General features: G+C 39.9%; 359 protein-coding genes, 2 tRNA genes, 5 rRNA genes, 8 pseudogenes, 2 CRISPR repeat arrays and 8 riboswitches (2 of these 384 running past the window's edge). Of the genes and pseudogenes, 264 read left to right on the forward strand and 110 right to left on the reverse strand.

Features of this window, described 5'->3' with window-relative positions:
* From ACSVDJ_RS02700 to tsaD, 8 genes are all read left to right on the forward strand, one after another.
* Positions 1-2,507: ribosomal RNA gene (locus ACSVDJ_RS02700) — 23S ribosomal RNA — on the forward strand; it begins 426 nt to the left of the window's first position.
* 66 nt (positions 2,508-2,573) lie between these two features.
* Positions 2,574-2,689 (forward strand): 5S ribosomal RNA (rrf, locus tag ACSVDJ_RS02705).
* A 46-nt stretch (positions 2,690-2,735) separates the two neighbouring features.
* A tRNA-Met gene (locus ACSVDJ_RS02710) sits at positions 2,736-2,809 on the forward strand.
* Between the two features lie 5 nt (positions 2,810-2,814).
* Positions 2,815-2,891: transfer RNA gene (locus ACSVDJ_RS02715), tRNA-Asp, on the forward strand.
* 162 nt (positions 2,892-3,053) lie between these two features.
* Entirely contained in the window at positions 3,054-3,509 is a 456-nt protein-coding gene (gene tsaE / locus ACSVDJ_RS02720; RefSeq protein ID WP_439170828.1) for a tRNA (adenosine(37)-N6)-threonylcarbamoyltransferase complex ATPase subunit type 1 TsaE, read from the forward strand.
* Positions 3,506-4,216, forward strand: a complete 711-nt coding sequence (gene tsaB / locus ACSVDJ_RS02725) for a tRNA (adenosine(37)-N6)-threonylcarbamoyltransferase complex dimerization subunit type 1 TsaB (protein WP_439170829.1) — start codon at positions 3,506-3,508, stop codon at positions 4,214-4,216. The genes tsaE and tsaB overlap by 4 nt, the downstream gene beginning before the upstream one ends.
* Positions 4,209-4,655, forward strand: coding sequence for a ribosomal protein S18-alanine N-acetyltransferase (rimI, locus tag ACSVDJ_RS02730; protein WP_439170830.1), 447 nt, complete (start codon positions 4,209-4,211; stop codon positions 4,653-4,655). Before tsaB ends, rimI begins: the two co-directional genes overlap by 8 nt.
* Positions 4,655-5,674, forward strand: a complete 1,020-nt coding sequence (gene tsaD, locus ACSVDJ_RS02735) for a tRNA (adenosine(37)-N6)-threonylcarbamoyltransferase complex transferase subunit TsaD (RefSeq protein WP_439170881.1) — start codon at positions 4,655-4,657, stop codon at positions 5,672-5,674. Before rimI ends, tsaD begins: the two co-directional genes overlap by 1 nt.
* 254 nt (positions 5,675-5,928) lie before the next feature.
* Here tsaD and ACSVDJ_RS02740 read toward each other — a convergent pair whose 3' ends face one another.
* The gene (locus ACSVDJ_RS02740) at positions 5,929-7,851 is read right to left on the reverse strand and encodes an ABC-F family ATP-binding cassette domain-containing protein (RefSeq protein WP_439170831.1); all 1,923 of its coding nucleotides are present in this window, start codon (positions 7,849-7,851) and stop codon (positions 5,929-5,931) included.
* 191 nt (positions 7,852-8,042) lie between these two features.
* On the opposite strand from ACSVDJ_RS02740, the gene ACSVDJ_RS02745 reads away from it, so the two are divergent.
* The 3 genes from ACSVDJ_RS02745 to tatC are packed head-to-tail and all read left to right on the forward strand — an operon-like array spanning position 8,043 to position 9,700.
* Positions 8,043-8,702 (forward strand): redox-sensing transcriptional repressor Rex, encoded by a 660-nt coding sequence (locus ACSVDJ_RS02745; RefSeq protein ID WP_439170832.1) that lies wholly within the window; start codon positions 8,043-8,045, stop codon positions 8,700-8,702.
* Positions 8,703-8,751: 49 nt separating this feature from the next.
* On the forward strand, positions 8,752-8,931 hold the full coding sequence (locus ACSVDJ_RS02750) for a twin-arginine translocase TatA/TatE family subunit (protein ID WP_094833896.1): 180 nt from the start codon (positions 8,752-8,754) through the stop codon (positions 8,929-8,931).
* 16 nt (positions 8,932-8,947) lie between these two features.
* Positions 8,948-9,700, forward strand: coding sequence for a twin-arginine translocase subunit TatC (gene tatC, locus ACSVDJ_RS02755; RefSeq protein WP_439170834.1), 753 nt, complete (start codon positions 8,948-8,950; stop codon positions 9,698-9,700).
* Between the two features lie 60 nt (positions 9,701-9,760).
* Here the strand turns inward: tatC and ACSVDJ_RS02760 are convergent, their stop codons facing one another.
* On the reverse strand, positions 9,761-9,961 hold the full coding sequence (locus ACSVDJ_RS02760) for a YdiK family protein (RefSeq protein WP_439170836.1): 201 nt from the start codon (positions 9,959-9,961) through the stop codon (positions 9,761-9,763).
* A gap of 29 nt (positions 9,962-9,990) precedes the next feature.
* Positions 9,991-10,725, reverse strand: coding sequence for a CPBP family intramembrane glutamic endopeptidase (locus tag ACSVDJ_RS02765; protein ID WP_439170837.1), 735 nt, complete (start codon positions 10,723-10,725; stop codon positions 9,991-9,993).
* Positions 10,726-10,962: 237 nt separating this feature from the next.
* Between ACSVDJ_RS02765 and groES the strand changes: the two genes are divergently transcribed.
* The gene (gene groES / locus ACSVDJ_RS02770; RefSeq protein ID WP_439170838.1) at positions 10,963-11,250 is read left to right on the forward strand and encodes a co-chaperone GroES; all 288 of its coding nucleotides are present in this window, start codon (positions 10,963-10,965) and stop codon (positions 11,248-11,250) included.
* Positions 11,251-11,292: 42 nt separating this feature from the next.
* Positions 11,293-12,927: a chaperonin GroEL gene (gene groL / locus ACSVDJ_RS02775; protein WP_439170839.1), complete on the forward strand. Its 1,635-nt coding sequence runs from the start codon at positions 11,293-11,295 to the stop codon at positions 12,925-12,927.
* Positions 12,928-13,040: 113 nt separating this feature from the next.
* Here groL and ACSVDJ_RS02780 read toward each other — a convergent pair whose 3' ends face one another.
* Positions 13,041-13,493, reverse strand: a complete 453-nt coding sequence (locus ACSVDJ_RS02780) for a VOC family protein (protein WP_439170841.1) — start codon at positions 13,491-13,493, stop codon at positions 13,041-13,043.
* A 144-nt stretch (positions 13,494-13,637) separates the two neighbouring features.
* On the opposite strand from ACSVDJ_RS02780, the gene ACSVDJ_RS02785 reads away from it, so the two are divergent.
* From ACSVDJ_RS02785 to ACSVDJ_RS02805, 5 genes are all read left to right on the forward strand, one after another.
* A complete protein-coding gene (locus ACSVDJ_RS02785; protein ID WP_439170843.1) occupies positions 13,638-14,078 on the forward strand; it encodes an Lrp/AsnC family transcriptional regulator in 441 nt (146 codons plus the stop codon).
* A gap of 177 nt (positions 14,079-14,255) precedes the next feature.
* Entirely contained in the window at positions 14,256-14,984 is a 729-nt protein-coding gene (locus ACSVDJ_RS02790; RefSeq protein WP_439170844.1) for a Fic family protein, read from the forward strand.
* Positions 14,985-15,379: 395 nt separating this feature from the next.
* Complete coding sequence (locus ACSVDJ_RS02795; RefSeq protein WP_439170845.1) at positions 15,380-15,895, forward strand: GNAT family N-acetyltransferase; 516 nt, start codon at positions 15,380-15,382, stop codon at positions 15,893-15,895.
* Positions 15,892-17,589 (forward strand): M20/M25/M40 family metallo-hydrolase, encoded by a 1,698-nt coding sequence (locus ACSVDJ_RS02800; RefSeq protein ID WP_439170846.1) that lies wholly within the window; start codon positions 15,892-15,894, stop codon positions 17,587-17,589. The genes ACSVDJ_RS02795 and ACSVDJ_RS02800 overlap by 4 nt, the downstream gene beginning before the upstream one ends.
* Before the next feature lie 208 nt (positions 17,590-17,797).
* Positions 17,798-18,988, forward strand: coding sequence for an RNA-guided endonuclease InsQ/TnpB family protein (locus ACSVDJ_RS02805; protein ID WP_439170847.1), 1,191 nt, complete (start codon positions 17,798-17,800; stop codon positions 18,986-18,988).
* Between the two features lie 241 nt (positions 18,989-19,229).
* On the opposite strand, the gene ACSVDJ_RS02810 is transcribed toward ACSVDJ_RS02805, so the two are convergent.
* The 3 genes from ACSVDJ_RS02810 to ACSVDJ_RS02820 all read right to left on the reverse strand — a co-directional run bounded on the left by ACSVDJ_RS02810 (position 19,230) and on the right by ACSVDJ_RS02820 (position 22,632).
* On the reverse strand, positions 19,230-20,486 hold the full coding sequence (locus tag ACSVDJ_RS02810; protein ID WP_439170848.1) for a D-alanyl-D-alanine carboxypeptidase family protein: 1,257 nt from the start codon (positions 20,484-20,486) through the stop codon (positions 19,230-19,232).
* A gap of 120 nt (positions 20,487-20,606) precedes the next feature.
* Complete coding sequence (locus tag ACSVDJ_RS02815; RefSeq protein ID WP_439170849.1) at positions 20,607-21,977, reverse strand: sodium/glutamate symporter; 1,371 nt, start codon at positions 21,975-21,977, stop codon at positions 20,607-20,609.
* Between the two features lie 484 nt (positions 21,978-22,461).
* The gene (locus ACSVDJ_RS02820) at positions 22,462-22,632 is read right to left on the reverse strand and encodes a hypothetical protein (RefSeq protein ID WP_439170850.1); all 171 of its coding nucleotides are present in this window, start codon (positions 22,630-22,632) and stop codon (positions 22,462-22,464) included.
* Between the two features lie 115 nt (positions 22,633-22,747).
* Between ACSVDJ_RS02820 and ACSVDJ_RS02825 the strand changes: the two genes are divergently transcribed.
* Both ACSVDJ_RS02825 and ACSVDJ_RS02830 read left to right on the forward strand, forming a co-directional pair.
* Positions 22,748-24,418, forward strand: coding sequence for a cation:proton antiporter (locus ACSVDJ_RS02825; protein WP_439170851.1), 1,671 nt, complete (start codon positions 22,748-22,750; stop codon positions 24,416-24,418).
* A gap of 356 nt (positions 24,419-24,774) precedes the next feature.
* A complete protein-coding gene (locus ACSVDJ_RS02830; RefSeq protein WP_439170852.1) occupies positions 24,775-25,539 on the forward strand; it encodes an SDR family NAD(P)-dependent oxidoreductase in 765 nt (254 codons plus the stop codon).
* 63 nt (positions 25,540-25,602) lie between these two features.
* Here ACSVDJ_RS02830 and ACSVDJ_RS02835 read toward each other — a convergent pair whose 3' ends face one another.
* Entirely contained in the window at positions 25,603-26,763 is a 1,161-nt protein-coding gene (locus ACSVDJ_RS02835; protein WP_439170853.1) for a response regulator transcription factor, read from the reverse strand.
* A 469-nt stretch (positions 26,764-27,232) separates the two neighbouring features.
* Here ACSVDJ_RS02835 and ACSVDJ_RS02840 point away from each other — a divergent pair, with 469 nt between their 5' ends.
* Positions 27,233-28,519, forward strand: a complete 1,287-nt coding sequence (locus ACSVDJ_RS02840) for a DUF5068 domain-containing protein (RefSeq protein ID WP_439170854.1) — start codon at positions 27,233-27,235, stop codon at positions 28,517-28,519.
* Positions 28,520-28,609: 90 nt separating this feature from the next.
* Positions 28,610-28,873, forward strand: a complete 264-nt coding sequence (locus ACSVDJ_RS02845) for a YiaA/YiaB family inner membrane protein (protein WP_439170855.1) — start codon at positions 28,610-28,612, stop codon at positions 28,871-28,873.
* 45 nt (positions 28,874-28,918) lie between these two features.
* On the opposite strand, the gene ACSVDJ_RS02850 is transcribed toward ACSVDJ_RS02845, so the two are convergent.
* From ACSVDJ_RS02850 to ACSVDJ_RS02865, 4 genes are all read right to left on the reverse strand, one after another.
* On the reverse strand, positions 28,919-29,386 hold the full coding sequence (locus ACSVDJ_RS02850) for a nucleoside deaminase (protein WP_439170856.1): 468 nt from the start codon (positions 29,384-29,386) through the stop codon (positions 28,919-28,921).
* A gap of 18 nt (positions 29,387-29,404) precedes the next feature.
* On the reverse strand, positions 29,405-30,514 hold the full coding sequence (locus tag ACSVDJ_RS02855; RefSeq protein WP_439170857.1) for a metallophosphoesterase: 1,110 nt from the start codon (positions 30,512-30,514) through the stop codon (positions 29,405-29,407).
* Positions 30,515-30,661: 147 nt separating this feature from the next.
* Entirely contained in the window at positions 30,662-31,828 is a 1,167-nt protein-coding gene (locus ACSVDJ_RS02860) for an ABC transporter permease (protein ID WP_439170858.1), read from the reverse strand.
* The gene (locus tag ACSVDJ_RS02865) at positions 31,821-32,567 is read right to left on the reverse strand and encodes an ATP-binding cassette domain-containing protein (RefSeq protein ID WP_439170859.1); all 747 of its coding nucleotides are present in this window, start codon (positions 32,565-32,567) and stop codon (positions 31,821-31,823) included. The genes ACSVDJ_RS02860 and ACSVDJ_RS02865 overlap by 8 nt, the downstream gene beginning before the upstream one ends.
* A gap of 163 nt (positions 32,568-32,730) precedes the next feature.
* On the opposite strand from ACSVDJ_RS02865, the gene ACSVDJ_RS02870 reads away from it, so the two are divergent.
* From ACSVDJ_RS02870 to guaA, 18 genes and pseudogenes are all read left to right on the forward strand, one after another.
* Complete coding sequence (locus ACSVDJ_RS02870; RefSeq protein ID WP_439170861.1) at positions 32,731-33,432, forward strand: LytR/AlgR family response regulator transcription factor; 702 nt, start codon at positions 32,731-32,733, stop codon at positions 33,430-33,432.
* 14 nt (positions 33,433-33,446) lie between these two features.
* Complete coding sequence (locus ACSVDJ_RS02875) at positions 33,447-34,379, forward strand: sensor histidine kinase (protein WP_439170863.1); 933 nt, start codon at positions 33,447-33,449, stop codon at positions 34,377-34,379.
* A 372-nt stretch (positions 34,380-34,751) separates the two neighbouring features.
* Positions 34,752-35,585: a polyprenyl synthetase family protein gene (locus ACSVDJ_RS02880; RefSeq protein ID WP_439170864.1), complete on the forward strand. Its 834-nt coding sequence runs from the start codon at positions 34,752-34,754 to the stop codon at positions 35,583-35,585.
* Between the two features lie 16 nt (positions 35,586-35,601).
* Positions 35,602-35,757 carry a competence pheromone ComX gene (comX, locus tag ACSVDJ_RS02885; RefSeq protein WP_439170865.1) on the forward strand — a complete coding sequence of 52 codons (156 nt, stop codon included), beginning with the start codon at positions 35,602-35,604 and terminating at the stop codon, positions 35,755-35,757.
* Positions 35,758-35,766: 9 nt separating this feature from the next.
* Positions 35,767-37,989, forward strand: a complete 2,223-nt coding sequence (locus ACSVDJ_RS02890) for a sensor histidine kinase (protein WP_439170867.1) — start codon at positions 35,767-35,769, stop codon at positions 37,987-37,989.
* On the forward strand, positions 37,982-38,638 hold the full coding sequence (locus tag ACSVDJ_RS02895; protein WP_439170868.1) for a response regulator transcription factor: 657 nt from the start codon (positions 37,982-37,984) through the stop codon (positions 38,636-38,638). The genes ACSVDJ_RS02890 and ACSVDJ_RS02895 overlap by 8 nt, the downstream gene beginning before the upstream one ends.
* A 203-nt stretch (positions 38,639-38,841) precedes the next feature.
* Positions 38,842-39,459 carry a hypothetical protein gene (locus ACSVDJ_RS02900; RefSeq protein ID WP_439170869.1) on the forward strand — a complete coding sequence of 206 codons (618 nt, stop codon included), beginning with the start codon at positions 38,842-38,844 and terminating at the stop codon, positions 39,457-39,459.
* 320 nt (positions 39,460-39,779) lie between these two features.
* Positions 39,780-39,944 (forward strand): hypothetical protein, encoded by a 165-nt coding sequence (locus tag ACSVDJ_RS02905; protein ID WP_439170870.1) that lies wholly within the window; start codon positions 39,780-39,782, stop codon positions 39,942-39,944.
* A 126-nt stretch (positions 39,945-40,070) separates the two neighbouring features.
* Positions 40,071-40,148: pseudogene (locus ACSVDJ_RS02910) on the forward strand (metallothiol transferase FosB); the annotation flags it as partial.
* Positions 40,149-40,302: 154 nt separating this feature from the next.
* Positions 40,303-41,934, forward strand: a complete 1,632-nt coding sequence (locus ACSVDJ_RS02915; protein WP_439170882.1) for a putative polysaccharide biosynthesis protein — start codon at positions 40,303-40,305, stop codon at positions 41,932-41,934.
* Positions 41,935-42,003: 69 nt separating this feature from the next.
* Positions 42,004-43,326: a DUF2252 domain-containing protein gene (locus tag ACSVDJ_RS02920; protein WP_439170871.1), complete on the forward strand. Its 1,323-nt coding sequence runs from the start codon at positions 42,004-42,006 to the stop codon at positions 43,324-43,326.
* Positions 43,323-43,769 (forward strand): 2-thiouracil desulfurase family protein, encoded by a 447-nt coding sequence (locus ACSVDJ_RS02925; protein WP_439170873.1) that lies wholly within the window; start codon positions 43,323-43,325, stop codon positions 43,767-43,769. Before ACSVDJ_RS02920 ends, ACSVDJ_RS02925 begins: the two co-directional genes overlap by 4 nt.
* 272 nt (positions 43,770-44,041) lie before the next feature.
* A riboswitch (cyclic di-GMP riboswitch) is annotated at positions 44,042-44,127 on the forward strand.
* Between the two features lie 55 nt (positions 44,128-44,182).
* The gene (locus tag ACSVDJ_RS02930) at positions 44,183-45,355 is read left to right on the forward strand and encodes an ATP-grasp domain-containing protein (protein WP_439170874.1); all 1,173 of its coding nucleotides are present in this window, start codon (positions 44,183-44,185) and stop codon (positions 45,353-45,355) included.
* A 25-nt stretch (positions 45,356-45,380) separates the two neighbouring features.
* Entirely contained in the window at positions 45,381-47,066 is a 1,686-nt protein-coding gene (locus tag ACSVDJ_RS02935) for a methyl-accepting chemotaxis protein (RefSeq protein WP_518619959.1), read from the forward strand.
* 133 nt (positions 47,067-47,199) lie between these two features.
* The gene (gene nadE, locus ACSVDJ_RS02940; RefSeq protein ID WP_439170875.1) at positions 47,200-48,024 is read left to right on the forward strand and encodes an NAD(+) synthase; all 825 of its coding nucleotides are present in this window, start codon (positions 47,200-47,202) and stop codon (positions 48,022-48,024) included.
* 462 nt (positions 48,025-48,486) lie between these two features.
* The gene (locus tag ACSVDJ_RS02945; protein WP_439170876.1) at positions 48,487-49,866 is read left to right on the forward strand and encodes an alanine/glycine:cation symporter family protein; all 1,380 of its coding nucleotides are present in this window, start codon (positions 48,487-48,489) and stop codon (positions 49,864-49,866) included.
* Positions 49,867-49,909: 43 nt separating this feature from the next.
* On the forward strand, positions 49,910-51,586 hold the full coding sequence (locus ACSVDJ_RS02950; protein WP_439170877.1) for a M20/M25/M40 family metallo-hydrolase: 1,677 nt from the start codon (positions 49,910-49,912) through the stop codon (positions 51,584-51,586).
* 126 nt (positions 51,587-51,712) lie between these two features.
* Positions 51,713-51,814, forward strand: a riboswitch (purine riboswitch).
* 130 nt (positions 51,815-51,944) lie between these two features.
* The gene (guaA, locus tag ACSVDJ_RS02955) at positions 51,945-53,465 is read left to right on the forward strand and encodes a glutamine-hydrolyzing GMP synthase (RefSeq protein ID WP_439170884.1); all 1,521 of its coding nucleotides are present in this window, start codon (positions 51,945-51,947) and stop codon (positions 53,463-53,465) included.
* 197 nt (positions 53,466-53,662) lie between these two features.
* Here the strand turns inward: guaA and ACSVDJ_RS02960 are convergent, their stop codons facing one another.
* Positions 53,663-54,772 (reverse strand): YecA family protein, encoded by a 1,110-nt coding sequence (locus ACSVDJ_RS02960; RefSeq protein ID WP_439170879.1) that lies wholly within the window; start codon positions 54,770-54,772, stop codon positions 53,663-53,665.
* A 560-nt stretch (positions 54,773-55,332) separates the two neighbouring features.
* Positions 55,333-55,434: riboswitch (purine riboswitch) on the forward strand.
* Between the two features lie 101 nt (positions 55,435-55,535).
* Here ACSVDJ_RS02960 and ACSVDJ_RS02965 point away from each other — a divergent pair.
* The 18 genes from ACSVDJ_RS02965 (at position 55,536) to purD (ending at position 76,052) form a co-directional block, all read left to right on the forward strand.
* Complete coding sequence (locus tag ACSVDJ_RS02965; RefSeq protein ID WP_439170880.1) at positions 55,536-56,870, forward strand: NCS2 family permease; 1,335 nt, start codon at positions 55,536-55,538, stop codon at positions 56,868-56,870.
* A 334-nt stretch (positions 56,871-57,204) separates the two neighbouring features.
* Positions 57,205-58,759 (forward strand): 16S ribosomal RNA (locus ACSVDJ_RS02970).
* A 168-nt stretch (positions 58,760-58,927) separates the two neighbouring features.
* Positions 58,928-61,860 (forward strand): 23S ribosomal RNA (locus tag ACSVDJ_RS02975).
* A gap of 66 nt (positions 61,861-61,926) precedes the next feature.
* A 5S ribosomal RNA gene (gene rrf / locus ACSVDJ_RS02980) occupies positions 61,927-62,042 on the forward strand.
* The 16S, 23S and 5S rRNA genes sit together here, the layout of an rRNA operon.
* Positions 62,043-62,221: 179 nt before the next feature.
* Positions 62,222-62,764 (forward strand): DUF2179 domain-containing protein, encoded by a 543-nt coding sequence (locus ACSVDJ_RS02985; RefSeq protein WP_439170575.1) that lies wholly within the window; start codon positions 62,222-62,224, stop codon positions 62,762-62,764.
* Complete coding sequence (locus ACSVDJ_RS02990; protein ID WP_439170576.1) at positions 62,761-62,955, forward strand: NETI motif-containing protein; 195 nt, start codon at positions 62,761-62,763, stop codon at positions 62,953-62,955. The genes ACSVDJ_RS02985 and ACSVDJ_RS02990 overlap by 4 nt, the downstream gene beginning before the upstream one ends.
* 77 nt (positions 62,956-63,032) lie before the next feature.
* A riboswitch (purine riboswitch) is annotated at positions 63,033-63,134 on the forward strand.
* A 123-nt stretch (positions 63,135-63,257) separates the two neighbouring features.
* Positions 63,258-63,746 carry a 5-(carboxyamino)imidazole ribonucleotide mutase gene (gene purE, locus ACSVDJ_RS02995; RefSeq protein ID WP_439170577.1) on the forward strand — a complete coding sequence of 163 codons (489 nt, stop codon included), beginning with the start codon at positions 63,258-63,260 and terminating at the stop codon, positions 63,744-63,746.
* Positions 63,739-64,896, forward strand: coding sequence for a 5-(carboxyamino)imidazole ribonucleotide synthase (gene purK / locus ACSVDJ_RS03000; RefSeq protein ID WP_439170579.1), 1,158 nt, complete (start codon positions 63,739-63,741; stop codon positions 64,894-64,896). Before purE ends, purK begins: the two co-directional genes overlap by 8 nt.
* The gene (purB, locus tag ACSVDJ_RS03005; protein ID WP_439170581.1) at positions 64,893-66,191 is read left to right on the forward strand and encodes an adenylosuccinate lyase; all 1,299 of its coding nucleotides are present in this window, start codon (positions 64,893-64,895) and stop codon (positions 66,189-66,191) included. Before purK ends, purB begins: the two co-directional genes overlap by 4 nt.
* 85 nt (positions 66,192-66,276) lie before the next feature.
* Positions 66,277-67,002, forward strand: a complete 726-nt coding sequence (purC, locus tag ACSVDJ_RS03010) for a phosphoribosylaminoimidazolesuccinocarboxamide synthase (RefSeq protein WP_439170582.1) — start codon at positions 66,277-66,279, stop codon at positions 67,000-67,002.
* Positions 66,990-67,244, forward strand: a complete 255-nt coding sequence (gene purS, locus ACSVDJ_RS03015) for a phosphoribosylformylglycinamidine synthase subunit PurS (protein WP_439170583.1) — start codon at positions 66,990-66,992, stop codon at positions 67,242-67,244. The genes purC and purS overlap by 13 nt, the downstream gene beginning before the upstream one ends.
* Complete coding sequence (purQ, locus tag ACSVDJ_RS03020) at positions 67,241-67,924, forward strand: phosphoribosylformylglycinamidine synthase subunit PurQ (RefSeq protein ID WP_439170585.1); 684 nt, start codon at positions 67,241-67,243, stop codon at positions 67,922-67,924. Before purS ends, purQ begins: the two co-directional genes overlap by 4 nt.
* Entirely contained in the window at positions 67,908-70,136 is a 2,229-nt protein-coding gene (purL, locus tag ACSVDJ_RS03025; RefSeq protein ID WP_439170587.1) for a phosphoribosylformylglycinamidine synthase subunit PurL, read from the forward strand. Before purQ ends, purL begins: the two co-directional genes overlap by 17 nt.
* On the forward strand, positions 70,112-71,533 hold the full coding sequence (gene purF, locus ACSVDJ_RS03030; protein ID WP_439170588.1) for an amidophosphoribosyltransferase: 1,422 nt from the start codon (positions 70,112-70,114) through the stop codon (positions 71,531-71,533). Before purL ends, purF begins: the two co-directional genes overlap by 25 nt.
* Positions 71,534-71,593: 60 nt before the next feature.
* Positions 71,594-72,622 (forward strand): phosphoribosylformylglycinamidine cyclo-ligase, encoded by a 1,029-nt coding sequence (gene purM / locus ACSVDJ_RS03035; RefSeq protein WP_439170590.1) that lies wholly within the window; start codon positions 71,594-71,596, stop codon positions 72,620-72,622.
* A gap of 11 nt (positions 72,623-72,633) precedes the next feature.
* Positions 72,634-73,221 (forward strand): phosphoribosylglycinamide formyltransferase, encoded by a 588-nt coding sequence (gene purN, locus ACSVDJ_RS03040; RefSeq protein ID WP_439170647.1) that lies wholly within the window; start codon positions 72,634-72,636, stop codon positions 73,219-73,221.
* Positions 73,221-74,756, forward strand: a complete 1,536-nt coding sequence (gene purH / locus ACSVDJ_RS03045) for a bifunctional phosphoribosylaminoimidazolecarboxamide formyltransferase/IMP cyclohydrolase (RefSeq protein WP_439170591.1) — start codon at positions 73,221-73,223, stop codon at positions 74,754-74,756. Before purN ends, purH begins: the two co-directional genes overlap by 1 nt.
* Before the next feature lie 21 nt (positions 74,757-74,777).
* Complete coding sequence (gene purD / locus ACSVDJ_RS03050; RefSeq protein WP_439170592.1) at positions 74,778-76,052, forward strand: phosphoribosylamine--glycine ligase; 1,275 nt, start codon at positions 74,778-74,780, stop codon at positions 76,050-76,052.
* Here the strand turns inward: purD and ACSVDJ_RS03055 are convergent.
* Positions 76,024-76,317: an EYxxD motif small membrane protein gene (locus ACSVDJ_RS03055; protein ID WP_439170593.1), complete on the reverse strand. Its 294-nt coding sequence runs from the start codon at positions 76,315-76,317 to the stop codon at positions 76,024-76,026. The two genes, purD and ACSVDJ_RS03055, sit on opposite strands and share 29 nt — an antisense overlap.
* Positions 76,318-76,479: 162 nt before the next feature.
* Between ACSVDJ_RS03055 and ACSVDJ_RS03060 the strand changes: the two genes are divergently transcribed.
* The 14 genes from ACSVDJ_RS03060 to ACSVDJ_RS03125 all read left to right on the forward strand — a co-directional run bounded on the left by ACSVDJ_RS03060 (position 76,480) and on the right by ACSVDJ_RS03125 (position 94,358).
* Positions 76,480-78,222 (forward strand): adenine deaminase C-terminal domain-containing protein, encoded by a 1,743-nt coding sequence (locus ACSVDJ_RS03060; RefSeq protein WP_439170594.1) that lies wholly within the window; start codon positions 76,480-76,482, stop codon positions 78,220-78,222.
* A 37-nt stretch (positions 78,223-78,259) separates the two neighbouring features.
* Positions 78,260-79,288: a DUF3048 domain-containing protein gene (locus ACSVDJ_RS03065; RefSeq protein ID WP_439170595.1), complete on the forward strand. Its 1,029-nt coding sequence runs from the start codon at positions 78,260-78,262 to the stop codon at positions 79,286-79,288.
* Between the two features lie 25 nt (positions 79,289-79,313).
* Positions 79,314-79,613 (forward strand): YerC/YecD family TrpR-related protein, encoded by a 300-nt coding sequence (locus tag ACSVDJ_RS03070; protein ID WP_439170596.1) that lies wholly within the window; start codon positions 79,314-79,316, stop codon positions 79,611-79,613.
* A gap of 129 nt (positions 79,614-79,742) precedes the next feature.
* Positions 79,743-80,438 carry a heptaprenylglyceryl phosphate synthase gene (gene pcrB / locus ACSVDJ_RS03075; RefSeq protein ID WP_439170598.1) on the forward strand — a complete coding sequence of 232 codons (696 nt, stop codon included), beginning with the start codon at positions 79,743-79,745 and terminating at the stop codon, positions 80,436-80,438.
* 27 nt (positions 80,439-80,465) lie between these two features.
* Complete coding sequence (gene pcrA / locus ACSVDJ_RS03080) at positions 80,466-82,673, forward strand: DNA helicase PcrA (RefSeq protein WP_439170599.1); 2,208 nt, start codon at positions 80,466-80,468, stop codon at positions 82,671-82,673.
* Between the two features lie 17 nt (positions 82,674-82,690).
* Positions 82,691-84,697: an NAD-dependent DNA ligase LigA gene (ligA, locus tag ACSVDJ_RS03085; protein WP_439170600.1), complete on the forward strand. Its 2,007-nt coding sequence runs from the start codon at positions 82,691-82,693 to the stop codon at positions 84,695-84,697.
* A 15-nt stretch (positions 84,698-84,712) separates the two neighbouring features.
* Positions 84,713-85,876 (forward strand): CamS family sex pheromone protein, encoded by a 1,164-nt coding sequence (locus ACSVDJ_RS03090; protein ID WP_439170602.1) that lies wholly within the window; start codon positions 84,713-84,715, stop codon positions 85,874-85,876.
* A 149-nt stretch (positions 85,877-86,025) separates the two neighbouring features.
* Positions 86,026-87,618, forward strand: a complete 1,593-nt coding sequence (gene aceB, locus ACSVDJ_RS03095) for a malate synthase A (protein ID WP_439170604.1) — start codon at positions 86,026-86,028, stop codon at positions 87,616-87,618.
* 26 nt (positions 87,619-87,644) lie between these two features.
* Entirely contained in the window at positions 87,645-88,925 is a 1,281-nt protein-coding gene (gene aceA, locus ACSVDJ_RS03100; RefSeq protein ID WP_439170605.1) for an isocitrate lyase, read from the forward strand.
* 179 nt (positions 88,926-89,104) lie between these two features.
* Complete coding sequence (gene gatC / locus ACSVDJ_RS03105; protein ID WP_439170606.1) at positions 89,105-89,395, forward strand: Asp-tRNA(Asn)/Glu-tRNA(Gln) amidotransferase subunit GatC; 291 nt, start codon at positions 89,105-89,107, stop codon at positions 89,393-89,395.
* Between the two features lie 12 nt (positions 89,396-89,407).
* Positions 89,408-90,865 carry an Asp-tRNA(Asn)/Glu-tRNA(Gln) amidotransferase subunit GatA gene (gene gatA, locus ACSVDJ_RS03110; RefSeq protein ID WP_439170607.1) on the forward strand — a complete coding sequence of 486 codons (1,458 nt, stop codon included), beginning with the start codon at positions 89,408-89,410 and terminating at the stop codon, positions 90,863-90,865.
* A gap of 12 nt (positions 90,866-90,877) precedes the next feature.
* Positions 90,878-92,305, forward strand: coding sequence for an Asp-tRNA(Asn)/Glu-tRNA(Gln) amidotransferase subunit GatB (gene gatB, locus ACSVDJ_RS03115; protein ID WP_439170608.1), 1,428 nt, complete (start codon positions 90,878-90,880; stop codon positions 92,303-92,305).
* 249 nt (positions 92,306-92,554) lie between these two features.
* A complete protein-coding gene (locus ACSVDJ_RS03120; protein WP_439170609.1) occupies positions 92,555-93,508 on the forward strand; it encodes a nuclease-related domain-containing protein in 954 nt (317 codons plus the stop codon).
* A 79-nt stretch (positions 93,509-93,587) separates the two neighbouring features.
* Positions 93,588-94,358 carry an alpha/beta hydrolase gene (locus tag ACSVDJ_RS03125; protein WP_439170611.1) on the forward strand — a complete coding sequence of 257 codons (771 nt, stop codon included), beginning with the start codon at positions 93,588-93,590 and terminating at the stop codon, positions 94,356-94,358.
* A gap of 37 nt (positions 94,359-94,395) precedes the next feature.
* On the opposite strand, the gene argD is transcribed toward ACSVDJ_RS03125, so the two are convergent.
* From argD to argC, 6 genes are all read right to left on the reverse strand, one after another.
* On the reverse strand, positions 94,396-95,532 hold the full coding sequence (gene argD, locus ACSVDJ_RS03130; protein ID WP_439170612.1) for an acetylornithine transaminase: 1,137 nt from the start codon (positions 95,530-95,532) through the stop codon (positions 94,396-94,398).
* Positions 95,529-96,299: an acetylglutamate kinase gene (gene argB, locus ACSVDJ_RS03135; protein WP_439170613.1), complete on the reverse strand. Its 771-nt coding sequence runs from the start codon at positions 96,297-96,299 to the stop codon at positions 95,529-95,531. Before argB ends, argD begins: the two co-directional genes overlap by 4 nt.
* 76 nt (positions 96,300-96,375) lie before the next feature.
* Positions 96,376-96,513 (reverse strand): hypothetical protein, encoded by a 138-nt coding sequence (locus ACSVDJ_RS03140; protein WP_439170614.1) that lies wholly within the window; start codon positions 96,511-96,513, stop codon positions 96,376-96,378.
* Positions 96,514-96,866: 353 nt separating this feature from the next.
* Positions 96,867-97,016, reverse strand: coding sequence for a hypothetical protein (locus ACSVDJ_RS03145; RefSeq protein WP_439170615.1), 150 nt, complete (start codon positions 97,014-97,016; stop codon positions 96,867-96,869).
* Entirely contained in the window at positions 97,013-98,227 is a 1,215-nt protein-coding gene (gene argJ, locus ACSVDJ_RS03150; protein ID WP_439170617.1) for a bifunctional ornithine acetyltransferase/N-acetylglutamate synthase, read from the reverse strand. Before argJ ends, ACSVDJ_RS03145 begins: the two co-directional genes overlap by 4 nt.
* Positions 98,228-98,240: 13 nt before the next feature.
* Positions 98,241-99,278, reverse strand: a complete 1,038-nt coding sequence (argC, locus tag ACSVDJ_RS03155) for an N-acetyl-gamma-glutamyl-phosphate reductase (protein ID WP_439170618.1) — start codon at positions 99,276-99,278, stop codon at positions 98,241-98,243.
* Positions 99,279-99,465: 187 nt separating this feature from the next.
* On the opposite strand from argC, the gene ACSVDJ_RS03160 reads away from it, so the two are divergent.
* The 8 genes from ACSVDJ_RS03160 (at position 99,466) to ACSVDJ_RS03195 (ending at position 109,457) form a co-directional block, all read left to right on the forward strand.
* On the forward strand, positions 99,466-100,029 hold the full coding sequence (locus ACSVDJ_RS03160) for a thioredoxin family protein (RefSeq protein ID WP_439170619.1): 564 nt from the start codon (positions 99,466-99,468) through the stop codon (positions 100,027-100,029).
* A gap of 65 nt (positions 100,030-100,094) precedes the next feature.
* Positions 100,095-100,895, forward strand: coding sequence for an arylamine N-acetyltransferase (locus ACSVDJ_RS03165; RefSeq protein ID WP_439170621.1), 801 nt, complete (start codon positions 100,095-100,097; stop codon positions 100,893-100,895).
* A 91-nt stretch (positions 100,896-100,986) separates the two neighbouring features.
* Positions 100,987-101,904 (forward strand): diacylglycerol kinase, encoded by a 918-nt coding sequence (locus ACSVDJ_RS03170; RefSeq protein WP_094836122.1) that lies wholly within the window; start codon positions 100,987-100,989, stop codon positions 101,902-101,904.
* A gap of 122 nt (positions 101,905-102,026) precedes the next feature.
* Positions 102,027-102,470 (forward strand): MarR family winged helix-turn-helix transcriptional regulator, encoded by a 444-nt coding sequence (locus ACSVDJ_RS03175; protein ID WP_439170623.1) that lies wholly within the window; start codon positions 102,027-102,029, stop codon positions 102,468-102,470.
* Positions 102,463-103,692, forward strand: a complete 1,230-nt coding sequence (locus ACSVDJ_RS03180; protein WP_439170625.1) for an MFS transporter — start codon at positions 102,463-102,465, stop codon at positions 103,690-103,692. The genes ACSVDJ_RS03175 and ACSVDJ_RS03180 overlap by 8 nt, the downstream gene beginning before the upstream one ends.
* Before the next feature lie 32 nt (positions 103,693-103,724).
* Positions 103,725-105,467 (forward strand): ABC transporter ATP-binding protein, encoded by a 1,743-nt coding sequence (locus ACSVDJ_RS03185; protein WP_439170626.1) that lies wholly within the window; start codon positions 103,725-103,727, stop codon positions 105,465-105,467.
* Positions 105,448-107,157 (forward strand): ABC transporter ATP-binding protein, encoded by a 1,710-nt coding sequence (locus ACSVDJ_RS03190; RefSeq protein WP_439170627.1) that lies wholly within the window; start codon positions 105,448-105,450, stop codon positions 107,155-107,157. Before ACSVDJ_RS03185 ends, ACSVDJ_RS03190 begins: the two co-directional genes overlap by 20 nt.
* A 521-nt stretch (positions 107,158-107,678) precedes the next feature.
* Positions 107,679-109,457: a muramidase family protein gene (locus tag ACSVDJ_RS03195; RefSeq protein WP_439170628.1), complete on the forward strand. Its 1,779-nt coding sequence runs from the start codon at positions 107,679-107,681 to the stop codon at positions 109,455-109,457.
* A gap of 40 nt (positions 109,458-109,497) precedes the next feature.
* Here the strand turns inward: ACSVDJ_RS03195 and ACSVDJ_RS03200 are convergent, their stop codons facing one another.
* Positions 109,498-110,547 (reverse strand): 2,3-butanediol dehydrogenase, encoded by a 1,050-nt coding sequence (locus tag ACSVDJ_RS03200; RefSeq protein ID WP_439170629.1) that lies wholly within the window; start codon positions 110,545-110,547, stop codon positions 109,498-109,500.
* Between the two features lie 191 nt (positions 110,548-110,738).
* On the opposite strand from ACSVDJ_RS03200, the gene ACSVDJ_RS03205 reads away from it, so the two are divergent.
* The 8 genes from ACSVDJ_RS03205 (at position 110,739) to ACSVDJ_RS03240 (ending at position 121,564) form a co-directional block, all read left to right on the forward strand.
* The gene (locus ACSVDJ_RS03205) at positions 110,739-111,599 is read left to right on the forward strand and encodes a DNA-3-methyladenine glycosylase family protein (protein ID WP_439170630.1); all 861 of its coding nucleotides are present in this window, start codon (positions 110,739-110,741) and stop codon (positions 111,597-111,599) included.
* 21 nt (positions 111,600-111,620) lie between these two features.
* Positions 111,621-112,994, forward strand: a complete 1,374-nt coding sequence (gene rlmD / locus ACSVDJ_RS03210; protein ID WP_439170631.1) for a 23S rRNA (uracil(1939)-C(5))-methyltransferase RlmD — start codon at positions 111,621-111,623, stop codon at positions 112,992-112,994.
* A gap of 232 nt (positions 112,995-113,226) precedes the next feature.
* The gene (locus tag ACSVDJ_RS03215) at positions 113,227-113,772 is read left to right on the forward strand and encodes an HNH endonuclease (RefSeq protein ID WP_439170648.1); all 546 of its coding nucleotides are present in this window, start codon (positions 113,227-113,229) and stop codon (positions 113,770-113,772) included.
* A 376-nt stretch (positions 113,773-114,148) separates the two neighbouring features.
* A complete protein-coding gene (locus ACSVDJ_RS03220) occupies positions 114,149-114,736 on the forward strand; it encodes a DUF4352 domain-containing protein (protein WP_439170632.1) in 588 nt (195 codons plus the stop codon).
* Positions 114,737-114,877: 141 nt separating this feature from the next.
* Positions 114,878-115,474 carry a helix-turn-helix domain-containing protein gene (locus tag ACSVDJ_RS03225; protein ID WP_439170634.1) on the forward strand — a complete coding sequence of 199 codons (597 nt, stop codon included), beginning with the start codon at positions 114,878-114,880 and terminating at the stop codon, positions 115,472-115,474.
* A gap of 32 nt (positions 115,475-115,506) precedes the next feature.
* Complete coding sequence (locus tag ACSVDJ_RS03230; protein WP_439170635.1) at positions 115,507-117,027, forward strand: class I SAM-dependent DNA methyltransferase; 1,521 nt, start codon at positions 115,507-115,509, stop codon at positions 117,025-117,027.
* A complete protein-coding gene (locus ACSVDJ_RS03235; protein ID WP_439170636.1) occupies positions 117,017-118,288 on the forward strand; it encodes a restriction endonuclease subunit S in 1,272 nt (423 codons plus the stop codon). The genes ACSVDJ_RS03230 and ACSVDJ_RS03235 overlap by 11 nt, the downstream gene beginning before the upstream one ends.
* Positions 118,289-118,315: 27 nt before the next feature.
* Positions 118,316-121,564, forward strand: coding sequence for a type I restriction endonuclease subunit R (locus tag ACSVDJ_RS03240; protein ID WP_439170638.1), 3,249 nt, complete (start codon positions 118,316-118,318; stop codon positions 121,562-121,564).
* 66 nt (positions 121,565-121,630) lie between these two features.
* On the opposite strand, the gene ACSVDJ_RS03245 is transcribed toward ACSVDJ_RS03240, so the two are convergent.
* Positions 121,631-122,961 (reverse strand): IS3 family transposase gene (locus ACSVDJ_RS03245; RefSeq protein WP_439170639.1). Its coding sequence is split into 2 segments (ribosomal slippage): positions 121,631-122,592 and positions 122,592-122,961, totalling 1,332 coding nucleotides; the frame shifts between segments, so codons are not numbered across the junction.
* Positions 122,962-123,362: 401 nt separating this feature from the next.
* Between ACSVDJ_RS03245 and ACSVDJ_RS03250 the strand changes: the two genes are divergently transcribed.
* The 3 genes from ACSVDJ_RS03250 (at position 123,363) to ACSVDJ_RS03260 (ending at position 128,445) form a co-directional block, all read left to right on the forward strand.
* Entirely contained in the window at positions 123,363-126,638 is a 3,276-nt protein-coding gene (locus ACSVDJ_RS03250) for a DEAD/DEAH box helicase (RefSeq protein ID WP_439170641.1), read from the forward strand.
* A gap of 64 nt (positions 126,639-126,702) precedes the next feature.
* Positions 126,703-127,803 (forward strand): hypothetical protein, encoded by a 1,101-nt coding sequence (locus ACSVDJ_RS03255; RefSeq protein ID WP_439170643.1) that lies wholly within the window; start codon positions 126,703-126,705, stop codon positions 127,801-127,803.
* Positions 127,804-128,283: 480 nt separating this feature from the next.
* Complete coding sequence (locus tag ACSVDJ_RS03260) at positions 128,284-128,445, forward strand: hypothetical protein (protein WP_518619988.1); 162 nt, start codon at positions 128,284-128,286, stop codon at positions 128,443-128,445.
* Positions 128,446-128,521: 76 nt separating this feature from the next.
* On the opposite strand, the gene istB is transcribed toward ACSVDJ_RS03260, so the two are convergent.
* The 4 genes from istB to ACSVDJ_RS03280 form a co-directional block, all read right to left on the reverse strand.
* On the reverse strand, positions 128,522-129,286 hold the full coding sequence (gene istB, locus ACSVDJ_RS03265) for an IS21-like element IS643 family helper ATPase IstB (protein ID WP_439171295.1): 765 nt from the start codon (positions 129,284-129,286) through the stop codon (positions 128,522-128,524).
* The gene (gene istA, locus ACSVDJ_RS03270; RefSeq protein ID WP_439171296.1) at positions 129,286-130,830 is read right to left on the reverse strand and encodes an IS21 family transposase; all 1,545 of its coding nucleotides are present in this window, start codon (positions 130,828-130,830) and stop codon (positions 129,286-129,288) included. Before istA ends, istB begins: the two co-directional genes overlap by 1 nt.
* A gap of 176 nt (positions 130,831-131,006) precedes the next feature.
* Positions 131,007-132,130 (reverse strand): IS3 family transposase gene (locus ACSVDJ_RS03275; RefSeq protein WP_518619624.1). Its coding sequence is split into 2 segments (ribosomal slippage): positions 131,007-131,851 and positions 131,851-132,130, totalling 1,125 coding nucleotides; the frame shifts between segments, so codons are not numbered across the junction.
* A gap of 478 nt (positions 132,131-132,608) precedes the next feature.
* Entirely contained in the window at positions 132,609-132,974 is a 366-nt protein-coding gene (locus ACSVDJ_RS03280) for a DoxX family protein (RefSeq protein ID WP_439170051.1), read from the reverse strand.
* Positions 132,975-133,258: 284 nt separating this feature from the next.
* Here ACSVDJ_RS03280 and ACSVDJ_RS03285 point away from each other — a divergent pair, with 284 nt between their 5' ends.
* Positions 133,259-134,575, forward strand: coding sequence for an MFS transporter (locus ACSVDJ_RS03285; protein ID WP_439170052.1), 1,317 nt, complete (start codon positions 133,259-133,261; stop codon positions 134,573-134,575).
* A gap of 210 nt (positions 134,576-134,785) precedes the next feature.
* Positions 134,786-135,769: a tRNA dihydrouridine synthase gene (locus tag ACSVDJ_RS03290; RefSeq protein WP_439170053.1), complete on the forward strand. Its 984-nt coding sequence runs from the start codon at positions 134,786-134,788 to the stop codon at positions 135,767-135,769.
* 191 nt (positions 135,770-135,960) lie between these two features.
* Here the strand turns inward: ACSVDJ_RS03290 and ACSVDJ_RS03295 are convergent, their stop codons facing one another.
* On the reverse strand, positions 135,961-136,242 hold the full coding sequence (locus ACSVDJ_RS03295) for a GlsB/YeaQ/YmgE family stress response membrane protein (protein WP_439170054.1): 282 nt from the start codon (positions 136,240-136,242) through the stop codon (positions 135,961-135,963).
* Positions 136,243-136,396: 154 nt separating this feature from the next.
* On the opposite strand from ACSVDJ_RS03295, the gene ACSVDJ_RS03300 reads away from it, so the two are divergent.
* The 9 genes from ACSVDJ_RS03300 to ACSVDJ_RS03340 all read left to right on the forward strand — a co-directional run bounded on the left by ACSVDJ_RS03300 (position 136,397) and on the right by ACSVDJ_RS03340 (position 147,275).
* The gene (locus ACSVDJ_RS03300; protein ID WP_439170055.1) at positions 136,397-136,795 is read left to right on the forward strand and encodes a cation:proton antiporter domain-containing protein; all 399 of its coding nucleotides are present in this window, start codon (positions 136,397-136,399) and stop codon (positions 136,793-136,795) included.
* A 1-nt stretch (position 136,796) separates the two neighbouring features.
* Positions 136,797-137,696, forward strand: coding sequence for a cation:proton antiporter (locus ACSVDJ_RS03305; RefSeq protein ID WP_439170056.1), 900 nt, complete (start codon positions 136,797-136,799; stop codon positions 137,694-137,696).
* 377 nt (positions 137,697-138,073) lie between these two features.
* On the forward strand, positions 138,074-139,633 hold the full coding sequence (locus ACSVDJ_RS03310) for a helix-turn-helix domain-containing protein (protein ID WP_439170057.1): 1,560 nt from the start codon (positions 138,074-138,076) through the stop codon (positions 139,631-139,633).
* 161 nt (positions 139,634-139,794) lie between these two features.
* Positions 139,795-141,510, forward strand: a complete 1,716-nt coding sequence (locus ACSVDJ_RS03315; protein WP_439170058.1) for an ABC transporter ATP-binding protein — start codon at positions 139,795-139,797, stop codon at positions 141,508-141,510.
* 213 nt (positions 141,511-141,723) lie between these two features.
* Entirely contained in the window at positions 141,724-141,972 is a 249-nt protein-coding gene (locus ACSVDJ_RS03320; RefSeq protein ID WP_439170059.1) for a hypothetical protein, read from the forward strand.
* A gap of 160 nt (positions 141,973-142,132) precedes the next feature.
* Positions 142,133-142,636 (forward strand): hypothetical protein, encoded by a 504-nt coding sequence (locus ACSVDJ_RS03325; RefSeq protein WP_439170060.1) that lies wholly within the window; start codon positions 142,133-142,135, stop codon positions 142,634-142,636.
* Between the two features lie 583 nt (positions 142,637-143,219).
* Positions 143,220-144,257, forward strand: a complete 1,038-nt coding sequence (locus ACSVDJ_RS03330) for a hypothetical protein (protein ID WP_439170061.1) — start codon at positions 143,220-143,222, stop codon at positions 144,255-144,257.
* 3 nt (positions 144,258-144,260) lie between these two features.
* On the forward strand, positions 144,261-145,763 hold the full coding sequence (locus ACSVDJ_RS03335) for an AAA family ATPase (protein WP_439170062.1): 1,503 nt from the start codon (positions 144,261-144,263) through the stop codon (positions 145,761-145,763).
* A gap of 12 nt (positions 145,764-145,775) precedes the next feature.
* Positions 145,776-147,275, forward strand: coding sequence for a hypothetical protein (locus ACSVDJ_RS03340; protein WP_439170063.1), 1,500 nt, complete (start codon positions 145,776-145,778; stop codon positions 147,273-147,275).
* Between the two features lie 101 nt (positions 147,276-147,376).
* Here the strand turns inward: ACSVDJ_RS03340 and ACSVDJ_RS03345 are convergent, their stop codons facing one another.
* Positions 147,377-148,300 (reverse strand): aminoglycoside phosphotransferase family protein, encoded by a 924-nt coding sequence (locus ACSVDJ_RS03345; RefSeq protein WP_439170064.1) that lies wholly within the window; start codon positions 148,298-148,300, stop codon positions 147,377-147,379.
* Positions 148,301-148,737: 437 nt separating this feature from the next.
* Between ACSVDJ_RS03345 and mqo the strand changes: the two genes are divergently transcribed.
* Positions 148,738-150,261 (forward strand): malate dehydrogenase (quinone), encoded by a 1,524-nt coding sequence (mqo, locus tag ACSVDJ_RS03350; protein ID WP_439170066.1) that lies wholly within the window; start codon positions 148,738-148,740, stop codon positions 150,259-150,261.
* 73 nt (positions 150,262-150,334) lie between these two features.
* Here mqo and ACSVDJ_RS03355 read toward each other — a convergent pair whose 3' ends face one another.
* Positions 150,335-150,865, reverse strand: coding sequence for an ECF transporter S component (locus ACSVDJ_RS03355; protein ID WP_439170067.1), 531 nt, complete (start codon positions 150,863-150,865; stop codon positions 150,335-150,337).
* A gap of 267 nt (positions 150,866-151,132) precedes the next feature.
* On the opposite strand from ACSVDJ_RS03355, the pseudogene ACSVDJ_RS03360 reads away from it, so the two are divergent.
* The 7 genes and pseudogenes from ACSVDJ_RS03360 to ACSVDJ_RS03390 form a co-directional block, all read left to right on the forward strand.
* A pseudogene (locus ACSVDJ_RS03360) lies at positions 151,133-151,360 on the forward strand (tRNA-dihydrouridine synthase); the annotation flags it as partial.
* A gap of 196 nt (positions 151,361-151,556) precedes the next feature.
* Positions 151,557-152,090: a YehS family protein gene (locus ACSVDJ_RS03365; protein WP_439170068.1), complete on the forward strand. Its 534-nt coding sequence runs from the start codon at positions 151,557-151,559 to the stop codon at positions 152,088-152,090.
* Between the two features lie 269 nt (positions 152,091-152,359).
* The gene (locus ACSVDJ_RS03370; protein ID WP_439170069.1) at positions 152,360-153,184 is read left to right on the forward strand and encodes a helix-turn-helix domain-containing protein; all 825 of its coding nucleotides are present in this window, start codon (positions 152,360-152,362) and stop codon (positions 153,182-153,184) included.
* 86 nt (positions 153,185-153,270) lie between these two features.
* A complete protein-coding gene (locus ACSVDJ_RS03375; RefSeq protein ID WP_439170070.1) occupies positions 153,271-154,251 on the forward strand; it encodes an ABC transporter substrate-binding protein in 981 nt (326 codons plus the stop codon).
* A gap of 66 nt (positions 154,252-154,317) precedes the next feature.
* Complete coding sequence (locus ACSVDJ_RS03380) at positions 154,318-154,632, forward strand: cupin domain-containing protein (protein WP_439170250.1); 315 nt, start codon at positions 154,318-154,320, stop codon at positions 154,630-154,632.
* 300 nt (positions 154,633-154,932) lie between these two features.
* Positions 154,933-155,916, forward strand: coding sequence for a FecCD family ABC transporter permease (locus ACSVDJ_RS03385; RefSeq protein WP_439170251.1), 984 nt, complete (start codon positions 154,933-154,935; stop codon positions 155,914-155,916).
* A complete protein-coding gene (locus ACSVDJ_RS03390) occupies positions 155,913-156,950 on the forward strand; it encodes a FecCD family ABC transporter permease (protein ID WP_439170071.1) in 1,038 nt (345 codons plus the stop codon). The genes ACSVDJ_RS03385 and ACSVDJ_RS03390 overlap by 4 nt, the downstream gene beginning before the upstream one ends.
* Positions 156,951-157,222: 272 nt before the next feature.
* Here ACSVDJ_RS03390 and ACSVDJ_RS03395 read toward each other — a convergent pair whose 3' ends face one another.
* The gene (locus ACSVDJ_RS03395; protein WP_439170072.1) at positions 157,223-157,561 is read right to left on the reverse strand and encodes a hypothetical protein; all 339 of its coding nucleotides are present in this window, start codon (positions 157,559-157,561) and stop codon (positions 157,223-157,225) included.
* Between the two features lie 86 nt (positions 157,562-157,647).
* Between ACSVDJ_RS03395 and ACSVDJ_RS03400 the strand changes: the two genes are divergently transcribed.
* Genes ACSVDJ_RS03400 through ACSVDJ_RS03415 form a run of 4 tightly spaced genes read left to right on the forward strand, consistent with a single transcriptional unit; the run spans position 157,648 to position 163,260 of the window.
* Positions 157,648-159,582, forward strand: coding sequence for a putative thiazole-containing bacteriocin maturation protein (locus ACSVDJ_RS03400; protein ID WP_439170073.1), 1,935 nt, complete (start codon positions 157,648-157,650; stop codon positions 159,580-159,582).
* A complete protein-coding gene (locus ACSVDJ_RS03405; protein WP_439170074.1) occupies positions 159,579-161,519 on the forward strand; it encodes a TOMM precursor leader peptide-binding protein in 1,941 nt (646 codons plus the stop codon). Before ACSVDJ_RS03400 ends, ACSVDJ_RS03405 begins: the two co-directional genes overlap by 4 nt.
* A 23-nt stretch (positions 161,520-161,542) precedes the next feature.
* The gene (locus ACSVDJ_RS03410; protein WP_439170075.1) at positions 161,543-163,114 is read left to right on the forward strand and encodes a SagB family peptide dehydrogenase; all 1,572 of its coding nucleotides are present in this window, start codon (positions 161,543-161,545) and stop codon (positions 163,112-163,114) included.
* Positions 163,115-163,137: 23 nt separating this feature from the next.
* The gene (locus tag ACSVDJ_RS03415; protein ID WP_439170076.1) at positions 163,138-163,260 is read left to right on the forward strand and encodes a hypothetical protein; all 123 of its coding nucleotides are present in this window, start codon (positions 163,138-163,140) and stop codon (positions 163,258-163,260) included.
* Between the two features lie 151 nt (positions 163,261-163,411).
* On the opposite strand, the gene ACSVDJ_RS03420 is transcribed toward ACSVDJ_RS03415, so the two are convergent.
* Genes ACSVDJ_RS03420 through ACSVDJ_RS03430 form a run of 3 tightly spaced genes read right to left on the reverse strand, consistent with a single transcriptional unit; the run spans position 163,412 to position 165,992 of the window.
* Positions 163,412-164,827, reverse strand: coding sequence for a LysM peptidoglycan-binding domain-containing protein (locus ACSVDJ_RS03420; protein WP_439170077.1), 1,416 nt, complete (start codon positions 164,825-164,827; stop codon positions 163,412-163,414).
* Positions 164,828-164,865: 38 nt separating this feature from the next.
* The gene (locus tag ACSVDJ_RS03425; RefSeq protein ID WP_439170078.1) at positions 164,866-165,762 is read right to left on the reverse strand and encodes a manganese catalase family protein; all 897 of its coding nucleotides are present in this window, start codon (positions 165,760-165,762) and stop codon (positions 164,866-164,868) included.
* Positions 165,763-165,773: 11 nt separating this feature from the next.
* Entirely contained in the window at positions 165,774-165,992 is a 219-nt protein-coding gene (locus ACSVDJ_RS03430) for a YuzF family protein (RefSeq protein WP_439170079.1), read from the reverse strand.
* 167 nt (positions 165,993-166,159) lie between these two features.
* On the opposite strand from ACSVDJ_RS03430, the gene ACSVDJ_RS03435 reads away from it, so the two are divergent.
* From ACSVDJ_RS03435 to ACSVDJ_RS03495, 13 genes are all read left to right on the forward strand, one after another.
* The gene (locus ACSVDJ_RS03435) at positions 166,160-166,732 is read left to right on the forward strand and encodes a hypothetical protein (protein ID WP_518620001.1); all 573 of its coding nucleotides are present in this window, start codon (positions 166,160-166,162) and stop codon (positions 166,730-166,732) included.
* Between the two features lie 28 nt (positions 166,733-166,760).
* On the forward strand, positions 166,761-168,113 hold the full coding sequence (locus tag ACSVDJ_RS03440) for an IS1096 element passenger TnpR family protein (RefSeq protein WP_439170082.1): 1,353 nt from the start codon (positions 166,761-166,763) through the stop codon (positions 168,111-168,113).
* A 123-nt stretch (positions 168,114-168,236) separates the two neighbouring features.
* The gene (locus ACSVDJ_RS03445) at positions 168,237-168,494 is read left to right on the forward strand and encodes a DUF2533 family protein (protein ID WP_439170083.1); all 258 of its coding nucleotides are present in this window, start codon (positions 168,237-168,239) and stop codon (positions 168,492-168,494) included.
* Between the two features lie 82 nt (positions 168,495-168,576).
* Positions 168,577-168,792: a hypothetical protein gene (locus ACSVDJ_RS03450; protein WP_439170084.1), complete on the forward strand. Its 216-nt coding sequence runs from the start codon at positions 168,577-168,579 to the stop codon at positions 168,790-168,792.
* Between the two features lie 153 nt (positions 168,793-168,945).
* Positions 168,946-169,116, forward strand: a complete 171-nt coding sequence (locus tag ACSVDJ_RS03455) for a hypothetical protein (protein WP_439170085.1) — start codon at positions 168,946-168,948, stop codon at positions 169,114-169,116.
* A gap of 491 nt (positions 169,117-169,607) precedes the next feature.
* On the forward strand, positions 169,608-169,778 hold the full coding sequence (locus ACSVDJ_RS03460) for a hypothetical protein (RefSeq protein WP_439170086.1): 171 nt from the start codon (positions 169,608-169,610) through the stop codon (positions 169,776-169,778).
* Between the two features lie 251 nt (positions 169,779-170,029).
* Positions 170,030-170,347 (forward strand): hypothetical protein, encoded by a 318-nt coding sequence (locus ACSVDJ_RS03465; RefSeq protein ID WP_439170087.1) that lies wholly within the window; start codon positions 170,030-170,032, stop codon positions 170,345-170,347.
* Between the two features lie 38 nt (positions 170,348-170,385).
* Complete coding sequence (locus ACSVDJ_RS03470) at positions 170,386-170,817, forward strand: hypothetical protein (protein WP_439170088.1); 432 nt, start codon at positions 170,386-170,388, stop codon at positions 170,815-170,817.
* Between the two features lie 105 nt (positions 170,818-170,922).
* Positions 170,923-172,029, forward strand: a complete 1,107-nt coding sequence (locus tag ACSVDJ_RS03475) for a serine hydrolase (protein WP_439170252.1) — start codon at positions 170,923-170,925, stop codon at positions 172,027-172,029.
* Between the two features lie 14 nt (positions 172,030-172,043).
* The gene (locus tag ACSVDJ_RS03480) at positions 172,044-172,214 is read left to right on the forward strand and encodes a hypothetical protein (RefSeq protein ID WP_439170089.1); all 171 of its coding nucleotides are present in this window, start codon (positions 172,044-172,046) and stop codon (positions 172,212-172,214) included.
* Between the two features lie 25 nt (positions 172,215-172,239).
* Positions 172,240-172,473, forward strand: a complete 234-nt coding sequence (locus ACSVDJ_RS03485; RefSeq protein ID WP_439170090.1) for a hypothetical protein — start codon at positions 172,240-172,242, stop codon at positions 172,471-172,473.
* Between the two features lie 54 nt (positions 172,474-172,527).
* Entirely contained in the window at positions 172,528-173,433 is a 906-nt protein-coding gene (gene hprK / locus ACSVDJ_RS03490; RefSeq protein ID WP_439170091.1) for an HPr(Ser) kinase/phosphatase, read from the forward strand.
* A gap of 15 nt (positions 173,434-173,448) precedes the next feature.
* Complete coding sequence (locus ACSVDJ_RS03495; RefSeq protein WP_439170092.1) at positions 173,449-173,988, forward strand: hydrolase; 540 nt, start codon at positions 173,449-173,451, stop codon at positions 173,986-173,988.
* Between the two features lie 86 nt (positions 173,989-174,074).
* On the opposite strand, the gene ACSVDJ_RS03500 is transcribed toward ACSVDJ_RS03495, so the two are convergent.
* Positions 174,075-174,230 carry a hypothetical protein gene (locus ACSVDJ_RS03500; protein ID WP_170941873.1) on the reverse strand — a complete coding sequence of 52 codons (156 nt, stop codon included), beginning with the start codon at positions 174,228-174,230 and terminating at the stop codon, positions 174,075-174,077.
* A gap of 214 nt (positions 174,231-174,444) precedes the next feature.
* On the opposite strand from ACSVDJ_RS03500, the gene ACSVDJ_RS03505 reads away from it, so the two are divergent.
* The 6 genes from ACSVDJ_RS03505 to ACSVDJ_RS03530 all read left to right on the forward strand — a co-directional run bounded on the left by ACSVDJ_RS03505 (position 174,445) and on the right by ACSVDJ_RS03530 (position 180,925).
* Positions 174,445-175,770, forward strand: coding sequence for a short-chain fatty acid transporter (locus ACSVDJ_RS03505; RefSeq protein WP_439170093.1), 1,326 nt, complete (start codon positions 174,445-174,447; stop codon positions 175,768-175,770).
* Between the two features lie 109 nt (positions 175,771-175,879).
* A complete protein-coding gene (locus tag ACSVDJ_RS03510; RefSeq protein WP_439170094.1) occupies positions 175,880-177,157 on the forward strand; it encodes an MFS transporter in 1,278 nt (425 codons plus the stop codon).
* A gap of 220 nt (positions 177,158-177,377) precedes the next feature.
* Complete coding sequence (locus ACSVDJ_RS03515; RefSeq protein WP_439170095.1) at positions 177,378-178,235, forward strand: protein-glutamine gamma-glutamyltransferase; 858 nt, start codon at positions 177,378-177,380, stop codon at positions 178,233-178,235.
* 302 nt (positions 178,236-178,537) lie between these two features.
* Positions 178,538-178,966: a hypothetical protein gene (locus ACSVDJ_RS03520; RefSeq protein WP_439170096.1), complete on the forward strand. Its 429-nt coding sequence runs from the start codon at positions 178,538-178,540 to the stop codon at positions 178,964-178,966.
* Positions 178,954-179,244, forward strand: a complete 291-nt coding sequence (locus tag ACSVDJ_RS03525) for a YxcD family protein (protein ID WP_439170097.1) — start codon at positions 178,954-178,956, stop codon at positions 179,242-179,244. The genes ACSVDJ_RS03520 and ACSVDJ_RS03525 overlap by 13 nt, the downstream gene beginning before the upstream one ends.
* 226 nt (positions 179,245-179,470) lie before the next feature.
* The gene (locus tag ACSVDJ_RS03530; RefSeq protein ID WP_439170098.1) at positions 179,471-180,925 is read left to right on the forward strand and encodes a putative bifunctional diguanylate cyclase/phosphodiesterase; all 1,455 of its coding nucleotides are present in this window, start codon (positions 179,471-179,473) and stop codon (positions 180,923-180,925) included.
* Positions 180,926-180,995: 70 nt separating this feature from the next.
* Here the strand turns inward: ACSVDJ_RS03530 and ACSVDJ_RS03535 are convergent, their stop codons facing one another.
* Positions 180,996-181,481, reverse strand: a complete 486-nt coding sequence (locus ACSVDJ_RS03535) for a PaaI family thioesterase (protein ID WP_439170099.1) — start codon at positions 181,479-181,481, stop codon at positions 180,996-180,998.
* 165 nt (positions 181,482-181,646) lie between these two features.
* Positions 181,647-181,750: riboswitch (SAM riboswitch) on the forward strand.
* 87 nt (positions 181,751-181,837) lie between these two features.
* Here ACSVDJ_RS03535 and ACSVDJ_RS03540 point away from each other — a divergent pair.
* The 12 genes from ACSVDJ_RS03540 (at position 181,838) to ACSVDJ_RS03595 (ending at position 194,684) form a co-directional block, all read left to right on the forward strand.
* On the forward strand, positions 181,838-183,058 hold the full coding sequence (locus ACSVDJ_RS03540) for a 2,3-diketo-5-methylthiopentyl-1-phosphate enolase (protein ID WP_439170100.1): 1,221 nt from the start codon (positions 181,838-181,840) through the stop codon (positions 183,056-183,058).
* Entirely contained in the window at positions 183,034-183,723 is a 690-nt protein-coding gene (locus ACSVDJ_RS03545; RefSeq protein ID WP_439170253.1) for a 2-hydroxy-3-keto-5-methylthiopentenyl-1-phosphate phosphatase, read from the forward strand. Before ACSVDJ_RS03540 ends, ACSVDJ_RS03545 begins: the two co-directional genes overlap by 25 nt.
* A complete protein-coding gene (locus tag ACSVDJ_RS03550) occupies positions 183,720-184,343 on the forward strand; it encodes a methylthioribulose 1-phosphate dehydratase (RefSeq protein WP_439170101.1) in 624 nt (207 codons plus the stop codon). Before ACSVDJ_RS03545 ends, ACSVDJ_RS03550 begins: the two co-directional genes overlap by 4 nt.
* Before the next feature lie 40 nt (positions 184,344-184,383).
* A complete protein-coding gene (mtnD, locus tag ACSVDJ_RS03555) occupies positions 184,384-184,896 on the forward strand; it encodes an acireductone dioxygenase (protein WP_439170102.1) in 513 nt (170 codons plus the stop codon).
* Positions 184,897-184,955: 59 nt separating this feature from the next.
* A complete protein-coding gene (locus ACSVDJ_RS03560; protein WP_439170103.1) occupies positions 184,956-186,065 on the forward strand; it encodes a sugar ABC transporter substrate-binding protein in 1,110 nt (369 codons plus the stop codon).
* Entirely contained in the window at positions 186,062-187,543 is a 1,482-nt protein-coding gene (locus ACSVDJ_RS03565; RefSeq protein WP_439170104.1) for a sugar ABC transporter ATP-binding protein, read from the forward strand. Before ACSVDJ_RS03560 ends, ACSVDJ_RS03565 begins: the two co-directional genes overlap by 4 nt.
* Positions 187,544-188,548 (forward strand): ABC transporter permease, encoded by a 1,005-nt coding sequence (locus ACSVDJ_RS03570; protein ID WP_439170105.1) that lies wholly within the window; start codon positions 187,544-187,546, stop codon positions 188,546-188,548.
* 15 nt (positions 188,549-188,563) lie between these two features.
* Positions 188,564-189,823 carry an S-methyl-5-thioribose kinase gene (gene mtnK / locus ACSVDJ_RS03575; protein ID WP_439170106.1) on the forward strand — a complete coding sequence of 420 codons (1,260 nt, stop codon included), beginning with the start codon at positions 188,564-188,566 and terminating at the stop codon, positions 189,821-189,823.
* Positions 189,792-190,841, forward strand: coding sequence for an S-methyl-5-thioribose-1-phosphate isomerase (gene mtnA, locus ACSVDJ_RS03580; protein ID WP_439170107.1), 1,050 nt, complete (start codon positions 189,792-189,794; stop codon positions 190,839-190,841). Before mtnK ends, mtnA begins: the two co-directional genes overlap by 32 nt.
* A 314-nt stretch (positions 190,842-191,155) precedes the next feature.
* Positions 191,156-192,145, forward strand: coding sequence for a TAXI family TRAP transporter solute-binding subunit (locus tag ACSVDJ_RS03585; protein WP_439170108.1), 990 nt, complete (start codon positions 191,156-191,158; stop codon positions 192,143-192,145).
* A 69-nt stretch (positions 192,146-192,214) separates the two neighbouring features.
* Positions 192,215-192,721 (forward strand): DUF1850 domain-containing protein, encoded by a 507-nt coding sequence (locus tag ACSVDJ_RS03590; protein ID WP_439170109.1) that lies wholly within the window; start codon positions 192,215-192,217, stop codon positions 192,719-192,721.
* Positions 192,714-194,684, forward strand: a complete 1,971-nt coding sequence (locus tag ACSVDJ_RS03595) for a TRAP transporter permease (protein WP_439170110.1) — start codon at positions 192,714-192,716, stop codon at positions 194,682-194,684. The genes ACSVDJ_RS03590 and ACSVDJ_RS03595 overlap by 8 nt, the downstream gene beginning before the upstream one ends.
* A gap of 96 nt (positions 194,685-194,780) precedes the next feature.
* On the opposite strand, the gene ACSVDJ_RS03600 is transcribed toward ACSVDJ_RS03595, so the two are convergent.
* From ACSVDJ_RS03600 to ACSVDJ_RS03610, 3 genes are all read right to left on the reverse strand, one after another.
* Entirely contained in the window at positions 194,781-195,521 is a 741-nt protein-coding gene (locus ACSVDJ_RS03600) for a C39 family peptidase (RefSeq protein ID WP_439170254.1), read from the reverse strand.
* A gap of 84 nt (positions 195,522-195,605) precedes the next feature.
* The gene (gene speE, locus ACSVDJ_RS03605; RefSeq protein WP_439170111.1) at positions 195,606-196,457 is read right to left on the reverse strand and encodes a polyamine aminopropyltransferase; all 852 of its coding nucleotides are present in this window, start codon (positions 196,455-196,457) and stop codon (positions 195,606-195,608) included.
* A gap of 79 nt (positions 196,458-196,536) precedes the next feature.
* Entirely contained in the window at positions 196,537-197,469 is a 933-nt protein-coding gene (locus ACSVDJ_RS03610) for a DMT family transporter (protein WP_439170112.1), read from the reverse strand.
* 116 nt (positions 197,470-197,585) lie between these two features.
* Here ACSVDJ_RS03610 and ACSVDJ_RS03615 point away from each other — a divergent pair, with 116 nt between their 5' ends.
* The 4 genes from ACSVDJ_RS03615 (at position 197,586) to psiE (ending at position 202,404) form a co-directional block, all read left to right on the forward strand.
* A complete protein-coding gene (locus ACSVDJ_RS03615; protein ID WP_439170255.1) occupies positions 197,586-198,935 on the forward strand; it encodes an aminotransferase-like domain-containing protein in 1,350 nt (449 codons plus the stop codon).
* A gap of 34 nt (positions 198,936-198,969) precedes the next feature.
* Positions 198,970-200,925 (forward strand): GTP-binding protein, encoded by a 1,956-nt coding sequence (locus tag ACSVDJ_RS03620; protein WP_439170113.1) that lies wholly within the window; start codon positions 198,970-198,972, stop codon positions 200,923-200,925.
* An 88-nt stretch (positions 200,926-201,013) separates the two neighbouring features.
* Positions 201,014-201,814, forward strand: coding sequence for a YwqG family protein (locus tag ACSVDJ_RS03625; protein ID WP_439170114.1), 801 nt, complete (start codon positions 201,014-201,016; stop codon positions 201,812-201,814).
* Between the two features lie 146 nt (positions 201,815-201,960).
* Entirely contained in the window at positions 201,961-202,404 is a 444-nt protein-coding gene (gene psiE, locus ACSVDJ_RS03630; RefSeq protein WP_439170115.1) for a phosphate-starvation-inducible protein PsiE, read from the forward strand.
* Positions 202,405-202,486: 82 nt separating this feature from the next.
* Here psiE and srtD read toward each other — a convergent pair whose 3' ends face one another.
* The gene (srtD, locus tag ACSVDJ_RS03635; protein WP_439170116.1) at positions 202,487-203,062 is read right to left on the reverse strand and encodes a class D sortase, LPxTATN-specific; all 576 of its coding nucleotides are present in this window, start codon (positions 203,060-203,062) and stop codon (positions 202,487-202,489) included.
* Between the two features lie 366 nt (positions 203,063-203,428).
* Between srtD and ACSVDJ_RS03640 the strand changes: the two genes are divergently transcribed.
* On the forward strand, positions 203,429-209,278 hold the full coding sequence (locus tag ACSVDJ_RS03640; protein ID WP_439170117.1) for a SpaA isopeptide-forming pilin-related protein: 5,850 nt from the start codon (positions 203,429-203,431) through the stop codon (positions 209,276-209,278).
* An 83-nt stretch (positions 209,279-209,361) separates the two neighbouring features.
* On the opposite strand, the gene ACSVDJ_RS03645 is transcribed toward ACSVDJ_RS03640, so the two are convergent.
* Positions 209,362-211,362, reverse strand: a complete 2,001-nt coding sequence (locus ACSVDJ_RS03645; RefSeq protein ID WP_439170118.1) for a methyl-accepting chemotaxis protein — start codon at positions 211,360-211,362, stop codon at positions 209,362-209,364.
* 203 nt (positions 211,363-211,565) lie between these two features.
* On the opposite strand from ACSVDJ_RS03645, the gene ACSVDJ_RS03650 reads away from it, so the two are divergent.
* Both ACSVDJ_RS03650 and ACSVDJ_RS03655 read left to right on the forward strand, forming a co-directional pair.
* The gene (locus ACSVDJ_RS03650; RefSeq protein WP_439170119.1) at positions 211,566-211,799 is read left to right on the forward strand and encodes a DNA alkylation repair protein; all 234 of its coding nucleotides are present in this window, start codon (positions 211,566-211,568) and stop codon (positions 211,797-211,799) included.
* Between the two features lie 234 nt (positions 211,800-212,033).
* Positions 212,034-212,672: a GerMN domain-containing protein gene (locus ACSVDJ_RS03655; RefSeq protein ID WP_439170120.1), complete on the forward strand. Its 639-nt coding sequence runs from the start codon at positions 212,034-212,036 to the stop codon at positions 212,670-212,672.
* Between the two features lie 48 nt (positions 212,673-212,720).
* Here ACSVDJ_RS03655 and ACSVDJ_RS03660 read toward each other — a convergent pair whose 3' ends face one another.
* Entirely contained in the window at positions 212,721-215,684 is a 2,964-nt protein-coding gene (locus ACSVDJ_RS03660; RefSeq protein WP_518620028.1) for a response regulator, read from the reverse strand.
* 250 nt (positions 215,685-215,934) lie between these two features.
* Between ACSVDJ_RS03660 and ACSVDJ_RS03665 the strand changes: the two genes are divergently transcribed.
* On the forward strand, positions 215,935-217,356 hold the full coding sequence (locus ACSVDJ_RS03665) for a YfcC family protein (RefSeq protein WP_439170122.1): 1,422 nt from the start codon (positions 215,935-215,937) through the stop codon (positions 217,354-217,356).
* 87 nt (positions 217,357-217,443) lie between these two features.
* Here the strand turns inward: ACSVDJ_RS03665 and ACSVDJ_RS03670 are convergent, their stop codons facing one another.
* The 6 genes from ACSVDJ_RS03670 to ACSVDJ_RS03695 all read right to left on the reverse strand — a co-directional run bounded on the left by ACSVDJ_RS03670 (position 217,444) and on the right by ACSVDJ_RS03695 (position 222,531).
* Positions 217,444-217,722, reverse strand: coding sequence for an amphi-Trp domain-containing protein (locus tag ACSVDJ_RS03670; RefSeq protein WP_439170123.1), 279 nt, complete (start codon positions 217,720-217,722; stop codon positions 217,444-217,446).
* 361 nt (positions 217,723-218,083) lie between these two features.
* Positions 218,084-219,208 carry an ABC transporter substrate-binding protein gene (locus ACSVDJ_RS03675; RefSeq protein WP_439170124.1) on the reverse strand — a complete coding sequence of 375 codons (1,125 nt, stop codon included), beginning with the start codon at positions 219,206-219,208 and terminating at the stop codon, positions 218,084-218,086.
* A 21-nt stretch (positions 219,209-219,229) separates the two neighbouring features.
* Positions 219,230-219,940 (reverse strand): class I SAM-dependent methyltransferase, encoded by a 711-nt coding sequence (locus tag ACSVDJ_RS03680; RefSeq protein ID WP_439170125.1) that lies wholly within the window; start codon positions 219,938-219,940, stop codon positions 219,230-219,232.
* A complete protein-coding gene (locus ACSVDJ_RS03685) occupies positions 219,924-220,733 on the reverse strand; it encodes an ABC transporter ATP-binding protein (RefSeq protein WP_439170126.1) in 810 nt (269 codons plus the stop codon). Before ACSVDJ_RS03685 ends, ACSVDJ_RS03680 begins: the two co-directional genes overlap by 17 nt.
* Positions 220,730-221,743: a FecCD family ABC transporter permease gene (locus ACSVDJ_RS03690; protein WP_439170127.1), complete on the reverse strand. Its 1,014-nt coding sequence runs from the start codon at positions 221,741-221,743 to the stop codon at positions 220,730-220,732. The genes ACSVDJ_RS03685 and ACSVDJ_RS03690 overlap by 4 nt, the downstream gene beginning before the upstream one ends.
* Before the next feature lie 158 nt (positions 221,744-221,901).
* Positions 221,902-222,531, reverse strand: coding sequence for a lysoplasmalogenase (locus ACSVDJ_RS03695; RefSeq protein WP_439170128.1), 630 nt, complete (start codon positions 222,529-222,531; stop codon positions 221,902-221,904).
* A gap of 339 nt (positions 222,532-222,870) precedes the next feature.
* Between ACSVDJ_RS03695 and ACSVDJ_RS03700 the strand changes: the two genes are divergently transcribed.
* Positions 222,871-223,137, forward strand: coding sequence for a hypothetical protein (locus ACSVDJ_RS03700; protein ID WP_439170129.1), 267 nt, complete (start codon positions 222,871-222,873; stop codon positions 223,135-223,137).
* A 33-nt stretch (positions 223,138-223,170) separates the two neighbouring features.
* Here the strand turns inward: ACSVDJ_RS03700 and ACSVDJ_RS03705 are convergent, their stop codons facing one another.
* The 3 genes from ACSVDJ_RS03705 to ACSVDJ_RS03715 are packed head-to-tail and all read right to left on the reverse strand — an operon-like array spanning position 223,171 to position 224,429.
* Complete coding sequence (locus tag ACSVDJ_RS03705; RefSeq protein ID WP_439170130.1) at positions 223,171-223,467, reverse strand: TIGR04104 family putative zinc finger protein; 297 nt, start codon at positions 223,465-223,467, stop codon at positions 223,171-223,173.
* A gap of 17 nt (positions 223,468-223,484) precedes the next feature.
* The gene (locus ACSVDJ_RS03710; protein WP_439170131.1) at positions 223,485-224,033 is read right to left on the reverse strand and encodes a histidine phosphatase family protein; all 549 of its coding nucleotides are present in this window, start codon (positions 224,031-224,033) and stop codon (positions 223,485-223,487) included.
* Between the two features lie 6 nt (positions 224,034-224,039).
* Positions 224,040-224,429 carry a DUF4181 domain-containing protein gene (locus ACSVDJ_RS03715; RefSeq protein ID WP_439170132.1) on the reverse strand — a complete coding sequence of 130 codons (390 nt, stop codon included), beginning with the start codon at positions 224,427-224,429 and terminating at the stop codon, positions 224,040-224,042.
* A gap of 135 nt (positions 224,430-224,564) precedes the next feature.
* Here ACSVDJ_RS03715 and ACSVDJ_RS03720 point away from each other — a divergent pair, with 135 nt between their 5' ends.
* Positions 224,565-225,020 (forward strand): DinB family protein, encoded by a 456-nt coding sequence (locus ACSVDJ_RS03720; protein ID WP_439170133.1) that lies wholly within the window; start codon positions 224,565-224,567, stop codon positions 225,018-225,020.
* A 142-nt stretch (positions 225,021-225,162) separates the two neighbouring features.
* Complete coding sequence (locus ACSVDJ_RS03725; RefSeq protein WP_094834552.1) at positions 225,163-225,363, forward strand: cold-shock protein; 201 nt, start codon at positions 225,163-225,165, stop codon at positions 225,361-225,363.
* Between the two features lie 43 nt (positions 225,364-225,406).
* Here the strand turns inward: ACSVDJ_RS03725 and ACSVDJ_RS03730 are convergent, their stop codons facing one another.
* Positions 225,407-225,958, reverse strand: coding sequence for a cupin domain-containing protein (locus ACSVDJ_RS03730; protein ID WP_439170134.1), 552 nt, complete (start codon positions 225,956-225,958; stop codon positions 225,407-225,409).
* Between the two features lie 138 nt (positions 225,959-226,096).
* On the opposite strand from ACSVDJ_RS03730, the gene ACSVDJ_RS03735 reads away from it, so the two are divergent.
* The gene (locus ACSVDJ_RS03735; RefSeq protein ID WP_439170135.1) at positions 226,097-226,861 is read left to right on the forward strand and encodes a DODA-type extradiol aromatic ring-opening family dioxygenase; all 765 of its coding nucleotides are present in this window, start codon (positions 226,097-226,099) and stop codon (positions 226,859-226,861) included.
* A gap of 106 nt (positions 226,862-226,967) precedes the next feature.
* Here ACSVDJ_RS03735 and ACSVDJ_RS03740 read toward each other — a convergent pair whose 3' ends face one another.
* The 3 genes from ACSVDJ_RS03740 to ACSVDJ_RS03750 form a co-directional block, all read right to left on the reverse strand.
* Entirely contained in the window at positions 226,968-227,177 is a 210-nt protein-coding gene (locus ACSVDJ_RS03740) for a hypothetical protein (protein WP_439170136.1), read from the reverse strand.
* A 298-nt stretch (positions 227,178-227,475) separates the two neighbouring features.
* Complete coding sequence (locus ACSVDJ_RS03745) at positions 227,476-228,618, reverse strand: DUF4179 domain-containing protein (protein WP_439170137.1); 1,143 nt, start codon at positions 228,616-228,618, stop codon at positions 227,476-227,478.
* Positions 228,615-229,139 (reverse strand): sigma-70 family RNA polymerase sigma factor, encoded by a 525-nt coding sequence (locus ACSVDJ_RS03750; RefSeq protein WP_439170138.1) that lies wholly within the window; start codon positions 229,137-229,139, stop codon positions 228,615-228,617. Before ACSVDJ_RS03750 ends, ACSVDJ_RS03745 begins: the two co-directional genes overlap by 4 nt.
* A gap of 255 nt (positions 229,140-229,394) precedes the next feature.
* On the opposite strand from ACSVDJ_RS03750, the gene ACSVDJ_RS03755 reads away from it, so the two are divergent.
* Positions 229,395-229,769: an IDEAL domain-containing protein gene (locus tag ACSVDJ_RS03755; protein ID WP_439170139.1), complete on the forward strand. Its 375-nt coding sequence runs from the start codon at positions 229,395-229,397 to the stop codon at positions 229,767-229,769.
* Between the two features lie 26 nt (positions 229,770-229,795).
* Here ACSVDJ_RS03755 and ACSVDJ_RS03760 read toward each other — a convergent pair whose 3' ends face one another.
* Entirely contained in the window at positions 229,796-230,206 is a 411-nt protein-coding gene (locus ACSVDJ_RS03760; protein WP_439170140.1) for a hypothetical protein, read from the reverse strand.
* 155 nt (positions 230,207-230,361) lie between these two features.
* On the opposite strand from ACSVDJ_RS03760, the pseudogene ACSVDJ_RS03765 reads away from it, so the two are divergent.
* Positions 230,362-231,132, forward strand: a pseudogene (locus tag ACSVDJ_RS03765) (MCP four helix bundle domain-containing protein); the annotation flags it as partial.
* Positions 231,127-232,074, forward strand: coding sequence for a methyl-accepting chemotaxis protein (locus tag ACSVDJ_RS03770; RefSeq protein WP_439170256.1), 948 nt, complete (start codon positions 231,127-231,129; stop codon positions 232,072-232,074). The pseudogene ACSVDJ_RS03765 and the gene ACSVDJ_RS03770, both read left to right, overlap by 6 nt.
* Positions 232,075-232,193: 119 nt before the next feature.
* Here ACSVDJ_RS03770 and ACSVDJ_RS03775 read toward each other — a convergent pair whose 3' ends face one another.
* Positions 232,194-234,791 (reverse strand): polynucleotide kinase-phosphatase, encoded by a 2,598-nt coding sequence (locus ACSVDJ_RS03775; RefSeq protein ID WP_439170141.1) that lies wholly within the window; start codon positions 234,789-234,791, stop codon positions 232,194-232,196.
* Positions 234,792-234,793: 2 nt separating this feature from the next.
* Entirely contained in the window at positions 234,794-236,149 is a 1,356-nt protein-coding gene (locus tag ACSVDJ_RS03780) for a 3' terminal RNA ribose 2'-O-methyltransferase Hen1 (protein ID WP_439170142.1), read from the reverse strand.
* A gap of 321 nt (positions 236,150-236,470) precedes the next feature.
* Between ACSVDJ_RS03780 and ACSVDJ_RS03785 the strand changes: the two genes are divergently transcribed.
* The gene (locus ACSVDJ_RS03785; RefSeq protein ID WP_439170143.1) at positions 236,471-238,282 is read left to right on the forward strand and encodes an acyltransferase family protein; all 1,812 of its coding nucleotides are present in this window, start codon (positions 236,471-236,473) and stop codon (positions 238,280-238,282) included.
* 96 nt (positions 238,283-238,378) lie between these two features.
* Here ACSVDJ_RS03785 and ACSVDJ_RS03790 read toward each other — a convergent pair whose 3' ends face one another.
* The 8 genes and pseudogenes from ACSVDJ_RS03790 to ACSVDJ_RS03825 all read right to left on the reverse strand — a co-directional run bounded on the left by ACSVDJ_RS03790 (position 238,379) and on the right by ACSVDJ_RS03825 (position 245,911).
* Positions 238,379-238,831: a hypothetical protein gene (locus ACSVDJ_RS03790; RefSeq protein ID WP_439170144.1), complete on the reverse strand. Its 453-nt coding sequence runs from the start codon at positions 238,829-238,831 to the stop codon at positions 238,379-238,381.
* A 255-nt stretch (positions 238,832-239,086) separates the two neighbouring features.
* Positions 239,087-239,929 (reverse strand): prohibitin family protein, encoded by an 843-nt coding sequence (locus tag ACSVDJ_RS03795; protein ID WP_439170145.1) that lies wholly within the window; start codon positions 239,927-239,929, stop codon positions 239,087-239,089.
* On the reverse strand, positions 239,901-240,062 hold the full coding sequence (locus ACSVDJ_RS03800; protein ID WP_439170146.1) for a DUF8570 family protein: 162 nt from the start codon (positions 240,060-240,062) through the stop codon (positions 239,901-239,903). The genes ACSVDJ_RS03795 and ACSVDJ_RS03800 overlap by 29 nt, the downstream gene beginning before the upstream one ends.
* 58 nt (positions 240,063-240,120) lie before the next feature.
* Entirely contained in the window at positions 240,121-241,353 is a 1,233-nt protein-coding gene (locus tag ACSVDJ_RS03805; protein WP_439170147.1) for a PucR family transcriptional regulator, read from the reverse strand.
* Between the two features lie 107 nt (positions 241,354-241,460).
* Positions 241,461-242,936, reverse strand: a complete 1,476-nt coding sequence (gene putP, locus ACSVDJ_RS03810; RefSeq protein ID WP_439170148.1) for a sodium/proline symporter PutP — start codon at positions 242,934-242,936, stop codon at positions 241,461-241,463.
* 85 nt (positions 242,937-243,021) lie between these two features.
* Positions 243,022-243,150, reverse strand: a pseudogene (locus tag ACSVDJ_RS03815) (hypothetical protein); the annotation flags it as partial.
* The gene (locus ACSVDJ_RS03820; protein ID WP_439170149.1) at positions 243,146-244,063 is read right to left on the reverse strand and encodes a proline dehydrogenase family protein; all 918 of its coding nucleotides are present in this window, start codon (positions 244,061-244,063) and stop codon (positions 243,146-243,148) included. The gene ACSVDJ_RS03820 and the pseudogene ACSVDJ_RS03815, both read right to left, overlap by 5 nt.
* Positions 244,064-244,252: 189 nt before the next feature.
* A complete protein-coding gene (locus ACSVDJ_RS03825) occupies positions 244,253-245,911 on the reverse strand; it encodes a glutamine--tRNA ligase/YqeY domain fusion protein (RefSeq protein WP_439170150.1) in 1,659 nt (552 codons plus the stop codon).
* A 174-nt stretch (positions 245,912-246,085) separates the two neighbouring features.
* On the opposite strand from ACSVDJ_RS03825, the gene recQ reads away from it, so the two are divergent.
* Both recQ and ACSVDJ_RS03835 read left to right on the forward strand, forming a co-directional pair.
* Positions 246,086-248,209 (forward strand): DNA helicase RecQ, encoded by a 2,124-nt coding sequence (gene recQ / locus ACSVDJ_RS03830; protein WP_439170151.1) that lies wholly within the window; start codon positions 246,086-246,088, stop codon positions 248,207-248,209.
* 390 nt (positions 248,210-248,599) lie between these two features.
* On the forward strand, positions 248,600-250,729 hold the full coding sequence (locus ACSVDJ_RS03835; protein ID WP_518620045.1) for an ATP-binding protein: 2,130 nt from the start codon (positions 248,600-248,602) through the stop codon (positions 250,727-250,729).
* A 44-nt stretch (positions 250,730-250,773) separates the two neighbouring features.
* On the opposite strand, the gene ACSVDJ_RS03840 is transcribed toward ACSVDJ_RS03835, so the two are convergent.
* Positions 250,774-251,082: a DUF948 domain-containing protein gene (locus ACSVDJ_RS03840; RefSeq protein ID WP_439170153.1), complete on the reverse strand. Its 309-nt coding sequence runs from the start codon at positions 251,080-251,082 to the stop codon at positions 250,774-250,776.
* A gap of 90 nt (positions 251,083-251,172) precedes the next feature.
* On the opposite strand from ACSVDJ_RS03840, the gene ACSVDJ_RS03845 reads away from it, so the two are divergent.
* The gene (locus tag ACSVDJ_RS03845; RefSeq protein ID WP_439170154.1) at positions 251,173-251,760 is read left to right on the forward strand and encodes a DNA-3-methyladenine glycosylase; all 588 of its coding nucleotides are present in this window, start codon (positions 251,173-251,175) and stop codon (positions 251,758-251,760) included.
* Positions 251,761-251,775: 15 nt separating this feature from the next.
* Here the strand turns inward: ACSVDJ_RS03845 and ACSVDJ_RS03850 are convergent, their stop codons facing one another.
* The 3 genes and pseudogenes from ACSVDJ_RS03850 to ACSVDJ_RS03860 form a co-directional block, all read right to left on the reverse strand.
* Positions 251,776-252,681 carry an EamA family transporter gene (locus ACSVDJ_RS03850; protein ID WP_518620048.1) on the reverse strand — a complete coding sequence of 302 codons (906 nt, stop codon included), beginning with the start codon at positions 252,679-252,681 and terminating at the stop codon, positions 251,776-251,778.
* A 154-nt stretch (positions 252,682-252,835) separates the two neighbouring features.
* Positions 252,836-252,940: pseudogene (locus ACSVDJ_RS03855) on the reverse strand (LUD domain-containing protein); the annotation flags it as partial.
* A 16-nt stretch (positions 252,941-252,956) separates the two neighbouring features.
* On the reverse strand, positions 252,957-255,449 hold the full coding sequence (locus ACSVDJ_RS03860) for a bifunctional diguanylate cyclase/phosphodiesterase (RefSeq protein ID WP_439170156.1): 2,493 nt from the start codon (positions 255,447-255,449) through the stop codon (positions 252,957-252,959).
* A 254-nt stretch (positions 255,450-255,703) separates the two neighbouring features.
* Here ACSVDJ_RS03860 and ACSVDJ_RS03865 point away from each other — a divergent pair, with 254 nt between their 5' ends.
* Entirely contained in the window at positions 255,704-256,846 is a 1,143-nt protein-coding gene (locus tag ACSVDJ_RS03865; RefSeq protein ID WP_439170157.1) for a DEAD/DEAH box helicase, read from the forward strand.
* Between the two features lie 61 nt (positions 256,847-256,907).
* Here ACSVDJ_RS03865 and ACSVDJ_RS03870 read toward each other — a convergent pair whose 3' ends face one another.
* The 4 genes from ACSVDJ_RS03870 to ACSVDJ_RS03885 all read right to left on the reverse strand — a co-directional run bounded on the left by ACSVDJ_RS03870 (position 256,908) and on the right by ACSVDJ_RS03885 (position 260,421).
* The gene (locus ACSVDJ_RS03870; RefSeq protein ID WP_439170158.1) at positions 256,908-257,573 is read right to left on the reverse strand and encodes a Dph6-related ATP pyrophosphatase; all 666 of its coding nucleotides are present in this window, start codon (positions 257,571-257,573) and stop codon (positions 256,908-256,910) included.
* Positions 257,574-257,588: 15 nt separating this feature from the next.
* A complete protein-coding gene (locus ACSVDJ_RS03875) occupies positions 257,589-259,145 on the reverse strand; it encodes an ABC-F family ATP-binding cassette domain-containing protein (protein WP_439170159.1) in 1,557 nt (518 codons plus the stop codon).
* Between the two features lie 118 nt (positions 259,146-259,263).
* Positions 259,264-259,710 (reverse strand): C40 family peptidase, encoded by a 447-nt coding sequence (locus tag ACSVDJ_RS03880; RefSeq protein ID WP_439170257.1) that lies wholly within the window; start codon positions 259,708-259,710, stop codon positions 259,264-259,266.
* A gap of 261 nt (positions 259,711-259,971) precedes the next feature.
* Positions 259,972-260,421, reverse strand: a complete 450-nt coding sequence (locus tag ACSVDJ_RS03885) for a C40 family peptidase (RefSeq protein WP_439170160.1) — start codon at positions 260,419-260,421, stop codon at positions 259,972-259,974.
* Positions 260,422-260,713: 292 nt separating this feature from the next.
* On the opposite strand from ACSVDJ_RS03885, the gene ACSVDJ_RS03890 reads away from it, so the two are divergent.
* Positions 260,714-263,014 (forward strand): glycoside hydrolase family 31 protein, encoded by a 2,301-nt coding sequence (locus ACSVDJ_RS03890; RefSeq protein WP_439170161.1) that lies wholly within the window; start codon positions 260,714-260,716, stop codon positions 263,012-263,014.
* A gap of 205 nt (positions 263,015-263,219) precedes the next feature.
* Here ACSVDJ_RS03890 and ACSVDJ_RS03895 read toward each other — a convergent pair whose 3' ends face one another.
* The 5 genes and pseudogenes from ACSVDJ_RS03895 to ACSVDJ_RS03915 form a co-directional block, all read right to left on the reverse strand.
* Complete coding sequence (locus ACSVDJ_RS03895) at positions 263,220-263,864, reverse strand: methyl-accepting chemotaxis protein (protein ID WP_439170258.1); 645 nt, start codon at positions 263,862-263,864, stop codon at positions 263,220-263,222.
* Positions 263,865-263,987: 123 nt separating this feature from the next.
* Positions 263,988-264,176, reverse strand: a pseudogene (locus tag ACSVDJ_RS03900) (protoglobin domain-containing protein); the annotation flags it as partial.
* A gap of 5 nt (positions 264,177-264,181) precedes the next feature.
* Positions 264,182-264,511 (reverse strand): protoglobin domain-containing protein, encoded by a 330-nt coding sequence (locus ACSVDJ_RS03905; RefSeq protein ID WP_439170162.1) that lies wholly within the window; start codon positions 264,509-264,511, stop codon positions 264,182-264,184.
* A gap of 30 nt (positions 264,512-264,541) precedes the next feature.
* Positions 264,542-266,980 (reverse strand): EAL domain-containing protein, encoded by a 2,439-nt coding sequence (locus tag ACSVDJ_RS03910; RefSeq protein WP_439170163.1) that lies wholly within the window; start codon positions 266,978-266,980, stop codon positions 264,542-264,544.
* Between the two features lie 270 nt (positions 266,981-267,250).
* On the reverse strand, positions 267,251-268,723 hold the full coding sequence (locus ACSVDJ_RS03915; RefSeq protein WP_439170164.1) for a DASS family sodium-coupled anion symporter: 1,473 nt from the start codon (positions 268,721-268,723) through the stop codon (positions 267,251-267,253).
* A gap of 386 nt (positions 268,724-269,109) precedes the next feature.
* Between ACSVDJ_RS03915 and ACSVDJ_RS03920 the strand changes: the two genes are divergently transcribed.
* Positions 269,110-271,269, forward strand: coding sequence for a DNA topoisomerase III (locus ACSVDJ_RS03920; RefSeq protein WP_439170165.1), 2,160 nt, complete (start codon positions 269,110-269,112; stop codon positions 271,267-271,269).
* Between the two features lie 128 nt (positions 271,270-271,397).
* Positions 271,398-272,306 carry a homoserine O-acetyltransferase MetA gene (metA, locus tag ACSVDJ_RS03925; protein ID WP_439170166.1) on the forward strand — a complete coding sequence of 303 codons (909 nt, stop codon included), beginning with the start codon at positions 271,398-271,400 and terminating at the stop codon, positions 272,304-272,306.
* A 30-nt stretch (positions 272,307-272,336) separates the two neighbouring features.
* Here the strand turns inward: metA and ACSVDJ_RS03930 are convergent, their stop codons facing one another.
* A complete protein-coding gene (locus ACSVDJ_RS03930) occupies positions 272,337-273,119 on the reverse strand; it encodes a carbon-nitrogen family hydrolase (RefSeq protein WP_439170167.1) in 783 nt (260 codons plus the stop codon).
* 99 nt (positions 273,120-273,218) lie between these two features.
* Between ACSVDJ_RS03930 and ACSVDJ_RS03935 the strand changes: the two genes are divergently transcribed.
* Both ACSVDJ_RS03935 and ACSVDJ_RS03940 read left to right on the forward strand, forming a co-directional pair.
* Complete coding sequence (locus ACSVDJ_RS03935) at positions 273,219-274,415, forward strand: pyridoxal phosphate-dependent aminotransferase (protein WP_439170168.1); 1,197 nt, start codon at positions 273,219-273,221, stop codon at positions 274,413-274,415.
* A 62-nt stretch (positions 274,416-274,477) separates the two neighbouring features.
* Positions 274,478-274,585, forward strand: a riboswitch (SAM riboswitch).
* Between the two features lie 65 nt (positions 274,586-274,650).
* Positions 274,651-275,163: a class I SAM-dependent methyltransferase gene (locus ACSVDJ_RS03940; RefSeq protein ID WP_439170169.1), complete on the forward strand. Its 513-nt coding sequence runs from the start codon at positions 274,651-274,653 to the stop codon at positions 275,161-275,163.
* On the opposite strand, the gene ACSVDJ_RS03945 is transcribed toward ACSVDJ_RS03940, so the two are convergent.
* Positions 275,126-275,953: an AAC(3) family N-acetyltransferase gene (locus ACSVDJ_RS03945; protein ID WP_439170170.1), complete on the reverse strand. Its 828-nt coding sequence runs from the start codon at positions 275,951-275,953 to the stop codon at positions 275,126-275,128. The two genes, ACSVDJ_RS03940 and ACSVDJ_RS03945, sit on opposite strands and share 38 nt — an antisense overlap.
* 145 nt (positions 275,954-276,098) lie before the next feature.
* Between ACSVDJ_RS03945 and ACSVDJ_RS03950 the strand changes: the two genes are divergently transcribed.
* The 12 genes from ACSVDJ_RS03950 (at position 276,099) to rraA (ending at position 287,358) form a co-directional block, all read left to right on the forward strand.
* The gene (locus tag ACSVDJ_RS03950) at positions 276,099-276,221 is read left to right on the forward strand and encodes a hypothetical protein (protein WP_439170171.1); all 123 of its coding nucleotides are present in this window, start codon (positions 276,099-276,101) and stop codon (positions 276,219-276,221) included.
* A 134-nt stretch (positions 276,222-276,355) separates the two neighbouring features.
* On the forward strand, positions 276,356-277,753 hold the full coding sequence (locus ACSVDJ_RS03955; RefSeq protein WP_439170172.1) for an anthranilate synthase component I family protein: 1,398 nt from the start codon (positions 276,356-276,358) through the stop codon (positions 277,751-277,753).
* A 4-nt stretch (positions 277,754-277,757) separates the two neighbouring features.
* Complete coding sequence (pabA, locus tag ACSVDJ_RS03960; protein ID WP_439170173.1) at positions 277,758-278,345, forward strand: aminodeoxychorismate/anthranilate synthase component II; 588 nt, start codon at positions 277,758-277,760, stop codon at positions 278,343-278,345.
* Positions 278,346-278,350: 5 nt separating this feature from the next.
* Positions 278,351-279,181, forward strand: a complete 831-nt coding sequence (pabC, locus tag ACSVDJ_RS03965) for an aminodeoxychorismate lyase (protein ID WP_439170174.1) — start codon at positions 278,351-278,353, stop codon at positions 279,179-279,181.
* A gap of 194 nt (positions 279,182-279,375) precedes the next feature.
* Entirely contained in the window at positions 279,376-280,281 is a 906-nt protein-coding gene (locus ACSVDJ_RS03970) for an ABC transporter ATP-binding protein (protein ID WP_439170175.1), read from the forward strand.
* A complete protein-coding gene (locus ACSVDJ_RS03975) occupies positions 280,282-281,025 on the forward strand; it encodes an ABC transporter permease (protein WP_439170176.1) in 744 nt (247 codons plus the stop codon).
* Between the two features lie 12 nt (positions 281,026-281,037).
* On the forward strand, positions 281,038-281,766 hold the full coding sequence (locus ACSVDJ_RS03980; RefSeq protein WP_439170177.1) for an ABC transporter permease: 729 nt from the start codon (positions 281,038-281,040) through the stop codon (positions 281,764-281,766).
* 28 nt (positions 281,767-281,794) lie between these two features.
* A complete protein-coding gene (locus tag ACSVDJ_RS03985) occupies positions 281,795-282,520 on the forward strand; it encodes a response regulator transcription factor (RefSeq protein WP_439170178.1) in 726 nt (241 codons plus the stop codon).
* A gap of 1 nt (position 282,521) precedes the next feature.
* Complete coding sequence (locus tag ACSVDJ_RS03990) at positions 282,522-283,931, forward strand: sensor histidine kinase (RefSeq protein WP_439170179.1); 1,410 nt, start codon at positions 282,522-282,524, stop codon at positions 283,929-283,931.
* Positions 283,932-284,069: 138 nt separating this feature from the next.
* Positions 284,070-285,506 carry an aspartate ammonia-lyase gene (aspA, locus tag ACSVDJ_RS03995; RefSeq protein ID WP_439170180.1) on the forward strand — a complete coding sequence of 479 codons (1,437 nt, stop codon included), beginning with the start codon at positions 284,070-284,072 and terminating at the stop codon, positions 285,504-285,506.
* Positions 285,507-285,614: 108 nt separating this feature from the next.
* Positions 285,615-286,814: a c-type cytochrome biogenesis protein CcsB gene (gene ccsB / locus ACSVDJ_RS04000; protein ID WP_439170181.1), complete on the forward strand. Its 1,200-nt coding sequence runs from the start codon at positions 285,615-285,617 to the stop codon at positions 286,812-286,814.
* 58 nt (positions 286,815-286,872) lie between these two features.
* Positions 286,873-287,358, forward strand: coding sequence for a ribonuclease E activity regulator RraA (gene rraA, locus ACSVDJ_RS04005; RefSeq protein ID WP_439170182.1), 486 nt, complete (start codon positions 286,873-286,875; stop codon positions 287,356-287,358).
* 45 nt (positions 287,359-287,403) lie between these two features.
* On the opposite strand, the gene ACSVDJ_RS04010 is transcribed toward rraA, so the two are convergent.
* From ACSVDJ_RS04010 to ACSVDJ_RS04020, 3 genes are all read right to left on the reverse strand, one after another.
* Positions 287,404-288,369, reverse strand: a complete 966-nt coding sequence (locus tag ACSVDJ_RS04010; protein WP_439170183.1) for a GGDEF domain-containing protein — start codon at positions 288,367-288,369, stop codon at positions 287,404-287,406.
* 241 nt (positions 288,370-288,610) lie between these two features.
* Complete coding sequence (locus tag ACSVDJ_RS04015) at positions 288,611-289,885, reverse strand: MDR family MFS transporter (protein WP_439170184.1); 1,275 nt, start codon at positions 289,883-289,885, stop codon at positions 288,611-288,613.
* A 94-nt stretch (positions 289,886-289,979) separates the two neighbouring features.
* On the reverse strand, positions 289,980-290,540 hold the full coding sequence (locus tag ACSVDJ_RS04020; protein ID WP_439170185.1) for a biotin transporter BioY: 561 nt from the start codon (positions 290,538-290,540) through the stop codon (positions 289,980-289,982).
* A gap of 101 nt (positions 290,541-290,641) precedes the next feature.
* On the opposite strand from ACSVDJ_RS04020, the gene bioD reads away from it, so the two are divergent.
* Together bioD and bioA are read left to right on the forward strand one after the other, a co-directional pair.
* Positions 290,642-291,373, forward strand: coding sequence for a dethiobiotin synthase (gene bioD / locus ACSVDJ_RS04025; protein ID WP_439170186.1), 732 nt, complete (start codon positions 290,642-290,644; stop codon positions 291,371-291,373).
* Entirely contained in the window at positions 291,351-292,703 is a 1,353-nt protein-coding gene (gene bioA, locus ACSVDJ_RS04030; RefSeq protein ID WP_439170187.1) for an adenosylmethionine--8-amino-7-oxononanoate transaminase, read from the forward strand. The genes bioD and bioA overlap by 23 nt, the downstream gene beginning before the upstream one ends.
* A gap of 268 nt (positions 292,704-292,971) precedes the next feature.
* On the opposite strand, the gene ACSVDJ_RS04035 is transcribed toward bioA, so the two are convergent.
* A complete protein-coding gene (locus tag ACSVDJ_RS04035; RefSeq protein ID WP_439170188.1) occupies positions 292,972-293,139 on the reverse strand; it encodes a hypothetical protein in 168 nt (55 codons plus the stop codon).
* A 153-nt stretch (positions 293,140-293,292) separates the two neighbouring features.
* A riboswitch (cobalamin riboswitch) is annotated at positions 293,293-293,434 on the forward strand.
* Positions 293,435-293,550: 116 nt separating this feature from the next.
* On the opposite strand from ACSVDJ_RS04035, the gene ACSVDJ_RS04040 reads away from it, so the two are divergent.
* The 19 genes from ACSVDJ_RS04040 (at position 293,551) to cas2 (ending at position 312,838) form a co-directional block, all read left to right on the forward strand.
* On the forward strand, positions 293,551-294,522 hold the full coding sequence (locus tag ACSVDJ_RS04040; RefSeq protein ID WP_439170189.1) for an ABC transporter substrate-binding protein: 972 nt from the start codon (positions 293,551-293,553) through the stop codon (positions 294,520-294,522).
* Entirely contained in the window at positions 294,485-295,546 is a 1,062-nt protein-coding gene (locus ACSVDJ_RS04045) for a FecCD family ABC transporter permease (protein WP_439170190.1), read from the forward strand. The genes ACSVDJ_RS04040 and ACSVDJ_RS04045 overlap by 38 nt, the downstream gene beginning before the upstream one ends.
* Complete coding sequence (locus ACSVDJ_RS04050) at positions 295,543-297,015, forward strand: bifunctional ABC transporter ATP-binding protein/adenosylcobinamide amidohydrolase (RefSeq protein WP_439170191.1); 1,473 nt, start codon at positions 295,543-295,545, stop codon at positions 297,013-297,015. The genes ACSVDJ_RS04045 and ACSVDJ_RS04050 overlap by 4 nt, the downstream gene beginning before the upstream one ends.
* On the forward strand, positions 297,012-297,992 hold the full coding sequence (gene cbiB, locus ACSVDJ_RS04055) for an adenosylcobinamide-phosphate synthase CbiB (protein ID WP_439170192.1): 981 nt from the start codon (positions 297,012-297,014) through the stop codon (positions 297,990-297,992). The genes ACSVDJ_RS04050 and cbiB overlap by 4 nt, the downstream gene beginning before the upstream one ends.
* A complete protein-coding gene (gene cobD / locus ACSVDJ_RS04060; RefSeq protein WP_439170193.1) occupies positions 297,949-299,007 on the forward strand; it encodes a threonine-phosphate decarboxylase CobD in 1,059 nt (352 codons plus the stop codon). Before cbiB ends, cobD begins: the two co-directional genes overlap by 44 nt.
* Positions 298,989-299,573, forward strand: coding sequence for a bifunctional adenosylcobinamide kinase/adenosylcobinamide-phosphate guanylyltransferase (locus tag ACSVDJ_RS04065; protein ID WP_439170194.1), 585 nt, complete (start codon positions 298,989-298,991; stop codon positions 299,571-299,573). The genes cobD and ACSVDJ_RS04065 overlap by 19 nt, the downstream gene beginning before the upstream one ends.
* On the forward strand, positions 299,570-301,063 hold the full coding sequence (locus ACSVDJ_RS04070; protein WP_439170195.1) for a cobyric acid synthase: 1,494 nt from the start codon (positions 299,570-299,572) through the stop codon (positions 301,061-301,063). Before ACSVDJ_RS04065 ends, ACSVDJ_RS04070 begins: the two co-directional genes overlap by 4 nt.
* The gene (cobS, locus tag ACSVDJ_RS04075; protein ID WP_439170196.1) at positions 301,063-301,860 is read left to right on the forward strand and encodes an adenosylcobinamide-GDP ribazoletransferase; all 798 of its coding nucleotides are present in this window, start codon (positions 301,063-301,065) and stop codon (positions 301,858-301,860) included. The genes ACSVDJ_RS04070 and cobS overlap by 1 nt, the downstream gene beginning before the upstream one ends.
* Positions 301,818-302,444: a histidine phosphatase family protein gene (locus tag ACSVDJ_RS04080; RefSeq protein WP_439170197.1), complete on the forward strand. Its 627-nt coding sequence runs from the start codon at positions 301,818-301,820 to the stop codon at positions 302,442-302,444. The genes cobS and ACSVDJ_RS04080 overlap by 43 nt, the downstream gene beginning before the upstream one ends.
* Positions 302,396-302,839, forward strand: a complete 444-nt coding sequence (locus ACSVDJ_RS04085) for a bifunctional adenosylcobinamide kinase/adenosylcobinamide-phosphate guanylyltransferase (protein ID WP_439170198.1) — start codon at positions 302,396-302,398, stop codon at positions 302,837-302,839. The genes ACSVDJ_RS04080 and ACSVDJ_RS04085 overlap by 49 nt, the downstream gene beginning before the upstream one ends.
* Positions 302,836-303,423 carry a cob(I)yrinic acid a,c-diamide adenosyltransferase gene (locus ACSVDJ_RS04090; RefSeq protein ID WP_439170199.1) on the forward strand — a complete coding sequence of 196 codons (588 nt, stop codon included), beginning with the start codon at positions 302,836-302,838 and terminating at the stop codon, positions 303,421-303,423. Before ACSVDJ_RS04085 ends, ACSVDJ_RS04090 begins: the two co-directional genes overlap by 4 nt.
* Before the next feature lie 120 nt (positions 303,424-303,543).
* Positions 303,544-304,154: direct repeats of the CRISPR family, unit length 29 nt; unit sequence ATTTACATTCCACTTAGTTGAGATAAAAC.
* Between the two features lie 581 nt (positions 304,155-304,735).
* Complete coding sequence (gene cas6 / locus ACSVDJ_RS04095; RefSeq protein ID WP_439170200.1) at positions 304,736-305,473, forward strand: CRISPR-associated endoribonuclease Cas6; 738 nt, start codon at positions 304,736-304,738, stop codon at positions 305,471-305,473.
* Between the two features lie 15 nt (positions 305,474-305,488).
* Complete coding sequence (locus ACSVDJ_RS04100; RefSeq protein ID WP_439170201.1) at positions 305,489-307,165, forward strand: Cas8a1 family CRISPR/Cas system-associated protein; 1,677 nt, start codon at positions 305,489-305,491, stop codon at positions 307,163-307,165.
* A complete protein-coding gene (gene cas7i / locus ACSVDJ_RS04105; RefSeq protein ID WP_439170202.1) occupies positions 307,158-308,042 on the forward strand; it encodes a type I-B CRISPR-associated protein Cas7/Cst2/DevR in 885 nt (294 codons plus the stop codon). Before ACSVDJ_RS04100 ends, cas7i begins: the two co-directional genes overlap by 8 nt.
* Before the next feature lie 12 nt (positions 308,043-308,054).
* Entirely contained in the window at positions 308,055-308,792 is a 738-nt protein-coding gene (cas5b, locus tag ACSVDJ_RS04110; protein ID WP_439170203.1) for a type I-B CRISPR-associated protein Cas5b, read from the forward strand.
* Positions 308,789-311,059, forward strand: a complete 2,271-nt coding sequence (gene cas3, locus ACSVDJ_RS04115) for a CRISPR-associated helicase Cas3' (protein ID WP_518620066.1) — start codon at positions 308,789-308,791, stop codon at positions 311,057-311,059. Before cas5b ends, cas3 begins: the two co-directional genes overlap by 4 nt.
* 11 nt (positions 311,060-311,070) lie before the next feature.
* Positions 311,071-311,583 (forward strand): CRISPR-associated protein Cas4, encoded by a 513-nt coding sequence (gene cas4, locus ACSVDJ_RS04120; RefSeq protein WP_439170205.1) that lies wholly within the window; start codon positions 311,071-311,073, stop codon positions 311,581-311,583.
* A gap of 1 nt (position 311,584) precedes the next feature.
* Positions 311,585-312,571 (forward strand): type I-B CRISPR-associated endonuclease Cas1b, encoded by a 987-nt coding sequence (gene cas1b / locus ACSVDJ_RS04125; RefSeq protein WP_439170206.1) that lies wholly within the window; start codon positions 311,585-311,587, stop codon positions 312,569-312,571.
* A 3-nt stretch (positions 312,572-312,574) separates the two neighbouring features.
* Positions 312,575-312,838: a CRISPR-associated endonuclease Cas2 gene (cas2, locus tag ACSVDJ_RS04130; protein ID WP_439170207.1), complete on the forward strand. Its 264-nt coding sequence runs from the start codon at positions 312,575-312,577 to the stop codon at positions 312,836-312,838.
* Positions 312,839-313,022: 184 nt separating this feature from the next.
* Positions 313,023-314,156: direct repeats of the CRISPR family, unit length 29 nt; unit sequence GTTTTATCTCAACTAAGTGGAATGTAAAT.
* A gap of 251 nt (positions 314,157-314,407) precedes the next feature.
* Here the strand turns inward: cas2 and ACSVDJ_RS04135 are convergent.
* Entirely contained in the window at positions 314,408-316,495 is a 2,088-nt protein-coding gene (locus tag ACSVDJ_RS04135) for a sensor domain-containing protein (RefSeq protein ID WP_439170208.1), read from the reverse strand.
* A 230-nt stretch (positions 316,496-316,725) separates the two neighbouring features.
* Here ACSVDJ_RS04135 and ACSVDJ_RS04140 point away from each other — a divergent pair, with 230 nt between their 5' ends.
* Complete coding sequence (locus tag ACSVDJ_RS04140; protein WP_439170209.1) at positions 316,726-317,685, forward strand: lysozyme inhibitor LprI family protein; 960 nt, start codon at positions 316,726-316,728, stop codon at positions 317,683-317,685.
* Positions 317,686-318,068: 383 nt separating this feature from the next.
* Entirely contained in the window at positions 318,069-319,259 is a 1,191-nt protein-coding gene (locus tag ACSVDJ_RS04145) for an RNA-guided endonuclease InsQ/TnpB family protein (RefSeq protein WP_439170210.1), read from the forward strand.
* Between the two features lie 242 nt (positions 319,260-319,501).
* Here the strand turns inward: ACSVDJ_RS04145 and ACSVDJ_RS04150 are convergent, their stop codons facing one another.
* Both ACSVDJ_RS04150 and ACSVDJ_RS04155 read right to left on the reverse strand, forming a co-directional pair.
* Complete coding sequence (locus ACSVDJ_RS04150) at positions 319,502-320,065, reverse strand: beta-class carbonic anhydrase (RefSeq protein ID WP_439170211.1); 564 nt, start codon at positions 320,063-320,065, stop codon at positions 319,502-319,504.
* A gap of 73 nt (positions 320,066-320,138) precedes the next feature.
* A complete protein-coding gene (locus ACSVDJ_RS04155; protein WP_439170212.1) occupies positions 320,139-320,459 on the reverse strand; it encodes a thioredoxin family protein in 321 nt (106 codons plus the stop codon).
* Positions 320,460-320,556: 97 nt separating this feature from the next.
* On the opposite strand from ACSVDJ_RS04155, the gene queF reads away from it, so the two are divergent.
* Positions 320,557-321,054, forward strand: coding sequence for a preQ(1) synthase (queF, locus tag ACSVDJ_RS04160; protein WP_094834220.1), 498 nt, complete (start codon positions 320,557-320,559; stop codon positions 321,052-321,054).
* 147 nt (positions 321,055-321,201) lie between these two features.
* Here the strand turns inward: queF and ACSVDJ_RS04165 are convergent, their stop codons facing one another.
* Positions 321,202-321,402: a cold-shock protein gene (locus ACSVDJ_RS04165; RefSeq protein WP_094834219.1), complete on the reverse strand. Its 201-nt coding sequence runs from the start codon at positions 321,400-321,402 to the stop codon at positions 321,202-321,204.
* A 290-nt stretch (positions 321,403-321,692) separates the two neighbouring features.
* On the opposite strand from ACSVDJ_RS04165, the gene ACSVDJ_RS04170 reads away from it, so the two are divergent.
* On the forward strand, positions 321,693-322,331 hold the full coding sequence (locus tag ACSVDJ_RS04170; protein ID WP_439170213.1) for a pentapeptide repeat-containing protein: 639 nt from the start codon (positions 321,693-321,695) through the stop codon (positions 322,329-322,331).
* Between the two features lie 92 nt (positions 322,332-322,423).
* Here ACSVDJ_RS04170 and ACSVDJ_RS04175 read toward each other — a convergent pair whose 3' ends face one another.
* The 3 genes from ACSVDJ_RS04175 to ACSVDJ_RS04185 form a co-directional block, all read right to left on the reverse strand.
* Complete coding sequence (locus ACSVDJ_RS04175; RefSeq protein ID WP_439170214.1) at positions 322,424-322,594, reverse strand: hypothetical protein; 171 nt, start codon at positions 322,592-322,594, stop codon at positions 322,424-322,426.
* A gap of 420 nt (positions 322,595-323,014) precedes the next feature.
* Positions 323,015-326,458: a methionine synthase gene (gene metH, locus ACSVDJ_RS04180; protein WP_439170215.1), complete on the reverse strand. Its 3,444-nt coding sequence runs from the start codon at positions 326,456-326,458 to the stop codon at positions 323,015-323,017.
* Entirely contained in the window at positions 326,436-328,301 is a 1,866-nt protein-coding gene (locus ACSVDJ_RS04185; RefSeq protein ID WP_439170216.1) for a bifunctional homocysteine S-methyltransferase/methylenetetrahydrofolate reductase, read from the reverse strand. The genes metH and ACSVDJ_RS04185 overlap by 23 nt, the downstream gene beginning before the upstream one ends.
* A 75-nt stretch (positions 328,302-328,376) precedes the next feature.
* Positions 328,377-328,487, reverse strand: a riboswitch (SAM riboswitch).
* A 217-nt stretch (positions 328,488-328,704) separates the two neighbouring features.
* On the opposite strand from ACSVDJ_RS04185, the gene ACSVDJ_RS04190 reads away from it, so the two are divergent.
* From ACSVDJ_RS04190 to ACSVDJ_RS04200, 3 genes are all read left to right on the forward strand, one after another.
* Positions 328,705-329,607, forward strand: a complete 903-nt coding sequence (locus tag ACSVDJ_RS04190; RefSeq protein WP_439170217.1) for an EamA family transporter — start codon at positions 328,705-328,707, stop codon at positions 329,605-329,607.
* 101 nt (positions 329,608-329,708) lie between these two features.
* The gene (locus ACSVDJ_RS04195) at positions 329,709-330,128 is read left to right on the forward strand and encodes a PaaI family thioesterase (protein ID WP_439170218.1); all 420 of its coding nucleotides are present in this window, start codon (positions 329,709-329,711) and stop codon (positions 330,126-330,128) included.
* Between the two features lie 53 nt (positions 330,129-330,181).
* Entirely contained in the window at positions 330,182-331,264 is a 1,083-nt protein-coding gene (locus ACSVDJ_RS04200; RefSeq protein WP_439170219.1) for a nitric oxide synthase oxygenase, read from the forward strand.
* Between the two features lie 52 nt (positions 331,265-331,316).
* Here ACSVDJ_RS04200 and mreBH read toward each other — a convergent pair whose 3' ends face one another.
* Both mreBH and ACSVDJ_RS04210 read right to left on the reverse strand, forming a co-directional pair.
* Positions 331,317-332,324: a rod-share determining protein MreBH gene (gene mreBH / locus ACSVDJ_RS04205; protein WP_439170220.1), complete on the reverse strand. Its 1,008-nt coding sequence runs from the start codon at positions 332,322-332,324 to the stop codon at positions 331,317-331,319.
* A gap of 358 nt (positions 332,325-332,682) precedes the next feature.
* Positions 332,683-333,192, reverse strand: a complete 510-nt coding sequence (locus tag ACSVDJ_RS04210; protein ID WP_439170221.1) for an acyl-CoA thioesterase — start codon at positions 333,190-333,192, stop codon at positions 332,683-332,685.
* Between the two features lie 187 nt (positions 333,193-333,379).
* Here ACSVDJ_RS04210 and argF point away from each other — a divergent pair, with 187 nt between their 5' ends.
* Both argF and gltC read left to right on the forward strand, forming a co-directional pair.
* On the forward strand, positions 333,380-334,330 hold the full coding sequence (argF, locus tag ACSVDJ_RS04215) for an ornithine carbamoyltransferase (protein WP_439170222.1): 951 nt from the start codon (positions 333,380-333,382) through the stop codon (positions 334,328-334,330).
* Between the two features lie 93 nt (positions 334,331-334,423).
* Positions 334,424-335,329, forward strand: coding sequence for a glutamate biosynthesis transcriptional regulator GltC (gene gltC, locus ACSVDJ_RS04220; RefSeq protein ID WP_439170223.1), 906 nt, complete (start codon positions 334,424-334,426; stop codon positions 335,327-335,329).
* A 52-nt stretch (positions 335,330-335,381) separates the two neighbouring features.
* On the opposite strand, the gene ACSVDJ_RS04225 is transcribed toward gltC, so the two are convergent.
* Together ACSVDJ_RS04225 and ACSVDJ_RS04230 are read right to left on the reverse strand one after the other, a co-directional pair.
* On the reverse strand, positions 335,382-336,620 hold the full coding sequence (locus tag ACSVDJ_RS04225; protein ID WP_439170224.1) for an aminopeptidase: 1,239 nt from the start codon (positions 336,618-336,620) through the stop codon (positions 335,382-335,384).
* Between the two features lie 127 nt (positions 336,621-336,747).
* Positions 336,748-337,197, reverse strand: a complete 450-nt coding sequence (locus ACSVDJ_RS04230) for an RrF2 family transcriptional regulator (RefSeq protein ID WP_439170225.1) — start codon at positions 337,195-337,197, stop codon at positions 336,748-336,750.
* Between the two features lie 166 nt (positions 337,198-337,363).
* On the opposite strand from ACSVDJ_RS04230, the gene hmpA reads away from it, so the two are divergent.
* From hmpA to motB, 3 genes are all read left to right on the forward strand, one after another.
* Positions 337,364-338,539, forward strand: coding sequence for an NO-inducible flavohemoprotein (hmpA, locus tag ACSVDJ_RS04235; protein WP_439170226.1), 1,176 nt, complete (start codon positions 337,364-337,366; stop codon positions 338,537-338,539).
* A gap of 158 nt (positions 338,540-338,697) precedes the next feature.
* Positions 338,698-339,489 carry a flagellar motor stator protein MotA gene (gene motA / locus ACSVDJ_RS04240; RefSeq protein ID WP_439170227.1) on the forward strand — a complete coding sequence of 264 codons (792 nt, stop codon included), beginning with the start codon at positions 338,698-338,700 and terminating at the stop codon, positions 339,487-339,489.
* On the forward strand, positions 339,482-340,258 hold the full coding sequence (motB, locus tag ACSVDJ_RS04245) for a flagellar motor protein MotB (RefSeq protein ID WP_439170228.1): 777 nt from the start codon (positions 339,482-339,484) through the stop codon (positions 340,256-340,258). Before motA ends, motB begins: the two co-directional genes overlap by 8 nt.
* 30 nt (positions 340,259-340,288) lie before the next feature.
* Here motB and ACSVDJ_RS04250 read toward each other — a convergent pair whose 3' ends face one another.
* The 4 genes from ACSVDJ_RS04250 to ACSVDJ_RS04265 all read right to left on the reverse strand — a co-directional run bounded on the left by ACSVDJ_RS04250 (position 340,289) and on the right by ACSVDJ_RS04265 (position 343,201).
* On the reverse strand, positions 340,289-340,783 hold the full coding sequence (locus ACSVDJ_RS04250; RefSeq protein ID WP_439170229.1) for a C40 family peptidase: 495 nt from the start codon (positions 340,781-340,783) through the stop codon (positions 340,289-340,291).
* A gap of 210 nt (positions 340,784-340,993) precedes the next feature.
* On the reverse strand, positions 340,994-341,215 hold the full coding sequence (locus tag ACSVDJ_RS04255; protein WP_439170230.1) for a DUF1128 domain-containing protein: 222 nt from the start codon (positions 341,213-341,215) through the stop codon (positions 340,994-340,996).
* Positions 341,216-341,616: 401 nt separating this feature from the next.
* A complete protein-coding gene (locus tag ACSVDJ_RS04260) occupies positions 341,617-341,772 on the reverse strand; it encodes a hypothetical protein (protein WP_439170231.1) in 156 nt (51 codons plus the stop codon).
* A gap of 70 nt (positions 341,773-341,842) precedes the next feature.
* Positions 341,843-343,201 (reverse strand): alanine/glycine:cation symporter family protein, encoded by a 1,359-nt coding sequence (locus tag ACSVDJ_RS04265; RefSeq protein ID WP_439170232.1) that lies wholly within the window; start codon positions 343,199-343,201, stop codon positions 341,843-341,845.
* 224 nt (positions 343,202-343,425) lie between these two features.
* Here ACSVDJ_RS04265 and ACSVDJ_RS04270 point away from each other — a divergent pair, with 224 nt between their 5' ends.
* Genes ACSVDJ_RS04270 through ACSVDJ_RS04280 form a run of 3 tightly spaced genes read left to right on the forward strand, consistent with a single transcriptional unit; the run spans position 343,426 to position 345,116 of the window.
* Positions 343,426-343,896 (forward strand): low molecular weight protein-tyrosine-phosphatase, encoded by a 471-nt coding sequence (locus ACSVDJ_RS04270; protein ID WP_439170233.1) that lies wholly within the window; start codon positions 343,426-343,428, stop codon positions 343,894-343,896.
* 45 nt (positions 343,897-343,941) lie between these two features.
* Complete coding sequence (locus tag ACSVDJ_RS04275; RefSeq protein ID WP_439170234.1) at positions 343,942-344,277, forward strand: hypothetical protein; 336 nt, start codon at positions 343,942-343,944, stop codon at positions 344,275-344,277.
* 14 nt (positions 344,278-344,291) lie between these two features.
* On the forward strand, positions 344,292-345,116 hold the full coding sequence (locus ACSVDJ_RS04280; RefSeq protein WP_439170235.1) for a YihY/virulence factor BrkB family protein: 825 nt from the start codon (positions 344,292-344,294) through the stop codon (positions 345,114-345,116).
* Positions 345,117-345,146: 30 nt separating this feature from the next.
* On the opposite strand, the gene ACSVDJ_RS04285 is transcribed toward ACSVDJ_RS04280, so the two are convergent.
* The gene (locus ACSVDJ_RS04285) at positions 345,147-347,066 is read right to left on the reverse strand and encodes a heavy metal translocating P-type ATPase (RefSeq protein ID WP_439170236.1); all 1,920 of its coding nucleotides are present in this window, start codon (positions 347,064-347,066) and stop codon (positions 345,147-345,149) included.
* A gap of 462 nt (positions 347,067-347,528) precedes the next feature.
* On the opposite strand from ACSVDJ_RS04285, the gene cax reads away from it, so the two are divergent.
* The 16 genes and pseudogenes from cax (at position 347,529) to ACSVDJ_RS04365 (ending at position 364,559) form a co-directional block, all read left to right on the forward strand.
* A complete protein-coding gene (cax, locus tag ACSVDJ_RS04290; RefSeq protein ID WP_439170237.1) occupies positions 347,529-348,584 on the forward strand; it encodes a calcium/proton exchanger in 1,056 nt (351 codons plus the stop codon).
* Between the two features lie 28 nt (positions 348,585-348,612).
* Entirely contained in the window at positions 348,613-348,774 is a 162-nt protein-coding gene (locus tag ACSVDJ_RS04295) for a hypothetical protein (protein ID WP_439170238.1), read from the forward strand.
* Positions 348,775-348,828: 54 nt separating this feature from the next.
* Positions 348,829-349,608: a YfkD family protein gene (locus tag ACSVDJ_RS04300; RefSeq protein ID WP_439170239.1), complete on the forward strand. Its 780-nt coding sequence runs from the start codon at positions 348,829-348,831 to the stop codon at positions 349,606-349,608.
* Between the two features lie 75 nt (positions 349,609-349,683).
* A complete protein-coding gene (locus ACSVDJ_RS04305; protein WP_439170240.1) occupies positions 349,684-349,860 on the forward strand; it encodes an SE1561 family protein in 177 nt (58 codons plus the stop codon).
* Positions 349,861-349,988: 128 nt separating this feature from the next.
* Positions 349,989-351,521, forward strand: a complete 1,533-nt coding sequence (locus ACSVDJ_RS04310; RefSeq protein WP_439170241.1) for a fumarate hydratase — start codon at positions 349,989-349,991, stop codon at positions 351,519-351,521.
* A gap of 548 nt (positions 351,522-352,069) precedes the next feature.
* Entirely contained in the window at positions 352,070-353,344 is a 1,275-nt protein-coding gene (gene ltrA, locus ACSVDJ_RS04315) for a group II intron reverse transcriptase/maturase (RefSeq protein ID WP_439170242.1), read from the forward strand.
* 194 nt (positions 353,345-353,538) lie between these two features.
* On the forward strand, positions 353,539-354,318 hold the full coding sequence (gene pdaA, locus ACSVDJ_RS04320; RefSeq protein ID WP_439170243.1) for a delta-lactam-biosynthetic de-N-acetylase: 780 nt from the start codon (positions 353,539-353,541) through the stop codon (positions 354,316-354,318).
* Positions 354,319-354,444: 126 nt separating this feature from the next.
* On the forward strand, positions 354,445-355,824 hold the full coding sequence (gene rlmD, locus ACSVDJ_RS04325) for a 23S rRNA (uracil(1939)-C(5))-methyltransferase RlmD (protein ID WP_439170244.1): 1,380 nt from the start codon (positions 354,445-354,447) through the stop codon (positions 355,822-355,824).
* 37 nt (positions 355,825-355,861) lie between these two features.
* Positions 355,862-356,035 (forward strand): Fe3+ hydroxamate ABC transporter substrate-binding protein, encoded by a 174-nt coding sequence (locus ACSVDJ_RS04330; protein WP_439170245.1) that lies wholly within the window; start codon positions 355,862-355,864, stop codon positions 356,033-356,035.
* Between the two features lie 225 nt (positions 356,036-356,260).
* A complete protein-coding gene (locus tag ACSVDJ_RS04335; RefSeq protein WP_439170246.1) occupies positions 356,261-357,292 on the forward strand; it encodes a DUF1835 domain-containing protein in 1,032 nt (343 codons plus the stop codon).
* 162 nt (positions 357,293-357,454) lie between these two features.
* Positions 357,455-357,694: a hypothetical protein gene (locus tag ACSVDJ_RS04340; protein ID WP_439170247.1), complete on the forward strand. Its 240-nt coding sequence runs from the start codon at positions 357,455-357,457 to the stop codon at positions 357,692-357,694.
* 15 nt (positions 357,695-357,709) lie between these two features.
* Entirely contained in the window at positions 357,710-357,970 is a 261-nt protein-coding gene (locus ACSVDJ_RS04345; protein ID WP_439170248.1) for a hypothetical protein, read from the forward strand.
* A gap of 72 nt (positions 357,971-358,042) precedes the next feature.
* Positions 358,043-359,149, forward strand: a pseudogene (locus ACSVDJ_RS04350) (IS4 family transposase).
* A gap of 258 nt (positions 359,150-359,407) precedes the next feature.
* A complete protein-coding gene (locus ACSVDJ_RS04355) occupies positions 359,408-362,935 on the forward strand; it encodes a tetratricopeptide repeat protein (protein ID WP_439170249.1) in 3,528 nt (1,175 codons plus the stop codon).
* A gap of 182 nt (positions 362,936-363,117) precedes the next feature.
* Positions 363,118-364,224 (forward strand): IS4 family transposase, encoded by a 1,107-nt coding sequence (locus ACSVDJ_RS04360; protein ID WP_518620081.1) that lies wholly within the window; start codon positions 363,118-363,120, stop codon positions 364,222-364,224.
* A gap of 131 nt (positions 364,225-364,355) precedes the next feature.
* On the forward strand, positions 364,356-364,559 hold the full coding sequence (locus ACSVDJ_RS04365; protein WP_518620084.1) for a YcxB family protein: 204 nt from the start codon (positions 364,356-364,358) through the stop codon (positions 364,557-364,559).
* Positions 364,560-364,653: 94 nt separating this feature from the next.
* Here the strand turns inward: ACSVDJ_RS04365 and ACSVDJ_RS04370 are convergent, their stop codons facing one another.
* Complete coding sequence (locus ACSVDJ_RS04370) at positions 364,654-364,920, reverse strand: CPCC family cysteine-rich protein (protein ID WP_439171071.1); 267 nt, start codon at positions 364,918-364,920, stop codon at positions 364,654-364,656.
* Between the two features lie 15 nt (positions 364,921-364,935).
* Positions 364,936-365,241: pseudogene (locus ACSVDJ_RS04375) on the reverse strand (DUF3885 domain-containing protein); the annotation flags it as partial.
* Between the two features lie 366 nt (positions 365,242-365,607).
* On the opposite strand from ACSVDJ_RS04375, the gene ACSVDJ_RS04380 reads away from it, so the two are divergent.
* The 6 genes from ACSVDJ_RS04380 to ACSVDJ_RS04405 all read left to right on the forward strand — a co-directional run bounded on the left by ACSVDJ_RS04380 (position 365,608) and on the right by ACSVDJ_RS04405 (position 370,381).
* Positions 365,608-366,624 (forward strand): siderophore ABC transporter substrate-binding protein, encoded by a 1,017-nt coding sequence (locus ACSVDJ_RS04380; RefSeq protein ID WP_439171072.1) that lies wholly within the window; start codon positions 365,608-365,610, stop codon positions 366,622-366,624.
* A 19-nt stretch (positions 366,625-366,643) separates the two neighbouring features.
* Positions 366,644-367,660 (forward strand): ABC transporter permease, encoded by a 1,017-nt coding sequence (locus ACSVDJ_RS04385; protein ID WP_439171073.1) that lies wholly within the window; start codon positions 366,644-366,646, stop codon positions 367,658-367,660.
* Positions 367,657-368,721: an iron chelate uptake ABC transporter family permease subunit gene (locus ACSVDJ_RS04390; RefSeq protein ID WP_439171075.1), complete on the forward strand. Its 1,065-nt coding sequence runs from the start codon at positions 367,657-367,659 to the stop codon at positions 368,719-368,721. Before ACSVDJ_RS04385 ends, ACSVDJ_RS04390 begins: the two co-directional genes overlap by 4 nt.
* Positions 368,718-369,470, forward strand: a complete 753-nt coding sequence (locus tag ACSVDJ_RS04395; protein WP_439171077.1) for an iron ABC transporter ATP-binding protein — start codon at positions 368,718-368,720, stop codon at positions 369,468-369,470. Before ACSVDJ_RS04390 ends, ACSVDJ_RS04395 begins: the two co-directional genes overlap by 4 nt.
* Positions 369,471-369,617: 147 nt before the next feature.
* On the forward strand, positions 369,618-370,025 hold the full coding sequence (locus ACSVDJ_RS04400) for a hypothetical protein (protein ID WP_439171079.1): 408 nt from the start codon (positions 369,618-369,620) through the stop codon (positions 370,023-370,025).
* Between the two features lie 41 nt (positions 370,026-370,066).
* Entirely contained in the window at positions 370,067-370,381 is a 315-nt protein-coding gene (locus ACSVDJ_RS04405; RefSeq protein WP_439171080.1) for an immunity protein CdiI family protein, read from the forward strand.
* A gap of 88 nt (positions 370,382-370,469) precedes the next feature.
* On the opposite strand, the gene ucpA is transcribed toward ACSVDJ_RS04405, so the two are convergent.
* Positions 370,470-371,261 (reverse strand): SDR family oxidoreductase UcpA, encoded by a 792-nt coding sequence (ucpA, locus tag ACSVDJ_RS04410; protein ID WP_439171081.1) that lies wholly within the window; start codon positions 371,259-371,261, stop codon positions 370,470-370,472.
* 208 nt (positions 371,262-371,469) lie between these two features.
* Here ucpA and ACSVDJ_RS04415 point away from each other — a divergent pair, with 208 nt between their 5' ends.
* From ACSVDJ_RS04415 to ACSVDJ_RS04465, 11 genes are all read left to right on the forward strand, one after another.
* Positions 371,470-372,768: a hypothetical protein gene (locus tag ACSVDJ_RS04415; RefSeq protein ID WP_439171083.1), complete on the forward strand. Its 1,299-nt coding sequence runs from the start codon at positions 371,470-371,472 to the stop codon at positions 372,766-372,768.
* Between the two features lie 197 nt (positions 372,769-372,965).
* On the forward strand, positions 372,966-374,360 hold the full coding sequence (locus tag ACSVDJ_RS04420; protein ID WP_439171085.1) for a YfcC family protein: 1,395 nt from the start codon (positions 372,966-372,968) through the stop codon (positions 374,358-374,360).
* Positions 374,361-374,376: 16 nt separating this feature from the next.
* Complete coding sequence (locus ACSVDJ_RS04425; RefSeq protein ID WP_439171087.1) at positions 374,377-375,525, forward strand: M20 metallopeptidase family protein; 1,149 nt, start codon at positions 374,377-374,379, stop codon at positions 375,523-375,525.
* Positions 375,526-375,545: 20 nt separating this feature from the next.
* Positions 375,546-376,652, forward strand: coding sequence for a mandelate racemase/muconate lactonizing enzyme family protein (locus ACSVDJ_RS04430; RefSeq protein WP_439171089.1), 1,107 nt, complete (start codon positions 375,546-375,548; stop codon positions 376,650-376,652).
* A gap of 203 nt (positions 376,653-376,855) precedes the next feature.
* Complete coding sequence (locus tag ACSVDJ_RS04435) at positions 376,856-378,127, forward strand: uracil/xanthine transporter (RefSeq protein ID WP_439171091.1); 1,272 nt, start codon at positions 376,856-376,858, stop codon at positions 378,125-378,127.
* A 384-nt stretch (positions 378,128-378,511) separates the two neighbouring features.
* The gene (locus tag ACSVDJ_RS04440; protein ID WP_439171093.1) at positions 378,512-379,579 is read left to right on the forward strand and encodes an extracellular solute-binding protein; all 1,068 of its coding nucleotides are present in this window, start codon (positions 378,512-378,514) and stop codon (positions 379,577-379,579) included.
* A gap of 151 nt (positions 379,580-379,730) precedes the next feature.
* Positions 379,731-380,744 carry an ABC transporter ATP-binding protein gene (locus tag ACSVDJ_RS04445; RefSeq protein WP_100403415.1) on the forward strand — a complete coding sequence of 338 codons (1,014 nt, stop codon included), beginning with the start codon at positions 379,731-379,733 and terminating at the stop codon, positions 380,742-380,744.
* 10 nt (positions 380,745-380,754) lie between these two features.
* Entirely contained in the window at positions 380,755-382,470 is a 1,716-nt protein-coding gene (locus ACSVDJ_RS04450; RefSeq protein ID WP_439171094.1) for an ABC transporter permease, read from the forward strand.
* 12 nt (positions 382,471-382,482) lie between these two features.
* Positions 382,483-383,313 carry a glycerophosphodiester phosphodiesterase family protein gene (locus tag ACSVDJ_RS04455; RefSeq protein WP_439171095.1) on the forward strand — a complete coding sequence of 277 codons (831 nt, stop codon included), beginning with the start codon at positions 382,483-382,485 and terminating at the stop codon, positions 383,311-383,313.
* Positions 383,314-383,347: 34 nt separating this feature from the next.
* Positions 383,348-384,130 carry an inositol monophosphatase family protein gene (locus tag ACSVDJ_RS04460; RefSeq protein ID WP_439171096.1) on the forward strand — a complete coding sequence of 261 codons (783 nt, stop codon included), beginning with the start codon at positions 383,348-383,350 and terminating at the stop codon, positions 384,128-384,130.
* Between the two features lie 89 nt (positions 384,131-384,219).
* Positions 384,220-386,394 (forward strand): extracellular solute-binding protein, encoded by a 2,175-nt coding sequence (locus ACSVDJ_RS04465; RefSeq protein WP_439171097.1) that lies wholly within the window; start codon positions 384,220-384,222, stop codon positions 386,392-386,394.
* Positions 386,395-386,496: 102 nt separating this feature from the next.
* On the opposite strand, the gene ACSVDJ_RS04470 is transcribed toward ACSVDJ_RS04465, so the two are convergent.
* Entirely contained in the window at positions 386,497-387,411 is a 915-nt protein-coding gene (locus ACSVDJ_RS04470; RefSeq protein ID WP_439171098.1) for a TIGR01777 family oxidoreductase, read from the reverse strand.
* A 91-nt stretch (positions 387,412-387,502) separates the two neighbouring features.
* Between ACSVDJ_RS04470 and recX the strand changes: the two genes are divergently transcribed.
* The gene (gene recX, locus ACSVDJ_RS04475; protein WP_439171099.1) at positions 387,503-388,297 is read left to right on the forward strand and encodes a recombination regulator RecX; all 795 of its coding nucleotides are present in this window, start codon (positions 387,503-387,505) and stop codon (positions 388,295-388,297) included.
* On the opposite strand, the gene ACSVDJ_RS04480 is transcribed toward recX, so the two are convergent.
* Positions 388,294-388,965 (reverse strand): SDR family NAD(P)-dependent oxidoreductase, encoded by a 672-nt coding sequence (locus tag ACSVDJ_RS04480; RefSeq protein WP_439171100.1) that lies wholly within the window; start codon positions 388,963-388,965, stop codon positions 388,294-388,296. The genes recX and ACSVDJ_RS04480 overlap by 4 nt on opposite strands.
* Positions 388,966-389,029: 64 nt before the next feature.
* On the opposite strand from ACSVDJ_RS04480, the gene ACSVDJ_RS04485 reads away from it, so the two are divergent.
* A complete protein-coding gene (locus tag ACSVDJ_RS04485) occupies positions 389,030-389,365 on the forward strand; it encodes a YfhH family protein (RefSeq protein WP_439171101.1) in 336 nt (111 codons plus the stop codon).
* A 10-nt stretch (positions 389,366-389,375) separates the two neighbouring features.
* Complete coding sequence (locus tag ACSVDJ_RS04490; protein WP_439171117.1) at positions 389,376-389,645, forward strand: YfhJ family protein; 270 nt, start codon at positions 389,376-389,378, stop codon at positions 389,643-389,645.
* A 160-nt stretch (positions 389,646-389,805) separates the two neighbouring features.
* Here ACSVDJ_RS04490 and ACSVDJ_RS04495 read toward each other — a convergent pair whose 3' ends face one another.
* On the reverse strand, positions 389,806-390,792 hold the full coding sequence (locus ACSVDJ_RS04495; protein ID WP_439171102.1) for a metal-dependent hydrolase: 987 nt from the start codon (positions 390,790-390,792) through the stop codon (positions 389,806-389,808).
* 80 nt (positions 390,793-390,872) lie between these two features.
* Here ACSVDJ_RS04495 and mutY point away from each other — a divergent pair, with 80 nt between their 5' ends.
* Positions 390,873-391,973: an A/G-specific adenine glycosylase gene (gene mutY, locus ACSVDJ_RS04500; RefSeq protein WP_439171103.1), complete on the forward strand. Its 1,101-nt coding sequence runs from the start codon at positions 390,873-390,875 to the stop codon at positions 391,971-391,973.
* Positions 391,974-391,978: 5 nt separating this feature from the next.
* Here mutY and yfhS read toward each other — a convergent pair whose 3' ends face one another.
* Entirely contained in the window at positions 391,979-392,215 is a 237-nt protein-coding gene (yfhS, locus tag ACSVDJ_RS04505; RefSeq protein ID WP_439171105.1) for a mother cell protein YfhS, read from the reverse strand.
* 94 nt (positions 392,216-392,309) lie between these two features.
* On the opposite strand from yfhS, the gene fabL reads away from it, so the two are divergent.
* From fabL to ACSVDJ_RS04525, 4 genes are all read left to right on the forward strand, one after another.
* Positions 392,310-393,059, forward strand: coding sequence for an enoyl-[acyl-carrier-protein] reductase FabL (gene fabL, locus ACSVDJ_RS04510; RefSeq protein ID WP_095478956.1), 750 nt, complete (start codon positions 392,310-392,312; stop codon positions 393,057-393,059).
* 71 nt (positions 393,060-393,130) lie between these two features.
* On the forward strand, positions 393,131-393,334 hold the full coding sequence (locus tag ACSVDJ_RS04515; RefSeq protein WP_439171106.1) for a gamma-type small acid-soluble spore protein: 204 nt from the start codon (positions 393,131-393,133) through the stop codon (positions 393,332-393,334).
* Positions 393,335-393,537: 203 nt separating this feature from the next.
* The gene (gene ntdP / locus ACSVDJ_RS04520) at positions 393,538-394,068 is read left to right on the forward strand and encodes a nucleoside tri-diphosphate phosphatase (RefSeq protein WP_439171107.1); all 531 of its coding nucleotides are present in this window, start codon (positions 393,538-393,540) and stop codon (positions 394,066-394,068) included.
* 114 nt (positions 394,069-394,182) lie between these two features.
* Positions 394,183-395,931, forward strand: coding sequence for an ABC transporter ATP-binding protein (locus ACSVDJ_RS04525; RefSeq protein WP_439171108.1), 1,749 nt, complete (start codon positions 394,183-394,185; stop codon positions 395,929-395,931).
* Positions 395,932-395,987: 56 nt separating this feature from the next.
* On the opposite strand, the gene ACSVDJ_RS04530 is transcribed toward ACSVDJ_RS04525, so the two are convergent.
* Together ACSVDJ_RS04530 and ACSVDJ_RS04535 are read right to left on the reverse strand one after the other, a co-directional pair.
* A complete protein-coding gene (locus ACSVDJ_RS04530) occupies positions 395,988-397,070 on the reverse strand; it encodes an FUSC family protein (RefSeq protein WP_439171109.1) in 1,083 nt (360 codons plus the stop codon).
* Positions 397,071-397,292: 222 nt separating this feature from the next.
* A complete protein-coding gene (locus ACSVDJ_RS04535) occupies positions 397,293-398,579 on the reverse strand; it encodes a glutamate-1-semialdehyde 2,1-aminomutase (RefSeq protein WP_439171110.1) in 1,287 nt (428 codons plus the stop codon).
* 124 nt (positions 398,580-398,703) lie between these two features.
* Here ACSVDJ_RS04535 and ACSVDJ_RS04540 point away from each other — a divergent pair, with 124 nt between their 5' ends.
* The 4 genes from ACSVDJ_RS04540 to perR all read left to right on the forward strand — a co-directional run bounded on the left by ACSVDJ_RS04540 (position 398,704) and on the right by perR (position 401,219).
* A complete protein-coding gene (locus tag ACSVDJ_RS04540; protein WP_439171111.1) occupies positions 398,704-399,102 on the forward strand; it encodes an ion channel in 399 nt (132 codons plus the stop codon).
* Between the two features lie 73 nt (positions 399,103-399,175).
* Entirely contained in the window at positions 399,176-399,646 is a 471-nt protein-coding gene (gene bcp, locus ACSVDJ_RS04545) for a thioredoxin-dependent thiol peroxidase (RefSeq protein WP_439171112.1), read from the forward strand.
* The gene (locus ACSVDJ_RS04550) at positions 399,646-400,593 is read left to right on the forward strand and encodes a D-2-hydroxyacid dehydrogenase (RefSeq protein ID WP_439171113.1); all 948 of its coding nucleotides are present in this window, start codon (positions 399,646-399,648) and stop codon (positions 400,591-400,593) included. The genes bcp and ACSVDJ_RS04550 overlap by 1 nt, the downstream gene beginning before the upstream one ends.
* A 167-nt stretch (positions 400,594-400,760) precedes the next feature.
* Entirely contained in the window at positions 400,761-401,219 is a 459-nt protein-coding gene (perR, locus tag ACSVDJ_RS04555) for a peroxide-responsive transcriptional repressor PerR (protein WP_439171114.1), read from the forward strand.
* A gap of 30 nt (positions 401,220-401,249) precedes the next feature.
* On the opposite strand, the gene ACSVDJ_RS04560 is transcribed toward perR, so the two are convergent.
* Positions 401,250-401,597 (reverse strand): YgzB family protein, encoded by a 348-nt coding sequence (locus ACSVDJ_RS04560; protein WP_439171115.1) that lies wholly within the window; start codon positions 401,595-401,597, stop codon positions 401,250-401,252.
* A 157-nt stretch (positions 401,598-401,754) separates the two neighbouring features.
* Here ACSVDJ_RS04560 and ACSVDJ_RS04565 point away from each other — a divergent pair, with 157 nt between their 5' ends.
* Positions 401,755-402,500 carry the 5' portion of a nucleotidyltransferase-like protein gene (locus ACSVDJ_RS04565; RefSeq protein ID WP_439171116.1) on the forward strand. The gene runs 124 nt beyond the window's last position, so only the first 746 of its 870 coding nucleotides appear in the window; it begins with the start codon at positions 401,755-401,757; its stop codon lies off the right edge, out of view.

Below are 402,500 nucleotides of genomic sequence, written 5' to 3' on the forward strand. Positions count from 1 at the left end.
GAACACGTGAAATTCCGTCGGAATCCGGGAGGACCATCTCCCAAGGCTAAATACTCCCTAGTGACCGATAGTGAACCAGTACCGTGAGGGAAAGGTGAAAAGCACCCCGGAAGGGGAGTGAAAAAGATCCTGAAACCGTGTGCCTACAAGTAGTTAGAGCCCGTTAATGGGTGATAGCGTGCCTTTTGTAGAATGAACCGGCGAGTTACGATTTCATGCAAGGTTAAGTCAGAAAGACGGAGCCGCAGCGAAAGCGAGTCTGAATAGGGCGAATGAGTATGAGGTCGTAGACCCGAAACCAGGTGATCTACCCATGTCCAGGGTGAAGGTAAGGTAACACTTACTGGAGGCCCGAACCCACGTACGTTGAAAAGTGCGGGGATGAGGTGTGGGTAGCGGTGAAATTCCAATCGAACCTGGAGATAGCTGGTTCTCTCCGAAATAGCTTTAGGGCTAGCCTCAAGGGAAGAGTTTTGGAGGTAGAGCACTGTTTGGACTAGGGGCCCCCATCGGGTTACCGAATTCAGACAAACTCCGAATGCCAAAAACTTATCCTTGGGAGTCAGACTGCGAGTGATAAGATCCGTAGTCAAGAGGGAAACAGCCCAGACCACCAGCTAAGGTCCCAAAGTATACGTTAAGTGGAAAAGGATGTGGAGTTGCTTAGACAACCAGGATGTTGGCTTAGAAGCAGCCACCATTTAAAGAGTGCGTAATAGCTCACTGGTCGAGTGACTCTGCGCCGAAAATGTACCGGGGCTAAACGTATCACCGAAGCTGTGGATTGACATCTTTGATGTCAGTGGTAGGAGAGCGTTCTAAGGGCTGTGAAGCTAGACCGTAAGGACTGGTGGAGCGCTTAGAAGTGAGAATGCCGGTATGAGTAGCGAAAGAAGGGTGAGAATCCCTTCCACCGAATGCCTAAGGTTTCCTGAGGAAGGCTCGTCCTCTCAGGGTTAGTCGGGACCTAAGCCGAGGCCGAAAGGCGTAGGCGATGGATAACAGGTTGATATTCCTGTACCACCTATTTACCATTTGAGCAATGGGGGGACGCAGGAGGATAGGGTAAGCGCGCGAATGGAAATGCGCGTCCAAGCAGTTAGGCCGATGACGAGGCAAATCCCGTCATCATCAAGGCGGAGCTGTGACGGCGAGGGAAATATAGTACCGAAGTTCCTGATTCCACACTGCCAAGAAAAGCCTCTAGCGAGGTAAAAGGTGCCCGTACCGCAAACCGACACAGGTAGGCGAGGAGAGAATCCTAAGGTGAGCGAGTGAACTCTCGTTAAGGAACTCGGCAAAATGACCCCGTAACTTCGGGAGAAGGGGTGCTCTTTGGGGTGAATAGCCCCGAGGAGCCGCAGTGAATAGGCCCAGGCGACTGTTTAGCAAAAACACAGGTCTCTGCGAAGCCGCAAGGCGAAGTATAGGGGCTGACGCCTGCCCGGTGCTGGAAGGTTAAGGGGAGCGCTTAGCGTAAGCGAAGGTGTGAACCGAAGCCCCAGTAAACGGCGGCCGTAACTATAACGGTCCTAAGGTAGCGAAATTCCTTGTCGGGTAAGTTCCGACCCGCACGAAAGGCGTAACGATCTGGGCACTGTCTCAACGAGAGACTCGGTGAAATTATAGTACCTGTGAAGATGCAGGTTACCCGCGACAGGACGGAAAGACCCCGTGGAGCTTTACTGTAGCCTGATATTGAATTTTGGCACAGCTTGTACAGGATAGGTAGGAGCCTTTGAAGCGTGAGCGCCAGCTTACGTGGAGGCGTTGGTGGGATACTACCCTGGCTGTGTTGAACTTCTAACCCGCACCCCTGATCGGGGTGGGAGACAGTGTCAGGTGGGCAGTTTGACTGGGGCGGTCGCCTCCTAAAAAGTAACGGAGGCGCCCAAAGGTTCCCTCAGAATGGTTGGAAATCATTCGCAGAGTGTAAAGGCACAAGGGAGCTTGACTGCGAGACCTACAAGTCGAGCAGGGACGAAAGTCGGGCTTAGTGATCCGGTGGTTCCGCATGGAAGGGCCATCGCTCAACGGATAAAAGCTACCCCGGGGATAACAGGCTTATCTCCCCCAAGAGTCCACATCGACGGGGAGGTTTGGCACCTCGATGTCGGCTCATCGCATCCTGGGGCTGTAGTCGGTCCCAAGGGTTGGGCTGTTCGCCCATTAAAGCGGTACGCGAGCTGGGTTCAGAACGTCGTGAGACAGTTCGGTCCCTATCCGTCGCGGGCGCAGGAAATTTGAGAGGAGCTGTCCTTAGTACGAGAGGACCGGGATGGACGCACCGCTGGTGTACCAGTTGTCTTGCCAAAGGCATCGCTGGGTAGCTATGTGCGGACGGGATAAGTGCTGAAAGCATCTAAGCATGAAGCCCCCCTCAAGATGAGATTTCCCATAGCGCAAGCTAGTAAGATCCCTGAAAGATGATCAGGTAGATAGGTTCGAGGTGGAAGCGTGGCGACACGTGGAGCTGACGAATACTAATCGATCGAGGACTTTTCCTAGGCGATTTGCAAGGTTACAATACTTATTATCCAGTTTTGAAAGAACAACTCTTTCAAACTTTATAGTCTGGTGGCGATAGCGAAGAGGTCACACCCGTTCCCATACCGAACACGGAAGTTAAGCTCTTCAGCGCCGATGGTAGTTGGGGGTTTCCCCCTGTGAGAGTAGGACGTTGCCAGGCTGTGATCATATAATACATGAAACATACTAACCTTTATTCACATCGTCGCGGGGTGGAGCAGTCTGGTAGCTCGTCGGGCTCATAACCCGAAGGTCGCAGGTTCAAATCCTGTCCCCGCAATAAATGGTCCGGTAGTTCAGTTGGTTAGAATGCCTGCCTGTCACGCAGGAGGTCGCGGGTTCGAGTCCCGTCCGGACCGCCATTTAAATAATCAAGCAGGCAAAACGAAAATGACTTTCGTTTTCTTTTTTTATAAACTTATTTAGGATATACTAAAATAAACTACCTTAGGATGCAATCAATCCTAAGGTTTTTTTACGATTAAAGCTTACATGATTGAATAATGAATAGAGGGAGATTTAGTATGAGTACAATAGCTTTTTTCACATCAGGTGCAGAGGAGACTCAAGCTTTTGCAGAGAGGCTGGCTCAGTTGTTGCAAGCTAGAGATGTGATTTTGCTTGAGGGTGATTTAGGAGCGGGAAAAACGACGTTTACGAAAGGATTAGCGAAAGGACTTGGTGTTAAACGAACAGTAAATAGCCCGACGTTTACGATTATTAAAGAATATATGGGCAGGCTGCCGCTTTATCATATGGATGTATACCGAGTTCAGGATGAGGAAGAGGATCTTGGGTTTGATGAATACTTTTATGGAGAGGGTGTCACGGTTGTGGAATGGGCTCATTTAATTGAAGGGCAGCTCCCTAGTGAATATTTAAAGCTATCTCTATTACATCAAGGAAATGATGAGCGGAAAATTGAATTAATGCCTGTAGGAACAAGATATGAATCAATTTGTAAGGAGCTTTTAGGATGAAAGTATTAGCTATTGATACATCTACATATACGCTTGGAGTAGCTCTTTTGGATGGGGAGCAATTAATAGGTGAGTATACAACGGATTTGAAGAAAAATCATTCATTGCGAGCGATGCCAGCCATTGAGACGTTGCTAAAAGAATGTGAAGTGTCACCATCAGAGCTTGATAAGATTGTTGTTGCGAAAGGGCCCGGTTCATATACAGGTGTCCGTATTGGGGTAACGATTGCTAAGACGTTAGCTTGGTCTTTACAAATTCCGTTGTCCGGCGTATCTAGTCTGGCGACGGTTGCAGCTTCAGCAAAATATTTTCCGGCATATATTAGCCCGATTTTTGATGCGAGACGAGGACGAGTATACACTGGGTTATACCGATTTGAGAATGGAGAGTTGATCACTGTGAAAGAAGATCGAAATCTATTGCTTGAAGATTGGTGCAAGGAATTGAAGGAGTTAGGTCACCCTGTTTTATTTGCAGGTAAGGATGCGATTATTCATAAAGAAACAATTACAAATATGTTAGGAGAGCAAGCGGTCATTGGAGAGGCCAGTGTTCATTCACCGCGGCCGTCTGAGCTAGGGCGACTTGGTTTAGGCGCACCTGCTGAAGATGTGCACTCGTTTGTACCGAATTATATTCGTCTCGCTGAAGCGGAAGCGAAATGGTTAGAAGCGCAACAAGGAGCAGAAGAACGTCATGGTTGATTTAGCTGTACGTGAGATGACGCTTGATGATGTCGAGGGCGTATATGAAATTGAGAAGAGTAGTTTTTCTGTGCCTTGGACGAAGGAATCGTTTTATAAGGAAATCGATCATAATTTGTTTGCCTTGTATCATGTAGCTGAATCAGATGGTGAAGTGGTTGGTTACTGTGGTATGTGGCTGGTGCTAGATGAATCACAAATTACGAATATTGCGATTTTGCCTTCTCATAGAGGACATGGTTTGGGAGAAAAGCTTCTTGTGCATGTCATGAAAGCAGCGAAAGAAAAAGGGGCTACGGTGATGACATTAGAAGTGAGGGTAAGCAATACACCTGCTCAAAATTTATATAAAAAACTTGGTTTTCAGCCAGGTGGAATTCGCAAAAATTATTATTCCGACAATCAGGAAGATGCATTAGTAATGTGGGTGAGGTTATGATGAAAAAAGATACGTATATATTAGGGATTGAAACAAGCTGTGACGAAACAGCGGCAGCGATCGTAAAAAATGGTAGAGAAATTGTCGCGAATGTTGTTTCTTCGCAAATCGAAAGTCATAAACGATTTGGCGGAGTGGTACCTGAAATCGCTTCTCGCCATCATGTGGAAGAGATCACAATTGTAGTTGAAGAAACGTTGAAACAAGCAGAAATGACGTTCAAAGAGTTAGATGCCATTGCTGTAACGAAAGGTCCTGGCTTAGTGGGGGCGCTTTTAATCGGTGTAAATGCAGCGAAGGCTTTAGCGTTTGCTCATAACCTGCCATTAGTAGGTGTTCATCATATTGCTGGTCATATTTACGCCAATCGAATCGTTGAGGAAATGGCTTTTCCATTATTGTCACTCGTTGTTTCTGGTGGTCATACGGAGCTTGTATTAATGAAAGAGCATGGAGCCTTTGAAGTCATTGGAGAAACGCGTGATGATGCGGCGGGTGAAGCGTATGATAAAGTGGCGCGGACATTGAACTTGCCATATCCAGGAGGGCCACATATTGATCGCATGGCCGCAGAAGGCGAAGCTTCTATCGATTTTCCGAGAGCTTGGCTTGAGGAAGGCTCTTATGATTTTAGCTTTAGTGGGTTAAAGTCAGCGGTGATTAATACACTTCACAATGCCGAACAACGCGGAGAACAGTTGAAACCTGAAGACATTGCCGCAAGCTTTCAAGCAAGTGTTATTGATGTGCTAGTGACAAAAACGATCCGAGCTACGAAAGAGTTTCGTGTAAAGCAGGTGCTTTTATCAGGAGGCGTGGCAGCAAATAAAGGATTGCGAAAGGCATTAGAAGAGCAATTTGCTACGTTGCCAGAGGTGGAATTAATCATTCCTCCGCTTAGTCTTTGTACAGATAATGCGGCGATGATTGCTGCTGCTGGTACGGTGCTATTTGAGCAAGGAAAACGAGATGATTTCTCTATGAATGGTTACCCAGGGTTAGACCTTGAGCAATTTTAAGTAGAAGCTGTCCGATAAGAAGGGCAGCTTTTTTTCTTGTTCACAAATTGTTGATAAATCGTGAATAAACAAATATCATTTGTTGATAAGATGCTATGTGGTTCGATTGGAAAATGTTGATAATGTGGATAAGAAAGAGTGTTTTTGTGGATAAAGGGGATAACATTGTTAAGGTATTGTAAATAAAGTGTTTTGTATGTGGATAAGAATGTGTATAAAAAGTCGCCAGAGACACATGCTCTGGCGACTAGGGGTTAATCTTGAAGAAGCTCCCATTCTTCCATTAACTTGTCCACTTCCGATCGATTGTTCTCAAGCTGTTCATTGAGCTCGAATGATCGTTCATGGTCTTGAAATATTTCTGGCTGGCATAATAGCTCTTCAGCTTCGGCAATGTCCGCTTCGAATTTCTCAATTTGGTGTTCAATTTCTTCGAGGCGTCGACGCTTTTGACGTTCAAGCTTCTTCTGCTCTTTATCAACATAATAAGTAGAAGTGTCACTGGAGCTCGTGTCTACTTTGGTCGCAACAGCGGCTTCTTCTATCATCGCTAATTCTTCCTGCTCTAGCTTTTTAGCGACGTAATAATCATAGTCTCCGAGATATTCAGTCAGTCCTTCTGGTGAAAGCTCGATCACTTTAGAAGCCAGTCGATTGATAAAATAACGGTCATGGGATACGAATAAAATCGTTCCGGGATAGTCGATCAGCGCATTTTCGAGTACTTCTTTGCTATCTAAATCAAGATGGTTCGTCGGCTCATCGAGAATTAGGAAATTGGATTTTTGCATCATCAATTTAGCGAGAGCGAGGCGAGCTTTCTCACCGCCACTCAAGGTAGAAACGGGTTTTAATACATCGTCACCTGAAAAAAGAAAGTTTCCCAGTACGGTGCGGATATCTTTTTCCGGAGTGCCTGAATAGTCATCCCATAGTTCGTTTAATACCGTTTTATTCGAGGTTAATTCTGCTTGCTCTTGATCGTAATAGCCGATAGAGACATTCGTTCCGAGTGTAAATGCACCTGCTAACACCGGAAGTTTATTGACGACAGTTTTCAAGAGGGTCGATTTCCCAGCTCCATTCGGTCCAACGAGTGCGATGCTGTCTTCTCTGGAAACGAGTGTCGTTAAGTGGGGAGCGATCGTTTTCTCTTCATAACCGATAGATAAATCATTGACTTTTAACACTTCATTCCCGCTTTGCTTTTCAATCGTAAACAAAAAGCTGGCCGATTTCTCATCTCCATCTGGGCGGTTCATTAATTCCATCCGCTGTAATTGTTTTCTTCGGCTTTGTGCTCGTTTTGTTGTCGATGCACGGGCAATATTGCGCTGAATAAAATCTTCAAGCTTCGCGACTTGCTCTTGCTGCTTTTCAAACATTTTCATTTCTTTTTCATACTGTTCCGCTTTTTGAACTAAATATTTGCTGTAGTTTCCATGAAATTTCTTCACTTTATGGCGAGATACTTCGTATACTTGTGTGACCACTTTGTCGAGGAAGTAACGGTCATGCGAGACGATTAAAATCGCGCCGCTGTAGTTTTGTAAATATTGTTCAAGCCAAGAAAGTGTTTGAATGTCTAAATGGTTCGTCGGCTCATCGAGTATTAAAATATCCGGCTTCGTTAACAGTAGCTTTCCTAATGCAAGCCGTGTTTTTTGTCCGCCGCTTAATGTCGATATTTTCGTGGAGTAATCAAAGTCGTGAAAGTTTAACCCGTGCAAAATCGAACGGATATCCGCTTCAAATTGATAGCCGCCTAGCTCTTTAAATTTATTTTGTAGCACATCGTATTCACTCATAACTTTATTGTAAGTGGCTTCATTTTCATATACGTCAGGATTCGACATTTGCGCTTCGAGACGGCGAATCGTCTGTTCCATCTCTTGCAAATGAGCAAAGACTGACAGCATTTCCTCCCAAATGGATAGGTCAGATTCTAAGCCGGTATTTTGGGCTAAGTAACCGATCGTCACACCCTTTGGCTTCATAATTTCTCCGGAGTCATACGAAAGATGGCCAGCAATTATTTTTAAAAGAGTCGATTTCCCTGCACCATTGCGGCCAACGAGGGCAATTCGATCCTTCGTTTGTACTTCTAATTTTATATTTGATAGGATCAGTTCAGCTCCGAAATACTTCGATAGCTGTTGAACTTGTAACAAAATCATCTTTTTCACCTCTATTTTCAGTGTATCCCATTCTACTAGTAGGAGCAATGTTGTAAGTTTGTTTCTCTTAATTGTGAAAAGGTAGACAAAGGTATAGGACAAAAAACGTAAATTATTGTATCATAACACGTAAGGGAAAAATAATGGAAGCGTTAACAAGTAAGTTAGTTGTAGTTGTGGGGGTATGATAAATGAATCAAGATTCAACGAAAATTCCGCAGGCAACAGCGAAGCGTCTGCCGTTGTACTACCGTTTCATCCAAAATTTACACTCTTCTGGAAAGCAAAGAGTTTCTTCGGCAGAATTAAGTGAGGCTGTTAAAGTGGACTCAGCAACAATTCGTCGGGACTTTTCTTATTTCGGAGCACTTGGAAAGAAAGGGTACGGTTACAATGTCAGCTATTTGCTATCTTTCTTTCGGAAAACATTAGACCAAGATGAAGTGACCAACGTAGCGTTAATTGGTGTAGGGAATTTAGGGACGGCTTTTTTGAATTATAATTTCATGAAAAATAATAATACGAAAATCCAAATGGCCTTTGATGTAGCTCACGATAAAGTGGGGACCATTATTGGAGATGTTCCCATTTATCATTTAGATGATTTAGAGGAGAAGTTGAAGGAAGCAGCGGTCCAGGTGGCTATTTTGACTGTGCCCTCTCAGGCGGCTCAAGGCATTACTGATCGACTGGCTGCCTCTAACATTAAAGGACTGTTAAACTTTACACCTGCACGATTAACGGTTCCGTCGTCGATTCGAGTACATTACATTGATCTTGCGGTCGAACTACAGTCATTAGTCTATTTTTTAAAGCATTATCCAGAAGTAACAGAAGAAAAGCCGGAATAGAAAAATATTGAAAAATCGGGTATGATGAAGGGGAGGGGGTGGTGTACGGATGACAATGGGTATAGGCAGTATTATATTAATTGCTGTCGTAGCACTATTGATTTTTGGACCGAAGAAGCTTCCTGAACTTGGACGGGCAGCTGGAGATACATTAAAGGAATTTAAACATGCAACAAAAGGGCTGGCAGACGATGACGACAAGCCAGCAGACAAAAAAGATCCCCAGTAATGAAGGATGAATGATCATGAGTCGACAAGACATGACGGTATATGAACACATTGGCGAATTGCGAAAACGGCTCATTATAGTAGTCGTTTTCTTCTTCTTTGCTATGATCGCCAGCCTATTTCTAGCAGAACCAATTATTCGTTATTTACAGCAGGCCGATGAGGCGAAGGAATTAACGATGAACGCTTTTCGGGTAACCGACCCATTAAAGATTTATTTTCAAATGGCTTTTGTGCTAGCCATTATTATAACGTCACCAATGATCCTCTTTCAGCTTTGGGCATTTGTTAGCCCGGGATTATTAGAGAAAGAGAGAAGAGTGACACTTAGTTACATTCCGGTATCGGTGTTGCTTTTTCTAGGGGGATTGTCATTTGCTTATTTTATTTTATTTCCGTACATTATTCATTTCATGATGAATTTATCAGGGAAATTAAATATTGAGCAAGTGATTGGCATTAATGAGTATTTTCAATTTTTGTTTCAAATTACGATTCCATTCGGTTTTCTGTTTCAATTGCCTGTTGTCACCTTGTTTTTAACGAGGCTCGGCATCATCACCCCGATGTTTTTGGCGCAAATTCGTCGATATGCCTATTTCGTCTTACTAGTTATTGCTGCACTTATTACGCCACCAGATATTATGTCGCATATGATGGTGACTGTGCCACTGTTCATCTTGTATGAAGTAAGTATTTGGATTTCGAAAATTGGTTATAGAAAAGCGATAGCAGCAGAAATTGAAGCAGAGAATGTAGAACAAGAATAAAAAAGGCTGTCCAAAGGGCAAGTCCTCTGAATGAGAGGACCATCCCTGTATGGAACAGCCTTATTTTTTTTTGCTTTTCTTTAGACGGAAATGCATAAACACTAGACGAATACCTGAACCGATATCCATTGTAGCTAATAAAATTAACACATAAGCGAAAAAGCCAAAGCCGCTCGAATTGACCGTTTCAATCGCCCAGTAAGTAAATAGAACACCGAGAAATAAATAGAAAATCCCGGCGGTTAATGGTGATTGTCTCATTCAAACTCCTCCAAATTTAGTTAAACAGGCTATGAAAGCCAGGTAATGAAGCTTTGTAGCTGTTCCGCTTCTTTCATCATTCGTTCGATGTCATCTTTAAGAAAGTACTGCGCCATGACAACCATCGAGTTCATTGCTGCATGGGCAAAAATCGGCACGATCAGCCTTTTCGTTTTTACGTACAGATAGGCGAATGTAAAGCCCATAGCTGTATATAACAAAATATGCTCAAAATCCATATGAACAATTGAAAAAATGAAGGAACTAATTAGTGCGGATACTCCGAAAGAGAACTTTTCATATAAGCTCCCGAACACAACTTTTCGAAACACAATTTCCTCTAAAATCGGTCCGAACAATCCTACGGCGATCATCGTCGCTGGTACAGCTTCAATAAAGTTGATAATGCTTTCTGTATTATCAGAGCCCGGTTTAATGCCTATCATTGTTTCAATGTTGATGGCAATGACTTGCGAACTAAATGCTAGAAGTACCCCACCAATGGCCCATAACATCGAAGTCTTAGCTGATAGCGGCTCCATTCCTCTCAGTCGATTCTGTGGAGATTTTCGTAATATGAGTAAAATGATCAGCAAGGCTGACGTAAAGCTGATGAGAATCCAGATACCTGGTACGAGAACTTTCATCTGTTCAGGTTGCACTCCGAGGGCGAGCCCGGTTTTATATACAAGCGGGGCGCCAATAAAGCTAGAAAGTTGCATAATTACATACACAATGAGAATATAACCATATTCTTTTTTCAAATGAGAAAAGCTCCTTTATTCAAATTCAATTAAAGCCTATTTTACTAATAAAAGATGTGGGATTCAAACAGAATGATTAGAGGGATATTTGGCAAGAGGGAATGATTTGTAAAAAAAATTAGGCTTCTTGCTTGCAAAATAATTCCGAATTAATTATTATAATAATTGTGTTAGCACTCATGATTAGAGAGTGCTAATAAATTAAAAATTACATACATTATGAGGAGGTTGTTTCACTTGTTAAAACCACTAGGTGATCGCGTTGTTATTGAACTAGTAGAATCAGAAGAAAAAACGGCTAGCGGAATTATAGTACCAGATTCAGCAAAGGAAAAGCCGCAAGAAGGCAAAATCGTAGCAGTTGGTGCAGGTCGTGTTCTTGAGAACGGTGAGCGTGTAGCTCTAGAGGTAGCTGTTGGAGATCGCATCATCTTCTCTAAATATGCTGGCACAGAAGTGAAATACCAAGGATCAGAATACTTACTCCTTCGTGAAAGCGACATTCTTGCTGTCATCGGAGAATAATAGACGAATACGAATAAAAAAATAATCAGGGAGGTTTTACACATGGCAAAAGAAATTAAATTTAGCGAAGACGCGCGCCGTGCAATGCTTAGCGGGGTAGACCAATTAGCAAACGCTGTAAAAGTAACTCTTGGACCAAAAGGACGCAACGTGGTACTTGAGAAGAAATTCGGTTCACCTTTAATCACAAATGACGGTGTAACGATTGCAAAAGAAATCGAGCTTGAAGATGCATTCGAAAACATGGGTGCGAAGCTTGTAGCAGAAGTAGCAAGCAAAACAAACGACGTAGCGGGTGACGGTACAACAACTGCAACTGTACTTGCACAAGCAATGATCCGTGAAGGCTTGAAAAACGTAACAGCTGGAGCAAACCCAGTAGGTGTTCGTAAAGGTATGGACAAAGCGGTTCAAACAGCGGTTGAAGCGTTAAAAGAAATCTCTAAACCAATCGAAGGCAAAGAATCAATCGCTCAAGTAGCGGCAATCTCTTCTGCTGACGAAGAAGTTGGTCAATTAATCGCTGAAGCTATGGAGCGCGTAGGTAACGACGGCGTTATCACAATCGAAGAATCTAAAGGCTTCACTACAGAGCTTGACGTTGTAGAAGGTATGCAATTCGACCGCGGATATGCATCTCCTTACATGATCACTGACTCTGACAAGATGGAAGCGGTTCTTGACAACCCATACATCTTAATCACAGACAAGAAAATCACTAGCATCCAGGAAGTTCTTCCTGTACTAGAGCAAGTAGTTCAACAATCTAAACCACTTCTATTAATCTCTGAAGATGTAGAAGGTGAAGCATTAGCTACGTTAGTAGTGAACAAGCTTCGTGGTACATTCAATGCAGTAGCAGTTAAAGCTCCTGGATTCGGTGACCGTCGTAAAGCAATGCTTGAAGACATCGCCATCTTAACTGGCGGTGAAGTGATCACTGAAGATTTAGGACTAGACCTTAAATCTGCTAACATCACTCAATTAGGACGCGCAGCGAAAGTTGTTGTTTCTAAAGAAAATACAACAATCGTTGAAGGTGCTGGCGATGCAACTCAAATCGAAGCTCGTGTAAACCAAATCCGCGCTCAATTAGAAGAAACAACTTCTGAATTCGACAAAGAAAAACTACAAGAACGTCTAGCGAAATTAGCTGGTGGCGTAGCAGTAATCAAAGTTGGAGCGGCGACTGAAACAGAACTGAAAGAGCGCAAACTTCGCATTGAAGATGCATTAAACGCGACTCGTGCAGCTGTTGAAGAAGGAATCGTATCCGGCGGTGGTACAGCACTAGTAAACGTATATAACAAAGTCGCTGCTATCCAAGCAGAAGGCGACGTAGCAACAGGTGTGAACATCGTTCTTCGCGCACTAGAAGAACCAATTCGCCAAATCGCTCTAAACGCTGGCCTTGAAGGCTCTGTCGTAGTCGATCGCCTAAAACGCGAAGAAATCGGCATCGGCTTCAACGCAGCAACAGGTGAGTGGGTCAACATGATCGAAACAGGTATCGTAGACCCAACAAAAGTAACTCGTTACGCTCTACAAAACGCAGCATCCGTAGCAGCTATGTTCTTAACAACAGAAGCTGTAGTAGCTGACAAGCCAGAAGAAAACGCTGGCGGCATGGGCATGCCTGATATGGGTGGAATGGGCGGAATGCCTGGCATGATGTAATTCAGCCCTTGAAACCCTAATAAAGGTTTTAAGTAAGATATAAGCACTTTTAGAGAGGTTTCTCATAAGTTGTTCAAACTTGTGAGAAACCTCTTTTTTGTTCATAAATGCCATTAAGAGTTAATGATATTGAAGTCCGTTGTTTCAATAATTTCAATTACTTCTCCGTTTAACCCTTCAAAAAGGGCGTTATGTACAATTAGTTCTGGCTGACCTAATGTTAAGAAGTCTGGTTTTGCTATTTCCACCGCCTTATTGTCTAGCGCCCTTTGGTACACTTTTTCAACATCTGAAACGTAGATGGCAAAGTGGAGCAAGGCACCGTAGCTGACATCATTCCGATTTGACGATTTTCTACCTTGAGCAGGTACTTCAGCCTTGCGATCAAATACTTCAATGCAAGTTACTCTATCTGGAGAAACTAACATAGTCGCTTCATCAATTTTATAAGAAGGTAATGTCCATTTATGTCCTTCTGTAAAACCAAAAACGGTTTTATAAAATTGAATGGTTTCCTCATAATCATTTGCCATTAGTGCAATGTGTGCAAGTCCTTGAGTTTGCATATTCTCATTCCCCTTTCTTATAATCATTGTATGGGATGAGCTAACAGATAAACATAAGAGAATCAAGGCGATTCCCAATATAACTTGCATAACATAAGGCAATAAATGAATAAACTTTACTTAAATAAGGTGGCTTGTCGCATTGTGAATAAATCCAACCATTTAGACCAGATCGATTATCAAATACTATCTATATTAAAAGAAAATTCTAGAACACCTATTGCTGCGATTGCTAAAAAAATACATATGTCACAACCAGCAGTAAAAGAGCGGCTAATCAAGATGGAGGAGTCGAAGGTAATAGACGAGTATACACTTAATCTTGGAGAAACCTTTCAGGGAATGATTACATTTGTTTTGTTAAAAACAAGCATGTGTATGGAAGTCGAGAAATTTTGCAAAGATCATAAAAATGTTGTAGACCTTCATCGGATGAGTGGAGATGATAACTATTTATTGAAAGTGAGCACAAAAGATACAGACGAACTGACTAATTTCCAACAACAATTAGTGAAATACGGACCATCGAAATCATTGATTCGAACGAAAAGGATATTTGAAGACAATTACTCTTTGATGGATTAGTATTAATCATTAAAGAGTTAGAGTGAGCAGTTGTGGCGCAAAGTCTCACACTTAACTTGATTCATCTTAGCTATTTTGTGAAGAAGCAATATCTTCACTAGCATAAGTAGAATTCTCAATTTCTATTGTCCATTTTCTTGACATAGTATCATAATAAAAAGGAGAGGGGTGAAGCCGATGTTTGAAGAAATAGATCATAAGAAAGCTCAATTAGACGCGTTGCGACCGTTGCCAAAATATATGGTGAAAAGTTTACGAGAGAAGCTTCTGTTAGAGTGGACATACAATACAAATGCTATTGAAGGTAACACGCTGACATTGAATGAGACAAAAGTTGTATTAGAAGGAATTACGGTCGGTGGCAAAACGATGCGAGAACATTTAGAAGTTATTAACCATCGAGAGGCGATTCGTTATGTTGAGGAAATTGTTCAACGTGCTGAAGAGTTGTCGGAATGGCAAATTAAAAGCTTACATCGTCTCGTGTTAAAAGGAATCGACGATGAGTATGCAGGAGTTTATCGTGATCAGCAAGTGTTTATTGCTGGTGCGAAGCATACGCCTCCAGCCCATTACTTAATTAAAGAACAGATGGAGAACTTGATGGAGTGGTACGAGTCGGAGGGGCAGCATTTGCATCCCGTTACACGTGGTGCTATGCTTCATGTTATTTTCGTCGGTATTCATCCGTTCATTGATGGAAACGGTTGTACATCACGATTACTGTTAAACTTAGAGTTAATGAAAGAGGGCTTCCCTCCAGTCATTATCAAAGTAGAGAATCGCCTAGCTTATTATGAAGCGCTGGATAAAGCTCATACATTAGAGGACTACTCAGATTTTATTGATCTGGTGAACAAGGAAGTCCATGATTCGCTTGATCTATACTTAGGTGCACTAAGTTAAACATAAAAATTTTATGAAAAAGCCAAAGTAAAGACTACTTCTTAGAACGATCGGAAGTAGTCTTTTTTAATGTTTCTAATTAAAATATAAAATCGTTATAAAACTCACGTCAAAATCTCAAGTAAGTCTTTCGTTGCTAAGGCATTTAGTGCTGAGCAGATGATTAAGAAGAAAAGTACCCAGCTACTCCAGTAAAAATCACCGTTATTTTTGGTTTTATTTATTTCAAGGGTGGATAATTGATAGTTTTATTCTTCACTAGTGTGAATAAACCACTTGATTTGTTCTTTATAAAGAACTAAAATAAACATAAATAAAGAACGTGTAAAGAAATAGAAACAATAAGATTCATTTGCGACCAAGTTAGAGGAGAACAATTTAAGGGGGATCAATAGATGGTTGTTGGAGTAAGCGCTGTTGATAAGTATGAAACGACTTTTCAAAGGAAGGGTCTTGAGTTACGTATGCTTCGTAGGGACGCTTCTTCTGTGGAAAGAGTTGTTGAGTTGCTCAAGAATATCGAGTCAGAGTTTTTATTTCCGACTGATTCAGAGGAAATGCTACATATGTATGCGGAAAAGCTGATTGAGAATGGCTATAACTTTGTGTTAATGAAGGGTGGTTTAGACGTGGGGCTGCTTTCGGTGTATGCGAATGATTTTACAACGAAAATGGCTTTTTGTAGCACGATTGGATTATTACCATCTTACCGTGGGGGATATACGATTATTACTTTCATTAAATTTGGCATTGAGTTTTTACAGGAAGTGGGGATGAACTTCTGTAAAGCGGAAGTTTCTAAAGACAATACAAAATGGATTGCTTTGTTAAAGAGGTATGGATTCCAGATTGAGCGTGAAACGGATAACGACTCTTATATACTCGTTCTAGATCTATATAAAAAGAAATGAAAAAGAGCACTCCCACTTTAAATAACGGCTCATTTGTCAAAAATGGAAGTATGCTTATTGTGCTATTATTGTTGATTTCTGCGGCTGTATGGCTTAGTTTTCTTCAGTTCCGTTCGCCAGAGGTTGTTCCTAAAGAAGTTGGTTTTGAAGAATTTTCGGCTGGGCGAGCGTTGGAGGATTTAAAGGAGTTTGCGGTGAAACCACATCCGCTCGGATCTGAAGAGCATGATCGTGTGAGAGATTATTTAATGACATCTTTGAAGAACTTAGGTGTGTCTCCTGAAATTCAAAAGCTAGAAGGGGATGGGGCAGTAGAAAATATTGTTGCTAGAATACGAGGCGAAGATTCTTCCAGTGCGGTGATGGTTGTTACGCATTATGATTCCGTTCCAGAAGGTCCGGGTGCAGCGGACGCGGGTTCCGCTGTCGCTGCTATTTTAGAAACGGTAAGAATCTTAGTGGAATCTGAACCTCTCAAAAATGATGTTATTGTTTTAATCTCTGATGGAGAAGAAGTTGGTCTGCTTGGGGCCAAGGCGTTTGTCGAGTTTCATCCTTGGGCGAAAGATGTCGGAGTGGCGTTGAATTTTGAGGCGCGTGGCAGTATGGGCCCTTCCATTTTGTTTGAAACGAATGAAGGAAACGAACGAATGATATCTGAGTTTATTAAAGGATCTCCCAATCCAATTGCTCATTCCTTTCTATATGATTTATATCAGGAATTACCGAACGAAACGGACTTTACGGTGTTTAAGAATGCAGGGATGTACGGCTTGAATTTTGCTTTTGTTGAGGGATTTAAACATTATCACACTCCTAACGATACGGTAGAGAACTTAAGTGTAAATAGTTTACAGCATCACGGGGAGAATATGCTTTCTTTAGTTCGGCACTTTGGCAATATGAACTTAGTGGCGAAAGAGGATGGGGACAACATATTTTTTAATGTGATCGGCCATAAGGTGGTTACTTATTCGGAAAAGGTTGTTATGCCCCTAATGGTATTTTTGATTATAGGCTTTATTTTTACGTTTGTTCATGGGTATAAACGAAAAAAGTTAACGATTTTAGGAACGCTTGCTGGGATTATTCTCTTTATTCTTTCATTATTATTAAGTTATGAAATTGGTGAGCTAGCTAAAAATATTTTAACGAATATATTCACAGAAACAGTATGGATAATTCAGTCTGAAATGAGCATTAGTCATCCGGTTTTTGTGGGATTTATTTTCATTGTATTTTCGATTATCACCTTAATCGATCAATTCGTCGGTAAAAAAATTAATTTCTTTAATCTTGCCATGGGTGCTTGGCTTGGTTGGCTCATTCTTGTTATGTATGCTAGCTTTCAATATCCCGGATCAAGCTATATTTTTGCATGGCCATTATTATTCGGATTAACGGGCATGAATCTACTGTTTCTTTTAAAGAATGCGGTTTCCATCAAGGGCTATTCTATCACAATGGCCTTTGCAGCATTAGCGATTCTGATCACTGTGCCTGCTCTGTATGTAGTGTATATATTAGTAACGATCGAATACATGAGTATATTATTAGTTCTCACGGCATTATTAAGTGCTTTTATCATGCCAATCATCGCTACATTGCGATTAAAAGTGACGGCTGGATTATCTTGTAGTTTGTTTTTGGTTGGAATCGTGATGATTGCTGGTAAAACGATGGACTTGTTTTAACATAATCCGGGAGAAGTCCTCTTCCTCAAGGAGCGTGAAGGGCACAGACCAGCGAGTAGGGAGGGGATGAATCTCGGTTCGGCACAGCCGAAAAGTGTTTCGTTGAGGACCTCCCGAACTTTGTCGAAAGAAAAAAGGATGGAATTTCCCATTTACTCTTGATAGGAACATACATTCGTTTTATAATGATGACAAAGGAGGGGATCTCATGTATCGAACGTTGAAAACGGACTTTAGAGCGCCACAGTCCACGTTTCAACAGTTATTTCACCTACGTCGGATTTGCGGAACGATTTGGAATGATTGTGTGCAACTGGCTCGGTATTATTACCGGATTCACGGCAAGTGGATTAACAAAAGCAACCTTCAAGCTGAACTCAAAGGCTTGTATCCTCTTCACAGTCAGACGATCCAAGCGGTGTGCCACAAGTTTTTGCGTGCTCGAGAAGGGGTTCGCCAAGCAAGAAAAACGAACAAGTCTATCCGGTATCCATACAAAGAGAAGTTCGTGTTCCATCCTAAATGGGTCGACAAATCTTTCGTTTTAGAGGGACGGAAACTACTACTTAGCTTAGGAAGGTGGCAAGGAAAACAACAGACACCGCTCGTGTTGACGCTCGCCTCGGTTCCAGCTGGTGTGGTTAAAGAAGTAGAACTCGTCTATGACGGCCGATGGCATGCTTGTTTGTCGTATGAAGATGGCATTGAGCCTGTACCGATTCAAGACGGTCATACAGCCGCGATTGATCCAGGTGAGATTCATACAATTGACGCCGTCAGTACGAGCGGCCAAGCGCTAGTGATTTCGGGCAGAAAGATGCGCAGCATTCACCGATTGCGAAACAAAAAAGTGAGAGAGCTGCAAATCCTCATGAGCCGGTGTCAAAAAGGGTCGAGGAAATGGCGCCAATACAACCGGGCGAAGAAGTACATTCTCTCCAAAAGTGAACGACAGCTAGGAGATCTCCTGCATAAGACGACTCGTGCTTTTGTGAACTGGTGCGTGGAGCAAAAGGTCGGGCATGTCGCTCTTGGCGATGTGGAAGGCGTCCAGCGGCACACAAGCAAACGAAACAAAAAACGAAAACGCCTCCGTTCCAAACGAGTGAACCAAAAACTAAGCAACTGGAGTTTTGGGAAACTCACGAAACAGTTGGCTTATAAATTAGAGGCGGCTGGCGTCTCCTTATCAAAAGAAAACGAAGCCTATACGACGCAAGCATGCCCTGCTTGCGGAAAACGAAACAAAGTCCGTTCACGAAACTACCAATGCTCATGCGGCTATGAGCGGCATCGGGACATCCACGGTGCAGGGAATATCTTATCTCAGTACTTGCACGGGAAGTTTCGAGAAGTGATGCTAACTGACATCACGTATCTACGTCCTGTACAGGCGTAGTAGATGGGCAGAACCGCCCCAGAGGGAGTTCGACTCTCTCTGTTGCTTACGGTGGCAGCAAGCCGTCGAGAGATAACTTGCGTCAAGACCACTGCTTCCATATGGGAGCGTCAGTCCCCAAGAAAGACGAGGGTGTCGTGTACACCTATGGACATCGTCCAGCTTCTGATATCGAGGGGATCGACAAGAAACCCCCACCTCAAGTGCGAAGCAATAGGCGGGGGAGGTTCATTGATAGGCATTAAAAAATCGACTTCCACAACAAGATAAACCAATTTTCTTTCTCAACGGATTCTTTAGCGACGATATTGACCGTAGCTTGTTTCTTCAGCTCTGGTGTTAAGTATTGTTCGGTTGGACCTGTGAGTTCCATTGTGCCGAGTTTTTTTCCTTTTTCAATCGGTGCTTGCAAGCTTTCTTCGTTTAAATGTAGCTTTCCTTTAGGCTGTTGGTCAGCTGTTTTAGGCATCATCATACAGGATGTATTAGTCGTGTCGATGGCGATAGTTTCTTGTTTACCTTTTTCGATGTTTGGTTGTTGTACGTAGTCAGCTGGGTTCACACGTTGGCATTTCCATTGTTCAAAGCCGTAGTCGAGCAGTTTTTGCGTTTCCATAAATCGTGCTTTTGAGCTTGGTTTTCCGTCTGTTGTTTGTCCACCGATTACAACGGAGATCAGTTCGATGTCGCCTCGTTTGGCATGGCCAGTGAAGCCGTGTCCTGCTGCTTCGTTCATGCCCGTTTTCATCCCGAGAATGCCATCATACGGATATTTTCCACCTGGTAACATTTCGTTCGTGTTCACCATATCAATGACTAGATTGTCTGTTATGTAGAAAGGCTTTGTCTTGATGGTTTCCACAGCAAGCTCCTTAGGGAACTCTTTTGTTAAGTGGTAGGCGAGCAGAGCAAGATCCTTTGCCGACATATGGTTCTCGTCTGTTGGGCTTGTGCCTTTCACTTCATATGGATGAATATCTTCATTATTTAATCCCGATGTATTTACGAAATAAGAATCGTGCAGTTTTAGTTGTTTTGCCTGTTTATTCATCATTTGCACGAATTGCTTATCTGTTTTTCCCGCCATTTCGCCAAGTGCACGACTTGAGGCATTGGCAGAGACGATCATCATCGAGTCATATAATTCTTTAAGCGTATATTCTTCACCTTGATAGAGGGGGATATTGCTTAATCCTGGCTTTGTCGATAATAGTTGATCGATTTCCTTTGCTTTATATACATCATCCCATGAAAGTTTCTTTTCTTTTATTTGGTTGAGTACGACATATTGTGTCATCATTTTTGACATACTGGCAACAGGAAGGGATTGTTCAGCGTTTTTTTCATAAAGGATTTTCCCGGTTTTAGCGTCAACTAAAATAGCGGCTTTTACATTAAGATCAACTGGAGTTTTTGCGAGTGACGGTTGTGGTAACATCAGCATCATGAAGGTTATGCATACTAAGATGGCGGTCCATCTTCTGAGATGTTCGTTCATTAGGAGACTCTCCTTTTCTATGTATTTAGCAAAAATCATTATAACATAAGTGCATTGTTCTAAATGGTTTAAGGAAAAAAACAACAAAACGGCACCGTGTATTGGCGCCGTTTTGTTAGCTTAAGCATTCTTTTTCAAAGCTTCGGAAGTGGTAGTTGCTGATTGTCCCCACCATCCTTTTAATCGATAGATAGCGATAATGGCCATTCCTACAAGCAATAAGGTTGTTGGAAACACCCAAGGCAAGCCGCTCATGTAGAGGATAGGGGCCATAGAAATAATCGTCATTTCGACAGGAATCATTCCTAAGTAAGCAATGGCGTAATCGTCCATCGTCTTGCTTTTGAGCTTAGGATCGACAATGCGTAAAAGAGCAAGGCCCATTGCCACAGTTCCGGTGCTCCATCCCCAACCAAACAATGACTTTTCAAACCAGTAGTGCTGAAAGATGTTCGGCCCGATGAAGCGGAAGATCATATACGCCCATGCAATTCCGAAGACAAATAGTAAAGTTAATGGTATGGCATAATCGACGACGACAGAGAGGTTAATCGATGCCATCCCGAAAGCGACAAGATAGTCTGTTGCGCTTCCTCCGATTCGGTTCATAATGTGATGGTCTACATATTGATCAGCACCTGTTTTTCTCAAAAGGGTTTGTAGAAGTAATCCGACGATGAAGGCGATACTGAATAAAGGAAGAGCAATGTTGCCTAAAAAGTCTTGTGAGACATTCGATAGCCAATAAGCTACACCAACGACAAAAGCTGTTAGTGACAAATGAAGCACTAAAGGATCAATAGAGTTAGAGGAAACTGTCTCCTCTCCCATAGAGCTTCTGTTATGAGCTGGAACTAGTCCTGTTTTTAATTCATTAGGTAAGTCGCTGAAGCTAGAAATAAAGTTTGTATGTCCTTTTTTAGTATTGCGTTTAATAATGAATAGCCCGCCAAGAATGGCTACTAATATCCCGACAGTAGCGGAAGTCATTCCTAATGTAAGAGCTTCTTCCCATCCTTGCTCACTGAATGCTTCTCCTAACGCAGCGGCTGTTCCGTGTCCCCCTAAAAACCCGGCTCCTAGCATTAATCCAAATCCAGCGTGTAAGTCACCGAATAGCTGATTAATGACGATAAGGCCAAATAATGCGCCTCCTCCCCACATGAGGGTAGTGAGTAACATCGAGTAAGACCACATGTTGCGAACGCGACCTAGTACATGCTTCATTTTCACTGTTCCAGCCCCTATAGGAAGAGCGGCAAAGATGACAGCGATGAGCAAGCCAGGATAGGTAGACATTTGATCTGAGAAAGGTAAAATATTAAGACCACTGGGACCTAACCCTAATCCTAAAAATCCAGCCAGCATACTTGCCGGGAGAAATAAAGACTGTATCCATTTTACTTTTGCTCTAAGAATAGTACTAACTAATAACAGTCCTGAAATAATACTAACATCTAACATGAGACTCCAAATTGAAAAATTCTCCATATAGTTCCTCCTTTAATGTGTAAGTTTTGTTAAAAAATTGAAGTGATGATACTTCGGAATAAATAGTCGGGTGTGATGTCGATCTCTAGTAAGTTAAGGATACTGTGTTGCATTGCACGGCGTGCGGAGATAAACGAGAATTATCCACAGGGTTTTGGACGTTCATCGCTTAATAATCAACACAGTTAATAGAGGTTGAGGCTCTCCATAAGGGGGATGGATCTCAAAAGGAATGTAGAATCTGTGTCATTATTACATATCACTTTAGAGCGCGCCTCTTTAATACCTAACAACTTCATTGAAAGCACATACTAAAATATATTATACGATTGAAATAGTTCAGGATTCAATATAAATTTAACTTATTTGTATAAATTGGAAATTTGAGGTGTTTAGGGTCGGATTTAGCCCGATCAGTAGATAGGAAGTCAAAGGTATTTTTAAAGGTGAGCGAATAACGTTATTTATTTAAAAAGGGACAAGCTCATAACGGCTTGTCCTCTTTCAAACAATAAATAATATACATAGCCTGACCTAGCATAAACAATACAAATAAAGGGATAGACAAATATAAAATTCGCTTGTGCCAATCTATATTTCCCTTCATCACAAGGGCTGAAGCGATGAAACTCGTCAAAAAATTTATTACTATCATGAAAAAGCCTCCTTTTTTTTAGGTGCCTGTCACTCCCCGAATTTTGTCTAATAATGAAACATTTTCGGTTTTGGTTCGTAAGTATAGGTAGACCATTTTTGAAGGGAGTTTGTGTATGGGGAGTATTCTTTTATTTTCACTTATTGTAGGTTGTGTTTCTGGGCTTGTTCTTATTCCTATTTCTAAACATAAACGAGAAGTGAAACGGCCAGTGAAAGGATTGGTGATCGGAGCGATCGTTTTATTCGTGCCGCTCGTATTTGCTTTTTATTACATAACGAATATCGATCATCGTATCGCAGCTACTTGGCCGTTGTTGCTAATTGTATCGGCTGTTGGAGCGGTGTTTGCGACTGGAACGGAGCGATTAATTAAAGCAGGTATCTTCGCAGTAAGTTTGATCTTAGGTGGCTATTTTTTAACGGCATTTGTGTTCAACGCTGATGAAAAATTTGAAACAGCTAAAATGGAAGAGAAGGTAGAAATTGAGCCTTTTGATGAGAAAGAGACACCGGCAAGTGTGCCACCGAAATTTGCACGTAACAAAATGAAAAAGGCCTTTGGTCAAGTGCCGAATACAAGTTATTACGAGCTTGGCAGGCTACAAATTCAAAAGGTAAATGGGGAATATGTGTATATTGCTCCAGTGGAGTTCTCAGGATTTTTCAAATGGTGGAATGGAGATAAAACACCGGGTTACTTTACGATTAGTGCTACTGATTCCTCGGCGAATCCTAAATTTGTGAAAACGGATATGATCTATACGCCATCAGCTTATTTTAATGAAAATATTGAGCGTCATATTCGTATGAATTATCCGAAGCATATTTTTTACGGCGAGCCGCAATTAGAGATTGATGATGAAGGAAACCCTCATTATATTCGCACGTATGGTGAATTTATTTCTGCACGCAACGGGTTTAAGATGAAAGGTATTGTGTCGGTTGATCCGAAAACGGGTAAAACGAAAGCTTATTCGCCGTCTGAGATTCCAGAATTCATTGATGGAGCAATCTCTCCTGAAACGGTCAGTCTCCAAAATAGTTATTACGGAAATTACGTCCGTGGATTTTGGAACAGTATCTTTGGTAAATCAGATGTGAAGCTCCCTTCTGATGAAGGAACAGAGGTCAATGTCAGTCCGATTTTTAATGAGCAAGGCGAGATGTATTACTTTACTGACTTCACAAGTCCAAAAGAAGGTGTGGATTCGATGCTTGGGTACTCGCTGACAAATGCGAGAACAGGAAAAGCAACATATTATACAGGGAATATGGAAGAATCGTATATGGATTCTCAAGGTGCTTTGCAAATTATTGAGAAGAAATTCATTGAGAAGAAATGGAAAGGACAAATGCCGATTCTCTATAATTTCTATGGCGAGGCGAGCTGGTTAACACCTGTATTAGACGCTAATGGTTTTCTGCAAAATTACTTTATCGTGTCTGCGGCTAACCCAGAGATTTCTGTATCGGGTACGACCCCAAATGATGCTTTAAAACAATATAAAACGGCGTTGCAAAGAGGCGGAGGAACAGTTAACGGCAGCTCGAAAGCAGAAGAAAAACAAGTTAGTGGAAAAATTCTAAGGGTCTACAAAGAGAAAGCTGGAGACTTCACTACTGTTTCTTTCTTATTAGAGAACCGTCAAAATTATATCGTTTCTTCTGAAAGTGCTCCTATTGCAATTTATTTAAAAGAAGGCGATCAAGTAAACGTGACATACTTAGAGACAGGAGAACAATTTTTTCCTGTGAAAGAATTAGTCATTAAAGGATTAGAATAATATCAAAAAAGCGCGATGATGCATTCATCGTGCTTTTTTTGTTTATGTATATTATTGGAAGATAATCTGTTTTTTGTGAATAACTTGTGAACTTTTTATAAACTCTCTTTATACTAGAGCAGAATGATGCTATTATATAACAACTTAATTAATTCTGACTGTGTATAATCTCAGTTGAGTATAAACGAACCTACGCTTTATTCTTTTATCTCAAATCCCCCTCTTTTGGGTGTATAATCTGTGTGAATTTTCCTCCTTATTCAGGAGGTTATTTGTCGTTGCATTAGTATAAAATAATCGTGTCAACAAAAATAAATCAGTATTTAAAATCACAAAGGTGTACGGAGGGAACAGATATGAGATTAAAAGATAAAGTTATCGTTGTAACAGGCGGCGTAAGTGGCATCGGTAAAGAATCCGTTTTAAAAATGATTAAAGAAGGCGCTAAAGTCGTTATTGCCGATATTAATGCTGAAAAAGGCACCGAAGTAGTAGATGAAATTAAACAAGCTGGTGGAGAAGTATCATTTGTTCAAACAGATGTATCGAAATATAGCGAAGTTGAGAATTTAGTTCAAAAAACAGTAGATATGTACGGAACAATTGATGTTATGTTTAATAATGCAGGGATGGGTATTCCAAAGCCATTATTAGAGCATGTTCCTGAGAAAGACTATGATCGAGTGATTTCCATTAACCAAAATGGAGTATATTATGGGATTTTAGCAGCAGCTAAGAAGATGGTTGAACTTGGTGTACAAGGCACGATCATTAATACAGCATCTGTGTATGCAGTCATGGCTGCAGAGTTAACATTCTCTTATCATGCGTCAAAAGGTGCTGTTCTAATGATGACGAAATCGGCTGCTTTAGAATTAGCGAAGCATAAGATCCGTGTAGTAGCGATTGCTCCAGGTCGTGTTGAAACACCTATTTTGAACGCTTATAAAGATTTGGGTGTATGGGATCATGTAGTGAGTGAGCAAATGCGCGGGCTGACTCAACCAGAAGAGATTGCGAACGTTGTTGCGTTTCTAGCTTCTGATGAAGCCAATGTAATTAACGGTACATGTGTTATGGTTGATGACGGATTTACAAGCTTTAAAACGCCTTTACTGTAAAATTAAATTGAAATTAAGTAGGCTGTCTTAAAAAAGGGAATTCCTCTTTTAAGACAGCCTTATTTATTTTACATAGCCTTTTCGGAAGCCGATTGCTACGATTTGTGCTCGATTTTTCGCATCGAATTTGACCATTAAATTACTTATATAATCTTTCACCGTATGCTCGCTTAAATGTAATAATTCACCTATTTCTTTATTGTTATATCCTTCTGCTAATAAATGAAGAACATTCATTTCACGTTCTGTTATATGAAGATGGGGCTCCGTTGAAAATTCTTTATCACATCGTGTTAAATAAATGCCGATCCGGTCTCCTACTTTTTCTAATGTATCAATCATTTCAAGTTTGAATTCTAATTCTTCACCGATATTATCAAAAATGAGCCATCCGTAAAAAGTCCGGTCGAACACCGGAATAATGAAAAATGATTTTATATTGAACCATTTAATATATTTCTCATCAAAATGTTGAGAAGAATTCTTTATAAATACCGGCTTTTTAGTCACCATGGCGTTTTCAAGCGGTTTAAGGGCGTGTAAAGGTTCTTTAATATTCTCCATCTTTGTAGGTTCTGCTCCAATCACGCCATGCACCTCTTTAGACCAAGGAATGTAAGAGTAAAATGAGCTCCGGTTAAATCCTAACAATTTCTCACAATGTTTCAAAATATGAATAAGGTCATTCATTCCGTTCGAGCGAATTAAGAGTTCATCGATTTCCTCGATCAGTGCCGTATGTTTAAACGTTTGTTTCAAAGATAAATCTGAATGAGATAATGACTGTTCCTTCGATAGATGAATCTGTTCATTATATGTTGCCATAAGATGTGAAAGAATTTCTTGAATAGAGCTAATAACAGGCATCACTTTATTTGTTTTCATTTTTAAGATTAATGGTAACATCGATTTCCATAATATAAATGAAAACGTTTGAAGTCTAGCGTTAGTTAGTAACGACAGATTAGGGTATAACCACATTTCGTAAAACTGTTGATAAAAAAGGTCGATTTCTTCTTTATATAAATGATGTTTAACTTTTGAAAATGAATGAAAAAGTGAATCAGAAAGTGTTTGGAGAGCCACTTGCTCTTCTTTGGATAAAGAATCGTCGAAGACAATAAAAGTCGTAATATTTTTTTCGATGGTAGTAGACTGACTTTGTAAAAATAGTGATAAATCATTGGCAGAGATTCTTTCGTTATGTTGGGTGACTCTTTTCATATGATCAATATCCTTCCTATTTATCTATTTGATTTTAACATATTTATTGAAGCGGTTTCATAAATCAGGTGGAAATTGAGCCTTTTGATAAAAAAAGAAACACAAGTAAGTGTTCTTCCTGAAATTTGCTTGCAACGAAGTGAAGAAAGCGTTTGGGTGAGTAGAGAGAAGAAATTGAATAAAACCAGAAAAAGCTGCTTAAAAAGTTGATACTTTTGAGCAGCTTTTCTATTTATAGAAATTTATTAATTCTATTTACCTATAAATCAATGTATCTGTCATACTTCTTTGGATAATTGACACATTAATATTATACTGTTTTTTGAATAGCAGTTAAAAAAAGTATAATGGTTTGTTGTTTTTTAGATTATTAACAATTAATATGTTAAATAATCTAGTATTTGTTTTTTATAATAATATTTATAAGTGTTAGATTAAAATGGATAAAGATAAAGATGGAGGATCAAATATGTCCAGAAAATTAATAATGCTGTTTAGCACATTGGTGGCGACCGCATTTATCAGTGCGTGCGGAAATAGCAATGAAGAAACAAAAAAAGAAGATGTGGTGAAGACTGAGCAAGATCAGAAAGCAAAAGAAGAAAAGTCAGAGCAAGTGGAAGAAGCAGCAAAAGCTCAGGAGGAAAGCCCGGAAAAGAATGAACCAGTACAAGGTAGCAGTGACTTTTCAACATTAATTTCTTATATGGAGAAGGAAACAGAAGGAACAGCGAAAGTTCTTTATGAGAACAATGAACCACAAGTACATAAAATGGATAAAGTGTCCGTTTCATTAGATAATTATACGTTAGTAGAATTAAACGATTTTCATACGGATTTCTCTATTCCGTTCAGAGATGAAACAAATGGAGGAGTCATTTTAGCTAAATATACGTTTAAGAATGAAATGGACAAAGATGTATATTATATGCCATCTTTAGATATTACTTTTACAGGTGCTGAAAAGTATTATACAAACTATAAAGAACTAATCCCTGAAGAGGAGCAAATTCCAACAAAATTAAGCCATTCAACAGATTATTTATTAAAAGCTGGTGAAACGGTGACGGGATATATTGCTTATCCATTTGGGCAATCAGATTTAACGAAAATTCAAGAATTATCGACTGTAACGGTGATGGTTCCTACTGCACTTTCGGAAAAAGAAAACAGTAGCTCAGCGATCGGTTCAGAAGGCAGATTTAATTTAGCTTTAAATGATGATGGAGCTGAAAAAGTAACAAGCAACAGTTCTTTTTATCAAGATAAAGCGACATTGAACAATATGGGGGAAAAGAAGATGCTGAAGGAAAAGAGCGGCATCAATGAAAGTCAGCAGTTAGGCGATGTCAATGTGACATTAGATGGTTATCAGTTTGCGGAGTTCATTCCAAATGAAGTAGAGGCACCTCGATTCACTTCTTTCGCGAATGGAGTCGTCTTATTAACAGTGAAACTCCAACTGGATAATAAAGGGAAAGAGCAAGTTGGTTTGTCGTCGATGAGCTCAAAATTAACCATGAATGATGGGGCTCAATATTCACTTAGCGAGGGCATGCTATTGAACTATAAGTATAGTGAAGTCATCAATTCTGGAGAAAAGGGTGAGCTTTTACAAGTCTTCGTGTTAGATAAAGAACAGTACGAGAAGATTTGGAAAGATAAAGCTTTTGAGCTTGAGATTGGGCCAATCAGAAACAAAGAAGCAAAAGATATTTCTAAAGGCAAAGTAGGAACCTTTACTTTACCGAATTAACTGGACGAGGGAGTGCAAGTCACTCCTTGAAGCATTTTATGATGAACATTTTCATAACATCATAATGATAATAAAAAGGAGGCTGGATTTATGCAAAGATATAGGCGCAGAAACACACCTGCTTTCACATGGTTATCTTATTTCACATTTTTTGCTGGAGTGGCTTTATTCAGTATTGGATTATACAATGAAGAAAGCTTGGAGCTTAATGAGAAGGGCTACTATATTGCAGTCATGATCCTCGTAGCAGTCGGTGCGATTTTAACTCAAAAAGTAACGCGAGATAATGCTGAAGATAATGAAATAATGGCTGAGCAAGACAGAATGCAGAACTTATCCAATAAAGTCGATTAAAAGGAAGGTGCGGAAGAGGCACCTTCTTTTTTGATTAGGTGCCTGTCACTCCCCGTTTTTTGTCGAAGATTGTTGCCATAATGCCATCGGATTTTCTTGATCTTTTTCTAAAGGCATGTGGAGCATTTGGAGAGAGCGCTCTTCTTTATTTTTTTGTAAATTTAGATAGATTTCTTTCGACTTTGCTAGCCCTACATTCACTGCATCTTCCACTGAACAACAGTAGTATACCTTCTCAATCCCTGCAAAGTACATAGCAGCTAGACACATCGGACATGGTTCTCCGCTAGCATACATTGTGTAGCCTGATAGGTTGTTTGTTTGTAGCTTTTCCTGCGCTTGCCGAATCGCTAACAGTTCAGCGTGACCGCTAATATCATAGGTTTTATGAAGTGTATTGACGCCCTCAGCAATGATTTGTTGCTCATGCACAAGTACCGCTCCAAAAGGCTGTCCACCCTCATGTACATTATCAATGGCTAACTGTACGGCACGTTTCATAAATTGATTCATTTCAATCCCTCCAATTAGTTATATAAATTGTACATCCACCTGCAAAATTTCCGAGCGGCTCCCAATTCGAATCGGCGGTCCCCAAAAACCGAAGCCGGATGAAACGAAAGCGTGCATCTGTTCTTTTTGTAAATAGCCCCAATCTAGCTCGTACATTTTTTTAGTAATCAAATGATTCGGAGCCATTTGTCCGCGATGAGTATGGCCAGAGAATAAAATATCCACGCCGCTTTCCTGTGCTTGTTTCAGCTCAAATGGCTGGTGGTCCATAGCGATAATTGGATAAGCAGGATCAATATTTGTAAGCAGGTTGGCAAATGATTGTCTGTTTTTATCCGTTTTATCTTTGCGGCCGATGAGATGAAAGCTATGATCGATCGTTAGCTTTTCATCTAACAGGATGTTAATATTGATCTTCTTCATTTCCTCAATAAATTCCGCCACTTGCCCGCCGTAATATTCGTGATTGCCAAGCACGCCATACACACCTAATGGAGCCTGCAACTCGCTCATGATTGTGCTCATCTTTTTACGAGTAAAAGCTTCAAGGTCGTCATCAATGATATCGCCAGGTAAAAGAATTAAATCGGGTTCGATTGCTTTCACTTTTTGGACGAGTCTCTTTAAGTGAGCGGTTCCAGATAGTGTACCGAAATGCATATCAGAGGCCATGGCAATACGCAACGACTCTCGGTTCCCTTGCTTCTTCGGCACGTTAATCTGATAGGTTCTTACAATAGGGCTATAGGCATTAAATAATCCGTAAGCAAAAATGATCATGAATATCGCAAGTGTTACATTTCCAACGACCAAAATCGCTGTGGATAGCGGAACGGAAGCAAGTGTTAACAGAAACACAGTGAGGTCCGCTAACGGCAAAAGTAAGAGGCTATATTGAATGACGGCTAACCAAATGTAGCCGATCACGCGAAAAGCGGATAAAAACTTCGCCATTCGACTAGCAATAAAAGAATACGAAAGAAAAATAAAAAGCACGCTATACAGCAATGGGTTTTCAACATGAAAAGCGACTTTCAGCCACACCCATCCATTCCAGCCGATATAAAATAATAAACTATTAAATAGAAGAAATATGAGAATAAAATGAACCGTTTTGAATTTCGTCATTTGCTGTTTCTCCTTTTTGAGGTTGTACTTGATTTTAACATATCTAATGGAGTGGTTTCAGAGGTTTGGGTTGTTGGAGAAATAGAGTGAGGCTATTATTTGCATAAAAAATCCGCCCCCAACTTAGTTGAGGACGGCCTTTTATGATTATTTTCCGATCATTAATTTATGATTATGGAACAGTTTATTGGCAATTGGGAAGATAAGAACGATCAAAATGAGATAGCTGGCAACAGCCACTGCAAATGCTGTAAATGTCATTTGGTCATTAAATGAATCTCTTACGAAAAGGAACAAGTTAAGGACGGGAATCGCATATAGCTTGAGATTTAAAGATTCTTCAATGAACGTAATTACAAGCAACGGAAACGTCATACAACCTACAACGGGGGTTATATAGTAGCCAGCTTCCTTCACTGAATTCGCCAGCATGCTTAATGTCATTTCAATTTCTGTGATGAAGATGGCAAATAAGATAATAAGAACGGCACTCATTCCAATGAATGTACCTAAGTTTGGAATGGTTTCAATCCCTTTTTTCAGCTCTGTTGTAAAGTTAATCTCGATACCTATAATAACGAGACAAAGCAAACCGGTAAAAATACCAAGCAAGGAGATGGTCAACCATTTAGCTAATAATATTTTTATCGGCTTTACTGGTGCAATCAACAATGCTTCCATCGTTTTCTTTTCTTTTTCTCCAGCAAATAGCTCGGTTGCTGCAGGATATGAACCGTTGGCAATAGCCATCGGAATTAACAGCGGCAATAAAAAGGCCAACATGTAAGAAGCTATTGCATCATCTTCGTTTTTAGTTGGTACTTCTTTCATGTTAAATACTTGAATCACTTCTGTAGGTATTTCTTTGTCTGCTAGTCGCACTTGAGTCTCTTGTGTTTGCCATTGGGATAAAGCACTCATGATCACATTTAAAGCGCCTGAAGACTCTTGGCTACCGGGATCATAGATCATTTCTATATCAATGGGTATTTGTTGCTCAAATTGTTTTTTCCATTCAGGTGCTACCTTTAGCCCAATTTGTACTTCTTTTTCTTCAACGGCTTGTTTCATCTCATTTGTTTTCTTAATGTTGGCATCTGGTATCAATGTTTCAAGTTGAGTTACAAAGGTGGAGTCTAAGTTAGGCTCAATAGCTAGCGTGAATTCGGTATTATCATCGTGCATGCTTAACATTTTTTCATAAAAGAAAGTTAATGTTGACATCATGACAAGAGGAAGGACAATGAGTAAAGTAATACTTCGTTTATCACGTAACACATCCTTCATCTCTTTTAGAAAAATCGTTTTAAACATATAAATCCCCCCTGACGATCTTTGATGTGAATAAGTAGTTTAAGTCGCGGCTTTTCTCTTGTTCATATAGCTCTTCCAGTCCACCTTCATAGACAATTTGTCCTTTATGCATCATAATGACATCCTCACAAAGATGGGCGATTTCATCCATAATATGAGTCGAGAAAATAATCGTTTTTCCCTCTTTTTTGTATTGATAAATGACCTCTCGAAAGATATTAGATGAGGTAATATCAAGTCCGGTCGTCGGCTCATCAAATAATAAAATATCAGGATCGTGGATTAACGTGCGCGCAATGGCAACCTTTTGTTTCATTCCTTTGGAAAACCCTTCTACTTTGCGATCTAAATATTTACGCATCCCGAACCGTTTAGACAGCATATCAATTTGATTTTTCGTTTCATGGGCGGTTAAGCCATAAAGGCTGCCGAAATATTCAAGGTTTTCGCGAGCAGTTAACCGATTATAAAGGCCGGTTTCTGCTCCGAAGAGGACGCCTAGTCGAGAGCGAACCTGTTCTTTATGTTTAAAATTATCCATACCATTAATCGTGATCGTGCCTTCATCTGGTTGAACGAGTGTACAAATCATGCGTAGTAACGTCGTTTTACCAGCACCGTTTTCACCGATTAATCCGACGACATGCCCTTTTTTCACAGAGAAGGACACATAATCAATCGCTGTTACTATTTGTTTCTTGTCTTTAAATTGCTTGGAGACATTTTCAATCTGAATCAATGCTTCTCACTCCTTTTCGCTGTTTTCTTACGCTTATTGTATCGAATACAGTTTTTTTGTCTGCGATTATGTTGCGAAAAGGGCTTTACTTGTCGTGAAAAGGTCTGTTTTTCCATTCATTTGTATTATAATATTGGTAAATTTGTAAAAGGGGCTATAATTGATGATTAAGGTAGGCATTGTCGATGACCGCAAAATTGATCTCGATAAGTTGGGGTTTTTATTAAAAGATATAGAAAATATTGAGCTCGTGTTTGCGACGACAAACTCAGAGGAGGCTTACGAAGAAATACAGAAGCAAGAGATTAATTTATTAATAGCCGATATTGAAATGCCCGGAATTTCTGGATATGAATTAGCTGATTTTATCGATACGCACGGATTATTAGTGACGGTTATTTTTATCACGGCTAAAAGTGGTTATGCAGTACATGCCTTTGAATTGAATGTACATGACTACATTATGAAGCCTTATACGAAGGAGCGTCTTCTTCAGTCACTCGAACGTTATCAAAAGAAGCAGCATTCGGGAAATGTAACGGGCAGACTTGTGTTAAAGCATAAGGGACATATTGAAATGGTACCGAAAAAAGAAATTATTTTTATTGAACGAACAGGACGGACATCCACGATCCATACGACACGTGGAACACATGAAGCGTATTTAACGTTGAACGAGCTAGAAGGCAGTTTGCGTGAGCACCATTTCATTCGCTCTCATCGCTCGTTTATCATTAACTTGCATTATGTGAAAAGCTTCTCCCTTTATTCAAAGAAATCATACAGTACTTCCTTTGAAGGGACGAAAGCAACAGCGATCGTGACGAAAGAAATGATTGACCATTTACAAACGTACTATTTTTAAGGAGGAGTCCCTACTTGTCTATCTTTCTAACACTAGTTATTTGGCTGTTAGCCGCAGTTTGGACCGCTTCTTTACATAATTTTTGGATAATGGGCTTGTTGATTGGCTTAGCAGTGGTGCAGTTGGTGGATACTTGGAGGAAGCAGGAGTATCCGCGATCGTGGCAGTGGACATTGCTCGGTTTGCAAGTGGCTTGGCTAGTCGCCGCTTATTGGACAACTGAGCCATATCTTTTAGCAGGTCTGTTTATACAGTGGGTTGGAATGAAGGGAATGGCACGTCCCCTTCAGATTGCAAAAGAAAAACAAGCTGTTTGGCAAAACAGTTATGATCAGCAAGCGGCTTTATTAAATGTACTAAGGCATCAGCGCCATGATTTACATAAACATTTGACGGCGATCCAATATGCGAGTAGAGGTTCTGTTCATTCCTATGAAGAAAGCTTGCAAAATCGCCATGCTGAAATTGATCATGTGTTGCGAAGTGAGACAAATGTCGTTGCCGGGGCACTATACGCGTATCAACAGCAGGCAAAGGAAAAGGATCTTTCGCTTTATTATCATATACAACAGGCGATTTCCGGACTTCCATTACTAGAGCATGAGCTTGTTTCTTTACTAAGTAACGTTTTGTGTAACGCTCTGGAAGCCGCCGAACAATATCAGCTGCAAACGCAAAATAAAGCTCGTGTCCAGCTCACTTGCCGCAAACAAAGTGGGATTTGGGTTATCGTTTGTCAAAATCATACGATTCCTTTAGCAAATGAAATAATCGAACGGATATACACGAAGCGAGCCATATCAACAAAAGGTGGTTCTCACGAAGGACTCGGTACACAGCAAATCCAGAGAATTGTTACACAAGCCTCGGGGAATTTAGACTTTATTGCAAAAGGTGAACAATTCATATTGAAAATTAAAATACCTGATATACAATCGAGTCATTGAAATGAGTAGGGTATATTTGGATAAAAGAGTTGGTCTAAAACTTACAAGATACTATTTTTGGCAGGTTTTATCGTTGCTTCTATTGCTATATATTTCGCTTTAGGTGTGGAGTATTTTTAAGAGGAGTGTCTCATAAGTCGATTTTTTGACTTAGAGACACTCTTTTTGCTTTTTAAGGTGCTAACGTGTTCTCTCACCGCAAAACTAATGTGGTTTACCACAAAGAAATTGCGGTGATTGACTAGAAGGTTGTAGGTAAACTAGTTAAATGTTACCATGTTATTTGGGAATAAGTTCAAATAAGAGAGGAGGATGAGGTGAATTATTAAAGAAATAGAACATATATCGTCCAGATTTATTCATGATTTGCAGTTGAGGAAGGATATTTCAGCTTTTTCTCAAGAAAAATTTAAGGAAAATCGAACTCCGTTTGCAGATTCTCTTAAATTGCATTTTTATGCATTTTCTGAAGGAACTTGTCATGACGATGTAACTTCATGTTTAGAAGGGCTTATCCTCTCTTTAGATATGATCGACGATATTCAAGATGGCGACAATGAGAAAGCGGTTTGGAAGGAAAAAGGACTATCGACATCATTAAATACAGCTATTAGTCTAATGACAATATCACAGCTACACTTGTTAGAAAGTACTGATCGTCCTGAAATTGTGAAGACCATGCTGACATGTCTTTCGAGATCGATAGAGGGACAGCATCAAGATTTATACGGAAATATTAAGAGTCCTGAGCAGTATATTGAGATGATTAAAATGAAATCAGGAAGTTTGATTGCTATGGCGAATATGTTAGGGGCGATGTTAGCCGATTTTAAAGATTATCACGTCATAGAAGACTATTCCTATGATTTAGGAGTAGTGGCTCAAATAAATAATGATATTCAAGATGTAATAAAGTTTGAAGAAAAAAGCGATTGGAAATTGAAAAAGAAAACGTTACCTATTATGTATTTGTTGAATCCTTCCATTAAAGAAGGAGAAATAGTGAAAGACTATTATAGTGGGAAAGTCTCTTTCGAAACGGTGCTAAGCTATAAAGAGAAAATAATCAATCTATTAAAAACATCAGGCGCTTTAAACTATACTGTGGCACAGAAAATTCTTTATCAACAACGAGCACTTAAGAAAATTGAGCGTTTACCAATATCAGATCAAAAAATCAAAATGATAAAGGATCATTTACTATAAATTAGGAGGAATACAAATGGAAACAACCATTCATTATTTAACTAACAATCCTGAGGTTTTGGAGATCGTGAAACAAGGGATGGCCTCTTTAGTAGGGGTAACGAAAGAAGAAGAACAAGCGATTATTCAATCCTTCAATGAAATTAGTATATCTTCATATTACTGGAACTAGGTGATCGTGGTGAAAAAAACGCTGTATCCTTTTGCAATTTTTAGTCTTACAGCTGTTAGTGCAATATATCTCATCAGCATCATCATAGCTTATCCTTTAATAGGCCTAAAGGTAACTCCAGTTAATAGTGAGCAATGTGTCGTTACGGAAGTTTATCCGAATGGTTGGGCTAATTATCAGAATGTAAAGAGACAACAGCTTATTTATTGTGAGCCTAACTTAAATTATGCATTTAAGCTAGAGAAAGTAAATGAAATTATTTTGCCTACGAATGAGCGAGTTAGCGTTACATATAAAGCGATGCCTGCTAGTTATGTAATATATAGTTTTCTGCCTATCATTTATTTCATCCTTAGTTTTTCGATAGTTTTATATTTATTTTTTAAAATAAGGCTTAGTAAAGTAAGTAAAGTATCGTCTTACTTACTTCTATTCATTAGCCTCGCGTATTTAGGAAGTGGAGTGTCGGCAAGAGGAGATATATTTGGTCTATTCATTAGCCTCGCGTATTTAGGAAGTGGAGTGTCGGCAAGAGGAGATATATTTGGTCTATTCATTACTACACTATCATTATATGTAATTCCGGCCTTATTGCTAGAATATTTGCGTATGATGATACCAAAAAAAGATTCACAAGCAATAACCAAAAGAATGGTGTTATTATACGGATTTGTTTTTAGTTTAGCTCTAATTACTACGTTAACGGGTGTCTCAAAATTTATATTGCTCCCGTTTGTATTATTGACTTTAGTTAACTTGCTGTACTTTATTGTACAGTTTCATAGTATTAAGAAATCAATCCATTTTGTTAAAGTGAGATTCTTCATAGGGGCAATTATTTTATCACTATTACCATACATTCTATTGACAGCCATACCTGAAGTGTTATTTGCAAAACAAATAGTTATGGCTGAACATACAGCGCTCTTTTTATTGTTTATTCCACTATCGTTTGTTTATGTAAATGTAAAAAAAGTATTTCTTGATTTTGATTGGTTAATAAAAAGTTCGCTAATCAATATTGTAATATCTTTACTCCCGGCTTGTTTATTAGCAGGAATAATATACGTTAAAGAGGGCCATTCTATATTTGTTTTTCAAGTATGGCTAATGGCAATGGTTTTAATTCCGGCATGCTTTTTTATAAAAGATTTTTTTGCTGCCTATTTGCTTAGAAGTGAAAGGAAATTCCATAGTAGTTTGACGAAGTTGTCTCAGACGTCAAGCCAACTACATAATGAAGAAGCACTGTTTTTGTACGTTAATCAAATGATACGCGATGTACTTCGAGTAGATGATGTAAAGAAAATTCGATGTGATAGTAAGGAGTTTGATAGCCAATCATTAAACATTGGTGATTTAAAACAGATGAATACAGGGTATGCCTTATTAGTTAGCCAAAATAGTGTAGCATATACGTTCATTACTTGCTCTTATAAAGGAAAAAACACTCAGCTAAATAAAAAAGAGAGAAGTTGGCTAATATCTGTTGCTCATTACACGAACATATTCATCGAAAATCTCAAAAAAACAGAAGAGTTAGTCGCTGAAATCGAAAAACTGAGGGAAGGTAGTATTTCACCAACTATTTCGCGTACACTATTTTTAATAGGGGAGAAAGAAAGGGTGAAATTAGCCCGAGACATTCATGATTCTATTTTACAAGAGCTGATATTTATATATAAAAATATCGAGATTATTCAAAATAGAGATGAGCAGCACTTGCCCTCGCTAGAAAAGGTTAAATTTCAATTAAATGAACAGATCAATTTCATTAGGGAGACTTGCTACGATTTAAATCCATTCTTTTTAAAGGACATTGGTTTGATCGATACGCTCTCTACTTTGCTAGATCGGTATAGAAAAACATGTACATTTGAAATCGATTTTCAAGTCAGTCATGTGAAGCATTTTACTGACTTAAGTGAGGAGTTTGTTCTGATTTTATACCGGATTGTACAAGAATGGATGAACAATGCTAAAAAACATTCAAAAGCCAATTTTATTTATATTAGCTTAAGCTATCGTCATGATAACTTTATACTCATTTATGAAGATGATGGAATTGGATTTAATCTTAACGAAGAAAATAACGGAAAACATTTTGGGTTGTTAGGCCTTAATGAAAGAATACAAAGTCTTAATGGGAACTTGTCTATACATACGGAACCTCAACAAGGACTGTTATTAAGAGTGACAATACCTAATCAAAGGAACGATATAGATGATTAATATAATTTTAGTAGATGATCATAGAGCGGTGGCGGAAGGAACAAAAGCTTTATTGGAACAAGGTGGGCAATTCAATGTGCAAACTTGTTCTAACATAAATGACATATATGAAAGAATGGAAATCGAACGTGTTGATGTATTTTTATTTGACCTATATATGCCTGACATGAACGGCATTGAACTATCTAAACAAATTTTACATCAGTTCCCAAAATCCCGAATTATTATATATACAGGATTTGATATTGCTCAACACTTTAATTTAATTGCTGAAACAGGGGTATCAGGGTTCGTTAGTAAAAGTGCTTCTCGTGAACAAATGATTGGCGCAATAGAAGCGGCACTAAGAGATGAAGTCATGATCCCAATAGAATTGTTTAGGCAACTAAGAAGAACCCCGATGGTTTCAATTGTTCAAGAAGAAGGGGACTCATGCAACATTAGGCTCACAGAAAGAGAAATTAACATTTTGACAGCGATTTCAGAAGGGTTAACAAATAAGGAAATCGCTCATCAATTACAGTATAGCCAGCGCACGATAGAATATTCAATTTCTAAACTCTTTGATAAGTTAAAGGTGAAATCTAGAACAGAAGCATTATTAAAAGCCAGAAAGCATCATTTACTTCCTCCTGTCGATGCTCAATGACTAGAATAAATGATTTGTATTTAAGATATACTAGTGTTCCTTTGCGGACATAGCAGTCAAACATTGCGGTGTCCGCATTTTTTTGTCGGTATACCGCAAGAGGTTTGTGGTAGTGACTTTGCTTTTATGTACTAGAGTATTAGGTGAGCGCTCGAAATAAACTTAAAAAAGTTATTAATACTAGTATACGAGGAGGAACTAACATGAAAAATAGTAAAAAAATTATTAGTAGTGTGTTAGTAGGTACATTTTTATTCGGAGTTGTTGCACCTACTACCCTTAATGTGAAAACGGTAAAAGCTGCTGAAAATCAAGAAGCAGATAAAGTAATTATACAAAATGAAACATTAGCTTTGCTAGAACTTCAAGATGAATTACAGAAACATAATATAACAGTAGATGATATTGTAAAAGGTATTCAAGCTGAGTTACCACAGAGCACAGTACTAGTACAACCTGAATTATTCTCACAAAGTGCAATATCTGCTACTACTTCAACACAAAATGTGACTCCTTTTGGTGCTAAAACACAAGCTGCTAAATTAGCGGCAAAACAAATGTTAAAAAACATTCAACGAATTGGTAGAGTGGCTTGGGATCGAACTGTACGACAGTACGTTGATAAACTGCCAATTTCTAAATCTGCTAAAAGTACACTTAAAAAATATATAGCTTACCAATCTGTTACAGAAGTACTGAATGTCGTTATTGATTTTAGCGGAACAATCACAAATGCTTTGTCTAAACAGTTTCAAAAAATGGGATGTCCTGCCTGGTTAGCAGATATGGCAGCTAGAGCACTTGTTACGTTATTACTGTAATTATGTAAATTGATGGTGATGAAAAAATGAAAAGAACTCTTCAGTTTCTGATGTTAACGTCCGGAATATACATGTTAATTCATATTATTTTTGGGCTGGACTTCAACCCCACTATCGGTCTAATTACTAGGATTATCAACTTAATACTTGTATTTTCTGCACTAATCTACCTTACCAAGTATGATAAGAGCGAAGATTAGAAAGAAAGCGACTTCTAGCCATTGCAGTTAGAGGTTTTAAGATTATACTTTTTTTTGTGGAGAATTTTCAACTTTGGACAGTAAAGAAATTATTGATATATTCATAAGGATGGATTCGTCATGCGATTGTTGATTATTGCTATCTGGGCTGTTTTAGCTTTTTATGTAGCAAATTCATTGGGAATACCTAAGAATATTTATTATGCTCTTACTGTTTATCCGATAGTTATAGGTGGGGCAATGGTGATTTATTATTTGTTTAGAAAAAAGGGCAAAGAAAAGTAAAAAGAACAATTGCTTATGATAGTTGTGTATCATTAATTTAACAAGGTTAGTTATACAAAAGAGGGTTGGATAGAAAACCAACTCTCTTTTGTATGGAGAAGACTTTGATCTAAGCTAAGAAACTTAAATGTGAATATCCTTCCTAGTCGCTTAAGACCCGACCAAGATGGTCACAAATTTGAGTTTCATACAGGTACTTTATAAGACCAACTAGATCACTACAAACAAGAGAAACAATATATGGGGTTTTATATTGAAAGAACCATTTAACAAGAACATTCCAATCACTTTCTGTATAATGGTATTATTTACTTATTATGTATACGTATAGAGTCAGTCACAGAAGGGATGAAGGGTGTTGTCATATTCAAATATAGTCAAGGGGACTTTGTTGCTTAGTAGTGCTACATTAATATGTAGAATATTAGGGTTTATTTACTTTTTTCCTTTTCAGCTATTAGTTGGGGTAGAGGGGGTCGCTGTATATACTGCTGCGTATAGTTGGTATGGCGTATTGTTGAGCTTTGCCACGGCTGGTATGCCTATGGCTGTATCGAAGTTTGTAGCGAAATATAACGCCATGGGAGATTATGAAACGAGCCGAAAAATATACCGGGCTAGTTTTCTGTTGATGGTTGTGTTAGGAGCGATCGGTTTTTTAGCTTTGTACATATTAGCTCCTTACATTTCAAGTTTGATGATTCGGTCAGAACAACCAAGTCAATCCTTCCTTGATTCGTTAACATTAACGATGCGGGCGTTAAGCTTTGCCTTGTTGATTGTGCCGCCGATGAGTATTACACGAGGCTACTTTCAAGGATTTCAACAGATGAAGCCGACCGCTTATTCGCAATTAATGGAGCAAGTTGTTCGCGTGTTGTTTATATTAGCAGGTAGCTTTTTTGTTGTTCGTGTGATGGAAGGGCCGATGAAATGGTCTGTCGCTGTGGCGACTTTTGGAGCGGTCGTTGGTGCGTTAGCAAGTGTGTTCGTCTTAGTTTATTTTTGGAAAAAGTATAATGGATTGAAAGTAGTTGTCGAAAAGAAGCCGACTACTTTGACGACTAGAGCGATGTTTTTAGAGCTATCCAAATATTCTTTTCCTATCGTTATGGTAGGGGTCGCCATTCCTTTATATACTTTGATAGATCAATATACGGTGGCTGATATTTTGAGGGGAATAGGCTATTCAGAGAGAGAAGCGAAAGCAGTGTTTGCTTATGTGACTAACTATGCACAAAAGCTGATGATGATTCCGATCTCGTTGGCGACAGGTCTTGCGTTGAGTATTATTCCAGCCATTACGCAAGCGTTTGTTGATCAAAAAACAGAAGATCTCAAACAGCAAATTTCAAAGATTTATCAGCTACTATTGTTATTTACGATTCCAGCAGCTGTCGGATTAGCCGTTCTGTCTTATGATATTTTTCGAGTGATTTATATTAATCTCGAAGTTGCTTTAGAAGGTTCGCCTTATTTAGTCACATCTGCTCCTGTGGCAATATTAGCGGCCGTTTTTACTGTTTCCGCGGCGATATTGCAAGGGTTAGATTTGCAGAAGAATACGATTTACGCGACGATGGCAGGCGTGGGATGTAAGCTTCTATTCAATCCTATGCTTTTGCATCTGTTTGAAGGGCATGGAGCTATTGTTGGTACGATGATTGGTTTTTCTGTTTCGAATCTCATTATGTTTGTCATTATTGTTAAACAGACGAAGCTTCACCTACTTGCTTTATTGAAAAAGCTCTTTTTCATTTGTGTGTACTCCCTCACGATGATGGCTAGTATTCTATTATTGAAATGGGGAGGAGCCTTCATGTTAGATGGAGAGCGGTATATCGATTCGTTGATGATTGTTCTTGCTAGTGTAGGTGTTGGCATTGTTGTTTATTCTGCCTTAGTTATGAAAAGTGGGCATGCGTTAGATGCTGACACGAAAAGGATGATCTTACATAAACTGAAGCTACCTACCTTTTATCGTGGATAATAGCCATTAATCGACAAATGCAGTAAAATAGTGATAGATGTATATTCTGAAGATTCAGAGGTGGAATGAATGATGAATTTAGGGGAACGTGTTAAACAAACGAAGCGGACGTTACGCATGGACACGCTGAAGAAAATATTAGTCGAGTTTGATCAAGAAATTATGGGGCTGTCAGAAGAGAGTCGTCAATCAAAATATGAGAAGATGTCGCAAAGTCCATTTATCTTTTTCCGTGGCAGTGCTTATTTATTTTACTATGATGTAGCGAGCCATTGGTTCCCATATCATACGCCGCAAGATCGGCCGACGTGGATTCAAGGGGACTTGCATTTTGAAAATTTTGGTGCGTTTCATAATGAAAAAGGCAAGCTCGTATTCGATATTAATGATTTCGATGAAGGCTATTTAGGCTCTTATTTATATGATGTATTACGCATGTCCGTTAGCATCGCCCTCGTTTGTCGCGAGTTAGGATATGGGGTCGATGAGCAAATTGATGTGATCGAGGCCTATTTGCAGGCGTATCATAAACAAATGGTTCGCTTCCGAGATCGCAAGGATTTACCGGAATCCTTTTTCGTGACGAAGAAAAAAGCCGATGGGGCGATTCGTAAGCTATTGAAAAAGTTAGAAAAAAGAAGTGAGGCGCATTTATTAAGTAAAGTGACGACTTATTTTCAAGAGGAGCGCCAATTTGCTGAGTCGGATGAAATTCAGCCATTAAGTGACGAAGAGCAAGCAGTCATTGAGCAAGTTTGGTCTCAATATTTGGAGACGGTTGAGAAATTGGAAGATGAAACGAAATATGAAATTAAAGATGTTGCGTTTAAGCATGGGTCAGGGACAGCATCGATTGGATTAGATCGCTTTTATATATTAGTAGAAGGTGGACAACAGCAAGGAGATTTAGATGACTTGGTGTTAGAAATGAAAGAAGTGCGTCTGCCGATTCCAGCTTATTTCATGCCTTATAACGAAACATTTTGGGAAGCTTTCCCTCATCAAGGGAAGCGTGTGATTATGACGCAGCGAGCAATGCACCATCAAGCTGATCCACATTTAGGCTACGCAACGATTGATGGGCGTGATTTTTATGTGCGCGAGCGCTCTCCTTATAAAAAGAAATTAAAGCTTGAAGCGATCAAAAGCTTAGAGGATATGATGGAGACAGTGGAGCAAATGGGAGCGATTACGGCAAAAGTTCATGCGCGCGCGGATGCTGATATTAATGAAGGCATCTTGTCGTACCATAGCGAAGAGGAAATTTTAACAGCCATTGGTGAAGATGCGGATGAGTTTGTTCATTATATTTCGCATTGGGCATTCTCTTATGCGAATCAAGTCGAGAGAGATTATGAATACTTTATGGAACATCTGGAGGGTTCGCGATGATTTTAGTTAGTTCTTGTTTAGCAGGAGAAGCGGTCAGATACGATGGGGCACATTGTTTACATCAGCCACTAAAAAAGCTGCTTGAAGAAGGCAAAGCGGTGATGGCTTGTCCAGAAGTAATGGGAGGACTGTCTATTCCGAGAGAGCCTGCTGAAATCATCGGAGGAGATGGCGAGGATGTTCTCACTGGTCAAGCGAAAGTCGTGACTCAATCAGGAACAGATGTTACCGAGGAATTTATTAACGGTGCTTATCGAATGCTGGAAAAAGCACAAGAAGTCGGTGCCACTGTCGTCGTGTTAAAGGAAAACAGCCCTTCATGTGGCAGTCACATGATTTACAATGGTGAATTTGCTGGAAAGAAGATCGCAGGTGAGGGCGTAACAGCTGCCTTATTGAAACAACATGGCTTTCATGTGGTTTCTGAAATGAATACAATATGATAAACAGCAGCGCCCTTCTGTTTAGGAGGACGCTGCTTTTATTGAGTGTATCAGTGCTCCAGATCTAACTTATTCTTTTCTATTATTTTTAAAGGAGCTTTCCTAAGGTAACTATGAAATTTGTCGAAAAGTTATTGTATTAAAAGTCGGAAAAATAAAATAATTATCAATCGTTGCCGAATTAGTAAATAGTATGGAATTAATGATTCTTAAGAAGTATAATAATGAAGATGATTCTCATTAAACTGAGGAATATTGCACTATGACTATCTCCCTCATAAGGGCAAACCTATTGAAAGATAGGGACGCAAAGCTACGGGTCTAAAGTGGGGAAAGCTATGATAGCCGGGCCGCCAAATAGCATGCTAGTTTACTGGTTTTACATCAATGAAAATATTTGAGGAGGGCAATTTATGATTATTTTAGACAAGCCATATGTTTCGCACTTACTTTCATCTTCTATTAAGGAGCTTCAAATCCCCGTCATTAAAGTAAATGACGTCGAGATTCCAAACGAAGCCGAACTGTCTTTAACGAAAAAGGAGCTATTTTTACAGGAATTCTCAAGCTCAGAAACTCCGATTCTCTTTAATTCAGAAAATGGTTTATTCTTGTTGAATGAATACTTATCTGATCATCCGCTGACGTCTCTTGCTGCGACGTTAAAAAACAAAGCTGAATTTAGAAGGACACTCACATCCCATTTTCCTGAATTTTTCTTCCGTGAACTTTCTTTTGCTGAATTAGATACACTCGATATCAATACACTTCCATTTCCGATCATTATTAAGCCAGTTGTGGGTTATTCTAGCATCGGTGTGTATCGCATTGACCAAAAGGAAGATTTTATTGATACAATCAACAAACTGAAGACGGATATGTCGATGGCTGGCAGTACCTATCCTAAGGAAGTGATCGATAGTCAAACGCTGATTATTGAGGAACTGATTGAAGGGGATGAGTATGCGATTGATGCCTACTATACGGAAGAAGGCAAGCCTGTTGTTCTCAACCTTTTTAAACGGATGTTCAGTCACGAGAAGGATATGAGCGATCGAATTTATTTCACAAGTAAGCAAGTGTTGAAAGAGGCGCTACGAAAAGTAGAGACATTTCTTGAAAATATTGGTCCAATCTTTGAGTTGCGATCTGCGCCTATACATATTGAAATACGTATGAACAGTCAAGGAGTCATTGTACCGATCGAAGCCAATCCACTACGGTTTGCTGGCATTGGGACGACAGAGCTTGGTGTTTATGCTTATGGTGTTAACGTATATGAACATTATTTCAAACAACTAGTGCCTGATTGGGAAAGCATTATGAATGAGATGGACGATTCTATTTATAGCTTTTGCTGTGCTGAAGTGGATGCTTCCATCGATTGCAAAGCAATTGCAGCGGTCGACCATGCAGCATTTAAGGGGAACTTTGAGGAAATTTTAGAATATCGTCCGATGGCATTTAATGAATATTCTACGTTTGCAGTAGTTTTCCATAAGGCACCTGACTTTGAAGAGAACAAACGGATTCTTCAGTTAGATTTAAATGATTTTCTTACAATGAAAGAACATCAATTAGTTTAGTTGCTGAGGAGAAAGGAATGTTATAATGTTTAAATTCCCAAAAACGATCAATGGAAAAATAATGTCGGGTATATTAATTCCGATTATTTTATTAAGCGTTATCTTCAGTTCAGTACTGTTTATAACGTCTGAGTACATTATTGAGAAGCATCTTGTTCCTGCATTTGAAGAAGGGTTAACGACGAAAATGCACCAATTTAATGGTCTCTTTGATGCAGAAATGGTGAACGAAGCGAAAACAGATCGCAAAGTATATGCACAACTGTTAGACAAAGCGAATAGTTTCCAAAAAGCGTTTGACTTAGAAAATGTGTATATTATGAGTAAGGTAGACGGTGAGGAAGTTATTTTATTACTTGGGAATGCCGATGAGCACTTAACTCCGCTCGCCTTTACCGAAGATCAAGTGAAAGCTTTGACGACAACAGATGTAGTTACAAGCGATTTTTATCAAGATGAGTATGGCACGCATAAATCTACCTTTTTACAAATTGAAGGCACGGATTCTGTGCTTGGGTTAGATGAAGATGCCGATTTCATTAGTGATTTAGAGAATAATTTAATGATCATATGTATCGGTTTGTCGGTTCTTTTTAGTGTTGTTAGTTACTTCGTTTCTCGTTTTATTTCAAGGAAGATTTCGAAACCGATCAACGAGTTGGTAGGTTTCACAGAGCTAGTTGCTAGCGGGGATTTAACGAAGGAAATTTCGATTAAAAGTAATGATGAAACTGGACAATTAGCTACTAGCTTTAGTCAAATGCAGCGACAATTAAAGGATACACTTCAACATGTGGCGTCTACATCGGATCATGTCGTATCATCTTCAGACGATTTATCTCAAAGTGTTGGGCAAGTGACGGAGGTCATTAATCACATTTCTACGACGATTCAAGAAGTGGCTGCCAATAGCGATACGGTGACGAGTGGTGCGATACAAAATCAAGCGGCGATACAGGAAATTTCAGAGGGTATTTTAGATATTTCTAAATCGACGGTAAATGTGACAGACGAAACGTTAGAAGCGTCCACAGAAGCAGAGCAAGGAAACAAAGTTATTCAAGAGGCGGTTGAAGGGATAGAGGCTATTAATACATCAGCGAAATCCTCTATGGAAGTAACACAACAGATGAATCAACGCTCCAATGAAGTCGGAAACATTACACAAATGATTACGAATATTTCTGATCAAATTAATTTGCTCGCTTTAAATGCAGCGATTGAAGCCGCACGTGCAGGAGAATATGGAAAAGGCTTTGCTGTTGTGGCAGAAGAGATTCGCCACTTAGCGGAGCAATCGGCTACTTCAGCAAGTGAAATTTCTAAGTTAATTAATGAAATGCAAGCGGACTCGAACGAATCAGTGTTATCGATTTCTAAAGTCGTAGAAGAGATTGATAAAGAAACGGTAGCGATCCGTCATGCCGGAGATACTTTCCAAAAAATCTCTTTATTAATTAACAACATCACTGGAAAGATGCAGTCTGTGGCGGCAACGGTTGAAGAAATCTCAGCTGGCTCGGAACAAGTGTTAACAACAACGAATATGACAGTTCAATCATTAGAAGAAACATCAGGCTACACGCAAACGGTGGCTGCTTCGATGGAAGAACAGTCTGCTTCGATGGAAGAAATGCTCGGAACGGCTAACCAACTGCTTGAGATGGCTGAACATTTAAAAGGACAAATTTCACATTTTAAAATTAAATAAAGTCAAAGGGTCAGCATTTCATTGGAGAAACGAGAAAATGCTGGCTCTTTTTTCATTTGCCGAAAAGATTCAAGCGGTAAGAAACGTGGTATGATAGTTATAATAGAGTCAAAATAGAGGAGGATGGGTTAGGATGGATTTGCAAAAGCAAATAATAGAAGAGTTACAAGTTCAACCAACGATCGATCCGCAAGAAGAAATTCGTAAAAGTGTTGATTTTATGAAAGCTTATTTAAGAAAGCACTCTTTTCTAGATGGGTTTGTTCTAGGTATTTCTGGCGGGCAGGATTCGACGCTTGCTGGTAAGCTTGCACAAATGGCAGTGAGCGAATTGAGAAGGGAAACGGGCTCGGATAAATATGTATTTCATGCTGTTCGGCTCCCATACGGTGTACAACGCGACGAGAGTGAATGCCAAGATGCTCTTGCTTTCATTAAGCCGGATAAAGTCTATGGTGTGAATATTAAGCCGGCTGTTGATGCAAGCGAAGCCACACTGAATAAAATAGGTGTTGAGCTAAGTGATTTTGCTAAGGGAAATGAAAAAGCAAGAGAACGAATGAAGGTACAGTATAGTATTGCAGCTATGAAAAACTGTGTCGTGATTGGGACGGATCATGCAGCAGAAGCGGTTACTGGATTTTACACGAAATATGGGGATGGAGGAGCAGATATTGTGCCTCTATATCGCTTAAATAAGCGTCAAGGGCAATTAATGTTAAAGGAACTTCAATGTCCAGAGCATCTATACTTGAAAGTGCCGACTGCTGACTTAGAAGAAGATCGTCCACAGCTACCAGATGAAGTGGCTCTTGGTGTGACATATGAAGAGGTTGATGACTATTTAGAAGGTAAATCTGTGCCTGATGTAGCGAGAAAACGAATTGAACAATTGTATATGAATTCTCAGCATAAACGGCATATGCCGATTACAATTTTTGATGATTTTTGGAAGTGAACATGAGCGCCCTTGTTAGTGAGGGTGCTCATTTTATTTTCGTTAATAGTAAATAAATTCTAAATATTAAGCAAGTATTTTTTGCGCCAAAAATTAAAGCATTTATAATTTTCGCAAAAAATATAGACTATTTTTTTAAAATTTGTTAGAATTCTAACTAATTAATTCGTTTTCGTAATATTACGAAATAGATTCATATTAACTATTTTTGTATGATTATTCATTAGAGGTAATGAAAGCGATATCATTTTGGTTAGGAATAACTTCTTTATCCCGCATTAACGGGCTGTAAGACTCCCACCTCAACAGGGCAGCAAAAGCGCAGACGTGTAGTGGGAGATCAACAGCCCGTAAAAGCCCGATTGGTTCAACTAACAATCAGTGGGGGATGAAGAAAAACCCCACTGATTGAAGTTTCACTTTATCATAATAATGAACAAAACATCTTAAGGGGGACACAATATGGAGAAGTTTGAGCAAATGATTTCTGAGATCACAGGCTGGATTTGGGGAATGCCGATGATCTTACTATTGTTAGGCGGAGGGGTATTTTTAACTATTCGTATCGGTTTCTTCCAATTCCGTTATTTCCCACATATAATGAAGGAAACATTCGGTAAAATCTTTTCGAAAGATGATGCACCAGGATCGGTAACGCCGTTTCAGGCTACGACTTCTGCGTTAGCATCCACAATAGGAGCAGCCAACATTGTCGGTGTACCAGTGGCCATTGCTTTAGGGGGACCAGGAGCGATCTTCTGGATGTGGTTAGTTGCTATGATTGGGATGGGTTCTAAATATGCGGAAGTAGTTCTTGGGGTTAAATATCGTACGAAAAATGAAGAAGGTGAATGGACAGGCGGTCCGATGCACTATATTGAAAAAGGGCTTGGTTGGAAGCCGGTTGCTAGCTTTTTCGCTTTCTTCCTTATGTTAGAGATTGTAGCAAGTACAATGGTTCAATCGAACTCATTATCGCAAACGGTTGAATCTTCTTTTAATATCCCACCAATTGTAACAGCACTAATTGTCGTAGTATTAGTAGGGCTTGTTACACTAGGAGGAATTCAACGTATTGGTTCTGTCACTGAAAAGTTTATTCCGTTAATGGTTATTATCTACTTAGTAAGCGCTATCATCGTTTTAGCTTTTAATGTGTCGGAAATTCCAGCGGCTTTTGCTTTAATCTTTAAATCTGCGTTTACACCTATTTCTGCAGCGGGAGGATTTGCCGGAGCAGGAGTGGCTGCGGCTATTCGTTGGGGGCTTGCTCGTGGGATTTACTCGAATGAAGCGGGGATGGGAACAGCTCCGATTGCTCATGCGGCAGCGAAAACGGATCATCCAGCTAAACAAGGTTTGTGGGGGATTTTTGAAGTTGTCATTGATACTCTTGTTGTTTGTACGATGACGGCTTTGCTTGTATTAACGTCTGGGGCTTGGAAAGAAGTAACGGCAGATAAAGCATCTACAATGGTTGTTGAAGCATTATCAACAGTAATGGGAAGCGGTATAGCTGGAACATTAATCTCTATTTGTTTATTCTTTTTCGTCTTATCTACAGTTGTCGTTATCGTATTTTACGGAGAGAAGCAGGCAGAATACTTATTTGGTCTTCGATTTGCAAAGGTAATGAGATTCGTTTATTTAGCAGCTATTGTCGTAGGAGCAGTTGGTGGTTTACAGTTTATCTGGCAATTCCTTGACTTAATGCTAGCGATGATTATTTTACCGAACGTCATTGCTCTTCTATTCTTGAGTGGAGAAGTGAAAGAATTGACTCAAGATTATATAAAAAATTATATTGATCAAGGAAAAGCGAATAAGAAACATACAGCATAATGTATTTTACTAGTTTTTATAAACAACAGAGAGGAATAGAGACATGTATAGAGAATTAAAAAACTTAAGTTTACAGGATCAGGTGGAGAAGTTAACGAGAACATTGGTAGCAATTCCGAGCGTGAATGCTTCAGAAGAAGGGGAAGTGAACGTAGCTGATGCGATTTTGGATATTTTGCGCTCCTACCCATACTTTCAAGAGAATCCGGCACTTGTATGGGAACAAACAGCAATCGATGATGCGTTGAATCGAAAAAATGTCTTTGCTTTTGTCAAGGGTGGAGTGAATACGAAGCAAACGATCATTTATCACGCGCATATTGATACGGTAGGCATTGAAGACTTTGGTGCGCTTCGTCAACACGCATTTGATCCAGATGCATTGCAAAATTTCTTCAGTGAATTTGATCAAGACAAAGATGTGCAAGCAGATGCTCGTTCAGGAGAGTGGATGTTTGGTCGTGGATCGGTCGATATGCAAAGCGGTGCGGCTGTACATTTAGCCAACCTTCTCTACTTCTCTGATCATCGAGAAGAGTTACCTGGAAACTTACTTGTAATGTTTAATCCAGATGAAGAGAGTCAGCATGCTGGTATTAAAAATGCGGTATTTGAATTAGAACGTTTAAAGCAAGAGTGGGATTTAGAATATGTAGCAGCAATCAATGATGATTTCATTACTCCACAGTATGACGGAGATAATACGAGATATATTTATACAGGTGCGGCTGGAAAGATTCTTCCTAGCTTTTACATTTATGGCCGAGAAGCGCACGTAGGGGACACCCTTCAAGGAGTAGACCCTAACTTTATCGCAGCGGAATTAACGAGAAGAATTCATAATAATGTTGAATTATGTGAAAACATTCAAGATGAAATGGTGTTGCCACCAACATGCTTATTCCAGCGCGATAATAAATTTACGTACAATGTACAAACGGCAACTAGCAGTTATTTATATTTTAACTATTTCTTATACCGCGATTCTGCCGCAGATGTCATGAGAAAATTACAAAATGTTGCGACGGAAGCTTGCGGCGAAATTTCGGAGTATTTATCGAATCAATATGAGGGGTACTTGCAACGAACAGGCCTTCCTCGTAAACAATTAAACTGGGACATCGAAGTCGTTTCTTTAGAGGAATATAGCAAAGAGTTAAAACAAAGAGGCATCGATGTCGACAAAGTGTGTGCTGAGGTCGTAGAAGAACATAAAATGCTCGATTTACGAATGGTTTCCTTTAAAATTGTTGAAGTGTTAAATGAACTTGATCCGATTAAAAAGCCACGTGTCATTATGTTCTTTGCTCCTCCGTATTTACCGCATAACTTCTTAAGAGAAGATGATCAAGCGGAGCAAGCGATTTTAAAGACGATTAAAGATGTGCTAGAAGAGGCGGAACAAGAAAGCGGCGAAACATTTGCTGTGAAGAAGTTCTTCCCGTATTTAGCGGACGGTAGTTACTTATCAATTCATGAAACAAATGAGGAATTACAAAGCTTATTAAATAACTTGCCTAACCTTGGGCGACTTTATACATTACCAGTAGAAGAAATTCGTCGATTAAATATCCCTTCTATTAATATGGGGGTATACGGAAAAGACGGCCATAAATGGACAGAACGAGTATATAAGCCGTATTCATTTGGTGTTTTACCGAAGCTGATTAGAGAGGCAACGATTAGTTTGCTGAATCATGTACCTGTTAAAGTGAAATAATGAGAAAAGCTGCTGAGAAATCGGCAGCTTTTTAATTAGTTATTCACGTTTGTTCAGAAAATTTAATTAAATAGAGATCAGCTTGACCGCATGGTATGATAACGATAAAATGATGTCAAATTAGCTCGAATAAATGACTAGTTCCTTCATATATTTTCGATAATATGGATCGGAAGTTTCTACCAAATCACCGTAAATGATTGGGCTATGGGGGCAGGTTCTTTGTGAAGACAACTAGAATTCTGCTTTCTTGTAAGGGAAGGGTTCTAGTTTTTATTTTATTTATATGTCGAGCGGTTCAGTGCATAACAAAGGAGTGGAAAGTGTGGCAGGAAAATCAGAATTACAAAACCAAGAAATGATTCTTGTTCTAGACTTTGGAAGTCAGTACAATCAGTTAATCACTCGCCGAATTCGTGAATTAGGTGTGTATAGTGAGCTTCATCCTCATACGATCACATTAGAGGAAGTTAAAGAAATCAATCCTAAAGGAATCATCTTTTCCGGTGGACCGAACAGCGTGTATTCAGAAAATGCTTTCCATTGTGACGAAAGAATTTTCGATTTAGATGTACCTATTTTCGGTATTTGCTACGGCATGCAATTAATGACGAAGCATTTTGGTGGAAAAGTAGAGGCGGCTTCTCACCGTGAGTATGGAAAAGCTTCTATTGAAGTGAAGAATGAAACAGCTCTATTTAAAGATCTACCAAATGAGCAAGTCGTATGGATGAGCCATGGAGACTTAGTTGTAGAAGCGCCAGAAGGTTTCTCTGTTGATGCAGTAAGCCAATCCTGCCCAATTGCTTCTATGAGCAATGAAAAAGAAGGTCTATATGCGGTACAATTCCATCCTGAAGTTAAGCACTCAGTGTACGGAAACGAATTATTGAAGAACTTCGTATTTGAAGCTTGTGGCTGTAAAGGCGACTGGTCAATGGAGAACTTCATTGAAGTTGAAATGGAGAAAATCCGTCAAACCGTTGGCGATAAGAAAGTTCTTTGTGCATTAAGTGGTGGTGTCGACTCTTCAGTCGTAGCAGTACTTATTCATAAAGCGATTGGCGATCAGTTAACTTGTATTTTCGTTGATCACGGCTTACTTCGTAAAGGCGAAGCAGATGGCGTTATGAAAACATTTGCGGAAGGCTTTAATATGAACGTCATTAAAGTGGACGCTAAAGACCGTTTCCTTAATAAATTAAAAGGCGTGTCTGATCCAGAGCAAAAACGTAAAATTATCGGTAATGAATTTATTTACGTATTTGATGATGAAGCAACAAAGCTTGAAGGCATCGAGTTTTTAGCACAAGGTACGCTTTACACAGATATTATTGAGAGCGGAACAGCAACAGCGCAAACAATCAAATCTCACCATAACGTTGGTGGTCTACCTGAAGACATGCAATTCACACTAATTGAGCCATTAAACACGTTATTTAAAGATGAAGTGCGTGCATTAGGAACAGAGCTAGGTATTCCTGATCATATCGTTTGGCGTCAGCCATTCCCAGGTCCAGGACTTGGTATTCGTGTTCTAGGCGAAATTACAGAAGAAAAATTAGAAATCGTCCGTGAATCAGATGCGATTTTACGTGAAGAAGTTCGTCTAAACGGCTTAGAGCGTGAAATTTGGCAATACTTCACCGTCTTACCTGACATCCGCAGCGTTGGTGTCATGGGAGATGCACGTACGTATGACTACACAATCGGTATCCGTGCAGTAACTTCAATTGACGGAATGACATCAGACTGGGCACGTATCCCGTGGGATGTACTAGAGAAGATTTCAGTGCGTATCGTCAATGAAGTATCTCGCATTAACCGCGTCGTGTATGACATTACGAGTAAGCCGCCTGCTACTATTGAGTGGGAATAATTAAATAACAATGAGAAAAAGCTTGGAGAACCTTATTTAATAAGGTTTCTGCCAAGCTTCTTTTGTTTAGGAATACCAGTATTGATACCTATATTGATAGAATCGATAAAAATGGGAATTACTGTTTAGAGAACATTCAAGTATTATCGTTCATAGATAATGTAAGGAAAGATAGCATTTTCTTAACCAATACACCTTTATAAATGATATTTAAACAAATCCAACTGAAACATACTCTTCATACTTGCCAATCTCGTTTCAAAAGTAGGACTAGCTACTCCTAAAAATGCTTTTAATATTAATTGCTTATCTACATCAGTTAATTGGTTATCAATTAATTCAGGAGAGAAATAGATGTTTTCACTATATTCAGCTAAACAGTGGGTTAAGTAAGAAAATAAAAGTTTATCATCTGTACAAGAATCTAATGAAGTAATGAAGTTGTTATAGCATTCATCCTCTCTAAATCTAGAAACGATAATTAGTGTTTCGGAAGCTTTGGGAATTACGGATAAATAAATACTTGGAACGAATAATTTTTCATCATAATCGTATATATCAACAGTAGGATTACCTTGTATATCTACGTTAACAGCAACAGCTGTTGTTGCAGTAAATCCTACTTTAAAAGGTAATACTTTGACGAAGTTTTCTAATCGTTCATACTCGCCTTTTTCGTAGATTTCTTTAAATCTTGAGTAATCAGTTTCCATATCTCTAATGGTTAACTCGTTGCCCCTGAAATTAGTCGAGATTTGTATATCTCTTGTTGCATGAGGGGATTGTTTGAAAAGGTTAGAAAAACTTTTTTGTAAACGGTACTTTCTATGTGCTTCAAAGCAATGTGCTCTAAGTGCATACCAATAATTTTGTTCGGGAGTATTAATATATGGTTGATCTTCGATAATGTTGAAATATGCTTCATCATGATGTTTACAGAAGCCATTAAATGTACTAGCTTGATTTTTTCCGGTTTTTTTAAATTCTAACTTTGGAAGTAAGGATTTTTCATCAAAGTTCATATCTAATGAATATACATGATTTTCATGGGCAATTAAATTTAATACACCATTATTTTGTAAAGAATGAGCGCCAATAAAGCCATGTTCACAATTTTCATCAAAGCCGAAACAAGTTTGAAAATCAGTTTCCCTAAAAAGTTTATGAGATTCAAAATATAATCTTTTAGAATTATATTGAGTTGTGTTTTTAGGATTTTCCTTACTTTTTTTATAGCAACAAAATTTATATTTAGCTGTACTACCACAAGGGCAAGGTTTATATGGTTCAAAGACATAAGGTATCATTTCAAAACCTCCATTTCTATGTATTTATTACCAAATTACCATTTTAACAATTACAGAACAATCATTAATTCAAGCTCAGTTACAATTACTTGTTATGCTTTTACGATGCGATAACGTTTGACGGTTTCAATTCGATTTGAAGTGTCGTTCATTTTGTCTGATAATTCCCTAGTAAAGCACCTGTTAAAAGATTTAATGACATACATAGCGCAGAAGCAACTACTATGAATACAATGCTTGATTCATTAGGGATTGACGATAAGGGACAACGATTGAGCGAGAGTAATAGTTTAAAGTAGAAAAACGCTTGGTTTCGAGCGTTTTTCTTATAGATATAAATTTTCAAAGGAAATTTAAATTTGGAAGGCGAATCTCTGTTAGGAGTATCATAAGCTACGCGCGAGTTGACTTCCATAAAAAGTGATAATCTGCATAAGTAATAAGGATGTTCAATAGGGAATTCATGGGTTGAATACGAATGAAATTCAAATTATTAAACTTCAATGTTCGTGTTTCATGTTGACAAATCGATAGTACATAGATAAAATGAGAGAGAATTAAATCAATCTAACACATTACATCGTATAAAGTCGGGAATATGGCCCGAAAGTTTCTACCAAGCTGCCGTAAATAGCTTGACTACGAGGTAACAGGATAGATAGGTCTCTCTCTATCTTTCCGTCACCTATAGTCACGCTTCGACCGTTTTGGTTCGAAGCGTTTTTCATTGGTTTGGGATGAAAAGATGGAGAGGAGTTTACACATGAAGAAGTATTTTCAGTTTGAAGAGCTGGGTACGAACTACCGTCGAGAAATGATCGGTGGGCTGACGACATTTTTGTCTATGGCTTATATTTTAGTGGTGAATCCACTTACGCTTTCTTTGCAAACAGTGCCTGATCTTCCGGACGCTATGAGAATGGATTATGGGGCTGTCTTTGTAGCGACAGCTATTGCTGCAGCGATCGGCTCGTTAATTATGGGGTTGTTGGCGAAATATCCAATCGCTTTAGCACCGGGAATGGGCTTGAACGCTTTCTTTGCTTACACTGTCGTATTGACTTATGGAGTTTCATGGCAGTCTGCTTTAACAGGTGTGCTATTTTCAGGACTTATTTTTATTTTGTTAACGCTATTAGGTATTCGGGAAAAAATTATTAACTCGATTCCAGCCGAGTTGAAATATGCGGTCGGAGCGGGTATTGGTTTATTTATTACTTTTATCGGTTTTCAAAATGCCGGTATTATTGTTAATAATGATGCGGTGCTTGTGGGGCTTGGTGATTTAACGGCTGGCCCAACATTGCTAGCGATCTTCGGGATTTTCATCACAGTCATTTTAATGACAAGAGGAGTAAATGGCGGTATTTTTATCGGAATGGTGATAACAGCCATTGTTGGTATGATTGCAGGATTAATTGATCTACCGAAAAGCTTAGTCGGTCCCATTCCAAGTGTAGAGCCAACATTCGGTGCAGCGGTTGAAAATATCTTTCAAGCACCATCAGAGATTTTTACGATTCAAATGCTCGTCATTGTATTAACGTTCTTATTCGTTGATTTCTTCGATACAGCCGGAACGCTTGTTGCGGTAGCGAATCAAGCAGGATTAATGAAAGAAAACAAATTACCTCGTGCGGGTAAGGCGTTGTTCGCCGATTCTTGTGCAACTGTAGTGGGAGCGATTCTTGGAACATCTACTACTACTTCTTACATTGAATCATCAGCAGGGGTAGCAGCTGGAGCAAGAACGGGCTTTGCTTCTGTCGTCACAGCCGTACTTTTCTTATTATCGCTGTTTTTCTTCCCATTATTAGAAGTCATTACAGCAGCAGTCACAGCACCTGCTTTAATTATCGTCGGAGTGTTGATGGTGTCTTCGTTAGGGAAAATCGATTGGACGAAATTTGAAATTGCTGTTCCTGCTTTCCTAACTATTATCGCAATGCCACTTACGTACAGCATTGCTACTGGAATTGCAACGGGATTTATCTTTTATCCTATTACAATGATTATGAAAGGAAGAGGGAAAGAGATTCACCCGATCATGTATTTATTGTTTGTTATCTTTATTCTCTACTTCGTATTCATTAAATAATGACAAAGGAGCTATCGAAAGTAGCTCCTTTTTTCGTGCAGTTAAATAGAAATCGAGATTTTTAATATAATTCTATTAAAAAATAAAAAAAGGCTTGCATTTATATATTAAGAGATGGTATATTTATATTCGTTGCTAACGACGGCATGAAGTTGTAACAAAAACTTCAAAAAACGTTGTTGACAACAAAGAAACAAAGTGTTATGATGAGTGAGTCGTTAAAACAACGGCTAATTAGAAATTGATCTTTGAAAACTGAACAAAATAAACGTCAACGTTAATTCTAAAAAACTTAGTTTATCTAAGTGAAACAATTTATGAGCAATCAAACACTTTATCGGAGAGTTTGATCCTGGCTCAGGACGAACGCTGGCGGCGTGCCTAATACATGCAAGTCGAGCGGACTTGATGGAAGCTTGCTTCTATTCAAGTTAGCGGCGGACGGGTGAGTAACACGTGGGTAACCTGCCTGTAAGACTGGGATAACTCCGGGAAACCGGGGCTAATACCGGATAAGTTCTTTCTCCGCATGGAGAAGGATTGAAAGATGGTTTCGGCTATCACTTACAGATGGACCCGCGGCGCATTAGCTAGTTGGTGAGGTAACGGCTCACCAAGGCGACGATGCGTAGCCGACCTGAGAGGGTGATCGGCCACACTGGGACTGAGACACGGCCCAGACTCCTACGGGAGGCAGCAGTAGGGAATCTTCCGCAATGGACGAAAGTCTGACGGAGCAACGCCGCGTGAGTGAAGAAGGTTTTCGGATCGTAAAGCTCTGTTGTTAGGGAAGAACAAGTATCGGAGTAACTGCCGGTACCTTGACGGTACCTAACCAGAAAGCCACGGCTAACTACGTGCCAGCAGCCGCGGTAATACGTAGGTGGCAAGCGTTGTCCGGAATTATTGGGCGTAAAGCGCGCGCAGGCGGTCTTTTAAGTCTGATGTGAAAGCCCACGGCTCAACCGTGGAGGGTCATTGGAAACTGGAAGACTTGAGTGCAGAAGAGAAGAGCGGAATTCCACGTGTAGCGGTGAAATGCGTAGAGATGTGGAGGAACACCAGTGGCGAAGGCGGCTCTTTGGTCTGTAACTGACGCTGAGGCGCGAAAGCGTGGGGAGCAAACAGGATTAGATACCCTGGTAGTCCACGCCGTAAACGATGAGTGCTAAGTGTTGGAGGGTTTCCGCCCTTCAGTGCTGCAGCTAACGCATTAAGCACTCCGCCTGGGGAGTACGGTCGCAAGACTGAAACTCAAAGGAATTGACGGGGGCCCGCACAAGCGGTGGAGCATGTGGTTTAATTCGAAGCAACGCGAAGAACCTTACCAGGTCTTGACATCCTCTGACAACTCTGGAGACAGAGCGTTCCCCTTCGGGGGACAGAGTGACAGGTGGTGCATGGTTGTCGTCAGCTCGTGTCGTGAGATGTTGGGTTAAGTCCCGCAACGAGCGCAACCCTTGATCTTAGTTGCCAGCATTTAGTTGGGCACTCTAAGGTGACTGCCGGTGACAAACCGGAGGAAGGTGGGGATGACGTCAAATCATCATGCCCCTTATGACCTGGGCTACACACGTGCTACAATGGATGGTACAAAGGGCTGCAAGACCGCGAGGTTTAGCCAATCCCATAAAACCATTCTCAGTTCGGATTGTAGGCTGCAACTCGCCTACATGAAGCCGGAATCGCTAGTAATCGCGGATCAGCATGCCGCGGTGAATACGTTCCCGGGCCTTGTACACACCGCCCGTCACACCACGAGAGTTTGTAACACCCGAAGTCGGTGGGGTAACCCTTACGGGAGCCAGCCGCCTAAGGTGGGACAGATGATTGGGGTGAAGTCGTAACAAGGTAGCCGTATCGGAAGGTGCGGCTGGATCACCTCCTTTCTAAGGATAGAACGGAAAGTAAGAACGTTGTTCTTACTCAAATTAACGCTGCGTTTTATTTTGTTCAGTTTTGAAGGATGAATTCCTTCTATAACTATTACTTGTTCTTTGAAAACTGGATAATATCGTATAAAGTAACCAAGCAATAACCGAGTAATCGCCATTTTAGGTTAAGTTAGAAAGGGCGCACGGTGGATGCCTTGGCACTAGGAGCCGATGAAGGACGGGACTAACTCCGATATGCTCCGGGGAGCTGTAAGTAAGCTTTGATCCGGAGATTTCCGAATGGGGAAACCCACTGTTCGTAATGGAACAGTATCTCTATCTGAATACATAGGATAGTTGAAGGCATACCCGGGGAACTGAAACATCTAAGTACCCGGAGGAAGAGAAAGCAAATGCGATTCCCTGAGTAGCGGCGAGCGAAACGGGAACAGCCCAAACCAGAAGGCTTGCCTTCTGGGGTTGTAGGACACTCTACACGGAGTTACAAAAGAACGGGATAGGCGAAGAGGTCTGGAAAGGCCCATCAGAGAAGGTAACAATCCTGTAACCGAAATTTCGTTCTCTCCAGAGTGGATCCTGAGTACGGCGGAACACGTGAAATTCCGTCGGAATCCGGGAGGACCATCTCCCAAGGCTAAATACTCCCTAGTGACCGATAGTGAACCAGTACCGTGAGGGAAAGGTGAAAAGCACCCCGGAAGGGGAGTGAAAAAGATCCTGAAACCGTGTGCCTACAAGTAGTTAGAGCCCGTTAATGGGTGATAGCGTGCCTTTTGTAGAATGAACCGGCGAGTTACGATTTCATGCAAGGTTAAGTCAGAAAGACGGAGCCGCAGCGAAAGCGAGTCTGAATAGGGCGAATGAGTATGAGGTCGTAGACCCGAAACCAGGTGATCTACCCATGTCCAGGGTGAAGGTAAGGTAACACTTACTGGAGGCCCGAACCCACGTACGTTGAAAAGTGCGGGGATGAGGTGTGGGTAGCGGTGAAATTCCAATCGAACCTGGAGATAGCTGGTTCTCTCCGAAATAGCTTTAGGGCTAGCCTCAAGGGAAGAGTTTTGGAGGTAGAGCACTGTTTGGACTAGGGGCCCCCATCGGGTTACCGAATTCAGACAAACTCCGAATGCCAAAAACTTATCCTTGGGAGTCAGACTGCGAGTGATAAGATCCGTAGTCAAGAGGGAAACAGCCCAGACCACCAGCTAAGGTCCCAAAGTATACGTTAAGTGGAAAAGGATGTGGAGTTGCTTAGACAACCAGGATGTTGGCTTAGAAGCAGCCACCATTTAAAGAGTGCGTAATAGCTCACTGGTCGAGTGACTCTGCGCCGAAAATGTACCGGGGCTAAACGTATCACCGAAGCTGTGGATTGACATCTTTGATGTCAGTGGTAGGAGAGCGTTCTAAGGGCTGTGAAGCTAGACCGTAAGGACTGGTGGAGCGCTTAGAAGTGAGAATGCCGGTATGAGTAGCGAAAGAAGGGTGAGAATCCCTTCCACCGAATGCCTAAGGTTTCCTGAGGAAGGCTCGTCCTCTCAGGGTTAGTCGGGACCTAAGCCGAGGCCGAAAGGCGTAGGCGATGGATAACAGGTTGATATTCCTGTACCACCTATTTACCATTTGAGCAATGGGGGGACGCAGGAGGATAGGGTAAGCGCGCGAATGGAAATGCGCGTCCAAGCAGTTAGGCCGATGACGAGGCAAATCCCGTCATCATCAAGGCGGAGCTGTGACGGCGAGGGAAATATAGTACCGAAGTTCCTGATTCCACACTGCCAAGAAAAGCCTCTAGCGAGGTAAAAGGTGCCCGTACCGCAAACCGACACAGGTAGGCGAGGAGAGAATCCTAAGGTGAGCGAGTGAACTCTCGTTAAGGAACTCGGCAAAATGACCCCGTAACTTCGGGAGAAGGGGTGCTCTTTGGGGTGAATAGCCCCGAGGAGCCGCAGTGAATAGGCCCAGGCGACTGTTTAGCAAAAACACAGGTCTCTGCGAAGCCGCAAGGCGAAGTATAGGGGCTGACGCCTGCCCGGTGCTGGAAGGTTAAGGGGAGCGCTTAGCGTAAGCGAAGGTGTGAACCGAAGCCCCAGTAAACGGCGGCCGTAACTATAACGGTCCTAAGGTAGCGAAATTCCTTGTCGGGTAAGTTCCGACCCGCACGAAAGGCGTAACGATCTGGGCACTGTCTCAACGAGAGACTCGGTGAAATTATAGTACCTGTGAAGATGCAGGTTACCCGCGACAGGACGGAAAGACCCCGTGGAGCTTTACTGTAGCCTGATATTGAATTTTGGCACAGCTTGTACAGGATAGGTAGGAGCCTTTGAAGCGTGAGCGCCAGCTTACGTGGAGGCGTTGGTGGGATACTACCCTGGCTGTGTTGAACTTCTAACCCGCACCCCTGATCGGGGTGGGAGACAGTGTCAGGTGGGCAGTTTGACTGGGGCGGTCGCCTCCTAAAAAGTAACGGAGGCGCCCAAAGGTTCCCTCAGAATGGTTGGAAATCATTCGCAGAGTGTAAAGGCACAAGGGAGCTTGACTGCGAGACCTACAAGTCGAGCAGGGACGAAAGTCGGGCTTAGTGATCCGGTGGTTCCGCATGGAAGGGCCATCGCTCAACGGATAAAAGCTACCCCGGGGATAACAGGCTTATCTCCCCCAAGAGTCCACATCGACGGGGAGGTTTGGCACCTCGATGTCGGCTCATCGCATCCTGGGGCTGTAGTCGGTCCCAAGGGTTGGGCTGTTCGCCCATTAAAGCGGTACGCGAGCTGGGTTCAGAACGTCGTGAGACAGTTCGGTCCCTATCCGTCGCGGGCGCAGGAAATTTGAGAGGAGCTGTCCTTAGTACGAGAGGACCGGGATGGACGCACCGCTGGTGTACCAGTTGTCTTGCCAAAGGCATCGCTGGGTAGCTATGTGCGGACGGGATAAGTGCTGAAAGCATCTAAGCATGAAGCCCCCCTCAAGATGAGATTTCCCATAGCGCAAGCTAGTAAGATCCCTGAAAGATGATCAGGTAGATAGGTTCGAGGTGGAAGCGTGGCGACACGTGGAGCTGACGAATACTAATCGATCGAGGACTTTTCCTAGGCGATTTGCAAGGTTACAATACTTATTATCCAGTTTTGAAAGAACAACTCTTTCAAACTTTATAGTCTGGTGGCGATAGCGAAGAGGTCACACCCGTTCCCATACCGAACACGGAAGTTAAGCTCTTCAGCGCCGATGGTAGTTGGGGGTTTCCCCCTGTGAGAGTAGGAAGTTGCCAGGCACAAATAAAAGAAGCATTTCAAAAGAAAATTTTTGAAATGCTTCTTTTTTGTTTGGAAATTAAACTATTTTAGAAAAAGTCATTAAGTGGATCTTCTTTTTTCTAAAATTAAAGTATGTTACGCTTACAGTAATACCATCAGGGAAATGTTTTTTATCCTAGAGTTAAGGGGGATCACTATGTTAGAAAATAGCTTGTTTATGGTAGCTATTATTTTAATTATCAATGTTGTCTATGTATCTTTTTTTACGATTCGTATGATTTTAACATTAAAGGGGTATCGTTATCTTGCGGCATTTGTCAGCATGATTGAGATCGTTATTTATATTACGGGATTAGGGTTGGTTCTAGATAATTTAAATGAGATTCAAAATGTCATCGCTTATGCGGTTGGATATGGCCTTGGAGTTATTGTTGGTATGAAGTTAGAGGAGAAGCTAGCGCTTGGCTATATTACGGTGAATGTAATCACGAAAGAATATGATAAAGATTTACCTAAAGCTCTTCGGGCGGAAGGATACGGTGTGACGAGCTGGGCAGCTAATGGCTTAGAAGGAGAGCGGATGTCTTTGCAAATACTAACGCCGAGAAAGTACGAATTAAAATTGTATACGAAAATTAAAGAGTTAGATCCAAAAGCTTTTATCATTGCTTATGAACCGAAAACGATTCATGGTGGGTTCTGGGTGAAAAGTGTAAAAAGAGGGAAGTTGTCAGAATGAGCAAAAAGAAGAAATTTCATGTGGAACAGAATGAAACTATTGATCAATGTTTAGAGAGAATGAAGAAAGAGGGCTATGTTCCTGTCAGAAGAATGGAGCAGCCGGTATTTAAAGAAGAAGTCATCAATGGACAAAAAAAATACACCCCTGTTGGCCAAGAAATTGTATTTGAGGGGAGATTAATACCCTAAAACACGAACGTTATAAAATGTATTAAATTAATTGTTCGATTTTTTATTGACAATATGCTTTTTGACTTGTTAAGATGAAGATGAAGAAAACGAAGCCTCATATAATAGCGGGAATATGGCCCGCAAGTTTCTACCCGATTACCGTAAATGATTGGACTATGGGGAAAGCATAAATTTATCTGGATCATTTTCATGTTTAACGAGTCTTTATTTACCCAGATGAGTTGCTTTCTCTTGATTAGAAGAGGGTAACCATCTGGGTTTTCATTTTTTAAAATTGAATTGAACGTGGAGGTAAAATCATGTCAGTTGACGTTGGCGTTATTATGGGGAGTACCTCAGATTGGGACACAATGAAGCATGCATGTGACATGTTAGATGAATTGCACGTGTCTTATGAGAAAAAGGTAGTATCTGCTCATCGCACACCGGATCTTATGTTTGATTATGCAGAGAAGGCAAGAGAAAAAGGAATTAAGGTCATTATTGCAGGAGCAGGTGGAGCGGCTCACCTTCCAGGGATGGTTGCTTCTAAAACGACGCTTCCTGTAATCGGTGTACCGGTTCAATCAAAAGCTTTGAACGGATTAGATTCCTTATTATCGATTGTGCAAATGCCAGGAGGAGTTCCTGTAGCGACAGTCGCTATTGGCAAGGCAGGAGCAACGAATGCCGGCTTGCTAGCTGCCGAGATTTTATCAATTACGAATGAAGAATTAGCTAATCGTTTACAAAAAAGACGTGACGCTTTAAGAGAAACTGTGATGGAAAGTAGTGATCAGCTTGGCTAGAGCGGTAATAAAGCCCGGTCAGACAATCGGTATCATTGGCGGAGGGCAATTAGGACGAATGATGGCTTTGGCAGCAAAGGAAGCAGGCTTCAAGATTGCTGTCCTTGAACCAGGAGAGGATTCACCTTGTGGACAAGTGGCTGACATTGAAATCAACGCTTCTTACGATGATCAAGAAGCACTTGAACGTTTAGCTGAAGTGAGTGACGTAATTACGTACGAATTTGAAAATATAGATTATGCTGGTTTGAAGAAACTTCAAGAAAAAGCTTTTCTTCCGCAAGGAGCAGAATTGATTAGAATTACGCAAAATCGAGTAGCGGAAAAAGATGCGATTACAAAAGCCGGAGTCCCTGTTGCTCCTTATGTGGTAATCAACGAAACGAGCGAAATTTATGATAATATAAGTAAGCTCGGGTATCCTGCTGTATTGAAAACAGCACGCGGTGGTTACGATGGAAAAGGCCAGTTTGTGATTAAGGAATCGGCTCAAATTGAAGAAGCGGCTAAGCTTTTAGAACACGGCGAGTGCGTCCTTGAACAGTGGATTCCTTTTGATAAAGAGGTTTCAGTTATTATCCAGCGAAATATAGTTGGAGAGACTAGTTATTTTCCGGTTGGAGAAAATATTCATAAGGATAATATTCTACACGAAACGATTGTACCTGCTAGAGTGTCTAATGAAGTGGAACAAGCAGCTATTGAAGCGGCTGAAAAAATTGCAGAAGCTGTTTCGCTAGTGGGAACGCTGGCTGTTGAAATGTTTGTCGGTCAAAATGGAGAGATCTACATTAATGAGCTAGCACCAAGACCACATAATTCCGGACATTATACGATTGAAGCGTGTGATATTTCGCAATTTGGCCAACACATTCGTGCGATTTGCAACTGGCCGCTGAAGGAGCCACAATTGCTGAAACCTGCTGTGATGATCAATGTGTTAGGTGAGCATCTGGAGGGTGTGTTAAACGGCTTAGTCGAATATCCAGAATGGTCGACTCACTTATACGGAAAAGCAGAAGCAAAGGTCAAAAGAAAGATGGGGCACATCACTATCTTAACCAATGAACCGAATGAAGTGCTGGATCAGTTAGACGATAGCGGGATCTGGAGTAGCAACGAAGAAATGATCGGAGGACAAAAGAAATGATCGAACGTTATACTCGACCTGAAATGGGTGCTATTTGGACGGAGGAAAATCGCTTTAAAGCATGGTTAGAAGTAGAAATTTTAGCTTGTGAAGCTTGGGCTGAGCTTGGCGATATTCCGAAAGAAGATGTGCAAAAAATTCGTGAAAACGCAAGCTTTGATATTCAGCGTATTCAAGAGATTGAAGCAGAAACTCGTCATGATGTCGTCGCTTTTACTCGTGCGGTATCTGAAACACTTGGAGAAGAGCGTAAATGGGTACATTACGGTTTAACGTCTACGGATGTAGTGGACACAGCTCTATCTTACTTGTTAAAGCAAGCGAATGATATTTTACGCAAAGATTTAGAGAACTTTGTAGAGATTCTTCGCAATAAAGCGAAAGAGCATAAACATACGGTGATGATGGGACGTACACATGGTGTTCATGCGGAACCAACAACGTTCGGCTTGAAGCTTGCCCTTTGGTATGAAGAAATGAAACGTAATCTTGAGCGTTTCAAGCAAGCGGCAGAGGGAGTAGAATACGGAAAAATTTCTGGTGCGGTTGGTACATACGCCAATATCAACCCGTTTGTTGAAGAGTATGTATGCAACAAGCTTGGTACGAAGCCAGCACCGATTTCCACTCAAACATTACAGCGTGATCGCCATGCACATTATATGAGCACACTTGCTTTAATTGCGACATCGATTGAAAAGTTTGCGGTAGAAATTCGCGGATTACAGAAAAGTGAAACGCGTGAAGTGGAAGAGTTCTTTGCAAAAGGACAAAAAGGTTCATCTGCCATGCCACATAAGCGTAATCCAATCGGTTCAGAAAATATGACGGGTCTTGCTCGCGTCATTCGTGGACATATGTTGACGGCTTATGAAAATGTGCCACTTTGGCATGAGCGTGATATTTCACACTCTTCTGCGGAGCGCATCATTCTTCCAGATGCAACGATTGCCTTAAATTATATGCTTAACCGCTTCGGAAATATCGTGAAAAACTTAACGGTATTCCCAGAAAATATGAAGCGTAATATGGATCGTACATTAGGTCTTATCTATTCTCAACGAGTGCTGTTAGCTCTTATTGATAAAGGGATGGTACGTGAAGAAGCATATGACACGGTGCAGCCGAAAGCGATGGAAGCATGGGAAACACAAGTGCCATTCCGCACGTTAGTGGAAGCAGATGAAACGATTACATCGAAGCTATCTCAAGCAGAAATTGCCGACTGTTTTGATTACAACTATCACTTAAAACATGTCGATACCATTTTCACTCGTCTTGGGCTTGATAAGTAAATAACGGAAGTGTGCGGGCCAGCCGCACCTTCTCTAACATTCAATGACTGAAGATTGCTAATTTTCCTTAATGGGGGGAGTAATAATGGAAAAAGGCTCAATGCTTTACGAAGGAAAAGCGAAACGAATTTATGCAACGAAGAATGAAGAGATTGTATTGATTGAATACAAGGACTCAGCAACTGCTTTTAATGGGGAAAAGAAAGCGGAAATTTCCGGGAAAGGCAGATTGAACAATGAAATCAGCAGCTTAATCTTTTTAAAGCTTAAAGAGCTTGGTATTCCTTCTCATTTTATTGAGCAGCTTTCAGAGCATGAGCAGCTTGTCAAACATGTACAAATTATTCCGCTTGAAGTGGTCGTTCGCAACAAAGCGGCAGGCAGCTTAGCGAAACGTCTTGGTTTTGAAGAAGGGGCACAATTCGCTAAACCGCTCGTTGAATTTTACTACAAGAAAGACGAGCTGGGCGATCCACTTTTAACCGATGATCACATTCAGTTATTACAAGTTGCGACTGAAGCGGAAGTGGCAGTAATGAAAGAACAAGCGTTAAAAATTAATGAAGCACTTATCCCTTTGTTCGCCGAAATGGACATCGAATTGATCGACTTTAAAGTTGAGTTTGGAAAAGATCAGGATGGACAAATTATGCTAGCGGATGAAATTTCACCAGATACTTGTCGCTTATGGGAGAAAAGTACAAATCGTAAATTAGACAAAGATGTATTTCGCCGCGATTTAGGAAATTTAATTGAAGCTTATACCGAGGTATTCGAGAGACTAGGAGGAAATTCAACATGTTCAAAGTAAAAGTATACGTAACGTTAAGAGAAAGTGTATTAGATCCACAAGGAAAAGCAGTACAACAATCATTAACGAGCCTTGGCTATCAAGGTGTAGAAGATGTTCGCATCGGAAAGTATATGGAATTAACAATTGATGGCTCCAACCCGGATGTAGAAGGCACAGTGAAGGACGTGTGTGAAAAGCTTCTATCGAATCCTGTCATCGAAGACTATCGATATGAGATTGAGGAGTGTGTTGGGCAGTGAAATTCGCGGTGATTGTATTTCCAGGTTCTAACTGTGACGTTGACATGTTCCATGCAATTAAAGATGAGCTAGGGGAAAATGTGGACTATATTTGGCATGATGCTGATGATCTGAGCGCTTATGATGGCATTTTATTACCTGGTGGCTTCTCATACGGAGATTACCTTCGTTCAGGAGCAATTGCTCACCTTTCAAAGGTCATGAACGAAGTGAAGAAAGCGGCCGAAGCTGGAAAACCGATTTTAGGTGTATGTAACGGTTTTCAAATTTTACTAGAGTCTGGTTTATTACCAGGGGCGATGCTTCGCAATAAGGATTTAAAATTTATTTGTGATCCAACTGTATTACAAGTAGAAAACAACGAAACGATGTTTTCTTCCATGTATGCAAAGGGCGAAGAAATTACGATCCCAATTGCTCACGGAGAAGGAAACTATTACTGTGATGAGCAAACGTTAGAAACATTAAAAGCAAATAATCAAATTGTGTTTACTTATAAAGAAAATGTAAATGGCAGTCTAGAAAACATTGCAGGTATTGTTAATGAACAAGGAAATGTTCTTGGCATGATGCCGCATCCAGAGCGTGCTGTGGATGAGTTACTAGGCAGCGCGGACGGTTTAAAATTATTTCAATCAATTGTGAAACATTGGAGGGAATCTCATGTCGTTAATGCTTGAGCCAAATGCAGCCCAAATTAAAGAAGAAAAAATCTATCGTGAAATGGGTTTAACAGATGAAGAGTTTACGAAGGTAGAACAGATTTTAGGACGCACACCTAACTACACAGAAACAGGTTTATTCTCTGTTATGTGGTCTGAGCACTGCAGTTATAAAAACTCTAAGCCTGTACTTCGTAAGTTCCCAACTTCCGGAGAGAAAGTTCTTCAAGGACCTGGTGAAGGAGCGGGCATTGTCGATATTGGCGATGAACAAGCCGTTGTTTTCAAAATTGAAAGTCATAATCACCCATCTGCGATTGAACCGTATCAAGGTGCAGCTACAGGTGTCGGCGGAATCATTCGTGATGTTTTCTCAATGGGAGCTCGCCCGGTGGCACTATTAAACTCTCTTCGCTTCGGTGAGTTACAAACGAGCCGTGTGAAATACTTATTTGAAGAAGTTGTAGCAGGTATTGCAGGATACGGAAACTGTATCGGCATTCCAACAGTGGGTGGCGAAGTGCAATTTGACCATTCTTATGAAGGTAATCCGTTAGTCAATGCGATGTGTGTCGGGTTGATCGATCATAAAGATATTAAAAAAGGCCAAGCAAAAGGTGTGGGCAACACAGTGATGTATGTCGGTGCGAAAACGGGGCGCGATGGTATTCACGGAGCGACATTTGCTTCTGAAGAATTAAGTGAAGCATCGGATGAAAAACGTCCAGCTGTCCAAGTCGGTGACCCATTCATGGAAAAACTTTTGCTTGAAGCTTGTCTAGAATTAATTCAAAATGATGCCCTTGTCGGTATTCAAGATATGGGAGCAGCGGGATTAACAAGCTCTTCAGCTGAAATGGCTAGTAAAGCTGGTTCCGGTATTGAAATGAACATGGATTTTGTTCCTCAACGTGAAACAGGGATGACACCTTACGAAATGATGCTTTCTGAATCTCAAGAACGCATGCTGATCGTTATTAAAAAAGGTCGAGAAAAAGAAATTGAAGATTTATTTGCTAAATATGGCCTAGAAGCGGCATCTATTGGTCGAGTAACAGATGATGGCATGCTTCGTCTAGTGCATAAAGGTGAAGTTGTTGCTAACGTGCCAGCTGATGCGTTAGCAGAAGATGCACCAGTTTACTACAAGCCTTCTTCCGAGCCAGCTTATTATCGTGAGTTTCAGGAAATGGATGAGATCGTTCCTGAAGTGACAAATTATAAAGAGACGTTGCTTCAACTTCTTTCTCAACCAACGATTGCGAGCAAAGAGTGGGTATACGGACAATATGACTATCAAGTGCGTACGAATACAGTTGTATCACCTGGGTCAGACGCAGCAGTCATCCGTGTTCGCGACACAGAGAAAGCATTAGCAATGACGACAGACTGTAACTCACGCTATATCTACCTTGATCCAGAAACAGGCGGAAAAATTGCCGTAGCAGAAGCGGCGCGCAATATCGTTTGTTCCGGTGGAGAGCCTTTAGCGATTACAGACTGCTTAAATTTCGGAAGTCCAGAAAAACCAGAGATTTTCTGGCAATTAGAAAAAGCAACAGATGGAATGAGTGAAGCATGCCGCGTACTACACACACCGGTTATTGGCGGAAACGTGTCTCTATATAATGAAACAAATGGAATCGCTGTTTACCCAACACCAGTTGTCGGAATGGTTGGTTTAATTAAAGATTTGTCTCATATTACAACGCAAATGTTCAAACAAGCGGGCGACCTCATTTATGTGATTGGAGAAGCAGAAGCAGAGTTTGGCGGAAGTGAACTTCAGAAATTGCATAACGACGGCAAAATTTTCGGAAAAGCACCGAAGCTAGATTTAGCGGTAGAAGAAATGCGTCAAAAAGCTTTACTTCAAGCTATTCAACAAGGAACTGTTCAATCTGCACATGATGTGGCAGAAGGCGGATTTGCTGTCGCTTTAGCAGAAAAAGCGTTCCGTACAGGATTTGGAGCAGAAGTAACAGTTGAAGGAAATGAAACAGCCGCTTTATTTAGTGAAACGCAATCACGTTTTATTGTGACAGTTTCTAAACAGAATCGTGAGGCATTTGAAGCGATTATTCCAGAAGCTACATTGATTGGAGAAGTAACTACAGCAGCTAGTTTGACGATTAAGTATAACAACGAAGCAATCATTCAAGCGGAGGTTGGTGAACTTGAAGACGCTTGGAGAGGAGCGATCCCATGCTTGCTGAAATCAGAGGCTTAAACGAAGAGTGTGGTGTATTTGGGGTTTGGGGGCATGAAGATGCCTCCCAAATCACTTATTACGGTTTACAAAGCTTGCAGCATCGTGGTCAAGAAGGTGCAGGTGTCGTTATAACAGATGGCAAACGACTTCGTGGATTAAAGGGCGAGGGATTAGTTACAGAAATTTTTACTCAAGAGAAAATCAATGAGTTGAATGGTACTGGAGCGATTGGTCACGTTCGTTATGCCACAGCAGGAGGCGGTGGTTTTGAAAATGTACAGCCGCTTCTTTTTCACTCACAAACAGGAAGCTTAGCCCTTGCACATAATGGTAATTTAATCAATGCAACTGCACTAAGACATCAATTAGAAGCGCAAGGAAGTATTTTTCAAACGACTTCTGATACAGAAGTGCTTGCTCACTTAATTCGTCGTAGTGGATTTAGTGAAATGGAAGATCGTGTGAAAAATGCACTTTCGATGTTGAAAGGTGCGTATGCTTTCCTTGTTATGACAGAGAACGAGTTAATGGTAGCGTTAGATCCCAATGGATTGCGTCCATTATCGATTGGTCAACTAGGTGATGCGTACGTTGTTGCTTCTGAAACATGTGCCTTTGATATTGTTGGAGCGAAATTTTTGCGTGATGTGGAGCCGGGAGAGCTTATCATTATCAATCAAGATGGACTACGTTCTGAACGCTTCTCATTAGCGACGAATCAGGCAATTTGCACAATGGAATACGTTTACTTTTCCCGTCCAGACAGTGACATTCATAACATCAATGTCCATAGTGCCAGAAAGCGTATGGGTATTCAATTGGCGAAAGAAGCAAAGATTGAAGCAGATGTCGTGACAGGTGTTCCAGACTCTAGTATTTCAGCTGCAATCGGTTATGCGGAAGAATCGGGAATTCCATATGAGATGGGCTTAATTAAAAATCGTTATGTTGGCCGGACATTTATTCAACCTTCCCAAGCGCTACGTGAGCAAGGAGTAAAGATGAAACTGTCTCCTGTTCGTGGAGTTATTGAAGGGAAACGTGTCATCATGGTCGATGATTCAATCGTTCGTGGAACAACAAGTAAGCGAATTGTGAAAATGTTAAAAGATGCCGGAGCGAAAGAAGTGCATGTATGCATCAGTTCGCCACCGATCAAAAACCCTTGTTATTACGGCATTGATACATCGACGAAAGAAGAATTAATTATGGCTCACTATACAGAAGAAGAGCTTAGAGATGAAATTGGAGCTGATTCATTAACGTTTCTAAGTTTGGATGGAATGGTGGAGGCTATTGATCACGAAAAGCAAAATGGTCAATGTGGACAATGTCTCGCTTGTTTTACAGGCCAATACCCGACAGAAATTTATACGGATACGATGCATCCGCGTGATAAAGAAATAATGTGTTAAGCAGGAGAGGCTGCCTATTGAGGCAGTTTCTCTATGCACTATTTTAAGGGGGAGCAACGAATGGCAAAGGCGTACGAAGCAGCAGGAGTCAATATTGAAGCAGGCTATGAAGCAGTAGAACGGATGAAAAAGCATGTGAAACGGACAAACCGTTCAGGAGTCATGGGGGCGCTCGGAAGCTTTGGCGGCATGTTTGATTTGTCTGCTTTAAATATTAAAGAGCCTGTGTTAGTTTCCGGTACAGACGGAGTGGGCACGAAATTAAAGCTCGCTTTTGGGATGGATCGCCATGATACGATCGGGATTGATTGTGTCGCGATGTGTGTGAACGATGTCATCGTCCAAGGTGCCGAGCCGCTTTATTTTCTAGATTATATTGCATGCGGAGAAGCGGTTCCTGAGAAAATCGAGCAAATTGTGAAAGGTGTTGCCGATGGATGTGAGCAAGCGGGCTGTGCGCTAGTCGGCGGAGAAACAGCAGAAATGCCGGGGATGTACAGCGATGGAGAATATGATATTGCTGGCTACACAACAGGAGTTGTTGAAAAAAGCAAAGTCATTACAGGTGAGGATATTGAAGACGGCGATGTTATCATCGGGCTTCCATCAAGCGGATTGCATAGCAATGGCTTTTCGTTAGTACGTAAAATCTTTTTTGATACACATGATTTTCAATTAACGGATGAAGTAGAAGGCTTAACAGCACCATTAGGGGAAGTGCTGCTAACACCAACAAAAATTTATGTCAAGCCAGTGCTTGAAGTGTTAAAGAGCTTACAAGTTAAAGGGATGGCGCATATTACAGGTGGCGGCTTTATTGAAAATATTCCACGTGCGCTGCCAGCAGGTCTTGGAGCAGAGATTACTGAAGGAACATGGGAGATTCCAGATATTTTTCATGTGTTGAAAAAGTATGGAGAGCTTGAGTACAGCGAAATGTACAATATTTTCAATATGGGCATTGGTTTAGTAATGGTCGTATCGGCTAATGAAGAAGAACAGGCAAAACAGCTAATTGAACAAGCAGGGGAGAAAGCTTATACAATTGGTCGCATTATTGCTGGCGAAGGAGTTCAATTCAAGTCATGAGCATGGGGCAAATGAAAAAAATTGCTTTATTTGCTTCTGGAAGTGGAAGCAATGTTCAAGCGATTGTTGATGCAGTTCAACAAGGGGAAATTCCGGCTGAGGTGGCGATACTCATTTGCGACCAACCGGATGCATATGTGATCAAACGTGCGGAAAAACTTCAAATTCCAGTGTTTGCTTTTCGAGCGAAGGATTATTCCTCGAAAGTCGAATTTGAACGTGAGATAGTGAACAAGCTCCATGAAGCGAAAGTGGATTATATTTTTCTAGCAGGATATATGCGTTTAATTGGGGAAACGCTGCTTCATGCCTATGCAGGAAGAATTGTTAATATTCACCCATCCTTGCTTCCGGCTTTTCCGGGGAAAGATGCGATTGGACAGGCATTTGCCGCTCGCGTCAAAATTACAGGCGTCACCGTACATTTTGTCGATGAAGGCATGGACACAGGACCAATTATTGATCAAGAAAGTGTACGGATTGTCAATGACGATACGAGAGAATCTTTACAACAGAAAATTCAGCAAGTGGAGCATCAATTGTATCCGAAAGTAATTAGACAGCTTTTAACAAGTACAACTGAGGAGGAAGTAGAATAATGAAGAAACGTGCGTTAATCAGTGTATCAGATAAAAGTGGCATTGTAGATTTTGCGAAAGAGCTCGCAGCTTTAGACATCGAAATCATTTCCACAGGTGGAACAAAGAAAATGCTTGAAGAAGCGAATGTTCCAGTGATGAGTGTGAGCGACGTCACAGGGTTTCCTGAAATTTTAGAAGGTCGTGTAAAAACATTACACCCGTTTATTCATGGAGGGCTTCTTGCTAAGCGCGATCAAGCGGATCACGTGAAGCAAATGGAAGAGCAAAATATCGTACCGATTGATATTGTTTGTGTGAATCTTTATCCATTCCAACAAACGATTGCGAAGCCAGATGTGACAGTAGAAGATGCGATTGAGAACATTGATATCGGCGGCCCGACGATGTTGCGTGCAGCAGCGAAAAATCATGACTATGTCACGGTTATTGTTGATGCAGTAGATTATGACACGGTCTTAGCTGAACTAAAAGCGGATGGTCAAACGACGAAAGAAACAAGAAGAAAGCTTGCGGCAAAAGTTTTCCGTCATACGGCTTCTTATGATGCGATGATTGCCAAATATATGACAGAGTTGACGGGTGAAGAACAGCCAGAAACGATGACGTTTACATATGAATTGAAACAATCTCTTCGCTACGGAGAAAATCCACATCAACAAGCTTCTTTCTATCAAGAGCCACTTGGATCGGCTTTTTCCGTTGCTCGTTCTACACAGCTACATGGAAAGGAATTGTCTTATAACAACATTCGTGACACAGATGCCGCGCTACAAATTGTCAAAGAGTTTAGCGAGCCAGCAGCTGTTGCAGTGAAGCATATGAATCCATGCGGTGTAGGTGTTGGTACAACGATCGAAGAAGCTTATGATCGCGCGTATGCAGCTGATCCAACATCCATCTTTGGTGGTATTGTTGCTTTAAATCGCCCAGTAGATAAAGCGTTAGCTGAAAAGCTTCATGAAATTTTCCTTGAAATTATTGTTGCCCCTGAATTTACAGAGGAAGCACTTAATGTATTAACAGCGAAGAAAAATATTCGCTTATTAACGCTTCCGTTTAATGGAGAAAAATCAAAAGAAAAAGTATTAACATCCGTTGAAGGTGGATTATTGCTACAAGATTTAGATAATCATTCACTTGAAGAGGCAGATATTCGCGTGGCGACTAAGCGTGAGCCAACAGAGGAAGAATGGGCAGCGATGAAGCTTGGTTGGAAAGTCGTGAAGCATGTGAAATCGAATGCGATTGTTGTGACGAATAATGAGATGACGTTAGGCGTAGGTGCGGGGCAAATGAATCGTGTCGGTGCAGCGAAAATCGCTCTTGAGCAAGCAGGAGAAAAAGCGAAGGGTGCCGCTCTTGCATCAGATGCTTTCTTCCCGATGAATGATACAGTTGAAGCGGCAGCGAAAGCAGGCGTTACAGCGATCATCCAGCCTGGGGGCTCGATCCGCGATGAAGATTCGATCAAAAAAGCGGATGAATACGGCATTGCGATGGTCTTCACTGGCGTTAGACATTTTAAACATTAATTTTAAGCGAGGTGAACGGAAATGAAGGTACTTGTCATTGGACGAGGCGGCAGAGAACATGCCATTTGTAAAAAGCTTGCAGAAAGCCCTCAAGTAGAAAAAGTATTTTGTGCCCCAGGTAATGCTGGGATCGCGTATGATGCTGAGCTTGTCGCGATTGATGAGATGAGCTTCGAGGAGCTAGCCACATTTGCATTAGAAAACCACGTTGATTTAACGGTAGTAGGACCTGAAAATCCACTGCATGCCGGAATCGTCGATCATCTAGTAGCCAAAGGACTAAAAGTGTATGGTCCTAATCAAGCAGCGGCTGTACTCGAAGGCAGTAAATCCTTTGCAAAAATGATGATGGAAAAATACAATATTCCAACCGCTCATTACAAAGCGTTTCATTCTTATGATGAAGCGAAAGCATATATTGAAGAGCAAGGAGCTCCCATTGTCCTCAAAGCGGACGGTCTAGCTGCTGGTAAAGGGGTAACAGTTGCGATGACTTTGGAAGAAGCTCTGACTTCTCTTGAAGAAATGATGCTAGATAAAAAGTTTGGTGACGCATCTAGCAAGGTAGTTATCGAGCAGTTTCTACAAGGAGAAGAGTATTCTTTAATGGCGTTTGTCAATGGAGAAAATGTTTATCCGATGGAGGCTGCGCAAGATCATAAGCGGGCGTTTGATAATGATGAAGGTCCGAATACAGGTGGTATGGGTGCCTATTCCCCAATCCCTCATATTTCTAAAGAAGTGATCGAGCAATCTGTCCAAGAAGTTTTGCTACCGATTGCTAAAGGAATGGTAGCAGAAGGTCGTTCATTTACAGGAATTATTTTCGCCGGCCTTATGCTTACCGAGGAGGGACCAAAAACAATTGAGTTTAACGCGCGATTTGGCGACCCGGAAACACAAGTGGTGCTTCCGCGCTTACAATCGGACCTTGCTCAAGTATTCCTTGATGTATTAGATGGAAAAAATCCTGGGCTACAATGGAAGGATGAATCCGTTCTCGGTGTTGTATTAGCAGCAAACGGTTATCCAGAAAGCTACGAAAAAGGTCATTCAATTAAAGGAATGACCCAAGTTGATGCCTCTGCAGTATTACATGCGGGCACATTCAAAAATGAAGAAGGCGTAATTTGTGCGAATGGTGGCCGTGTTCTCCTTGTTACAGGAAAAGCGCCGACGATTCAAGAAGCTCAGCAACAAGCGTATGATAATATTAGCTCGATAGAAAAAGATCACTTTTTCTACCGGAAAGATATTGGCAACCGTGCTATTGCGCGCGCCTCTTCGAACGTCTAACATAAACAAAAAGAGTGGCAATTACACTGCCGATAATGATTGCTATGATAAATGACATATCGGTCATATATTCCATGAACATCGTTTTCAACTCCTTTTTAGGGAGGCTGTCTCTAAGGCAGCCTCTTTTTTGGCTAGAGAGGATCATTCCAGTCCATACGTCGCTGAATGGTGTCTTCCGCTTTTCGAGTGTCCAGCTCCGCCTCCTAGACACTCGAGTCAAATGCCAGCCTGACTGCATGGCTGAAGAACGCCATTCCGTCATTCTGTCATTTGCTTGTCGTGTCTGGACAGTCGGCTCCGCCTTTCGATTTCACATTTTGTTCAAAAAAAGTGTAGTTCTTTAGAGCGTTAAACTGTAAAATATGTTACGATAATCAATAATTTAATAAATGGAATGATAACTTCCTTTTAGGAGGCTGTATAAATGTTAGAACAAAGATATCGCTGGAGGAACAGGCAGCTTAGAGCACATGTGGCGGTGGTTAATGGAGAGATTTCTCCGACGTTAGTTCTGACCAATGCCCGTTTTTTGCACTCAATCCTTAAACAATGGGTGACAGCTAATATTTGGATTTATGAAGATCGTATTGTGTATGTTGGTGAGGAAATGCCAACTAGTAAAGGCTCTTACGAAATATATGACTGTCAGGACAAAACGTTAGTCCCAGGTTATATCGAACCGCATGTTCATCCGTTTCTGCTTTATAATCCCCAAACTTTTGCTGAATATGCAGTGAAAACAGGAACGACTACTTTCATCAATGACAACTTAATGTTATTTTTACTGTTGGAAGAAAAGAAAGCGTTTTCTTTGCTTGAAGAATTACGGACATTGCCAGTTAGCATGTATTGGTGGTGCCGCTATGATGCACAGACAGAATTAGCGAATGAGGAAGAAATTTTTTCAAATACAGCAGTGAAGTCATGGATAGAGCATGAGGCAGTTATCCAAGGGGGAGAACTGACTGGATGGCCGAAGCTTTTAGACGGCGATGATATGATGTTACATTGGATTCAAGAAACAAAGCGGATGCGCAAAAGAATTGAAGGTCACTTCCCAGGCGCCTCTGAAAAAACGTTGACAAAGATGGCGTTGCTTGGTGCAGATAGCGACCATGAATCGATGAGTGGAGAAGATATTAAGAAGCGCTTAATGGCAGGATATATGGTTTCTTTACGCCATTCATCAATTCGACCAGACCTGGAATTGTTGCTTCAGGAAATGAAAGAAATGAATTTGAATCAATACGATATGATGATGTTTACAACAGACGGTGCAGCTCCTGCTTTTTATGAAAAAGGGATTTTAGACTGGATGATTGCTAAGGCAATTGAATATGGCGTTCCACCGATGGATGCTTATCATATGGCGAGCTATAACGTGGCGAAATATTATCGGGTGGATCATTTACATGGCGTGATTGCACCGGGAAGAGTAGCTAACATCAATATATTAGAAAATGAATATCACCCTACTCCAATTGCTGTTTTGTCAAAAGGTGAATGGGTGAAAAAGGAAGATAAATCGGTACCAGCTTTCCCTTCAATCAATTGGGAGAAGTATGGATTTGGTCCGTTGAAGTTAGATTGGAAGCTGCAAGAGGAGGATTTACAGTTTTCTATGCCGTTTGGAATTGAAATGGTGAACAATGTGATCACGAAGCCGTATTCTCTTGAAGTCGATGTTTCAGGCGATGAACTTCACCAGACAGACGATGAAAACTTTTTAGTCTTGTTAGACCGACATGGGAAATGGCGAGTGAATACGACGATCAAAGGGTTTGCGACGAATGTTCAAGGATTTGCTTCCTCGTTTTCGAATACAGGTGATATTATTCTGATCGGAAAATGTAAACGAGAGATAGAGCGAGCCTTCTCTCGCATGAAAGAAATCGGTGGAGGGGTAGTGCTTGCTGAAAATGAACAAATCGTCCACGAAATTCCTTTGGAGCTTTCAGGTATGATGTCTATTAAACCGATAGAGGAATTAATAACAGAAGAAGTCGAGTTGAAAAAACTGTTAGTTGATCGTGGCTACCAATTCGATGACCCGATCTATACATTACTTTTTTTATCATCTACACATTTACCATACATTCGCATCACTTCACATGGAATGTATGATGTCATGAAGAAAACGGTACTCTTTCCGACTATAATGCGTTAAAATAGTAAAGTGAAGAGAATTTATATGGGAGTTTTGTATGAGAAAATTAACCATCATGACCTTACTAACAAGTGCGGTTCTATTAAGCGGTTGTTGGGGACAGAAAGAGAACGATGAAGCTCAGAAGGAAAATGGAGAGACTTTGCCAGCCAATAAAGGTAACTATATTTCTCCGTTAACTGGAGAGAAAACACAGGAAAAGCCAAACCAACGAGCGACAGCGGTTGTTATTAATAATCATCCAAAATCACGTCCACAAACTGGATTGGCCCAGGCAGATGTTGTATATGAAGTAATGGTTGAAGGGAATATGACACGTTTTCTAGCCATTTATCAAAGTCAACAGCCAGAAAAAATAGGTCCTGTGCGAAGTGCGAGGGATTATTTTATCGATTTAGCTAATGGATACGACAGTTTATTTATCGCACATGGTTATAGTCCAGTTGCGAAAGAGGTCCTTCAAAATGGAGAGATTGATCAGATCAATGGAATTCAATATGATGGAACCATTTTTCAACGAGATCCTTCCAGAGTAGCTCCTCATAATTCTTATATGATGTTTGATGAAATGAATGAGGTAGCAACGGAGAAAGGCTATGATTTGCAGACGCCTCCTGACAGTCTGAACTTTATGAAGCAAGCTGAAGCGAAAGAGCTAGCAGGACAAAAAGCAGAAACCGTTCATATTCGCTACTCTAATCAAGCGGCTTTTCAAGTAGAGTACAAGTATGACAAAAAGCAACAGAGCTATGAGCGATGGACTAGTGGAGAAAAAGAATTAGATCGCGAAACGCAAGAGGCTGTATTAGCGGACAACATCCTTGTTATTGAAGCTGGTCATCGTGTCGTTGATTCGGAAGGACGATTAGATATTGATTTATCTTCAGGTGGTTCGGCTTACCTGATTCAACGTGGGGTTGTTCACCAAGTTGAGTGGTCTAATGTCAACGGGCGTATTATCCCTTTTAAAAAAGGATCGATGCTTGAGTTTATTCCTGGTAACACCTGGATTCAAGTGATTCCTGCCTCAAAAGGACTCAATCAAATAGTTGAATTTGCAAAATAATTAGCGAAGGGGTTTGAAGCATCATATGCAGATTGAAAAATTACGTGGAAAAGAGCTAGATCAGCTATTTGAGGCAATTTTGTCTCTTCGTGATTTAGAAGAATGTTATTTATTTTTCGATGACCTTTGTACAGTCAATGAAATTCAGTCACTCGCTCAACGTCTTGAAGTTGCTCGCATGCTTAAAGAAGGTAAAACTTACCATAAAATTGAATCGGGTACCGGTGCATCTACGGCTACCATTTCTCGTGTCAAGCGTTGCTTAAACTACGGAAATGATGCGTATCAGCTCGTTCTTGATCGAATTAAAGAACCATCCGAATAAAAGTAAAGGGTCTGACTCCCACTGCATACATATACGATGCGATGGCGGTCAGGCCCTTGTTTTAATGTTATAATGAAGGGTGCCAAATATTTTGGTTGCTTTTTTGAATATAGAATGGGAGGAAATTAGATGTATGATGTGCGCGAATGGCGTCATGTGTTTAAGTTAGATCCAAATAAAGAGATAAATGACGAGGCGTTAGAAAGATTATGTGAATCAGGTACGGATGCGATTTTAATTGGGGGCAGTGATGGGGTTACATTAGAAAATGTTCTTGATTTAATGGCGCGAGTTCGGCGATATACTGTGCCGTGTGTACTGGAAGTGTCTACTATCGAATCAATTACACCAGGGTTCGATTTATATTTTATTCCGACGGTGCTTAATAGTCAGAAAGCAGAATGGATTACAGGCCTTCATCATGAGGCGATCAAAGAATTCGGTGAATTGATGGATTGGGAAGAGATCTATGCAGAAGGATATTGTATCGCTAATCCTGATTGTAAAGCGGCCGCATTAACAGAAGCAAAAGCGCCATTATCTAAAGAAGATATTGTTGCTTATGCCATGATGGCAGAGAATATAATGCGTTTGCCTTTGTTTTATTTAGAGTACAGTGGGGCATATGGAGATGTAGAAGCTGTCAAGGCAGTAAGAGAGACGTTAAAGAATACGACCTTTATTTACGGTGGCGGCATTCAGACGGCCGTTCAAGCAAAAGAAATGGCTCAATATGCGGATATCGTTGTGATCGGTAACGTCATTTATGAACAGCTAACAGAAGCAATAAAAACTGTTACAGCAGTGAAAAATGATGTACAATAAGAACATACGTTTGTAGGTGGTGAAAGAATGAATTTTTTAACTGAAAAATTATTAACAGGCTTAAATCCTGAACAGCAGGAAGCAGTGAAGACGACGGAAGGTCCGTTATTGATTATGGCTGGAGCCGGTTCGGGCAAAACGAAAGTGCTCACTCATCGAATTGCTTATTTAATGGTGGAAAAGGGTGTGAATCCGTATAACATTCTCGCAATTACCTTTACTAATAAGGCGTCACGTGAGATGAAAGAGCGGATTGGACGATTGCTTGGCGGGGCCGCAGAAGATATTTGGATTTCTACGTTCCACTCGATGTGTGTGCGCATTTTACGCAGAGACATCGACCGCATCGGCTACAATCGCAACTTTACCATTTTAGATACGACTGATCAGCAATCGGTGATCAAAGGCATTCTAAAAGAAAAAAATCTTGATCCGAAGAAATTTGATCCTCGTGGTTTATTGGCCTCCATTAGTTCCGCTAAAAATGAACTAATTGATCCTGAAACGTTCAGCAAACGTCAAGGTGGCTACATGGATCAAGTTGTCAGCGAAGTGTACACCGAATATCAAAAAAGGCTGAAGAAAAACCAAGCGCTAGATTTTGATGATTTAATTATGATCACAATTCAATTGTTTCAGCGCGTTCCGGAAGTGTTGGAGTTTTATCAACGGAAATTCCAATACATTCACGTGGATGAGTACCAGGACACGAATCGGGCCCAATATATGTTAGTGAAACTATTAGCGAGCCGCTTCCATAATTTATGTGTGGTTGGGGACTCAGATCAATCGATCTATCGCTGGCGGGGCGCAGATATTGCGAATATCTTGTCGTTTGAAAAGGATTATCCGCAATCGAGGTCAATTTTTCTTGAGCAAAATTATCGCTCGACGCAATTGATTTTACAAGCAGCGAATGAAGTGATCAAAAACAATTCGAATCGTAAGCCGAAGAAGTTATGGACGGAGAATCAAGAGGGGCGTAAATTGTCTTATTATCGTGGAGATAATCAGCAAACAGAAGCGCAGTTTGTCGCTGGGAAAATTAAAGAAATGACTGATAGCGGCAAGCGAAAACGGTCAGATGTGGCGATTTTATATCGGACGAATGCTCAGTCTCGTGTGATCGAGGAAGTATTGATGAAGTCGAATATTGAGTATACAATTGTCGGCGGAATCAAGTTCTATGATCGTAAAGAGATTAAAGATTTATTAGCATACTTGCGTTTAATCGCTAATCCAGATGATGATATTAGCTTGCAGCGGATTATTAATGTGCCGAAGCGAGGCTTAGGCTCCACGTCTCTCGATAAGATTTCTCGTTACGCTCAAGAAAATGATTTAACGATATATCAAGCGTTAGCAGAGGCAGATTTTATCGGTTTGAGCGGAAAAGCGGCGAAAACAGCGATTGAATTTCGTCGATTAATTGAAACATATACACAGCAGCAAGAGTATTTGTCAGTGTCTGAACTAGTAGAAGAAGTGTTAGAGCGCACTGGTTATCGCGATATGTTGAAGGCGGAAAAAACGATCGAATCGCAAAGCCGACTTGAAAATATTGAAGAGTTTTTATCCGTAACGAACAGCTTTGAAGAGGCGAATGAGGATAAAAGTTTAATCGCCTTTTTAACCGATTTAGCGCTTGTAGCAGATATCGACCAGCTCGGCAAAGAAGAGGAAGAACAAGATGCGGTCGTATTAATGACTTTGCACTCCGCTAAAGGTCTTGAGTTCCCAGTCGTCTTTTTAATGGGCATGGAAGAAGGGGTATTCCCGCATAGTCGCTCATTAATGGAAGAGGAAGAAATGGAAGAAGAAAGACGTTTGGCTTATGTCGGAATTACTAGAGCAGAAGAAGAGTTATATTTAACAAATGCTCAAATGCGCACTTTATATGGTCGAACAAATATGAATCCAGTGTCCCGCTTTATTGGTGAAATTCCAGCGGATTTGATTGATAATATGGCAGCTGCTGAAAGAGTCAACACGCCATTTGGGGTGAGAACTCAATCGCAAGCACCACGCCGTCCGATGGCACGCCCGCAAATTAATACAGCGAGTAGCGGTGCTGATTGGAAAGTGGGCGATAAAGCGAGCCATAAGAAATGGGGCACAGGTACGGTCGTTAGCGTAAAAGGCAGTGGAGATGGTGTCGAATTAGATATTGCTTTTCCAAGTCCGACGGGCATTAAGCGACTGCTAGCTAAATTTGCACCGATTGAAAAAGTTTAAAAAGAAAGGGTGTCTTGATGGACAAAACTAAAGCAGAACAACGAGTACAGGAGCTCCATAATATATTGAATCAATACAATTATGAGTACTATGTACTGGATCAACCGTCTGTACCTGACGCTGAATATGATCGTTTAATGCAAGAATTAATCAAGATAGAGAATGACTTTCCTGATTTACAAACACCAGATTCCCCTACTCAGCGCGTGGGGGGAGAGGTGCTTGAGATGTTTAATAAAGTCCGTCATGATACAGCGATGTTAAGTCTAGGCAACGCTTTTAATGAAGGCGATTTACGCGATTTTGACCGTAAAGTGAAGCAGGCGATCGGTGAGGAAAGCTATGCCTACGTCTGTGAACTGAAAATTGATGGACTAGCCGTTTCATTAAAATATGAGCAAGGATTATTTGTTCAAGGAGCGACCCGTGGAGATGGAACGACAGGTGAAGATATTACCGCCAATTTAAAAACAATTCGCTCGATTCCATTGCGGATTAATCAGCCTTTTACATTAGAAGTGCGTGGCGAGGCATTTATGCCAAAGCAGTCATTTATTGCATTAAATGCGATTAAAGATGAAAAGGGCGAGGAGCCATTTGCGAATCCACGCAATGCGGCAGCTGGTTCTTTGCGCCAGTTGGACCCTCGAATTGCGGCTTCTCGTAATCTCGATATTTTCTTATATGGAGTAGCCAATCCCGGAGAAACTGGAGTCACTTCTCATAGCAATGGTCTCGATTTACTGGATGATTTAGGCTTTAAAACAAACAAAAAGCGAAAAGTATGCGATAATATCGATGAAGTAATTGACTATGTAGCCAGTTGGGTAGATAAACGTCCTAGCCTACCTTACGAAATTGATGGAATTGTCATCAAAGTCGATTCACTTGAACAGCAACAGGAGCTTGGAGCAACAGCGAAAAGTCCACGCTGGGCAATTGCCTACAAATTTCCGGCTGAAGAAGTAGTGACGAAGCTAATGGACATTACGTTAAGTGTCGGACGGACAGGCGTGGTGACCCCGACTGCGATTTTACAGCCGGTACGTGTAGCGGGAACAACGGTGCAACGCGCTTCGTTACACAATGAGGATTTAATTAGAGAAAAGGACATTAAGCTTGGAGATTATGTCGTTATCAAAAAAGCGGGGGATATCATCCCAGAAGTTGTCAATGTGATTGCGGAACGCCGAACAGGCGAGGAAGAGGAATTTCATATGCCGACGCACTGCCCGGAATGTGACGGGGAGCTCGTTCGGTTAGAAGAAGAAGTGGCCCTTCGTTGTATGAACCCGAAATGCCCTGCACAAATTCGGGAAGGGATGATTCACTTCGTTTCCCGTAATGCGATGAACATTGATGGCTGCGGTGAAAAAGTAGTGGCTCAGCTGTATCGCGAACAGCTTATTCAAGATGTATCCGATCTCTACAAGCTAACGAAAGAACAACTAATCAACTTAGAGCGCATGGGTGAAAAATCAGCCGATAATTTACTCCAAGCGATTAAAACATCAAAGGAAAACTCCTTAGAAAAACTATTGTTTGGTCTTGGCATTCGCCACGTGGGCGCCAAAGCAGCGAAAACATTGGCGCAACACTTTGAAACGATGGATGCATTGGCTGAAGCGGATTTTGAACAATTAACGGCCATTCATGAAATCGGTGATAAAATGGCGGAAGCAATTGTTGCTTATTTCCACTTACCAGAAGTGGCAGAGCTCATCGAACATCTCAAAGCGGCTGGTGTCAACATGGTGTATAAAGGTCCGAAGCTTGCGGCAGTGGAACAGTCCGATTCTTTCTTTGCTGGAAAAACGGTTGTATTAACAGGAAAACTATATCAGTTGACGCGTAATGAAGCGAAAGAACGCATAGAAGCACTTGGTGGAAAAGTATCAGGTAGTGTGAGCAAAAAGACGGATCTCGTCATTGCTGGAGAAGAAGCCGGTTCTAAATTAGCAAAAGCGACGGAATTAGGCATTGATGTATGGGACGAACAAAAGCTATTAGACGAACTTAATTAATAAGAGGTGGCTCGTTTGAAGAAGAAAATATTTTTGGCAGCACTGACGGCTTCTTTGCTCATCGGTGGTTGTGCGCCGAAATTAGAAAAGACGGAAGAAATCATTAAAGGTGATGGCAAAGGAGAGAAAACGATCATTCCGAATTACCAAATCTCCGAAGATTTTTATCGAGTGCTTTCTAAGCCGGGGAAAGCAAGAGGGATGGTCGTTGCTAATTTAAATACGCGCTATGATATCGTTGAATTTGAAACAGGGTTAATGCGAATCGCCCAAGAGAACTTTTCTCCAGACAGCTATGTGTTCCAAGAAGGACAAATGCTTGAGAAAGATACGATCCGAGCTTGGTTAAATCGAAAATATACAGATGCGCAGCTAAAAGAGAAAGAGATGAAGCCGGAGGAGAACCTAGGACTAAACCCCGTCGATAACGGCAAAGGCTCGGTGCAAGAGCGCAATGAGAAAAGCCCAATCTATTTATCTCATATTATGGAGCATAATTATTTAACGAAAACGAAAGAGAATTCATTAGAATTAAGCGGAGCGGTCATTGGACTAGCATTAAATTCTGTTCATTATTACACGAAAGAAAAATATGGTGCTCAGTATGAACACAAGATTCCGGATGAAGTAATAGAACGAGAAGGAAAGAAAATTGCTGAAGAAGTAGCGAAGCGAGTGCGAACGACAAAAGGCTTAAAGGATGTACCCGTGACAATCGCTTTATTTAAACAGCAAGCCCAAAACTCGGTCGTTCCAGGAAACTTCATCGCCTACACACATCTAGATGAAGATGAGGATACGATTGGAAAGTGGCAACAAGTCAAAGAGAAATATTATTTATTCCCATCACCTGAAGCAGAAAAAGAACGTAGAGATGATCTAGGCTATTTTTTAAACTTTAAACAAGATGTGGAAAAGTATTTTAAAAGTTATAATGGTGTGATTGGAAAAGCGTTATATCATGGAGATGAGCTCGTGAGCTTAAGTATTGAAATTCCAATGCAGTTTTATGGAAAAGCCGAGACGATTGGCTTTACTCAATCTGTTGCGGGATTAACGATGGATCATTTTCCTGCTTATATACCGGTGGAAGTAAAGATCACATCGACAAGTGGCCCAGAAGCGTTAATTGTTAAAAAACCAAATGAAGATAAACCATTTGTTCATGTTTATGAGTAAAAGAGCGGTGAGCCCGCTCTTTTTTTTGTGGGGATTTAAAAAGAAAATTTAAAATTATTTGAAAAATGTATTCACTTCTAATGATTTCTGTTATATAATAAGGGTAACGGTAGAAACAACTGTAATATAACAAAGAGGGGATGAATGTTATGGCCACTCAAACAGCTGGCATTAATGTAACAGGGGCAATGCGACCGGGTTATGCAGAAATTCTAACACCGGATGCTCTACAGTTTATTGAACAGCTCGAACGGCGCTTTGGAGAGCGTAGACGCGAACTTCTGCAAAAGCGTCAAGAAAGACAAAAAGAGTTTGACCAAGGCAAACAACCTGGCTTCCTAGAAGAAACAGCACATATCCGCAATAGTGAATGGTCTATTGCTCCACTACCGAAAGACCTCCAAGATCGCCGAGTAGAAATTACCGGCCCAGTTGACCGGAAAATGGTCATCAATGCACTGAACTCGGGCGCCAAATGTTATATGGCTTGCTTTGAGGATGCAACTTCACCAACATGGGACAACATCATCGAAGGACAAATCAATATGCGAGATGCGGTGAACCGCGCAATCAGCTTTGAAAACCCTAATGGAAAGAAATATGAATTGAAAGAAGAAACAGCTGTGCTTATCGTTCGCCCACGAGGCTGGCATTTAGAAGAAAAGAACGTACAGCTCGATGGAAAACAAATTTCTGGAAGTCTTTTCGATTTTGGCTTATTTTTCTTCCATAATGCTGTGAAGCAAGTTGAAAATGGCACAGGGCCATACTTTTACTTGCCAAAGCTTGAAAGTCATTTAGAGGCGAGACTTTGGAATGACGTCTTCCTTTTTGCCCAAAAGTATATCGGCATTCCAAGAAGCACGATTAAAGCGACTGTATTAATTGAAACGATTGTGGCAGCGTTTGAAATGGATGAAATTTTATACGAGCTGCGCGATCATTCCGCTGGTTTGAACTGTGGACGCTGGGATTACATCTTTAGCTACATTAAAAAGTTCAGAAATCAAGAGAATGTGATTTTACCAGATCGAGCTCAAGTAACAATGACGGTTCCATTTATGAGCGCTTACTCACAACTGACGATCAAAACATGTCATCGCCGAAAAGCTCCGGCTATTGGAGGAATGGCGGCTCAAATTCCGGTTAAGGGTGATGAGCAGAAAAACGAAGAAGCTTATGCAAAAGTACGGGCAGATAAAGAGCGTGAAGCGAAAAATGGACATGACGGTACTTGGGTGGCCCATCCAGGACTTGTTCCTGTTGCGCTTGAGGCGTTCAATGCCGAAATGAAAGAACCGAATCAGATTGAGTCGAGAAAACGGGAGGACGTTCAAGTTTCTGCTGAAGACCTGCTTGCCGTACCAGCTGGTGACATTACTGAACAAGGAGTCCGCGTCAATATTAGTGTAGGCATTCAATACATCGCCTCCTGGTTAAGCGGACGTGGAGCAGCACCGCTACATAATTTAATGGAAGATGCGGCGACTGCAGAAATCTCACGTGCTCAATTATGGCAGTGGATTAGACATTCAAAAGGTGTGTTAACTGACGGCCGCAAAGTGACAATGGAATTATATAAACAATTGAAAGAAGAAGAAGTAGAAAAACTGAAGCAAGAAGTAGGGGAAGAAGTATTTGCTGCTAACCGATTTGAAGAAGCGGCTCAGTTGTTTGATCAATTAATTGTTCAAGATGAGTTTGAGGAGTTTTTAACTTTACCAGGTTACCAAATTCTTTAATATAAAAAAATTGGGGAGGAATTATCATGACAAACGAACGCGTACAACAATTACAAGAAAGCTGGGAAAGCGATGCAAGATGGCAAGGGGTTACTCGTCCATATTCTGCCGAGGAAGTTATCAAGCTTCGCGGATCAATTGACATTGAACATACACTCGCTCGTCGTGGTTCTGAAAAGCTATGGAACTATATGAAAACAGAAAACTTCATTAATGCACTTGGCGCACTAACGGGGAATCAAGCAGTTCAACAAGTGAAAGCTGGTTTAAAAGCGATCTATTTGAGCGGCTGGCAAGTAGCAGCGGATGCGAACCTTTCTGGACATATGTATCCTGACCAAAGTTTATACCCGGCCAACAGTGTACCAAGCGTTGTGAAACGTATTAACCAAGCACTTCAACGTGCCGACCAAATTGCTCATATGGAAGGCGACGACTCCATCGATTACTTCGCGCCAATTGTTGCTGATGCAGAAGCTGGTTTCGGTGGTCAACTGAACGTATTCGAATTAATGAAAGGCATGATTGAATCAGGTGCGGCAGGTGTTCACTTTGAAGACCAACTTTCTTCAGAGAAAAAATGCGGTCACTTAGGCGGAAAAGTACTTCTTCCGACACAAACAGCGGTTCGTAACTTAATTTCAGCTCGTCTAGCAGCCGATGTTATGGGCACGCCAACTGTATTGATTGCACGTACAGATGCGAACGCCGCGGATTTAATTACAAGCGATGTCGATCCTTACGATGCACCATTCATCACAGGTGAGCGTACATCTGAAGGCTTCTATCGAGTGAAAGCTGGTTTGGATCAAGCGATTTCTCGCGGTCTTGCTTATGCTCCATACGCTGACTTAATCTGGTGTGAAACATCTGAACCAAACCTTGAGGAAGCGCGTCGTTTCGCTGAAGCGATTCATGAGAAATTCCCTGGTAAATTACTTGCTTACAACTGCTCTCCTTCATTTAACTGGAAAGCAAAACTCGATGATGAAACGATCGAGAAATTCCAAGTCGAGCTTGGTAAAATGGGCTATAAATTCCAATTCGTAACATTGGCTGGATTCCATGCGCTTAACCACAGCATGTTCCAATTGGCTCTTGGCTACAAAGATCGCGGCATGGGCGCTTACTCTGAACTTCAACAAGCAGAGTTCGATGCTGAAAAAGATGGCTACACAGCAACACGCCATCAACGTGAAGTAGGAACAGGCTACTTCGACCAAGTATCAATGGTTGTGACTGGTGGAGAATCTTCTACGACAGCTCTGAAAGGCTCAACAGAAGAAGAACAATTCCAAAAGCAGTAATCAAAGTGAGAAATAACCTCCGAGTGAATAAGCTCGGAGGTTATTTCTTTTAATAAGAAGCTACTAGAAAGAGTATGAGCGTGGTAAAATAAACTTTGTGCGAATTGCTATAAACTCAGGAAATTTGATAAGATGAATAGTATTGTGACACGCTTTAATTTTTATGGAGGTGAAGGGAATTGACACGTATTACAGAAGAAGAAGTGAGACATGTGGCGAATTTAGCGCGCCTTGCGGTGACGGATGAAGAGGTAGAGAAATTTACATCTCACCTTGATGCCATTATCTCTTTTGCTGAGCAATTAAATGAGCTAGATACAACGGATGTATTACCAACATCCCATGTTTTAGATATGAAAAACATTATGCGTGAAGATGAGGCGAAACCAGGCCTTCCGCAAGAGGAAGTATTGAAAAATGCCCCGGATCATCAAAATGGGCAAATTCGCGTACCATCGATTATTGAGTAAGGAGGGAACAGGATGTCATTATTTAATCATAAGCTGACCGAGCTTCACGATCTTTTACATAAAAAAGAAGTATCCATCCCTGATTTAGTGGATGAATCTTATAAAAGAATTCAAGAAGTAGAGGACAAGGTTCAAGCTTTTATCACATTAAACGAAGAAAGTGCTCGCAAACAAGCAGAAGCGTTACAAGCAAAAGTCGGAACAGATGAGGCGAAAGGCCTTTTATTTGGGATGCCGATTGGAATTAAAGATAATATCGTCACAAAAGGATTACGCACAACGAGCGGAAGCCAAATTTTAAATAACTTCGATCCGATCTATGATGCAACGGTTATGAACAAGCTTCACGCGGCAGAAACGATCACGATCGGTAAATTAAACATGGATGAATTTGCGATGGGGTCTTCAACAGAAAACTCTAGCTATCAAAAAACGCGTAATCCATGGGACTTAGATCGCGTGCCAGGCGGATCTTCAGGTGGTTCAGCCGCAGCAGTAGCCGCAGGAGAAGTACCATTTTCTCTAGGTTCAGATACAGGTGGTTCGATTCGTCAACCAGCCGCTTTCTGTGGTGTCGTAGGATTGAAACCTACATACGGACGTGTATCTCGTTTCGGTTTGATCGCATTTGCTTCTTCCTTAGATCAAATTGGCCCAATTACTCGCAATGTTGAGGACAATGCTTACTTACTAGAAGCGATTTCTGGTGTTGATCCGCATGATTCTACATCTGCGAACATTCCAGTTGATTCTTATACACAAGTCTTAACTGGTGATGTGAAAGGTCTTCGTATTGCTGTGCCGAAAGAATACCTTGGTGAAGGTGTGTCAGAAGAGGTACGTCGATCCGTTCTTGATGCATTGAAAGTGTTAGAAGGCATGGGCGCAACTTGGGATGAAGTGTCTCTTCCACATTCTAAATATGGAGTGGCGACTTACTACTTATTAGCGTCATCAGAAGCTTCTTCTAACTTAGCTCGCTTTGACGGTATTCGCTACGGCTACCGCGCAGAAAATGCTGAAAACTTAATCGACCTTTACAAGAAAACGCGTGCGGAAGGCTTTGGGGATGAAGTGAAACGTCGTATTATGCTTGGAACATTTGCGTTAAGTTCTGGTTACTATGATGCGTATTACAAAAAAGCGCAACAAGTCCGTACATTAATTAAAAAAGACTTTGAAGATGTATTTGAAAACTACGATGTCATCATCGGTCCAACAACGCCAACACCAGCGTTTAAAATTGGTGAAATCATTAATGATCCATTAACGATGTATGCGAACGACTTATTAACGATTCCTGTTAACTTAGCGGGCGTACCAGGTATTTCTGTTCCATGCGGCTTCTCGAATGGTATGCCACTCGGTCTACAAATTATCGGTAAGCATTTTGATGAGAAAACAGTATATCGTGTTGCTCACGCATTCGAACAAGCAACAGACTTTCATAAACAAAAACCAACATTGTAAGGGGTGAACAAAATGAACTTTGAAACGGTCATTGGATTAGAAGTCCATGTAGAGTTAAAAACGAATTCGAAAATCTTTTCATCGGCACCTGCTCACTTTGGGGCAGAGCCAAATACAAATACAACAGTCGTTGACTTAGGTTACCCAGGTGTACTTCCAGTTGTTAATAAACGCGTCGTCGAGTTTGCGATGAAAGCAGCAATGGCACTGAATTGCGAAGTCGCACCTATCACAAAATTTGACCGCAAAAACTATTTTTATCCGGACAATCCGAAAGCTTACCAAATTTCGCAGTTCGATCAACCAATCGGTGAAAACGGCTGGATTGAAATTGAAGTAGGCGGCAAAAAGAAAAAAATCGGGATCACTCGCATTCATATGGAAGAGGATGCTGGTAAATTAACGCACGCAGGCAACGTTTCTTTATGTGATTACAATCGCCAAGGAACGCCACTTGTGGAGATCGTATCTGAGCCAGACATTCGCACACCAGAAGAAGCGTATGCTTATCTTGAAAAAATAAAATCAATCATCGAATATACAGAAGTGTCCGACTGTAAAATGGAAGAGGGTTCTCTTCGTTGTGATGCCAATATCTCATTACGTCCATACGGGCAAGAAGAGTTCGGTACAAAAACCGAGTTGAAAAACTTAAACTCTTTTAACTTTGTTCGTAAAGGATTAGAATATGAAGAAAAACGCCAAGCAGATGTGCTAATATCTGGTGGCGTGATCGATCAAGAAACTCGCCGTTTTGACGAAGCGACTGGTCGAACATTATTAATGCGTGTGAAAGAAGGCTCTGACGATTACCGCTACTTCCCTGAGCCGGATTTAGTTGATATCCACATTGATGACGAGTGGAAAGAGCGTGTACGTGCAACGATTCCTGAGCTTCCAGATCAGCGAAAAGAGCGTTACATGAACGAGCTTGGTCTACCTTCACATGATGCGAACGTATTAACGATTACGAAAGAAATGGCTGACTTTTTCGAAGCAACGGTGGTAGCGGACGCTGATGCGAAACTTGCTTCCAACTGGTTAATGGGTGAAGTATCCGCTTATTTAAACGCGGAAGGCAAAGAGCTGGCTGAATGTGAATTGACACCAGAAGGCTTAGCCGGCATGATTCGTTTAATTGAAAAAGGCACGATCTCTTCAAAAATCGCCAAGAAAGTATTCAAAGAATTAATCGAAAACGGCGGCGATGCAGAGAAGATCGTCAAAGAAAAAGGCCTTGTTCAAATTTCCGATGAAGGTGTGTTATTGAAATTCATCAATGACGCATTAGATGCGAACCCGCAATCAATCGAAGACTTCAAAAACGGAAAAAGCAAAGCAACAGGCTTCCTAGTAGGTCAAATTATGAAAGCCTCTAAAGGACAAGCGAACCCAGCTGTGCTGAACAAGTTATTATTAGAAGAAATTAAGAAACGATAATGAGTGGAACCTCCTGAGCAGATGCTTGGGAGGTTTTTTGTGTGGTGGAGGACGATTCAGTAAATCCGGCCTACGAGTCATCAAAAAGAGGTGAGAATTCATGAAAAAGAGCCCTAGATTCAGCAAATCGCCAGCGCAAGACAGTAAAATCACTCAAATGTTAAATAATTGTAAATTACGTGTCCAATTAAAAGGATTTAGACTTGTTCTATCGAATTAGGCAGTATCAAATGTAGAAGGAGTGTTGAAATGATTGTTAAGGAAAGGAAAATTCCGATGAAAATTTTGAAGCTAGAGGCTTTGTTACGGCGTCTTCCTAGTGAACATCTGAAACGCTTTCATATTGAGGAAGAATTAGCTATTAGTAAAGCAGGATTTAGAGGAGAACAGACAATAGATTACTATTTTGGTTTTATTCCAACAGAGGATTATCTCATCTTTAATGATCTTCGGCTGTCAATACGTAATCGATTCTTTCAAATCGATTCTCTTCTTCTCACTGCGAGCTATATTTTAATCATTGAATTAAAAAATATAGCAGGAACGATTTGGTTTGATGAGACCTTTCAGCAAATGATCCGCATTCAAGAGGGAAAAGAGGAGAGATTTCCGAACCCTATTTTGCAAACAGCTCGCCAAAAGCTTCAATTGCAAGAGTGGCTTGCGAAGTATAACTATCAAAAAATCCCCGTTCATACCGTAACTGTTTTTACTAATAATAAGTCCATTATTAAATCCTCCTCTTCCAATCCTCATCTCACACAACAAGTTATACAAGTTGAAGAATTTCTTGCTTTTCTAGAGAAGATGAATGATAAAAAAGTATTAACAAATAACGATCTTCAAAATCTATCTATGCTTTTTATGACTAATCATATACCCTCAGATATTGATGTTCTCCAACACTTCCAAATCGAAAAAAACGAATTAATGAGCGGGGTACAATGTCCACATTGTTCAGCAATCCCGATGATAAGAAATTTGCGAAAATGGCAATGCTCTGTTTGCTTGAAATTCTCACATAATGCTCATCTCGCTTCCATTCAAGATTACGCTTTACTTCTTCATTCAACTATTACCAATCAAGAACTTCGCCATTTCTTACATATATCGTGTCAGCAGTTAGCTTATTATTTACTACGTTCAATGAAACTATCAAGTTCCGGTCACAAGAAAGGAACTGTTTGGCATATAAATATTTAATTCACAGTTGACAAGTTGGATATAAAAACTTAAAATAAACCTATAAAAATAATCGGAATTAAAACAGGAGGGAACGAGTATGCAAGAACAGTATAAAGTCATACCAGGTGCTGAGGCATTTTACTTTGAAGGAAATGACATTGGGATTTTGCTTTCTCACGGTTTTATTGGAACGCCGCAAAGTGTTCGTTTTTTAGGAGAAAGCTTGGCAGCCAAAGGGTTTACTGTTCTTGCTCCTCGCCTTAAAGGACATGGGACGCACTATTTAGATATGGAAAAATGTACGCATGAAGATTGGTATGAAAGCTTTAAGAAAGGCTATCATGCATTAAAAGCTCGCGGAAAACGCATATTTTTGATGGGACAATCAATGGGTGGCACGTTAACGCTTAAGCTAGCATCGGAGTACAAGGATATCGAAGGGATCATCACGATCAATGCCGCTCTTACTATTCCAAAGCTTGAATATTTAAAAAGAGCACCAGCTCCTCGTTTTATTGAGGAGGGTGCTCCGGATATTAAGGCAAAACACGTCGATGAAATTGCGTATGATAAAGCGCCTGTTCGAGCGATTCGTGAATTACAGAGCTTAATGGTGGAGGCTCCAAGCAAACTATCAAACATCAAAGTGCCAGCGCTTTGCATCAAATCTTTCATCGATCATGTCGTTCCACCGGAAAATACGACGTTTATTTATAAATATATTTCGTCAACAAATAAACAGCTCGTCACTTTGCCGAACTCTTATCACGTAGCGTCTATGGATCATGATAAGGAAATGATTGTTGAGCATGTTACACGTTTCATTTGGAAGCATGCGAGAACAGGCTCGTATGTGTCTGCGAAGTAATCGAAAAAGGGTGTCGGAGATTGACACCCTTTTTCCGTTATTTTATTACATCCACTATGAGTTCAACTGCTTTCTCCATCTCTTCTTCCGTTACCGTAAGTGGTGGAAGAAGGCGAAGAACATTAGTGCCAGCTGTCAAAATGAGCAAGCCTTTTTCACGGGCAGCGGTGACGAATGGAGCAGATTCACAATCGAGTTCAATGCCAATCATTAAGCCTTTGCCCTTGATGTTCTTCACTTGTGGGGCAGCAGAGAGAGCGGATTCTAGTATACTTGCAAACTTTTCTCCTTTTTTAGCGACTTCCTCTAAAAAACTTTCATTAAAAATCGTTTGCAATGTTGCTTTAGCGGCTGCTAATGCGACAGGGTTGCCTCCGAATGTCGAGCCATGTGAGCCAGCTGAGAAGGCCGTCGTCAGCTCTTTTTTTCCGATGATCGCACCAAGTGGCAAACCACTCGCGATCCCTTTCGCTGTGGAGACAATATCTGGGTCAAGGCCGAGATGTTGAAAGGCGAACGCTTTTCCTGTCCGACCAATTCCTGTTTGCACTTCATCAATAATGACGAGTGCTCCTTGTTGATGCGCCAGTTCCACTGCTTTTTGTAAAAACTCCGCTTCTCCGGAATTGATCCCGCCTTCTCCTTGAATCACTTCAAACATAATCGCAGCCGTGTCTTCATCTAGCGATTGTTCAAGTGCTTTCCAATCGTTCAAAGAAACATATTCAAACGTCGGTAGCATCGGGCCGAAGCCTGTTTTGATTTTATCCTGTCCAGTAGCAGCCATTGTGGCAAAAGTGCGACCATGGAAGGAATCGAAAAACGTGATGACCTTGCTTCGGCCAGTCGCTTTACGGGCAAGCTTAATCGCCGCTTCGTTCGCTTCGGCACCACTGTTAGCAAAAAAGACGAGGTCAAGCCCGGATACCGCTGTTAGTTGTTCAGCCACTTCTTCTTGCAGTTCAATTTGAAATAAATTCGATGTATGCCAAAATTTATTTAGCTGTTCCTCGACGGCTTTTTTCACTTGATCAGGAACATGACCGAGGTTGCAGACGCTGATCCCCGAAGTGAAATCTAAATAAACTTTTCCGCTTTTATCTGTTAGCCAAGCTCCTTTTGCGGCAACGGGTGTGACATCCCAGCGAGCGTAAGTAGGGAATAAGTAGCTCATAAAATCACCTTTTCTTTTACGAATTTTGTCCCATACCATTCACCATTTTGGTAAAAGGCTTTCTTTCCAGATACGATATGAACTTGTTTCACGTGATCAGAAAATGTTTGGAGCGCCGATTGTACTTTCGGAATCATGCCGCCGCTAATGACTCCACTTTCAATGAGTTCATTCGTCTGTGCTTCTGATAGTTCAGAAAGCAACTCCCCATTTTTCATCACGCCATCGACATCCGTCACCATGAGAAAATGCTCGGCCTTTAAGGTGTTAGCGACCGCAGCTGCGGCAAGGTCAGCATTAATATTTAACACGGTACCATCTGGACCCGCTGCAATCGGTGTTAATACCGGAAGCAGCTGTTGCTCGCATAATAGTTGAAGGAATGGGCTATTCACTTTTGTTACTTCTCCAACAAAACCAAGCTGTTCTTGATCGATAAATTTTGCTTGAAGCAGGCCGTTGTCGCTTGAGTTCAATCCAATGGCGGCTAAACCATGCTTTTCTAGCAGACGAACGAGCTTGCGGTTCAGACTTCCAGACAGAGCGAGCTCTGCTGTTTTTAATACTTGTTCATTCGTTACGCGCAAGCCATTTTTAAATTCGCTTTTCACTTGTAGCGTCTCAAGCATGTCATTGATTTCCGGCCCTCCACCGTGCACAAATACAATGGAGTAGCCTTGTTCCGTCAGTTCTTTCATACTAATAAAAAATGCTTCGGATAATTCACTTAATACACTTCCGCCGCATTTCACAACAATTGTTTTCATGAGGTACCTCCTTGAGAAAAAATAGGAAGGAGCCTGTTTGGATGGGCTCCTTTGTTTTTAATAAGTCAACATCGATTCACTGTCGTTCATCGTGTTGTCCAGCTCCGCCAACTAGCCGCTCGAGGTCAAAAGCCAATCCGCCCAAAAGGTTAAAGAGCAACCTTTCAGTCGGCTCGTCTTTTGCTTGTCGCGGCTGATCAAGTTGGCTCTGCATTTCGTTTTCCTTTATCTCGTGCGGATGGCTCCAGTTCATACGCCGCTGATCAGCGCTTTCCGCTTTTCTTCGTTGTCCAGCTCCGCCTCCTTGGGGCTCGAGTTAGATGCCAGCCTGACTGCATGGCTGAAGAACGCCATTTCGTCATTCTGTCATCTGCTTGTCGCCCCAGGACAGTCGGCTCCGCTTTTCTTCGTTGTCTAGCTCCAGCCGCCAGCGACTAGTGGACTTCCACGATCCTCCTTGCGATAAGTCAACATCGATTCACTAACGTTCATCGTGTTTCCTTTATCTCGTGCGGATCATTCCAGTCCATACGTCGCTAATCGGCGCCTTCCGCTTTTCTTCGTTGTCTAGCTCCAGGCGCCAGCGACTAGTGGATTTCCATGCTCCTCCTTGCGATAAGTCAACATCGATTCACTGTCGTTCATCGTGTTTCCTTTATCTCGTGCGGACCATTCCAGTCCATACGTCGCTAATCGGCGTCTTCCGCTTTTCTTCAAGTCCGATAGCTTGCGTTGATTTTGATGTAGTCGTAGGAGAGGTCGCAGCCCCAGGCCATTCCGTGTCCTTCTCCTAAGTGGAGGTGGATGGAGATTTTGACGGTTTCTCCTTTAAAGTATTCGATGATTTGGTTCTCTGAATAAGCGACGACTTCGCTTTGTTCAAGGATCGTTTGGTCACCGATGGCGATATCGATTGTTTCTGGATTGACGGTGATGTCGGCGTATCCGACAGCGCTAATGATTCGTCCCCAGTTGGCGTCCGCACCGAATACAGCTGTTTTGACGAGGTTCGAGCCAACGACTTCTTTCGCTGCGATTTGTGCCTCTTTGTCATTTAGTGCACCAAATACTTCAACTTCTACAAGCTTCGTTGCTCCTTCGCCGTCTCTCGCAATCTTCTTGGCTAAAATTTCGCTTACTTCCTTGAGCATCGCTATAAATGTATTCCACTGTGGATGATCAGGGGACAGCGGCTCATTGCCCGCTAATCCGTTAGCCATCACGACAACGGTGTCATTCGTTGAAGTATCACCATCAACGGTGATTTGATTAAATGTTTGATCGGTCACTTGACGAAGGGCCGTTTGTAAGTGTTCGGCGGCAATCACCGCATCGGTTGTAATAAAGGCGAGCATCGTCGCCATATTCGGATGGATCATGCCGGAGCCCTTTGCTGCGCCGCCCACTGTGACCGTTTGACCATCAATAACAGCTTCAAAGGCGCATTTTTTCGTCATTAAATCCGTTGTTAAAATCGCCGTCTCAAATTGCTCGGCACTTGTCTCATTAGCAGCGGGCTGTAGCTTTTGAATGCCGCTTTCGATTTTATCCATTTGTAAATGTTCGCCGATGACACCTGTGGAAGCGACGGCTACGTAATGCTCAGGTAGGTCGAATTTCTCAGCAAGTGATTTTCGTGATTCGTACGCATCTTGCAATCCTTGTTTTCCTGTACAAGCATTGGCGCAGCCACTGTTGACGAGAATCGCTTGTAATTTCTGTTCAACGGAAAGGCTAGCTTGTGTCACTTTAATCGGTGCTGCTTGGAAATGGCTCGTCGTATACACAGCGGCACTTTCTGCTGGTACTTCTGAAAAAATCATGCCTAAATCGTTTCTCGTTTCACGGACACCTGAGTTCACGCCAGCAGCGGCAAATCCTTTCGGTGAGATGAGCGAGCCTTGTTGTATTTCATGAATAGCTGACATGCTTCTTTTCCTCCTATGGGTACATCGGGAAGCCTTTTAAACCAGCTGTTTCTTCAAAGCCGAACATTAAATTGGCATTTTGAATGGCTTGCCCTGCTGCCCCTTTCATTAAATTATCGATCACGGCGACAATCGTGACGCGATTTGTTCGTTCATCTATATCAATACCGATATCGCAGAAGTTAGATCCCGTGACTTCTTTCACGCCAGGAAATTCCCCAAGAGGGCGGACACGGACAAAATGATCATGCTGATATGTTTCTTCATATATTTGATGTAGCTGTTGTACGGACATTGGCTGTTTCAACGGTGCATAAATAGTTGACATGATCCCACGAGATACGGGCAGCAGGTGAGTTGAGAATGTAATCGGTCCGGTAGTTTCATCCCATAGGTTCAACTGTTGCTGAATTTCTGGAATATGTTGATGCTCGTTTACTTTATAAATTTTAAAATTGTCGTTCATTTCAGCGAAGTGAACCATTTGCGATAGCCCACGGCCGGCCCCTGAGACACCAGATTTGGCATCGATGATGATCCATGAAGGGTCGATCGCTTTTGCTTGCAGTGCTGGTGCTAGTGCTAATAAAGTCGCTGTTGGGTAGCAGCCAGGATTAGAAAGTAAGGTCGCTTGTTGAATATTTTCGCGATTCCACTCCGTTAAGCCGTAGACTGCTTGCTTGAGCATGTCGACAGTAGCGGGCTCTTTTTTGTACCAATTTTTATAATTTTCTGGATTCTTCAGCCGCAAATCTCCTGATAAATCAACGACTTTTGTATCGTTGGCTAGTAGTTGCGGGGCAAGCTTAGCTGCGGCTCCAGAGGGCACAGCTAGAAAAACGACATCTGCTTCTTGTGTAATCTTTTCTGTATCAATTTTCATTAAAGGTAAGGGACAAATGTTGAGCAAATGAGGGTACTCCTCTGTTGCAGGTACCTTGTCTTTGCTTGAGGAATAAATGGCGTCAAGGTGAAAATCTGGATGATTGGATAAAAGACGTATAAGTTCGATACCTCCATATCCAGTTGCACCGATAACAGCAGCTTTCATAGTAACCTCCTTATGTATTTTTATTTATATTTTTACATAAATATTAGTGTTTTTATAATTATAAGATTGTTGTAAAATTAAATCAACCGTTTTTGCAAAAATATGTGATCATTGCAGGGTTTATTCAAAAAATATAGAATATAAAACAAGTGGTTCAATTTTTAGGAATGATACGGAGGCACACATCATGACTTTAATGGATTGGTTTGAAAAAGGATTGAAGCCGGAGCAATATGTGGATCAAATGGAGCAAAATAAAGAAAATGTGCAGCAGATCCAATCTGCATTCCAGCTTGCGAAAATGGAAGCATCCTTTTTGTCTCGGCTGCAAGAAGAGAATTTAAAGGCCATCGTGATTACAGAAGATTGGTGCGGAGATGCGATGATGAATGTTCCAATCTTTCTTGAGCTTGCTCGGCATGCCCACATCGATGTTCGCATTCTATATAGAGATCAACATTTAGAATTAATGGATCAATATTTAACGAATGGGACGTCGCGCTCGATTCCGATCATCATCTTTTTCAATGAAGAAGATGGAGAGAAGGTAGTATGGGGACCACGTGCACAGGCGGTTCAAGAGTTAGTCTCAAGTAAGCGCTCTAGCTTGCCACCTCTTGATCATGAATTGTTTGAACAAAAGCAGCAAGAGATGTATCGAGAGTTAACTCATGCGTTTCTCACGGAAAAAGGCTTATGGCAAGAAGTGTATCGGAGTATGAAAACGGCTTTAACGGAGAAGTTAATTTAATGATGGACAGGCTGCTGGAACTATTCCTAGCCTGTTTTTTTATATAAATATTGAGGGGGAGAAGGATGGATGTCGTATCAGGTTATTTAGACCGACTGAAAATTAGTAGAGAGAAGCCAAGCCTAAATTATTTACAGCGGCTGATACAGCATCACTTATCATTGATTCCGTATGAAACGTTTAGCAAGTTTCATTATTATAATCAAGGCGGTCAGCATGTCCCTGACTTTGAGTTGTTCGTTCAACATTTAGAGGAGAGGGGATGGGGAGGAACTTGTTACTCGCTGAATATTAATTTTGCTCGGCTACTGGAAAGACTCGGCTATACTTGTGCGTTCGTGCGCGCTCTTCCTGGCCATGTAGCAATTATGGTCATGATTGGAAATAGCCGATACTATGTAGATGTCGGTTATGGCTCGCCGATGACCCGACCGATTGAATTAGAAAGTCGCCATCGTCACGTATTACATGGCTTTGGAGAAGAAATTATTTTTACAAATATAGGCGAGAACAAATTTTTGCTTGAGCGGCGAGCGAATGGAAGGACATTTGTGACGAAAGAAATTCATTGGTTGCCGCTAAAAGAAGAGGAAGTTATTGAGGAAGCGGCTTCGTCTTTTCAAGATTGTGATAGCAATATAACGATGCGTAGAATATCAGCCGTTCGCTTTCAAGGGAATAACTGTTATTTCTTGCGGAATGAAACGTTAAAGGTGATGAACTACCGCGACATTCGGGCTCATCATTTTAAAGAGAAGGATATGTGGATGAAAGCAGTGGCAGAGGCGTTTCAAGTCGATGAACAAGGACTAGAAGAATCGATCGCTTTTTTGGAGAAAAGAGGAATTGAACTGTTCGAAAAATAGCTTTTTTAGTTGAAAAGTAGTAAGATATTAACACAAGAAGTATATTGGGAAAAATAAACATAATTTTACATGAAGACTAGGATGGAGACAAATGAAAAGAGCAAGAATTATTTATAATCCTACTTCAGGGCGAGAGCTTTTCAAAAAGAGTTTGCCAGAAGTGTTACAAAAGCTAGAGCAGGCGGGCTATGAAGCTTCTACCCACGCAACGGTTGGAGAAGGGGATGCGACACGTGCGGCTCGAATTGCCGTTGAGCGCAAGTATGATGTCGTCATTGCTGCTGGTGGAGATGGAACGTTAAATGAAGTAGTGAATGGCTTAGCCGAACAGGAATATCGTCCGAAGTTTGGCGTTATTCCGATGGGGACGACGAATGACTTTGCTCGTGCTTTGCATATTCCACGAGATAATATTCAAGGAGCGGTGGACGTCATCGTCAACGGGGACACCATTCCGGTTGATATTGGTCGTATGAATGACCGCTATTTTATTAATATTGCTGCCGGCGGCCGTTTAACAGAGCTGACGTATGAAGTACCGAGCAAATTAAAGACGATGCTCGGTCAAATGGCGTATTATTTAAAAGGAATGGAAATGCTGCCATCGATTAAAGCATCAGAAGTGAAGATCGAATATGATGGCAAGCTTTTTGAAGGAGAAGTGATGCTGTTCTTGATTGCTTTAACGAACTCCGTTGGTGGCTTCGAGAAACTCGCTCCTGATTCTTCGGTCAACGATGGCCTATTTTCCTTACTCATTTTGAAAAAGACGAACTTGGCGGAGTTTATTCGCATTGCAAGCCTTGCTTTACGAGGAGAGCATCTTCAAGATGACCATGTCATTTATACGAAGGCGAATCGAATTAAAGTTCATTCACCAGAAAAGGTATTAATTAATCTGGATGGGGAGTTAGGTGGGGCTACACCAGTTGATTTTGAAAACTTGTATCGACATTTAGAAGTATTTGTTCCTGTCGACCAGTTGCGTCCACAGGATCGAATTTATTAATGAAGAAGCTTGACTCTTTATGAGTCGGCTTTTTTTATTGTGAATTATTTCGCGCATCGAAAAATATGCTACAATTTAGAGGTGTATAATAGTTACCTAGGTAAATAAAAAGGAGTGGCTTTATGAATTCGCATTTTTTGTTTCATGCACTTCATCAGCTTTCAAGGCAATTGACGAAGCGAGTGAATACGGTATTGCAGCCGTATGGACTGTATAGTGCGCAGTGGTCGGTGTTATATGTATTGAAGGAAAAAGGAAGCTTGATGCAAACCGGGCTATGCGATTATTTGGCAGTCGAGGCACCGCCAATGACGCGAACGATTCAGCGACTTGTCAAACAAGGGTATGTGAAGCAAGTGCCAGGTCATGATAAGCGCGTCAAAATGATTATGTTGACAGAGCAAGCAGAGAAGGAGTATCCAATTTGGGAAAAAGCGATTTTAGCTGCCAATCAAGAGCTGTTAGCCAATTTTCCAGAAGAGCAACAGCAACATTTGCATCTACTTGCTTCGGACTTGTTGCCCATCTTAACAAATCAACAGAGAGAAGGGGATGGGGATGAGTAAGCCGGCTTTATGGACGAAGGATTTTATCAGTGTGTCTGTGAGTAATTTCTTTCTATTTATCGTTTTTTATATGCTGTTAGTGACGATGCCGGTGTATGCGCTGCAGGAGATGGGAAGTTCGCCAAGTGAGGCTGGCTTAGTAACGACGCTGTTTTTATTATCAGCGATTATTGTGCGACCGTTCACAGGACAGTGGATTGAACAGTTTGGCAAAAAGAAGGTGTTGCTTGCTTCACAGTTGATCTTTCTTTTGGCGTCCTTGCTTTACTTTGTGCCAGATTCATTACCGATGATGCTGGCGTTACGTTTTTTTCATGGAATTGGTTTTGGAATGGCGACGACTGCAACCGGAGCGATGGTGGCTGATATTATTCCCGATTCTCGGCGTGGAGAAGGAATGGGGTATTATGTGATGTCCACCAATTTAGCGATGGTCGTTGGACCGTTTCTTGGATTGACCGCCATGCAGCAATGGGGTGGCTTTACGATGATCATTCTCTGTGTGGGGATTGCTGGGCTCGCTCTAGTGACAGGTGTTGTGATTCGTAGTCGTGACCAGTTAACTACTCAAAGTGTGATCTCGATGTTTCAAGTGCAACTGCGTGCGCGTGATTTATTTGAATTTTCGGCGTTACCAATCGCAGTCGTTGGTATGTTTTTCTCAGCGGTGTACGCTTCGATTTTATCTTTCGTGTCCGTCTATGCAGAAGAGCTTCAACTAGTAGAGGTAGCTAGTTACTTCTTTGTTGTTTATGCAGTGGTACTATTGTTATCGCGTCCGTTTACAGGAAGATGGTTTGATCAATACGGAGCGCATGTGATCGTGTATCCAGCGATCTTATTATTTGCAGTCGGGATGCTTTTGTTAAGTCAAGTGTCCACGGCATGGGCGTTTCTTACGGCAGCCGGATTGATCGGATTAGGCTGGGGGACGTTATTTCCAAGCTTTCAAACGATTGCGATTCAAAAGGCGCCACCTGCGAAAAAAGCGCTTGCCACTGCAACGTTTTTATCGCTGTTTGATCTCGGGATTGGAGTCGGCTCATTTTTCATTGGCTTAATCGTGACAAAGATGAGCTTTAGCCAGCTTTACATGTATTGTAGCTTCTATATTTTACTAGGCGTGATTGTTTATTTCGTGTTAGTTCAACGTCATCAAACGAGTCGTCAAAAGTTTGAAAAAAATGAGAAAGTGGACTATACTGGGGAAAAATATAATTGAGAATTTTTTTCAAGTAGAAAGGTGGGGCCGCCTTGCGAACAGTATTTTCTTACTTAAAGCCTTATAAATACTTGATGGGGCTGGCGTGGCTATTAATGTTAGTCGAGTTGGCTGTCGAGCTCACACATCCTTTGTTTATGGCAAAAATTATTGATGAGGGGATTGTGAAAGGCGATCTTACTGCTGTGTATAAATGGGGAGGGATCATGCTTGCAACGACGCTTCTCGCCTTTATTTCAGGTATTACCAATTCCTTCGTCGCTGCTCATGTCGGGCAAAATTTTGGCTTTGATTTAAGGGAGAAAATGATCGATAAAGTACAATCCTTCTCGTTTGCTAGCTACAATCGTTTTGCTTCCTCCTCGTTAATTACTCGTATGACAACGGATGTAACTCTTTTGCAAAATGCAGTATTTATGAGTTTACGGATTATGCTGCGTGCTCCGTTGATGATCCTTTTCGGTACGGTGATGGCATTGCTCGTTCATGTGAAGTTAACACTTATTTTGCTCATGACCGTTCCGTTAATGGTCGTTTTTTTGTTAAGAAGAGTGAAACAAGTTGCGCCTTTATTTCGTTCCGTTCAACAACGACTCGATCAAGTCAATAACGTGATGCAAGAAAACTTAGCAGGTATTCGTTTAATTAAAGCATTTTTTCGTTGGAAGCACGAAAGTACACGCTTTAAAGAAGCGAGTGGGCAATTGATGGAGCAAACGATTCGTGTCGTCCGAATGGTGGAGACGACGATGCCTATTTTACTGTTTGTGATGAATGGTAGTTTGCTATTTATATTATGGTTTGGCTTTGCTGAATTTCAAGCAGGAACGGCAACCGCTGGAGAAATTGTTGCGGTCATTAATTACGCAACAAGAATTATTGCTTCTTTATCTATTTTTACGTTTATTATGATGATTTTCTCTAGAGGAAAGGCCTCAGCCGAGCGAATTGGCGAGTTACTTGAGGAGCCGGAAGAGCAGGCGGACCAACGTCTGAAAGGAACACCTTTTCAAGCAACAGGTGGAAAAATTGAATTTGATCATGTGTCATTTTCTTTCCCAGGAAGCGAGGAGTCTGTGTTAAAGGATCTGTCCTTTACCGTTCAGCCTAGAGAAACGACTGCTATTTTGGGGGCGACAGGATCAGGGAAATCAACGTTGTTTTATTTAATTCCAAGATTGTATGAGTCAGATCAAGGAACGATTCGAATTGATGGTCAAGATATTCGTGATGTACAGCCAGCTTCTTTACGAGAGCAAATTGGCTTTGTCCCGCAGGAAGCCCATCTATTTACCGGAACGATTCGTGAAAATATTGCTTGGGGGAAAGAAGATGCCACCATCGATGAGATGATTGATGCCGCTAAAAAAGCCCAAATTTATGAAACGATTACTGAACTGCCAGATGGATTTGATACCGTTATCGGGCAAAAAGGTGTGAATTTGTCTGGTGGTCAGAAGCAAAGATTATCGGTTGCGCGGGCGCTCATTCGCAAGCCGCTCATGTTATTGCTTGATGATAGTACGAGCGCACTAGATCTAAAGACAGAAGCGAACATGCTGGCGGCGTTAAAGCAAGAAACGTGTACGACGCTCATCATTACGCAAAAAATCAGCACCGCACAACAAGCGAATCGAATTATTTTGCTAGAGGATGGTCGCATATTAGCGACCGGAACGCATGAAGAATTAATGAAGACGAATGATTTGTATCAACAGCTAATAACTTCCCAGTCTGGAGAGGAGGAGCTCGTTTATGCCAAGCCACATTGCTAAGAGCGAATCGACGACACGAATTAAAGCTGCCACACAAACACTCAAAAGATTGGCCAGCTATTTGGCGAAGCGGAAAGGTTTGCTCTTTCTCGTCGTTATCATGGTTGCGGCAAGTTCAGGGCTAGGTTTGCTCGGACCTTATCTTGTCGGGATGGCGATTGATGAGTTTATCGTCACTGGCGATAAAGATGGGCTGCTCTCCTTACTTTTTCAGCTAGCTCTTGTGTACTTTTTTTATTCTTTGACGATCTTTTTACAAAATTATTGGATGGCTGGCGTGGCTCAAAAAACAGTATTTGAAATGAGAACGGGGCTGTTTGATCATCTTCATCAGCTACCGTTATCTTTTTTTGATCAACGTCAGCACGGCGAGCTTATGAGCCGGGTGACGAATGATATTGAAAATGTGAGTAGTACGCTCAATAGCGCGGTCATTCAAATCGTTTCAAGTGTATTGACGTTAACAGGGGCGGTCATCGTCATGCTTTGGCTTAGTCCGCTATTGACGGCTGTGACACTGTTAATTGTGCCGTTGATGTATCTTGGCATGAAGTGGATTACGAGCCGAACCCGTAAGCAGTTTAAAGAGCAACAACGCCATTTAGGTGAACTGAATGGCTATGTTGAAGAAGCGGTATCTAGTAAGCATATTGTCAAAATGTTTTCGCAAGAGGAGAAGATTGCGGCAGAGTTTGCTCGGAGAAATGAGAAGTTAAAGCAGGCAGGCTATTGGGCTCAAACGTACTCAGGCTTTATTCCGAAGCTGATGAATGTGCTCAATAATTTAAGCTTTGCGTTAATTGCTGGAGTGGGCGGCTGGCTCGCATTAAAAGGGTTCGTCTCTGTCGGTGTGATTGTCATTTTTGCGGAGTATTCGCGCCAGTTCACTCGTCCGCTCAATGATTTAGCGAATCAATTTAACACGCTCTTGTCCGCAATTGCTGGGGCAGAGCGAGTATTTGACATTATCGATACGGAGCCAGAAGAGCAAGAAATGGATGGATTAGAAAAAATGGAGACGATCCGCGGGGCAGTTGAATTTCAAAATGTGTCATTTTCTTATGAGAAAGGAAAGAACACGATTCAAGGAATTCATTTTTCTGTGCGTCCCGGTGAGATGTTGGCACTGATTGGACCGACTGGTTCAGGAAAAACAACGATCATTAATTTGCTAGCTCGCTTTTACGACCCGGATGACGGGAAAATTTTGATTGATGGCAAAGAAAGTACGAAAATCTCGCGGCAAAGTTTACGAAAGCATATGGGATTTGTGCTTCAAGATACGTTTTTATTTGAAGGGACGATTCGCGAAAATATTCGCTACGGCAGGCTAGATGCTACTGATGAAGAGGTAGAAAAAGCGGCGCAGGAAGCTAATGCACATTCGTTCATTATGAAGCTACCTAATGGATACGATACGAGGCTGAAGCATGAAGGGAGTGGCATTAGCCAAGGGCAAAAACAATTGCTTGCGATCGCTCGAGCGATTTTAGCGAACCCAACGATTTTAATTTTAGACGAAGCAACAAGCAGCATCGACACGATTACCGAAATTCACATTCAACAAGCGCTAGAACGACTCATGCAAGGACGAACGACGATCACGATCGCCCATCGTCTTAATACGATCGCAAGGGCTAATCATATTCTCAATTTAGGAACGGTTTCTCACTCTGCCAGTGTTCAGTAGGACAACAAGAGAAGTCATCATATAGAAGGCTCACATGAATGTTTGGGAGCATGTGGGCTTTCTTAGTGTGAAAAAATATAACTATGTCTTATTACTCGTAAGCCGATCATTTTTCATGTCAATGTTAAGAAATTGTAGAGCTAGGTGTTTTACTATAGTAGCGTAGCTAATTTGTGTAGCCGAGATATAGATGAAATTAATCGCTTTTGCCTAAATTTCAAGCTATCGAGGTATTGACTAAAATTTACTAAACCACCCTTTATACCTATTGGAACACTCTATATATCAGTTTATATTGATTTTATTGTGTAATGGATGTGTTTGTTGATTAGAAACATAGACTCATAGTGAAGCGCTACTCTAGGATTTTAGATATATGTTTTACACTAATGTTGCTATTTTTACAAATTTGTCGTTTTTTATATTTTCATGTAATATTTTCTTTTGTGGGGAATATTGATACGAGGTTTAATTTTTTAATGTTCTCTTTTTTTTGAAAAATAATAAACGGGGAGAAAAGCATGGAAAACAATCGAATGGAAACTCGCCAAGAAAGAAGTGCTAAATTAAAGAAAGTGAAAGCCCATCAACGAAACTCTAAATGGATGGGTGCGACTTTAGCTGTTTCACTCACCGCTGTCTCGTTGTTTGGACAGCCGGAACAAGCCAATGCTTGTGATTGTGCAACCGCATACACGGTGAAAAAAGGAGATACGATTTACTCCTTAGCGAAAAAATATCAAGTTTCCGTTGAACAACTAAAAAGCAAAAATGGCTTTACTTCGGACACGTTGCATATCGGGCAACAAATCACGGTTCCAACCCTTGACGACAAGGGACAACTACTCCATTTGACATCGATGGAAGAAGACAATGCCAACGTTGAAAACAAGAGGGTGAACGTAAAAGCCAATCAAAAAGTTGAACAATCGGTCAAATTGGCAAAGAGTGAAGCACGCTCTGCCACATCAGTATTTGTTGCAAAGAAAAATGGCTCAGTCATTCATATCGTAAAATCCGGAGATAGCCTGTGGAAGATCGCCAACAAGTACGGCACAACGATTGAACAAATTAGAAAAGCTAACAAACTAACATCAGATGCATTAAAGATTGGTCAAAAGCTAATCGTCACGCAAAAAGGGAAGCCGTCTAAACCAGATCCCGGTCAAAAGCCAGTAGAGAAGCCGAAGCCGCCAACAACAGGTTCGAGCGTGACATATATCGTAAAATCCGGAGATAGTCTGTGGAAGATCGCCAACAAATACGGCACAACGATTGAACAAATCAGAAAAGCGAACAAACTAACATCAGATGCATTAAAGATTGGTCAAAAGCTAATCGTCACGCAAAAAGGGAAGCCGTCTAAACCAGATCCCGGTCAAAAGCCAGTAGAGAAGCCGAAGCCGCCAACAACAGGTTCGAGCGTGACATATATCGTAAAATCCGGAGATAGTCTGTGGAAGATCGCCAACAAATACGGCACAACGATTGAACAAATCAGAAAAGCTAACAAGTTAACATCAGATGCATTAAAGATTGGTCAAAAACTAATCATCACGCAAAAAGGGAAGCCGTCTAAACCAGATCCCGGTCAAAAGCCAGTAGAGAAGCCGAAGCCGCCAACATCAGGTTCGAGCATGATATATATCGTAAAATCCGGAGATAGCTTGTGGAAGATCGCCAACAAATACGGCACAACGATTGAACAAATCAGAAAAGCTAACAAGTTAACATCAGATGCATTAAAGATTGGTCAAAAACTAATCATCTATACAGAGAAAAAACAAACAAATAAAAAAGAGCCAGGCAAAATACCCGGCCAAAAGATAAACAAAAAGCCAAAAGCGGCTTCCTCTAATAATATTATCGGCAAAAATGAAGAATCTTTATCACTTTTAGCCAAAAAATCTAATGTTTTTGTAGAAAAAGTATCTTCAGCTCAAAAATCCACTGTGATGTATCAAGTAAAGGCGGGGGATACACTGTATGCTCTTGCAGAACGATTCAATACAGAAGTAAGTGAGCTAATGAAGTTAAATCAGTTAGAATATCCAATCGCCGTCATTGGAGCGAACTTGCAGATTCCTTCCGATCATGTGAAGAGAAGTCAAGGGATCATCGTTGGGGCGGTTGATAATACGTCTATCGAAGTGCTGATCAATGGTACCCATCAAGCGTTAGAAGTTTCTTACGGGTCGTCTCACAACTATCGATACGAAGAGGGGCAACAGGTCGTTCTTACATATACGGCAGGTAGCGACGATCATCGTCCTGCGTTAATTAACGTAGCTCAGATTTGAAATAAAAGCGGCGAGATTTACTCTCGCCGCTTGTTAACTATTATTCTGGTTTTACTAAAATTTTCACTTGATTCTTTTCTTTCATGAGGGCATCGAAGCCTTCTGTCACGATGTCATCTAATTGAATGCGCTTTGTAACAAGTTGCTCTGCTTGGAAGTAGCCTTGTTTCATAAGTTCCATAACAGCAGGGAAGATGTCGCGGTAAGCGATGATTCCTTTTACTGTTTTTTCTTTGAGGACAATATTATTTGGTTGAATCTCTGCGCCACTTTCCCAGATGCTGACGATAACTGTCTCACCTTCAAAGTTTGTGCAATCAATCGCTTGTTGAAGAACAACTGGTACACCAGTGACTTCAAATGCTACATCAACGCCACCGTCAGATAGCTCTTTCAATTTCGCTACTGCATCCACTTCTGCAGGGTTCACAACGATTGCTCCAAGCTCTTCTGCTTTAGCGATACGCTCTGGAGAAAGCTCAACTGCATAAATTTCAGAAGCACCAGCTGCTTTTAACGCTTCAATCACTAATAAACCGATCGGGCCTGTACCGAATACAGCTGCTTTATCTCCCGCTTTTAACTTGCTTAAACGAACGGAATGAAGAGCAACTGCTGCTGGTTCTACAAGAGCACCTTGTTCAAAAGACAATCCTTCTGGCATTTTATGAACCATATGTTCATCAACCATCGTATATTCAGCGAAACCGCCGCCTCCACCTGATAAACCGTGGAAACCTAATCCATCACAAAGATTGTATTTTCCTTTTTTACAAGGACCACATTCTCCACAAGAAAGAATTGGTTCTACAACGACTGGGTCGCCAACATTTACTTTCGTTACACCGTCGCCAACTTCAACGACTGTACCAGAAAATTCATGCCCCATAATAATTGGTGCGATATCTTTACTGATAGGGTGAGGAGCATCTACTGGAACGAAAATCGGACCAGCCGCATATTCGTGTAAATCGCTTCCACAAATACCTGTCCACTCCACTTTAATTTTTACTTTCCCTGTTGTAATCTGAGGTTCTTCCACGTTCTCCACACGAATATCTTTTGCTTTATACCAACGTGCACTTTTCATAAAAAACCCTCCAGCTATGTAATTTGTCCTACTATTCTATCTTACCATCATTTGGTTTGTAAAAAGGGGAGGATTTGTTACAATTCTGTAAAAATTTTGTGTATTTATTTACTTGGGAAAATAGCTAATTTTGTCGAGGAGATAGTCATGTTATAATGGTGAGATGTGAACAATCGAATGGGGGGCTAAGCGTGTGGAAAGAAACTATTAAGCTAGAAAATGTGTATGATTTCGACCAAGCTCTTGATCGTCTCGCTGTCGATCCGCTTCATTTGATTAATATAGAAGAACGTTATGTTCGGTTACCTATTTATGAAACGAATGAAGTAGTAACGGTTAAAGGGAGCGGCACAAGTAACAATCCTGCATTTGAAGTCAGCGGCAGTCATGAAGAAACAAAAGAGAGCGTTCTAGCCGAAGTTGCACGGATTTTTCAATGGCACACTCCGCTTACTACCATTCACGAACATTTTCAAGCAACCGATTTAAGAGAGGTTTTTAGCGAACGAAAAGGCACGCCTAGAGTACTGGACTTTTCCCCGTATGCTTGCCTCGTTAAATGTATCGTTCATCAACAGCTCAATTTGAAATTTGCTCATACATTAACGGAGCGCTTTGTGCATGCATATGGTTATGAACATGATGGTGTTTGGTTTTATCCAAGCCCAGAAACAGTAGCCCAAATTCCGATTGAAGAATTGCGCTCTCTCCAATTCAGTCAGCGGAAAGCAGAGTATTTAGTTGGTCTTTCGCAGTTGATCGTAGAAAACGAATTGAAGTTGGATGAACTAGAAACATTAAGCGATGAAGAGGTCGTTCGTACGCTTGTGAAAATTAGAGGCATCGGCCCATGGACAGCACAAAACTTCTTAATGTTCGCACTCGGTCGAGATAATCTGTTTCCGAAAGCAGATATCGGCCTGCAAAAAGCGATCCAAAAGCTTTATCAACTAGACAAAAAACCAACTTTAGACGAAATGGATAAATACAGTCGAAATTGGGAACCATACTTGAGCTATGCTTCATTATATTTATGGAGAAGCATTGAATAAATAAAAGGGAGATTTAGAATCGTGGCAAAAATTCAAGCCCCTGTGCAAAAAAATGAAATCATTGATGTTGTATTCGAAGACTTAACCCATGACGGTCAAGCCGTCGCTAAAATTGAAGGCTATCCACTATTCGTGGCAGGTGCATTGCCGGGCGAAAAAGGAAGTATTCAAGCGACGAAACTAAATAAAGGCTACGGCTTCGGCCGCTTGATCGAATTAAAAGAAACAAGTCCCTTTAGACAAGAAGCGGACTGCTCCATCTATTCACAATGCGGCGGCTGTCAGCTTCAACACTTATCATACGAAGGTCAGCTACAAGCAAAAGAAAAACAAGTACGCGACGTGATGGAGAGAATCGGCAAACTAGAAGACGTAACGATTCACCCTGTACTCGGCGCCAATGACCCATGGCGCTATCGCAACAAAGCACAAGTGCCAGTCGGCGAAGAAAACGGCGGCTTAGTCGCAGGATTTTACCAAAAACGAAGCCATTCCATCATCAACATGGAACAATGCCTCATCCAGCATGAAAAAAGTGATGAAGTCATTCAAAAAGTAAAAGCCATTTGCGACCGCTACGGCATCAAAGCCTATGATGAAATGAAGCATAAAGGCACGCTTCGTCACATCATGGCCCGTTACGGCAAAATCACTGGAGAAGTCATGGTCGTGTTAGTCACACGTACAGAAGACTTCCCAAATAAAAACAAGATCATCGAAGAAATCACCGAACAAATCGACGGTGTCACCTCGATCATCCAAAGCATCAACTCGAAAAAAACAAACATCATCCTTGGCGACACAACAAAAGTTCTCTGGGGCAACGAAGTCATTTACGACTACATCGGTGACATTAAATTCGCCATCTCAGCACGATCTTTTTACCAAGTCAACCCAGAACAAACGAAAGTACTTTACGACAAAGCGCTAGAATACGCCAACTTAACCGGAGAAGAACAAGTCATCGACGCCTATTGCGGCATCGGTACGATCTCCTTATTCCTAGCGCAAAAAGCAAAAAAAGTATACGGCGTAGAAATCGTCCCTGAAGCCATCGAAGACGCCAATCGCAACGCCGAACTAAACGGCATCACCAACGTCGAATTCGCCGTCGGAGAAGCCGAAACCGTCATCCCGGATTGGTACAAACAAGGCATCACCGCCGACGTCCTCGTCGTTGACCCGCCGAGAAAAGGCTGTGATGAAGCCCTACTACAAACGATCATCGATATGAAACCGAAGAAAGTTGTTTACGTTTCATGTAATCCAGCGACATTAGCGCGGGATTTAAGGATTTTGGAGGATGGTGGATATAAGACGGTGGAAGTGCAGCCGGTGGATATGTTTCCGATGACTACTCACGTGGAGTGTGTGGCGAAGCTAGAATTAAATTAACTTTAGGCAGATACTTTTATCGGGTATCTGCTTTTTTGATCTGCCTTTTTATGAACTTCGATACTGCAACAGGAAAATGATTTATAGTGAGAGAATGCATATATCAAGGTGAATCTGTAAAAGATGGTTCGATAGAATTTAACTTAGATAATGGAGAGAAGGTAGAATATTAATAGTATAGTAAAAAGACTTTATCCAATAGCCAATAAGCAAAGGAGGTATTAAATTGACAATGCCATCTAATGCAAAAATATTTGAACATTGGATGAATTGGCTTGATAAAAATGGTTTTGATTGGGGAGAGCCAAGTTGTTGGTCATGTCGGAAATATTGGGAGGATAAATATGATATTAAAAACCCTCAAGCAAGTAGGCAAGAGATAATCAGAAATTGGAATAGAGTACCGTTGCAAAGGTGTCATATTATTTCTAGGCAATTTGGTGGAAGTGATGAAGTGAATAATTTATTTCTAATGTGTACTGAATGCCATGATAAAGCACCAAATACAAGGTCGAGAGAAGCATTTTTTCAATGGACAAGTAAACAAAATTATAATAGGGATTTTTATGAATTAGTAATGAAGGAAGTAAGAAGTTATGAACTTCAGGATAAGATTGAACGGATAAACGATTTTATTAGCACAAAAAATGCATTGAATGCTATTAAGGATAATTTAGGAGTTCATCTAAATCAGTCGAAAGGTGGGCCAGAAATAACTGTTTCAACAGTAATTGCTGCTATAGCAGAATATATAAGAAATGAAGAAGAAAAGCTTTAGTTGAATAGTTAAAGTAATGAAATGGCTCTGTATTATTCTGAGTATTCTTAATTATTGTATCTTAGATCTTTCTCACGAATAATGGAGAACTTAAGGTGATTGAGCAGTCGGATATAGAGGTGCGAAGTTGGTAGAGATTTCTTTGTCTCGAATAAATCAACCTTAAAAAAATAAAAGCAGTCAAAAACTACTGAATAGCGGTTTTTGACTGCTTTTATTGTGTCCATGCAACCTCTCTCGAACTAAATTTATTTTTTTTGGCATTTTTATTGACCAAGACAATAAAATGAGATAACATAACTTTATTGACTCAGACAATAAAATGAATTTAGTGGTTTTTAAGAAACAAAACAATCACTTATAGGAGGAAATTATAATGAAAAAGTTTATGAAAATTGTTGCAATCGTTTTTGGTATTTTAATAGCAATCGGAGTGATTGGATCTTTAGGTGAGGACAAATCTGCTTCAGAAGATGGCGAGTCACAAACATTGGCTACTGAAGAGAAGGTTAATGAAAAAGACACTAAGGATAAAGAATCAAAAACTTTTAACGTAGGGGATGAAGTTAAAGTAGGTGAGCTTGCTTATAAGGTAACAAATGTAACAGCAACGAATGAAATTAAATCTGATAATCAGTTCATTGAATCAGCGAAAACAGACGGTCAGTTTATTTTGGTTGATATAGAAGCAGTCAATAACGATAAAAAAGCAAGAATGGTAGATAGCAATATGTTTAAAGTGAAAGACAATAGTGGAAGAGAGTTTGAGCCAACTAGTGATTCTGAGGTTATGATGGCTGTAGAAGGGGCGATGGATTTCTTCTTACAAGACATTAACCCTGGAATCTCTAAAAAAGGAAAAGTTGTTTTTGAATTACCGCAAGATTCATCCTCCTATTCTTTAGAAGTTTCAAGTGGTTTTGGTTGGTCTGGAGGAGAATATGAAAAGATTAAATTGAAATAAAGTCAACAAAACATGCAGGGATCATCGTCCTGCATGTTTTGTTTAATAGCATAGTCCGTTGATGGTCTTATTGTAATAGTCGATCATAATAAGGTAAAATAATCAAGATTGACTAGGACAATAAGGAGCGGGGGTGAGCGATTGAATGGTCTCGAGTACATTCTTAATCTGTTCAATATGCAACATATTGAATTAGCCGATAAACTCGGCATCAAGAAACAAAACATTAATATGTGGATTAAAGGAAAACAAAATATACCAAAAAAATACCTTCCGGTTTTGGAAGAATTATTCACTATCCCAGCAAGCTATTTCCAGATAGAATTAACAGACCTTGATAAATTGGAAATCCAAAAGGAAAAATTAAAACATGACTTACAACCTGTTATAAAAAGCCATGAAACGCAATTTGCACTGAATGAAGCATCAGAATATCTAGTTGAAGTTCCAATCTATGATAAAGAAGAAATGAATGCAATCGAGCGATCAATCGATAAAGCCAAGCTTGTCGCCCGTTTTAAAGCAGCTATTGAAATCGTTGATGACAATCCATATATGGATACATACGCGTTAATAGTAGAATTACTCGAAAAAGCGCAACATGAAGCGATTCTACAAAAAACAATAGAAGCACTGGGACATTATTTAGACGTGTTGCCAGATTGGATTAACAGTGATGAATCACAAGAAGAATTTGAAAGTGAAATATTCGAAGTTTTTGACGACCATAACTATTAAAAATAAATGAAATTGATGCAGGAGGAAACAACATGACTACAACTGCTAATGTTGGATTTGAGGAAACGCTATGGAAAGCAGCTGATAAGCTACGTGGAAGTATGGATTCAGGCGAATACAAACACGTTGTTTTAGGACTGATCTTCCTTAAATACATTTCGGATAAATTCGAAACAAAATATAACGAACTTGTAGAAGAAGGCGCTGGTTTCGAAGAAGATATTGATGAATATACAGTAGAAAATATTTTCTGGGTACCAACTGAATCTCGTTGGGGTTTCATTAAAGACCATGCCAAAGATGTGAAAATCGGACAAATCATCGATGATGCGATGATTTTAATTGAAAAAGAAAATCCCGTGTTAAAAGGGGTATTGGATAAACGTTATGCTCGACCAGAAATTGATAAACGTCGTTTAGGGGAATTGATCGATTTAATTTCTACGATTAAATTGCATGGTAACGGTGAGAAAGATTTACTTGGACGTGTGTACGAATACTTCTTAGGTAAATTCGCAAGCGCAGAAGGAAAAGGCGGCGGAGAATTCTATACGCCTACAAGTGTGGTAAAAACATTGGTTGAACTAATTGAACCATATAAAGGTCGTATTTATGACCCGGCATGTGGTAGCGGTGGGATGTTCATTCAAAGTGAAAAGTTTGTTGCTGAACACCAAGGGAGAGTAGATGACCTTTCTATTTATGGACAAGAATTAAATTCAACAACATGGAAACTATGTCGTATGAACTTGGCGATTCGAGGGTTGGACGGAAACTTAGGTGCTCATCATGCCGATACATTTCACGATGATTTACACCGTACATTAAAAGCGGATTATATTTTAGCGAACCCTCCATTCAACATTAGTGATTGGGGAGGAAGCAGTTTAACTGATGATGTTCGTTGGAAATACGGCACACCTCCAGAAGGGAACGCCAACTATGCTTGGCTACAACATATGGTTTATCACATGGGACCAAACGGAGTCGCTGGAATTGTATTAGCCAACGGTTCATTAAGCTCGAATACATCCAATGAAGGTGAAATCCGTAAAAACTTAATTAATGCTGATCTAGTAGATTGTATTGTGTCACTACCGGGAAGCTTGTTCTATTCTACTTCTATTCCGGTCTGTCTATGGATTTTAAATAGAAATAAGAAGCAACATGGCACATTCCGCAACCGTGAAAATGAAATTCTATTTATTGATGGTCGTAATTTAGGAACAATGGTCGATCGCCGTCATCGTGAGTTAAGTGATGAAGATATCAATCAAATAGCGGCAGCATATCACAATTGGCGTACTGAAGATGGAAAATATGAAGATGTGCAAGGTTTCTGTAAAGCAGCGAAAATAGAAGAAGTACGTGAACATGATTATGTGTTAACACCTGGACGTTATGTAGGGATTGAAGAAGTTGAAGATGATGGGGTGCCGTTTGAAGAGAAGATGGAGAAATTGACGAGTGAGCTTGGCGAATTGTTTGCTGAATCACGCCGCCTAGAGGATGAGATTAAGAAGAATCTAGGGGGGATTGGTTATGAGCTATAAAGAATGGCAAGAAGTTGCTATGCAAGAGGTTATACAATTTAATCCCACAGAGTCCATTCGAAAAGGTACTACAGGTAAAAAAATTGGGATGGATAAACTAAATACTTTTCAAAGAAAAATTGAAGGTTATGAAATAACTGAATTTAAAAGTGGTACAAAATTTAGAAACGGTGATACTTTACTTGCAAGGATCACTCCATGCCTAGAAAATGGGAAAACAGCTCAGGTGTCAATTTTAGAAGAAAATGAAATTGGATTTGGTTCAACTGAATTTATAGTTTTAAGAGAAAAAGAAGGATTATCAGTTAATGATTATATTTATTATTTAAGTATATCACCAAAAATAAGAGATATTGCAATAAAATCAATGACTGGTACGTCTGGACGCCAAAGAGCACAAGTAGATGTTATCAAAAACGAGAAAATTAAAATTCCAAATGTTACTGAACAAAAAGCCATAGCAAACATCCTTTCATCCCTCGATGAAAAAATTGAAGTCAATAATCAAATCAACAAAAAACTAGAAGAAATGGCTCAAACGATTTTTAAGCAATGGTTTGTTGATTTTGAATTTCCGAATGAAGAAGGAAAGCCGTATAAATCGAGTGGTGGAAGATTTAAAGAAAGTAATATCGGTCTTATTCCTTCTATTTGGAATTCCACCAAACTTGAGAGCTTTTGCGAGATTACCTCTAGTAAAAGAATTTTCCGAAAGGATTATGTGCTAGAGGGAATTCCATTTTATAGATCAAAAGAAGTAATTGAGAGAAGTAAAGGTAAAATGGTTTCCACAGAACTATTTATCTCTGATACTTTGTATAATCAAATAGAAAAAAAATATGGTATTCCCCAATCGGGGGACATTTTGCTTACTTCTGTTGGAACTCTTGGAATACCTTTATTGATAAATGATGAAAAATTTTATTTTAAAGATGGGAATTTAACTTGGTTTAAAGGATTTAAACATAGACATTTAAATTTATTTGTATATAATTGGCTATTGTCGAAAGAAGGTCAAGATAGTCTTGATCAGATAACGATAGGTTCTACTCAAAAAGCTTTAACAATAACATCATTAAAAAAATTAAATATAATTGAACCATCCGAAGCATATTTGAAACAATTTAATAGTGTTGTGGAAAGTATCTTTAATAAGAAACATGCAATAGAATTACAAAACAATAAATTAATTTCTATTCGTGACATATTACTCCCAAAACTAATGTCAGGAGAAATCCGTGTCCCAATAGAGAAAGAATAATATTCACAGTAGAAAGGGGGAAATAATATGAGCCTTTTAGAAAATTTCACAGAAGATCTTTTAGAAGAAGCAGTGATTGAAATCCTGCAAGAGATGGATTATGAGTATGTATTTGGTCCAGAAATGGGTCATGACGGTGAACGAGCGGAACGTAAAGATTATCGGGAAGTAATTTTAAGTCAACGTCTTCGTGATACTCTTTTTACATTGAATCGTCATTTGCCAGATGATGCATTGGAAGAGGCATACCGTAAGATTATTACCGTTAATAGTCCTGCTTTAAATGAAAATAATAAGCAATTTCATAAACTAATGGTTGAGGGAATTGATGTGAGTTTCCGTAAAGATGGCGAAATCAAAACGGAAAAAGCGATTGTGGTGGATTTCGATCAACCTGAACGAAATGATTTTGTTGCGGTTAACCAATTTACGATTATTGAGAATGAGGAACGTAGACCGGATGTTCTTATTTTTGTAAATGGTCTTCCTCTTGTAGTCATTGAGTTGAAATCGGCTTCTGATGAAAATGTCGGAATTGAACAAGCATATAATCAGATTCAAACGTATAAAAATGATATTCCATCGCTATTCCGTTACAATGCGTTTAGCATTATTTCAGATGGGATTAATGCCAAAGCGGGTACGATTACGTCCAATGAAGAACGTTTTATGAATTGGCGAACGGTGGATGGTGTGAATATCGAACCGCTAGAAGTTCCTCAATACGAAGTGGCCATTCGTGGCATGCTGGATAAAAAGCGTTTGATTGATATTATTCAGAACTTCATTCTCTTCCAAGAATCAAAAGAAGCGATTCATGATGAGAATGGCAATAAAATTGGTGATAATAACACGATTATAAAAATTCTTGCAGCGTATCATCAATACTTTGCGGTTAAAAAGGCAGTGGAAAGCACGAAGCATGCAACGGCAGAACGAGGCGATCGTAAAATCGGAGTTGTGTGGCATACGCAAGGATCAGGGAAAAGTTATTCGATGGTCTTCTATACAGCATCTTTAGTGAAGGAATTGAATAACCCAACGATTGTTGTGATTACTGATCGAAATGACTTAGATGAGCAATTGTATACAACGTTCGCTAAATCTGAAGATATTTTACGCCAATCACCTAAACAAGCACATATTCGTAAGTTATCTGATGAGCAAAAGCAACAGCAAGCGAAAGATAAATCGAAAGAGCAAAATGGGTTATATGATTTGTTGAATGATCGCGAGTCTGGTGGAATTATCTTTACAACGATTCAAAAATTCAAACCAGAAGATGGAGAGATACCTGTTTTAACGGATCGTCGCAATGTCATTATCATGGCAGATGAAGCACATCGTAGCCAGTACGGACTAGAAGCATCAACAGACAGTAAAACGGGTGAAGTGAAGTATGGGTATGCGAAGTATTTGCGTGACGCCTTACCGAATGCTTCATTTATAGGATTTACTGGTACGCCAATTGAATTCGAAGATAAATCTACACCGGCTGTATTTGGTCATTATATTGATGTGTACGATATGACAAGAGCAGTTGAAGATGAAGCGACTGTTAAAATCTTCTACGAAAATCGTATTATTAAATTAGATACGGATGAAGAAGAATGGCAAAAGCTTGATGATGAATTTGAAGAAATCACAGAAGGTCAAGAAGATAATGATCGCGAAAAGTATAAAACGAAATGGTCTCGTATGGAAGCCATTGTTGGTGCGCCAAATCGTGTGAAGCGATTGGCTAGAGATATTGTCGAACATTATGAGGAAAAATCAAAAACGATTGCTGGTAAAGCAATGGTCGTTTGTATGAGTCGTAAAATATGTGTGGATTTATACGATGAAATCATTAAAATCCGTCCAGAATGGCATAGTGATGATCTTGAAAAAGGCGTAATCAAGGTTGTTATGACAGGTAGCGCTGGAGATGAAGAACGCTTGCAAAAACATGTGGGCGGGAAGCATCGTCGCGATACGCTAGCGAGACGAATGAAAGATACGAGTGATGAACTGCAAATCGTCATTGTTCGTGATATGTGGTTAACAGGATTTGATGTACCTTCTATGCACACGATGTATATTGATAAGCCGATGAAAGGTCATAACTTGATGCAGGCGATTGCGCGTGTGAATCGTGTGTTCAAAGATAAACCAGGTGGGGTAGTTGTCGATTATATCGGCATACTAGAAAGTTTGAAAAAAGCGTTAAGGCAATATACAGACAGTGATCGTGCCAATACAGCGATTGATACGAATGCAGCGATTGCAGTTATGCAGGAAAAACTAGAGGTTTTACGTGGCATGTTTTATGGCTATGATTATTCTGCTTATATGGGTACATCGCAAGCTGGAAGAATACGAGCGATTACTGGCGGAATGAACTTTATTTTAGGGTTGGACGTGAAAGAGCAGAAAGATTTCAAACAGTTTTCTGTGGAAGTTGCAAAAGCTCATTCTCTTTGTGCAGCTACTGAAGAGGGGAAAGAAGCTGCATTAGAAGTAAGTTATTTTAAAGCAGTGAAAGCCAGTCTTTCCAAACTTGGAGCAAAAGGAACGAAGAAGAAATCGAAGAAAGAAATCGAAGCACGTGTCAATCAAATGCTCGAACGTTCGATTATATCTGAAGATGTGATTGATGTGTTTGATAGTCTTGGAATCAAACGTCCAGATATCTCCATCCTATCAGAAGATTTTCTTGAGGAGGTTCGTCATCTTCAGCACAAGAATTTAGCTGTAGAAATGTTACGTAAATTGCTTGAAGGCAATCTGAAAGTAATGGAAAAAAGCAACCTCGTAAAATCTGAGAAATTCTCTGAAAAACTGAAGAAAGCAATCAATAAATATCGGAATCAAGCGATTACAAATGCAGAAGTAATTGAAGAACTAATCAAGATGGCTAATGAAATCAAAAAGGCAAAAGCAGATGAGGATGCGCTTGGTTTAAATACAGATGAAGTCGCATTCTATACGGCTTTAACGGCAGACGAAATCGTCAAACAAATGATGGGTGATGAAACATTAAAGAAAATCGCACAAGAATTGACAATTGCAATCCAAAATAATATCACAATTGATTGGAGCGTCCGCAAAAGCGCCCAAGCTGGCATGCGCCGTATTATTAAGCGTTTGTTGAAGAAATACGATTATCCACCAAAGCAAGCAAGAGAAGCATTGGAAGTTGTAATGAAGCAAGCAGAATTAATGTGTGAGAATACCAAGCCAGGTGGAGTTACTTTTGGTAAAGTAGCTGAAACAGATGGTGATTATGTTTTCTGATTTTTAAAATAAGGCAACTGCCCTTCATTAAAGTGTACCCTTTGTAAAGGACATTTTAAAAAAAGCTTAGGCTGATTTTAGAAGATGGTCTCTGTATTGAACAGGGGTCATCTTTTTTAAATTCCATTGATATCTGTAGTTATTGTAATAAATCATATATTGCTTTATTTCACGTCCCAGTTCCTCTAAATTCGTACATGGTTTAATATATGACTCGTCCTTAAAATGACCAAAGAAGGATTCTTGAGGGGCGTTATCCCAACAGTTTCCCCGTCGAGACATGGATTGACGCAAGCCAAGTTTCTTTACTAACTTTTGAAAGTCAGGGTGTGTATAGTGAGTACCTTGATCAGAGTGTATCAATGCATCTTCCGCCTTCTTAAAGTTGCGATTCTTCTTTAGCTTTAGAAGGGTATCTGTAGCTAAATCCATGGTTATGCGGTCCGATACGTGATAAGCTAAGATTTCATTTGTCGAGCCATCTTTAATGGTCGACAAATAGGCTTTTTGGCCCTTTCCGTAAAATAAATATGTGATATCGGTTAAGAGTACTTTTCCTAGGACGTCCTGCTTAAATTGCCTATTCAAAAGGTTCGGGACAACCCGGTGTTCTTGAGTGGCCTTCATCATTTGTCTATAAGGATTTGCCTTTCGGATAGGACATCTAATGGCATACTTCTTCATGATTCGCCCTATACGCTTCAAATTGTAGACAACACCAAATTGACCCGCCAAAGTCATTTTGATTTGACGTGTCCCTTTTTTCCGTCCTTTGAAATTAAAGGCCTTTAAGATAATCTTCTTCAAAACCTCATCTCTTTCATCCTTAAGCTCTCTTTGTTTTTGAGACTTCTCTGAAAAGTAATTGTAATAGCCGCTTCTTGAAACGCCCGCTACTTTACAAAGGTAGCTCACCATATTTTCTAACTGATATTTCTCTATAACTGAGCGAATAAGGATAAATTTTTGACTGGGGGGAAGTGCTATTTCCTCATCCCCCTTTCTGCTAAATGTATCTTTTTTAAGAGTTCATTTTCCGCCTTTAGCAAGTTAATTTGTACTTCTAAGCGGACGTTTTTCTCCTCTAGGGAAAGCTCTCTGTCCATTGGACGACCTGAATTTCCAGCCCTTGTGTCACGTAATCTGGTTATCCCACTCTCCTTGTAAGTATCACTCCATCTTCTACTCGCTGAATTAATCCACTGCTTCCCCAAAACATCTACATCAAAACCATGTTCCTCAAATATATCCCTGGCAAACTTGCCTTTCTGTTTTTCTGCAATAAAAATTTGTTTAAATTCATCAGTGTAGGTGATTCCTTTTGAACTCACCGATTTAACGTAGCTATTAGCTGATAGTAGCTTGATCTCTTTTTCTGAAAATATCTTTTTACTCATATTATTCTCCGTCCCCTAGTGAATCTCTCTCGTTGTATTTCTTAATTATACAAAAAAGTACCCCATAGGTAGCCTTTTTTATGTGTCTACTCTATAGGGTACATATTATATCGGGTATCTGCTTTTTTATTTTGGAATAAAACTGTTAGTCTCTCTGTGGAAAATATAGTAATATTAAAAATATAATAGTAAAAAAGTTTCATTAAATGAAAGTAAAAGATAAAGGTTTATCATCACTTTTTTAGTTTATTGTAACGTATACCTGCATTTAATCGAATGGGTTATATGCTATGTAAGATCGTTCCACCTTTGGGGTAATACATTCAAATTTAAGGTGTGAAATGTATTAATAGTTGTGTATATCGATGGTTTGAGAAGTTGAGGCTAATTCCGTCATTTAAATGAAAGTAGGAGATAGAGTGGTTCAAATGAATCTACCAGTTTATGATAAACTTATTTATAAAAAACCGCGAAATAGAAATATTGTTAAGCAACTAATTCAAGAAGAAGTCTTAATAGACGGATCGATTAAATCAATAGAAAAAAAGTATTTTACGTTTGAAAGTGCTGGAGAGATTTACTGTTTCACTACAGATAAAAAGAAAGTAGTTGAAACTGCTGCTTATATATTAGAAATTGAAAAAGCATCATTATCAAATGATATGAATTTAGAAGAAATAAAAATCAAATCTTGGATAAAACATCCGATCGATCAAGAAACACCTTCTGACAATGACATTGTCAGGAGTTGGCGTAATCAATTTAGTTTTAAGGAAGAGATCCTGGATGAAGATATTAAGGGGCTGAGACGGCCGCAAATTGCTGCTTTATATTCGATTCTTAGCCATATGAAGGTTTCTAAAGATCTTGCGACAGTAGTAATGCCGACTGGTACAGGTAAAACTGAAACGATGATGTCTACTTTAATTGCAGCGCAATGTGAGAAATTATTAGTTACAGTGCCTAGTGATGCTCTTCGTACTCAAGTTGCGAATAAGTTTAAAACGCTAGGACTTTTAAAAAAATTTGGAATTGTTGGAGCTGAAGCGAAATATCCTAAAGTCGGGATCATATATGAGGGATTTAAAGAAAAGGAAGAACTAAAAGAGTTTTTAAGTGAATGTAATGTGGTTGTCACTACAATGCAGCTATTAACATCTATGGATCATGAAAAAAAATCATTAATCTCATCAACCTGTACAAATGTTTTTATTGATGAAGCTCACCATATAAAGGCAAAATCATGGGAGGCTTTTCGTAAATTATTTTCAGATGATAAAGTAATTCAATTCACTGCTACTCCTTTTCGGAATGATGGTAAGAATTTAGATGGTCAAATTATATTCGATTTCCCACTTAGCGAAGCCCAAAAAGATGGCTATTTTACCAATATAGACTTTATTCCAGTTAAAGAGTATAACAGTCTTATAGCTGATGAATTAATTGCAGAAGTAGCGGTTCGACGATTAGAAGAGGATATTTCAAAGAAGCTTCCGCATATTTTAATGGCACGATGTGCTAATAAAAATCGAGCTGAGGAGATTTATCAATTATATACTAAATATGATCATTTGAATCCGGTTTTGATTCACTCGAATATTGAAAATAAAAAAGCGGTTTACGAGAGTATACTTGAAAAAAATCATAAAATAATCGTCTGTGTCGATATGCTGGGAGAAGGGTTTGATTTACCTGAATTAAAAGTAGCCGCATTGCATGATATTAAGAAGAGCTTACCAATTACACTGCAGTTTACAGGACGTTTTACACGAACAAAACATGACGAAAAATTAGGTACTGCAGCGTTTATAGCAAATATTGCAGATTTAAATGTTTCAGGGGCGTTAGAGGATCTCTATAGTAGTGATGCGGATTGGAATGAACTTTTATCTAATTATAGTAGTTCAAGTATTAAGGGGGAAATGAGCTATAAAGATTTTTTAGATGGTTTTAATAATTTAAATGCATCTAATTTCTCATTTCAAAATATTAGGCCAAAGCTTAGTACCGTAGTATATAAAAGTAAAGCAAATAAATGGTTCCCCAGAGTCTTAAAAGATATATACGAAAATAATTCAAATTATGAGTATGTATTTTTTGATATTAATGAAAAAGAAAATGTGGCAGTTTTAGTATTTGCGAAGAAATACAAATTGGATTGGTTAAGTGATAAAAATTCTTTTAACTTAGCTTGGACTCTAATAATTCTAATTTGGGACCCTGTTAATAAACTGTTATTTATTAACAGTTCAGATAATACTAGTTTATATAAAGAGTTAGCGGAAAAAGTAATAGACAATCCGTTACTTATTAATAAAATGGATGTGTTTAAAGCCCTGTATAATATTAAGCGTATTAAGCTTCAAAATGTAGGATTAAAATTGCATTTGGGTAAGGACATCCGCTATCGAATGAGTGTAGGAAGTGACCTTAGCGAAGCAATTCCTTTAATGGAAAAGCAAAGAAGCCAAAAGGCATATGTTGTAGGTAGTGGATTTGAAAATGGGAATCCAGTTAACATAGGGTGCTCTTATAAAGGAAGAGTTTGGACGAAATTACAAGACAATATCCAAGGGCTAAAAAGTTGGTGTACAAGTGTCGGAGAGAAACTAATAAATCCTGAGATTGATCCAAATGAAATCTTAAAAGAATGCTTAGTACCGGCGATGATTTTGGAAATGCCAAAAGTAGTTCCAATAAGTGTGGATTGGGATTATGAAATCTATAGTGAAGCAGAAACTAAGTGTGAGTTTATATACGGTAATATTAAAAAAAATTTATCTGAAGTAGAGCTTCAGATAAAAGATTTTGAGGTTAACTCACAAATCAACTTAATATTAAAATTAGATATATTTGAGATACCTATTCGATACACTGTTTTTCAGCATCCTGATTATGATATACCTGTAGCAGATTATAAATTTGAAACTTTATCCGAGACAGAAGTTAAAGTGCATTTCGGAACTAAAAAAATGTCATTAGATAAATTTTTAGATCACTATAATCCTACAATTTGGTTTGCTGATGGTTCCTCACTAACGGGAAACGAACACGTTCAATTAAAGCATAGTATTAACCTTTATGATAAAGACTTTTTAATTCCATATGATTGGAAAGAGGTTGATATATCTAAAGAATCACAATACGTGGAACCCAAAAGAAAAGATTCAATTCAGTATTATTTTATAAGTCAACTGAAACTGAAGGATTATCATATTATCTATGATGATGATGGAAGTGGCGAGATAGCAGATATAGTAACAATTAAAGAAGAAGACCATATTATAAAAATTCAAATGTATCATTTGAAATACGCTAAGGATGGCAATATATCAAATAGTATCAGTAATCTGTATGAAGTATGTGGACAAGCTCAGAAATCAACTCAATGGAAATATAAAGATGGAAAAGAATTTTTCAATCATTTATTGCGTCGGAAAGTTAAAACATATGGTGGCGTGTCTTGTAGTCGATTAGAGCAAGGAACAGAGGAAAGTTTGGAGCTATTAAAGGATAAAGCTAAAAAAAGAATGCATATGTCTTTTGAAATTTTTATTGTTCAGCCAAGTATATCTAAAAATAATGTTAGTGATGACATTTTAAATTTACTTGGTGTGACAGAGAGCTTTATCAAGGAAACAACGGGAATAGACTTGAAAGTAATTTGTAGCGATTAATATGTTTTTTTGATTTGCTTACATGAATTTTACTAGAAATGAATTAAGTAGGGGAAAGTAGCTTATGAATGAGCAAAAGGAATTAGATCGATTATTTAATAAGATAACAAATAATTATAAAAGTGTAACAGATCCAGAAATAACAAGATTAGTTGAGATAATCAACAATAAGTATTCCAGTAATGATTTTATCTTAAATCATTTACCGAAGTTTGAATTAATTAAATGTACAGATTATATTACCAGGGCAACATATGAACTAACTAAGAGAAAAGGAATATTTGATACATCATCAAAGCACTACATACTATCAAACTTATGTAAAGCAAGAATTGGTTTAGATTCATCTTCTCGAAAAAAAATCTTTGCTGAGAACTATTTGATAATTGAGGAAGAAATTAATTATAGAGGTACTTATATCAGATTTAAGTTTTTTAATTTAGATGAAAAATCTATCCTTTTTTTAAAACACATATATGGATATGGAAGTATTACTAATTGGATTGAAAAAATTCTAAAGATTATTGAAGATAATTATCTAACTGACATTGGATACAATATAATTCTTGATAATATATCTATTTACTATAAGGATATCCATATTAAAGGTATGGATGTAGTGTACGATAAAGTGACAATCGAGGAAGGACTAATAAATCCTAAATGGGGAACAGTTGATTCTGGTTGGTTTGAAGAAATTTGGGAATCAGTAGGTGAAGATTCACCTACTGTAAGAGAACCTGTTTTTATACAGAAGAATCAACCTTACACAGCTTATAAAAAGGTTAAAGAAATCCTTAATACAGCTCGAATCAAGATTCAAATAATCGATCCTTACATCGATGGAACATTATTTTCATTATTAGAAGAGATAAATTCAACAATTAAAATTTATGTTATCACTGATAAATTTCAAGGTGATTCTCAATTATTATATGAAAAATTTAAAAAAGAACGAGGGAACATAGAAATCCAAACGACTAAGGGAAATCATGATAGATATGTAATTATCGACAAAAAATTAGTTTATTTGTTTGGTTCTTCGATAAATTCTTTGGGGAATAAATCTACGACTATAGTTCCGATAGAAAATAATAATGTCAAGAGTTTAATCATTGAATATTTCGATGATTTCCAAAATGGAAAAGGAAATAATAAATTGTAAAATCAGCAGTTTATTTGTTGTGTTGGTAAAGGAGTTTGAAGATTCTCACACCAATATTTTTAATCAGATAAAGACAAGCAAACTAATATTTAGGGTTTAATTATATGGAATTTGGTGAACACTACTACATCTTTTTGTTGTAGCTGCCATCACCACTCAAGCCATGTGGAGTCGGTGGCGAAGCTAGAATTAAATTAACTTTAGGCAGATACTTTTATCGGGTATCTGCTTTTTTTGATATGCCTTTTTATGAATTTGGATACTGCAACAGGAAAATTACTTATAATAGAGAATGCATATATCAAGGTGAATCTGTAAAAGATGGTTCGATAGAATTTAATAATAAGAAATACACTACTAATGAATCGGAGACGCATGTGAATGAAATGGTCTGAAGTACGCTAATATTTCCCAGAATGTTGTGTCTTAGTAGAAGCAATAAAATCAGAAACAAGAGGAAGAGAAAGAATCATTGAGGAAATGCCAGTGATTGATGACTTTGAGAATGGCAATTTAGCATGGAAAGTGTATAAGAAACTACATGCTGAAAATCAATATCGCGAATTATATATCTTTCATACGAATAATGAAGAAATAAAGGTAATTGAGCAACCGTATATAGGGGTACGAAGAAACTTATGAGATTCTCGATGGACGAACACTTGCCTCTTGTTTGTAGACGTCAAGTCGATTTTTACACTTTTTGCTCGTTTCCTTTTTACACTTCTGCTGAAAAAATGCTTTTCCGATTTTTCATCCGATGACTGTCCTCATCTTCCGCACCACGTATAACTTCCACACGATGAAGTAAGCGATCTAAAATAGCTGTGGTGATTCCTTGATCTCCAATTAAATTACCCCATTCATCTGGACTTTTATTTGAAGTTAGGATAATCGAACTTCGTTCGTATAAATGATTAATCAAATGAAAAAATAAGTTTGCTTCTCGCTGATCCATCGCCATATACATTAAATCATCGATAATCACGAGATCGGCATTCCTAATCCGTTTGAGCTGAACTTTGGATTTATTCAGATATTCTTCTGTCTTTAAAAGCTGCACAAGCTCGCCCATTGTAGCGAAGTAAACATTGAATCCTCTGTATACGGCTTCGAGTCCCAGTCCAATGGCGATATACGTTTTCCCAATGCCAGGAGGACCTAGGAGAATTAAATTGTACTGTTGCTCTAGCCAACTTAATTCTCTAAGTTGAGTAAGTTGACGGGCCGTCAGAACGTTTTGACCTTTCAGTTCGAATTCATCTAATGACTTCACGAAAGGGAAGCGTGCCCATTTCATTCTTTTTTCAAGGCTTTTCGCTTCACGTTTTCCTAATTCATATCGTGTTATAGATGCTAAGAATTCTAAGTAGGTCCACGATGCTTTTTCCGCTTCGCGAAGAAGCTGTGGCAGCTCCTCCGCAGTCTCTGATAAGCGTAACTGACGAAATTGATCTTGTAATTCATGCACAGTCCTGTTCATTATGCCCGACCTCCTAAAATACTGGTATACGCATTTAAAGAACGGGTGGAAGCCTTAATATGAGAATGTTTTGGCGAATTATTATGAAAAGATTGTACTTCTTTCATCGCTTCATCATGCAATGTATCAAGGTGGTGAGCGATATCACGAAAATCATTCGCATTGTATAGTTTCTCTGTCATGCATTTAGTCAACACGGTATCAATTAATACTGGATACTGTTGAATCACCTTCTGGATGATCGCAAACTGGTCTCGACGATACCTCGGGTATCTTTGGCTGATCTTATTAAAATAAGCAGCTGCCTGTGTCGGATCTTCAAAGTAAGAGATTAGACGTTGCTTAAGTTCTTCAATCCCTTTCGAACGATCACGGGTATGATGGCGGTTTTGAATAAGTTTTCCTTTTTCTGAGCTAATAATGTGTTCGGCAATGATTTTACCATTTGCTTCTTTTCGTATCACGAGTGTTTGTTGCTCGTCGCCTATCACTTCAACCCATACAAGATTTTCAGTCATTGTTTGATAAGTCCCAAGTGGGACGGAATAACGGTTTGACTTATAACGAATCGTGTTGTCCTTACTTACACTTCTTGTTATACTTTGTTTGTTGCTACTTTCATATGAAAGTAACGAAGGGACTGGCTGTAAGTGTTGCTTTTCGAGGAGAAACACTTCTACTGGTCTTTTTTTCGTTGTTTGGTGAACCTGATGGTTCCCGGTACGTTGAAGCCACTGTAATGCTCGATCATTCCAATCTTCTATGTTGCTAAACACCCGACTGTCTGCGAAATTGCCTTTTATGTATTTCACTACATTTTCAATCATCCCTTTAGATTCCGGATCGGCTCTTCTGCACAAGTAGATTTTGAATTTTCGTTCATTCACATAACTTTGAAACTCAGCTGTTAAAAGTAGCTGTCCTGCATTTTCACTCACTGTGATTAAATGATCCTGATCATAGACGATTTCTTCTGTTCGTCCTCCGTAAAACTGGAATGCATTTTCATGACATCGAATCGCATCTCTTGTGGTAAATGGACGTGCCTGCCATTCCATATATTTATGCCTGGAATGAGCGAGTACAAAGGCAATAAAGTACAGTTTGATTTCTTTGTTGTCCATTGTCTTCTGTTTTGTTTCGCCCCAGTCTACTTGAAGTTGTTTTCCCATTGGTTGTTCAGGAACTGCTTCATATTGACGTACAATAACCTTTTTCTCAATCTGATAAAATTCACGAATGTCTTTCACATAAGATCTCACAGTACTTCCACCGACCAATAGGTCGGGATATCTCTCCAAAAGCCAATCATGAATTTGAGCACTACTCAGGTGAGGATACTCTTCTAGCCAGGCAAGTATCCAGTCTTTATAGGGATCTAGTTTTTTCTTCTTCCCCAAAAGTTGTTCAGTGTAAACTCTTGCCTCATCAAATGTCATTTCTAAATATTTATAAACAGTTGGTCTTGAGATCTTAAGCTCCTTAGCGATTTGTGCTACTTTAAATTTTCTTCTATGCAGTTCATGAATCTTTATATACAACACTAACTTCTCCTCCAAAACCCTAACCTCCAGTAAAATAGCGTTAACATCTATTTTACTAAAGTAATAGGTTGATAGAGCAAAAGTGTAAAATCCTATCAAGCGAAAACTGTCAACTTTATTCTAGCGTTTACATTGTTTCAGTTGAGATGGAATGTCAACACTAACCTGAACAATCTTTATAAGGACTGCTGCTTAAATTCAGTTGGTGTCAGATATCCTAGTGTTTGATGAATTCGAATGTGATTAAACCAGTTCACATAATCCCGTAGTTCAAGATCTAGTTGTTCAAGGGAATGGAAAGTGCGTTGGTACACAAATTCGATCTTAAAGCTCTTGTATGTCGCTTCGGCCACGGCATTATCATACGGACATCCTTTTGCACTAAGTGAACGCTGGATGCCAAATGCTTCTGTTGCTTCGGCCATTAGTTGATTATCGAATTCTGAGCCACGGTCTGTGTGGAATAATTGTACGTTTGTCAGGTTACCTTTAATGTTACTTAAAGCTTGGTAGACAAGTGCTGCGTCTTTACTTGGACCTGCACTGGCACCGACTAATTCACGATTAAAAAGATCGACAAACAAGCACACATAGTGCCATTTTTTCCCGACACGCACGTACGTTAAATCACTAACTAATACCGATAATTCCTTCTCTTGTTGGAATTCACGATTTAATACGTTGGCGATTGCCGTCTCGTTACTTTGTTTCTTTTGTGGTCTGTAATAAGCAACCGTGTAATTCGAGACAAGACCTAAATCCTTCATGATTCCACCTATACGTCGTCTAGAAACCGTCAGGTCTTGTTTCTCTAATTCTTTCTTAATTTTACGTGTCCCATAGTTATTGCGGCTTTGCTTAAAAATCGTATAAATACGCTCTTGTAAGTCTGCTTCCTCCGCTTGTTTTTCGTCATCTTCACGCTTGTGAAGGTGATAGTAGTAAGTACTTCTTGGAATTTGTAGGACGTCACACATGGCTGATACCGAATATTTGTGAGCGTTGTTACGAATCACATCTATTTTCGTCCCATGATCAGCGCGGCTTGCTTTAAAATATCATTTTCCATTCGTAGGCGTTGCACTTCTTTGCGTAGTTCAAGCAATTCTGTTTCTTCTGTCGTACGATTGTCTTCTGCCTTGAAAGATCCTGTTTCCTGATGATTTTTAATCCAACGATCTAATGAAGAAGGCGTAATCTCATATTCTCTCGCAATATCCGCTCGCGATTTTCCGTTTTCATAGAGCTTCACCATTTGCCGTTTAAATTCGGCTGTAAACGTTCGACGTTCTCTTCTCATTTTGACCCGCTCCTTAAGGTTAGTCCTTTTAGTGTACTACCCCTTATAAGAGTTATCTAACTTAGTGTAGCCTATTCAAGATTCAGTACAATGGAATGAAAAAGACATTTAAAATAAGGCAACTGCCCTTCATTAGGGGCGTTGCCTTTTCATGTGTTTTGTGATGAATTAACAAAGATGTATTTAATATGGTAGGTGTAGTCTGGATCACAAGTAATCTTTTCTTTGTGCTTTTACGGAAGTATACGACAATCATAGTACTAATTTTTGGATTTATTCGTTATATTCGCTAGTGAATTCTTTTATTATTGAGGCTTGTGGTATACGAAACTCTGATGGACTTTCAGAAGTTAGCAATCAATGACTGCTGGGCAAGCGAAAAAGAAAGGACCTGCAGTGGCTTCTCTGCAAGTCCCAATTTCACTTTAAACCGTCTAGGGCTCTTATAGGTAGGGACGAGGAACCCGTCCCTCTGTCCCTATAATTCTTTTTCTTGTTTTACAGAAGAAATAACTAGAAGTCCACCGATAATCGCTAGATTTTGAAGAAAACTAAGGAATTCGGATGCTGCTTGCTCAGGTGGCATCGCCCAAAAATTATGAAAAATAATATTAGTTGGAATCAAGAATATAGCAATTAATATGGAAATAAGCTTTGTTTTCTTTCCAATTATCAACATGACTCCTCCGCCCAGTTCGATAATAATGGCTCCTATTAACAATATAGTAATGAATGGTAAACCTTTCATAGCCATCCAATCTGCTGTTGCTCCCCAATTTAAGATTTTATACAACCCTATATAAGCAAATACAATTCCTATTAAAATCCGACCAAGTTTATCCATTATGATAAAGGCCTCCTTTTTTAAAATTTGATAAATATATTCAGAATAAAAAATTGTAATAACTTATAAACCATACCCCCGTACACTATAATTTGTAGTTAGTTTTAGCTCCAATTTCGCAAATAACTACAAGTTGTTTATACCATACCCCCATATCCTATGTAAAGTAAAATTTTTATTCAAGCTTCTATTTCTTATGATCATGTAAAAGTGTTTACATACCATATAGGGGTATGGTATAAATAGAGCAATTAGTTATTATAATCCGGAAAGGAGAAATTAAAATGAATAATATTGCAACGAGTAACAAAAAGAAAAATATCTCTATAAACATTGCATTAACATTATTTTTAACAGGAATTTTCATGGGTGCTTTGGATCATGGGATCGTAGGACCTGCATTTAGTTCTATTAATGACTTTTTTGATATTGAAGCTTCATGGGGTGTTTGGAGCTTTACGATCTATACATTGTTCTTTTCAGTAAGCATTCCACTAATGGGGAAAATGTCTGACCGTTTTGGAAGAAAAAGAATTTTTATGATTGGGATTGCTTTATTTAGTCTTGGGTCTCTATTGTCAGCTTTTTCTCCGAACTTTATCGTATTCTTGATGGGGAGGGTGGTTCAAGCAATAGGTACTGGAGGAATATTCCCAATCACTGCTGCTTTTATTGCCGTGAGTTTTCCAGATCAAACAAGAGCAAAAATGTTAGGATTGATTGGTGTAGTATTTGGATTAGGAACAATTTTAGGTCCTATTGCTGGAGGGTTAATTATAGGAAACTTTGATTGGCAATGGATTTTCTTAATCAATGTCCCGATTTCCATACTTGTATTAGTTTTCATGGCTCCTATTCAAATCAATCAACAAATCATAAAAAAACCGATTGATTTCTCCGGCATTATCATGCTGATCGCTATTATCTTCTTGATTATGTTAGGGATTACACTAAAAAATATTTGGTTATTGCTGATCGGCATCGTATTAGTTCCTTTTTTTGCAAAGTTAGAAATACGATCTGCAGACCCAATCTTGAACATCGATTACTTCAAGAATGTCAATACATTAATCGTATTAATACTATCTTTATTTTCCGGTTTTATTATGGCAAGTACAATTAACCTACTACCTTCTTTTATTGAAAGTCATTTTTCGCTGAATAAAAGCTATTCTGCATTAAGTGTTACTCCACTAGCCGCAGCATCTATGGTGGCATCAATGGTAGGTGGATACTTAGTGACAAAAATTGGAGCAAGAAAAGCCATAGCAATAGGTTTCTCTTTAACATTAGTGAGTGCATTGTTGATCGCTTTCGTACAAAGTTTCACTTTATTTATCATAGCAGTAACAATCATTGGTTTTGGAATTGGAGTTATTATTGGTTCACCTTTAAATGTTGTCATGATTCAAAATGTAAAACCAACTGAAACAGGCTCAGCCATTGGTTACTTAAGTCTAGCACGCTCCATGGGATCAACAATAGGACCGACAGTTGCAGGTATTCTTATTGCTTTAAGCCCTAATGGATATATGCATATAAATATCTTAATTGCCATCCTTTCTTTAATAAGTGTATTTGTGATACTAAATAAAAAATAAAATGAGTGACTTTAAAAAAATACCATTCAGAACCGATTTTAGTTAAGATAAACCTTACCAATTTTACAAATTATAAATGTCCAAATGTATTTGTGTTTGATAATAAGTTATGAAGCATGATATAAGTGTAAAAGAAGTGGAACATTTGCCTTTTTATTTTTTGACCGAGAGTTTGAAGTTGTATCGATAGTGAGAGGATTTGAGTTTGAAATGATAGATAATTTTTGGCGGGATTTACCACGCCCATTTTTTGTACTTGCACCGATGGAAGATGTGACAGATGTTGTTTTTCGTCACGTAGTAAGTGAAGCCGGTCGACCGGATGTATTTTTTACAGAGTTTACAAATTCGGATAGCTATTGTCATCCAGAAGGTATGCAAAGTGTGCGTGGCCGTTTGACCTTTACAGAAGATGAACAGCCAATGGTGGCCCATATTTGGGGGGATAATCCCGAATATTTCCGGCAAATGAGTATTGGCATGGCAGAGCTAGGATTTAAGGGCATCGATATTAATATGGGCTGCCCTGTCCCGAATGTGGCATCGAGAGGGAAAGGTAGTGGCCTTATTCTGCGTCCAGACGTTGCGGCAGAACTTATTCAAGCAGCAAAAGCGGGTGGACTGCCTGTCAGTGTGAAAACACGACTTGGTTATAAGGATGTCAATGAGTGGGAGGAGTGGCTAACGCATATTTTTAAACAGGATATTGCGAACCTTTCTATTCATTTACGTACAAGAGAGGAAATGAGCCAAGTAGATGCGCATTGGGAGCTGATTCCGGAGATTAAAAAATTACGTGATCGTATCGCACCAAATACGCTACTAACAATTAATGGAGACATTCCTGACCGTCAAGTTGGCCTGCAGCTTGCTGAACAATATGGTATTGATGGCGTGATGATCGGGCGAGGTATTTTTAAGAATCCTTTTGCTTTTGAGAAAGAGCCAAAAGAGCATAGCAGTAAAGAATACCTTGATCTTTTAAGACTGCAGCTTGATCTTCAAGATCAATATGCGGAAGAACTGCCACGTTCCATCACAGGGCTTCATCGCTTTTTCAAAATTTATGTTAAAGGATTCCCTGGAGCTGCTGAATTAAGAAATCAATTGATGAACACGAAATCAACAAATGAAGTGCGTGCATTGCTTGATAATTTTGCAAAAAACGCTGATGGGGAAAGTGAAATGATGTAACCCTCAAAAAGTTAGAGGGAAAATGAAAGCCGAGAGCGTCGATTTAACAACGTTCTCGGCTTTTTGAGTAGATGCAATTCTGCTTCGAATACCCTTTGTTTTAAAAAAAGTAATCATTGATGTTTGTCAATATAGTTGTCGCATTCGGTTAGTTTAGTTCTCTCAAATGAATAACTTATAATTTGACCGAACTACGTCTTTTTCCTTGGAGATTTGAGTGTCTTGAAAAGCTTGGCTATGCTGCCTGCAACGATAGCAACAATGATCGCACCGATCAGAGCAGGAACTAACGAAAAGCCCGCTATCATAGGACCCCATGTACCAAATAAAAACGTACCTATCCAATTCCCTATAAAGCCAGCTAATATAGCTCCCGCCCAGCTTCCCGGCATATCAAAAGGGGATAGCTTATCCGCAACAGTACCAATTACCATTGCAATAATGACAGAAAGAAGAAATGTAATAAGACTCATCCAATAAACTCCTTTTTTCTAGCTTATGCCTGCCGTTTTAATGAGTGTTCAAATTCAAAAAAGAATACTTTATTGAATGGAGCACTAGTCTATACAATCTTTTATTCACTTACATAACGTATATAAATTGGTATGGAGAAGGGAGCAAAATTTATTGTTTAGTATACAGAGTGTAGATATCGCTCATTTTTTGTTTGCGATGGGTTGCTTATTAGCTGTAGCTCACCTATTGGGTTTTTTAGCAGAACGTATTATGATTCCTCGAGTTATCGGTGAAATATCGGCAGGTCTTGTTCTTGGACCAACATTGTTAGGTTATTTTTTCCCTGACATTTTCCAATGGATGTTTTTAGGTTTCGATGAAGAAGGTAAGTTATTTGGACTCCTCTATCAAATTGGCTTACTTATGCTCATGTTTAGTTCAGGTTTGAAGTTCCAGACAAAATTTAATAAAGAAGATGTTAAGATTACTTCTGCATTAGTTATAGGGGCAACCATTCCAGCATTTATTGTAGGTTGGTTTGCTGCTGATCTATTAAATGTTGCTTCTTAATATGGGAAAAGCAAACAGTCCGCTTGCAATCAAGATTGTTATTGCTGTATCTATTGCGGTTACATCTATACCCGTTATATCAAAAATATTTAACGACTTAGGAATTATGCGCACTAGATTTGCCAAAATAGTGCTCGCGTGTGCTGGTATACACGATATTATTCTATGGGTCGCTTTAGGATATGCAACAGCAATAGTAAGCCAAGAAGGTATTGTTACATTTAGTTTAGGACTGAAAACGATATTAATAAACCTTGGTTTTATTGGCGGAGTACTTTTAACTGCACACTTTTTATTTAATCGCTTCACATTTTTTAAAAATAATTTCTTTTTTCAAGCATCCCATCTCGGATATTTCCTATTTACCATGTTCATGTTAGCTGCACTTGCAGGGTATCTTCGTGTAGAGACGATTTTTGGAGCACTTCTCGCCGGTATTATGATCAAACTATCCATTCCAACAGATGAAGTGGATAAAGTTGAGTATATCGTTTCAAAAGTTGGTTTTGCTTGGTTTATTCCACTATATTTTGCGATTGTCGGGCTACAATTAGATCTTATTAAACACTTTAATCCATTCTATTTCCTTGGTTTTCTTTTATTTGCTTGTTTCGTTCAAACTCTATCCGTTTATTTAACATCAAGGATGATTAAGCAGGATCATTTAACTAGTCTCAATCTTGCCATCGCCATCAATGATCGTGGAGGTCCAGGAATTGTCCTCGCTTCTATCGCATATTCAACAGGGATTGTCAATCAGGAGTTTTTTGCCGTCCTCGTTATGTTGGCATTAATGACTTCATTCTTACCTGGTGTTTGGTTCCGTATCGTTCTAAAAAAGAAATGGCGACTAATGCCAGGAGATGAGAATTTAGTTCCAGATCGAAGGAAAGATAATTAATTATAGTTTATTAATAGAATGAAAGAAGCCTCCAGAAAGTTAGTTTTCACTGATTTTCTGGAGGTTTTTTTGACCTTACGAGCAGTTTCTTCGACTTTCTATCTGCTTCTTTATTAGAAAAACAAAAGTAACAGTAAGAGCATCTGTTTTAGGCAGGTGCTCTTAATTTTTTAACGTAATCAAGGAGCGTGAGGGGCACAGCGATGTCGAATTTGCGGAATGATTTGGTGCGGCTGGCTCGGTATTATTACCGGATTCATAGCAAGTGGATGAACAAAAGCGACCTTCAAGCTGAACTCAAAGGCTTGTATCCGCTTTACGATTCGCAAAGGGTACTGTTAATATTATTGATAATAATAATCAACTAGGAGAGAGTAATGAATTTTCAACAACATATGTATGCCGTAGATGATGTCGAAGTCAGTGGAGAGAACACAATCATTCAACAGGATCAAGCTATTATCATTTATGTAGCGGAGGGAGAAGTGGAAGCAATAGTAGATCGTCGTACCTTTCACTTAATGAGTGATTCTTTACTTGTCATTCAGGCACGTAATCAAATTCACATTAATGTGTTACATGGAGAATATACTCTTGTGCGTTTTCAAAATTATCATTTAGTAAAGCAAGGGTCGCAATTAATTTACGAAGTGGACCCTTTACGTTTTATCCATGAATTTATTTGTTATGGAGGTGTCACTCATGCTGTTGTCGCCGCTTTAGCAGCTCTACAGAAGAGCAATACGATATATAATTTTCAAACGTTGTTACTGCAAATAAATAACGTATATGAGGGATATGAGCGCCATGCGAAGCAACATACTTTTGAGGATATTGTGCAGTATGTTAAAAAGTATGCACATCATAATTTAACACGTGATCTAGTGGCTAAACGGTTTGGCTATAATGCCAATTATTTTTCAGAGAGCTTTAAAAAAGAAGTTGGCTGGGGATTTAATGAATTTCTATCGCATATTCGCTTAGAGAAAGCAAAGTTATTATTATTAAGTTCTTCACAAACAATTCAAGAAGTTGCTAGAAATGTAGGTTATCGAGATAGTTTATATTTAAGCCGTAAATTTAGTCAGCAAGTTGGGTTGGCTCCGAGTAAATTTAGAGATCCTACTCGTCTTAATCATATTGTAACATTACAATTTACAGGGGCATTACTTGCGACAGGAATTAAGCCAACTGCTGTTTTGTCTGCTTATTATAATTTGCCAGATGTGATTCGACCTCATGTAGAAAGTGCTGTTTCGCTTTCGGATGATTGGTTGAGAGAAGAGGTAACATGGAATGATAAGAAACCAGATTTAATTATTGCTTCAGTCCATGAGTACCCGAATAAATCCTACATACGTAATTTAGAAAAAATTGCGCCAGTAGTTGCTTTAGAATGGGATACATATGATCGTTTAGAAGAAGTACGCATGATAGGGAAATTAGTTGGACGCGAGGCACAGGCGGAGGCATGGATCAAGCAATATGAACAAAAAATAAAGGAAGCGAAATATGTATTAAAGTCTGTTTTGCATCCAAAAACTACTGTAGGTGTATATGAACTACGGAACCATGGACGCATTGGAATTTGGCGTTCAAACTCTAGAGGCGCTTATAATATTTATGAAATGTTAAAACTACAACCGAATGCTTATATTGAAAAAGAGGTATTATTACCTGACCGAGCGAAACTGATTGAAGAAAGTGAATTACCGCTCTACGCAGCAGATGAGATGTTTGTCGTCGTGCATTGCAAGGAACAAGAGCACCGTTTCTTTAATCAAGTATGGCAAAGTTTACCTGCGATGAAACGACAAAAAGTTCATATGTTAAGACTGGAGGATTTTTGGTCTAGTGAAGGTGTAGCTTTAGAAGAGCAACTTACCATTCAAATGGATTATTTACTTGGTAAAAGAAAATCTGATATTTATCTATAAAGAAGTTATGAGAATTGTCTATAGTAAATTAATAAGGAGATTGCTATCATTTTTTTGATAATGATTATCAAATTCAGTGATAGGAGTCAATAACGCTACGCTGAAAAATAGAGGCGTAGTTTTTTTATTAGTACGTTCAAAGGAGTGAGGAGGTTATGACGATGATTAGGCAATTTTTCGCCTATTACAAGCCGTACAAGTGGCTGTTTATTGCGGATTTCTCAAGTGCTATTATTGCGGCACTGTTAGAGTTAGCGTTTCCGTTAGCGTTGAATCGCGTGATTGATGATTTATTGCCAACAGGTGACTGGAGAACCATTATACTCGCTTGTATTGGACTGCTTGCGATTTATGTATTGAGTGGAGTTTTTCACTTTATCGTTACATATCATGGGCATAAATTGGGGATTAACATCGAATCAGATATGAGAAAGAAATCTTTCGACCACGTACAAAAATTATCATTTCGCTTTTTTGACAACAATAAAACAGGTCATCTCGTATCGCGTATGACGAATGATTTAATGGATATCGGTGAAATTGCTCATCATGGTCCCGAGGATTTATTTATCGCAGTCATGACCTTAACTGGTGCATTCGGATTAATGTTGTCGATTAACTGGAAATTAGCTATTTTAACATTTATTATCGTTCCATTTTTAATTTGCTTATCCATTTACTTTAGTCGAAAAATGTCGGTGGCGTTTGGACAAATGTTTAAAGATATTGCCGACTTTAATGCACGAGTTGAAAATAATGTAAGCGGTATTCGCGTCGTCCAAGCTTTCGGTAACGAAGATCATGAGATCGATCGTTATGCAGAAAATAACGATCGCTTCCGTCGCACTAAATTAGTGACGTATCGCGTGATGGCGTGGAACGCTTCAATTAGCCATATTTTGATGAAGGGTATTTCCATTTTCGTTCTAGCTTGCGGTACTTGGTTCGTCATTAATCAATCTATGACATTTGGGGAGTTTATGGCATTTGTCATCTTATCGAATATTTTCTTGAGCCCCATTCAGCAAATAAACTCAGTTATCGAAACCTATCCAAAAGGTGTAGAAGGATTTAGACGTTATCAAGAACTGCTTGATACACCGCCTGATGTGGAAGATCGTGAAGGCGCAAAAGACATTGAAATTGTTAAAGGTACGATTCGATATAATAATGTGCATTTTGCTTATGAACAAGATGAGGCTTTACTAACAAATATTAACTTTTCGGTAGCGCACGGTGAAACAGTGGCGTTAGTTGGCCCATCAGGAGGCGGTAAAACGACGATTTGCAACTTACTGCCGCGTTTTTATGATGTAACAGCCGGCAGCATTACAATTGACGGCATTGATATCCGTGATATGACGCTGCAGTCACTACGGAAAAACATTGGTATTGTCCAACAAGACGTATTTTTATTTGATGGTACGATTCGTGAAAACATTGCGTATGGCAAACTAGATGCTACAGAGAATGAAATTTGGCATGCAGCACGTCAAGCGCAGATGGAAAACTTAATTTTAGAAATGCCGGATGGCTTGGATACATTAATCGGTGAGCGCGGCGTTAAATTATCAGGCGGACAAAAACAACGTCTGTCCATTGCGCGCATGTTCTTAAAAAACCCTCCAATCTTAATTTTAGATGAAGCCACATCAGCATTAGACACTGAAACCGAAGCGGCAATTCAACAGGCTTTAACAGAGTTATCCGTAGGGCGTACAACACTCGTTATTGCGCATCGTTTAGCAACGATTAAAAATGCCGACCGTATTTTAGTCATTTCAAAAGCGGGTGTAGAAGAACAAGGTACACATGAGCAGCTACTAGCGAGTGGTGGGACGTATAGTCGATTGCACCGCGCGCAATATGAGAGGTAAAGGGTTAAAAATGATGTAGCGTTTGTTAACGTGAAAATATAAAGAGGGTCAGTCCCCCAATGCATTAAAGCGACAAGGAACTGACCCTTTTTTATGTTCAACCTTTGCCAGTAAGTGAACAATATCTTGAAAGCTTAGTCTGTTCGTTGCTATGTCTTTTGTTATCGATCCATTTTCAAAACGCAACTTATGGTGCAATATGAGGAAAATGTTATGAAGTATTTTCTATTGAAATCAAAAGCTTTAGAGTTTTTATCACATTGTGTGAATGATGAGTTAGGGAAGGAGATTACTTTTTGTCCTGATGCTTGCATACATAAAGTGAAAGAAAAAATAGATACAGCCTATGATTCACCATTGCAAGTGAATCAATTGGCGAAAGAATTCAATATTCCACCGATAACACTTCAAAATCAATTAGTATACCGATACATTCAAAAAAGACGTTTGTGTTTCTTGTAATCCGGCGACGAAGCTAGAATTAAATTAACTTTAAGTAGATGCTTTTATTGGGTATCTGCTTTTTTATTTTGGAATAAAATGATTACTTTTCATTTGGAAAATGTAGTAATATTGAAAGGGGAATAGTAAAAAAGTTTCATTAGTGGAAGAGGGGGATCATATGCAAGTGAGGAAAGCGGATTTTCAATATGGGGCTTTATTATCTGTACTAATCAATTCAGGCAATCCGCCTATTTTGGTTGGGGAAAGTGATAAAAGAAATATTTATCAAATCGATACAAATCGCGGCAGTTATTACATTTACGCCAAGTATCGATTAAAAAACGTGAACAATTTAGATCGCATTAATTGGAACTTTTCTTTTACAGAGGCTGAAATTCAAGAAATAAGAAGTTTATTGGAAGAAGGAAAGGACGTACGCTTTGCTTTTGTTTGTTCAGCGATGAAAGGAACAACGGATCGCTATGAAGTAGTACTAGCGGATGCTGACCAAGTTGGACAGTGCATTAATATCTATGGTGATTTTAATGGGACAAAAAGATTGAATGTAGTATATATCAAAAATCACAAATACTTGCAGCTGTACGGAAGTGATCGAGCCGATAAAATTGAGGATATTTCTAATACCATTCGTGTGGATCGTGATTGGATGAATAGGTTATAAGTACATAGTATCATTTTTCAAGTTGAGCCCAGTTCTGTCACTGGGAGATAGAGTGGTTCAAATGAATCTACTGGCTTATGAAAAATTTATTTATAGAAAGATAGTTGGATGTAGTATAGATATATGGATATACCTCAATTAGGTTATGATGATGAAATGAACGAGAGGATGTCTCTAGTTTTGAAACAAAAACGATACAGTCACGAATTTAAACAAACCATGGTCAAGCTTTATCATTCAGGTATATTCGCTAGCTAATTACCTAGCGAATAGGGTGCTCCAGAAATAACAATCTATAAATGGATTTAAACTTCATTCTCTTATTGAAGGGACTTAAGACTTAATTGTCGCAGAAGTTGCTATGATAGAGGAGGAAAATCTGGAGATCTTAAAAAAGACTAGGACCATATTCGTAAAAAAATAGAAGTTGTATTGGATAGGTTACCAACGGAGGAAGTTATTGTAGAGAAAAATGGAGTATATACCATTGAGGCTGAGGTTTATGGTAATGGAATTGATGTGTGGTTAAGGAGTCAAGGAAACTCGATTTGCTTAAAATAAAAGAAAAGTGGAGGAAAAATATATGGCTAAAACAATAAAATTCAATTTGATTTGTGATGGAAAGCCAGTAAGAACACTCGATGATTTGCAGAATAACTTTTCTATTGAGGATGTTATTACTTATTTTAATAATAAGCTTCTTCAACGTTGGCTAAGCGTACGTGGATATGATGAAGAACTAGAAAAAGTAGAAAAACTTCAAGGATTAGATACATTAGATTTGGTAAAAGAATTGATTAAAATTTTTGAAATTGAGACTGATTTGATTTCGATGGAAGAAAATATATATATATTACGATATAAGGAAGAAAAAGGGATTCTGTTGGATGGATATAAGAAACTAAATTTCAAGTTATCTACTATAATAGATGACTACCACGCAGGGTATATGAAGCTTGTTGATACTATCGTTGGAAATAAAAATGATATTACAAAGATAAAAGCCGCGGTTAAAGAAATAGATGCTAATTACAATAGTTTGTATGAAATGGATTATCGTAATTTATTTTATACATTTTTGAACAATGCACCAATGGCCGTGTTTGTTATGTTAATGAATGATAATATGAGAAAAAAATATTTGCCGCAAATTACTGCAAATGAAGATGGTGCTGTTTTAAAGGATACAGATAAAAATTCAGATGAAGAAGAGATGTATAGGCTAATGTTAATGAATGATAATATGAGAAAAAAATATTTGCCACAGATTACTATAAATGAAGACGGTACTGTTTTAAAGGATACAGATGAAAATTCAGATAAAAAAGAGATGTATAGGCTAATTTGCAATTTACTTTCTACAAACGATAAATTAATGGAAATGTTAGGTGACAATTTAAAGTTTTTTGCTGGGGTTACAGATGGGTATTGGAAAGACGTTGAGACAAAAGAGAAGAAATACATGATTTTAAAAATGGAAAGGGGAAACTTTATAAGAAGTGCGGGAGAATCTGGTGGAGATTTAGGGAGCGCAGATATTAATGATAACTTTATCATTTTGGATGGTATTGACTATAAGAGTAATAATGCAAATCATAAATTATTGTATATGGAGGTGTAATTTATGAGAAATAAATCTGAAGCTGTTTTAGCCTCATATATCGATGCGTTGCACCCCATTATTTATATCAATCATTTTGATTTTAAAGTCATTGATGAAGCGTTAACTAACGTTTCACACGGAGCAAAGATCGTTGAATTCAACAATGCTCTGGGCACAATTAATTTTTACACCAAGAGTCCTGTTATGGAATGCGAATTAGAGCATTTTTTGAAACTCTCAATGGATGATGGATTTGAAAATGATACATTCATTGTTTTGAAAGATATTCATGACCAATTAAGTAATCCTAGAGTAATCGCATTGTTAAAAAGAATTGCCGAGGATAATCTCTATCGTGATGAATATCACGCAACTATTTTCATTGTGTCCTCGAAAATTGTCATTCCGTTTGAGTTAGAAAACTATATAACAGTTTTTGATATTCCTTTACCTACTAATAAAGAAATAATGGATATTATCCAGAGATTTGTAAAAGATCTTGATATTGAAATAGGTCAGGAGATAATGAATGAAATTGCCCTTTCCTTTAAGGGATTAAACGAGTTCCAAATCAAACAGATATTAAACCTTGCTTACCAAGACGGAGGATTTATTGATGCAGAGGATAAGGTATTAATCTTGAAGCAAAAAGAACAGTTTATTAAAAAGTCAGGGATGTTAGAAATTGTGAATTTCAAGGAAACAATTGACGACATTGGAGGTCTTGAAAATCTTAAAGAATGGTTAAAGAAAAAAGCTAAGATTTTCAGCAATTTGGATAAAGCAATTAAATTTGGAGTAGATATTCCTAAAGGCATTATGATTATTGGGATGCCGGGATGTGGAAAAAGCCTAACGGCTAAAGCTACCGCTGGACTATTTGAAATCCCACTTGTTCGGCTTGATGTTGGTAGGTTGTTAGGTAAATATGTTGGTGAATCTGAAGACAACATGAGAAAAGCACTCAAGCTTTCAGAGGCTATTAGTCCTTGTGTACTGTGGATTGATGAAATTGAAAAGGCCTTTTCAGGTGTCGGTGGAGATGGCGGTGGAAATGATGTTACAACCCGTCTGTTTGGGCAGTTCCTTACTTGGATGCAAGAAAAAGAGAATACGGTATTTATTGTAGCAACAGCTAATGATATATCAAAGATGCCACCAGAATTTTTACGAAAAGGACGATTTGATGAATTGTTTTTTGTCGATTTACCTAATGGAGAAGAACGACGTAAAATTCTTGATATTCATTTGAAGAAGCGTGGTAAGTGGACAAAAGATATCGATTCTATCGCTCTGATCAAAGAAACAGAAGGTTTTAATGGTGCAGATTTGGAGGCTGTAGTGAAAGACACTATTGAAAATGCATTTATTGATGGACAAAAGACTGTAACTACGGCAGATATACAAATGTCAATTAAGGATACAAAATCTATTTCTAGCACACTAAAAGAAAAAATTTCACAAATTAAAGATACTATTAGCAAAATAGATATTAAGCCTGCGAGTAAAGCTGATGATAAGTAAGGAGGTCAAGTTATGCTTGAAGTAAAAAACAATGAGATTCTATTGATAGATGATACGTTTGAACCCCTTTTAACAGAAAATGATGCTGAAAATTTGAAGCCTATTCAAAAGAAATTCATGGAAAGCTATATCGCTCATAAAGATAGTATGTCTTTAGAGGAATGGCTACCGATGGAATTGCACATTAGTCTTCCTGAGAAATCAAATCAGGAAATCCAAGAGATTAGTACTGAAATTATTAGTACAATAAAAGTGAATGAAGAAAAAAAGCTTTCACTTGAACAAGCAATAAGTACTGGTCGTAGCAAGGAATCATGGTTTGCATCTGAAACTAAAAAGGCTACTGCACATCTAAGTGTTCAGGAAACATCAAAATATCTTCAAAATTTAGATACAGTACTAGGTTCTGCGAATGATGCTTTATATGAAGCAATCGTCACTCAAAATGGTGAAGTAAATTTAAATCCGCAACTAGACGGATTTATAGCCGAACAATACCATGCTCAAACATTTAATTTAAACGCAGAGGCAACTGGCAGTCAGTATAGAGCAAAAGTTTTACAGTCAGAAGGACAAGTTTATACTAAAAATTCTGTAGATGTTGTGATTGTTGATGGTAACGACAAAGTTGTAAGAAGATATCAATCAAAATATTGTAAGGATGCTGAGAGTACACTAGATGCTTTTAAAAAGGGTGACTATAGAGGTCAGAGAAAATTAGTTCCAGATGGTCAAGAGATTGATATTAAAAATTCAACAAACGTCTTAGAGGCACCAGATGGAACAAGAAGTAATCCACTTTCAAAACAGTCTGCTAAGGATTTACAAAAAGAAGCTCAAAGTGGGAAATGGAATGATCTAAATTGGAACGAATATCAGGCTAAAGACTTAGCGATGGGAATTGGAAAACAAGCTGGACAGGCCGCATTGATGGGTGCAGCAATGGGCGTAGGATGTAATGTTGCTCAAAAAGTTTGGAATGGAGAATCGATTGATGGGGAAGAGATTGTAGAAACCGCTTTGATATCTGGTGCTGACTTTGGAGTTAAAGCAGCGGCAGCGGGAGCTATAAAGGTAGGTGCTGAAAAGGGGCTGATTTCTATTGTCCCAAAAGGTACACCAGCAGGAACTATTGCAAATATTGCTCACGTAGCAATTGAAAATGTAAAAATTATTGGTAAAATCGCTACGGGTGAGCTTACTGTAAAAGAAGGAATTGATAAAATGGAACAGGTTACTGTTTCAACAATTGCTGGAATTGCAGCCAGTGTTAAAGGCACTATGGTTGGAGCAACTATTGGAACTGTATTTGGCCCAATAGGTACGGCTGTTGGGGGCTTTATTGGCGGAACAGTAGGATATATGGCAGGCTCAAAAGTTGGAGAAACTGTTGTAAAAGGTGTTCAAAAAGTTCGTGAAGTAGCTAAAGATGTAGTTAAATCTATTGGAAATACAGTTAAATCAAGTGTAAGTAGTGTTTGGAGTGGGGTTAGAAGTCTATTGAGTTGGTAGTTTTTTGGGGGGATCCAGGAAGTCAGTTTTCACTGATTTTCTGGATAGCCTCAATTTCATCAACATCATTTGCATACTCTCAAACCATTCCACTCACTAACTCAACAATCACTCACCTCATACCACATAGGCTTTAACACTTCAAAATTTTTGTTGTCTTCTAGCACAACATATAATCGGTCGATCATTTCTTCTAATTCTTCTGGTACAAATCGTAAAGACCATACGACTGATGCAAAGATTACCATTGCGGAATAGATAGAATACAGCATCCAAAATTCTTCTGGAACCTTTTGGTCAAAATATCCTGCAATTTGTCCTATTGAGAATGGAACACTTTGTTCTCTTTGAAATAAAGCTACTTTTACGAAGTCGTGAATCGGGTCTCCCCAATCAAAATTGTTAAAATCAATGACACCAGCAAACTTCCTATCTTTTATAATAATATTCCCTAGATGAAAATCATCGTGTTGAAATTGATTAGGACGTTTTTTTATATGATGTTTATTTTTTTCAATGAAATCAATAATTTTTTCATCGTTTTTGATCTTTATGCCACAAGCTTTGTAGGCGTTTAAGTATCGATAATGTTTTTCCATCGCTCGGTCATACCAATTTCTAATGGTTGAAGGAGCTTTGTATAGGTGCATTCTAGCTAGTTGTGTTCCGGCTTCGATTCCAGATTTATATTGTTCTTCCTCTGTAAGCGTTTGGATCATATCTTTTCCGTCTACGCCATCTATAAAAGAAAAAATATTATAGCAGGAATTGAATTCTTCAATAATCCCCATCTCAATAGGGTGAGGAGATTGAACTTTAAGGTTTTGCATGTTTTTTAATATTTGAAACTCTGTTTTTTTCTTTTTATAACTTTCTATATCACCTACTCGTAATAATAACTTCTTATGACCAACATCAACTACATATTTTTTATCAGGGGAATAGCCTTTTCGTAATTCTTCAATTGTTGTAGCGTTTTGAAGCGATTTTACTCTTTCTTGAATAATCTGTATTATATCGTTCATTTATTAAATGCCTCCATCATTGCTTTTAAATTTCATAAAATTGAATATGAAAAATGTCGATTGATTAGAAATTAATAACCAAATATCAATAAAAAATTTACTATTAATTTTACGGATAATTACGATAAATAGCGGCACACTAAGGCGGCAATCCTTGCAAGAAGCAGGGCGAAGAGCTTTTGTTTAGCGCATAGGTGGATAGAATCGCTCTTTCCATCAGTTGTTAAATAGCTTATAATGGTGATGTTTTAATGTATCAACAATAATGCTATACTATAAGTAATAATGATATACTATAAATGATTAATGATATACTACAATTAGTTACAATTGATGCGGAAAAGGTGTTTGACTAGATGGTGCCCTGACTTGCTGTGACGTTTACATAGGAGCGCCTGCATCCTTTCTGCAAATCTGAGGGGATAAGGATGGGTAAGATGAGCAACAGAGAAGAAAAGTCAGATGTTATCTTAATTGGTGCTGGAATCATGAGTGCCACGTTGGGAACGCTTCTGAAAGAATTAGTGCCAGGTATGAAGATTACAGTGTTTGAGAAGCTCGAAAAAGCAGGGGAAGAAAGCTCTAATGAATGGAATAATGCGGGAACAGGGCATGCTGCACTGTGCGAGCTGAACTACACTTCTGAAAAGTCAGACGGATCTATCGATATTAAGAAAGCGATTAAAGTGAATGAGCAGTTCCAAGTTTCAATGCAGTTTTGGTCTCATCTTGTGAATAACAAGCTGATCAACAATCCACAAGACTTTATTATGCCGCTCCCTCATGTCAGTATGGTACGAGGGGAAGACAATGTAAAGTTTTTAAAGAGACGTTTTGAAGCGATGGTGAGCAATCCTTTATTCAAAGGGATGGAATTTTCTGATGACCCGGAAACATTGAAGAAATGGATTCCGCTTATTATGCAAGATCGTTCAGAAAGTGATCGCATTGCAGCAACGAAAATCGACTCAGGAACGGATGTTAACTTCGGTGCTTTAACACGCATGTTATTTGAGCAGTTACAAACTCAAAATGTCGATGTCGAATATAAACATAGTGTGGAAAGCATTAAACGCAACAGCGACGGCTCATGGTCATTAAAGGTACATGATCTCGTTGGTTGTAAAATGGAATATCATAGAGCGAAGTTTGTCTTCCTTGGAGCTGGTGGAGGAAGCTTGCAGTTGCTACAGCAAACGGGTATTCCTGAAGGGAAACATATTGGTGGGTTCCCGATTAGTGGGTTATTCTTAGTATGTAAAAATCAAGAAGTGGTTGAGCAGCATCATGCAAAAGTATACGGCAAAGCTGCAGTTGGTGCACCGCCAATGTCTGTTCCGCATCTTGATACACGCTATATCGACAACAAAAAATCATTGTTATTTGGACCGTTCGCTGGCTTCTCACCGAAGTTTTTAAAAACAGGTTCAAATATGGACTTAATCTCTTCTGTCAAACCGCATAATATTACGACGTTATTGGCGGCAGGAGTGAAAGAGATGTCGTTGACAAAATACTTGATCCAACAGCTGATGTTATCGAAAGAACAGCGTATGGAAGAGTTACGTGAGTTTATTCCGAATGCTGAGAGCGAGGATTGGGATATTGTCGTAGCGGGTCAACGTGTACAAGTGATTAAAGATACGGAAGCGGGCGGCAAAGGAACGCTTCAATTTGGTACGGAAGTAGTTAGCTCGGCTGACGGCTCGATCGCTGCCTTGCTCGGAGCTTCACCTGGTGCTTCTACCGCTGTTTCTGTCATGCTTGAGGTCATCAAAAAGTGCTTCCCTGACCGCATGAAAGAGTGGGAGCCGAAAATTAAAGAGATGATCCCTTCTTATGGCGTGTCACTACTAGAACACCCAGAGCTGATTGACAAAATCCATACTTCAACAGAGCAGGCGCTCGGTTTAAGTCAACACTCGCCGTCACAAACAGAAGGCGAAAGTGTATTATCATAAGTGAAATAAAAAAGGACTTCCCATTTTTGGTGGGAGGTCCTTTTTTATTTAGGTGGGACGAGGGATTTGTCCTTTATTTAATAATTTTCTTTAAGCGTCCCGCCAGTGGTAAGACGATGATTCCAGCGATGACGATTTGCAAGACGTTTCCTGGGATGGAGCCGAATGGCTGAATCCAGTTGCCGTAAAGGATCACTTCAGCGAAGTAATAGCCGACGACTTTGATCACCAATGCAGTGACAATGGCAAGAGTGTAAACGACGGCTCTTTTGCCGGGCATTTTTTCAGAAATAAGACCAGCTGTATACCCCATTGCGCCTACAATGACGAATGTAAACGGTGCCCATATTGTCCAGCCGGAGAAAAGATCGAATAAGGCCATTCCGAACGCGCCTGCGATGGCTCCGGTTTTTCTACCGTAAACGAACGCGGCGATAAAGAGAGGGACATTTCCGAGATGGATGAGGCCTCCGTTACCCATAATAGGAAGCTTGATGTTGATGAACATCGTCGCTACTAGGGTTAATGTGATAAAAAGTGCATTGATGACGAGTGATCTTGTTTTCGTCTTTGTTGCACCTGTCGATGAGACTGTTGAATCCATGCGCTAACCTCTTTCTTTAAAAGTGTACTATAACCATAGAATTTCACTGCTTTAGCGGTGAAAGCGGTTAGATATTATCATACTCTTAATCAAGTGCTTAATAAATACCTAATCTTATTTATTTACGCATGTAAAGAAGTCATGATGGAGATGCAGAAGATGATTTGATATAAGTTATTAAGCATGATATAAGTGTAAAAGAAGTGGAACATTTGGTTTTATATTTTTTGACGTGATTTACCACGCCCATTTTTTGTACTTGCACCGATGGAAGATGTGACAGATGTTGTTTTTCGTCACGTAGTAAGTGAAGCTGGTCGACCGGATGTATTTTTTACAGAGTTTACAAATTCGGATAGCTATTGTCATCCAGAAGGTATGCAAAGTGTGCGTGGCCGTTTGACTTTTACAGAAGATGAACAGCCAATGGTGGCACATATTTTGGGGGATAATTCTGAATATTTCAGTCGAATGAGTATTGGCATGGCAGAGCTTACGCTTGATGACTTTGGAAAAGAATGTTGATGGGATAATTAATTCGGGTAAGACTATAAAACAGATCTTTAAAGTGTTAAAGTATTAATTTAGCGGGCATTAGCTTTACAATTTATACTTAATATAATAATTTTAGGCATGTTAAAGGGTGAGCTTTAACTGCTGGATAAATAACTAACATTTAGGAGGACAAACAATGGCTATAAGCAATAATGATATATTAGTTAGAGTAAGATATGCTCTAGATATAAAAGATATAGATATGGTGGAGATATTTAAACTTGGTGGCGTTGAAGTAACAAAAGAGGAAGTACGAAAGATGCTGACAAAATTAAAAAATAGTTACTATGATGAATTTGACGATGATCGTGATGTAGTTGAAAATGATTACGAAATAAAATGCAATAATGTGATGTTAGAGTCATTTTTGAATGGTTTTATTACTTTTAAAAGAGGAAAACAAGATCCAAAACCAGGGCAACCGGATAGACAAGCAATATCTTTAAAAAGTAATGGAAGTGTTAATAATCTCGTTCTAAAAAAATTGAAGATAGCACTATCATTAACAAGTGAAGATATGCTTGATATATTAGAAGACGTAGGAGTCATCGTAACAAAAGGAGAATTAAGCGCTTTATTAAGAAAAGAAGGCCATAAGAATTACAAAGAGTGCGGTGATAGATACGCAAGAAATTTCTTAAAGGGACTAGCTGTAAAGTATAGAGGGTAAGGAATCGTTTATGAAGATAAAGAGCCAATAACGAATAGGGTGACCCTAAAAGTCGTTTTTTAACGATTTTGGGGGTCACCCTATTCTAGTTAAGGCAATTGCGTTTTAAAGCAGCTTAGTTGTATTTTCATGTTCTGTTGACAGAAAAATAAACCCTTCAGCATATGAAAGTAATAATCATTATCATTTGAAATGATATATAATAGTTTAATTAGAAAAAACTTAGTATAGAAGAGTTTACAAACTATTATTGAAATGAGGTATACAATGTGAAATTCAACGTGAATCAGTTGGCGGAGCATTTTGCACACACTCCTTTTCAAGTGAAAGGAATATATCGATATGCTAAAGATCCAGGTGTGCCTAACGCGGACTATACAGATGCTTTTCCTGGATTTGTGTTTCCGCTTACAGGTAGGATACAGTTTTCATTTAATGGAAAGCCTTATATCCTTTCGCCAGGGAAAGTTGTGCATGGTGGTGCGAAAATGAAACTATCTCAAAAAACGCTTGGTAAAACTAACTGGGAATACATCCTTGTTTTATATCGTATATGTCACTCAGAACTAGAAGAGTCCAGTTTTTCTCATCAGCATTTTGAATTACCAACAGGACAATCTCCTCGTCTTATTGAATTAATTATGCGTCTTTGGCATGTGTATAATCAGCCAGGTGGGATTTCGAAGTTTCAGACCGAAATGCTGTTTCGAGATGTACTGAATGAAGTCTTTTTATGTGTAAATAGGCAAAATGACTGTGAATCACACACTTTATTTGAACGGGTATCTAATTATATTCATGAATATTATTATGAAAGTCATACAATAGCAGCGCTTGCAGAACAAAATAACGTGAATCGAAATCGACTTTCTTACGTATTTAGAAGACATGCAGGGATGGGACCAGCAGAATATTTATTAAAATACCGTTTAAACAGAGCGGAAGAAATGCTATTTACAAGTAGTGTACCTGTCCAACAAATTGCACAAGCTGTTGGATTTACTGACCCTTTTTATTTTAGTAGAGTGTTCAAGAAACAATTTGGGATTTCTCCTACTAATTATCGAGAGAAGTTCATCAATAATCCATGCTAACTTCAACAAGCATCCATTCTAATCTAAAAATGGCTTTGCTATACTAACGACAAGCGAGAGATCACATTGTATTGGAGGAGCTTAGTATGCAACAGATGAAAGGACTGCTCGTATCTTTACTATTAGTAGTAGGTATATTAGCAGGCTGCAGCGATGAAACACCTGCTGAAAATAAAGGATCAACTAAAGAAAATACATCAGCAGCAGAAAATAATACAGATGCAACTGAATGGCCAAGAACATTTACAGATGCATTAGGTAAAGAAATTGTGATTGAGGAAAAACCAGAAAAATTAGCTTCACTATGGTATTTTTATCCTGAAATATTAACTGCACTAGGTGAGCCACCTGCGGCTACTACTGAGAAAGAGTATTTATCTTCTTTATCTTATTTAAAAGGAAAGCTAGATTCAGCTGAGGAATTAGGGGATAAAGTGTCACCTAACGTTGAAAACATTCTTTCTGCTGAACCTGATTATATTTTAGCAACAGAACATCATGAAGAGATGTATGATTCCCTAGAAAAAGTGGCGCCAGTCATTACGTTAAAAACGGAAGACATCCTTGGAGATTGGCAATATGGACTTCGTACAGTAGCCGAGATTATTGGAAAAGACGACGAAGCGGAAAAAGTAATTGATAATATGATGAAAGAAATCACAAAGGGACGTGAATCATTAAAGTCGATGGAAGGAGAGTCAGTAGCACTTATATTGTCTTGGGATGGAAAAACCTTCAATGTTCTAGGTGAGGGGACTCCTGTCTATACATTGGCGTTTGATAAAGAAAAGGGACTGGGCCTTACACCAGATAAGGCATTTAAAGGTACTAATAATGAATTTACTTCGTTTGAAGGGATTGCAACTGTTCAAGCAGACCATATTTTTCTTATAGGTGACATTACAAAAGAGGAACAATTGATAAGTGACTTAGAAAAAAGTAATGTATGGAATGGTCTGAATGCCGTAAAGAAAGGCAATGTCTATTTAATGGATAATTCCGCTATTACTGGTGGACCATTAGCTACCGAATATGCCTTGCAGAATATGATCAAATCTTTACGCTAGTTCTAAAAAGTTTATCCTAGATTACTGTAACGATAGAGTGGAAGTCAAAAATAAGGAGTGATTATTATCCGTTATCAAGCTATTCAACTCAATGACGAACTATCTAAACTTAACGATTATTGGTCTCCGAAAGTTATAGGTGAAATAAATGACTGTCAATTTAAGCTTGTTAAAATTGATGGGGATTTTATGTGGCATGATCATGAAGGTGATGATAAGGTGTTTTTCGTGCTTGAAGGAGAGATGTTCATTGATTTTCGTGATGGACAGGTAAGAATTTCTAAAGGTGAGATGTTTATTGTCCCGGGAGGAGTCGAGCATAAGCCTTTCGCCGAAAAGGAATCCTACATCATGTTGGTGGAGCCTAAAAGAGAGAGCTAACACTAGCCAATGATAATTGGCAGACCTCATTCTTAGTCGTCAACAAGAATAAGGTTCATCAGATGGCATGAAGTTCTTCCCACCAATGGCGTTGTATCAAATACGGTCAAAAAGACATAAGTCTTTCACCGCAATGATAGGAATACCAAACAGTTCATGGGAGACAATCTCTTATGAACTGTTTTTGATGTGTGAGGCATAGGAAATAGATCATAAAAGTCTGCTATATGAGAAAGGAATAAACAGATGGTATCATCAAATGAACAATTAAGAAAGGTAAACGAAACGGCACGTCCGATTATGGCGATATGGATTGTAGTAGGCGGAACGTTTGTCCTCTTATTCTCCCTTATGTTGTCGATATCGTTAGGAGCTGCAGATATAGATTTTAAAACGGTTTGGAAAGCATTGGTCCAATTTAATCCCGATTCGCAAGAACATCAAATTATTTGGGAACTTCGCCTTCCACGTGTCATTGGAGCAGCCTTTGTCGGGAGTTGTTTTGCGATATCAGGTGCATTAATGCAAGGGATGACGCGCAACCCTTTGGCTGATTCTGGCTTGCTCGGGTTAAATTCAGGCGCTGTTTTTATGCTGGCAATCTGTTTTGCTTTTTTCCCTAGTTTGCCGTACATATATTTAATCTTATTTTCTTTTTTAGGAGCAGGATTAGGGGCAGGGATTGTATACGGTATTGGATCGTTATCAAAAAAAGGATTAACACCAATCCGTTTAGTACTAGCAGGAGCAGCAGTCAGCGCGTTATTAGGTGCACTAAGTGAAGGGATTGCCCTATACTACGAAATTGGACAAGATATAGCGTTTTGGTATGCGGGTGGTGTTTCTGCAACAAAGTGGAGTCATTTAAAAATAATAGCACCATGGTTATTGCTAGGCTTTTTAGGGGCGATGATGTTGTCGCGGTCGATTACAATATTAAGTCTAGGAGAAGAGATCGCCGTTGGCCTTGGTGAGAAAACGGGGCGTGTAAAAGTACTAGGCATGATCATTATCCTTATTTTAGCAGGAGCGGCTGTATCTGTGGTAGGTGCGGTTAGTTTTGTTGGGTTGATTGTCCCGCATTTAACACGTCGTCTAGTGGGCTATGATTATCGCTGGATTATCCCAACCTCTGCGGTGTTAGGAGCGTTACTCGTTGTTTTAGCTGATTTAGGGGCGCGTATTATCAATCGGCCCTATGAAATCCCAATCGGCGCATTAATTGCTCTTTTAGGTGTACCTTTCTTCTTGTATTTAGCGAGAAAAGGAGGGAAGGGAATATGACAAACAAAAAGTGGAAAGAGAAAAGCCAACGAAAGAAAGAGAAGCAGGTAAGGTTGGTTGCTTTAACACTGATTTTATTCATTAGTATAGCTTTTTTGATTAGTTTAAATACCGGTCATATCCGACTAGCTCCAAAAGAAGTGATAATGACATTATTTGGTCAAGGGACCGATCGGCAAGAATTAATTTTATTTGATTTTCGTTTGCCTCGTATGGTCATTGCGTTATTAGTTGGAATGGGATTAGCAGTATCTGGAACGGTGTTGCAAGGAATCGTTCGCAACCCATTAGCCGATCCCGGTATCATCGGTATTAATGCAGGAGCTGGCTTAGCTGTCATGTTATTTATTTCGTTCTTTTCGACAACGACAGCTACTCCCGTATTTATGATGCCCATTCTAGCTTTTGTGGGGGCTGGAGGTGCAGCTATTGCCATTTACATACTCTCCTATAAACGAAATGAAGGAATATCACCGATTCGCCTCGTTTTAACAGGAGTGGCGATTGCGGCGGGAATTAGTGCACTCACAATTGTTTTGACGTTAAAGCTTGATCCTGAAAGATATCAATTTTTAGCCACTTGGTTGGCCGGAAGTATTTGGGGTTCTAATTGGACATTTGTACTTGCTATATTACCTTGGTTAGTTATATTAATTCCATTTGTTTATTCGAAATCTTCTGTTCTTAACGTTCTAAATCTAGGAGATGAAACAGCGATCGGTCTCGGTGCTAATTTGGAGAAAGAAAGACGGGTGTTGTTAGCTGCAGCTGTTGGAATGGCGGCAGCCAGCGTTTCCATAAGTGGTGGTATTGGATTTGTCGGTCTCATTGCTCCTCACTTAACAAGACGATTAGTAGGCAATAAACATGAATATGTCATTCCGATTTCCGCTATAGTAGGTGCATTATTGTTGCTTGTTGCCGATACGATCGGTCGCTGGATTATGCAACCTTCTGAAATTCCTGCTGGTATCGTAGTAGCCGTAATTGGCTCACCATACTTCTTATATTTACTAGCTAAGTTAAAAGATTAATATCAGCTATTTAGATGAAAGAACGGAAAGTGCTACGGATGTCACTAGATGCTTCAATGATTGAGACTGAATTAATAATGAGGGGACAAGGCGATAGGCAGCTTGTCCCCTCATTATTTTTAGAGTGGGACGAGGGACCTGTCCTTGTGTCTCTAAAAATAGGCAGTCGCATTAGTAACAATACCCAAGCAGAATTCATATTTTGTTGAGGAAAGCCTTCGAAGTATTAGTTGAGTCGTTTGTTGCTTTTATCTTGTGGCACATCTTATTAATTAAATACGGAGGAATGAAATATGAATAATTTCCAGAATGATCTTCAAATGTTGGATGTTGCTGATTTTCAGGCGAATGAGGCTATCCCTTGGGATCATCAAGATCGCCAACTTGGAGTTTTTTTCCGCTGTTTTAGTTGCTTTAGCTGTTTTAATTGCTTTAATTGCTTCAATTGTTTTCGTTGCTCTAACTGCTTTAATTGTTTCCGTTGTTCTAATTGCTTTCGTTGTAGCGGCAATTGTGGTGGTCGTTGCGGTGGCCGCTGTGGCGGTCGATAATTCTAGCCTTCGAATGAAAAGCCCCTTCAGCAGGGGTTTTTTCTCTGAAAGATTAGACATAAGAGACAAATTACAATACATAAGATGATAGTGCAATGGAAGATGATGCTATTAGATTTGAGGAAAGATGAAGAAGGAGGAGCGGAATGACAAATTTGAACCCTTCTATGCGTCTGAAAGTGAAAAGAGATACTTTTTTTCTCCCCGATCCAAACAGAGGTGTGTATTTTCGAAATAATGTAAGTTCGTTTCATATGAAAGGCAGTACGATAGATCAATGGGTGAATAAGCTAATCCCCATGTTCAATGGTGAGTACACGTTGGGGAATTTGACAAATGGATTGCCGGAGCCATATCGAGATCGTGTGTATGAAATTGCCGAAGTGCTTTATAAAAACGGGTTTGTTCGGGATGTAAGTCAAAACCATCCACATGAATTGGGGGAGCAGTTTCTTAAAAAGTATGCTTCTCAAATTGAGTTTCTAGAAAATTTAAGCGATTCAGGTGCGTATCGTTTTCAATTCTATCGTCAGACCAAGGTGTTGGCAATCGGCTCTGGTCCAATGTTTGTCTCGTTGGTTTCTTCATTGATTGAATCTGGATTGCCTAAGTTCCATGTGTTGATGACGGATTCAGTACCGACAAATCGGCAACGGTTAGAAGAAATTGTCGTACATGCACGCAAAACGGACCCTGAGATAGCAGTAGAGCAGATCATCTTGAAAAAGGAGAGGGAAAGTTCTTGGCGGGAGATTGTGCATTCGTTTGAATCAATATTGTATGTGTCACAGGATGGTGATGTCGAGGAACTACGAACTCTTCATAAAGTTTGTAGAGAAGAGAAAAAACTATTCCTCCCTGCTATATTTCTAAAACAAGTGGGGATGGCAGGGCCTTTAGTTCATCCAGACGCTGAAGGATGCTGGGAGTCTGCATGGCGCAGTATCCACCAACCTGTGTTTGGTCATGAAGATCAATTAAACAGTTTCTCCTCCACTGCGGGAGCGATGTTGGCCAATGTAATCGTGTTTGAGTTATTTAAAAACGTTACGAGAGTTTCTAGATCAGAGCAGATGAATCAATTCTTTATGCTTGATCTAGAGACGATGGAAGGAAATTGGCATCCGTTCATGCCACATCCGCTAGTAACCGGACGTGTTAAGGCAGAATGGATTCAAGATTTGGATTGGCAGCTCAAACAGCATTCGAGCAGCAAGGAAGCGAGCGAGTTGTTACTATACTTTAGCCAGTTAACATCAGCAAAATCCGGTATTTTTCATATTTTAGAGGAAGAGGATTTAAGGCAGTTACCATTAGCACAGTGTCGTGTTCAAGTAGTTGATCCTTTATCAGAGGGACCTGCAAAGCTGTTACCAAGCTTTGTTTGTGCAGAGCTTACACATGAGAAGGCACGGAAAGAAGCAGGTCTATCTGGAATTGAAGCGTATATGTCGCGAATGGTCGAAGTGCTCCTTGTGACTCTTCCTTCACAACAGAAATACGAGGAATTTGTTGGTGTCGGAGCAGGAGAAACAATGGCAGAAGGTGTTTGCCGTGGCTTGCAAAAGTGTCTAACCGAGGAACTGCGTAAACAACAACTGTCCGATCAGCAGAATGTTGTCTTTCGAATACATGTAAGTGATGTAGAAGATCAACGTTGCCAGTATTATTTACAGGCATTGACTACGATACAGGGTGCACCAATCATAGGTTTGGGAAAGGAAGTATCTGGTTTCCCTGTGATATGGGTCGGTACGAATGGTCGCTGGTATGGCAGTGTAGGTTTGAATACAACTATGGCATTGCAAAAAGCGTTACAACAGGCGCTTATGAATGGAAAAAGTCAAACGATGCAAGCGATGGCGGATTCGTCTGTGTATCTGGTAGAAAAGGAGCCGCAACGCCTTGTCATCCGTACGAGTGAAGAAACACCTCAGTGCGAAGTCTTGCAGTCCGCGATAAAAATATTGGAAAGGAACCGCAAGAAGCTCTTTGTTTTTGAACTAGCATTGGACCCCTTTTTGAAAAAGGAACTAGTAGGTGCGTACGGTATATTGCTAGGTGAGGAGGAATCCCAGTGAGTGCAGCCGTAGTGATTGTTGGAGAAGGAAGGTTAGCTGACTACGTGCATGGAGAATTGTCAGCCCAATATCATGTAGTTCGTCATGTTGATTTCGAGGCAGGAGTACCTGAAGAGGCTGATTTAGTTCTAGTACTGCACGATGCCTGGAAGCCTTCTTTTCATCGAAAAGCAGAAGAGGTGTTACGTCCAGCTGGAATCCGTTGGCTACGAGGGTTTGTTTCATTTGGAGAAGGGGTGGTCGGCCCGCTAGTTTGCCCACATACACAAGGGTGCTCTCAATGTGCGGACATGCGACTTCTCATGGCGGGACGCGACCGTAAAGAGATGTGGGAAATGCAACAAATGCTAGCGAAGGACGGAGAAGTGGCGTGTGACGCATGGGCATCGAGCATGGGACTTTTGCAAATCGCCTACCTACTTAGTGCAGAGGTACAGAGGATATTGCAAGATGATGAGATCCACTCGGAAGGACGGGTATGTTTAATCAATCTGAAAACATTAAAGAGTTCCTCGCATACTTTTCTGGCCGATCCATTATGTCCAGTTTGTAGTCAAATACTTGACGACTCACCAGCCGCAGCCCAAATTTCACTAAAATCGAGCCGTAAGATTGAAGGAAGTTACCGCTGCCGTTCGATGAACGATCTAAATAAAGTTCTAGTTAAAGACTATCTGGATCATCGGCTGGGCGTTTTGAATGAGAAAATGTATGATTTTGTACCGCCTTTTGCTGATGTAGGTGTAAATTTGCCATTATTCTCAGGGGACGAGGGAGTAGCAGGACGGACTCATTCATATGCTATAAGCGAGTTAACTGCTATTTTGGAGGGGTTAGAGCGGTCTTGTGGTATATCCCCCCGCGGGAAACGGACAGTTGTCTACGATAGTTTTAATAACTTGAAAGATCAAGCCCTCAACCCCATTGGAGTAGGAGTGCACGCAAAGGAACAGTATGCACAGCCTGATTTTCCATTTGAACAGTTTAATCCTGATCGCCCAATGAACTGGGTATGGGGCTATTCGCTGTTGGAAGAGCGTCCAATTTTAGTTCCAGAATTGCTTGCCTATTACAGCTTAGGGTGCGGAAGAGGGTTTGTCTATGAAACTTCTAACGGATGCGCATTAGGAGGAAGTCTAGAGGAAGCCATTTTCTATAGTATTTTGGAAATAGTAGAACGTGATTCGTTTCTGATGACTTGGTACGCAAAGCTGCCCCTACCTCGCCTTGACCCTTATACGGCCAACGATCAAGAGTTACAATTGATGATTGACCGTGTACGGGCAGTGGGGGGATATGATCTGTATTTTTATAACTCGACAATGGAGCACGGAATTCCAAGTGTTTGGGCATTGGCGAAAAATAGGAAGCAAAAGGGATTGAATCTCATCTGTGCGGCCGGAGCTCATCTTGATCCAGTACGAGCGGTGAAAAGTACGATTCATGAGTTAGCTGCGATGATGCTTACCCTTGACGAGAAATTAGAGACGAACCAAGAGCAGTTTGTGCGAATGCTGCACGATCCTTCGTTAGTGCAGAAGATGGATGATCATGGGATGTTGTACGGTTTGCCGCAAGCGCAAAAACGCCTGCAATTTTTACTAGATGATAATCGTCCGTTGCGATCGTTCGACGAGGAATTCAAGTGGAAGTCCACTCATGCAGATCTGACCGATGATCTGAAGGATATTCTTCAGAAGTTTCGTCAATTGAATCTTGATGTGATTGTGGTGGATCAATCGACATCGGAAACGAAACGAAACGGGCTATATTGCGTGAAGGTGCTAATTCCTGGAATGTTGCCAATGACATTCGGACATCATTTGACGAGAGTAACAGGGCTGGAGAGGGTGCTACGGGTACCAATGGAACTTGGATATTCGAAGCAACCGCTGACACTCGAACAGCTCAATCCACATCCACATCCGTTTCCATAAGCAGTAACGAGGAGGGTAGGAGGATGGATCTAGAGACATTTCTGCATAATCTACATTTTGACGTTGACAAAGTAAGCTCAACGGACTGGAAAGTGGATTGGGAAGATGCACCGCTTCCATATAAACTCTACCGTGGGTTGCCTGTCTTTCCATTATCTCTGGAAGTACCGCTTACGCTTGAAGAATGGGAAGCACCAAGAAAGCCTAACATTCGGAAAATCAGTCATTTTCTCTGGTATGTATTCGGCCTGACTCAAATTTCTCAGTCAGTCTTTCCTATCACAAATCAAGAAACGGAACTCATGCAGTCGTACAGGCGATTTGTTCCTTCTGGTGGGGCGTTATATCCAAACGAATTGTACGTGTATCTAAAGATGGAGGATTTACCTAATGGAGTGTACCATTATGATGTGGCACACCATCGCTTGATATTGTTGAGGAAAGGCAATTTTGATTCATATATCGCTAAGTCTCTTGGCAACCGCTGTGATGTGTCAGCTTGTTTTGGTACGGTGTTTGTGTCGACAATGTTTTGGAAAAACTTTTATAAATACAATAACTTTTCCTACCGCCTGCAAGGGCTGGATGCTGGTGTACTGATTGGACAATTACTGGAAGTAGCCAAACGGTTTGGTTTTGCTTCGGGGGTGTACTTCCAGTATCTCGATCGGGCGATCAACCATCTACTCGGACTAAATGGAGAAGAGGAAAGTGTATATGCAGTTATCCCGCTAACAGTGGAACCTATGATTTGGTTGACTAGCAGAGGTGGCAGAAATGAACTTGTTTCTGCCGTTGAACTGTGTCGAGAGTTGGAAGCTATTCAAAGTAATCATTACATCCGATCAGAGCGAATCAAAACGTTTCCGATGTTAACGAAGATGAATGAAGCGTTTATACTAAAATCAACTCAATCGTTTCGGCAAATAAAGGCAGAGGAAAAATTGAATCGTGTGAATCAAGAGATAACTCTCCCTCATATGAAGCGGTTATCGTATGATCTAGCAGCGGTTTGTCATAAGCGATTTTCACCGGACATGGATTTCATTTTGGGGAAGGTGAGTCAATCGCAGTTGGCCACCCTGCTACAGGAAGCAACATCTGCGTACTCGTATCGAAATGATTTGGATGAAGCCCATAAGGTGCAAAAGCCTCGTGTTTCATTGTACGTATGTTTGAATAACGTGGAAGGTATTCCGGATGGTGCTTATCATTATGATAGCACTGATCATACGTTACGACAGATAGAACCCGGTGATCATCGACTCCGTTTGCAATCTGGAATGTCTGCAGGGAATGTGAATTTGTTCCAAGTGCCGCTTTGTTTTCATGTAACAGGAGATAAAGATCACTTAATATCGGAATTGGGGTACAGAGGCTATCGTATTCAACAAATGGAGGCGGGAATGCTCGTGCAACGATTACTGTTAGTCGCCTCAGCCCTGGAGATGGGAGGACATCCTCTACTTGGGTTTGATGCGAAATTGTGTGATGAAATATACAAGATGGATCAACGAGGAAAAACTAGCCTAATCGAAATCCCAATCGGTCCCTATCGACCTCGACCTTGGTTAAAGGGGAGCTTGCAAAGCTGAGTAAGGTGAGGAGAAACCTGTAAGTGGCACAGAAACATGCGGATGAACTAGGAAATCTAATTGAACATTCTTTTGGATATTCCTATTTGCTCGATGCTAAATCGGAACCGAAAAAGTCAAAGCGATTCATGATTATATCATCTTAAATACAGCTTATGATTATGAAAATTATCAAAAGAATACGGTTACCGACGCATCGGAGACATAGGACTAATAAATAGGAAGAGAAGGGGGTGAGACCCAACGATGATCGTTGAGGCTCACCCTCTTTTAGTTAGTGGGACAAGGGACCTGTCCCTATGTCCGCAATTTCCGTATTCTAAAGTTCGCTTCAAGCAGCACCCAGTTTTGGGGGAATGGGTAGCCGAGTACCCAATAGCTGATTCCACGTAAATTATAATTCGTTGCTAAATCGAATTTGGCTTGGGCGCTGCGAGCATCTTCAAACCATACTTCGTGTTGACGGCCTTTTTCGTCCCAATAACGGTAAAATGGGGATTGTGATGTTTTGTCGTATTGAATAACGGCATTGTATTTGACCGCCCGACGAATCGCTTCCTGCATATCGAATGTTTGGGCTTCCTGGCCTTGAACGTGAGGAAGGAGCCAGTCGCGAGCGTACACTTGGAAGCCGAGAAAAATTTTATTTCTTGGAATGACCTTGACGGCATAATCAACGACCCGCTTCATTTGATTGAGCGGAGAGATCGCCTGTGGAGGGCCGAAGCGATAGCCCCATTCATATGTCATTAACACGATAAAATCAACAATTTTTCCTTGAGCGGCATAATCATGTGCTTCGTATAATAGTCCTTTTTGTTCGGAGCTTGTTTTCGGCGCAACAGCGGTTGAAACAGAATATCCTTGTGGACGCAAACGATCTACGGCACGCTGTAAAAATTGATTATACAGTTCACGATCAGACGGATACACATTCTCAAAATCAACGTTTAATCCTCTATAGCCTTTCTCTTTCATGATATTTTCAATATTAATTAATAACCGATTTTGTAGCAATGTACTTGAAAGGATTGTATGAGCCAATTTTGATCCGGGATCTTCGCTCGTAAAGTTGGTGATGCACATTAACGGAACGACTTTTTTTGCTTGAGCGGCTTGAAGGATCGCACTGTCATCGATAGGCTCTAATCCGCCATCTGCTTTCATCGTGTAAGCAAAAGGGGAGGCGTACGTTAAATCATCCCCCACCTCACGAATTTCTTTTCCTCCTTGTTCCCCCTCGTTAATTGTATAGGCGTTGACATCAATGATGGGTTTAGGAAAAGGAATGACGAGTACTGCTCCTTGAGAAATGAGATTAGGATTTTGAATTTGATTGGCTCTTATCATTTCTTGTACTGTGATACCGTAACGTTGAGCGATTTGCTGTAAGTTTTCTCCGCGCTGAACCGTATGTGTTCGAGGTGGAATGAATAAAACCATTCCTGGGTTGAGGATGGCTGTGCTGCTCATTCCATTTGCTTGAGCAATTGCCGCAACGCTCACGCCATATTTCTGTGCAATCTGCCATAACGATTCTCCCGACTGAACCGTGTGGCGACGGGCAGCGATCGGAATAATAATCGACTGGCCAATAACTAATTGATTAGGATTAGGAAGTCCATTTGCGGCAATAACTTGTGCAATATTGACACCATACCGCTTACTTATATTCCATAACGTTTCTCCTCTTTTTACTACATGAATAATCAAATCATGAGTACCTCCTCGGGGATCGCTTCTTCGTCCCTCTACAAATTTTCCATTAAACGTTTGGCGATTTTGACGTAATCATCTCGATCAATGCCAGGAGCGAACTCTTCTGGAAGGTCGTCTAAGTTAGGAATGGGAGCTCCTTTTGGTGCGCCTTCTTTCACGATAAGTGGATGGCCACTTTCTGGATTCGTTCCCTTCCAGATTTGTTTAATATCGCTGTAATCTCCAACATCATTCCATGTATATAAAACGTTGGCTAATCCTTGTTCCTCAAATTTTCGGGTATGGTCGAATTTCGTGTTGGATAAATTAGGGATCGGAATCAGCTTCTTCACGTCTACACCTGTGGCGATCTCTAAAGCTTTCGCATAAGCTAAAACATGCGTTCCGCCGCGAACTAATAAATAACCGATCATTTCACGAGCCGTTTCATGCTCCGTCATCTCATATACCCTCATCTTATGTGTTCGAGCACCGACTTCTAAGAAAAAGTTGTGAAGCAAGTCCAACACTAAGTTTCCACTACTAAACACATTGTCTCCTGTCCAAGCCCGTCCCATCGAATCGCCAGCTAAAGAAGCTTGAGCGGTCGCGATAAAATGATACGTATTGCGACTATCTTTCCCGATACGTAAAGGGGTCGCGTCTGGGTCTCCTGTGTAAAAGGTATTTCCCCTTGATAACAGATTAATCGTATTAGAAACAAGTTCGACATGTCCGAACTCCTCAGCAGTAATGCTAGTAACAAGGTCGTAAAAAGGCTTAAGCTTATCTTTGCGGCGGAAGTTAAACGATTGGTACATATAATTATTTAACGTCGACATCTCTCCGAACTTCCCACCTAACAGCTCTTGAACAGCTGCGGCAGCATTTGGATCACCATGCTCTGGAATTGGCAGGGCAATTAACAATCGATTTTCACGCTTAAACATCGTATTCCTCCTTATCCCCTTGGAATCACCCAAACAATTTGTTGAATACGAATATAAAAAGGAGACCCACCCGATTCAACGACAATATGATCAGGCATCACCGTTTTCAGCCTTCCAGAAACTGTCCCTTGCGTCGTTTGAACAACTAGTTCAGTGCCTGTAACCCCTTGAAACATTTGATATACATATGGATCAATATGACTCGCAAATGACGGTGTTTGTTGATTCATTCTCATACCCTCCTGTGATAAAACTTAATCATTTAAAGGTATGAGTGGACTGGATTGGTTATACATGAAAAAATGAACCTAGGGGACGGGTCCCTTGTCCCTCAGATGAAACTTCTTCCTATTTCATCCGTATATAAGGTAAGAGAAATGGTATTTTAGGAAAAGTGGTGATTGAATTGAAATTATTTTTATGTATGTTATTTTTCAGTGTGATTGGCTATTATAGTTATCAATTTATTCGAGTGTTACTGAAGATGAATCAGAATGTTATGTTTCCAATGACAGATGAGGAGCTTCAAACGTTAAGAAAATATCCTGAGAAGGCGATCAATCTTCCGACGTTTTCTAAACAAAAAGGCGGCATTATTTTATATTCATTTGTACTTGTATTCGTACTTGTTATGTTTATTTTAGGGCTATTTATAAAAGGCTTTAATTGGTCTTTCTTTCTATTAATTTTCTTGCCGTTTACACATTCGGACAACTTATTGAATATGTTTGCGGTAGTTGAAGGCGGGTTACTAAGTGGAAATCGCTTCATTCCTTGGAGTAAAATAAAATCATTTCAGTTCGTGCCGATTACGATGGATCACAGATTTTACGGTTTTGATAAAGAAGTGAATGCAGGATATGAATTGATCATCAAAAAAAGGTTCTTTTCCACAAGCTGTGTTGTGACTTCGGAGGAAACGAAGGAGAAGTTGACGGTGGTATTGAGTGAGCGTGTAGCTAATGTATAGAAGGAAAAAGTAAAAGAGAAGGTGACCTATGAAAGCGTATATTATCAAACTAACATTTGAGGATGTTGAACCAGTGGTGTGGAGGCGCGTCGTTTTGCCAGCAGGTGTGACATTTCATCGACTGCATGAAACCATTCAGCACGTGACTAATTTTCAAAGTGAGTTAGAGCCGTATCATTCTTTTGGCATAGAAATAGATGAATGGTTTGTTACAAGTAATGAAGCATTTCAAAGTGAAAAAAATGTTAAGCAACCGTCACGGATGAAAATAGACAAGTATTTAGAAAGAGACGGTTCTCTCTTATATGGCTATGATTTTGGCGATGATTGGCGTATTAAGGTGGAGTTGGAACAGACGGTGGATGATTATTATTTCGGATACCCGACTTTGCTAGCAGGAGAGGGAACAGCACCACCTGAAGATGTAGGTGGTCCGCCTGGCTACAAAGAGTTTTTAAAGGTATATCATGATCAAACACATCCGGACTTTTTACAAACAGTTGCTTGGGCAGAGCGGCAGCGATATGTACCGCTAGATACCGACTATATTAATGACAGTTTAAAGTATGTGAAATATAAAAAGACGGAGTGGAGCCATATTGATCATAAAAACTACATGATCCTTTCCGATAAGTACCGTCGTTCCGATATCATTGACCTCGGTGCTGTGCCTCATAAGGAGCTCATTTACCAGTATGCTATTGCCTGTGTCAATCTTTATGGTCAGATCGATTATTCGAAGTTTCTAGAAATATATAACGGACAAAATGAACCAGCTCTTTCAAGAAAGGAGCTTATGGCGGTTTTGAAAGACTCGCACTATGCTATGCAACTAGAAGAAGCAGATATATTTGCACACGATCGAGCATTAATGCATCATGCTATTGAATTGTTTGATGACTATGCTAGTTTTTTAGCAGAAACTTTAGGAAAACCTTTTTACGTACCTGAAAAAGAAGAATTACTTCGTTACGTAGATGATTTTTATATTGAGCATACACCGGAGCAAGACAAGTTTGCCCGTATGTTAGCAAAAGACTTCTTCGGTGGCAGTACATTGATGGTTCACGAGGAAATCGAAGAACTCGTCTTTTCTTTACAAGTGGCCCAGTCTGACTTTCAATTAACCGTTCAGCAGTTTTTACAACGTTTTGAATTCCAAGATATGAAGCAGTTGAATGAATACGCGCATGCGATCACGATGATTGCCAATACGACTCGTATTTGGGAAAACAGAGGATACACGCCACAAGAGCTGGCTGAAATGGGAAAACACCTTCGAACTCAATCATTAACGCCTATGCATACGGGTAAGGTTGGTCGTAATGAGAAATGTCCTTGTGGCAGTGGGGAAAAATATAAGAAGTGTTGTGGGAAGTAGAGAGGCAAGGTATCTGTTCCTTTGTCCCACGAATAAATGATTGAAAATTAAAAACTTATCATCTTCAGTTTTCCATGTGAACTTGCTAATATAGAAAGTAGACTAATCCTAGGAGGCACAATCATGAGTGTACATAAAGACCTTATATTACATGCTGAGAAGCAAAATAAACTATATAGAGAATTTGCCTTGTTAGACGAGCAGCGTGAGGCGTATATTGCAGAGGCAGTGGAGTTGTGCAAAGCGGGGAAGGAATTTACGATTGATCGCATTAATGAAGTGACAGAGAAAATTAATGTGTTAGCGAATCATCGCTTGATCCCAACTCGTAAAGTAGTGACGCCTAATATGGTTCGGGAGTATGTGGAGAAATTGCAGTAAGTTAAAAGTTGGCAGAGTTTGATATATGAAGAAGGTACGGCCTTTTCCTAAGTGCTTCATCAGGGAAAGGTCGTTTTTTAGATTGGCTTATCACGGGCTATCTCAAATAACATCTGCTATTGATGAGTATAACAATAGTCAGAACGAGCGATCAATCCAGTTATCCATTGGCTCTGCTTATCACCCTCATTTTTTTGAACAAATGACTCAGCTGTTTGCACAAGCGGACGCACAGATGTATGCGGGTAAATCAGAGCGGAAGGTGTTTTTTGTTTTTGTGAAACCAAATGCTGGATAATTCGTATGTATTATTAAAAAGGTGTCTCAGTTAAAAATGATATTTTAGATAGCTATTGGAATGTTCCAGAAGGCATATTGTGGAGTTTTTGAAATGTGAAATATATGAAGGAGTGGAAGTGTGGATCAATCAAAGTAAAGTGGAGGCGAGTCTATGAAAAAATTAGACTTTATATTAATTACTTTTGTAGTGTTGGTATCAGTTTTAATTTTTGTCATTCTTCAAGGGGGCATAGATACTGTTTACATTTCATTGATTATTTTAGCGTTTGGGTCAGTGACGGGTATGGTGAGGAGAACGATATTAAAATTTTCTGAGAGATAATTTGGAAGTAGTTACAATAATAAAATTAGATTCATCAAAAGATGTGGCTTAGGATACTATAACGATGCCCATTTTTTCCTGCGCTTTCGCTTATAGCTTATTAAACCGTTTCGGGGCGTTGTGCAAAATACCCCGAAATGTTAAATCAGCGAGAAATCAACACTGATAGAGGGAGGGTAGTATAAGTATCTATGAAAAAAACACTAGGGATTGTTGTTGCATTTATTTGGGTAACTTTATTTTTTTACTTTTTTAACATGTTCATGCCTAAGGATATTTTATACTTAGTAGTTTCTTTTCCAATTATTTTTATTACAACTTTTTTTATTCTAAGGAAGTCCGGCTTTAAGATTTGAGACTCTCATAGTTTGTGGATTTAGCCGTGGGAGTCTCAAAATACTTCATGAATATTATTATATCTAATATAGTATTAAGGGGTTTTATGAAGAAGTGAAAGTGTGGACCAATCAAAGTAAAATGGAGGCGAGTCTATGAAAAAGTTAGACAGTATATTAATTACTTTTGTAGTGTTGGTATCGATTTTAATTTTTGTCATCCTTCAAGGGAAACTGGATACTGTTTACATTTCATTGATTATTTTAGCGTGTGGATCAGTGATTGGTATAGTAAGGAGAACGATATTAAAACCTTCTGAGGAATAATTTAGAAGTAGTTACAATAATAAATTCACTACAATAAGGTGAAATACATACGGGAGGCATACGATGAAGTTGAATTCTCGGAAAATACTAATTGTTTCATCTGTTATATTTTTATTTTTCATATCTTTAGTTACATATGATTATTTGAAGTTTGATGTGTTCAACTGGTCAGAGAATTTTTTAAAATCTTTCATTATCTCAGCTACTATAATACTTTTAAATATGTTGTTTAGAAAGAACAAAAAAGCTTTATGATAACTATTTTGAGTGTTACTTTCTCTATACTGTATGCAATTTTAGCATCGATCAGTGTGAAATTTATTATTTATTCTTTCAAGAAAAAGTTTCCTTATGAATTAGGTTTTTTCGTTTCGGCTATTTTTCTAGGTGGCTTCTCTTTCCTATTTTTACGTTTAGATACGGCTTATTTCATGTTTAACTCTTTTTTAAAAGCAGGGGTTACTATAAGTATGGTTCAATTGTTTTTGTTACCAGTACTAATCATACTGAAAAGGACGAGAAAGAATATTTATGTGAAAGTCATTAATCGAATCGATCATATTATTTGAAGCTTGAAGACTAATTGATTGGTTATAGGGAGAGGCGAATGGGAAGAACAATTAATGTTGTCATCATTGCACTATTAATGATCGAATGCCTGCTCTTATATTTTTTCCAGAAGAAATATGCAGATATAATGGGCACAATTCATGTTACAACTTTTTATGTGGTGGCTGTTTTAGCCAATATCATTTTTATTTTTAGTGAGAGAAAGACCGCTCGATTCACGATCAACGTATTGTCAGTGTTGTTATTATTGGTTATTCCTAGCTACTTCTTTATTACAAAGCCTCAATATGAAGTGAATGAAGCTTTAGAGATGCTAGAAAAAGATTATCAAACAACGATGGGGTTTCATCATAATCAAAAACATCAAGAAGACCAAGTCTATGTGTTTTATTCAAGTCAGCTAGATGCCTATTTTTATTTTAATCCGTACACAGGAAAAACTGGCGATCTGAAGCAAGATAGCTTATAAGTTTTGTTAAGAGCACTTTCCATGAGTGGAAGGTGTTTTTATTTTTTTTATGAAACCAAATGCTGGATAATTCGTATATATCATTAGGAGGTGTCACGGTTGAAGATGATACTTTGGATAGGTATTGGGATTGTCGTTACTATCATTTTAGTAATTGGAGTCGGCATTTGGATGTTTCAAAAGGATGATCCTGAATATATTTTGGAGTTTTTAAAGGAGAACGCTGAGAGTAAAAATGTGGCCTTATCTGTTAAGCATAATAAGGAAAAGTGGATAGAGGTCAATGATGAGGAGTCGCTTCCGTTAGCGAGCACAGTCAAAACGATTGTAGCGATTGAGTATGCCAAGCAGGCAGCGGATGGACGAATTGATCCGCAACAGCCAGTAGTATTTAAGGACTTGGATACTTATTATGTCCCAAAAACGGACGGTGGTGCGCATGAGGCATGGATCGATTCTGTAAAAAAAGATAAAGAGATGAATAGTGTTTCTTTGAGCGAAGTGGCAAAGGGAATGATCGCCTACAGCTCTAATGCCAATACGGACTATTTAATCCAAGTGCTTGGGCTTGAAAATATCAATCATGTTCTTGAAGAAGTAGGTGTGAAAGATCATGAACCGATTTACCCGATGGTTAGTACATTGTTCGTTCCTTTACAGCTTATGAAAGAGAAGAATTTAACGAAAGAAGTAACGTTGCAAGCATTAAAAGAGATGGATATGGCTGAATATCGTGAGCGATCTACTGCCATCCATCAACAATGGCAAAACGAGCCGCCTTCGGATGAAGAGAAGAAGCAGTTAGTGAAAATGCTCGATATGGATTTTCAAAAGGTTTGGTCGGATCGTTTAACGCGAGCAACGACAGCAGACTATGTAGCGATTATGGAAAAGCTCAATAGCAAAACATTTTTCAAGAAGTCCGTCTATGAACATTTAGATCCTGTTATGGAATCATTAATGGACAATCCGAAAAATCAGGAATGGCTCGAACATGCTGGGCAAAAAGGTGGATCGACTGCTTTTGTGCTTACGATGGCGATGTATGCGACTGATAAAAAAGGGAATCAAGCGGAACTAGCTTTTTTCGCAAATGACTTAAATTTATTTGAACAAAAGAAGCTTTCATTAAGTATGAATAGTTTTCAGCTCAAATTTTTAACGGATGATGAGTTTCGTGAACGTGTTCAACAGGAATTAGCTAACTTTTAAAAGGGGTGTGACAAATGCTAGATAGAATGATTATTTCTATTGCTATATTAATATTTGTTGTGAATTTACTGCTGCCGATGTTTGGAATGGAGGCATTGGGCGAGAGAGCAACATTGACTGGGATGGTGTTGATCGGAGTCGCGATGATTAGATTACATGACAAGATAAATGACAAAGAATCCTAATGTTCTAAAGATAGGTGGTTATAGATTGGATATATTAGTAAGGTTAGTTCTCGTCTTCACTATTGTTGGCGTTGTTGAAGGGGTAATGTATTTACTAAAGTTAAAGGAAACGACATTCATTCGTACGACATCTTATATTGTCATGGGATTGCTAGCATTTTTTGTAGGGCGTTACATATTAACAGACTTTGTATTTTTCGCTCATACTGTGGCTGTAGCATGGATTGCATTGGCTATTGTATCAGCAGTTAAAAAATGAGAGGGATTTTGCTGTAAATCTGATATAATTTGTGGTATTAAAGGAGTGTGTGGCATGAAGACAATCGAGGTGGAGCAGCTTGTTCGCCAGTTCTCGTTGGAGGTTGTGGCGGGCGGAGAGTATTTGAGTCGTCTGATCATCAAGTCAAAGACAACTCGTCCAGGGTTAGAATTTATTGATTACTTTGACTTTTTGCCGATGGAGCATGTGCAAGTTCTTGGTCGAGATGAGCTCAATTATTTACAGCAATTAAGCGTGGAAGAGCAGAAGCTACGGATCGGCAATATTATGAAATATAATCCTCCGTGTCTAATCGTCACTGGAAAACAGGAGGAACTGACGCAATTAAGGCAATGCTGTGCGCAAACGGGGATTCCTTTATTGCGGACGGAGGGGCCGACGACGGTCTTTGTTGCGAAGCTTCATACATATATGTTGAAAATGCTCGCTCCAGAAACAGCGATACATGGTGTTTGTGTCAATGTTTCTGGGATCGGTATTTTACTGCGGGGGAAATCGGGAGTTGGCAAAAGTGAGACGGCTCATACGTTAATTGGTCGCGGCCATCGGTTGGTGGCGGATGATATTGTTGTGTTGCGGAAGCTTAGTCCGCGAACATTGCTTGGGACTCATAATGAAACGAATAAGGAATTCCTTGCTTTAAGAAGCATCGGTTTATTAAATGTTGTGCGTTTGTATGGAAGGAAGGCGTTCCAGGATGAAACACGGGTTGCGCTCGATATTGAATTAACGAAATGGGAAACTAACTCGTTGAACAATGAGTTAGAAGTTGAAGAGAAGTTCACGGATTATATGGGTGTGAAGATTCCGCACATTCAAATTCAGCTTCAGCCAGGTCGGGATGTGGCAGGGTTAATTGAAGCGGCGGCGAATAATTGGTATTTAAGGCAGCAAGGATACAGTGCCGCGGAAGAATTTATGAAGCGATTAGATTCTTAAAAGGGAGTGAATCAGATGTTGAACAAAGATGAAACGGTGTTTGTATTAGTCGATGTCCAAGGGAAGCTCGCTCGTGTTGTTCATGAGAGCGGAACAATGATCCAGCAGCTACAAAAGCTGATTAAAGGGATGCAAATGTTAAACGTCCCGATCATTTGGCTTGAGCAGTATCCAGAAGGGTTAGGAGCGACGGTAGAAGAGCTTGCGGACGAGTTATCAGGGCTTGAGCCGATTAGCAAAATGACATTTAGCGGCTGGAAAAATGAACAGTTTAAGCAAGCGGTGGAAGCGACGGGGCGTAAGCAAATATTAGTTGGCGGTATTGAGACGCATATTTGTGTGTACCAAACGAGCGCGGAGTTGAAGGAAGCAGGTTATGAGGTACAAATCGTCGCCGATGCGGTGTCTTCCCGGACGTTAGCGAATAAACAAATCGGTCTTGAAAAAATGAAAGCGCTTGGCATTTTGCCGACAAGCGTGGAAATGGCGTTATACGAACTGCTACAATCAGCGGATACAGCTGAATTTAAGGAAATATTGAAAGTGGTTAAGTAAATGTTTGAGCTTGAGGTTGTTCTATCAGTCGATGTTTGGGCTGATAGAACAACCTTTTTTATTTCGATAATGATAGATGAGTTTTTTTATTCATTCGTTCGATTTTTAAATGCTTCATATGTGGCAATATCATCAATTGGTTCAACTAGATCTTTCTGTTCCTTCGCCCCTTTGGCAATCTTATTTGTGTAGTTTCCCGGATTACCCTTTTCTTTATGGTTAAAGCCTTTTCCGCGTCCCATGATTGATCGCTCCTTTCTATTTCTCCTTTTTAGTTTTCTTCTCTTTCGAAAAAATATTCTCATAGACGCAGAAGTGTCCATACGTATTTTTTGGGGGATTGTATGAATTTGTCAGTATATGTCTATGAAAAGAAAGAGGAGATGAGAAGAAAAGCTGGAATATGTATAAAAAGTTAGAAAATTATGTATTTATGGAAGTGGGGAGGAGAAAAAGTTGAAGGGGATTATTTCGTTATCCAACAAGTTAATGCAAAGGTATTTGCCAGACCCGTTCTTATTTGTTATTATTCTTACCTTTTTTGTTGCTGGTCTATCATTGATTTTGACTGATAGTACTCCGATTCAAGTAGTGGAGTACTGGGGTGGCGGTTTTTGGGGGTTGCTGGCGTTCGCAATGCAGATGGTGCTCGTGCTGATCACCGGTCATGCGCTGGCGAGCAGTCCACTTTTCAAGAAAGTGTTGGGGAAGTTAGCTTCGATTCCGAAGTCTCCAGGGCAGGCAATTGTTCTTGTTTCTGTCATTTCACTTTTAGCGTGCTGGATCAACTGGGGATTCGGTTTGGTCATTGGGGCGTTATTTGCGAGAGAGTTAGCGAAAAAAGTGGATGGAGTGGATTATCGCCTGTTAATTGCTAGTGCATATAGCGGATTTCTTGTCTGGCATGGTGGATTATCTGGTTCAGTCCCATTGACGATTGCGACACCGGAGCATTTTTCCGAAAATATCATCGGCATTGTGCCAACGAGTGAAACGGTATTTTCAACGTATAATTTAGTGATCGTTGCCGCTCTGTTTGTGACGATTCCGCTCGTTAATCGCTTGATGATGCCGACAAAGGATCAAACGGTGACGATTGATCGCTCTTTACTAGAGGATGTGGATTCTTTTCAGGCAGCAACCGTTGAAGCGGCAGAGTTAACGCCAGCCGATCGATTAGAAAACAGTCGGATCGTCTCGCTGGTGACTGGTTTTCTAGGACTAGCATTTTTAGCCTTTTATTTTGTGAATAATGGCTGGAATTTGAATTTAGATATCGTCAATTTCATCTTTTTATTCCTTGGGATTTTGCTTCATGGCACACCGAAACGTTTTTTAGAAGCGGTCGGAAATGCGGTGAAAGGAGCGAGCGGGATTATTATTCAATTCCCGTTTTATGCAGGTTTGATGGGAATTATGGTCTCCTCAGGGTTAGCGACAGTGTTATCTGAAGCTTTCGTTTCAATTTCAACGGAAAGCACGTTCCCTGTATTCGTCTTTTGGAGTGCCGGTCTTGTGAACTTTTTCGTTCCTTCGGGTGGAGGTCAATGGGCGGTTCAGGCACCAGTAATGCTAGAGGCAGCCCAAAGTTTGGACGTATCGATCGCAAAAACAGCGATGGCTGTGGCATGGGGAGATGCTTGGACGAATATGATTCAGCCATTTTGGGCATTGCCGGCATTGGCGATTGCGGGATTAAAAGCAAAAGACATTATGGGCTTCTGTCTCATTCTGTTATTTGTTAGCGGAGCGATTATTTCTTTAGGGTTGTTTTTGTTTTAAGATGTGAAGTGCTTCTCTTTAATGGAGCACTTCTTTTTCATGACTTCACTCCTCTCCTTTACATCTTTCACGAGGAATTGCAAATGCTAAGTGAAAGGGAGGTGGGAGCATGGCCTTGTTCGGTGGTTGGAAGGAAAGTGGCTTCCATATGAAAGTCTTGCTCATAGGGGTATTGCTGACTCATCTTGGTACATATATGGTGGTGCCACTTTTGCCGATTTTTCTAAAGGTAGACAAAGGGATGACGATTGCTGAAATTGGTTTAATTTTGGCGATGTCTCCTCTTACTTATCAATTGAGTAGTTTGTTCGGTGGATGGTTGGCCGATCGGATTGGTCGAAGAGGAGTGATCGCCGTCGGTGCATGGCTAAATGGAGCGGCAATCGCTGGTTTTCTGCTTTTTGATACGGTTTGGTTGTTGATGAGTATGGGATTACTGAGTGGATTAGGTGTTGGCTTAAATACGCCGTCCACGAAAGCCGCAATTGCAGCCATTGCTTCGGAGGAGGACAATAAGACGACAGCCTTTTCTTTAAGAGGGGTAGCGGCCAATGTTGGGATTGCGATTGCTGGTTTATTAACTTACTTTATATTGGGTGGGGAGTTCTCGCTCATTTTTTATACGGCGACCGGCCTTTATATATTATCGGGGTTGATCAGTTTGTTCATGCTACCAAAAGGGTGTGGCGAGGAGCCTTGTGAAACGGTTCCAGTGAAAGCGTATATGGAGATTTTCAAAAATAAAGCCTTTGTCGTGTTTTCACTAGTGAGCATTTTGATTTGGGCGTTGTATACGCAGCTGGCTTTGAGCTTACCTTTACGAGCGGAGGACATTTTGCCAGATTCGAGTGTGGTGAGTTTGATTTGGACGGTCAATGCGGTCATTGTCGTTGTCTTGCAAACGTCTATTTCAAGGTGGTTTATTGAAAAAGCGCATCCGATGAATGTGTTGGCTTTAGGTGTTTTGTTTATCGGTGGGGGGCTTGGTTCGATTTATTTCTCGACGAATTTCTATTGGCTCTTAGCTAGCGGAGTGATTTTTATTATTGGCGAGATGTTGATTTTGCCAACGATGGATGCGACCGTATCACGGCTTGGAACAGCCAAAATGATCGGTGTATTTTTCGGGCTTACTAATTTTGTTTCCGGCGTGGGAGAAGGAGCTGGAAAATTTGCAGGTGGGCAGTTGCTTCGTTTAGGCACATCCTCATCGATTCCATGGTTGACGTTTGCGCTTTCTGCCGTCGTGATTAGCGGTTTGTTAGTAGCGTTACGGTTTTGGGAGCCGTTGCGATTTTCAATGGGTAGAAAAAACGAAAAACCGGAACGACCGACTTCTGCTTCCTTTTGGCAGTGGATCTTTGGAAGAAGAAGCCCCGCGAAGTAATATGTAGGCATGTGGAGCCTTCTCTTTGAATAGGGTAAGTAATAATGTGGGGTAAAGTGAAACTTCAATCAGTGAGGGGTTCTTCATCCCTCACTGATTGTTAGTTGAACCAATCGGGCTTTTACGGGCTGTTGATCTCCTACCTACACGTCTGCGCTTCTTCTGCCATGTCGCGGTGGAGGTCTTACAGCCCGTTAATGCGGGGTAAAGGGGGGAACACATGATTACAGTAGCAGGAATGCCCTTTCAGCAAACGGATCATTGGCCAGCTGGCAGTGTGGAACATAAGATTATTGAAGAAATGAGCAAAGCCCTTGTTGTGTATGCCTATCCATCTATCGGTGATTTATCCTTTGAAGTGAATATGCGAAAAAGCATCATGCAAAGCGCTAGAGCGTTAAATGACAGCAAGGTACGATTTGCTGTATTTGAAACATCACGTGCGAATCCGCAATATTGGTATGTGACTCCTTTTGGCGGCTTTCAACAACGGTCAGATGTGAAGCCGTCGGATGCGATTTTAGATATTTACAAAAATAGTTCGCAATATGCATTTGAATGTGCAACAGCAAAGCTGATTGTGTATTATCATGCGGTGTTAAAGGTGATTGGGGAAGCGGTTTTTAATCAATGGTTTCCAGCGATTCATTTATACAGTTGGCATGCCGACCCTGACCTTGGGTTGACAGCTAGGGAGAGGGAGCATGCTTTACCGGGGGATGTCGTCTATTTTAAAAATGAGGAGTTTGATCCGAATAAGCCTCAGTGGAGAGGAGAAAATGCCGTTGTTCTTGAAGATGGGACGTATTATGGACATGGAATTGGTATCGGGACGGCAGAGAAAATTATTGCCGAGTTGAACAAAAAGCGAAAGCCGGGGGCTAAGCAATCGGCTTATTTGACCAAATTAGTCGTACGACCATCTTTTACACATTTAGCGAATTTATCGTTGATGAATAGGAGAGAGAAGTATCAAAATGTGATTATTCAGCATAACCAAGCGTCGATTTCTTATGGTTGTTATGCTCTATTGCAGCATGTTGTGTATCAGAAGTGGGGAAGTTATGTTAGTCGATGAGTAACTTCCTTGACATTTGTCTGTTATTCCATTAGGCTATTAATAAATCGTTAATATTCCTTATAAGGGGAGTAGCTTTTACAGCAAAGTCGTCATTACGGAGCATATGGCTCTCGGCTTTGTTGGCAACTTTGAATGTTGTTAGCAAGACCTTACCTAGAACGGTAGAGGTCTCTTTATATGTTTACGGCCTATACCGAACTTGGTGTAGGCCCTTTTTATTTGGAAAAAGGAGGTTTAGCGTATAGAAAGAACAGCTAAGTAGTGACAAAAATGATGATCAAAAAAATGGAGGGTTTCAAATGATTAAAAAAATAATGGCATCTTTATTAGTTTTCAGTTTGTGTTTCGCTCCGCTTGCACATGTGATGGATCAAAGCACATATGCTGTGAGTGCAAAGAAATATAAATCTGGTAAAAAATCTTATAACTCAACGAATAGCAATAGCACGTCAACGGTTAATAAAGACAAGGACAAGCAAGATTCAATGACAACAGCGAAAAAGTCAACAGCGACTAAGTCGAATAAGGGCGGTCTATTAAAAGGAATGATGCTTGGTGGTTTAGCCGGTTTCCTACTTGGCAGTTTGCTTGGAGATCTTGGTATTTTAGGTTCAATTCTTGGCTTTATGATTAATATGTTGGCGATCGTGGCGATTGTGATGATTGCTCGCAAAATCTTTACGACTTTGAAAAAGAAACGCAAGGATGATGAAGCATGGCAAAAATAAAAATTTCTGAGCAAGATATCATCAATGCTCTTTGTTTGCATCTTGCTCATCAGAAGCAAATCACGCCTCAAGAAGTAGAAATCGAGTTAATGTACGATGATGACTACGGTTTTTCAGCAGAAGCGCATTGGACAGGCCGGAAGCAAATTTTAGCGACGGTTCACATGATCGAAGCGCTTCGTTTTTGGCTCGATAAACAGATGAACATGGACCCCTTTGCTGCCGGGATTGAATTGGTTCTTGACGATGACGAAGGAATTATCGCTCTTGTGCGATAAAGAAAATGAAAAAGGATTCAGCGTGTTAGTGCGCTGAATCCTTTTTTGGGCTTGTGAAGGTGCCTGTCACTCCCCGCATTTTGTCGAATAGGGAGTCGTTTTTATTTTGGATATCACTTATATTATTTGTCTGGGGATTCGTGTTTTTAGGTATTTTATCGTGGTATAATAGATTGGGGGATTTTGATCAAACAAAACTACTCCTATTGATGGAGGAGGTACACAATTGCAGCATACATATAAAGAAGTATTTGATATTCTACATGCATTGAATCAGAAATCTATTATCGCCATCACTGATCGAAATGGCGTAATTACATTCGTTAATGATAAATTCTGTGAAATTTCAAAATATGAATCTCTTGAGCTATTAGGTAAAACGCATCGCATTGTTAATTCTAATTATCATGATGATTTATTTTTTGAAGCTATGTGGCGCACCATTTGTAATGGAGACATATGGAGTGGAGAAGTTCGAAATCGGGCGAAGGATGGATCGTATTATTGGGTAGATACGACGATTGTTCCTTTTCGAGACACAGAAGGAGAGCTGTATCAGTTTGTTGCGATTCGAAATGATATTACCGAGAAAAAGAACCTTGAAGAAACGTTATTGAAAAAGACGCTTGAAGATCCGGTGACGGGTTTGCACAATGCTAATTACTTTGAGCAAGTGGTAAAGAAGCGAATGCATATAGGTGAAGAATTTTACCTTTTGTATATTAATATTGATGATTTTAAACGGATCAATGAAAGTCTAGGTGTACATCAATCAAATGAAATTCTTCAAATTGTCGGTGAACGGTTGCGAGAAACCATTTCGAATGATAACGAGGTGATCACTCGAATACATGGGGATGAATTTGCCGTACTTCTCGATCCTGCTTATGGTGAAGTAGAAGAGATCATTGAAAGTATTTATCAAGTATTTGAAGAGCCGATCACGTATAAACAGTCCTTTTATTATATGACGCTCAGTATAGGAGTTACTCATTACCCTACTCATGGAGCAACCTTTGAAGCTCTCGTACGTTGGAATCCTGAAACACTGGGGTTTGTTTCCCCTGGTGAATTTATTCCAATAGCAGAAGAAACGGGATTGATTATTCCGCTAGGTTATTTATTATTCGATATAGTTTTGCGAGATTTGCCAAAGCTACAGCAATCTCTACAAAAGCCAGTGAAGATTGGCTTCAATTTGTCTATGAAGCAATTTTTTGATGATCATTTATTTACGAACATTCAAAGTCTATGTAAAAAATATCAGATTGACCCTTCTTTCATTAAGCTTGAAATTACGGAAAGTGTAGCAATTAAAGATCCGGATATTGTCATTTCTCTCATTAAGCAGTTTAAAGACGCCGGGATGGAAGTGGAGCTTGACGATTATGGAACAGGATATTCTAGTCTTCAATATTTGAAAAATCTACCGATTACATCGGTGAAAATTGATAGAAGCTTTATTCAAGACATAACGAATTCCTCCAAAAGTCGAGCGATTGTCGCTGCAACCATTCAAGTCGCTCATGAATTAGGCTTTCACGTCATTGCAGAAGGTGTGGAAACCGCTGAACAAGTGGCATGCCTAAAAGATCTTGAATGCGACTACTTCCAAGGGTATTATTTCGGCAAGCCAGCTCCTCTTGAGAGTGCCTGTCACTCCCCGGTTTTTGTCGAATAAAAGAACTTAAAAAAAGACGGAAGCCACCTGTGAAAGATAGCTTTCGTCTTTTTTAGTGTTGAGCGAATGCTCAGTCTTTTTTGGCAAAAGTACTTGGCATCACAACAGCTATTACTTCTCCTTGCGCACAAACAATATCACCGGCAAATACTTCTGTTTCGACTTTCCATTTCTTCGGATGAATTTCGGTCACTGATCCGACCGCAACTAACGGTACGTCTTGTGGTGTCGGCTTTAAGAAATTGACATTAAGTGAAGCCGTCACAAAACGTGGAGGAGGAGTGCTATCTCCAACTTCATGTCCATTTTTTCGATGTAAAGCTAAAGCAGCTGATCCGGTTCCATGACAATCAATTAATGAGGCGACTAATCCACCGTAGACAAACCCTGGAATTGCCGTATGTTCAGGCCGAGGTGTATAAACCGTTTTCGTTCGTTCGCCATCCCAGCCTGTTCGAAAATGATGCCCCTCTTTATTTAAACGACCACAACCATAACACCAAGCAAAATCATCTGGATAATCATCTTGAATCGACTTAACCACTTGTTCAATCACATTTCTCCCTCCTTTTTCAGAATATTATACCATATACAAGTGCCTGTCACTCCCCGAACTTTGTCGAAGGGGGATTTTTCAGTTTTTTTAAAATTTTGTTGACAGTTTGTTAAGAGCGTGGCATAATCCTAGTTAATCTATGAGATATACAAATTTAATAAATGGTTCTTATCAAGAGCAGGCGGAGGGATGAGCCCGATGAAGCCCGGCAACCGACTCGTTATGAGCACGGTGCTAATTCTCACAACAGATATGTTGACAGATAAGAAGTTGTTTTTTCGGAAACCTCTTCTTATTTGAAGAGGTTTTTTTATTGCATACACATACGGGATTGAAAAAATGTGAGGTGAAAAAAGATGAGTGGAGTCACAGCTGTTTATCAAATCATTGCGGATCAAGCGAGTTTATCGAAAAAAGCAGAAGGCATCGCGCTCGGATTAACAGTTGGTTCTTGGACGGAGTTGCCACTGCTTGAACAGGAGCAACTAAAAAAACATAAGGGCCAGGTTAGAGAGATCAAGGAAATCGGAGAGGACACTTCCGGAAAAACAATAGCGAAAATTCATATTGATTTTCCACGAGCGAATTTTTCAACCGATATTCCTGCAGTATTAACAACAACCTTTGGAAAATTATCATTAGACGGCCAAGTGAAATTAATTGACTTGAAGTTAGACAATGAGCTGTTAGTTGATTTTCCGGGTCCGCGCTTTGGCATTAGCGGTATTCGTGAACAATTGAAAATTTACGATCGCCCATTAATTATGAGCATCTTTAAAGGTGTGATCGGTCGGGATATGGATTACTTGCTCGACCAATTGCGAGAACAGGCACTGGGCGGCGTCGATCTTGTGAAAGATGATGAAATTCTTTTTGACAATGAGCTGACTCCATTTGAAAAAAGAGTGACAGAAGGAAAACAAGTTCTCAATCAAGTATACGAGGAAACAGGACATCACACATTGTATGCGGTCAATTTAACTGGACGCACGTTTGAATTAAGGGAGAAAGCAAGGCGAGCGAAAGAGTTAGGAGCGGACATTCTGTTATTTAACGTTTTCACTTACGGCTTAGATGTGCTACAAAGCTTGCGTGAGGATGATGACATCGCTTTGCCGATTATGGCTCACCCAGCCTTTAGCGGTGCGATCGCTGCTTCAGAAAAGTACGGACTTTCTTACTCTTTGTTGTTAGGTACATTAACAAGACTTGCTGGAGCGGATTTTTCTTTGTTCCCATCGCCTTATGGAAGCGTGGCGCTAGCAAAAGAGAAAGTCCTAAAAGTGAAAGAAGCGTTAACACAGGAGTCTGCTTTAAAACCGACGTTCCCAGTCCCATCAGCAGGTATTCATCCGGGGATTGCGCCACTTCTATTCAATGATTTTGGCAAAGACTGCGTCATTAATGCCGGTGGAGGAGTACACGGACATCCGTTAGGTGCGAAAGGTGGCGGCCGAGCATTTCGGCAAGCGGTGGAAGCGGTGCAAGCAGGGATTCCGTTACCTGAAGCGACAGCTAGCGTTGAATTACAAGAAGCGATTCGATTATGGGGATGGAAGGATGGTACAACATCTTGAAACAGCCAATTATTTTTTGTGACTTTGATGGAACGGTAACGAAAAAAGATAATATTGCGAGCATTATGGCACGTTTTGCTCCTCCTGAATGTGAGAGATTGAAGAATGAGATTCTAGCTCAGAAGATAAGTATTCAAGAAGGAGTCGGCCAAATGTTTGTGTTATTGCCTTCTTCTTTACAGCAAGACATTATCGACTTTGTGTTGGAGACGGCGGAAATTAGAGAGGGGTTTGCTGATTTCGTTCGCTATGCCAAACAACAAGGCATCCCACTTTATATCGTCAGTGGTGGCATTGATTTTTTCGTCAAGCCGATGTTAGAGTCTTTTGATTCGATTGCCGGCGTATATTGCAATGAAGCAGATTTTAGAGGAGAGGTGATTCAGATTCAATGGCCTCATCGGTGTGATGATCAGTGTCCGAATCAAAATTGCGGCTGCTGCAAGCCAACGATTATTCGCCAACTAGCCAATGCTGACGTACATACAATTGTCATCGGCGATTCAGTCACCGACTTGCAAGCGGCTAAAGTGGCTGATACGGTCATTGCGAGAGACTATTTATCGGAAAAATGTACGGCGCTTTCGATCCCGTTTCAATCGTTTGAAACGTTCTATGACTGTATTGAAGTGTTAGAAAATTTGCAAGGAGTGGGGAAAAAATGAGTGTATTCGTGGCCCGCACTTATGAGCTAAGCGAAATTAAAGAGGAATTGGCCGCTCGTGACTGGTTTATGGGAACGAGCGGGAATTTAGCCATTAAGGTTCAAGACGACCCCATCCAATTTCTCGTCACCGCTAGCGGCAAAGATAAGCGCAAAAAAACGAGTGAAGATTTCTTACTTGTCGATGGAGAAGGGAATCCCGTCGGAGAGACGAATTTGAAGCCGTCAGCGGAAACACTTTTACACTGTGAAATTTACCGCCGAACGAAGGCTGGCTGCAGCTTGCATGTGCATACAGTAGCGAATAATGTGATTTCTGAACTGTATGGCGATCAGGGGAAAATAGTGTTTCAAGGTCAAGAGCTGATCAAAGCATTTGGCCGCTGGGAAGAGGAGGCGGAATGGCCGATTCCCATTATCCCTAACTATGCGGATATACCGACTTTAGCGGCCGCGATGGTTCCTTTTGTCAATGAAGAAAAGGGAGCGGTGTTAATTCGAAACCACGGCATTACCGTCTGGGGTAAAGATAGCTTGGAAGCGAAAAAAGTACTTGAAGCCTGTGAATTTTTATTTCAATACCAACTGGCGCTTATTCAAGCGAAAGCGAGCCTTTATTGATTTTTGAAAATTGTCAATATTGAAAATAGGAGGAGTCAAAATGACAACGATTAAAATTCAAGAAACGAATGAAGTGATTGACAATCAAGAGGAAGTAGTTGCTTTTTTGCAACAGCAGGATGTGATTTATGAGCAATGGGATATTGCGAAATTACCGGCTGGATTACAAGGGAAATTCGTGCTGAATGAAGAAGAAAAGCAAGCGATTTTACAAGCATTTGAAGCGGAAATTCAAGATATTTCAGCGAGACGAGGCTATCAAGCATGGGATGTCATCTCGCTTGCTGAACATACGCCTAACCTGGAAGATTTATTGAAAAATTTTCAGCGTGAGCATCATCATACCGATGACGAAGTGCGTTTTATTGCGAGCGGTCATGGCGTCTTCGTGATTCAAGCGAAAAACGGCCAATTTTTTGAAGTCCATCTCAACCCAGGCGACCTCATCTCCGTACCAGAAGGAGTCCGCCACTACTTCACACTCGCTGACGACCGTCAAGTAGTCGCCGTCCGTATCTTCGTCACAGAAGAAGGCTGGGTCCCGGTTTATTAGGTGCCTGTCACTCCCCGGAATTTGTCGAATAATATATGGTTTGGATTGGAGGATATTTTATGAAAAAGTGGGTTAAAAAGTTAGCTGTTTCGAGTGTAGCGTTGACCTTGTTGTTAACAGGGTGTTCAACGGGTGAGCAAGGTGCTTCGTCAGAGAAGAAAAATGAAAAAATTGAAAATGTCCCGGAGCGTTTTGCTAATGGAGAGGACGTCAAAGTGAAAGTGATTCGCAAAATTGGCGGTGATGATCATACCGCCCAATTTTTAGCTGGCGCGAAGCAGGAAGGCGAAGCGCTCGGATTTACGGTCGATGTATTTACTGCTAATGGGGATACGGCGAAATTTCATGATGCGATCGCTCAAGCAGCGAATCAGGATTATGATGGAGTCGTTCTTTCTCATGGAGATGATGCCGCGACCGTCGATGCGGTGAAGAAACTGACGGAAAAGGGGAAGAGTGTCATCACATTTGACTCGATTGAAGAGTTAAAAGAGGTGGAAGGTGTCACTTTAACTTCTCAAGATGACAAAGCATTAGCCACGTTAAGTTTAGACCAATTAATTAAAGATACGAACGGAAAAGCCAACATCGCTTACCTTTGGGTCGATGGCTTCCCGCCGATGGTGCGCCGCAATGCCGTTTACGAACAAAAGCTAAAAGAAAACGAAGGCATTAAAGAAGTGGAACGTTTTGGTGTAGCCGCAGCTGATATATCGGTGCAAACGCAAAATGCCGTACAAGCGATGCTGAAGAAGTATCCAAAGGGAGAGCTTGATGCGATTTATGCGACATGGGATGCTTTTGCGATCGGAGCTACTCGTGCATTGAAAGAAGCAGGTCGTAATGAAGTAAAGATTTACGGAATTGATGTCTCCAATGCCGACTTACAAGTGATGCAGGAAAAAGGAAGCCCTTGGACGTATACAGCGGCTGTTGATCCCGCACTAATCGGCAAAATTGATATGAGAATTTTAGCGAAGAAGTTAGCGGGAGAAGAAACGCCGCAACAATATGCATTAGATGCGAACTTAATTTCGCAAAAAGAACTCTCTTCATCAAAAACACCCATTAACATGGAAAGCTTATCAACCGTTGTATCCGGTTGGGGAGAATCGACAGAGTTTGAAGAAGAGTGGATGAAGACATTGAAGGAACATTATAAAAAATGATTGAGTTAAACAATATCTCCATTGATTTTCCTGGTGTGGCGGCTTTGAAAGATGTGGACGTAACGATAGACAAAGGAAAAGCTCATGCGCTAATTGGAGCGAATGGAGCGGGGAAATCTACGCTGATGAAAGTACTCTCGGGTGCTTATGATCATTATCGTGGCGAGATTTTCATTGAAGGAGCAAAGGTTAATATTCGCTCGCCGAAAGAGGCGAAGCAGCACGGGATTCAAATGGTCTATCAGGAAGTGGACGCAGCTCTTATTCCTTATTTAACGGTGGCTGAAAACATTATGCAGGAGCGAATCGGGCAAAAATTATGGATCAATTGGAAAACGATTCATAAACAAGCAGCTGACATATTAGCAAGCTTACAAGTTTTTATTCCGACAGAGAAGCGCATCGATCAATTAACGCTCGCTGAAAAGCAAATGGTGCTCATTGCTAAAGCGATTTCTGATGAGTGTCGCTGTTTAATTTTAGATGAACCGACCGCGCCTTTAAGTCATGCAGAAACGGAAGAATTGTTTCAGCTAATCCGCTTGTTAAAGCAGCAAGGGGTAGCTATTATTTTTATTTCCCATCGCTTGCCAGAGTTATTTGAGATCTGTGAAGACATTACGGTGATGAGAAATGGCTCATGGGTGATGACAAAGCGTGTGGAGGACACGTCAGCCAATGAAGTCATTGAACAAATGCTGGGGAAAAAGCTAGCAGAACAATACCCGAAGTCGCGTGCGAAAATTGGTGAACCCATCCTACAGGTTAGTGGATTATCAGATGGACGTGTCGTTAAAAATCTGAGTATACACGTAAGTAAAGGTGAAATTGTCGGAATTTCAGGCTTAGTCGGTGCAGGAAAAACAGAAATTTGTCAGGCGTTGTTCGGGGCGTCCCCGCAAACAACTGGTGTCATTAAGCTACACGGCAAAAAGGTGAATATCTCTTCTCCTACAAAGGCGGTTCGTCATGGGCTCGTGCTCGTGCCAGAAGAACGAAGAAAAGAGGGAATCGTCACGGGTGAATCCGTGGCAACCAATCTTAGCGTAGCGAACGTCAATCGCTTTTCTCGTTTATTCGGCTGGATGGATCGTCGGGCAGAAAAAAGAGCCGCTGAACATATGATCGAACAGCTAAACATTGTGACGCCATCGGCTGAAGCGAAAGTCGAGCATTTATCAGGAGGCAATCAGCAAAAAGTGGTGATTGGCAAGTGGCTAATGGGAGAGGCCGAGGTGTATATGTTTGATGAGCCGACGAAGGGAGTCGATGTGGGAGCGAAAAGAGAAATTTTTGATCTGATCGCTCGGCTCGCTAACGAAGATAAAGGGATTATTTATGCCTCCAGTGAATTAGACGATGTTCTCGGCATGACGGATCGAGTGTACGTCGTTTATGACGGAGAAGTGGTGAAAGAATTAGACACCGCTGCGACGAATGAGGCGGAGATTTTATTTTATTCAACAGGAGGAAAATAGATGGCTACAGAACGAACCATCTTAGTGGAGAATCAGCCAGTGAAATCGTCGTTTCAGCTGTTTGACTGGCTATATAAATATGGAACGGTCGTCACGATTGGACTTTTGATCGCGATGTTTACATGGGCCAACCCTGCATTCATTGAAGCGGACAATTTGATCAATATTTTACGGTCGATCTCGATTGTGACGATCATTGCGATCGGCGTGACGATTTCTTTAGCGATCAACGGCTTTGATTTGTCTGTTGGCTCAACGGCTTCTTTAGCAAATGCAGTCGCCATTTCAATGTTTGTCTGGTATTCGCAAAATATTGTGATCGCCATTCTCGCTGTTCTTGCGGCTGCACTAGTCATTGGCGCACTTAATTCATTATTCATTATTAAATTTAAAATTCCAGATATGCTTGCGACACTAGCGATGATGTTTATTATTCAAGGAGTGGCCTTGACGTATACGAAGGGAGCAACCGTTACGCAAAATATGGTGATGCCAGATGGAACGTTTGCGACAGGAACGATCAGTTCCATCTTTGAAAAAATGGGACAAGTCCCTTGGATTATTATTGTTATGTTTGTTGTTGTCCTGCTTGTTCATCTGTTTTTAACGTATACGAAGCATGGGCGTTTCATGTATATGATCGGTGGCAATCAGGAAGCAGCACGACTGTCTGGGATCGCTGTGAATAAATATAAAATGATGGCTTACTTATTGTCGGCTATATGTGCAGCGATCGGTGGAATGGTGTTATCAGCCCGGGTCATGACGGCGGAAATTAATGCGGGAGCTCCTTATTTAATGGATGCGGTCGCTGCTACGTTTATCGGTTTTGCCGTCTTTGGAGCAGGGAAACCGAATGCCATTGGTACCTTGATTGGTGCGGTGCTTATTGGGATTTTGCAAAATGGCTTAGTGATGATTTCTGTTCCTTACTATGCGATGGATATTGTAAAAGGAGCGGTTTTAGTATTTGCTTTAGGACTTACTTATTATAAAAAGCGATAAGGGGAGGGGATGTAGGTGAAAGATTTTACGTCTGCTTATTTTACAATGAGTGAAGAAGATGCGGTGCACTATGCACAAAGTAAGCTGAATATTTTTTCCGAGGATGCGGAGTTAACGTGTCAGGAAATTGGGGACGGCAATTTAAATTACGTCTTTCGAGTTGTCGATCAAAAAAGTGGGCAGTCGATCATTATTAAGCAGGCAGGGCCAGTGGCGCGCATTTCGGACGTCTTTAAACTCTCACCTGATCGTAATCGTATTGAAAGTGAGATTTTGACATTACAGGAGGAGCTGGCATCAGGCTTGGTGCCAAAGGTTTATTCATACGATCCCGTGATGAATTGCTGCGTGATGGATGATTTGTCTGATCATGAAATTTTGCGCTCGGCGTTGTTAAAAGGGCGGAAGTTTCCTTTGTTTGCGGATCATATTACGACATTTCTAGCGCGGACTTTGCTGTTAACATCGGATGTCGTGTTAGAGCATAAAAAGAAAAAGGCACTTGTTCAGCAATTTACGAACCCTGAGTTATGTGAAATAACAGAAGATTTAGTCTATACAGAGCCGTTTTATGATTGTGAGCAAAATGATGTATTTGAAGGGACAAAGGAATTTGTTCGGAAAGAGATTTGGAAGGATAAACGGCTACGATTAGAAACAGCGAAGCTAAAATTTGATTTTATGACGAAATCTCAATCATTGCTGCATGGAGATTTGCATACAGGCTCGATTTTTGTGAAAGAGGATTCAACGAAAATCATTGATCCAGAGTTTGCGTTTTATGGGCCAGCTGGCTATGATATCGGCAACGTAGTAGCGAATTTGATTTTCGCTTATGTTCATGCCAACTATACAGTAGAAGAAAGTGAGATACGAGAAGATTATTTACGATATTTAGAAGAGACGATTAGCGAAGTGATTCAGCTTTTTTCAGAGAAATTTCTTCAGCTTTGGGATGAAAAAGCAACGGAACAAACCGCTACTTTTCCTGGATTTAAAGAATCGTATCTTGATTCCATTCTTGAAGACACGGTCGCTGTCGTCGGACTGGAGCTTTGTCGTCGAGTGATTGGTATCGCTCATGTGAAGGACTTGACATCGATTACGAATGTTAAGCATCGCGTAACAGCAGAAAAAATTTGTCTAACAGCTGGGAAAACGTTTATTTTAGAACGTTCAACGATTCGAACAGGAGACGATTTTGTTCAGATTGTGCAACATAGTGTGAAGGGAGTAGAGGGGTATGGAAGCGATTCAGTCCGTGCGGCTCGATAATGAACATAGTTGTTTAGTTTTGCTAGATCAAACGCTTTTACCGAATGAAAAGGTGTTTTTGCGACTAGCCACTGTAGAAGAGATTTGGGATGCGATCTATCATTTGAAAGTGCGGGGAGCGCCAGCCATTGGAATTGCTGCCGCTTATGGTGCTTATTTAGGAGTGAAGAAATCGGAAGCGGCTTCTTTTGCTGAGCTAGCTGAAGAATTTGCCAAGGTTAAGCAATATTTAGCTTCTTCCCGACCAACGGCGGTCAATTTATTTTGGGCGCTTGAGCGGATGGAGAAACGGTTGTATGCAGAAGCACATCAATCGGTGTTTGCGATGAAACAAGGGTTAAAGGAAGAAGCAGAAGCGATTCGAGCGGAAGATGAGAAAGTATGCTTGGCGATTGGAGAGCACGCTTTATCCTTATTAGAGCCTGGATGGGGGCTGCTCACTCATTGTAATGCAGGCACGATTGCCACTGCCAAATATGGAACAGCTTTAGCCCCGATTTATTTGGGGCAGGAGCGTGGGTATCATTTTAGTGTCTATGCCGATGAAACGAGACCGCTTTTACAAGGAGCCCGTTTGACGGCGTGGGAGCTGCAGGAAGCTGGCGTTGATGTCACGTTAATTTGTGATAATATGGCGTCGATCGTGATGCAAGAAGGGAAGGTGCAAGCGATACTCGTCGGCTGTGATCGAGTGGCAGCTAATGGAGATACCGCTAATAAAATTGGTACATCGGGCTTAGCGATTTTAGCGAAACATTATCAGATTCCATTTTATGTGTGCGCCCCGACTTCGACGATCGATTTAAACTGTGCAACCGGCGCGGATATCCCAATTGAAGTAAGAAAAGCCGAAGAAATTACGAGCCAATGGTACGAACAGCCAATGGCACCAGCGAATGTGAAAACATATAATCCTGCCTTTGATATTACGGATCATCGTTTGATTACGGCTATTATTACGGAAAAGGGAATTATTCGTGAGGAGCTTGCCACGTCTCAAATTTTGTCGAATAATTGATCCCGCATTAACGGGCTGTAAGACCCCTACCTCAACATGGTAGAAGAAGCGCAGGCGTGTAGGTGGGGGGATCAACAGCCCGTAAAAGCCCGATTGGTTCAACTAACAATCAGTAGGGGATGAAGAAAACCCCCACTGATTGAAGTTTCACTTTATATGAATAGTAAAAGTCGTCTATTATGTAGGCGGCTTTTTCATTTTAATGACTTGTTATATAGTTTAAATATTGAGAATAATTTGACAAAATAACACCTCTTTATGTTATGATAATGTTGTAATTTATGTGTAAATATGGAGAGAAGGGGGAATTGGTGTTGCAAAAGTGGCGTAACCGTTTGCTTTTTGTCATGGTGTTAGCTTTTATGTTAGTCGTGTCTGCGTGTAATAGTGAGGAAAAAGAAACAGGTGGAGAAGCGGAGAAAGAAGGTAGCAGCAAGAACATTAGTATTGCAACCGGTGGCACAGGGGGCACTTATTACCCACTTGGCGGTTCAATGGCCAATATTATTTCTGACAATACCGGAATTGAAGCGAATGCCCAATCGTCAGGTGCATCTGCGGAGAACTTAACAGCGATTAAAAATGGGGATGTCGATATTGCCTTTACGCAAACAGACATTGCTTCTTATGCTGTGAATGGACAAGAAATGTTTGAAGGAGCAAAGATTGAGAACTTTCAGGCGATCGGGACGCTTTATCCAGAAACGATCCAAATTGTGACGACAAAAGACAGCGGGATTGAATCGGTCAGTGATTTAAAAGGAAAAACCGTTTCTGTCGGGGCACCTGGGTCAGGAACTGCTCCAAATGCTCAGCAAATTTTAGAAGCCTATGATTTGTCTTTTGACGATATTAAAAAGCAGGATCTATCCTTCGATGAATCAACAGATGGAATCCAAAGTGGTAACATTGATGCGGCCTTTATTACAGCAGGTACACCAACAGGAGCTGTTGAGGCGCTGTCTGCTCAAAAAGAGGTTAAAATCATCCCTATTGAAAAAGATAAAGCCCAGGAATTAATTAAGAAATATCCATATTACGCGGAAGATACCGTTCCAAAAGGCACGTATAAAATAGCTGAGGATGTACCAACTGTTGCGGTGAAGGCAATGCTTGTTGTCGGTGACACATTAGATGAAGATAGCGTGTATAACATTACGAAAGCTATTTTCGATCATACCGATAAAATCACGCATGCTAAAGGAGAATTAATTAAAGCGGACACTGCACTAGAAGGTTTAGGAGATTTAAAGCTACATCCTGGTGCTGAGAAATACTTCACAGAAAAAGGAGTAGCTAAATAAAGTGAAAACGAAGATGATAGGCTGAATGCTTTCAGTCTATCATCTTTGCCATCAAAGAGAGGAGAACCGATGATTCGTAAAATTCTTTTGTTCTTTTTTCTTCTTCTAGTTAGTAATTTTCTCCTCTTTTTTCCTTACCGGCAAGTGATCACCTTCTCTTTTGAAAACACGAACCAATTGCTTGCTTACTTACCAGTTCAAACATCAAGCACCTTTCAAATTCAATACACGCATTCTATTCATCTAACGGATGTGATAGAAACGTATGACTTGAAAAATGAGCAAATGGTTCAGACGGAATTACAGTATGAAAATTTTGCGATTGGCATGCCTTCCAATGCAGAAGGGGAAGAAATATTTCTAAAGAAAGATGGAAAGTATTTTATCACAAATATGAACCGCACCTTTCCTTTTATTGATGTGCGAATTGGTCAAGTGAAGGCGGAGCATCGACTTCATTATGAAAAACAGGTGTATCGTCTAGCTGATTATGTATCTCCGGGAACATGGGTGCGAATACAGCCGAAACGACTCAGTCTTTGGCAGCAGCTGAAAGGAGTGAAGATCGATGAGTAAGGAGTCGTTTGAAGCGTTATCTCAAGAGAAACAACAGGAATTGCTTGAGAAGTATGATCCGGAAGCAGGGACGAGGAAGCTGACCGGTATGATTGGATATATTGTCTTTTTTGGATTATTGGCCTTTTCATTGTTCCAGCTTTACACCGCCATCTTTGGTGTGTTCACCGCACAAATTCAACGTTCTGTTCACTTAGGTTTTGCTCTTGCATTAATTTTTCTATTATATCCAGCAAATCGAAAAAAGCGGAACATAGGGAAGTTTCAAGTGGCTTGGTACGATATTGTATTAGCTATTTTGAGTGTGTATGTCGGAGCGTATTGGCCAGCGAACATGGATGAGATCGTGATGCGGGCTGGTATTTTAACGCAAATGGATTTTTATGCGGGGCTGTTAGCTGTTGTGCTCGTGTTAGAAGCGACGCGTCGAGCGGTCGGTTTGCCGATTACAATCATTGCGGTCTTGTTTTTAGCGTACGGCTATTTCGGACCTTATATGCCAGATTTTCTGTCGCATCGTGGTTTGAGTGCAGAGAGATTAATTCAGACGATGTTTTTTACGACGGAAGGGATTTTAGGAACGCCGTTAGCCGTTTCATCAACGTTTATCTTTTTATTCCTTTTATTTGGAGCCTTCCTTGTGAAAACAGGTGTCGGGCAGTACTTTAATGATTTGGCGGTGGCGATCGCTGGAAGAAGTACGGGGGGACCGGCTAAGGTAGCGATTTTCTCTAGTGCTTTGCAAGGAACGATTAGCGGTAGCTCTGTAGCTAATGTGGTGACATCTGGTTCCTTTACGATTCCGATGATGAAAAAGCTCGGCTATAAAAAAGAATTCGCCGGAGCGGTCGAAGCGGCTGCTTCAACGGGTGGACAATTAATGCCGCCGATTATGGGGGCTGCGGCCTTTTTAATGGTTGAATTTATCGGTGGCGGCTTAACGTATTGGGATATAGCGAAGGCAGCGGCGATTCCGGCTGTATTATATTTTACTGGGATTTGGATTATGACACATTTCGAGGCGAAGCGGATCGGATTAAAAGGATTAACGAAAGAGCAAATGCCGAATCGGAAGGAAATTTTTAAACAGTTGTATTTATTGCTTCCGATCATTGCGGTGATTGTATTGTTAATGTCAGGCATGACTGTCACGTACGCTGCGCTGTACTCAATCCTTATTTCAATTATTGTTGGTTTCATTAATCGAGCGGCAAAGATGAGATGGAAGGATATTATTTTTGCTTTAGTGGATGGAGCGCGAACGGCTTTAGGTGTAGCCGCAGCAACAGCCGCAGCAGGGATCATTGTTGGGATCGTAACGAAAACAGGTTTAGGCTTAAAGTTAGCGAATGGGCTATTAGATTTAGCGGGGGGCTTGTTGCTACCTACGCTGTTTTTAACGATGATTGCCTCGATTATTCTAGGGATGGGTTCACCAACGACTGCGAATTATGTCATTACATCAACAATTGCGGCACCGGCGATCATTTTGCTAGGTGTACCTGATTTATCTGCTCACTTATTCGTGTTTTATTTTGGTATCATTGCTGATATTACTCCACCGGTTGCTTTAGCTGCCTTTGCTGCTGCCGGAGTATCAGGGGGAGAACCGATCCGAACAGGGATTCAATCGGCTAAACTGGCGATTGCGGCCTTTATTATTCCATATGTGTTTGTCTTGTCCCCACAGTTATTAATGATTGATACAACACCAGGACAGCTCGTCTGGGTTATTTTTACTGCTTTATCTGGAATGATTGCCATTGGAGCTGGCATGGTTGGCTTTTGGATGCGGAAATTGCAATGGGGGGAGCGAATCCTATCTATTGGTGCAGGACTATTGCTTATCTATCCTGAAAGAATATCTGATGTGACAGGGCTGATTTTATTTGTGGCTTTACTAGCAGTTCAATGGTTTTGGAAGCGTGATGAGAACAAACCAACAGGAATGATTAGTGTGTAGTTAAATAGGTGCCTGTCACTCCCCGCATTTTGTCGAATAATGACACGGTAAAAGCCGCCATTTGTTTGGCGGCTTTTGTATGGTCTGCGTTTCTTATTATTCCGAGATTGTCATGGCTTGTCGTCCCATTTGAATCCATGCTTGTTCAAAGTCTAGGCGGTTGACTTGAATGTTCTTCTCTTTCTTCAAAGGGTCATTGATATAGACAAATTGTTCGTCGTAGCCAGTGATGATGACACTGTGCTGATGATACGTTACTTTCATTGTGCCTTCAGCCGTCTGCCAAGTTCTAAACTGATCTTCTGCCAATTTTTTATACTCGGCATTAGTAATAACCCAAATAGGACGTCCTTGATTAATTTGTTCATATAAGTCTTCTGGGTTTTTACCAGTCAAATTAATCAACTGATCTTCCGCTACATACTGTTTCGTTAAATCGATAATGGGCTCCACATATACACCTAGGCCGCTCCGATCGAAAGTTTCCATATCACCAACGAACCCTTGGTGCATATTGCCTCTGTAACTACCTTCTTTAAAAGGCTCCTTAGCGATTTTGTCTGCGAGCTCCATTTTATCAACTTCTTTTCCATGATAATTCAACAACATCGCTAAGCTTGTCACTTCGCAGCCTCTATTTAACTCTGGATTTTGTAAAATTAACGGCACATCCGCTATTTTGTTACTGGTAGGGCTAGCAATAGCGGGTTTAGGTGGTGGACTTGTTGGCGAGACTGCATTCTCTACTTGATGCTGTTGTACAAAAACAAAGCAAGTCCCAATAAATAATACAGCTGCCAAACTAGCTCCTGTAAACATCAGCTTTAAGTTCAAAATCCCTCGCTCCTTGTGCGGGAGGTGCCTGTCACTTCCCGGTTTTTGTCGAACAGAGGCTACCCTCTGAAAAGGGTAGCCGATTCTTTATTTCCTCATAAAAGATGGCAATGCAAAGCTAGCTTGTAAAATTTCTTGATTAAAATATTTCGTCGTTTGCTCGTAGTTTGGTGCAATGAATGCCTCGTGCTGCTTTGAGGCAAGGGTGAAACTCCATAGTCCGCCTGGATAAGTAGGGACAACAGCTACATATTGCTTCGTAATTGGGAATAGTTGCTGCAAGGAGCGGTGCGTATTTTCCATCACCTCGCGATAAAAGAGAGGTGATTCACTTTGACACACCATTAAGCCATCTTCTTTCAGTGCATGAAACACATTTTCATAAAAATCAAATTCAAATAATTGCGCTGCTGGTCCAACAGGATCGGAGGAGTCGACAATGATGACATCAAATTCGTTTTTATGCTCTTTCATATATTGAATGCCATCTTTGAAAAGGTAATGAATGCGTTCATCCTCAACCCCTGCTGACACACCTTTCAAATGCTCCTTGCTCGCTTGCACAACTAGCTCATCAATTTCACAAAAATGGAGCTGCTCCACTTGTTTGTATTTCATGATTTCTCGTGCGGCACCACAATCTCCGCCACCGATAATTAACACTTTTTTCGGATGGGGATGGATATGCAATGGGACATGAGTAATCATCTCATTATAAATATATCCATCCTGTTCAGTCGATTGCACGACTCCATCTAATACTAGCATTCTACCAAAATCATATGTATCAAGAATCATAATATGTTGATACGATGATTGAGCCGTATAGATGATTTCTTTGACCCGATAGCTCACCTTTAAATTGTCACGATCATCTTCCACTAACCACATCTCTCCATTGATTTCGTGAATATATGGTGGGACGCTTGTTTTTGGCATAATATAACCCCCTATAATTTACTTTTATACCATTCATATTAGTGAATTGTTTGATAGATGGCAAGATAATAGGTGCCTGTCACTCCCCGAGTTTTGTCGAATGACGGCTAGTTTGCTTTTTTCCCAATAAATTAGTACCGATCACTCCGGCAAGAATCACTGCCGCACCAATGAGGTGATAATACTGAAGCGTTTCATTTAAGAAGATTACACCAGCTATGATCGTCACTAAAGTGGCTAAATTGCTAAACACACTCATTTTCGATGCTTCGATTTTAGACAAAGCATAATTAGATAAAAAAGATGTGCAAAGCGAGGAGAGCACCCCTAAATACAAGACAGCACCAACGAATTTAAGGCTTAAAAAAGGCGAAAAAAAGTGAGCCAAAGATTTTTCCATGAGATGGTTCGTTATGGCGACGCCGTTGAACGAAATAAATCCAAAGAAGGTTATGGCATAAGTTAAAGTAAATAGAGAATACTGCTTCGTTAATTTTCTAGCTAATACGTTATAACAGGCAGAGGATAAGGCAGATAAAAGAATGAGCATGACTCCTTTAAAACTGTAAGTCTCTACATTCAAACCATTCATAGTGAAAATATAGATGACACCAGCTACAGATAAAAAGATGAAGAACTTTTGCCGCATGCTTGACCGTTCTTTTAGAAAAATAGTAGCTAGAATCAATGTGAAAATCGGAATGGTCGCTTGGATAATCCCCGCTTCAGAAGAAGTCGTGTACACAAGACCAAACACTTGAAAAGCGAAAAATAGCGTCGGATATAGCAGTGCTAACGGAAGGATTGGCAAGACATTTTTCATTGTTATTTTTATTTTGACCTTCTTTAGTAAAATCGGAATGGTTGCGAAAACGAAAGCAATGGTAAATCGATGGGCTAACGTATCAAGCGGACTCGCTTCTGTTAGCGCGATTTTTACAAACATAAACGAGAAACCAATAATCAAAGTATATAAGAGAGCCGCCATGTAGGGTTTTTTATGTGTTGTCATTTGTTCAATCTCCTTTTCTATGAACCGGCCGGGTAACTATATCGTATGAAAAGAGGAGATCGCATACAATAACAATAAAAGCAATCTGTAACGGTACAGTTCGCAAGGAGGAAATGATGTATAAGTATTTGTCGCTACTAAATGAGTTAGAGTCAATGATTCAAACAGAGCGGTTGAAAGAGGGGGAAAAACTTCCCTCGATCCGCGTCTTATCTGAACGATATTCATGCAGTAAAAGTACAGCAATAAAAGCTCTTCAAGAACTAGAAAAAAGACATATGGTGTACTCTGTCCCGAAGAGTGGATATTATGTTGTCAAAAAAAGATTTGATGACCAGTCTTATCAAAAAGAAGAGATTGATTTTGCCACTTCTGCACCAGATTGGCATCAGTTTCCCTATGTAGATTTTCAACATTGTATTAATAAAGCAATAGATACGTACCAACAAGAATTATTTGTCTATGGAACACCAAAAGGCTTGCCTTCCTTGATCAAAGTAGTGCAAAAACAGCTGGAACAATATCAAGTGTTTACAAAAACAGAAAATATTTTTATTACATCGGGTGTTCAGCAAGCACTGTATATTTTAAATGTGCTCGAATTTCCGAATAACAAAGCAAAAATATTAGTGGAGCAACCGACCTATCATTTATACCTTGAACATATTCATGTTTACCAATTGCCCACTATTGGGATCAAAAGAACAGTGGACGGGATTAATCTAGAAGAATTAGAGAGAATTTTTAGCAGCGGAGAGATTAAATTTTTTTACACGATGCCGAGATTTCATAACCCGTTAGGAACGTCTTATTCTAAAAGGGAGAAAGAAGAGATTCTGAGACTGGCTGTGAAATATGATGTGTACATCGTCGAGGATGATTATTTAGCGGACTTTGAGCAAGATTCGAAGGTAGACCCCATTTTCTCTTATGATACAAATGATCGCGTCATTTACTTAAAAAGCTTTTCAAAAATCATGTTTCCTGGGCTTCGAGTGGGCGTGGCGGTGCTACCTGAACCATTAATTGAGAAATTCGGACAATATAAAAGAGTGACAGATATTGATAGCTCCATGATTTCACAAGCAGCTTTAGAAATTTACATAAAAAGCGGCATGTTCGATCGGCATAAAAGTAAGGTACGCCATTCTTATATAGCTCGTTCTAATGCGCTGTACGAGGCGCTTGAAAAATACATAGCATCAGACAACTTTCACCGTCCTTCTTCCTTATGTATGAAGGCACATCTTTCTGTGCCGAATGATGTGAATATTAACAGACTGATTCAAAATTTAAGGAGCAAGCAAGTACGGTTAGACACAATGGCTGGAAATTATTTAAGTGATGTTCATCGAGAAAAAATCATCAAGCTAAACGTATCCAATGTGGACGAGTCAAAAATTGAGCAAGGAGTGCGGCTCATTGTACAAGAAATAAATAATAGTAGGGGGCATCTTTTCTTTTGATATAATTTTGGGTAGAGCGAAAAGAGGTGGCTATATGAAGAAAACAATTGGTATTTTGGCACATGTTGATGCTGGGAAGACGACTTTTTCGGAACAGCTTTTATTTCATACGAAGAGCATTAAACAAAGAGGACGGGTTGATCATCAAGAGGCGTTTTTGGATCACCATGAACTAGAGCGGCAAAGAGGGATTACGGTATTTGCTGATCAAGCAGTAATGTCTTATCGTGACTCAACCTATTATTTAATCGACAATCCGGGACATGTCGATTTTTCGGCAGAAATGGAGCGGTCGATTCAAGTATTAGATTATGCGATTGTGCTCATTAGTGCGGTCGAAGGAATCGAGGGTCATACGGAAACAGTGTGGCAGCTGCTTCGCAAACATAACATTCCGACGTTTTTCTTTATTAATAAAATTGATCGGGTCGGGGCTGATGTGAAAGGTGTGTTAGAAGAACTGCGGAGTGAATTCTCTCCAAATATTTGTGAGATGCCAGACTCTTTTCATCCAATGGAAATGGACGAAGAGATGATTGAGTTTTTTGCGGAGCGAGATGAGCAGCTATTGGAGAAATATATGGAAGAAGGATATGAGCCTGATTTGTGGCTGACGACGATGAAAAAATTCATTCAAAACGGTGAGCTATTTCTATGTGCAAGCGGCTCCGCTTTGCAAGACGTTAGTGTCCGCGAATTTTTTGACGTGTTTGATCAGCTAACGGACACTCACTTTCCAGAAGCTGAGCCGTTTTCTGGTCGTGTGTACAAAGTTCGTCATGAGGACAATGGTACGAGAATCACGTTTATGAAGGCGTTGAGCGGTACGCTGCGTGTTCGTGATGAAATCAACTACGGCGATGCGACCGAAAAGGTGACACAAATTCGAAAGTATAATGGACAAAAATTTCAAGCAGTCGATCAAGTTAGCGCTGGAGAATTGTTTGCGGTTGTCGGACTAACAAAAGCAGCAGCTGGCGATGGTGTCGGTACGTTAACCGAAAAAGCAGTGTATGAAATGGTGCCAACGTTAAAGTCGAAAGTGATGGTCGAGACAAATGTTCATATGAAAGAAGTGCTGCGCTACTTTCAAATACTTGATGCAGAAGACCCGGCGTTAGCGGTGACTTGGGATGAGTCTTTGCAACAGATTCACATTCATGTGATGGGACCGATTCAATTGGAAGTGCTAAAGCAAGTCGTGAAAGAGCGCTTTGGCTTCGATGTTTCATTTGCCGAGCCGAATATTTTATATAAAGAGACGATTGAGACAGCGGTGATCGGGTACGGACATTTTGAGCCGCTTGGTCATTATGCTGAGGTACAGTTAAAACTAGAACCCGCTGCTAGCAACAGTGGCATTCATTTTGAAAATGCTTGTCATCCGAATGATTTGCCAGTCGGGAACCAAAACCTTGTTCGTCATCATCTGTTTGAAAAGGAGCATCGAGGGGTGCTGACAGGTTCGCCATTAACGGATTTTAAAGTGACCTTGCTCAATGGTCGAGCGCATCCGCAGCACACATCGGGTGGAGATTTTCGTGAGGCGACGATTCGCGCTTTAAGACAAGGACTTGAAAAAGCGAGAAATGTTTTGTTAGAGCCTTTTTATCAGTTTAAAATCAAAGTCGATATCGACCAGATGGGCAAAGTGTTAGCTGATATTCAAACGGCTCATGGCTCTTTTGAACCTCCGATTACAGAGGGAAATAAAGCGACCTTAATCGGCAAAGTGCCCGTCGTGACTTTTATGCATTACAGTACGGAACTTGCGGCATTCACCCAAGGAAAAGGGCGGATTCACTTAAGCTTTGGCGGCTACGATCACTGCCACAACGAAGCGGAAATAATCGAAACCATCGGCTACAACAAAGACGCCGATCCCGACTACACCTCCTCCTCCATCTTCTGCTCCAAAGGCCAAGGCTACAGCGTCCCTTGGGATCAAGTAGAAGGTGCCTGTCACTGCCCGATTTTTGTCGAAAAATAAGGGTGGAAATGGATGGGCGTATCAGTTAAAATAAGAACATACGTTTCTGTTTCAACTAAATTTTGATTGAGAGAAAGGAAGAGAGTCCATGTCTAACCATCATCCACTTCATTTACCAAAGGAATTAGAGCTGTATCGTGAGGAGCTTGAACAATCGGTTCAGTCAGTTGTGAGAATAGAGGGAAGCTGCACATCTACTACTCTGTTTGAAAGCAAATTTGCCGGTCACCCATATTTGCCTAAGTCGATCGAGCATCCAAAAGGTGAAGACGGCGTACCGCTTCGTTTGTTAGCACAAATTAATTTTGCAGACGTACCGCACATCGAACACTTTCCTGAAAAGGGCATCTTGCAATTTTACATTGCCGCAAATGATGACTTATTTGGAATGGACTTTGATGAGCCAACGAGTCAAACGAACTTTCGCATTCTGTACCACGCAGATATTACAACAGATGAATCCAAGCTTGTGACTGATTTCAGCTATATGGAAGAGCTAGACGAGGAGTATTTTCCTGTTGAAAAGGAAGTAAAACTGTCATTTACGCGAAATGAAGAGCCGATTTCTGATGGAGACTATCGTTTTGAACACCTTTCGATTGATTTAGATCAAGAGACGGCTGATGGAACAGACTTATGGGATATTTATACTGAGCATCTTGCAGGTATGGGTGCTAAAATCGGCGGCTATCCTTTCTTTACCCAAGAAGACCCGCGCAGCTATGAAGAACAATATCAGCAGCATAATATTTTATTGCTTCAAATCGACACAGATAACGATCTTGATATTATGTGGGGCGATAGTGGTGTCGGAAATTTCTTTATCAAGAAAGAGGATTTAGAGAAGCTTGATTTTTCTAATGTGATGTATAATTGGGATTGCTGTTGAGGGAGCTATAATAGAATGAAAAGCATAGGCTTGAATACATTAACGTATTTGAGCGTGTGCTTTTTTGCATGGTGATGAACTTCAAAGTATTGATTTTATGATAAAATAAAAACGGCTATTTTACAATCAAGAAGGGAGGAAAATGAATGCAAAAGATCAAACAAGGGTATAGCCTCTTTTTGCGTTTTTTTCCAAAGTTACAACAAGTTTTATTAAATGTTTCACTCGTTTTTCTTGCGATGATTTTATCTTTTTTATTAATAAAAGAGTTGTTCGTTTTCGGTCATATTTTAATAGCTGACGAGCAGGCAGATTACCAATTGTACCTAGCTAACATTTTAATTTTCTTTCTGTATTTTGAGTTTATCGCAATGATTGTGAAGTATTTCAAAGAAGAATACCACTTTCCACTTCGCTATTTCCTCTATATTGGCATTACCGCGATGATAAGATTGATCATCGTTGATCATGATGACCCGCTGCATACGTTATTTTACTCGCTTGTCATCTTAATTTTAATTGTTTCCTATTTTATTTTAAATTTCACTCCGCGAGATCGTCCGGATAGCAAGTGGTTTTTTAAGAAATAAGCACAGCGACATATCAGTTTAGTAACCACAAACCCCAGCAAGCACTCCTATTTATAAGGAGCACTTGTTGGGGTTTTTATCATCATTCCTCCACCGGATAAGCATAGGCAACGAAGCGTTCAGGGGCATTACCCACAAATCTAAATGGGTAGCAAGTGGTGACGACAAGCACTTCTTCTCCCATTTCTCTAATGACAGATGTGTCGTCTTCGTCTACGATTTCTGTTTGTTTGATGACATAAGAGTAGGAGCCATAGGGCATATGGACGGTGAATGTATCGCCGATTTCGATTTGATTGAATTCACGAAAAACGGTGTCTCGGTGGCCTGATAACACAATTTGTTCTCCTTGACCTGGATGAACCGATTGTGATAAATGTCCAATGCCTCTACTTAGTGAATCGGCATCTGTGCCTTCAATCACAGGGATCTCTTTGTCTAATTTCGGAATTTCAAGCGTGGAAAAAGCCTCATTTTCCTTCACTTTAAAAGTATCCACTGCCGCCTGGGTTGATGGTAACTCTTTATATTCTGCAATACGTGCCTCAGCTTCTTGCATGGACTCGTTTTGAAGCTTTTCACTTTGTAAAAACTGATAGGTAAATATGCCGATAAAAATAATTCCGGCTCCTAAAAAAAGGTTTCGTACCCATTTCAACAAAGTAATCTCCCCTTCCTATACTTTCATCTACATGAATGGGCCATTTCATTTTCATCATATCAGGACTGTGAAGAAAACGATACCCTCAGCTTTTCTTAAAATTACATACATTACTAAAAGCATAAATGATACTCAGATATTGATACCTTGTATTGAGTTTCGTTCGATATATAAATAGTGAAAAAGAGTGGTTTCACTGTTAATACACCTAAAATTATCGTCAAAGAGAAGTGCTAAAGAAATGTTTAGAAAGTGTAGAGACTGGTAGTTTATCGTTAATTATGAAAATGACAAATAGGTACTATTTAGTATTACTTGATTACAAGGTAAAAAAATTCTGAAACGGAGGATAACAAAGAAAAAATGAAAAATAAGATAGGAATCATTAGTTTGATCTTCATTTTGGTCTTACAAAACTTGATATATGGGACTGGATTCCCCACACGTATCAATGCAGCAGAGCTAGACGAAAGTATTTTGACCAATGTTACGATGACAGATTCAAGTGGCCAATTAATTGATGCTGACAAAAATAAAGAGTTTAAGCCCAATCGAGAAGCGAAGGTAGAGCTACATTACGAATGGGCTATTTCGGATGCCACTACGAAGGAAGGAGATACATTTACTTTCCAACTTCCGTCAGTTTTTCAGATTAATAGTGAAATCAATGGTTCATTATTAGCAAATGATCAAACAGACGTTGGAGCTTATCGTGTTGATCCAAGTGGTCAAGTAACGATTACATTTAATCAAATGGAAGAAGGTCAAGCTGATGTTAGTGGAAAATTAAGCATTCCAGCTGAATTTGATCAAACAAATGTTAAAGAAAGCGAGATTCTTCCGGTTGTCTTTGATCTGAAAGGTAAAGAACAAACGATTCAAGTCGCTTTTCAATCAGAAGTTGAGACACCTGTTGAAAACAAAGACGATGAAAAGCCAGCAGAAGACGTAGAAAAAGTTGACCAGGAAGAGAAAGAACAAGTAAAAGAAGAAGAGCAAGAAGTCATAACAGATAAGGTTCCCGCAGCATCTGCGAAGATGACGGCAGAGGCAGCAAAAATCACAGAAAATATCATTATAGATGTTAATTTAACAAGTAAAGAAGGTATTGAAATTCACGCGGAGAACAATCCGGATAATCGTCCGATATTAGGGACGGAAGTTGGGGTGCATTATCAGTGGAGACTTCCAGACGGTCATAAGTATGGTGCTGGATCTACATTTGAATTTCAATTACCAGATGCCTTTGAACTGTTTAATGAGGTTGAGGGGAAGTTAGCTGTTGCAAATGGCGGAAGTGTCGGTACGTTTAAAGTCACACAAGATGGAAAAGTGATGATGACGTTTAATGAAAAAATAACCGATCGCTCCGATATTTACGGAGAACTTGAAATCTGGAGCATTTTCAGCGAAAGACTACACGGTGACACGAATCAAACGATTGAGTTTCCAACAGAGAGTGGAAAAGTGACGATACCTGTTCACTTTCAACCGAAGCCAGGTGAGACCATTGAAAAATCAGGTATCCCAAATACAGCTTACAATGCAAGCTCGATTGATTGGACAATTGATATCAATAAGCAGCTAGAAACAATTACGAATGCTGTAGTGAAAGATCCAATTCAAGATGGACAGGAATTACAGCCAGGCTCTATTCAAGTATTTGAATTAAGAGTAAATCTAGATGGTTCCACAACAGTAGGTAACCAAGTCGGTTCTGAAAAATATAAAATTGTACAAACTGCTGATGGCAAAGATTTTGAACTTCAGTTTCAAGACGAAACGATTAACAAAGCTTATCAGATCAAATATACAACAAATATTACTGATGCCGACCAAACAAGCTACAGTAATACCGCCACTTTATCAGGGGACAATATATCAGGTATTGACGCGATGAGCACAGTTTCTGTTGGACGTGGAAAACCGTTAGAAAAAAACGCAACAAACTACGATTCCCTAAATCAAACAATCGATTGGGAAATCAAGTATAACTACAACGAGAAAACCATTGCTAAAGATGACGCTTGGCTAGAAGATCTTTTCACCGATAGTCATCAATTAAACGGTAACTTTGAGGTTTATAAAGTTACTTTAAATGCGGATGGAGAGGAAGCATCCTCTGAACTAGTTTCTAATTACGCTAAAACAGAGCAAACGGCAGATGGGAAAAGTGGATTTAAGCTACAATTCGATCAAGACATCTCATCCGCTTACAAAATTGTTTATCAAACCGTTACAACAAAGCAAGTTTTTGACGGTGAGACTATTAACAATACTGTGAAATCACACGATACAGAAAAGAAAGCCACGCAAGATACATGGCAACAAATTCTTCATAAGTGGGATGGACAGGCGAATTATAAAGATAAAACTGTTGATTGGATTATCGATTTAAACGGGAACAACTTCAATATGACAGAGGGAGTTTTAACGGATACATTCCCGAATAGCGGGTTGGAGCTGATTGAAAAGTCCTTTGAAATTAGTGGTTTAACAAGAGACAAAGATTACAAGCTAGAAGCAAAAGATGGTGCGTGGAAAAACGGTTATACTATTACGTTCCTAAAACCACTTACTGAAAGACATACGATTACTTATACAACAAAGTTCGATAATGACTGGAAGGTAGACAAAACAAGAGCTGCTTTTGACAATCATGCTAATATGACTTGGAAAGATGGAGGCACACAAGAGCAGAAAAGCAAAGAGGCTACAGCTGTATTCAATCCAGATCAGTATACAGTCAATAATGGTTTTAAAAAAGGATCGTATAACGCACAAACAAAAGAAATCACATGGGGAATTGGTGTCAATTATAATTTAAAAGCGATCAATGACGCCAAAGTGGAAGATTTCATTTTACAAGGACAGAAGTTGGTTGAGGATTCACTGAAGGTTTATGAAGTTGAGCTTACTGGGGAAGCGGACGAAGTAAAAATAGGTGAGGAGCTAGCAACAGATCAATATAAGGTGGATTACTCTATTACAGATAAAGAAGGTAATCCAGGATTCCAAATTGATTTTGATAAGATTGAAGTTCCTTATTATGTTACGTATAAAACAAGCTTGAAGGATCAACTGATCGTAGAGAAATATGAAAATACGGCTACACTGTTTGATGGCAGCGACAAGTTGACCGATTTGAGTGCTAGCGTACCGGTTCAACATGGCGGAGAATACGTTGGCAAACAAGCTCAACAAAATGGAAAGCTAGTCGATTGGACGGTTCATATTAATCGAGGACAATCCCAAATTTCTAATGCCAAAATTACAGATACACCAAGTGCTAACTTAATCCTTTTAGAGAACTCTTTCCACTTATACAAAACAACGGTGGCTGAGAACGGAAACGTAACAAAAGGCGAAGAATTAATTAAAGATCAGGATTACAAGCTTGAAATCAAAACGGATGCTGATGATAAGCAATCATTTGAAATTAGCTTTTTGAATGATATTAATTCCGCTTATATTTTAGAATATCAAACGTTTATTAATGCGAAAAACGGAGATACCGTATCCAACGATGTGAAATTAACGGGTGAACAAATCACAACTGAAAATACACAAACAAGCGAAAAATTTGCTGTTAGGTTATCAGGTGGTAGCGGAACTGGATCTGGAGAGACCGGTAATTTAGTGGTAACGAAGGTCGATGCAGCGAATAAAGACAAGCTGTTACCTGGAGCGACTTTTACCCTTTATGACAGCAAAGGTGAAATTGAGATTAAAACAGCGACGACAGATGCAGAAGGAAAAGTGACATTTAAAAATCTGTTGTATGATGACTATTTATTGAAAGAAGACTCTGCTCCTGAAGGATATGTAGTTGGCATTCATGAAGCAGGTCAAGTCGTGACTATTGATGCAGCGGAAGTGAATAAAACGGTTGAAAACAAGAAAATTATTCGTTCAGTGGAATTGACAAAAACGGATGATGAGCTATCTTCTTTATTGCTACCGGATGCTGTGTATAAGCTGCAATATCACAATGGAACGGATTTCGAAGACACATCGCATTCTGAGATTAAAACTGATGCGAATGGGAAAGTCGTCATCGACGATTTAAAACCGGGAAATTATCAATTCATTGAAACGAAAGCTCCGTTCGGTTACGAATTAGATGCGACACCGATTCCATTTACGATTGAAGCAAATCAAACAGAAATGGATCAAGTTAGTCATACAAATAAGATCATTTTAGGTGATGTTGAACTAACGAAAGTGGACGAATACGATCATAAACTCACTTTAAAAGATGCTGAATTTGAGGTGCAAGACAAAGATGGAAAAGTCATCAAAGACAAGCTAACAACGAATGAAGAAGGGAAATTGCTTGTAGAAGACTTGCGCCCTGGTGACTATCAATTCGTGGAAACGAAAGCTCCAGCTGATTATGAGCTGAATGCGAAGCCACTCGAATTTACGATTGTCAAAGGTCAAACAGAAACATTGAAAGTAGATTTTGAGAATAAATTAATTCCAGGTGCCGTAGAATTAACGAAAATTCATAAAGGCAATCCTGCTATTACTTTAAAAGATGCCGAATTTAAGATAATTAATAAAGACGGCAAATTGATGCAAGAAAAGTTAAAAACAGACGATAAAGGGAAATTGCTCGTAAAAGATTTGCGCCCTGGAGATTATCAACTCGTGGAAACGAAGGCCCCAGCAGGCTATGTATTGAATACGAAGCCAGTGGATTTCACGATTGATAAAAGCCAAACAGAAACGATAAAATTGACGTTTGAAAATCAATTAATTCAATGGCCAAGCTACGAATGGGATCAAGGTCAAGTTGAGTTAATGAAAGTAGATAAAGACAATCCGAAGAAGCCATTAGCGGGAGCAGTCTTCACGTTAAAGGATCAATATGGCAATACCCTTAAAGAAGGTTTAACAACGGATGAAAACGGAAAAATAGTTGTGAAAAACTTGAAACAAGGTACGTACAAATTCGTTGAGACGAAAGCGCCATTTGGCTATGAATTGAATCAAACACCTGTTGATTTTGTTATCGTTAACTATCAAACAGAGATGACTCAAGTAACTTTCACAAATGAGCTTTCTACAGGTGCTGTTGAGTTAACAAAAGTAGACGAAGCAGATAAAAAATTGAAATTAGCAGGAGCAGTCTTCGAATTACAAGATCCAAGTGGAAAAGTATTAAAGAGTGATTTATCGACGAATAAAGAAGGTAAATTACTTGTTACAGACCTGAAGACAGGAGATTATCAATTCGTGGAAACGAAAGCGCCAGCGGGTTATGTACTAGATTCAACTCCGCTTAAGTTTACGGTTGAAAAAGGGCAGAAGAAAACGTTAGCTGTCACTCTTGAGAATAAAACGGCTGAAGGTGCTGTCGAGTTAACAAAAGTAGACGAAGCAGATAAAAAATTGAAATTAGCAGGAGCAGTCTTCGAATTACAAGACCCAAGCGGAAAAGTACTAAAGAGTGATTTATCGACGAATAAAGAAGGTAAATTACTTGTTACTGACTTGAAGCCAGGAGATTATCAATTCGTGGAAACGAAAGCGCCAGCGGGTTATGTACTAGGTTCAACGCCGCTTAAATTCAAGGTTGAAAAAGGGCAGAAGGAAATGTTGGCTGTCACTTTTGAGAACAAAGCAGTTGAAGGCGCTGTTGAACTAACAAAAGTAGACGAAGCGGATGAAAAATTGAAATTAGCCGGAGCGGTCTTCGAATTACAAGATCCAAGCGGAAAAGTACTAAAGAGTGATTTATCCACGAATAAAGAAGGTAAATTACTTGTTACAGACTTGAAGCCGGGAGATTATCAATTCATTGAGACGAAAGCGCCAACGGGTTATGTACTAGATTCAACGCCGCTTAAGTTTACGGTTGAAAAAGGTCAAACTGAAATCAAACAGTTAACAGTTAAAAACAAAAAGCAAAAAGATGACGTGCCGGACAGTTCCGGTGGAGGTACAGGAATAGGGATAGCTCCTAATGACCCTAACAATCCTAACGGTAGCAATACAAATGATTCTAACAAGAATCCTTCAAACTCTAATGAACAAGGAGATAAGGGAAGTCTTAACAATCTTTCAGATAATGTTAAGCCATCTGACTCTAACAATAAGTTGCCGAACACAGCAACCAATATGTACACATGGTTAGCTATCGGGATTGGTTTACTATTGTTAGCATTTATCCTTATGTTGGTTACTAGAAGAAAAACGAATCAGTAGGAATTTGTTACTCTCCAATTTATTTGAATAAAAAAGCAAAGTGCCGAGCGTTGAAGCCGGCACTTTGCTTTTTTCTATAATCTTTATAACTTGAATGTCAAAATCATCTTTTGAAGATCTTCTGCCATGTCTGCTAAAACAGCGGCAGAAGTGGCGATTTCTTGCATGGAAGCTAATTGTTCTTCAGAAGCCGTGGAGACATTTTGAGTTCCTACAAGTGTGTGGTTTGACACATCTGAGATTTGGTTAATAGATTGAACTACATCGGTTGTGCTTTCTGTTATCTGATTCGAAAAAGCAAGAACTTCGAGATTTTTTTCTGCTACTTCATTTAAATCATTTTTAATTTCGGCAAAGTGTTGACCTGCCGCATAGACGATTTGAACGCCATCATTCACTTCTTTTTGTCCTTTTTCCATCATGTTGATTGAAGTGACTGTATCGGATTGCATATTTGAAATTAATTCAGTAATTAGCTTAGCCGATTCGGAGGATTGCTCCGCTAAATTGCGTACTTCGTTTGCCACAACTGCAAATCCTTTTCCTTGTTCACCTGCACGTGCAGCTTCAATCGCTGCATTCAAAGCTAATAAATTGGTTTGTGCCGCAATACTAGAAATCGCTTCTACAATCTGATCAATTTCTTTCGAACGTTCGCCCATTCCTTTGATAGATTTTGACAAGTCTAACATCGTTTTATGAATGGATTCCATTTGTTTTACCGTCAATTGAATGGTTTTGTTACCAGATTCGGCTTTATCTAAGGCTTGTTCTGATAAGGCGGAAGTATTTTTAGCGTGCAAAGCGATTTGATCTACATTTGTGGAAAGCCTATTCGTATTTTGAATCGTTTCTTCAATCACGTTCATTTGTCGCTCAGCGCCTACTGCTACCTCGTCAATATTCGTTGTAATATGACTAGATGCTCGACTAGATTGTTCAGCACTTGCCGTCAACTCTTCTGATGCAGCAGAAACTTGAGCTGAACTTTCGCTAATTTTCTTGACGAGCTGTCGTAAATTTTGTTGCATTTTATTTAAGTTGTCAGCTAAATTACCGGTTTCGTCAGAGTTGATGATGTGAAGCTTCTCTAGGCTTAAATCTTCATGTGCGATTGCTTTCACTTGATCTGTTATTAAGTTGATCGGGCGATTGATGCGATTGGAAATGAAAATAGCTATTCCAACGGTAACAATAGCTGATATGAAAAAGACAATTGCGCTGTATACCTTCATTTTGTCGGTTGCGGATAAAATCTTTTCCATAGGTGTGACAAAGTAAAGACCATAATTAGATAATTGAATGGGGGCAGACGAAACTAACATTTCATTCTTTTTGTTACCAACTGTAGAGTAACCGCTAGATGTCTTCCCTTCTTCTAGTGTTGTTACCCATTCAGTATCTAGTCCAGACTCTGTTAAGGATTTACCGATCAGATCAGCATTTGGATGAGCTTGAATAATATTGGCGTTGTCAATTAAAATGGGCTTCATGTCTGAGTTTTTAACTTGTAAATATTTCTCTGATAGTCGGTCGAAATTTAAGGTAGCAATGAAGACGCCGATCACTTGTTTAGAGTTTGATTTAGAGTAAACAGGCGTAGAGATCGTGATCATTCGATTTCCTGATACGTTTGAAGTTAATACACCTGTAATAGTCTCTTCGCCACGCATTCCTCTTTGAAAGTATTCTCTTTCAGCAAGTGATTGTTTGTTAATTTGTTTTTCGGTTGTGTGTGCTCTGACCATTCCTTTTGCATCAATGAAAACGACGGCTTCGTACGTAGGGTCTTGTGCTTTGATTGCATTTGCTAGTTGTAGCTGTTTTTTCTGATTTAATGAAGTGATTTCCTCTGTGTGTGCAGCTAGTTTAATTTCACTTAACCGACTTCCTAACCATTCTTCAATTCCTTTTGAGGTGCTCTCTGTAAATTGTTGCATAGAGCGTTCTTCTTGTTTCACAACTTGATTTACTGATGTTTGATAAATAACGAAAGCTACAATAGCCATTGGAATAATACTGACTAATAAAAAACTTTGGATCAATTTTTGTTTGATAGATACTTTGATGTCTATATTTTTCATAGTTAGCCCTCCTCATCATAATACTACCTATCAACCTATATATCGGTTTAATTTTCCAAAAATATAGGTCTTTAAGTCTTTGAATGTGTATATATTATGTCAGAGAGGTGCCTGTCACTCCCCGGTTTTTGTCGAATGATCAATGCATAGGATTCAGTGTTTCGGATATCCTAAGGGTGATCATGTACAATGGGAGGATTCCTATGAATACACGCTATTGTTGTCCGAACTGTCAAACGAATCGATCGCGCTTCAATGTTATTAAGCAAGTAGCTCGTGCGGTGAAATTAAATCCACAAACTGGTGATGTGATGGAAAGTATGATTGATCCAGGGCCGTTGCATATTGCTTATAATGGACCAGAAAAAAGAGTACAGTGTGCGGTCTGTGGATTAATTGACGATGAACGATTGTTTATTAAATTTGGTGAGAAATAAAGTGCCAAGCGTTAAAGCTGGCACTTTATTTTTTTGCATGAAATACTTTGACGATTGCCAAGAAAGTGTTTACGTCAAAATAGCGATGAACGTCTTCACATAATTTTTCTTTCAAAAAGGATTGATTGTATTGAAAGATGAGTTGATAGAATATAAATAATAGTTTGAATCACCGGTATCTTTGGGTAAAGGTAAGGTAACAAGGAAGCAAGACGAATAAGGGAGGGATGACACATGAAAAAACTTTTTCCAGTAATATGGTTAGTGTTCACCTTTGTTCTGATCGTTGGGGGTGCTAGTGAGATAGAAGCGAGTCAGGGGGATAACGGGAAAGAAAAGGAGCAAAAAAAGGCAGCTTTTTTAGGAGGGAAATGGAACGTTAAAGATGTAGGACTAGTGAAACCTGTCCTTCAATCGGGGGAGATGGGAGTCAGCCCTTCATTAAGCGAGAGTGAGGAGAATGTTCCGCTTGTTCAAGAGGTTCGTTTCTTTTATCCGAATATAGAGGCTGACGGGTTAGAATACAAAACGAAAAAAATTAGCTTTATGACGAATGATATCATGAGAAAGAAGCTAGAGGAGGCTTATAAACAGCCGGTTGATCCTTCGCTTGGAAAGGTTTTCTCGAAAAACACAACAATTAATAGCCTCTATTTAAATAAAGATAGCATCGTGTATATCGATTTAAATCAAGCGTTTATGAATGAAATGAATGCGGGAGCGGGCTATGAGTCACTAATTTTGCAAAGCGTTGCCAACACATTTGGTCAATATTATAATGTCGAAAAAGTGATATTGACAATCGATGGGGACTTGTATGAATCAGGCCATATTTCGATGGAAAAAGGTGAGTATCTTCGCGTGCAAAATTAAGTGCCAAACGCCAATTTTAAGAATTGGCGTTTGGCACTTTTAAGATTGTCATTCGATAACTTTAGGGATTTTAAAAGTAATTTCTGTTCCTCCATCAAGTGAACTTTTTATTTGCAGTCCTTCGCCGTAAATTCGTTTGAGACGTTTATTGATATTGATCAAGCCGACTTCTTTTCTTTGAGGTACTCTTTCATCAAGCACTTGTTTCCATCTCTCTTCTTTCATACCGACTCCATCGTCAATAACAGCGATTGTCGTGAAGGTTGGGTGATCCGTAATGCGAATCCAAACAGTTCCGCCTTGTGCTTTTTTTAGAATTCCGTGTTGGACAGCATTTTCTACTAACGGCTGAATAGACAAGGGAGGAATCTCTAACGTTAATGTTGCGTCTGTTTCCCAAATGACTTGCAAGCGATTGCCAAAGCGTTCTTTTTCTATATAAAGATAAGAACGCACTAGTTCAAGCTCATGTTCTATCGGAACGATACGTTCTAAATTTTTTACGTCAAAGCTTTTATGCAAATAATGCCCAAATTCGTTCAGAAGATGAACCATTCTCGATGAATCAATTGTGCCAAGTGATGCGATCGTATTTAATGTATTAAAAAGGAAGTGAGGCTGAATTTGTGCTTGTAGCCAGGCAGCCTCCATGCGAAGTCGTTCGCTAATGGCATGCTTTAAGTCAATAAGTGCTTGGCTTCGAACTTTTAATTCGAGCGAATTGATTGGTTTCGTCACATAATCATTTGCCCCTAAGGCGAAGCCAGTATACACATGCTCCGGATAACTTTTTGCTGTTAATAAAAGAATAGGAAGCTCTAACGCCGAATACTGTTCGCGGATTAAGCGCATTAACTCGTATCCGGATATTTTAGGCATCATGGCATCTAAAATAATTAAGTCCCAATCAATAACATTTAATAAGTCTAACGCTTCTTCACTAGTGGTGACGGTCACCACTTCATATTTCTCAGCCGGAAAAATAGCACGAATGACTTTCAGAGTAACAGGATCATCGTCTATTGCCAAAATCATAAAACAATGCCCATCAGTTGGCTTTTCTTGTAGCTGTGAGAGGTCAGTGACAGCAACTTCCTCATTTAAGTCCACTTCTCGTATTTCAGATGGCTGTATTTGTTCTTCAGCTATCGGCAACGTAAAAATAAACGATGAATCTTGAGTATGTAAGGACCCGCCGTGCAATTCAATTAATTGCTTGCAAACCTTCAATCCAAGCTCTTCACTATGTTCGGGTACTTTTCGTCCTGCGCTTGTAGAAAGTCCGGAACTTTTTATTTGAATCGTTGCTGTGTGATCGTTACAGTCTGCTTCCACAACAATAGAGCCTTCATTTGTATACTTCATCGTATAATGCAACAAGTTAAATAGAATTTGAATTAGTCGTTGCTCATCTGCTCGCACATGAGGAAATGAGTCCGGAATGGTTGATACTAATTGAATGTTCTTCCCATCAGTAATAAATCTTAAAATATCGAATACACCAAATAGGGCGGCATGAATGTTCGTGCTTTTCGGATCAATTTGAATCGCTTGTTCTTTTAATCGAGTGAAATCGAGAAGGTCGTTAAGCATAAATGACATGCTGCGACCGATATCGATGAGCAGTTTTAAATCGTTTTTGTCTGCTAAAGGGATCGACCCTTTGTTGCGGTTATGGATCATTTGAGCGATCGTAATCATCTCATTGAGAGGATTCCATAATTGTTGAGAACTATTGCTGAGAAATTCATCTTTTTGCTTATCGGCTTGCTGGAGCTGATGAACAAGCATTTTCGATTCTTCGTTCATTTGTTGAAAACGTTTAAACCAAAAGAAAGAAAATCCGAGAAAAGCAAATAGATAATCAAATGGATAGAATGGTATTTCGTACGTGCTAACATTCTTAATGATGACCCAAATGATACCGGATGTTGTACTTAAGGCAGTTAAAGCTAGAAAAAAAGATTCTTCCTGCTTTTGGACATATAACTTCAAAGCTAGAATGATGACTGTCACAAAAGAGCCAAGATACAAGAAAGAAAAGAACGTCTCTGCAAAAAAGATGAAGCGGATCGGCAAGATGAAAATGTACAAAGCGCATAGGCCGTATAATATATTCAACCAATGAAAGACTCTCGCTTTTTTATACACCGTTAATAAACTCCTCATCAAGTGCACGAAGAAAAAGGCAGACACAAGGTATACAAATTGCGTGACTTTTATCGACCAATCATAATCAAGATGCAACCACGTAAGTACCGATTTATTATAATTAATCAATTCATCAAGCGCCGTAAAGAGAAAACCCACTGTGAAAAGAAGAAGCATCTTTTTTCGATAAATGAAAAGATAAATCAATATCGTATGTAGCGCGTACAAAAGCAGCACAATAATGATCATCATTGTTAACGTTTTATTCGACTGTTGTTCATGAATGATCGATGTGTCAGAACCAAATGTAATTGATTTCTCAATGCCCGCCTGTTCAGGTGTATCGAAATTAGATACTTGCATGACGAGTTCGATTTCATTTTGATTCGTTGTAAAAAAAGCTGAATAGGAATGATATTGTCCTTGATGCTGATGGCTTGTTTTGGCTACTTCACCCGCTTGAGCGATGAGGTTGCCATTAACAAATACTTTAGAAGCGGTGTTGGCAAGTGGAACCCGAATTCCGTACGTTTGCTTTTGGTCTTGATTTAGTAGAATTCGCAATCTGTACGTACCAAATTGGTTATGAATTTCCTGGTTTCCTCTCGTCGGTACGGAAACGATCTCGGTATCCGAAGAATTCAATCCGAGCTCCGATGAAAACTCCCACTCCCCATCTAGCGGAATTGAATAATCATCCGTTAACTTCGTATTTCGAAGATCCAAAACGCCTTCTTTAGCGAGCGGAGAATCAGGCGTAGCATGATAGGCTACCCAAGCAAGACGAAGACAAGTAAGCACAAGCAAAGTGATACATATAATTAGAACCGATTTCAATCTAGCATTATGAAAGTTAAACAAAATAGAAACAATCCTTTTAGTAGTTATTTGTACCAAATATAGCAAATATGATTAGTGCCTGTCACTCTGATATTTGTCAAAAAACACTCTTGACTATTAAGTGAATTTTCAGTATTATTTTAAAAATGATCAAAAATTAATATAGCATTGATTATTTCGTCATTTAACGACTAATAAACGACGAATAATTAAGGGGGGAGAAAATAGAATAGCTAAACTTTAATTTAAACGAACGATCGGAGGAGTCCTATTGAAAACAACTACTAATGTAGAAAACAATTTAAACGAAAGAAAAAAGAAAATTCCACATACTTATGCCATTATTTTTTGTATTATGATCATAGCTGCAATAGCTACATATTTTGTTCCAGCAGGCCAGTTTGAACGTACAGAGGTAGATGGAAGAACAGTTGTTGTGAAAGATAGTTATCAAGTTGTTGAGTCTAACCCTACTACTTTTTTTGAATTGTTCAAGGCTATACCCGAGGGGATGGCTAGCGGTGCAACGATCATTTTCTATATCTTTTTAGTTGGAGGGGCTTTTGGTATTATTCGTGCGACAGGTACGATTGAAGCTGGAATTTATAAAGCGGTACTTAAACTAGAGAAACGTGACAAGTTACTTATTCCAATCACGATGATCCTATTTTCTATTGCTGGTGCGACTACCGGGATGGCAGAAGAAAGTATTATTTTTGTACCAATTGGTATCGCAATTGCACGTGCATTAGGCTATGATGCTGTCACAGGTACAGCGATGATTAGTTTAGGGGCTGCTAGTGGATTTATTGGTGGAATGATGAACCCTTTTACAGTAGGGGTGGCTCAATCAATAGCTGAAGTACCGATGTTTAGTGGAATTGGCTTTCGTTTCGTCGTCTATTTATTTGTTATTTCTCTAGCAATCTGGTACGTGATGAGATATGCATCAAAAGTGAAAGCCGATCCATCATGTAGTGTCGTATATGATATTGAAATGAAAGAAATGAATAAACGGCAAAGTGCTCAACAAGCAGATCAATTTACTAAGTTTACAAAAAGGCATGCACTCATATTATGTATTATCATTAGCGGACTAGCCTTTAATATGTATGGTGTATTTAATTGGGATTGGTATTTAACAGAATTAACAGCTTCTTTCATTATTATTGGTTTTGCTTCTGGTATTGTTAGCGGAATCGGTATTAATAACATGTTTGATGCCTTTGTAGATGGAATGAAACTAGTTGCTTTTGGAGCACTCATTGTAGGATTTGCAAGAGCGATTTTAGTGATTTTGGAAAGTGGCTTCATTATCGATACAATTATTCAAGGGTTGACGTCTGTTATTAGCTCTCTTCCGAATACATTAAATGCTGTCGGAATGTTTTTTGTGCAAGTATTCGTTAACTTTTTTATTCCTTCGGGGAGTGGGCAAGCAGCGACAACTATGCCAATTATGACACCATTAGCTGATTTGTTAGGAATTTCAAGACAAGTAGCTGTTTTAGCTTTTCAATATGGGGATGGTATTACGAATTCGATTATCCCGACATCTGCCGCATTAATGGGCTACCTTGCAGTTGCGGGAATCCCGTATGAGCGTTGGGTGAAATTTGTATGGAAGCTCATTGTTGGCTGGTTAATCATTGCGATTGTCGCTTTAATTGTAGCTGTACAAATGGGTGTATAATTAGAAAACTACTAGTTTGAACGATAGATAAAAAAGTGCCAGAGCTCATTCGATTTTTCGAGGAGTTCTGGCACTTTTCTCGCTTAACTATCGTATTCCCATTGTTTTCGTCGCTTTTTCTCCAACGTACCAATCGAATTCGATTTCGAAGGAGTGTTTATCACCTTTTGTCGTGTATTGGTATTCTACTTTTACTGTATTGGTTGGTTGAACTTCTATTTCTTTATTTCCCTGTAAAAAGACAAATTGCTGTTCTTCTTTTAATTTTTTGGCAATGGTTTCAAGCATGGATGCGAATTCGTGAAGGTTTTGAGGCTCTTTATGCTTAATCAATACTTGGGTAACAGGTTTGTTTGCTTGTTTCAAGTTTAAGCCCTCCTCTGTAGTTATGAAAAAAACATCTTCTCTTCTTCATTATATAAGACATTGATGCCGCTGACCATATGAATTGGTTATAAGTAGATAATCAATGTTGGAAAAATGAGGGGGAACAATGATATTAAATTCATTGGGGGAATGGAGTAATCCTCACTCGCCAATGCTTCGATATTGATAATCATTTTCAATAAATATATAATGAAAATAAATGAAAGATGAGTCATATGAGAGGAGTTCATAGATTGGTATCGTTTGAGAAGCTAGAGAGAAAAGGTGCCTGTCACTCCCCGGTTTTTGTCGAATGAAATAAGCGAGTGAGTCACGCTCAGACTCACTCGCTTGTATCCGTTTATTTTCTTTTCAAAGTAGAGTTACTTAATAGTTCTTTCGCTTCTTCATCGGTTAAGTCGTAATGATAGAATAGTTGATAAAATTCTTTCGTTTCTTTGATCATATCGTATTTAAAAACATCAGGATAAGCGAGGTTTCCGAGCCATTTCACGCCTAAAACTCGGTTGACGGAAGGAGGGAAGCTCATCCAGTTGTAAGGACCTTCTGGCACTTCATAGACGTTGCCGTTTTGAACGGCCTGTAAGTCTTTCCATAGTGGATCTTTCTCTGCTACTTTGTCATAGACGCTACCTGGTGCGAATAAAAGCATGTCTGGATTCCATAGTATGAGCTGCTCCATTGATACCTCATTGCCGCCACCTTTGCTTGCTGCTTTATCTAATACAGCTACGTTTTCAATACCAGCGACATCAATGATTTCAGAGTGGAACGAACCTTTACCGTTCGTGTTTAAACCAGCATCACCTAAGCCGTGATACAGCTTAACTCGCTCGTCTTCTGGAATCGACGCTGCAAATTTTTTCGTATCTTCCATCGTTTGTCTGCTGTACTCAGCTAGCTTTTTCGCGTGTTCTTTTTCATCAAGCAAGTCTCCTAACATTAAGTACGCATCTGCCGTTGTATCTAGCTTTGCTTCAACGAAAATAGTTGGGATGCCTGTTCTTTTTTGAATGTCATCCATATCCGTCGCAATGGAATCTTTCGGTTCGCCAATGTCGATAATGACATCAGGCTTTGCCGCCATTAAAGCTTCTAAATTGAACGTATCTCCATAAAACATCCCAAAGCTCGGTAAATCCCAATATTTTTTATCCATATATTTCTTGGTTGTTTCCTTCGGTTCTCTAGACCAGCCGACTAATTTATCAGGATTCAATGTATATAACACCATTTGAGCAACTGGACCAGATGGAGCCACAGTTGAAATTTCAACTGGGACTTCTACTTGTCGACCAGCAGAATCGGTAATCGTGCGCGTCGCTTTGTCTGTCTGCTTCGTTTGGTCTGTCTGTTTCGCTTGTTCTTTGTTTTCCTTCGGTGCCTCATTTGTATTACATCCAACTAAACCTGATGTAATGAGCATCATTGAAAATGATAAGGCGAGTATATTTTTTTTCATCATTGTGCCTCCTAAGTATGATATTTATTTGTCTGCAATGACGATGACAATTTTTTTGATATGAGGTAAGTAATAACGATAGCCGAATGGGTTCTCTTCCATTGGAACTAAGTGAGTTCGCAAATGATCTTCTAAGTTTTCTGGAAGATTATTCGGTGCATAGTGTTTCATAAATTGAATGGCCTCATCAAAGGAGTGAAATGGTTGCCCAAAATCAAGGTCTCTTTCGATGTAGTTTATTTGAATCCCTTTTGCTTTCAGTTCTTGTATTAACCGATCAGCATTTCCTTGTTTAGAAGGTCGGGAATTGTTCGGCCAAAAATGTGTTTTACTTCCATTCGATAATACGAGAATCGCTCGTTTTTTACTCATTTCTAACAATTGAAGCATGGCATCATCGCTTTGCTTGAAAAAGCTCATCACAGTGACATCCCATTGCGGTTTGGCAGGGAGGTCAGCAATATCAGAAGTGATGACTTCCATATTTGTGATTGCTTGTCGCTCGATGTTTTTTTGTAAAAGCTGTAAGGCTTGTGCGCTAATATCGATAGCTGTGACGTTTTTTGCTTTTTTCGCTAGCTGCATGCTAATAAAGCCGAGACCGCAGGCGATGTCACAGATCGTGTCTGTTTCTTCAATAAACGGCTCGATTTCTTGATAAATTTCTTGATCATATTTCGTATACTCAGCTGCTTGTTTGTACCAGTTGATACTATCTTTAGTCCAGATAAACATGTCCATTCTCCTTTTGCTTTAGGCAAGGAACGATGAGACGTGACTTGCCATCTTCTGTATCAATGTCGATCAGTTTTACGTTGACACCATAGACGTGCTGGAGTAATGCTTCTGTCAATACTTCCTTTGGGTCTCCAAATTCAATCATTTTTCCTTGAAACATGACAAGCGCCTTATTCCCATACAAAAAGGCGTGTTCAGGGTTATGAGTCGATAAAATAATCGTATAGCCTTGCTTCGCTAATTCTTTCACTTGCATCATCACGCGCATTTGATTCCCATAATCTAAATTGGCTGTCGGTTCATCCATGACGAGGATTTTCGCCTGCTGCACAATCGCTCTCGCTATTAATGCCAGTTGCCGCTCGCCACCGCTAATCTCCGCATAGCCACGATGACTTAAATGAGAGATACCCAACAGATCGAGCGCTTGCCACGCCTTTTTCTCATCTTCTGCTTTCGGATTACCCATTCGTCCAAGATGGACTGTTCCTCCCATTAACACCATGTTTAGCACAGTGAAATTAAACGTTGGATGATGCGACTGGGGGATATAGGCGATATTTTTGGCTAGCTCAGCAGGCCCCATCTTCTTAACATCTTTTCCTGAGACGGTGACAGCGCCTTCGTACTGTTTAATTAATCCGAGCATACAGCGGAACAACGTACTTTTTCCGACCCCGTTCGGTCCAAGTACACATAATAAATCTTGTCGCTGTGCTGTGAATGTAAGGTTATGTAAAATAGTGCGATCTTTATAGCCGAAAGAAAGCTGTTTTACCTCTAAAGTCATGAACGATTCCCCTCTCGCAAAATAAGATACAAAAAGAAAGGAGCACCTACAAAAGCGGTTAAAATACCAAGTGGAATTTCCGACGTGGACAATAACCGAGAAAAGTTATCTACAATTAATAGAAAACTAGCGCCAAGTAGCATCGAAGCAGGAATTAGCACTCGATAATCCGTTCCGACTAACATGCGTGTGAAATGGGGAATGACAAGACCAACCCAACCGATCATACCGCTGACGGCTACGCTAGCAGTAGTCATAAGCGTGGCACAACAAATGACTAATAGACGAAGAACTTTCGTATTTACACCCATTGTTCGGGCTTCTTCCTCTCCCATCGTCATCACATTTAATTTCCAGCGTAAAAGCATTAACGGAACCACTCCAAGTACAATTGGAATGGCACTAACTAACACATCTTGCTGGCGAATCGAAGACAGGCTCCCCATTAACCAATAAGTGATCGCCGGCAATTGATCATTCGGATCTGCCACAAGCTTAATAAACGAAAGGCCCGCTGAAAATAAAGAGCCAATCATAATGCCGGTCAATATTAAGCCAAGCGAAGGATTCATCTTTACTCTAGTGCTAAGTACCCAAACGATAGCCACAGTTAATAGCCCAAACATAAAAGCAGAGATAGAGACGAAATAGTAACTAGCCCCTAAAAGGATCGCCAATGCAGCTCCAAACCCGGCCCCAGCAGATGCACCTAGTAAATCAGGAGAGACCATTGGATTTTGAAACAATCCTTGATAGGTCGCACCGGCGCAAGATAAAGCAGCGCCAATGAGAACAGCTGCTAATACTCGCGGTAAACGAATTTGAAAAATAATCGTTTCAATCTCAGCTTCCCATGTTGTTTCTAGCGGAATTACTTGTGAAGCTAACACTTTTAGCAATTCTTCTGGAGTCACGGGGTAGCGACCGAGCGAAAATGAAACGATGAAACAAATAATAAGAAAGATCGTTAAGCCGATAAGCTTTAGATGATATTGTTTGTTAAAAGTCATTCCTCTCCCTCTTCTAAAAAAATTCCAATGTCCACCTCATTTACAATAAATAATCTAGTTATAATAGTCAATATCTAATTATAACTAAATATAACTATTAATAATTAGATATAATAAAAAGCCAGTTGATCTGAAGGTGACTAACTGGCTTTCGTTTGCTACATGATCACACTCAAGGCAATCAAATATTGGGCTAAATAGTATGTAATCATCACATAATAATGAGCGGTGCGAAATCGTTTATGGAATTGGTCGTAGGCAAGGATAGCGTCAGAGATAAGAAAAGATAAAGATCCGATGATCGCCCATTGACTGCCCGTCGAATACGATTGAGTGAACATGAAACAAATAACTGCAATATACATCATGACACCGATTGGTAAAAGCAAATTGCCTTCTTTCTTCAAGCTAGGGTACAAAAAGCTGTAATAAAAAACGCCAAAGAGGCCAAGGGGGACGATGATGCGCCAGTCAATCGTAAAGTGACTCAAGCCATTTGTGAACGCCACAATGTAACAAATATGGGCGATCAAAAAAGACGTTAACCCTTGCAAAAATTTATTGCTCGGCAGCATTAAAAAAATATCCCCACCGACGGAAAATAGCAGTCCGATGATGATCCAAATGATATAGAACGTAGGCTCCTCTAACCCGGTACTTGTTAACAAGATAATGAACACCATCGTTCCTGGTTTTAATACATACTTCCAAAAAGAAGACTCCGCTTTAACCGCAAAAAGATAAGCAATCCCTGAAATAAAAATGATGGCACTTAACCAATAAATCAATTTTTGTTCCTCCTGTAGAATATATCTATTTTACGTTAATTTACCAATAAGGCGTTAGGAAGTCTATCGTTATTGCTCAATGATGGTTGGCTTCTCTTCTTCTTTCTTTCTTCTTCTTTCTTTATTAAAGGTCGCGATTTGTGTCGGGAATAGTGTCGGTTCTGCCGTCTAGATTTGCGTCTGCCACACACGATGTAACCCTTGTATTTCTTCATTTTTTTCCCTCCTTATTCTATACCCTTCCACTTTCTATATAGAAAGCAAAGAAGAAAAAAGACACCTTTTTCGTATAAAAGATTTCGACAAAAGCCATAGTAAGGGAAAAAGGAGGGGTGTTTCGTGGACGATCATACAAAAATGAGCTGGAAAAATGAAAATGTTATTTCGCAATTACGGAATTCCATTGAACATGCGAACACAGCAGTAGGGCAAGCGCAATCGCATCCGACCGAGCAATTAATTCAACAAGCGAGAAACATGATTGAGCGAGCAGACAATGCACTCATGAATGCGGTTCAAAATAGTCCCCATCAAGAGCCCGTACAGCAGCTTCAACAGCAATTGAATCAAAACAAAGAGCGACTCTATCGCCTAATGGATATTTAAATGAAAAAACCAGGCGCCTCAAGCGGTGCCTGGTTACCACAGCGGTTCTTCTTGATTACTTAGTTTATAGAGAGTCGGCATGATGAAAAGTACTATCATGAAGGCGAGCAATTCGATCACCATAATGGTAGCAATAGAGAGACCAAAAGCCGCTAAAGGGAGCCAAATAAGTGGAAGTGAATTACAAACACTTAGTTTTCTTCGCGATTTCGCGGTGATAAATTGATGGTGCTGACAATGAGGGCAGATCATATGATTTTTGAATGTAAACATCTTTTTAAAGGTATACGTCCAACTCCACTTTTGCTGACAATGTTGGCAAACAGGCATATCATTTTCCTCCTTAGTTAAAAAAATAAGTCGTGCAGTTCCAATGTTTTCGGCTTGTTTTTGTCTTGCTTTTCCATCCGGCTTTCTCTAGCTCTTGAGCGATTAAAAAACCCATGTCCAACTAATAAGATGGTCTCATATTTAGTAGCGTAATGAATTAATTGTTCACTTGCTTCTTTCGCTCTTTTTTTCGCTTGTAGCAAGGATTCGGTTTGCGAAGAATAACCGAACAACCAACAGCTTCTTAATAGGATTGACCATAAAGCTGGAGGTGCTTTTATTTTAGAGAAAGAAACACGAGGTATTCCTACTTCACGAAAAAGAGGGCTCGACACAATATTCGTTTGAGGGCTCAGTAAATGAGCGGAGTGGATGGACCTTGTTAAATCGCTAGTGACGATCAATTTGGCATCAGCCATTTTTCTCTTCGTTTCTTCTGGAAAATCAGCCTCTGTGAATACCCCAGCAGCATCGTACTGTTTCACCCAGTCTCCGAATTGAGAGGCATTGATCCAGGAGTGATCTGTATGGGTAGAACGGCCGTGTCTTATTAAAGAAATCTCCATATTCTTTTATACTTTCTCCAGTATGAAAGCAGCTGGTAATAGCAGAAAAGTACAAAAGGCTAAAAAAAGGAGCGATAGTCGATAACGATTCGTTTCCCTTTCATATTTCCATTCGGTGAAAGCACGGATCAAATGCAACACGATGAGAAAAACGAGAGGAGAATAAGCTAAAGTAGCTGATGGAATGCGTGATTCTTCTGGGAAATATAAAAACATCGTGCCAAAAATATAAACTAGCAACAGAGAGATTTCGATCACTTTATGTTGTGTATTCACATAGTTGTAAAAGAACCCTTTCGTTTTAGGAATGTGATATTTTTTGACTAGTGATTTTTCGATATAACGTAAGATGATGACGGTTATGGTCAGAAAAATTAAGAAAACAGCCCATGGCATAAAGATAACCTCCTAAATAATTCTTATACTATTATTATCCTATAATTCCATGAATTTTACAAATGAAGCCTTTCTTTTTGAGATTATCCATCCATGTTTTATAATAAGAGAGAAATAGAATAGGAGGGGATGAATATGGCAATGTGGGAAAGAGCTAATTTTACTCGAACAGTGACGATTCAGGTGTTAGAGGCGATGGATGAAGCGAAATGGGATGTGCAGCCAGAAGGTTTTGCGAACACGGTGAAATGGAATGCAGGCCATATATATGTGTCGATGGAATGGTTTCTAAAGGAAGCTGATCCGAGTTACGAATCAGATGTAGCAAAATATGCGCCGTTTTTCGCACCAGGAACGAAGCCAGCTGATTGGTCAGAAAATCCAGCTTCTAAAGAGGAGATCATCGGCTTATTGAAGGGCCAAATGGAGCGCGTTCAAGCACATTTCGCTAATCGCTTAGCAGATGAAGCTGCCAAAGAAGTAAAAATTGGGCCACTTGGACTGACAAGCATTGACGATATTTTGAACTTTGCTTTGTTCCATGAAGGACTTCACATCGGAACGATCCAATCTCAAATAAAAGTGATATAAAGTATAGAAGGTTGCCTGAGGGCAGCCTTTTTTGCTTGGAGATTAAATCGTTTTTTTTCGTATAAAACGATCAAATACGGACAATACTAAGCGAGCAAGTAAAATTGCAATTTCGTGAATGATATTAGGAGGCAACAAAGCAATGGAACGTGGGAAAGTAAAATGGTTTAACAGTGAAAAAGGCTTCGGCTTCATCGAGCGTGAAGGTGGCGAGGATGTGTTTGTTCACTTCTCAGCGATTCAAGGAGAAGGATACAAATCGTTGAACGAAGGGGAAGAAGTAACATTTGACATTGAAAATGGTCAACGTGGACCACAAGCCACAAATGTGAACAGAGCCTAAAGCACAGAAAACAGACTCCAATGGTGAGTCTGTTTTTTTGGCGTTAAATCATCTCTTCTGTTTGTTTGTGCGTATCGGTTGTGATGGCCATGAGGATGATGGCTGGTGTGTCGCCGATGTTTTTGACGAAGTGGGGAATGCTCGCATTCCAGCTGAAGGAGTCGCCTGCTTGTAAAGTGAAGGAATCTTCTCCTTGCTCAGCAAGAACAGTTCCTTTTAGAACGAGGTGAATTTCTTCACCTTCATGAGCATGAGCTTCTCCATTAGATCCTCCGGGTGGAAGTTCGACTTGCACCATTCGTAGTCCTCCAGTGAAATTAATATGCTCGACTAGCAGATTTTCTTCTTTAAGGATCGTTTGATTTCTTTCCTCTTTCCGAATGACGCGCATATGCTGTTTTTTCTCTAGAAAAAAATAAGCTAAAGGAACATCCAATACACCGGCGATCGTTTGCAAGGTGCTGATCGAAGGGGATGTATGATTATTTTCAATATTGCTAATAAATCCTTTAGAAAGGCCCGTTTCTTCACACATTTGGGCAATCGTCATTTGTTTTTTTTTACGGACAGCCCGAATTTTTGCTCCAATATCCATGTTATTCACTCCTGAAAGTTTCTTTTAAGAAAACTTATTTTTATTATAGCAAACAAATCGTTGACAGGCTATGTCTCGAATTGTTATCCTATAAGTGAAAAAATATTCATATGAGAAAACTTTATGGGAGGGATTACGATGATGCCAGCCTTATTTTTGCCACACGGATCACCGATGATTGCGATAGAAGATACGGATTATACTCGATTTTTAAGAAAGCTAGGGGAGAGCTTGAAGCCGAAAACGATCGTGTTATTTACCGCTCATTGGGAAAGTGCTGTCATGCAAATTTCGTCTCGTGATGATGAATTTGAAACGATTTATGATTTTGGCGGGTTTCCACCAGCTCTTTATGAAGTGACATATCCAGCGAAAGGATCTACAGCTGTCGCTAAGCAGCTCCAGGAACGTTTCCAAGCACATGCGATCGAATCACAATTGGATACGAAGCGAGGGTTAGATCACGGAACTTGGACGTTATTAACTCATTTATTCCCGAATGCCGATGTGCCCGTGGTGCAAGTATCGGTTCACCCATTTTTGCCGCCAGAGGAGCAAATTCGAATTGGCGAAGCGGTGAAAGGGCTTGGTGCGGAAGATATTTTAGTGATTGGTAGCGGCGTGACCGTTCACAATTTACGCTTGCTGAACTGGGGACAGAAAACGCCGGAAGACTGGGCTGTACAGTTTGACGATTGGTTGTTAGAGCAGCTTGACGCTGGTCAAATCGCTCATTTAACTCAATATAAGCAGCTAGCACCATTTGCTAATAAAGCCGTTCCGAGAGAAGAACACTTTATGCCATTTTTCATCACTTTAGGGGCAGGCAACGAAAGCGAGCCGAAAGTATTATTCCGCGACTATGACTTAGGAACACTTAGCTATATGGCATTGCAATTTTAATCTTCCGATTTGGTTCGGGAGGTTTTTGGCTATGTTAAATCTTATTGTTGATTTTATAAAGAAATGAAAGACCTTCCTAAGCGGAGGTCTTTTTGAATAGAGTTAGTTAATAAATATAATCAACTATTTTTTGATAACTAAAAGGTAAAGCAGAAGCAACTAAAATACCTATGACAATTGAAGAGGTTGAAAAAGTAATTAATTTCCGAAGTGATATTTCATTTCTTTTATAAGCGATAAGGAAAGCCTTCATCATAAAAAAGACAGTAATAAATATTATAATAGCTGAAAAAACACTTGTTAAAATTACTTCCATTGTGCGCCTCCATTCACAAAAGACTTTTAACTAATATTACCACCTAATCGAAATGGTAGATACAAAAATTAATTATCTGTTATGAAAATTTTATCCCGCATTAACGGGCTGTAAGATTCCCACCTCAACAGGGCAGAAAAAGTGCAGACGTGTAGATGGGAGATCAACAGCCATCCGTTCGGTCCTGCACTATGCAGGTTGCAAAGGCGTTGCGATATTAGCCTTTGTCCTTCTTTTTATCAGTGGGAGATGAATAAAACCCCGCTCGGAACGCTCCGAGCAGGGGGAGTATCATTTTTTATAACTCTACTTCAAATGCATTATCCGTCAAAAGTTGTGACGCATCGTTTTCAGTGCCAAACAAGTCTGGCGTAATTTTAATTTTTTCGATATTGCCCTCTAACGGAATTTCTTTGATCATTTTAGAGAGTGCATCTGTACCGTCTCCTGTGCTACTTCCGTCTAGAACTTTTCCTTGTTCACCTTCTATTTGTAGATCGATGAAGTTATCCATTTCATTTCCTTTCGTATATTTAAACGTGTAGTGAATTTTTAATGAAACAGGGGACACGCGCACTTCTTTAATGTTGAGAATACCTTCCACGTTTTCCTCTTTAACATGGATTTCTTTATTGATAGGGTAGATGTTTGTGTCTGATTTCATCTTTTGTGCATTGACTGTCGTTTGGAAAGCCCAATTTCCTTTAATTTGTTCAAATGAGACGTCATCAGAGAACAGACCGCCCTTTTTTCCATATTGCATCGCATTAAAGGCAATTTGAATGTCATGGTCTTGATTAGCATTCATAATCTTATCAAGAACTTCGGAGTTGTCTTTATCATTGAAGCCATCTCCGTCTGTATCGATACCGCTAAAATCAACTGAGTACAATAAATTCCAATTATTATCATTCTTATCGTCTAACTCTGAACTATACGTTGCACTTCCAGCAGAATCGTTAAATGTCACATCCCCTATTTGGAGAGTCAAACCTTTCGGGAAAATAGGGAGATCTTCATTCATTTTTAATGCTTTCATGTCTAACTGTTCAGCGTTGATGTTTAAATTCATAAGGAGTTGTCCGTCATCGAGTAGTACTTCATTTAATGTAACAGCAATATTTTGATCCGTTGCGACTTGTCCGCTCGTTTGTTTATATTCTGTAAGTTGCTGGTCAGGTTTATTAAAAAATTGCTCGATTTGGTTTCCGGCTTTTGATAGAGATGCCCAGACATGCTCGTTACTTAGCATAACAGGCCCCACCATGACTAAAGCAACAGCGGCGGCAATCAAGCCTTTCCGAGGTTTCTTTTTGCGTGGCTGGATGCTTGTTTGCAATCTATGTAGCAGGCGATCTTTCTCGGCTTGGCTTAATTCGACTTCTTCATATTCATCTACATTGATTTGTGTTTCGTTTAATAAATCATACGGATTTTTCATTGTTGCACCGCCTTTTTTATTTTTTTCCTTCCACGGGACAGACGATTGTATAGGTTATCGATCGTTGTGTGATGGGCATCAGCAATCGTTTCTAGTTCAACATCTTCTAAATAGTATTGTTTAAATAGCTCCCGATCTTTTTCGTTTAAGTGCTGAAGCAAGTCTTCCACTTCCTCTTGTATTTCTTTTTGTAGGGAGGAGGGGGTGGCGAGCTGATGCTCCACTTCTGCTAAGTTTAAGTTTGACTCGGTTTTCATGTACTTCCGTTTGTAGTCGATCGCTTTATATTTCGAGATGGCTGCGACCCAATTTTTAAATGAATTTTTCGTAGGCTCGAAGCTGCCAATATTGTTCCAAACGGCTAATAACACATCGTTAATGCATTCTTCTTCATACATTCCTATCTTTCCTAGATGCTTTCTCACGATAGAAGTGATAAGCCCAGCGTAGTGGTCGATAAGCAGCTGTAACCCGACGTCTTTTTTGCGAGTAATTTGTTTTACGATGAACTCTTCATCCATTGATTGACCGCCTTTCTAAAAGCATTTTCACTTATTAATACGAAGGTGACAAACATTTCCTATCATTTTTTTTTAAAATATTATTGACAATGAGAATCAATATCAGTTATAGTAAGGATGTGCTTAATTTACATTGAGTGGGACCGATCCCCCCCTCTTAAAATGATACATGATGCAAACACAAACATCCCTTATGTGTATAATTTTTTTCGGTCCCGCTCATATAAATTTTTCAATGAAGAGAAGGTGAAAGTGATGGCTAGTCAGTTTGTCTTTGTTCGACCATATGAGCATCAAGTCGACTGCTTTTGTCCAGATCAATCTCATTGTCGGACAATTGAATTTCGTCAGAAGGATTCCTTAACCATCACAAGTGATAAACGACATGTTGATGTGCTAGGGTGGTATTTTCTTGTCGGCAGAAATGATGAAGATTTTTTCTACATAAATATTGAGGATTTAGAGAATTTATATACGAAAGGCTTTCTTTATTCAAAAGAGGATCTTGAGTTGAGATTGAATTACTTACAGTACAAAATTAATGAAGCATTGGATCAGAGAAATGAAGAAGCGTTCCATTCTTTTTCTACACAATTACAACAGTTGACGGCAATGACCGTTGAACAATAAAAAAAGCCTGGGATGATCCCAGGCTTTTATTTTTTGAGTTGTGATAATAATTTTTTTGCATCCCCTTTAAAAGTAAAGAGATGGATCTTGTTTTCGTCATCAAAGATGATGAGAAACGGTTCTTCTTCTTTGCTGATGACAACGATCACTTCATTTACCTTCGTGTTGACCCAGCGATTTTTCACTTGAACCTCAGGTGATAAAGGGATCTTTACCATCGTTCCTTCTTTCGGAATCGGCGATACTTTGCGATAAATATCCGTTATATGCGCTAAATAACTAGCTGCTTCCTTCTGAATAGAAGCATTGTTTGGAATGGTATGACTGACCTTTCCTTGCTCAATATCAAATACCTCCACTAAACGAGCTTCCGCGGCACTAGCCGAAAACGCAATCAACATTACCGCCAAAAAACAGGCAACCAATTTCTTTGTCATAGATCGTCACCTCATGATTATTATGTCCAAGATGGTGCCTGTCACTCCTCGAATTTTGTCGAATTTTAATAAAAAAAACTAAATGATCAGAAGAGAGTTGTCGATATAAATATTACAAAAAATATGCTGTTAGTATAAAGCAAAGGGGAGTTTATATGGAGTTATTCCGTAACTTAAAAATTTCAAGAAAGTTGAATTTGTTAGTCGTTATTAGCGCTTTGTCGCTAGCAATTATTGGAGCCGTCGGTTATATAAATATTCATAATATGGCTGGAAAATCCAAAGTAATGTATGAAGAAAGTTTGAAACCTGCTCAATGGTTAGCGAACATTTTAGAGGGGAATCGTACGTTGGATGCTTACGTATTAGAGTTAATGATCACGACTGACTCTAATCGTAATCAAGAATTGCTAAATGACATGAAGACAGTAACGAATGAAGTCGATCAAATGTATGAAAACTTTGAACAAGCTCGGTTATCAACGGAAGAAAAGCAAGCTTATAACACATTTAAATCACTTAGAGGTGACTTACGTGATGCAAGAAACCAGGTAGTGATGCTTGCTGAACAAAATAAAAATGTAGAAGCCTACACCCTTTATGACCAAATGGTTAGCGAAAAAAGAAACGAAGTAAACAAAGTGCTTGATGAACTGCAAGCACTAAATGAACAAGCTGCTCAGAAAATTAACGAAGAGAATGAAGCAGCGTTAAGTAAAGCAACGATTTTCATGATTTCATGTATATTAGTTTCGTTAATTTTGTCGATTTCTGTCGGAATTGTTATTTCCAGAAGCATTGTTCAGCCGATTTCTAACCTTAAGGATTTATTAGCAAAAGCGGAAAAAGGAGATTTTACCGTAAAAGGATTATACCAATCGGCTGATGAAGTCGGAGAGTTGACAACTTCGTTTAACCATATGATTGAGGAGTTACAAGGAATCGTCCGTAAAGTAAGTGAAACATCGCAGCAAGTAGCAGCATCTTCACAACAGCTAAGTGCTAGCGCAGAACAAAGTAGCGATGCGAGCGAACATATTTCGCTGGCCGTTCAAGATTTAGCAGTTGGGTCGGATGATCAAGTACGAAATGTAGAGGAAAGCACACAAGTTGTCAAAGAAATGACAAGTTATACGGACCAGATGGCTGATAATGCAAAAGTGGTATCAGCAACGGTTGAGCAAACGTCGAAAATCTCTACGGACGGGGAAAAAGTCATTCGCAAAGTAACGGAGCAAATGAACTCGATTAATGACAATGTCTCAGGACTATCGAATGTAGTTGCTGGGTTAAATGAACGTTCTGATGAAATTGGAAAAATTAATGATGTCATTACCGATATTGCCGGACAGACAAACTTGCTTGCTTTAAATGCAGCAATCGAAGCAGCGAGAGCAGGAGAGCATGGACGAGGATTTTCTGTCGTAGCGGATGAAGTAAGGAAGTTAGCCGAGCAATCAGCAAATTCGGCAGAACAAATTAACAGCTTAATTACAATGATCCAAAACGATAACGAACAAGCGCTTGAATCGATGAAATCGACAACTGCGGAAGTAGAAGAAGGTTTACAAGTTGTGCAAGAAGCAGGTCATTCTTTTAAGGAAATTAAAGATTCTGTCAGCGAAGTGGTCGCTCAGATTCAAGAGATCGCTAACATGGTGCAGCAATTATCAGCAGGGACACAGCATGTCAGTCAATCAATGGTGACAGTGAACGGTATTGCTGAAACGGCGGCAGCCAACACGCAAAATATTTCTGCAGCGACAGAAGAGCAGTTAGCTTCTATGGAAGAGATTTCTGCCTCATCCACAGCTTTAGCGAACATGGCACAAGAATTGCAAGATTTAGTCGTACAATTTAAAGTGTAAGCGTAAAAAAGGATAGCCATTTAGCTATCCTTTTTTGCAATTTTATCCACGTATTTGTTGCATGAAATCAGTGGATAAATATCATATCGAGAAAAATACTCAAATCTTCTAGTTTCACTTTATAATCTTGGGTCAACGGGTTCGGCTTCCATAGCTAGTATGGCGAGTGCACATTCGTGTACTCGTTCGATGGGTTCACCATGGACGAACCTTTGAATCGCTTCGATGCCTAAAGCAAATTGTAAAAGGGCATGCTTTTGTTTTTTGCCTGTATTGCGTTCTTTTAATCGCTCTAAGTTGGCAGGTTCAAGATAATCCATGCCGTAAATGATAGTCAAATATTGACGACCGCGTACTTTAATCGCTGGCTGCAATAGCTTTCCTTTTTCTTTAGCTAGGAACGACTCTGGTTTGATAATAATACCTTCATGACCGTCTTTCGTGATGTCTTCCCACCAACGGATGACCTCTTGTTCGCTCGTCTCATCTTCAATCATTTTATACTCTGTTGCAACGAAGATCGTCGAGTCTTGTGCAAACTCGTGGCTTTTCTCCATATGCCATGTATGTGGCTTGTCGAAAAATGTTTCGTTGCTATGTGCTAGGACATGGAAGGGAGCGATTTGAATATGCTCGATACCGTTAATGTCCCAACAATACGTTTGAAATACGTTTTTAAAGGTTGAAGCGTTATCTAGTTTAGTCGTATATTGTTCGAGCCAGTTGGAAATTTGCGGGTGTTGATCTTTGACCGCTGCTAATTTTTCTTTCAAATGCGTACGATCTAAAATGGCGTTTTCTGCCACGTGTGCGTATTGATTGCTAATCAGTTCTTTCGCTTTTAAATTCCAAGGCATAATTTCCGCATCCAATAGTACAAAATCAGTGTGGTACTTATTGAAATAATCAACTTCGTTCAACTCTTGTGAAATCTTTGCCACAACTTCTTTTTCTACCACGGAATCAAAAAATCGGCGACCGCTTTTTGTATAGATTGTACCCAGTGTGTTGGAGCCGACATATTTTTTAGCAGACGTTTCATCTTTAAAAAGGAATAAAACCGCTCGGCTTCCCATATGTTTTTTCTCCGCGACCATTTTTTCGATGCCGTGACTGCGATAGTAGTCGATCGCTTCTTGCGGATGCTCTAAATAGTCAGGTGAGGCAGCGGCTTTCGGTGTTGGACTCATCGTCGGCGGCACATAGATCAATTGTTCAATCGGCACAGTAAAGTGAGAGACTGAATCGATGGCTGATTTGACTCGTTCGGGATGAACCTTTATTTCGCCCACTTCGCTTGTTAACACCGAATAACCGTTGAGGAATTTCACGATATTTGGTGGGTCTAGCCGTTTCTTTTCCCACTCTTTTAAAGGGTTATCGGCAGATCCAGAGTAGTCTTTTGCCGCTTTAATAGCGACGAACTCTTTTTCAGGAAAGCGAAGAGCAGTTAGTTGACCGCCAAAGACGACGCCTTGATCAATATTCATTGTATTGTTAATCATCAAAGGTTGCGGCTTCGGATCGTGGCCCCAAACAATTAATGTCGAATGGTTATGATGAATGAACCAGTCTTTGCGCAGCGGCTTGCCGTTGTCATCTACTCCATCTGTGTCCCCGTAGCGGCAAAAGTCACTAATGCGGCGAGATTGCTTGCCGATATATTTGTCTTTAATTCCAGCATGAGTACAAACGAGAGCAGGAAGACCGTTTTGTGTAAATACATAATGAGAGGGTGCTTGCAACAGTAGTTCTTTTAATTCAGCTTTGATTTTTACTGTTTCTTCTTGACCAAATTGTTCTTCAAACTGAACAAACTCTTCGGCTGTTTGTTCATCGCCATGGGTTAATGTGACTTTTCGTCCATCTAGCCAACGAGCGATTTTCCAGCCGTGGTTACTGTCGATCATATAGGCAAGGCCTGCTTTTATATGACGCAAGAAAAAGAGCATCGTGTCCAGTGAGCGTGGACTTCGACTCATCACATCTCCTAGCGAGACAAACTTTCGCCCATCTGGATGCACATAGAGCCCGGCTTCATTTAATTTATATCCTAGTTTTTCTAAAAGAGCGATCATTTCATCGAAGCAGCCATGAATATCGCCGATGACATCAATTCCTGCTTGCAGCTCTACTTCAATCGGGTTGTTGCTTCGTTTCATTTCTAACGTAGTTAAGTCATTAATATCTAGTATATAAGTCGCTTTGTAGCCTTCTTTTTTCATAAAACGTTTTTCTCTTTTGAACGTTTGAAATTGCTGTTTCAGTTTTCTTTTTCCTCGTGGATGGTCGCGTTGCTCATCTCGTTCTAGAAGCACTTCCTGTGGCGCATCTAAAATAATAGCAATGATTGGTACATGATGCTTTCTTGCCATTGAGATATATCTTTTTCGATCGTCGGGATGAAGGTGAGTGGCGTCAATAAACGTAAGCTTATTTAAACGGCATCTTGCTTCTACTAGCGCATCCATCATCGTGAACGCTTCTTTAGAAATTTGTTGATATTGATGGAACAGTTGGTCTGCTTCAAGCTTCGGTCGATCACGCCAGTCCATATATTCAATGTCACTTACTAACACTCGACAGTCGTCAGAGCTAACGACTTCTGATCGGACAATCGTTTGCTCGTCAATTAATCGTTGTAAAAAAGTTGTTTTTCCACTGTTGGATGGACCAACAAGTAAAACGATACCTGCGTAAGGAAGAGTAATTTGCATTGTTACACCTCAGTTCTAGTAAATATACACATTTGCGTCGGACAGCCGTATTGTTCATTTGGTTCGCCGATTCCAACAAATGCTCGTTCATATGGATAAGATATACTTCTTTCTTCACACCATGCGTCAAATTCTGCTCTCGTCCATTCAAAGCGATGATCGGTGTGGCGGAAGTGGTCGTTTAGTTTGTATAGTTCATTATATTCTTTATTCGGTGTCGTAATAATGAGCGTCTTTGGCTTGTATTCACGGAAAATCATCTCCATGATTTTGGGTAACCGTTCTTCGTTGATGTGCTCAATCACTTCACATAAAATCATAATATCTTTCGCTTTCAATCTCTCATCAAAGTAAAAGAGGGAGCCCCATACTGGAGTAGGGGAGGTAAATCCTGAGTGCTTTGCTGCTTTTTCATATCGATCAAGCGCTCGAAGCGTAGCCATTTCTGACGGTTCAACTGCTAAAATCTCTTTCACTCCTGGCAGAAAACCTAAGCGAGTGGAAAGCTTTCCTTCACCAGAGCCAAAGTCGACGATACTTGCTCGCTGTTCGACCGTTTTTATCTGTTCTATAATCGTGTCATAACGTAGCTCATTTAAACGAGGGGCTTGTTGTTTTTGTTGGTCGGCATCATGAATTTCTTCTATATTATTGTCTACAAGTTTATACACTTCTTTAAAAATAAGCGCTTGACGCCAAATGAATTCTTTCAATGGATGCTGCTCAAGCCAACCTTCTCCATACCTTTCTAATTTTTCAATTTCTACTTGATCAATATAATAATGCTTGTATTGGTCCAAAACGGGAATTAATACGAACAGTTGTCGAAGTCCTTGTTGCAGCGTTGTGTTTCCTGTTAATGAAATCCAACGTGCTGAACTTGCTTGCTTCATTTGAAAAGAGTAGTCGGTCTCTCCATAAGAGATATCCGTTTCAAAGCCGAGCGGCTCAAACAATTCGATTATTTGTTTGTCGGATAGCGAGGAGGCGACTGGGCCAAAGTTAAATTCGAAAGGGAGAACATGATCGACCCATTCTTTATATTCATCTTTTGGCTGTCCGTTTAACGCTGTACCAAGCGCCGATCGAATAAAGGAACAGAAAATGCTACTCACTGCAAACTCACGATCATTAATATAGTGCGTAATATCATATGCACGAGAAGAATGTTTCACAAGTTCTAGTGGATCAGGCGTGACAAAGATCGTCACATCGATGGTTTGCTCACTACATTCTTGATAAAAAAGTCGAACGAGATGCCCTTTATGCTTGCGTTCATACACGTTATTCGGATTTTTCGCTAATAAGTGCGAGATCATTGATGCGTTGTTTCCAGTTGCTCGAATCGATAGCTGCATATTTATCACTTCTTTCTTTTTTTCTTTGCCTATGATCCATCCTCATCTTTAAAAAAGACTATACCATAAGCTTAGAATAATAGGGAAAAACTCTCCAAACTTTTTTGCTCCTCTATCCGTCTTATTATGGCATGAGATGCGTTGGAAATTGTGGAAAAAAGCCGTCGGAATTTTGGGTTAGAAAGACTAGTTGGCTTCATTGATGATTTGGAATTCGAATGGTAAAATGTGTAGTAACTTTCACAGTAGAACGCGGCTATTAGTAAGAAAAGAAGGGTATGAATAGAAGGAAAATGAACGTTTGTGCGAGAGGTGAGAGGTGTGCCTGAGCCGATAAAAGAAAATCGTCGTTATATGTATGGTTTGGACGGATTGAGAGCGTTAGCAGTGTTAGCGGTGATTTTTTATCATTTAGAAGTTCCATGGATGTCAGGAGGGCTATTAGGAGTCACGGTCTTTTTTGTGTTGTCGGGATATTTGATTACCGATTTATTATTGACAGAATGGGATCAGACACAGCGGATTGATTTCAAGCGGTTTTGGATTCGGAGGGCAAGAAGGCTCCTTCCTGCGATGTTCATGGTGCTCGTTGTAGTCGTTGCATATGTGGCATTATTTGATCAAGGCTTTTTAGTTCGTCTAAAAGGAGATGTATTAGCTGCTTTATTGTATGTCAGTAACTGGTGGCTTGTTTTTCAAGAGGTCTCGTATTTTGACAGTTTTCAACCTGCTTTGCTGACGCATTTTTGGTCGTTAGGGGTAGAAGAGCAGTTTTATTTAATTTGGCCAGTTGTTATTTTTTTGGGATTGAGATATATACCGAAGCGTCGCATTTTGTTGGGCTTGACGATGTTGGGAGCTATTTTGTCAGCGTTATTGATGGCTTTCATGTATGAGCCTGGTACAGACCCGAGTCGAGTGTATTATGGAACGGATACGAGAGCGTTTTCGCTATTAATTGGGGCGGCATTAGCGATCGTTTGGCCGAGCCGCAAGCTGTCGCACAAGGTAGAGGGCATGCCAAGGAACTTTTTAGATGTTATCGGTAGTCTCGGCTTGTTGCTGTTTTTTCTCATGGTTTGTTTTTCTACTCAATACGACACCTTTCTTTATCGTGGGGGCATGGTGCTCTTATCGATTGCGACAGCGGTTGTCGTGGCGGTGCTGGCTCATCCAGCTAGCCGCTTAGGAAAGGTACTCAGTTTCAAGCCTTTACGTTGGATTGGTGAGCGGTCTTACGGGATGTATTTATGGCATTTTCCGGTGATCGTATTGACGGGTGCAGGAATGGATACAGATTTATTTAAAGCTAGTCTTCAGCTTGTTTTGATTTTTTCCTTGTCCGCTCTATCGTATCAATTGATTGAACAACCGATACGAAAAGGCGATCTCGGTGACCGATTGCGAGCTTGGCATTCAGGAGAGTGGAGAATGAAGGATGTGTCGACTTCGCGGTGGTTAACTGTTAGTAGTGCGCTGCTTGTGTTGATCGTTTCCACGTTCGGTATTTATATGGCCTCGGCTTCTGAAGCGGATTCGGATAAGCTTGTGAAAACGGAAAAAGCACCGATTGAAGCTGTTCAAAAGCCAGCATTGAAACAGAACAAAGATTCATCCGTACAAGCTGTCGCTCAGCCTGAGCAGGAGCGAGAACTACGAAAAGTAACGGCCATTGGGGATTCCGTGATGATCGCGGCCAATCCTCTTTTGAAGCAACAGTTTCCTAATTTTGTGATGGAAGCAGAAGTTGGTCGGCAAATGTCGGAAGGAATAGAAATGGCTCAACAAATGGAGCAACAAGGACAATTAGGCGATGTCGTGATTATCGGCCTAGGATCGAATGGACCGATGGCGAAAGAACAGCTAGCAAAGATGGTGGAATCGCTCGGTTCTGACAAACAGATTTTACTCATCAATACGCGTGTGCCTCGTTCTTGGGAGCGTGAAGTGAATGCGGACCTGAAGGAGATCGCTGGTCAATTTTCCAACGTAACTCTCGTTGACTGGTATGAAGCTAGTCAACATCATCCTCATTATTTTATTTCGGATCAAGTTCACTTATCGCAAGAAGGGCGAGAGGTATATGCTTCGCTTATTTTGGATGCGATAGAGAAAGGAGAAGTGGCCTCATGAGGTGGCTTCTTTTTTAATAAAAAGGCTTTGTTAAACTTTAATGTTGTTTTTTAAATAAAATTTAGGAACTCTATAAAAATTGGAGTTCCTAATTGTTTAATCCCAGTAGTTGAAGATTATTTGACCTACCGTTTCAGGCTTCCAGTAAGCAAGTTGTTCCAATTCAGCACTATTTAAGTCTGCTTTCTTTACCATATTTTGATTAAAAGGACTGTTTAGTTCTACTGTACCGATTATTTGATAGAAAGGAGCAAATTGTTCATAAGAAAAGGGATTGTCGATGAATTTGATGTCTCCAAATTCCACGGCTGATGCAAAAGTAAGATAAGGATAATGTTCATTCAGCAAGATATATAATCTATTACCTAAAATCTCAACTTGAGCAAAATAAAAATTTGATGGGGATTTAGGTGTATTAAAGCATATAACTTTTCCACCGTTACGAGATACAATGTCGAAGCATAATTGCTTGAACTGTTTCTCTTCTATTTTTGGAGGTTTATTGGCTTCTGAATTATAAAAACCAGTTACTCCATTAGGAAGTTTCATCCTATGTTCACCACCTGTTACACACTAAATTTAGATAAATGCAAACTATCATAAGTATCCGTCATTTCAAATACAAATGACGAAAGTAAGAATTCTTTAATAAATTGCTGAACGCTTTACTCATCTTTGAACCCTCCGATGCAAATGTTCGTTCCTGTTATGACAACATTTTGGAAAGGTATCAAATATCAACATTATACTTTAACAGAGCCGATAAAAAAGAGGAAGCGAAAAATTATCGCTTCCTCTTCATGGTTATTTCGCTGCTGGTGCTGATTCATCAATCGGAATTTCGATTAACTGATTAGAGCCAGTTGCTTTTGGCATTTTTCCGTCCCATTTTTCGATCCATTTGTTTTGGATCACTTCTTTAGAGATTGATTTTCTAATAATTTCATTGTATTCAGCAATCCCTTGGGCTTCGATTTTTTTCTTTTCGGCTTCTGCTTTAGCAATCTTTAGTTCGATTTGTTTTCTTTCGAGTTCTTGTGCTGCACCGACGCGTTGATCAATCGCCGCTTGAGTAGCTTTATCGGGCTTTGGCACACCTAATGTTAAGTTATCAACGGCAAAGCCTAAGTCACCAATGTCTTCAGAAAATAAATTTTGGACATTGACGGCAGCTTCAGACGATTTCTCTCCGTACGTATCGATGACCGAGTATTTAGCAATCGCTTTACGACCAGCGTCCCATAGTCTTGTTTTTAAGTAAGATTCTTCGATTTGCTCCACAGGGATCGGACCGAATTTGTTAAAGACATCAACGACTTTATCCGGTTGGATGCTGTAGTTGTAAGCGAAATCGACCGTAACATTTTTTCCGTCCGATGTCGCGACTTGAATGTCTTTGTAATTGACAGTTTGCATTCTGACAGGGTACATCGTCACTTTATCGAATAGACCAACGAGATGCCAGCCTTGTCCTAACGTTTCGTCTTGCACACCGCCGTTTGGACTATAGACGACGCCAACATAGCCATTTGGAATTTTTTCAATAAACATAGAAAGTATAAGTACGCCCAAAGCTAATGTGATCGCGATAATGGTTCCACCAATAATTTTGCGATTTTTACCCTTTGTGTTGTTCGTGTTTTCCATTGTCGTCCTCCTTTAATTTCTTTTTTAGCTTATATGCCGTGTCACCGACTCTTTTAAAAGAGGGGGACAGCATGAGCCAAACTCCGAAGCCTAGCAGTAGAACGACGATAATTGACCCGATAAGAACTTTCATACTAATCGCCTCCTCTCTCCATTTTGACATTCTTTCATAAAAATGTCATCAATTTTTATTAGAAACCTTCTCGCTTCAACAATTGAAGATCGATAAATAATTGGCATCTGACATGGACGTCATTGAAATCAATCGCCGTTAATTCATCAATTTGTTTCATTCGATATTTTAATGTGTTTGGATGGATAAATAGTTGTTCCGCTGTTTGTTTCATCCGGCAATTGTTTGTTAGAAAGGCTTCGACCGTATTTAATAGATCACTTTGGCTTTCTTGATCTTTTTTCTTTAGCTTGAGTAAATCTTGATTTACATATTGCGTTTGCTGATTATGGCGCTGAATCACTTCTAAATAACGAAAGACGCCTAGCTTAGTGTAGTCAGGAGATACTCGTGTCGATGAACCGAGAAACTTTGCCGCTTTAATGACTTCTAACGCTTCTAAATAGCTATTTCTGAGCATTGAGATTGAGGAATATGAGTTTCCAATCCCAGCGCATACCGTTTGATCTTTACATTGGCTTAAGATCGTATTAGTTAGCTCCAGCGCGCTTTCATGAATATGGCTATGGCTTGATGAGCGGCTACCGATGAGAACAACGATGTTTTGTTGGTCAATGAATAGGTGAGAGGGGTGTTTTAAGGCATTGGCAAACAATCTCACTGTTTCTGTTAGTTCATCAAAGGTGTCGTCATCTGCTTGTGTCATAGTGAAAATATTGACGATAAACGTCGCAGGGAGGATGAGGTTATGGTTGGCGGCCTCCCATTTGATTTCATTCTCATTTCGATAGACATGGTCAATGATTTTTTTGTAGAAATGATCTTTCTCTTTATTTTCCATCATGTTTAGCTGTTTTTTCTTATAGAGCAGCATGCCGATATGCGAAGAGAGTTGATGGAGAAAATCTAGTTCTTCATCGGAAAGAAGCGGTTCGGTTTCTTGCACCCAAATGTAGCCGAAGATTTGCTCCTTGTATTTTGTACTAACGACAATGCGTTGATTTAATCCAATTTCATCGATTTGTTTTACACGAAAAGGCTCTGGAATCGATTTCAATTGATCGATAATTCCTTCCTCGATAAATTTCTCTAAAATGGGAATCGGCGAGCGTTTCGAGAAAATCGTTTCTTTATTTGCTTGATCAAACGCTTCGATTGAATAAGAACTATAAGTTAGTAAAGAAAATTGATCATCCTCTAACACAACAGGTTTCTTTAAAAATTGGCTAATTAACTCTGTAATTTCATTCACATCGGTTAGAGAAAGGATTTTTTCTAATTCCACACGCATTCAATATTCCTCCTTCTCTATTAACATATACTTAATTATACATCTAATATGCATGGACACAAGAAAAGGACTGGGAATGATCCAGTCCTTTTCATTGTGTTAGTGTATTATATTTCTTTTTTCAATTGTTGCTCAAACTCATCAAATTGTTGTTCAACTTGTGAAGATGGTTTAGCAGTGACTAAGCTGACGATAATGATCGAAAGAAGGCTCGCAGCAAAACCAGGAATCATTTCGTATAACATATCTGATAACCCGATCTGTGACCAAGCAATAACAGTTACGGCACCTACAATCATTCCGGCTAACGCGCCCCATTTCGTCATGCGTTTCCAGTAGAGGCTGAGAATGATCATCGGACCGAATGCAGAACCAAACCCTGCCCATGCATAGCCAACAAGATCGAGAATCGTTGTGCTCTTTTCCCAAGAAAGGGTCAAAGCAACAATTGATACAAGCAGGACGGACAAACGCCCGAAGAAAACTAGTTCTTTGTCGGAAGCAGAGCGACGGAAAAAGGTCTTGTATAAATCTTCTGTTAAAGAACTTGATGTAACGAGTAATTGAGAAGAAATCGTACTCATAACAGCGGCCAAAATGGCTGAAATTAAGAAGCCTGTAATAATTGGATCGAATAAAATTTCGCCTAACTTAATAAAAATCGTTTCGGGGTCGCTAAGTGTTAATCCATTTTGATGATAGTACGTGATACCTAAAAAACCTGTTAACATCGCACCGATACTAGAGAAGACCATCCAGCCCATCCCGATGCGGCGTGCTTTTTTAATTTCTTTCACAGATGTAATCGCCATAAAACGAACGATGATATGAGGTTGTCCAAAGTATCCAAGGCCCCAAGCGAATAAGGAAGCAATGCCTAAAAAGCTAGTTCCTTTAAAAATGTCTAGTAAAGATGGATCGATAGAGCGTGGTGTATCAACCGCCGGACCAAGTCCACCAATATGCATGAGTGTAACGATAGGAACGAGAATTAAGGCAAGGAACATGATTAAACCTTGAACGAAGTCCGTCCAGCTTACCGCCAAGAATCCACCAAAAAGAGTATAGGCAACAACAACCGCTGTGATGACCCAAAGACCTGTATGGTATTCCATTCCAAATGTGTTTTGGAACAATACGCCTCCGGAAACCATTCCTGAAGAAACATAGAAAGTAAAGAAAATTAAGATGACTAATCCGGAAATTAAACGTAGAATTTTCGATTGATCATTAAAGCGATTTTCTAAGTAGCCTGGAATAGTGATGGAATCATTGGCTACTTCTGTATAAGTTCGTAATCGAGGAGCGACATAAATCCAGTTTGCCCAAGCTCCAAGTGTTAAACCGAGGACGATCCAAGAAGAGCTGAGACCGGTCGCAAACATGGCTCCAGGCAACCCCATTAAGAGCCAGCCGCTCATATCTGAAGCGCCCGCACTTAAAGCTGTAACAGCTGGACCTAACCCGCGTCCACCTAACATATAATCTGATAAATTCGATGTTTTCTTATAAGCGAAATAACCAATAAACAGCATACCAACCATATATACAATGACAGATATAATTAAAGAATAATCCAACATATAACCCCCTTGCTTCTTGATGAAGGGGTCAGGCCCCTGCCCCTTTAACGCGTAAATACACTAGGGGACTGACCCGAAAAGTTCAGTTTAGAACTTGATTATACACGTTTTCTACGATTACAGCACGAGAACATGCAGAACATTTTCATACAGAGAAGTTGAACACTGATTTCACGATTGATTGAGCGGCTAATTCAAGGTCTTTCACTTTATTTTTTCACCATACCTTTGAACACAAAGGCGAGATTGGCAGGACGTTCAGCTAGTCGTCTCATGAAGTAGCCATACCAATCAAGGCCGTATGGCACGTACACACGCATTTTGTAGCCTTGCTTCACAAGATCAAGCTGAGTCTTGTTTCTCATTCCGTAAAGCATCTGGAATTCGAATTGGCTAGTAGGAATGTTATGTTTTTTCGCGAACTCCTTTGTGAACTCGATGATTTGATCATCGTGGGAAGCGATGGCTGTGTAGTTTCCATTTAACAAGCTTTGTCCAATCAGTTTTTTGTAATTTTCGTCTACGTCTTTCTTTTCAGGGTAAGCATGTTCAGGAGCTTCTTTATACGCTCCTTTGACGAGACGCAAAAACGGTTTGAGATCGCTTACATCTTCTAGATCAGTTTCTGTTCGATAAAGATAAGCTTGTAGTACCGTGCTTACGTAATGATACTTTTCTTTAAATTGTTTAAATAAGTCAAGTGTTGCTTGACAACGTGGCACATCTTCCATATCGATTGTCACCATGACTTGATTTCTTTCTGCGGCATCTAAAATTCGTGTCATATTTTCTACAACTAAGTCGTGATCAATATCGAGTCCTAAAGATGTCATTTTCAAAGATACTTGTGAATCTAAATTTTCTTTTTTGATCATTTCGATTGTTTGGATACATTCCTCTGTTCTTTCATTAGCGACTTCTTTTGAATCGACAAATTCTCCAAGGTGATCGACCGTAACTGATAATCCTTGTTTATTTAATTGACGAATAAATTTAATCGAGCTCTTAAAGTCCGTCCCACCTATAATTTTTCCTGCAGCAAAATTTCCACCGCTATTTTGAGCTAATTTATTAAGAAAATTACTTTTGGATAAAAATAAGAAAAAATCTCTAGTTAACGCTTCCATTGTTGTTGCACCTCCTATAGAAGTTGTTTTGATGTCATAATAATTTTACAATTTCGTCACATGTATATACAATGTTCGACAAAAACAATAAAACGCTTTCATTTTTGTTGATGAGTGACAAAAGAAAAAGTTAGGGGTTGTTATCATTGTATAGTATGATAACAACCCCTAACTTGTATGTGCATTCTATTATTTCAATTTAAACGAGCTTTTTAAAGAAACGATGCGGTTGAAGACGATCTTTTCTTCCGTCGTATGTTTCGGATCGACGTTGAAATAGCCGTGTCTGAAAAATTGAAACTTATCTTGAGATTTCACATCTTTCATATTTGGCTCAATGTAGCCGTCAACGATTTCAAGTGAGTGTTTATTCACATAATCTAAGAATGTTTTATCTTCTGTTTCTTCCTTTTCTTCCGCGTCTAAAATCAACGGCTCATATAGACGGAATTCGGCAGGAATCGCATGTGTCGCATCGACCCAGTGCAACGTTCCTTTTACTTTACGACCTGTAAAACCTGAACCGCTTTTCGTTTCTGGGTCGTATGTGCAGCGAAGCTCAATTACTTCACCGTTTTCATCTTTAATCACTTCTTCGCATTTAATGAAGTAGGCATGCTTTAAGCGAACTTCATTGCCAGGGAAGAGGCGGAAGTATTTCTTCGGTGGGTTTTCCATGAAATCTTCCTGCTCTATGTAAATTTCACGAGAGAAAGGAATTTTTCGTGTGCCCATTTCTGGATTTTCGGGATTGATTTCTGCATCAAGCCACTCGACTTGACCTTCTGGATAGTTTGTAATTACGACCTTTAGCGGCTTTAACACACCCATCGTTCGTGGTGCTTTCAGCTTCAAGTCTTCACGGACGAAATGCTCAAGCATGGCTGAATCGACTACACCAGAGCCTTTAGAAACCCCAATTTCACCGATAAAATGACGAATCGCTTCCGGTGTGTAGCCTTTTCTTCGTAAGCCAGAAACCGTTGGTAGACGTGGGTCATCCCAGCCATCGACAAATCCTTCATCAACGAGCTGCTTTAATTTCCGCTTACTCATGACTGTATTGGAAATATTTAAACGACCAAACTCAATTTGTTGCGGCTGATGCTCCATTTCACATTCTCTTACGACCCAATCATACAGCGGACGATGGTCTTCAAACTCTGTCGTACAAAGAGAGTGGGTAATGCCTTCGATCGCGTCTTCTAGTGGATGAGCAAAGTCATACATCGGATAGATGCACCATTTGTCACCCGTATTATGATGGCTTGCGTGAGAGACTCGATATAAAGCTGGGTCACGTAAGTTTAAGTTCGGAGACGCCATATCAATTTTAGCGCGTAGCACTTTTGAGCCGTTTTCAAATTCACCGTTACGCATTTTTTCAAATAAGTCGAGGTTTTCTTCGATTGAACGGTTACGGTACGGACTTTCTTTTCCCGGCTCCGTTAATGTTCCACGATATTCACGCATTTCCTCCGCTGTTAAATCGTCGACATAGGCTTTGCCTTTTTTAATTAATAGAACGGCTCTATTGTACATTTCTTCAAAGTAGTCAGACGCATAACGGAGTTCATCCCATTCATAACCGAGCCACTTGACATCTTCTTTAATGGAATCAACGTACTCCTGATCTTCCTTCAATGGGTTCGTATCATCAAAACGCAAATTTGTTTTTCCGTTAAAATCATCCGCTAACCCAAAATTGATAACGATTGATTTCGCATGACCAATATGTAAATATCCATTAGGCTCAGGAGGGAAACGGGTAATCACGTGATCTCGCTTTCCAGACTCCAAATCTTCCGTAATAATCGTTCTAATAAAATTTGATGAATGTTGTTCCAAACTGCAACCAGCCTTTCTATATATGCTTTAGTTATTCCTATTATAGAGAAATAAGGAACAGAAATAAAGCGTAGAAAGTCAAAGAAACGGCCGTAAAGAGCAAAGACAGCTAAGAATCCTAAAAATACGATTTCCACATGTTATAATAATGAAAAAAACAAAGGAAGTGGCATAATGCTTGAACAAGCCCAACAATTGTTGCAATCTCATTTTGGTTATTCTGCTTTCCGCAAAGGACAGGAGCAAGCGATTGAGCACGTTCTTTCAGGAAAGAACACCATTTGTGTGATGCCGACGGGGGGCGGGAAATCGATTTGCTATCAAATTCCGGCACTTGTTCTTCAAGGAACGACGATTGTCATTTCTCCATTGATCTCGTTGATGAAGGATCAAGTAGATACATTATTAGAGGCAGGGATTCCGGCTGCTTACATTAATAGTTCGCTCAGTCCGAAAGAGGTCCGTGAGACGATGACAGCGGCGAAGCACGGGGAATATAAATTATTGTATATCGCACCGGAGCGATTAGAATCCTTTGCTTTTATTGAAGAATTGCGAGAAATACAGATTCCGCTCGTGGCCGTTGATGAAGCGCATTGTATTTCGCAATGGGGACATGATTTTCGTCCGAGTTATCGGCAAATTCAGCGGTTAGCGGATCTGCTTGTCAGAAGACCGATCGTGCTAGCACTGACAGCGACGGCGACTCCACAAGTTCGCGATGATATTTGTCGCTTGCTTTCTATTGACGACAGCCATACAGTCATGACGGGGTTTGAGCGTGAAAATCTTTCTTTCTCTGTCATTCAAGGGCAGGATCGCCAGCTGTTTTTAAAAGATTATATTAAAAAGAACGAAAAGGAAGCGGGAATCATTTATGCGGCGACGAGAAAAACAGTTGATCAGCTATTTGAGCTTCTGAAAAAAAACAACATCTCCGTCGCTCGTTATCATGCCGGGATGAGTGACGTAGAGCGAGCGAGTGAGCAAGACCGCTTTTTAACTGATCAGGCGTCAGTAATGGTTGCGACCAACGCGTTCGGGATGGGGATTGACAAATCTAACATTCGTTATGTTCTTCATTTTCAACTGCCGAAAAATATGGAAAGCTATTATCAAGAGGCGGGGCGTGCAGGGCGAGATGGCTTGGCGAGTGAGTGCATTTTGCTTTATTCCTCGCAAGATGTGCAGACGCAGCGTTTTTTAATTGATCAATCGCAAGAGCGTGAGCGGATACCGAAAGAGCTGGAGAAATTACAGTTAATGATCGATTACTGTCATACCGAAAACTGCTTACAAAGCTTTGTCGTGAAGTATTTTGGAGATCCCTCTTCAGAATCTTGTGGTCGTTGTGGAAACTGTATCGATTCAAGAAGCAGTGTCGATGTCACGAAAGAAGCCCAAATGGTGTTATCATGCGTGATTCGGATGGGGCAACGCTTTGGTAAAGCGATGACAGCGCAAGTGTTAACTGGTTCGAGAAATAAAAAATTGCTGGAGCTTCGTTTCGATCAATTGTCTACATACGGCATTATGAAACAGCAAAGTGCCAAAGAGGTTAGTCACTTTATCGAGTTTTTAATTTCGAAAGAGTTACTCGGTGTGGAGCATGGCACGTATCCGACCATCTTTGTAACGAGTAATGGTAAAGATGTTTTGCTTGGTCAGCAATCTGTTCAACGAAAAGAAGTGGTGCAAACGAAGCAAATTGCGAAAGATGATCCGTTGTTTGAACAGTTGCGAAGCTTGCGTAAACAACTCGCTCAAGAAGCGGGTGTGCCACCTTTTGTTATTTTTTCAGATTCGACGCTACAAGATATGTGTGCGAAGCTTCCTCAATCGGATGAAGAATTTTTAACCGTGAGCGGCGTCGGAAGCAGTAAGCTTGAAAAGTATGGGGAGGCTTTTCTACAGGTGATTGCTGAGTTTGTTAGCGAGCATCCAGAACGAGAGAAAGTCAGCACCACTGTTGTTCCAGCTACGCCGAAGAAGAAATCAGTGAGCGGCTCACATTTGGAGACTTTAGTTTTGCATCAAGAACAATTAACTGTTGAAGAAATTGCAGAAAAACGTAATATCTCGCTCCATACGATTGAAAACCATTTAGCACAGTGTGTAGAAGAAGGGAAGGATGTTGACTTGGCTGCACTCGTCCCGGTTGCTTATCGACCGTTAATTGAACAAGCAGTAGCGCAGGTCGGGACGGATAAGTTAAAACCGATTAAAGAACAGCTTCCAAATGAAGTCACTTACGGAATGATCAAATTCTTTCTAGCGTTAAAAAGGGTTGACGAATGAGACGAATAATGATATTATAATAAATTAAGTTAGAAAGTAACTTAGAACGTTTTATATAGATACTGGCATTCTGCTATGTTTTTGACGCAAGACTTATTCACACTGGAGCGGCTTCGGAGCCGCGAGGACTTAAGAGAAGGCAGGGCTTAGGTCGTTTAGGTTTATCATAAACGACGATGTGGAACAAAACCGCGGCGGTTTCATTCCAAAATAGGAAGAACTACACTCATTAAAAAGCGTTGTGAGTTACGCATATATGCATATAAGAACGAGATTATCTCGTCAAATGGCTTGTCCCCTATGAAAGCATGTAGGGGACAGGCTTTTTTATTTTTCAGTGCATCTATCAGAAGAAAGAGGAATTTGGTAAGATGAAGTTAAAATGATCGAATGATTAGAGGTCTAGGTGAAAAAATGAAATGGTATAAATCGTACATTTTCTGGAGAATATTTCTGATTAATCTGGCTATTATTTTTACGGTGTTATTCTTTGTTTTTACTGCTTCTCGCATCCTTCTTCCTGGCATCTCTCAAGATATTTATCAGGAAATTACAGATGGAAATGCGAAGCGAATTAAAGAGAAAATATCAGTGGTGGAAAGCGATATGAGGACTCTCGTTGCTCATGTTCAGTCGAGAAAGGAACTGCAATCAACGGATCCCGATGAGTTATATAAGGAATTAAATATGCTAAGTGATCTATCTTCTTTTGTCGATAGCACCTTGATTGCGGATAAAGAGGGGAATGTGCAAAGTTTTTTTCCGAAAGAGAGCCATCATTTACCTAAAAATATAAAGGATCAAGTGTATTTCCAACGGGCATTTGAGACTAAACAGCCTCATGTGAGTGATGTGTTAAATATGCCATCACATGGGCCGGTTATTGTCTATTCCGTCCCGATTATAGTTGATGGAGAAGTGAGTCACGTTGTCAACTTGACGTTATGGATTAAGGAAAATCGAAATTTTCAAACGATCTTTCAAACGTACAAATTTGGTCATGAAGAAGCTGGGTCGGCCTTTATCGTCGATCATCGAGGAAAAGTGATTTCTCATCCAGATGTGAATCAAATTGGCAAAGATATGTCCGAACATCCAGCTGTTCAAAAGTTAAAGAGACACGAGTCAGGGTATATAGAAGTGACAGATGAAGAGAATGTCGACTATTTTTCTTCTTTTGAATATGTTCCATTGATGGATTGGGGCATTGTAGCGGAAGTTCCGAAAGAGGATGTATATTATCAATATCATTTGTTTATGAAGGCATTGTGGATTATGTCGATTTTCGTTGTTGTTGTTCTGTCTGCACTAACAGCTTTATACGCTCAAGACCTGATAAAGCCGATTAGGCGGTTGTATACAGCCGTGGATTTAATGGCTAAAGGGAATGAGCAGCAGACGATTTCCCCTATCGTCAAAGGGGAGATTGGTGTGCTTTCGACTCGCTTTAACGAGATGGTCGAACATATGCGACATTCGAAAGTGAGCTTGCAAAGAAAAGAAGAAGAATTACAGCGGCAGAAGGAATTCTTCCGCACAGTGATCGACATGAATCCGAGCTATATTTATGCGGTAGATGGAGAAGGGTATTTTACGTTTGTCAATCAATCCTTCGCTTCATTTCTCGGTCGTGACGTAGCTGACTTTGAAGGAAAGAAAGTAGCGGACTTTTCCTTTAGACAAGAGCAAGAGGTGGGACAGACGAATCCTTTTGTTAGAGAAATGTTTATCAATTCTAAAGGGGAGATGCGCCATGTAGAAACCGCACATTTGCCAATTTTTTCAGCCTTGAATCAATTGGAACAAACGCTTTACGTCTCAACGGATATCACTGAAAGAATTCAAGCGGAAGAATGGATTCGAACATCGGAAAAGCTGACGGTTGTTGGCGAGTTAGCTGCTGGGGTTGCTCATGAAATTAGAAATCCACTCACTTCGATTAAAGGATTTGTTCAATTAATGAAGGAGGGCTCGCCAGAAAAGCAGCCTTATTTAGAAGTCATTGATTCAGAAATTGAGCGAATGAGTGCCATTGTGAATGAGTTTCTCGTTCTCGGTAAACCGCAAGCGATGAAGTCTCAACCAACGAATATGAATAAATTAATTCAAGAGGTTATTACGCTACTAGCGGCTCAAGCGAATATGAATGGGGTACAAATCGAGCAAAAGTTTTCTTTGCAATTACCGATTATTTACTGTGATCGAAACCAAATGAAGCAAGTGTTTATAAATATTTTAAAAAATGCAATCGAAGCGATGTCAACTGGTGGGCAAGTTGATATTGAAATGAAATTAACAGAGAGTGGCGTCGTGTTCACTTTTAAAGATGAAGGGGTTGGCATTTCTGAAAAGAGGTTAGCGCGGCTTGGCGAACCTTTTTATAGTACGAAAGAGAAGGGAACCGGGCTTGGCTTAATGGTTAGCTACCGCATTATTGAAGCTCATGGTGCTAATATGAGTATTACAAGTGAGCTAGATAAAGGCACGATAGTGGAAGTGATATTTCCGTTAAATCAGTAAAAGAATGGAGGCAAAGCGAGTTATTCTCTTTGCCTCCATTTTGTTTAAGATAGTTTGTTTTTCACTGCGATGTTTAATTGCTTGATGGTCTCTGGTGTTTGTTTCACTTCGGCTATTACTTGTGTGACGATTTCTTTCTTTTGTTCGATGTCTTGCTGAATGCCTGCTTGATGGGCGGTTAATGCTTGGACTTCTGTTTGTAGCTTCATTTGTTGTTCGTTGATTCTTTCTGAAGCAGATTGAAGTCGATTTAATTTCGGTTGCATCGTTTTCAATGTGCTTATGACGGCGATAGCTAAATAAAAGATGGCTATAATAAAGATAGCTAAGCTCGCCCAGCCGATGATTGCCATAAGATGACCTCCCTTTTATTTCTTTACTCTTTATTGTAAGGGACTCGACTATGTTTTGCCATTCATTCAAGTAAAAGAAGGAGAGAAAAAATGAATTCGTATCGCCTGTTTGAAAAAGAATTTTATCAGCAGCCAACATTGCAGCTGGCAAAAGCGTTGCTTGGGTGCAAGTTAGTAAAAGTAACAAATGAAGGAACGACTGCAGGATGGATTGTTGAAACAGAAGCGTACCGTGGGCCTCATGATCGAGCGGCTCATAGCTTTAATAATCGGCGCACGAAACGAACGGAAATTATGTTTCAAGAAGCGGGTCATGTGTATACGTATGTGATGCATACGCATTGCTTGTTGAATGTCGTTAGTGGAGAAGTCGATCAGCCGGAAGTGGTTCTCATTCGAGCGATAGAGCCATCTGAAGGCGTAGAGTTAATGTTCGAGCGGCGGGGGGTAATGCCATTGAAGAATTTGACGAGTGGGCCAGGAAAATTAACGAAAGCGATGGGTGTTACGATGGAGGACTATGGGCGAAAATTCACTGAGTCCCCATTGTTTATCGCAGAGGGGATCGTGCCAGAAGACATTTCTGTCGGACCACGAATTGGGATTGAAAACTCAGGGGAAGCGAAAGACTATCCGTGGCGTTTTTGGATCACAGGTAATCCATTTGTTTCAAGATAAAAGCGGAGGCTGATGTCAGCTCCGCTTTTGTATTTGGATCGTTTGTTTTCGCTGTCGCCATAGTTCCTCTAACGAACCTGAGCCTAGCAGGACACCAGAAACGATCAAAATAAATCCAATCAAATGTGCTGGTAACAACGCTTCGTCAAGTAGCACGGCTGCCCCAACGAGTGAAAAAAAGGTGCTTAAGTTCATAAAGATAGATGCTTCCGCCGCTCCAATTTTTCCGATGGCATAATTGTAAATCATATGACCGAAAGCAGTTGCCATAATCGCTGAAAAGAAGAACACCACCCAAACAAAAGGAGGAGCAGCTGATAAATGAGCGAGACCTTGTGGCTCCATCCATAAGCTGATCATAAAAAGGATGATAGACCCGAATAACAGCATATATCCAGTTAATAGCCGCGGATCAAGCGTAGCTGACGCTTTTTTTATCAAAATAAAACTGAGTGCCTGAGTTAGAATTGCCACGAAGATATCGATATCTCCAGCTGTTATCGCGCTGATCCCTGTTTTGCCAGCAAGGACTGTAAAGCTCACACCAGCTCCACCAAGCAAAAAGCCAATCCAGCGGGCAACCGTGAGCTTTCCTTTTAGCAGGATAGTGGCAAACAGAGCCGTCAGCAACGGACCTAGCCCTAAAATAAGCCCTGCGTTCGTCGCAGATGTCTTCGTTAACCCTTCCGCTAAAAAATAATGATGACAAACAACGCTTAACAACGCCCCGCCGAAAATATATCCCCATTCTTTTCCTTGAGGTCGCCGTATTTGCTTAGTGATCGCAAGTGTCAAAAACACGGCTAGTGAGGCCGTGAAAATCCGTAACGCTGTAATCGTCACAGGTAGAAAATGCTCCACTAAAATTTTAATGAGCGACACATTCACTCCCCAAATCATCATCGTACTTACTAGAATCATATAAACCCGCGCATGTCCCACTATAGCCCTCCGTTCTATCTACTAACATTATACAGGCGTCTTGTTGATAAAAATAGCGTCCTTTCCTCTGAATGATGGGGATTACCGTTAATAAATAGATGAAAGGGTCGGAGTAGTTTCCGACCCTTTTTGACTATTCATCTGTTCGTACAATCGCATATACATGCTTAGGACCGTGGACACCGGTCGTCATTTGTAGCTCGATATCGCCGCTTTTACTCGGTCCGGTAAGAAAGTGTAGCGTAGAAAAATCTTTATTTGCTCAATTCTCTATTCCGTACCAATTGACTAAATTCTTTAGCTGGAAGCGGTTTGCTTATGTAATAGCCTTGCACTTGGTGACAGTGATGCTGTTTTAAAAATGCCATTTGTTCTTCTGTTTCTACTCCTTCAGCGATCAGTTCAAGCCCTAAGTTTTGCCCCATCGAAAGAATCGTTTCGACGATCGCTTCACCGTGCTTTTCAACGAATAAATGTTGAACGAAGGATTGATCAATTTTCAGCCGATCGACGGGGAATTGGTGTAAATAGCTTAATGAGCTATAACCAGTACCGAAATCGTCAACAGCGATTTGAACACCAAGTGTCTTTAATTTATGTAATTTTTTTAATGCAAGATCAAGATTTAACGTCATGCTTTCGGTAATTTCTAATTCTAACTGGTCTGGTTGTAAACGATACGACTGTAGCGCATTAGAAACGACTTCAGTTAAATCATTTTGGAAAAACTGTCTTAATGATAGATTGACAGAGATCCGCATATTCGGAAGACCATCATCCAACCATTGTCTTAGCTGTCTGCAAGCTTCCTCAATGACCCATGTGCCGATTGGCAGGATCAACCCGGTACTTTCCGCTAAAGGAATAAACGTTGCAGGAGAGATCATCCCCTTTTTCGGGTGATGCCAGCGGATTAATGCTTCAGCTCCCACTAATTGTCCTGTTTGGAGATCAATTTGTGGCTGATAATGTAACGATAGTTGCTTGCGCTCAATTGCTTGACTTAATTCGTTCTCTAATACTAACTGTTCGTAAGCTTTTTGCTCCATCTCCGATTTGTAAATCATAATGGAACGATTCATTTTTCTTGCTTCCGTAATCGCCATCATCGCTTGATTTAGCAGTTCGTCTATATTTGCTGCTGCGGTTGAAAATGTTGCTCCTACTGTTACGTGAACTCGCATTCTTAACCCTTTAATAATGAAAGGGGAATGAAATAAATCGACAATTTGCTTCGCACACAGGTCGACTTTTCCACAGTCATTTGAATCACATGTATCACATAGGAGAGCAAACTCATCTCCTGTCAGTCGAATGGTCGTCATCCCTTGGTCAGACGCAAAGGCTTGTAATCGATTAGCCGCCTCGATTAAAAATAAGTCCCCAATTTGTCGCCCTAACGATTCATTAATATGTTTAAACCTGTTTAAATTAATAACGAGTAGAGAAAAGCTGCATTCAGATTCTAGTCTTTCAGAAAGTTGTTTTTTTAAATGAAATCGATTAGGAAGACCAGTCAATTCATCAAAGTAAGCTAAAAAATTGACCTTATTTTGTGTTTCTATTTGTTCGGTCATATCAGTAATTGAGTTAATGATTTGTACCATTTCCTGATTCTTATCAAAAATCGGCACGGCGTTCATCGATAATATTCGATGTTCACCATTCAATTGTTCCAACTTATACATAACATCGTAGACGGACTCACCAGTAGCTTTCACTTGGTTAATCGCTTGCTTTTCTTCTGGATAGGGTTTTCCAGCCAATGTTTTGATTCGATTGCGGTGAATTTCATCGTAGCTAAAAATGCCAAACATTTTTTTTGCTGCTTGATTAATAAATAGATGCTTTCCTTCTGTATTAGTAATCGTAATTCCAGTCGGCACCATATTTACGATCGTATTCAGACGATGTTCACTTTCCTCTAATGCTTTCTGAATTTGTTTCTGCTCTAAGTATGGTTTCTCAATCGTTGCCACATAGATGCCTTTAAGAAAAAAGTAATAGCTGCCGACTTTAAAGAAATGACCGAGTAAATTCATCCAATCATACATATGATTATATAAAGTGAAGATCAGTTCGCTATAAAAACTGAGACTTAAAGCGATAATAAGAGGTAAATATTCTTTTTTCTTATAGGCACGATATTTTTCAAATATAAGTATAATTGTGCATAGAAATAGAAAACAAATAAAGTATTCTATTCCTTTTTTTAATGAGCTTAAGCCTACTCCTTGTATAATTAGCAGCGGTAACTTGTCTGAAAACGTAAAAATGACGAAGCTAATAACTAAGGAATACAAGCTAAATAGAGCAAATGTATAATTCCGAAATCTTTTATTAATAACGAGATCTTCTTGCGAATAAACAGCTAACAGTGAAAATGCCAGTGTTAATCGAGCGACTATCCAAAACCAGATCGCAGAGTGACTTGAGTTCGCTGTCAGGAAAAACGGCATTCCTTCATAAGTAAGGACGTGAAAAAAGTCAAATATCCCCATGCTTAAAAAGGCGGCAGAAATAAATAAACGATGCTTCGATAAAGTGTGAGGAAAGATTAACCAACCTTGTAACGCAATCGCAAAGGCGACAGCAACACTTAAAAGTTCAAGTGCCATATGAAAAGAAAGAAAATTAGTAACGATGAAAAGGTTTTTATGAATCATGTCTAATTGATACAAAATGATAATTGACAATAAACCGCCCAGCAATATCGCAATTGAACGAATCTCCCTCTTTTGACCCATTACTCTAGCTCCTATGTATATTATTTTATATAGGTAAAACGAAAAATATTCCATTTATAACATAGTATAAAAGTCAGTATTTTGTCAAATGGTGTCGTATAATTTTGGGGCACGCTGTTTGACAAAAGAAAGGCGTTGAACCTACAAGTTATTGTCAACTTTTCATCAAGGGATTGCGAAAACGGCAAAAGTTTTTCATAATGAAAGTATAGACTGCATCAGTAAAGGCTGATGTTTTAATTAAAGGAGCTATTATGACAACTAAATTTTCCGCTTTAAATACAATGAAACCATTTTTACAGGAGGCGTGGGAGAAGGCTGGATTCTCAGAGCCGACACCGATTCAGGAAAAAGCTGTTCCCCTCATGTTAGATGGTCGTGATGTGTTGGCTGAATCGCCGACAGGAACAGGGAAGACGCTCGCTTATTTATTGCCGTTACTTGAGAAGGTTGATCCGGATAAAAAGGCTGTACAAGCAGTGATCCTAGCTTCATCCCGAGAATTAATTATGCAAATTTCCGATGAGATTCGTGCGTGGGGCGGGGGCATTTCAAGCGCTGCTTTAATCGGGGGAGCGAATGTTAAACGTCAAGTTGAAAAGCTGAAAAAACAGCCGCAAGTAGTAGCTGGAACACCAGGGCGAATTCAAGAATTAATTCAAATGAAGAAGCTGAAAATGCATGAGGTGAAATTACTTGTGCTCGATGAAGGGGATCAGCTATTAGTGCCAGAGCATATTAAAAATTTAGAGACAATTATTAAATCGACGATGAGGGATCGTCAGCTAGTACTTTTTTCAGCGACAATGCCAGCTCAAACAGAAGCGACAGCGAAACAGTGGATGAAGGAGGCAGAAGTGATCAAGGTAACGAAAGCGGACATGCCCGTTTCAAAAGTTGAGCACCTCTACTTCGTCTGTGATCGTCGTGATCGACAAGTGATGGTCGAACGAGTTATGCGTGGCTTTGAACCAGAGCGCGTCTTGGCGTTTATTAATGATATCGGTGAAGTCAACGCCTTTGCTTCTAAATTAGACTATAACGGATTTGCTAATGGAATTTTGCATAGTGACTTAAATAAGCAAGAAAGAGAAAAGGCTTTGAAGCAATTCCGCGCAGGTAAGCTGCCGTTGTTATTCGCAACAGACGTTGCTGCAAGAGGATTGGATATTAAAAGACTTACACACGTCCTCCACTTTGATATGCCAAAGAACGCCACACAATACACACATCGCGCAGGTCGTACAGGTCGCTCTGGTGCAGAGGGAACAGTCATCTCACTCGTCACAGAACGAGAAGAGCGCGAACTGAAGAAAATAGCAAGAGAACTCGGCATCCAATTGCAGAAGAAGCAATTTTACAAAGGTAAGCCAGTCGATGCTGGTGAGAGAAGATAAAAATATGCAATAAGAAAATCGCCCTCCTGTTTTGACAGGATGGGCGATTTTTTTGTCGGCCTTAAACCTTCGCACAAATATCTAATCGTTTGCTGCGTTCGCTCGTCATGATTTCTCCATGTGTTAGCTGAATAGGGTGGTGAAATAGCGGACCGTCATAAACGAATGTGTGGAATTCGCCATGCTCGCCCATTGGACAAAGGGCTTGTGATTGGATGTCGGCATAAAAGTCCTCATCTAGTTGTCGACCGAGCCAAGTGTCATCTAAGACGTCAGTGCGAATGCGGATGACAACGGCTTGATAACCTGATTGAATAAAATTTTGTAACAACTGTAAGCTGTCTTCTTCTTTGCTCCACAACGGGTAAAGAGCAGGTAATTCAACCGCAGCGGCGACATTCTCGCCCCATTCACGGTGCCCTTCTAAATAAATATCACCAAAGGCAATGCCATCTAGCTGAAACTTTTCTTTCAATTGAGCCAAGTCTTCAATGAATGTCTCGGTGTAACGATCGAGCGAACAGCGGACGAAATGAAGAGGGAGGGAGAGAGCTTTGCTTTGCCGCTCAATCAATTCCGTCTTCTCATCATGACCAAAGGTGCGGCCGATTTCTTTCGGCACCGTCGTAATTAAGCAAGTGACTTCATAGCCTTGTTTCACTAATAAATCAAGCGCCATGCAGCTATCTTTGCCGCCACTCCATGACAAAGCTACTCGTTTTCCCATATCATCACTTCCTTATTAAAATACTTTCGTCGTCCAAGTTTCACAATTCCATACTTCGTTTGCGACTTCTTGGTAAAACTCAGGCTCATGGGAGATGAGCAAAATACTTCCTTTATAAGCTTTTAACGCTCGTTTTAGCTCGTCTTTTGCATCGACATCTAAATGGTTTGTTGGCTCATCGAGGACTAAAATGTTGGTTTCTTGATTAATCAATTTACAAAGTCGAACTTTTGCTTTTTCTCCACCGCTTAATACGCTTACTTTGCTTTCGATATGCTTCGTCGTTAAGCCGCATTTCGCCAACGCGGCACGCACTTCATATTGAGTAAATGAAGGGAACTCTGACCACACTTCTTCAATACACGTGTTATTATTCGTCGACTTCACTTCTTGCTCGAAGTAGCCGATTTGCAAATGCTCTCCGCGTTCGACTTGACCAGCTACCGGTTTGATCTCGCCAAGAATACTGCGTAAAAGCGTCGTTTTCCCGATTCCGTTTGCTCCTGTTAGCGCGATTTTTTGGCCGCGCTCCATGCGTAAATTCAACGGCTTCGAGAGCGGCTCGTTGTAACCGATCACTAAATCTTTCGTTTCAAAAATTAACTTGCCCGATGTGCGACCTTCTTTAAAATGGAATTCTGGCTTTGGTCGCTCAGAAGCTAGTTCGATCACGTCCATTTTATCGAGCTTTTTCTGACGAGACATCGCCATATTTCGTGTCGACACTCGCGCTTTATTACGGGCAACAAAATCCTTTAAGTCAGCAATTTCTTGCTGCTGCTTTTTATAGGCGGCTTCTAGCTGTTGCTTTTTCATTTCGTACACTTTTAAAAATTCATCGTATGTGCCGGCATAGCGGTTCAATTCTTGATTTTCCATATGATAAATTAAGTTAATGACACTATTTAAAAACGGGATGTCATGGGAAATTAAAATAAAGGCATTTTCATATTCTTGTAAGTAGCGTTTTAACCATTCAATATGTTGCTCATCCAAATAGTTTGTCGGCTCATCTAGCAATAAAATGTCAGGCTTTTCAAGCAGAAGCTTTGCTAGTAATACTTTTGTTCGTTGTCCACCACTTAAATCATGAACATCGCGATCTAGCCCAATTTCGTCCAAACCAAGACCACGGGCAATTTCCTCTACTTTCGCATCGATAATGTAGAAATCATTATTCGTTAGCATATCTTGTAGCGTACCGGTTTCTTCTAGCAATTTTTCTAATTCTTCCGGAGATGCTTCACCCATTTTTCCGAATAGCTCATTCATCTCTGTTTCTAAATCGAATAAGTATTGGAAAGCTGTTTTTAAGACGTCACGAATGGTCATTCCTTTTTCAAGAACAGCGTGCTGATCTAAATAACCGACGCGGACATTTTTGGACCATGCGACTTTTCCTTCATCGGGCTGGAGTTCGCCCGTAATGATATTCATGAAAGTGGATTTTCCTTCTCCATTCGCTCCAATTAGTCCAATATGCTCGCCTTTTAGCAAACGAAATGACACATTATTAAAAATGGCTCGGTCACCGAAGCCATGACTTAAATTATTGACAGTTAAAATACTCATAATAAGATCCTCTCATTCGTAATATTTCTGTTCTCATTTTACTACATAATCAAATATGAAAGCGAAGAGAAAATAAAAATCCCCGACTTCCAATAGGGAGTCGGGGGAGTCCGTTCTATTACAGGCGTTTAGAGCCGATATATTTTTTCTTCCAGTAAGAGTTGCTCACTTTATCAATTCTTACACCTTTAGAAGCAGAATGGATGAATTGGTTGTTTCCTAAATAAATACCAACATGGGAAGCGCCTTTTTTATATGTACTGAAATACATTAAATCTCCTGGTTGCATTTTTGATTTAGCAACTTTTGTTCCTTTTTTGTACATTTGAGCTGCTGTACGAGGAAGTTTTACACCGTTTTTCTTGTGAGTGTATTGAATAAACCCGGAGCAATCGAATCCTCTTGGTGTTGTTCCACCCCATCTATATGGAGTACCGATATGTTTTTTCGCTTCTTTAATCACGTTTGTCTTAGAATATGACGCTGCATCTGCTGATTGAGTTGGTAATAGTAAACTTACACTTAATAGTAAAGAACTGAATAATACTGTCAAAAGCTTTTTCACTTGAATCACCTAAAACCCTTTCCCGTGTTTTTTATATATTTTGTCTCGTTGTTTATGTCGTTTGTTTTTGTTCTGTAGTTAATATACCAGAAGATTGTCGTTTCATAGGTTACAGGTCGATTAAATAATATTAAAGGAATGTTACAAGAAGGGAGTATTATTACAATTATTAAATAGAGGAAATAGGAGGATCATATGAAGGATCATTTCCAACTAATAAACAGCCCAACTTCTGTTAAGAAGTTGGGCTGTTTATTAGTATTAATCGTTTAGGCGTTTAGAGCCGATATATTTTTTCGTCCAATAAGAATTGCTTACTTTATCAATACGTACACCTTTAGAAGCAGAATGGATAAATTGGTTGTTTCCTAAGTAAATACCAACGTGGGAAGCGCCTTTTTTATATGTACTGAAATACATTAAATCTCCTGGTTGCATTTTTGATTTAGCAACTTTTGTTCCTTTTTTGTACATTTGAGCTGCTGTACGAGGTAGCTGTACGCCGTTTTTCTTATGAGCGTATTGGATAAAACCAGAGCAATCGAATCCTTTCGGTGTCGTTCCACCCCATCTATAAGGTGTTCCGATATGCTTTTTCGCTTCTGTTATGACATTTTCTTTTGAATACGCTGCATCTGCAGATTGTGTAGGTAAAAGTAAACTTGCGCTTAATAGTAAAGAACTGAATGTTACTGTTAGAAATTTTTTCACTGGATTCACCTTAGTTTCCTTTCCCTTATCGTTTCATTTATATATTCTGTCTGTTTATTTATGTAGTAAATTTTTCTTCTGTAGCTAATATATCAGAAAATTGTCGTTTTCTAGGTTACAGTTCCTTTAAATAATATTACAAGGATATTACAAAGTTGTTATGTACCCGTTTTCCGCTGTTAAAAATGATGTAGTCAATGAAAAAGTTTTGTAATAGTTTGTTATGGATGCAGGGAAAAGGAGGGAGAGACAGGAAATGTATGCGTGAAAGGAAAATAAGGAGGGTACGGGAATGGAAGATACAAGCTTTGCGATTCACCCAGATCGAGAAAAGGAAATGGATGAAGAAAAGTTTTATGACGTTGGTAATGTGAAAGAGTGGCAGACTAAAGCCGATGGTGTGCACTTTATTTGTCAAAATGGTTATGTTGTCGTGCAATTTTATTGCGAGGAAATGCTTCGTGTCACGATGAATCCAACGAATGTTCCGACGATGGAGCAAAGCTTTGCGGTCATCATGAAAAAAGAACAAGCGCCATTTGATGTGAAAGAAACAGCGGATGCCGTGTACATAACAGCTGAAAAATTAACAGCCAAAATCACTCTTTCACCGTTTCGACTTCTAGTGACGGATGCTGGCGGACGAACGCTTCTTCATGAAGGAGAGCGAGGGATGGCGAGTCGGCGCACAGGTGAAGTCATCTGTTTTAAAGAGATGGAAAAGGACGATCATTTTTATGGGTTCGGAGAAAAAACGAGCTTTTTAGATAAGCGTGGCGAAAAAATGACGATGTGGAATTCTGATGTGTTCGCTCCGCATAACCCGGAAGTGGATGCGCTTTATCAATCGATTCCCTTTTTTGTGACGGTTCGAGATGGACAAGCTCACGGTCTGTTTTTTGATAATACATTTGAAACAGTGTTTGACTTAAAGCAAGAGGCTGATCGTTATTCCTTTTCAGCGGCTGGAGGCGAGCTTGATTATTACGTAATCGCAGGTCCTTCTCCAAAGGATGTCGTTCAGCAATATGCAAGATTGACAGGGCGGATGCCGTTGCCGCCAAAATGGGCGCTCGGTTATCATCAATCCCGCTATAGCTATAAAACAGAAGCGGAAGTTCGCGAGCTTGTGCACACTTTTCAAGAAAAGGGCATTCCGCTCGATGCGATTTATTTAGATATTCATTATATGGAAGGTTATCGGGTATTTACGTTTAATCGGGATCGCTTTCCGAATCCGGAGCAGCTGATTGATGAATTAAAAGCTGCGGGTATTCATGTCGTGCCGATTGTTGATCCAGGGGTGAAGCGTGACTCAGAATATCCCGTTTATTTAGAAGGGGTACGAGCCGGACATTTTTGCCGTTATGCAGAAGGCGATATTTATTTCGGTGACGTTTGGCCAGGAGAAAGTGCTTTTCCCGATTTTACGAATCAAGACGCGCGTGAATGGTGGGGAGAGTGGCAAAAATTTTACACCGATCTCGGAGTAGAAGGCATTTGGAATGATATGAATGAGCCAGCTGTATTTAATGAAACGAAAACGATGGATGTAGCGGTCTTGCATGATAATGATGGCTATTCAAAGACGCATCGCGAGCTTCATAACGTGTACGGTTTATTGATGGGAGAAGCGACATATAGCGGATTGAAAAAATTATTAAATGGAAAACGACCGTTCGTGTTAACGCGTGCCGGGTTTGCCGGTGTACAGCGATATGCAACGGTGTGGACAGGGGATAATCGTAGTTTCTGGGAGCATTTGCAAATGTCGATGCCGATGTGTATGAATCTTGGCATGTCCGGCGTGCCGTTTTCAGGAGCGGACGTTGGTGGATTTGCCCACGATACTAATGCTGACTTACTTGTTCGTTGGACGCAGCTTGGCGCCTTCATGCCTTATTTCCGCAACCACTCCAATTTAGGCACGGTTCATCAGGAGCCATGGTCGTTTGGAGAAGAAGCAGAAGCCATCGTTAAAAAGTATATTGAGTTGCGCTACCGTTGGCTGCCGCATTTTTACACATTATTTCATGAGGCAAGTGTCATTGGTTTGCCTGTTATGCGACCACTCGTAATGGAATATCCTGACGATGCCAACACCTTTAATTTAGCCGATCAATTTTTCATTGGAGAGAATGTTTTAGTCGCTCCAATTACGACGCCTAATACGTATCATCGAGTGGTGTATTTACCAGAAGGGGAATGGATCAATTATTGGACGGATGAATCAATGAGCGGAGGCAAGCATATTTTAGTCGAAGCGAAATGGGAGGAGCTACCTTTGTTTCTCAAAGCAGGAACCATTCTTCCGCAAGCTGATACATTTAAACCAGTGGATCAATTAAGCATTCATGTCTATCCGAGCGAGGAAGTGAGCGAATACACATTGTACGACGACGACGGCGAGACCTTTGCTTATCAAGAAGGTGACTATTTTCAGTTACACTTAAAAGCATGGAAACGAGGCGAAACCGTCTATATTGAAACAGAAGAATTACACGGAGCGTATCAGCCTAATTGGAAAGAGGTTTCCATTAACGTGCATGGGTCAGTGAGCAAAATAGTGATTAATGGGAAAGAGCAACTATAAGATAAAAGCTGCCAAGAATCGAGAGACTGTTCTTAAAGCGATTGAAAAATTAGAGCAAAAGGCAAAAGGTTCTTAAGAATTTGGATATAGAATATAATGAAAAGCCGTTTCATAAAGGACTGCCTCTTTATGAAGCGGCTTCTTTTGTTTATCGATTAAAAAACCCGACTCAAATGTAAAGGGAGTCAGGTGTTATACAATATTATTATAAAATGGCTAAAGCATGATCCAGTTTTTGCGATGTTGTCATCACTTCTTTAGCGGCTTTGCCAACTGACTCAACTACTTGGTGTAGTTCGGTCATATGCGTGGAGAATTTTTCAATGTCTTCAATACTTAAATCAATAGAGGACATAATGTGACGGAAAGATTCCATTGATTTTTCGCTTTCTGTTTGACCAGCTAGCACGAGCTTTTGAACGTTATCAATGGCGACTACGACGTCTTGTGTGACACTGCCGGAATGCTCAATTAAGGTCGCAATTCGATCAACGGATTGCTTCGTTTGATCAGCTAGTTTTCGGACTTCTTCTGCTACAACGGCAAAGCCTTTGCCGTGTTCACCTGCTCTCGCCGCTTCAATTGCTGAATTAAGGGCTAAAAGGTTTGTTTGATCGGCAATATCCTTTACCATTTGCACGACTTCTTGGATTTGTTTGGAGGCTGTATTTAAATCAGCTATTTTCATTGCCATGCCGCTTGTCTCACTAGTGATCGTTTCTGATGTGTTTGCTAGTTTTTCTATTTGAGCAATTCCTTCTTGAGAGGTTTGTTTCGTTTCATAAGAGCGTTGAATACTTCCACTCACTTCCGCACCTAGCTCTGTTGTTTTATGCATAAGGCTAGTCATCGTATAGGTGGCTGAAGTTAATTCTTCTTCAATCGCCAAAGCAATTTCACCGATGTCTGTTTTAACGGTATCTTTCACTTGTTCTTGCTTTTCTTGTATCTCTCTTTCTGAACTTTTATCAAATTCTTCAAGAACGATCTGTTGCTCGAAGTTTAAGATTTTATTGACGGACAAAATAAGTCGGCGTTCTTCTTCAATTGAAAGCTGCTGTTGATAAATAATTTCTGCAATTGTCGTTTGTAAGTTTTGAAATGCGCCAATGTACCATTTCGGATAGAGGCCGATACGGAGATGAACGCGAGCCACACCCATTCGTTTTAATAATCATCATCGATTCGTCCTTCAAACAGTTCAATTAAATGATGACGCAACGTTTGCCTAAGTCGATCGGTTGTACTATGCTTTTGAATTATGTTCATTAAATGAGGGACAGCCATAATTGTTGAGTAGAAGGCTTCCACAACTGCTTCGATATTTTGTTCAATCGTTGGTTTTAATAAGCGAATATTGCGTAAATCCTCTATTGTTAAGTGGATCATTTGTAGCTGGTCAAGTCTCTCTTGGCGATGGATGAAAATCCCGACAGATGATAAATCTATGTTAGAATGCAAAGAGTGTACGGCTTGTTTCTTTTTGAATAATTTCATGTTTATGATCTCCTCGATGATTTGAGCTCATCAATGTTTAAAGATGAGTTGGCTAAACTCGTCTGATGGCACCGGTCGACTGAAGAAGTAACCTTGTAGCTGATTGCACATTTGCTCTTTTAAAAATGTGGCGTGTTGCTTCGTTTCTACACCTTCTGCAATGACGGCAAGCCCCATGTTATGAGCTAAATTAATAATCGTTTTAATAATCGATTGATTTTTTTCATTTAAATCTTTAACGAATGATTGGTCAATTTTCAATAGATCGATAGGGAACTCGCTTAAATGTTTGAGTGAGCTGTATCCGGTTCCAAAATCATCAATACTAATCTGAATGCCTAGATTTTTCAGTTGTTGTAAAATAGTTAAGGCAAAATTTACATCGACTGTCATACTTTCCGTGATTTCTAGTTCTAAATACTTAGCATCTAGTTGTGTTTCTTTGAGTATATGTTGTACTTTCATGGCAAAACTAGATTGCATAAATTGGCGTAAAGAAACGTTTACGGAAATGGTTAATTTTTCTCTTCCTTGTTCATGCCATTGTTTTGTTTGTCGACAAGCAGTTGCTAATACCCAATCTCCTATGGAGGAAATTAAACCGTTTTCTTCAGCGATCGGAATAAATTCTGCTGGACTGATGAAGCCAAGCTCAGGGTGAAACCAACGAACTAGCGCTTCTGCCCCTACAATTTCGTTCGTTAGTGTACTAATTTTCGGTTGATAATACACTTGTAATTGTTGTTTTTTAATTGCTTTTCGTAAATCGATTTCCAATATTAATTTTCTTGTAAGTGAATCTTGAAGCTCCTGGTTAAAAAATTGGTAGGTATTTTTTCCATTCTGTTTGGCTACATACATAGCGATATCCGCGTTTTTAAGGAGCAACTCTTGATCTTTTCCATGATCCGGAAAGATGCTAATACCGATACTTGGTGATGTATATACTTCAGTGCGATCGAAATCAAACTTCATCGATAAGCTAGCTAGCAATCTTTTCGCTACAAAGTCTACATCATCTCGCTTGACATCTTTTAATAGTACAACGAATTCATCGCCGCCAAAGCGTGAAATAATATCTCCTTTTCTAAGTTGCTTCTGTAACCGTTGCGACACTTGTACGAGAAGAGAGTCACCTACCGCATGACCTAGTGTGTCGTTAATCTTCTTGAAGTAATCGAGGTCAACAAACATAAGAGCGATTTTAGTTCCAGTTGTTTTCGCTTGTTGAAGGGCATTCGTTAATTCTTTTATAAACATCGTTCGGTTAGGAAGGCCAGTCAGAGCGTCATAATGAGCCATCCGATAAATCGTTCGTTCATATCTTTTGCGATCCGTTATATCGGTCGCAGATCCAACTACCTCTTGTACGATGCCGTTCTCGGTAATGGGCGATAAATTAATGACAAAGCTACGGCGGTAATAAGTAAATTCAAAATTAACGTAGATTCCTTGAAATGCTTTAGAGAAATGCGATATTAAAGTGTTAGCAGCTTCGTTTGGAAAGATATCAAAAGGTGTTTTATTTTCGATATGTTCTGTTGTTAAACGATATTTTTTCACCATCTTCCCTTCAGACAAGCTAAACACAATATCTCCCGCTTGATTATGCTTCATCTTAAATATACAATTTTGCAAGTTTTTAATTGTTCTTCTAAAATCATTGTGAAGAGCTTCTGCTAAGGCATTTTCGGCATGAATACGGTCAGTAATATCGGTGCGAATCGCCACGAATTGATAGGGCTCTCCTTGATTGTCGAGAAACGGAACAATCGTCGTACTTACCCAATATTCAGTCCCATCCTTTGCCCGATTCTTTACTTCCCCTTTCCAAACTTTTTTCGCTTGAATCGTATTCCACATATCTTGAAAGAAAGATTTCGGATGATGCCCGGAATTAATGACGCGATGAGTTTTACCAATCAGTTCTTCCCGTTTATATTTAGAGATTTCGCAGAACTTATCGTTTACATCGGTAATTACCCCTTGCTTCGTCGTAATAGCGACAATAGATGATTCATCTAGTGCATTTTTAATATCCTGTAATTCTTTTACTGATCGACAAAAAGAACAATCTATTTTTTTTCGCTCCGTCATGTCAGTACCAATCCAAAGGAAAAAATTGTTCTTCTGAGAAGTCGGATGAAATGGAATCCTAGTGACATGAATCCAATAAGCAGTACCATCTGTAGAGGTTAGTTGCAGTTCGCCCCTTTGTAATTTCTGGGCGTCAGTAGGGTGATCCAGTATAGATAGAGTCTTTGGATGTACTTTGGTCATATAGTTAAACATGGATTGTCCAATTAGATGTTCATCGGACCGTTGGGATAATTGTTGAAAGTCAGTATTCGTAAACTGAAGGACCCCTTGGTCATCAGTAATGAAAAAAAATGATGTGTCATTTAGAGTTTGAAAAATAAGTTCCATATCTTTTATGTTAGCTACAATATCTGTAATTTTGTTAATCATTCTTCAACCCTTCCTTGCGCATTATTGATGTTTCGGTATAGTTATTTAGTTCTAGTTGATAATAGTTATTAATTATAGTCTATCCTTTGATATATAACAGAAAACGTTACGAATAGCAATACATAGATCTCTAAAAGTGGGACTTTTTGTAGTGTATTAATAGATATATATTAACAGGAAATAATGCCTATATGCACACCTGTTCAACTCATAATGAAAAAACATCCGGGGAAGAAGATATTTTTCTTCCGCCGGATGTTAACAGATGATTTAAAGTAATCCAATCCATTTCCAATAAGTCATACTAAATAGCATAATGAGTAAGTATGCGGCAATTGTAAGCGGGATGCCCGCCTTTAAAAAGTCTTTCACTGTAAACGTTCCTGTTCCGTAAGCAAGCATGTTTTGTGGTGCACTTACAGGTAATAAGAATCCAAAGCTAATGACAAATTGTTGGATTAACACAAACCCAGGTTCGTTCACGTCGACATTTAATGTGGCAACGAGAGCGATAACGATCGGTATTAATGCTGAAGCTAAGCTTGTAGCACTTGCGAAGCCGAGATGAATCAGAATGTTGAACAAAGTCAAGATCGCAATGATGCTTAATAATGGCATTGAATCTAGGCCGAGTGAACCAAACACTTTGCTAGAGAGCCAAGCGGCACCTTCCGTTTGGAGTAATACTCCACCGAGTGAAATACCTACTGCGAAGACAACGATTGTTCCCCAAGGAATTTGTTTTTCGACTGTTTTCCAATCGAACACACCTATTTTCGGTGTCAGTAAAATCGCTACTGCAATTAATGTCACTGTTGATGTATCAAATGGATGGAGCAACTCTTCCGTCGACCAGAAGAATAAAAGAGCAAGAGAGATGAAAATCAATCTTCTTTCTGGACCTTTTAATGGGCCGAGTTCTTTCAGTTGCTTCTTCACTAGTGCATCGCCATTTGTAATTTCACTTGTTTCTGGTTTAATGACGCGAATCATAACAAAGAAAAGAAGAATCGACATGATCACAGACCATGGACCAGCATACAGTAACCATTCAGCCCAAGAAAAAGATTCTCCAAACGCTTTTTCCATAAATTCTAAACCAACCATGTTTTGAGCGGCGGCTGTTTTAATTCCTACGTTCCAAATCGAAACAGCTTGTACAGAGGTGATCACTAGTAAAGCAGCTAAACGACTTTCCTTCGCTAATCCAAAGGCTGCGACCATTCCGAGCAAAATTGGAATTACTGCTCCGGCACGAGCTGTCGCACTCGGTACGAAGAAAGCGAGGACAATACTCACTAAGATGGCACCGATCACAATATTATTCGTTTTTGAACCAACTTTAGATAAAATAAATAACGCTAACCGTTTATGAAAATTCGTTGCTTGCATCGCTGCTGCTAAAAACAAGGCCCCGGCTACGAGCGCCACAGCAGAAGAACTAAAGCCGGATAAAGCTAGCTTTAATGCATTTTTTGTTCCAAGCGGAGTAGAAGGATCTTCTATACTCGGAGCGAGCCCTAGTAAAATGGCAATTAATCCAATAATCATAAAGGCGCTTACTTGGTAGGATACAGCTTCTGTCACCCAAAGAATGACGGCGAAAGCGAGAATTGCAAGTGCTCTCTGTCCAGATTCCGGTAAGTCGGCAGGTGTGGGCACTAACAAAATCACGATCAAAGCAAGAAAAGCGAGACTAACCCATAGCCATTTCAAATTCTTCTTGTCAATTGACGTTCCCATGATGTTTCCTCCTCATATGTATGTATTCACTTCTTTTATAAACCAAAATGATCAAGAAAAAACTATTTTAGAAAAACATTAACTGATTTTTTACAAAAAAGTAAACGTTTTTTGACATTTTTTAATAAGGGTTGCTTTTTGGAAAATCTATAGGTGGAAAATCTTATGTGCAGAAATTTTATTAGTTCAATAATCCTACTTCACAAAAAATAACGTTCATCACTAGACGAACGTTATTTTCATTAAATTAATTTTGCTTTTTAGGAACATTTAGTCGTTCATTCCCCATAAAGAATACGGCTACAACGGAAAGCCAGAAGAGAGGCCCGACTTCAAGTAAAAAGAAATGGTATAATGAAGCAAGGTAAAAAGGAAAGGATGTTTTTATGAGTAAAACGGTTGTTTTAGCTGAAAAACCATCTGTCGCTCGAGACATTGCTCGCGTATTAAATTGTGGCAAAAAAGGGAACGGATGTTTAGAAGGCAGTCAATATATTGTTACTTGGGCACTTGGTCATTTAGTGACACATGCTGACCCAGAAGGGTATGGCGATCAATATAAAACGTGGAATTTGGCGGAGCTTCCGCTAATGCCCGATCATTTAAAAACAGTTGTCATTAAGAAAACTGGTAAGCAATTTCAAGCGGTGAAAACGCAGTTGAATCGCAAAGATGTGAAGGATATCGTAATCGCAACAGATGCGGGCCGCGAAGGAGAGCTAGTCGCTCGCTGGATTATTGATAAGGCTCATGTAAAAAAGCCGGTCAAGCGTTTATGGATTTCGTCTGTTACAGATAAAGCGATCCGCGAAGGTTTTAAAAAATTAAAAGACGGGCGAGAATATGAGAATTTGTATCGTTCCGCTGTCGCTCGTGCTGAAGCGGATTGGCTTGTTGGGATCAATGCGACTCGTGCGCTGACGACAAAATTCAATGCTCAACTTTCATGTGGTCGTGTCCAAACGCCAACGATTGCAATGATTGCGAAGCGCGAAGAAGAAATCAAAAATTTCAAGCCAAAAAGCTACTACGGTATTACGGCGCTTGCTGGCGATATTAAATGGACGTGGAAGGATGCCAAGTCAAACGATACGAAGACGTTTTCTGAAGAGAAGCGCGATAGCTTATTAAAAGGATTGCGCGGTCAGGAAGCAGTTGTCACTGAAGTGAAAAAAGCGGCGAAGAAATCTTTTGCGCCTGAACTGTATGATTTAACAGAGCTGCAACGAGATGCGCATAAATTTTTTAGCTTTTCGGCGAAAGAAACGTTGTCGATTATGCAAAAATTATATGAGCAATATAAGCTCGTTACCTATCCTCGAACGGATTCTCGCTATTTATCAAGTGATATGGTGGACACGTTGAAAGAGCGAGTCGAAGCGGTTGAAATCCGACCATATACAGGGTATGCGGCCAAAGTGTTGAAGCGGGGGATTAAGGCGAATAAATCATTTATTAATGATGCTAAAGTGAGTGATCACCACGCAATTGTACCAACTGAACAAACCGCTGTTTTAAGCGATTTAAGCGACAAAGAACGGAAAATTTACGACTTAATCGTGAAGCGCTTTTTAGCCGTGTTATTACCACCATTTGAGTATGAACAAACAACTGTTGAAGCAAAAATCGGCTCGGAAATCTTCACAGCGAAAGGGAAAGTCATCACTTCTCTTGGCTGGAAGGAAGTGTACGGAAAAGAAGAGGATGACGAAGCTTCGTTACCAGCAGTGAAGCAAGGTGAGACGTTCGAAGTAGTCTCATTGACAGCGACACGAGGTGAAACAAGTCCACCTCCTCGTTTTAACGAAGGAACGTTGTTGTTGGCGATGGAAAATCCGGCGAAATATATGGAGGCTGAAAGCAAAGACGTCAAGCAAACGTTGAGCCGAACAGGCGGTCTCGGTACGGTGGCGACAAGAGCAGATATCATTGAAAAACTGTTTAATACATTCTTAATCGAGAAAAAAGGCAAGGATATTTTTATTACATCGAAAGGGAAGCAGTTGTTACAATTAGTTCCAGATGAACTTCAATCGCCAGCGTTAACCGCCGACTGGGAGCAGAAGCTTGAAGCGATTGCGAAAGGAAAGCTGAAGCCGCAGCAATTCATGCAAGAAATTCGTGGCTACACGAAACAAGTCATTAACGAAATTAAGCAGAGTGAAAAAACGTTCAAGCATGACAATATCACAGGCAAGAGATGTCCAGATTGTGGAAAACTGTTACTTGAAGTGAACGGCAAAAAAGGAAAAATGCTTGTCTGTCAAGATCGCGAATGTGGCCACCGCAAAAATGTCGCTCGTTTAACGAACGCTCGCTGCCCGAATTGTCATAAAAAGCTAGAACTGCGTGGAGAAGGCGAAGGTCAAATTTTCGTCTGCAAATGCGGTCATCGCGAAAAATTATCCGCCTTCCAAAAGCGTCGTAAAAACGACTCTGGCGGTAAAGCAACGAAGCGCGATGTGAACCAATACTTGAAAAAGCAAAACAAGGACGAACCAATCAACACGGCATTAGCAGATGCATTATCTAAATTGAAATTTTAATTTTGTACGGAAAAGGGATGATCGCTGACGATCATCCCTCTTTCCGTACAAAACAATTCTTGTGTTTTTTTGCCAGAGCGGTCTATAATGGTTTATTGAAAATTCAAAAATATGGGGAGGTTTTGAATATGCCAATTAATATACCAAGACAACTGCCGGCAACTGAAATACTAGAGAAAGAGAATATTTTCGTAATGGACGTTGACCGTGCACACAGTCAAGATATTCGTCCGTTGAATATTTTAATCTTGAACTTAATGCCGGAAAAAGAAAAAACAGAAGCACAGTTGCTGCGCTTATTAGGAAATACGCCGCTTCAGGTGAATGTTTCCTTTTTATATACAGCCACTCATGAATCGAAAAATGTGAGCAAATCGCATTTAGAGCAATTTTACACAACGTTTGAAGAAGTGAAACATCGTCGAATTGATGGCTTAATTATTACCGGGGCTCCAGTGGAATTAATGGAGTTCGAAGACGTGAATTATTGGCAAGAGTTAGAGGAGATCATGAACTGGGCAAAAACGAATGTCACCTCGTCTCTTCACATTTGCTGGGGAGCTCAAGCTGCATTATATCACCATTTCGGAATCGGAAAATTTGAGCTTCCGAAAAAATGCTCTGGCGTTTATAAGCATACGGTGACAGAGCCGACAGTGAAACTATTACGAGGCTTTGATGATGAGTTTTATGCACCTGTTTCTCGTTATACTGATGTTGACATTGAGTCGATTGGCGCTCATGAAGAACTGATGCTTCTATCTTCTTCCGAGGAAGCAGGTCCGTTTCTTGTCATGTCAAAGGATGAAAAACAAATTATGATCACGGGTCATTTAGAATATGATGTACACACATTGGCAGAAGAATATAGCCGTGATGTCGCGAAGGGGATTGAAATTGAGACGCCAAAAAATTATTTCCCGGACAATAATCCGACAGAGAAACCTGTCAACAAATGGCGTTCACATGCGCATTTGTTATTTTCTAACTGGTTAAACTACTATGTGTATCAAGAAACACCATACGAGTGGGAATGAAAAAAACCGGAGAGCATACTCCGGCTTTTTTCAATAAAACGATGGACGGCGATCTTCAAAGACAGGGATTCGTTGGCGAATTTCTGCTACTTTTGCCAAATCTATTTCCCCGATCAGCAATTGTTCCGCCTCACTAGCTTCGGCAATGATTTCGCCCCACGGATCGATGATCATTGAATGACCAGCAAACACATTTTTCGGATCAGCTCCGCTTCGGTTGCAGCCGATGACATATGCTTGGTTTTCAATCGCCCGAGCTATGAGCAATGTACGCCAATGGTCAACGCGGGCGAGCGGCCATTCAGCGGGAACAAATAGCACTTTAGCACCAGCTAATACGTGCTTTCGTAGCCATTCGGGAAAGCGAATATCGTAGCAAATAAACGCTGCCATCGTTTCATCTTCAAGTGTAAATAAGCCATCTTCATCGCCCGCTTGTAAAAATTTCTCTTCCTCCATCAAGCGGAATAAGTGAAGCTTGCTATATTTCTTGACTAATGTTCCTTCTTTGTTGATGACGAGTAATGTATTTTTGACGCCAGCCGCTGTTTGATTTGCCACGGACCCTGCGACAAGATGCATTTGGTGTTTTTTCGCTTGCTCACTCAAAAAATCAATCGCCTTCTGTGCTTCGTGATCAGCAATTTCATCCAAGCGGGTTAAGTCATATCCTGTTGTCCATAATTCTGGTAGTATCGCAAGCTCGCATCCTTGGTCTGCTGCTTGTTGTAGCCATTGTGTTGCTCGTTGATAATTGGTGTTCGGATCTCCAAAAGCAATATCCATTTGGAGACAAGCAATCTTCATTTTCACTTTCAACGCCCCATTTCTGTCTGAAAATTCATTCTTTACAATCTTTATCTTTCGTTATAACATTATTTACTACAATTTAAAAGTGAGAGAAGTGATAGCATGAAAAAATTTGAGCAATCAAAGCTACTAGAAGCATTGCCAGATCAGTTTTTTGCGAAGCTTGGAAAAAAAGTGAATGATGCGATCAACGAAGGGCGAGATGTGATTAATTTAGGGCAAGGAAGTCCCGATCAGCCACCAGCTAGTCATATGATCAAGGCCTTGCAAAAAGCCGCTGAAAATCCGGTGAATCATAAATATTCCCCATTTAAAGGATTTCCATATGTGAAAGAAGCGTGCGCCGAATTTTACAAGCGAGAATATGGGGTAGAGGTTGATCCAGAGACAGAAATTGCTGTTTTATTCGGAGGGAAAGCGGGGCTTGTGGAGTTGCCACAGGTGCTGTTAAATCCGGGCGATATCGCGTTAGTACCTGATCCCGGCTATCCTGACTATTGGTCGGGGATGGCACTTTCGGGGGCAGAGATGTATATGATGCCGCTCACGGAAGAAAATCGTTATTTGCCTCGCTATGAGGAGATTCCTGAAGATGTGCTCAAACAGGCGAAGCTATTGTTTATTAATTATCCGAACAATCCGACTGGAGCCATGGCAGATGAAGCTTTTTTTGCAGAAACGATCGCCTTTGCTAATCAACATGATTTATGTGTCGTTCACGATTTTGCTTATGGAGCTATTGGCTTTGACGGCAACAAGCCGGTTAGCTTTTTACAAGTAGAAGGGGCGAAAGAGGTCGGATTGGAAATTTATACGATGTCAAAAACGTATAATATGGCCGGGTGGCGCGTCGGCTTTGCGGTTGGGAACCCGAGTGTCATTGCGGCACTGGAGTTATTGCAAGATCATTTGCATTGCAGTTTATTTGGAGCGGTGCAAGAAGCGACAGCCGCAGCTTTACTTGGCGAGCAGCAAGGGGTGAAGGAGCAAGAGGCGATGTATGAAAGACGTCGCAATTTGTTCATCGATGGGTTGAATCGCATCGGCTGGGAAGTAGAAGCGCCTGAAGGATCTTTTTTTTCGTGGTTAAAAGTGCCGAAGGGTTATACATCGGAGCAATTTAGTGACCTGTTGCTGAAGGAAGCGGATGTAGTCGTCGCTCCAGGTGTGGGATTTGGAAAGTACGGAGAAGGGTATGTACGCGCAGGGCTGGTCGTTTCGGAAGAAAGAATCTTAGAAGCGATTGATCGAATCGAGCGACTGAAAATTTTTGAACATACAGTTGACAGTTTTTCATAAACATGCAATAATGCAAATTAACTGAAAATGATCGTTTTAAAAAATAATTAAATATTTACGTAATCTTATCAAGAGCAGGTGGAGGGACAAGCCCGATGAAGCCCGGCAACCGACTTAGCTATATGCTAGGCACGGTGCTAATTCTTGCAGCTTAGGCTGAGAGATAAGAAAGAGTGATGAATGATGAACCTCTTCTTATCGAAGAGGTTTTTTTATTTAGAAGGAGGAGAAAAAAATGACAGCGATAATAGATGAGCAAGTAGTGTGGACAATTTCCGGTGCGAGTTTTTTTGATACAGCGAATGTGAAAAAAGGGGAAAACGTTTTATATATCGGTGGAAATACAGCTTTGTTATCAGAATTAGCAAAAGCAAATGTGAATGTGACGCCCGCTCTTTTAGCAAAAAATCGGACGTTTGACATTGCGTTAACGAGCTTAAATCTTCATAAAAAAGAAGGAGTAGAAATATTATTAAAGCAGATTTTTGCCCAGTTAAAGCCAGGTGGCCGCTTAGTGGCGGACTTAGCCGAGTTAGACACCCTTCGTCAAGCTGGAACATTCGTCTACAAGAAAAGCTTGCCTGACTACTGGGATCTGCTTCGCGAAATCGGCTTTGAAGCAATTTTTGTTCAGCAAATCACTGCTTGCTCCCGTGAAGAAGTGGCTCTTCAAGGATGGGATGAGCTAAAAAAGGTTAAAAAGCTCCCGGTTAAAGTGAATCGGTTTGTTGCTTTGAAAGGTTATTGAAATACTCAGATGTGAAGTCCACTAACGGTCGAAGCTTGATTACTTTACAAGTTGCTTGCCCAATATTTCCGGTATGGACATGATGTGATTGTTCAAACGCAGCGCCGACGTCTTGAAAGCGGTCGGAGTATTCTTCTAATTCTTGATACGTTTTCCACACCCGTTCGCCGTGTTCAAGCATAGCGGAACCTTGTTCAAATACAGGGCGCCCATCTTTTGAACGAAATTCACCTAAATGCATGGCTGTACAGGAACTATAATTCGTACCGATAAAAAGAATCGAGGCGTCTAACTCGTACAGCTTAGCGAGTGGTGAATGATCACCAAATGGAAAATCGAGAGCATGATCGCTAACAATCCAATCAGCTTGTTTTCCCCAAGCGGTAAACGAACAAGAGGGATGAAGACTGCGCCTGACGTCAGGAAAACTACGAAATGCTTCGGGGATTTTTCCCATTCCAAGAGTTGGGGTAACTTCAGGAAGATAAGCGGGCATCATAAAACGAATGCTCGGCCACCACTCCTCAGGAACAGGCGGGTTTTTCCAATGCTTCGGATCTGTGTTATGAGTCGTTTGAGCAGGCATGACTAGAGAGCCTTCCACAGTCATTGTATCCATCAATGCTTGAATCACTGCAATCTCACCACCAGCGACCCAGCCAATCGAGCGCAAAGAAGAGTGAGTGATCACATGGTCACCAGCCTTCAACCCAAGAGCGTGCAAATCTTTCACTAACGTTTCTCTTGTAATTAACGATTTCGTCTCACCAATCAAATCCTTACTTGCCATAAACATTCCCCCACACAACATTTAGTTTCTTCTATTATATATGAATCTTTTTTGAAAGAGAAAAATTTAGTATGATAAGAAAAGCGGAAGGCGCTGTTCAGCGGCGTATGGGCTGGAGTCATCCGCACGAGATAAAGGAAACACGATGAACGTCAGTGAATCGATGTTGACTTATCGCAAGGAGGATCGTGGAAGTCCACTAGTCGCTGGGGATTGCAGCTGGACAAAGAAAAGCGGAGCCGACTGTTCTGGAGTGACAAGCAGATGACGGACTGACGAAATGGCGTTCTCCAGCCATGCAGCCATGCAGTCAGGCTGACATCTGACCTCGAGCTCCAAGGAGGCGCAGCTGGACAAAGAAAAGCGGAAACCCCCGTTTAGCAAAACACTACTTAAAAAAGGATGAAGCAAGTGAACAATCAACGTGTATTTTACCGAACGATTCCTTATACGAAAGAACAATTTTTTCATCAATATAAAGCGTTAACTGTCGATCAGTCTCATCATGTCATTTTAGAAAGTGGGCGTGGTGGACGTTTAAGTATTGCTGGTTTGTCGCCGTTTGCAATCGTGCAATCAACAGACGATGGGATTCAAATTGAGACATCTAACGGTCAAGAAAATCGTCAAGGGGTTCCACTTCATGAATTAGAACGATGGATGAAGTCATTTGAGCTACCGAAAGTGGAGGGGCTACCAGACTTTCAAGGCGGAGCGATTGGCTATATTAGCTATGATTATGCTCGCTACATTGAGAAGCTACCGGAGCAAGCGGCTGATGATCTTAGATTACCACTCATTTATTTTCTTGTGTTTGATGAGTGGGCGGTGTTCGATCATCAAACCGAGCAGTTATGGTTGATGACCTTGACTAGTGAGGAAACGTTAGATCAGATAGAAAAAAGTTGGACAACTGTCGTTGAAAATCAACCTTATTCACCGGCCACACCAGCAAATCAAGAGTTATCCGTTTCTTTTTCAGAAGACTCATTTAAAAAAGCGATTGAAAAAACACAACACTACATTTCTCAAGGTGATGTGTTTCAAGTGAACTTATCGGTACGCCAGTCTCGCGAGTTAACGGTACCAGCGCTCGCTGTGTATGAAGAGTTACGAGCGTTAAACCCTTCTCCGTATATGGGGTATATCCACACGCCTGATTTTCAAATCGTCTCAGGCTCACCTGAATTATTAGTCAAAAAAGCAGGTTCTGAATTGAGTACGCGTCCAATCGCCGGCACTCGTTCTCGTGGAAAAGACGAAGCGGAGGATTTACGATTAGCTAACGAGTTAATTGAAAATGAGAAAGAGCGCGCAGAACATGTGATGCTTGTCGACCTAGAGCGCAACGACCTCGGTCGAGTGAGTAAATATGGAACGGTGGAAGTAAATGAATTTATGGTGATCGAAAAATATTCCCACGTTCAGCATATCGTCTCCAACGTCCGCGGCGAATTAGCGGAAGGGAAAACAAATGCCGATGTGATCGAAGCGGTCTTTCCTGGGGGCACGATTACGGGAGCGCCAAAAATTCGCACGATGGAAATTATTGAAGAACTAGAACCAGTACGTCGCGGCATTTATACGGGATCAATCGGTTGGCTCGGATTTAACAAGGATATGGAACTGAACATTGTCATTCGTACAATGCTTGTGAAAGACGGACAATGCCATGTCCAAGCAGGAGCTGGTGTTGTCATCGACTCCGATCCGAAAAACGAATACAAAGAGTCACTGAAAAAAGCTGTAGCCGTTTGGAAAGCGAAAGAAATGGCAGAGAGTAAAAGAGTGGAGGAATGAAAGAGTGATTTTGATGATTGATAATTACGATTCTTTTACATACAATCTTGTGCAATATTTGGGGGAGCTTGGCGAGGAACTCGTCGTGAAGCGCAATGATGAGATTACGATTGAAGAAATTCGAGACATGGCACCGGATTATTTAATGATTTCACCTGGGCCGTGTACGCCGAATGAGGCGGGGGTTAGCTTAGAAGCGATTCAAGCGTTTGCCGGAGAGATTCCGATTTTTGGTGTGTGCCTTGGCCAACAGTCAATTGCTCAAGTATTTGGAGCTGAAGTCGTACAAGCAGAGCGACTGATGCACGGAAAAACATCGGATATGTCGCATGACGGTCAGACAATTTTTGAAGGGCTACCGAATCCATTTCCGGCGACGCGCTATCATTCCCTCATTGTCAAAAAAGAAACATTGCCCGATTGCTTTGACATTTCTGCTTGGACAGCAGAAGGTGAAATTATGGCGATTCGTCATAAAGAGCTCCCGATCGAAGGCGTGCAGTTTCATCCAGAGTCGATTATGACGTATGGGGGAAAAGAGATGCTCCAAAGCTTTATCCGTCGCTATCGTCGAGCGGCGATGGAGATGTAAAAAAGATGTATATTTTTCTAAACGGGAAATTAATCCCGAAAGAAGAAGCGAGGATTTCGCCATTTGATCATGGTTTTCTTTATGGGCTCGGTGTATTCGAGACCATCAGAACGTATGAAGGACGACCATTTTTATTAGAAAATCATATGGCAAGATTGCAGCAAGGCTTACATGAAATGCAAATTGATTGCCCGATTACAACAGAGGATGCGTTGGAAATCATCACAGCACTTTGTGAGAAAAATAAGCTTCCTCATTCCTCTGTGCGATTGAATATTTCAGCAGGGGAAGGAGCGATGGGGCCACAAGTTGAACCTTTCAGTCAACCGACCATCATGGCTTTTCAACGCCCTGTTGTCCCATCTTCTGAGATGACGGAGAAAGAAGCGGTTGTACTGAACCTGCGCCGCAATACGCCGGAGACTGAATTTCGAATGAAGTCTCATCATTACTTTAATAACATTGCCGCTAAACGTGAAGTTGGTGCTGATCCAGCAAAAGAAGGTCTTTTCTTAACAAAAGAAGGCTATGTCGCAGAAGGTGTAGTATCTAATATTTTTTGGGTGAAGGCAGGGACGCTTTTTACACCAGCTCTTGATACAGGCATTTTAAACGGCATCACTCGAATGTTTTTATTAAAGCGGGCAAAAGAGTTGCAAATTCCTGTAGAAGAAGGCTTGTACACTTTAGCAGAATTGATGACAGCCGATGAAATCTTTTTTACTAATTCTGTGCAGGAAATCGCACCTGTCTACTTGCTAGACGGCAAGACATTTCCGGGTAAAGAAGGTCAAATGACTAAGCTCCTTTATGAAGATTATCAGCGTTGGACATAAAAACCCTAACGAACTGCCCCATAAATGTTAGACATCAAACTAACATTTATGGGGTATTTTTATTGATTTTTGAATCCTTCTCCTGAAATCCGCTCTGTTGATACAAACTTAAGGCAATCTTAAGGTTCAGCAAATCCTTGCTTAAGCTTGGAATTGTAAACTAAAAACAGAATGAAAAATAGGAGGGAATACAAATGACTGAATGGATGATAGAAACGCGTGAACTGACAAAGAAGTTCGGTAGTTTTTTAGCTGTGAATCACGTGAATTTACAGGTGGCGAAAGGGGGCATTTACGGCTTTCTAGGGCCGAATGGAGCAGGGAAATCAACGACCATCCGCACATTACTCGGCCTTATACAGCCGACCAAAGGAGACGTGGAGGTGTTTGGTCAGTCGATTCGCACCCATCGGATAGAGATTTTAAAACGGGTCGGCTCTTTAGTTGAATCCCCTTCGTATTACGGCCATTTGACGGCTTATGAAAATTTAGAGATTACAAGGCAAATCCTTGGAGTAAGCAAAGAAGAAATTGATCGCGTATTAGAAATTGTTCGTTTAACAGACGTGAAGAAAAAGAAGGTGAAGCAGTTTTCACTTGGGATGAAGCAGCGTCTTGGTATTGCTCAAGCTTTATTAGGAAAACCGGATTTACTCATTCTTGATGAACCGACAAATGGCTTGGACCCGGCGGGAATTCTAGAAATTCGTGATTTAATTAAAAGTTTGCCTAAGAAATATGGTATCACTGTGTTAATCTCTAGCCATATTTTAAGTGAAATTGAACTGATCGCTACACATATTGGGATTATTAATAAAGGGCAGCTGCTTTTTCAAGGGACGTTGGATGAATTACGCCGCAAGCAAAGTGCTGCGCTAATGGTGCAAGCGGTACCGAAGCAGGATGCTGTTAAGCTATTGCAAAACAAAGGATATTCATTTACAGATGAAGGGGATTTTATCCGAATTGGACAAGCGGTGAAGCCAGCGGACATTAATCGGGAATTGGTCGGCAGTGGGCTTGATGTCAATGCGATTTTTACGCAGAAAACATCTCTGGAAAGTATTTTCCTAGATATGACAACGGAGGCGGTGGAATAAATGGGTATCGCCACATTATTAAAAACGGAATTGCAAAAGCAAAAACGTGGCTTTCTTTTGCTTTTTCTATTAATCATTCCATCAGGTACGACATTGGCGATGTTTTTAGATATGAACCTACGTTATGACTACTTAATGAGCATAGCAGAGAAAGGGGAAAGTTCGTGGGATGTTTTACTGTTTGAAAATCATGGCACCCTTGGTTGGGGCGTATTTTTACCATTATTTATCTCAATCATTTTCTTCTTTATTTTCCAAGTGGAGCATCAGCAAAATTCATGGAAATCACTGCTCAGTATGCCTGTACATAAAAGTTCCGTGTATTTGTCCAAATGGCTGGCTGGGTTGATGTACACATCACTGTTGATTGTTTTGAATACGGCGGGGCTAGTATTAGTCGGAAAAATTATGGAGTTTCCAGAGGCAGTAGATTGGAGCGGCTACGGAATGTATGTTGTCAATCAAATCGTGCTGGCACTCGCAGTGATTGCACTGCAGCAGTGGCTTAGTTCGTGGATGAAAAACCTAATTTACCCGGTGGCGATTGCTTTTGGTGGGTTAATCTGTGGAACTATACTGTCCTTTCACTCTGAGATGTCAGCTAAAATTTTACCATATTCCTATATTAATTTGGCGGATGGTCGTTTAACCGAGCCGTCAGGAGTATTTATGTATTCATTGTTGTTCGCTACATTGTTCTTATTGATCGGTAGTTTACAGTTTCAGAAAAAGGATATTTTATAGGGAGGAGTATAGATGATGAATTTATGGAAAGCGGAATGGTTGAAGCTCAAGCATTCAAAGTTGATCTTGCTTGCCATTGCTTTGCCGATGTTTGCAGTTATACAAGGAAAATTTTTCACAAGCGCTACCCTAGAAGGTGGGAAAGATCCTGTTTATGAAATATATTTTATCGGTTCAATGGTTTTATTTTCATGGCTGGTGTATCCATTGCTTGCGGCTGTCGTGATTGCCATGATTGCGAGAGTCGAGCATTCAGGGGAGGGGTGGAAGCAGTTGTTAGCTTTACCGGTATCGCGGACAAGTGTGTACTGTGTCAAATTTTTTATCAGTATGGGAATTTTATTTTTTAGTTTAGTCGTGTTGTATATTGGCATTTGGATTGGCGGAGCGACGTTTCCACAAGCGGGAGCTTTCCCTGCTTTTGATCTATTCAAGCAGTTAGTCAAATATTTTGTTGCTAGCTTTCCAATGATCTCGGTATTGTTTTTCTTTAGCTATCGTTTCGGGCATACAGGCATTCCGCTTGGGATTGGGATTGGCTTGTCACTACCAGCGATTATGATTGGTCAATCGGAGCGCTTTTGGATTTATTACCCGTGGTCTTATCCGATGACGTCAGCGTTAGCTAATCCAGCAGATTTAGGCGTGAAGGCAACGATTATGTATGGCCTTTCCATTGGTATGCTTGCGATCCTCTTCTTTGTTGGGTTGGCGCGTTTTCGCTCCAAAGATATAATATAGCTATCATACATATAAAGGATGAAGCTAGATGATCTCGATGAATGAATTGGCTAATAAAAACATTTTGCTAATCGATGACGAAATAGAAATTTTAAATTTGCTAGAAACAATTTTGCAAAAAGAAGGGTTTCAACATATTTGGAAAGCGGCTACAGGAGCAGAAGGACTTGACTTGTGCAGAAACTGTCAGCCTGATGCTGTCGTGCTTGATATTATGCTCCCTGATATGGAAGGCTATGAAGTCTGTAAAAAAATCAGGGAGTTTTCTCTTGTTCCGATTATTTTTTTATCCGCAAAGTCGGATGATATTGATAAGTTACTAGGTCTTGGAATTGGCGGAGATGATTATGTTACTAAGCCTTTTAGTCCGAAAGAGGTGGCTTTTCGTGTGAAAGCACAGTTAAGAAGAAGTTCTTATTACCCTGAAGAAATGCGGATCAATAAAGAGGTGCTCATGTTTGGAGAAGTTGAAATAAATAAGCGAACAGGTGAAGTGAAAAAGAACAGTGCAGAAGTACAATTGACAGCGAAAGAGCTACAGTTACTGTTATTTCTAGCTGATCACCCGAATCAAATCTTAAGCAAAACGAAAATTTGTGATGCTGTATGGGGCGAAGAGTATGTGGGTCACGATAACACCATCATGGTGCATATTCGGCATTTACGTGAAAAGCTAGAGTGTGAACCAGGAAAACCAAAGTGGATTCGCACAGTTAAAGGGCTCGGTTATAAATTGAACACTAGGGGAAATTAAGATGAGATGGAAGTTGACTGGCCAATTCTTGACGGCGATCATTTTAACGATTGTTCTTTCTTTGTTGGCTTTTATGATAATTAATATGGCCCTTATTATAAATAAAGCAAAGGGTCTTTATACACCTGAAGATAATCCGGTCAATTATACGTTAGAATTCGGAAAGAATATTCAATATGAAAACGGAACATTCATCATTCCAGCTGATAAGTTAGCGGAGTTGAAAAAAGAGAAGTTATGGATTCAAATACTAGATGAGAACGGTAACGAAGTATACAGTCGCTATCAACCAGAAGAAGTTCCGAGCCATTATACCCCAGGCGAGTTGATTTTTTCATATAAATTCGATGGGGCTATCGCTGATTCAACGATTTTTGTGTCCAAGCTTGATAAAGGTGATCGAAAGTTTAGTTATATTATCGGCTACCCCTTTGAACAAGTGGCGACAACGAGCTATGTGTTCTCAGGAGAAAAGTGGTGGGAAGATGTAGTACGGCTCTTTTTAGTAGCGACCTCTGTCATCGTGATCATCGCTTCCATGTTTGGCTATTTAATTAGTCGCCGCCTGACGAAACCAATGCTAGCGATAACAGATGGGGTTCGGGAGTTTGCCAAAGGGAATTACGCACATACTTTGCAAGAAAAAGGGCTGTACAAAGATGTGTTTCATAATTTAAATGAACTGTCTGTTACGTTGCTTGCCAATGAAAGAGAACGCAAGAAGATGGAACAAATGCGTGAAGAATGGGTAGCGAATATTACTCATGACATTAAAACGCCGCTTGCTTCCGTTAAAGGTTATTCAGAAATTTTAGTTAATCCGACGTATAAGGTAAAGGAAGAAGAAAGACAAGCGTATGCAGAAATTATCTATCATAAATCAGAGTATATCAGTCAATTAATTGATGATTTAAATATGACGTATAAGCTGCAACATATAGCTAATATGATTTACAAAAAAGAAGAGAATATAGTCGAAGTGCTTCAAGAAACGGTCATTGATATTTTGAACCATCCGTTATATGAAGATATTCCACTTGAATTTGAAGCGGATACCGATCGTTATATGCATCGCTTAGATCGAACATTATGGAAACGAGCATTGACAAATTTGCTTTTTAACGCGATCGTGCATAATCCGCCAGACACGCCTATTTATGTAAGGTTTAAAGTGAATAATAAAAAACAAGCGGTGATAGAGATTGAAGATTTCGGTAAGGGGATTCCAGAAGAGGAGTTAGAAAAGTTATTTACCAGATACTACAGAGGTACGAATACTGGAGAATCGCATAAAGGTTCCGGGCTTGGACTGGCCATTGCTAAGCAAGTATTTGATAATCACAGAGCAACGATCGTTGTTACAAGTATTGTTGACCAAGGAACAAAAGTGAGTATTCTATTAAAACAGTAACAGGTTGTTTTTGTTATTTCGAAATTTTCTAGGTACTTTTCCGTAAATAATAATGGTAAGATGGAATTGGGAGATATTCTCCATTTTATTCACATTGTCCGGTTCGTAAGGATATACATATACTAAGGAGTGACTTCTATGTCAGAGCAACCATTGTTTCGGTTGGAGAAAGATTTTTTAGGGGAAAAAGAAGTGCCTGCCCATGCTTATTATGGAGTACAAACGTTACGAGCAGTAGAGAACTTTCCGATTACCGGTTATCGAATTGATGAAAGCTTAATTAAAGCGTTAGGCATTGTCAAAAAATCAGCGGCACAAGCCAATAAGGATATTGGTTCGTTAGATGAAAAAACGGCTGCGGCCATTATTCAAGCAGCAGAGGAAGTGATCGTCGGACAGCTTCATGATCAATTTATTGTCGACCCGATTCAAGGTGGAGCGGGAACGTCGATCAATATGAATGCCAATGAAGTAATCGCCAATCGAGCGCTAGAAATTTTAGGACAAGAAAAAGGGAATTATAAAGTCGTTTCGCCAAACTCTCATGTGAACATGGCGCAATCGACGAATGATGCTTTCCCAACAGCGATTCATATCGCCGTTATTGAAAAAGTAAAAATTCTGCTTGAAGTGATGGAACAGCTACATGCAGCATTTCATGATAAAGCATTAGAATTTAATCATATATTAAAAATGGGACGTACTCATTTGCAAGATGCGGTGCCGATTCGACTAGGACAAGAATTTGAAGCTTATGCGCGTGTCTTAAGCCGTGACATTGATCGCGTGGGAATGTCTTTGCAGCATTTATACGAAGTGAATATGGGAGCGACGGCTGTTGGTACGGGCTTGAATGCCGAGCCACTTTATATTGAAAAAGTCGTCGAATATTTAGCGACAAACAGTGGCTTCCCAATCGTCAAGGCGTCTCATTTAGTAGATGCTACACAAAATACGGACTGTTATTTAGAAGTGTCTGCGGCTTTAAAGGTTTGTATGATGAATATGTCAAAAGTGGCGAACGACTTGCGAATGATGGCATCTGGTCCGAGAGCTGGCTTAGCAGAAATTACATTGCCAGCGCGTCAACCGGGCTCATCAATCATGCCAGGGAAAGTCAACCCGGTAATGGCAGAAGTGCTAAACCAAGTGGCGTTCCAAGTAATCGGCAACGACCATACAATTTGCCTCGCTTCTGAAGCAGGTCAATTTGAGCTAAACGTGATGGAGCCTGTGCTTGTTTTCAACCTATTGCAATCAGTTAAAGTTATGACTAACGTCTTTACAGTGTTCCGTCAATATTGTCTTGAAGGCATTCAAGCCAATGTGGAACGGATGGAAAACTACGTCAACAATAGCGTCGGTATCATTACAGCGATCAACCCGCACGTCGGCTACGAGATTGCTGCTTCCATCGCTAAAGAAGCGATCGACACTGGCAAATCGGTCCGTGACATTTGCGTCGCTCGCGGTGTACTGACTCATGAGCAACTCGATATCATCTTACACCCATATGAAATGACTGATCCTGGTATATCAGGAAAAGAGCTGTTGAAAGAAAAAAGTCAGTCTTAAAGAAAAAAGCTGTCCAGTTGGGCAGCTTTTTTGAGTATTCTGAATAGTAGGGATGGGAGAAACGTGGTATGGTGGAATATAAATAAACATACATAGGAGAGAGTGAAAATGTCTACAACATCTATCATTCAATGGAGCAGTACGTCGTTATATGTGTCTTTTATTTTGTATTTAATCGCTATTATTCCTTTAGCGCTCGCAGTCAAATCAAAAAAGAGCTTGTTTTCTAAAATAGGCATATCGCTTACGGCAGTAGGGTTCGTTTTGCAAATCTTTTACTTTATCACTAGATGGTACGCTGCTGGACATGCACCTGTCAGTAATTTATATGAATTTATGACGTTCTTCGGCATTATGCTAGTAGGAAGTTTTTTAATTATTTATTTTATGTATCGTCAATCTGTCATTGGCTTGTTTGTCTTGCCGATTGCTTTGCTTGTGCTCGGTTACGCAAATGCTTTCTCTAAAGATGTGTCACCGCTCATTCCGGCGTTACAAAGTGAATGGCTAACGATCCATGTCATCACGGTTGCGTTCGCGAGTTCTGTCTTATCGATTTCTTTTGTGACGGGGGTCATTTATTTATTAAAAACGATCGATCCGAAAGAAAAAGGGAAGCGACCTTTCTTTTTAGAGTTAGTCATGTATTTTCTAGTCGTCGTTGTCGGATTTATTACGATTACTACTGCCTTTAACATAGCAGGCTATTCTAAGCATATGCAATTCGAAAATCAGAAAAAACAAGTCGAAGTGGCCGAATACACTTTGCCTGCGATAACAGCTCCGAACAATGCTGTTGTCGTTAACAAGAAGGGTGATAATCGCTATGAAGAGACGAATCAAAAAAATGGCTTCATCGAAATTTCGGCAAGTATCGACGCTCGAAAACTAAATACGGTTCTTTGGTCATTTGTCACTGGCACGATTTTGTATGTACTTATTCGTTTGATCACAAGAAAGAAAATTTTCGTTTTACTGAAACCATGGACGAGCAAAGTCAATGAAGACTTAATGGATGAAATTTCTTACCGAGCGGTTGTCGTCGGTTTTCCGCTATTTGCCCTCGGCGGCCTTGTGTTTGCGATGATTTGGGCGCAGATGGCTTGGAGTCGCTTTTGGGGCTGGGACCCGAAGGAAGTATGGGCGCTTATCACCTTCTTGTTCTACGCCGCTTTATTACACTTGAGGATTGGACGTGGTTGGGAAGGAGAAAAAACGGCTTGGATGACAATCATTGGTTTTGGTATTATTATGTTCAACCAAGTATTCGTTAACTTAGTCATATCTGGTTTGCATTCCTACGCATAAAGAGGAAAAAACGAGAAATTGTCGAATAAGTAAGACGATGAGGAAAGGGGAGGTTTCAATGATCAAAACAGCTGATTTATGTGATGACTTTGCCGACCAATTAAAGGTATGTAAGCTAGAAATGAAATCTTATGGGGGGAAAAAGCGTTTTTCCGGCCCTATCTCTACAGTCAAAGTATTTGAAGATAATGTACTCGTCAAACAAGCATTAGAAACGATTCCAGCAGGGAACGTTCTAGTGGTTGATGGTGGTGGATCGAGAAATTGTGCTTTATTAGGGGATCGCCTTGGAGCGATTGCTGAAGAGCGTAAACTATCAGGGATTATCGTCTATGGTTGCGTCCGCGACACGGCTGACCTTGCCGAACAAAACATCGGTGTGATGGCTATAGGTAGTAACCCACTGAAAAGCGTCAAAAAAGGTGAAGGGGAAAGCAACACCCTCGTTCAATTTGGCGATGTTGATTGGAAACCAGGTCACTATGTTTATGCGGATGAAGATGGCATCATTATTGCAAAAAGCGAACTGCCAGTAAAGAAGTAGTAGATATAAAAACAGGCTGGGGATAAGCTCCAGCCTGTTTTTATATCAGCAGCCAACTCCGTACTCGCAGCGAACAGTTGGCTGGTTTTTGTCAGTGTTACTTAAATAGCAGCTGTCCGTAGAACGCTTGCAAATGCCTTTCATTCGCGCAGCTTCCTCGCTAAGCTCCTCAATAGAGGAAAAATTTCTATCTTGATTGGTGACCACCGCAACAGAAATGGCGGTGAGAGCGGTTTTTTCCATAATTCCTTTGCGGTTTTTCACCATTACGTACTCGTTTTCCAAATCTTTCTCATTAAAGAATTTCTTAATGGCTAAGTTAAACTCTTGAATAATTGAGTCACAAATGGAGTGGTATTGGTAATGGGGAAGAATGGCGATAAAATCATCTCCGCCAATATGCCCGACAAACCCCTTTTCATTTAACAAAACAGATTTATTTAAAATATTTGCCGTTTCTCGTAGTAAATCGTCACCTTTAGAAAAACCATATACATCATTATAAGCTTTGAATTGATCTAAATCGGCATATAATATGGAAAATTCCGATTGATTATTAAGCGTGTCGATTAAATTTTCTTTGATCAGTGTATTTCCTGGTAACCCTGTAAGCGGATTCATATTCGTAGCAATGCGAACTTGTTCCTCTGCAATTTTAATTAATAAGTTTTTGATATTGATAGCTCCATAAAACTGACCGTTTTTCTTCACTAATACTAAGTCATATAATTTGTTTAATTCACGTGCCATCGCTAAAGAGCTAACTTCTGTAATAGGTGTAAAGTAATCAACAATTAGAGGGTTCTTTGTTGTCACTAAGCTAATATGTTTACCCATGTACAAAGCTAAGCCATACTTCGAGGATAGTTTTTGGTAAAAGTTAGTTTTCATGACGATTCCTATAGGATTGTCTTGTTCCATGACGACAATACCTTCTAATAAGGAATCCTTTTCGAAAACATCGTAAATATGGGAACTGTTTGTGTTTGCCTGAAACTGAGGAACGCTCATAGCAATTTCTCCTATGTAGCAACTCACTCTAATCAACTCCTTATATAGTGAAACTTTAATCGATGATCTTTTTGTAGGTGAATATTCTATATGACATATATCCTTTGACCTAATTTTACAATAGTTTGTTCATTGTGATTGTAAAGTATATGTAAATATTGACGAGGAGATCTTGAGTTTACCTGAAGGTTCTATGGAAGGCTGAAAGATATTGTCTTTACGTGAAATGAAGATCTCTTTATCATCCCATCGATTGTCCCATCCGTTGCTGTTCATATTTAACAAACATATAGTAATAAATGCCAGAACTAACAAGCGCGAGCAATGCCAAAATGGTAAATGTCCATAGAAATCCAATCCAAACGGTCATTGGAATCGAAATCGGTGCGATCGTTCGCCCGAGTGTGTAGCGAAGACTTGCGGCGGCGAAATATTGTCCGCGCATCTCTACTGGTGCGAGCTTAGAGATGAAGCTTTGCTGCAAGCCGACGATCATTAATTCGCCAAATGTAAAAACTCCCATAGCTATGACTAAGCCCCAGAACCATTCTGTTAGACCGAACATCCACATTGATAACGCATACAAAATGGAAGAGAGGGCGAAAATATTTTTTTCCTGAAAGCGAGTCGCCCATTTTGAGATGACGACGGTTAATAAGGCAACAAGTAGTCCATTTTCTGAGATTAGTAGACCAAATGCTTTTTCTCCTGTAATGTCTAAGTTCCAGTCACCAATGGACACAATCGATTGTACATCGATGACTTCCTTCGTATAAACCGGAATCAATAGGTCCAACTGCATAAATGTTTGAGCGCTTAAAATACCAGCGATGACAAAGAGCATAAATAGCTTGTCGTTAGCAATCACTCGATAATCCTTCATCTGTGCTAATATCGCGCCAAACCATGTGTCTCCTTTGAGCGAGCGTTCTTTTTGCGAAGCAGGAGCTGTTTCTTCTGTCCATTTAAATAGAATAAAAGCGAGAGCGAAGCAGACGAATGCGGCGAAAAGCATTAATTCAAAGCGGTAGCTAAAGAAAAAGATCCCTCCAAGAATGGGACCGAGAACAACAGCTATATTAAGCGATGTATAGAAAACAGCAAATACGTCACTACGATCTTTTTCTTCAACGACATCTGCAACCATCGCTTGGCTTGCTGGCCAATAAAGCGAGCCGAACACACTAGCAATCGAAAAGGCGATAAAGCCGAGCAGAGCCGATTGATATGAAGGAGAATTAGCGAAGGCAAACAGCAAAAAGGATGCGCCTTGTCCAATGGCGGCGAGGATCATCATATATTTGCGGCCAAAGCGATCTGCACAGTATCCACCAATTAAATTGGCCATTACCGAAAAGATTTGCGAAAGAATAAGTAATAGCCCGGCCGTACCTTTTCCAAATTCATCTGCAAAATAGATGGCAAGAAAGGGAAAGAACATCCAAAACGTCACATTCATAATTCCTTCACCTAACAGACGTACTTTCAAACTTTGATCCCACTCTCGAATTCTCATCTATTTCACTCCTAAAGTACCAACATATATCTACTATACATATAAAAGTAAAAAATAAAAAGAGGGTCTGCAACCCTCTTAAAGTGTTCCTTGATTAGACAGTTCGGATCTTACGTTGTTTCAAGGCATTTCGCAGTTTAGGTAAGGTGGCTAAAGATGAAAGGATCACGATGGTATCGAGTGGGAGGTAGGCGGCCATCCACATCCAAGCCATCGTATAACTGAATCCTTCTGGAGCCTCAACCCACCATTGAAATGCGGCATACATAAAGTTAGTGCCAATTCCATAGTTAAGTAGCAAAGTGAGTAACCCAGCAAAGATATAGTTCTTTTTTTGCTGGTTGTGCTCAAGACATTTTCCTACAGCATAAGCAACAAAAATAAAAGAAATAACGAAACCGAATGTTGGACTCAATAAGCTAGCGGGCCCTCCTTTAAATTGAGCAAACACCGGAGCGCCTGCTAGTCCGATAAACATATAGGCGATCATCGACCAAGCCCCTAAACGACTACCTAATAACCCTCCAGCCATAATAGCAAATAATAATTGTAATGTTACAGGTACACCCCCAATGGTTAAAAATGGTGATACATTGGCGCCAACAGCCATTAAAGCCGCAAACAAAGCACACAACACAATTTGATTCGCTTTCATATAAGTGATCCTCCTTTTAAAAAATATCATTGTCTAATATTTTTTCATATGTTAACATTTTTGTAAATATAGTTAACACTTTTTTCAGGAGGATGATGGACATGTCTGGAATTTTTTTGACTGGAACGGATACAGACGCCGGAAAAACGATTGCCACGCTGTTGCTGACCCATGCTCTTTTACAAAAAGGGGTCGATGTTTATCCTTATAAGCCAGTACAAAGTGGGGCAGAAGAACGAGAAGGAAAGTTGATTGCTCCTGATGCGGCAATCTATCAATTGTTGCCAGAACTTAAAGATCAAGAGTTATCTACCTACTTATACAAAATGGCAAGTTCTCCTCATTTAGCGGCAGAGCAAGAGGGAGTGGTCATTCCGATTGAAGAAGTGGTCACAAACATTCAAGAGAAAGCGAGCGATCAGGAAATATTGATCGTTGAGGGAGCAGGTGGGGTGTATGTTCCTCTTAATCGTCAAGGGTATTGCATCATTGACCTCATGGAAGAATTGAAGTTTCCAATTATTATAGCGGCTAGAGCGAGCTTAGGGACGATCAATCATACGATGCTGACCGTCGAAGCATTAAAAAATAGAGGGTTGCACGTGGCGGGCATTATTTTATCAAGCACGGTGCCAGAAGATGAAGCGATCGAGCAAGATAATCGACAAATGATTGAGCGGTTGACGAACGTGCCAATCATCGGAACAATTCCTTACATTCAAAACATTTCTAGCTATTTAGCGAATGAAGCATCTCGTTCAGCAATCACAGAAAATTGGAGAATCAAACAATTGCAGGAGGTAGAGGTTGATGGATACGAAAAGACTATATGACATTAGTAAAAAGCATATGTGGCTTCCATTTACGCAAATGAAGGATTATGAAGAAGCGCCGCTTATTATCGAAAGCGGGGAAGGAATCAAGTTGAAGGATATTCACGGCAATGAATATTTAGATGGCTACTCTTCGCTTTGGCTTAACGTCCACGGTCATCGTCGCTCAGAAATTGATGAGGCGATTAAAGCTCAGCTTGATAAAATTGCTCATTCTACTTTATTAGGGGCGGCTAATGTGCCATCGATTGAGTTAGCGGAACAATTAGTTAAGCTGGCACCGGAAAAGCTAACGCGTGTCTTTTACTCGGATAGCGGGGCAGAAGCGGTGGAAATTGCCATTAAAATGGCCTATCAATATTGGCAAAACAAAGGAATAACGACGAAAACGAAATTTGTGACGATGTCTAACGGCTATCACGGGGATACGGTTGGGGCGATTAGTGTCGGCGCCATCGATATTTATCACCGCGTCTATAGCTCGCTAATGTTTAACTCTTACGTCGTACCATTCCCGGCAACATACCGTCATCCTTCTGGCGATGAAGCAACGGTGAAGCGAGAGTCACTTGAGGCGATTCGTCAATTATTTGAAGAGAAGCACGAGGAAATTGCAGGTGTGATGGTCGAGTCGCTGATGCAAGGAGCTGGCGGAATGAATATGATGCCACCGGGGTATTTAAAAGCATTGGAAGCACTTTGCCGCGAGTTTGATATTTTACTTGTTGTGGACGAAGTAGCGACAGGCTTCGGTCGGACAGGAAAGATGTTTGCTGTTGAATATGAAGACGTCCAACCAGATATTATGACGGTTGCTAAAGGAATCACCGGGGGCTATTTGCCAATCGCGGCAACGATAACAACGGAAAAAGTTTATGCTGCTTTTTATGCGGATTACACAGAAATGAAAACCTTCTTCCATGGACATTCTTATACAGGAAATCAGCTCGGCTGTGCCGCTGCTTTAGCGAATTTAAAGATTTTTGAAAAAGAGCGATTAGTCGATCAAGCGGCTAAAAAAGCCGAATACGTCAAGGAAATCCTAGCTGAACTTGCCAAATTGCCGCAAGTCGGGGATGTTCGTCAGCTTGGACTAATGTGCGGGATTGAAATTGTGAAGGATAAAGAAACGAAAGAACCGTTTCCGTGGGAAGAGCGTGTTGCGTATAAAGCCACGTTAAGAATGCGAGAACTTGGCATGCTGACAAGACCGCTCAGTGACGTGATCGTTTTCATGCCACCGCTCGCTACAAGCTTTGAAGAACTGACACAAATGGGGCAAATCATGAAACAAGCGATTGAAGAAATTCAGCTTGTTCAGCAACGATAAAAACAATCCGCAGAGGTCGTCTCTGCGGATTGTTTTTATCCAGCTTGCGATAAGTCAACATCGATTCACTAACGTTCATCGTGTTTCCTTTATCTCGTGCGGAATGCTCCAGTCCATACGTCGCCAAACAGCGCCTTTCGCTTTAGTTATCATCTAGCTGCGCCTCCTAGACACTCGAGTCAAATAACCTGCCCCTTACAAGGCTAACGCCTTTCCAGCGTCAGAACATTTGCTTGTCGTGTCTGGACAGTCGCCTCCGCTTTAGTTACTACATGCCAATGTCTTGACCGCCGTTTTGTTTTGTGAAGTGGTTGTTTGGTATTTTGTCTATTTTTGATGCTTCGTGAGAATCTAGGATTTGACGGAGACCAAATATTAGGTAAACCCCTGTAGCCATTAGTAGAAGGAATAATCCGATAACGATTACTAATTTCATATGAATCCACTCCTTTCAAATTACAGTAGTCTATTATACTTGTATTCTAGCGGATACATATGGAAAATTCAAACTTCTTCCGTTGATTTTTTGAAAGAGCGAAAAAGGGCGTGGAAGTGGGATTAAAATTGTGTATAATTAGTGTTAATAAATCATACATATGCTTGATTAGGTGAAGCCATGGAAAGCGGCTTCTTAAAAGGGGAAGCTGGTGTAAATCCAGCGCGGTCCCGCCACTGTGAGTGAGATTGTTCATTTCACGAGCCAGAAAACCTGCCTGTATCACAAGCACCGACAAACCTACGAGGATAGGGTGGTGTGAAAGGGCAGAATCTACCCTTTTTCACTGCACACCTCTATTACGTAGAGGTGTTTTTTAATTTTATAAACATAAAGGAGAGAATAGAAAAGATGAAAAAACTATCGACTTCGATTTTATCGATGCTACTAGCGGCTGGGGTGCTCGCTGGTTGCGGTGAAGAGAAAGCGGCTCCGGAAAAAGAGCAAACGAATCCACCGAAAGAAACGCAAGAAGCGGCGTTTCCAGTGACGATTAAAGATGGTGCAGGGAAAGACGTTGTTATTGACGAAGATCCTGAACGCATCGTTTCTCTCGTTCCGAGCAACACGGAAATCGCGTTTGAATTAGATCTTGGGAAAGAAATTGTTGGGGTAAATGATTATGATAATTATCCAGAAGAAGTGACAAAGATCGAGAAAATCGGCGGTATGGATTTTAATGTTGAAAAGATTATTAGTTTAAATCCTGATCTAGTGTTAGCTCAAGCATCTGGTGCTCATAATTCGAAAGATGGCTTGAAGCAATTAGAAGACGCTGGCATTGATGTACTAGTTGTGAACGATGCTCAAAACTTTGACGAAGTGTATGAGTCAATTGAAATGATCGGTCAAGCGACAGGGAAAGCAAAAGAAGCGGATGAAGTCGTGGCTGATATGAAGGAAGATGTCGCAGAAATTGAGAAGCAAGCTGAAGCGATTACAGAAGACGAAATGAAAAATGTGTTTGTTGAAGTTCAACCAGCACCTGAAATTTACACGCCAGGAAAAAACACATTTATGAATGAAATGCTTGAAATCATTCATGCGAAAAATGCTTCAGCGGACTTAGATGGCTGGAAAGCAATTACGGAAGAAGCAGTCATTGAGAAGAATCCAGATGTTATCATCACAACTTATGGGTATTATATTGAAAAGCCGGTAGAGCAAGTGTTGAGCCGCAAAGGGTGGGAAAATGTAGCTGCGATCAAAAATAAAGAAGTGCACGATGTCCAGTCTGACTTAGTATCCCGTACAGGTCCTCGTCTGACAGAAGGATTAGAGCAACTTGCTGAAGCGGTTTATCCAGATGTTTTTAAGAAATAAAGTTTCCGCCTACGTTATTGCCTTTGCTTTTTTTATTATAGCGGTATTAGCCGGTATCTCGATCGGAACGATGCACGTTCCGGTTCGGGATATCGTCTTCTTATTATCCCACCATTTTTTCGGTACATCGATTAGCGGTATCGATCCATCCTTTGATAGTGTTGTTTGGAATATTCGTTTTCCACGCGTGTTGCTTGCTGGGCTCGTTGGCGCTTCGTTGGCGGTAGCAGGAGCGGCCTTTCAAGGGCTGTTACGCAACCCTTTAGCTGATCCCTATACGTTAGGGGTGTCATCTGGTGCATCCGCGGGGGCAGTGATGGTACTATTCTTTAATATTCAACTTCCTTTATTTGAACGATTCACGTTGCCGATTGTGAGCGTTATTGCGGCGATTGTTACTATTTTTATCGTTCTTTTATTTGCTCAAGCGATTGAGCGGTCGCTCAAAGTAGAGACGATCATTCTGACAGGAATTATTTTTAGTTCTTTTTTAGGGGCGATGATTTCGTTAATGATCGCGCTTACAGGGGAAGAGTTACGGCAAATTATCGGCTGGCTGCTTGGCAGTGTGTCGATGAGAGGCTGGGATTATATTCAGTTGATCGTCCCATTTTTCTTAGTCGGGACGTTGGTGCTCGTGCTCCATTCTGCAGAGTTGAATGCGATGACTTTCGGTGAGGAGAAGGCGCAACATTTAGGCGTTGATGTTCGCAGGAAAAAACTTGTGATTTTAGGCGCTGGCTCGATGTTAACGGGTGCTGCGGTGGCGGTTTCCGGAACGATTGGCTTTGTTGGTCTAGTTATTCCGCATTTTATCCGACTCGTGTGGGGACCGGATCACCGTCATTTACTGCCATTATCTGTTTTGATTGGGGCTGGCTTTTTAATTTTAACCGATTTAGTGTCGCGAACGATTATTTCTCCGACGGAACTACCGATTGGTGTCATTACTTCAGTCATTGGTGCTCCGGTGTTCGCCATGATTCTATTGCGTAAGCGAAGGAAAGGAAGAGGTGCTGCATGATAAACGTAGAACAAGTCGCCGGTGGTTACGGCAATCGAACGATTGTGAATCAGCTATCTTTTTCTGTTCAGCAAGGAGAGCTGTTTGGCATATTAGGACCAAATGGCAGCGGTAAAACGACGTTAATGAAAATGTTGAGTGGCGTCGTGCCGATCCAAGCGGGGGAAGTGACGATTCAAGGTCGAAAGCTCAAGGAATTCTCGGCGAAGGAATTAGCGAAAGTCATCGCCGTATTGCCGCAGGATACGTCCTTGCCCTTTGCTTATACGGTAAAAGAAACCGTCTCGCTCGGCCGCTACGCTCATCAAAGCGGACTATTCCCGGTGTGGAAGCGAGAAGATGAAGAAGCGGTGTTGCGAGCAATGGAAGGCACCGGAACGATGCGCTTCGCTGAGAAAACGTTAGACTCGTTGTCTGGTGGCGAGCGGCAACGCGTATATTTGGCTCAGGCGCTTGCCCAAGAGCCAGAAATTTTGTTGCTTGATGAACCGACGAATCACCTCGACCTTTCGTTTCAAAAAGAGCTGCTCGATTTATTGAAAAAGATGACGAGAGAAACAGGGCTCACGGTGGTCTCTATTTTCCATGATTTGAATTTAGCTTCACTTTATTGTGATCGCCTGCTGTTAATGGAAAACGGTCGCATTCATGGACTTGGCGTGCCGAGTGAAGTGTTGAAGGAAGAGCATATTCATTCCGTTTACCAAACGGCTGTGCAAAAGCGGCCGCATCCAGAAGTGCCAAAGCCACAAATGAGCATTCTTCCGTTGAAAATTGAGGAAGATGAAGCCCCGATTGAAATGGACGGCTCGCTTATTCGGCAAAGTGAAGAATTCATCGCCATTGATTCTCCGATTTTATTGAAAACTTTATCAGCAGGCGTCATTGGAGCTGGTTGGGGCTGGCATCGAAGCTTCGTCAATCGTCATGTCGATCAAGATTATAACTGTGACGATTTTAAAGAAGAGATGAAGCAATTTCTTGAGACGCATCATTTTGATGTGAATGAAACAGTTGGGATGATGACGGCGGTGGATCTAGAATATGTGTCTTATCGACTCGTTGAACAAGATGGGCTGTCTGTTTTCGCTGTCGTGACGGCTGGTGTTGGAAATGCTGTCGATGTGTCGCGGGCGATGGAGCATGAAACGATTATGCAACCGGGAACGATCAACACATGGGTATTTGCCAATGCTCACCTTTCAGAAGAAGCGTTTGTGCAAGCGATTATGACCGCCACCGAAGCGAAAGTGAAAGCGTTGTTTGATTATGGAGTGAAAGATCCGCTCACAGGCACATTTGCCACAGGAACATCGACTGACAGCATGTTAATTGCGGCGACCCAACGCGGGATGAGGCAGGAGTTTGCTGGAACGATTACGCCACTTGGTAAAGCAATTGGGAAAGCGGTGTATGAAAGTACGGTTTCTGCCCTGCGAAATAACGAGGAAGGGAGGCGAAGACGATGATGTATCACTTGTTCGCAATTACGCTTGCGTTTATCATTGATCGTCTCGTCGGTGATCCTCCTCACTGGCCTCATCCTGTTCGCTGGATCGGCTCCTTTATTGCCTTTTTAGAAAAGCGACTCAATCAAGGAACGCGAAAAAAGCAAAAAGGGGTGTGGATGCTACTAGCCGTTTTGTTGGTCACGGGAGGCATAAGCTTTTTACTGATCTCACTAAGTTATTTCATTCATCCGCTCGTTGGTGTTGCTGTGGAAGCGATCGTGATTTCGACGACGATTGCTTGCCGGAGCTTAAAGGAAGCAGGGTTAAGTGTGTATGAACCGCTGCAAGCTGGAGATTTACCGGAAGCTCGCTTGAAGCTATCGTACATCGTTGGTCGTGATACGGATCATTTGGAGGAAGCAGATATTACGCGCGGGGCGATTGAAACGGTTGCTGAAAACACAAGTGATGGCGTTACAGCTCCATTATTTTGGGCGCTGCTGTTTGGTGGTGTTGGAGCGATGATATACCGCGCCATTAACACATGCGATTCGATGGTTGGTTATCAAAATGAGCGCTACGGACAATTTGGTTGGGCATCTGCCAAACTGGATGATGTCGTCAATTGGTTTCCTGCTCGTCTCACTAGCTTTCTGATGCTGTTGTCTTTCCCAGAAAGTGACTACTCGAAAAAACAGGTGTGGTCGATCGTTCGCCGTGATGCGAAAAAACATCCAAGTCCAAATAGTGGCTGGTGTGAAGCGGCAGTCGCCGCTCAACTAGGCATTGAGCTTGGTGGTCTCAACACATATAAAGGGCGTGTATCCCACCGTGCCGAAATGGGGGAGCCATTGAAGCAAAAAAAAGCGGCGGATATTTTACTCGCTAACACCATTATGCAGCGGTCATCGCTATTATTTTTACTTACGTTATGGATAGGAGGGCTGCTTTATGAACTTGCCCGCTCATGGGGCGAATCCGGCTCATTTATATGAAAAAGTCAACTTAGCTTCACCTGCAACAATTATTGACTTTAGCGTCAATACGAATCCGTATGGACCACCTCCTTCTTTAAAAGAAAAGTGGAGCGAGTGGTTCTCGGCGGTGTCTGATTATCCTGATTCAGAAGGGCGTTCGTTAACTCAGTTGCTAGCCTTGCAAAATGGGGTGACGACGGATCAGGTGCTACTTGGAAATGGAGCGGCTGAAGTGATTCAATTTCTCGGACAATGGCTTCAAGGTGAGCGTATCGTCATTGTACAGCCTGCTTTTTCTGAATATGAAGCAGCTTGCTGGGCATATCAGTGTGACGTGGACTTTGTGGCGATCGATGAAGGAGTAGAGCGTATCGTTGAAGTGGCAAAAGAGGCGGCTGCCCTTTTCATTTGTACACCGAATAATCCGACCGGACTTGTGTTTCAGCCTGATGACCTTCGCTATATTTTGGATCAATTAAAAGAAAGCTCTTGCTTAGTGATTGTGGATGAAGCGTTTTATGATTTTGCTGGGGACTTTACGTACGCTACTTATTTAGCGGACTATCCACAGTTGGTGATTTTGCGTTCCTTAACGAAAATGTATGCGATCGCCGGACTTAGAATCGGTTATGCTCTCGCTGCTGAAACGATTATTGAGCGTCTCGCTCGTTTCCGTCCGCATTGGAATGTCAATGCCCTTGCCTTATTAGCGGCAGAAACGGCTTTACAAGATACGAGCTTTGTGGAAACGTCACGTCAATTGATTGAAGAAGAGCGTGAGCAGATGTTTGAATTTTTAGATAAAGAAAACTTTGACTTTACTCGCTCGGTGGTGAATTTCTATTTGCTTCGTGATCCGAGATTGTTAGACCAACGACCTTTACTTGAGTTTTTACTGAAAAAAGGATTGGTTCTCCGCCATACATACAATTATCCGACGTTAAACGGTCGCTGGCTTCGGGCAGCGGTGAAAACGAAGGAAGAAAATGATCAATTGAAAGAGGCGTTACTAGCATGGAAACAGCACCATTAACGATCATTGTTGGCGGTGTGCGTAGTGGAAAAAGCCGTTTAGCAGAAGAAAAAGCAGTGGCTGAAGCGAAACGGCGTGGCGGCGGACTTCATTATATTGCTTGTGGAAAAGTAACGGATGAGGAAATGGCTGAGCGTGTGCGGCTTCATCAACAACAACGGCAGCAATCAGAAGTTACATGGACAACATGGGAGCAACCGACTCAATTAGATCAACTGGCCGATCAATTTGCGAAACAAGACGTGATTTTACTCGATTGCTTAACGACTTTAGTAACGAACGAGTGGTTTTCAAGTAGTGAGGATGAAAGTGAATGGGAACACCCTTTATTTTATGAGCAGATTAAACAGCGAGTGATCACCGAAATTAATCGTCTTCGGCAAACCGTTGCCTCTGTGATCATCGTATCCAATGAGTTAGCCTTTGAGCCACTTTCGTCACCGCTCGTGTTCTATTATGCAAAAACATTGGGAGAGTTACATCAATATTTTGTATCAGAAGCGGATGAAGCGATGCTTGTTGAGCATGGCTTGCCGCTTATTCAGAAAGGAGGAGATGGCCTATGAAAGGTGTGATGCTGCAAGGAACCGCTTCAGATGTTGGAAAAAGCTTAGTGGCAACGGCTCTTTGTCGTTTACTTTGGCAAAAAGGGTTCCAGCCGGCTCCATTTAAATCGCAAAACGTTTCTAATAATTCATATGTCACTGCCTCGGGTAAAGAGATCGGTCGCGCTCAAGGGCTGCAAGCGGAAGCGTGTCAATTAGAAGCGATTCCGGCGATGAATCCCATTTTACTAAAGCCATCCGGTTCGGGGCGTTCAGAAATTGTGCTGCGCGGAGAACGCCAAAGCACGATTTCTGGGATGGCGTACCGGGAAACGTATTATGAAACGGCCTTGCAAGTGATTGAGCAGTCACTGAATGAACTGAACGACCTCGCTGATTTTCTCGTGATTGAAGGAGCAGGAAGTCCTGTTGAAATGAACTTAAAGAAAAGAGAAGTCGTCAATATGAAGGTGGCGGAAATGGCCGATGTGCCGGTTATTTTAATCGCGGATATTAACAGAGGGGGTCTGTTTGCCAGTGTCGTCGGAACGCTAGAACTGCTTGAACCACAGGAGCGTGAACGAGTGAAAGGGGTCATTATTAATAAATTTCACGGCGATCCTAAGCTTTTTGCAGAAGGAAAGCAATGGTTGGAGGAACGGACGGGACTGCCTGTACTTGCTGTTCTTCCGTATTTGCCGAATCATCGACTAGAAGGGGAAGATTCGCTGTCGCTCACCGATCGCTTTTCATCACAAACGAACAAAGCGTTAGACATTGTTGCGATCAAGCTACCTTATTTATCGAATTACAGTGACATGGAGCCTTTTTTACTAGAAAAAGATACGACTGTTCGCTGGGTGGATGCTGTCGAAGCATTTGGTGATCCAGATGCGGTCATACTCCCTGGAACGAAAAGCACGTTGCATGATTTGCAGTTTTTAAAAACGAGTGGATTAGCGGAGCGAATGGTTCAATATGCGAAAGCAGGAGGAATCGTCGCTGGCTTATGTGGCGGCTATCAAATTCTTTGTGAACAATTAATCGACCCGGACGGTCATGACTCAGGTGTTGAAGGGTATAGAGAAATTGGACTTGGGTTGATCCCAGGGAAGACCACTTTCTTCAACGAAAAAACAACGGTACGGGTTCAAGGAAAAGTAGCACAGCTACCAACGATTGATTTGAGTGGCTATGAGATTCATATCGGACAGACGGTGATTGAGAAGCCCGCTCCATTCGTCATTAGAGAGGATGGCAGCGAGGAAGGCTATTGCTCTGCGGATGGCCGCATCATCGGCACGTATTTGCATCATCTGTTCCATAACGATGCTTGGCGTTCCGAATGGTTAAATCGTCTACGACGTCAAAAGGGACTTCCTCTATCACAACTGAATATAATAGAAGAAAAGCAGCAAGCGTATGATGAACTAGCTCATCATCTAGAGCAGTACCTCGATTGGGAAAAATTTATGGCGATTGTCAGCGAGCAAGAAAGGGAAATGCAGTAATGAAGTGGAAAACTTATAAGAATGGATTATTATTAAGCTTTCAATTTTTTACGATTGTCCCAATTCATCGCGAATTGCCAATGGATGCCGCTCATTTACGAGCGGTGTTGCGGATGTTTCCGTTGTTTGGTTTGTTGAGAGGGCTGTTGTACGCGAGCATCTTTTGGGCACTGCTCGAATGGTCGCCACTGTCACAGCTCGGGAATGCGTTCTTGTTGTGGCTATTGCCGATTATTTGGACAGGGGGCTTACATTTAGATGGCTGGATTGATACGAGCGACGCTTTTTTCTCATATCGTGATCGCGAGCGACGCTTGGAAATTTTAAAGGATTCGAGAGTCGGCGCTTTTGGGGTATTATCGCTCATTATTTTCTTAGCGGCACGCTTTCTCTTTTTCTATGAACTGGTCGCATTTGGTGACAGTCAGCTGGCGTTCGTGATTGGTTTGATTCCGTTTTACAGCCAGATGGTGATGGGGTTATTACTCAATGGCACACCTCCAGCAAAAAAAGAGGGACTCGCTTATTATTTTCAACAGGGAAAAGATGCAACGCTCGCACTTCGTTATAGTGTCTGGCTTCTAGTGATGGGAGTTATTATTGTAGCGATCAGTCAGGCGCTCGCAACCTTTTTAATATTTACGGCTATCACAGCGATCTTTTTCCTTTTTGTACGCCGCAGCACGATGAAACATTTTGGTGGCATTACCGGGGATTTGCTCGGTGCTAGCCTAGAAGGAGTGGAAGCGATATTATGGATGACATTGTGGTTATTGGTCTCTATCGGCATGGGATAACGACGGATAATGAGCGAAAGGCATTCAGCGGCTGGACGAATTCGATTCTAAGTGAACGAGGGATACAGGATTTGCAGGCGATTCAACCGCTCATTCCTAATTATGAGAAAGTTGTCGCGAGCGATTTAAAGCGTTGCGTTGATACAGCGGGCATCCTGTTTCCTACGGAGACGGTCGATCTATGGCCGGAGTTTCGCGAAATGAACTTCGGGATTTTAGAAGGCAAGCGCCATCAAGAACTGGAGCATCTTGAGGAGTATGTCACTTGGGTAAGTGATCCGTTCACGAGCTTTTTGCCCGAGGGAGAGTACTTTCATGAATTTGGCTCTCGCATTCGCTCCGGCTGGAACAAATGGCTCGATGTAATGGAACAGCACGAGATGAAACGGGGAGCGATTGTCACCCATGGAGGCGTCATCCGCCAGTTATTAACGGAATTCGCTCCAGTGGAAAAACAGTTTTGGGAGTGGAAAGCAGACAATGGTCGCGGCTACGAACTAACGGCTTCCCTTTCATCATTAAGGAGGGGTGAGCGATGCATCTCATTACAGGCGGTGCCTTTAACGGAAAAAAGCAATGGGTAAAGGAAGAATATAGGTTGGAAACGACTCGGCATCAGTGGGTATCCTTTTATGAAAAAGAACAGCCGAACTGGACGGAAAACATCGTCGTGCTTGAAGGGATCGAAAGCTATATGAAACAGCTTGTCGAACAAACAGCAGATGCCAAGCTTGCACGAAAACAATGGAAACAACAACTACAAGCAGGGCTCGATTGGGAAAAAGCACAGTCTGACCGCAAACTCTTATTAATCGGCTCGGACATCACAAAAGGAATTGTTCCAATCGAAGCGCTAGACCGGATGTGGCGAGATGCTGCCGGCTGGTGTTTTCAAGAAGCGGCGAAACAAGCCGAACAAGTCATTGCCATCTGGTATGGCATTCCACAAATTTTAAAAAAACAGGAGGAACCAAAATGAGATTATACACGCGAACTGGGGATAAAGGAAAAACAAGCATTATCGGAGGACGAGTAGACAAAGATGATTTACGCGTAGAAGCCTACGGCACAGTCGACGAAACGAACTGCTTCGTCGGCCAAGCGATGACAGAGCTTGATCCAGAAGTTTTCAAAGATATTTTAGCAGACCTCGAAACGATCCAACACGAACTATTCGACTGCGGCGGCGACTTAGCCACCGTAACAGGAGCAAGAGGCTGGAAGCTACAAGCAGAAGCAGTCGAAGAGCTAGAAAAGAAAATCGACCAATACATTCAAGAAGCACCCGCACTAGAGCGCTTCATCTTACCAGGCGGCTCCAAAGCAGCCAGCACTATTCATATCGCTAGAACCGTCGTGCGCCGAGCTGAACGCCAAGTTGTTAGTTTAATGAAAGTCGAACCAGATATCCACCCGGTTACACTGCAATATTTAAATCGCTTATCTGACTACTTCTTTGCGATTGCCCGCGTGATCAATGCACGCCTTGGCGTGAAAGATGTAGAGTATGTGAGAAGTGCGAAAGTGTTTAGGGAAGGGAAGCGGATGGGGGATAAAGAGTGATATGGCTAGGGTGATTAAAATTATTTAATCTTGTACCATATTTCATAGATGTGTTTAGCAACCATCTATGAAATATGGCTTTTTGTTGTTGAGAATAAAATAAGTGATAAACTACAAAAAATTTACATTCCACGTAGTTGAGATAAAACCTTTACGTCGCAGCGGTTCTCGATACCTCGTATCATATTTACATTCCACTTAGTTGAGATAAAACCGATGTGTTGTATCCGCAAACATCGGCTGACCAAGATTTACATTCCACTTAGTTGAGATAAAACCAAGCCAAACCATATCCATATTAACTCGTTTGGAGCTATTTACATTCCACTTAGTTGAGATAAAACTGTTTATTTTAAATCGGCAGTGGCAGCCATAAGACAATTTACATTCCACTTAGTTGAGATAAAACGCAATGGCTTCATTCTTAGCCATCATATTACTGATATTTACATTCCACTTAGTTGAGATAAAACTTCAACAGGTGCGGCAACATTAAACGTAAATGATCTATTTACATTCCACTTAGTTGAGATAAAACACGAAGGCACGAAAGCAACCGTGGAACTAGCTACATTTACATTCCACTTAGTTGAGATAAAACAAATTTATTTCCCCAAGAACCTTTTCCATCAATTAAATTTACATTCCACTTAGTTGAGATAAAACTGGCACAGGAGACGGAAGCACAACGATCTTTTCAATATTTACATTCCACTTAGTTGAGATAAAACCCCTCATTTGGTCATTATAAAAAAGCACTTGTATCAAGGGTTTGTAAGTGATTCGTTAAGCCTATTTTAACATAAATTGCCGTAAAGCTGCAGTCGTGAATTTCACATTTTTGACAAATGAGCTTGAAAGTCAATAAGGACAAGGGTTAAACAGCTTTTTGGCAAAATAGAGCTTTACTGCAAATATGAAAAAAGTTATTCTTCAACTTTCTATATCTACTCAAAAAGTTAGCATAAGCCATTTTTCTAATCAATGTGAAGAGGGAATTATAGCATAAAGCCTATCCGAATTTTTATGAAGGTCATAGTTTATAATAGAAATAGATAGAAATTGAATCGTTTAGGGAGGTATTTATAATCATAAAAAATAAAAACACCTAGAGACCCAGGTGCTTTTATCATCCGCGTAGTTGAGTGAGTTAACAATTTAAAATTAATTTACATTCCACTTTGTAAATAGAAGTATATTATATCATATTTGACTATTAGAGCTCTCAAAAGTAATTGGAAATAAATTCTTGACTAACAAAATTTTCTATAATAGAATTATAACCATAATTATAAATAGTTAAGGAGTTGAGATGTTGAAACTTGAAGCTAGTTTTAAGACCGATCGTTTAATGCGCCGATATAATTTTCAGTTTGCTAGTGTAATAAAGGCTGCATTATCGGAATCCAATAAGGAGTTAGTCAACGAACTTTATGAATACCAAGGACGAAATAATAAGAAAATGAAGTCATTTGCTGGATCTGTTTTTTTACAATCATATGAAGTGAAAGAAGACTACTTTGATATAAGAGGAGAAGTTAAGCTTATTATTAGCAGTCCTCGGGCAGATTTGATGTTGTATCTTTACAATGGTTTAGTTCAGAAAAAGCAATATGAATATAAAGGGTATCATTTAGAAGTGACTAATGTGCGGATGCTAAGAGAAAGATTGCCTAAAAAAGAACGAGTGCTTTTCAAGGCATTATCGCCAATAGTTGTGAAGGAAAAAGGAGGACGTTTTTTATCTCCGACTGACCCGAATTATACAAAGGAATTAAACTACACTTGCAATGAAATAGTGAAAAGTATTCGTGGCTCAGAGTTGCGAAGATCACTTCATTTTCAACCTGTATTAATGAAAAAAAATGTTGTTCAGCTTCAGCATGATTCATTCAAACAATTAAACGATCAATCTATTTTATACGTTGAAGCTTATAGTGGCACCTTTGTATTAGAGGGGGACGTGGAAGATCTTCAATTATTAGCTCAAACAGGAATTGGCCTTCGACGTGGGCAAATGTTTGGGAATATTGAGTTTGTTGATGAATAAGGGAGGTGAGACTCATTGTCTATAAAAGTAACATTAGATGAATTTTTATATAATGCAGGGGTGCTTGGGTTACTCCGAGTATTTGATCACGCTGGAATAAGCTATACTTTGGATGGGCAGTCTGTTTTCTTTGACGAAACGTCCTTTGAGAACATGGAGGAACATTACTTTAATTATTTGATCTATCGTTATCAAGAAAACACATCTTGGTATGCGATGGTTTCTAAAGAAGAGATGGTTAAGTATTGTTTAGAAGCGGAAATTGATGAAAAAAAGTTAACTGAGCTTAATAAGTTTATCGAGAATACGAAAAGGTGGCTGATATCCAATAGTTATAAAAATACATACCACCTCATCAAGGGAGAAAACATCCCGATTGCTCAAATAGCTAAGACGCTGAAAAAAGTAACGATGAAAAAGAAAGAAGCGATCTCGGATGTAAAACCTCAAATTGAAGAGATGTGTTCAAAACTTTTGGAGTGTATCACCTATTTAAAACATCCAGAAGCTAAGAAATTTATTGTTGCCAGAAATTTAACCTACACAACTATTCAACCGTTTTGGACGAATGTATCTTTTTTAAATTCCAATGCAAGTAAAAAAGATATGTATCAAGAGTTTCAAAATTACTTCACACGATCTACACAAGACTTTATTGAATCCAAAAAAAATGAAAAGAAATATGCGAAAAATAAATTGAGCTGTGCCATATGTGAGCACAAAATGGCAAAGATGTCAGAATGTTTCGATTTAACGTGGTTGCAGAAAGTGGGAGTAGATGCAGCGAGGAAATCGTCTCATTACTGGAATCATAATCGTGATTTGTTTGTATGTCCGATTTGTAACTTGATCTATAGTTGTGTTCCTCTTGGCTTTACTTTAGTACAAGGAAAAGGGCTATTTATCAACAATAACCAATCAGTTGACAAACTGAAATCTTCTAATTCTATAACACTTCAGTCAAATGGAGAAATGATTCAATTTGATGACTTGGAGAATGTAGCTTATTCTAAGTTGCTAGACATGGTGGATCATAGCGCTAGTGCTCGAATACAGCTTGAAATCGAAAATATTCAAGTGGTGAAATTTGATCGAAATAATGAAGCAAGACCTTATACCTTTAACATTTTATCAAGACAACGTGCTGAAGTGCTCGTTCGATCCAAAAAAAGCTTGGACTATTTAGCAGGAAAGTATGCGAAAGAAGATGGGGAGTATATCGCTCTTTATCAAGATGTTATGAGACGTCTGTACAATGAGCAATCATTTTTTGATTTGTTATATCGTTTGCTGAGGTTATCAGCATCAAAAGAATTTTCAAATGGAGTAGCAATGTTTCATATTTTACAGATTTCAACGAATCAATTTAAAGGAGGAGAGAAGTTTATGACAGGAGAAGAGTTGAAAAAGATTCGTTATTACGGAACGAAACTTCGTAGTGCTTACCGTGGTTCTGAAAATAAATTAGGTGGCATTCTGCATCGTTTATTAAACGCATTGAAAGTGAAAAATGCTAATAAATTTATGGAAACTTTGATTCAAGCTTACAGTTATAAAAAGCAAGTTATTCCTGCTGTGTTTGTACAAGCTTTAGAGGATAAAGATAAATTTCAAACCATTGGCTATGCTTTTTTATTAGGACTTGAAGGATATAGTGGAGAAGAAAAAAAGGAGGATGAGTCTAATGAATAAAAAAGGATTAACATTAAGCATGATTTTTGAAGCGGAAAGTGCGAACTATGGTGAAGGAGTAGGGAATGTTACGTCTCTAAAGAAAATCTCTCGTGGTGATAATGAGGCTTATACTTACATTTCACGTCAAGCTTTACGCTACAACATTGTGGAGCAAATGGGAGCAATGAATACGCCACTTGGTTTAGATGGCACAGTACTTCAATTTCATCCGGAAGCAACGATTGCAGATTATCCTGAAATTGACCTTTTCGGCTATATGAAGACGGTAAAGCCGACGAAAACTAGATCAGCAGTCGTTAGGTTATCTAATGCTGTTTCTCTTGAAAGCTATAATACTGACATTGACTTCTTAACGAACAAAGGGTTGTTAGATCGCTTTAACGCAACTTTAGCTCAAGAAGAAGAAGCGAAGAAAGGTGGAAACATTGCTCAAAGTGAGATTCATAAATCCTTTTATGCTTACACGATCACAGTTGATTTAGATAAAATGGGAATTGATGCAAATGATGGATTGGAGATTCCGTTATCAGAGCGTGCAGCCCGCGTTAATGAATTATTAAAAACATTAAAGTTTTTATATCGTGATATTAAAGGACGTCGTGAAAACCTTTCACCAATATTTGCTATTGGTGGCGTGTACTCTATTAAAAATCCGTTTTTTGAAAATCGTTTAAAATTACATCAAAATTGCTTATCTGTTGAAACAATTCAAAGTGTACTCGCTTATGATGAAGAAGTAAGAGAATATACTCAAGCAGGTCTTGTGAAAGGGATTCTAGCTAACGATGAGGAAATCGAGAACAACTTACCAGTAACGTCAATGGCTGAATTCTTTCAACAGTTAGAGCAACAAGTGCAAAATTATTACCAATAAGTAGGTGATGAAGTGAAAGGGATTCGAATCGAAGCTTATCAAAATCTAGTAAACTATCGAAAGCCGGCTAGTTTTCAATTGAAAGAAACATTTCCACTTCCACCATACTCAACTGTGATTGGTATGATACATGCTGCTTGCAAATTTACTAGTTATGTGCCGATGAAAGTGAGTGTTCAAGGTCGGTATCATTCAAAGGTGAATGATTTATGGACACGTTACGAGTTTGCTGGTAACTCATTTGAAGAAGGCAGACATCAAGTGAAAGTAAGTGACGAAAGTGGAAAGACATATGGTATTACACGTGGAGTCGCTACAGCTGAACTGCTTGTAGATGTAGAGTTAGTGATTCATGTTGTGCCGGAGGATGAGTCGTTAGTGGGCACCATTAGGGAAGCGATGCGATCACCACAGGAGTTTTTATCCCTAGGTCGTCGGGAAGACTTGCTACAAATCACGAATATTAAAGAAGTAGAGATTGAAGAAGGAGAAATTGAAGACGATCAGTTATTTAAATTTGATATCTATGTGCCACAATCTGCGATAGAGGAAGAACAATCTTATAAGTTGTTGGGAACGTCTTACTTGCTGAATAAAACTTATCAATTGATAGAATTATCAAAAGGGAAAGTCATTCGGCAATGGGAGAAAATCAATGCTTTTCATATACCAGCTTCTAATACAAACAGTTTATACGCAGATTCGATTCTAGATTTAGATGAAGATGGTTTTGTTGTGTTTTTAGTATGAGTCAAAAAGAATGGGAGAAATTCCATTCTTTTTTTAGAAAGGAGAAAAATATGTTTGATCGACTATTAGCCAAATCAGAAAAAGGGAATCAAAAAGAAGAAACGATCATGGAACATACAAATGAGCTACTTAATCGTCATGCTCAATTGAAAGAATTATATCCTCATATTCTTTCAGATAGTGAATGGAACTTACTTTATAAAGCTTGCTATTGTCATGACCTTGGTAAAGCTAATACAAAATTTCAAAATAAAATTCGCAAAAAAGAAGAACAGATTATTGATCCACTTCCTGATCTTCCGGAGATCCCACATGGCTATTTAAGTGCAGCCTTTTTATCGAAAAAAGAGCTAGCAAAAGAGTTGACGAATGATGAAATCGGCACATTATATAAAGCTGTATTTTATCATCATGAACGTGAAGAAGATTCGTTAGACGTTAGGCGGAAAACTCTTGAAGAAGATGTGTCTCAGTATATTGATAGTTTGAAAACTCAAGGTTTTCAAGTAGATAAGGTTAAAACGAGTTATGCTCGTTACCTCAATAAAGCAGAGTTAAGAGGAGAAAGTCTTCATCAATTTATCAAAATAAAGGGCTTGTTAAATAAACTAGACTTTGCGGCTAGCGCCCATGTAGAAGCAGAAATTTCACATGATAGTTTAGTGCAACATTTGAATAATTTTATGCAGGAAAAGGGCTTTTCGCGAAATGAATTACAGCAATATTTGTATGAGAGGCAAGATCAAAATCATGTTGTGATCGCATCAACAGGTATTGGGAAAACAGAAGCCGCTCTTTGCTGGATTGGTGATTCAAAAGGAATATTTACTTTGCCATTAAAGGTATCTATCAATGCCATTTATGATCGGATGAAAGAAGATTTAAAATACGAACCAGTTGGTCTTCTTCATAGTGATACATTATCTGAATATTTACAGCGTGCAACGGAAGATGAATCATTTAATCCTGTATTAGTTACACAAACGAGACAATTATCTTATCCGCTAACAATTTGCACAATCGATCAGTTAATTGATTTTGTTGCAATGTATCCGGGGTTTGAAATGAAACTTGCTGTCCTTTCTTATAGTAAATTAGTGATTGATGAAATTCAAATGTATAGCCCTAGACTCGCTGCCTTTATCATTCTAGGATTAAAAAAGATTGTAGATATGGGTGGGCAATTTACTATTTTAACCGCTACATTTCCACCTTTATTGGGTGAACAAATGCGTCAAATGGGGATTCCATTTGAACAAAGAGAAGAACCTTTTCTAAAGAAAGATGAAAATGGTCAAACGATTGTTCGGCATTTTATGGAAGTTCGAGAAAAAGATTTAACAATAGAGGATATTATTCAAAACGGTGTAGATCAAAAGGTATTGGTGATTGTAAATACCGTAACAAAAGCTCAAAAGCTATATGATGATTTTAAAGCCATAGGTATAAACCCTCAATTGTTACATAGTCGATTTATCCAAACAGATCGAGCGAGAAAAGAACAGAATATTTTAGAGATGGGGAAACACAGTAATGAGAGTGTCGGAGTTTGGATCACTACCCAGGTTGTAGAAGCAAGTGTCGATATTGATTTTGATGTATTGTTTACAGAGCTATCGGAAGCTTCGGGTTTATTCCAAAGAATGGGTCGTGTCTATCGAAAGCGGTCTTATGATCAAAACAAACCTAATGTTTTTGTGTATACAGGCGAAGATTTGCCTTCTGGTATTTCAAGGACGAGTAAAAAATCAGTTGTCGATGCAACAATTTTTGAACGATCAAAAGAGGAATTATTACCTTATAGTGGTGATTTTGTGACGGAAGAAGACAAAATGAATATTGTAGAGAAGATTTATACGATGAAGAGTTTAGAGAACTCTAATTATTTAAGAGAGTTTCGCAATACGATCAACGATTTCGGAAACTTGTTAGCTTATGAATTAGATTCTAAACCAAAACTTCGTGATATTGATAATCAAAATATTATTCCATACAGCGTTTATGAAGAGAATGAACAGCAAATTCTTGCTCTTCAAAGTATTTTAAACGAGAAAAATCCATGGCAAGAAAAAGTAAAAGCTTCGACGGAATTGAAAAAATATGTTGTGGCTATTCCAACATGGGCATATAAGAATGCACAGAAACAGAAGTTGATAGGTTTAGTAATACGAGCGGGAGGTTATCAAACTTATCCGGTGATTCAATTCAAATATTCTCAAGCTGTGGGCCTTACGTATTCGATTGATGAAGATAGTCAATTTATGTAGGAGTGAGAAGTGTGGAGCAAATTGAAGATATTAAAGTAACAGGTTTACAAATTCAATATTACCATGTATGTAAGCGGAAACTCTGGTTATCAAGTCATCAAATATCATTTGAAGATGAGTATGATGTTGTATTGCAAGGAAAGATGCTTCATGAAACCTCCTATCAACGAGCGAAAATGAAAGAGGTAATGGTCGATGATTTTATCAAAATTGATATGCTCAATTCGGAATATGTAGGAGAGGTCAAATCAAGCAGCAAAATGGAGGAGGCAGATCGGGCGCAATTACTCTATTATTTGTACGTGCTTTTTCAAATGGGGATAGAAAGAAAAGGAAAAATTCATTATCCAAAGGAAAAACGTGTAGAGGAAGTAGAACTAACATCTCAACATGTAAATAAAATAGAAAGTTGGCTTGAGGATATTAAGAAGATTATTTCCGCAGCTCTTCCTCCTAAAAAAGAGAAATATCCTTATTGTACGAAATGTGCTTATTATCAATTTTGTTGGGTAGGTGAAGAATAAATTGAAAAATTTATACTTATTTAATAACGGGCGCTTACAAAGAAAAGACTCAACGATTTATTTCATACAAGAGGATGGAAGTAAAAAAGTCGTTCCGATCGAGCAAGTAGAAAATTTACATATCTTTAGTGAAATGGACTTTAATACATCTTTCTTCAATTTGTTAAATCAAAAAGATGTCAGTATGCATTTTTATAATTATTATGGATATTACTCTGGAAGCTATACGCCAAGAAAAAAGAAGGTATCTGGATATGTTGATGTATTACAAGGAGAGCATGTGTCTGATTTAGGGAAACGATTATATATTGCTCAGCAATTTGTGTATAGCGCTATGCATCACATGCTCAGAAATTTACGACGTCACAAAGAACAGACACAACCAGCTATTGATCAAATAATAGGATTAAGAAAATTAATTCCAACTGCCCAAGATATTCAAACACTAATGGGGATTGAAGGAAGTGCTAGATCAGTATATTATCAGAGTTTTAACGGGATTATTAAATACGAGGATTTTAAGTTTATGAAGCGAGAAAAACGACCACCAACTGATCCCATTAATGCACTGATCTCATTTGGAAATAGCTTAATGTATACAACTGTTCTGTCGGAAATATACAAAACGCAAATAAACCCGACGATTAGTTTTTTACACGAACCATCAGCAAGAAGGTTTTCGCTATCGCTAGATATTGCTGAAATTTTTAAACCATTAATTATGGATGCTCTCATTTTTCATTTGATCAACAATAGAATGATTCAGTTGCAGCACTTTGAGTATGTTGAAGAGAAAATTTGTTTATTGAATGAACAAGGAAGAAAATTGTTTATTTCAGAGTATGAAAAGCGGATGAGGCAGACGATCAAACATCGAAAGTTGAATCGTCAAACATCTTATAGATATTTAATCCGATTAGAGTGCTACAAGCTAATTAAGCATTTTTTGCGAGATGAAGATTATAAAGCATTGAAAGCATGGTGGTGAGATATGTTTGTCATTGTTTCTTATGATGTGGATGTAAAAAGAGTAGCAAAAGTGCATAAAATATTAAAAAAATACTTAACATGGACACAGAATTCTGTATTTGAAGGGGAGATTACAGAAGGGAAATTAAAGCAGTGCATGGCTGAAATTGTAGAAAAGGCAGATCAAGAATTCGATTCTATTTATGTTTATCGAGTAGCTAATCCTAATAATATACAGAAAGTGATATATGGGGTTGAAAAAGATTTTGAATCAATGTTTTTATAATTTGCAGTAAAGCTCTTTTTTGGTGAAGCGTGCTTGAACCCTTGTCCTTATTGACTTTCAAGCCCATTTGTCGAAAGTGTGCGATTCACGACTGCAGCTTTACGGCAATTTATGTTAAAATATACTTAATGAATCACTTACAAACCCTTGATACAAGTGCTTTTTTAAAACGACCAAATGAGGGGTTTTATCTCAACTAAGTGGAATGTAAATTCAAGAAGCCAATGCAAAATTTCGATCTCTCTATCGTGTTTTATCTCAACTAAGTGGAATGTAAATTTAATTCCAATAATGTTGTATCGGTCGCAGCTTGCGTTTTATCTCAACTAAGTGGAATGTAAATACATACTTAGCGATGTACTCCAAATCAGACACTCGGTTTTATCTCAACTAAGTGGAATGTAAATCTCAAAGATCATTTTTGGAATGGATGGACGGCTCCGGGTTTTATCTCAACTAAGTGGAATGTAAATGGGTTTAACACTGACGGAAACGATTGAAGGAGAACCGTTTTATCTCAACTAAGTGGAATGTAAATAATGCATTGATTGGTTCAAATGCTTTCGACGACAAATGTTTTATCTCAACTAAGTGGAATGTAAATCTTCAAAAGTCTGGCATTACACCGGACATTGTTGTCAGTTTTATCTCAACTAAGTGGAATGTAAATGAATTATTCCGCACCCCACAGGGACAGGTTGGATTAAGGTTTTATCTCAACTAAGTGGAATGTAAATCTCGAAGCCACTCGCCGCTTTCTTACTTTCTTTTTGTTTTATCTCAACTAAGTGGAATGTAAATTTAGATACCAACGATAAGGATCATGCGTCTCTTTTGTTTTATCTCAACTAAGTGGAATGTAAATGGTAACTTCCCTAAAGCCGAGAAATTAGCTCGTTGGTTTTATCTCAACTAAGTGGAATGTAAATAGAAAGCGAAGTGATGTACTTTAAATTAAACCAAGAGTTTTATCTCAACTAAGTGGAATGTAAATCTTTTACTGTATCTGGACCATCCCAGTTAGGAAATAGTTTTATCTCAACTAAGTGGAATGTAAATATCTTCCTAACATTGACCAATACCTCGACAATCTGTCGTTTTATCTCAACTAAGTGGAATGTAAATTGGCTGGATCGTAGTAAGGTGTTTTACTCACTCGAGTTTTATCTCAACTAAGTGGAATGTAAATTTTTCTCTTTACTACACACTTAAACAAAGGGTATAAGTTTTATCTCAACTAAGTGGAATGTAAATGAAGCAGATAATATTTCTAAATTTCTTGCTAAGGAGTTTTATCTTAACTAAGTGGAATGTAAATGGATGATTCATGACGCCGCCGTATCTGCCATCTATGTTTTATCTCAACTATGTGGATAAAAAGAAGGTTATGTAAGGTAGTGTTTGCCACTAGAGTATTCACATTCAGATGCGTTGCTTTCCTTAAAATTTTGTATTCCTTTCCGAAATAAAAATCGATCATGTATGGGGGCGATGTTGTTTAAGTTCTTTCTCTCTAAACCAAAAAAAGAGACAGCCCACGCTATCTCTTTTTTTCACCATCTTCTTATTCTACTTCCCAACACTCGCACACATTGCCCGCTCCAAGTAAGCTTTAAAGTCTTCACTGCATAGCGGTTTGCTAAATAAGTATCCTTGTCCTTCGATGCAGCCGTCTTCGATTAAGATTTGGAGCTGGTCAGCTGTTTCGACTCCTTCTGCGATGACGTTGAGGCCGAGGGCGTGGACGAGAGTGAGCATGGCTTTGACGATGGCACGGCTTTCTTCGTTTTCATGGATGTCTCGAATGAAGGAAGCGTCGATTTTTAATGTGTTGATTGGCAGTTCCTTTAAGTAACTGAGAGAGCTGTAGCCAGTGCCGAAGTCGTCGATGGATATCGATATGCCTAAGTTTTGTAGTTGTTGTAAGACGAAAGTGGCGTCATCGATATTGATAAAGACGCTTTCGGTGACTTCGATTTCAAAGAATTTTGGCTCAAGGCCTGTTTCTTGTAAGATTGCTTGGACTCTTTGGATAAAGTCTGATTGTTCTAGTTGATAAGGTGATACATTGACGGATAGTTTCAGTGAAAATCCTTGTTCATTCCATTTCTTTGCTTGTTGGCAGCTTTGGCGCATGACCCATTCACCGAGCGGTAAGATGAGGCCTGATTCTTCTGCGAGTGGGATGAATTCTGCTGGAGAGATTCTTCCGAGTTCTGGGTGATTCCAGCGAACGAGTGCCTCCATGCCGATGATTTGTTTTGTTGTCAGGTCTAGTTTCGGTTGATAATCTAGATGGAATTGGTTATCTGTTAGAGCTTTTTTTAAGGCGTTTTCTTTCAAGATTCGTTCGATTGATTGACGCTCCATTTCTTGATCGAAAAAGGCACAGTCGTTTCGGTTATTGTTTTTTACTTTATATAGTGCCATGTCTGCATGGGTGAGTAGGGTGCCGGCTTCTTTTCCGCTTTCCGGAAAAGTGGCAATTCCAATGCTGCATGACATTGTATAGTGTTGATCGAATACTTTGATTGGTCGATTTAAATTCGCTCGAATTCGCTCAGCCACTCGTTGGACTTCCTCTTGATTAGTTATATTTTTTAACAAAATCGTAAATTCATCGCCACCATGTCGAGCGATGACATCCCCATCCCGGACGCTATTTTTAATTCGCATAGCTGCTTCAACTAAGACAAAATCACCTTTATCATGTCCACCTGAATCATTGACGTTTTTAAAATGATCAAGGTCGATGATCAACACCGCAAGTGAGCGACCATTCTTTTTCACTGCTTCAACTTCATCGTAGAGCGAGTTCATAAAGTATCTTCTATTAGGCAGATTCGTTAATGGATCGTGATAAGCGAGGTGACGAATGATTTCATCTGACTTTTTTCGATCTGTTGTATCGCGTGTGACCACGACAAAATGTTGTATCGCATCAGCGTTGTCGTAAATTGGATTTAAGTTCGTTTCCGCATTCATATACGATCCATCTGCTTGTTTAAATCGAAATTCGAGCTTCGATGATATTTTCTTTTTTTGAGCGATGTTTTTCAATTCGGTTAAGACTCTCTCTTGATCCTCATCATGAACCCAATGTAAGAAAGGCTGTGATTGTAAAAGAGATAGGTCATATCCGAGTAGATTTTCGTGTGAAGGGGATAAGTAATGAAAGTGTCCCTTCATATCGATGATCGCAATGAGATCGGATGAGTATTCGGTAATGAGTCGATATTTTTCTTCCATTGATTTGCGGGCTGTTATATCGTTACGAATCGATACGTATTGATAAGGAAGTCCTTTGTCATCAAGAAAGGGAACGATCGTTGTATCTACCCAATAGAACGAGCCATCTTTCGCTCTATTTCGAATTTCTTCCTTCCAGATGCGACCTGAGCCGATCGTTTTCCACATCGTTTGAAAAAAAGTTGGGGGATGGAAGTTCGAGTTTAATATATTATGATTTTTTCCGATTAATTCTTCACGGCTATATTTAGAAATGTGACAAAATTGATCGTTGACATAAAAGATATTTCCTCGCTTGTCTGTCATGGCGACAATTGAAGATTGATCTAATGCATATTGGATATCAATTAGCTCTTTTTGCATCTTTTTAAACAATTCATCGTCAGAGCCAATATTACTGTGAACCATTCTATGACCTCCTATAAGTTTGACTAATTCTTTATATAAAGTCGGACAACATGATTTTTACAAAAAATTCACTTTGTTTTTACCTTTTTTACAATAACTATATCACAATTAAGGTTTTTTTTTCTGTGTTCATTTGGAGAAAATAGAAATTTCCTTGAAAAGTAGGAAATGATAATATGTAGATAGAACTTTTAGATAATTAAATGATCAGTTTAAGGGGGAGAGACGAGATGAAGAGATTATCAGTGATCGTGTTATTTGTGATGCTGTTAACTGGTTGTGGCGATAGTCTTTATGAAGAATCGATGAAGCAGGCGAAGTTAGCGATGGCGAATGGCGAGTTTGCTAAAGCGAAGGCATCATTTGAACTCGCATTAGATGAAAAGCCAGATGACCCTGAAGCCTCAGGAATTTATGAACAGTTAGTCGTGTATGAAAATGTTCAAAAGGCGATTGAAAATGGTCAATGGGATGAGGCATTGACAAAAGTTGAGGGCTTAAAGAAAAAGAAGAATATCGAAAAAAGCTTAAAGCAATCGTTTGATGAATTAGTAAGAATGGCTGAAAACGGGAAAGAAAATGAACGTGTTGTTGCGGAAAAAGTGGAAACGATTAAAGGACTAGTGAGTGAAAAGAACTATGAATCGGCTCAAAAGTTGATTGATGAAATGAAACAGAATGAACAGTTGAAGGTCGCTTATCATCTTTTTTCTAGTGAAGTCGATCAGCTGTCATCAGAGATTCAGTCAGGTATTCAGCAACAGGCAGAAGCGAAAAAGGAAGTAGCGGTTCGAGAAGCTGAAGCTGTCAAACAAAAAGCTGAGAATGGAAGTAGAAAAGTAGAGTACTATTCAAAGCTAGAGCAGACTGAAATGGGGATGGCAGATTTAGAATACATATATGAACAGGGGACGACTGTGGAAGTGAGAGAGGCGGAATCGAAGCGGTATAAACGTTGGGATGACGCATTGAATGAAATATATGGTGCATTGAAACAACAGCTACCATCTAATGAAATGGAACAATTACGTAAGGCCCAGCGTAAATGGATCACGTATCGAGATGAATCAGCAGAGAGTGCTGCGGCTAGTTACGAAGGTGGATCATGGGCATCTGTACAATACGTTAGTACACAAGCTGAATTAACAAAACAAAGGTGCTATGAGCTTGTAGATCGATATATGAAATGATAGGAGCAACTTGTCTACTACGGAAGATGACGAACAGAGAAAAGGGTGCGAGTCAGTAAACCAATCGTGCCATTCAGCAAAAAATCTCGCACTCCGCATAAAAAGTGAGTGTGATTCCTCAAAAGAAAGGGGTGTCGAGAAAATAACTTTCTCAACACCCCCTAATTGTATTTAACATAATCCGGGAGAAGCCCTCTTCCTCAAGGAGCGTGAAGGGCACAGACCAGCGAGTAGGGAGGGGATGAATCTCGGTTCGGCACAGCCGAAAAGTGTTTCGTTGAGGACCTCCCGAACTTTGTCGAAAGAAAAAAGGATGGAATTTTCCATTTACTCTTGATAGGAACATACGTTCGTTTTATAATGATGACAAAGGAGGGGATCTCATGTATCGAACGTTGAAAACGGGCTTTAGAGCGCCACAGTCCACGCTTCAACAGTTGTTTCACCTACGTCGGATCTGCGGAACGATTTGGAATGACTGTGTGCAGTTGGCTCGATATTATTACCGGATTCACGGCACATGGATCAACAAAAGTGACCTTCAAGCTGAACTCAAAGGCTTGTATCCTCTTCACAGTCAGACGATCCAAGCGGTGTGCCATAAGTTTTTACGTGCCCGAGAAGGAGTTCGCCAAGCAAGAAAAACAAATAAATCCATCCGGTATCCATACAAAGAAAAGTTCGTGTTCCATCCTAAATGGGTGGACAAATCCTTCGTGTTAGAAGGAAGGAAACTGATACTTAGCTTAGGAAGATGGCAGGGGAAGCAGCAAACACCTCTCGTGTTGACGCTTGCTTCGATTCCGACTGGCGTGATCAAAGAAGTAGAACTCGTCTATGACGGCCGATGGCATGCTTGTTTGTCGTATGAAGACGGCATCGAGCCTGTACCGATTCAAGATGGGCATACAGCTGCGATTGATCCAGGTGAGATTCATACGATTGCCGCCGTTAGTACAAATGGACACGCGCTAGTGATTTCGGGCAGAAAGATGCGTAGCGTTCACCGGTTGCGAAATAAAAAAGTGAGAGAGCTACAAATTCTCATGAGTCGGTGTCAAAAAGGGTCCAGAAAATGGCGCCAATACAATCGAACAAAAAAGTACATTCTCTCCAAAAGCGAACGGCAGCTAGGAGATCTCCTGCACAAGACGACCCGTGCTTTTGTGAACTGGTGCGTGGAACAAAAGGTCGGGCATGTTGCTCTTGGCGATGTGGAAGGCGTCCAGCGGCACACAAGCAAGCGAAACAAAAAACGAAAACGCATCGGCTCCAAACAAGTGAATCAAAAACTAAGCAACTGGAGTTTTGGGAAACTCACGAAACAGTTGGCTTATAAATTAGAGGCGGCTGGCATCTCCTTATCAAAAGAAAACGAAGCCTACACAACGCAAGCATGTCCTGCTTGTGGAAAACGAAATAAAGTCCGTTCACGAAACTATCACTGCTCTTGTGGATATGAACGGCATCGGGATGTCCATGGTGCAGGGAATATTTTATCCCAGTATGTGCACGGGAAGTTTCGAGAAGTGATGCTAACTGACATCACGTATCTACGTCCTGTACAGGCGTAGTAGATGGGTAGAACCGCCCCAGAGAGAGATGACCGTGTCTTCGATTCTCTCCTCTGTTGCTTACGGTGGCAGCAAGCTGTCGAGAGATATCTTGCGTCAAGACCACCGCTTCCGTATGGGAGCGTCAGTCCCTGAGAAAGACGAGGGTGTCGCGTACACCTATGGACATTGTCCAGCTTCTGATGTCAAGGGGATCGACAAGAAACCCCCACCTCAAGTGCGAAGCAATAGGTGGGGGAGGTTCATTTTTTGTATCCATCCACGACTAAATCTAATTTGCCACTTGCTGGGTCAATGACTAGTCCGTGAACAGGAATCTCGTTTTGCATCAATGGATGGTCCTTCACCATATTGACACTATGAGTCACGCTTTCTTCTACACTATTAAAGCCTTCGAGCCAACCATCGACATCAATGCCGGCATGTCTTAATGTGTCAATTGTTTCTTGTTTCACGCCACGCTCGGTCATTGCTACTAAAATATTTTCGCTTTTTAGCGAGCTCATGCCGCAATCGTGATGACCGACAATTAGCACTTCATCTGCTTGTAGCTGGTAAACCGCTACGAGTAAACTGCGCATAATACTTCCGAATGGATGGTTAACGATGGCACCTGCATTGCGGACGATTTTGACGTCCCCATTTTTGAAGTTCATGGCCTTCGTCACCAGCTCGACAAGACGAGTATCCATACAAGTTAAAATTACGACACGCTTATCCGGAAATTTATCCGTTGCAAAGGCTTCATATTGCTTACTTGTTACAAAACTTTCATTATAAGTTAAGATTTCTTCTAATAACGTCATCTCGTCACTCCCCCTTCGTACATCTTCTATTTTACATGAAGATGGCGAAGGTGAGAATTTTTAATTTATTTTTTTATATCAATTCAACAATTTTTTTGATTGAATGGTCGAGCTCTCCCATTGGAATGAAGCGGGCTTTACGGAACATTTCTTTTCCTTCCACAAAGAAAATAATGACAGGAATCGTGAAGATAGAATATTCCCCGGCAATTTCAGGTACATCGTCGGCGTTGATGTGTAGTAATTTCACTTGTGGATAGTTCGTTAATAGCTCCTTAACTTGTGGTAACACCGCGTGACAAACCGAACAATTCGGTCGTGAAATATAAAGTAAAGTGAGTGGATGCTCTTTTAACCTTTCATGAAGGGTAGAGAGTAATGAAATTTTTTCCAAGGAGATAACCTCCCTTTTTTATTTAATTATACTATCAGGGGTATGTTAGAGCAAGAGCGATGGCTTTATAATACGAGTAGACAAGGAGGAGTTTTATATGGCAGGAAGAAAAGAAGACGAATTACAAGACATCACCCTTTTAGGAAATCAAGGGACCACATATAAATTTGCGTACGATCCATCGATTCTTGAAACATTCGATAACAAGCACCAAAATCGCGACTACTTCGTGAAGTTCAATTGTCCGGAGTTCACAAGTCTATGTCCAATGACCGGACAACCGGATTTTGCGACAATTTATATCAGCTACATTCCAGACGTGAAAATGGTAGAAAGTAAAGCATTAAAGCTCTATTTATTTAGCTTCCGCAATCATGGCGACTTTCATGAGGACTGCATGAACATCATTATGAATGATCTCATTGAATTAATGAACCCACGCTACATCGAAGTTTGGGGCAAATTCACGCCACGTGGCGGGATTTCCATTGACCCGTACACAAACTGGGGCCGTCCAGGAACGAAATATGAGCAAATGGCCGAATACCGCATGATGAATCATGACTTGTATCCGGAGAAGATTGACAATCGATAAAAATGATGAGTGATGGTACTATGCTACACTAACCTTACTATTACTTGTTTTGATATGCCCTATTCATTTGTGAGTAGGGCTTTTTATTGTTCTATGAAAACTAAAAAACAGACTCTATGTGTAGAGTCTGTTTATATATGGTAGCAATTATGCTTTTTGAACGTTAGTCGCTTGTAATCCACGTTGACCTTGTTCGATATCAAATGTTACAGCTTGACCTTCGTCTAAAGATTTGTAGCCTTCACCTTGGATAGCTGAGAAGTGAACGAATACATCGTCTCCGCCTTCACGTTCGATGAATCCAAAACCTTTTTCTGCATTAAACCATTTCACTTTACCTTGTTCCATTATTGTTTCCTCCTCGTGTGCTTGTACACACATTTTGTTACTATCCTTGCTCTCAAATCTTCCAGACGGAAAGTTGTAACACTTATCAATCTTTACTGAACAAAAATAATTCCTCTTAAACATAGCACACAATGTTATACAATACAAGGAGAAGCCAAATTTTGTTTTTTATACTGAATGATTGTACGAGATGATCAAGTTCATTCTTCTTGTCTTTCACAAGAAAAAGAGTACACTAAACTCCAAAAGCGAAATAACAATTGATTGTTTTTAGGAAAGTAGGCGGTAGAATGACAAACCTGTTTAAAATCCAACAACCGAAGATCCCACAAAATTTAACTTCAGTTGAGTTTGATGATTTAAAAGAAGAGCAATATTTGAAGAAATGCGTCATTCGTGATTGCTCCATTGTCGGGGAAGAGATTGAGCGAATCCAATTTGATCAAGTCGTTTTTGAAAATGTTGCTTTCATTGATGTGAATTTTCGATTTGTTGAATTGGTCGATGTTATTTTTGATAAATGTGATTTGTCCAATACGGAATTTTGCAATGGAAGCCTCCATCGCGTCGAGTTTAAAAATTCTAAACTATTGGGCTTGAATTTGGCGGATGCGGTGTTGCGTAATGTTGTGTTTGAAGAGTGTCAGGCAAAATTAGCTTCATTTGGTTATGCAAAACTGAAGCAGGTGAAGTTTCAGCAATGTGCCGTTCAAAGTGGGGATTTTTATGAGTGTCAGTTGGATAAAGTCGAGTTTGATCAATGTAATTTAGATGAAGCTAACTTTGAAGGTACATCACTTAGTGGGATCGACCTTAGTAGCTGTGAATTTCACGAACTTAAGGTGTCAGCAGAAAAGTTGGCAGGATGCATAGTGTCCGAAGAACAGGCTATCGCTTTTTCTCGATTATTGGGCTTGAATATTAAATAAAGAAAGTGCTAGCAAGGTCGAAGAAACGAGTGGAAAGTGGAAGAAAGTGCTGGTAAGGTCGAAGAAAGCCACGCCCCCTCTAAAAAGCTACTTTACAAATTTTCGTTTTGCTGCCCAATTTCTTTGCTAGCTAGGATTTCATTGGCATCTTTTAAATTTTCGTATTCATCCACTGAGCCACCGAGCGATTTTTTGACATCAGAATGAATCGTAATTTGTGGATCGGGTGAAATTGATTCAGTTCGTTTCATTTTTTTCTTCATCTCATCATCTCCTTAATGGTAGTGTGAGCTGAAGTGTTGTAATTATGCAAAAAAAGCAGACGCTTTTGTCTGCTTTTTTGCTTGTCTTGGCTGAATAAGTGCCTTCCGCTTTTCGTGTTGTCCAGCTCCAGGTGCTAGCGACTAGTGTACTTCCACGATCCTCCTTGCGATAAGTCAACATCGATTCACTGGCGTTCACCGTGTTTCCTTTATCTCGATCGGCTCGTTCCAGTCCATACGTCGCTGAACAGCACCTTCCGCTTTTCGTTATTGTCTAGCTCCAGGCGCTAGCGACTAGTGTACTTCCGCCCTCCTCCTTGCGATAAGTCAACATCGGTTCACTGACGTTCACCGTGTTTCCTTTATCTCGATCGGCTCGTTCCAGTCCATACGTCGCTAAACAGCGCCTTTCGCTTTTCGTTACTCCACATTAAAATATCTTGCGTCTGGGTGGGCGAATACGATGGCGGATACGCTTGCTTCGGGTTCCATCATGTAGCCTTCGGTGAGGCGAACGCCGATGTCTTCTGGCTGCAATAGTTTAAATAGTTTTGTTTGGTCTTCGAGGTTCGGGCACGCCGGATAGCCGAAAGAGAAGCGCTGACCTTGGTATTTGGCGGCGAAGCGTTCTCTCATCGTGAAGTCGACGGGATCTGGGAAGCCCCATTGGTCGCGTATTTCTTGGTGAATGCGCTCAGCAAAGCCTTCCGCAAGTTCTAACGCTGTAGATTGGATCGCATGGCTTTGCAGAAATTCGCCTTTTTCTTTAAATTTGGCGGCTTGGTCGCGAACACCGAAGCCAGCTGTGACGACGAACAAACCAACGTAATCGATTTCGCCGCTGTCAACCGGTTTTAAATAATCGGCTAGGCAAAGGAATGGCTCTTTTTGTTGCCGTGGAAAGGTGAAGCGTTCGATTTCTGTTTTAGCATCGGCTGGGTGATAAATGATCACATCGTCCCCATCGGATTGCGCTGGGAAAAATTGATAGACGCTCGCAGTTTTTAACAGGTCATCTTGTAAAAACCCATCGACGGTTTCTTTTAGTAGAATCGCGCGCTCATCTTTTTCAGCGAGCAACTTTTCGACTTTGCCTTTTAAGCCAAGGTGGTGACCGATTAATGTTTGCATATTAATATACGGTTTTAAGTGAGCCACTGGATAATCTCGCTGAATGTGCTTGCGCAAATCGCGCGGTGTCCAGACAGGAACATCTTGTCGCACCGTTTTTTTCGGTTTTTCTAATACAGCAACTGCCGGCTTTGCTGTTTCACGGTACGCTTCAATTTCTTTTCGTTTTTCCTGTTTTTCCGCTAGTTCATTTAATAGCTGTGATTTTTCCTCTTCGTTTTGTAGGCGACTAGCAATCGACAGTCCATCCATCGCATCTTTTGCGTATAAAACAGGGCCGGTGTATTCCGGCGAAATTTTTGTCTCGGTGAAGCGACGAGAGAGGGCGGCACCTCCGACTAAAATTGGCACATCGATGCTAGCTGCTTTCATATCCTGAGCGGTCAACACCATTTGCTGGGCTGATTTGACGAGCAATCCAGACAGACCGACCATATCGGGATTTTCCTTTTTAATCGCTTCAATTAATTCTGACGGTGTGACTTTAATGCCAAGGTCAACTACTTTAAAGCCGTTATTGCTTAAAATAATGTCCACTAAGTTTTTTCCAATGTCGTGCACATCGCCTTTGACGGTGGCGAGGACGACTTTGCCTTTACCGTTGTCATTTTCTTTTTTCTCCATATACGGTTCTAAAAAGGCGACGGCTGCTTTCATCACTTCAGCACTTTGCAATACTTCGGCGACGATTAATTGGTTGTCATTAAATAGCCGACCTACCTCCGCCATTCCTTCCATCAATGGACCATTAATAATATTAAGTGGAGTGTCATACATACCGAGTGCTGATTCCAAGTCAGGGATTAATCCTTCTTTCGTTCCCTCAACAACGTAATAAGCAAGCCGTTCCGGTACCGTTTTCGGAATATCTTCTTCTTTCTTCTCCCTTTTCTTATCACGGTAAAAATCGGTGAAAGCCGCTAACGTGTCATCATTCGTATGAAATAATAGCTTTTCCGCCAGTTCGATTTCGTCTTGTGGAATCGAGGCGAAGCGTTCTAGCTTTTCCGTATTGACAATCGCGTAATCGAGACCGGCCTGCGTACAGTGATATAAGTACACCGCATTTAACACTTCACGACCGACAGGAGGGAGGCCGAAAGACACGTTGCTTACACCGAGGACGGTTAATGCTTTTGGTAGCTTTTCTTTAATTAACCGAATGCCTTCAATCGTTTCTTCTGCGGAACCGATGTATTGCTCATCACCAGTGCCAACAGGGAAGACAAGCGGGTCAAAAATAATATCTTCAGGAGCGATTCCCCATTTATTGACGAGTAAATCATACGAGCGAATAGCGACTTCTAATTTTCGGTCGCGAGATACGGCCATGCCGACTTCATCAATCGTACCGACGACAATCGCCGCTCCATACTTTTTGACGAGCGGTAAGACTGCTTCAAATCGTTCTTCACCGTCTTCTAAGTTAATTGAGTTAATGATCGCTTTTCCTTGTGAATATTTCAGTGCTTTTTCAATCACTTTTTCATCGGTCGAATCAATGACGAGTGGTACTTTGACTTTTTTCACGACCTCTTGCATGAAGTTTTCCATATCCTCAAGCTCATCGCGATCAGGATTGGCTAGACAAATATCAATGACGTGAGCACCGCCTTTGACTTGAGCGCGGGCGATTTCCGCTGCTTCTTCAAATTTACCTTCGATGATCAGGCGTTTAAATTTGCGTGAGCCAATTACATTCGTTCGTTCTCCGATAAATAATGGTCTCATTGTGTCATCGTATAAAAGCGGCTCAATCCCTGAGACGGCATGGTCATGGGGCTGTTCTGGACGCGGGCGAGGAGGGAGGTCCTTGACCGCTTCCTTCATCGCTCGAATATGGTCAGGTGTTGTGCCACAGCAGCCGCCGACGATATTGAGCCAGCCTTTTTCCGCGAAACCCTTTAATTTTTGCGCTAAAGAGTCTGGAGATTCATGATAACAGCCTTCTTCATCTGGAAGCCCGGCATTTGGATAACAGCTCACAAAGCTTTTGGACAAAGCGGAAAGGGAGCGGATATGATCGGTCATAAATTCTGGTCCAGTCGCACAGTTTAAGCCGACAGAGAGCGGATTCATATGCTCGATCGAAATATAGAATGCTTCAATATTTTGCCCGGCTAGTGTTGTTCCCATCGGCTCGATTGTGCCGGAAATCATGATCGGGAGTGTTTTTCCGGTCTTTTCAAACGCCCGTTGAATCCCGAGTGTTCCCGCTTTGACGTTGAGCATATCTTGACTCGTTTCCATTAAAATTAAATCGGCACCGCCATCAATTAACGCCGTCGCTTGTAGCTCGAAATCTTTACTCAAAGTTTCAAAGTCGATGCCACCTGTGACAGACAATGTCTTCGTTGTAGGTCCAATCGCTCCAGCAACGAAGCGCGGGTGCTCAGGTGTTGAAAAATCATCGGCGCATCGGCGAGCAATTTCTGCGGCACGTCGATTGATTTCATACATGTGCTCCCCGAGGTCGTATTCATTTAACACAAGCTCTGTCCCGCCAAAGGAATTCGTTTCGATAATATCAGTACCGGCTTCAAGGTAAGCTCGATGAATGCGATCAATCACATCGGGGGCGGTCATGTTTAAATATTCATTGCAGCCATCATATTGTTCGCCACCGAAGTCTTCGGCGGTTAAATCGGCTTGCTGAAGCATCGTTCCCATGGCCCCATCAATGATAAGTATGCGTTTTTCTAGTTCTTGTTCAATTGGATGTCGGTTGGACATGAGTGATCCCTCTTTCGTTTGTTTTTCCATCGAGCTGTTGAATATATTGGATGAGCTGAATCGACATTTCGTATCGCAAGAACGGTGTGATTAAATAAATACCGTTAAATAGCTCTGCTGCTGTGTCAATGAGCTCTTTTGCGATGTTGACGCCTTCACGAGTGGAAGATTCTCGATCTCCTTCGCAAGCTTTCATTCTTTTCAACGTTTCATCCGACAATTTAATACCAGGCACTTCATGATGGAGAAATTCAGCATTTCTTGAATTTGTTAAAGGCATAATGCCGATAAAAATCGGCGTTGGCAAATGTTTCGTTGCTTCGTACACCTCGATGATTTTTCCCTTTGTAAACACCGGCTGGGTAATAAAATAATCGGCTCCGCATTCGATTTTTTTCTCTAATCGCTTCACTGCGCGGTCAAGCACACGCACATTTGGATTAAAGGCAGCGGCGACGGAAAAATTAGCTTTCTGTTTAAATGGCTTTCCGGAAAAAGAGATGCCTTCATTCATTCGCTTAATTAATTGAATCAGTTCTAAGCTGGATACGTCATAGACCGAAGTCGCGCCGGGGAAGTCGCCAATTTTTGTCGGGTCGCCCGTGATCGCTAGTACATCATGCAAGCCTAGTGCGTGTAAGCCCATTAAATGTGATTGCAGCCCGATCAAATTACGATCGCGGCATGTAATGTGGACGAGCGGCCGAATATGATGATTCATTTTCAATAAAGATGCGATCGCAAGGTTGCTGACTCGCGGGGAAGCGAGCGAGTTATCGGCCATCGTAACCGCAGCGATGCCTGTTTCGTGCAACGCTTTTGCCCCTTCGATATAAGCATTGGTATCTAGCTGTTTCGGTGTATCTAGTTCAACGATAATCGTTCGTTCCGTTTTCACTTTTTCATGCAGGCGTGGAAGAGACGGAACGGCCGTTTCTGCAATGATAATCGGTTGTTTTGTTTTCACTTTTTTTTTGGTGATCGGCGGGAGAGAGGCTAACGCTTTTTTCGTCGCTTCAATATGCTTTGGCGTCGTTCCACAGCAGCCACCGATTAAGCGAACCCCTTCGTTGCGTAGCTTGACAGCCGCTTGCCCGAAGTAATCGGCTTCTGATTCATAGACGATTCGCCCGTCCTCGACATCTAGTAGACTGGCATTTGGATAGGCCGATAGGAAGGCTTTTTCCGGCAAGGCCACTTCTTCTAACGCTTGAATCGTATGGTGAGGACCGAGTCGGCAGTTCACTCCAACGACGTCCGCTCCTAATCCTTCGAGATGATGAAGTGCTTGATTTAACGCCATCCCGTTTTGAAGTACACCTGGCTCATGCATCGACACTTGGGCGATGAGTGGGAGGTCAGTCAGACGACGAACCATTTTTAACACGGTTGTTAATTCATCAAAATCATAATACGTTTCAAACAGGAGGCCATCTGGCTGTTCGGATAAAAGACTGTCCGCTTGCTCACGAATTGCCGCTTCAATTTCTGTTAATGTCACGCTATTTTTTCTCATCCCACGGATGCCGCCAATCGTTCCTAACACGAAGCGATCATGTGGGGATGCCGCTTTTTTCGCAATTTGCATCGAAGCTTTGTTGAATTGTTGTACGCGATGCTCCAAGCCGTAGCGCGCTAGTTTATAGGCATTGGCCCCGTAGGAGTTCGTTTGAATGATATCCGCTCCTGCTTTAATATACTCAAGGTGAATTTGTTCAATCACTTCTCGTTTTTCCACATTTAATTCTTCATAGCAAAAATCAATTCCATATGAATAAAGTAATGTCCCCATCGCTCCGTCCGCCGTTAGCACCTCGTGTTTCAATCGATCTAAAAAGCTCATTTTCTTCACCCTCTCTAAAATAAAAAACACCTTCTTAAAAAATAAGAAGGTGTTGTCATTAGCGATCGCTATTCCTTCTTATCTGTCAAACGAGTACAGTCGTTTGCTGGAGTTAGCACCGGGCCGATCATCGGCTGGTTGCTGAAGCGTCCTAGGGCCAGTACCCTCGGCTTCTCTTGATAAGAAAACGTTATTTAATTGATAGAAACATCATAGCGGTTGTGAAGGAAAGAGTCAAGAGAATATTTAGAATATTTGTTTAATTTTTATTGAAAAATAGCGTGTAAAATGGGAAATTTCTGAGTTTTAGGAATTTGAGTAATCCCATTGATGAACGTGAATTAGAGGACTATACTTGCATTAATTTGACATTCGGATCGATCAATTGGAGGAGGCAAAGAAGTTGAGTCAGCTTCGTTATTCTTTATTCGTATTGTTAGGCGCTTGTAGCTATGGCTTGCATTCATCGGTAGTTAAACTGACGACAAATGCTGGTTATCAGGCAGAACAGGCGACGGGTGCTCAATATTTTTTGGGATTGCTGTTATTATTCGTGATTGTGTTGTTTACGAAACGAGTGAAGTTAAATATGAAACAGCTAGGCTCGTTGTTGGGAGTTGGAATTTTATTAAGCTTAACCGGCGTGTTTTATGCGACGAGTATTGAACAGTTATCTGCTTCGATGGCGATTGTGCTACTGTTTCAATTTACTTGGATCGGGATTGTGATAGAGGCGATTTATTTAAGAACTTGGCCATCTAATTTAAAGTTAATTTCGATCGTCTTTCTTTGGGGAGGTACATTGTTAGCAGGAGGTCTTCTATCTGATCAAATCGATTGGATGAACCAGACGAAAGGGCTTGTGTTCGGCTTTTTAGCAGCGATTACGTTCGCTTTATTTATTTTCTTTAGTGGAAAAGCGGGAAAAGGTGTACCGACGATTCAAAGAAGTTTAGTGATTACAGTTGGGGGATTTGTGACGGTATTATTCTTTGTACCGCCTACCTTTATTGTGGATGGGACGCTCACAGGCGGGTTATGGGCATATGGTTTACTCTCCGCGCTGTTCGGGGTCATCCTACCAGTGATTCTCTTTGCGATTGGGACCCCACATATCGATTCTGGAACGGCAACAATTGTTGGAGCGGCGGAATTACCGGCGGCTATTTTATCAGCGATGGTAATTCTTGGTGAACAGATCACGCCGGAGCAGACAACCGGGGTTTTATTGATTTTAATCGGAATTGCTGTTCCACAGTGGCGTTCCAGAAAAATGGCGCGTCCGAAGAAAGTGTATACGAATTAAGGCTATCTTGCTTATGTAAGGTAGCTTTTTCTTATCTTTGCAGGTTTTTCGATGGGATTCAAGAATTAAAAAGGTAGGAACGAAGAAAGGATGGAGAGAGCATGACGACAACATTACAGTTTATTAAAGAGGATTTCGAGAACAACGTATTTTTTCAGCATATTGGCTTTGAAGTGGTTGAGTTTACAGACGATCGGGTGAAAATTAAGCTGAATATTAAAGATGTATTATTGAATACGAATGGCACGTTGCATGGAGGGGTGTATGCGACGATGCTTGATTTCATTCAAGGGATGCTGCTTCGGGCGGTCACAAAAGAAAAATGTGTAACGACTAATTTAACGACGCATTTTCTCGCTAGTGTATCTTCAGGTGAAATATTTGCGGAAGCAACGATCCTTCAGCAAGGCTACAAAATTGCATTTATTGAAGGCGAAATCACCGATGCGGATGGACGGTTGCTTGGCAAAGGAACAGGGACGTTTAAGATCATCCGAGAGCAATTGCCGCAAGATTGTTAAAGAAAAAAATGATATACTTTCGGTAAAAGCAATCTATTGAAGGTGGAGCATGAATGAATAGGCAACTTTGGAACGAGGCGAGGGCCTTTATTGAACAATGTTACCGAGAGTTAAATAAGTCAGAAGTGGAACGAACGAAACGTTTGCAAGAGATTCAGGAGCAAATCGAAACGACTGGAAGCTATAGTCATACATATGAAGAGTTAGTGCATGGAGCGCGAATGGCTTGGCGCAATAGCAATCGTTGTATTGGTCGCTTGTTTTGGCAAACGCTACATGTATTTGATGCAAGGGAAGCACGTACGGCAGAGGACGTGTTCACAGCACTTGAGCAGCATGTTGCTTATGCCACAAATGATGGGAAAATTCGCCCGACCATTACGGTATTTCCGCCGACTGTGCCGAATCGAGACGAGGTGCGGCTTTGGAATCATCAATTAATTCGTTATGCTGGCTATGAGGCAGAGGTGGGGACTGTTGGTGATCCTTCGTCAGTAGAATTTACGAAACACTGTGAGAAACTGGGCTGGCGCGGAGCAGGCACCGACTTTGATTTATTACCATGGGTCGTACAAATCGGTAACGAGTCCCCGCAGTGGAAGCAAGCCCCTAGTCATTTGATGAAGGAAGTGGAACTCGTTCACCCAGAGTTTCCATGGTTTCGTGAACTCGGTTTGAAATGGTATGCGGTGCCCATTATTTCTGATATGAAATTAGAAATTGGCGGTTTAGAATACAAGTCTGCGCCATTTAATGGTTGGTACATGGGAACGGAAATTGGTGCGCGTAACTTGGCGGATGAATTTCGATATAATTTGCTTCCAGTGATTGCCGAACGAATGGAGTTAAATACGAGCAAAGCCTCTACACTTTGGAAAGATCGTGCACTGATTGAATTAAATGCGGCGGTGCTACATTCTTTTAAAGAAGCGGGCGTTAGTATTGTCGATCATCACACAGCAGCCCAGCAATTTAAAATTTTTGAACAAAATGAAGGGCAAGAAGGGCGAGCCTTAACGGGAGATTGGACATGGCTCATTCCACCGATTTCACCGGCTGCTACTCACGTTTTTCACCAACCGTATGATGATACGATTCACACACCGAATTATTTTTATCAAGATAAACCGTATTAATTTGTGCGGAAGACAAAAGGCTGACCCGATGAAGGTCAGCCTTAGTTTGTCTTTAGCTTTTCACTTTTTGTAACATCTTTAACACGTGCAAAGAGCGGCCGGTTCCAATTGCCACTGATTCTAACGGAGTGGGGGCAACATGAACGGGGACGAGGATTTCTTTACTGACCCACTCCTGCATTCCTTTTATTAAAGCACCGCCACCACTTAATACAATTCCTCTATCAACGATATCTCCGCTTAGCTCGGGAGGAGAAGTTTCTAATGTTGTCCGAATCGTTTCTAAAATGGTCAGTAACGATTCTTTGATCGCTTTTTGAATTTCATATGAACTGACTTCAATCGTTTTTGGTAAGCCAGTCAACAGATCACGCCCGCGAACTTCCATCTTTTGTTCCACATGCTCAATTAAGGCATGGCCAATCTCCATTTTTATGTTTTCTGCGGTTCGTTCACCGATGAGTAAGTTGTAAGTTTTTTTGACGTATTGGACGATATCTTCATCAAGCTTGTCACCTGCGAGGCGGATGGAATTACAAGACACGATGCCACCATAAGAAATGATCGCAACCTCTGTCGTACCACCGCCAATATCAACAATTAAGTTGGCAATTGGCTCTTCCACCGGTAAGTCCGCTCCGATGGCAGCCGCAACGGGCTCTTCGATTAAATGTACTTCCTTTGCGCCACTACTTTTAATAGCGTCTTCAATCGCTCTTCTCTCTACGGAAGTCGCTCCTGAAGGGACACAAACGACAACAGTCGGTTTTCGCAAGTTTAAGCCAATTTCTTTACTCGCTTTTTGCATTAAGCCTTTAAGCATTTCTGATGTAATATCAAAGTCGGCAATGACGCCATCTTTCATTGGACGAGTAGCAATAATACGACCTGGTGTTTTTCCAATCATCTCTTTCGCATCAGAGCCAACCGCTAACACCTTTTTTGTCTGTTGGTCAATGGCCACAACAGACGGTTCATTAACGATAATCCCCTTATCTTTACTGTAAACTAATAGGTTAGCAGTTCCTAAATCAATCCCAATCTCTGCTTGTCCAAACATCACGCATACCTCCAATATTAACTCCTTTAAGTATGGATCGGAAAAAGGGGTCTGTATAGGGGACAATGTATGGAAAAATAGATATTACAAGTTGATGTGAAATATAACAATTTGATGTTGTAGTCAGGTCAAAGGTCCACACCATTATGGAGAGAAATCCCATGAATCCTGTTGTTAAAAATTAATATTTGTCACAAAATAGCGCCGCCTTTATAGTTTGGCTAGTTGTGTTCGTTTTATGATAGCAGGATAGAAATGCTTAGGAGAAAAGTGTGAGATGGATCGGGGAGGTGGGAGTTCTTCGATAAAAACAGCCGCCTGAAGCATGATTCTTCAGGCGGTTGATGGCATGATTAGCTTATTTTTCTCCATTTGTAAAGAAGTTAGCTAGTTCTTTGCTATATTGTTTACGAGCTTTACGATGTTCAGCACGGTTAGAGGCTGTTTCGTTTAACCATTTTTCTTCTTTTGATTCAGGCACAACTTCAGGAACAGGGACTGGCTTGCCGTTTTCGTCTAAGGCAACGAAGGTTAAGAAGGAGAGAGCGGCAACGGATGATTGCCCTGTTAATAAGTTTTCCGATAACACTTTCACAAATACTTCCATACTAGTCGTTCCCGTGTAAGAAACCATCGCTTCTAATGTGACGGCATCACCGACACGAATCGGTTTCAAAAAGTCTACGGAATCAGTAGAAGCCGTTACTACAGGCTTTCTTGCTAATTTTGTCGCTGTGATCGAAGCAATATCATCAATGTAAGCCATTAATTTTCCACCAAATAGTGTGCCGTGATGATTCGTATCAGGAGGAAGCACGTAGCTTGTTTTTATAGATAATGTATCTTTCATTAATCTTTGTTCTCTCATTGCTGTCACCTCTTCAATTATGTCTACGGATAGTATACATGAAATAGACACAAATCTGTCGTTTTTATAAAAAATGAAAGAATTCTGAAATTATAGTTGTATTTTAATTCTTTTTAATGTATAAATATTAATAAGCTTAAATATATAAATTACGTGAATAACGTTTAAATAGAAAGGTGAGAGATAAATGGGGACTCAAACAGTGAAGACAGGAAATATGTATGGACTAGACTTTTTGAAGTTAATGGATTTTTCTTCTGAAGAGGTAGCGGCACTGATTGAATTAGCAGATGATATGAAAAAAAATAAGGAAAAATATTTCGATAGCTTAAAGGGACAAATTCTTGGAATGATCTTTGAAAAGCATTCGACTCGTACACGGGTTTCTTTCGAAGCGGCAATGCTTCAGCTTGGTGGAAATGCGATGTTTTTAAGCTCCAATGACTTGCAAGTAGGACGCGGTGAAACGATTGAAGATACAGGAAAAGTGTTATCGGGTTATTTAGATGGAATTATGATTCGTACTCATAGCCATTCAAGAATTGAAGCGTTGGCTGAAGCGGCGAGCATTCCTGTCATTAATGGCTTAACGGATTTATACCATCCTTGTCAGGCGTTAGCTGACTTATTAACGGTCTATGAATTTAAAGGTGGTTTTAAAGGAAATAAAATGGTGTATGTAGGAGACGGAAATAATGTGGCTCACTCGCTGATGATTGCGTCTGTAATGGTCGGCATGGATTTCACATTAACGGCACCAAAAGGCTACGAAGCTGATCCTCAAGTCGTACAATTTGCACAAGAAATTAGTGAGCAAACAGGGGCGAAATTAGCATTTATCGAAAATCCGTTAGAAGCTGTACAAGGAGCCGATTTCATCTATACGGACGTCTGGACAAGTATGGGACAGGAGGAGGAAGCGAAAGAACGCTTGCAAGTGTTTGCTCCTTATCAAGTGAACGATGAACTGATGGCGGCGGCAAATCCGGATTGCAAATTCATGCATTGCCTTCCTGCTCATCGCGAAGAGGAAGTATCAGCGAGCGTAATGGATGGCGAGAAGTCCGTTGTTTTTCAGCAAGCAGAGAATCGGATGCACGCTCAAAAAGCGGTACTTTATAGCTTAATGAAAAAATAATAGCAAGTAACCGGGCTGTGAAATGCCCGGTTTTTTTCGTTTTGATGGTACAATAGAAAATAAAAATTAGTGAGCGCTGTAAGAGGTGAGGACATGGAACTTCGTCAAATTAAATACTTTATGGAAGTGGCGAAAGAAGAGCATGTAACAGAAGCAGCTTATCGTTTGCACGTCGCTCAGTCCGCCGTTAGCCGACAGATTGCTAAGCTAGAGGATGAGCTAGGTGTCGAGCTGTTTTTACGCGAGGGGCGGAATGTCAAACTAACGTATGCAGGAAAAATATTTCTACAGCATATCGAATCAGCGATGAATGAGATTGATAAAGCGGTAGCCGCAGTCGATGATTATTTAAATCCAGAAACGGGAAACATCCGACTTGGTTTTCCGAATTCGTTAGCAACAAAGACGTTGCCGCGAGTGATTTCCGCTTTTCGAAATCAATATTCAGATATTGGCTTCGACTTTCATCAAGGCTCTAACAAGGAATTAAAAGAATTAGTTCAAGAAGGAGAGATTGACTTAGCTTTCGTGTCACCAGTACCTGAAAAAACAGCCGACATCGACACGCATGTCTTTTTTTCAGAGCGAATGCGAGTGCTGCTACCGAGACAACATCCGTTAGCCAAACAGGAACAAGTCAATTTAAGAGAGCTAAAAGATGATCAATTTGTCTTATTTCGCACCGGATATGATATGAGAAAACTCGTTCTTGAAGCGTGCCAACAAGTCAACTTTGAACCGCATGTTGGCTTTGAAAGTGAAGATGTTTACACGATTAAAGGGCTTGTCGAAGCGGGTCTTGGAGTGACTTTGCTACCGGAAACCTTGCTCGTAGACCAAACCCCACTTGGGACCGTCAGCCTCCCGATCAGTGTGCCGACGATTGCCCGAACCGTTGGCGTTATTATTACAACAGCAAGAGAGATGCCGCCATCAGAAAAAATGTTTTACCATTTTTTAATCGATTACTATAAGCGCTTGAATCAATTTAGCTTTTAGTTAGAGCAAAAGCCGCTGTCTCTTCAGTAGGGGAGACAGCGGCTTTCTATTGTTAAATTCCTTCCGCCCAGTTACCGTTGCGGAAGATTGGTTCTTTTTGTCCGTCAGCTGTGATGCCGTCGATGTTCATTTGTTCGGAGCCAATCATAAAGTCAACGTGGGTGATACTTGTGTTTAGACCATTCTTTTCGAGCTCTTCTTGAGACATCGTTTTGCCACCTTCAATACAGAAGGCATAGGCGCTGCCGATTGCTAAGTGATTCGAGGCATTTTCATCAAATAACGTGTTGTAAAAAAGAATGTTTGACTCAGAAATCGGAGAGTGATGCGGCACGAGTGCAATTTCTCCAAGATAATGGGAGCCTTCATCTGTTTCTACAAGCTTCTTCAATACCTCTTCGCCTTCTTTAGCTGTCACTTCTGTAATGCGGCCATTTTCAAATGTAACCGTGAATTCATCGATAATGTTGCCGCCGTAGCTTAATGGCTTCGTGCTCGCTACGTGACCGTTGACACCTGTTTTATGAGGAACGGTGAATACTTCTTCTGTTGGCATATTCGCCATAAATTCATGTCCTTTTTCATTGACACTGCCAGCTCCAACCCATAAGTGACCTTCTGGCAGATCAATCGTTAAATCTGTACCCGGTGCTGTGTAATGAAGTGACTTGTAACCTCTGCTATTTAAATAATCTACCTTTGTATGTAGTGCTTGATCATGCTGCTTCCAAGCTTCCACGGGTTGATCAACATCTGCACGTACTGCTTTGAAAATTGCTTCCCATAAAGCTGGAACCTGCTCTTCTTGAGGTAGGTCTGGAAATACCTTTTGCGCCCACGCTGCAGATGGAGAGGCAACGACACACCAGCTCACTTTGTCTGATTGAATGAATTGGCGGTATTTATTTAATGCTTGTCCGCTTGCTTTTTGAGAGTTGGCGATTCGTTCAGATTGCACGCCTTTTAGCAAGTCAGGGCTAGAAGAAATGACAGACATAAAGGCCGCTCCTTCTTCAGCTAACTCTTCAAGCATTTGTGCACGCCATTTAGGGAATTCATGAAACGCTTCATCAGGAGCAAGATCATATTTTAAGCGAGTAACGGCATCATCATTCCATTCTACATGAACGTGCTTCGCGCCCGCTTCGTACGCTTTTTTCACAATTAAGCGTACGAATTCTGTTGAGTCAGTAGAAGTGTTGATGACCAAAGTTTGTCCTGATTGAATATTGACGCCGACTTTAACAGCTAACTCTGCATATTTTTCTAATGTTTGTTGAAAGTTTGTCATATACATTCTCCTCGCAATAGTAGTTTTCATAATTGTACCAATAAACAGATAGATAGCAAATAATTATACTTGTCATAGTAAATGTCGCTATATTCACGAAGGAAGATAAAAAAATCCCGGAGAGTTTTCATGACTCTTCGGGATTTTGCTCGAATAAGCTTCTTAAAATAGCAGGATCACCAGCAACATCTTGTAACGTATATTGATCAAGGACAGAGAGATAGGCTTGCAACGCCTTGACAAGGACATGCTTCAATCCACAAACAGGTGTAACGATGCATTGATTCGCTTCCTTGTTAAAACATTCGACTAAATGAAAATCATCTTCTGTTTGCCGCACGACTTGCCCGATATTAATTTCCTTTGGATGCATCGCCAGTCGAATCCCGCCGCCGCGACCACGAATCGTTTCGATGATCCCCATTTTACCAAGCTCATGCGTAACCTTCATTAAATGATTTTTAGATATTTGATAGGCTTCGGCAATTTCTTTAATATTAGCAAGCTCATTTTGCCCTTTAGAGGATAAATAAATGAGTACACGTAAAGAATAATCAGTGTAAAGCGTTAGTCTCATAAATATTCACCACGAATCTTGTAATATTTCCATTATATCCTACACACGCTATCTTCTCAAAGAAATGTGAACATTTCTTTAAAGATGTATTTTATATATTGCTTTTGTGGTGAGCATCCTGTATAAATAAGATGTATTCAAAATACTACTTTAATGGAGGCACGTTATGTTATCTGAAAAAACAATTGAAATTGTGAAAGCTACAGCTCCAGTACTTGAAGTAAAGGGAAAAGAAATCACTACTTACTTTTATAAAACAATGTTTGCCGATCATCCGGAATTGTTAAATATTTTTAACCATGCCAATCAAGAAAAAGGGCGTCAGCAAACAGCTTTAGCCAATACAGTGTATGCAGCAGCGAAATATATTGATCAGCTAGAAGTTCTTGTTCCAGTGGTGAAGCAAATCGGTCATAAACATCGCAGTTTAGCGGTGAAGCCAGAGCACTATCCAATCGTTGGAGAATATTTATTAAAAGCGATTAAAGAAGTGCTTGGTGAAGCAGCGACAGATGACATTATTAATGCATGGGCAGAAGCATACGGTGTCATTGCGCAAGTGTTCATCGATGTAGAAGCAGAAATGTATAAAGAAGCAAGCGAACAGCCAGGGGGCTGGATGGACTTTAAACCATTTGAAGTGGTTGAGAAAAAAGAAGAAAGTTCTGTTATTACATCTTTCTACTTAAAACCAAAAGATGGCGTGAAACTACCAGCGTATTTACCAGGTCAATACATCACGATCCAAGTTAAAATATCTGGAGAAGAATATATCTTAAATCGTCAATACAGCTTATCTGCTGCACCTACTCATGATTATTATCGCATTTCTGTTAAAAAAGAAATGGAGCAAAAACCAGAAGGTAAGGTGTCTAATCATTTACATGATCATGTGAACGTTGGTGATACTGTTGAAGTAAGTGCACCAGCTGGCGATTTCTATTTAGAGATGGACAGTAACAAGCCTGTTGCTCTAATTAGCGGAGGAGTAGGGATTACACCAATGATGAGCATGCTTGAAACATTAGCAGCTGAAAAAAGCGCTCGACCAGTTACTTTCATTCATGCTTCTCGCAATGAAGAAGTACATCCTTTTAAAGAAGACGCAAAGCACCTAATTGAACAGCTTGAAAATGGACAAGCGTATGTGAAATACGAGCATACAGATGGCTACATTAACAAAGAGTTTTTAAAAGAAGTGGTGCAACAAGACAGCATTTGTTATGTATGTGGACCGGTAGCGTTTATGGAAGCAATGATTCGTCAATTAAAAGAGAATGGCATAAGTGATGAGCAGATTCGATACGAATTCTTTGGACCAGCAGTCGCTTTGCAAGCATAATCTATTTCAGAAAAGGAATATCCATTCGGATATTCCTTTTCACTGTTTGTTTAGTGTAAATGAAACGAAAGTTTTAGATTTTATGTGAACACCTATGTAAATTTTTAATTTGTATCCGATAAAAGAACTATAAATAAAAAATTACAGGGTGAGTGCATATGGATAAGAGTTCAATTGTTGGAATTGTATTGGCGGCTATTGCCATTGGTGTGGGGATGGTGTTTAAAGGTGTGAGCCCGGTGGTTCTTTTGAATCCGGCGGCATTGTTAATTATTATTTTAGGAACGATTGCTTCTGTCGTCATCGCCTTTCCTGGAAATGAATTAAATAAAGTGCCAAAGTTATTTGGTATTTTATTTAAAGAACAAAAAATGATGACCCCCCAAGAAGTCATCACCCTGTTTACAGGCTGGTCTGAGCTAGCACGTAAAGAAGGTTTGTTAGCACTTGAGTCAAAAACGAACGAAATTGAAGAACCATTTTTGAAAAATGGACTAAGTTTGGCAATTGATGGTCAAACAGCTGATTATATTCGTGATGTGTTAAATGAAGAGTTGTCAGCAATGGAAGATCGCCACCAAGTAGGGGCAGGGATCTTTACTCAAGCTGGTACATATGCTCCAACACTTGGCGTACTCGGAGCAGTTATTGGGCTGATTGCAGCATTATCCGACATGAGTGATACAGATGCGTTAGGTCATGCCATTTCAGCCGCATTCGTGGCAACGTTAATGGGGATTTTTACAGGGTATGTATTATGGCATCCATTTGCTAATAAGTTGAAACGAAAATCGAAACAAGAAGTCAAAGTAAAAGAAATGATGATTGAAGGCGTACTATCGATTTTAGAAGGAGAAGCTCCACGTGTATTAGAGCAGAAGTTAGCTTCTTATTTGCCAACGGATGAAAAGAAAAAATTCTTAGAAGAAGGCGTTGAAGCAAATGGCTAAAAAGAGGAGAAAGAAACAAGAAAGCGATCATATAGATGAGTCATGGTTGCTACCTTATTCTGATTTATTGACGTTACTCGTCGCTCTCTTTATCGTTTTATTTGCGATGAGTTCTGTCGATGCGCAGAAGTTCCAACAGGTTTCTCAAGCTTTCAATGATGTCTTTAAAGGTGGAAGCGGAGTGATGGAGTACCCAAATACAAAGCCGCCAGAGACAGCAGATGATAGCGAAAGTCAGTCAAAGAATGAACAGATCAGTGGATTAGGCGCGAAAGATCAAAAAGAACTATCTGAGATGCAGCAAAAAATGTCTGACTACATTGAGGAAAATAATTTACAAGGTAAGGTACAGACCACTTTAAACGGTGAAGGACTTCTTTTACGGATTCGCGATAACGTCTTATTTAATTCTGGAGTTGCTGAAGTGGGGGAGGGGAATCGTCAAGCTGCTCTAGAAATTTCTCGACTGCTTGAAATGGATATTCCTCGTAATATCATTATTAGTGGGCACTCAGATAATATCCCGATCAAAAATGATCGATTTGAATCCAACTGGGAATTAAGTGCAATGCGCGCTGTTAACTTTATGAAAGTCATATTAGAGAATAAAAAACTCGATCCGCGTCTTTTCAGTGCAAAAGGGTATGGTGAATACCAACCGATTGCATCTAATGAAACAGCTGAAGGGCGTGCGAAAAATCGTCGAGTAGAAATCTTGATTTTGCCGCAGGGAGGACAAGAAAATAATACACCTCCAGCAAAAAACTGAACCCGAGCATAGGGTTCAGTTTTTTTGTGCCTATTTAATGATGCGTTTCGCACCTAAGTACTTAGATTTCCAATACTTATTGTTCATATCAATGATAGTAACGCCGTGTTTAGTAGAGACGCCCATAAATTGATTTTTTCCAATATAAATGCCTACAAAACTAGCTTTTTTGCTAGGTTTACCAGTTGTATTGTAGAATACTAGATCGCCTTGTTTAAGTTTCCTTAGTGCGACATTTGTTCCTTGTTTTTGCATAGCAGCTGAACTGCGAGCTAGCTTCACTTTGTTTTTAGCAAATACATGCTGAACATAACCAGATGCATCAAAGCCTTTAGTTGTTGTACCGCCTTGCTTATAAGGTGTGCCTTTTAGTTTTTTTGCATAAGCGATGATGTTTTTAGTTTGTTGTTCCTTTGTGATCTGTTGTGCTGGTGCCTTAGTTGTTGGAGTTGCCCCTAATACGCTAGTGCCCGAAGAGAAAATCAGTGCCGTAGCCAGTCCGAAAGCAAAAAACTTTTTCTTCATTTGAAAAAACCCCCATTTCAAAGTTTGCAAAACAATTACAAAAAAGTTACATATATTACTTTAACATAAATTAAGTGGAAAGTCTTCAGTTATTGGGAAAAAATGTGTGTAGTTTTGAGTTGCTTTGATCAACAAAAAGGGTCTAACTAAAGAGTTAGACCCAAAAAGATGCTTGTAAACTATATAATAGTCATATTTGTTCGAAATAGACTATTTTCTTAAGTTACCAAGTTCTTCTGCAATAGCCTGCATTTCACTCGGACTGAAATGATTTTTTCGCTGCACCATTTCATAAAGATCTCGCAAATCTTCATAAGAGGCTTCACCAAAATGATCGGGCTTAATCGCCCCCACATTTACCATACGCAACTTAGTTGTAATTTGCTCAATCATAAATTCAATATTCTCAGGCGACTTTACAGAAAGATCCACTATTCTCTTCATCCTCTCGAATCATTTTTTCATATCATTTCATTATTTGAGCTTCTTGTCAATGCGATGTTTAATCTCGCATGAACAAGAAGCTCTACATAGTTGATAGCGGACTTTCTTTGACTTTCTGAATGTTTTCTCCGATGTTGGTTGCTAATTCTTTAACGTTCCGAGCAAGTTCTTCGACTAAACAAGGATTTCTTCAATCTTTTAAATCGTTCTTTGACTTGATGAACATTTTCTTTGACATTTAGAGAGATTTCTTCGACTTTCATGATCGTTCCAGTTCATACGCCGCTGGACAGCGCCTTCCACTTTTCGATTTGTCTAGCTCCAAGCGCCAGCGACTAGTGAACTTCCACGTTCCTCCTTGCGATAAGTCAACATCGATTCACTGTCGTTCATCGTGTTTCCTTTATCTCGTGCGGAATATTGCAGTTCATACGCCGCTGGACAGCGCCTTTCGCTTTTCTTGATGTCCAGCTCCAGGCGCTAGCGACTAGTGAACTTCCACGTTCCTCCTTGCGATAAGTCAACATCGATTCACTAGCGTTCATCGTGTTTCCTTTATCTCGTACGGCTCGCTCCAGTTCATACGTCGCTAAACGGCGCTTTCCGCTTTTCGATTTAAGCGCTCATTTTTTTTGTTTTTTCTTCTTTGATGGCGGTTAGGACATTTTTTGTTTCGTGGATGACGACGCCGGATAGGCCGACGAGTCCGACTAGGTTAGGGAAGGCCATTAAGCCGTTCATGATGTCAGCGAAGGTCCAAACGACATCTAGTTTGGCGATAGCTCCTATAAAGACAGCTGTAACGAAAGCGAGGCGGTAGTATTTCACAACTTTTTTACTGAATAGGTAAGAGAAGCATTTTTCGCCGTAATAGGACCAACCAATGATTGTAGAGGAAGCAAAGAATAATAGACCAATGGCAACAACGTAGGAACCGGCGGAACCAAGGAACATTTCAAAGGAAGCGGTTGTTAGCTCACTGCCTTCAAGACCGGTATTGTATTGGCCTGCAAGAACAATTGTCAATCCTGTAATAGAACAAATCACAATGGTATCGATAAATACTTGTGTCATAGAGACAAGGGCTTGACGGGCTGGCATGTCAGTTTTTGCCGCTGCGGCAGCAATTGGTGCAGAACCGAGACCTGCTTCATTGGAGAACACACCGCGTGCTACCCCGTAACGAATGACGGCACCAATTGCACCGCCAGCTACTGCATTTCCAGTGAAAGCGTCAGAGAAAATAAGAGCGAAGGCTGCTGGAATGTCACTAATGTTCATCAATAAAATGATCAGACCTGCCAACAGATAAAAGACAGCCATAATCGGTACAAAAAATGCCGTCACTTTTCCGATGCTTTTAATCCCACCTAACAGAACTAACGCCGTGAAAATAGTGAGAGCTATCCCCGTTACCCACGCGGGAATGTTAAACGTTGAATTAACAACGCCTGCGACGGAGTTTGCTTGCACAAGGTTACCGATTCCAAAGGCAGCAATCGCACCGAATGTAGCAAATAGGACGCCAAGCCATTTTTGTTTTAATCCTCGTTCTAAATAATACATTGGTCCACCGGACATTTCGCCGTCTTCATCTTGCACGCGATATTTAACCGCTAAAACAGCTTCTGCATATTTAGTAGCCATACCAAAAAAGGCACTCATCCACATCCAAAAAATCGCTCCAGGTCCCCCGATTAACACGGCGGTGGCGACACCGACAATGTTTCCTGTACCAACCGTGGCAGCGAGTGCCGTCATTAGTGCTTGGAAATGGGAAATATCCCCTTGCGATTGCTGATCTTGACTTTTACTGAAGGCGAGCTTTAATGAGTAGGGAAGCAGCTTCAATTGTAAAAATCCGAGACGAATCGTTAAATAAATACCTGTACCTACTAATAAGATTAGAAGTGGTGGTCCCCAAATCATTCCGCTAATACTATTTAGCACTTCAAGAAGTTTTTCCTGATTCATAATTTCTCCCCCCTTTTTTAATATTATATAAGAATATTCTGAAAAAACTAGCTATTGTGTAAATAAAAATGAGAAAATAGATAATATTTGTTGAAAACCACAAATAGAAATAAGGAGAAGTTCTGTTTATATTCCGACAAAAATAGATTTTATTCGTTGAAATGAAGGGGATTTATGGCAAAATGGAGAAGGGGTATATTATTCTCATATAAGAAGGTGGAAAAATGATTCGGGTGTTATTTGTTTGTCTCGGAAATATTTGCCGATCTCCTATGGCTGAAGCGATGTTTCGTGATTTAGTGAAAAGGGAAAAATTAGATAATATCATTGAAGTGGACTCTGCTGGAACAGGCCATTGGCATATCGGAAAGCCTCCGCATGAAGGTACATTATCGATTTTGAAAAAGTATAAGGTGGGGAGTGAAGGATTAAAGGCTAGGCAACTAAAAATTGAAGACGGAGAGGATTTCCATTATATTGTCGCTATGGATAGTGAAAATGTCAAAAATATTCATAGAAAACTAGCTTCGAAAGGGAATACTCAAGTGATTCAACTGCTTGATTTAGTGAAAGAAGTAAAAAATAAAGATGTGCCAGACCCTTATTTTACGGGGGATTTTGAAGAGGTTTACGAGCTAATTGGTAAGGGAAATCAAGCTTTATTACAATTCATTAAACAAGATCAGCAGTTATAATGAAAATAAAGAAAGTACATATATTTCAAGGAAGGGATGAATATCATGGGAAAAGTTAAATTTGTGGCTGGAGTAGTCATCGGTGCTGTCATAGGAGGAGCGATTAGCTTGACGGATCGAAAAACGAGAGAAGAGGTGAATGCATGGGGGAAACAAGCATGTGAATTAGTGAAAAATCGGGAACAGCTGCTGGATTCTTCTAAGGAAATCATCAATATGGCAAAAGAAACATATGAGCAGGTCAATGAAGATATTGGATTTATTCGCGATAAAGTAAGCAGTTTGACAGAGTTAACGCCTCAAATCAAAGAATTAGTGGAAGAGACGAAAACGACGTTTCTTTCTGAAGAAGAACAATCTGGTTCAGCTACTTCAAAATAAACGGAGGTGGCGGTTTGGAGGTCACGATAGAAAAACAGAAAAAATTTATCATGCATTTAATTAGGCGATTTCAAGAATCAGATATCGCTGGTACCGCTGCGCAAATGGCCTACTTTTTTCTGTTGTCTATTTTTCCGTTGATGATTTTTACAGTGACGTTGTTAGCGTATTTGCCATTTACAACGGATGATTTGTTTGCACTAATTAAAGATTTTGCACCAGCAGAGACAATAAATACGATTCAAGCAACAGTCGAAGAAGTGGTCAATACTCGCAATAGCAGTCTTTTGTCATTTGGGATTATTGCGACGGTTTGGTCTGCTTCTAATGGGATGAATGCGATTATTAAAGGGTTAAATCAGGCATATAGTGTGGAGGAGACTCGTCCTTTTTATATGAATCGAGGGATCTCGATTTTATTAACATTCGGCTTGATTTTAACTGTCGCCGCTGCTTTAGTACTGCAAGTATTTGGTCGGCAGCTAGGTTTGCTCGCTTATAGCTATTTCAATGCATCTGAAGAACTCATTGTTTTGTGGGATTGGTTGAGGTGGTCGATTTCCCCGATATTAATATTTACTGTGTTTATGGGTCTGTATTATTTTGCTCCGAGTGTAAAAGTAAAGTGGCGGTCGGTTATTTTGGGGGCTGGATTTGCTACGATTGGTTGGATTGCTGCCTCATTCGGTTTTTCTTTTTATGTGAATAACTTTGGTAATTTCTCTGCTACATATGGAAGTATCGGAGGGATTATTATTATGATGATTTGGTTCTATTTAACAGCATTCATTATTTTACTCGGCGGTGAAATGAATGCTTATAAAAATGACGAAGTTTAAAAAAGCAACGGCGATGCAGCCGTTGCTTTTTTAGCTTGATTTCAATAGTCGTAAGCCATTTAAAATAACAAGAATCGTGCTTCCTTCGTGGCCGATCACGCCGAGTGGCAAATCGAGTACTTGGAAGAAGTTTGAGATAATGAGCAGCATGATCACCGAAATAGAAAAGACAATATTTTGCTTGACGATTCGTTTCATTTTTTTCGAGAGACGAATCGCTTCGGCAATTTTAGGTAAGTCGTTTTTCATTAACACGATATCTGCTGTTTCTAGGGCAACATCAGAGCCTTCACCCATCGCGATACCGATATTGGCTGTCGCAAGAGCTGGTGCGTCATTGATTCCGTCTCCGACCATTGCGACTGTTCCGTGTTCTTCGATGAGTGTTTTCAAATGTTCTACTTTATGTTCGGGCAAACATTCGGCGATAAAGCTATCTAAGTGGGCTTCTTCCGCAATCGCTTTCGCTGTTTTTTCGTTGTCACCTGTGAGCATAATCGTATAAATACCTTCTTGTCGAAGCAAATCTAAAGCGAGCTTTGTTTCTTCTCTAATTAAGTCTTTTAACGCAATGACGGCAGCTACACCATGCTCATCGGCCACAAATACGGTTGTTTTTCCAGTAGCGGCTAGATCTTTCGCTTGACCAGAAGCAAAGGTAAAAGCTTCTTCACGTCCAACAAAATCTGCTTTCCCGATCTTCCACTCTTTACCGTTCACTTGCCCTTTGACTCCCCAGCCAGCGACATCCTCTAAATGCTCTGGGGCAGAAAAAGTTAATTGTTGTTTTCGAGCGTAACGGACGACAGCTTGCGCAAGCGGATGGTTCGACTGACTTTCGATTGAAGCGGCAACTTTTAACAACTCTGTTTCATCAAGGTCGTCGCGAACAATCACATCTGTAACTTCTGATTTTCCTCTCGTTAATGTACCTGTTTTATCGAAAGCGATCGCCTTCAAATGATTTAAGTTTTCTAAGTGTACGCCACCTTTAAAAAGAATACCGTGACGGGCTCCGTTGGAAATGGCCGATAACGTCGCTGGCATAATGGAAGCGACAAGGGCGCACGGAGAGGCAACGACGAGCAACACCATCGCCCGATAAAACGTTTCATTCCAGCTCCAACCGAGGGCAAAATGAGGAAGGAACATCATCATTCCGACGACAGCTAATACGACTTTGACATACGTGCCTTCAAACTTCTCGATAAATTGCTGAGAAGGTGATTTTTCACTTTGAGCCGATTGTACGAGTTGAATGATTTTTTGGAATAAGCTTTCCGTTGATTTTTTCGTTACCTCGATGTAAAGGGAGCCTGTAATATTGACAGTTCCAGCAAATACTTCTCCATCGATTTCTTTTGATACAGGGATCGACTCTCCAGTAATCGCCGATTCATCAATCGAAGACCGTCCTTTTGTGATCATACCATCGGCTGGAATTCGTTCACCAGGCTTCACAAGAATGGTATCACTAATCGCTAATTCGGATGTGTGGACGCGTTCTTCTACCCCATCGACGACTCGCAACGCTTCTTCTGGCTGAATCTCCATTAACGCTGAAATCTCTTTCTGGCTTTTGTTCATCGTATACGTTTCGAGTGCGCCACTAACAGCAAAGATAAAAATAAGAATCGCACCTTCTGTCCAATAGCCGATAATGGCCGAGCCGACTGCCGCAAAAATCATTAACATTTCAACGTTTAATTCTTTGTCTTCAATCGTTGCCTCGATCCCTTCCTTTGCTTTGGCAAATCCGCCAATTACAAAGGCTGATAAATAGCTGACAATTGCTGCGTTGTGCAATCCGTTATGATCTAATAGCCACCCGATTAAAATAAGTATGCCGCTAAAGAGAGCGGCGATTAACTCCGTATGTGGAAGTATTTTCTGAAGCCAAATCGCTTGTTCCTTTGAATGAGAAGATGAAACTTTTACTTGGGCATCCATAGGGAAATCCTCCTTAATTGATAAAATTTAATTTTAAATGAGAATAATAATCATGTTCTTAACTGTAAAAGATAGTGAAAATCGTTATCAATACCTTTTATACAAGCTTTTTTAAAAATATAGACGACTTATTTTTAAATTAAAATTATTATAATTAAGCATATGTTAACATAGGGCGGTGGAAAAGAAAAGGGTAAAGTGAAACTTTAATCAGTGGGGGGTTCTCCATCCCCCACTGATTATTAGTTGAACCAATCGGGCTTTTACGGGCAGTTGACCCTCCACCTAACTTCTTTGCTTTCGTTGAATTTTGAGGTAGGAGTCTTACTGCCCGTTAATGCGGGATAAATAATTGTTTTTCTATCAGCTGAAATGGAAAAGAATACAATGGCGGAAGGAGGGGAAAATAGGCTTTAACGAAAGAGTAGAGTCACTAACTTATAAGGGAAGAGAGGTACACGAATGGGTAAAATATTTGGAATCATAGTTTTAGTTGGAATGCCGCTATCTGTCGCAGGCTCTTTACTGCATTGGTCCAGTATTTTGATGTTTGTGATTTACTGTGTGACGATTATTGCTTTATCTAGCTATATGGGCAGAGCGACAGAAAGTTTAGCGATCGTCGCTGGTCCGCGAATTGGTGGGCTATTAAATGCTACCTTCGGAAATGCGGTCGAGCTGATCATTTCGATTTTTGCTTTGAAAGAGGGGCTAGTGGAAGTGGTGCTTGCTTCCTTAACAGGTTCTGTTTTAGGAAACTTGCTGTTAGTCGCAGGACTTTCTTTCTTTTTAGGTGGGTTAAAATATAAACGTCAAACATTTAATGTGCATGATGCTCGTCATAATTCAGGATTATTAATGTTTGCTGTCATTGTGGCTTTTGTTATTCCAGAGATCTTTACGATGAATATGAATGAAACAAAGACGCTTTCCTTAAGTATCGGGGTTTCAATTATATTAATTATGCTGTATTTAGCTGCTTTGTTCTTTAAGTTAGTCACTCATCGAGGGGTCTATGTTTCACAAGATGAAAATGCAGAGGTTCATCATGAGGAGCCGGAATGGTCAAAAAGAAAGGCGCTCGGCATTTTGTTTGCGGCTACGCTGGCCGTTGCCTACGTATCAGAAGGGCTTGTACATACATTTGCGGCAGTCGGTGACAGCTTTGGGTGGTCTGAATTATTTATCGGGGTCATTATTGTCGCCATCGTTGGTAACGCCGCCGAACACGCGTCAGCGATCTTAATGGCGATGAAAAATAAAATGGATATCGCTGTTGAAATTGCTATCGGCTCCACGCTGCAAATCGCCATGTTCGTAGCCCCGTTGCTCGTGTTACTATCATTATTATTTGTGAATCCGATGCCGTTAGTGTTCACAGTTCCGGAGCTAGTTTCGATGGTCACAGCCGTTTTGGTAGCGATCGTCATCTCAAACGATGGCGAAACAAACTGGTTTGAAGGCTTAACGTTATTAGCCGCATACGTTATTATGGGCATTGGATTTTACTTACTATAGATGAATGGATAGCTGCTTTTATTGATTGATGAAAGTCGAAGAAAGGGCTGGCAAGGTCAAAGAAACGATCAGAAAAATCGAAGAAAAGGCTAACAACATCGAAGAAGTTTCCATAATACTAAAAAAGCGCCAGTCATCTTTAGTTTTTGCCAAAAAATCACCGAATGGAGCCGCTTATTTCAACGGATAAAGAAGATTTGCGGGTACAAACTATAGAAAAAGAAGGCTTGGAGGAAGTGATATCATGAAATTCATCCGTTTGCTTTTATCTATAGTAATCGTATTTCTGTTTAGTGGGGCCCATTCCGCTGCGGCGAAACAAGCTTTTCAAATTCCTCCTTCGGTCAAAGATATCGCGAAGGAGAATACGTTTTTAAATGAAGAACAAGACATATCGGAACTACAGCCGACAGAGTTAACGAAAGAATTACTTAGCACATCTAAGACGAAGATTACGAACTCTAAATTTATTCGCATGCTCAATGAAACGGATATGAATAAATCTCCGTTTGCTTTCGGTGTGAGAGCGGAAATTTATCTTGGAGAGTGGCCGCTTTCCTACCATTCAGAGGAAACCACTCCAAATTGGCAATATCAAAAAATCAACACGAATTTCTATGATAACCGCGGTGGAAAAAACAATTATCAAATGCACTATGTACAAGAAACATATAAAACCGTAAAGGGAGGGTTATCGGCAAAAGTACCACGAGCAGATGAAGTGCAAGAGATGGTGATAAAATCAGCTAGCAAAAAAACAAAGCTGCCGCTTGCTTACTCAACGGTTATTGGAAATGGAACGAAACAAAATGACATTTATAACGTCGCACCGAAAACGGCTGGTTACTTACATTCTTTTGCCCCAGCAATCCACGAAAAAGGGACAGCGACTTTCGGGGAAGTGTATTTAGTCATGTCAGGATGGAATCGAGCAGTCGTCGTCAAAAACATTACTTCTAAAAGGGTGACTGCTTGGATTCCGATTAAAAACCATCTGTCATTTAGCTATCAATCCGTTCGCTAATATGTGAAAACCGTTGAAATTGACTTCGCAATCGGCTACCATTTAACTGTGTAAAAAAGAAAGGGGCCATTGCTCATGAAACCAATTAATGATAAAGAATCGCAAGTCGGCTATTTAAAGGAGCGACTAAATATATTTTTAGAAGTGCTGGATTCCATTGATCCTGCTGAAACGGAGTTAGAAGATATTGATCGTCTTCTGCAAATGATCGATGATATCGAAGTGAAGTGCGAACAATTTAAAACTAGATAATACGGGTGCCAGAAGCAATTCTGGCACTTTTTGCGTTTTCAATTTATTCTCTTTTAAACGAATATGTTCAGCGCTATAATAAGGGTATGGGGTCTTATACATAAAGGTAAGAGGGAAGGGGAATTATAATGAATCTTGAACAATTTCAAGAAAGCATGTATCAGTTAATTGTAGAAACATCCACTAATTTACCGAAGGACGTTCGTCGTGCGGTAAAGGCTGCGAAGCTTCGTGAAAACGCTGGCACTCGTGCAGCAATGAGCTTGGACACAATTACAAACAATATCCAAATGGCGGATGAAAATATTTCTCCAATTTGCCAAGATACAGGTATGCCGACGTTTAAAGTGAAAACGCCCGTGGGAGTGAATCAGCTTGTTATTAAAGAAGCGATTCATGAGGCGTTGATTCGCGCAACGAAAGACGGCAAACTGCGTCCAAACTCCGTTGATTCATTAACAGGGGAAAACAGTGGGAATAACCTCGGTGCAGGGACACCAGTTATTAAGTTTGAACAATGGGAAAAAGATTATATCGATGCACGCCTAATTTTAAAGGGCGGTGGCTGTGAAAATAAAAACATTCAGTACAGCTTACCTTGTGAATTAGAAGGTCTAGGTAAAGCAGGTCGTGATCTTGATGGAATCCGTAAATGTATTATGCATTCTGTTTATCAAGCACAAGGCCAAGGTTGTAGCGCAGGTTTCATCGGCGTTGGAATCGGTGGCGACCGTACAACTGGCTATGAATTAGCGAAAGAGCAGCTTTTCCGCAATGTAGAAGATGTAAATCCAAACGAAGACCTTAGCAAACTAGAAGAGTATGTAATGAAGCATGCGAACGAGCTTGGTATCGGAACAATGGGCTTCGGCGGTGAAACGACATTGCTAGGCTGTAAAGTTGGGGTCATGCACCGTTTACCAGCTAGCTTCTTCGTCTCTGTTGCCTACAACTGCTGGGCATTCCGTCGCTTAGGTGTACAAATCAATCCTGAAACAGGCGAGATTCAAGAATGGTTATACCAAGATGGCGAAAAAATCACATTCGACCAACAAGCGGAAGAAACAAAGTCTGAAAGCCGCACAGTGACTTTACAAGCCCCAATTACAGAAGAGCAAATTCGTGAGTTAAAAGTGGGCGATGTCGTTCGTATTAACGGCATGATGTACACAGGTCGTGACGCGATTCATAAATACTTAACAGACCACGATGCACCAGTAGATTTAAATGGACAAGTCATCTACCATTGCGGTCCAGTTATGCTAAAAGACGAAGAAGGCCAATGGCATGTAAAAGCAGCAGGCCCAACAACATCTATTCGTGAGGAACCTTATCAAGGAGATATCATGAAGAAATTTGGTATCCGTGCGGTAATCGGTAAAGGCGGTATGGGACCAAAAACATTAGCAGCTCTAAAAGAACACGGCGGCGTTTACTTAAATGCCATCGGTGGAGCAGCTCAATACTACGCTGACTGTATTAAATCAGTAGAAGGTGTCGACTTAATGGAATTCGGTATTCCAGAAGCAATGTGGCACCTACAAGTAGAAGGCTTCACAGCAGTAGTCACAATGGACTCGCATGGCAACAGCCTTCACGAAGCTGTAGACAAATCATCACTAGAAAAACTAGCTCAATTTAAAGAGCCAGTATTTAAATAAGCTTGAAATAATGAGGGAGCAGTCGAAGTTAATTCGGCTGCTTTTTAGCTGTGTGCCAGGCATGGCAACTATCTAGGTGGTGAAAGTCCACTGTGGGGGTACACATCGACCAACCACTAAGGAAGCGCAAGGTATTTATCGTGAGGTAAGGGCTGGAAGAAGCGTGGAATAAAATCTTGACTCGACGAACAGAAATCTGATACTAAGGCTCTATAAAGGGATGGGGCTCCAGAACAAGTCAAAGTCCAAAAGATGTGCGTAACTTTATTGAGTAAATCAGGCGAGTAAAAGAGGAAAGATAGTTGTCTTACCCTGGGAGGTCTTGCGAATGTACAGTAGTACAGTCGAAAACGGTTAGTCGCAAGAAGTCAGCAGAAGCCATAGTAATGAGTAAACTCATGAAGGGCTGAACAATTTATAGTGTTTCAACGCCACGAATGCGTAAATAACGAACTCCGAATGTGTTAATGGGGAAAGAATGAGCGTATCTCAAAGGATAACCAAAATGGAGATATTACTTACTACGTGAGAGGAAAGGAGAAACGAGTGTGAAACTTTTAGAACAGATGTTAAGTAATCAAAACATGAATGAAGCTTACTTGCGTGTTTATAAAAATAAAGGTGCAAGTGGGGTCGATGGAGTAACAGTCGATGAACTAAAACAATATCTGAAAGAGAACAAAGATGAACTACGCCAGCGCATCAGAACGAGAAAATACCAACCACAAGCTGCCTTAAGAGTGGAGATCCCAAAAGAAAATGGAAAGATGCGCAAATTGGGAATACCAACAGTAGTGGATAGAGTAGTTCAACAAGCCATTCATCAAGTACTCAGTCCGATATTTGAAAAGCAGTTCAGTGAATTCAGTTATGGTTTTAGACCAAAAAGAAGTTGTGAGATGGCAATTACAAAAAGCTTGGAAGTTCTGAACGATGGATACGATTGGGTTGTGGACATTGACCTTGAAAGATTCTTCGATACAGTCCACCACGATAAACTCATGCGAATTATAGCCAACACAATAGATGATGGAGATGTCATTTCTCTAATAAGAAAGTACTTAGTCAGTGGGGTTATGGTGAATGGGAAATATGAAGAAACACCAGTCGGCACTCCGCAAGGAGGCAACCTCAGCCCTCTGTTGAGTAATATTATGTTGAACGAACTGGATAAGGAACTAGAAAGTAGAGGACTCCAATTCGTGAGATACGCTGATGACGCACTTATCTTTGTGAAGAGCGAGAAAGCAGCGAACCGAGTGATGAAATCAATCGCAAGATTTATAGAAGAAAAATTAGGGTTGATAGTCAATGTAGAAAAGAGTAAAATCTCCCGCCCAAAAGAGTTGAAATTCTTAGGGTTTGGATATTATTACGATTCTAAAAATAAGAGATATCAAGTGAAACCACACCCAATTTCAGTACAGAAATTTCAAAGAAAGCTTCGACAACTGACCAAGCGAAACTGGAGTGTCCCGTTAGACTACCGAATATTGAAACTAAAACAAGTTATATTCGGATGGGTAAATTACTTCAAAATCGCAAACATGAAAAAAGCGACGAAACGAATAGATATGAAGCTACGCTCAAGAATTAGAGTGATCATCTGGAAGCAATGGAAGGTACCTAGGAAACAAATCAAATCGCTAATTCAACTAGGGATTCCGGAGGAAGAAGCGAAAGGATTAGCCTTCTGTCGAAAAGGCTACCGATATATAGGATTATCGAAAGTTGTTCAAAGAGCAATCTCCAACAAAAGACTAAAGCAGAGGGGAATACCCTCTGCTTTAGAACACTATCTAAAAGTACACACTGTAATATAAATTGAAACGCCGTATACGCGATCCGTACGTACGGTGTTGTGAGAGGGGCGAAAATAAATTACTTTATTTTCCCTCTACTCGATTTCTTTGATGATAGTTAATTTTCTTCGACCTTACCAAATCTTTCTCCATAATGAACGGATATTTTCCTGCTTTCGATTGAAACTAAAGGAAAAGAGCAAAGGAAGATGCGTATGAAATGGTTGAAATATAGCGTGTTGGTGTCACTGTTCCTAATGATCTTCGCTTCTACTGCTTTTTCGATGTCGAATCAAGCGATTCATTGGGGCTTTCAAAAAGGAAAAGATGAGCAGCCAGCACAAGCAGGCAAAGAATACGATGAGCTCCTCGAAAGATACGGTGGATTTTACAAAGCGAGCTCGAATGAAAAAGTCATCTATTTAACGTTTGATAATGGGTATGAAAATGGCTATACGAAAAACATTCTGGATACGCTGAAAAAAGAAAAAGTACCCGCCGCTTTCTTTGTCACAGGTCATTATTTGAAAAGCGCGTCGGATTTAGTGAAAAGAATGCATAAAGAAGGGCATATTATCGGCAACCATTCCTGGACTCACCCTGATCTAACGCAAGTTAACGATGAGAAATTAAGAGAAGAATTGCGGCTAGTAAAGGAGGAGACTGCTCGATTAACAAAACAAAAAAGCATGCCTTATTTGCGGCCACCGCGTGGAGTATTAAGTGAGCGAACATTAAAGCTGGCGAAAGACGAGGGCTACACCCATGTCATGTGGTCGCTCGCTTTTAAGGATTGGGAGACAAACAACCAACGAGGCTGGCAATATGCCTATGACAACATTATGGCGCAAGTCCACCCAGGAGCGGTGCTTTTACTGCACTCTGTCTCAAAAGACAATGCCGAAGCACTGCCGAAAGCGATCAAAGATTTGAAAAAGAAGGGCTATCGCTTTGAAAGCTTAGATCATTATATGAAGTCTCGAAAAAAATCGTAAACGCCGGACTCCCGCACAATTGTGGGAGTCAATTGTTTTTTCCTCAAACTTATCCCCTCTTTCTTATACGGTACTATTTTTTGTTATACTAATAACAGCAAACCTGTGAAATGAGGCTTAATGATAATGAAGCAACAAAATCAAATGAAAATCAAATTAAAACAAACGTTTCCGTTAACGATTAAACGGATCGGCATTAATGGGGAAGGCGTTGGTTATTTTAAACGCCAAGTCGTCTTTGTCCCAGGAGCTTTATCAGGGGAAGAGGTCGTCGTTGAAGCAACAAAGGTTCACCCGAAATTTGCGGAAGGTAGAATCAAAAAAATTCGTAAAGCGTCTCCGCATCGAACAACGCCTCCATGCCCTGTGTACGAGCAATGTGGAGGCTGCCAGCTACAGCATTTATCCTATGACCAACAGTTAAAAGAGAAGCGTGATATTTTAATCCAATCACTGGAACGGCACACAAAGCTTAATATTGAATCGCTTAATATTCGCGAAACAATCGGCATGGACAATCCGTGGAATTACCGCAACAAAAGCCAATTTCAAGTAGGGAAAAAAGACGGGAAAGTCGTCGCCGGCTTATACAGCTTAAACTCTCATAAATTAATTGATATTCCTGATTGTAACGTCCAACAGCCAGCCATCAATCATGTATTAACAACGGTGAAAAACATTTTACAAGATGTCAACGTCTCCATTTATGACGAAAAGAAAAAACAAGGCGCTGTGAAAACGATCGTCACGCGAGTAGGAATTGCAACGGGGCAAATCCAAGTCGTACTCATTACTGCTACGAACGAACTGCCGAAAAAAGCCTTAATCGTTGATGAAATTCAAAAACGTTTGCCAGAAGTGACATCGATTATGCACAACATTAACCCGAAGAAAACGTCGTTAATTTTTGGCGACCAAACCGTCACATTAGCTGGTCAAGAAACGATCGAAGAACAGCTAGAAGACTACACATACGAACTATCAGCGAGAGCTTTTTTTCAATTGAATCCTGTACAGACAACAAAGCTCTACAATGAAGTGAAGCAAGCAGCAGCGTTAACAGGAACGGAAAAAATCGTTGATGCCTATTGCGGCTCTGGTACGATCGGGCTGTGGGTCGGCAAAGAGGCGGCAGAAATCCGCGGCATGGACGTTATCGCTGAATCAATTAATGATGCGAGAAAAAATGCGAAAACATACAATACGAACGCCGTATATGAAGTCGGTACAGCAGAAGAATGGCTGCCGAAATGGCTCAAGCAAGGATGGAAGCCAGATGTGGTCATTGTCGATCCACCACGTACGGGTTGTGATCAGAAATTTTTAGACACATTGAAAAAAATCAAACCGAAACGTTTTATCTATGTTTCGTGTAATCCATCGACATTGGCGAAGGATATTAACCAATTGAGCGGGATGTATGATGTGGAATATATTCAATCTGTCGATATGTTTCCGATGACGGCGCATGTTGAGGCGGTTGCGAAGCTGGTTTTAAAAGGGTAATTAAATAAAAGTTTTTAGTTTTTGAGGAGGGCCCACTATGTTTAAAACAATACCTAATTGTTCGGTATGCGAAAAAGAAATAAAAGGAAATGATGTTGTGTTTGTAAAAATGCGTTACCCAGAAAGAAAAGGGATGACAGAAATTAAAGCATATTTACAAAATGAAGGGACTTTGATTTGCGAAGAGTGTTTTGATAAAAGGGCCGACTGATGTTGATTACTTTGTAAAAGTTAAGGGAAAAAGAGCAGGAAATCTCCCTGCTCTTTTTATTGAATCAAAATTCACCGTAAAAGTAATCATAAAGTTACCTTCAAGTTAAATCTTTTGTGAATGGGGAAATCCATCTTTATTCGTTTTCTGAGACCACATCGAGTAAGAAAAATGCACTTTTCCTTTAGATGAAAGCTAATCAGAAATGTTTCGGAGGGATACAACATGGAAGTAGAAGAATTAAAAAAGATCATTGCAGAATTGCCTAATGAAGAAGCGAAATCTTTACTATTTCACGTTTTATTACGTTTGAATCTTATGCAAGAAACGGATTATTCAGAGAAGGCGTTTGTATATGATGTGGAAAAGGTATATGAGATGATTTTACGTTTATCAAAAGAGCGATCCGAAATGAAAAAAGAAGAACAGTTTCAAAGGGTGCACATTCTTTTCGGTGATTCTCCTGCCGGAAGTTTAAAAGTAGCTTTAAAAACGCTGGGCGTCAATAAAGTGGAAAGAGTTATTTCGTTTTGGGATATATTTTCTATCGGTCCTATTTTTCGATTGCATGAAGAAGTGGGGGAAGAAGCAAGAATGGATTGGATGAAAAATCTTATGGCTGAAGATTTTCATGAATATAAACAGCGCTATCAAAAGACGATGGATCAAATATTGTCTATCCCAGAAAATGTGCCAATTACGATATGGGTATCTGAAAGTTCTCATGAGCAAACAGGACTGCGATTTGTTCTGCATTTATTAAAGAATAAAACGAATGAAATGAACGTGATTAACTCGACAACGACTTATGCGGAACACTTTAACGAACTGAATATAGAATATGTAGTAATGCATACAGGTGAAATACCTCCGGAGAAACTCCAAGTGATTTATGAGCAAAGTCAAATGAAGCCGTCTTTATCACAAGTTGAACGGAAGAAGCTTGAACGAGAATGGCTGACTCTTGCTGAAAATCGTGAAGCATTAAGAATATGGAAGAACGGAAGAATTGAAAGTGCACCTGAAGACTACTATGACCAATTTATTATTCAAAGAGCAAAGTATTTACATAGAAAACCGCAATTAAAAGGCTTTATGAAAGCAACAAGACTGATCGGTGATGTGTTAGGGCACCTAGAACAACATGTAGGTGATTCCTTTTTAGAATATCGACTAAAAAAACTAATAAAAGCAGGAGTGTTTGAGTCAGAAGGGAGCCTTGAAGCTATGCGATTTTATAGCGTGAGATTGAAATGATGAGGCTTTGTTTTAAATAGCTTTCCCACAATTGATTTTGCAATTATGGTTCATAGTGCTCCTAAAGACTGGAGGTATAACAAATTACTTTTTTTACCTAATAAGTCATAGTATGTGGTAAACTAATGGTAATGAAAAAATTGCAAAAGGGAGAGAGTTGACATGAAGAAATATTTACTGTTTACAGGTAGCTTCATTTTAGCTTATGGCGCACTTCAAATAGTTTCGGGTCTAGTATTAACTGCGTTTTATACACCAGACTTTGTAACGGGAAACGCTGCATCTTTGCCAGCTGAAGCCGAGTTTGGTAGCGCACATTTGATGTCACCATTAATGATCTCATTATTAGCATTAGGTGCTGCTTTTGGTGTGATGAAGCTTTTTAAGCAGAAACTCTATTAATAAAGGAGATTGGTAATGGAGATAAATTACAATTTAACAGAAGAGGATTATTTAAACTTCAATATGTTTCACGTTAAAAATTCAAAAGCGGTCAAAAGAGTATTGAATATGCAAAGGTTTTTAACTCCTATTCTCTTTATCATTGCATCCTTTGTATTTTCAAAAGTCGGAAGTATGCCTTTTCTTGGGTTATTCATTACTTTTTTAGTAGTGAGTATTCTGTGGATTATTTTCTATCCAAGATCAGGCGTGTTGATTATGCATAATTCCCCATAAAAAGACGACAAAAAGGGACACTTTCTTGTAAAATGTAAGTACCACCAAACATTAACGAGAAGAGGCGTCCCTATGAAACAGAATACCATGTTCCCAAATTTGATTCAAAAGTTTATTTCCGATGAATAGCTAAAACTATTGATTGAACTAGTTGGTTATGAAGATACCGCACGAAAACTGGATGTGAAAACGTTAATTCAATACCTTGTGATGGCGGCTGCTTGTGAGTGGAAAAGTTTGCGCTACTGTGCGGATGTTGGTTCATCGGCGGGCCTTGTTGATGTCAACTATTCCACTCTTTCAAAAAAGATGAGTCAGCTTGATTACGAATTAATGAAGAACGTATTTGATTTAATTGTTCGCAAATGTAACCGAGCGACTCGTCGAACGTTGAACATGCCTAAACACCTGCTTCTTGTGGATTTCACCACGATCACCGTAGGGAAAACTCGACTTCCTTGGGCCGTTTATCATGGCGAACGCTCAGGCATCAAGCTTCATGTGAGTTTTTCATTGGAGACACAAATGCCTTTGAAAGTCGTTGAATCCACTGGCCTGACACACGATGGGCCTATCGGCGAACATCTGGCGGACCCTCGGTTTATCTTAGTAGAAGACCCTGCCTATTTTAAAATTGAACGGATCGATCGCTTTCTTGAAGAAGGGCAAGATTTCGTGATTCGGATGAAAGAAAATGTGGAATTATCTCGTAAGAAATCCTTACAATGTCTGCCACAAAAGCATTCAAACGTGACGCACGATATCACTTGTTTACTTGGTTCCCTTCAATCTCGTTCGGAAAAACGTCATCGAGTGGTGTTTTTTAAAGATAACGAAGGACGAGAAGTTCGTGTCGTGACTAACTTACGTCATGTGTCGGCAGAGGAGATTGCGGACATGTATAAAGCTCGCTGGATCATTTAAACCTTTTTTTGATGGATAAAGCAAAATTTACATGTGCCTGTTTTATTTGGTACGACCGAAAATGCGGTATTCAACCAGCTTTTCGCCGCCTTAATTGCCTATGTTCTGCTTCATTGGTTATATAAACAGACAAAATCCTCCATTTCCAAATCGAACCTGTCGTCAGTGGCTTTTCAGCGCATGCTTTTGACAGGCGCATTACCCTTACAGTGGTGGGATCGGATGGTCTTATTTCTGTATCACTATTTTGATTAGAGTAGGAGAAGTCTGTCTAAATTTGGTTAATCAACACGCTGGATCCGATATCAAATTAATTTGTACGAAAATATAAAGTGCACATACCTAGATTTATGTGCATTTCCATTACCTTGAAATAAGTCTAATACTAAACACAACAATTTATTTCATTAAAGGTTCGGCGTGGTGCTAGTATGGATGTAAGATTACTCTTTTGTGTACAATAAATAAATTATTATAATTATATAAGAGTCCAAATGAAAGGGGAGGTATATTATGATTGGTTCATCTTGGATTATTTTTTTAAAAACTTTAGGGCCTAAATTTTCTTCCTATCTGCTACCAAAATTTAAAAACAAAAAATTCGTTCGTGATATTAAAGATAAATGGGTAAAAGATAATTACACTCAAAAAATCACACTAATGTTTAAGGCAGCGTTCGATGACGCAAAAACAGTATTAAATTTACCTGATGAATTAGCAATAGCTTTATTAGAGGACTCCATTAATAGAAGTGAGGTATTTCGTTGGATTCTAGAAGGGACTCCATCAAATATTAATTTGGATAAGTTAAATCTTGACCCTTATTTTGAATCCTATCAAGAATATCAAGACCTAATAAGGCCTTTTTTCGAATTAATAGCGTCTTCATTAAATGACTATAAAATAAAAAATTGGGAGCCGGAATTTTTAGAACTACTATACAAAACTGGAACATTAGAAGAGACAATTGAAGAAGGCTTTAACTCGATGATCGATAAGCAAATTTTAGCTATTGATTTAGCTGAAGAAAATAATCGTTACTTAAGAGAGGTAATTACCCCTACTGAATTTAAAGATTTAAATGATTTAATGAAAAAAGGTCTCCTTAAGAGCGCTCGTGAAAAAGCTATCGAAAGATTAGATAAACCGAACATAAAACCCGACGAAACCTTAGAGCTTCATATAGTAATAGCAAATACTTATATCGGAAATAAGGAATTTGAAAATGCCATTCCACATCTCTATACAGCCATCACACATTGCAAAGACGAAGCTAGAAAAGAAAGACTTTTGGCTCTTATAAACATACTTGAAGAACGGTTTAATAAAGCTGAAGTTCACGTCAAAGAAGCTATAAAAATGGTTGGAGAGACACCTGAAAATATAAATGTCTTATTAAATATTTTAACAAGCCAAAGTAGATTTAAAGAAGCCATTGATATTATTGAAAAACAGCCAGAACAAGATTACGAAGAAATAAAAGCTAATATATGGATTGTTTTAGAGGAATTTGAAAAAGTTATTAATCTCACAAATGAAAAATTAAAAAACGACCAACTTAATATCACTTGGTTGTTAATAAAAGCCGAAGCAATAGTGTTAAAAGTAGAGACAGATTTATCTAGAAATAAAATTATATATCCAGAACTCACATTTCAAGAAGTGCTACCACTTCTTGAAAGTATAGAAAATCATACTACCGAAAAGTCTTATATATTGGATAGGGTTAAAGAACTGAAAGCTTGTCTTTATTTTAGAACAAATAGATTTTCAGAGGCTAAAATTTTATATGAAGAATTGTTTCAAAAAAATAAAAATTTTAGTAGCACCACATTTAACAATCTACTTCTAAATATTATCGGTTCTAATGAATGGGAAAAATCCGTGAATTTGCTAGAAGAGAAAAAAACTAAACAAGGAATAGATCTTGATGAAATGTTAATTTTGGCTGATTCATATATAAATACAGGCACCCCTGAGAAGGCCGTCCAACTTCTAAAAGAAAATTATTTTCAAAATCCTATTGAGAATATCTTCTCTTATTATGCTAAGTACATCGATGGATTGTATGCCCAATTAAAGCATTCCGAAATTATAGATCTAATTGATTCACTTTCTATCAAGGAGTCCAATATTTCAATCAAAAATATTTTAAATGGATACTATGCCTATAAAAAACAAGATTGGGATAATACGATATATCTCTTAGAGCCTAATTTGGATAAATTCAACAACAAAGATGTGGCGTCAGCAAAAATCATCCTAAGTGTTGCTTATTTTAATAAGCAAACTAAAGATGATTATAAAAAATTAAAAGAAATTATTGTTACGATTCCTAATTGGATACAACATGAATCTTTAGTTAACCGATATATACAAGCTCTCTATCATCTTAATGAGTATAGAACCATTATTGATTTAGAAGAAAGGTTGCCTTTTAAATCTACTGCTATTTTCGAGATAATTACAACAATTTATTTCAATCACGGGTGGTATGAAAAGGCAAAGGAAAATTATTTGTCACTATATCAACAGACTAGAGAATTACGATACCAATTAAGATACGCAAATTGTTTTTATCAACTTGGTAATATTAAAACTAGTCTGGAAGTGTTATCTGCTGCGGAAATTGAAGTAAATAAACATGGAAACATTGAGGATTATCAGCTAATAAGTTTTGCATATAAAGAAGCCATGGAGTATAGAAAGTCAATGTCATATGCATATAAGGCTTTTATGGCAGGTAAAAGTTATGCGCAAATATGGGGATTTTACTTTTATCATTTTTCAACTTTAAGTCAATTTATCGATGAACCTGAAGAGAGCTGGATAAAAGAATATCAAAACGTTATGGAAAATTTTGAAACTACATTCCCTGATGAAGAGCCTATCTTAAAAAAAATTACAATACCAGAGAATGGTGATATATCTCCTGAGTTAATTTCTAATTTAAAACTCCCAAAAGAATCTTTTGAAGAGCTAATTCCTTTATTTATTAAGCATAAACTCCCTATAAACTTCTTAGTAAAAGTCTTGAATAAAGGTCCCTTTGAAACATGGGCATTTGTAATAAATAATAAAGAATTGCCAATAAGGATTATAAATGGTTCTATTGAGGAAGTGGTGTCAGGTTTAAAAATGGCTTTATCTACAAAGGAGATTTTATGTGACTTTACTACATTACTAATGTTATCTGATTTAAAATTACTTGAAATGCTTAAATCAGAATTTAAGTTATACATTCAACAAGAACAATTTGATGCGGCTTTACAAGAGTATTATAATAACAAGGTTTCTATACACAATGGTATTAAGATAATGTCATATGAAAATGAAAAAATACAAGTAACTGAATACAGCCCGGAACAAGTAAGGGAAACAGTAAAAAATCAAGAATTTTTACTTAACTGGATTAAAGAAAATTGTATATTAGTTGGTAATACTATTAAGAATCAAGTTTCAAAACCTGAAGAAATTTCATTTATAGAAAGTATTTTTGAAATATGTAAAAATCAATCACTACATCTATTAATTGATAGTGTAACTATACGAGATATAGCCAAAAATGAGCATAATATTAACTGTATTTCCACACTAGATATAATAAATTTACTAAAATTTAAAAATATGTACACTCAACAAGAACGAACTTGGTTGATTGGAAAATTATTAATGGCTAATTATACCTTAATACCAATTACAGAAGAAGTTTTTGCAAATCATTTAAAAGAGAAAAATTATGTTATGGATTATGAAATGCAGCTACTCCTTGATTATTTAAAAAACGAAGATTTTAATATAGAATTTTTGATAGATTTAGTCTCAAGTATTCTTTATTGGCTATGGACAGAAATAATTCCAATAAAAGAAAGGCAGATTATCACTAACAAAATTTGTGAGTCTATTTGCTCTAAACGAAGTAAAGATATTATTATCCCTAGTATAATCGAAAGTTGCGAAACAAAATTCAAATCCAAGCCTTTTTTTGTATATCAAAAACCACAGTTGCAACAATCTTTAAATAAATGGCTTGAGAAGTAGGTTCGTTGGATACCGTTTCATATAAAAATGGAAAAATTAGCCTTTAATTAACCCGTTAATATGATTAAATAAGGACACCAGGCGTGTTGATTATGCATAATCTTCCATAAAAAGACGACAAAAAGGGACACCTTCTTGTAAAATGTAAGTACGACCAAACATAAACGAGAAGAGGTGTCCCTATGAAACAGAATACCATGTTCCCGAATTTGATTCAAAAGTTTATTTCCGATGAAGAGCTAAAACTATTGATTGAACTCGTTGGTTATGAAGATACCGCACGAAAGCTGGATGTCAAAACGTTAATTCAGTACCTTGTGATGGCGGCTGCTTGTGAGTGGAAAAGCTTGCGTTACTGTGCCGATGTCGGATCATCGGCGGGACTTGTCGATGTCAACTATTCCACTCTTTCAAAAAAGATGAGTCAGCTTGATTACGAATTAATGAAGAACGTATTTGATTTAGTCGTTCGTAAATGTAACCGTGCCACTCGTCGCACGTTGAACATGCCTAAGCACCTACTTCTCGTGGATTCTACTACGATCACGGTCGGAAAAACTCGACTTCCTTGGGCCGTTTATCATGGCGAACGCTCAGGCATCAAGCTTCATGTGAGTTTTTCATTGGAGACACAAATGCCCTTGAAAGTCGTTGAATCCACTGGTCTGACACACGATGGGCCTATCGGCGAGCATCTGGCGGACCCTCGGTTTATCTTAGTAGAAGACCGTGCCTATTTTAAAATTCAACGGATCGATCGCTTTCTCGGAGAAGGACAAGATTTCGTGATCCGGATGAAGGAAAACGTGGAGTTGTCTCAGATCAAATCCTTACAACGCTTGCCACAAGAGGGTTCAAACGTGACCCAAGATAGGACTTGTCTACTTGGTTCCGTTCAATCTCGTTCGGAAAAACGTCATCGAGTGGTGTTTTTTAAAGATGATGAAGGACGAGAAGTTCGTGCCGTGACCAGCTTACGTCATGTGTCGGCAGAAGAAATCGCCAACATGTACAAAGCGCGCTGGGGCATCGAAACCTTTTTTCGCTGGATCAAGCAAAATTTAAATGTGCCTGTTTTATTTGGTACGACCGAAAATGCGGTATTCAACCAGCTTTTCGCCGCCTTAATTGCCTATGTGCTGCTTCATTGGTTATATAAACAGACAAAATCCTCCATTTCCAAATCGAACCTGTCGTCAGTGGCTTTTCAGCGCATGCTTTTGACAGGCGCATTACCCTTACAGTGGTGGGATCGGATGGTCTTATTTCTGTATCACTATTTTGATTAGAGTAGGAGAAGTCTGTCTAAATTTGGTTAATCAACACGCTTGATCCAAGATATTTCTATTTTTATGTTATCCGAAATACTAAGAAAATGATACAAGAGGGCACGAACGAGGGTCTATTAGGTGAACATCATATGATTTTGTCGGAAGAGGGGATCATCGATTCGACTTCTAACGGTGAAACAAAAGTAACTTGGTCAGGCATTAAAACTATTAGTGAGGACAAACATAACATCTATCTTTATAACAGCTCAGTAAGTGCATACATACTTCCAAAAAGAGAGGTAGATGATGTTGAGGAAATAAAAAATTATCTTAAATCGAAGGTGACAGAATGAATATTTATCATGGTTACTTGCCAAGAGAAAGCGGCTGTCGCAGGAAGTTAATTTTCACTGACTTTTTGAATAGCCGCTTTTTGTTAAATTATCTTTAAATTAACGCTTTCCAATTAGGATCTTTTATGTCTTTCTCATTGGGCTTTCTTACAGACCGAATACAGACCTCTTCGCAAGCTCCAAACTTATTAAAGTTTTTTTGTGCTTGTCTCAATGAAACTTCATTTGCCCCACCTTCATAATCGGGGTCATTAAATTGAACTATATCATCTTCCCAAAAACAAATTTCACATACATCATACGTACCTGGTGGTTCTTCTTCTAATGTTTTATATCCGCAACAAGGACAAGTATATTTCATACAATCACCTACTTCCTATTTAAACAGTTTATCAATCTGTTCACGGTCATAATCCAATATCCAAGCATTTCGTTCTTTATAAAGTGGACGCAAATCTTCTTTATTAGATGCGACCACATCACAGCCACGATCATCATACAGGTGATAAATGAACTTTTTAGTGATATTGACAAAGTAAATGTTATAGCCGGCCCGATCGTAATTTTTTAAGATGCGTGTCGGGTGTGGAAAATCTTCGTAGCTGATAGCTGATAAAAGTTGGTGATATCGAATATCGCTCTTTTTACAGGGTAAAATAAATCGATGTGTCACGATATCCTCCTCGTCTTCCTCTGCAAAGTTAGAATATTGTTAAAATGAGAATGCATCTGTATCTGTTATGTTTCGGTTTGACGCTTTCAACATAACAGATACAGATGCTTTTTTATGTCCTTTTTCTTGTCAAGAACAGAAGTTGGTATTGATCCCCCAAAAAAAAAGTTGATAATATTTTTTGATTTGGTATACTTGAATAGAACATTGAAATTGATAATTATTATCATTACTTTTTTATCGCTGTGCACTATGTTAATATAGAGATAATTATTATTTAAATCGCGAATAAAAATATAACGATAGATATTAATTTTATCAATTCAATAATCTGTTTGACTATAAAGTTTATACATAAGGAAAGAGGTATGAGAGATGGGGAAGTTTAAATTAACTGTCATTATGATGGCAATGTTTGTTTTAATGTTGGCAGCTTGCTCAAATTCAAGTAATGAATCTGGCAAGACTGAAGATAAGGGGAAAGAAAAAGACTCTACTGAAGTTAAAACAGTTGAAATCACTGATGCTCATGGAAAGGTTACTGTTCCTGTAAATCCTAAGAATGTAGTTGCTTTGGATAATAGAACGTTTGAAACTTTAGCTGATTGGGATATTGAGTTAGCTGCTGCTCCAAAGGATGTAATGCCTGCGGATTCACCATATGTAAAGGATGATTCAGTTCAAGATATTGGAAATCACCGCGAACCAAATTTTGAGATTTTAGCGGCAGCAGACCCTGAACTTGTAATTGTTGGTCAAAGATTTGCTGACTATTATGAAGATATCAAGAAACTAGTACCAAATGCAGCTGTTATTGATCTTAATGTTGATGTTTCTGAGGAAGCTGCTACACCTGGAGAAAACTTAGTAAATGGACTTAAAGACGCTACACTTACTTTAGGACAAATTTTTGATAAAAATGAAGAAGCTAAACAATTGACAGCTGATTTTGATCAAGTGATCGAAAAAGCTAAGTCTGCATATAATGGAAAAGATAAAGTGATGAGTGTTATCGTTTCTGGTGGAGATATTGGTTATTCAGCTCCTGGTTCTGGACGCGTTTGGGGACCAATGTATGAAATCTTTGGATGGACTCCAGCATTAGATGTTAAAGATTCTTCTTCAGATCATCAAGGTGATGAAGTTTCTGTTGAAGCGATTGCACAAAGCAATCCTGATTGGCTTTTCGTACTAGATCGTGATGCTTCAATGTCTGATTTACCTGATGCAGTTCCTGCTCAGGATGTTATTGATAAATCACCTGCTCTTCAAAACACAACGGCTGTTTCTAAAAAACAGATTGTTTATGCACCAAATGACACTTACTTAAATGAATCAATCCAAACTTATTTGGAGTTATTTGAAAACGTTGCAAACACTTTAGCTAAGTAGTGTAAAGGAGTATAACATAGTGCCAAAAAATGCAGTCACTGGGATTGAGGATAATTCTCAATCCCAGTTTTATAACCACAATAAAATATGGACAAAACCTTTTATACTAGCGATTATAGTTGTTATTATTTTAGGCATTATATCACTGTTTACTGGAGTTTATGATATACACGGACAAGAAGATGGAATGGAGATGTTTTTCATAACTCGTGTTCCAAGAACAGTGGCACTAATGCTTACCGGAGCTGCCATGGCAATGGCAGGCCTTGTAATGCAACTTATTACACAGAATCGTTTAGTTGAACCTACGACAACAGGAACGATTGAATGGGCAGGCTTGGGCCTTCTTTTTGTTTATTTATTATTTCCTGCACCAACTTTGGTTCTAAGAATGACTGGTGCAATCATTTTTTCTTTTATAGGAACTATGATTTTCTTTTTATTTTTACGAAGAGTTAAACTTCGTTCGTCTTTAATTGTCCCAATCATTGGGCTGATGCTTGGAGCAGTCATTTCTGCCATTTCCACTTTTCTTGGACTCGTTTTTCAAATGACGCAAAATATTGAAAGTTGGTTTGTAGGTTCTTTTGCGAATGTTCAAGTTGGAAGGTATGAATATTTATGGCTAATTGTTATCGTTACTATTCTTATTTTTATTTATGCTAATAGATTGACTTTAGCTGGGCTAGGGGAAGATGTTGCAACAAGCCTTGGCGTTAATTACAACAGGATCGTTCTTTTGGGTACGGGCCTTATTTCTTTTGCAGTTGGAATTGTTGCAGCTGTTATTGGAAATTTACCTTTTTTAGGTTTGATTGTCCCAAATATTGTTTCGATGTTTAGAGGAGATGATCTTAGGAGCAATTTGCCTTGGGTATGTGTGATAGGCATGGGGACTATAACGGTTTGTGACATAATTTCTCGAACAATTATTATGCCTTTTGAAGTGCCTGTCTCTTTAATACTTGGAACAGCGGGTGCAGTCGTATTTATTACTATTTTATTGAGACAAAGAAAACCAAGGAGGCTAAGATGAACGCATTGGAATATAGAAGTAAAGAAAATATTGCGATCGATTCTAGCCTTCGTAATAAAAATAGATCCGCTAGAGCTTTTCGTTCTAAGAAAGAAGAAAAACGTTATTGGATTTTGCTCATAACTTTTATTGCTTTGGGTGCTCTTTCTTCGTATGGACTTTTAGTTTATAACAATCCAGTTCCAGTGGATTCACCTTCTTTTATCCCAGTTGTTGAAAGAAGGATAGTAGCTGTCGTTGCCATGATTATTGCTGCAGTTTGTCACAGTTTGTCGACCGTTGCTTTCCATTCGATTACGAATAATAGGATCATAACTCCTTCACTTTTAGGTTTTGAATCACTTTACTCAACAATTCATACTAGTACAATATTTTTCTTTGGTGCTAGTGCATTAATAAATTTTACTGGTATTGGACCATTTTTATTTAAAGTTAGTGTTATGGTCTTGATGAGTTTGATCCTTTATGGATGGTTACTTTCTGGAAAATATGGTAATTTGCAACTTATGCTTCTGGTTGGAATTATTATTGGAACTGGGCTGAATTCTGTGTCCACTTTTATGAGAAAACTTCTTGCACCGTCAGAGTTTGATATTTTACAGGCAAAATTGTTTGGTTCTGTCAATAATGCGGATGCTGAATATTTTCCAATTGTCATTCCGATGGTAATAATTATAGCAGTATTAATTTTTGCTTATTCTAAAAAATTAAATGTATTGTCACTTGGAAAAGATGTCGCTACTTCTTTTGGAGTTAAATATCAATCTAGTATAATTTATACGCTTATATTAGTTGCTGTTTTGATGTCAATTTCAACGGCTTTAGTTGGACCGCTTACTTTCTATGGGTTTTTAGTTGCAACTTTGAGTTATCAAGCAGCGCCAACTTATGATCATAGATATATTTTTCCAATGGCTCTTGCCATAGGATTTTTGATACTGACGAGTGCGTACTTTTTAATGTATCATGTATTCAATGCTCAAGGTGTAGTTTCAGTTATTATCGAACTGTTTGGTGGAATAATATTTTTAATTGTGATTTTAAGGAAGAGGGCTCTATGATAAAGATTGATAATGCTAGAAAATTGTATACTGATAAGGTAAAAATAGGACCATTGGATATTGAAATACCAAAAGCTGGTTTTACTTCTTTGATTGGACCCAATGGTGCTGGAAAGTCTACGACACTTTTGATGATTGGAAGACTTTTGGATATGGATGAAGGTCAAATCACGGTGGCAAATATGGATATTTCTGAATCTAACTCGAAAGACTTAGCGAAAATTATGACTATTTTGCGACAAGAAAATCATTTTGTAACGAGGCTTACTGTTAGACAACTAGCTGGATTTGGACGTTTTCCTTATTCAAAAGGAAGATTAACGAAAGAGGATGAGGCCATTATTTCTAAATATATCGATTTTTTAGACTTGACTGATCTAGAAAATAGATATTTAGATGAGCTTTCAGGTGGTCAAAGGCAAAGGGCATATGTTGCAATGGTTTTGTGTCAAGAGACTGAATATATACTTTTGGACGAGCCGTTGAACAACCTAGATGTTGCTCGTTCTGTTCAAATGATGGAGCATTTGAGACATGTTGCCAAAGAATTTGGAAGAACCATTTTGACTGTTATGCATGATATCAATTTTGCAGCCAAATATTCCGATAGAATTTGTGCTATGAAAGATGGACAAATTGCCGCTTTTGGAACAGTAGAAGAGATTATGGACTCAGAAGTTTTGACAGACATTTTTGAAACGAAAATAGAAATTATCGATGGTCCTTATGGGCCACTAGCGGTTTATTAGTTACAAGGTTTTTTAAAAAAGAGAAGCATCTCAAAAAAATGAGTATGCTAAAGAAATTTAATAGAAAATCAGATTATTTACTGCTTGCAGTGATTAGAAGAACATTCAATTTGTCTATGAGGTATTTTCTAGGGGAACTAAAGTGAAATGTATAAAAAGTTAAGTGATATCGATTTTAGTCACTTTATCGGACAGAGAGTGACCGAAGTGAAATCTGAAGCTGGCTTACTGTTAGGAGTATTTTTTGAAAAAGGTGTGTTAATCATTGAATGTCCTTGGCGGTTACGAGATATGCAGCAGATTATAAAGGGATATTCGGACTGTAAAAAATGGTCTCGATTACTGTTACGTGAATCATTAGAAAAACGGATTAAAGGAAAGAAAATTGTTTCCGTTCAACACTATGAGAATACTTCGGATTTCGTGCTTGAACTGGAAGAAGATCTATTTTTAGAGTTATTTCACGATAGTAATATGTTTGAAGGCTGGCAATTACAAGGAGAGCAAGGCTTGCATGTCGTTTCTTTGCCAGGTGGTTCTTATGAGGAGTTTTGAACAGAGGTGTTAATAGGATGGATTGTTGTTGTGAGAGCGGGATGACGAATCAATTGAAGTTACAAGGGGATGTTGATACAGACCCCATTTGGTGTGAGGTATGTGGATGTAATTTAGAAATAGAGGATTTGCCTATTTCAAATGATCTTGCAAAGGAATTAGATTTTTGGGCAGAGCAGTACGGCGAATGGATAGACTGGGAAACAGACCGATTGCTTTCTAATAGTGTTGAACTAGAAGATCATTATAATGGTAGAGGAGTTTTGTTGACAGAAACGTTGCAAACAGAACTTGGTGATTCATATAAAATAGTATATTCGCCTTCAACCAGTGCAAGATTGTATGCCCAAAAATGAATTTTTAAATACTACAAATTGATATAATTGAAAAGTCAAAGAAGCCCGCTCTCCCTAGTAGACAAGAGCAGGCTTCTTTTTTATCTATTTACACACCAACAGATACGGTTTCAGGTAACGTACTGCCACCGTCGATGACAATTTGTGTGCCTGTTATGTAACTGGATTCGTCGGATGCCAGAAACGCTGCTAGTTCGCCGACTTCTTCGATTTTTCCGAGGCGGCCTAGTGGAACACCACCAGCGATGCCATCAATGATTTGTTGAGGATTGGATGGATTGGATTCTTGAGCAATTTGTTCAGCCATTGGCGTCATAATATAGCCTGGTAAAATCGCATTGACCGTGATATGATCATTCGCAGCTTCGCGAGCCAATGATTTAGTAAAGCCTAAAAGTGCGGCTTTCGTTGTGGCATAAGCAGTTTCTCCCTCATCAGCAACCATTGTTCCAGTGACAGAGGATAGGTTGACAATTCGACCGTATTTTTTCTCTTTCATAAACGGAAGCACAGCTTTCGTGACGTTCCAAACGCCTTCAATATTCACTTTAAATTGAAAATCACGTGTTTCATCACTCATATCAAGGAAGTTAGCTAAGCGTACAACCCCGGCATTATTTACTAGCGCATCAATTTGGCCAAACTTATCCACGATCGTAGCAACGGCTTGTTTGACACTGTCGTTGTCGGTTATATCCATTTGAACGGCATGTACGTCAAGTTCCTCTTGTTTCATTTGTTCAGCTGTTTCAAATACTTGATCAGAAATATCAGCTAAGATCGTCGTCGCTCCATGTTTCGCAAGAACTTTTGCGATCCCTTGTCCATTTCCCATAGCTGCCCCTGTAACAATTGCTATTTTTCCATCCATTTTTTTCATTGTGAACATCCTCCTTTTGTGATTTCACTAATATTATACAATGATAGAAAATATATTCAAATGAAAAGGGGCATTTATACCTGTTTTTCGTAAGGTGTTTTTTTATACATTGTTTAGTTTCATCGTGTGGGAAATATTGAGAGTGGCATGGTATAATGAGAGTTAAAAAAATAGAACGTTCCTTATTGTGTTAAGAGGGGGGATTCGTATGTCTATCAAGGTGGCTTTGTTTGGTCCAGAAGAAATGGTGAAGTTGGTGAAAGAGTTAGAATGTCATGTAGAAGGGATCGAGATTATTCCTTATGTGTATAAAGTCCCTCGTGAAACGGAGCAACTCATAAGGGAGGCGACCTATTGCGATGTGTATTTATTTTCTGGTATTATCCCCTACTATTATTGTAAAAAATTCTTCCATTTGTTTGATCGACCAGCTATTTACGTTGTCGATAATGAATTAAGTGTTTCGTTAACGTTACTATCCCTTTTGTATGGTCAGCAAGCGAGCATCAACCGTTTGTCTATTGATTTACCTGATCGGAAGTATGTGGACAGTGTCGTCAAACAATTAAACATGATGCCAGAAGCATTGTATGTACAAGATTATCCATGGATGACAGAAAACTTAAATAAGGATTTCCAAGTGACTGATATTTTAGCAAGGCATCGCGATCTTTGGAATCGTGGACAAGTGGACTTGATCATTACGAGTATTCATGCAGTGTCTGATCAATTGAAGCAAGAACATATTCCATGCGTTCAAATGGTTGAACCTGAACGAAATATTATAGAGGCATTGAAAGAAGCGAAAATGCTCGGTGAATTACAGCAAAGTCAACAAGCGCAAGTGGCGATTGGATTAGTGAAGCTAGAGTCAGCCACTGAAAAAAAAGCGAATTCACATATTTATCAACGATTAATGAGTATAGCGAAACAAATGAATTGTACGCTTCAACAATCTACCCCCGACTTTTTTGTTTTGTATGGCACGAAAGGGAGTATGGAGTTTTTAGTAAAGAATATGGATCTACTACATTCTCTTTATGCAGATGTAGAGAAACAAGAACAAACAGTAAGTATCGGTTTGGGGTTTGGTTTAACCATCGTGGAGGCAGAACGGAATGCTCACATTGCTCTTAATTATTCTGAAAAGCAAGAAGCTGAACATGCGATCCATATTGTGACGGAAGAACAAACGGTCATCAATCCGCAAAAAGAGTCAACTACTGTGTCTGTTTTAAAAAGCGAAAATGAAGCAGTTGTTCAATTAGCAAAAGAGTTAAAAATGAGCGTCACGAATGTGATCAAGATGGCGCAGTTCGTTGCTTCGCGCCCCATGAATCGATTTACAGCTAGTGATGTTTCTGAATATTTCGAGGTAAGTAAGCGGTCGGCGGAACGCTTATTAAAGAAATTTTTAGAGGCTGGTTACTTGCATATTATTGGGGAAGAGCAGCCTTTCCAAAATGGTCGTCCTCGCTCAATTTATCGACTAGATTTGCCTTTCTAATAGAATAATTACTCATTTTAGTGGATTTAATTTCATTTATGTTGTATCATTTATGAAATTAAATCCACTTTTATGTATAACAATAAATTAATTAAAAATTTAAAAAATATCATTGACTATTATTTATTCGGTCGGGTATAATCTAATCAATTAACGACTATATAACGACATATTTTTTACGTGAGGAGGAGAGTCGTATGAGTGTAAAAAACGAAAAAAAGCCAAAAAGCTTGAATGTGTACGTTTTAATCTTTTGTTTAATTGTTTTGTCCGCTGTGTTAACTCATTTTGTTCCAGCTGGGCAATTTGAACGAGCAGAGGTTGATGGGCGAAGTATCGTTCAACCAGAGACATTTCAATTTATAGACGGAAATCCGCTCGGGTTTTTAGATATATTCAGCAGTGTTCATGGTGGGATGATCCAAGGAGCGAACACGATTTTCTTCGTCTTAATCGTTGGGGGAGCGTTTGGGATTTTAGCTGCGACAGGTGCAATGGATGCTTTTATTGCGATGATCTCACGCAAGATGGGCAATCGAGAAAAGCTCATTATTCCGGTGTTAATGTTATTCTTTGCGGCTGGTGGCTCATTAATGGGGATGTCAGATGAAACGATCGTTTATGTCGGCGTGCTCGTCCCATTAGCCATTGCATTAGGATTTGATGCGATTACTGGTTTTGCGATTGTCATTATCGGCGCCTCTGTTGGGTTTACGTCTGCGGTGATAAACCCCTTTACAGTCGGAATTGCTCAAGGAATTGCAGAATTACCGACGTTTTCAGGACTAGGTTTTCGCCTTATTGTATTCATTGTCATGTATGTAGCGGCTGTCATGTATGTGTATCATTATGCAGGGAAAGTGAAGAAAGACCCGTCTTTGGGCTTTTACGGAAAATATGAACATGTGAATAAAGAACAATTATTAAACTCTCACGGCAAGATGGAGACACGTCATAAATGGGTGATGATTACGTTTTTATTCAATTTTCTTATTCTTATATACGGTGTCATTCAATTTGGATGGTATATTCCTGAAATTGCTGGTTTGTTCTTATTGTTTGGCGTGATCATGGGCTTTATCGGCAAATTATCTCCGTCGCAAATTGCTGATAACTTTATTAAAGGAGCAGGAGATTTAATCGGGGGAGCATTAATTATTGGTTTAGCGCAGACGATTTTAGTGATTTTTAATACGACAGGAATTATGGATACGATTCTGTACTATTCAGCGAATGCATTAGATTCGTTTCCATCTGTATTGTCAGCTGTTGGTATGTTTTTCTTCCAATTAGGTTTAAACTTTCTCGTTCCATCAGGAAGTGGACAAGCGGCTTTAACGATGCCGATATTAGCACCATTATCGGATATGATCGGTGTGACAAGACAAACAGCTGTTCTTGCGTATCAATTTGGAGATGGGATTTCGAATATCATCTTCCCGACAAGCGGTTATTTTATGGCAGCACTAGCGGTCGCAGGTATTCCGTGGGGGAAATGGGTCAGATGGTTTTTTCCGTTTTTCCTCATTCAAATTACGATTGCTGTCATTGCACTAATTATTGCTCAGCTAATTCAGTTTGGGCCGTTTTAAAAAAGGAGGGTTTTTTGTGACTATTGTCGATGAGCATTTAATTAAACAAGCGATTGAAGATCGACGTCATTTTCATCAATATCCTGAATTGTCAGGAGAAGAGTATGAAACAAGTGCATTCATTTGCAAGCGACTAGAATTCTTAAATATCGAACGATTAAATTACGAGCCACCTAGCGTTGTTGGCTTTATAAAAGGAACAAAAGGTGATAAGACGATTGCTTTACGAGCAGATATAGATGCGTTGGCGATCACGGAGGAAGGAGATCGACCGTATATTTCTAAGCGCCCTGGAGTTGCTCATATGTGTGGGCATGACGGACATACAGCGGTATTGCTTGCCGTGGCGGAGTGGCTGTCTAATCATAGACAAGAAATTGAGCCAAATATTGTGCTTATTTTTCAATCAGCGGAAGAAATTACGCCTAGTGGAGCGGATGCACTTGTGAAGCAAGGAGTGTTGGATCATATTGATGCGATTTTTGGGTTGCATTTATGGCAAGGGCTTGAAAAAGGAAAAATCGGTCTCACTCATGGGCCGATGATGGCCTCAATTGATGATTTTGAAATAGTGATCGAAGGCTCTGGCGGTCATGGTTCCATGCCACATGAGACAGTCGATCCCATTTATGTAGCTACTCATGTCATTCAAGCTTTGCAAAGTATCGTCAGTCGTAAGTTGAACCCAATTGATGCTGGTGTGATCACTGTTGGGAAGATTGAAGCAGGATCGACATATAACATTATTCCGAACACAGCGAAACTGATTGGAACGATTCGCGCATTAACGCCGCGAGCAGTGAAGACGATTCAGGAGCAAACAGTTCAACTTACAGAAGGGATTTGTCACGCATTTGGTGCAAAGGCTCATATTGACTTTATCTATGGTACACCACCGCTTGTGAATCATCCGAAAGAATCGCAGTTTGTTGAATCTGTTATTCGTGAGTCATTCAGTGAGGACGTATTTGAGTTAATCGAGCCGGTGATGGGAGGAGAAGACTTCTCTTACTATTTGCAACAAAAACCAGGCGCATTTATTTTTGTCGGTATGGGTGGCGAAAAAAGTGCGTATCCACATCATCATCCTCGATTCGATATTGACGAAGACGTCATTCCAGATGCAATTAAACTATTTATTGATATCGTCAAAAATTATAACTAATGAAGGAGCCTGTTCATCCTATGAAAATTAAAAAAATAGATGTGTTTGCTGCTCGTCTACCGTTGAAAGAGCCATTTATTATCTCTTATCTTCGGTTAGACGATATGCCAACCGTTCTGACACGAGTCGAAACAGAAAGTGGTCTAGTTGGTTGGGGAGAAGCTGTACCAGATCCGATTGTGACCGGAGAAACATGGGAAAGCACGTATCAAGTGATTCAAAAAGAATTAGCTCCACTATTAATCAATGAAAGTCCATTCTCTATCGATCGTATCCATAGAAAGTTTAATGAAACAGTTTCAGAGGTTCCTTCGGCAAAGGCCGCTTTAGATATCGCATTATATGATTTAATGGGGAAAATAACAGGACAACCTGTTTATCAGTTAATTGGCGGAAAAGCCCATGAGGAATTACAAGTTCCACAAGTAATCAGTATTAAAGATCCTGCCGTGATGGCAGAGGATGCGCGTAATTATGTAGCCGCGGGTTGTCGCAATATTAAAATTAAAGTAGGAACGGATGCTAAGACCGACATTCAACGAATTCAAGCAGTGAGAGAGGCGATAGGTGCGGACGTTCAGCTAAGAGTCGATGCTAACCAAGGGTGGAGTCGAATTGAAGCGTTGAAAGTGATTCGTGAAACGGCTGACTGTGACGTCGATTGGTATGAACAACCCGTCAAAGCGCATGATTTAAAGTCGATGAAAGAAATAAGGTCCGTTTCTCCTGCGAGTATTATGGTCGATGAAGGGGTGCATAACATTCATGATTTAGTCGATGTGATCGAGATGAGAGCAGCAGATATGCTGAACATTAAGCTGATGAAATCTGGCGGTATTTATCCAGCTTTAGCATTAGCTAACTTAGCGGATGCGGCCGATATGCCATGCCAAATTGGCTCGATGGTAGAGTCAGCGATTGGTACAATGGCTGGTGCTCACCTCGCTATGGCTAAGTCTATTATCGAAACAAATGAAATGGTCGGTCCGCAAATGTTTTCAAAAGATGTGGCAGAAGTAACTTTTAACGGAGATGTTCTTCAACTTAGTGATCAGCCAGGGCTCGGTATTGAAGTGGATGAAGATTTCGTGAAAGAGATTACATGTTTTTCTTGTGAAGTTCAATAAGTCCTGAAGGTTCTTTGAGGTTTTTCTCAAAGAGCCTTTTTATTTTCACAGATCAATTAGACTTAATGCCTATATATTGTTTCTCAGTTATTAATGAAGAATAATAGTATACATGAATCTATGCTAACGAAAGCAAAGTATCTATGTTAAAATAGTTTCATCTTTTTTTATAATGGTGATCTCAAGAAAGAGGGAGTAAATAAATGAATGCTCACGTGAAAACAGGAGTTGCGTCTTTGCAATGGTTCTTTTTTATTTTTGCAAATACGATTGTTGTTCCGGTGTCGATTGGAACGGCGTTTGATTTATCGTCAGCGGAAATTGCGATGACATTAAAGAGTTCGCTCATTATCACGGGTATCGCTTGTGTGTTACAAGGAGTCTGGGGGCATCGTTATCCGTTAATGGAAGGGCATTCAGGTTTGATGTGGGGATTATTCTTAAACATTAGTGCATCGGCTGCCGCTCTCAATATGGATTTGCAGACGATTGGCGGGGCGATGGCAACAGGGATCATCGCTGCTGGTTTACTGATGCTGGTGATGGGAGGACTAGGGTTAGTTCCTTGGCTCAAGAAAATCTTCACTCCGATGGTTATGAGTGTCTATTTATTTTTGTTAGCGATTCAGTTAGTCATCATTTTCTTTAGTGGAATGTTGAAGTTAACTCCTAGCGGTGGTTTAGATATTCCGGTTAGCTTATTTTCTGTCGCTATTGCTATACTCGTTGGAGTGTTAAAAGTGAAAGGAAAAGAAGTGCTGAGCAATTTCTCGATTTTGATCGGGATTGTAACGGGCTGGATTTTGTATCGCTTGTTGTTTCCAGTAGAGGCGATGCCTTCGAGTGAAAACGCGGTCTTTTCGCTATTTCCTTTAGGTCAGCCCAATTTAGAGTGGGGAATTATTATTACGACGTTTATCGCGTGTTTGCTGAATATGAGCAATACGGTTACGGCTATTCAAGCGGCGAGCTCATTTTATAAAGAAGAACCGACTAACAAGCAATTTAATCGTTCTTTGTCTTTAACGGGGATTTATACGGTTATGACGGCTCCTTTAGGGCTTGTTCCGTACGCTCCGTTTGCTTCTTCACTTGGCTTTCTTGAAAGTACGCGCATTTTTGACCGACGTCCGTTTATTATTGGTGGTTTACTGTTTAGTGTGCTCGGCTTGATTCCGGCAGCCGGTGATTTCTTTGCTACGCTACCGATTACAGTAGGGAATGCTGTATTATTTATCGCTTATTTACAGTTGTTTGGAACGGCTTTGAAGTCTTTGCAAGGGACAGAATTCAATTCGAACACTATTTTTCGAATTGCTGTTCCTGTGTTAGTAGGGATTAGTTTAATGACGCTTGACCCAACCATTTTCAGCACTCTGCCGATCTTTTTACAGCCGTTAATTTCAAACGGACTGATGGTCGGTGTGTTGCTGTCGATCGGATTAGAATTATTTGTGCGTTGGGAAAAGGTATGAGTTATGGGGGCTGACTTTGATGTCAGCCCTTTTTTGGTTGCTTTAACATCTAGAAATTAATGGTGTTGAAGCAGCTTTTTATTTTGTAAAAAAACTTTTATGCATGGGTTGGGAGTAAAATACCATGATAGTTTTTCAAGATTTCACCTTAGTTTTAAGGTTGAAAACGAAAATATAAAGTTTGTAAAGCTGACGTTAAACAACTGTAAATCTTATTGACGATGCTTTATTGCCTAAATATAATGAAATTGCAATAGAAATTGACACGTTCCAAAAAAAGAGAGGAGGCATAAAAACAGTAAAGTGTAGAGATTCAATAAACTATGTTTCGTCTTGATCGAATTTTTCGATACCAAATAATGTATCTTGAAAAGGAGAAAAATAATGCAAGCAAAAAAATCATTTCTACTCTTAATGGCATTTATGTTAGTAGCAAGTATTTTAGCTGGTTGTATGGGTAATAATTCAGCGGAAACAGATTCAAAAGATGAAAAAAAATCTCTTGTTATTTATTCGAACTCCTTATCTGATGGACGTGGAGATTGGTTAACTGAAAAAGCTGCTGAAGCAGGTTTTGATCTCGAGCTAGTTGAAGCTGGTGGTGGAGATCTTTTAAACCGTTTAGTTTCTGAAAAGAACAATCCTTTGGCGGATGTTGTTTTTGGATTAAATCAAATGAATTTTGAAACATTAAAGTCAAATGATTTACTTGTTGCGTTTGAACCAGAATGGACTGCTGAAATTCCGGAAAATTCAATCGATAATGCCAACTTCTATCATCCACTAGTAGAACAAAGAATTTTTATGATTTATAACAAAGATGTTTATACAGAAGAAACGGCTCCTAAAGATTGGACAGACTTAATTGAAAATGAAGAATTTAAAGGTAAATATCATGTTCCTATTAACTTAGGTGGAGGGACAAATCGCTCAGTAGTATACGGAATGTTAATGAGACATTTAGATGAAAATGGTGAGTTGGGTATATCTGGAGATGGGTGGAAAGAAATAGAGTTGTTCTTTGACAATGGATATAAAACGCCAGAAGGTGAAGATGCTAATGCAAACCTTGCTTCAGGAAAAGTGCCGATTTCTTTCATTTATTCAAGTGGTTTGCCTGGAATTGAAGAGGAATTTGGTTTTGAAGCTGGTATTGTTTCACCAGAAATTGGTGTACCAACGACAGTTGAGCAAATAGGAATCATTAATAAAGGGAAAGATCAAGATACTCTAGTAGCAGAAGAGTTCATGAATTGGTTTGGCAGTGCAGAAATTCAAGGTTCTTGGGCTGAACAATTTGGTTCTTTACCTGTAAATACAAAAGCAGTTGAAAAAGCACCAGACAGAATGAAACAAATTGGTGAAATTACAACGGTTCAAGAAATGGATTACAAGTTCATCGCTGAGCATATTGACGATTGGGTAGAGAAAATTGAATTAGAGATATTCTAATTATAAAAGTGTGTTGAATAGTCTTATGGTTAATCAAGGAAGGTAGTTTGAAGTTGTAGAACTTTTTTCTTACTCCCCCTAGTAAGAAGAAGGTATAAACCGTCGAAACCCAAAAGGGTTTGACGGTTTTCATTATGAAGGAGGATGGCATGTGATTAGATTTCAAGATATACAAGTGAAATTTGACGAGTTTGTTGCGATACAAAACTTAAATTTAGATATAAAAGAAGGTGAATTCTTTACGTTTCTAGGACCATCTGGTTGCGGGAAAACAACAACCTTACGAACATTAGTAGGCTTTCTTACTCCTACTAAAGGAAGAATCATTGTTGATGGGGAAGACATTACAAATATGCCGATTGAAAAAAGACAAATTGGAATGGTTTTTCAAAGCTATGCCTTATTTCCAACAATGTCCGTTTATGACAACATCGCTTTTGGATTAAAGGTTCAAAAGTATAAAAAAGAAGCGATAAATAAACGGGTAGAAGAATTAGCAAGAGTTGTAGATTTAACCGATGAACAACTTAAGAAAAATGTTTCAGCATTATCAGGAGGACAACAACAACGTGTGGCGATAGCAAGAGCATTGGCGCTTGCTCCAAAGATCATCGTTTTAGATGAACCACTGTCAAACTTGGATGCAAAGTTAAGGAAACAACTAAGAAAAGAACTAAAAAAATTGCAACTAGAACAAGGTATCACAACGGTTTATGTGACGCATGATCAAGAAGAAGCTTTAACATTGTCAGATCGTGTAGCGGTTTTTAATAATGGAGTTGTTGAGCAAGTAGGTACTCCTGAGGATATTTACAATCAATCCAAAACAGAGTTTGTGTGTAACTTTATAGGTGATGCCAATGCACTGAGCAAAGAAATAATAGGAGAAACCTCAAGAAAATCAGGTATCAAATTGAATCTTGATCAAAAATATTATATCCGAACAGAAAAGATAAAAACGAAAGTACTAGATCGTGATCATCAATCTGTTGCATTTCAGGCAAAGGTAGTGTCGAAAGAATTTTATGGCATATACTCTCAGTATAAATACGAAGTAATGGGTTCTACTCTTATCAATATTGAGAAAGAAGATGGCAACTTTCGATATTCTGAAGGTGACGATGTAACATTATTTATTAATCCAAAAGACATACTTCAATATTAGGAGAATAAGAATGAATAAATTGTTAAATTCTCATGTTCATAATAAGTTATACCTTTGGTTTGTGGGGATTATACTCACATGGTTCATTGCCGCATTTCTCATTCTTCCAAATACAAATATTCTTTATATGACATTCTTTCAAGATGGTTCCTTTTCTTTAGAGCCTTTTCAAAAGTTATTCTCATCTGAAAGAGCAATGAAAAGTTTAATTAATAGCTTTATATTAGGGATTACATTAGTGGTTACTGTGAACATTATTGGGGTTTTCTTAGTATTAGTCACAGATTATTTCGACATTAAAGGTGCGAAAATATTAAGGCTCGGTTATTTCACTACGCTGATTTATGGTGGAATCATCTTAGTTTTTGGTTATCAATTTATTTATGGAAGTTCAGGGTTTTTGACGACATTATTAGTGAAACTCTTTCCTCATATGAATCCAGATTGGTTTATCGGTTATCCTGCAGTTGTGTTTGTGATGACTTTTGCTTGTACGACGAATCACATTATTTTTCTTTCAAATGCGATGAAAAATATTGATTATCAAACGATTGAAGCAGCAAAAAATATGGGAGCTTCTCCTTGGACGATTTTGGTTAATATTGTTTTTCCTGTATTAAAGCCAGTTTTAGCAACTTTATCCGTATTATTATTTGCAACTGGACTTGGTGCCATGTCTGCCCCATTAATCATAGGTGGAAAAGATTTTCAAACAATCAGTCCAATGATACTTTCGTTTGCAAATAGTATGGGTTCAAGAGATCTTGCCGCATTGTTAGCAATCTTTTTGGGAGTTACACAAATTGCTTTGCTTTATGTAGTTACGAGATCAGAGAAAAAAGGTTTTTATATGTCAGTATCAAAAGTAAAAACGAAGATAGTAAAGCAAAAAATTGAAAATAAGGTTGCTAACATCATTGTCCACTTTTTTGCATATGTTCTGTTTGTGATTTATGTGTTACCAATCACAGCGGTCATTATTTTCTCATTTACCGATACATATAGCATTAGTACAGGAACACTATCGTGGAGCCATTTTACATTAGAAAATTACACGAAAATTTTAACTGATGCTTCATCGTATGAACCATTTATTATCAGTATCATCTATGCTGGATTAACTGCAATCATAAGTGTTGCCGCGATGCTATTTATTGCTCGCTTAATCCATAAATATAATAATAAGTTAACAACATCTTTAGAATATCTACTCCATATTCCATGGTTAATACCTGGTACTTTAATGGCGTTAGGTTTAATTATGACCTATGATAAACCAATGCCTATTATGGGTAATATTGTTTTGACAGGTACATTAAGTTTATTGTTAATCGCATATGTGCTTGAAACAACTCCATTTACTTTGAGAATTTTGAAGGCTGCTTATTATTCATTCGATAGTTCGCTTGAGGATGCAGCAAAAAATTTAGGGGCGAGTCCTTTTTATACATTTATTCGTGTCATCGTACCCATCGTATTACCAACAGCTTTAGCTATACTCGCATTAAACTTTAATAGTAAATTAGCAGATTATGATTTAACTGTATTTTTATATCATCCATTGTATCAACCACTAGGTATTGTCATTCGAAATAATACAGATCCTACTGCCTCCATTGATGCGAAAGCAATGAATTTTGTCTATTCTGTTATTTTGATGGTGATATCTGCAGTCGTTATTTACTTTGTTTATGGTAAAGGAAGTAAAAATAAAAATATATTATAAAAGAGGTCTAATATGAATATCATCCATGAGAAACTTAAACAACATCCATTTTTAATAGCAACCCATAGAGGCAGTAGTATGGGAAATATTGTTGAAAATACGATTCCAGCTTTTCATGCAGCAATTCAATCTAACACGGATATTTTAGAAATTGATCTTATTCGTTCGACAGATGGAAAGTTTTATGTCTTTCATGATGGGAATGAAAAAAGACTTTTAGGTCAAGATCGTAACATTAAAACAATGGATTCAACAGAAATTGATGCCCTTAATTATCGAAATAATAACGGCTATGTTGTCAATTATAAAGTTGAGAAATTGGAAGATGTATTGAATACATTTAAAGGAGACATTCTTTTAAATTTAGATCGTTCTTGGGAATACTGGGATACACTACTTCCTTATCTGGATCAGTTTGATATGCAAAATCAAATACTATTGAAATCCCCAGTTAACAAAAGCTATTTAGATAGGTTAGAGAGACACCCTGTGAAATATTTATATATGCCGATTATTAAAAAGTTATCAGAAATTAAAGAGGTTGAAGCATACAAAAGTATTAACACCGTCGCTATGGAGATAATTGCTAAGGATGCTAATAGTCCACTTTTTCAAGATGAAACTATTAATAGTATAAAAGAGAAAGGTTTATTAGTTTGGATAAATGCGATCAAACTGGATGAAGATATTATTTTATACGCAGGATTTGATGATGATACTTCGATTATAAACGGACCTGAATATGGATGGCAGAAGCTTGTCGATAAAGGTGCCAATATGATCCAGACAGATTGGCCAAGTCTTTTACATCACTTTAGAGAAAAACTTAAGCTTACCAAGTAATGGTAGGCTTTTTGACGGGAAAAGAGGAGGTAACATGGAAGACTTACAAAAAGTACATTCACGAATCGTAGCATGGTTAAACGAAATAGTTCCAATGATTAAACGTTCTTTATCTGAAGATTTAGCGATTGAAACAAAGTTAAATCGTAAGGATCTAGTGACCAATATCGACAAAAAAGTTCAAGATTTTTTTATTCGAAAAATAACCGAAGCATATCCGACTCATTTGATTGTCGGAGAAGAATCTCCAGAATTGAAGATAAGCGATGATAGGGAACATGTGTGGGTCATTGATCCAATTGACGGTACAGCAAATTTTGTAAAACAACAAGACCATTTTTGTATTTTGATTGCTTATTATGAAGGTGATATTGGAAAGTTAGGTTATATATTTGATGTCATGAATGACGATTTATATTATGCAATTGAAAATAAAGGGGCTTTTTTAAACGATCAAAAATTATTACCACCTGAAGAGATTTCATTACGAGAAGGGCTTATTTCAGCTGATGTTCGAGAATGGTATGGAAAAGAATGTTTTGGAAGGTTAGCAAAGGAATCTTTTGATATTCGCTATTTTGGTTGTGGAGGTATTGATAGCATTCATGTCATCAATGGTAAGTTTGCGGCTTTTGCAACATCAAAAGCCGGCCCTTGGGATTTAGCGGCCCAACTTGTTTTTGCCAAAGAGTTAGGTTTGAAAGTTTCTCATTTTGATGGTAGTGAGTTACATTATTTAGATTGCGGAGATTGGGTACTCTCTAATAAGGGAGCCTACAGTGACCTATTAAATATTCTAAAAGGATGGAATTGTTAATTTTATGTATGTTTTTATCAAATATTACAAAAAAACAGTGATGTTTGCTAAAATCAAGACAACCTTTTCGTTTTTTAGGAGTGGAAAAGATGGTAACGATATTAGATATTGCGAAAGCAGCTGGTGTATCGCACGGAACGGTTTCAAATGTGTTAAATGGTAAGGGGAATGTAAGTTCTAAAAAAATGGAACTTGTTCTGAAAACTGCTGAAGAATTAGGATATAATCTCAACAATAATGCTAAGTTATTACGCTCAGGTAAAAGCCAAACCATTATTATTATTTTACCAACGATTTCTTTCGGTGAGTATGCTGCATTTTATGAAAGTGCCTTAAGAGAAGCAACTTCCAGAGATTATCAAATTAAATTATATTGCACATATGACAATCCAATTAAAGAATTGGAAATCATTAAAGAAATCATTAAAGAAAGGCCTTCAGGCATTATTACAGTTTCCTCTTTAGAGAATGCTGATGAATACTATGATCAACTTCCCGTTAATAAAAGTGACATTATTTTTTTAAATCGTCATGTGAAAAACGCTTTAGAGTTCATCTCGTTTGATTTCAAGCGAGCAGGTATGGACGTTGCGGATTATATCAATCATTTGAATGTGAATACGATTGGTGTTTTTACAGATGAAGATAAATATTCAAATGAAAGTGACTTTACTTCAACCCTTTTGAATCAAGTAAATCATAAAAATATAATAATCTCTCAGTCGAATATGGCGCATGAGTATGAACATGCCTTCGAATTAGTGCGAGATACGTCCTTTGATTGCATCATTACTACAAATGTTTCGAAGGCAGTTAAGTTAGTAAAGGCTTATCATTATGGATCAACCAAAGCTTTACCTAAATTAATCGCTTTGGCACCTTTTAAAAATACATATAGCAATGAAATTCTTTACTATTTTCAAGATTATGGATATGTAGGAGAAAACGTTATTAAGAAAATCATTCTTAATATTAATTTAAAAGATAAAAGCCATTCAAAAATATATCAAAATATTGGGTTTTTAGACAAAGGTGTTAACTTCCAGAAATATGATTCGCAAATTAACATGCTAACAATCGAATCACCAACGACTAAAGCATTAATGAAAATTATTCCGCACTTTGAAAAGAACACTAATATTCGTGTCAACTTAGATATAAAAAAGACGAATGAAATATTTGATATTATTAAAGATGATGATAAATGGAAGAGCTATGATATTATACGTTTAGATGTTGTAGGGCTATCTTGGTACGGTCAAAAGATCTTTAAACAATTACAAGGCTTAGATAAAAAGCTAGATCACGTATTAGATAATTTACCGTATTTCTTAAAAGATTATTATGCCAATATTAATGACGTAACCTATGCTCTACCATTTGATATAAGTATCCAGATGTTATTCTATCGCAAGGATATATTTGGGGACGAAATTGTAAAAAGGAAATATTTTGAGAAAACGAAAACAGAATTGAAGATGCCGACGAATTTTGAGACGTATAATGAAATCTTGACGTTTTTTAATGAAAGTGATTTTGATTTATTAAAAGAAGTCCATGGAGCTTCAATGATAACGGGGAATGCAGGCACCATCGCTGCAGAATATTTACTTCGATACTATTCTCTTAAAGGGACCCTGCTTAATCAATCTGAAATAAAATTAGATACGGACATTGCAAAAGCTGCAATGAAATTATTATATGAAAATTATCGAAATTCTAAAGTTGTCGACACGAATTGGTGGGGGGAAGAAGTGAAAGCCTTTGTAGCTGGAAAATCTGCAATGGTAATAGGATTTATGAACCACTTATCTGTTGTCTCTCAAAGTAATATTAAAGACTCTATTGGAATCGCAAATGTACCCGGAGATACTCCTTTATTAGGTGGAGGTATTTTAGGGATAACGCAAAAAACAACTAACTTAAATGAAAGTATCGAATTTTTTAATTGGTTAAATAGCAATGAAATTTCAGAGCAAATCACTTTATTGGGTGGAAATACAGCGAGCGACTTTTTATCTAATAGTTCGGTCGTACATACGATGTATCCTTGGCTAAATAAAGCGAAAAAGACCATTATGAATGGAAAACGAGAAAATACGTTTGAAAATGGACAAAGTATAGATATCAAGCAAGCGGAAGAAATAATTGGAAAGTATATATTGAAAATGCTAGAAGAGGAAAACCCTGATTTTGATTGTTATGTAGAGTTAATAAATGAAGAACTTGCGATAAAAAATGAAGAGTTGATTACTCAACTTTGAATGAATAGGTTTTAAATCATAGTTTTCCGAATCGCTGTTCTTGAGTGGATTAGAATTATTTGTACGTTGGGAAAAGGTATAGGTTAGGGGCTGACATCAAAGTCAGCCCTTTTTTGTGTAAATATCTTTAAATGCGGCATCGATATCAGGAAATCGAAACGTAAACTGATGAGCAAGTAATTTTTCTGGAAGAACTTTTTGTCCATCTAGGACGAGTGTGCTCATTTCACCAAGGATAATTTTCAAAGCGATGCTTGGAACGAATAGCCAATGTGGTCGATGAAGCGTTTTGGCGAGTGCTTTTCCTAGCTGATCCATTGTTTTTGGTGTTGGAGCAGTAACATTGACGGGGCCGTGAATATCTTGGTTTTCGATGGCAAATAAAATCGCTCTGGCCACATCGGTAAGATGAATCCATGACATCCATTGCTGACCTGATCCGATTTTTCCTCCGGCGAATAGCTGATAAGGCAAAGCCATGCGAGGAAGAGCGCCATCTGCTTTTCCAAGGATGACACCAAAGCGAGTGAGGACGGTACGAACTCCGATCTCTTCTGCTTGTTGAGCGGTCTCTTCCCAGAGCTTCACGGTATGGGCGAGAAAGCCGATGCCGACAGTTTTCGATGCTTCTGTAAATGTTTCGGTGTTTGAAATAGGGTAATAGCCAGTTGCACTGGCATTGACAAATACATCTGGCTTATTTGGAAGCTGCTTCATAATCCGGATCATTTCTGTCGTGGAAGAAATCCGGCTATCCAAAATTCGCTGCTTTCTTTCCTTCGTCCACCGTCCGCTATTTAATGACTCACCTGCTAGGTTAATGAACACTTTGACGTCTTGAAGGTCATGTTCTGGTGTTGCATCAGCGGTCATCCATTTAACGTATTTTTTATGCTCTGTGTTTGTTTTTCCGTTCGTATTCCGTGTTAAGATATAGACATCATAGCCATTTTTTAATAGTTCGGCTGTTAATGCTTTGCCGACAAACCCAGTCCCTCCAGCAATTGCTACCTTCATGGTATTCCTCCCCTTATTTTCTTTCTATTTTACCTGTTCGCCGTCTTATCAAACATTTTCAATGTGTTAAAGTGAAGAGAGAGGTGATTATATGGCTATTATTACGAAAATATCCCAACAGGAAAAGCGAAAGGATCGCTACAATATTTTTTTAAATGAAGAGTACGCCTTCAGTGTGGATGAAGCGGTATTGATTCGCTTTCAGTTGAAAAAAGGGATGGAATTAAGTAAGGATGAGATCGATACGATTGCTCACCAAGATGGCATTCAAAAAGGACTAAATACAGCGATTCACTTTTTATCGATTCGGATGAGATCAGAGAGGGAGGTGCGCGATTACTTACAGAAAAAAGAGATCGAGCCTGAAGCAATTGAAGAAGTGATCCGTTCACTCCATCGACTTAGTTATTTAGACGATGCTCAATTTGCTAAAGCGTACGTGAACACACAAATGAATACGACCGATAAAGGCCCAATCGTGATCCGGCGGGAGCTAAAGGAGAAGGGGATACAAGAAAAGTGGATAGAGGAGGTGCTTTCATCGTTTGATTTCAGTAGGCAACTTGAAAAAGCGGCGGCTCTCGCTGAGAAGTATCGAAAAAAATATAGAAAAGAGTCATTCGTTATTCAAAAGCAGAAAATAGAACAAGTTTTAATGAGAAAAGGTTATGGCTGGGATGTTATTCAAGAGGCGGTAGTTACTGAGCAGGCGAGCGAGGATGAAGAGCAGCAGGAAGCGTTAATGTATCAAGTAGAAAAAGCTCACCGCAAGTATAGTAAATACACGGGCGGTGAGTATAAACAAAAGATGAAGCAGTCGCTTTATCGGAAGGGCTTTTCCATTAGTGACATTGAAAAGGCGATGGAGCGGCTCGAACAAGATTAATTAGATTCGATCATGATTTCGGTTTTTTCTGCTGCTTCTACGACAATTTTCTGTGCGACTTCGGCGGCCTTTTTTAGACGGGATGCATCTGTAATATGAGTGGAGTGCTCCCAAAACGGTGTGTTCATGCCACCCATATAAGCAGCCACAAATTTGATACTGCTGTCTGCAAATTCTTGCTGCATACTTTCGGTGAATCCACGCAACGCAAATTTACTGGCACTGTAAATCGCTTCATTTTTCTTTCCGCGTAGACCGGCTGTTGAAATAATATTGATTACTCGGCCATTTTCACTCATTAACGGTAAAAAAGCTTTCGTCATCATAATCGGGGCGTACACATTTGTCTCAAAAGTCGTTTCGAGATCATCGGGATCAATTTCTTCAAAAGGTCCAAATATTCCGATGCCGGCATTATTAATGAGGAATTCGACTGTTTTCGCACTCGTCTGGAAATGTTGTGCTAAACGGTCGATTTCTGCTGAATTGCGTAAATCTAGCTGATATACAGAAGCTAGTCCACCTGTCGATTCTATTTCTTGTTTGACTGCTGCTAATTTTTCCGCATAGCGGCCAATAATATGAACGTGATACCCTTTTTGGCTATAAATGCGTGCTAATTCTTTGCCAAGTCCAGAGCCGCCGCCAGTAATTACACAATTTTTCAATGGTTTCATCCTTTCAAATATCTTGTTCTTTTAATATACTTAAGGAAAAAAGGGGTTGCAACTAGTGGAAGCAGAAAAACGTTACAGTGAGATGACAGGATTCGAGTTAAAGCAAGAAATTTCACGTTTAAAAGAAAAAGCAAGAAAAGCGGAACAGTTAGGGATCGTCAATGAATTTGCTGTTCTTGAGAGAAAAGCGGTCATGGCCCAAGCATATTTAATGAATCCAGCCGATTTTAAACCAGGAGAAATGTATGAAATTATCGGAGACCCAGGAAGCTATTTCAAAATTGATTACATGAATGGTGTTTTCGCTTGGGGGTATCGTTTAGGTGGAAACGGGAAAGAAGAAGGGTTACCGATCTCAATGCTGAAAGAAACAGAACGATTAGAAAATTGAGGTGAAAGCAATGGAAGAAATATTTGAAAGATTGACGACGATGTTACTCGATAAAAACGATCGTTTATCTCGTGCCCGAGCGAGAACGTGGGTCGAGTTGCTTTGGGAAGATTTCGAAGTTACCTACGCTAAGGCTGGTCATGATTATCAAGGAAAAGAAATGACCGAGAAGGTCGTCCGCCAGTGGATCGAAAACTACGGCAGCCGTCTTCACGAATTTGCCGGCCGCTATGACAAATACAAACATCTACTCAATGATGAGCATGATGTGAAACATTAAAAACCTGCTGCGGCAGGTTTTTTGCTATTTGTGAGACTCAGTAAAAACCGCACATGATTCAGTAAATCCACTTAGTGATTCCACAAAAAGTATAGAAAAGTCAGTAAAAGCCGAGCACGAATCAGCAAAAAAGCCCGCACAGTTTCTGCGCAGGCTCTCTTTAACTCGATTCAGGAACAAATTCTAATTTTTTTCTCAGTTTTTCTTCACTGAAAATCCAGCCAGTGTAGGAACCGACAATTTGATAGTCGGAATCAAGCTGAACGACAGCGACGAATGGATAGTAGCCGTTGTTTCGGTAACGAAGGTCGATAAATTTAACCTCGTAGCAGTCGTCATATTCAGCGACTTCCCAGCGATAGACTGGGGAGAAATGGAGAAATGCATCCAAGTTCGGGTCTTGCTTTGCTGCTTGAAAAAGTGGGCTATCTGGTATGGGCACTCGTTTATATTTATCGAGAATCGTAACGGAGCGGCGGTAGCCTCTAGCAACATAAAAGTGAGTCGGTGTTTTCACGGCAATTCTCCAAAGGTTAAAGCGAATCGTTGGGGCGATAATCACTTCTTCTGCATCGGGAATTAATCGTTGTACAGCATTTCGCACGGCTCCTTGCATTTGAAAGCGTAATATATAGTATCCGATCAACACGAGATAGATCGTGATAAACGTGTATCCCGGGTGGAACCCAATCGCCCAAAGAACGAGTCCAACGACATGGACGGAAAAAATAAAAGGATCAAATGTATTAATCACGCCTAGAGCGAGCCATTTAGATGAAAAGGGCCTTAATGCTTGGGTGCCATAAGCATTAAAAATATCGACAAAGACGTGCAGAAAAACGGCTAATTGTGTCCATAGCCATAAATGCAACAAGTTGCTTTCTGGCATAAAGAAGGAAAGTACGGCTACAATTAGAGCTGGCCATAGAAGCACAGCTGGAATGGAGTGAGTCGCTCCTCGGTGATTTCGAATGTAGACAGCGTTATTTCTAAGCTTTAATATGGTATCTATGTCAGGGGCTTGCGAGCCGATAATGACAGCTGTTAATACGGCGTATTTTGTGGTTGGATCAACAGCAACGACAGGATCAAGAGTAGACAAGCCTCCTAAGGCAACCCCCATGACAATATGAGTTCCAGTATCCAAACAAGGTACCTCCTTATAAGTAGGATGCAAACAACATGGTATCTTTCTTGTCTTTATTTTAACATTTTCGGAGGTTAATTGTGAATTTTCCATCATTAAAATCATTAGCAAATATAAATATTGAGCAATTTCAACACGATTTAATCTCGTGGTATCAAGCGGAAAAAAGAGAGTTGCCGTGGAGGAAAGATCAAGACCCTTACAAAGTATGGGTGTCAGAAATTATGCTTCAGCAAACACGAGTTGATACAGTAATTCCTTACTTTAATAACTTTGTTGACAAATTTCCAACGATTGAGGCTTTGGCTGATGCGGAAGAAGAAGCGGTGTTAAAAGCGTGGGAAGGACTCGGCTATTATTCGCGTGTGCGTAATTTGCAAACAGCGGTGCGTGAAGTCAAAGAGCAATATAGCGGGAAAGTGCCGAATACGAAAGAAGAAATTTCTTCGTTAAAAGGAGTAGGTCCTTACACTAGTGGCGCGATTTTAAGCATTGCTTACGGTGTGCCAGAACCTGCTGTCGATGGAAATGTGATGAGGGTGATCTCGCGTATTTTATCGATTTGGGACGATATTGCGAAAGCTTCCTCGAGAAAGATATTTGAAGAAGCGGTACGGCAGTTAATTTCTAAAGAAGATCCCTCTTCATTTAATCAAGCTTTAATGGAACTTGGTGCGTTAATTTGTACCCCGACTTCACCTTCTTGTCTTCTTTGTCCTGTACGCGATCATTGCCACGCGTTTCACGAAGGAGTGCAGCAAGAGCTACCGGTGAAGACAAAAAAGAAAAACATGAGGCACGTCCATTTAGGAGCGGCTGTGATTGCAACAGACGAAGGAGATGTTCTCATTCAAAAGCGCCCTGAAACGGGTTTGCTCGCAAATTTATGGGAGTTTCCGAATGTCGAGTTAAGTGGAGCCGGAAATCCGAAAATGGAGCTTGAGTTATTTTTCTGTCAAGAATATGGCATAGATGTCGAGCTGCAAGCAGAATCAATTGCGAAAATCCAGCATGTTTTTTCTCATTTAACATGGGATATCGATGTGTATTACGGAAAGGTCCAAAAATCATCCGTCACTAAAGAAAAGAGTCAATGGGTGAAAAAGGGAGAAGTAGAGCGTTTCGCCTTCTCTGTCTCCCATCAAAAAATTTGGAAAAAAGCACAAGAGGAAGTTAAATAGTACCTTTAGCTTCCCCCTAAATCAAAAGGGATTTCTGTGTCGTTAGTGTAATCCGCTTCCTGCCTTTTCGAATCGCCACGGTTCATAATTTCTTCGACAATATCCTGATGAACGGTTTGTCCTTCTACGTTTAAATAAGGAACGATTTGCTGAAAGGATCGATGAAAATAAGCAAGTTCGGATTTTTTCCAGTCTTTGATCGACATGGTTGATAATTCGGTTAAATCACGACCAACATACATGAAAAACCCCCCTTTCTATTTAAAGTTCTCATGTGAGTTGTCGACTATTCAAAGAGAAAGTAAAATGTAGAAGAGAAATGAAAGGGGAATGAACATGGAGCAAAAAGTAGCACTTGTGACAGGGAGTAGCCGCGGTGTCGGCAAGGCGATTGCCCTAGAGTTAGCGAAGCAAGGATATAATTTAGTCATTAACTATGCACGCAGTAAAACAGCAGCACTTGAAACGGCAGAAGAAATTAAAGCGTTAGGGCGAGAGGTTCTCGTCGTGAAAGCTAACGTTGGGGATATCGAAAAAGTGAGGGAAATGTTTGCTGAAGTCAAGCAAACATTTGGCCGACTTGATGTGTTTATTAATAATGCCGCTTCAGGCGTTCAACGTCCAATTATGGAGCTTGAAGAAAAGCATTGGGATTGGACGATGGATATTAATAGTAAAGCGTTATTGTTTTGCGCGCAAGAAGCCGCTAAGCTAATGGATGAAAATGGCGGTGGAAGCATCGTGAGCATTAGTTCACTTGGAGCGATTCGCTATTTAAAAAATTATACAGCGGTGGGTGTATCAAAAGCGGCGGTTGAAGCGTTAACTAGATATTTATCGGTCGAGCTGGCTGAGAAGAATATCGTTGTTAATGCGGTGTCTGGCGGAGCAATTGATACGGATGCGTTAAAGCACTTTCCAAACCGGGAAGAGATTTTAGAAGATGCCAGAATTAATACTCCAGCTGGTCGAATTGTCCATATTGAAGATATCGTTCATACGGTTATGTTTCTAATTTCTGAAGGTGCCTACATGATTCGCGGGCAAACGATTATTGTCGACGGTGGACGTTCATTGCTTGTATAAAAAATAAAAAAATTTTTAGGGATATTTCTTTTCCTTCCGGGACAAATTAATCTTTGTGGAGGTGAAAAGGGATGAAAAATCAACCGAACTACAAACAAAAATCAGCGGCAAACACAAATGCGAACCATGTGAAGCAACAAAACGCTGCTTCTGCTGCGGGACAAAACCCAAATGCTTTCGGTACAGAGTTTGGTGCTGAAACAGATGTTCAGCATGTAAAGCAACAAAACGCTCAAGCGGAAGCTCGTAAAAAGCAAGCTCCTCAAAACAAGTAAGGAGCCTACTTTAAAAATCGACAAACTAAGGAAAAAGGCTGTCTCCGAGTCAACGGATGACAGTCTTTTTCTTTGATTAAAGTATCACTTTAGTTTTCATTTTGAGCGTAAATCGTTATAATAGTGGAATACAGAACGTTTGATTTAAATAAATTAAGGAAAAAGTAAAGTCAAAGTGCTTTAAATGAAAGTAGGGGAAAATCATGGCGATTCCCAGAGAAGGTGAATCCATCCAAATACATAGTTACAAGCATGACGGAAATATTCATCGTGTTTGGGAAGAGACCATTGTCTTAAAAGCGAACAACAACCTTGTAATTGGGGGCAATGACCATACGATTGTAACGGAATCAGATGGTCGTACGTGGGTAACGAGAGAACCAGCTATTTGCTATTTTCACGCTCGGCAGTGGTTTAATATCATTGGCATGTTGAGAACGGATGGAATTTATTACTATTGTAATATTAGTTCCCCTTTTGTGTATGACCATGAAGCACTGAAGTATATTGATTACGACCTCGATATTAAGGTGTTTCCAGATCGGTCTTATATTTTACTCGATGAAGATGAATATAAGCAGCATAGCAAGCAAATGAATTATCCAGATGTGATTGATAAAATATTAAAGCGTAACATCGATCATTTAATTTATTTAATCCATCAGCAAAAAGGACCGTTTTCTCAGGAGTTTATCGATAAGTGGTATGCGAAATATTTAAGCTACCAAGGTTGATCACTCGCTGGTGAAAGAACAGGTGCCTGTTGAACATTCAACAGGTTTTTTTCTTTTTTATATGAGATTATAGTTTTTGTCAATTTAGGGTTATTTTGAGAGTGGGGGATGTATATGGGTGTGATGAGACGATATATGCAATTTGTGCGGCCTTATAGTTGGCAAATTGTTGGAACGCTTGTAATAGGAGTTATTAAATTTGCGTTGCCGTTAATGATTCCTATCTTGATTAAGTATATCATTGACGATGTGATTAGTGGTGATGGAATGACAGCTGCCGAGAAGCAAGAGCAGCTGTTGATCATCATCGGCTCGATGTTAGTAGTCTTTACGTTTCTTCGTCCACCGATTGAATATTATCGACAATATTTTGCTCAATGGACGAGCAGTAAAATATTGTACGATATTCGTGATCGATTGTTTTCGCATATTCAACAGTTAAGCTTTAAGTATTATTCCAATACGCAGTCTGGAGAGGTCATTTCACGTGTAATTAATGATGTGGAACAAACGAAGAACTTTGTCATTACTGGGCTGATGAATGTTTGGCTTGATGCGGCAACGATTGTCATTGCGATTATGATTATGTTGACGATGGATGTGAAGTTAACCGTTGTGGCGCTATTGGTCTTTCCTTTTTATGCTTTTTCTGTTCGATATTTTTTCGGTAATTTACGTCAGCTAACGAGAGTGCGTTCCCAAGCGCTTGCTGGGGTACAAAGTTATTTGCATGAACGGGTGCAAGGAATGTCAGTCATTAAAAGTTTCGCAATTGAAGATTATGAGCAAACACAATTTCAAAAGCATAATCACCATTTTTTAGAGAAAGCTTTAGATCAGACTAGATGGAATGCGAAGGCGTTTGCTGTTGTGAATACGATTACTGATATTGCACCGCTACTTGTAATTGGTTATGCAGGCTATCAAGTGATCCATGGGAACTTGACGGTGGGGACGATGGCGGCTTTTATCGCCTATATTGATAAGCTGTATAATCCACTTCGGCGATTAGTGAACTCCTCAACGACGATGACGCAAGCGATCGCTTCGATGGATCGAGTGTTTGACCTTCTAGATGAAACGTATGACATTAAAGATAAAGAGGGTGCAATCAAATGTGAAGGTGTAAAGGGACATATCGTATTTGAAGATGTAGATTTTGCGTATGATGAAGGTGAGAAGGATGTACTTCATCAAATTCAACTTGATGTGAAAGCAGGGGAAACAGTTGCCTTTGTCGGAATGAGTGGTGGAGGAAAGTCTTCATTAGTGAGTTTAATTCCACGATTTTACGATGTAACAGCAGGACGAATTTTACTCGATGGTACCGATATTCGCGATTTTAAAGTACGAAGCTTGCGAGACAATATCGGAATTGTGCTGCAGGATAATATTTTATTCAGTGAATCGGTTCGAACGAATATTTTGTTAGCGAAGCCTGAGGCGACAGAGGATGAGATCATCGCGGCCGCTAAAGCAGCTAATGCCCATGATTTCATTATGAATTTGCCTGAAGGATATGATACGAGAGTAGGGGAGAGAGGAGTGAAGCTGTCGGGAGGGCAGAAGCAACGGATTGCAATTGCTCGCGTATTTTTGAAAAACCCGCCAATCATTATACTCGATGAAGCGACATCTGCTCTCGACTTAGAAAGCGAGCACTTAATCCAAGAAGCGATGGAGAAGCTTTCGAAAGACAGAACGACTTTTATCGTAGCTCATCGACTTTCAACGATTACTCACGCTGATCGAATTGTCCTGATCGAAAACGGCCAAATCATCGAAAGCGGCACCCACGAACAACTCATGAACAAACAAGGAAGGTATTATAGTTTGTATCAGGTGCCTGTCACTCCCCGATAATTGTATAATTTTGTCGATAAACATAAAGAAGCCAGTCGGAATTGTCCGGCTGGCTTTTACGCTTCTTCTTCAAGCTCAGGTGGTTCTTCATCGTCTTGATGAAATTTATTATAGCTTGAAATTAGATGATCGAGGTGTTCTAAGTTTTCTCCATACTCAAGGATAGAGGAGAGTACGTGAAGCATATGGATCGATGTGTTCACTTCTTCTGATGGAGCGGCTTTTAGTTCATTAGCAAACAGGGTCAAAAACTCTTCTCGATTAATGCATAACTCGAATATATCCTCTGTATCCGTTGTCTGTTTAGCTTTCCCAATGTAACGTAATAATAAATGCTCGTGGTAGCTCATTAAATAATCAAGATGGTCTCGCATCATCTTTTGTACATCAGGCTTTAAATGATAAATTTCATTTTCAAACTGATTCATTCGTCGCAAAATATCAAAGCTTCTTCGAGTAGAAGAGATCATCTTGCGGTAGAGTACCATTTTTCGCTTTTTAGCGGTGATATTTTTTTTCAACGTACCGCGGTCTTCTTTATATAACAAATAGAGATTGTCAATTTTAATGAGTCGCTCGCGAATTTTACTAATATCTTTTTTCAGTAAATGATATTCCGCACCATTTCGCATACTTAAGCGAATCCACTTCAATGTATCTTCGGTTACTTGATTAATTTGCATAAATAATTTCGTTTCATACTTTGGAGGTAAAAAGATTAAATTGACGATAAAAGCAGAAAGTACTCCAATCATAATCGTCAAGAAACGAATGGAAGCAAACTGAATAAATTGCTCATCTTGGACTTCCATAATAGCGATTAGCGTCACTAAGGCTAATCCGATCGTATTTTCTAAACGCATCTTCAAAATTAAACTAATCGCCACAATCGCTGCAATTCCAACGATTAAGAAGTGATTACCTAATAAGAGAACAAAGGAAATGGCAACAACAGCTCCAATGATGTTTGCTTGCATCTGTTCAATAACGGTTAGGTACGAACGATAGATAGTAGGCTGGATGGCAAAGACAGCTGCGATCCCGGCAAACACTGGAGAAGGAAGGTCTAACAAACTTGAAGCAAACAGAGCAAGTACAATGGCAATGCCCGTTTTGAAAATTCGCGCACCTAGCTTCATATATTGAGTAATTCCTTTCGTTAATGAAATGTGGTTTCCTTCCTAAACGGCTAGTAGAATCGTTAAATAGGAAGCCAATTATGTACTATACAATGGACCGAACCCAATAGCAAGGAATAAACAAAGATTTCTATTTTTCTTATTCAAAATGGGAGATTTAAGCGAAATGAAGGAGGTAAAAACAACAAGCAGCAAACGGTCGTCTGCTGCTTGTTGAAACAATCATAGTTGAGAAAAAGCGTAATCGACTGCTTTTAGTGTCGTTTCAATGTCTTCTTCTGTATGTTCCGTCGTTAAGAACCAAGCTTCGTATTTAGAAGGGGCTAAATGAACGCCTTGGCTCAGCATCAATTTGAAGAAGCGGCCGAACATTTCACCGTCAGTTGCTTCCGCTTGCTCGTAATTGACGACCGTTTCTGTTGTGAAATAGATCGTCAATGCGCCTTTTAAGCGGTTGATCGTGATCGGTGTATTATATTTTTTCGCAGCTGCTAAAATGCCTTCTTCAAGCATTGCGCCTAATCGATCTAGTTCTTTGTAGACGCCTTCTTTTTTCAACACTTCAAGGCAGGCGATTCCCGCTAGCATAGATGCTGGATTTCCAGCCATCGTTCCAGCCTGATAAGCTGGGCCTAGTGGAGCGACCTTTTCCATAATATCAACGCGACCGCCGTAAGCACCGATTGGCATGCCGCCGCCGATAATTTTTCCGATGGCGGTTAAGTCTGGATAAATGTCCAATAGATCTTGGGCGCCGCCATAAGTGAAGCGGAAGCCTGTAATAACTTCATCAAAAACGAGAAGAGCCCCAGCTTCATGAGTTAATTCTTTTACTTGCTGTAAGAAACCTTCTTTCGGTTCAACGATCCCAAAGTTGCCGACAATGGGCTCGATTAAAACAGCGGCAATTTGATCGCCCCACTTAGCGAGCGCTTCTTTTAATGGTTCGATTTCGTTGAAAGGCACGGTAATCACTTCTTGAGCAATGCTTTTCGGTACGCCCGCTGAATCTGGTGTGCCTAATGTTGAAGGACCAGACCCTGCTGCCACTAGCACTAAATCAGAATGGCCATGATAACAGCCAGCGAACTTAATAATTTTATCTCGGCCTGTATAGGCGCGTGCGACACGAATTGTTGTCATCACTGCCTCGGTTCCACTGTTGACGAAGCGGACTTTTTCCATCGCAGGCATTGCTTCCTTAATCATGTTAGCAAATGTCACTTCGTATGGTGTTGGTGTTCCGAATAATACGCCATTTTCTGCTGCTTTTTTGATCGCTTCAGTAATATGAGGATGAGCATGTCCTGTAATGATCGGTCCGTAAGCGGCAAGATAATCGATATATTTATTGCCGTCAACATCCCAAAAATAAGCCCCTTGTCCTTTTTCCATCGCGACAGGTGAGCCGCCGCCCACTGCTTTATAGGAACGGGAAGGGCTGTTCACTCCACCTACAATATGTTCTAGCGCTTCTTTATGTAATTGTTCCGATTTGGAAAAATTCATTTGAATACCTCCTTATGTTTTCACTTCCTTTCCATTTTAGACCTGCCTTCTTGTTTAATCAATTCATAAAACATCGTGCGGCTGCGTATAGTGGAAGGAAAGACGGCGAAAAGGAGATGTGGGGATGACTGCTATGATTTTCAGTGCGGTCGTATTATGTGTAGGGGTGAGTGTAAGGGGGCTTTTTGTACAAGGACAACCTCAACATCGCTATCTTTCCCTCTACTATTTTGTTTACTTTGGCCTCCTATATTTAACGCTTATGATTGGTTTTGCTCTTATTTATATGATTTTGAATATGAATGGGCATGTCGTGTGGGCAGGAGTGGATCTTCAGTGGTTGCCATTTTGGGATCGTTTTTTTACTTCCTTATACTTTAGCGGAATTACGTTGTTTTCTGTTGGATACGGTGATATCGTTCCAGAAGGAATAGGGCGCTGGGTGGCTCTGTTGGAAGCATGGACAGGCTATACGATTCCTACCGCCTTTGTTGTCCGGACGATGTTAGAAAAAGAAACGTAAATATATTTGCTATCTCCTAACTGATCCGTTACCCTAAAGTTGAATTTATTTTTAGCTAAGGGGGAAGATGGTTATGACAGTAACTGTAGGAGAAATGGCACCTGATTTTACGCTATTAGCGAATAATGGCGCAGAAGTGAAGTTATCTGATTACAAAGGAAAGAATATTGTTTTATATTTTTACCCGAAAGATATGACACCGGGCTGTACGACGCAAGCGTGTGATTTTCGCGATCAACATGCAAGCTTTAGCGATGTAAATACAGTCATTCTAGGTATTAGCATAGACCCAGTAGAGCGTCATCAAAAATTTATTGATAAATATGATTTACCTTTCTTGCTGCTAGCGGATGATGAGCACAAAGTGTGTGAACTGTATGATGTATGGAAATTAAAAAAGAACTTCGGCAAAGAATACATGGGGATCGAGCGTTCCACTTTCGTCATTGATGCAGAAGGTAAGCTCGTGAAAGAGTGGAGAAAAGTAAAGGTTAAAGGGCATGTAGAAGAAGCACTTCAATTTATTCGAGATGAGTTGAAATAATGAAAACAGTCTTTACCTTTCGGCCGCCACGAAGCTTACAAGCACAATTAATTGAAAAATACCCAACCGTTGACTTCGTTTTTTATAAAACGATCGCAGAAGCAGAGCAATTAACGGATGCAGAAATTATCGTTACGTTTGGTGAGGATTTAACTCCACAGCATATTGAAGAATGCACGCAATTAAAATGGGTGATGGTGGCGTCTGCTGGTTTAGAAAAAATGCCATTGCAAGCAATAAAAGAAAAAGGGATATTAGTAACCAATGCGAGAGGTGTACATAAAATCCCAATGGCGGAGTTTACCCTCGGCTATCTGCTTAATCACGTCAAACGCTTTCCAGAACTTCGGAAACTTCAAGATGAAGCGACTTGGAATAAACGTCTACCTATTGGTGAGCTAGCAGGGCAAACGTTGTTAGTATTAGGTACGGGCGCTATTGGAAGTGAGATCGCTCGCCTAGCAACTGCTTTTCGGATGAAGACGATTGGGATCAATCGCAGTGGGCGAGCAGTTGAACATTTTTCAGGTGTTTATCAAATGGATGAGTTGTTAACGGTGTTGCCTGAAGCGGATTTTGTTGTGTCGATCTTGCCTAGTACGAATGAGACGAAACATCTCTTGAAAAAAGAGCATTTTCAAGCGATGAAAAAAACAGCTGCCTTCATTAATATCGGCCGAGGAGATTTGTTGGAAGAACAAGTGTTAATCGAGGCGTTAAATGAAGAAGAAATCGCTCACGCGTATCTTGATGTGTTTGTCGAAGAACCTTTGCCGGAGAATCACAGTTGTTGGGGACATGAAAAAACTACGGTTACGCCCCATATTTCCAGTATCACACCGCAATACTTGCCGCGGGTATTTGAGATTTTCGAACACAATTTAGATCAATATTTACAAGGATATGATACTTATAAAAATAAAGTGGAAATCATGCGTGGGTATTGAATCATGAAGAAAGCCTGAAAAGAGGATTATCTTTTCAGGCTTTTCTTAAATAAGATGGGGTCTAGCGGCTGATAACCGTTTTCTATATTGACAAATGATGCAGGAAATTAGTACACTATTTATAAAGATTACAATATAATAATACTTTTTAGAAAGAAAAGAGGTGCATGACTGTGTCCCATGAACATGATCATGATCATTTAAAAGAAGCATTGGATACGTTAAAGGAAACTGGGGTTCGAATTACGCCTCAACGTCATGCGATACTTGAATATTTAACTCAATCTATGACTCACCCGACCGCAGATGATATTTATAAAGCGCTTGAAGGAAGGTTCCCCAACATGAGCGTTGCCACAGTGTACAATAATTTACGAGTGTTTCGTGAAGTTGGCTTAGTGAAGGAACTGACTTACGGTGATGCATCAAGCCGTTTTGATTTTATAACGACGGATCATTATCATGCCATCTGTGAAGACTGCGGAAAGATTGTTGATTTCCACTATCCGGGTTTAGATGAAGTAGAACAACTAGCATCGCATGTCACCGGATTTAAAGTTAGCCATCATCGAATGGAAGTGTACGGAACTTGTCCGGACTGTACGAAAAAAACAGATATTCATTAAAAAGAATTGTTCGTATAACGAACAACTCTTTTATTTTTTTTGATTATATTTTTCATCAAACTCTTTACCTTCAAGGCTTTGATCTAGTGTTAGTGGTTCTTTACAATACATGCACATGTCGACTCGACCGAGCACTTTCGTTGGCTTTCCGCAACTTGGACACATGACTTGTACTGCTTTTGTCGACAACATCCCGATCCAGAAATAGACGACTGTACTAGCGATAATACATAATAGACCGAGCAACATAAACAACGTCATGATAAATGGAGATTGTCTAAAGAAAATTCCTACATACATTATAATAAATCCAATGAAAATCAAACTAAGAGCAAAGGTACGGATACGGTTAATTTTGCTTGAATAATTTTTGGCCATTATAATTAAACCTCCTAACAATAGACTATAACATAATATCGATCTTTTGGAATAGTTGAAAAGCTCTTTCAATAGGCTCAAAATTTATTGAAGGAGTTTTTTATTTTTTTGTCGAAATTATGGGGACAGAACAAACTTTGGTTTGGAGGAATTAGTTATGGAGGACATCCTTCGTCCGCTTTATCAAGAACGAACAAGCCAACAAAATACTCTTGGCGTTATTGCTGTTGAGAAAAGAGAAAAGGCTAGTATTTTTACCGAAAACTTTGATGCTGTTTTATTAGTCATTATCAAAGAAGCAGAAGAGCCCATTTTCATTAAGCACTATTTATATAATGAAAAAAAAGCTGCATTATTTACCATCACTGAAGCGAAACTGAATGAATGGCTTCTTTTAGGAAACAATCGTAAGGTGATCGAATGGTTGTATCACGGAAAAATTTTATTTGATCGAAATGATTTTGTGCATGAATTGAAAAAAGAAATGCGAGAATTCCCGTTTTATGGACGGCAAATGAAAATGGCTATTGAATTTTCAAGGTTGATCAGAAGATATACAGACGGAAAAGCGTTCTTTGCGAATGGTCATTACTTAGATGCTTATAATCACGTCATGCATTCGTTGCACCATCTAGCACGACTAGCGGTTATTGAAAATGGCTTTTATCCAGAAGTAACTGTCTGGCAACAAATAAAGCAAATAGAGCCAGAAATTTATAAGCTTTATGAAGAATTATTAACGAGCGATGAAAATTTGCAAAAACGGTTAGAGTTACTATTTTTAGCTAGTGAGTTTTTAATCTATTCTCGGGCGGAAAGTGGAGCGGCACATTTATTATCAGTTATTAAGGAAAAAGAGTCTTGGACGATTCAAGAGCTTTTAGACCATCCAGAGGTTCAATA

It is taken from the genome of Bacillus sp. Hm123, from assembly GCF_051842975.2.
Classification (GTDB): domain Bacteria; phylum Bacillota; class Bacilli; order Bacillales; family Domibacillaceae; genus Bacillus_CE.

What these genes read in the sequence shown, in the direction of transcription:
- tsaE (WP_439170828.1), top strand. Translation starts at nt 3,054, where the DNA reads ATGAGTACAATAGCTTTTTTCACATCAGGTGCAGAGGAGACTCAAGCT.
- tsaB (WP_439170829.1), top strand. Translation starts at nt 3,506, where the DNA reads ATGAAAGTATTAGCTATTGATACATCTACATATACGCTTGGAGTAGCT.
- rimI (WP_439170830.1), top strand. Translation starts at nt 4,209, where the DNA reads ATGGTTGATTTAGCTGTACGTGAGATGACGCTTGATGATGTCGAGGGC.
- tsaD (WP_439170881.1), top strand. Translation starts at nt 4,655, where the DNA reads ATGAAAAAAGATACGTATATATTAGGGATTGAAACAAGCTGTGACGAA.
- ACSVDJ_RS02740 (WP_439170831.1), bottom strand. Translation starts at nt 7,851, where the DNA reads ATGATTTTGTTACAAGTTCAACAGCTATCGAAGTATTTCGGAGCTGAA.
- ACSVDJ_RS02745 (WP_439170832.1), top strand. Translation starts at nt 8,043, where the DNA reads ATGAATCAAGATTCAACGAAAATTCCGCAGGCAACAGCGAAGCGTCTG.
- ACSVDJ_RS02750 (WP_094833896.1), top strand. Translation starts at nt 8,752, where the DNA reads ATGACAATGGGTATAGGCAGTATTATATTAATTGCTGTCGTAGCACTA.
- tatC (WP_439170834.1), top strand. Translation starts at nt 8,948, where the DNA reads ATGAGTCGACAAGACATGACGGTATATGAACACATTGGCGAATTGCGA.
- ACSVDJ_RS02760 (WP_439170836.1), bottom strand. Translation starts at nt 9,961, where the DNA reads ATGAGACAATCACCATTAACCGCCGGGATTTTCTATTTATTTCTCGGT.
- groL (WP_439170839.1), top strand. Translation starts at nt 11,293, where the DNA reads ATGGCAAAAGAAATTAAATTTAGCGAAGACGCGCGCCGTGCAATGCTT.
- ACSVDJ_RS02780 (WP_439170841.1), bottom strand. Translation starts at nt 13,493, where the DNA reads ATGCAAACTCAAGGACTTGCACACATTGCACTAATGGCAAATGATTAT.
- ACSVDJ_RS02790 (WP_439170844.1), top strand. Translation starts at nt 14,256, where the DNA reads ATGTTTGAAGAAATAGATCATAAGAAAGCTCAATTAGACGCGTTGCGA.
- ACSVDJ_RS02795 (WP_439170845.1), top strand. Translation starts at nt 15,380, where the DNA reads ATGGTTGTTGGAGTAAGCGCTGTTGATAAGTATGAAACGACTTTTCAA.
- ACSVDJ_RS02800 (WP_439170846.1), top strand. Translation starts at nt 15,892, where the DNA reads ATGAAAAAGAGCACTCCCACTTTAAATAACGGCTCATTTGTCAAAAAT.
- ACSVDJ_RS02805 (WP_439170847.1), top strand. Translation starts at nt 17,798, where the DNA reads ATGTATCGAACGTTGAAAACGGACTTTAGAGCGCCACAGTCCACGTTT.
- ACSVDJ_RS02810 (WP_439170848.1), bottom strand. Translation starts at nt 20,486, where the DNA reads ATGAACGAACATCTCAGAAGATGGACCGCCATCTTAGTATGCATAACC.
- ACSVDJ_RS02815 (WP_439170849.1), bottom strand. Translation starts at nt 21,977, where the DNA reads ATGGAGAATTTTTCAATTTGGAGTCTCATGTTAGATGTTAGTATTATT.
- ACSVDJ_RS02820 (WP_439170850.1), bottom strand. Translation starts at nt 22,632, where the DNA reads ATGATAGTAATAAATTTTTTGACGAGTTTCATCGCTTCAGCCCTTGTG.
- ACSVDJ_RS02825 (WP_439170851.1), top strand. Translation starts at nt 22,748, where the DNA reads ATGGGGAGTATTCTTTTATTTTCACTTATTGTAGGTTGTGTTTCTGGG.
- ACSVDJ_RS02830 (WP_439170852.1), top strand. Translation starts at nt 24,775, where the DNA reads ATGAGATTAAAAGATAAAGTTATCGTTGTAACAGGCGGCGTAAGTGGC.
- ACSVDJ_RS02835 (WP_439170853.1), bottom strand. Translation starts at nt 26,763, where the DNA reads ATGAAAAGAGTCACCCAACATAACGAAAGAATCTCTGCCAATGATTTA.
- ACSVDJ_RS02840 (WP_439170854.1), top strand. Translation starts at nt 27,233, where the DNA reads ATGTCCAGAAAATTAATAATGCTGTTTAGCACATTGGTGGCGACCGCA.
- ACSVDJ_RS02845 (WP_439170855.1), top strand. Translation starts at nt 28,610, where the DNA reads ATGCAAAGATATAGGCGCAGAAACACACCTGCTTTCACATGGTTATCT.
- ACSVDJ_RS02850 (WP_439170856.1), bottom strand. Translation starts at nt 29,386, where the DNA reads ATGAATCAATTTATGAAACGTGCCGTACAGTTAGCCATTGATAATGTA.
- ACSVDJ_RS02855 (WP_439170857.1), bottom strand. Translation starts at nt 30,514, where the DNA reads ATGACGAAATTCAAAACGGTTCATTTTATTCTCATATTTCTTCTATTT.
- ACSVDJ_RS02860 (WP_439170858.1), bottom strand. Translation starts at nt 31,828, where the DNA reads ATGTTTAAAACGATTTTTCTAAAAGAGATGAAGGATGTGTTACGTGAT.
- ACSVDJ_RS02870 (WP_439170861.1), top strand. Translation starts at nt 32,731, where the DNA reads ATGATTAAGGTAGGCATTGTCGATGACCGCAAAATTGATCTCGATAAG.
- comX (WP_439170865.1), top strand. Translation starts at nt 35,602, where the DNA reads ATGGAAACAACCATTCATTATTTAACTAACAATCCTGAGGTTTTGGAG.
- ACSVDJ_RS02895 (WP_439170868.1), top strand. Translation starts at nt 37,982, where the DNA reads ATGATTAATATAATTTTAGTAGATGATCATAGAGCGGTGGCGGAAGGA.
- ACSVDJ_RS02900 (WP_439170869.1), top strand. Translation starts at nt 38,842, where the DNA reads ATGAAAAATAGTAAAAAAATTATTAGTAGTGTGTTAGTAGGTACATTT.
- ACSVDJ_RS02905 (WP_439170870.1), top strand. Translation starts at nt 39,780, where the DNA reads ATGCGATTGTTGATTATTGCTATCTGGGCTGTTTTAGCTTTTTATGTA.
- ACSVDJ_RS02920 (WP_439170871.1), top strand. Translation starts at nt 42,004, where the DNA reads ATGATGAATTTAGGGGAACGTGTTAAACAAACGAAGCGGACGTTACGC.
- ACSVDJ_RS02925 (WP_439170873.1), top strand. Translation starts at nt 43,323, where the DNA reads ATGATTTTAGTTAGTTCTTGTTTAGCAGGAGAAGCGGTCAGATACGAT.
- ACSVDJ_RS02930 (WP_439170874.1), top strand. Translation starts at nt 44,183, where the DNA reads ATGATTATTTTAGACAAGCCATATGTTTCGCACTTACTTTCATCTTCT.
- ACSVDJ_RS02935 (WP_518619959.1), top strand. Translation starts at nt 45,381, where the DNA reads ATGTTTAAATTCCCAAAAACGATCAATGGAAAAATAATGTCGGGTATA.
- nadE (WP_439170875.1), top strand. Translation starts at nt 47,200, where the DNA reads ATGGATTTGCAAAAGCAAATAATAGAAGAGTTACAAGTTCAACCAACG.
- ACSVDJ_RS02945 (WP_439170876.1), top strand. Translation starts at nt 48,487, where the DNA reads ATGGAGAAGTTTGAGCAAATGATTTCTGAGATCACAGGCTGGATTTGG.
- ACSVDJ_RS02950 (WP_439170877.1), top strand. Translation starts at nt 49,910, where the DNA reads ATGTATAGAGAATTAAAAAACTTAAGTTTACAGGATCAGGTGGAGAAG.
- guaA (WP_439170884.1), top strand. Translation starts at nt 51,945, where the DNA reads ATGATTCTTGTTCTAGACTTTGGAAGTCAGTACAATCAGTTAATCACT.
- ACSVDJ_RS02960 (WP_439170879.1), bottom strand. Translation starts at nt 54,772, where the DNA reads ATGATACCTTATGTCTTTGAACCATATAAACCTTGCCCTTGTGGTAGT.
- ACSVDJ_RS02965 (WP_439170880.1), top strand. Translation starts at nt 55,536, where the DNA reads ATGAAGAAGTATTTTCAGTTTGAAGAGCTGGGTACGAACTACCGTCGA.
- ACSVDJ_RS02985 (WP_439170575.1), top strand. Translation starts at nt 62,222, where the DNA reads ATGTTAGAAAATAGCTTGTTTATGGTAGCTATTATTTTAATTATCAAT.
- ACSVDJ_RS02990 (WP_439170576.1), top strand. Translation starts at nt 62,761, where the DNA reads ATGAGCAAAAAGAAGAAATTTCATGTGGAACAGAATGAAACTATTGAT.
- purE (WP_439170577.1), top strand. Translation starts at nt 63,258, where the DNA reads ATGTCAGTTGACGTTGGCGTTATTATGGGGAGTACCTCAGATTGGGAC.
- purB (WP_439170581.1), top strand. Translation starts at nt 64,893, where the DNA reads ATGATCGAACGTTATACTCGACCTGAAATGGGTGCTATTTGGACGGAG.
- purC (WP_439170582.1), top strand. Translation starts at nt 66,277, where the DNA reads ATGGAAAAAGGCTCAATGCTTTACGAAGGAAAAGCGAAACGAATTTAT.
- purS (WP_439170583.1), top strand. Translation starts at nt 66,990, where the DNA reads ATGTTCAAAGTAAAAGTATACGTAACGTTAAGAGAAAGTGTATTAGAT.
- purL (WP_439170587.1), top strand. Translation starts at nt 67,908, where the DNA reads ATGTCGTTAATGCTTGAGCCAAATGCAGCCCAAATTAAAGAAGAAAAA.
- purF (WP_439170588.1), top strand. Translation starts at nt 70,112, where the DNA reads ATGCTTGCTGAAATCAGAGGCTTAAACGAAGAGTGTGGTGTATTTGGG.
- purM (WP_439170590.1), top strand. Translation starts at nt 71,594, where the DNA reads ATGGCAAAGGCGTACGAAGCAGCAGGAGTCAATATTGAAGCAGGCTAT.
- purN (WP_439170647.1), top strand. Translation starts at nt 72,634, where the DNA reads ATGAAAAAAATTGCTTTATTTGCTTCTGGAAGTGGAAGCAATGTTCAA.
- purH (WP_439170591.1), top strand. Translation starts at nt 73,221, where the DNA reads ATGAAGAAACGTGCGTTAATCAGTGTATCAGATAAAAGTGGCATTGTA.
- purD (WP_439170592.1), top strand. Translation starts at nt 74,778, where the DNA reads ATGAAGGTACTTGTCATTGGACGAGGCGGCAGAGAACATGCCATTTGT.
- ACSVDJ_RS03055 (WP_439170593.1), bottom strand. Translation starts at nt 76,317, where the DNA reads ATGACGGAATGGCGTTCTTCAGCCATGCAGTCAGGCTGGCATTTGACT.
- ACSVDJ_RS03060 (WP_439170594.1), top strand. Translation starts at nt 76,480, where the DNA reads ATGTTAGAACAAAGATATCGCTGGAGGAACAGGCAGCTTAGAGCACAT.
- ACSVDJ_RS03065 (WP_439170595.1), top strand. Translation starts at nt 78,260, where the DNA reads ATGAGAAAATTAACCATCATGACCTTACTAACAAGTGCGGTTCTATTA.
- ACSVDJ_RS03070 (WP_439170596.1), top strand. Translation starts at nt 79,314, where the DNA reads ATGCAGATTGAAAAATTACGTGGAAAAGAGCTAGATCAGCTATTTGAG.
- pcrB (WP_439170598.1), top strand. Translation starts at nt 79,743, where the DNA reads ATGTATGATGTGCGCGAATGGCGTCATGTGTTTAAGTTAGATCCAAAT.
- pcrA (WP_439170599.1), top strand. Translation starts at nt 80,466, where the DNA reads ATGAATTTTTTAACTGAAAAATTATTAACAGGCTTAAATCCTGAACAG.
- ligA (WP_439170600.1), top strand. Translation starts at nt 82,691, where the DNA reads ATGGACAAAACTAAAGCAGAACAACGAGTACAGGAGCTCCATAATATA.
- aceB (WP_439170604.1), top strand. Translation starts at nt 86,026, where the DNA reads ATGGCCACTCAAACAGCTGGCATTAATGTAACAGGGGCAATGCGACCG.
- aceA (WP_439170605.1), top strand. Translation starts at nt 87,645, where the DNA reads ATGACAAACGAACGCGTACAACAATTACAAGAAAGCTGGGAAAGCGAT.
- gatA (WP_439170607.1), top strand. Translation starts at nt 89,408, where the DNA reads ATGTCATTATTTAATCATAAGCTGACCGAGCTTCACGATCTTTTACAT.
- gatB (WP_439170608.1), top strand. Translation starts at nt 90,878, where the DNA reads ATGAACTTTGAAACGGTCATTGGATTAGAAGTCCATGTAGAGTTAAAA.
- ACSVDJ_RS03120 (WP_439170609.1), top strand. Translation starts at nt 92,555, where the DNA reads ATGATTGTTAAGGAAAGGAAAATTCCGATGAAAATTTTGAAGCTAGAG.
- ACSVDJ_RS03125 (WP_439170611.1), top strand. Translation starts at nt 93,588, where the DNA reads ATGCAAGAACAGTATAAAGTCATACCAGGTGCTGAGGCATTTTACTTT.
- argD (WP_439170612.1), bottom strand. Translation starts at nt 95,532, where the DNA reads ATGAGCTACTTATTCCCTACTTACGCTCGCTGGGATGTCACACCCGTT.
- argB (WP_439170613.1), bottom strand. Translation starts at nt 96,299, where the DNA reads ATGAAAACAATTGTTGTGAAATGCGGCGGAAGTGTATTAAGTGAATTA.
- ACSVDJ_RS03140 (WP_439170614.1), bottom strand. Translation starts at nt 96,513, where the DNA reads ATGCAGAGCCAACTTGATCAGCCGCGACAAGCAAAAGACGAGCCGACT.
- argJ (WP_439170617.1), bottom strand. Translation starts at nt 98,227, where the DNA reads ATGTCAGCTATTCATGAAATACAACAAGGCTCGCTCATCTCACCGAAA.
- argC (WP_439170618.1), bottom strand. Translation starts at nt 99,278, where the DNA reads ATGAAAGCTGCTGTTATCGGTGCAACTGGATATGGAGGTATCGAACTT.
- ACSVDJ_RS03160 (WP_439170619.1), top strand. Translation starts at nt 99,466, where the DNA reads ATGACTTTAATGGATTGGTTTGAAAAAGGATTGAAGCCGGAGCAATAT.
- ACSVDJ_RS03165 (WP_439170621.1), top strand. Translation starts at nt 100,095, where the DNA reads ATGGATGTCGTATCAGGTTATTTAGACCGACTGAAAATTAGTAGAGAG.
- ACSVDJ_RS03170 (WP_094836122.1), top strand. Translation starts at nt 100,987, where the DNA reads ATGAAAAGAGCAAGAATTATTTATAATCCTACTTCAGGGCGAGAGCTT.
- ACSVDJ_RS03175 (WP_439170623.1), top strand. Translation starts at nt 102,027, where the DNA reads ATGAATTCGCATTTTTTGTTTCATGCACTTCATCAGCTTTCAAGGCAA.
- ACSVDJ_RS03180 (WP_439170625.1), top strand. Translation starts at nt 102,463, where the DNA reads ATGAGTAAGCCGGCTTTATGGACGAAGGATTTTATCAGTGTGTCTGTG.
- ACSVDJ_RS03190 (WP_439170627.1), top strand. Translation starts at nt 105,448, where the DNA reads ATGCCAAGCCACATTGCTAAGAGCGAATCGACGACACGAATTAAAGCT.
- ACSVDJ_RS03195 (WP_439170628.1), top strand. Translation starts at nt 107,679, where the DNA reads ATGGAAAACAATCGAATGGAAACTCGCCAAGAAAGAAGTGCTAAATTA.
- ACSVDJ_RS03200 (WP_439170629.1), bottom strand. Translation starts at nt 110,547, where the DNA reads ATGAAAAGTGCACGTTGGTATAAAGCAAAAGATATTCGTGTGGAGAAC.
- ACSVDJ_RS03215 (WP_439170648.1), top strand. Translation starts at nt 113,227, where the DNA reads ATGCCATCTAATGCAAAAATATTTGAACATTGGATGAATTGGCTTGAT.
- ACSVDJ_RS03220 (WP_439170632.1), top strand. Translation starts at nt 114,149, where the DNA reads ATGAAAAAGTTTATGAAAATTGTTGCAATCGTTTTTGGTATTTTAATA.
- ACSVDJ_RS03230 (WP_439170635.1), top strand. Translation starts at nt 115,507, where the DNA reads ATGACTACAACTGCTAATGTTGGATTTGAGGAAACGCTATGGAAAGCA.
- ACSVDJ_RS03235 (WP_439170636.1), top strand. Translation starts at nt 117,017, where the DNA reads ATGAGCTATAAAGAATGGCAAGAAGTTGCTATGCAAGAGGTTATACAA.
- ACSVDJ_RS03240 (WP_439170638.1), top strand. Translation starts at nt 118,316, where the DNA reads ATGAGCCTTTTAGAAAATTTCACAGAAGATCTTTTAGAAGAAGCAGTG.
- ACSVDJ_RS03250 (WP_439170641.1), top strand. Translation starts at nt 123,363, where the DNA reads ATGAAAGTAGGAGATAGAGTGGTTCAAATGAATCTACCAGTTTATGAT.
- ACSVDJ_RS03255 (WP_439170643.1), top strand. Translation starts at nt 126,703, where the DNA reads ATGAATGAGCAAAAGGAATTAGATCGATTATTTAATAAGATAACAAAT.
- ACSVDJ_RS03260 (WP_518619988.1), top strand. Translation starts at nt 128,284, where the DNA reads ATGCCAGTGATTGATGACTTTGAGAATGGCAATTTAGCATGGAAAGTG.
- istB (WP_439171295.1), bottom strand. Translation starts at nt 129,286, where the DNA reads ATGAACAGGACTGTGCATGAATTACAAGATCAATTTCGTCAGTTACGC.
- ACSVDJ_RS03280 (WP_439170051.1), bottom strand. Translation starts at nt 132,974, where the DNA reads ATGGATAAACTTGGTCGGATTTTAATAGGAATTGTATTTGCTTATATA.
- ACSVDJ_RS03285 (WP_439170052.1), top strand. Translation starts at nt 133,259, where the DNA reads ATGAATAATATTGCAACGAGTAACAAAAAGAAAAATATCTCTATAAAC.
- ACSVDJ_RS03290 (WP_439170053.1), top strand. Translation starts at nt 134,786, where the DNA reads ATGATAGATAATTTTTGGCGGGATTTACCACGCCCATTTTTTGTACTT.
- ACSVDJ_RS03295 (WP_439170054.1), bottom strand. Translation starts at nt 136,242, where the DNA reads ATGAGTCTTATTACATTTCTTCTTTCTGTCATTATTGCAATGGTAATT.
- ACSVDJ_RS03305 (WP_439170056.1), top strand. Translation starts at nt 136,797, where the DNA reads ATGGGAAAAGCAAACAGTCCGCTTGCAATCAAGATTGTTATTGCTGTA.
- ACSVDJ_RS03310 (WP_439170057.1), top strand. Translation starts at nt 138,074, where the DNA reads ATGAATTTTCAACAACATATGTATGCCGTAGATGATGTCGAAGTCAGT.
- ACSVDJ_RS03315 (WP_439170058.1), top strand. Translation starts at nt 139,795, where the DNA reads ATGATTAGGCAATTTTTCGCCTATTACAAGCCGTACAAGTGGCTGTTT.
- ACSVDJ_RS03320 (WP_439170059.1), top strand. Translation starts at nt 141,724, where the DNA reads ATGAAGTATTTTCTATTGAAATCAAAAGCTTTAGAGTTTTTATCACAT.
- ACSVDJ_RS03325 (WP_439170060.1), top strand. Translation starts at nt 142,133, where the DNA reads ATGCAAGTGAGGAAAGCGGATTTTCAATATGGGGCTTTATTATCTGTA.
- ACSVDJ_RS03330 (WP_439170061.1), top strand. Translation starts at nt 143,220, where the DNA reads ATGGCTAAAACAATAAAATTCAATTTGATTTGTGATGGAAAGCCAGTA.
- ACSVDJ_RS03335 (WP_439170062.1), top strand. Translation starts at nt 144,261, where the DNA reads ATGAGAAATAAATCTGAAGCTGTTTTAGCCTCATATATCGATGCGTTG.
- ACSVDJ_RS03340 (WP_439170063.1), top strand. Translation starts at nt 145,776, where the DNA reads ATGCTTGAAGTAAAAAACAATGAGATTCTATTGATAGATGATACGTTT.
- ACSVDJ_RS03345 (WP_439170064.1), bottom strand. Translation starts at nt 148,300, where the DNA reads ATGAACGATATAATACAGATTATTCAAGAAAGAGTAAAATCGCTTCAA.
- mqo (WP_439170066.1), top strand. Translation starts at nt 148,738, where the DNA reads ATGAGCAACAGAGAAGAAAAGTCAGATGTTATCTTAATTGGTGCTGGA.
- ACSVDJ_RS03355 (WP_439170067.1), bottom strand. Translation starts at nt 150,865, where the DNA reads ATGGATTCAACAGTCTCATCGACAGGTGCAACAAAGACGAAAACAAGA.
- ACSVDJ_RS03365 (WP_439170068.1), top strand. Translation starts at nt 151,557, where the DNA reads ATGGCTATAAGCAATAATGATATATTAGTTAGAGTAAGATATGCTCTA.
- ACSVDJ_RS03375 (WP_439170070.1), top strand. Translation starts at nt 153,271, where the DNA reads ATGCAACAGATGAAAGGACTGCTCGTATCTTTACTATTAGTAGTAGGT.
- ACSVDJ_RS03385 (WP_439170251.1), top strand. Translation starts at nt 154,933, where the DNA reads ATGGCGATATGGATTGTAGTAGGCGGAACGTTTGTCCTCTTATTCTCC.
- ACSVDJ_RS03390 (WP_439170071.1), top strand. Translation starts at nt 155,913, where the DNA reads ATGACAAACAAAAAGTGGAAAGAGAAAAGCCAACGAAAGAAAGAGAAG.
- ACSVDJ_RS03395 (WP_439170072.1), bottom strand. Translation starts at nt 157,561, where the DNA reads ATGTCTAATCTTTCAGAGAAAAAACCCCTGCTGAAGGGGCTTTTCATT.
- ACSVDJ_RS03400 (WP_439170073.1), top strand. Translation starts at nt 157,648, where the DNA reads ATGACAAATTTGAACCCTTCTATGCGTCTGAAAGTGAAAAGAGATACT.
- ACSVDJ_RS03410 (WP_439170075.1), top strand. Translation starts at nt 161,543, where the DNA reads ATGGATCTAGAGACATTTCTGCATAATCTACATTTTGACGTTGACAAA.
- ACSVDJ_RS03425 (WP_439170078.1), bottom strand. Translation starts at nt 165,762, where the DNA reads ATGTTTAAGCGTGAAAATCGATTGTTAATTGCCCTGCCAATTCCAGAG.
- ACSVDJ_RS03430 (WP_439170079.1), bottom strand. Translation starts at nt 165,992, where the DNA reads ATGAATCAACAAACACCGTCATTTGCGAGTCATATTGATCCATATGTA.
- ACSVDJ_RS03440 (WP_439170082.1), top strand. Translation starts at nt 166,761, where the DNA reads ATGAAAGCGTATATTATCAAACTAACATTTGAGGATGTTGAACCAGTG.
- ACSVDJ_RS03445 (WP_439170083.1), top strand. Translation starts at nt 168,237, where the DNA reads ATGAGTGTACATAAAGACCTTATATTACATGCTGAGAAGCAAAATAAA.
- ACSVDJ_RS03455 (WP_439170085.1), top strand. Translation starts at nt 168,946, where the DNA reads ATGAAAAAATTAGACTTTATATTAATTACTTTTGTAGTGTTGGTATCA.
- ACSVDJ_RS03460 (WP_439170086.1), top strand. Translation starts at nt 169,608, where the DNA reads ATGAAAAAGTTAGACAGTATATTAATTACTTTTGTAGTGTTGGTATCG.
- ACSVDJ_RS03465 (WP_439170087.1), top strand. Translation starts at nt 170,030, where the DNA reads ATGATAACTATTTTGAGTGTTACTTTCTCTATACTGTATGCAATTTTA.
- ACSVDJ_RS03470 (WP_439170088.1), top strand. Translation starts at nt 170,386, where the DNA reads ATGGGAAGAACAATTAATGTTGTCATCATTGCACTATTAATGATCGAA.
- ACSVDJ_RS03475 (WP_439170252.1), top strand. Translation starts at nt 170,923, where the DNA reads ATGATACTTTGGATAGGTATTGGGATTGTCGTTACTATCATTTTAGTA.
- ACSVDJ_RS03480 (WP_439170089.1), top strand. Translation starts at nt 172,044, where the DNA reads ATGCTAGATAGAATGATTATTTCTATTGCTATATTAATATTTGTTGTG.
- hprK (WP_439170091.1), top strand. Translation starts at nt 172,528, where the DNA reads ATGAAGACAATCGAGGTGGAGCAGCTTGTTCGCCAGTTCTCGTTGGAG.
- ACSVDJ_RS03495 (WP_439170092.1), top strand. Translation starts at nt 173,449, where the DNA reads ATGTTGAACAAAGATGAAACGGTGTTTGTATTAGTCGATGTCCAAGGG.
- ACSVDJ_RS03500 (WP_170941873.1), bottom strand. Translation starts at nt 174,230, where the DNA reads ATGGGACGCGGAAAAGGCTTTAACCATAAAGAAAAGGGTAATCCGGGA.
- ACSVDJ_RS03510 (WP_439170094.1), top strand. Translation starts at nt 175,880, where the DNA reads ATGGCCTTGTTCGGTGGTTGGAAGGAAAGTGGCTTCCATATGAAAGTC.
- ACSVDJ_RS03515 (WP_439170095.1), top strand. Translation starts at nt 177,378, where the DNA reads ATGATTACAGTAGCAGGAATGCCCTTTCAGCAAACGGATCATTGGCCA.
- ACSVDJ_RS03520 (WP_439170096.1), top strand. Translation starts at nt 178,538, where the DNA reads ATGATTAAAAAAATAATGGCATCTTTATTAGTTTTCAGTTTGTGTTTC.
- ACSVDJ_RS03525 (WP_439170097.1), top strand. Translation starts at nt 178,954, where the DNA reads ATGGCAAAAATAAAAATTTCTGAGCAAGATATCATCAATGCTCTTTGT.
- ACSVDJ_RS03540 (WP_439170100.1), top strand. Translation starts at nt 181,838, where the DNA reads ATGAGTGGAGTCACAGCTGTTTATCAAATCATTGCGGATCAAGCGAGT.
- ACSVDJ_RS03545 (WP_439170253.1), top strand. Translation starts at nt 183,034, where the DNA reads ATGGAAGGATGGTACAACATCTTGAAACAGCCAATTATTTTTTGTGAC.
- ACSVDJ_RS03550 (WP_439170101.1), top strand. Translation starts at nt 183,720, where the DNA reads ATGAGTGTATTCGTGGCCCGCACTTATGAGCTAAGCGAAATTAAAGAG.
- mtnD (WP_439170102.1), top strand. Translation starts at nt 184,384, where the DNA reads ATGACAACGATTAAAATTCAAGAAACGAATGAAGTGATTGACAATCAA.
- ACSVDJ_RS03560 (WP_439170103.1), top strand. Translation starts at nt 184,956, where the DNA reads ATGAAAAAGTGGGTTAAAAAGTTAGCTGTTTCGAGTGTAGCGTTGACC.
- ACSVDJ_RS03565 (WP_439170104.1), top strand. Translation starts at nt 186,062, where the DNA reads ATGATTGAGTTAAACAATATCTCCATTGATTTTCCTGGTGTGGCGGCT.
- ACSVDJ_RS03570 (WP_439170105.1), top strand. Translation starts at nt 187,544, where the DNA reads ATGGCTACAGAACGAACCATCTTAGTGGAGAATCAGCCAGTGAAATCG.
- mtnA (WP_439170107.1), top strand. Translation starts at nt 189,792, where the DNA reads ATGGAAGCGATTCAGTCCGTGCGGCTCGATAATGAACATAGTTGTTTA.
- ACSVDJ_RS03590 (WP_439170109.1), top strand. Translation starts at nt 192,215, where the DNA reads ATGATTCGTAAAATTCTTTTGTTCTTTTTTCTTCTTCTAGTTAGTAAT.
- ACSVDJ_RS03595 (WP_439170110.1), top strand. Translation starts at nt 192,714, where the DNA reads ATGAGTAAGGAGTCGTTTGAAGCGTTATCTCAAGAGAAACAACAGGAA.
- speE (WP_439170111.1), bottom strand. Translation starts at nt 196,457, where the DNA reads ATGCCAAAAACAAGCGTCCCACCATATATTCACGAAATCAATGGAGAG.
- ACSVDJ_RS03610 (WP_439170112.1), bottom strand. Translation starts at nt 197,469, where the DNA reads ATGACAACACATAAAAAACCCTACATGGCGGCTCTCTTATATACTTTG.
- ACSVDJ_RS03615 (WP_439170255.1), top strand. Translation starts at nt 197,586, where the DNA reads ATGTATAAGTATTTGTCGCTACTAAATGAGTTAGAGTCAATGATTCAA.
- ACSVDJ_RS03620 (WP_439170113.1), top strand. Translation starts at nt 198,970, where the DNA reads ATGAAGAAAACAATTGGTATTTTGGCACATGTTGATGCTGGGAAGACG.
- ACSVDJ_RS03625 (WP_439170114.1), top strand. Translation starts at nt 201,014, where the DNA reads ATGTCTAACCATCATCCACTTCATTTACCAAAGGAATTAGAGCTGTAT.
- psiE (WP_439170115.1), top strand. Translation starts at nt 201,961, where the DNA reads ATGCAAAAGATCAAACAAGGGTATAGCCTCTTTTTGCGTTTTTTTCCA.
- ACSVDJ_RS03640 (WP_439170117.1), top strand. Translation starts at nt 203,429, where the DNA reads ATGAAAAATAAGATAGGAATCATTAGTTTGATCTTCATTTTGGTCTTA.
- ACSVDJ_RS03645 (WP_439170118.1), bottom strand. Translation starts at nt 211,362, where the DNA reads ATGAAAAATATAGACATCAAAGTATCTATCAAACAAAAATTGATCCAA.
- ACSVDJ_RS03650 (WP_439170119.1), top strand. Translation starts at nt 211,566, where the DNA reads ATGAATACACGCTATTGTTGTCCGAACTGTCAAACGAATCGATCGCGC.
- ACSVDJ_RS03655 (WP_439170120.1), top strand. Translation starts at nt 212,034, where the DNA reads ATGAAAAAACTTTTTCCAGTAATATGGTTAGTGTTCACCTTTGTTCTG.
- ACSVDJ_RS03675 (WP_439170124.1), bottom strand. Translation starts at nt 219,208, where the DNA reads ATGATGAAAAAAAATATACTCGCCTTATCATTTTCAATGATGCTCATT.
- ACSVDJ_RS03680 (WP_439170125.1), bottom strand. Translation starts at nt 219,940, where the DNA reads ATGTTTATCTGGACTAAAGATAGTATCAACTGGTACAAACAAGCAGCT.
- ACSVDJ_RS03685 (WP_439170126.1), bottom strand. Translation starts at nt 220,733, where the DNA reads ATGACTTTAGAGGTAAAACAGCTTTCTTTCGGCTATAAAGATCGCACT.
- ACSVDJ_RS03690 (WP_439170127.1), bottom strand. Translation starts at nt 221,743, where the DNA reads ATGACTTTTAACAAACAATATCATCTAAAGCTTATCGGCTTAACGATC.
- ACSVDJ_RS03705 (WP_439170130.1), bottom strand. Translation starts at nt 223,467, where the DNA reads ATGCCTGTTTGCCAACATTGTCAGCAAAAGTGGAGTTGGACGTATACC.
- ACSVDJ_RS03710 (WP_439170131.1), bottom strand. Translation starts at nt 224,033, where the DNA reads ATGGAGATTTCTTTAATAAGACACGGCCGTTCTACCCATACAGATCAC.
- ACSVDJ_RS03715 (WP_439170132.1), bottom strand. Translation starts at nt 224,429, where the DNA reads ATGCCATGGGCTGTTTTCTTAATTTTTCTGACCATAACCGTCATCATC.
- ACSVDJ_RS03720 (WP_439170133.1), top strand. Translation starts at nt 224,565, where the DNA reads ATGGCAATGTGGGAAAGAGCTAATTTTACTCGAACAGTGACGATTCAG.
- ACSVDJ_RS03725 (WP_094834552.1), top strand. Translation starts at nt 225,163, where the DNA reads ATGGAACGTGGGAAAGTAAAATGGTTTAACAGTGAAAAAGGCTTCGGC.
- ACSVDJ_RS03730 (WP_439170134.1), bottom strand. Translation starts at nt 225,958, where the DNA reads ATGGATATTGGAGCAAAAATTCGGGCTGTCCGTAAAAAAAAACAAATG.
- ACSVDJ_RS03735 (WP_439170135.1), top strand. Translation starts at nt 226,097, where the DNA reads ATGATGCCAGCCTTATTTTTGCCACACGGATCACCGATGATTGCGATA.
- ACSVDJ_RS03740 (WP_439170136.1), bottom strand. Translation starts at nt 227,177, where the DNA reads ATGGAAGTAATTTTAACAAGTGTTTTTTCAGCTATTATAATATTTATT.
- ACSVDJ_RS03745 (WP_439170137.1), bottom strand. Translation starts at nt 228,618, where the DNA reads ATGAAAAATCCGTATGATTTATTAAACGAAACACAAATCAATGTAGAT.
- ACSVDJ_RS03750 (WP_439170138.1), bottom strand. Translation starts at nt 229,139, where the DNA reads ATGGATGAAGAGTTCATCGTAAAACAAATTACTCGCAAAAAAGACGTC.
- ACSVDJ_RS03755 (WP_439170139.1), top strand. Translation starts at nt 229,395, where the DNA reads ATGGCTAGTCAGTTTGTCTTTGTTCGACCATATGAGCATCAAGTCGAC.
- ACSVDJ_RS03760 (WP_439170140.1), bottom strand. Translation starts at nt 230,206, where the DNA reads ATGACAAAGAAATTGGTTGCCTGTTTTTTGGCGGTAATGTTGATTGCG.
- ACSVDJ_RS03770 (WP_439170256.1), top strand. Translation starts at nt 231,127, where the DNA reads ATGATTGAGGAGTTACAAGGAATCGTCCGTAAAGTAAGTGAAACATCG.
- ACSVDJ_RS03775 (WP_439170141.1), bottom strand. Translation starts at nt 234,791, where the DNA reads ATGCAAATTACTCTTCCTTACGCAGGTATCGTTTTACTTGTTGGTCCA.
- ACSVDJ_RS03780 (WP_439170142.1), bottom strand. Translation starts at nt 236,149, where the DNA reads ATGCAGCTATCGATTCGAGCAACTGGAAACAACGCATCAATGATCTCG.
- ACSVDJ_RS03790 (WP_439170144.1), bottom strand. Translation starts at nt 238,831, where the DNA reads ATGAAACTTCCTAATGGAGTAACTGGTTTTTATAATTCAGAAGCCAAT.
- ACSVDJ_RS03795 (WP_439170145.1), bottom strand. Translation starts at nt 239,929, where the DNA reads ATGGAAAACACGAACAACACAAAGGGTAAAAATCGCAAAATTATTGGT.
- ACSVDJ_RS03800 (WP_439170146.1), bottom strand. Translation starts at nt 240,062, where the DNA reads ATGAAAGTTCTTATCGGGTCAATTATCGTCGTTCTACTGCTAGGCTTC.
- ACSVDJ_RS03805 (WP_439170147.1), bottom strand. Translation starts at nt 241,353, where the DNA reads ATGCGTGTGGAATTAGAAAAAATCCTTTCTCTAACCGATGTGAATGAA.
- putP (WP_439170148.1), bottom strand. Translation starts at nt 242,936, where the DNA reads ATGTTGGATTATTCTTTAATTATATCTGTCATTGTATATATGGTTGGT.
- ACSVDJ_RS03820 (WP_439170149.1), bottom strand. Translation starts at nt 244,063, where the DNA reads ATGGAAGCGTTAACTAGAGATTTTTTCTTATTTTTATCCAAAAGTAAT.
- recQ (WP_439170151.1), top strand. Translation starts at nt 246,086, where the DNA reads ATGCTTGAACAAGCCCAACAATTGTTGCAATCTCATTTTGGTTATTCT.
- ACSVDJ_RS03835 (WP_518620045.1), top strand. Translation starts at nt 248,600, where the DNA reads ATGATTAGAGGTCTAGGTGAAAAAATGAAATGGTATAAATCGTACATT.
- ACSVDJ_RS03840 (WP_439170153.1), bottom strand. Translation starts at nt 251,082, where the DNA reads ATGGCAATCATCGGCTGGGCGAGCTTAGCTATCTTTATTATAGCCATC.
- ACSVDJ_RS03845 (WP_439170154.1), top strand. Translation starts at nt 251,173, where the DNA reads ATGAATTCGTATCGCCTGTTTGAAAAAGAATTTTATCAGCAGCCAACA.
- ACSVDJ_RS03850 (WP_518620048.1), bottom strand. Translation starts at nt 252,681, where the DNA reads ATGATTCTAGTAAGTACGATGATGATTTGGGGAGTGAATGTGTCGCTC.
- ACSVDJ_RS03860 (WP_439170156.1), bottom strand. Translation starts at nt 255,449, where the DNA reads ATGGGTCAAAAGAGGGAGATTCGTTCAATTGCGATATTGCTGGGCGGT.
- ACSVDJ_RS03865 (WP_439170157.1), top strand. Translation starts at nt 255,704, where the DNA reads ATGACAACTAAATTTTCCGCTTTAAATACAATGAAACCATTTTTACAG.
- ACSVDJ_RS03870 (WP_439170158.1), bottom strand. Translation starts at nt 257,573, where the DNA reads ATGGGAAAACGAGTAGCTTTGTCATGGAGTGGCGGCAAAGATAGCTGC.
- ACSVDJ_RS03875 (WP_439170159.1), bottom strand. Translation starts at nt 259,145, where the DNA reads ATGAGTATTTTAACTGTCAATAATTTAAGTCATGGCTTCGGTGACCGA.
- ACSVDJ_RS03890 (WP_439170161.1), top strand. Translation starts at nt 260,714, where the DNA reads ATGGAAGATACAAGCTTTGCGATTCACCCAGATCGAGAAAAGGAAATG.
- ACSVDJ_RS03895 (WP_439170258.1), bottom strand. Translation starts at nt 263,864, where the DNA reads ATGACTAGCCTTATGCATAAAACAACAGAGCTAGGTGCGGAAGTGAGT.
- ACSVDJ_RS03905 (WP_439170162.1), bottom strand. Translation starts at nt 264,511, where the DNA reads ATGAAATTATTCAAAAAGAAACAAGCCGTACACTCTTTGCATTCTAAC.
- ACSVDJ_RS03910 (WP_439170163.1), bottom strand. Translation starts at nt 266,980, where the DNA reads ATGATTAACAAAATTACAGATATTGTAGCTAACATAAAAGATATGGAA.
- ACSVDJ_RS03915 (WP_439170164.1), bottom strand. Translation starts at nt 268,723, where the DNA reads ATGGGAACGTCAATTGACAAGAAGAATTTGAAATGGCTATGGGTTAGT.
- ACSVDJ_RS03920 (WP_439170165.1), top strand. Translation starts at nt 269,110, where the DNA reads ATGAGTAAAACGGTTGTTTTAGCTGAAAAACCATCTGTCGCTCGAGAC.
- metA (WP_439170166.1), top strand. Translation starts at nt 271,398, where the DNA reads ATGCCAATTAATATACCAAGACAACTGCCGGCAACTGAAATACTAGAG.
- ACSVDJ_RS03935 (WP_439170168.1), top strand. Translation starts at nt 273,219, where the DNA reads ATGAAAAAATTTGAGCAATCAAAGCTACTAGAAGCATTGCCAGATCAG.
- ACSVDJ_RS03940 (WP_439170169.1), top strand. Translation starts at nt 274,651, where the DNA reads ATGACAGCGATAATAGATGAGCAAGTAGTGTGGACAATTTCCGGTGCG.
- ACSVDJ_RS03945 (WP_439170170.1), bottom strand. Translation starts at nt 275,953, where the DNA reads ATGGCAAGTAAGGATTTGATTGGTGAGACGAAATCGTTAATTACAAGA.
- ACSVDJ_RS03950 (WP_439170171.1), top strand. Translation starts at nt 276,099, where the DNA reads ATGAACGTCAGTGAATCGATGTTGACTTATCGCAAGGAGGATCGTGGA.
- ACSVDJ_RS03955 (WP_439170172.1), top strand. Translation starts at nt 276,356, where the DNA reads ATGAAGCAAGTGAACAATCAACGTGTATTTTACCGAACGATTCCTTAT.
- pabC (WP_439170174.1), top strand. Translation starts at nt 278,351, where the DNA reads ATGTATATTTTTCTAAACGGGAAATTAATCCCGAAAGAAGAAGCGAGG.
- ACSVDJ_RS03970 (WP_439170175.1), top strand. Translation starts at nt 279,376, where the DNA reads ATGACTGAATGGATGATAGAAACGCGTGAACTGACAAAGAAGTTCGGT.
- ACSVDJ_RS03975 (WP_439170176.1), top strand. Translation starts at nt 280,282, where the DNA reads ATGGGTATCGCCACATTATTAAAAACGGAATTGCAAAAGCAAAAACGT.
- ACSVDJ_RS03980 (WP_439170177.1), top strand. Translation starts at nt 281,038, where the DNA reads ATGATGAATTTATGGAAAGCGGAATGGTTGAAGCTCAAGCATTCAAAG.
- ACSVDJ_RS03985 (WP_439170178.1), top strand. Translation starts at nt 281,795, where the DNA reads ATGATCTCGATGAATGAATTGGCTAATAAAAACATTTTGCTAATCGAT.
- ACSVDJ_RS03990 (WP_439170179.1), top strand. Translation starts at nt 282,522, where the DNA reads ATGAGATGGAAGTTGACTGGCCAATTCTTGACGGCGATCATTTTAACG.
- aspA (WP_439170180.1), top strand. Translation starts at nt 284,070, where the DNA reads ATGTCAGAGCAACCATTGTTTCGGTTGGAGAAAGATTTTTTAGGGGAA.
- ccsB (WP_439170181.1), top strand. Translation starts at nt 285,615, where the DNA reads ATGTCTACAACATCTATCATTCAATGGAGCAGTACGTCGTTATATGTG.
- rraA (WP_439170182.1), top strand. Translation starts at nt 286,873, where the DNA reads ATGATCAAAACAGCTGATTTATGTGATGACTTTGCCGACCAATTAAAG.
- ACSVDJ_RS04010 (WP_439170183.1), bottom strand. Translation starts at nt 288,369, where the DNA reads ATGAGCGTTCCTCAGTTTCAGGCAAACACAAACAGTTCCCATATTTAC.
- ACSVDJ_RS04015 (WP_439170184.1), bottom strand. Translation starts at nt 289,885, where the DNA reads ATGAGAATTCGAGAGTGGGATCAAAGTTTGAAAGTACGTCTGTTAGGT.
- ACSVDJ_RS04020 (WP_439170185.1), bottom strand. Translation starts at nt 290,540, where the DNA reads ATGAAAGCGAATCAAATTGTGTTGTGTGCTTTGTTTGCGGCTTTAATG.
- bioD (WP_439170186.1), top strand. Translation starts at nt 290,642, where the DNA reads ATGTCTGGAATTTTTTTGACTGGAACGGATACAGACGCCGGAAAAACG.
- bioA (WP_439170187.1), top strand. Translation starts at nt 291,351, where the DNA reads ATGGATACGAAAAGACTATATGACATTAGTAAAAAGCATATGTGGCTT.
- ACSVDJ_RS04035 (WP_439170188.1), bottom strand. Translation starts at nt 293,139, where the DNA reads ATGAAATTAGTAATCGTTATCGGATTATTCCTTCTACTAATGGCTACA.
- ACSVDJ_RS04040 (WP_439170189.1), top strand. Translation starts at nt 293,551, where the DNA reads ATGAAAAAACTATCGACTTCGATTTTATCGATGCTACTAGCGGCTGGG.
- ACSVDJ_RS04050 (WP_439170191.1), top strand. Translation starts at nt 295,543, where the DNA reads ATGATAAACGTAGAACAAGTCGCCGGTGGTTACGGCAATCGAACGATT.
- cbiB (WP_439170192.1), top strand. Translation starts at nt 297,012, where the DNA reads ATGATGTATCACTTGTTCGCAATTACGCTTGCGTTTATCATTGATCGT.
- cobD (WP_439170193.1), top strand. Translation starts at nt 297,949, where the DNA reads ATGAACTTGCCCGCTCATGGGGCGAATCCGGCTCATTTATATGAAAAA.
- ACSVDJ_RS04065 (WP_439170194.1), top strand. Translation starts at nt 298,989, where the DNA reads ATGGAAACAGCACCATTAACGATCATTGTTGGCGGTGTGCGTAGTGGA.
- ACSVDJ_RS04070 (WP_439170195.1), top strand. Translation starts at nt 299,570, where the DNA reads ATGAAAGGTGTGATGCTGCAAGGAACCGCTTCAGATGTTGGAAAAAGC.
- cobS (WP_439170196.1), top strand. Translation starts at nt 301,063, where the DNA reads ATGAAGTGGAAAACTTATAAGAATGGATTATTATTAAGCTTTCAATTT.
- ACSVDJ_RS04080 (WP_439170197.1), top strand. Translation starts at nt 301,818, where the DNA reads ATGGATGACATTGTGGTTATTGGTCTCTATCGGCATGGGATAACGACG.
- ACSVDJ_RS04085 (WP_439170198.1), top strand. Translation starts at nt 302,396, where the DNA reads ATGCATCTCATTACAGGCGGTGCCTTTAACGGAAAAAAGCAATGGGTA.
- ACSVDJ_RS04090 (WP_439170199.1), top strand. Translation starts at nt 302,836, where the DNA reads ATGAGATTATACACGCGAACTGGGGATAAAGGAAAAACAAGCATTATC.
- cas6 (WP_439170200.1), top strand. Translation starts at nt 304,736, where the DNA reads ATGTTGAAACTTGAAGCTAGTTTTAAGACCGATCGTTTAATGCGCCGA.
- cas7i (WP_439170202.1), top strand. Translation starts at nt 307,158, where the DNA reads ATGAATAAAAAAGGATTAACATTAAGCATGATTTTTGAAGCGGAAAGT.
- cas3 (WP_518620066.1), top strand. Translation starts at nt 308,789, where the DNA reads ATGAGTCAAAAAGAATGGGAGAAATTCCATTCTTTTTTTAGAAAGGAG.
- cas2 (WP_439170207.1), top strand. Translation starts at nt 312,575, where the DNA reads ATGTTTGTCATTGTTTCTTATGATGTGGATGTAAAAAGAGTAGCAAAA.
- ACSVDJ_RS04135 (WP_439170208.1), bottom strand. Translation starts at nt 316,495, where the DNA reads ATGGTTCACAGTAATATTGGCTCTGACGATGAATTGTTTAAAAAGATG.
- ACSVDJ_RS04140 (WP_439170209.1), top strand. Translation starts at nt 316,726, where the DNA reads ATGAAGAGATTATCAGTGATCGTGTTATTTGTGATGCTGTTAACTGGT.
- ACSVDJ_RS04145 (WP_439170210.1), top strand. Translation starts at nt 318,069, where the DNA reads ATGTATCGAACGTTGAAAACGGGCTTTAGAGCGCCACAGTCCACGCTT.
- ACSVDJ_RS04150 (WP_439170211.1), bottom strand. Translation starts at nt 320,065, where the DNA reads ATGACGTTATTAGAAGAAATCTTAACTTATAATGAAAGTTTTGTAACA.
- queF (WP_094834220.1), top strand. Translation starts at nt 320,557, where the DNA reads ATGGCAGGAAGAAAAGAAGACGAATTACAAGACATCACCCTTTTAGGA.
- ACSVDJ_RS04165 (WP_094834219.1), bottom strand. Translation starts at nt 321,402, where the DNA reads ATGGAACAAGGTAAAGTGAAATGGTTTAATGCAGAAAAAGGTTTTGGA.
- ACSVDJ_RS04170 (WP_439170213.1), top strand. Translation starts at nt 321,693, where the DNA reads ATGACAAACCTGTTTAAAATCCAACAACCGAAGATCCCACAAAATTTA.
- ACSVDJ_RS04175 (WP_439170214.1), bottom strand. Translation starts at nt 322,594, where the DNA reads ATGAAGAAAAAAATGAAACGAACTGAATCAATTTCACCCGATCCACAA.
- metH (WP_439170215.1), bottom strand. Translation starts at nt 326,458, where the DNA reads ATGTCCAACCGACATCCAATTGAACAAGAACTAGAAAAACGCATACTT.
- ACSVDJ_RS04185 (WP_439170216.1), bottom strand. Translation starts at nt 328,301, where the DNA reads ATGAGCTTTTTAGATCGATTGAAACACGAGGTGCTAACGGCGGACGGA.
- ACSVDJ_RS04195 (WP_439170218.1), top strand. Translation starts at nt 329,709, where the DNA reads ATGACGACAACATTACAGTTTATTAAAGAGGATTTCGAGAACAACGTA.
- ACSVDJ_RS04200 (WP_439170219.1), top strand. Translation starts at nt 330,182, where the DNA reads ATGAATAGGCAACTTTGGAACGAGGCGAGGGCCTTTATTGAACAATGT.
- mreBH (WP_439170220.1), bottom strand. Translation starts at nt 332,324, where the DNA reads ATGTTTGGACAAGCAGAGATTGGGATTGATTTAGGAACTGCTAACCTA.
- ACSVDJ_RS04210 (WP_439170221.1), bottom strand. Translation starts at nt 333,192, where the DNA reads ATGAGAGAACAAAGATTAATGAAAGATACATTATCTATAAAAACAAGC.
- argF (WP_439170222.1), top strand. Translation starts at nt 333,380, where the DNA reads ATGGGGACTCAAACAGTGAAGACAGGAAATATGTATGGACTAGACTTT.
- gltC (WP_439170223.1), top strand. Translation starts at nt 334,424, where the DNA reads ATGGAACTTCGTCAAATTAAATACTTTATGGAAGTGGCGAAAGAAGAG.
- ACSVDJ_RS04225 (WP_439170224.1), bottom strand. Translation starts at nt 336,620, where the DNA reads ATGACAAACTTTCAACAAACATTAGAAAAATATGCAGAGTTAGCTGTT.
- ACSVDJ_RS04230 (WP_439170225.1), bottom strand. Translation starts at nt 337,197, where the DNA reads ATGAGACTAACGCTTTACACTGATTATTCTTTACGTGTACTCATTTAT.
- hmpA (WP_439170226.1), top strand. Translation starts at nt 337,364, where the DNA reads ATGTTATCTGAAAAAACAATTGAAATTGTGAAAGCTACAGCTCCAGTA.
- motA (WP_439170227.1), top strand. Translation starts at nt 338,698, where the DNA reads ATGGATAAGAGTTCAATTGTTGGAATTGTATTGGCGGCTATTGCCATT.
- motB (WP_439170228.1), top strand. Translation starts at nt 339,482, where the DNA reads ATGGCTAAAAAGAGGAGAAAGAAACAAGAAAGCGATCATATAGATGAG.
- ACSVDJ_RS04250 (WP_439170229.1), bottom strand. Translation starts at nt 340,783, where the DNA reads ATGAAGAAAAAGTTTTTTGCTTTCGGACTGGCTACGGCACTGATTTTC.
- ACSVDJ_RS04260 (WP_439170231.1), bottom strand. Translation starts at nt 341,772, where the DNA reads ATGAACGCTAGTGAATCGATGTTGACTTATCGCAAGGAGGAACGTGGA.
- ACSVDJ_RS04265 (WP_439170232.1), bottom strand. Translation starts at nt 343,201, where the DNA reads ATGAATCAGGAAAAACTTCTTGAAGTGCTAAATAGTATTAGCGGAATG.
- ACSVDJ_RS04270 (WP_439170233.1), top strand. Translation starts at nt 343,426, where the DNA reads ATGATTCGGGTGTTATTTGTTTGTCTCGGAAATATTTGCCGATCTCCT.
- ACSVDJ_RS04275 (WP_439170234.1), top strand. Translation starts at nt 343,942, where the DNA reads ATGGGAAAAGTTAAATTTGTGGCTGGAGTAGTCATCGGTGCTGTCATA.
- ACSVDJ_RS04285 (WP_439170236.1), bottom strand. Translation starts at nt 347,066, where the DNA reads ATGGATGCCCAAGTAAAAGTTTCATCTTCTCATTCAAAGGAACAAGCG.
- cax (WP_439170237.1), top strand. Translation starts at nt 347,529, where the DNA reads ATGGGTAAAATATTTGGAATCATAGTTTTAGTTGGAATGCCGCTATCT.
- ACSVDJ_RS04295 (WP_439170238.1), top strand. Translation starts at nt 348,613, where the DNA reads ATGAAAGTCGAAGAAAGGGCTGGCAAGGTCAAAGAAACGATCAGAAAA.
- ACSVDJ_RS04300 (WP_439170239.1), top strand. Translation starts at nt 348,829, where the DNA reads ATGAAATTCATCCGTTTGCTTTTATCTATAGTAATCGTATTTCTGTTT.
- ACSVDJ_RS04305 (WP_439170240.1), top strand. Translation starts at nt 349,684, where the DNA reads ATGAAACCAATTAATGATAAAGAATCGCAAGTCGGCTATTTAAAGGAG.
- ACSVDJ_RS04310 (WP_439170241.1), top strand. Translation starts at nt 349,989, where the DNA reads ATGAATCTTGAACAATTTCAAGAAAGCATGTATCAGTTAATTGTAGAA.
- pdaA (WP_439170243.1), top strand. Translation starts at nt 353,539, where the DNA reads ATGAAATGGTTGAAATATAGCGTGTTGGTGTCACTGTTCCTAATGATC.
- rlmD (WP_439170244.1), top strand. Translation starts at nt 354,445, where the DNA reads ATGAAGCAACAAAATCAAATGAAAATCAAATTAAAACAAACGTTTCCG.
- ACSVDJ_RS04330 (WP_439170245.1), top strand. Translation starts at nt 355,862, where the DNA reads ATGTTTAAAACAATACCTAATTGTTCGGTATGCGAAAAAGAAATAAAA.
- ACSVDJ_RS04335 (WP_439170246.1), top strand. Translation starts at nt 356,261, where the DNA reads ATGGAAGTAGAAGAATTAAAAAAGATCATTGCAGAATTGCCTAATGAA.
- ACSVDJ_RS04340 (WP_439170247.1), top strand. Translation starts at nt 357,455, where the DNA reads ATGAAGAAATATTTACTGTTTACAGGTAGCTTCATTTTAGCTTATGGC.
- ACSVDJ_RS04345 (WP_439170248.1), top strand. Translation starts at nt 357,710, where the DNA reads ATGGAGATAAATTACAATTTAACAGAAGAGGATTATTTAAACTTCAAT.
- ACSVDJ_RS04355 (WP_439170249.1), top strand. Translation starts at nt 359,408, where the DNA reads ATGATTGGTTCATCTTGGATTATTTTTTTAAAAACTTTAGGGCCTAAA.
- ACSVDJ_RS04360 (WP_518620081.1), top strand. Translation starts at nt 363,118, where the DNA reads ATGAAACAGAATACCATGTTCCCGAATTTGATTCAAAAGTTTATTTCC.
- ACSVDJ_RS04365 (WP_518620084.1), top strand. Translation starts at nt 364,356, where the DNA reads ATGATTTTGTCGGAAGAGGGGATCATCGATTCGACTTCTAACGGTGAA.
- ACSVDJ_RS04370 (WP_439171071.1), bottom strand. Translation starts at nt 364,920, where the DNA reads ATGAAATATACTTGTCCTTGTTGCGGATATAAAACATTAGAAGAAGAA.
- ACSVDJ_RS04380 (WP_439171072.1), top strand. Translation starts at nt 365,608, where the DNA reads ATGGGGAAGTTTAAATTAACTGTCATTATGATGGCAATGTTTGTTTTA.
- ACSVDJ_RS04390 (WP_439171075.1), top strand. Translation starts at nt 367,657, where the DNA reads ATGAACGCATTGGAATATAGAAGTAAAGAAAATATTGCGATCGATTCT.
- ACSVDJ_RS04395 (WP_439171077.1), top strand. Translation starts at nt 368,718, where the DNA reads ATGATAAAGATTGATAATGCTAGAAAATTGTATACTGATAAGGTAAAA.
- ACSVDJ_RS04400 (WP_439171079.1), top strand. Translation starts at nt 369,618, where the DNA reads ATGTATAAAAAGTTAAGTGATATCGATTTTAGTCACTTTATCGGACAG.
- ACSVDJ_RS04405 (WP_439171080.1), top strand. Translation starts at nt 370,067, where the DNA reads ATGACGAATCAATTGAAGTTACAAGGGGATGTTGATACAGACCCCATT.
- ucpA (WP_439171081.1), bottom strand. Translation starts at nt 371,261, where the DNA reads ATGAAAAAAATGGATGGAAAAATAGCAATTGTTACAGGGGCAGCTATG.
- ACSVDJ_RS04415 (WP_439171083.1), top strand. Translation starts at nt 371,470, where the DNA reads ATGTCTATCAAGGTGGCTTTGTTTGGTCCAGAAGAAATGGTGAAGTTG.
- ACSVDJ_RS04420 (WP_439171085.1), top strand. Translation starts at nt 372,966, where the DNA reads ATGAGTGTAAAAAACGAAAAAAAGCCAAAAAGCTTGAATGTGTACGTT.
- ACSVDJ_RS04430 (WP_439171089.1), top strand. Translation starts at nt 375,546, where the DNA reads ATGAAAATTAAAAAAATAGATGTGTTTGCTGCTCGTCTACCGTTGAAA.
- ACSVDJ_RS04435 (WP_439171091.1), top strand. Translation starts at nt 376,856, where the DNA reads ATGAATGCTCACGTGAAAACAGGAGTTGCGTCTTTGCAATGGTTCTTT.
- ACSVDJ_RS04440 (WP_439171093.1), top strand. Translation starts at nt 378,512, where the DNA reads ATGCAAGCAAAAAAATCATTTCTACTCTTAATGGCATTTATGTTAGTA.
- ACSVDJ_RS04450 (WP_439171094.1), top strand. Translation starts at nt 380,755, where the DNA reads ATGAATAAATTGTTAAATTCTCATGTTCATAATAAGTTATACCTTTGG.
- ACSVDJ_RS04455 (WP_439171095.1), top strand. Translation starts at nt 382,483, where the DNA reads ATGAATATCATCCATGAGAAACTTAAACAACATCCATTTTTAATAGCA.
- ACSVDJ_RS04460 (WP_439171096.1), top strand. Translation starts at nt 383,348, where the DNA reads ATGGAAGACTTACAAAAAGTACATTCACGAATCGTAGCATGGTTAAAC.
- ACSVDJ_RS04465 (WP_439171097.1), top strand. Translation starts at nt 384,220, where the DNA reads ATGGTAACGATATTAGATATTGCGAAAGCAGCTGGTGTATCGCACGGA.
- ACSVDJ_RS04470 (WP_439171098.1), bottom strand. Translation starts at nt 387,411, where the DNA reads ATGAAGGTAGCAATTGCTGGAGGGACTGGGTTTGTCGGCAAAGCATTA.
- recX (WP_439171099.1), top strand. Translation starts at nt 387,503, where the DNA reads ATGGCTATTATTACGAAAATATCCCAACAGGAAAAGCGAAAGGATCGC.
- ACSVDJ_RS04490 (WP_439171117.1), top strand. Translation starts at nt 389,376, where the DNA reads ATGGAAGAAATATTTGAAAGATTGACGACGATGTTACTCGATAAAAAC.
- yfhS (WP_439171105.1), bottom strand. Translation starts at nt 392,215, where the DNA reads ATGTATGTTGGTCGTGATTTAACCGAATTATCAACCATGTCGATCAAA.
- fabL (WP_095478956.1), top strand. Translation starts at nt 392,310, where the DNA reads ATGGAGCAAAAAGTAGCACTTGTGACAGGGAGTAGCCGCGGTGTCGGC.
- ACSVDJ_RS04515 (WP_439171106.1), top strand. Translation starts at nt 393,131, where the DNA reads ATGAAAAATCAACCGAACTACAAACAAAAATCAGCGGCAAACACAAAT.
- ntdP (WP_439171107.1), top strand. Translation starts at nt 393,538, where the DNA reads ATGGCGATTCCCAGAGAAGGTGAATCCATCCAAATACATAGTTACAAG.
- ACSVDJ_RS04525 (WP_439171108.1), top strand. Translation starts at nt 394,183, where the DNA reads ATGGGTGTGATGAGACGATATATGCAATTTGTGCGGCCTTATAGTTGG.
- ACSVDJ_RS04530 (WP_439171109.1), bottom strand. Translation starts at nt 397,070, where the DNA reads ATGAAGCTAGGTGCGCGAATTTTCAAAACGGGCATTGCCATTGTACTT.
- ACSVDJ_RS04535 (WP_439171110.1), bottom strand. Translation starts at nt 398,579, where the DNA reads ATGAATTTTTCCAAATCGGAACAATTACATAAAGAAGCGCTAGAACAT.
- ACSVDJ_RS04540 (WP_439171111.1), top strand. Translation starts at nt 398,704, where the DNA reads ATGACTGCTATGATTTTCAGTGCGGTCGTATTATGTGTAGGGGTGAGT.
- bcp (WP_439171112.1), top strand. Translation starts at nt 399,176, where the DNA reads ATGACAGTAACTGTAGGAGAAATGGCACCTGATTTTACGCTATTAGCG.
- ACSVDJ_RS04550 (WP_439171113.1), top strand. Translation starts at nt 399,646, where the DNA reads ATGAAAACAGTCTTTACCTTTCGGCCGCCACGAAGCTTACAAGCACAA.
- perR (WP_439171114.1), top strand. Translation starts at nt 400,761, where the DNA reads ATGACTGTGTCCCATGAACATGATCATGATCATTTAAAAGAAGCATTG.
- ACSVDJ_RS04560 (WP_439171115.1), bottom strand. Translation starts at nt 401,597, where the DNA reads ATGGCCAAAAATTATTCAAGCAAAATTAACCGTATCCGTACCTTTGCT.